This is a genomic window from Paraburkholderia saeva (genome assembly GCF_907164555.1).
GTDB lineage: Bacteria > Pseudomonadota > Gammaproteobacteria > Burkholderiales > Burkholderiaceae > Paraburkholderia > Paraburkholderia saeva.
In genome coordinates this window covers 113,976-574,078 of record NZ_CAJQZC010000003.1, presented here as the reverse complement: position 1 = coordinate 574,078, position 460,103 = coordinate 113,976, and the positions used below count along the sequence as shown (strand labels likewise).

General features: G+C 62.7%; 399 protein-coding genes, 1 tRNA gene and 6 pseudogenes (2 of these 406 cut by a window edge). 161 read left to right on the top strand and 245 right to left on the bottom strand.

Annotated elements, in window-relative coordinates; genetic code table 11:
* From LPA36_RS10705 to LPA36_RS10690, 4 genes are all read right to left on the bottom strand, one after another.
* On the bottom strand, positions 1-589 hold the 5' portion of the coding sequence (locus tag LPA36_RS10705) for a carbohydrate ABC transporter permease (protein WP_228876220.1). It extends 347 nt beyond the left edge of the window; 589 of the gene's 936 nt are visible here — the first part of the coding sequence; its start codon is at positions 587-589; the stop codon falls past the left edge of the window.
* Between the two features lie 89 nt (positions 590-678).
* Complete coding sequence (locus tag LPA36_RS10700) at positions 679-1,941, bottom strand: ABC transporter substrate-binding protein (RefSeq protein WP_228876219.1); 1,263 nt, start codon at positions 1,939-1,941, stop codon at positions 679-681.
* Positions 1,942-1,968: 27 nt separating this feature from the next.
* Complete coding sequence (locus LPA36_RS10695; protein ID WP_228876216.1) at positions 1,969-3,930, bottom strand: beta-galactosidase; 1,962 nt, start codon at positions 3,928-3,930, stop codon at positions 1,969-1,971.
* 9 nt (positions 3,931-3,939) lie between these two features.
* Positions 3,940-5,103 carry an ABC transporter ATP-binding protein gene (locus LPA36_RS10690; protein WP_228876215.1) on the bottom strand — a complete coding sequence of 388 codons (1,164 nt, stop codon included), beginning with the start codon at positions 5,101-5,103 and terminating at the stop codon, positions 3,940-3,942.
* A 196-nt stretch (positions 5,104-5,299) separates the two neighbouring features.
* Here LPA36_RS10690 and LPA36_RS10685 point away from each other — a divergent pair, with 196 nt between their 5' ends.
* Complete coding sequence (locus LPA36_RS10685) at positions 5,300-6,388, top strand: LacI family DNA-binding transcriptional regulator (protein WP_228876214.1); 1,089 nt, start codon at positions 5,300-5,302, stop codon at positions 6,386-6,388.
* Here the strand turns inward: LPA36_RS10685 and LPA36_RS10680 are convergent.
* Positions 6,355-7,287, bottom strand: coding sequence for a LysR family transcriptional regulator (locus LPA36_RS10680; protein ID WP_228876213.1), 933 nt, complete (start codon positions 7,285-7,287; stop codon positions 6,355-6,357). The genes LPA36_RS10685 and LPA36_RS10680 overlap by 34 nt on opposite strands.
* 283 nt (positions 7,288-7,570) lie before the next feature.
* Here LPA36_RS10680 and LPA36_RS10675 point away from each other — a divergent pair, with 283 nt between their 5' ends.
* The 5 genes from LPA36_RS10675 (at position 7,571) to LPA36_RS10655 (ending at position 12,531) form a co-directional block, all read left to right on the top strand.
* Positions 7,571-8,140: an RNA polymerase sigma factor gene (locus LPA36_RS10675; protein WP_228876211.1), complete on the top strand. Its 570-nt coding sequence runs from the start codon at positions 7,571-7,573 to the stop codon at positions 8,138-8,140.
* A complete protein-coding gene (locus LPA36_RS10670; RefSeq protein ID WP_228876210.1) occupies positions 8,140-8,919 on the top strand; it encodes an anti-sigma factor in 780 nt (259 codons plus the stop codon). The genes LPA36_RS10675 and LPA36_RS10670 overlap by 1 nt, the downstream gene beginning before the upstream one ends.
* 52 nt (positions 8,920-8,971) lie before the next feature.
* The gene (locus tag LPA36_RS10665; RefSeq protein WP_228876543.1) at positions 8,972-10,249 is read left to right on the top strand and encodes an NAD(P)/FAD-dependent oxidoreductase; all 1,278 of its coding nucleotides are present in this window, start codon (positions 8,972-8,974) and stop codon (positions 10,247-10,249) included.
* A gap of 110 nt (positions 10,250-10,359) precedes the next feature.
* Complete coding sequence (locus LPA36_RS10660) at positions 10,360-11,040, top strand: TetR/AcrR family transcriptional regulator (protein WP_228876209.1); 681 nt, start codon at positions 10,360-10,362, stop codon at positions 11,038-11,040.
* Positions 11,041-11,289: 249 nt separating this feature from the next.
* A complete protein-coding gene (locus LPA36_RS10655) occupies positions 11,290-12,531 on the top strand; it encodes an esterase/lipase family protein (protein WP_228876207.1) in 1,242 nt (413 codons plus the stop codon).
* Between the two features lie 24 nt (positions 12,532-12,555).
* Here LPA36_RS10655 and LPA36_RS10650 read toward each other — a convergent pair whose 3' ends face one another.
* The gene (locus LPA36_RS10650) at positions 12,556-13,410 is read right to left on the bottom strand and encodes a shikimate dehydrogenase (protein WP_228876205.1); all 855 of its coding nucleotides are present in this window, start codon (positions 13,408-13,410) and stop codon (positions 12,556-12,558) included.
* Between the two features lie 278 nt (positions 13,411-13,688).
* Here LPA36_RS10650 and LPA36_RS10645 point away from each other — a divergent pair, with 278 nt between their 5' ends.
* The 3 genes from LPA36_RS10645 to LPA36_RS10635 all read left to right on the top strand — a co-directional run bounded on the left by LPA36_RS10645 (position 13,689) and on the right by LPA36_RS10635 (position 16,596).
* Entirely contained in the window at positions 13,689-15,581 is a 1,893-nt protein-coding gene (locus LPA36_RS10645; RefSeq protein WP_228876203.1) for a bifunctional sugar phosphate isomerase/epimerase/4-hydroxyphenylpyruvate dioxygenase family protein, read from the top strand.
* Positions 15,582-15,804: 223 nt separating this feature from the next.
* Positions 15,805-16,134 carry a hypothetical protein gene (locus LPA36_RS10640; RefSeq protein WP_228876202.1) on the top strand — a complete coding sequence of 110 codons (330 nt, stop codon included), beginning with the start codon at positions 15,805-15,807 and terminating at the stop codon, positions 16,132-16,134.
* Positions 16,135-16,335: 201 nt separating this feature from the next.
* A complete protein-coding gene (locus LPA36_RS10635) occupies positions 16,336-16,596 on the top strand; it encodes a hypothetical protein (RefSeq protein WP_228876201.1) in 261 nt (86 codons plus the stop codon).
* A 100-nt stretch (positions 16,597-16,696) separates the two neighbouring features.
* On the opposite strand, the gene LPA36_RS10630 is transcribed toward LPA36_RS10635, so the two are convergent.
* From LPA36_RS10630 to LPA36_RS10605, 6 genes are all read right to left on the bottom strand, one after another.
* The gene (locus tag LPA36_RS10630; RefSeq protein ID WP_228876200.1) at positions 16,697-17,032 is read right to left on the bottom strand and encodes a hypothetical protein; all 336 of its coding nucleotides are present in this window, start codon (positions 17,030-17,032) and stop codon (positions 16,697-16,699) included.
* Between the two features lie 11 nt (positions 17,033-17,043).
* Complete coding sequence (locus tag LPA36_RS10625; protein WP_228876199.1) at positions 17,044-17,811, bottom strand: AraC family transcriptional regulator; 768 nt, start codon at positions 17,809-17,811, stop codon at positions 17,044-17,046.
* A 102-nt stretch (positions 17,812-17,913) separates the two neighbouring features.
* On the bottom strand, positions 17,914-19,200 hold the full coding sequence (locus LPA36_RS10620; RefSeq protein WP_228876198.1) for an NAD(P)/FAD-dependent oxidoreductase: 1,287 nt from the start codon (positions 19,198-19,200) through the stop codon (positions 17,914-17,916).
* Entirely contained in the window at positions 19,197-19,463 is a 267-nt protein-coding gene (locus LPA36_RS10615; protein ID WP_228876197.1) for a 2Fe-2S iron-sulfur cluster-binding protein, read from the bottom strand. Before LPA36_RS10615 ends, LPA36_RS10620 begins: the two co-directional genes overlap by 4 nt.
* A complete protein-coding gene (locus tag LPA36_RS10610; protein WP_228876194.1) occupies positions 19,456-20,583 on the bottom strand; it encodes an NAD(P)/FAD-dependent oxidoreductase in 1,128 nt (375 codons plus the stop codon). Before LPA36_RS10610 ends, LPA36_RS10615 begins: the two co-directional genes overlap by 8 nt.
* Positions 20,580-21,527, bottom strand: coding sequence for a 4-hydroxyproline epimerase (locus tag LPA36_RS10605; protein WP_228876192.1), 948 nt, complete (start codon positions 21,525-21,527; stop codon positions 20,580-20,582). The genes LPA36_RS10610 and LPA36_RS10605 overlap by 4 nt, the downstream gene beginning before the upstream one ends.
* Before the next feature lie 357 nt (positions 21,528-21,884).
* Between LPA36_RS10605 and LPA36_RS10600 the strand changes: the two genes are divergently transcribed.
* Complete coding sequence (locus LPA36_RS10600) at positions 21,885-22,790, top strand: dihydrodipicolinate synthase family protein (protein ID WP_228876191.1); 906 nt, start codon at positions 21,885-21,887, stop codon at positions 22,788-22,790.
* A 103-nt stretch (positions 22,791-22,893) separates the two neighbouring features.
* On the opposite strand, the gene LPA36_RS10595 is transcribed toward LPA36_RS10600, so the two are convergent.
* On the bottom strand, positions 22,894-23,610 hold the full coding sequence (locus tag LPA36_RS10595; protein ID WP_228876189.1) for a response regulator transcription factor: 717 nt from the start codon (positions 23,608-23,610) through the stop codon (positions 22,894-22,896).
* 321 nt (positions 23,611-23,931) lie between these two features.
* Here LPA36_RS10595 and LPA36_RS10590 point away from each other — a divergent pair, with 321 nt between their 5' ends.
* The gene (locus LPA36_RS10590) at positions 23,932-25,230 is read left to right on the top strand and encodes an MFS transporter (RefSeq protein ID WP_228876188.1); all 1,299 of its coding nucleotides are present in this window, start codon (positions 23,932-23,934) and stop codon (positions 25,228-25,230) included.
* A 172-nt stretch (positions 25,231-25,402) separates the two neighbouring features.
* The gene (locus LPA36_RS10585) at positions 25,403-26,866 is read left to right on the top strand and encodes an MFS transporter (protein ID WP_228876186.1); all 1,464 of its coding nucleotides are present in this window, start codon (positions 25,403-25,405) and stop codon (positions 26,864-26,866) included.
* 112 nt (positions 26,867-26,978) lie between these two features.
* Here the strand turns inward: LPA36_RS10585 and LPA36_RS10580 are convergent, their stop codons facing one another.
* From LPA36_RS10580 to LPA36_RS10565, 4 genes are all read right to left on the bottom strand, one after another.
* A complete protein-coding gene (locus tag LPA36_RS10580) occupies positions 26,979-27,251 on the bottom strand; it encodes a hypothetical protein (RefSeq protein ID WP_228876184.1) in 273 nt (90 codons plus the stop codon).
* A gap of 111 nt (positions 27,252-27,362) precedes the next feature.
* On the bottom strand, positions 27,363-27,794 hold the full coding sequence (locus LPA36_RS10575) for a DoxX family protein (RefSeq protein ID WP_228876182.1): 432 nt from the start codon (positions 27,792-27,794) through the stop codon (positions 27,363-27,365).
* Between the two features lie 209 nt (positions 27,795-28,003).
* Positions 28,004-28,465, bottom strand: coding sequence for an RbsD/FucU family protein (locus LPA36_RS10570; RefSeq protein ID WP_228876181.1), 462 nt, complete (start codon positions 28,463-28,465; stop codon positions 28,004-28,006).
* Between the two features lie 245 nt (positions 28,466-28,710).
* A complete protein-coding gene (locus tag LPA36_RS10565) occupies positions 28,711-29,079 on the bottom strand; it encodes a nuclear transport factor 2 family protein (protein ID WP_228876174.1) in 369 nt (122 codons plus the stop codon).
* Between the two features lie 153 nt (positions 29,080-29,232).
* On the opposite strand from LPA36_RS10565, the gene LPA36_RS10560 reads away from it, so the two are divergent.
* The 4 genes from LPA36_RS10560 (at position 29,233) to flhC (ending at position 32,644) form a co-directional block, all read left to right on the top strand.
* Complete coding sequence (locus LPA36_RS10560; protein WP_456095330.1) at positions 29,233-30,111, top strand: helix-turn-helix domain-containing protein; 879 nt, start codon at positions 29,233-29,235, stop codon at positions 30,109-30,111.
* Between the two features lie 117 nt (positions 30,112-30,228).
* Entirely contained in the window at positions 30,229-31,005 is a 777-nt protein-coding gene (locus LPA36_RS10555) for a 2OG-Fe(II) oxygenase (protein ID WP_228876171.1), read from the top strand.
* Positions 31,006-31,748: 743 nt separating this feature from the next.
* Positions 31,749-32,069: a flagellar transcriptional regulator FlhD gene (gene flhD / locus LPA36_RS10550; RefSeq protein ID WP_228876170.1), complete on the top strand. Its 321-nt coding sequence runs from the start codon at positions 31,749-31,751 to the stop codon at positions 32,067-32,069.
* A gap of 11 nt (positions 32,070-32,080) precedes the next feature.
* Entirely contained in the window at positions 32,081-32,644 is a 564-nt protein-coding gene (flhC, locus tag LPA36_RS10545) for a flagellar transcriptional regulator FlhC (protein ID WP_228876168.1), read from the top strand.
* Positions 32,645-32,765: 121 nt separating this feature from the next.
* Here flhC and LPA36_RS10540 read toward each other — a convergent pair whose 3' ends face one another.
* From LPA36_RS10540 to LPA36_RS10495, 10 genes are all read right to left on the bottom strand, one after another.
* Positions 32,766-34,094 (bottom strand): Nramp family divalent metal transporter, encoded by a 1,329-nt coding sequence (locus tag LPA36_RS10540; protein ID WP_228876167.1) that lies wholly within the window; start codon positions 34,092-34,094, stop codon positions 32,766-32,768.
* Positions 34,095-34,147: 53 nt separating this feature from the next.
* A complete protein-coding gene (locus LPA36_RS10535; RefSeq protein ID WP_228876166.1) occupies positions 34,148-35,350 on the bottom strand; it encodes an acyl-CoA dehydrogenase family protein in 1,203 nt (400 codons plus the stop codon).
* A gap of 330 nt (positions 35,351-35,680) precedes the next feature.
* Complete coding sequence (locus LPA36_RS10530; RefSeq protein ID WP_228876165.1) at positions 35,681-36,337, bottom strand: methionine ABC transporter permease; 657 nt, start codon at positions 36,335-36,337, stop codon at positions 35,681-35,683.
* Positions 36,330-37,487, bottom strand: a complete 1,158-nt coding sequence (locus LPA36_RS10525; RefSeq protein ID WP_228876160.1) for a methionine ABC transporter ATP-binding protein — start codon at positions 37,485-37,487, stop codon at positions 36,330-36,332. The genes LPA36_RS10530 and LPA36_RS10525 overlap by 8 nt, the downstream gene beginning before the upstream one ends.
* 39 nt (positions 37,488-37,526) lie before the next feature.
* Positions 37,527-38,921 (bottom strand): LLM class flavin-dependent oxidoreductase, encoded by a 1,395-nt coding sequence (locus LPA36_RS10520; RefSeq protein WP_228876159.1) that lies wholly within the window; start codon positions 38,919-38,921, stop codon positions 37,527-37,529.
* Between the two features lie 53 nt (positions 38,922-38,974).
* On the bottom strand, positions 38,975-39,808 hold the full coding sequence (locus LPA36_RS10515; protein WP_228876157.1) for a MetQ/NlpA family ABC transporter substrate-binding protein: 834 nt from the start codon (positions 39,806-39,808) through the stop codon (positions 38,975-38,977).
* 370 nt (positions 39,809-40,178) lie between these two features.
* Positions 40,179-41,732: an efflux transporter outer membrane subunit gene (locus tag LPA36_RS10510; protein WP_228876156.1), complete on the bottom strand. Its 1,554-nt coding sequence runs from the start codon at positions 41,730-41,732 to the stop codon at positions 40,179-40,181.
* Between the two features lie 11 nt (positions 41,733-41,743).
* Entirely contained in the window at positions 41,744-44,935 is a 3,192-nt protein-coding gene (locus tag LPA36_RS10505; protein ID WP_228876155.1) for an efflux RND transporter permease subunit, read from the bottom strand.
* Between the two features lie 70 nt (positions 44,936-45,005).
* Positions 45,006-46,232, bottom strand: a complete 1,227-nt coding sequence (locus LPA36_RS10500) for an efflux RND transporter periplasmic adaptor subunit (RefSeq protein WP_228876151.1) — start codon at positions 46,230-46,232, stop codon at positions 45,006-45,008.
* A gap of 36 nt (positions 46,233-46,268) precedes the next feature.
* Positions 46,269-47,120: an alpha/beta hydrolase gene (locus LPA36_RS10495; RefSeq protein ID WP_228876149.1), complete on the bottom strand. Its 852-nt coding sequence runs from the start codon at positions 47,118-47,120 to the stop codon at positions 46,269-46,271.
* Positions 47,121-47,294: 174 nt separating this feature from the next.
* On the opposite strand from LPA36_RS10495, the gene LPA36_RS10490 reads away from it, so the two are divergent.
* Together LPA36_RS10490 and LPA36_RS10485 are read left to right on the top strand one after the other, a co-directional pair.
* Complete coding sequence (locus LPA36_RS10490) at positions 47,295-48,299, top strand: LysR family transcriptional regulator (RefSeq protein WP_228876148.1); 1,005 nt, start codon at positions 47,295-47,297, stop codon at positions 48,297-48,299.
* Between the two features lie 162 nt (positions 48,300-48,461).
* Positions 48,462-48,770 (top strand): DUF4148 domain-containing protein, encoded by a 309-nt coding sequence (locus LPA36_RS10485; protein WP_228876147.1) that lies wholly within the window; start codon positions 48,462-48,464, stop codon positions 48,768-48,770.
* Between the two features lie 357 nt (positions 48,771-49,127).
* On the opposite strand, the gene LPA36_RS10480 is transcribed toward LPA36_RS10485, so the two are convergent.
* The 3 genes from LPA36_RS10480 to LPA36_RS10470 form a co-directional block, all read right to left on the bottom strand.
* Entirely contained in the window at positions 49,128-50,045 is a 918-nt protein-coding gene (locus tag LPA36_RS10480) for a cation diffusion facilitator family transporter (RefSeq protein ID WP_228876145.1), read from the bottom strand.
* A 47-nt stretch (positions 50,046-50,092) separates the two neighbouring features.
* Positions 50,093-50,968, bottom strand: a complete 876-nt coding sequence (selD, locus tag LPA36_RS10475; RefSeq protein WP_228876143.1) for a selenide, water dikinase SelD — start codon at positions 50,966-50,968, stop codon at positions 50,093-50,095.
* A 128-nt stretch (positions 50,969-51,096) separates the two neighbouring features.
* Positions 51,097-55,935, bottom strand: a complete 4,839-nt coding sequence (locus tag LPA36_RS10470; protein WP_228876142.1) for an NAD-glutamate dehydrogenase — start codon at positions 55,933-55,935, stop codon at positions 51,097-51,099.
* Between the two features lie 578 nt (positions 55,936-56,513).
* Between LPA36_RS10470 and LPA36_RS10465 the strand changes: the two genes are divergently transcribed.
* Entirely contained in the window at positions 56,514-57,989 is a 1,476-nt protein-coding gene (locus tag LPA36_RS10465; RefSeq protein ID WP_228876140.1) for an acetate kinase, read from the top strand.
* Positions 57,990-58,050: 61 nt separating this feature from the next.
* On the opposite strand, the gene LPA36_RS10460 is transcribed toward LPA36_RS10465, so the two are convergent.
* From LPA36_RS10460 to LPA36_RS10430, 7 genes are all read right to left on the bottom strand, one after another.
* Complete coding sequence (locus tag LPA36_RS10460; protein ID WP_228876139.1) at positions 58,051-59,595, bottom strand: hypothetical protein; 1,545 nt, start codon at positions 59,593-59,595, stop codon at positions 58,051-58,053.
* 5 nt (positions 59,596-59,600) lie between these two features.
* Positions 59,601-60,287 (bottom strand): C39 family peptidase, encoded by a 687-nt coding sequence (locus LPA36_RS10455; RefSeq protein ID WP_228876138.1) that lies wholly within the window; start codon positions 60,285-60,287, stop codon positions 59,601-59,603.
* A 3-nt stretch (positions 60,288-60,290) separates the two neighbouring features.
* Positions 60,291-60,749 (bottom strand): hypothetical protein, encoded by a 459-nt coding sequence (locus LPA36_RS10450; protein WP_228876135.1) that lies wholly within the window; start codon positions 60,747-60,749, stop codon positions 60,291-60,293.
* A 185-nt stretch (positions 60,750-60,934) separates the two neighbouring features.
* Positions 60,935-62,167, bottom strand: coding sequence for a hypothetical protein (locus tag LPA36_RS10445; RefSeq protein ID WP_228876133.1), 1,233 nt, complete (start codon positions 62,165-62,167; stop codon positions 60,935-60,937).
* 16 nt (positions 62,168-62,183) lie between these two features.
* Positions 62,184-63,419, bottom strand: a complete 1,236-nt coding sequence (locus tag LPA36_RS10440; protein WP_228876132.1) for a hypothetical protein — start codon at positions 63,417-63,419, stop codon at positions 62,184-62,186.
* Positions 63,420-64,033: 614 nt separating this feature from the next.
* Positions 64,034-64,816: an alpha/beta fold hydrolase gene (locus tag LPA36_RS10435; RefSeq protein WP_228876131.1), complete on the bottom strand. Its 783-nt coding sequence runs from the start codon at positions 64,814-64,816 to the stop codon at positions 64,034-64,036.
* Positions 64,813-65,847 carry a M14 family zinc carboxypeptidase gene (locus LPA36_RS10430; RefSeq protein ID WP_228876130.1) on the bottom strand — a complete coding sequence of 345 codons (1,035 nt, stop codon included), beginning with the start codon at positions 65,845-65,847 and terminating at the stop codon, positions 64,813-64,815. Before LPA36_RS10430 ends, LPA36_RS10435 begins: the two co-directional genes overlap by 4 nt.
* Before the next feature lie 287 nt (positions 65,848-66,134).
* On the opposite strand from LPA36_RS10430, the gene LPA36_RS10425 reads away from it, so the two are divergent.
* Positions 66,135-66,971, top strand: coding sequence for a DMT family transporter (locus tag LPA36_RS10425; protein WP_228876128.1), 837 nt, complete (start codon positions 66,135-66,137; stop codon positions 66,969-66,971).
* Between the two features lie 24 nt (positions 66,972-66,995).
* Here LPA36_RS10425 and pdxR read toward each other — a convergent pair whose 3' ends face one another.
* Positions 66,996-68,519 (bottom strand): MocR-like pyridoxine biosynthesis transcription factor PdxR, encoded by a 1,524-nt coding sequence (pdxR, locus tag LPA36_RS10420; protein ID WP_228876127.1) that lies wholly within the window; start codon positions 68,517-68,519, stop codon positions 66,996-66,998.
* 152 nt (positions 68,520-68,671) lie between these two features.
* Between pdxR and LPA36_RS10415 the strand changes: the two genes are divergently transcribed.
* The 3 genes from LPA36_RS10415 (at position 68,672) to LPA36_RS10405 (ending at position 73,093) form a co-directional block, all read left to right on the top strand.
* Complete coding sequence (locus LPA36_RS10415; protein ID WP_228876126.1) at positions 68,672-69,970, top strand: 4-aminobutyrate--2-oxoglutarate transaminase; 1,299 nt, start codon at positions 68,672-68,674, stop codon at positions 69,968-69,970.
* A 36-nt stretch (positions 69,971-70,006) separates the two neighbouring features.
* A complete protein-coding gene (locus LPA36_RS10410) occupies positions 70,007-71,476 on the top strand; it encodes an NAD-dependent succinate-semialdehyde dehydrogenase (protein ID WP_228876125.1) in 1,470 nt (489 codons plus the stop codon).
* Between the two features lie 573 nt (positions 71,477-72,049).
* The gene (locus LPA36_RS10405) at positions 72,050-73,093 is read left to right on the top strand and encodes a hypothetical protein (protein WP_228876124.1); all 1,044 of its coding nucleotides are present in this window, start codon (positions 72,050-72,052) and stop codon (positions 73,091-73,093) included.
* Between the two features lie 134 nt (positions 73,094-73,227).
* Here LPA36_RS10405 and LPA36_RS10400 read toward each other — a convergent pair whose 3' ends face one another.
* From LPA36_RS10400 to iolG, 8 genes and pseudogenes are all read right to left on the bottom strand, one after another.
* Positions 73,228-73,716, bottom strand: coding sequence for a cache domain-containing protein (locus LPA36_RS10400; RefSeq protein ID WP_228876122.1), 489 nt, complete (start codon positions 73,714-73,716; stop codon positions 73,228-73,230).
* A gap of 496 nt (positions 73,717-74,212) precedes the next feature.
* A pseudogene (locus tag LPA36_RS29650) lies at positions 74,213-74,356 on the bottom strand (IS5/IS1182 family transposase); the annotation flags it as partial.
* Between the two features lie 29 nt (positions 74,357-74,385).
* On the bottom strand, positions 74,386-75,264 hold the full coding sequence (locus LPA36_RS10395; protein WP_228876121.1) for an inositol monophosphatase family protein: 879 nt from the start codon (positions 75,262-75,264) through the stop codon (positions 74,386-74,388).
* On the bottom strand, positions 75,261-76,334 hold the full coding sequence (locus LPA36_RS10390) for an ABC transporter ATP-binding protein (protein ID WP_228876119.1): 1,074 nt from the start codon (positions 76,332-76,334) through the stop codon (positions 75,261-75,263). The genes LPA36_RS10395 and LPA36_RS10390 overlap by 4 nt, the downstream gene beginning before the upstream one ends.
* A complete protein-coding gene (locus tag LPA36_RS10385) occupies positions 76,331-78,511 on the bottom strand; it encodes an ABC transporter permease (RefSeq protein WP_228876118.1) in 2,181 nt (726 codons plus the stop codon). The genes LPA36_RS10390 and LPA36_RS10385 overlap by 4 nt, the downstream gene beginning before the upstream one ends.
* 9 nt (positions 78,512-78,520) lie before the next feature.
* Positions 78,521-79,546, bottom strand: coding sequence for an ABC transporter substrate-binding protein (locus LPA36_RS10380; RefSeq protein WP_228876117.1), 1,026 nt, complete (start codon positions 79,544-79,546; stop codon positions 78,521-78,523).
* 202 nt (positions 79,547-79,748) lie between these two features.
* The gene (locus LPA36_RS10375) at positions 79,749-80,792 is read right to left on the bottom strand and encodes a LacI family DNA-binding transcriptional regulator (RefSeq protein ID WP_228876115.1); all 1,044 of its coding nucleotides are present in this window, start codon (positions 80,790-80,792) and stop codon (positions 79,749-79,751) included.
* Positions 80,793-80,872: 80 nt separating this feature from the next.
* Positions 80,873-81,862, bottom strand: a complete 990-nt coding sequence (iolG, locus tag LPA36_RS10370; RefSeq protein ID WP_228876114.1) for an inositol 2-dehydrogenase — start codon at positions 81,860-81,862, stop codon at positions 80,873-80,875.
* Positions 81,863-82,217: 355 nt separating this feature from the next.
* On the opposite strand from iolG, the gene LPA36_RS10365 reads away from it, so the two are divergent.
* The 7 genes from LPA36_RS10365 to LPA36_RS10335 all read left to right on the top strand — a co-directional run bounded on the left by LPA36_RS10365 (position 82,218) and on the right by LPA36_RS10335 (position 92,515).
* Positions 82,218-84,182: a bifunctional 5-dehydro-2-deoxygluconokinase/5-dehydro-2-deoxyphosphogluconate aldolase gene (locus tag LPA36_RS10365; RefSeq protein ID WP_228876112.1), complete on the top strand. Its 1,965-nt coding sequence runs from the start codon at positions 82,218-82,220 to the stop codon at positions 84,180-84,182.
* Entirely contained in the window at positions 84,179-86,101 is a 1,923-nt protein-coding gene (gene iolD / locus LPA36_RS10360; protein WP_228876111.1) for a 3D-(3,5/4)-trihydroxycyclohexane-1,2-dione acylhydrolase (decyclizing), read from the top strand. Before LPA36_RS10365 ends, iolD begins: the two co-directional genes overlap by 4 nt.
* Before the next feature lie 6 nt (positions 86,102-86,107).
* Positions 86,108-87,040 (top strand): myo-inosose-2 dehydratase, encoded by a 933-nt coding sequence (gene iolE / locus LPA36_RS10355; protein WP_228876108.1) that lies wholly within the window; start codon positions 86,108-86,110, stop codon positions 87,038-87,040.
* Positions 87,037-87,858, top strand: a complete 822-nt coding sequence (iolB, locus tag LPA36_RS10350) for a 5-deoxy-glucuronate isomerase (protein ID WP_228876107.1) — start codon at positions 87,037-87,039, stop codon at positions 87,856-87,858. The genes iolE and iolB overlap by 4 nt, the downstream gene beginning before the upstream one ends.
* A 65-nt stretch (positions 87,859-87,923) precedes the next feature.
* Positions 87,924-89,444: a CoA-acylating methylmalonate-semialdehyde dehydrogenase gene (locus tag LPA36_RS10345; protein WP_228876106.1), complete on the top strand. Its 1,521-nt coding sequence runs from the start codon at positions 87,924-87,926 to the stop codon at positions 89,442-89,444.
* A gap of 394 nt (positions 89,445-89,838) precedes the next feature.
* Positions 89,839-91,311 carry a histidine-type phosphatase gene (locus LPA36_RS10340; protein ID WP_228876104.1) on the top strand — a complete coding sequence of 491 codons (1,473 nt, stop codon included), beginning with the start codon at positions 89,839-89,841 and terminating at the stop codon, positions 91,309-91,311.
* 55 nt (positions 91,312-91,366) lie between these two features.
* Entirely contained in the window at positions 91,367-92,515 is a 1,149-nt protein-coding gene (locus LPA36_RS10335; protein WP_228876103.1) for a porin, read from the top strand.
* A gap of 348 nt (positions 92,516-92,863) precedes the next feature.
* Here LPA36_RS10335 and lipA read toward each other — a convergent pair.
* From lipA to LPA36_RS10310, 5 genes and pseudogenes are all read right to left on the bottom strand, one after another.
* Positions 92,864-93,823: pseudogene (gene lipA / locus LPA36_RS10330) on the bottom strand (lipoyl synthase); the annotation flags it as partial.
* A 2-nt stretch (positions 93,824-93,825) separates the two neighbouring features.
* Positions 93,826-94,938, bottom strand: coding sequence for an acetoin dehydrogenase dihydrolipoyllysine-residue acetyltransferase subunit (locus LPA36_RS10325; protein WP_228876099.1), 1,113 nt, complete (start codon positions 94,936-94,938; stop codon positions 93,826-93,828).
* Positions 94,939-94,941: 3 nt separating this feature from the next.
* Positions 94,942-95,946, bottom strand: a complete 1,005-nt coding sequence (locus LPA36_RS10320; RefSeq protein ID WP_228876098.1) for an alpha-ketoacid dehydrogenase subunit beta — start codon at positions 95,944-95,946, stop codon at positions 94,942-94,944.
* A 271-nt stretch (positions 95,947-96,217) separates the two neighbouring features.
* Positions 96,218-97,201 carry a thiamine pyrophosphate-dependent dehydrogenase E1 component subunit alpha gene (locus tag LPA36_RS10315; protein ID WP_228876096.1) on the bottom strand — a complete coding sequence of 328 codons (984 nt, stop codon included), beginning with the start codon at positions 97,199-97,201 and terminating at the stop codon, positions 96,218-96,220.
* An 80-nt stretch (positions 97,202-97,281) separates the two neighbouring features.
* Positions 97,282-98,337 (bottom strand): ATP-NAD kinase family protein, encoded by a 1,056-nt coding sequence (locus LPA36_RS10310; protein WP_228876095.1) that lies wholly within the window; start codon positions 98,335-98,337, stop codon positions 97,282-97,284.
* A gap of 405 nt (positions 98,338-98,742) precedes the next feature.
* Between LPA36_RS10310 and LPA36_RS10305 the strand changes: the two genes are divergently transcribed.
* On the top strand, positions 98,743-100,674 hold the full coding sequence (locus LPA36_RS10305; protein ID WP_228876094.1) for a sigma-54-dependent Fis family transcriptional regulator: 1,932 nt from the start codon (positions 98,743-98,745) through the stop codon (positions 100,672-100,674).
* 80 nt (positions 100,675-100,754) lie between these two features.
* Here LPA36_RS10305 and LPA36_RS10300 read toward each other — a convergent pair whose 3' ends face one another.
* Together LPA36_RS10300 and pcaF are read right to left on the bottom strand one after the other, a co-directional pair.
* Positions 100,755-101,324 (bottom strand): hypothetical protein, encoded by a 570-nt coding sequence (locus tag LPA36_RS10300; RefSeq protein WP_228876092.1) that lies wholly within the window; start codon positions 101,322-101,324, stop codon positions 100,755-100,757.
* 237 nt (positions 101,325-101,561) lie between these two features.
* Positions 101,562-102,764, bottom strand: a complete 1,203-nt coding sequence (gene pcaF, locus LPA36_RS10295; protein WP_228876091.1) for a 3-oxoadipyl-CoA thiolase — start codon at positions 102,762-102,764, stop codon at positions 101,562-101,564.
* 495 nt (positions 102,765-103,259) lie between these two features.
* On the opposite strand from pcaF, the gene LPA36_RS10290 reads away from it, so the two are divergent.
* Positions 103,260-104,093, top strand: coding sequence for an IclR family transcriptional regulator (locus tag LPA36_RS10290; RefSeq protein ID WP_228876089.1), 834 nt, complete (start codon positions 103,260-103,262; stop codon positions 104,091-104,093).
* A 35-nt stretch (positions 104,094-104,128) separates the two neighbouring features.
* Here LPA36_RS10290 and LPA36_RS10285 read toward each other — a convergent pair whose 3' ends face one another.
* The gene (locus LPA36_RS10285) at positions 104,129-105,316 is read right to left on the bottom strand and encodes a M20 aminoacylase family protein (protein WP_228876087.1); all 1,188 of its coding nucleotides are present in this window, start codon (positions 105,314-105,316) and stop codon (positions 104,129-104,131) included.
* 253 nt (positions 105,317-105,569) lie between these two features.
* On the bottom strand, positions 105,570-106,349 hold the full coding sequence (locus tag LPA36_RS10280; RefSeq protein WP_228876086.1) for an alpha/beta fold hydrolase: 780 nt from the start codon (positions 106,347-106,349) through the stop codon (positions 105,570-105,572).
* Positions 106,350-106,503: 154 nt separating this feature from the next.
* Between LPA36_RS10280 and LPA36_RS10275 the strand changes: the two genes are divergently transcribed.
* Positions 106,504-107,982 carry an HD domain-containing phosphohydrolase gene (locus LPA36_RS10275; protein WP_228876085.1) on the top strand — a complete coding sequence of 493 codons (1,479 nt, stop codon included), beginning with the start codon at positions 106,504-106,506 and terminating at the stop codon, positions 107,980-107,982.
* Between the two features lie 55 nt (positions 107,983-108,037).
* Here the strand turns inward: LPA36_RS10275 and phnN are convergent, their stop codons facing one another.
* Positions 108,038-108,592 (bottom strand): phosphonate metabolism protein/1,5-bisphosphokinase (PRPP-forming) PhnN, encoded by a 555-nt coding sequence (phnN, locus tag LPA36_RS10270; RefSeq protein WP_228876084.1) that lies wholly within the window; start codon positions 108,590-108,592, stop codon positions 108,038-108,040.
* Between the two features lie 527 nt (positions 108,593-109,119).
* On the opposite strand from phnN, the gene LPA36_RS10265 reads away from it, so the two are divergent.
* Positions 109,120-109,902, top strand: coding sequence for an ABC transporter substrate-binding protein (locus LPA36_RS10265; protein ID WP_228876083.1), 783 nt, complete (start codon positions 109,120-109,122; stop codon positions 109,900-109,902).
* A 349-nt stretch (positions 109,903-110,251) separates the two neighbouring features.
* Positions 110,252-111,373: a succinylglutamate desuccinylase/aspartoacylase family protein gene (locus LPA36_RS10260; protein ID WP_228876082.1), complete on the top strand. Its 1,122-nt coding sequence runs from the start codon at positions 110,252-110,254 to the stop codon at positions 111,371-111,373.
* A 113-nt stretch (positions 111,374-111,486) separates the two neighbouring features.
* Here LPA36_RS10260 and LPA36_RS10255 read toward each other — a convergent pair whose 3' ends face one another.
* A complete protein-coding gene (locus tag LPA36_RS10255) occupies positions 111,487-112,299 on the bottom strand; it encodes a MetQ/NlpA family ABC transporter substrate-binding protein (protein ID WP_228876081.1) in 813 nt (270 codons plus the stop codon).
* 294 nt (positions 112,300-112,593) lie between these two features.
* On the opposite strand from LPA36_RS10255, the gene LPA36_RS10250 reads away from it, so the two are divergent.
* Positions 112,594-113,739 carry a porin gene (locus tag LPA36_RS10250; RefSeq protein ID WP_228876079.1) on the top strand — a complete coding sequence of 382 codons (1,146 nt, stop codon included), beginning with the start codon at positions 112,594-112,596 and terminating at the stop codon, positions 113,737-113,739.
* 162 nt (positions 113,740-113,901) lie between these two features.
* Here the strand turns inward: LPA36_RS10250 and LPA36_RS10245 are convergent, their stop codons facing one another.
* The gene (locus LPA36_RS10245) at positions 113,902-114,993 is read right to left on the bottom strand and encodes an acyltransferase family protein (RefSeq protein ID WP_228876078.1); all 1,092 of its coding nucleotides are present in this window, start codon (positions 114,991-114,993) and stop codon (positions 113,902-113,904) included.
* Between the two features lie 336 nt (positions 114,994-115,329).
* Between LPA36_RS10245 and LPA36_RS10240 the strand changes: the two genes are divergently transcribed.
* Together LPA36_RS10240 and hpnJ are read left to right on the top strand one after the other, a co-directional pair.
* A complete protein-coding gene (locus LPA36_RS10240) occupies positions 115,330-116,022 on the top strand; it encodes an NnrU family protein (RefSeq protein ID WP_228876077.1) in 693 nt (230 codons plus the stop codon).
* A 291-nt stretch (positions 116,023-116,313) separates the two neighbouring features.
* Positions 116,314-117,735, top strand: coding sequence for a hopanoid biosynthesis associated radical SAM protein HpnJ (gene hpnJ, locus LPA36_RS10235; RefSeq protein ID WP_228876076.1), 1,422 nt, complete (start codon positions 116,314-116,316; stop codon positions 117,733-117,735).
* Positions 117,736-117,883: 148 nt separating this feature from the next.
* Here the strand turns inward: hpnJ and LPA36_RS10230 are convergent, their stop codons facing one another.
* The 5 genes from LPA36_RS10230 to psrA all read right to left on the bottom strand — a co-directional run bounded on the left by LPA36_RS10230 (position 117,884) and on the right by psrA (position 123,951).
* A complete protein-coding gene (locus LPA36_RS10230; RefSeq protein WP_228876075.1) occupies positions 117,884-118,567 on the bottom strand; it encodes an MgtC/SapB family protein in 684 nt (227 codons plus the stop codon).
* Positions 118,568-118,606: 39 nt separating this feature from the next.
* Positions 118,607-120,058, bottom strand: a complete 1,452-nt coding sequence (phnY, locus tag LPA36_RS10225; protein ID WP_228876074.1) for a phosphonoacetaldehyde dehydrogenase — start codon at positions 120,056-120,058, stop codon at positions 118,607-118,609.
* A complete protein-coding gene (gene phnA, locus LPA36_RS10220) occupies positions 120,055-121,350 on the bottom strand; it encodes a phosphonoacetate hydrolase (RefSeq protein ID WP_228876073.1) in 1,296 nt (431 codons plus the stop codon). The genes phnY (LPA36_RS10225) and phnA (LPA36_RS10220) overlap by 4 nt, the downstream gene beginning before the upstream one ends.
* A 29-nt stretch (positions 121,351-121,379) precedes the next feature.
* The gene (locus tag LPA36_RS10215) at positions 121,380-122,684 is read right to left on the bottom strand and encodes an MFS transporter (protein ID WP_228876067.1); all 1,305 of its coding nucleotides are present in this window, start codon (positions 122,682-122,684) and stop codon (positions 121,380-121,382) included.
* A 175-nt stretch (positions 122,685-122,859) separates the two neighbouring features.
* Complete coding sequence (psrA, locus tag LPA36_RS10210; RefSeq protein WP_228876064.1) at positions 122,860-123,951, bottom strand: iron-containing alcohol dehydrogenase PsrA; 1,092 nt, start codon at positions 123,949-123,951, stop codon at positions 122,860-122,862.
* Positions 123,952-124,005: 54 nt separating this feature from the next.
* Here psrA and LPA36_RS10205 point away from each other — a divergent pair, with 54 nt between their 5' ends.
* Positions 124,006-124,953: a LysR substrate-binding domain-containing protein gene (locus tag LPA36_RS10205; protein WP_324250926.1), complete on the top strand. Its 948-nt coding sequence runs from the start codon at positions 124,006-124,008 to the stop codon at positions 124,951-124,953.
* Positions 124,954-125,133: 180 nt separating this feature from the next.
* The gene (locus tag LPA36_RS10200; protein ID WP_228876541.1) at positions 125,134-125,847 is read left to right on the top strand and encodes a phosphonate utilization associated transcriptional regulator; all 714 of its coding nucleotides are present in this window, start codon (positions 125,134-125,136) and stop codon (positions 125,845-125,847) included.
* Positions 125,848-125,870: 23 nt separating this feature from the next.
* Here LPA36_RS10200 and LPA36_RS10195 read toward each other — a convergent pair whose 3' ends face one another.
* From LPA36_RS10195 to LPA36_RS10175, 5 genes are all read right to left on the bottom strand, one after another.
* Complete coding sequence (locus LPA36_RS10195; protein ID WP_228876060.1) at positions 125,871-127,259, bottom strand: FAD-dependent oxidoreductase; 1,389 nt, start codon at positions 127,257-127,259, stop codon at positions 125,871-125,873.
* Positions 127,260-127,356: 97 nt separating this feature from the next.
* Positions 127,357-128,487 (bottom strand): 2-aminoethylphosphonate--pyruvate transaminase, encoded by a 1,131-nt coding sequence (locus tag LPA36_RS10190; RefSeq protein WP_228876058.1) that lies wholly within the window; start codon positions 128,485-128,487, stop codon positions 127,357-127,359.
* A gap of 34 nt (positions 128,488-128,521) precedes the next feature.
* Positions 128,522-130,249, bottom strand: coding sequence for a putative 2-aminoethylphosphonate ABC transporter permease subunit (locus LPA36_RS10185; RefSeq protein ID WP_228876056.1), 1,728 nt, complete (start codon positions 130,247-130,249; stop codon positions 128,522-128,524).
* Positions 130,246-131,337 carry a putative 2-aminoethylphosphonate ABC transporter ATP-binding protein gene (locus tag LPA36_RS10180; RefSeq protein ID WP_228876054.1) on the bottom strand — a complete coding sequence of 364 codons (1,092 nt, stop codon included), beginning with the start codon at positions 131,335-131,337 and terminating at the stop codon, positions 130,246-130,248. Before LPA36_RS10180 ends, LPA36_RS10185 begins: the two co-directional genes overlap by 4 nt.
* A gap of 136 nt (positions 131,338-131,473) precedes the next feature.
* A complete protein-coding gene (locus tag LPA36_RS10175) occupies positions 131,474-132,529 on the bottom strand; it encodes a putative 2-aminoethylphosphonate ABC transporter substrate-binding protein (RefSeq protein ID WP_228876053.1) in 1,056 nt (351 codons plus the stop codon).
* Between the two features lie 237 nt (positions 132,530-132,766).
* Between LPA36_RS10175 and phnA (LPA36_RS10170) the strand changes: the two genes are divergently transcribed.
* The 3 genes from phnA (LPA36_RS10170) to ald are packed head-to-tail and all read left to right on the top strand — an operon-like array spanning position 132,767 to position 136,646.
* A complete protein-coding gene (phnA, locus tag LPA36_RS10170) occupies positions 132,767-134,002 on the top strand; it encodes a phosphonoacetate hydrolase (RefSeq protein WP_228876051.1) in 1,236 nt (411 codons plus the stop codon).
* A gap of 13 nt (positions 134,003-134,015) precedes the next feature.
* Complete coding sequence (gene phnY, locus LPA36_RS10165) at positions 134,016-135,470, top strand: phosphonoacetaldehyde dehydrogenase (protein ID WP_228876050.1); 1,455 nt, start codon at positions 134,016-134,018, stop codon at positions 135,468-135,470.
* Between the two features lie 57 nt (positions 135,471-135,527).
* The gene (gene ald, locus LPA36_RS10160; protein WP_228876048.1) at positions 135,528-136,646 is read left to right on the top strand and encodes an alanine dehydrogenase; all 1,119 of its coding nucleotides are present in this window, start codon (positions 135,528-135,530) and stop codon (positions 136,644-136,646) included.
* Between the two features lie 164 nt (positions 136,647-136,810).
* Here the strand turns inward: ald and LPA36_RS10155 are convergent, their stop codons facing one another.
* From LPA36_RS10155 to LPA36_RS10100, 12 genes are all read right to left on the bottom strand, one after another.
* Positions 136,811-137,506 carry a GntR family transcriptional regulator gene (locus LPA36_RS10155; RefSeq protein WP_228876044.1) on the bottom strand — a complete coding sequence of 232 codons (696 nt, stop codon included), beginning with the start codon at positions 137,504-137,506 and terminating at the stop codon, positions 136,811-136,813.
* A 17-nt stretch (positions 137,507-137,523) separates the two neighbouring features.
* On the bottom strand, positions 137,524-138,615 hold the full coding sequence (locus tag LPA36_RS10150) for an ABC transporter ATP-binding protein (protein WP_228876042.1): 1,092 nt from the start codon (positions 138,613-138,615) through the stop codon (positions 137,524-137,526).
* A gap of 16 nt (positions 138,616-138,631) precedes the next feature.
* Entirely contained in the window at positions 138,632-139,426 is a 795-nt protein-coding gene (locus tag LPA36_RS10145; protein ID WP_228876040.1) for an ABC transporter permease, read from the bottom strand.
* A gap of 86 nt (positions 139,427-139,512) precedes the next feature.
* Entirely contained in the window at positions 139,513-140,397 is an 885-nt protein-coding gene (locus tag LPA36_RS10140; protein WP_228876038.1) for an ABC transporter permease, read from the bottom strand.
* A gap of 46 nt (positions 140,398-140,443) precedes the next feature.
* Positions 140,444-141,475 carry an ABC transporter substrate-binding protein gene (locus tag LPA36_RS10135; RefSeq protein ID WP_228876037.1) on the bottom strand — a complete coding sequence of 344 codons (1,032 nt, stop codon included), beginning with the start codon at positions 141,473-141,475 and terminating at the stop codon, positions 140,444-140,446.
* Positions 141,476-141,539: 64 nt separating this feature from the next.
* Positions 141,540-141,854, bottom strand: a complete 315-nt coding sequence (locus LPA36_RS10130; RefSeq protein WP_228876035.1) for an NIPSNAP family protein — start codon at positions 141,852-141,854, stop codon at positions 141,540-141,542.
* Positions 141,855-141,883: 29 nt separating this feature from the next.
* Positions 141,884-143,356 (bottom strand): aldehyde dehydrogenase, encoded by a 1,473-nt coding sequence (locus tag LPA36_RS10125; RefSeq protein WP_228876033.1) that lies wholly within the window; start codon positions 143,354-143,356, stop codon positions 141,884-141,886.
* 36 nt (positions 143,357-143,392) lie between these two features.
* Complete coding sequence (locus LPA36_RS10120; RefSeq protein ID WP_228876031.1) at positions 143,393-144,436, bottom strand: LLM class flavin-dependent oxidoreductase; 1,044 nt, start codon at positions 144,434-144,436, stop codon at positions 143,393-143,395.
* A gap of 79 nt (positions 144,437-144,515) precedes the next feature.
* Positions 144,516-145,484: a flavin reductase family protein gene (locus LPA36_RS10115; protein ID WP_228876029.1), complete on the bottom strand. Its 969-nt coding sequence runs from the start codon at positions 145,482-145,484 to the stop codon at positions 144,516-144,518.
* On the bottom strand, positions 145,477-146,352 hold the full coding sequence (locus LPA36_RS10110) for an alpha/beta fold hydrolase (protein ID WP_228876028.1): 876 nt from the start codon (positions 146,350-146,352) through the stop codon (positions 145,477-145,479). Before LPA36_RS10110 ends, LPA36_RS10115 begins: the two co-directional genes overlap by 8 nt.
* On the bottom strand, positions 146,342-146,929 hold the full coding sequence (locus LPA36_RS10105; protein WP_228876027.1) for an amino acid synthesis family protein: 588 nt from the start codon (positions 146,927-146,929) through the stop codon (positions 146,342-146,344). Before LPA36_RS10105 ends, LPA36_RS10110 begins: the two co-directional genes overlap by 11 nt.
* A 311-nt stretch (positions 146,930-147,240) precedes the next feature.
* The gene (locus LPA36_RS10100; protein WP_228876025.1) at positions 147,241-147,900 is read right to left on the bottom strand and encodes a GntR family transcriptional regulator; all 660 of its coding nucleotides are present in this window, start codon (positions 147,898-147,900) and stop codon (positions 147,241-147,243) included.
* A gap of 333 nt (positions 147,901-148,233) precedes the next feature.
* Between LPA36_RS10100 and LPA36_RS10095 the strand changes: the two genes are divergently transcribed.
* Genes LPA36_RS10095 through LPA36_RS10080 form a run of 4 tightly spaced genes read left to right on the top strand, consistent with a single transcriptional unit; the run spans position 148,234 to position 152,371 of the window.
* Positions 148,234-148,977: a DUF3348 domain-containing protein gene (locus tag LPA36_RS10095; protein ID WP_228876023.1), complete on the top strand. Its 744-nt coding sequence runs from the start codon at positions 148,234-148,236 to the stop codon at positions 148,975-148,977.
* A 10-nt stretch (positions 148,978-148,987) separates the two neighbouring features.
* A complete protein-coding gene (locus LPA36_RS10090; RefSeq protein ID WP_228876022.1) occupies positions 148,988-151,081 on the top strand; it encodes a DUF802 domain-containing protein in 2,094 nt (697 codons plus the stop codon).
* A complete protein-coding gene (locus LPA36_RS10085) occupies positions 151,078-151,725 on the top strand; it encodes an OmpA family protein (RefSeq protein WP_228876021.1) in 648 nt (215 codons plus the stop codon). The genes LPA36_RS10090 and LPA36_RS10085 overlap by 4 nt, the downstream gene beginning before the upstream one ends.
* A 25-nt stretch (positions 151,726-151,750) precedes the next feature.
* Positions 151,751-152,371, top strand: coding sequence for a DUF2894 domain-containing protein (locus tag LPA36_RS10080; RefSeq protein ID WP_228876019.1), 621 nt, complete (start codon positions 151,751-151,753; stop codon positions 152,369-152,371).
* Between the two features lie 219 nt (positions 152,372-152,590).
* Here the strand turns inward: LPA36_RS10080 and LPA36_RS10075 are convergent, their stop codons facing one another.
* The 8 genes from LPA36_RS10075 to LPA36_RS10040 form a co-directional block, all read right to left on the bottom strand.
* Complete coding sequence (locus LPA36_RS10075; protein WP_228876018.1) at positions 152,591-153,898, bottom strand: c-type cytochrome; 1,308 nt, start codon at positions 153,896-153,898, stop codon at positions 152,591-152,593.
* 119 nt (positions 153,899-154,017) lie between these two features.
* Positions 154,018-154,437, bottom strand: a complete 420-nt coding sequence (locus tag LPA36_RS10070) for a hypothetical protein (protein ID WP_228876016.1) — start codon at positions 154,435-154,437, stop codon at positions 154,018-154,020.
* Complete coding sequence (locus LPA36_RS10065; protein WP_407674248.1) at positions 154,434-155,096, bottom strand: cytochrome c oxidase subunit 3; 663 nt, start codon at positions 155,094-155,096, stop codon at positions 154,434-154,436. The genes LPA36_RS10070 and LPA36_RS10065 overlap by 4 nt, the downstream gene beginning before the upstream one ends.
* On the bottom strand, positions 155,093-157,165 hold the full coding sequence (gene ctaD / locus LPA36_RS10060) for a cytochrome c oxidase subunit I (protein ID WP_228876015.1): 2,073 nt from the start codon (positions 157,163-157,165) through the stop codon (positions 155,093-155,095). Before ctaD ends, LPA36_RS10065 begins: the two co-directional genes overlap by 4 nt.
* A gap of 26 nt (positions 157,166-157,191) precedes the next feature.
* On the bottom strand, positions 157,192-158,247 hold the full coding sequence (coxB, locus tag LPA36_RS10055; RefSeq protein ID WP_407674247.1) for a cytochrome c oxidase subunit II: 1,056 nt from the start codon (positions 158,245-158,247) through the stop codon (positions 157,192-157,194).
* 22 nt (positions 158,248-158,269) lie between these two features.
* Entirely contained in the window at positions 158,270-158,461 is a 192-nt protein-coding gene (locus LPA36_RS10050; RefSeq protein ID WP_228876014.1) for a hypothetical protein, read from the bottom strand.
* Between the two features lie 316 nt (positions 158,462-158,777).
* On the bottom strand, positions 158,778-159,119 hold the full coding sequence (locus tag LPA36_RS10045) for a hypothetical protein (protein WP_228876012.1): 342 nt from the start codon (positions 159,117-159,119) through the stop codon (positions 158,778-158,780).
* Positions 159,120-159,269: 150 nt separating this feature from the next.
* Complete coding sequence (locus LPA36_RS10040; protein ID WP_228876010.1) at positions 159,270-161,573, bottom strand: FdhF/YdeP family oxidoreductase; 2,304 nt, start codon at positions 161,571-161,573, stop codon at positions 159,270-159,272.
* Between the two features lie 176 nt (positions 161,574-161,749).
* Between LPA36_RS10040 and LPA36_RS10035 the strand changes: the two genes are divergently transcribed.
* The 4 genes from LPA36_RS10035 to LPA36_RS10020 all read left to right on the top strand — a co-directional run bounded on the left by LPA36_RS10035 (position 161,750) and on the right by LPA36_RS10020 (position 165,813).
* Positions 161,750-163,591, top strand: coding sequence for a thiamine pyrophosphate-requiring protein (locus tag LPA36_RS10035; RefSeq protein ID WP_228876009.1), 1,842 nt, complete (start codon positions 161,750-161,752; stop codon positions 163,589-163,591).
* A gap of 106 nt (positions 163,592-163,697) precedes the next feature.
* Positions 163,698-164,135, top strand: a complete 438-nt coding sequence (locus LPA36_RS10030; RefSeq protein WP_228876535.1) for a DUF6232 family protein — start codon at positions 163,698-163,700, stop codon at positions 164,133-164,135.
* Between the two features lie 182 nt (positions 164,136-164,317).
* Complete coding sequence (locus LPA36_RS10025; RefSeq protein WP_228876007.1) at positions 164,318-164,659, top strand: hypothetical protein; 342 nt, start codon at positions 164,318-164,320, stop codon at positions 164,657-164,659.
* 92 nt (positions 164,660-164,751) lie between these two features.
* Entirely contained in the window at positions 164,752-165,813 is a 1,062-nt protein-coding gene (locus LPA36_RS10020) for a hypothetical protein (RefSeq protein ID WP_228876005.1), read from the top strand.
* Between the two features lie 72 nt (positions 165,814-165,885).
* Here LPA36_RS10020 and LPA36_RS10015 read toward each other — a convergent pair whose 3' ends face one another.
* Positions 165,886-168,339, bottom strand: a complete 2,454-nt coding sequence (locus LPA36_RS10015) for a glycogen/starch/alpha-glucan phosphorylase (RefSeq protein ID WP_228876002.1) — start codon at positions 168,337-168,339, stop codon at positions 165,886-165,888.
* A 312-nt stretch (positions 168,340-168,651) separates the two neighbouring features.
* Between LPA36_RS10015 and LPA36_RS10010 the strand changes: the two genes are divergently transcribed.
* Both LPA36_RS10010 and LPA36_RS10005 read left to right on the top strand, forming a co-directional pair.
* Positions 168,652-168,879 carry a hypothetical protein gene (locus LPA36_RS10010; RefSeq protein ID WP_228876000.1) on the top strand — a complete coding sequence of 76 codons (228 nt, stop codon included), beginning with the start codon at positions 168,652-168,654 and terminating at the stop codon, positions 168,877-168,879.
* 464 nt (positions 168,880-169,343) lie between these two features.
* Positions 169,344-170,711: an MFS transporter gene (locus LPA36_RS10005; RefSeq protein WP_228876534.1), complete on the top strand. Its 1,368-nt coding sequence runs from the start codon at positions 169,344-169,346 to the stop codon at positions 170,709-170,711.
* Positions 170,712-170,867: 156 nt separating this feature from the next.
* Here LPA36_RS10005 and ltaE read toward each other — a convergent pair whose 3' ends face one another.
* A complete protein-coding gene (gene ltaE / locus LPA36_RS10000) occupies positions 170,868-171,872 on the bottom strand; it encodes a low-specificity L-threonine aldolase (RefSeq protein ID WP_228875999.1) in 1,005 nt (334 codons plus the stop codon).
* A 230-nt stretch (positions 171,873-172,102) separates the two neighbouring features.
* Here ltaE and LPA36_RS09995 point away from each other — a divergent pair, with 230 nt between their 5' ends.
* Positions 172,103-173,017 carry a histidine kinase dimerization/phospho-acceptor domain-containing protein gene (locus tag LPA36_RS09995; protein WP_228875998.1) on the top strand — a complete coding sequence of 305 codons (915 nt, stop codon included), beginning with the start codon at positions 172,103-172,105 and terminating at the stop codon, positions 173,015-173,017.
* Positions 173,018-173,039: 22 nt separating this feature from the next.
* Here LPA36_RS09995 and LPA36_RS09990 read toward each other — a convergent pair whose 3' ends face one another.
* Positions 173,040-173,789: a peptidoglycan DD-metalloendopeptidase family protein gene (locus tag LPA36_RS09990; RefSeq protein ID WP_228875995.1), complete on the bottom strand. Its 750-nt coding sequence runs from the start codon at positions 173,787-173,789 to the stop codon at positions 173,040-173,042.
* A gap of 28 nt (positions 173,790-173,817) precedes the next feature.
* A complete protein-coding gene (locus LPA36_RS09985) occupies positions 173,818-174,129 on the bottom strand; it encodes a cupin domain-containing protein (RefSeq protein WP_228875994.1) in 312 nt (103 codons plus the stop codon).
* Positions 174,130-174,431: 302 nt separating this feature from the next.
* Here LPA36_RS09985 and LPA36_RS09980 point away from each other — a divergent pair, with 302 nt between their 5' ends.
* Positions 174,432-174,752: a hypothetical protein gene (locus LPA36_RS09980; protein ID WP_228875993.1), complete on the top strand. Its 321-nt coding sequence runs from the start codon at positions 174,432-174,434 to the stop codon at positions 174,750-174,752.
* Positions 174,753-174,882: 130 nt separating this feature from the next.
* Here LPA36_RS09980 and LPA36_RS09975 read toward each other — a convergent pair whose 3' ends face one another.
* From LPA36_RS09975 to LPA36_RS09950, 6 genes are all read right to left on the bottom strand, one after another.
* A complete protein-coding gene (locus LPA36_RS09975; protein ID WP_228875992.1) occupies positions 174,883-175,197 on the bottom strand; it encodes a DUF4148 domain-containing protein in 315 nt (104 codons plus the stop codon).
* A 256-nt stretch (positions 175,198-175,453) separates the two neighbouring features.
* A complete protein-coding gene (gene gndA / locus LPA36_RS09970; RefSeq protein ID WP_228875991.1) occupies positions 175,454-176,863 on the bottom strand; it encodes an NADP-dependent phosphogluconate dehydrogenase in 1,410 nt (469 codons plus the stop codon).
* A 126-nt stretch (positions 176,864-176,989) separates the two neighbouring features.
* The gene (locus tag LPA36_RS09965) at positions 176,990-177,604 is read right to left on the bottom strand and encodes a DUF938 domain-containing protein (protein ID WP_228875990.1); all 615 of its coding nucleotides are present in this window, start codon (positions 177,602-177,604) and stop codon (positions 176,990-176,992) included.
* A gap of 25 nt (positions 177,605-177,629) precedes the next feature.
* Positions 177,630-178,499: an NAD-dependent protein deacetylase gene (locus tag LPA36_RS09960; protein ID WP_228875988.1), complete on the bottom strand. Its 870-nt coding sequence runs from the start codon at positions 178,497-178,499 to the stop codon at positions 177,630-177,632.
* On the bottom strand, positions 178,496-178,723 hold the full coding sequence (locus LPA36_RS09955; protein ID WP_228875987.1) for an oxidoreductase-like domain-containing protein: 228 nt from the start codon (positions 178,721-178,723) through the stop codon (positions 178,496-178,498). The genes LPA36_RS09960 and LPA36_RS09955 overlap by 4 nt, the downstream gene beginning before the upstream one ends.
* Before the next feature lie 103 nt (positions 178,724-178,826).
* A complete protein-coding gene (locus LPA36_RS09950; protein ID WP_228875986.1) occupies positions 178,827-179,666 on the bottom strand; it encodes an SDR family oxidoreductase in 840 nt (279 codons plus the stop codon).
* A gap of 72 nt (positions 179,667-179,738) precedes the next feature.
* Here LPA36_RS09950 and LPA36_RS09945 point away from each other — a divergent pair, with 72 nt between their 5' ends.
* From LPA36_RS09945 to LPA36_RS09935, 3 genes are all read left to right on the top strand, one after another.
* Positions 179,739-179,951 carry a hypothetical protein gene (locus LPA36_RS09945; RefSeq protein WP_228875985.1) on the top strand — a complete coding sequence of 71 codons (213 nt, stop codon included), beginning with the start codon at positions 179,739-179,741 and terminating at the stop codon, positions 179,949-179,951.
* Positions 179,952-180,367: 416 nt separating this feature from the next.
* Complete coding sequence (locus LPA36_RS09940; RefSeq protein WP_228875983.1) at positions 180,368-181,429, top strand: type IV toxin-antitoxin system AbiEi family antitoxin; 1,062 nt, start codon at positions 180,368-180,370, stop codon at positions 181,427-181,429.
* A complete protein-coding gene (locus tag LPA36_RS09935; protein WP_228875982.1) occupies positions 181,422-182,291 on the top strand; it encodes a nucleotidyl transferase AbiEii/AbiGii toxin family protein in 870 nt (289 codons plus the stop codon). The genes LPA36_RS09940 and LPA36_RS09935 overlap by 8 nt, the downstream gene beginning before the upstream one ends.
* Before the next feature lie 314 nt (positions 182,292-182,605).
* Here LPA36_RS09935 and LPA36_RS09930 read toward each other — a convergent pair whose 3' ends face one another.
* The 3 genes from LPA36_RS09930 to LPA36_RS29585 all read right to left on the bottom strand — a co-directional run bounded on the left by LPA36_RS09930 (position 182,606) and on the right by LPA36_RS29585 (position 185,778).
* Complete coding sequence (locus tag LPA36_RS09930) at positions 182,606-184,417, bottom strand: sensor domain-containing diguanylate cyclase (protein WP_228875981.1); 1,812 nt, start codon at positions 184,415-184,417, stop codon at positions 182,606-182,608.
* A 522-nt stretch (positions 184,418-184,939) separates the two neighbouring features.
* Complete coding sequence (locus tag LPA36_RS09925; RefSeq protein WP_228875980.1) at positions 184,940-185,617, bottom strand: DUF2957 domain-containing protein; 678 nt, start codon at positions 185,615-185,617, stop codon at positions 184,940-184,942.
* On the bottom strand, positions 185,557-185,778 hold the full coding sequence (locus tag LPA36_RS29585; RefSeq protein ID WP_407674261.1) for a hypothetical protein: 222 nt from the start codon (positions 185,776-185,778) through the stop codon (positions 185,557-185,559). The genes LPA36_RS09925 and LPA36_RS29585 overlap by 61 nt, the downstream gene beginning before the upstream one ends.
* A gap of 335 nt (positions 185,779-186,113) precedes the next feature.
* Here LPA36_RS29585 and LPA36_RS09920 point away from each other — a divergent pair, with 335 nt between their 5' ends.
* The gene (locus tag LPA36_RS09920) at positions 186,114-186,983 is read left to right on the top strand and encodes a polysaccharide deacetylase family protein (RefSeq protein WP_228875978.1); all 870 of its coding nucleotides are present in this window, start codon (positions 186,114-186,116) and stop codon (positions 186,981-186,983) included.
* Between the two features lie 107 nt (positions 186,984-187,090).
* Here LPA36_RS09920 and LPA36_RS09915 read toward each other — a convergent pair whose 3' ends face one another.
* Positions 187,091-187,342, bottom strand: a complete 252-nt coding sequence (locus tag LPA36_RS09915) for a GlsB/YeaQ/YmgE family stress response membrane protein (RefSeq protein ID WP_228875977.1) — start codon at positions 187,340-187,342, stop codon at positions 187,091-187,093.
* Positions 187,343-187,428: 86 nt separating this feature from the next.
* Positions 187,429-188,856 (bottom strand): DUF2252 domain-containing protein, encoded by a 1,428-nt coding sequence (locus LPA36_RS09910; protein ID WP_228875975.1) that lies wholly within the window; start codon positions 188,854-188,856, stop codon positions 187,429-187,431.
* A gap of 481 nt (positions 188,857-189,337) precedes the next feature.
* Between LPA36_RS09910 and LPA36_RS09905 the strand changes: the two genes are divergently transcribed.
* From LPA36_RS09905 to LPA36_RS09895, 3 genes are all read left to right on the top strand, one after another.
* Positions 189,338-189,886, top strand: coding sequence for a hypothetical protein (locus LPA36_RS09905; protein WP_228875974.1), 549 nt, complete (start codon positions 189,338-189,340; stop codon positions 189,884-189,886).
* 143 nt (positions 189,887-190,029) lie between these two features.
* A complete protein-coding gene (locus LPA36_RS09900; protein ID WP_228875973.1) occupies positions 190,030-190,650 on the top strand; it encodes a LysE family translocator in 621 nt (206 codons plus the stop codon).
* Between the two features lie 217 nt (positions 190,651-190,867).
* Positions 190,868-191,845, top strand: a complete 978-nt coding sequence (locus tag LPA36_RS09895; RefSeq protein ID WP_228875971.1) for a 2-dehydropantoate 2-reductase — start codon at positions 190,868-190,870, stop codon at positions 191,843-191,845.
* Positions 191,846-191,939: 94 nt separating this feature from the next.
* On the opposite strand, the gene LPA36_RS09890 is transcribed toward LPA36_RS09895, so the two are convergent.
* From LPA36_RS09890 to oxlT, 3 genes are read right to left on the bottom strand one after another with little or no spacing between them, the layout of a single operon-like run.
* A complete protein-coding gene (locus LPA36_RS09890; RefSeq protein WP_228875970.1) occupies positions 191,940-193,397 on the bottom strand; it encodes an aldehyde dehydrogenase family protein in 1,458 nt (485 codons plus the stop codon).
* Positions 193,398-193,455: 58 nt separating this feature from the next.
* On the bottom strand, positions 193,456-194,445 hold the full coding sequence (locus LPA36_RS09885; RefSeq protein ID WP_228875968.1) for a LysR family transcriptional regulator: 990 nt from the start codon (positions 194,443-194,445) through the stop codon (positions 193,456-193,458).
* Between the two features lie 18 nt (positions 194,446-194,463).
* On the bottom strand, positions 194,464-195,792 hold the full coding sequence (gene oxlT / locus LPA36_RS09880; protein ID WP_228875967.1) for an oxalate/formate MFS antiporter: 1,329 nt from the start codon (positions 195,790-195,792) through the stop codon (positions 194,464-194,466).
* Positions 195,793-196,149: 357 nt separating this feature from the next.
* Here oxlT and LPA36_RS09875 point away from each other — a divergent pair, with 357 nt between their 5' ends.
* Both LPA36_RS09875 and LPA36_RS09870 read left to right on the top strand, forming a co-directional pair.
* Positions 196,150-197,097 (top strand): LysR family transcriptional regulator, encoded by a 948-nt coding sequence (locus LPA36_RS09875; RefSeq protein WP_228875965.1) that lies wholly within the window; start codon positions 196,150-196,152, stop codon positions 197,095-197,097.
* A 99-nt stretch (positions 197,098-197,196) separates the two neighbouring features.
* On the top strand, positions 197,197-197,505 hold the full coding sequence (locus LPA36_RS09870; RefSeq protein WP_228876532.1) for an HAD family hydrolase: 309 nt from the start codon (positions 197,197-197,199) through the stop codon (positions 197,503-197,505).
* A 67-nt stretch (positions 197,506-197,572) separates the two neighbouring features.
* Here LPA36_RS09870 and LPA36_RS09865 read toward each other — a convergent pair whose 3' ends face one another.
* The 6 genes from LPA36_RS09865 to LPA36_RS29510 form a co-directional block, all read right to left on the bottom strand.
* Positions 197,573-198,328: an NAD(P)(+) transhydrogenase (Re/Si-specific) subunit beta gene (locus LPA36_RS09865; protein ID WP_228875964.1), complete on the bottom strand. Its 756-nt coding sequence runs from the start codon at positions 198,326-198,328 to the stop codon at positions 197,573-197,575.
* A 41-nt stretch (positions 198,329-198,369) separates the two neighbouring features.
* Complete coding sequence (locus tag LPA36_RS09860; RefSeq protein WP_228875962.1) at positions 198,370-199,188, bottom strand: fumarylacetoacetate hydrolase family protein; 819 nt, start codon at positions 199,186-199,188, stop codon at positions 198,370-198,372.
* Between the two features lie 49 nt (positions 199,189-199,237).
* Positions 199,238-200,485: a formyl-CoA transferase gene (gene frc / locus LPA36_RS09855; protein WP_228875961.1), complete on the bottom strand. Its 1,248-nt coding sequence runs from the start codon at positions 200,483-200,485 to the stop codon at positions 199,238-199,240.
* A 445-nt stretch (positions 200,486-200,930) separates the two neighbouring features.
* On the bottom strand, positions 200,931-201,674 hold the full coding sequence (locus tag LPA36_RS09850) for a GntR family transcriptional regulator (protein WP_228875960.1): 744 nt from the start codon (positions 201,672-201,674) through the stop codon (positions 200,931-200,933).
* On the bottom strand, positions 201,652-201,867 hold the full coding sequence (locus LPA36_RS09845; RefSeq protein WP_228875957.1) for a hypothetical protein: 216 nt from the start codon (positions 201,865-201,867) through the stop codon (positions 201,652-201,654). Before LPA36_RS09845 ends, LPA36_RS09850 begins: the two co-directional genes overlap by 23 nt.
* 285 nt (positions 201,868-202,152) lie before the next feature.
* Entirely contained in the window at positions 202,153-203,718 is a 1,566-nt protein-coding gene (locus LPA36_RS29510; RefSeq protein ID WP_324250922.1) for a methyl-accepting chemotaxis protein, read from the bottom strand.
* A gap of 363 nt (positions 203,719-204,081) precedes the next feature.
* Here LPA36_RS29510 and LPA36_RS09830 point away from each other — a divergent pair, with 363 nt between their 5' ends.
* The 5 genes from LPA36_RS09830 (at position 204,082) to LPA36_RS09810 (ending at position 208,939) form a co-directional block, all read left to right on the top strand.
* Positions 204,082-205,479, top strand: a complete 1,398-nt coding sequence (locus LPA36_RS09830) for an L-lactate MFS transporter (protein ID WP_228875956.1) — start codon at positions 204,082-204,084, stop codon at positions 205,477-205,479.
* Positions 205,480-205,489: 10 nt separating this feature from the next.
* Complete coding sequence (locus LPA36_RS09825; protein WP_228875954.1) at positions 205,490-205,618, top strand: MFS transporter small subunit; 129 nt, start codon at positions 205,490-205,492, stop codon at positions 205,616-205,618.
* 570 nt (positions 205,619-206,188) lie between these two features.
* Positions 206,189-206,977, top strand: coding sequence for a hypothetical protein (locus tag LPA36_RS09820; protein ID WP_228875953.1), 789 nt, complete (start codon positions 206,189-206,191; stop codon positions 206,975-206,977).
* 190 nt (positions 206,978-207,167) lie between these two features.
* Positions 207,168-208,151, top strand: a complete 984-nt coding sequence (locus LPA36_RS09815) for a SphA family protein (protein WP_228875952.1) — start codon at positions 207,168-207,170, stop codon at positions 208,149-208,151.
* Positions 208,152-208,330: 179 nt separating this feature from the next.
* Positions 208,331-208,939, top strand: coding sequence for a copper-binding protein (locus LPA36_RS09810; protein WP_228875951.1), 609 nt, complete (start codon positions 208,331-208,333; stop codon positions 208,937-208,939).
* Positions 208,940-209,097: 158 nt separating this feature from the next.
* Here the strand turns inward: LPA36_RS09810 and LPA36_RS09805 are convergent, their stop codons facing one another.
* The 7 genes from LPA36_RS09805 to ugpQ all read right to left on the bottom strand — a co-directional run bounded on the left by LPA36_RS09805 (position 209,098) and on the right by ugpQ (position 216,021).
* Entirely contained in the window at positions 209,098-209,502 is a 405-nt protein-coding gene (locus tag LPA36_RS09805) for a transposase (RefSeq protein WP_228875950.1), read from the bottom strand.
* 158 nt (positions 209,503-209,660) lie between these two features.
* Positions 209,661-210,878: a sensor histidine kinase gene (locus tag LPA36_RS09800; protein ID WP_228875949.1), complete on the bottom strand. Its 1,218-nt coding sequence runs from the start codon at positions 210,876-210,878 to the stop codon at positions 209,661-209,663.
* A gap of 99 nt (positions 210,879-210,977) precedes the next feature.
* A complete protein-coding gene (locus LPA36_RS09795) occupies positions 210,978-212,045 on the bottom strand; it encodes an ABC transporter ATP-binding protein (RefSeq protein ID WP_228875948.1) in 1,068 nt (355 codons plus the stop codon).
* Positions 212,046-212,063: 18 nt separating this feature from the next.
* Positions 212,064-212,873, bottom strand: a complete 810-nt coding sequence (locus LPA36_RS09790; RefSeq protein ID WP_228875947.1) for an ABC transporter permease — start codon at positions 212,871-212,873, stop codon at positions 212,064-212,066.
* Positions 212,870-213,808, bottom strand: a complete 939-nt coding sequence (locus LPA36_RS09785; RefSeq protein ID WP_228875946.1) for an ABC transporter permease — start codon at positions 213,806-213,808, stop codon at positions 212,870-212,872. The genes LPA36_RS09790 and LPA36_RS09785 overlap by 4 nt, the downstream gene beginning before the upstream one ends.
* A 208-nt stretch (positions 213,809-214,016) precedes the next feature.
* Positions 214,017-215,129, bottom strand: coding sequence for an ABC transporter substrate-binding protein (locus LPA36_RS09780; protein WP_228875945.1), 1,113 nt, complete (start codon positions 215,127-215,129; stop codon positions 214,017-214,019).
* Between the two features lie 106 nt (positions 215,130-215,235).
* Positions 215,236-216,021 (bottom strand): glycerophosphodiester phosphodiesterase, encoded by a 786-nt coding sequence (gene ugpQ, locus LPA36_RS09775; protein ID WP_228875944.1) that lies wholly within the window; start codon positions 216,019-216,021, stop codon positions 215,236-215,238.
* A gap of 263 nt (positions 216,022-216,284) precedes the next feature.
* Here ugpQ and LPA36_RS09770 point away from each other — a divergent pair, with 263 nt between their 5' ends.
* Positions 216,285-217,055, top strand: a complete 771-nt coding sequence (locus LPA36_RS09770; protein ID WP_228875943.1) for a DeoR/GlpR family DNA-binding transcription regulator — start codon at positions 216,285-216,287, stop codon at positions 217,053-217,055.
* 25 nt (positions 217,056-217,080) lie between these two features.
* Here LPA36_RS09770 and LPA36_RS09765 read toward each other — a convergent pair whose 3' ends face one another.
* Positions 217,081-218,751, bottom strand: coding sequence for a Na/Pi cotransporter family protein (locus tag LPA36_RS09765; protein WP_228875942.1), 1,671 nt, complete (start codon positions 218,749-218,751; stop codon positions 217,081-217,083).
* 159 nt (positions 218,752-218,910) lie between these two features.
* Here LPA36_RS09765 and LPA36_RS09760 point away from each other — a divergent pair, with 159 nt between their 5' ends.
* Together LPA36_RS09760 and LPA36_RS09755 are read left to right on the top strand one after the other, a co-directional pair.
* Positions 218,911-219,234: a hypothetical protein gene (locus LPA36_RS09760; protein ID WP_228875941.1), complete on the top strand. Its 324-nt coding sequence runs from the start codon at positions 218,911-218,913 to the stop codon at positions 219,232-219,234.
* A gap of 30 nt (positions 219,235-219,264) precedes the next feature.
* A complete protein-coding gene (locus LPA36_RS09755) occupies positions 219,265-219,495 on the top strand; it encodes a DUF3820 family protein (protein WP_228875940.1) in 231 nt (76 codons plus the stop codon).
* A gap of 31 nt (positions 219,496-219,526) precedes the next feature.
* Here the strand turns inward: LPA36_RS09755 and rfbC are convergent, their stop codons facing one another.
* The 12 genes from rfbC to LPA36_RS09695 form a co-directional block, all read right to left on the bottom strand.
* On the bottom strand, positions 219,527-220,078 hold the full coding sequence (gene rfbC, locus LPA36_RS09750) for a dTDP-4-dehydrorhamnose 3,5-epimerase (protein WP_228875939.1): 552 nt from the start codon (positions 220,076-220,078) through the stop codon (positions 219,527-219,529).
* 45 nt (positions 220,079-220,123) lie between these two features.
* Positions 220,124-221,185, bottom strand: coding sequence for a dTDP-glucose 4,6-dehydratase (gene rfbB / locus LPA36_RS09745; RefSeq protein ID WP_228875938.1), 1,062 nt, complete (start codon positions 221,183-221,185; stop codon positions 220,124-220,126).
* Between the two features lie 69 nt (positions 221,186-221,254).
* Positions 221,255-222,481 carry an oligosaccharide flippase family protein gene (locus LPA36_RS09740; RefSeq protein WP_228875937.1) on the bottom strand — a complete coding sequence of 409 codons (1,227 nt, stop codon included), beginning with the start codon at positions 222,479-222,481 and terminating at the stop codon, positions 221,255-221,257.
* Positions 222,482-222,565: 84 nt separating this feature from the next.
* Entirely contained in the window at positions 222,566-222,811 is a 246-nt protein-coding gene (locus LPA36_RS09735; RefSeq protein WP_228875936.1) for a hypothetical protein, read from the bottom strand.
* A 77-nt stretch (positions 222,812-222,888) separates the two neighbouring features.
* Complete coding sequence (locus LPA36_RS09730) at positions 222,889-224,217, bottom strand: right-handed parallel beta-helix repeat-containing protein (protein WP_228875935.1); 1,329 nt, start codon at positions 224,215-224,217, stop codon at positions 222,889-222,891.
* 85 nt (positions 224,218-224,302) lie between these two features.
* On the bottom strand, positions 224,303-225,580 hold the full coding sequence (locus LPA36_RS09725; protein WP_228876530.1) for an oligosaccharide repeat unit polymerase: 1,278 nt from the start codon (positions 225,578-225,580) through the stop codon (positions 224,303-224,305).
* A gap of 40 nt (positions 225,581-225,620) precedes the next feature.
* Complete coding sequence (locus tag LPA36_RS09720) at positions 225,621-226,862, bottom strand: glycosyltransferase family 4 protein (protein WP_407674246.1); 1,242 nt, start codon at positions 226,860-226,862, stop codon at positions 225,621-225,623.
* Complete coding sequence (locus LPA36_RS09715) at positions 226,844-227,953, bottom strand: glycosyltransferase family 4 protein (protein ID WP_228875933.1); 1,110 nt, start codon at positions 227,951-227,953, stop codon at positions 226,844-226,846. The genes LPA36_RS09720 and LPA36_RS09715 overlap by 19 nt, the downstream gene beginning before the upstream one ends.
* Positions 227,954-227,973: 20 nt before the next feature.
* The gene (locus tag LPA36_RS09710) at positions 227,974-228,999 is read right to left on the bottom strand and encodes a glycosyltransferase family 2 protein (protein WP_228875932.1); all 1,026 of its coding nucleotides are present in this window, start codon (positions 228,997-228,999) and stop codon (positions 227,974-227,976) included.
* Between the two features lie 67 nt (positions 229,000-229,066).
* Positions 229,067-230,077, bottom strand: a complete 1,011-nt coding sequence (locus LPA36_RS09705; RefSeq protein WP_228875931.1) for a glycosyltransferase — start codon at positions 230,075-230,077, stop codon at positions 229,067-229,069.
* A gap of 78 nt (positions 230,078-230,155) precedes the next feature.
* Positions 230,156-232,381: a polysaccharide biosynthesis tyrosine autokinase gene (locus tag LPA36_RS09700; protein WP_228875930.1), complete on the bottom strand. Its 2,226-nt coding sequence runs from the start codon at positions 232,379-232,381 to the stop codon at positions 230,156-230,158.
* 73 nt (positions 232,382-232,454) lie between these two features.
* Complete coding sequence (locus LPA36_RS09695; protein ID WP_228876525.1) at positions 232,455-233,612, bottom strand: polysaccharide biosynthesis/export family protein; 1,158 nt, start codon at positions 233,610-233,612, stop codon at positions 232,455-232,457.
* Positions 233,613-233,860: 248 nt separating this feature from the next.
* Here LPA36_RS09695 and LPA36_RS09690 point away from each other — a divergent pair, with 248 nt between their 5' ends.
* Positions 233,861-234,223: a hypothetical protein gene (locus LPA36_RS09690; protein WP_228875929.1), complete on the top strand. Its 363-nt coding sequence runs from the start codon at positions 233,861-233,863 to the stop codon at positions 234,221-234,223.
* Between the two features lie 99 nt (positions 234,224-234,322).
* Here the strand turns inward: LPA36_RS09690 and LPA36_RS09685 are convergent.
* Positions 234,323-234,988: pseudogene (locus LPA36_RS09685) on the bottom strand (sugar transferase); the annotation flags it as partial.
* 166 nt (positions 234,989-235,154) lie between these two features.
* Positions 235,155-236,684 carry a mannose-1-phosphate guanylyltransferase/mannose-6-phosphate isomerase gene (locus LPA36_RS09680; protein WP_324250921.1) on the bottom strand — a complete coding sequence of 510 codons (1,530 nt, stop codon included), beginning with the start codon at positions 236,682-236,684 and terminating at the stop codon, positions 235,155-235,157.
* Positions 236,685-237,672: 988 nt separating this feature from the next.
* On the opposite strand from LPA36_RS09680, the gene LPA36_RS09675 reads away from it, so the two are divergent.
* Positions 237,673-238,740, top strand: a complete 1,068-nt coding sequence (locus tag LPA36_RS09675; protein WP_228875928.1) for a helix-turn-helix domain-containing protein — start codon at positions 237,673-237,675, stop codon at positions 238,738-238,740.
* 62 nt (positions 238,741-238,802) lie between these two features.
* Here LPA36_RS09675 and LPA36_RS09670 read toward each other — a convergent pair whose 3' ends face one another.
* From LPA36_RS09670 to LPA36_RS09645, 6 genes are all read right to left on the bottom strand, one after another.
* Positions 238,803-239,606, bottom strand: a complete 804-nt coding sequence (locus LPA36_RS09670; RefSeq protein WP_228875927.1) for a 2OG-Fe(II) oxygenase — start codon at positions 239,604-239,606, stop codon at positions 238,803-238,805.
* A gap of 301 nt (positions 239,607-239,907) precedes the next feature.
* Positions 239,908-240,816: a LysR family transcriptional regulator gene (locus LPA36_RS09665; protein ID WP_228875926.1), complete on the bottom strand. Its 909-nt coding sequence runs from the start codon at positions 240,814-240,816 to the stop codon at positions 239,908-239,910.
* Positions 240,817-240,883: 67 nt separating this feature from the next.
* Positions 240,884-241,645, bottom strand: coding sequence for an ABC transporter permease (locus tag LPA36_RS09660; RefSeq protein WP_228875925.1), 762 nt, complete (start codon positions 241,643-241,645; stop codon positions 240,884-240,886).
* The gene (locus tag LPA36_RS09655; protein ID WP_228875924.1) at positions 241,642-242,568 is read right to left on the bottom strand and encodes an ABC transporter ATP-binding protein; all 927 of its coding nucleotides are present in this window, start codon (positions 242,566-242,568) and stop codon (positions 241,642-241,644) included. Before LPA36_RS09655 ends, LPA36_RS09660 begins: the two co-directional genes overlap by 4 nt.
* A gap of 80 nt (positions 242,569-242,648) precedes the next feature.
* Positions 242,649-243,821 carry a patatin-like phospholipase family protein gene (locus LPA36_RS09650; RefSeq protein WP_228876521.1) on the bottom strand — a complete coding sequence of 391 codons (1,173 nt, stop codon included), beginning with the start codon at positions 243,819-243,821 and terminating at the stop codon, positions 242,649-242,651.
* 129 nt (positions 243,822-243,950) lie between these two features.
* Positions 243,951-246,020, bottom strand: a complete 2,070-nt coding sequence (locus tag LPA36_RS09645) for a putative bifunctional diguanylate cyclase/phosphodiesterase (protein WP_228875923.1) — start codon at positions 246,018-246,020, stop codon at positions 243,951-243,953.
* A 182-nt stretch (positions 246,021-246,202) separates the two neighbouring features.
* On the opposite strand from LPA36_RS09645, the gene LPA36_RS09640 reads away from it, so the two are divergent.
* Positions 246,203-246,478 (top strand): hypothetical protein, encoded by a 276-nt coding sequence (locus LPA36_RS09640; protein ID WP_228875922.1) that lies wholly within the window; start codon positions 246,203-246,205, stop codon positions 246,476-246,478.
* An 83-nt stretch (positions 246,479-246,561) separates the two neighbouring features.
* Positions 246,562-248,670: a phosphocholine-specific phospholipase C gene (locus LPA36_RS09635; RefSeq protein WP_228875921.1), complete on the top strand. Its 2,109-nt coding sequence runs from the start codon at positions 246,562-246,564 to the stop codon at positions 248,668-248,670.
* A 203-nt stretch (positions 248,671-248,873) separates the two neighbouring features.
* Here the strand turns inward: LPA36_RS09635 and LPA36_RS09630 are convergent, their stop codons facing one another.
* The gene (locus LPA36_RS09630; protein ID WP_228875920.1) at positions 248,874-249,242 is read right to left on the bottom strand and encodes a helix-turn-helix domain-containing protein; all 369 of its coding nucleotides are present in this window, start codon (positions 249,240-249,242) and stop codon (positions 248,874-248,876) included.
* Between the two features lie 154 nt (positions 249,243-249,396).
* Between LPA36_RS09630 and LPA36_RS09625 the strand changes: the two genes are divergently transcribed.
* Positions 249,397-250,269: a sugar phosphate isomerase/epimerase family protein gene (locus LPA36_RS09625; RefSeq protein WP_228875919.1), complete on the top strand. Its 873-nt coding sequence runs from the start codon at positions 249,397-249,399 to the stop codon at positions 250,267-250,269.
* A gap of 50 nt (positions 250,270-250,319) precedes the next feature.
* Positions 250,320-251,369, top strand: a complete 1,050-nt coding sequence (locus LPA36_RS09620; protein WP_228875918.1) for an isopenicillin N synthase family dioxygenase — start codon at positions 250,320-250,322, stop codon at positions 251,367-251,369.
* Positions 251,370-251,377: 8 nt separating this feature from the next.
* Here the strand turns inward: LPA36_RS09620 and LPA36_RS09615 are convergent, their stop codons facing one another.
* Positions 251,378-252,334, bottom strand: a complete 957-nt coding sequence (locus tag LPA36_RS09615) for a quinone oxidoreductase family protein (protein WP_228875917.1) — start codon at positions 252,332-252,334, stop codon at positions 251,378-251,380.
* Between the two features lie 195 nt (positions 252,335-252,529).
* On the opposite strand from LPA36_RS09615, the gene LPA36_RS09610 reads away from it, so the two are divergent.
* Positions 252,530-252,736, top strand: a complete 207-nt coding sequence (locus tag LPA36_RS09610) for a hypothetical protein (RefSeq protein ID WP_228875916.1) — start codon at positions 252,530-252,532, stop codon at positions 252,734-252,736.
* 64 nt (positions 252,737-252,800) lie between these two features.
* Here the strand turns inward: LPA36_RS09610 and LPA36_RS09605 are convergent, their stop codons facing one another.
* From LPA36_RS09605 to LPA36_RS09575, 7 genes and pseudogenes are all read right to left on the bottom strand, one after another.
* Positions 252,801-254,234: a DUF1254 domain-containing protein gene (locus LPA36_RS09605; protein ID WP_228875915.1), complete on the bottom strand. Its 1,434-nt coding sequence runs from the start codon at positions 254,232-254,234 to the stop codon at positions 252,801-252,803.
* A 208-nt stretch (positions 254,235-254,442) separates the two neighbouring features.
* Positions 254,443-254,808: a response regulator gene (locus LPA36_RS09600; RefSeq protein ID WP_228875914.1), complete on the bottom strand. Its 366-nt coding sequence runs from the start codon at positions 254,806-254,808 to the stop codon at positions 254,443-254,445.
* A gap of 29 nt (positions 254,809-254,837) precedes the next feature.
* The gene (locus LPA36_RS09595) at positions 254,838-255,377 is read right to left on the bottom strand and encodes a hypothetical protein (RefSeq protein WP_228875913.1); all 540 of its coding nucleotides are present in this window, start codon (positions 255,375-255,377) and stop codon (positions 254,838-254,840) included.
* The gene (locus LPA36_RS09590) at positions 255,374-256,108 is read right to left on the bottom strand and encodes a methyl-accepting chemotaxis protein (RefSeq protein WP_228875912.1); all 735 of its coding nucleotides are present in this window, start codon (positions 256,106-256,108) and stop codon (positions 255,374-255,376) included. Before LPA36_RS09590 ends, LPA36_RS09595 begins: the two co-directional genes overlap by 4 nt.
* Before the next feature lie 63 nt (positions 256,109-256,171).
* Positions 256,172-258,552, bottom strand: a pseudogene (locus LPA36_RS09585) (MCP four helix bundle domain-containing protein).
* 182 nt (positions 258,553-258,734) lie between these two features.
* A complete protein-coding gene (locus tag LPA36_RS09580; protein ID WP_228875911.1) occupies positions 258,735-259,028 on the bottom strand; it encodes a hypothetical protein in 294 nt (97 codons plus the stop codon).
* Between the two features lie 265 nt (positions 259,029-259,293).
* Positions 259,294-260,115 (bottom strand): alpha/beta fold hydrolase, encoded by an 822-nt coding sequence (locus tag LPA36_RS09575; RefSeq protein WP_228875910.1) that lies wholly within the window; start codon positions 260,113-260,115, stop codon positions 259,294-259,296.
* Between the two features lie 212 nt (positions 260,116-260,327).
* Here LPA36_RS09575 and LPA36_RS09570 point away from each other — a divergent pair, with 212 nt between their 5' ends.
* Positions 260,328-261,692 (top strand): TAXI family TRAP transporter solute-binding subunit, encoded by a 1,365-nt coding sequence (locus tag LPA36_RS09570; protein WP_228875909.1) that lies wholly within the window; start codon positions 260,328-260,330, stop codon positions 261,690-261,692.
* Between the two features lie 16 nt (positions 261,693-261,708).
* Here the strand turns inward: LPA36_RS09570 and hpxZ are convergent, their stop codons facing one another.
* Genes hpxZ through LPA36_RS09545 form a run of 5 tightly spaced genes read right to left on the bottom strand, consistent with a single transcriptional unit; the run spans position 261,709 to position 265,756 of the window.
* A complete protein-coding gene (gene hpxZ, locus LPA36_RS09565) occupies positions 261,709-262,101 on the bottom strand; it encodes an oxalurate catabolism protein HpxZ (RefSeq protein WP_228875908.1) in 393 nt (130 codons plus the stop codon).
* A complete protein-coding gene (locus LPA36_RS09560) occupies positions 262,098-263,543 on the bottom strand; it encodes an AtzE family amidohydrolase (protein WP_228875907.1) in 1,446 nt (481 codons plus the stop codon). The genes hpxZ and LPA36_RS09560 overlap by 4 nt, the downstream gene beginning before the upstream one ends.
* Positions 263,540-263,752 carry a DUF4089 domain-containing protein gene (locus LPA36_RS09555; RefSeq protein ID WP_228875906.1) on the bottom strand — a complete coding sequence of 71 codons (213 nt, stop codon included), beginning with the start codon at positions 263,750-263,752 and terminating at the stop codon, positions 263,540-263,542. The genes LPA36_RS09560 and LPA36_RS09555 overlap by 4 nt, the downstream gene beginning before the upstream one ends.
* A 10-nt stretch (positions 263,753-263,762) precedes the next feature.
* Positions 263,763-264,941 (bottom strand): amidase, encoded by a 1,179-nt coding sequence (locus LPA36_RS09550; RefSeq protein WP_228875905.1) that lies wholly within the window; start codon positions 264,939-264,941, stop codon positions 263,763-263,765.
* Positions 264,938-265,756 (bottom strand): cysteine hydrolase family protein, encoded by an 819-nt coding sequence (locus LPA36_RS09545; protein ID WP_228875904.1) that lies wholly within the window; start codon positions 265,754-265,756, stop codon positions 264,938-264,940. Before LPA36_RS09545 ends, LPA36_RS09550 begins: the two co-directional genes overlap by 4 nt.
* A gap of 266 nt (positions 265,757-266,022) precedes the next feature.
* Between LPA36_RS09545 and LPA36_RS09540 the strand changes: the two genes are divergently transcribed.
* The 5 genes from LPA36_RS09540 to LPA36_RS09520 all read left to right on the top strand — a co-directional run bounded on the left by LPA36_RS09540 (position 266,023) and on the right by LPA36_RS09520 (position 271,524).
* Positions 266,023-266,988 carry a BMP family protein gene (locus LPA36_RS09540; RefSeq protein WP_228876517.1) on the top strand — a complete coding sequence of 322 codons (966 nt, stop codon included), beginning with the start codon at positions 266,023-266,025 and terminating at the stop codon, positions 266,986-266,988.
* Positions 266,985-268,598 carry an ABC transporter ATP-binding protein gene (locus LPA36_RS09535; RefSeq protein ID WP_228875903.1) on the top strand — a complete coding sequence of 538 codons (1,614 nt, stop codon included), beginning with the start codon at positions 266,985-266,987 and terminating at the stop codon, positions 268,596-268,598. Before LPA36_RS09540 ends, LPA36_RS09535 begins: the two co-directional genes overlap by 4 nt.
* A 44-nt stretch (positions 268,599-268,642) precedes the next feature.
* Positions 268,643-269,713: an ABC transporter permease gene (locus LPA36_RS09530; RefSeq protein ID WP_407674260.1), complete on the top strand. Its 1,071-nt coding sequence runs from the start codon at positions 268,643-268,645 to the stop codon at positions 269,711-269,713.
* Complete coding sequence (locus LPA36_RS09525; RefSeq protein ID WP_228875902.1) at positions 269,710-270,627, top strand: ABC transporter permease; 918 nt, start codon at positions 269,710-269,712, stop codon at positions 270,625-270,627. Before LPA36_RS09530 ends, LPA36_RS09525 begins: the two co-directional genes overlap by 4 nt.
* A 114-nt stretch (positions 270,628-270,741) precedes the next feature.
* Positions 270,742-271,524: a TetR family transcriptional regulator gene (locus LPA36_RS09520; protein ID WP_228875901.1), complete on the top strand. Its 783-nt coding sequence runs from the start codon at positions 270,742-270,744 to the stop codon at positions 271,522-271,524.
* 46 nt (positions 271,525-271,570) lie between these two features.
* Here the strand turns inward: LPA36_RS09520 and LPA36_RS09515 are convergent, their stop codons facing one another.
* From LPA36_RS09515 to LPA36_RS09505, 3 genes are all read right to left on the bottom strand, one after another.
* Positions 271,571-272,176: a methyl-accepting chemotaxis protein gene (locus LPA36_RS09515; RefSeq protein ID WP_228875900.1), complete on the bottom strand. Its 606-nt coding sequence runs from the start codon at positions 272,174-272,176 to the stop codon at positions 271,571-271,573.
* Positions 272,177-272,462: 286 nt separating this feature from the next.
* Entirely contained in the window at positions 272,463-272,783 is a 321-nt protein-coding gene (locus LPA36_RS09510) for a DUF4148 domain-containing protein (protein ID WP_228875899.1), read from the bottom strand.
* A gap of 224 nt (positions 272,784-273,007) precedes the next feature.
* A complete protein-coding gene (locus LPA36_RS09505) occupies positions 273,008-274,033 on the bottom strand; it encodes a LacI family DNA-binding transcriptional regulator (RefSeq protein ID WP_228875898.1) in 1,026 nt (341 codons plus the stop codon).
* Between the two features lie 231 nt (positions 274,034-274,264).
* Here LPA36_RS09505 and LPA36_RS09500 point away from each other — a divergent pair, with 231 nt between their 5' ends.
* The 7 genes from LPA36_RS09500 (at position 274,265) to LPA36_RS09470 (ending at position 281,797) form a co-directional block, all read left to right on the top strand.
* Positions 274,265-275,413: an ABC transporter ATP-binding protein gene (locus LPA36_RS09500; protein WP_228875897.1), complete on the top strand. Its 1,149-nt coding sequence runs from the start codon at positions 274,265-274,267 to the stop codon at positions 275,411-275,413.
* Between the two features lie 123 nt (positions 275,414-275,536).
* Positions 275,537-276,820 (top strand): ABC transporter substrate-binding protein, encoded by a 1,284-nt coding sequence (locus LPA36_RS09495; protein ID WP_228875896.1) that lies wholly within the window; start codon positions 275,537-275,539, stop codon positions 276,818-276,820.
* A gap of 93 nt (positions 276,821-276,913) precedes the next feature.
* On the top strand, positions 276,914-277,819 hold the full coding sequence (locus LPA36_RS09490) for a carbohydrate ABC transporter permease (RefSeq protein WP_228875895.1): 906 nt from the start codon (positions 276,914-276,916) through the stop codon (positions 277,817-277,819).
* 18 nt (positions 277,820-277,837) lie between these two features.
* Entirely contained in the window at positions 277,838-278,689 is an 852-nt protein-coding gene (locus tag LPA36_RS09485) for a carbohydrate ABC transporter permease (protein ID WP_228875894.1), read from the top strand.
* A gap of 28 nt (positions 278,690-278,717) precedes the next feature.
* Positions 278,718-280,682, top strand: coding sequence for a beta-galactosidase (locus tag LPA36_RS09480; protein WP_228875893.1), 1,965 nt, complete (start codon positions 278,718-278,720; stop codon positions 280,680-280,682).
* A 93-nt stretch (positions 280,683-280,775) separates the two neighbouring features.
* Entirely contained in the window at positions 280,776-281,087 is a 312-nt protein-coding gene (locus LPA36_RS09475) for a hypothetical protein (protein ID WP_228876515.1), read from the top strand.
* 17 nt (positions 281,088-281,104) lie between these two features.
* Positions 281,105-281,797: an aspartate/glutamate racemase family protein gene (locus LPA36_RS09470; RefSeq protein ID WP_228875892.1), complete on the top strand. Its 693-nt coding sequence runs from the start codon at positions 281,105-281,107 to the stop codon at positions 281,795-281,797.
* Positions 281,798-281,880: 83 nt separating this feature from the next.
* On the opposite strand, the gene LPA36_RS09465 is transcribed toward LPA36_RS09470, so the two are convergent.
* Both LPA36_RS09465 and LPA36_RS09460 read right to left on the bottom strand, forming a co-directional pair.
* Complete coding sequence (locus LPA36_RS09465; protein WP_090536450.1) at positions 281,881-282,159, bottom strand: HU family DNA-binding protein; 279 nt, start codon at positions 282,157-282,159, stop codon at positions 281,881-281,883.
* A 293-nt stretch (positions 282,160-282,452) separates the two neighbouring features.
* Positions 282,453-283,151 carry a YceH family protein gene (locus tag LPA36_RS09460; RefSeq protein WP_228875891.1) on the bottom strand — a complete coding sequence of 233 codons (699 nt, stop codon included), beginning with the start codon at positions 283,149-283,151 and terminating at the stop codon, positions 282,453-282,455.
* 146 nt (positions 283,152-283,297) lie between these two features.
* Here LPA36_RS09460 and LPA36_RS09455 point away from each other — a divergent pair, with 146 nt between their 5' ends.
* A complete protein-coding gene (locus LPA36_RS09455; protein WP_228875890.1) occupies positions 283,298-283,687 on the top strand; it encodes a cytidine deaminase in 390 nt (129 codons plus the stop codon).
* The gene (locus LPA36_RS09450; RefSeq protein ID WP_228875889.1) at positions 283,684-284,649 is read left to right on the top strand and encodes a nucleoside hydrolase; all 966 of its coding nucleotides are present in this window, start codon (positions 283,684-283,686) and stop codon (positions 284,647-284,649) included. The genes LPA36_RS09455 and LPA36_RS09450 overlap by 4 nt, the downstream gene beginning before the upstream one ends.
* A gap of 35 nt (positions 284,650-284,684) precedes the next feature.
* Here the strand turns inward: LPA36_RS09450 and LPA36_RS09445 are convergent, their stop codons facing one another.
* The 4 genes from LPA36_RS09445 to LPA36_RS09430 form a co-directional block, all read right to left on the bottom strand.
* Positions 284,685-285,368, bottom strand: a complete 684-nt coding sequence (locus LPA36_RS09445; protein WP_228875888.1) for an alpha/beta hydrolase — start codon at positions 285,366-285,368, stop codon at positions 284,685-284,687.
* A 19-nt stretch (positions 285,369-285,387) separates the two neighbouring features.
* Positions 285,388-286,011 (bottom strand): DNA-3-methyladenine glycosylase I, encoded by a 624-nt coding sequence (locus LPA36_RS09440; protein ID WP_228875887.1) that lies wholly within the window; start codon positions 286,009-286,011, stop codon positions 285,388-285,390.
* A gap of 53 nt (positions 286,012-286,064) precedes the next feature.
* The gene (locus LPA36_RS09435) at positions 286,065-286,331 is read right to left on the bottom strand and encodes a hypothetical protein (RefSeq protein ID WP_228875886.1); all 267 of its coding nucleotides are present in this window, start codon (positions 286,329-286,331) and stop codon (positions 286,065-286,067) included.
* A gap of 131 nt (positions 286,332-286,462) precedes the next feature.
* Positions 286,463-287,908 carry an NAD-dependent succinate-semialdehyde dehydrogenase gene (locus LPA36_RS09430; RefSeq protein WP_228876514.1) on the bottom strand — a complete coding sequence of 482 codons (1,446 nt, stop codon included), beginning with the start codon at positions 287,906-287,908 and terminating at the stop codon, positions 286,463-286,465.
* Positions 287,909-288,151: 243 nt separating this feature from the next.
* On the opposite strand from LPA36_RS09430, the gene LPA36_RS09425 reads away from it, so the two are divergent.
* Positions 288,152-288,874: an SDR family oxidoreductase gene (locus LPA36_RS09425; RefSeq protein WP_228875885.1), complete on the top strand. Its 723-nt coding sequence runs from the start codon at positions 288,152-288,154 to the stop codon at positions 288,872-288,874.
* Positions 288,875-288,942: 68 nt separating this feature from the next.
* On the opposite strand, the gene LPA36_RS09420 is transcribed toward LPA36_RS09425, so the two are convergent.
* Positions 288,943-289,899: a LysR family transcriptional regulator gene (locus tag LPA36_RS09420; RefSeq protein WP_228875884.1), complete on the bottom strand. Its 957-nt coding sequence runs from the start codon at positions 289,897-289,899 to the stop codon at positions 288,943-288,945.
* 247 nt (positions 289,900-290,146) lie between these two features.
* Between LPA36_RS09420 and LPA36_RS09415 the strand changes: the two genes are divergently transcribed.
* The 3 genes from LPA36_RS09415 to aroQ are packed head-to-tail and all read left to right on the top strand — an operon-like array spanning position 290,147 to position 293,135.
* Entirely contained in the window at positions 290,147-291,553 is a 1,407-nt protein-coding gene (locus LPA36_RS09415) for an MFS transporter (protein WP_228875883.1), read from the top strand.
* A gap of 56 nt (positions 291,554-291,609) precedes the next feature.
* Positions 291,610-292,665, top strand: coding sequence for a Gfo/Idh/MocA family protein (locus tag LPA36_RS09410; RefSeq protein WP_228875882.1), 1,056 nt, complete (start codon positions 291,610-291,612; stop codon positions 292,663-292,665).
* 29 nt (positions 292,666-292,694) lie between these two features.
* Positions 292,695-293,135: a type II 3-dehydroquinate dehydratase gene (gene aroQ / locus LPA36_RS09405; RefSeq protein ID WP_228875881.1), complete on the top strand. Its 441-nt coding sequence runs from the start codon at positions 292,695-292,697 to the stop codon at positions 293,133-293,135.
* A 19-nt stretch (positions 293,136-293,154) separates the two neighbouring features.
* On the opposite strand, the gene LPA36_RS09400 is transcribed toward aroQ, so the two are convergent.
* The 3 genes from LPA36_RS09400 to LPA36_RS09390 form a co-directional block, all read right to left on the bottom strand.
* Positions 293,155-294,219 (bottom strand): DMT family transporter, encoded by a 1,065-nt coding sequence (locus LPA36_RS09400; protein ID WP_228875880.1) that lies wholly within the window; start codon positions 294,217-294,219, stop codon positions 293,155-293,157.
* A gap of 128 nt (positions 294,220-294,347) precedes the next feature.
* The gene (locus LPA36_RS09395; protein ID WP_228875879.1) at positions 294,348-295,292 is read right to left on the bottom strand and encodes a catalase family peroxidase; all 945 of its coding nucleotides are present in this window, start codon (positions 295,290-295,292) and stop codon (positions 294,348-294,350) included.
* A 214-nt stretch (positions 295,293-295,506) separates the two neighbouring features.
* Positions 295,507-296,295, bottom strand: a complete 789-nt coding sequence (locus LPA36_RS09390; RefSeq protein ID WP_228875878.1) for a hypothetical protein — start codon at positions 296,293-296,295, stop codon at positions 295,507-295,509.
* Between the two features lie 131 nt (positions 296,296-296,426).
* On the opposite strand from LPA36_RS09390, the gene LPA36_RS09385 reads away from it, so the two are divergent.
* The 8 genes from LPA36_RS09385 (at position 296,427) to LPA36_RS09350 (ending at position 304,939) form a co-directional block, all read left to right on the top strand.
* On the top strand, positions 296,427-297,017 hold the full coding sequence (locus tag LPA36_RS09385) for a thiamine phosphate synthase (protein WP_228875877.1): 591 nt from the start codon (positions 296,427-296,429) through the stop codon (positions 297,015-297,017).
* 167 nt (positions 297,018-297,184) lie between these two features.
* Entirely contained in the window at positions 297,185-297,436 is a 252-nt protein-coding gene (locus LPA36_RS09380) for a DUF4148 domain-containing protein (RefSeq protein WP_228875876.1), read from the top strand.
* A 476-nt stretch (positions 297,437-297,912) separates the two neighbouring features.
* A complete protein-coding gene (locus LPA36_RS09375) occupies positions 297,913-298,869 on the top strand; it encodes an HlyD family secretion protein (RefSeq protein WP_228875875.1) in 957 nt (318 codons plus the stop codon).
* Entirely contained in the window at positions 298,866-299,810 is a 945-nt protein-coding gene (locus LPA36_RS09370; RefSeq protein ID WP_228875874.1) for an ABC transporter ATP-binding protein, read from the top strand. Before LPA36_RS09375 ends, LPA36_RS09370 begins: the two co-directional genes overlap by 4 nt.
* Complete coding sequence (locus LPA36_RS09365; protein WP_228875873.1) at positions 299,807-300,949, top strand: ABC transporter permease; 1,143 nt, start codon at positions 299,807-299,809, stop codon at positions 300,947-300,949. Before LPA36_RS09370 ends, LPA36_RS09365 begins: the two co-directional genes overlap by 4 nt.
* 11 nt (positions 300,950-300,960) lie before the next feature.
* On the top strand, positions 300,961-302,424 hold the full coding sequence (locus LPA36_RS09360; protein WP_228875872.1) for an efflux transporter outer membrane subunit: 1,464 nt from the start codon (positions 300,961-300,963) through the stop codon (positions 302,422-302,424).
* A gap of 150 nt (positions 302,425-302,574) precedes the next feature.
* Positions 302,575-303,699: a purine-nucleoside phosphorylase gene (locus tag LPA36_RS09355; RefSeq protein WP_228875871.1), complete on the top strand. Its 1,125-nt coding sequence runs from the start codon at positions 302,575-302,577 to the stop codon at positions 303,697-303,699.
* Between the two features lie 169 nt (positions 303,700-303,868).
* Positions 303,869-304,939, top strand: coding sequence for a phytoene/squalene synthase family protein (locus LPA36_RS09350; RefSeq protein ID WP_228875870.1), 1,071 nt, complete (start codon positions 303,869-303,871; stop codon positions 304,937-304,939).
* Between the two features lie 17 nt (positions 304,940-304,956).
* Here the strand turns inward: LPA36_RS09350 and LPA36_RS09345 are convergent, their stop codons facing one another.
* The 3 genes from LPA36_RS09345 to LPA36_RS09335 are packed head-to-tail and all read right to left on the bottom strand — an operon-like array spanning position 304,957 to position 308,802.
* Positions 304,957-307,209 carry a xanthine dehydrogenase family protein molybdopterin-binding subunit gene (locus tag LPA36_RS09345; RefSeq protein ID WP_228875869.1) on the bottom strand — a complete coding sequence of 751 codons (2,253 nt, stop codon included), beginning with the start codon at positions 307,207-307,209 and terminating at the stop codon, positions 304,957-304,959.
* 22 nt (positions 307,210-307,231) lie between these two features.
* Positions 307,232-308,236, bottom strand: coding sequence for an FAD binding domain-containing protein (locus LPA36_RS09340; protein WP_228875868.1), 1,005 nt, complete (start codon positions 308,234-308,236; stop codon positions 307,232-307,234).
* Between the two features lie 11 nt (positions 308,237-308,247).
* Positions 308,248-308,802: a (2Fe-2S)-binding protein gene (locus LPA36_RS09335; protein ID WP_228875867.1), complete on the bottom strand. Its 555-nt coding sequence runs from the start codon at positions 308,800-308,802 to the stop codon at positions 308,248-308,250.
* 434 nt (positions 308,803-309,236) lie between these two features.
* Here LPA36_RS09335 and LPA36_RS09330 point away from each other — a divergent pair, with 434 nt between their 5' ends.
* Positions 309,237-311,474: an NADP-dependent isocitrate dehydrogenase gene (locus LPA36_RS09330; protein ID WP_228875866.1), complete on the top strand. Its 2,238-nt coding sequence runs from the start codon at positions 309,237-309,239 to the stop codon at positions 311,472-311,474.
* 178 nt (positions 311,475-311,652) lie between these two features.
* Here LPA36_RS09330 and zwf (LPA36_RS09325) read toward each other — a convergent pair whose 3' ends face one another.
* From zwf (LPA36_RS09325) to LPA36_RS09310, 4 genes are all read right to left on the bottom strand, one after another.
* Positions 311,653-313,116: a glucose-6-phosphate dehydrogenase gene (gene zwf, locus LPA36_RS09325; RefSeq protein ID WP_228875865.1), complete on the bottom strand. Its 1,464-nt coding sequence runs from the start codon at positions 313,114-313,116 to the stop codon at positions 311,653-311,655.
* Between the two features lie 249 nt (positions 313,117-313,365).
* On the bottom strand, positions 313,366-314,067 hold the full coding sequence (locus LPA36_RS09320; RefSeq protein ID WP_228875864.1) for an NAD-dependent epimerase/dehydratase family protein: 702 nt from the start codon (positions 314,065-314,067) through the stop codon (positions 313,366-313,368).
* A gap of 67 nt (positions 314,068-314,134) precedes the next feature.
* Positions 314,135-314,998: an SDR family NAD(P)-dependent oxidoreductase gene (locus LPA36_RS09315; RefSeq protein WP_228875863.1), complete on the bottom strand. Its 864-nt coding sequence runs from the start codon at positions 314,996-314,998 to the stop codon at positions 314,135-314,137.
* 56 nt (positions 314,999-315,054) lie between these two features.
* Positions 315,055-315,627, bottom strand: a complete 573-nt coding sequence (locus LPA36_RS09310; protein WP_228875862.1) for a TetR/AcrR family transcriptional regulator — start codon at positions 315,625-315,627, stop codon at positions 315,055-315,057.
* A gap of 215 nt (positions 315,628-315,842) precedes the next feature.
* On the opposite strand from LPA36_RS09310, the gene LPA36_RS09305 reads away from it, so the two are divergent.
* Positions 315,843-316,763, top strand: coding sequence for a dihydrodipicolinate synthase family protein (locus LPA36_RS09305; RefSeq protein WP_228875861.1), 921 nt, complete (start codon positions 315,843-315,845; stop codon positions 316,761-316,763).
* 80 nt (positions 316,764-316,843) lie between these two features.
* Here the strand turns inward: LPA36_RS09305 and LPA36_RS09300 are convergent, their stop codons facing one another.
* The 7 genes from LPA36_RS09300 to LPA36_RS09270 all read right to left on the bottom strand — a co-directional run bounded on the left by LPA36_RS09300 (position 316,844) and on the right by LPA36_RS09270 (position 325,187).
* Complete coding sequence (locus LPA36_RS09300; RefSeq protein ID WP_228876512.1) at positions 316,844-318,607, bottom strand: acyl-CoA dehydrogenase; 1,764 nt, start codon at positions 318,605-318,607, stop codon at positions 316,844-316,846.
* Between the two features lie 316 nt (positions 318,608-318,923).
* A complete protein-coding gene (locus tag LPA36_RS09295; protein WP_228875860.1) occupies positions 318,924-319,922 on the bottom strand; it encodes an AraC family transcriptional regulator in 999 nt (332 codons plus the stop codon).
* A 732-nt stretch (positions 319,923-320,654) separates the two neighbouring features.
* Positions 320,655-321,590: an electron transfer flavoprotein subunit alpha/FixB family protein gene (locus LPA36_RS09290; RefSeq protein WP_228875859.1), complete on the bottom strand. Its 936-nt coding sequence runs from the start codon at positions 321,588-321,590 to the stop codon at positions 320,655-320,657.
* A 26-nt stretch (positions 321,591-321,616) separates the two neighbouring features.
* Entirely contained in the window at positions 321,617-322,366 is a 750-nt protein-coding gene (locus LPA36_RS09285; RefSeq protein WP_228875858.1) for an electron transfer flavoprotein subunit beta/FixA family protein, read from the bottom strand.
* A 57-nt stretch (positions 322,367-322,423) separates the two neighbouring features.
* The gene (locus LPA36_RS09280) at positions 322,424-323,281 is read right to left on the bottom strand and encodes a 3-hydroxybutyryl-CoA dehydrogenase (protein ID WP_228875857.1); all 858 of its coding nucleotides are present in this window, start codon (positions 323,279-323,281) and stop codon (positions 322,424-322,426) included.
* A gap of 288 nt (positions 323,282-323,569) precedes the next feature.
* Positions 323,570-323,944: a response regulator transcription factor gene (locus tag LPA36_RS09275; RefSeq protein ID WP_228875856.1), complete on the bottom strand. Its 375-nt coding sequence runs from the start codon at positions 323,942-323,944 to the stop codon at positions 323,570-323,572.
* A 427-nt stretch (positions 323,945-324,371) separates the two neighbouring features.
* Positions 324,372-325,187, bottom strand: coding sequence for a TlpA family protein disulfide reductase (locus tag LPA36_RS09270; protein WP_228875855.1), 816 nt, complete (start codon positions 325,185-325,187; stop codon positions 324,372-324,374).
* A 391-nt stretch (positions 325,188-325,578) separates the two neighbouring features.
* Here LPA36_RS09270 and LPA36_RS29430 point away from each other — a divergent pair, with 391 nt between their 5' ends.
* Positions 325,579-325,707, top strand: coding sequence for a hypothetical protein (locus LPA36_RS29430; protein ID WP_267478898.1), 129 nt, complete (start codon positions 325,579-325,581; stop codon positions 325,705-325,707).
* A 200-nt stretch (positions 325,708-325,907) separates the two neighbouring features.
* Positions 325,908-326,825: a pyridoxal-phosphate dependent enzyme gene (locus tag LPA36_RS09265; RefSeq protein ID WP_228875854.1), complete on the top strand. Its 918-nt coding sequence runs from the start codon at positions 325,908-325,910 to the stop codon at positions 326,823-326,825.
* Positions 326,826-326,890: 65 nt separating this feature from the next.
* On the opposite strand, the gene LPA36_RS09260 is transcribed toward LPA36_RS09265, so the two are convergent.
* The 3 genes from LPA36_RS09260 to LPA36_RS09250 form a co-directional block, all read right to left on the bottom strand.
* Positions 326,891-327,865: a 2-dehydropantoate 2-reductase gene (locus LPA36_RS09260; protein ID WP_228875853.1), complete on the bottom strand. Its 975-nt coding sequence runs from the start codon at positions 327,863-327,865 to the stop codon at positions 326,891-326,893.
* A 55-nt stretch (positions 327,866-327,920) separates the two neighbouring features.
* Positions 327,921-329,132 carry an amino acid aminotransferase gene (locus tag LPA36_RS09255; protein ID WP_228875852.1) on the bottom strand — a complete coding sequence of 404 codons (1,212 nt, stop codon included), beginning with the start codon at positions 329,130-329,132 and terminating at the stop codon, positions 327,921-327,923.
* Positions 329,133-329,312: 180 nt separating this feature from the next.
* Positions 329,313-330,179 (bottom strand): alpha/beta fold hydrolase, encoded by an 867-nt coding sequence (locus LPA36_RS09250; protein WP_228875851.1) that lies wholly within the window; start codon positions 330,177-330,179, stop codon positions 329,313-329,315.
* Positions 330,180-330,632: 453 nt separating this feature from the next.
* Between LPA36_RS09250 and LPA36_RS09245 the strand changes: the two genes are divergently transcribed.
* Positions 330,633-330,914 (top strand): DUF4148 domain-containing protein, encoded by a 282-nt coding sequence (locus LPA36_RS09245; protein WP_228875850.1) that lies wholly within the window; start codon positions 330,633-330,635, stop codon positions 330,912-330,914.
* Between the two features lie 91 nt (positions 330,915-331,005).
* Here LPA36_RS09245 and LPA36_RS09240 read toward each other — a convergent pair whose 3' ends face one another.
* The 4 genes from LPA36_RS09240 to LPA36_RS09225 form a co-directional block, all read right to left on the bottom strand.
* Entirely contained in the window at positions 331,006-332,451 is a 1,446-nt protein-coding gene (locus tag LPA36_RS09240; protein WP_228875849.1) for a cytochrome-c peroxidase, read from the bottom strand.
* Positions 332,452-332,543: 92 nt separating this feature from the next.
* A complete protein-coding gene (locus tag LPA36_RS09235; protein WP_228875848.1) occupies positions 332,544-334,235 on the bottom strand; it encodes a phospholipase C in 1,692 nt (563 codons plus the stop codon).
* Positions 334,236-334,615: 380 nt separating this feature from the next.
* Positions 334,616-334,753, bottom strand: a complete 138-nt coding sequence (locus LPA36_RS09230) for a hypothetical protein (RefSeq protein ID WP_228875847.1) — start codon at positions 334,751-334,753, stop codon at positions 334,616-334,618.
* 60 nt (positions 334,754-334,813) lie between these two features.
* Entirely contained in the window at positions 334,814-335,278 is a 465-nt protein-coding gene (locus LPA36_RS09225; protein WP_228875846.1) for a carboxymuconolactone decarboxylase family protein, read from the bottom strand.
* 296 nt (positions 335,279-335,574) lie between these two features.
* Between LPA36_RS09225 and LPA36_RS09220 the strand changes: the two genes are divergently transcribed.
* The 5 genes and pseudogenes from LPA36_RS09220 (at position 335,575) to LPA36_RS09200 (ending at position 340,396) form a co-directional block, all read left to right on the top strand.
* The gene (locus tag LPA36_RS09220; RefSeq protein ID WP_228876510.1) at positions 335,575-335,997 is read left to right on the top strand and encodes a VOC family protein; all 423 of its coding nucleotides are present in this window, start codon (positions 335,575-335,577) and stop codon (positions 335,995-335,997) included.
* 16 nt (positions 335,998-336,013) lie between these two features.
* Positions 336,014-336,220, top strand: a pseudogene (locus LPA36_RS29425) (SDR family oxidoreductase); the annotation flags it as partial.
* Between the two features lie 846 nt (positions 336,221-337,066).
* Positions 337,067-337,552, top strand: coding sequence for a hypothetical protein (locus LPA36_RS09210; protein ID WP_228875845.1), 486 nt, complete (start codon positions 337,067-337,069; stop codon positions 337,550-337,552).
* A 1-nt stretch (position 337,553) separates the two neighbouring features.
* Positions 337,554-338,651, top strand: coding sequence for a GGDEF domain-containing protein (locus tag LPA36_RS09205; RefSeq protein ID WP_228875844.1), 1,098 nt, complete (start codon positions 337,554-337,556; stop codon positions 338,649-338,651).
* A 452-nt stretch (positions 338,652-339,103) separates the two neighbouring features.
* Positions 339,104-340,396, top strand: a complete 1,293-nt coding sequence (locus LPA36_RS09200; RefSeq protein WP_228875843.1) for an IS701 family transposase — start codon at positions 339,104-339,106, stop codon at positions 340,394-340,396.
* Between the two features lie 394 nt (positions 340,397-340,790).
* Here the strand turns inward: LPA36_RS09200 and LPA36_RS09195 are convergent, their stop codons facing one another.
* From LPA36_RS09195 to LPA36_RS09150, 9 genes and pseudogenes are all read right to left on the bottom strand, one after another.
* Positions 340,791-341,060 (bottom strand): CBU_0592 family membrane protein, encoded by a 270-nt coding sequence (locus tag LPA36_RS09195; protein ID WP_228875842.1) that lies wholly within the window; start codon positions 341,058-341,060, stop codon positions 340,791-340,793.
* A 37-nt stretch (positions 341,061-341,097) separates the two neighbouring features.
* Positions 341,098-341,472, bottom strand: a pseudogene (locus LPA36_RS09190) (M24 family metallopeptidase); the annotation flags it as partial.
* Positions 341,473-341,646: 174 nt separating this feature from the next.
* A complete protein-coding gene (locus LPA36_RS09185; protein WP_228875841.1) occupies positions 341,647-343,119 on the bottom strand; it encodes an MFS transporter in 1,473 nt (490 codons plus the stop codon).
* A 183-nt stretch (positions 343,120-343,302) separates the two neighbouring features.
* Positions 343,303-344,199 (bottom strand): LysR substrate-binding domain-containing protein, encoded by an 897-nt coding sequence (locus LPA36_RS09180; RefSeq protein WP_228875840.1) that lies wholly within the window; start codon positions 344,197-344,199, stop codon positions 343,303-343,305.
* 195 nt (positions 344,200-344,394) lie between these two features.
* Complete coding sequence (locus tag LPA36_RS09175; protein WP_228875839.1) at positions 344,395-344,805, bottom strand: ethanolamine utilization protein EutQ; 411 nt, start codon at positions 344,803-344,805, stop codon at positions 344,395-344,397.
* Positions 344,802-346,118 (bottom strand): NAD(P)/FAD-dependent oxidoreductase, encoded by a 1,317-nt coding sequence (locus LPA36_RS09170; protein ID WP_228875838.1) that lies wholly within the window; start codon positions 346,116-346,118, stop codon positions 344,802-344,804. The genes LPA36_RS09175 and LPA36_RS09170 overlap by 4 nt, the downstream gene beginning before the upstream one ends.
* Positions 346,119-346,148: 30 nt before the next feature.
* Positions 346,149-347,573 carry an FAD-dependent oxidoreductase gene (locus LPA36_RS09165; protein ID WP_324250920.1) on the bottom strand — a complete coding sequence of 475 codons (1,425 nt, stop codon included), beginning with the start codon at positions 347,571-347,573 and terminating at the stop codon, positions 346,149-346,151.
* An 11-nt stretch (positions 347,574-347,584) separates the two neighbouring features.
* On the bottom strand, positions 347,585-349,042 hold the full coding sequence (locus LPA36_RS09155) for an aldehyde dehydrogenase family protein (protein ID WP_228875837.1): 1,458 nt from the start codon (positions 349,040-349,042) through the stop codon (positions 347,585-347,587).
* Complete coding sequence (locus LPA36_RS09150; RefSeq protein ID WP_228875836.1) at positions 349,039-350,247, bottom strand: aromatic ring-hydroxylating oxygenase subunit alpha; 1,209 nt, start codon at positions 350,245-350,247, stop codon at positions 349,039-349,041. Before LPA36_RS09150 ends, LPA36_RS09155 begins: the two co-directional genes overlap by 4 nt.
* A 739-nt stretch (positions 350,248-350,986) precedes the next feature.
* On the opposite strand from LPA36_RS09150, the gene selD (LPA36_RS09145) reads away from it, so the two are divergent.
* From selD (LPA36_RS09145) to LPA36_RS09135, 3 genes are all read left to right on the top strand, one after another.
* The gene (gene selD, locus LPA36_RS09145; protein ID WP_228876505.1) at positions 350,987-352,051 is read left to right on the top strand and encodes a selenide, water dikinase SelD; all 1,065 of its coding nucleotides are present in this window, start codon (positions 350,987-350,989) and stop codon (positions 352,049-352,051) included.
* 161 nt (positions 352,052-352,212) lie between these two features.
* Positions 352,213-353,280 carry a tRNA 2-selenouridine(34) synthase MnmH gene (gene mnmH / locus LPA36_RS09140; protein WP_228875835.1) on the top strand — a complete coding sequence of 356 codons (1,068 nt, stop codon included), beginning with the start codon at positions 352,213-352,215 and terminating at the stop codon, positions 353,278-353,280.
* A 24-nt stretch (positions 353,281-353,304) separates the two neighbouring features.
* Positions 353,305-354,360, top strand: coding sequence for a permease (locus LPA36_RS09135; protein ID WP_228875834.1), 1,056 nt, complete (start codon positions 353,305-353,307; stop codon positions 354,358-354,360).
* Between the two features lie 460 nt (positions 354,361-354,820).
* On the opposite strand, the gene LPA36_RS09130 is transcribed toward LPA36_RS09135, so the two are convergent.
* From LPA36_RS09130 to LPA36_RS09105, 6 genes are all read right to left on the bottom strand, one after another.
* Positions 354,821-354,908, bottom strand: a tRNA-Ile gene (locus tag LPA36_RS09130).
* A 142-nt stretch (positions 354,909-355,050) separates the two neighbouring features.
* The gene (rpoD, locus tag LPA36_RS09125; RefSeq protein WP_228875833.1) at positions 355,051-357,477 is read right to left on the bottom strand and encodes an RNA polymerase sigma factor RpoD; all 2,427 of its coding nucleotides are present in this window, start codon (positions 357,475-357,477) and stop codon (positions 355,051-355,053) included.
* Between the two features lie 93 nt (positions 357,478-357,570).
* The gene (gene dnaG, locus LPA36_RS09120; RefSeq protein ID WP_228875832.1) at positions 357,571-359,439 is read right to left on the bottom strand and encodes a DNA primase; all 1,869 of its coding nucleotides are present in this window, start codon (positions 359,437-359,439) and stop codon (positions 357,571-357,573) included.
* A gap of 73 nt (positions 359,440-359,512) precedes the next feature.
* A complete protein-coding gene (locus tag LPA36_RS09115; RefSeq protein WP_228875831.1) occupies positions 359,513-359,959 on the bottom strand; it encodes a GatB/YqeY domain-containing protein in 447 nt (148 codons plus the stop codon).
* A 253-nt stretch (positions 359,960-360,212) separates the two neighbouring features.
* Positions 360,213-360,425, bottom strand: a complete 213-nt coding sequence (gene rpsU / locus LPA36_RS09110) for a 30S ribosomal protein S21 (protein WP_228875830.1) — start codon at positions 360,423-360,425, stop codon at positions 360,213-360,215.
* A gap of 68 nt (positions 360,426-360,493) precedes the next feature.
* A complete protein-coding gene (locus tag LPA36_RS09105) occupies positions 360,494-361,711 on the bottom strand; it encodes a BaiN/RdsA family NAD(P)/FAD-dependent oxidoreductase (RefSeq protein ID WP_228875829.1) in 1,218 nt (405 codons plus the stop codon).
* Positions 361,712-361,821: 110 nt separating this feature from the next.
* Between LPA36_RS09105 and tsaD the strand changes: the two genes are divergently transcribed.
* On the top strand, positions 361,822-362,853 hold the full coding sequence (gene tsaD, locus LPA36_RS09100; RefSeq protein WP_228875828.1) for a tRNA (adenosine(37)-N6)-threonylcarbamoyltransferase complex transferase subunit TsaD: 1,032 nt from the start codon (positions 361,822-361,824) through the stop codon (positions 362,851-362,853).
* A gap of 87 nt (positions 362,854-362,940) precedes the next feature.
* On the opposite strand, the gene folE2 is transcribed toward tsaD, so the two are convergent.
* The 4 genes from folE2 to LPA36_RS09080 form a co-directional block, all read right to left on the bottom strand.
* On the bottom strand, positions 362,941-363,750 hold the full coding sequence (gene folE2, locus LPA36_RS09095) for a GTP cyclohydrolase FolE2 (RefSeq protein WP_228875827.1): 810 nt from the start codon (positions 363,748-363,750) through the stop codon (positions 362,941-362,943).
* Between the two features lie 134 nt (positions 363,751-363,884).
* Positions 363,885-365,783: a 1-deoxy-D-xylulose-5-phosphate synthase gene (dxs, locus tag LPA36_RS09090; protein ID WP_228875826.1), complete on the bottom strand. Its 1,899-nt coding sequence runs from the start codon at positions 365,781-365,783 to the stop codon at positions 363,885-363,887.
* An 88-nt stretch (positions 365,784-365,871) separates the two neighbouring features.
* Positions 365,872-366,753: a polyprenyl synthetase family protein gene (locus LPA36_RS09085; protein ID WP_228875825.1), complete on the bottom strand. Its 882-nt coding sequence runs from the start codon at positions 366,751-366,753 to the stop codon at positions 365,872-365,874.
* Positions 366,750-367,058, bottom strand: a complete 309-nt coding sequence (locus LPA36_RS09080) for an exodeoxyribonuclease VII small subunit (RefSeq protein WP_228875824.1) — start codon at positions 367,056-367,058, stop codon at positions 366,750-366,752. Before LPA36_RS09080 ends, LPA36_RS09085 begins: the two co-directional genes overlap by 4 nt.
* Before the next feature lie 276 nt (positions 367,059-367,334).
* Between LPA36_RS09080 and LPA36_RS09075 the strand changes: the two genes are divergently transcribed.
* Positions 367,335-368,441, top strand: coding sequence for an aromatic ring-hydroxylating oxygenase subunit alpha (locus tag LPA36_RS09075; RefSeq protein WP_228875823.1), 1,107 nt, complete (start codon positions 367,335-367,337; stop codon positions 368,439-368,441).
* A 124-nt stretch (positions 368,442-368,565) separates the two neighbouring features.
* Complete coding sequence (locus LPA36_RS09070) at positions 368,566-369,435, top strand: sulfurtransferase (RefSeq protein WP_228875822.1); 870 nt, start codon at positions 368,566-368,568, stop codon at positions 369,433-369,435.
* Between the two features lie 70 nt (positions 369,436-369,505).
* Here the strand turns inward: LPA36_RS09070 and LPA36_RS09065 are convergent, their stop codons facing one another.
* From LPA36_RS09065 to polA, 3 genes are all read right to left on the bottom strand, one after another.
* The gene (locus LPA36_RS09065) at positions 369,506-370,378 is read right to left on the bottom strand and encodes a dienelactone hydrolase family protein (RefSeq protein WP_228875821.1); all 873 of its coding nucleotides are present in this window, start codon (positions 370,376-370,378) and stop codon (positions 369,506-369,508) included.
* Positions 370,379-370,502: 124 nt separating this feature from the next.
* On the bottom strand, positions 370,503-371,852 hold the full coding sequence (locus LPA36_RS09060; RefSeq protein WP_228875820.1) for an NAD(P)/FAD-dependent oxidoreductase: 1,350 nt from the start codon (positions 371,850-371,852) through the stop codon (positions 370,503-370,505).
* A 185-nt stretch (positions 371,853-372,037) separates the two neighbouring features.
* Entirely contained in the window at positions 372,038-374,821 is a 2,784-nt protein-coding gene (gene polA, locus LPA36_RS09055) for a DNA polymerase I (RefSeq protein WP_228875819.1), read from the bottom strand.
* 1 nt (position 374,822) lies between these two features.
* Between polA and LPA36_RS09050 the strand changes: the two genes are divergently transcribed.
* Positions 374,823-375,566 carry an LOG family protein gene (locus tag LPA36_RS09050; protein WP_228875818.1) on the top strand — a complete coding sequence of 248 codons (744 nt, stop codon included), beginning with the start codon at positions 374,823-374,825 and terminating at the stop codon, positions 375,564-375,566.
* Positions 375,567-375,622: 56 nt separating this feature from the next.
* Here the strand turns inward: LPA36_RS09050 and LPA36_RS09045 are convergent, their stop codons facing one another.
* On the bottom strand, positions 375,623-376,504 hold the full coding sequence (locus LPA36_RS09045; protein WP_228875817.1) for a transcriptional regulator GcvA: 882 nt from the start codon (positions 376,502-376,504) through the stop codon (positions 375,623-375,625).
* Positions 376,505-376,605: 101 nt separating this feature from the next.
* On the opposite strand from LPA36_RS09045, the gene LPA36_RS09040 reads away from it, so the two are divergent.
* On the top strand, positions 376,606-377,169 hold the full coding sequence (locus tag LPA36_RS09040) for a chromate transporter (RefSeq protein ID WP_228876502.1): 564 nt from the start codon (positions 376,606-376,608) through the stop codon (positions 377,167-377,169).
* Positions 377,166-377,696, top strand: a complete 531-nt coding sequence (locus LPA36_RS09035) for a chromate transporter (RefSeq protein ID WP_228875816.1) — start codon at positions 377,166-377,168, stop codon at positions 377,694-377,696. The genes LPA36_RS09040 and LPA36_RS09035 overlap by 4 nt, the downstream gene beginning before the upstream one ends.
* 41 nt (positions 377,697-377,737) lie before the next feature.
* On the opposite strand, the gene LPA36_RS09030 is transcribed toward LPA36_RS09035, so the two are convergent.
* Complete coding sequence (locus LPA36_RS09030; protein ID WP_228875815.1) at positions 377,738-379,264, bottom strand: AMP nucleosidase; 1,527 nt, start codon at positions 379,262-379,264, stop codon at positions 377,738-377,740.
* Between the two features lie 185 nt (positions 379,265-379,449).
* Between LPA36_RS09030 and LPA36_RS09025 the strand changes: the two genes are divergently transcribed.
* From LPA36_RS09025 to LPA36_RS09000, 6 genes are all read left to right on the top strand, one after another.
* The gene (locus tag LPA36_RS09025; protein ID WP_228875814.1) at positions 379,450-379,845 is read left to right on the top strand and encodes a hypothetical protein; all 396 of its coding nucleotides are present in this window, start codon (positions 379,450-379,452) and stop codon (positions 379,843-379,845) included.
* 151 nt (positions 379,846-379,996) lie between these two features.
* The gene (locus LPA36_RS09020) at positions 379,997-380,992 is read left to right on the top strand and encodes a homoserine kinase (RefSeq protein WP_228875813.1); all 996 of its coding nucleotides are present in this window, start codon (positions 379,997-379,999) and stop codon (positions 380,990-380,992) included.
* Positions 380,983-381,789: a BPSS1780 family membrane protein gene (locus LPA36_RS09015; RefSeq protein WP_228875812.1), complete on the top strand. Its 807-nt coding sequence runs from the start codon at positions 380,983-380,985 to the stop codon at positions 381,787-381,789. The genes LPA36_RS09020 and LPA36_RS09015 overlap by 10 nt, the downstream gene beginning before the upstream one ends.
* 181 nt (positions 381,790-381,970) lie before the next feature.
* Positions 381,971-382,423 (top strand): MarR family winged helix-turn-helix transcriptional regulator, encoded by a 453-nt coding sequence (locus LPA36_RS09010; protein WP_228875811.1) that lies wholly within the window; start codon positions 381,971-381,973, stop codon positions 382,421-382,423.
* 138 nt (positions 382,424-382,561) lie between these two features.
* Entirely contained in the window at positions 382,562-382,981 is a 420-nt protein-coding gene (locus LPA36_RS09005; protein ID WP_228875810.1) for an organic hydroperoxide resistance protein, read from the top strand.
* A 164-nt stretch (positions 382,982-383,145) separates the two neighbouring features.
* Positions 383,146-384,645 (top strand): cryptochrome/photolyase family protein, encoded by a 1,500-nt coding sequence (locus LPA36_RS09000; RefSeq protein ID WP_228875809.1) that lies wholly within the window; start codon positions 383,146-383,148, stop codon positions 384,643-384,645.
* A gap of 58 nt (positions 384,646-384,703) precedes the next feature.
* On the opposite strand, the gene LPA36_RS08995 is transcribed toward LPA36_RS09000, so the two are convergent.
* Together LPA36_RS08995 and LPA36_RS08990 are read right to left on the bottom strand one after the other, a co-directional pair.
* Complete coding sequence (locus LPA36_RS08995; protein ID WP_228875808.1) at positions 384,704-384,880, bottom strand: DUF3563 family protein; 177 nt, start codon at positions 384,878-384,880, stop codon at positions 384,704-384,706.
* A gap of 108 nt (positions 384,881-384,988) precedes the next feature.
* Positions 384,989-386,155, bottom strand: coding sequence for an extracellular catalytic domain type 1 short-chain-length polyhydroxyalkanoate depolymerase (locus LPA36_RS08990; RefSeq protein WP_228875807.1), 1,167 nt, complete (start codon positions 386,153-386,155; stop codon positions 384,989-384,991).
* A 296-nt stretch (positions 386,156-386,451) separates the two neighbouring features.
* On the opposite strand from LPA36_RS08990, the gene LPA36_RS08985 reads away from it, so the two are divergent.
* From LPA36_RS08985 to LPA36_RS08970, 4 genes are all read left to right on the top strand, one after another.
* Complete coding sequence (locus tag LPA36_RS08985; protein WP_228875806.1) at positions 386,452-387,150, top strand: phosphatase PAP2 family protein; 699 nt, start codon at positions 386,452-386,454, stop codon at positions 387,148-387,150.
* Between the two features lie 127 nt (positions 387,151-387,277).
* On the top strand, positions 387,278-388,054 hold the full coding sequence (modA, locus tag LPA36_RS08980; protein ID WP_228875805.1) for a molybdate ABC transporter substrate-binding protein: 777 nt from the start codon (positions 387,278-387,280) through the stop codon (positions 388,052-388,054).
* Between the two features lie 26 nt (positions 388,055-388,080).
* Positions 388,081-388,755, top strand: a complete 675-nt coding sequence (gene modB, locus LPA36_RS08975) for a molybdate ABC transporter permease subunit (RefSeq protein ID WP_228875804.1) — start codon at positions 388,081-388,083, stop codon at positions 388,753-388,755.
* 1 nt (position 388,756) lies between these two features.
* Positions 388,757-389,458, top strand: a complete 702-nt coding sequence (locus tag LPA36_RS08970) for a sulfate/molybdate ABC transporter ATP-binding protein (protein WP_228875803.1) — start codon at positions 388,757-388,759, stop codon at positions 389,456-389,458.
* On the opposite strand, the gene LPA36_RS08965 is transcribed toward LPA36_RS08970, so the two are convergent.
* A complete protein-coding gene (locus LPA36_RS08965) occupies positions 389,452-390,324 on the bottom strand; it encodes a TOBE domain-containing protein (protein WP_228875802.1) in 873 nt (290 codons plus the stop codon). The two genes, LPA36_RS08970 and LPA36_RS08965, sit on opposite strands and share 7 nt — an antisense overlap.
* 161 nt (positions 390,325-390,485) lie before the next feature.
* Here LPA36_RS08965 and LPA36_RS08960 point away from each other — a divergent pair, with 161 nt between their 5' ends.
* Positions 390,486-391,142, top strand: coding sequence for a transglycosylase SLT domain-containing protein (locus LPA36_RS08960; RefSeq protein WP_228875801.1), 657 nt, complete (start codon positions 390,486-390,488; stop codon positions 391,140-391,142).
* Between the two features lie 25 nt (positions 391,143-391,167).
* On the opposite strand, the gene LPA36_RS08955 is transcribed toward LPA36_RS08960, so the two are convergent.
* A complete protein-coding gene (locus LPA36_RS08955) occupies positions 391,168-391,551 on the bottom strand; it encodes a tautomerase family protein (RefSeq protein WP_228875800.1) in 384 nt (127 codons plus the stop codon).
* Between the two features lie 102 nt (positions 391,552-391,653).
* Between LPA36_RS08955 and LPA36_RS08950 the strand changes: the two genes are divergently transcribed.
* The 3 genes from LPA36_RS08950 to LPA36_RS08940 all read left to right on the top strand — a co-directional run bounded on the left by LPA36_RS08950 (position 391,654) and on the right by LPA36_RS08940 (position 393,728).
* The gene (locus LPA36_RS08950; protein ID WP_228875799.1) at positions 391,654-392,505 is read left to right on the top strand and encodes a LysR family transcriptional regulator; all 852 of its coding nucleotides are present in this window, start codon (positions 391,654-391,656) and stop codon (positions 392,503-392,505) included.
* An 87-nt stretch (positions 392,506-392,592) separates the two neighbouring features.
* A complete protein-coding gene (locus LPA36_RS08945; protein WP_228875798.1) occupies positions 392,593-393,030 on the top strand; it encodes an MbcA/ParS/Xre antitoxin family protein in 438 nt (145 codons plus the stop codon).
* Positions 393,027-393,728, top strand: a complete 702-nt coding sequence (locus LPA36_RS08940) for an RES family NAD+ phosphorylase (protein WP_228875797.1) — start codon at positions 393,027-393,029, stop codon at positions 393,726-393,728. The genes LPA36_RS08945 and LPA36_RS08940 overlap by 4 nt, the downstream gene beginning before the upstream one ends.
* 42 nt (positions 393,729-393,770) lie before the next feature.
* On the opposite strand, the gene LPA36_RS08935 is transcribed toward LPA36_RS08940, so the two are convergent.
* From LPA36_RS08935 to LPA36_RS08920, 4 genes are all read right to left on the bottom strand, one after another.
* Positions 393,771-394,508 carry a metallophosphoesterase gene (locus LPA36_RS08935; protein ID WP_228875796.1) on the bottom strand — a complete coding sequence of 246 codons (738 nt, stop codon included), beginning with the start codon at positions 394,506-394,508 and terminating at the stop codon, positions 393,771-393,773.
* A 132-nt stretch (positions 394,509-394,640) separates the two neighbouring features.
* On the bottom strand, positions 394,641-396,065 hold the full coding sequence (locus LPA36_RS08930; protein WP_228875795.1) for a c-type cytochrome: 1,425 nt from the start codon (positions 396,063-396,065) through the stop codon (positions 394,641-394,643).
* Between the two features lie 24 nt (positions 396,066-396,089).
* Positions 396,090-397,691: a GMC family oxidoreductase gene (locus tag LPA36_RS08925; protein WP_228875794.1), complete on the bottom strand. Its 1,602-nt coding sequence runs from the start codon at positions 397,689-397,691 to the stop codon at positions 396,090-396,092.
* Positions 397,692-397,838: 147 nt separating this feature from the next.
* Complete coding sequence (locus tag LPA36_RS08920) at positions 397,839-398,420, bottom strand: sorbitol dehydrogenase family protein (protein WP_228875793.1); 582 nt, start codon at positions 398,418-398,420, stop codon at positions 397,839-397,841.
* Positions 398,421-398,766: 346 nt separating this feature from the next.
* Here LPA36_RS08920 and LPA36_RS08915 point away from each other — a divergent pair, with 346 nt between their 5' ends.
* The 12 genes from LPA36_RS08915 (at position 398,767) to LPA36_RS08860 (ending at position 420,748) form a co-directional block, all read left to right on the top strand.
* Positions 398,767-399,429 (top strand): DUF1345 domain-containing protein, encoded by a 663-nt coding sequence (locus LPA36_RS08915; protein ID WP_228875792.1) that lies wholly within the window; start codon positions 398,767-398,769, stop codon positions 399,427-399,429.
* 387 nt (positions 399,430-399,816) lie between these two features.
* Complete coding sequence (locus LPA36_RS08910; RefSeq protein WP_228875791.1) at positions 399,817-403,260, top strand: maltotransferase domain-containing protein; 3,444 nt, start codon at positions 399,817-399,819, stop codon at positions 403,258-403,260.
* A complete protein-coding gene (gene treS, locus LPA36_RS08905; RefSeq protein ID WP_228875790.1) occupies positions 403,257-406,715 on the top strand; it encodes a maltose alpha-D-glucosyltransferase in 3,459 nt (1,152 codons plus the stop codon). The genes LPA36_RS08910 and treS overlap by 4 nt, the downstream gene beginning before the upstream one ends.
* Positions 406,708-408,918 (top strand): 1,4-alpha-glucan branching protein GlgB, encoded by a 2,211-nt coding sequence (glgB, locus tag LPA36_RS08900; RefSeq protein ID WP_228875789.1) that lies wholly within the window; start codon positions 406,708-406,710, stop codon positions 408,916-408,918. Before treS ends, glgB begins: the two co-directional genes overlap by 8 nt.
* 116 nt (positions 408,919-409,034) lie before the next feature.
* Positions 409,035-411,236 carry a glycogen debranching protein GlgX gene (gene glgX / locus LPA36_RS08895; RefSeq protein ID WP_228875788.1) on the top strand — a complete coding sequence of 734 codons (2,202 nt, stop codon included), beginning with the start codon at positions 409,035-409,037 and terminating at the stop codon, positions 411,234-411,236.
* 90 nt (positions 411,237-411,326) lie between these two features.
* Complete coding sequence (treZ, locus tag LPA36_RS08890; RefSeq protein WP_228875787.1) at positions 411,327-413,237, top strand: malto-oligosyltrehalose trehalohydrolase; 1,911 nt, start codon at positions 411,327-411,329, stop codon at positions 413,235-413,237.
* Positions 413,234-415,429, top strand: a complete 2,196-nt coding sequence (gene malQ / locus LPA36_RS08885; RefSeq protein ID WP_228875786.1) for a 4-alpha-glucanotransferase — start codon at positions 413,234-413,236, stop codon at positions 415,427-415,429. Before treZ ends, malQ begins: the two co-directional genes overlap by 4 nt.
* Positions 415,426-418,320, top strand: coding sequence for a malto-oligosyltrehalose synthase (gene treY / locus LPA36_RS08880; protein ID WP_228875785.1), 2,895 nt, complete (start codon positions 415,426-415,428; stop codon positions 418,318-418,320). Before malQ ends, treY begins: the two co-directional genes overlap by 4 nt.
* A gap of 86 nt (positions 418,321-418,406) precedes the next feature.
* Positions 418,407-418,835 carry a TOBE domain-containing protein gene (locus LPA36_RS08875; RefSeq protein WP_228875784.1) on the top strand — a complete coding sequence of 143 codons (429 nt, stop codon included), beginning with the start codon at positions 418,407-418,409 and terminating at the stop codon, positions 418,833-418,835.
* 341 nt (positions 418,836-419,176) lie between these two features.
* Positions 419,177-419,701, top strand: a complete 525-nt coding sequence (locus LPA36_RS08870; protein ID WP_228875783.1) for a molybdopterin-dependent oxidoreductase — start codon at positions 419,177-419,179, stop codon at positions 419,699-419,701.
* Positions 419,702-419,719: 18 nt separating this feature from the next.
* Positions 419,720-420,310: a nitrogen fixation protein NifQ gene (locus LPA36_RS08865; RefSeq protein ID WP_228875782.1), complete on the top strand. Its 591-nt coding sequence runs from the start codon at positions 419,720-419,722 to the stop codon at positions 420,308-420,310.
* Between the two features lie 114 nt (positions 420,311-420,424).
* A complete protein-coding gene (locus LPA36_RS08860) occupies positions 420,425-420,748 on the top strand; it encodes a winged helix-turn-helix domain-containing protein (RefSeq protein ID WP_407674259.1) in 324 nt (107 codons plus the stop codon).
* 35 nt (positions 420,749-420,783) lie between these two features.
* On the opposite strand, the gene LPA36_RS08855 is transcribed toward LPA36_RS08860, so the two are convergent.
* Entirely contained in the window at positions 420,784-422,124 is a 1,341-nt protein-coding gene (locus LPA36_RS08855) for a DUF2325 domain-containing protein (RefSeq protein ID WP_228875780.1), read from the bottom strand.
* A 375-nt stretch (positions 422,125-422,499) separates the two neighbouring features.
* Here LPA36_RS08855 and LPA36_RS08850 point away from each other — a divergent pair, with 375 nt between their 5' ends.
* The 6 genes from LPA36_RS08850 to LPA36_RS08825 all read left to right on the top strand — a co-directional run bounded on the left by LPA36_RS08850 (position 422,500) and on the right by LPA36_RS08825 (position 431,084).
* Positions 422,500-422,979, top strand: a complete 480-nt coding sequence (locus LPA36_RS08850) for a nuclear transport factor 2 family protein (RefSeq protein ID WP_228875779.1) — start codon at positions 422,500-422,502, stop codon at positions 422,977-422,979.
* An 81-nt stretch (positions 422,980-423,060) separates the two neighbouring features.
* Positions 423,061-423,573 (top strand): DUF3455 domain-containing protein, encoded by a 513-nt coding sequence (locus tag LPA36_RS08845; RefSeq protein WP_407674258.1) that lies wholly within the window; start codon positions 423,061-423,063, stop codon positions 423,571-423,573.
* A 146-nt stretch (positions 423,574-423,719) separates the two neighbouring features.
* Positions 423,720-425,663, top strand: a complete 1,944-nt coding sequence (locus LPA36_RS08840; protein ID WP_228875777.1) for an amylo-alpha-1,6-glucosidase — start codon at positions 423,720-423,722, stop codon at positions 425,661-425,663.
* Positions 425,664-425,730: 67 nt separating this feature from the next.
* Positions 425,731-428,475: an MGH1-like glycoside hydrolase domain-containing protein gene (locus LPA36_RS08835; RefSeq protein ID WP_228875776.1), complete on the top strand. Its 2,745-nt coding sequence runs from the start codon at positions 425,731-425,733 to the stop codon at positions 428,473-428,475.
* A gap of 127 nt (positions 428,476-428,602) precedes the next feature.
* The gene (gene zwf / locus LPA36_RS08830) at positions 428,603-430,237 is read left to right on the top strand and encodes a glucose-6-phosphate dehydrogenase (protein WP_228875775.1); all 1,635 of its coding nucleotides are present in this window, start codon (positions 428,603-428,605) and stop codon (positions 430,235-430,237) included.
* 49 nt (positions 430,238-430,286) lie between these two features.
* Positions 430,287-431,084 carry an ROK family protein gene (locus tag LPA36_RS08825; RefSeq protein ID WP_228875774.1) on the top strand — a complete coding sequence of 266 codons (798 nt, stop codon included), beginning with the start codon at positions 430,287-430,289 and terminating at the stop codon, positions 431,082-431,084.
* Between the two features lie 53 nt (positions 431,085-431,137).
* Here LPA36_RS08825 and LPA36_RS08820 read toward each other — a convergent pair whose 3' ends face one another.
* Complete coding sequence (locus tag LPA36_RS08820) at positions 431,138-432,481, bottom strand: hemolysin family protein (protein ID WP_228875773.1); 1,344 nt, start codon at positions 432,479-432,481, stop codon at positions 431,138-431,140.
* Positions 432,482-432,569: 88 nt separating this feature from the next.
* Positions 432,570-433,349, bottom strand: a complete 780-nt coding sequence (locus LPA36_RS08815) for a sensor histidine kinase (RefSeq protein WP_407674244.1) — start codon at positions 433,347-433,349, stop codon at positions 432,570-432,572.
* Between the two features lie 180 nt (positions 433,350-433,529).
* On the opposite strand from LPA36_RS08815, the gene LPA36_RS08810 reads away from it, so the two are divergent.
* Complete coding sequence (locus LPA36_RS08810) at positions 433,530-433,871, top strand: FKBP-type peptidyl-prolyl cis-trans isomerase (RefSeq protein ID WP_133665834.1); 342 nt, start codon at positions 433,530-433,532, stop codon at positions 433,869-433,871.
* Positions 433,872-433,885: 14 nt separating this feature from the next.
* A complete protein-coding gene (locus tag LPA36_RS08805; RefSeq protein WP_228875772.1) occupies positions 433,886-434,677 on the top strand; it encodes a helix-turn-helix domain-containing protein in 792 nt (263 codons plus the stop codon).
* A 114-nt stretch (positions 434,678-434,791) separates the two neighbouring features.
* On the opposite strand, the gene LPA36_RS08800 is transcribed toward LPA36_RS08805, so the two are convergent.
* The 12 genes from LPA36_RS08800 to LPA36_RS08745 all read right to left on the bottom strand — a co-directional run bounded on the left by LPA36_RS08800 (position 434,792) and on the right by LPA36_RS08745 (position 448,500).
* The gene (locus tag LPA36_RS08800; RefSeq protein WP_228875771.1) at positions 434,792-435,991 is read right to left on the bottom strand and encodes an O-succinylhomoserine sulfhydrylase; all 1,200 of its coding nucleotides are present in this window, start codon (positions 435,989-435,991) and stop codon (positions 434,792-434,794) included.
* Between the two features lie 285 nt (positions 435,992-436,276).
* Entirely contained in the window at positions 436,277-437,824 is a 1,548-nt protein-coding gene (purF, locus tag LPA36_RS08795; protein WP_228875770.1) for an amidophosphoribosyltransferase, read from the bottom strand.
* A 113-nt stretch (positions 437,825-437,937) separates the two neighbouring features.
* The gene (locus LPA36_RS08790; RefSeq protein ID WP_228875769.1) at positions 437,938-438,432 is read right to left on the bottom strand and encodes a CvpA family protein; all 495 of its coding nucleotides are present in this window, start codon (positions 438,430-438,432) and stop codon (positions 437,938-437,940) included.
* Between the two features lie 7 nt (positions 438,433-438,439).
* Positions 438,440-439,339 carry an SPOR domain-containing protein gene (locus tag LPA36_RS08785; protein WP_228875768.1) on the bottom strand — a complete coding sequence of 300 codons (900 nt, stop codon included), beginning with the start codon at positions 439,337-439,339 and terminating at the stop codon, positions 438,440-438,442.
* Between the two features lie 26 nt (positions 439,340-439,365).
* A complete protein-coding gene (gene folC, locus LPA36_RS08780) occupies positions 439,366-440,676 on the bottom strand; it encodes a bifunctional tetrahydrofolate synthase/dihydrofolate synthase (protein ID WP_228875767.1) in 1,311 nt (436 codons plus the stop codon).
* Positions 440,677-440,824: 148 nt separating this feature from the next.
* The gene (accD, locus tag LPA36_RS08775) at positions 440,825-441,697 is read right to left on the bottom strand and encodes an acetyl-CoA carboxylase, carboxyltransferase subunit beta (RefSeq protein ID WP_228875766.1); all 873 of its coding nucleotides are present in this window, start codon (positions 441,695-441,697) and stop codon (positions 440,825-440,827) included.
* Positions 441,698-441,778: 81 nt separating this feature from the next.
* Positions 441,779-442,594: a tryptophan synthase subunit alpha gene (gene trpA / locus LPA36_RS08770; RefSeq protein WP_228875765.1), complete on the bottom strand. Its 816-nt coding sequence runs from the start codon at positions 442,592-442,594 to the stop codon at positions 441,779-441,781.
* A gap of 80 nt (positions 442,595-442,674) precedes the next feature.
* Complete coding sequence (locus LPA36_RS08765) at positions 442,675-443,505, bottom strand: DNA-methyltransferase (RefSeq protein WP_407674256.1); 831 nt, start codon at positions 443,503-443,505, stop codon at positions 442,675-442,677.
* Between the two features lie 86 nt (positions 443,506-443,591).
* Positions 443,592-444,785 (bottom strand): tryptophan synthase subunit beta, encoded by a 1,194-nt coding sequence (gene trpB, locus LPA36_RS08760; protein ID WP_228875763.1) that lies wholly within the window; start codon positions 444,783-444,785, stop codon positions 443,592-443,594.
* Between the two features lie 60 nt (positions 444,786-444,845).
* The gene (locus tag LPA36_RS08755) at positions 444,846-445,565 is read right to left on the bottom strand and encodes a phosphoribosylanthranilate isomerase (protein WP_228875762.1); all 720 of its coding nucleotides are present in this window, start codon (positions 445,563-445,565) and stop codon (positions 444,846-444,848) included.
* Positions 445,562-446,368: a tRNA pseudouridine(38-40) synthase TruA gene (gene truA, locus LPA36_RS08750; RefSeq protein ID WP_228875761.1), complete on the bottom strand. Its 807-nt coding sequence runs from the start codon at positions 446,366-446,368 to the stop codon at positions 445,562-445,564. The genes LPA36_RS08755 and truA overlap by 4 nt, the downstream gene beginning before the upstream one ends.
* On the bottom strand, positions 446,368-448,500 hold the full coding sequence (locus LPA36_RS08745) for a FimV/HubP family polar landmark protein (protein ID WP_228875760.1): 2,133 nt from the start codon (positions 448,498-448,500) through the stop codon (positions 446,368-446,370). Before LPA36_RS08745 ends, truA begins: the two co-directional genes overlap by 1 nt.
* Between LPA36_RS08745 and LPA36_RS29420 the strand changes: the two genes are divergently transcribed.
* Positions 448,483-448,605 carry a hypothetical protein gene (locus LPA36_RS29420; protein ID WP_267478897.1) on the top strand — a complete coding sequence of 41 codons (123 nt, stop codon included), beginning with the start codon at positions 448,483-448,485 and terminating at the stop codon, positions 448,603-448,605. The genes LPA36_RS08745 and LPA36_RS29420 overlap by 18 nt on opposite strands.
* A 41-nt stretch (positions 448,606-448,646) precedes the next feature.
* On the opposite strand, the gene asd is transcribed toward LPA36_RS29420, so the two are convergent.
* The 6 genes from asd to LPA36_RS08715 all read right to left on the bottom strand — a co-directional run bounded on the left by asd (position 448,647) and on the right by LPA36_RS08715 (position 455,032).
* Positions 448,647-449,768, bottom strand: a complete 1,122-nt coding sequence (asd, locus tag LPA36_RS08740; RefSeq protein ID WP_228875759.1) for an aspartate-semialdehyde dehydrogenase — start codon at positions 449,766-449,768, stop codon at positions 448,647-448,649.
* 352 nt (positions 449,769-450,120) lie between these two features.
* Positions 450,121-451,188, bottom strand: a complete 1,068-nt coding sequence (leuB, locus tag LPA36_RS08735; protein ID WP_228875758.1) for a 3-isopropylmalate dehydrogenase — start codon at positions 451,186-451,188, stop codon at positions 450,121-450,123.
* A gap of 87 nt (positions 451,189-451,275) precedes the next feature.
* A complete protein-coding gene (gene leuD, locus LPA36_RS08730; protein ID WP_228875757.1) occupies positions 451,276-451,929 on the bottom strand; it encodes a 3-isopropylmalate dehydratase small subunit in 654 nt (217 codons plus the stop codon).
* 75 nt (positions 451,930-452,004) lie between these two features.
* Entirely contained in the window at positions 452,005-452,163 is a 159-nt protein-coding gene (locus LPA36_RS08725) for an entericidin A/B family lipoprotein (RefSeq protein ID WP_407674243.1), read from the bottom strand.
* A gap of 5 nt (positions 452,164-452,168) precedes the next feature.
* Positions 452,169-453,578, bottom strand: coding sequence for a 3-isopropylmalate dehydratase large subunit (leuC, locus tag LPA36_RS08720; protein WP_228875756.1), 1,410 nt, complete (start codon positions 453,576-453,578; stop codon positions 452,169-452,171).
* A gap of 209 nt (positions 453,579-453,787) precedes the next feature.
* The gene (locus tag LPA36_RS08715) at positions 453,788-455,032 is read right to left on the bottom strand and encodes a DUF1479 domain-containing protein (RefSeq protein ID WP_228875755.1); all 1,245 of its coding nucleotides are present in this window, start codon (positions 455,030-455,032) and stop codon (positions 453,788-453,790) included.
* 134 nt (positions 455,033-455,166) lie between these two features.
* Between LPA36_RS08715 and LPA36_RS08710 the strand changes: the two genes are divergently transcribed.
* A complete protein-coding gene (locus LPA36_RS08710; RefSeq protein WP_228875754.1) occupies positions 455,167-456,135 on the top strand; it encodes a helix-turn-helix domain-containing protein in 969 nt (322 codons plus the stop codon).
* A 231-nt stretch (positions 456,136-456,366) separates the two neighbouring features.
* Here the strand turns inward: LPA36_RS08710 and gltA are convergent, their stop codons facing one another.
* The 4 genes from gltA to sdhA form a co-directional block, all read right to left on the bottom strand.
* Positions 456,367-457,668, bottom strand: coding sequence for a citrate synthase (gene gltA / locus LPA36_RS08705; RefSeq protein WP_228875753.1), 1,302 nt, complete (start codon positions 457,666-457,668; stop codon positions 456,367-456,369).
* Positions 457,669-457,751: 83 nt separating this feature from the next.
* A complete protein-coding gene (locus tag LPA36_RS08700) occupies positions 457,752-458,024 on the bottom strand; it encodes an FAD assembly factor SdhE (protein ID WP_228875752.1) in 273 nt (90 codons plus the stop codon).
* Position 458,025: 1 nt separating this feature from the next.
* Positions 458,026-458,730, bottom strand: a complete 705-nt coding sequence (locus tag LPA36_RS08695; protein ID WP_090536777.1) for a succinate dehydrogenase iron-sulfur subunit — start codon at positions 458,728-458,730, stop codon at positions 458,026-458,028.
* 26 nt (positions 458,731-458,756) lie between these two features.
* Positions 458,757-460,103, bottom strand: partial view of a succinate dehydrogenase flavoprotein subunit gene (sdhA, locus tag LPA36_RS08690; protein WP_228875751.1) — the 3' portion only. It continues 429 nt past the right edge of the window; 1,347 of the gene's 1,776 nt are visible here — the last part of the coding sequence; its start codon lies off the right edge, out of view; its stop codon occupies positions 458,757-458,759.

Sequence of the window (460,103 nt, the reverse complement as noted above, 5' to 3'; positions counted from 1 at the left end):
GATAGAGAATCATGCAATACGCTGTCTGAGGCCACAGCGCGGCGAAGATAATGCCGAACGTCACGTAACGCGGATCGCCGAGCACAGGCATGCCGTGCCCGAGAATCACTTTCAGCAAACCGAACGTCGGGTCATAGAACCAGCTGAAGATCAGGCCAACCACTACACCCGAAAGCACGAACGGCGCAAAGAACAGCGACTTCACGAAGCGAATGCCCCGCACCGCCTGGTTCAGGTACAGCGCGATCGCGAGGCCCATCGGCGGCGAAAGCATGAAGAGAACGAGCCACAGCACGTTGTTCCTGAGCGCCGTATAGAACGTCGGCGCATGAAACAGTTCGACGTAGTTCGCGAGACCGACAAACGTCTTCTCCGTCATGCCGTCCCAGTTGTAGAGGCTGAGCGACAGCGACGAGATGATCGGCCACACGACATAAATGGCCACCATGATGCAGGCAGGCGCAAGAAACATAAACGCTGCGCGCCGCTGCTGTCTTGCGCTCGGCGATGCGCGGCGCGGTTTCGCGCGACGCGGCGTCACGACCCGCGGCACATCGACGTCCACCCGATGGGTCTGGACAGTTTTCATGACGGATTACCTCTACGGCGTCTTCGATTTTGCGGTGCCGGCGTGCATGAAAAATGCGTCGCACACGCCGGCACCGTTCGCTACCCAGCTTACTTCTTGTAGATCCGCTTGCGGGTCTGTTCGAGTTGCGCAAGGATCTCGTCGAGTTTGGTCGGATCCGACACGAACTGCTGCATGCCCTTCATGCCTTCGTCGGCCATTTCCTTCGTCATGTCGCGATCGTAGAACTGTGCAATGCCGCCCTTCGTATTCGACAGGATCTGGAAACCAATCTTCGAGATCGGATCTTCCGGTTCCGGCGACTTGCTGTTAGCCGGCAGCGAACCCAGACCCTGCGCGAGCTTCGAACTGATATCCGGCGTTTCCATGAACGCGAGGAACGTATGCGCGTCCGCCTTGTTCTTCGCTTTCGCCGGAATATGCAGCGATTCGACCGGACCGTCTTCGGCAGTCGGCACCTTCGCGTCGATGATCGGGAACTGGAAGTAGCCCATCTTCGACTTCACGTCAGGCGGGAAACCACCGGTGATGAACGTGCCCATCAGCATCATCGCGGCCTTGCCCTGGAACAGGAACGGCTGCGCGGCGTCCAGATCGTACGAAAGCGAGTTGTCGATAAACACCTTGTCATCGAGCAGCTGCTTCCACGTCGTGTATACCTTCTTCACGCGCGGATCGGTGTACGCCACATCGCCCGCCATCAGCTTCTGGTGGAACGCGTTGCCGTTGATGCGCAGGTCCAGGTAGTCGAACCAGCCGGCGAGCGTCCATGCATCGCGCCCGGCCACAGCAACCGGCGTGATGCCGGCGGCCTTCAGCTTCTTGCAGGCGTCGAGAAATTCATCCCACGTCTTCGGCTCGCCTGCGATACCGGCCTTCTGGAACAGGTCTTTACGATAGAACATGCCCCACGAGTAGTACACGGTCGGCGCGGCGTACTGCTTGCCGTTGTACGACGAAGCTTCCTTCGTCGACGCGTACATGCTGTTCCAGTTGTTCCTGTTCCAGTCATTGGTGAGATCTTCCAGGAGACCGCGACGTGCGTAGTACGCCATCCGTTCGCCGTCATGCCAGTTCACCACATCGGGGGCGACTGTCGAGAGCCAGCCCGGCAATTGAACCTTGTACGCTTCTTCGTCGATGAACGACACCTTCACGTCGACATCCGGATGTGCCTTCCTGAAGTCGTCGATCGCCGATTGCCACACCGCCCGCTGGCTCGCGCCCTTGAACGCGATGTTGACCGCGAGCGTGCCGGCCTGCGCGATATTGCCAACGACGGTCGTCAAACCGGCGGCAGCCAGCGCAATGCCGATCAGCCCCTTGCGTACCGCACTTTTCGTGCTTGTCATACCTGTCTCCTGATGGGTGATGGAACGTTATGCGGCGCGATAAACCGCCACGCCCTGCGGTTCGACCGACGACGACCCGATCACGAAAGCGTCCGCCCGGACGTTGTCGATCGTGTAAGCGGTATCGCCGTAGTTGAAAACGTACTTGAGCGCGCCGCGCCGGCTGACGCGAATCGTGTCGGCAAGCGGTGCCGCATCAAGTTTTGCTGCCGCTGCGACCTGCGCGAAGATGTGCTGCGTGAGCGCGTCGTCGAAGAGGCTTGCGCAGTAATGCAGCTTGCCATGTCGCACAACTGCCGGATGGCCGTCGCCGAAACGCGCGAGCACGTTCATGTTCGCAGGCACCTCGAGCAGATCGCGCCAGTGACGCGACTCGCCCTGCAACGCGGCGTTGTCGCTCGTGACCGGCTCATTGACGTTCGGGCGCATCGAATCGACACGCCAGACGCGCAGCGGCAACACATCGGCGAGCGCGCCCGGCGGCAGGTTAGCCGGAATCTGCAGATCGCGCGTCTTGGAGCCCGTACGCGGCCCGAAGACGACCTGCGCGCCACTTGCCGCGAGCCTCGCGCCGAAGTCATCGGCAACCACCGGCAACGGCGGCACGACGATCATGCTGTAGCCGTCAAACGCAGCATCCGCCGGAATCACGTCGACATCGAGACCGAGCGAGCGAAGCGCCGAGTAATACTCGAACGCAAAACGCGGATAGTGGAAATCCGCGGCCTGCGGATGAATCTCGAACAGCCACTTCGCCTCGTAGTCATAGACCAGCGCAACCTTCGCGCGCACCTTCGGTTCGCCATCGGCAGACACGACTTTGCGGATTTCTTCTGCGACGCGTGCGGCCTCTTCGCCCCCCATATCGAGCCGGTTGTCGGGCGTGTTGAGCCCGGCGTGCATCTGCTCCTGCGCGAACGGCGCCTGACGCCAGCGGAAATACGACACACAGCCCGCGCCGTGCGCAAACGCTTCCCAGCTCCACAGGCGCACCATGCCCGGCAGCGGTGCGGGATTCCACTGCGCCCAGTTCACCGGGCCCGGCTGCTGCTCCATCACCCAGAACGGCTGCTTCGACATGCCGCGATAGACATCGTGATTGAACGACGCAAAATCCGGATGGCCCGTACGCAGGTAGCGTGCCTTGATGTCCGGCGCGAACCATTGCTCTTCGAGCGCGCCAAGCGGATAGCTGTCCCACGTCGCAATGTCGAGATCTGCCGCGACCTTGTAGTGATCGAACTCAGTAAAGAGCTGCATGAAGTTGTGCGCGATCGGTCGGCCCGGCGAATGCTCGCGCAGGATGTCCGTCTGCATGCGGTTGAAACGCACCACTTCATCCGAGGCGAAACGGCGATAGTCGAGCCGGTGCGACGGATGCGCTTCGGTCACCGTTGCCACTGGCGGATCGATTTCGTCGAAGCTGCGATATTCCATGCTCCAGAACACCGTGCCCCACGCCTTGTTCAGTGCATCAACCGTGCCGTAGCGCTGTGCGAGCCAGCTGCGAAAGCGCTTCGCCGCGGCCGGCGAATAGCTGACCACCGTGTGATGGCAACCGTATTCGTTATCGGTCTGCCAGAACGCGACAGCCGGGTGCGAACCGTAACGGCGCGCCACCGCTTCGCAGATGCGTCGCGACGCCTCGAAATACGAGGGCGACGAAAAATCGTAGTGACGTCGCGAGCCGAACGCACGCGGACGGCCATCCGCGCCGATCGCGAGAATGTCGGGATGCTGGTCGATCAGCCACTTCGGCGGCGTGGCAGTCGGCGTACACATGACGACCTTGAGGCCAGCCGAGCCGAGCACGTCGATCGCCTGATCGAGCCAGTCCCATTGATACACGCCGGGTTCCGGCTCGATGCGGCTCCACGCGAATTCGCCGATGCGCACGCGCTCGATGCCAAGCGCCTTCATGCGCAGGGCGTCGTCGCTCCACATGTCGGACGACCAGTGTTCCGGGTAATAGCAGACTCCTAGATGCATGCGGCGCTCCTACGCAACCTGAGTAATGGGATGATTCGAGGCGGGCGCACGATGCGGCAGTGCGAAGCCGTCCTCAGTGAAGAGATGACACGAGAGAGCGGGCACGTTGAGCGTCAGACGCTCACCCGCGCGCGCCTTGATGTCGCCCGGCGCCTTGGCAATCAGCGCATCGGTGCCGGTTTGATCGAGATGCAGATAGCTGTGCTCGCCGAGCTGTTCGATCAGCGTGACACTGCGTTGAATGGTTTGCGAAGTTGCGCCCGCAACGGTGTTCACTTCGAGATGCTCGGGACGGATGCCGAGCGTGACGGCCTGCCCGACCGTCAGCGTGTCCGCCACGACAGGCACATCGAGCGATTCGCCCGTGTGCGCAAGCGTGATCTGTACGGATTGGGCGTTGATCGACGCAACCGTCGCCGGCAGAAAATTCATGCGCGGGGAGCCGATGAAGCCCGCTACAAAACGGCTCTTTGGCCGGTGATACAACTCGAGCGGCGTGCCGACCTGCGCGATGCTGCCGTAGCGCTCCGTGTCCTTGCCCGCATGCAGCAGCACGATGCGGTCCGCCAGCGTCATCGCTTCGATCTGGTCGTGCGTCACATACACCACGCTCGCCTTTGCGAACTGCTTGTGCAGGCGCGCGATCTCGATACGTGTCTGGCCGCGCAGCGTCGCGTCGAGATTCGACAGCGGCTCGTCGAAGAGAAAGACACCCGGTTCACGCACGATGGCGCGGCCAATCGCAACACGCTGACGCTGGCCACCGGAAAGCGCGCGCGGCTTTCGATCGAGTAGCGCTTCGAGTTGCAGCACACGCGCGGCTTCCTTCACCCTGCGGTCGATTTCGTCTTTCGGCTTTTTCGCGAGCTTGAGGCCAAACGCCATGTTCTCGTAGACGCTCATGTGCGGAAACAGCGCATAGCTCTGGAACACCATCGCGACGCCGCGTTCCGCAGCGGGCACCTCGTTCATGATCCTTCCGCCGATGTACAGATCGCCATCGGTCACGTCTTCCAGGCCGGCGATCATGCGCAGCAATGTCGACTTGCCGCAGCCCGATGGCCCGAGGAACACGCAGAATTCGTTTTCGCCAATCTCCAGGTCCACGCCGCGAATCACCGGCGCGTGGTCGCCGTACGCTTTGTGCACTGCTTTCAACGAGATGCTGGCCATTGCCTTGCCTCCATGTTCTAATGCGTCACAACAGGAGGTTAAGCGCTTAATCAAGCGGCAGAGAAAAAGACGATTGGTATCCAATCGCCTGATCTTGCGCTGTCTCCGGTATGTTCTGTTTCAACGACTCTATCGCGTTCCCTGCCGTTGTTGCAAATGTCAGGATGCCATCCCACATGCTAGAGCGTCAACGTCGATGACTACGCTGAATGAAGTTGCCGCACGCGCGGGCGTCACGCCCGCGACGGTCTCCAATGTATTGCGCAACCGCGGACGCGTGGGCGCCGCGACACGTGAACGCGTATTGCATGCGGTCAAGGAACTCGGCTATCGCCCTCACCTCGCGGCGCGCGCGCTGGCGGAAGGCCGCGCCCCCACGTTCGCGCTGATGGTATCGAGCATCGCCAATCCCTTCTACCCGGAATTTACCCTTGCCGCGGAGCGCGCGGCGCGCACGAGCGGCCACTTTCTGATTGTCTGCAACACAAACGACGATCAGGAGACGGGCCGCGCGTACCTCGAACAGATCGCCGGCACGCTTTCGGAAGGCGTACTGGTGACCAACGCCGAGCTTGTGTTCGACGACCTGCGCGCCACCGCCGAACGCGGCACACCCGTCGTGCTGTGCATGTGGGAACGTCCCGACGATCCGCCCGGGTTGCCCTGCGTGGCCGTCGATTTCAGGCTCGCTGGCGCACTCGCAGCGCAACATCTGCTCGACCTCGGACACACGCGTGTGGGCGCGCTCGTGGGCAGCCGGAGCACGCACGACGACGGCGCGCCATTTGGCATTCATGGCGCACGCCGTGATGGTTTCGTCGAACGCTTCAGCGCTGCAGATGACGCTCAAATCGTGGCGGAATTCATCTGCGAGTCGGACACGATACGCGGCGGATATGATGCGGCGCGGCGCCTGCTCAAGGCACATCCCGATGTCACTGCGCTGTACGCCACAAACGATCTGCCCGCGCTGGGCGCAATGCACGCAGCGGCCGACATGGGCCTCTCAGTGCCCGACGACCTTTCCGTGGTCGGCATCACCGATATTCAGCTTGCGCGCGAATCGCGCCCCGCGCTCTCGACTGTCGCCGTGCCGACGGAAGAAGCCGCACGCATGGCGGTCGACCTGTTGCGCGAACTGATCGACCGTGCGCCGCGCGCGTCACGCGGCAACCCGGGCACGCCGATGCGGGTCACGTCGGCACCGGTGATGGTGCCGCGCGCCTCTACCGCGCCGCCCCGCACGCGGGATCAACGCACGCGTTCGAGCTTGCGCAAACGCTGAATGAACTGCTGCGCGGGCGACGAAAGCACGCCGCCTTTACGCGTGACGATGCCAAACGTCGGCGAAGGCGATTTCAACGCAACCGGCAGAATGCGCACCATTTTTTGACGCGCGAAGCGTTCGGCGATATCGGTGGGCAGCAGCGCAACCAGATCGGTGCTTTGCTGAAGCAACGTGACGGTCACGAACGTCGATGCCGTCGATATCGGATTCGCGGGCATGCTGATTCCAGCGAGGTCCAGTTCGCGCTCCAGCAACGCATGCAACGGCATGTGGCCCGGATACGTGATCCAGCGGTAGCCAGCCAGCGCCTGCAGGCCGATCTCCTTTGCAACGCGCGGATGATCGTAGCCAACCACGACCGAAAGCGGTTCGTCGCCGAGCGATTGATAGTGATAGCGCGAAGGCTCATCGCTCACGGTGGAACGGCCGATAACGAGATCGAGCCGGCCATCGTCGAGCAGCATCAGCATGCGCGCGCTCGTATCCTCGACGATTTCCACGGACAGATTCGGCAGGCTCGCGTGCAGCTCGTCCAGAACAGGCGCGACGACATCGGGAATCGCGCCCATGATCGAACCGATCGCGAGCCGGCCGCCCCGTCCCGAGCGGATCTCGGCCATGTCGTCGCACAGCGCGGTCAGATCCGTCGCGACGAGCCGTGCATAGCGGATCACGCAGTGACCGAACTGGTTCACGATCAGACCGCTTTTCGCACGCTCGAAGAGCGGTGCTTCGAGCATCGACTCCAGTTCGTGCAAGGCTTTGCTCGCCGCCGACTGCGTCATCGACATCGCACTCGCCGCCTTGTGCAGCGACTTGTGGTCATCGAGCGCGATGAGCAGCTGAAGCTGCTTCATGCGCAGCCTCGACATCAGCACCTGCAGCGTGTTTTTCATGTGAGTCGCAAAAGTGATCGCAGTATGGAAACAATGACTATACCGCGACCGACATCTGGCAATGGCCTTTGCAACGTCACCTTTGAAAATGCAGGCGTAATGTGGTCAAACCCGCGGTCAAACCACGATTCCCGCCTCCGCGATTCGGCTGACCTTATGCGCCGGGGAAAAACCCTGACCGGCGTGAAGCCTGCCCATCCGGCCCCAGCCCCGCGTCAACCCCATGTAGGCCGGCCCGGGAAACTTGCGTAACATAGCCGCGCATGCCCTCACTCCCTTCTCCATGACAGCCAACACACCCGAACTGGCGCCGGAAGCCCTCGTCGCGTTGCTTGAGCGTGTCGCCGGAGAAGATGCTTCGGCGCTGCGCGAGCTATATGACGCCGCTTCGCCGAAACTGTTTGGCCTCGCGCTCCGTATATTGAGCAGGCCCGAGTGGGCCGAAGAAGTGCTGCAGGACAGCTTCGTCAATATCTGGCGCTACGCGGGCGACTACCGCCGCGCCCTGTCAGCCCCGATGACGTGGATGTCCGCCATTGTGCGAAACCGTGCGCTCGACCATCTGAGGCGGACCCACGCGATGGAGACCGAATGGAGCGATGCACTGGACGATCTCGTGGCATCGGGTGACCCGAATCCGGAAGAACTTTCGTCGATGAGCGCCGAAGCCCGTCAACTCGCGCGGTGCATGGAAACCCTGGAACCGGTGCAACGTCAGGCCGTCGCGCTTGCTTACCTGCGCGACCAGAGCCATAGCGAGATCGCCCAGGTGCTGACCGTGCCGCTTGGCACCGTCAAATCGTGGATCCGCCGTGGGCTGCAGAAGCTCAAATCCTGCATCGGGGGCCTTTGATGGATCTGCATCGACATCCCGAAACAGTCGACATGCTGGCGGCGGAATATGTCGTCGGCACGCTGCGCGGTGGCGCACGCCGTCGTTTGCAGCGTTACGCCGAACATGACCCCGTGATCCGCCGCGCGGTAAACGACTGGGAGAGCCGCCTCGCGCCAATGACGGAACTCGCGCCGGCGCGCATGCCGCCGGCGCGGGTCTGGCAGGCAATCGAGGAACAGCTGGGTTTTGCCGCACGCCGCCAGCTCGAAGCGCGCACGACACAAGCCGCGCGGCCAGAACCGCGCACGTGGTTCGAGAACCTCGCGTTCTGGCGCGGCTGGGCGATCGGTATTACGGCGCTCGCGGCAGTCGCGCTGGTGCTGGCCGTGCGCGGCCTCCTGCCGCACGGACCGACGCAACCCGTCGAGGCACCGCAGGTTGCCGGGCAGCCGGCGCTCGCCATCACACACGTCGCCGTGCTGAGTGACAAAAAATCAGACGCGGTGATCCTGATTTCGTGGGATTCGGCACACGCGGCCGTCAGGCTGCACCGGCTGACCGACGCCGCCCCGCCGGCAGGCAAGACGCTGCAGTTGTGGGGCCTGCCGGCGAGTGGTCATCCGGTCTCGCTTGGCGTGATGCCGGATCATGGCGACGCCACACTGCCGACCGGCCAGCAAAAACCGCAGCACTATCCGGCACTGGCTGTGTCGATCGAACCGGTGGGCGGCTCGCCGAACCCCAATGGCCCGACCGGGCCGGTCGTGTTCAGCGGCAAGCTGCTGCCGGTGTCCTGAAACCCTGTTGAGCGTCCGGGGTCCTGCTGCGGCACCGGGCGCGTAAATGCTTATGCAAAGTTTCTACGAAGCAACCGTCACCCGTCCCGAACACGCGCGGCTCACAGGCCGGCGCAGCGCGCAGGTGTGTATCGTCGGCGGTGGGCTCGCCGGGCTTTCGACGGCGCTTGGGCTCGTCGAGCGCAGTGTCCGCGATGTCATCGTGCTCGAAGCGAAGCAGATGGGCTTCGGCGCGTCGGGCCGTAACGGCGGGTTCGTGTTCGGCGGCTACAGCCTCGACTGCGCGGACCTGCTGAAGGCGCTCGGGGCCCAACGCGCGCGCGAGCTCTATACGCTCACCACCGACGCCGTCGACCTGATGCGCGCGCGCATCCAGCGTTATCACATCGACTGCGACGCGACGCACGCCGGCGTGATTCTTGCGAACTGGTTCGACGAACCCGCGCGGCTCGACACGCAGCGACGTCTGATGAAGGACGCGTTCGGCGTCGACTGGACGCCGCTTACCGAAGCAGAACTCGCTGACAGACTGAAGTCACGCCGCTATCACGGCGGCCTGCTCGAACACAACGCATTTCATTTTCATCCGCTGAAGTACGTGCTCGGCGTGGCGCGCGCCGCGGTCGCAGCCGGCGCCGATCTTTACGAGCACTCGCCGGTTGTAAGCCTCGAGCGTGAGGGAAACGGCTTTCTCGTCAAAACCGCTGAAGGCGCGATCGATGCGCAGCACGTCGTGATGGCAGGCGGCGGTTACGCGCGCAACGTCTATCGCCGGGTCGAGCGCGCGGTGTTGCCGGTGGCGACCTACGTGATGGCAACCGAGCCGCTCGGCGCGCGCCTGAAAGAGGCGATCGACTGTGCGTCAGCGGTATACGACACGCGCTTCGCTTTCGACTATTACCGCCCGCTGCCCGACACGCGGATTCTGTGGGGCGGCCGCATCTCGATACGCGATCGCGAGCCGGAAGCGATCGCCCGCCTGCTGCGCCGCGATCTGCTGAAGGTGTATCCGCAACTGCACGACGTGCGCGTCGATCATGCGTGGGGCGGCTTGATGAGCTACGCGCGGCACAAGATGCCGCAGATCGGCCAGAGCGCCGACGGCGTCTGGTACGCGGTCGGCTTCGGCGGACACGGCATGGCGCCGACAACCGTTTCAGGCGAACTGCTCGCGGCGGCGATTTCGGGCGAGCGTCCGGTGCCCGAAGCGTTCGGCAATTTCGGTCTCACGCGCACGTTCGGCGCGCTCGGTCTCGCTGCCGCGCAACTCACGTACACGACGATGCAAACACGTGATGCACTCGCCGCGCGCAACCGGCCGCCGCGCTAGCAGCACGTGCGCGCGCGCCTTGAAAGCCCCGCTGCGAAATGCCGCAAACCCGCGTCGGACGGGGCTTTTCGACGTGCTAGAATGCGCCGTCATCGCCGCTGATATGCAAAATGAAAAAGGGAATCAAGGCAGCCGAGCCCGACAATATCGGCATCCCGTCTGAAGCCCGGCGCAAGTACGATCCCGAACAGACCAAACGGAACATCCTCGAAGTCGCAACCGAGGAATTTTCCGCGATGGGTCTCAGCGGCGCCCGGGTCGACGCGATCGCCGAACGTACGAACACCACGAAGCGCATGCTGTACTACTACTTCGGCAGCAAGGAAGGGTTGTACGAGGCTGTGCTCGACAAGGTATACGGCGATATCCGCACGCACGAGCAGGATCTGAACATCGGCGAACTGGATCCGCGCAGCGGCCTGCTGACGCTCGTCGAATTCACGTTCGACTATCACGACAAACATCGCGACTTCGTTCGTCTCGTCAATATCGAGAACATTCACGACGCGAAATACATCGAGCAGCTGAAGACGTTCAAGCAGCGCAATGCAAGCGTGCTGCGAACGATCGAAGATCTCCTCGCACGCGGCGTGGCCGCCGGCCAGTTCCGCGACGATATCGATGCGTTCGACCTGTACCTGATGATCAGCTCGCTGTGCTTTCATCGGGTCGCGAACCGTCATACGTTCGGCGCCGCGTTTGGGCGCGACCCGTCGCACCCGCGCCTGCGAGGGCGCCATCGCGCGATGGTGGTCGATGCCGTGCAGCGTTTCGTCAAGCGCGAGGACTGACAGGCGGGCAGCGCGGGATGCGCCGCGTTCGTCTTGATACAGCCTCTATTCCACCCGCCTCACCTGAAGTAACCAGCGTCGCAATAGTTCAGACAATTACTAAAAAATCTGTCAAATATTTCGCGATCCTGATTATTGTCAGCCTCTTGCCGTATTGGCTTTGACTGCGCTTCGGTGCGCGCGGGACAGTGTCGTTCGCTGAACCCGCCGCCGCAATCCTTTCAATCACTCTACGACGAGATTCCGAAGATGCCGAGTACCCGACACGCCGTCACGTCACCCGCACAACCCGCTTCGCACGCAACATCGCACGCGCCCAGAAATCCACCGGCACACAACCGCTATCCGACCGTGCTCGTTCACGGCATGGCCGGCTGGGGCCGCGACGAGCTGTTCGGGCAGCTTTTCCGCTACTGGGGCGGCGCCAAAGGCGACATCCAGGCGTATCTGAAGAGCAAGGGTTACGAGACGTTCACAGCATCGATGGGACCGTTGTCGAGCAACTGGGACCGCGCCTGCGAACTGTACTGCTTCATTCGCGGCGGCGTGGTCGACTACGGTGCGGTTCACTCGGCGCGCTATGGGCATGAGCGTTATGGGCGCAGCTACCCAGGCATCCTTCCGGAATGGAGCGAAACGCACAAGATCCATATGATCGGCCACAGCATGGGCGGCCCGACCGGACGCACGCTGATCCAGCTGCTCGAACACGGCGACCCCGACGAAATGGCATTCGAACCGGGCCCGCGCGAAGCACCCACCTCGGATCTCTTCAAGGGCGGCAAGCGCTGGGTGCACAGCTTCACGTCGGTGGCCGGCGTGCAGAACGGCGCGCTCACGGCAGACGACTACCTCAACTTTCCGGCCTTTCTCAGGGACGTTTTTTACAGCGTGGCGGCACTCGCGGGCGTGGCTGGCAATGAACCGCTCTATGACTTCAACCTGAAGCACTGGGGCCTGCAGCGCGAGGAGGGAGAAGGCCACGAGGCATACATCCAGCGCGTGCTCGAAAGCCACATCTGGAAAACCAATGACGGCTGCATCTACGATCTCTCCACCGTCGCGGCACATTTCCAGAATGCGTGGGCGCTGACATCGGAGAACGTGTACTACGCGTCATACGCGATCGACGGCACGTTCCCCGGCCCGCAGGGCGTTCGCGTGCCGACGCCCAACATGAACCCCATGCTGAAACCGACGGGTGCAGCGGTGGGTCTCAACAAGAAGGACCTCGGCGGGGGCTACGCGGCGTGGCGCCCGAACGATGGCCTTGTGAGCGTGCCGTCGGCGCAATTCCCGCTCGGGCACGCCCATGACTTCGTCGAACCGGGCCAGCCGTTCGAGCCGAAAAAAGGGGTCTGGTATGTGCACCCTACCCTGATGGGCAAGGACCACTTCAACATCGTCATGCCGCTGCACGAAGTCACGATCGACGAACTGAATGCGTTTTACGAGGACATCGCGCGCTATAACCACGCGTTGCCTGCGTAACGCCAGTCACATCGGTCATGCCGGTCATTTCAGCAGCGACTGGAAGTGCGTGAACATGCGTTCCGCGTCGGGTTCGAGCCCGGTAAACAGCCGGAACGCATCGACTGCCTGATACACCGCCATGCCGCCGCCACTCAGCGTGCGGCATCCGGCGGCCTCGGCGGCCTGCAGCAGCGCCGTGCGGATCGGGAAGTAGACGACATCGGCAACCCACATGCCGCTATGCAGCAGTTCCGCCGGCAGCGGCATGCCGGGTAGCTTTGCCATGCCGACAGGCGTTGCGTGAATCAGGCCGGTTGCGCCCGCCATGGCGTCCGGCAGGGAGCCGCCCGATTTCACGAGTGCCTCGGGAAAACGCGTCTGAAGATGGTCGGCGAGCGTAGCGGCCCGCGCCGGCTCGACATCGAACACCGTGAACGTACGCGCGCCCATCGTCAGCGCGGCGTGCGCAACCGCCGCGCCTGCGCCGCCCGCACCCAGTTGCACCACGTTGTCCAGCGACACATCCGGCAAGCCGCGTTTGAACGCGCGCGCGAAACCCGACCCGTCGGTGTTATGCCCGATGCGTCGGCCGTCCTTGAGCAGCACGGTGTTCACTGCGCCGAGCGCGCGCGCATCGTCGGACAGTTCGTCGAGCAGCGCGATGACGTGCTGCTTGCACGGGTACGTGATGTTCAGCCCGTTGTAACCCATCCGCTCGGCCGCAACGAGCAGGTCCGGCAACGCGGAGACATCGAGCTTCAGCGCGGCCAGGTCGATACGACGATAGACGTAGTTCAGCCCGAGTTGCCACGCTTCCTGCTCGTGCATGGCCGGGCTGAGCGAGCCGTCGATGCCTGAACCAATCAGGCCCACAAGATGCGATGTCTGCACGTTCATTTTCATTCCTGCCTTCATCCGGGGCCGGCGGCCCCCAGTTGCGTGCGAGCGGCGCGCCGGTCACGGCCGGCAGCGTGCTCACGGGTTTTTACGAATTTGTACGATCTAGTTAGTTCGTTTATAGTGTATCCTGGATTATCGGGCAGGTGCACGTCGGCGTATGCTGCAGGTACGTATTGACGGGAACGCCCCCGTGTCATGAGACCGCGATCTGCCGGCCGCACCGCCATGCCGTTCGCGCGTTCCATTTCTCAGCGTCAGTCAGGCAGGAGTCTTACATGAAGCGTTCGATTGCCACCGTGTCTATCAGCGGGACACTTGTCGAGAAACTGACGGCCATCCAGGCGGCCGGTTTCGACGGCATCGAGATCTTCGAAAACGACCTGCTGTATTTCGACGGCTCGCCCGCCGACGTGCGGCGCATCGCGGGCGATCTGGGCCTGGAAATCGTCCTGTTCCAGCCGTTTCGCGATTTCGAAGGGGTAAGCGCCGAGCGTCTCGCACGCAATCTCGACCGCGTGAAACGCAAGTTCGACCTGATGCACGAGCTGGGGACGGACCGGATTCTCGTGTGCAGCAACGTGTCGCCGGATACGATCGGCGACGACGCCCTGATCGTCGACCAGCTCGGCACGCTCGCGCGCGCGGCACAGGAAGCCGGCGTAATCGCGGGTTACGAGGCGCTCGCGTGGGGACGCCACGTGAATTCGTACCGTCACGCGTGGCGGCTTGTCGATGCGGTCAATCATCCGAATCTCGGGCTCGTGCTCGACAGCTTTCACACGCTGTCGATCAACGATCCGGTCGACGAAATCGCGGCCATTCCGGGCGATCGCATCGCGTTCGTGCAGATCGCGGATGCGCCCAAACTCGCGATGGACGTGCTCGAATGGAGCCGTCATTACCGCTGCTTTCCGGGTCAGGGCGACTTCGATCTGGCGAGCTTCACGGCGCGCGTGATCGAAACCGGCTACGACGGCCCGCTGTCGCTCGAAATCTTCAACGATGGCTTTCGCGCGGCGCCCACAGCGATTACCGCTGTCGACGGCTACCGTTCGCTCCTCTTCCTCGAAGAAGAAACGCGCGCTACGCTCGAGCGCGAAGGCAAGCCGGAGGAAGCAACCGAACATCTGTACGAATCGCCGCCCACGCCCGCGCACGTCGGCTTTCAGTTCCTCGAATTCGCTGTCGACGACACCGCGCGCAACCAGCTCGTCGACTGGTTGACGCGGCTGCGCTTCCGGCGCGCCGGCGAGCATCGCTCGAAGGACGTCACGCTGTACCAGCACGGCGCCGCATCGATCGTGCTGAACGCCGAGGCCGACTCGTTCGCGAGTGCGTTTTTCAATCAGCATGGGCTGTCGCTGTGCGCGTCGGCGTTTCGTGTCGACGATGCGAAGCTCGCGTTCCAGCGTGCGGCGGGCTTCCGGTACGCACCGTTCTCGGGCCGCGTCGGACCGAACGAACGCGTGCTGCCCGCGGTGCAGGGGCCCGACGGCAGCCTCAATTATTTCGTCGACGAAGCCCCCGACGAGCCGACGCTCTTCGAAGCCGATTTCGTGCTGACCGACGTGAACGGCCCGAACGAAGTCGGGCCGCTGACCGGCATCGATCACGTGTGCCTGTCGCTGCCGGCCGATTCGCTGAACGCGTGGGTGCTGTTCTTCAAGACCGCGTTCGGCTTTCAGGCAGAAGCCGACTGGCTGGTTCCCGACCCGTATGGCCTCGTGCGCAGCCGCGCGGTGCGCAGTCGCGACGGCTCGGTGCGCATCGCGCTCAACGCTTCCGTGGACCGGCACACGGCGGTGTCCGAATCGCTTTCGATGTATCGCGGGTCGGGCCTGAACCACGTCGCGTTCGGCACCGCCGATATCTTCAGCGCCCTGCCCGAATTCATCGCGGACGGCCTGCCGCTGCTGCGCATCCCGCGCAATTATTACGACGACCTCGCCGCGCGCTACGGCCTCGACGACGATCTGCTCGACGCGATGCGGGCGCGCAACATCCTGTATGACCGGGACGAAGGCGGCGGCGAATTCTTCCACGCGTACACGGAACAGCTGGACCAGCGGTTCTTCCTTGAAATCGTCGAGCGGCGCGGCGGCTACGACGGATACGGCGCGGTCAATGCGGCCGTCAGGCTCGCCGCGCAGGCGCAGCAGAAGAAATAGCACGACGGCGCCAATACATCCGTTCTGCCTGATCTGAAGCAACCGCGAGCCGTCCTGGAATGGCCTCCGGACGCCCGCGCGCGGGCCGCCTGGGACCGTCCCGATATAATGGCGGTTAATCCGCACCCTCGCGCCTGCCCGTGTTCACGCTGAAATGCGGCCTGACGGCGCCATCCTGGCGCCACGAACACAGCCCGCGCGGACTGAAAAGGCCAGGAGAGTTATGAAGAAATTTGTCGCAACCCTTTCGATCCCTCTTTTTCTCGCTGCCTGCGCGCAGTTCCAGAATCCCGACGCCGGCGATCCGGTCGCCGATCACCCGACCCAACGCTCCGTGAGCGACGTGGTCAACTGCCTGACCGAACAGGCCCAGAAGCACAACGCCCCGTTCAAGACGACGTCGATTCCGCAAGGCTCGATGCTGGACTTCGGCGATTCGAACATCGTGAAGGTGCGCGCCGACAATGGCGCGACGCAATACCGCTTCTACGCGGGCCAGCGCCACGTCGACAACCTGTGGCTCGAAAGCGCCAGCAAGACCTGCGCACCCTGATGCGGCAGCGCTCGCGTACCCACGCCGCCTGCGCGGCGCCGGGTGCGGGCGGCGGTACCGATCGCTACATCACGGGTGGCGCGTAAACCCACGTAATGCGGGCCGGTTCACCTCGCCCGATGCGGCGCGCGCCACCTTAATAATCCTTTAAGAATCGCTCCGTAGCATCCACGGGACGCCAACGTAGACAAGGTGCGCCCAATGAACGATCACAACCCGAATCCCGGTGAAGCCGCCGCCCCGAAGCGGCCGACGATGCTGCGCCGGTTGCTGAGCCATCACGAACTCGCGACGCTGCTGCTCCTGCTGCACGCGCCGGTCGATGCCATGGCCAAGCCCGAAATTCCCGGATTGCAGGAAGCCGGCCTCGTGGAGCAGGTCGCGTCGTCGGACGCGAGCACGCCGCGAATCCGTCTCACGCAGGAAGGCAACGCGATTCTGCGCGGCCTCGGCGTTAAATAAGCATTTGCAACTCGTCTCTACCGCAAACGCGCAGGCAGATGGCTGGACCGGTTTCAAACGCTGATCGTCTACGTCAGCGCCTCAGGTGTGGGCAGGGCCGTCAGGCCTGCCACACCGCATATCCCGACTCGCGCAGTCCGATTCCCAGTTCCACTTCCATGTCAGCCGCGCCGTCGTACGGCATCGGGTTGAACACTTCATACAGATGCGGCAGCAGCCGCAGGCCATAGTCGCGCACATAGCGGTTCGACTGGATGCCGGCTTTGTGCCTGTCGAAACGCACGTCCGGATCGAGCCCGGTCATCCCGACATAGACACAGGGTTTATCGAAACGATAGTCGGGATTCGCGCGACGAAAACGCGCTTCGTTCCACACCGTCTCGTCGAGTTCGACGACGTAGACATAGTAGTGGTAAGTCTTCTTCAGACGCGCCATGTGCCCCTGCTTCAGCCGCGCGCGGAGCCGTGCAGCATCATCCGGTATTCGGTCGGCGTGATGCCGACCGTCGCCTTGAACTGCCGCGTGAATGCGCTGTGATCGGTGTAGCCGCAGAGCGCGGCGACATCGGTGACCTTGTCGGTGGTGACGAGCAGCGCGGTCGCGGCGTCGAGGCGCGTTTTCAGCAGGACCTGGCGCGGCGTCAGGTGAAAGACCTTGTGAAAATAGCGTTCGAGCTGGGCCACCGACATGTCCGCCATCTCCGCCAGTTGTTTGAGGTTGAGCGGCTGTACATAGTTGTCCTGGATGTACTGCACGGCAGCTGCCAGCTTGCTGTAGGCAGGGTGGCTGCTCTCGTCGGCCCTGAGATCGCGTGAAATGCCGGCGAGGCCCACGACGTGACCCTGAGGATCGCGCAGCGGCTGCTTGCACGTCAGACACCAGCCCGGCTGCCGCCCGGGATACAGATGCAGTTCGAGCTGGTCGAGCATCTGGCTGCCGATGCTGACGATCGCCTTGTCCTGCGCGGTATAGATGCGGCCGAAGCGTCGTGGAAACACGTCTTCGGCGGTTCTGCCGAGAAGCCCCGCCTTCTCCTTGAAACCGCAACGCGACGCGAGCGTGCGGTTCACGAGCACGTAACGCGCCTCCGTATCCTTGATGAAGAAGACGACGTCCGGCATCGCGTCGAACACCGGCTCCAGCAGCGTGAAATGCGCAAGCATGCCAGCCAGCGTCGCGGCGGCCGGCTCGAGCGTTGCGGCCAGCGTGTTCATCGTAGGTCCCCGAGGTCGGTAACGGTGTGACAGATCGAGTCGGCTCGATTATAGGGCCACACGGTGTGCGGCAAAAATCGGTAAAAGCAGCAGATCGAGGCTTCAGTGTTGCGCCGGTTCGCCTGCTTCACTGGCTGCAATCAGCGTCGCGATCTGAGCGGGGCTGAATGGCGGGCGCGGCTGGGCGGCGTCCCACCCGAACCAGCTCTGCGCGGCCGCGCCGCAGATGCGCCCCTGACACGCGCCCATGCCGCAGCGCGTGTGCAGCTTCGCATCGCGCCAGTTCCCGTGCGCGCGGACCTCGCCCACCGTGACGTCTTCGCAGCGGCACAGCAGCGTGTCGTCGGGCGGCAACGCACGCGCCAGTCCGGTGAGTGCGAAGGCATCTTCGACACGTCGGGCGAAGCCACGCCAGCGGTTCCGTTGTGCGTGCAACGAGGCAGTCTCTTGCCCAGAGACGCCTGCAGCAGTCAAGCCCGCGATCTGTCCTTCGACGCGCGCGAGTTCCATGCCGCCGATACCCGTACACTCGCCCGCTGCCAGCACGCCATCGACTGAAGTGCGCTGCGCATCGTCGACAGCAATCGCGCCCGTGGCATCCAGCGTACAACCGAGCGACTGCGCGAGCGTCACGTTCGGCACGAGACCGTAGCCGCACGCGATGCGCTCGCAGGCGAGCGTCTCTTCGCCCGATCCCCGGCGGATCACGACGGCTTCGACGCGGTCGTGACCTGTGGCTTCCTTCACGATGCTGTTCGTCCAGTAGTGCAGCCCCGCGAAGCCGCGCGTGAGCGTTGCGGCCTGCAGCAGTTTCGACGGCGTGCGCACCAGCGCCACACCAAATCGCGCAACCGCGGCGGCCGACGCCTGCTCGATCACCGCGACGACGCGCGCCCCCGCTTCGCGCGCGCTGGCGAGTGCCGCGATCAGCAACGGCCCGCTGCCCGCGATCACGATCCGTTCGCCACGCACGGGCGTACCACCCTTGATCAACGCCTGCAATGCGCCCGCGCCGGTTACGCCGGACAGCGTCCAGCCCGCGAAAGGCAGGAAGCGCTCGCGCGCACCGGTCGCGAGAATCAGCCGGTCATAGCGCAACGTGACGCCACCTTTCACGGCTGATTCGAGCAGGAGTCCACGTTCGGGCAACGGCGCGACGACACGCGTCGAAGACCAGAAGCCGACGTGCGTGCACCCTTCCAGCGCAGCGAGTGCATCGCCCAGCAATGCGCCCGGCGCGTGCGCTGGCCCTTGACGCCAGATCTGGCCACCCGGGCGCGGATTGTCGTCGAGCACGGCAACGCGCGCGCCCTGCTGCGCCGCTGCGCGCGCCGCAGCCAGTCCGGCCGGACCGGCACCCACCACCACGACGTCGTAGTGCGTTGTCATCGTGGCCCCGTCGTTTCGATGATCTGGCCTTCGCGGCACAACGTCTGGCAGGCGAGCACATGCGCGCGTCCATCGATCGTCACGCGACACTCCTGGCATGCGCCCATGCCACAAAGCGGCGCACGCGGCTGGCCGCTTACCGAGGTGCGCGAAGAGCGGGCGCCCGCCATGGCGAGCGCGGCCGCGACCGTCGCACCGGCAACGATCGCGATTTCGTCGCCATTTACCGTGACACGAACCCGTGCAGCGTCGGCGTCACGCATGATGCTTTTCCTCGCTGAACCGCGCGGGCAGATAAGGCTCGACCGGAATCGGCGCGCCGCTCTGCGTGATCTGGGACGCGAGGAGCTTCGCGGTCGCTAGCGAAGTCGTCACGCCGAGACCTTCGTGGCCGAGCGCGAGCCACACGCCCGGCGCCATGTCGCCGGCTGGACCGATCAACGGCAAGCCATCCGGCGACGCCGCGCGAAAGCCGGTCCACGCGCGTATGCCGTTGAGCGCCGGCAACCCAGGCAGATACTGCGCCGCGCGACGCAACATCTGCGCGAGCACAGGCATCTCGACAGCCGGATCGGTCGAATCGAACTGCCGCGACGAGCCGATCAGAAGCTGCCCCGTTGGACGCGGCTGTGCGTTGAAGGCCACCGACGTGCCGCTCGCATGATGTGCGCTCTTGATGTAGCCGAGTTCGAGCAGTTGATGCCGGATCACGCCAGGGTAGCGGTCGGTGATGAGGAGATGGCCTTTCTTAGGCTGCAGCGGCACCGACGGCACGAGGCGTTGCGCAGCGATGCCGTTCGCGACGATCACATGCGCCGCATCGATCCGCTCGCCGCTCCTCAAACTCACATGCCGGGCCTCGACGTTCGCCACTTCCGTGTCGAGCCGCACGTCGATGTTCGCGGCCGATGGCGACTGCGTCAGCAGCCATTCCGCAGCCGTCGGCGCGTACACGATGCTGTCGTGTTCGATGCGCAGGCCGCCCACCATCGAAGGCGCCAGCGCAGGTTCGCAGGCACGCAGCGCCTGCGTATCCAGCATGTGCGCCGCGACGCCTTGCGCCACGAACGCGTCGTGCATGGCGCGGGCGGCGGCGTATTCCTCATCGTCGGCTGCGACCCAGAGTGTGCCGCAGCGCGCGAACGCGTCGCGCGTGCGAAGCTGCGGCGCAAGTTCCAGCCACAGGTCGCGCGAATAGCGGCTCAACGCGAATTCCGCCGGCGTGTCGTTCATCACGACGATGTGGCCCATGCCGGCCGCCGTCGCACCGCCGCCGATTCCGCCCGCGTCGATCACCTCGACGCGCATGCCGCGCGCCGCCAGCTCCGCCGCGCACGCAGCGCCGACAATGCCCGCGCCGACGATCAACGCGTCCGCTGTCATTGCGTCCGGATGCCCCAGGCGAACGGATCGCGCTCATCGAAGCACAGCTTGCCTTCGGCCATGATGTGCGCGTGGCCGGTAATCGTCGGAATGACCGTGTCGCCCGCCTCGCCCGCGCGCCAGCTCGCTTCGAACACACTGCCGATGATGCTTTCCTGGCGCCATACCGCGCCTTCGGCGAGCTTGCCGTCCGCCGCGAGACACGCGACTTTCGCACTTGTTCCCGTGCCACATGGCGAACGGTCGTACGCGTTGCCCGGACACAGCACGAAACTGCGGCTGTCGTTGCCGGGTTGCGCCGGCGGCCCAAAGAGCTCGATGTGGTCGATCAGCGCGCCATCGGCGCCGGTGATGTTCTGCTCGGCCAGCGCATCGCGGATCGCCGAAGTGAACGGCGTGAGTTCCGCGATGTGGGCCGGCACCAGCGTGCGCCCGTGATCCGCGACGAGGAAAAACCAGTTGCCACCCCATGCGACGTCGCCCGTCAGCGGGCCGTAGCCGGGCACATCGACCGTCACCGCACTTCGATGCCGGCGTGCCGGCACGTTGCGCACAGAGACGCTGCCGTCAGCGTTGAGCGTCGCTTCGACGATGCCTACCGGCGTTTCGATGCGATGCTGGCCGGGTCCGATGCGTCCCATGTGCGCAAGCGACACGACAAGCCCGATCGTGCCGTGCCCGCACATGCCGAGATAGCCGACGTTATTGAAGAAGATGACGCCTGCCGCACTTTCGGGGTCGTCCGCTTCGCACAGCAGCGCGCCGACCACGACGTCCGATCCGCGCGGCTCGGTGACAATGCCCGCGCGCCAGTCGTCAAAGCGCGTACGCAGCACCTCGAAGCGCTCCGCAAGCGTGCCGCCGCCCAGATCGGGGCCACCCGACACAACGAGGCGGGTCGGCTCACCGCCCGTGTGCGAGTCAATCACGTTGAGGGTTTTCATGTCGCCATGGTAGAAACGAAGCACCTGGGAGTCTTGGCGCGATTCCACGCGCACGATGACGATTTCGGCACAGCCCGCCGATATGCGCATCGATTCATCGCGAGCGCCCCCTTACGCCAGCGTGTACGGGCGGCACAGACGCGCACCCTGTGCCGAAATCGTCATCTGGCACGCGCGAATCGCGCAAGACCAGTGATTTTTCGGCGATTAGACTCCGCTCAGATCACCACAACCCGCAACTACTTGCATGGGACCAGAGTAAGACGCTAAAGCGTCAACTCTGGTCGACCGCGATAACCTTGCATGGGACCAGAGTAAGACGCTAAAGCGTCAACTCTGGTCGACAGGAGAGCCACCGTGGCACATATCTGGGAAGGCGTATTACCCGCAGTCACCACCAAATTCAACGCGGATTTCAGCATAGACCGCGCGTGGACGAAGAAAAATATCGAAGCGCAGATCGACGCGGGCGTCGACGGCATCATCGTGTGCGGCTCGCTCGGCGAAGCGTCGACGCTCTCGCTCGATGAAAAGCTCGACGTGCTCGACATCGCCGTCGACGCGTCCCGTGGCCGCGTGCCCGTGCTTTTGACCATCGCCGAAAACAGCACGCTCGACGGCTGCCGTCAGGCCGAAGCCGGCGCGCGACGCGGCGCGTCGGGTTATATGGTGCTGCCGGGTCTGCGTTATCTGTCGGACCGGCGCGAGACGTTGAACCACTTCCGGATGATCGCGGACGCGAGCGCGTTGCCGCTGATGATCTACAACAACCCGCTCGCCTACGGCGTCGACATGACGCCCGACATGTTCGCGGAAATCGCCGATGAAAAGAAAGTCGTCGCCATCAAGGAATCGTGCGGCGATGTGCGGCGCGTGACGGACCTGATCAACGTGGTGGGCGACCGCTTCGCGATTCTCTGCGGCGTCGACAATCTCGCGATGGAAGCAGTCCTGATGGGCGCGCATGGCTGGGTCGCGGGCCTCGTGTGCGCGTTCCCGCATGAAACGGTCGCGATTTACCGGCTGGTCAAGGCCGGACGTATCGAGGAAGCGCGCGCCATCTACCGCTGGTTCGCGCCGCTGCTGGCGCTGGATGTGTCGGCGAAGCTCGTGCAGAACATCAAGCTCGCCGAGGCGATCGTCGGCCTCGGCACGGAGCCGGTGCGCCCGCCGCGCCTGCCGCTCGCAGGCGACGAGCGCAAAGCCGTCGAGGCGCTGATCCGCCATTCGATCGAGACGCGCCCGACACTGCCTTCGCTTTGAGTATCGCTAGCAGGCGAAGACCGCGCGATGGTGAATGTATGTCGACGTTCGCGTGCGGCATGCGGTTTTCGCATGCCGGCGTTGTGATTCGCTGGCGCTGCGCTCAGGCGGCCTTTTGCTGTTCCGCTTCGCCCTGGCGCAGATAGAGCAGCCGGTAACCACTCTTGTAGACCGGCTGCAGGCGGAAATCGTTTTGCGGATCGATGGCGAGCAGCACGCGCAGGCGGGACACGTGACTGTCGATCGTGCGGGTGAATTCACGAAACTCGCGCCCCCACACCATCGCGAAGATGTGATCGCGCGACAGCACGCGCCCGATGTTGGAAAAGAACAGCGACGCCAGACGGTACTGCGTGCCCGACAGATGAATCTGCTCGCCGTGCAACGTCACCAACTGGCGACGCGTATCGAAGTGGTACGGTCCACAGTCGAAACGCGCCGCGCCATGCCGCTCCGGATACGCGCGGCGCAGCAGCGCCCGTACGCGCGCGCGGAACTCGAACGGACGCACCGGCAGCTTCATGTAGTCGTCCGCGCCGAACGACAGGGCGCGCACCATGCTTTCCTCCGAACCGTCGGCCGAGGCGAACATCACCGGCATCTGGTCGCCGCCCACGGAGCGCACCGATTTCAGGATGTCGGCACCCGACAGACGCGACCCATGCCAGTCGAGCACCAGCATGTCGACGCTCGAACGCGCCAGCGCCTTTGAGAGCGTCATTCCGTCCTGATACGTCAGGCACGTATGCCCCGCATCAGTGATGATCTTTTCGATGATCTTGCAGTGAACCGGGTCGCGCTGAAGGATGGCAATACGCATGGGAGAACTCTTAACAGGTGGATTCGCCCGCGATTCTGTTGGCGCGTTCTTCCCCGGCCCATAAGAACAGTCCGAATTTAGGCAGCGATCTGGACAGGCGGCGCGACCTGGCGTCGGCGTGCCTTCGGGTCTCGCCTGGCCTCGTCCTTTCATCCTGTAAAATCGCGGGCTGGCAAAAAAGTCGTCGACACGCGCGCCCTTATCCGGGCGACGTGCCTGTGTTCCGTGCCCTACCCCCGCGCCTTTCACCTCTCTCGCCCGACGCCGCCGCATTCCACGCTTCTCGCGTGGCGTTTCAATCCAGACAATGACTACATCGCAATGCAAGCTACGGAACTGGGTAGAGCACAACCCGTTACACCGCGCGCCCTCACCGGCGGCGACTACAAGACATTAGGACTTGCCGCACTCGGCGGCGCACTCGAGTTCTACGACTTCATCATCTTCGTGTTTTTTGCGCCGGTAATCGGCCATCTGTTTTTCCCCGCGGCAATGCCGGAATGGCTGCGTCAGGTGCAAACGTTCGGCATCTTCGCGGCCGGATATCTGGCGCGGCCGCTGGGTGGCATCGTCATGGCGCACTTCGGCGACCTGTTCGGACGCAAGCGCATGTTCACACTGAGCGTGCTGCTGATGGCGCTGCCCACGCTCCTGATGGGCCTCCTGCCCACCTATGAAAGCATCGGCGTGATGGCGCCCGTGCTGCTGCTTCTGTTTCGCGTGATGCAGGGCGCGGCCGTGGGCGGCGAAGTGCCCGGCGCATGGGTGTTCGTCTCCGAGCATGTGCCGGCGCGACATATCGGCTATGCGTGCGGCACGCTGACGGCGGGTCTCACCGCGGGCATCCTGCTCGGCTCGCTGATTGCAGCGGCTGTCAATCACCAGTTCGCACCTGCGGAAATCGCTGGCTACGCATGGCGCGTGCCGTTCCTGCTCGGCGGCGTGTTTGGCCTCTTCTCGGTCTACCTGCGACGCTGGCTGCATGAAACGCCGGTGTTCGCCGAAATGAAACAGCGCAAATCGCTCGCCGCGGAAATTCCGCTCAAGGCCGTGCTGCGCGATCACGGCCGCGCCGTAATCGTTTCGATGCTGCTCACGTGGATGCTTTCAGCGGCCATCGTCGTCGTGATCCTGATGACGCCGACGCTGCTGCAAAAGCAGTTTCACATCACACCCGAAACGTCCCTGCTCGCGAACTGCGTGGCCACGCTATGCCTGACCGTCGGCTGCGTGATGGCCGGTTCGATTGCAGGCCGCGTCGGCGCGGGCCGCACGATCTTCATCGGCGGCATCGCGCTTGCGGTGTGCTACTACGCGATGTTCCAGCAATTCACGGTCGATACGTCGTCGCTCGTGCCGTTCTACGGCGTGACGGGTTTTCTCGTCGGCGTGATTGGCGCCATTCCGTTCGTGATGGTCAAGGCGTTCCCGCCCGTCGTGCGATTCTCCGGCATTTCGTTTTCGTACAACGTGGCCTACGCCGTGTTCGGCGGCCTCACGCCGATCGTCGTCTCGCTGATGATGAAATCGGACCCGATGGCCGCACCGATGTATGTCGGCACGATCTGCATTCTTGGCGCGCTGACGACATTCTTCATCAAGGAAGCACCGCAGCGCTGACGCGCGATCCTCGCGCACCGCCATCGATATCGCAGTCGATGCGCCGGTGACGCACCCGCAGCAATGCAGACGGCGCACCAGACGGTGCGCCGTCTGCATTGTGCGCGCTGCGAATGAAAGCGCAACCATACTTCACGGCACCACGAAACATCGCGGCAGGAGAAGGTCTACGATGTTTCATATGAACTCGACACGCACAGGAACAGGATTTACGCGCGCGCTTGCGCGCATCGTCGCGACGGTCAGCGTGGGTTTCGTCGTCACGCAACTCGATGTCACCATCGTCAATATCGCGCTCGCAAAACTGGGCGCCGATCTGCACCTGAGCGTATCGGGCCTGCAATGGATCGTCGATGCGTACACGCTTGCCTTCGCGGTGACGATGCTGTCGTTCGGCGTGCTGGGTGACCGCTTCGGCGCGCGTCGTCTGTACGCGTGGGGCATGGTGCTGTTCGCGCTCGCTTCGCTTGCATGCGGGCTCTCAGTGAACGGTGCGATGCTGATCGCCGCGCGCACCGCGCAGGGCATCGGCGCGGCGGCGATGCTGCCGAATTCGCTGGCGCTCCTCAACGCCGCATGCGAACACGATCCCAAACTTCGGGCACGCGCGGTCGGATTCTGGACGGCGGCCGGCGCCATCGCGATTGCGGCCGGCCCGGTTGCCGGTGGCGCGCTGATCGCTGCGTTCGGCTGGCGCAGTATTTTTCTCGTGAATCTGCCGATCTGCGCGGGTGGCCTCCTTGCAACACTCGCGTGGATTCCGCGCGGTGAGACTCATCCGGCGACGTCCCGCCAGAACGCGCGAAGACCACGCGGCATCGATCTGCCGGGGCAGCTACTCGCCGTCGTCACGCTGACTGCGCTGACCGGCGCCGTAATCGAGTGGCGCCCACTCGGCCTTCTACATCCGCTGGTAGCGGGCGGACTGACGCTCGCGCTTGTTGCCGGAGCGGCATTCATCGCGGTCGAAAGCCGGGTTCGCGAACCGATGCTGCCGCTTTCGCTGTTTCGCATCCGCACGTTCAGCGCTGCCGTGCTGTTCGGCAGCTGCGTGAATCTCACGTACTACGGCATGGTGTTCGTACTGAGCCTCTATCTGCAGCGCGTCCGCGGCGACACACCGTTGCAGGCCGGCCTCGCGTTCCTGCCGCTGACGGCCGGGTTTCTCGTCTCGAACGTGTTGAGCGGCTGGGTGGTAGGCCGCTACGGCGTGCGCGTGCCGATGATCGCGGGTTCTTTCGTCGGTGCGCTGGGCTACGGGCTGCTGCATTTCGTCGATGCATCGACGCCGCTTGCCGCGATACTCGTGCCGTTTCTGCTGATTCCTTCCGGCATGGGACTCGCTGTTCCTGCGATGACCACCGCGATCCTGGCTTCGGTCGAACCACAACGCGCGGCGACCGCATCCGCTGTGCTGAACACAGTGCGCCAGGCAAGCGGTGCAATTGGCGTAGCCGCGTTCGGCGCACTTGCGAGCGGTGCGCAGCCCGCGGATATCGTCGACGGATTGCAGGTGTCGGCGGCTATTTGCGGCGCGCTGCTGCTCGCGGGTGTCGGGCTCGGCTGTCTCGTGCATCCCGAACCGCACACGCGCGAATCCGGCCGTCCAGATCTTGCACGCGATGGCGAATCGTGAAAATCACGAACCACCAGAAAGCACAACACCCACGATGCGTGGGCAACGTGGGTGTTGTCGTCGAACGAGCCGCCAGGCGAAGTGTGCTGCGAAACCTTCCATCAATGAGACGTCAAAGCGAGGTTTCCTGGATTTCGCCGGTATCGAGCGCGCGCTCGACCAGGCCTTCTTCCTGCACCTTGCGGATGGCATTTTCTATCAGCTTTGCCGGGTCCTCGATTTCCGCCTTGATGGCACCGAGAAAACCGGACGCGTCGAGTATGACCAGCGTTTTCGCCGTATCGGCCTCGCTGATGATCACGCGATGTGGCGTCGGCCCTTCGCCGAGGCTCGCGCATAGCTGAAGCACCTTGCCACCGACGGTCTGATCGAAACTTTGAATCATTGTCTGCTCCCTGCATGGATATGCCTGAAACCATCCTCGCACAGCCGGTGAATGCCCGCTGGCGAGCGCGTGTCGCATCCATCGAAGGACCAACGCAACATCACCAGCAAGTTACAGACCCAGGCCGCTGCGCGGTGCGCGCGCGCCGTCGATACTGATGCGTCCGGGACCCGTCACGAACAGCAGCAGGAAGCCGCCGGCAATCGCAATGTTCTTCCAGAAATGAATGACCATGTCGTGTTGTAACGCGGCATCGGAAATGTTCCAGAAGTCGTGGCCCATGATCGCCGTCGCCACCGTGTAGAGCGCCATGATGATGCCAAGGGGACGGGTCTTGAGTCCGAGCACGAGAAAAATGCCGCCCAGGGTCTCGACGGCGACCGCGACGGGCGCCGCGATCTGCACGAGCGGCACGCCCTTCGACTGCAGGTATCCGACAAAACCTGCGTACCCGACCAGCTTCATGACACCCGACCACAGAAACAGCACAGCAAGGGCGATGCGTGCGATGAAGATTACGCCGGACTCGAAGCGACGCGTCATGAAAGGGCTCCTGTGAAGAATATGCAGAAGACCGGGCGAATGCGCGACAGTTCCCGGACGCTGATCGTCAGAATATGTGTATTGGCGCCGTTTTCCAAGCGAAAAGACGTGCGTTGACGTTACGTTCGGGCCACCAACGCGACGCCCCGGCGGCGCCCGTTCGCGGCGCAGTCCAGCGGGAGGTGTCCCTCGGGCCCCCCCCGGGGGACTTACTTCGCTGCGTCCGGCGCGAGGATCACGCCTTTCTTGAAGACAAAGCAGCCGTAGCCGCGCGTTTCGCCCGTCACGATCACACAATACGCGTTGCGCGCACGCTCATAGAACGCAAAACGCTCGAGCGATGCGAGCGGCACTTCACGCCCTTCGGCGGCGTTGATTTCGATCTGCACTTCACGCTGCACGACAGGAATCGTGTCCGGCTCGCCGACCACTTCCATGCGCAGCGCGGGATCGTCGACGAACGTATCGAGCGGCATCACGGAAAGCACCGCGCGAACCGCGCGCGCCGAGTCGACCCCGTCGAGACGCAGCAACGTGCCGCGTACCGTTGCGCGTGCAACCGAGTCGGACGGAAAATTCGCATCGCAGATGACGAGTTCGTCGCCATGCCCCATCGCGGCCAGCGCATGCAGAATGTCGGCGTTCAGCAGGGGGTCCAGATTCTTCAGCACATCCTCTCCTTCGTTTCAGTTAGCACGACGGGCGCTTTCGCACGCGACCGGTTTGCGTACGGTACCGGCATATTGGCCGTCTGCACAGCCCGACGCATCGGGTCGACGCCGCCGCGCCGGATCTGGAGGAAGCGCGAAGGCCGAAAGCAGCAGGCCGCACGCCCCGTCCTGCATGGTAACGGCGCGAGGCGGATCGTGCTGGCGCGACCGCATGTGACACGGCCGCGCCGGCCCTGTGCTGCCCGTCACGCGGCGCCGGGCACCTGATCCAGAAACCCGGTGACGGTGGAGAGCCGGCCTCCCGCCTCGACGACGCCGAAATCCGAACCCTTCACGATCGGCGTGCCATCGGGCGTTTCGAGGCACCACGAAAAGCGCACGTTGTTTGCGAAGCCATCGACATCGGACGCGCGACGAAACGTGTGTCCCGGAAAACGTTCGTGCACGGCGCGGATCATCGCGTCGATGCCGTCGTGGCCATTACCGGCGAGCAGCGGGTCGACGTAGGCGCAGTCGTCGGTCCATGTTGCCGCGATCAGCGCACGGCGACGCGGGGCATCGGTTTCGTTCCAGGCATCGAAGTACTGGTCGATCAGTTGGGTATGGGTGCTCATGTCAGGCTCCTTCAGCGGGTTTGCAGGAAAGGGGCGAGCGCCGCGCCGGAATATGCGCGGCGGCCCCTGACTGAAGACTCGTCGATGCAGGGCCGCAGGTCGATTACGCGCGAGGTAATGGAATCGCGGCCTCGATTGGCTATCATCGTCTGCATGAACACACTCTCGACTTTCCCCACTGGTTTTTCGGGCGCAACGCAAAACGGCGCACCGGCCGCGCGTCGCAGCGTGGGCGAACTGCTGCGTGAATGGCGCCAGCGGCGGCGCATGAGCCAGTTGCTGCTGGCAACCGAAGCGGATATCTCGACACGGCATCTGAGCTTCGTCGAATCGGGGCGCGCCGTGCCGAGCCGCGAGATGGTGATGCATCTCGCCGAGCGCCTCGACGTGCCGTTACGCGAGCGCAACACGCTGCTCGTCGCGGCGGGTTACGCGCCGCTCTTTCGCGAGCGGCCGTTGACCGATCCACAGCTCGCAGCCGCGCGCGAAGCGGTCGATCTCGTCCTGAAGGGCCACGAACCGTATCCGGCGCTGGCCGTCGACAGGCACTGGACGATCGTCGCCGCCAACAGCGCGCTCGGGTTGCTGGCCGGCAGCGCGAAGCCCGCACTCCTCGACGGGCCTGTCAACGCCCTGCGGCTGAGCCTGCATCCTGACGGCCTGGCTTCGTCGATCGTCAACTGGCATGCGTGGCGCGCGCATGTGCTCGCACGGCTGCAACGCCAGATCGCTGTAAGCGGTGACGCGGCGCTCACCGCCCTGCACGAGGAACTCGCGGCGTACCCGACCCCGCCAGGCGCCGCACCGGAAGACGATCCGCTCACCGACGCGGGTTTCATCGCCGTACCGCTACGGGTGCGCACCGCCCTCGGCGTCCTGTCGTTCTACAGCACGACGACGGTGTTCGGTACGCCCGTCGACGTCACGCTGTCGGAACTCGCGATCGAAGCGTTTTTCCCGGCCGATCCGCAAACCGCGCAGGCGCTGCGCGCGCACGCCGAAGCCAGCACGACACAGCGCGCGGACACTTAAGCTGCACGTGTGACCCGGGCAGGCACCGGCGAATCAGACAGCAAGAGCCGGAGTGTGCCGCGCGATCCGCTTCCGTAGACTGTCGCCATGACATCGGCGAACGGAGCGGGACCCAATATGGATCAGACAACACTCTTCGAGCCGGAAAGCGCGCAGCGCGTACCACGTGATCGCGCCGGGACAGCCGGCCCGATTGCACAGCGCGTCGCGGACATCGACTGGACATCCATCGAAGACAACCTCGATCAGTATGGTTGCGCCACCGTGCCGCAACTGCTCACCCCGGCCGAATGCGAAGCGCTGACGGCCGGCTATGGCCAGGACGATCTGTATCGCAGCCGCGTCGTGATGGCGCGCCACGGCTTTGGTCGCGGCGAGTACCGATACTTTGCGTATCCGCTGCCGGATATCGTCGGCGGTTTGCGGGCCGCACTTTATCCACGTCTCGCGCCCGTCGCCAATCGCTGGAACGCGCTGATGCATCTCGAGACGCGTTATCCGGCTGAGCACGACGCTTTTCTGCGCCGCTGTCATGCGGCAGGCCAGTTGCGTCCGACGCCACTGATCCTCCAGTACGCCACCGGCGATTACAACTGTCTGCATCAGGATCTGTACGGCGAACACGTGTTTCCGATCCAGGTGGCGATCCTGCTCTCCGCGCCGGCACGCGACTTCACCGGGGGCGAGTTCGTGCTGACCGAGCAACGGCCGCGCATGCAGTCGCGCGCCGAAGTCGTGCCGCTCGCACAGGGTGACGCCGTGATCTTCGCGGTCAACGAGCGTCCGGTGCAGGGCACCCGCGGCTCGTATCGCGTGAAGCTGCGGCACGGTGTGAGCCGCCTGCGCTCGGGACACCGGCACACGCTGGGCGTGATCTTTCATGACGCGCAATGAGGCGCGATGCCGCTACAGGGACAATCCCCGCCGCCAGCAAGGGCGCGGCTGGCGGCCTGTTGCCAGGCTACGGGGCCCGTCTGGTCTGTAGTTGTCATATCGGTGCCTGTTTTTTCCGCATCGTGTCAGGCAGCCTTTGTGACGGGCTCTCCCCGTCGCCGCTTTCATCGGTAACATCTTCGTCGGCCGGTTGTCGGACTGGGAATGAAATGTATCTGCCGCCGTGGTTGCAGGCAGTTACAAACTCCGGGTGATTTGTAACAGGCAATTGTAAGGTATGCGTTACAGATCATCACAAACGGCACCGCCAGACCACCCTGCATCTTTTACCGAATCAAAAGGTGCTTTTTACTGATTTCCGTTTTGGCGGCGTTTTGTCCCCTCTACGCACGCTGCCCTTCCCGCCCGCTTCGCGCTTTCCTCAGTATTTTCCCGAATGCCCATAACATAAGGCTTTGCGGCAAACCAGGCTTTTAATCTGACGAATTAAACACGCTGCAGAGTCAGTATTTCAGGCATGTGAAAAAGTTACCGAAAATCGCGTTGGTTTTTTGAGATATTTTTTGAGAAAAGGATTGATTTCCGAGATATGCCTTCATACAATTCGCTCCAAGGTGTTACGAGATGTAACACCTTGTATCAAAGTTGCGATGGCGTCGGAAATCTTCAGTGTCCGGCGAGGTACAAAACATAACGGCAAAAAATGCCGACAAAATGTAATTCGGGGCTTCGGAAAACGAAAAATGGACCGTAGCAGCGAGACGCTGGATTCAATCCGCGAGATTAACTTGTCTTACATCATGCTTGCGCAACGTATGCTGCGCGAGGACAAACCGATCGGTATGTTCCGGTTGGGCCTGTCGTCGGAACTGGCTGATTTGCTGGCGGGTCTGTCGCTCGCGCAGATCGTCAAACTGGCCGCTTCCGATCAGCTTTTGTGTTTTTTCCGCTTCAACGACCACGCCATGCTTTCGGCGTTGACGCAAACAACGAAACACGCGGAAGTGGCGCCGACACACGCTGCTATCCTGCTTGCGGGCCAACCCGCCGAGCAGTTCGCATAAAGGTGACAGCGATGCTTAAGCGAAGTCTGACGGAAGATGCGCAGGAAGTATTCCGCGCGATCGCGCTGATCGAACTCGGCGCGCGCATGCAGGTGCTCGAAAGCGAACTCACGCTTTCGCGCGACCGCATGATCCGCCTGTATCGCGAGGTCAAGGGTGTATCGCCGCCGAAGGGCATGCTGCCTTTCTCGGCCGACTGGTACATGACATGGCTCGCCAATATTCATGCATCGCTCTTCTATAACACTTACCTGTTTCTGAAGAACGAAGCGCGCTGCTCGCATCTCGACGCGCTCACCAAAGGTTATCGGCTGTATCTGGAACATTGCCAGCACAGCGATTCCGAACCGGTTCTGGATCTGACGCGTGCATGGACGCTCGTGCGTTTCTTCGACGCCGACATCCTGCAACTCACGCCATGCTGCCGTTGCACGGGCAAGTTCGTCGCGCATCGTCACGATCTGCAGCACAACGTGGTGTGTGGCGCATGTCAGCCGCCATCGCGCGCAGGCAAGACAAAGAAAGCCGCCGCTGCGGCAAAGCTGGAAACGGCACAGATCGCTGAAGCTGCCTGAGTCAGCGTTTGAAGTGAAGTGCCTTTGGAAGCCGGCGCCTGCGCGCCGGTTTTTGTTTTTGTGAGCCGGAGTTTCTACGCAAAGTGAGCGTGACCCTGACGCGACTTCCTGTTAGCGCGAATCAGGCAATCCAGCCCACGGTCTGCACCACGAGCCACAGGTTCGCCGCGCTGATCACACCGAACAGCAGCCACGCGAGCAGACGTGTCGGCATCCGGTTCGTGAAATCGCCCATCAAAGTACGATCGTTCGTCATACGGATCAACGGCCAGAGCGCAAACGGCAACTGAAGACTCAGCACGACCTGGCTCGCGACGAGCAGCGTTCCCACTGCGCCATTGCCCAACATCTGCACGCCGATCAAGGCCGGCACGAGCGCCAGCGCTCGCGTGATGAAACGACGCTGCCAGCACGGAATCTTCAGATTCAGAAATCCTTCCATGATGACCTGCCCCGCCACGGTGCCGGTGAACGTCGAGCTTTGCCCGGACGCCAGTAACGTCACCGCGAACAGCACGGCCGCGAGCCCGCTACCGACCACCGGAGCGAGCAGCTTGTACGCATCTTCGATATCGGTCACCTCGTTGTGACCGGTCGCATGAAACGCGGCTGCCGCAAGAATCAGGATCGCCGCATTGATCAGCAGCGCGAGCACGAGCGAAACGATCGTATCGAGGCGCGAGAGACTGATCGCCGAAGCAATACTGCGCTTCTCGCGCCTGACGACACGCGTCTGCACGATCGACGAATGCAGATACAGGTTATGGGGCATCACAGTCGCGCCGAGAATGCCGATCGCGAGATACAGCGGTTCGCGTTCGCCGACCGCGTGCCACGACGGCACCAGCCCGCGCGCCACGGAAGGCCAGTGCGGTTGTACCAGCACAAGCTCGATGATGTAACCGACACCGACGGTCGCAATCAGGCCGAGAATGATCGCTTCAAGCGAACGGAAATTCTTGCCCTGCAGGCCGAGCACGATCAGCGTATCGAACGCAGTGAGAATCACGCCGGTTGTCAGCGAACATCCGAGCAGCAGATGAAACGCAAGCGCGCCGCCCAGCACTTCCGCCAGATCGCACGCGACAATCGACAGCTCCGCCAGCAGCCATTGCACGCGCGCGACGTTCGGCGAATAGCGTGCGCGCGAGAGCCGCGCCAGATCCTGACCCGTGACGATCCCGAGCCGCATGCTCAGGCACTGGAGTGCCATGGCCGCGAGACTCGACAGCATCACGACAAACAACAGGTTGTATCCGTAGCGCGAGCCGGCTTCGATATCGGTCGCCCAGTTGCCCGGGTCCATATAGCCGATCGAGATCAACAGGCCCGGACCCGCGAATTGCAGGATCTTTTTCCAGAATGGCGCGCCTTGCGGCACCTCGACCGATCCCTTGACCTCGGATGGGCAGAACGGTGCGGTAGCGGTGGTGGGTAATTTGTATGCCAAGCCGGTCGTCTCTCGAGGTGGATGAACGCCGGCCTGCGGCGTTCGGGTCGACCTCAAGTGTACAAAGAAACTTCCGGCAATGTCCCGCTCAGCGCAAAACGGCCGACGTCGCGCACGCGGTAGTCGAGCGGATCGTGCAGCGTATGCACGCGCGCGTTGCGCCAGAAACGGTCGAACGCGAGCGGCGCATCGGTCGAGCGCGCGCCGCACGCGTCGAACAACGCTTCGCTGACGTCGAGCGCGGCACGGTGCGCCAGGATCTTCGCCTCCGATACCGCGAGCGCAACGTGCGCCCGTTCTTCGGCGCCCAGCTCCGCGCCCTTCGACCATGCGGTGTCGAGCGCCTGCGCGGCGCGCGTGGCAAGCGCCTCGGCGCTCACCGCCTTCAGTCGCATTTCGCCGAAGCGCTGGATCTGATACGGATCGTCGGTTGCCTTCTCGACGCCCGAGGTGTTCCAGGGGCGCACGTACTGCGTCATGTAGCGGCGTGCTTCTTCGAGCGCGCCTTCCGCGATACCGACAAAAAGGTTCGTCAGCACGAGTTGCGAAACAAGCGTGCGTAGCGTCGCAAAAGGCGTGGGCAGATTCTCCGAGCGATGCAGCACTTCCTCAGCGGCAACGCGGACGTTGTCGAACGACACGCTGCCGCTATCCGTCTGCCGCTGGCCGATCGGATTCCAGTCTTCGTGAACCGTGATGCCTTCGCGCGTGGTGGGCACCACCGCGAAGATCGGCTTGCCGGTTGCAGGATCGTGCCCTGAGACGGTCATCATCTGCGAGCCGCGCGTGCCGGAGCAAAAGCCTTTCTTCCCATCAAGCCGATAGCCGCCGTCACCGGTTGCCGTTGCAATCAGCCGCGTATCGAGCGGATTGACGGCATTGCCCCACCACCATGGCGCGTCGGCCGTACCCTTCAGGTAACGTGCGCGTTGCGCGTCGTTACCCCATACGTTGACACTTGCCACCTGCAGGCACTGAAAACCCAACAGATGCGCGAGCGCGCCGTCGACACGCGCAATCGCCCGAATGACCTCGTAGATCTGCAGCCACGGCGCGCCCTTGCCGCCAAATTCCGTGGGCACCGCGAGCGTCAACAGACCGGCTTCGGCAATCCACTGTTTTTCCTGTGCGGCGTGACCGCCTTCGCGATCGCGCTCTGCTGCCGTTGCGCGTAATGCGCCGAGCAGCGCGGCGAGATCGCCCGATACAGGCGACGAAGCAGGCGCCAGCCCTGCCGGCGTACGAGGATCGTTCATGCAGCCTCCGCGTGTGCGCGCGCTCGCGTCGAAAGAGACGCAAACCACCTGAGCGACACGGGAACACGCCCTGTCAGGCGCGTCACAATGCTATGACGCCCGTCATCGCAGCTTGCATGATACGCGGTACGATCTGCACCGGAAACAGCATCCGTATACGCGAATTCGCGACGTTGACCCACAAGACCCGCGCTGGATCGATGTTGCGCTGCGGTGAGCTTTTCCGGGAGTGCGCGCAGCAACCTGCTCGCGACGATTGTCATACGTTGCTGCGTACTGGAGACCTGCATGCTGCTCCTGTTTTCATGACGGATTCGAATGGCTGCGATGCTACGCGCGTTGCGTGAGCCGTCGCACCAGACGGTCGCCCACGTATTGAACGACAGTGACGATCGCGATCAGCAGCACGATGACCGTTACCATCACGGGGGTGTCGAAGCGCTGATACCCGTAACGTATCGCGAGATCGCCGAGGCCACCCGCGCCCACGGCGCCCGCCATCGCCGACGAGCCAATCATCGCGACCACGGTAATGGTGAAACCGCCCAGCATGCCGGGCAACGCTTCAGGCAGCAGAACGTGCCAGATGATGTGACGACGCTGCGCGCCCATTGCCTGCGCGGCTTCGATCAAACCGCGATCGACTTCGCGCAGGCTCACCTCGGCTACGCGTGCGAAGAACGGTATCGCTGCGATGCTGAGCGGCACGATTGCCGCCCACACGCCGATGGTGGTGCCGATCAGAAGACGCGTCAGCGGCAGCAGCGCGACGAGCAGGATGATGAACGGTGTCGAGCGGAACGCGTTGACGAGCGCGCCCAGCGTCGAATTCACCGCACGCCGCTCGAAGATGCCACCGCGCGTTGTCGTCACGAGCACGAGCGCAAGCGGGATGCCCACCACCAGCGCGACGAGTGCGGACACGCCGACCATCACGACGGTATCGCGAATCGCACCGGCCAGTTCGGATAGCCAAAGCTCAGACATAGCCCAGCACCTCCACGTAATTTGCGTAGCGACGCGCGCCGTTCACGAGCGTCGCGATCTGCGTATGGATGCTTTCTGCGTCGCCCGTCCCGGACTTGAGTTGGGCGGTGACGACAAGCCGTCCTTGCGCATGCCCTTGAATGCGATCGATGCCGCCATGCACGAAATTCACCTTGCCGCCTTCCACTCCAAGCGCCTGTGCAAGACCGCCCAGATCGGGCTCGCCATTCGCACCGTTAAAGCGTACGTCGAGCAGAATCTGCGCGTCGCCGTGTGGAATATCGCTTAGCGGACGAACGCGTGCTGACAGATCCGCCGGCAAATCGTGAACCAGCGTGCGCAACAACGCCCGCGTCGCATCGTGCTGCGGGTCGCCGAATATGCGCCACACGGCGCCCGTTTCCGCCACTTCCCCGCGTTCCAGCACAGCCACGGTGTCGCATACCTCGCGGATCACTTCCATTTCATGCGTGATCAGCAGGATCGTCAGACCAAGCCGGCGATTGATATCCCTTAGCAGTGCAAGAATCGATTGCGTGGTTTCCGGATCGAGCGCGGACGTTGCCTCGTCGCACAGCAGAAGATCGGGGGTGTGCACGAGTCCGCGGGCAATGCCGACGCGCTGCTTCTGTCCACCCGAAAGGCTCGCCGGATACGCGTTGCGTTTAGCTGTCAGCCCGACAAGTTCAAGCAGCGCATCGACTTTCGCATCGATGGCGGCTTTGGGCGCGCCCGCGATCCTGAGCGGCAGCGCGATATTCTCGCGGACGGTTTTCGCGGACAGCAGATTGAAGTGCTGAAACACCATGCCAATGCGGCGACGCAATCCGGCAAGTGCGCGTTCGTCGAGTTCACCGACGCTCACGCCATTCACGCGTACGCCGCCCGATGTCGGTTTTTCCAGGCCATTGACGAGTCGCAGCAGCGTCGACTTGCCAGCGCCACTGCGACCGATGATGCCGAATACTTCGCCGCGCGCCACATCGAGCCGGACGTTCGCAAGCGCCGCTTGCGTGCCGGTGCGCCCTGAAAACACCTTGCCGACGTTATCGAACACGACCGCCGGATGCGTCCCGCTCCGTTGCGCGGAGAACGCCCCGGCCACGGGTGCGTCCTCGATGAACCGTGGCAGATCAAGCAGAGTGGACATCCGTCATTCCTTGTTCATGATGGCATTGACCGCGGGAAATCACGCGTCGACGGTTGCACGCGTCCACACGCGGTGCTGCGCGCCTGCGTGAACCGCAGGCAGACGCGCACGCCCCGCGCCGAACAGCTTTTCGCGCAAAGTCGGCGCCGGGTCGTAGTCTTCCTTGTACACACCCCGGTTCTGCAGTTCAGGCACGACCAGATCGACAAAGTCTTCGAACGATTCCGGCATTACCGTTCGCGTCAGGTTGAAACCGTCAATGCCGGTTTCCTCAATCCACGCGACCAGTTCGTCGGCGATCTGCTCCGGTGAGCCCACGATGGGCTTTGCGCGGCCCCCAAGCGTCATTTGCTCCAGCACCTTGCGCCTCGTCCACACTCCGGTCGTGCTCCGCGTAGAAATCGCCTCGACCGCCGACTGCATCGCGTCCGTCTTCACATATGAAATCGGTTCGTCCAGGTCGTAACGCGAGAAATCGATGCCGGTCGAACTGGAGAAATGCGCGAGGCCGCCCTCCTCGCTCGCATAACGGCGATACTCATCGAACTTCTCTTTCGCCTCCCGCTCCGTTGCACCCACAACGACCGTGATGCCGGCAAAGATCTTGATGTCGTCCGGTGCACGGCCAAAGCGCACCGCACGCGCGCGTATGTCGTCGACGATCGACCGTGTCAGAGGCTTGTTCTGGCCGCCGACAAAAACGCATTCGGCGTGTCGCGCAGCGAAATCCACGCCGCGCGACGACGACCCCGCCTGATACAACACCGGCGTGCGTTGCGGCGAGGGTTCGCTAAGATGAATCGCATCGATCGAATAGAACGGCCCCTCGTGTCTGACGCGATGGACCTTGCCCGGATGCGAAAAAATGCGCGCGGCCCGGTCACGCACCACCGCGTCGTCTTCCCAGCTTTGTTCCCACAGCTTGTAGACGACATCCATGTAGTCGTCGGCGCGGTCATAGCGGTCGTCGTGACTGATCTGCTGCGTGAGCCCCATCCCGCGCGCGGCGCTGTCGAGGTAGCCGGTCACGATGTTCCAGCCCACGCGCCCTTTCGTCAGATGATCGAGCGTGGACATCCGGCGCGCGAACAGATAGGGCGGTTCATACGTCAAGTTTGCGGTAACGCCGAAGCCGATGTGCTTCGTCACATGCGCCATCGCGGGCACGATCAGCGTGGGATCGTTGATCGGAATCTGCACGGCCTCGCGCAACGGCGTATCCGGCCCGCCTTCGTACACGTCGTACACGCCGACGATATCCGCGAGAAAGATGCCGTCAAACTTGCCGCGCTCCAGCGTCTGCGCAAGGTTCGTCCAGTAATCGAGATCCGTATAGTGCGCCGAGCGATCGCGCGGATGCGTCCATAAACCGTGATTGATGTGACCGACCGCGTTAATGTTGAACGCGTTCAGGAGAATCTTTTTCTTTGCCATCGTAGGCATCCTTTAGCGGCGTTCTGCGCAGCGGATCGTGTGGAGCGTGCGCGTTACCACGCGACTGCGTAGAGCGTGCCGAATGCCTTGTCGAGCGCCGTGCGAACTGCCGGCGAATGCTGATAGATCGCAATGAACTTGCGGATGCGCGGATCGTTCACGCTTTCAGGGCGAACCACCCACTGGATGGCGTAGTTTTTGTTCTCCAGACCGTCGAAGAGCAGCGCGCTATTAGGGTCCGTCGTGCCTGCCAGCTTGATGAAGCTGGGGTATCCCTGCGCCAGATCGACGTCGTCAAGCGAGCGCGCCAGTTGCGAGGCTTCGAGTTGAATGATCTTCAGATGCTTCGGGTTATCCGTGATGTCGAGCGTCGTGGCGCGAAAATCGACGCCTGGCTTGAGCTTGATAAGGCCCGCACGTTGCAGCAGGAGCAGGCCGCGGCCACCATTTACCGGGTCGTTGGCAATCGCGACAGTTGCGCCATCTTTCAGATCTTTAAAGCGCTTGACCTTCTTCGAATACAGTCCGATCTTCATGATCGTGCCCGGCGCAATGGCAACGAAGTTGTAGCCGCCCTGCTTCTTCGCGTTCTCCAGAAACGGAATGTGCTGGAAGTAGTTGACGTCGATGTCCTTGTTCGCGAGCGCGGCGTTGGGCGTGTTCCAGTCCGTGAATTCGATGATCTTCACATCGAGTCCCTGCTCCTTGGCCTCGCGCGCCGCCACCTTCAGTGCCTCGATCTGCGGGCTGGTTGCCGTACCGATCGTTAGCGATTCACCCGCAAAGCCACTCACCGTAGAAACAGCGAGCGCCACGCCCAGTGCGCCAATTCTTAGCGCGCGTTTGAAACCTGGAATACGATCGATCGCCGAAGCCAGAAAGCGCATGTTGAACCCGTCTGAATGAAATGATTGTTTGAAGGCGAGTCTGTTCCGCGTCAGCCGCTAGACGGGACGAAAAGGGATTCAGGCTGCCGGGATCGGAACCGCAAAAGCGGTTCCGCAGATTCGATGTGCCAGCGGACTAACGCCGACAGTGGAAGTACGGAAAGGTCATCGCCTCTCTCCAGATGAGATGAGGACGATCATAAGTGCGGGTCGGAGGCGGGTCTACGAAGCGATTTTCGAAAGGAAATCGCTAAACGCGATTAGCGATGCGGGGAAATGAAAACGCCTGAACGGCAATTTCAGCGCGGAGGGATAAAAAACGGGCGGCGATCCGGAGATTCCGCCCGTAACGCTGCTGCCTGACTACCTTTTACTGCGATGACGCAATGCTGGCGCTGCCCGGTGCCGGGTTCTTCGCAACCTGCGGCGGCGTCGCGTTCGAGCCGACGTCCGTTTTCACGTCACCCCAGCCGCCGCCCAGCGCACGAATCAGGTTGACGGTCGAAACGGCCTGCACGCCCGCCAGATGGCTCGACTGCAGTTGCGACTGCAACACCTGTCGCTCGCTGTCGATCACGTCGAGATAGCTGACCTGCCCTTCCTGATACTGCGTGCGCGACAGATGCGACGCGCGCTGCGACGCGTTGAGCGCATCGTTCTGCTCGCGCATCTGGTCGTCGAGCAGACGCAGGTCGGCCAGGTTGTCTTCCACCTCCTTGAACGCGACCAGCACCTGCTGGCGATACTGTGCGACATCCTCGTCGTACTTTGCACGTGCCTGGTCGAGCCCGGCCTGACGACGGCCGCCGTCGAAGATCGGTAACGTCAGCGCCGTCCCGGCAAACGGGCCAAGCAGGAACGCACGGCTCGACCACATGAACAGGTCGCCAAGCGTCGCCGATTCAAAGCCGAACGCACCGGTGATGTCGAGCTTCGGGAAGAACGCCGCCTTCGCGAGGCCCACCCGCGCATTCGCTGCAGCCATTGCGCGTTCTGCCGCGGCAATGTCCGGCCGGCGTTCAAGCAACGCGGAAGGCAAACCAGGCGGCACGCGCGTCGTGACGAGCGCAAGCGGTGTTTCCGGGAACGAGAAGTCAGCCGGCGCCTTGCCGAGCAGAATCGCAAGGCTGTGTTCAGATGCCGCGCGCAACCGCGCCACACCCACTGCGTCGGCGCGTGCGCTCGACAACTCGTTCTTTGCCCGCGAAACATCAAGCTCGCTGATATCGCCTTCCTTGAAACGTTGCTGAACGAGCTTCAGCGTGTCTTCACGCAGCGCGACCGTCTTGCGATACAGATCCAGATCCGTATCGAGCTCGCGCAACTGGAAGTAGTTCTGCGCGACATCGGCCTGCAACGAAAGCTGCACCGACAGGAAGAGCGCTTCGCTTTGCTGCGCATCGGCGCGCGCGGCATTTACGTTGGAGCTGACCCGACCAAAGAGATCGGCTTCATACGCGACCGTGCCCTGCGCACGCCACACCGTTTGCGTCGGCACGTCCGCATTCTGCGGCAGGCCTTGCGACACGGGCGAAAGACGTTCGCGCGTCGGACTGAAGCCCGCGTCGATCTGCGGGAACCACGCCGAACGTGCAGACTGCTGCAATGCACGCGACTGCTGCACGCGTGCCGCCGCCGCCTTCAGATCCTGGTTCGCGTCAGCCGCCTGCTTCTCCAGATCGTTGAGCGTCGCGTCTCCGAAAATCGTCCACCATTCGCCGCGATGCGCGTCGTCGGCAGGTTGCGCGGGCATCCACGTTCCTGCTTCCTTTGCATCGATGACTGGCGCTTCCTTGAATGCAGCAGGCGTCGGCGCATCAGGACGCCTGTACGTCGGCTCGACCGAGCAGGCGACGAGCAGCATCATCAACAGGCTGCTCGCTGCCGCGCGGCCCCACCCGCGCATGGATTGATAGCTTTTCATTGTTTTCTCCCTCAAGCGTCCGTCGCCGGCACGCCGCCCTTGAAATGCGGCGCGTCTTTCTGCGCGACGTGAATCGTGCCACCGGCCAGCGTACGCAGCACCACGTAGAACACCGGCGTCAACATCAGGCCGAACAGCGTGACACCCAGCATGCCGAAGAACACGGCGATACCCATTGCGTGGCGCATTTCCGAACCCGCGCCCGACGACAGCACGAGCGGCACCACACCCATGATGAACGCAATCGACGTCATCAGGATCGGGCGCAGACGCATCCGGCTCGCCTCGATTGCAGCAGCAAGTGGTGTACGTCCATCGTGCTCGAGTTCGCGTGCAAACTCGACGATCAGGATCGCGTTCTTCGATGCAAGGCCTACGAGCACCATCAAGCCGATCTGCGTGAAGATGTTGTTGTCGCCATTCGTGAGCCACACGCCGGTCAGGGCGGACAGCACGCTCATCGGCACGATCAGGATCACCGCGAGCGGCAGCGTCAGGCTTTCATACAGCGCGGCAAGCACGAGGAACACAAGCAGCACGCTGATCGGAAACACCCACATCCCGGCGTTGCCAGCCAGAATCTGCTGATACGTCAGATCGGTCCATTCGAGCTTGACGCCATGCGGCAACGTCTCTGCTGCAATGCGCTCGGCCGCGGCCTGCGCTTCGCCCGACGAATAGCCCGGCGCGGGTCCACCGTTGATATCGGCAGCGGTGTAGCCGTTGTAGCGCACGACCATTTCAGGGCCAAACGTCGGCGTGACTGTCACGAGCGACGACAGCGGCACCATGTCGCCATTCCGGTTACGTGTCTTCAGTTGCCCGATGTCGTCGGCACGCTGACGGAACGGCGCATCGGCCTGGACCCGCACCTGATACACGCGGCCAAAGCGGTTGAAGTCGTTCACATACAGCGAGCCAAGGTAGATCTGCATCGTGTCGAACACGTCCGTCACGGGCACACCGAGTTGCTTCGCCTTGACGCGGTCCAGATCGACGTTCAGCTGCGGCACATTGATCTGATAGCTCGAGAACGTCGGGCCGAGTTCCGGTGCCGTCGCTGCGCGCTTCACAAATGCTTCGGCGGCCTTGTTCAGTTCCGCGTAACCCAGCGCGCCGTGATCTTCCAGCTGCATCTTGAAGCCACCGAGCGTACCGAGCCCCAGCACTGGCGGCGGCGGGAACACCGCAACGAACGAGTCCTTGATCGCGCTGTACTTGCCGTTCAGCGCACCGGCGATCGCACCCGCTGAAAGCGCCTTGTTGCCGCGTTCATGGAACGGCTTGAGCGTGACGAACACAATGCCCGCGCTCGAACTGTTCGTGAAGCCGTTCACCGAGAGGCCCGGGAACGCCACGGCGCTTTCAACACCCGGCTGCTTCAGCGCGATATCGCTCATGTCGCGGATCACCTTTTCGGTGCGGTCAAGCGATGCACCGTTAGGCAACTGGGCAAACGCGATCAGGTATTCCTTGTCCTGCGCGGGGACGAAACCGCCCGGCACAATGCGCGCAACCAGCACCGTCGCGCCCAGCAGCACCGCGTACACCACAAGCATCGCGCCCTTGCGGCCAAGCACACCCTTCACGCCGCGGCCATAGCTTTCCGAGCCCCGATGAAACACCTTGTTAAAGCCGCGGAAGAACGGCCCCAGCACGCGGTTCATGATGCGTGTCAGCCAGTCTTCCTTTTCACCGTGGCCGCGCAGCAGCATCGCCGCGAGTGCCGGCGAGAGCGTCAGCGAGTTGAACGCCGAGATCACTGTCGAGATCGCGATGGTCATCGCGAACTGCTTGTAGAACTGCCCCGTCAGGCCCGTCATGAACGCGAGCGGCACGAACACGGCGACGAGCGTCAGCGCAATCGCGATGATCGGCCCGCTCACTTCCTGCATCGCCTTGTACGTCGCGTCGCGCGCACTCAACCCGCTTTCGATGTTCCGCTCGACGTTCTCGACAACCACGATCGCATCGTCCACCACGATCCCGATGGCCAGCACCATCCCGAACAATGACAGCGCGTTGATCGAGAAGCCGAACGCAAGCAGCAGCGAGAACGTCCCGACAATCGACACCGGCACAGCAATCAGCGGAATGATCGACGCGCGCCACGTTTGCAGGAACACGATCACCACGATCACGACAAGCGCAATCGCTTCAAGCAGCGTGTGAATCACCGCTTCGATACTCGAACGCACGAACTGCGTCGGGTCATAGACGATCTTGTATTCGACACCTGCCGGCATGTCTGCCTGCAGTTCTTTCATCTGCTTGCGCACTTCGTCGGAAATCGCGAGCGAATTCGCACCCGGCGCCTGATTGATCGCGAGTGCAACCGCCGGCTTGTTGTCCAGCAGCGAACGCAGGCCATATTCCGAAGCCGCGAGTTCGATCCGGCCCAGATCGCGCAGATATGTCACTGCACCATCGGGTGCGGTCTTGACGATGATGTCGCCGAATTCGTTTTCCGTCGTGAGACGTCCACGCGCATTGACCGAAAGCTGCAGCGAGGTGCCCGGCACGGAAGGAGACGCGCCGATCGTGCCTGCAGCCACCTGAATGTTCTGCTCGCGGATCGCATTGACGACTTCAGTTGCCGTGAGCCCACGCTCCGCCACTTTCGCCGGGTCGAGCCAGACACGCATCGCGTAGTCTCCCGCACCCCACAGCTGCACCTGCCCCACGCCCTGGATCCGTTCGAGCCGGTCCTTCACGTTCAGCAGCGCATAGTTGCGCAGGTACGTCATGTCATAGCGATTGTTCGGCGAGATCAGGTGGACCACCATCGTCAGCGTCGGCGAACTCTTGATCGTCGTGACGCCGAGACGCTGCACGTCTTCCGGCAGACGCGGCAGCGCCTGGTTGACCCGGTTTTGCACGAGCTGCGTCGCGAGGTCGGGATTCGTGCCGAGTTTGAACGTGACCGTCAGCGTGAGATTGCCGTCGCTATTTGCCTGCGACTGCATGTACAGCATGTTCTCGACGCCGTTGATCTGCTCTTCGAGCGGCGAAGCCACGGCTTCGGCGATCACCTTCGGATTTGCACCCGGATACTGCGCGTGCACGACAACCGAAGGCGGCACCACTTCCGGATACTCGGAGATCGGCAGCTGGAAAAGCGCAATCACGCCTGCCAGCAGGATCAGGACCGATAGCACACCCGCGAAGATGGGCCGGTCGATGAAAAATTTTGATATGTTCATTGAAGGCTCTTGATATTGGAGAGCTGGCGCGGACTGAAAGCGGATGCGCACATCGCGTTCAGATCCTCGCTTACGAGTTCTTCGCCGCCTTGGCGCGCGCCGGTGTTTGCGTCTGTGCAAGAGGCGCGCCGTTCGGGTCGGTATCGCCTGTCATCGGCACCATGTGCGCGCGGACTTCCGCACCCGGACGCACGCGTTGCGTACCGTTCACGACAATGCGATCGCCGCTCTTGAGGCCGCCTGTGACCACACGCAGATTGCCCTGCTGCCCGCCCACCTGCACTTCGCGATACACAACGTGGTTGTCCTTGTCGACGACGAACACGAACTTCTTGTCCTGGTCCGTACCTACCGCTGCGTCATCGATCAGCAACGCCGGATGCGGCGCGCTGCCGCCGACCTTGATACGGGCGTAAAGACCCGGCACGAGCGCGCCATCGGTGTTGTCGAATCGCGCGCGAACACGGATCGTGCCCGACGACGTATCGAGACGGTTGTCCACCGAATCGATCGAACCCGAGCGCGAATAGCCGCTTTCGTTGGCAAGGCCTAGATCGACCGGCACCGTGCGGCCGTCCTTGGCGTGGCTGATGTATTGCAGATACGTCTGCTCGTCGGCGTCGAACGATGCGTAGATGGGCGAAACAGACACCAGCGTCGTCAGCGGCGCAGCACTTGCACCGGCCGAGACGACATTGCCCACGGTGATTTCCGCACGCGAAACACGACCCGACACCGGCGCCACGATGTTCGTATAGCCAAGATTGATCTTCGCGGTTTCGAGTGCGGCCGCCGCGGCCTTCAGGTTTGCGCTCGCTTCACGCGCTGCGTTCTGCTTCTCGTCGTAGTCGCGTTTGGCAATCGCGTTGTCGGCGATCAGGCGCTGTGCGCGTTCCCAGTCGCTTTGCGTATAACCCGTGCGCGCCTGCGCTGCCGCAAGCTGGGCCGCGGCACGATCGACTTCAGCCGCATACGGACGCGGATCGATCACAAAGAGCGTGTCACCCTTTTTCACCAGCGCGCCGTCCTTGAAGTTCACCGAGACGATCGTGCCCGACACCTGGGGGCGGATATCGACCTTTTCAACAGCTTCCAGTCGACCGGAATAGGTCTGCCAGTCGGTAATGGTCTTTTCGATGACGGTTGCGACGTCGACCTCGGGCACGATGGTCGGCGCGGACTGCGCAGGCGAGCGGGCATCGACGCGAATCGCGCCGAGCGTGCCGAGACCTGCAACAACGAGAACTGAAACGACAGCGATCGTTAGACGTGAACGAGAAAGATTGAAGATAGACATGACAGACTCCCGGATTCGTTGATTAAGCGTTTTTGGTTATTTCTGGGTGCGCGCGGCAAAACGGCATTGCAGGAACCGCACGGCTTCCCGCAATGCCGCCGGATGCGAAGCCACCGCCGCGTGCGAAACACTCGGATAGCGGACAACCTGCGTCAGCACACCCGCATCGATCAGGCTGCTCGCGTATTTCTCCGCCTCGACGTGCAATACGTCGTTTTGCGCCGTAATGATCAGCGTCTCCGGCAAGCCCGCAAGACGCGACGATTCAAGCGGCGCAGCATACGGATGCATCCGCTGCGACGCCTGCGGCAGGTAGGCGCGATAACACGCCGCGCACTCGCTGGCCGTGATGTCGGAACCGAGCCGCTTTTCGTCGCCTAGCCGCGTGAGGCTCGGGTCCAGCATCGGCGCAAAGAGCGCCTGCGCATCGATGCGTACATCGCCGCGATCGCGCGCGATGAACGCGAGGCAATTGGCAAGCTGGCCACCGGCATCGTGTCCCGCCACGCCCAGCCGCTTTGTATTGCCGCCAAACGCACGCGCCCGCGTCTGCACCCAGAGCGCGGCGCGATGCGCGTCTTCAGGCGCCGCCGGAAACGGAAATTGCGGCGCAAGCGAATAGCCCACCGAGACCACAAGCGCTGGTAAGTGTTCTGCGAAATAGCGTGCGGAGGCGTCAGCGCAATCGATCGAACCCTTGACGAAACCGCCGCCGTGAAAATAAAGCAGTACAGGCAGTGCGGTTTTACCAGGCCGTCGATAGAGGCGCAGCGTGATGTCCTGCGCGTACCCTTCTATCTCCACGTCGGAGACGACCAGGGCGGACGAGACGTCCGCCAGCAGGCCTTCGACGGCGACAAAAGGGTAAGACGGCTTGAAAGCATCCATGTCGGAGCGGCGCAATGCGCGAAGTTTCTGAATGGACCGAATTGTGGGTTCTGCAGACTCCAGGATAAATGCCTATAATCCGGCAACACAATTCGGTGCACCTGAACAATCGGACCGCTCATTCGCGATTCCGATGACAGTGCAGCTGCGCCAGCCCCTATCCGGAGGTCAGCCATGGACCGTCTCCAGGCCATGCAGGTGTTCACACGGGTCGTCGATACCAACAGCTTTACGCGTGCCGCGGAAACGCTCGACATGCCGCGCGCGTCGGTTACGACCATCATCCAGAATCTCGAAGCGTTTCTTGGCGTGCGCCTGATGCACCGTACGACACGGCGCCTCTCGCTGACGCCGGACGGCGCCGCTTACTACGAGCGCTGCATTCGCATCCTTGCCGACGTCGAGGAAACGGAATCGAGTTTCCAGCGCGGCAACAAGAAGCCGAATGGCAAACTCCGCATCGACATGCCGGGCTCGATTGGCCGGCTGCTCGTGATTCCTGCGCTGTGTGAATTCCACACGCGCTACCCGGATATCGACCTGCAACTCGGGTTGACTGACCGTCCGGTCGACCTGCTGCAGGAAGGCGTCGACTGCGTGGTGCGGGTGGGCGCGCTGCAGGATTCGTCGCTGGTCGCGCGGCGAATCGGGCTCTTCGAACACGTGTCGTGCGCCTCGCCGGACTATCTGGCGCACTTCGGCACGCCCCATTCGATCGAGGATCTCGAGAACCACAAGGCCGTGAATTATTTTTCGAGCCGCACGGGCCGTGTGATCGACTGGTCTTTCAAGGTCGATGACAAGGAAATCGAGGTCAAGATGAAGAGCATCGTGTCGGTCAACGATGCGGATGCCTACGTGACATGCGGTCTCGAAGGTTTTGGCCTGATCCAGCCAGCGTTCTACATGGTGCTGCCGCACCTGCAGTCGGGTCAGCTCGTGGAAGTGCTGCCGGACGTGCGGCCGTTACCGATGCCGATTTCGGTGGTGTATCCACATAGCCGTCACCTGTCGGCAAAGGTGCGCGTATTCGTCGACTGGATTGCGGAGATTTTCGATCGCTGCCCGCTTTTGAGCGGCCGTGGCGGTCTCGACAGGACCTGTTCGATGCGCACGTTTGAACAACGTGAATCGGCGCCGCTGCTTGAAACGCCGGTCACGCCGGAGTGGGTCGCCTGATCTGCGTCCAGGGAACAATTGCGGCCCGCGCCGCGATTGTTCTGAATTCTCGACAATTCATTTCATCAAACCCGGGTTTATCCGGAGTGCCGCAAAGCCTACATTTCACCCTGTCGCAGCGCTGACTGACAGCGCGGCAAACGGAATCGACAGGAGTGAATCATGAAACGCAATCTCTTCGCAGGTCTCGCCCTTTCGTTGCTCGTCAGCGCACCGGCGTTTGCAGACGGCGGTGGCGGCGGCATCGGTCACGCCGGCTCGTATAACGATCAATGGTGGAGCCATTCGAGCGTCACGACACGCGCCGAAGTGAAGGCTGGCATCAACGACGCGTATCGCGACGGCACCTTGCCGGCGTTGAACAAGACGAGCTATCCGGAACAGGGCCTGATCGGCCGCACGCAGGCAGAACGCCTTGCCGTCCAGGCAGGTGATGACGGTGCGACACGCGTCGCGCGGGCCGGTCAGTAAGACAGTCTGTGCAGGAAGGCGCTACAGGTGTGAAGTTCGCGCGGTGGCGCCGCTACATTTTCAAGGAGTTGAATCATGAACAACGCCAATCCTTCTGAACTCGATCACTGGAATTCGGATACCCCTGTGTGGGTACCCTTTCGTCAAGCTCAGCATTGAATTCCTTGTCGGGCTTTTGATCGCTGCTGGAGCGCTTGGGGTTTTCGGATTTTCCGTTTTCCTCGCTTTGGTGTACTAGCGGGTTTTCGCGTTTTGCTGCCGGATTTGATCGCGTGACGGTTTATGGGTGAACGCGGACAAACCGGCGCAAGCGCAGAGAAAAGCGCTGCAAAAACGGGTTAAAGTGAAAACGCCATATCAGGCCTTGTCCTGGCTGCGAAGCACATCGGGCTCGAAGAATACCCATTTCACCTGCGGGAACTTCGCCTGTATGTCGGCTTCGATCACGTTGATTGCATCGACCATCGCGCGTCCGCTGTCGTAGTCGATCATTTCGGCCTGCACGGCAAGCACCACATCCTTGCCCCATTGCAGCGTAATCAGATTGATCACGCCGCGCACTTCGGGCCGCGCCCGTACAAATGCCTCGACTTCGCGACGGACTTCGGGGCTCGCGGACTCGCCGACGATCATGGATTTCACCTCGGTCGCCACGAGCCACGCAATCACCATCAGCAGCAAGCCGACGCCGATCGATCCCAATGCATCGAACACCGGATTGCCCGTTACCATCGTCAGCAGCACGGCCACGAACGCAGTGGCAAGACCCAAAAGCGCGGCGACGTCCTCGCCGGCCACCACCAGCAACTCCGACTCGCGCGTTTCGCGAAACCATCGCCACATCGACTTGCGCGGATGACCTTTGCGAATTTCCCTGACGGCACCCGCCAGCGAAAGCGCCTCGAGCACCACCGAAATGCCCAGTACCGCGAGCGCGACGTAAGCATGCGAGAGCGGCTCGCGCGCAATCAGACGGTGAATGCCTTCATAAACGGAAAACGCGCCGCCGACAAAGAACAGCAGCAACGCAACCAGCAGCGAATAGAAATAGATCTCGCGCCCCGATCCCATCGGATGCAACCGGCTGGCGGGTTTGCGTGCTTCGCGCAGACCAAGGAGCAGCAGGATCTGGTTGCCGCAGTCCGCCGTCGAGTGAATCGCCTCGGCGAACATCGAACCGGAACCGGTGAATGCAGCGGCAGCGTACTTGCAGATCGCAATGCCCAGATTCGCGGCAAGTGCATAAAAAATGGCCTTCGGTGATTCTTCTGTCATCGTCTGGAAAAGGGTTGAAGGTTGGAATCAGGCGGAAAAATCAGGCGTCAGCCGACGATGACATGCGGCAGACCATCGCGCATCTCGCCAATCACGCACGCCTCGTCAAACCCATCGGAATGAAAGAGCGCGAGAACGTCATCGACCGCTTCAGGTGCGCACGCAACCAGCAGTCCGCCCGATGTCTGCGGATCGGTGAGCAGTGCGCGCGCATGCTCAGGCAGGCTGGCGCTTAGCTCGACGTTTTCGCCATAGGCCTCCCAGTTGCGCCCCGATGCGCCCGTCAGCAGGCCCGACGACGCCAGCGCTTCAACGCCCGGCAGCCACGGCAGACTCGCGTAGTGCAGATGTACGCCAAGCCCCGCGCCACGCGCAAGCTCAAGTGTGTGACCGAGGAGTCCGAAGCCGGTGACATCGGTCATCGCATGAACGCCCTCCAGCGCGGCGAGTGCGGTTCCCGGACGGTTGAGTTTCGTCGTGGTCGTGAGCATTGCGGCGTAACCGGCTTCATCCAGCTTCTCTTTCTTCAGCGCCGCCGAAAGCACGCCAACGCCCAGCGGCTTGCCAAGCACGAGCAGATCGCCTGCGCGCGCCGACGCATTCCGCTTCACGCGTTGCGGATGCACGATGCCTGGCGCGACCAGTCCGTAAATCGCTTCGACCGAATCAATGGAGTGGTCGTCGACGATCGGCATGAAGAAATCGGTGGTTGCGACGATCGCCTGTTCATCGTTCAGGCGGTAGACCGCGGCGTCGTCGGCTGTTTCGGTGCCGACCAGCAGATCGGGAAACGCGGGGAACGGCACACTGCGCTTGAGCAGTTCCGACAGCACGCCGGGCGCGATCTTGCAGCCGCATCCACCGCCATGCGAGAGGCTGGTCAGGCGCGGCACAGCCACTTTCAACGCAACGTCTTCTGTCATGGCGGGCATGGGGTCGAGTGGGGAATGCTGCATATTATGGGCAATCGCGACGGCGGACGTACAGTCCGTGCCTCCATTGCCGGAGGCGGCGCCGCGTGGTGCCGCCCCGCGTCCGCATCACGCGCGCCTTACGCCCGTTCGAGCACCGCCATTTCGCGCACGATAACCAGCAACATCGAAAGACTCGATCCGCCCGTTGCGCGCAGGTCGGCAAGCAGCCGTGCGTAACGTTCAAGCGCAAGTTTGCGCTTTGCCTCCCACGTCTCGACCATCGACGCCGGCGTATCGTGCCCGGAAGCTGAGGCGAGCGCGCTCGTCGTCAACGCACGCTTCAGGCGCGCCAGTTCGGCAAGCGCTGCCGCGCGCGCCAGCATGTCCCAGTGAGTCGGCGTCGGGAGCGCCATCGCGCGCTCGGCGATCCAGCTGTAGTTCAGCCGCGTGCCAAGCGCGAAGTACACACCCGCGACAAGTTCGAGATTGCGATCGCACGTCGCCGCCACCTCGGCGATGTCGAGCAGCTCGGCCGATATTCCACCACTTGCCACGCGCAGTGCCAGATCGCTGTCGACGCCCGCTTCCACCAGTTCGCGCTGACGCTCGGTCAGCGCGTCCATGTCGGCTTGCGGCAGCAGTGCCGGCAATTGCGGCGCCAGTCTTTGCACGGCGTCTCTACAACGCGCAAGCAGATTCGCTACGCCGCCCTCCTGCACGGCGCCAGGCTGAAGTTGCCGCATGAACCACAGCGCGGCACGTTCGAGCAGCCGCATGACTTCGACGAACATGCGCGCCTGAACGTCGTCGGCGACGCGGTTATCCAGTGCGTCGATCTGCTGCCACACCGCGTTCAGATCGAACACGTCGCGCCCCATGATGCACGCGCGAACAATGTCACCCGGCGTTGCATCGGTCTCTTCCATCAGCCGGTGCACAAATGCGCAGCCGACCCGGTTCACGAGCGCGTTGGTCAGATGTGTCGCGAGAATTTCGCGCTTGAGCGGATGGTTTGCCATTGGCGCGCTAAAGCGCTTTTGCAACGGTCGCGGGAAGTAATCGACCAGCATGTCCGCCACGAGCGGATCCTCAGGCATATCGGATTCAAGCAGCGCGTCATAGAGCCACATCTTGCTGTAGGCGAGCAACACGGCACGTTCTGGTGTCGTCAGCCCGAGCTTGCCCGCCTGACGTTCCGCGATTTCCTCATCGGTCGGCAGGAACTCGATTACCCGGTTAAGGCGGCCGGCCCGTTCCAGCCAGCGCATCAGGCGCACTTCCGTGTCGAGCATTTCGACGCCATAGCGCCCCGCGATCGACAGCGCCTGTGTCTGGTAGTAGTTGTCGCGCAATACCAGCAACCCGACCTCGTCAGTCATTTCCGCCAGCAGTGCGTTGCGTTGCTTGTCCGTCATTTCGCCGTCAGCGACGACAAGTCCCAGCAGGATCTTGATGTTGACCTCGTGATCCGAGCAGTCGACGCCGGCGGAGTTGTCGATTGCATCCGTGTTGATGCGCCCGCCTCGCTGCGCGAATTCGATGCGGCCCAGTTGCGTCAAGCCGAGATTGCCGCCTTCCGCAACGACCTTGCAGCGCAGATCCGCGCCGTTCACACGCACCGCGTCGTTCGCGCGATCGCCAACCTGCAGGTGCGTTTCCCCGCTCGCCTTCACATACGTGCCAATACCGCCGTTATAAAGCAGATCGACGGGCGCCATGAGAATTGCGCGCATCAGTTCGTTTGGCGCCAGCGTCGGTGCCGTGATGCCAAGTGCTGCCTGGACCGCGGCCGACAATGGAATCGTCTTCGCGGTGCGCGGAAACACGCCGCCGCCCGGCGAAATCAGTGCGGTGTCGTAGTCGGCCCAGCTCGAACGTTCCAGCGCGAAGAGACGGCCACGCTCGGCGAGACTCGTCGCCGGGTCCGGCGTGGGATCGAGGAAGATATGGCGATGATCGAACGCCGCGACGAGGCAGATATGAGGCGAAAGCAGCATGCCGTTGCCAAACACATCGCCTGACATATCGCCGACGCCCACCACCGTGAAATTCGTCGCCTGCGTATCGACGCCCATTTCGCGGAAATGCCGCTTCACGGATTCCCACGCGCCGCGCGCAGTAATCGCCATGCGCTTGTGATCGTAGCCAACCGAGCCGCCCGAGGCGAATGCGTCATCCAGCCAGAAACCGTATTCGCGCGAGATCGCGTTCGCGTAGTCCGAAAACGTGGCCGTTCCCTTGTCCGCCGCTACGACAAGGTATGGATCATCCGGATCATGACGCACCACATCGGCAGGTGGCACGATCGCGCCGCTTGCCAGGTTGTCCGTCACGTCGAGCAGCCCGCGCAGGAACGTCTGATAGCACGCGATGCCTTCGCGCAGCCACACTTCGCGATCGGAAGGCGGCGGTGGATTCTTCACGACAAAACCGCCCTTCGAACCCACCGGCACGATCACCACGTTCTTCACCATCTGCGCTTTCATCAGGCCAAGCACTTCGGTGCGGAAATCCTCGCGACGGTCGGACCAGCGCAATCCGCCGCGCGCCACGCGCCCGCCGCGTAGATGAACGCCTTCGACACGCGGCGAATATACCCAGATTTCAAACATTGGTTTGGGCTCGGGCAGGCCCGGCACCTTCGACGGATCGAACTTGAACGACAGATACGGCCTGGGTTCGCCGTGTTCGTCGCGGCGATAATAGTTCGTACGCCGGGTGGCATCGATTACGCCAAGAAACTGCCGGAGAATGCGGTCTTCGTCGAGATTGGGCACCTGATCGAGCGCCGTGGCGATCGCCTTGTTCAACTGCTCGATCTTTGCATCGCGCGTTGTTGCGCCGGAAGGATCAAAGCGCGCAACGAACAGGTCCACGAAATGACGGGCGATCTCTGGGTTGCCCGTGAGCGCGCGCTCGATATAGGCATCGCTGAACGTGGAACCCACCTGGCGCAGATATTTCGCGTACGCACGCAGGATTGTCACTTCACGCGCATTGAGTCGCGCGCGCAGCACAAGGCGATTGAATCCATCGTTTTCGATCGCGCCGGTCCAGACCTGTTCGAACGCATGTTCGAAGAGGTCCTTGACGTGCTCGATATCGAACTCGACATCGTCCGCGAGTTCAAGGCCGAAATCGTGAATCCATGCGGGCGTCGCGTCGGGAGCCTCGATCAGGTACGGACGCTCTTCATCTACCCGCACGCCGAGATTTTCGAGCATCGGCAGGCTGCGCGACAACGCAATCGGATCACCCGCGCGATAGACCTTGAAGCGAAACGCGCGCGGCCCCGATTCGATCGGACGATACAGGTTCATCGCGAGGCGACCGGTGCCCTGCAAATGTTCGATCAGATCGATATCGCGTACGGCCGTTCGCGCCGGATAGTCGTCGCGATAGCCGGCGGGAAACGAATCTGCGTAACGTTGCAGCAGCCGGTTGCCCTGCTCTTCGCCAAACGCGTCGAGCAACGCGTCAGCGAGATCGTCCTGCCAGCGGCGCGTCACCTGCACGAGGCGCGCCTCGAGTTCACGCGTATCGACGTCGGGCATTGCACCCGGCTCGGCATGCACGACAAAATGAATCCGCGCGAGCGTGGACTCCGACAGCAACGGTGTGAACTCCACGCTCGCGCCGTTAAATGCGCTTCGCAGCAGCTTCGCGATGCGGCGGCGCAGATCGGTGTTGTACTTCTCGCGCGGCACGAACACGAGGCACGATACGAAACGGTCAAACCGGTCACGCCGCACGAAAAGCCGGGTGCGTTGATGCTCCTGAAGGCGAAGCACACCGAGCGCCGCGTCATATAGCGAATCTTCATCGGCCTGAAAAAGCTCATCGCGCGGCCATGTTTCGAGCACGGTGACGAGCGATTTCGCGAGGTGCCCCTTCGACAGAAATCCCGCGCGGCGGACGATGTTCGCGCACTTGCGGCGCACGATCGGAATCTCGGCGCTCGAGACCATATACGCCGTCGATGTATAGAGCCCGATAAAGCGCCGCTCGCCGACGACCGAGCCATCGGGGCCGGCCAGTTTGACGCCCACGTAGTCGAGATAGCCCGGCCGGTGCACGGTTGCCCTCGTATTGGCTTTCGTCAGGAAAATCGGCGAAGCACCGCGAATAATTTCGCTCGCGGCGGCGGGCAATGGCGTGACGTCCGCCGCGCCCGGGCGTTGCGTGTCACGCAGGATACCGAGGCCTGAGCCCGCTACCGCGCGCAGACCAAAGCCCGTTCCGTGGGGCACGAGTTCGTAGTCGCGCTGGCCGAGAAACGTGAAGTGATCGGCCGTCATCCACTCGAGGAAAGCGCGCGCTTCGGTGGCATCCGCGCTGGTTTCCTGGCCTTTCATCGTCTTGATCGTTTCGCGCGCGATATCGACAAGTTTCGGCCAGTCTTCGACGGAGGCGCGTACGTCGTGCAGCACCTTCCCGATGTCGCTGCGCAAGGCCTCGAGCTTCGCTGCGTCGCCGCATCGGTCGACTTCGAAATGAATAAACGATGTCAGGTGCGATTGCGGATCGGCGGCGTCGGCCGCGCCAGCCCCCACGCGCGCGATTGCGCCTTCGCGGTCGCGCCAGATACGGAATACCGGATGCACGACCGAATGCAGCGCAAGGCCCAGCCGGTTGACCGCCATCGACACCGAATCGACGAGGAACGGCATGTCGTCGTTCACGATCTCGATGACCGTGTGATCGGAGTGCCAGCCATGCTGCTCGAGGATCGGGTTATAAACCCGCAGCCGTTCGCTCCCGGGCACGAAACGTTGTGCGGTTTGCCAGTGCGCCATCGCGGCGCCGTACAGGTCCGCGATGCTGCGGCTTTGCAGATCGTCGGCATCGACGAAGTCATAGTAGTGCAGCAAAAACGGCTCGACGATCGCGAACGAGGGTTCGGGTAGCCGCCCACGCGCAAACTCGACAAGATCGCTCAGCAGATGCCCGACGGATTCTTCGTTCTTTGCTTGCATGACGTCCTCCACGACGGCTGACCATCGATCGCACGGTCTAAGCGAAAGTATGCGCCTGCAATGTGAAAAGCAATGTGCGTCCGCACATCGGTGCAGGGGTCGCGGCGTTCAGGGCGCGTATCGCACGTCGCTCGCTATCATCAGCACCGGCTGACAGTTTCTGCCTCATGACGCCAGCGTGACACCGCCTCATATGTGGTCCGCCGCACAGATTTTTTCTCTCATCCGACCGACGTTGATTCCGAAGTACTTCTTATAAAACCGGCCACTGTTGTGTAAATAATGAATCTCAGGGGTTCAACTAATTAGCGCTCTGGTTATGCATGCACTAGTCTTCTAAGGTCCAGCTTAGTGTGGATAAATGGACCATAAAATCTGAATGGGTACAGGGCGCAGTCACTTTTTTTATGCCTCCGTTTGCATGAAAGGATCGTCGCCGATGTCGTCTGACGAGGCGTTGCTGACAGCCCCCTGTTCATGCCCAGCGCCGAAGTCGGACCGTTGATGTCTTTAGCTCTGGCCTGTTGTCCGATCGCATCCGGGATGGATCAGCAGGCAGGATCATGGGAGATCGAACCATGAAGTGCGCGCCTTATCGACGCGTCGGCGTCATCAGCTACACAGCGTTGCTGATGTTTAGCGCCGAAAGTCACGCGCAGTCACTTGAGACGCAGGCCGAACAGGCTAACCAGGCTAACCTGCGAAACCAGGCTAACCCGGCAAACCAGGCTATCCCGGCAGACCAGGCCGGCGTCAACGCGTTGCGCGACGAACTCAATCAGCGCATCAAGGAAATCGATGCGCTCAAGCGCAAACTCGCTGAGCAGGAGGCCGGTCTTGCGCGGTTAAGCCGCGCGCTCGATGCCGGCGCACTCGAAAACCAGCGCGGCACGGGTGGAACCGATGCCAACGGATTGCCCGTCGGCCAGGCCGCTCCGGACGCGGCAGCCGCCGCTGCGGGCGCTGCAACTGCGCAGACCAATGCTGCTGGCCAGCCCGCCGCACCCGATCAGGCGGCGCAGCCCGCGGCCGCGCAACAGGGGCAGCAGGTTCAGCAGGCACAACAGGAGCAACCGGTGGGCCAGGCGCCCGTGGTGGACACACGCCCGCCTGCCGTCGCGCCGATTTTCGACCAGCCGGGCGTGCTGACGCCGCGCCATACGCTGGTGGTCGAACCGTACTTCAACTTTGAGTATTCGTCCGTCAACCAGCTCTCTCTCGTGGGATACACGGTTATCCCGGCGCTGCTGATCGGGCTCATCAATGTAAGCGAGGTCAAGACAACCACACTCATAGGCGGCGTTGCGCTTCGTTACGGTATAACGAACCGGCTTGAATTCGAACTCCGTGTTCCATATGTGTATCAGACTAATGATGCCGTGGGGCGCCAGACCTTCACGGGCGCTGCGTCGGACAGCGTGATCAGCAGCAATGGCAACGGGATCGGCGACGTCGAAATGACGTTGCGTTATCAGTTGAATGAAGGCGGCCCGGACAAGTTCTATTACGTTGGCTGGCTGCGCTTCAAGACTGCGACCGGCAAGAGCCCGTTCGATGTCCCAACCGACTGCGTGTCGACCTGTATCGCCAACACAACCGGCACCGGTTTACCGCTGCGTCAGCCAACCGGCTCCGGGTTCCTCGCGATCCAGCCAGGCCTCACCTGGCTCTTCCCGACCGACCCAGTCGTGTTCTTCGGCAACTTCAGCTATCTGCACAGCTTCGGGAAAGACGAAAGCCTCACGGTCATCAATGGCGTACAGCCGCTCGGCAAGATTCAGCCAGGCGACATCTGGGGTTTCAACATCGGCATGGGTCTCGCGCTGAACGAAAAGGCATCGGTCAGTATCGGCTACGACATGAGCATCGTTCAGCCGACGAGCCAGAATGGCCAGACAGTAACCACCTCCGTGCGCACCGTGCTCGGCACGCTGCTCATCGGCTATTCATATCGTGTCACGCCGAAAACCACGGTCAACTTCTCGATCGGTGCGGGGCTTACGCGCGACACACCAGACCTCACGCTCACGATGCGTGTGCCAATCTCCTTCTGAACAACATGGCGGCGCGTGATCTGCGCCGCCATTTCACTGCACACATTCACCGCCACGTTGTCTAGCGCGGACGCACAGCCGTCGCCAATGCGGAATTCACCGTCGACCCAATATTGAACGCCTTGAATGCGGCCAGCGAGTTGACGGTCGTGTTGATCGTCGTCAGCGCCTGAACCTGCTGGTTGTTCAGCGAATTCTGGATAACAGATCCGGTCAACCCAGGCAACGCGCCCGGCTGCACCGTGTTGTTCAAACCGTTCTGGACCACCGCGCCCGTGTTCGCGTTCGCCAGCATCTGCGCCTGTTGCGGCGTCATCTGCGCAATGTTCGGAATGTTGAAGCTCGTCGACGACACGAGATTGCCGTTCACGAATGCCGCCCGCGAAATGCCGAACGACACCACGAGGCCCGACGGCAGGTCGAACCCGCCGCGCATGCTGTCGAGACGTTCGCTGTCTACTGCGACAAGATCCGCGGAAGCCCAGGCCGGATCGGCATCGTCGTGTTTCGTCACCAGAGGTTTCGCCGGTTGCGCCGTCAGATCCACGGTGGATTTCAGCGACACCGCCGCGCGCTGGAGCATACCGTCCCCGGATGCTGTCACGGCAGACGCTTCATCCGGGTGCGCAACGACCGGCGGAGCGGCGCTTGAAACTGTGCGTGTCGCGACTGGTGTTGGCGCGACACGTGAATCGGCGTTGCGCACGATGTCGAAGGACGACTCAGCGGTAGAAAGAACACCTTTAGCCGAAGCATCCGGCGCATCGGCTACAGGCGCGGAGGCTGGCATCGTACTCATCACTGGCACAGCCACGCTCACGGACACACGCGGCGTACCGGCAACGCGTGCGGGCGGCGTCTTCGCCACGGGGTGCGTGAGCGGCGCGGCATCGTCGGTTGAAGCAACCGGAACGGCCTGTGTGGATCGGGCGGCCCGGGTTACGGGCGCCGTGACCGGCTCCGCAACACGAGCGCCAGCGGAAACGGTCGGCACTGCGTCGACCTGATGCGGATCCGGCGCAGCGCTCATCGTCAACGGCTCGGAACTGTCTGCCGATGGCGTCACGCCTTTCTGCGCACGCGCGACTTCGCGCACGGCATTCGTCACGGGCGCAGCCTGATCTTCCGCGACAACGGTTACCACCGGCAGAGGCACGGCACTCGCCACCGGTACGTCCTCATCCGCCGGGGTAGCGGACGTTGAAGTCACATCGGGCACGAACGGCACACGTGCCGATTCGGGTACAGCGATCGGCGCCTCGCCGGAATCCTGTGATTGCCCGACCGCCGTGCGTGCTGTGTACATCACATCGGACGCATTGTTCACCGGTGCAAACGCGACGACATCCGTTGCCGGCGCGACACCCGCGTCAGCCTCAGGTGCAACATCCGGCACATCGCCTTGCGCGACGACGGGCTCCGTGTCCTGCACGGTGTCATCCGTCATGCCTGGCGCTGCGTCTTTCAACATATTGCGCAACGAAAGGATTTTTCCAGTCGCGAGTGCCGACGCGTCGCTGGTTGCGGCCTCGGCGCCCAGCGACGACATCGCCCCACATACCAGGGTTGCAATGCCAGCGAGCTTCAGATGTTCAGGTTTCATCATCGCTCTCAGAATTCACCGGGGCCAAGTTTCGGCACCACTACGCTAAACAGGCCTTCGCGCGGGATGCCCGTGTAAAGCGGTGCATCCGGCGCGACGTGCCAGTCCCCGGCATCGTTGAATTTCGCCATCTCGTGCCGGTTGTGAATCACGAACAGCACGCGGTCCTGCCATTTCTCCTCGAAATTCGCCTTCGACATCGCCCGTGTACCGGTGGCCGGATCGCCAATCAGGACGCGCCCGTTGCGCACGCCCTTGATCACGACGAAGTGGTGATAACCGTGCTCGACAATCAGCACGATAGCCGGCGTATTGGTCTGTTCGAGCTTTTCGAGCGGGGCTTCATAGCCGTCCGCCTCGAAGCCCCTTTCGACCAGAAAGCGCCGGATGTCGAGCAGGGAGAATCCTTCTCGACGGATCTTTGCCTGATCGCCCTGCTGGAACATCTCCCCAAAGGCCTGCTGTTCGGTGACCGGGAAGTTGTACTGATAGGTCAACAGTGTCGCCAGTGCCGCCGAGCCGCAACTGAAATCGTATTGCTGCCTGATGGTCCGCCTGAAGCGGGCTTCCTTCAGGCTCGTCACGTGCATCGCGTAATAGCCGCCGGACGGAGTCGCGATATTGATCGGATCCGCGCGGGCAGCCGATATCCCGACTCCGCATGACAACGCGATGCAGACGGCGAAGAATTTCATCACTCAGTTCCCGAAGCGAACGTTCAGCACTGTCGCGTTCTGGATCAGCACATTGGCGCCTGTATTCTGAATGACCGTCGGCAGTCCGCTTGAGCTTGCGAACGAGCCTTCACTGATCGAATTCGAGCCAGTTTCGACCTTGTAGGCCGAAGTGTTGGTGAGCGATCCAGTCAGATAGTTCTGGCCAATCAGTGCGTCGCCGCCCCGATGTTCGTCGAGTTGTCCCGCAGTCATCGCTACGCCGAAGCTGTCGGACGACACGCTTGCCGAAGCGGGCGTGGCGGAGACAGTTGCGGGTGTGACGGTGCCGGACACCGCGGCTGATCCGGGCGGTCCTTCACCTGTCGCAGCGGCTTGCGCCGCCGGTGGTGGCAATGGCGTTTCGTCCGCCTGGGCAGCGAACGCCGTCGTCGCCATCACGACCGGTAACACGAGCAGCGAAATACTCTTTCGCGCTTGCATGAGTGTCTCCTTGGTCCTGCACGCGGCCAGCGGCGGCTGCATGAAAAGACCGGATAAGGGGTGCGCTGCCTTTCAGGGGCTGGCCTTGCTGTCTGCCTGACATTGGACCGGTGTTGCTGCCGTGAGGCACTTCGGTGTGCGCCCCACGGCAAACCCCCTCAACAATCAGGAGAACCTGCTATGGCTCAATGACCCACAGTAAGATTCGCCTGCACGGTGACAGCCTGTTGCACGAACGAAGCAGCGCCGGAGTTCTGGCTCATGACCGAGATACCCGCTGCCGACTGTGCCGCCGCCGTCATCGTGTTGCTCATGTCGAACGTGCCAGCATCGACCGCGTTTCCACCGCCCGCACCGCCTGCACCACCGACACCGCCGGTACCCGCTCCACCTGTACCCGTGGCACCCGCCGCGCCTGCTACACCTGCTGCACCTGCTGCACCTGCTCCGCCGGTTGCGCTGCCGTTGCTGGCAGTCGACGTCGAGTCGCCGTTGGTACCTGAACCGCCAGTACCCGTGCCGCCCGCGCCGCCATTGCCTGCGGTCGAAGAAGCCGCGCCGCCTGCACCGCCGGTACCCGCGCCAGAACCGCCCGTTGCCGTGACCGCACCTGCCGATCCAGCTCCGCCCGTCCCGGTGCCGGCTCCGCCTGTGCCGCTACCCGTACCACCTGCTCCACCGACGCCACCTGCGCCACCGGCCGAGTTAGCAGTAGAGGTCGAGTTGTTGCGGGCACTGGAACCGCCGCCGTCACCGCCGCCACCACCGCTTCCGCCCCTGCCGCCGTTGCCGCCGCCATAGCCGCCAACGCCAATGGCGCCGCCTCCGCCAGCCGCACCGAGCGCGACCGAGGCTCCACCACTGCCACGACCGTTACCACCCTGCGTGCCGCCCGCACTTGCGGTGCCACCGTTGCCGCCATCGCCGCCATAGCCCGTCCCGGCAGTCGCGCTGCCGTTCCGGCTGTTACCAGCGGTTGCGTCGCCGTTCGAGGCAGTGCCGCCATCGCCGCCATTACCGCTGCGGCCGGCATTGCCACCGTTGCCACCGTAGCCGTCGCCGCCATAGCCCGCGCCAGCCTTGCCACCGCTGGCGCCTGCGGCGCTGCCGAAGTTCACGGCATGATTGCCGATGCCTGAAACGCCCACATAGCTGACTGAGCCATTCAGCCTCGTCAGCGCCACAGCCTTGGAGCTGTTAAAGGAGTCCTGATTTACCGACGCATACGACGCGACTTCGTTGGCATTGCTGCCGGTGGTCGTGGTCTGGGTGCCGGTTGCGGTAGAACTCAGACTGTTCGCCCCAGTCGTCGATGACTGGTCGCAGGACTTCGAGCTGTCACTACAAGGGTTGGCCATTGCGTATCCGCTGCAGCCCAGGGCCAGGGCTACAGCAGAGGCCATTAAGGTTCTTTTCATCACACGCTCCTGTGTCCTAATGGCCGACGGTCAGATTCGCCTGAACAGTGACGGCTTGCTGTACGAGCGACGCCATCCCGCTGTTCTGGTTCATCACCACAATGCCGGCTGCCGACTGGGCTGCGCCCGTCATGGTGTTGGCCATGTCGAACGTGCCTGCGGTTACAGCATTGGCTCCGCCAGCGCCACCTGCGCCACCCACAGCGCCGTTGCCTGCGCCGCCAGTGCCCGTTGCACCTGCGCCGCCCGCACCGCCAGCCGCACCGGCTGCCCCGACACCTGCAGTCGCGCTGCCATTCGATGCCGTGGTGGTTGCGCCGCCGTTGGTCGCTGCGCCGCCAGTACCTGTACCGCCGGCACCGCCGGCACCCGCCGTCGACGTTGCTGCACCGCCTGCGCCGCCTTGACCTGCGCCCGAGCCGCCGGTACCCGAGGTTGCGCCGGTCGTGCCTGCGCCACCCGTACCGGAGCCTGCGCCGCCCGTGCCGCCACCAGCACCGCCTGCTGCACCGGCGCCGCCGAGGCCGCCTGCAGAGGTTGCCGTCGCGGTCGAGTAACGATGAGCACTGGCACCGCCGCCATCGCCACCGTTTCCGCCACCGCCACCGCCACCACCGTTGCCGCCTGTCGAGCCACCACCAGCTGCACCGAGGCCGCCCACTGCGATGCTGCCTGCCGCACCGAGTGCGCCCCTGCCGGAGCCGTTGCCGCCCTGCGTGCCGCCCGCATGTGCCGAGCCGCCTCTGCCACCATCTCCCGCATTGCCATCACCGGCCGTTGCGCTGCCATTCCGGGCGTTACCTGCTGTCGCGCTGCCGTTATCCGCATCGCCACCGCTGCCGCCGCTGCCGCCAGCACCACCCCTGCCACCGTTGCCGCCTGTGCCGCTACCACCGATGCCAGCACCGCCCTTGCCGCCGGAGCCGCCTGCCGCGCTGCCCCAGTTGGCGGCCTGATTGCCGATTCCGGAGACACCGACGTTGCTGACGGTACCGTCCAGTTTGCTCAGTGCGACGACCTTGGTGCTGTTAAAGGAGTCCTGCCAGACACTTGCACCGGACGCGATTTCGTTGGCGTTACTGCCAGTGCCCGTTGTTTGAGTTGAAGTTGCGGCGGCGCTCAGCGTATTGGCGCCGGAGGTGGATGACTGATCGCAACCTCCTTTTGCATTGTCACTACATGGATTTGCCATCGCGTAGCCGCTGAAGCCTAAAGCCAAGGCCGCAGCGGACGCCAGTAGAGTCTTTCGCATGGAATCCTCCTGATCTTCATTCGGGGGTGGGCGGCTTGGCAGACTTCACCAATCCGCCGCACCTAAATGCATAGGCGATGCCACCTGCCTAAGTACTTGAAAGTAAAGAGGAAGATACCTTTACCGCAATATGGAATAATTTTCCGAGGGTTTTCCCTCATGTTTTTTGTTTCTGAATTGAAACGCATCGTCATGCACAACACCCTTTCCAGCTTTTTGTGCATCTGCACATATTCTTTTAATTCAACAAGTTGGCGGTAAATCGTAAGAGAAAGGATGCGTTCCAAAAAACGTTTCTATTTTGTCAGGCCCAATTTATGTATGCAGGCCGAAGGTGGATACGGCATTCCCATCATTTGGGGGTTCAGCCTTGCCTGGCTTGGCTTCTGTGCGCTGGCGCACATTTATCGGGGGTCGAAAGACAGAGTGCCGATCGCCTCAAAAACGTATCTTTTCAAGTTAAGGTGCATTTGAAGGGTGTGTTTAAACCTCGTCCGTCATTCATTTGCGGGACGGGTAAACCCGTTCGGACCGTGGTGCGTTTTCAGATTTAGTTCGCAGTGCAGCAGAAATCGTTACCAGCTTCGTCCGAAGATTTGCAGCGACTTGTCCGATCATTGCGAAATCGTGAATGAAGAAGGATCTTCGGACTGTACGAGCCATTCAGAAATCGTTTCGCATACCCAGGCAGAATCATCGTGTGGCAGGTCGTGACCTGCCCATGGATGTCGACGATGTGGCGCGCGCCAAGCGGCTGCAAGATGCGCAGAACACACTGGATTCACGAGGCGGTCATCTTCAGACGAGAGAATCAAGGCGGGGCACGACGGCGGCGTTTTACCCGCATTGAACTGCGCTGCAGCAAAGAGCTGACGCAATGCGTTGACACGGCTGACAGGCGCACTTGCACGGATCGTTCGCCACACGACGAGATCGTCGACGATATTCTGGCGATTGCTGCACGTCAGTCGATGAACAGCCGACTCCACCTCCTGCGGATCACCCCACTTCGCCGCGATGCGCAAGAGCTCCGGCCACGCCTCACTACGCAGCCGCTCCCGCGCGCGGCTAAACGGACGCATGCTGGTGTTGATCAGAACAATGCGTTCGATATCCTGTGGATGCCGCTGCGCCCACGCCGTCGCGACCATTCCGCCGAGTGACATCGCGAGCAGCCGGTAAGGTTTCGGCAGACCACTTTGCACTGCCACGAGCCGCACGAATCCCACCATGTCCACAACGTCCAGCGGCGCGCGCAAACGGGTATGGATGCCGTTGCCCGGCAGGTCGGGGAGCAACACATGCTCCGTGTCCGTCGCGGCGCCGAGGAGCGCTGGAAGCGTTCCCCAGTGCCTCGCTTCGCGCGTAAGTCCACGCAGCAGAATCCATGTGCTCATGTGCCCGCATCCCGATACCAGTGATCGATTGCGCTTTGCTGTAACTGCTGCCTTCGTTTGCCTTCGGGCAGCCAGCGTTGCGCGGAAAACGCCGCGCGCGTGAGGAACTCGAGCAGGTTCGCATGTCGCCTCAGTACGCGTGCCGTGCGATGCGCCTTCACCGGATTGAACATGCCCTGCCGCGAAAACAGCTGCAATGGATTCTTCCTGATCCACAGCCACGAACCGAGTTCGAGCGTCATCGGCAGCAGGACGTTGGATGCGGGCGTGCGGTCATACGCGCAATCCCACAGATCGCCGTGCAGCAGGTATTGATGGCTTTGCGGTTCGAACGTATAGCCGTGATGCGGATGCGCCCGCTCGAACATGGTCTTGAGCGCGAACATCTCCGGCAGATGACGCATCAGCTGACGCGTGCGTGCATACGGAAACCAGATGCTGTCGCCAAAGCCGTATCCCGAGTGACAGTCGAGCGCGAAGCTGAGCGGACGCGTCGACAGCTGGTTTTCGACGACCTGAAGGAGCGCCTTCGCTTCCGGCTCCATCGGCGCCCCGCGGCTACCGCGATACCACGGCAGCCATGCGCCGACCCGCTGGCCGCCCGCAAGAAACGGCACCCGTTCGTCCGCGTCCTGCGGGGCGTTGCGCATCAGGTCGACGCCGTTCGGATTCGCGCGCGTCGCGGCCCACATGCCGCCTGGATTGACGATCGGCATAAAGATCAGGCGAATGGACTGCAGTTGCCGCACGAGCAGTTCGTCCCATTCCAGCCGGCCGAGTAGCGCGCGCATGTAGTCGAGCACGAGTTGCGTGCCGATGCGCTCGAGCCCGTGAATGCCGCCGAAGAAGCCAATGGCCGGCGCCTGCGGATCGGTCGAGCCGATGCTGGCCGTGTGAACCGCGAAGACGCGTCCATGCACCCGCGTTTCGCAGACGGTGTTGATCTCGAAGCTGGCGCTGCCGACATCGAGGATCGACTTGAGGTCCTCGTATTCCGCAAAGCTGTCGGCGAGGAAGCTGAGTGGTTGCATGGCGACGCCAGAAGTCATTCCAGTGTTATTGGGGACGGCACGCGCTGATCCCTCAATATATCGCGTTAGCGGCCAATGAAGCATGACAACCCGTGTTCCTGAATGATCGTGTCATGCCAGCGTCACACAGCCGTCCATCCTGCGCGGCAACGCCTGCTGCTTTCGACTGATCCAAAGTTCTGATAGAAAGGCATGTTCGCCGTCCCGGCCACGTATGGGCGGACACGGATCTACCTGAAACAACCCCATGCCGGCGGTCACTGCCGCCTTTTTCGTCCAGGCTCTTGATGGAAACATCTGTTGTATTGCTGGTTTTGCTCGCCGCGTTGCTGCACGCGACCTGGAACGCGTTTCTGCATCTTTCCGAAGACCGGATCTGGCTGCTCGGCATGATGTCGATTCCATATCTCGTCGTCAGCGCGATTGGCGTGTGCGTGCTGCCGTTGCCCGCGCGCGCTGCGTGGCCTTACATCTGCGCCTCCGTCGTACTTGAGTCGGGCTATTGCCTTGCACTGATCCGCGCGTACCGCAGCGGCGATTTCGGGCAGATCTATCCGATCGCACGCGGCCTTTCGCCGATGCTGGTCTGTGCTGGCGCGTTCGTCTTCGCGCACGAGACACTCAAGCCACTGGCCATGGCCGGCGTCGCGCTGGTCTCGCTTGGCATCATCTCGCTCGCGTTTCGCCGCAACATGCGCTTTTCCGGCGAAAGCGTGCCGTTCGCGCTGCTGACCGGCTGCTTTATCGCGTCGTATTCGGTTGTCGACGGCATCGGTGCGCGCGTGTCCGGCAACGGGCTCAGCTACGTCATGTGGGTCTATCTGCTCTGGAACGTGCCGCAGTTTCTGCTCGTGTGGAAGTGGCGCGGCGGCGCCCGGGGCCTCTTCATCGGGCGTGAACCGGTCTTGAAGGGCATGCTGTCCGGCGTCATCGCGCTGACGGCGTACTGCTTCATCATCGAGGCGTACCGCTATCTGCCGATCGCGATGGTCTCGGCGCTGCGCGAACTCAGCACGATATTCGCGGTGCTGATCGGCTGGCTCTTCATGCGCGAAAAGCTCACCGTACGACGTATCGTCGCGTGCACACTCGTCACGCTCGGCGCGGTGCTGATCCGGGTTTGAGCGTCGCGGGTCCGCGCGCCGCGCTCAGGCGAACTGCACGAGTGTCGAATCGATCGCGTCGGCGAGCGTATCGAACGCGGGCGCGATCTCTTCGTCGGGCACGCACGCATAGCCGATCAACAGGCCCGACGGCGCGCTCGCCGGCTCGGCGTAATAGCCCGACAACGGCCGCACGATGATGTTGCGCTCCAGCGCCGCATTCGCAACCGCGCGATCGTCGGCGTCATGCGGCAACTGCATCACGAGATGCAGACCCGCATCGCCGCCCACCGCAGGCATTTCACTCCCGTAACGACGCCCCGCCGCATCGAGCAGTGCCTGGCGACGCTGCCCGTAGAGCGTGCGCATCCTGCGGATATGCGACGTGAAATGTCCTTCCGCGATGAATTCCGCCAGCACCGCCTGCTGGAGCAACTGGCCTTCGCGATACAACTCCGCGCTCGCCATCGCAAAACTCTCGGCGAGCGCTTCGGGCACCACCAGATATCCGATGCGCAACCCGGGAAACAGCGTCTTGCCGAAGCTGCCGACGTAAATCACCTGCCCGGCCGTATCCAGCCCCTGCAACGAGGCGAGCGGCCGGCTGCCGTAGCGGAACTCGCTGTCGTAGTCATCTTCAATGATCCAGCATTGATGCTGACGTGCGTATTCCAGCAGCATCCGGCGCCGCGCGAGACTCATCACCATCCCCAGCGGATATTGATGCGAAGGCGTGACGAGCATCAGCTTCGGCGGCTGTGCGAGGTCGTCGGGCGAAGGATTGATGCCTTCCTCGTCGACGGCAATCGGGCGCGACTGCAACCCCGACACGTGAAGCACGCTGCGCACGCCCCAGTAGCACGGGTCTTCGGTCCAGATCACGTCGCCCGGATCGGAGAGCAGCCGCACGGCGAGGTCGACGGACTGATGGATGCCCGTCGTGATCACGATCTGCTCCGGCGTGCAGCGCACCGAACGCGACGTGCGCAGATACTCGGCCAGCGCGTGGCGCAGGAGCGGCAGACCGCCGCCTGGCGCATACGTCAGCAGATCGGGGCGCATGCGGCGCCAGTACTTGTTATGCAGGCGGCTCCAGACGCGCGCCGGAAAACGCGTCACGTCCGGCACGCCCGGCATGAACGCGCCCCACTGCCGCTTCGACACGCCCGCACCCGACAGCAGCCGCGCACCGCGTGCTGAAAGCGCGCGTGCGGCCGGCAGCGGCGTAGCATCCGGGATTGACGCAGCCAGTGGAGCCGCCACGGCGGTAGCCGCATCCGGCGCGCCGACGATTTCATCCGGCGCGCTGTCCGCGACGAACGTACCGCGCCCCGTCGCTGACGTCACGTAGCCTTCCAGCGCGAGCTGCTCATAAACCTGCGTCACGGTATTGCGCGCGATGCCGAGTTCGGCGGCCAGAAGCCGTGACGACGGCACCTTGCTGCCCGCCGGCAATTCCCGCGACAGGATCGCCTGCTGAAGCAGCCTGTGCAGTTGCCGGTAGACCGGCTGGCCGTTACCGCGGTCGAGCCGCTGGGCCAGCCAGTCGGACAAAACGCTCGCGCGCATGATTGGCTCCTGAATTTTTATTGAAATGGCTCTGAAGTTTGGAGCCAAATCTGATTATAGTCGCTGCATGTGCTGTCAACGGGCGGCACCTTCCCGATTCCGCCCGTCCCCGCGTGTTCCGCGCGTGTTCCCGATAACCGGATGTGAAGGAGATGACCATGGCCGACAACAAGAACGCAGGACTTCAGGCTCGCAAGGACGCCGCCACGCCACGCGGCGTCGGCGTGATGTGCGATTTCTACGCAGAGCGCGCGGAAAACGCCGAACTGTGGGACGTCGAAGGCCGCCGCTTCATCGACTTCGCTGCGGGCATCGCCGTCACGAACACCGGCCACCGTCATCCGAAGATCGTCGCCGCGATCCGCGAGCAGCTGGATCGCTTCACGCATACGGCGTATCAGATCGTGCCGTATGAGTCGTACGTCGAGCTCGCGGAAAAGATCATCGCCCGCGCGCCGGGTGACTATCCGAAGAAGGCCGCGTTCTTCACCACCGGCGCCGAAGCCGTCGAAAACGCCATCAAGATCGCGCGTGCCGCGACCGGTCGTCCGGGCGTGATTGCGTTCACGGGTGGCTTTCACGGTCGCACGATGATGGGCATGGCGCTGACCGGCAAGGTCGCGCCGTACAAGATCGGCTTCGGGCCGTTCCCGTCGGACGTTTTCCACGCACCGTTCCCGAATCCGCTGCACGGCGTCACGACCGCCGATTCGCTGCGCGCCATCGAGCATCTGTTCAAGGCCGACATCGATCCGAAACGCGTCGCCGCCATCATTTTCGAACCGGTTCAGGGCGAAGGCGGCTTCAATCCCGCGCCGGCCGAGTTCGTGCGCGCGCTGCGCAAGCTGTGCACGCAGCACGGCATCCTGCTGATCGCCGACGAAGTGCAGACCGGCTTTGCGCGTACCGGCAAGCTGTTCGCGATGCATCACTACGACGTCGTGCCCGATCTGATGACGATTGCGAAAAGCCTCGCCGGCGGCATGCCGCTCTCGGGCGTGGTCGGCCGGGCCGACATCATGGACGCGCCGGCACCCGGCGGTCTCGGCGGCACGTACGCAGGCAACCCGCTGGCGCTCGCTGCGGCGCACGCCGTGCTCGACATCATCGAAGAAGAAAACCTGTGCGAACGCGCAACGGCACTCGGTGACCGCCTGAAGGCAAAACTCATCGCGCTGCAAGGCGAAGTGCCGCAGATCGCCGACGTGCGCGGCCCTGGCGGCATGGTCGCAGTCGAGTTTTTCAAGGCCGGCACGCGTGAGCCGGACGCCGACTTCGCGAAGCGCGTGCAGACGCGCGCGCTCGAACGCGGCCTGCTGCTGTTGACCTGCGGCGTGTACTCGAACGTGATCCGCTTCCTGTTCCCGCTGACGATTCAGGACGCCGTGTTCGACGAAGCGCTCGCGATTCTCGAAGGCGTGTTGAAGGAAACCGTCGGCGTTACCGCGTGATTCCGGATTTTCTCCAGACTGGTTCGGGAAAGACACATGACGATCAAGGCATTTGAAAACCTGAAGGACCCGACGCTGCTGCGCACGGACGCGTTCATTGCAGGCAGATGGCAACAGGCCGACGACGATTCGACGTTCGACGTCGTCAATCCGGCGACGGGCGAGCGCATCGCGAAAGTACCGCGCATGGGCACGCAGGAAACACGTCGCGCGATCGAGGCGGCGAACGCCGCGTGGCCCGCATGGCGCGCGAAAACCGGCAAGGAACGCGCCGCGATTCTGCGTGCGTGGTACGAACTGATGATCGCGAACGCCGACGACCTCGCGCTGATTCTCACCACCGAGCAGGGCAAGCCGCTCGCCGAAGCAAAAGGCGAGATCACGTATGCGGCGTCGTTTCTCGAATGGTTCGGCGAAGAGGCGAAGCGCGTCAACGGCGACACGATTCCGACCCCGGCATCGGACAAACGCATTGTCGTGACGAAGGAGCCGATCGGCGTCTGCGCGGCAATCACACCGTGGAATTTCCCCGCGGCGATGATCACGCGCAAGGTCGGCCCGGCGCTCGCCGCCGGTTGCCCGATCATCGTGAAGCCGGCCGAGGCCACCCCGCTTTCCGCGTTCGCGCTCGCCGTGCTGGCAGAACGTGCGGGCGTGCCGGCTGGCATTTTCAACGTGCTGACGGGCGACCCGAAGACTATCGGCGCCGAAATGACCGGCAACCCGATCGTGCGCAAGCTGTCGTTCACGGGTTCGACCGCCGTCGGGCGTCTGTTGATGGCGCAATGTGCGCCGACGGTCAAGAAGGTCTCGCTCGAACTCGGTGGCAACGCGCCGTTCATCGTGTTCGAAGACGCCGATCTCGACGCCGCGGTTGCGGGTGCGATTGCATCGAAGTATCGCAACAGCGGGCAGACGTGTGTGTGCACGAACCGCTTCTATGTGCATGATCGCGTCTACGACGCGTTCGCCGCGAAGCTGCGCGATGCGGTCGCGGACCTGAAGGTGGGCTTCGGCACCGATGCTGGCGTCACGCAGGGGCCGCTCATCAACGAGGCGGCCGTGCTCAAGGTCGAATCGCATATCGAAGACGCGCTCGCCAAAGGCGCGCGCGTGGTGACGGGCGGCAAGCGTCATGCGTTGGGCCACGGCTTTTTCGAGCCGACGGTTCTCGCGGACGTCACGCCCGCCATGAAGGTCGCGCGCGACGAAACGTTCGGGCCGCTCGCGCCGCTCCTCCGTTTCTCATCCGACGAAGAAGTGATCCGCCTCGCGAACGATACCGAATTCGGTCTGGCCGCGTACTTCTTCAGCCGCGATATCGGCCGTGTGTGGCGCGTGGCCGAAGCGCTCGAATACGGCATGGTCGGCATCAATACCGGCCTGATTTCGAACGAAGTTGCGCCGTTTGGCGGCGTCAAGCAATCGGGGCTGGGGCGTGAAGGCTCGCACTACGGCATCGACGATTACGTCGTGATCAAGTACATGTGCATCGGCGGGATCTGAGCCTTTAGCTGTACAGAATCCATTGTTGGACTTACGCCAGAAGCTACGCCAGAGGACATCCTGTTGCGCGTAGCTTCGGCGAAACATTCCTTTCCAGCCGATCAGTTCGTGCGCGCACTCCTCCTCTTTACTTAGCTATCCTTTACTTATAACTTGACCAGTGTGGTCGCGGCATTCATCCAACCTGGACGGAAGGGCCATCGGCCTAATGGTTGCCGTTATCGAACGGCTGGCGTCCCACCACGTTTTCGTTGAAGGCGCTGGCGAAACAGTCGCTGCCGGCGTCCATGGACGGCCCGGTTCGGAAAAGCGGGTTTTGACTATTCGCTGTCACCATGGGTTGTCTCTTTCCCCCACACACTGTAAAACATCGGATGAACACGACGATGCCCTGACGTTGCCGGCCCAATTCGGGATGCAACGTTGACGACGTTTCGCGCCACCCTCGTGGTTTGGCTTGTCGCGCTGCTTTCGGCCTGTGCGGGATTGAAGGGCCAGTTGGATGCCTTGCCGGTTCGATCGAAGTAATGACTTGTGGATACTGCCTGTGAACGTCTAAACGAGTAGACGACCATGCCAACCTCACCGGAAATCGACTTCCGAAGCAGCCGTCGCCCGGGCAGAACATACAGAAAGCTTTCATTCCGGCGCTCGCTGACGACCCTCGTCGCAAGTGCCTTTCTGGCGGCAAGTGGACCATGGCTGATACCTGATGCGACTGCAGCGCCGGGGGATGCGTCTGCACCCGTCATTACCGGTCCGAATGTGCAACGACGCGCTGACGCGGTGGTCGCCCTGCTGTCCTTCACCGTCACGCCGGATCTTTCCGCCAGTACGCTTGGCATCCGCAATAGCGCGACCGCCAATCCGTCATTGAACATGACGCAGTTTGGCGGGGGCTTTACCCTGAGCCCGAACTTCCCGCTCTATCTGGAGGGCGCACTGGGCGGATCGCGCTACGATCCCACGTTTCTCGTGTCGGATGGACAGGAGCAACGTGCGTTACCTACCCGGTGGACGAACGTAGCGGCGACCGGCGGCATCGGCTGGGACTTTCCCCTTAACGCGAGCAAGAATCTGGTCATCCGGCCGATCTTTAACTTTTCGCTGGGGGAGGTCTTGAGCGACGCGACCGCGGCACAGTTTCTGGTCAATCGCCGGACAGACAGCAACATTAATTTCATCAAGAACGGATCACTCAATGTATATGGGCTCGGCGGGTCGCTAATGCTGGGCTGGTACCCCCGTCAGGAGCCTTACGAAATCGATGTTGAACTACGTTTTACGGACATCTATCTCCAGAGCTTCGGATCGTCGGGCGCTGTGCGAGGATCCGCCAACGCGCAGTCTACGAACCTGTATGCTCGCTGGCGCGCGCCGACGGGTTTGCTGTTGTTGCACAGGCCACTGCGTTATGTTCTCGAACTCTCTCATTCGACATATCTTGGGAGTCAGGCGGACATCCTCGGCTTCAATCAGTTGACCTCGCTTGGCGCGGGCCTTGAAATCGACACTGGCGCAGTAACGAAGCTCTTCTCCCGGCTTCGCATCGTTGCGCGATACGCGTTCGGCAAGGACGTTACAGGTGCATCGCTGGGTCTCGCGCTTAGTTTTTGATCGACTACGTTTCATCGCAAAGCCAGCACGCGCTAAAGATCCAACGGGCGTACTGTCGACGGATGACAGCCAGGGCTTGATCCTGGAAGTGTTCAACGACAGGGGTGCGAGAAGATCGGGCGACCTGTCTGACTCTACTCCGAATAGAAGCCCGAACCCACGAGACCCGGCGTTCCGTTTATCTTTACTGCTTTCACATAGGTCCATTTATGCGAGGGCTCAGTCTGTCCGGGTCTCAGAAACATGTAATCGACCCAACCCGATCCCTTCGTTTCAGCCGTCTGGATCATGACGTCGTGCAGCAGCTTGCCGTTAGTGTCTTTCTGGCCGCTAACGTTGGTCCCTTCACGGGCTGGGAAGGCCGGATTCAACAAGACATTTGCCTTCAGATCGTAAACGAACAGATAGGTGTCCCCGTGGAACCACTCGCTGCCTTTCACTCTGAACGCGGAAAACGCTTCCTGGCCTTTACTGTCGATCAATGCCGCAGCTTTGTCGACCAGCGCTTCAGTCTGCTTTGCCACTTCGGACGTCGGGGGAGATGACTGAGAAAATGCGGAAGACGCGGAGCAGAACAATCCGCCCAGCAACAAGATGTTGGTAAAGAGAGCTTTCCCGTTCATGGCGATATTTCCAGCCGCTGAATGCGGCACTGTTCCGTAAATCGATCGCTCTTTCCAGCCTGAAATGGTCGCGCGGGGTCTGGATAGACTCTGTGCGTGACAACGTGTCTACCCCGGTTTCCAGATGTGGGCGGCTTTTCAACAGGTTGCCCGGCCGAATCGAATGACGATCTGGGCGGACCCAGCCGCGCTTCGTCAGAGGCTCGGCGAACACCGCACAAGAGCCGCTCGCGGGAGTGCAGCGCTCCGCATTCAGGAAGAGTAGTATGCGAAGCGCAGCCAGGTCAGGCTCGTTTTCCCGCATAGCGTGGGCGCCTTCGAATGAACGGCTGCTTCAAAATGTCGAGCCGGCAGGGGATGGGCGCGAATGACGGAAATCGACCGCTGTGTGGAAACGGCTTTCTTTTTGTAAAGCCCAGATTACCAGCCCTGCCAATCAAGTCTGGTAATTCCGGGCCGCGCTAACGTAATGCTTCGAGCTTAAAAAGCCCTTCCTGGTTCCTGCCATGTTCATTGCCTTTATTGTCCCCGCAATTCCAGGTATCTTCATCATGCGCTTCAGGTTGGAGACCAAAACGCGAACACTCCTTTCAGTGCTTGCCGATCCGAGCGTTCGGGTCAGGAAGTGCGTGGATCCCATAATGGCATGAGTTTATTGACACACCCTGACTAACTGTCCGGCCTGAATTTTTTTTCGGTCAAACTGTTTTCCTCGTCAGCCGGCGGTTCAGGACAAATGATGTCGACGAGCCTGGAATACAAGCGCTTCCCCGCTACGATAATCGGATTGCCTCGCAACAAGCCCTGATCCGAGAGAAAATCATTTACGGCGCCACCCGCCTCCCGCACCAGCACGATTCCCGCAAGGCAGTCCCACGAGTTGATGTGCGGCTCGTAGTAACCGATCAGGCGCCCGGCCGCGACGTAAGCAATCATCAGCGCACCCGAGCCATTGCGGATAAACATTCCCCCTTCTGCCAGCAGACGATCGAGAAACGGAATAAAGGCATCCGGTTTCACGCGATGAGAAAATCCCACACCAAGTACCCCCTCACGAACGGAGCTCGCCGCGCTTGCGCTCACCGGCGTCTCGTCGACGAAGGTGCCCCGGCCGCGCGCAGCATGAAAAAGCTCACCGCTGTTCGGGTCGTAGACCACGCCAATAGCCGGCTCTCCGTCGATCAGAATGCCGATCGACACGCACCACGCGTGCATGCCGTTCACAAAGCAACTCGTCCCGTCGATGGGGTCGACGACCCAGATCACTCGCTCATGCTGCAACGCCTCCTGTATATCCCCCGCGCTTTCCTCGCCGAGAAAGGCATCGTTGGGAAACGCCTCGTTGACATACTTCCGCACCATGCCTTCCACTTCCCGGTCGGCGACGCTGACGACGTCCTGCAAGCCCTTGTGCTCCACTTCGAGCGCGGCGCGATTGCGGAACATCTGCAACGCGCGCAAGCCCACTTCTTTGGCTACGGTGCGCGCAAGGACATAACGTGATTCGAGGTCGATCGCAACCTGCATCGGAGATTGAATGACTGTCATGCACGCGCTCCGACAATTGCAGCGCCGTGCGCCTTCAGTTGCAATCCAACCTGCGCGCCACGGGGAAATATCTGATCCAGACGATGACACACGACAAAAAGCTCCCCAAGTTCTGACTGAATGGTGTACTGCATTTCCCTGCCAAGATAAGTTGCCCGGCTGACTTCGCCGATCAGAGACGTGTCGCGATCGGCCACCTGCAAGCCGATTGCCTCCGGCCGTAACGCAATCCTGACCGCACCGGTTCGCTTGCCGGAGTACGGTAGATCGACCGCGGCACCGCTGATCAGACAGTTCGCAATCTTGCCGTCGGTGCTGCGAATTTCTCCGTCGACCAGATTGGCGTTGCCTATGAAGTCCGCAACGAACTCGTCGGCCGGCGCCTCGAAGATTTCGCGCGGCGAGCCTTGCTGAGCAATCTTCTTGCGGTTCATTACGACGATCTGATCGGAGATGGCCAGCGCTTCCTCCTGATCGTGCGTCACGTAGACCGCGGTCAAGCCCAGCTTCAACTGCAGATCGCGAATTTCGTCTCGCACACGCGTGCGCATCCTGGCATCGAGATTGGAGAGCGGTTCGTCGAGCAACAGCACTTCCGGTTCAAGCACCAGTGCGCGCGCTACCGCTACCCGCTGCTGCTGGCCTCCAGAGAGCTCGCTTGGCGAGCGCTCGGAGAGATCAGCGAGACCGACGAGCGTCAGTGCATCGAGCGCGCGCTCGCGAGCCTGCATTTTCGGCTGCCGCGCCACGGTCAAGCCGTACGCGACGTTTTCCGCAACACTCATATGCGGAAACAGCGCGTACGACTGGAACACCATGCTGACATCGCGCTCGGCAGCGGAAAGTTCCGTCACATCGCGGCCGCCGATCCGGATGCGGCCCTCATCCACGCGCTCCAGCCCGGCTATCATGCGCAACGTGGTCGTCTTCCCGCAGCCGCTGGGCCCAAGCAGGGTCACGAGGGTTTTGGGTTCGATGCTGAAGCTTATATCGTCGACCGCGACGCTTTTGCCGTATCGCTTGGTCACACGCTCGAAGGCGAGCGAACCACGTTGTTTCAGGTCTTTCATATTGTTTTCTCCTTCAATGCCGCGCGCCGCTTGCCAGCAACCTGGACGCGGGTGTGGGCGCGCAACCGGCGAGTGCCGACAAATCGCTGAGTCAGCAGAATCATCATGAGCATCACGACAACGAGAACACTTGCATATGCGATCGCCGTGCCATAGTTGCCATTCGACACGAGGCCGATGATGTAGGACGTTGCCATGTCGTAATTGGCGCTGACGAGGAAGATCACCGCGCTCACCGAGGTGATGGAACGCACGAAGCTGTACACCAGGGCTGAAGCCAACGCCGGCCGCAACAACGGCAGGATCACGCGGCGAATGGTCGTGAAACTGCTTGCACGCAACATGATGGAGGCTTCGTCCAGACTCGCATCGAGTTGTCTCATCGCGGCGATGCCACTGCGCAATCCCATCGGCATATTGCGGAACACGAAGCACAACACGAGGATCGCGGCGGTGCCTGTGAGTTCGACTGGTCCCGAGTTGAAGGTCAGCAGATAGGCGATGCCGATCACCGTGCCAGGAATGGCAAAACTGAGCAGCGTGCCGAATTCGAACAGGCGCTTGCCGGCAAAGCGCTGGCGAATCAGCAGCCACGCGGCGAGCATTCCCACGAGGGAAGTCAGCGGCGTGGCGATCGCCGCGATTGTCAGCGTCGTGAAGAACGATGGCCAGGCCTGACCGTGCCAGTGCAGCCCGGTAGCATCGCTGGACACACCGAATGCATCGAGATAATGGGCCAGCGTCAAACTGTTATCGACACCCCATATCTTGACGAAACCGCCGAGCAACATCATTCCGTAGACGACAAGTGTGAACGCATACCAGGGTACCGCGACACACCACAGCCCGATCTGAAGCCGGTGATCGAGCGGTGCGTGAGCGCCGCTGTCAGCCTTACCGGAAACCGTGACGTAAGACTTGCGGCCGAGCCAGAGGTTTTGCAGCATGAACGCGCCCAACGCGAAAGCCAGCAACACGAGGCCGAGTCCTGCGGCGCGCCCCGGATCATTCTGGGCACCGACCACAGAGAAGTAGATTTCGGTGGACAGCACATGGAAGTTTCCGCCCAGCACGATCGGATTGCCGAAGTCCGCCATACTTTCGATGAAGCACAGAAGAAAGGCGTTGGCCAGGCCAGGCCGCATGAGCGGCAGTGACACCGTTGCAAATGTCTGCCAACGCGACGCCCCGAGGGTCTGCGAAGCCTCTTCGAGCGACGGCCCGACGCCTTCCACCACACCGATCAGCGTCATGAAAGCGATGGGCGTGAACGCCAGCAATTGCGACAGCCACACGCCGGGCAGGCCGTAGAGCCAGCGGCCCGGCATCACACCGAACACGTCGGCGATCAACATAGTCAGAATACCATTGCGGCCGAGCAGCAGGATCAGCGCGAGACCCAGCACGAACGGCGGGGTGATGATCGGCAGCACGCTCAGACTGCGAAGCATCTTCACCCAGCGAGCCGACGTCCGCGTCACCAGCAGTGCGAACACAATGCCGAGCAGGGTCGATCCAGTTGCGCTCGCCAGCGCCAGCGCCAGCGTGTTCCACGCGACGCCGCAGGTCCGTCCTCCCGCGAGGCATGCCAGCCCCCACACACTCCGGGACGCGACGCGCGGCAGTACGGCGGCAAGTGCGAAGTGGCCGTCGCTATCGCCAAACGCGTCGAGCAGGATGCTGCCGACCGGCCAGAAGACGAACATGCCGATCAATGCAGCGACAATGCCGATTGCGGCTGTGACGAACAGGTCGCCACGGCATGCGCCGAGGAGCGCCGCTCCGCTTGTCGTGATCACGATGAACACGGTGGTCGCCAGCAGCGCTCCCGCGCCAAGGCCGGTCGGTGTTCCTGTCTGCGCGGGGATCCCCCACGCCAGCCACACGATCGTGGCAAGGCCTGCCGCGCCGGCGGCAATCCAGAGCGTGCCAAGCCGACGCCGGGATGCGATCAGCCCCACCCCGAGCGCCGCAAGCGCCAGCAGTCCGAACAGGACCCACAATGGCGCGATCCCAAAGTACCAGGCTTGCAGCAGTGCCGGAGCGGCCGCTTTCGTGGCGAACAAACGCGGCGACAGCCAATGTAGCGCGAACACGCCGCTATCCTGCTGATACCACGGCAACCCGATGAGAGCGATCGCACCGAGGGCCAGCCAAATCGACAAGGTCTTTTTCATCTGAGTGCTTCAGTTGCCGTGAGAGTAGATTTCCGACGTCCAGCGCTGCAACAGATGCTTGCGCGTCTGCGGCGAACCATATTTCGCGAAGTCGTAGTTGACCAGCTTGATCGAGGCGACGTTCGGAGCTTGCGGCGGAACCGTGGCTTGAGCGTTCGACGGAATCTGATAGGCCTTGGCATCCACCGCCGCCGTCTGTGTATCCGCACGCAGAGCGAAGTCGTAGAAGCGCTTTGCTTCGTCCAGATTCTTCGCGCCGGCAACGATGCTCATGCCGCCGATCTCATAGCCCGTTCCCTCGCAGGCAGGGACCACTGCAATCGGAAAGCCTGCCACCTTCTGCTTGATCAGGTCATGCATGAATTCGATCGCCACTGTCGACTCGCCTCGCGAAGCCGCTTCGCCTGGAGCGACACCGGTATCCGTGTACTGACTGATATTGGCGTTGAGCGAGCGCATGTAGGCAAAGGCCTTGTCTTCGCCGAATAACTGGACCAGCGTGGCCAGCGCAACGTACGAAGTGCCAGACGAATTAGGATTGGCAATCTGGATCTCGCCCTTGTAGGCCGGATTGAGCAAATCCTTCCAGCACTTCGGAGCGGGCAGATTGCGCTGCTTTAGTTCGTTTTCGTTATAGCCGATGCCCAGCACGCCTTGATAAATACCAACCGACCGGTTCTGCGCGACCGTGGCGAAAACCCGCGCCCAAGGCTGTAATTGCGATTGCAGCGGCGACTGGTAAGACTGCGTCAGGTTTTCGAACGCGGCTTGCAAATGCGCATCGCCCGAACCCGCCCACCACACGTCGACCTGCGGATTCTTCGCCTGCGCCTGAATCTGCGCGAAGCTTTCGCCCGCACTCTTGCGAATCATCGAAACCTGTATCCCGCTCTCCTTCTCGAAGCGGGCCTTCATCAGCTGACACCACTCCAGGTCGGCCGAACACAAAACGTTCAGCTTGCCCGCGGCATGCGCCGCGGACATCACACCCAACCCGAGAACGATAGCGACCGAATGGCGCAAAAAACGTTTCATGCGTTTGTCTCCAGTTATTTATCAACTCGGTGCGCCACGTTCATGGGACGTCCCTAACCCAATCATCGGAGCGGTACGAACGATGATCCGGCCGAAGTCCCGGAATCTCAACCGATCTATTTGCACACGAGTGCAATTTAGCATCAAGCCGCGACGTGTTCAACTGTGACCGCGCAAAAGAAGTGAATACCTTGCCAGGGATTTACCCGGATACCGGACCGGCCGTGTCGCGCTCGACAAATGAAACCGGCACCACGCGGACTTGCGCCGGCGTGTCGAAATCGTTCATACGCTCGACGAGGACCTGCACCGTGTGACGGGCCAGTTCCTGCACGTTCTGTGCAACCGTGGAGAGGCGGTAGCTATCGAGCCCGGCGTGCTGGATATCGTCGAAGCCAACCACCCGGATGTCGTCGGGCACACGTTTGCCAAAGCGGTGCCGCACTGCGTCGATAAAGCCAAGTGCGATCATGTCGGTGGCGCAGAACACACCATCCGGAATGCCGCGTGAGCGGTTCAGGAGCGTATTGCCGGCCTGCTGTCCGCTTTCGTAGCTATCGGTGGATGTGTTGCACAGTTCGACGTCGCCGCGACGGCGCGGCAGCCCTTTGAGCGCGTCGACAAAAGCATCGCAGCGGGCCTTGCCACTGAAATTCGAAATGTGCGGTCCGACGAACGCGAACCGTGTAGCCCCGGCCTGGATCAGCCGCTGGGCCGCCATGCGGCCGCCCGCGTCGTTGTCGCTGTTGACCACGTCCGCCCCTTCGAGTTCGGCGGCGCGGTTGACCATTGCAACCGGAATGCGCCGGCTCACATACTCGTGCGCCAACGCGAGCGGCGGCGCGCCGGACGTCATGATGACGCCGGCGATGCGGTAACTCAGCAGTATTTGCAGCGAGTGTGCGATCTGATCGGCGTCGTCGGCGTTCATCAGAATCGGCAGGAAGCCATGTTCGCCGAGGTAATGGGCGAGTGGGGCAAGCAATTTGACCCGGAATGGATTGGCAAGACCGGACGTCACCACGCCCACAAAGCTGCTGCGCCCTTGAATCATATTACGGGCATTGATGTCGACCTGGTAGCCGAGCTTCTCCGCAGCCTGCATTACGAGCTTTTTGGTCTTGCCGGAGATACTGGCGCCTGGGGTAAACGCTCGCGAAACTGCCGAACGCGATACGCCCGCGAGTTTCGCTACGTCTTCCGCGGTGGCCCAGCTCTTGTCCTTGTCTTTCTCTCTGTCGTTCATGTGCATCCCGCGCCCTTCGCATTAACTGCCCTCGTGAAGCCAGTAGCTTATCAAAGGTGCGGGAATCGCACACGTGTTCACTATTCGAGCGTGACCGGCGCTCCGCTGACAAAGGAACGGGAGGCGGCGTCGGCAAGTTCGAGTGCCTTCAGTCCGTCGTCGATCGTGGTGCGCACCGGCGTGCCGTTCACGAGCGCCGCGACGAAATGCGCGATTTCCGCGGCATAAGCGTCCCGATAGCGTTCGAGGAAAAACGCTTCGGGCAAGTCGGTCGACACGGTGTGGGCAGAAAACGCCGTGACTTCCGTCGGCCGCACGTTGCCCGCCTGGAGCATGCCGCGCGAACCGAGGACTTCGAAGCGCTGGTCGTAACCGTAGGCCGCGCGACGCGCGGTATTGATGACGCATAGCCGGCCTTCGCGCGTGCGGATCGTCACCGCCGTACTGTCGATGTCGCCGGCATCCGCGATCGACGGATCGGACAGACAACTCCCGGTGGCATACACGCTATGGGCTTCGTCGCCAAGAATCCATCGGCAGATGTCGAAATCGTGAATCAGCATGTCGCGGAAAATGCCACCGGATCGCCTGAGGTAGTCCAGCGGCGGTGCGCCCGGGTCGCGGCTCGTCACGACCAGCATTTCCGGAGTGCCAATCTCGCCAGCCGCGAGGCGCGCCTGCAATCCCGCGAAGGTCGGATCAAAGCGGCGCTGAAAACCGATCATGCAGGTCACCCCGGCGCTCGTGACAGTATCCGCGCATGCACGAGCCCGCACGAGGTCGAGATCCACTGGCTTTTCGCAGAAGATGTGCTTGCCCGCTCGCGCCGCCTGTTCGATCAGCGGCGCATGGGTGTCCGTGCTCGAGGCAATCACTATGGCCTGGATTGCGGGGTCGCCGAGTATGCCTTCCACGTCCGCGACCTGCGCGCCGTGAGCCTCAGCCAGCGCGCGCGCACCCGGTTCATGCACGTCGGCCACGTATTTCAGGCGAATGCCGTCTTCCCCCGCCACATTGGCCGCGTGAATCTTGCCGATCCGTCCTGCTCCGATCACTGCTGCATCAATCATCGTCTCCTCCGTCGAATAACCTTCATGCTGAAAATCGCCGGCGCGCGTGTGGCGGATCACACCACCGCACCTCCGCCGAAACGAAACTGGCGAAATCCTATTGCATTTTGCACACGAGTGCAATATTCTTCGTTGGCAAGACCGCGGTCCATGAACCGGTCGGCATGCGACGGGTGCCGCACACCGCGGCAGCACCCTTTTTCAGGAGACACGGCGCTCACTGGCAGCCCATGCAACGGGCTCGTGTGATTGAACAGTGCCCCGGCGAGCCACTCGCCAGCGGGCCGCGATCGTGCGCTCCCGGCAACGTCGCCCGCCGCGCCCGCACCTCGATGCGTTTTTTAGTGATCCCGACATGACAACCACACCTTTCACCGCAAGCGCCTTGCACGAACGCCCGCTGGACGTGATCTGCATTGGCCGGCTCGCTGTCGATCTTTACGCCCAGCAGATCGGCTCCCGTCTTGAGGACGCCACCAGCTTCGCGCGCTATCTGGGCGGCTCGTCCGGCAACATTGCATTCGGCACCGCGCGGCTAGGCCTGCGCTCGGCAATGCTCGCGCGCGTGGGCGACGACCACATGGGGCGCTTCCTGATCGAGGCGCTGGAACGCGAGGGCAGCGATACGCGTCACATCAGGCGTGATGCCGATCACCTCACGGGTCTCGTGATTCTCGGCGTCAAGGACCGGGACACGTTTCCGCTGCTGTTCTATCGCGAGAACTGTGCGGACATGATGCTCAGCGAAGAAGATGTCGACGAGTGGTTCATCGCCTCGTCGAAGGCCCTGCTGATTACCGGCACGCACTTTTCCACGCCGCGCGTCGCTGCCGCCAGCCACCTCGCCTTGACTCATGCGCGGCGCCATCGCGTGCGAACCGTGCTCGATATCGACTACCGTCCCGTGCTGTGGGGATTGACCTCGCGAGCCGACGGCGAGGTCCGTTATGTCGCGAGTGCCCAGGTCACGGATCATCTGCTGCGGATCCTGCCGCAATTCGATCTGGTGATCGGAACAGAAGAAGAATTCCGCATTGCCGGCGGCGCGGACGATCTGCTGACGGCATTGCGCGCGGTCCGCGCCGTGAGCAAGGCCGCGCTGGTCGTCAAGCGTGGACCGCTCGGCTGCACCGTAATAGAAGGCGCCATCCCGGCAAGTCTCGACGACGCGCCCACTTTCGCGGGGCCGCGCGTCGAAGTGCTGAACGTACTGGGTGCTGGCGACGCCTTCGCGTCCGGCTTTCTGTCGCGCTGGTTGCGAGGCGCGAACTGGGCGGAATGCGCGCGCGTCGCCAACGCCAGCGGCGCGCTCGTCGTGTCGCGGCACGGCTGCGCCCCGGCGATGCCGACCGAAGCTGAACTACAGCATTTCCTGACCGTCAGCGAGCGGCCCCAAACCGCGCCGTTGCGGCCCGATCTCGATGCCGAACTGGCGCATCTGCATCGCGTCAGCGTTCCGCGCGCGAAGCGCGACGAACTGTACGTGTTTGCCTTCGATCATCGCCCGCAATTTCTCGAACTTGCGCGCGAAGCCGGTACGTCGGAAGAGCGGATTCCCCTGCTCAAGCAGTTGTTCGTCGAGGCGGTCGCGCAGACGGAGTCGGGGAGACGTCTGGCAGGCAAAATCGGCGTGCTGATCGACGGCCGCTACGGCACGCAGGCGTTGAACGCGGCGACCGGTCGCGGCTGGTGGATCGGCCGGCCTGTAGAGTTGCCGGGTTCATCGCCGCTCGTGTTCGAACCCGGCCGCTCGATTGGCTCGGCGCTCGTCAGCTGGCCGGCCGAACACACGATCAAATGTCTCGTGCAATATCATCCCGACGCGGCAGTCGACGAGCGGATCGAGCAGGAATCCCAGGTACTCGCGCTCTACGCAGCAGCGAGAGCGAGCGGACATGAACTGCTGCTCGAAGTGATCCCGTCGAAACGGCTGCCCTGCGGCCCCGATACCGTCTATCGTGCGCTCAAACGTCTCTACAACCTCGGCATCAAACCCGAATGGTGGAAGCTGGAGCAGATGAGCGCGGCACAGTGGCAGGCGATCGACGCGCTGATCGACGAACGCGACCCCTGGTGCCGCGGTACGGTGATGCTCGGTCTGAATGCGCCGCTCGAACAGTTGATCGACGGCTTCGCACAAGCACGCCACTCGCACCGCTGTGCCGGCTTCATGGTCGGCCGGACGATTTTCCAGGCGCCGTCGCAACGCTGGCTCGCCGGGCAGCTCGACGATGCCGGGCTGATTCGTGAGGTCCGCGCCAGCTTCGAAACGTTGATCGATGCGTGGGATCGCGCCGCCGTTGCCGGGTGTGCCGCATGAACGCGCCCGCTCCCACCCTGCAGCCAGTAGCGATGCAACCGACCGTTCGTTTGACCATGGCCCAGGCGCTGGTGCGCTGGATGGCCGCGCAGTTCGTCACGTTGCCGGACGGCAGCGAAGCGCCTCTGTTCGGCGGTGTGTTCGCGATCTTCGGCCACGGCAATGTCGCGGGCGTGGGCGAGGCCCTGCATGCGCAACGCGACGATCCACATTTGCCATTGCCGACCTTGCGCGCGCACAACGAACAGGCCATGGCCCACTCGGCGATCGCCTACGCAAAAGCCCATTTCCGGCGCCGCATGATGGCCGTCACGACGTCGATCGGCCCCGGCGCGACCAATCTGGTGACCGCGGCCGCACTCGCTCATGTCAACCGCTTGCCGGTGCTGCTTCTGCCGGGCGACACGTTCGTCTCGCGCGCGCCGGATCCGGTTCTCCAGCAGATCGAGGTTCCGCACGATGCCACCGTGACGGCCAACGACGCATTGAGAGCGGTGTCACGCTACTTCGACCGTATCGTTCATCCAGCGCAATTGCTCGGTACCTTGCCGCGCGCGCTGCGCGTGCTGACCGACGCCGCATTATGCGGTCCTGTCACGCTCGCGCTGCCGCAAGACGTGCAGGCCGCCGCGTACGACTATCCCGCGAGCTTCTTCGCCCGGCGCCTCGTGATATTCCACGCGCCGGCGCCCTCCGCGGCTGAACTGCAACGCGCAGCCGAACTGGTGCGCGGCGCGCATCGGCCGCTGCTGATCGCGGGGGGCGGCGTGCTGTACGGGCACGCCACGGACGCGCTTGCGGCCTTTGTGCGACGCCATCGCATTCCCGTTGCCGAAACACAGGCCGGCAAAGGCGCATTGAACTGGGACGAGCCGCTCAACTGCGGCGCGATCGGCGTGACAGGCTCGCCCGCCGCCAACCAGATGGCCACGCAGGCCGATGTGGTGATCGCCGTCGGCTCGCGTCTGCAGGACTTTACAACCGGTTCGCACTCGCTGTTCCCCCATGCGCGCGTGCTCGCCATCAATGCAAGCGCATTCGACACCGTCAAGTGCGATGCGTTCGCCTTGTGCAGCGATGCCGCGCCCGCGCTCGACGCGCTGTCGGCGCAGCTGCGCGACTGGCAAACCGAAGCCGCCTGGCACCATGACGCGCTGCAAGCGGCCGACCGCTGGCGCAGCATCGTGTCGAACCTGACCGCGCAACATGCGGTCACCGGCACGGATGCCGCACGACTGCCGTACGACGCGGATCTGATCGGCGCAGTGCAGCGTTCGCATGCCGACTCGCCGGCGCACGACATCGTAGTGTGTGCGGCAGGCACGCTGCCCGCGGAATTGCACAAGCTCTGGCGCGCCGGTGCGCGCGGCGGCTACCACGTCGAATATGGCTTCTCATGCATGGGTTACGAGATTGCCGGAGGTCTCGGCGTCAAGCTCGCGCGGCCCGAGCGCGAAGTCATCGTGATGGTCGGCGACGGCAGCTATCTGATGATGAACAGCGAGATCGCGACTTCCGTGATGCTCGGGGCAAAGCTGATCATCGTCGTGCTGGATAACCGCGGTTATGGCTGCATCAACCGGCTTCAACAAGCGGTGGGCGGCGCGCCGTTCAACAACATGCTGGCCGACTGCCTGCAAGGTCCGCACGGCGCACCCGCCACCGACTTCGCCGCTCACGCTCGCGCACTGGGCGCGCTCGCGGAGCATGTCGACAACGTCGCGGCATTCGAGGCCGCCATGCAGCGCGCCCGCGCCGCCCCGCGAACCTACCTGATTTCGATCGATACCGACGCCGCTCGCACGACTGCCGAAGGCGGCTGGTGGTGGGAAGTCGCGGTGCCGCAGACGTCCGCGCGTGCGCAGGTGCACGCCGCGTACGAGGCATACCTCGCCGGCAAACAACAGCAACGGAGATAGACCGCCATGACAGAACAGACTTCATGCTTCGACGTACGCATCGGCGTCAACCCGCTTTCGTGGATGAACGACGACCTGCCGTCGCTCGGCGGTGAGACATCGCTTGAAACGGCACTCATTGAAGGCCGCCAGATCGGCTACGAAGGCTTCGAACTGGGCAATAAATTCCCCCGTGAACCGCAAGCGCTGCGTGACACGCTCGGCGCCCACGGCCTCGCGCTCGTGTCCGGCTGGTACTCGGGGCAGCTCGCGAAGCGCTCCGTCCAGCAGGAAATCGACGCGGTCGGAGAGCATCTGGAACTGTTGCGGTCGAATGGCGCGACGGTCATGGTGTACGGTGAAGTCGCCGACAGCATCCAGGGCGCCGCACAGGAACTCAGCCGCCGCCCGCGTTTTCGCAGTGCGCGCGAATGGGACGACTACGCGCAACGGCTCGATACCTTCGCGCAATTTACCTTGCAGCAAGGTGTGCGTGTCGCGTACCACCACCACATGGGCGCGTATGTCGAGTCGCCGGCCGACGTGGAGCAGCTGATGGCATCGACCAGCGACGCGGTCGGGCTCCTGTTCGATACGGGGCACATCACGTTTGCGGGCGGCGATCCGCTTGCTGTGCTCGAACGCCATATCGGGCGTGTCTGTCACGTGCACTGCAAGGACGTGCGTCCTGCGGTGCTGGAGATGGCGCGCAATCGCGGCTGGAGTTTCCTCGAAGCGGTATTGGCAGGCGCGTTCACCGTGCCAGGCGACGGTTCCGTCGATTTCGCGGGCATCATCCGCACGCTGGCCCGGCACGGTTATCGCGGCTGGCTCGTGGTGGAAGCCGAACAGGACCCGGCCATTGCGCCGTCGTACCAATACGCGCAGTGCGGCTACCGCACGCTCCGCGCACTGGTCGACACAGCCGGACGCCGCCAGACTGGCCAGGAGGCGGCATGAAGCTGCTCGTCAAGGCATCGCCTGACGCCGCAACGATCGCCAGCGTGACGCCCGCCTCCGCCGGTTGGCGGCATGTCGGCTTCGAGGCGGTACGCCTGGCGGAAGGCGAATCGATCGCGCGGCGCTTCGACGACGAGGAAATGTGCGTGGTCGTGGTGAGCGGCTGCGTCACGCTTCAGGCGGCCGGCACGCATACGGATACTCAGCAGCAATGGGACCGGCTGTTCTCGCGCCACTCGCCATTCGACGACATCGGCCCTCATGCGCTGTACGCGCCGCCCGGCACGACTGTGCGCGCATCCGCTCACGGCCCGGTCGAACTGGCTATCTGCACGGCACCCGCGCGAGGCACGCTTCCCGTGCGATTGATCGAACCGGGTCATCTTCCGTCGACACGGCGCGGGGTTGCCGCCAATACCCGCTACGTACGCGACATTCTTCCTCAAAGCGAGCCTGCCGAAAGTCTGCTGGTTGTCGAAGTGCGCACGCCCTCCGGACATTCCTCCAGCTATCCGCCGCACAAGCATGATGCGGACACGATTCCCGCCGAGAGCGTGCTTGAGGAAATCTACTACCACCGCATCGACCCGCCGCAAGGGTTCGTCGTGCAACGCGTCTATACCGACGCACGCGATCTCGACGAAACCATGTCCGCGGAAGACCGCGACGTGGTGCTCGTGCCACGCGGCTATCACCCCGTCATCGTTCCCTACGGCTACGAGTCGTACTACCTGAACGTGATGGCCGGCCCAACCCGGGCCTGGCATTTTCGCAATGACCCGGCTCACGAGTGGATAGTCAGCACGCCGTCGCGCTGAGCCATCGCGGCAGCTGCGACGGGTCCATGTTTCATTTGCCTGTCGATCATCAGATAAGGATTTTCATGTCAGATTCTTTACCCAACGGCGCCGCTTCGCAACCGCTCGCACATCACATCGGCGGTGTCCGTGTTGCCGGCGACGGCGCCCGCAGCGCACCGCTGTTCAACCCGGCGACCGGCCAGCAGAGCGGCACCGTGTCGCTCGCCAATGCGGCCACGGTGGACCACGCGGTCGCCGCCGCCCAGACGGCCTTCCCCGCATGGTCTGACACGCCACCGCTCAAGCGCGCGCGTATTCTCAACCGCTTCCGTCAGATCGTCGAAGCCAGAAGCGCCGAACTGGCTCGCGCCATCACGCTGGAACACGGCAAGACCTTCGACGACGCGTTAGGCGAGGTTGCGCGCGGTATAGAGGTGGTCGAGTTCGCGTGCGGCGCGCCACATCTGCTCAAAGGTCAGTTCACCGACCAGATCGGCGGCGGCATCGACAACTGGTCGATGCGCCAGCCGCTGGGCGTGGTTGCCGGTATCACGCCATTCAATTTCCCCGCCATGGTGCCGATGTGGATGTTCCCCATCGCACTGGCATGCGGTAACACGTTCGTACTCAAACCTTCAGAGCGGGATCCGTCGGCTGCGGTACTGCTCGCCGACTGGTTCGCCGAAGCAGGTCTGCCGGCTGGCGTGTTCAACGTCGTGCACGGCGACAAGACCGCGGTCGACGCCCTGCTCGCCCATCCGGACGTGCAGGCCCTGTCGTTCGTGGGATCCACGCCGGTCGCTGAATATATCTATAGGGAAGGCACGCGTCGCGGCAAGCGGGTACAGGCGCTCGGCGGCGCCAAAAATCATTTGATCGCCATGCCGGATGCGTCACCCGTTCAAGTGGCCGACGCACTGATGGGTGCGGCATTCGGCTCGGCAGGCGAGCGCTGCATGGCGATCTCGGTGGCCGTCGCGGTGGGCTCGATGAGCGATGTGCTGGTCGAGGAACTGCAAAAGCGCATCGGCACGCTGCGCGTGGGCAGCGGTCTCGACGACGGTATCGAGATGGGGCCGCTCGTGACCTCCGCCCACCGCGACAAGGTCACCGGCTACATCGCCCGGGGCATCGAGGAAGGTGCGCGGCTCGTCGTGGATGGCCGTCAGCATGCAATCTGCAAGCAGGACGGCTACTTTGTCGGCGCAACGCTATTCGATCACGTGACGCCGGACATGACGATTTATCGCGAGGAAATTTTCGGTCCGGTGCTGGCGATCGTGCGCGTACCGGATTTCGCCAGCGCAGTCGACCTGGTCAACGCGCACGAATTCGCCAATGGCGTCGCCCTGTACACGTCCGACGGCGGAACTGCCCGAGCCTTCGCGCGCAGCATCAAGGCAGGCATGGTCGGCATCAACGTACCGCTGCCGGTGCCGATGGCATGGCACTCGTTCGGCGGCTGGAAGCGCTCGCTGTTTGGCGATCACCATGCATACGGTGAAGAAGGCATCCGTTTCTACACCCGCTATAAGAGCGTCATGCAGCGCTGGCCCGGCAGCATCGCGAGGGGCGCCGAGTTCACCATGCCCGTAGCGAGCTGACCGGGCACACGCAATACGGGCTGCCGCACTGGCGCAGACCGGGTCCGTTGCGGCCCGGATCTGCGCCAGTGCGGCAGCCCGCGACTCCGGGTAAATGCCAACACGATTTCAACGTTCAGCCGATTGAAAGTCCACATTAATTATTGCATTATTGCACTCGTGTGCAATTTGACGCCTGGAAAAAGCCCCGGTCCTTGCCGCCAGCCTCGGACTGGCGAGCAACCGGATCCATCATCAGAAAAACAGGAGACACGCATGTCAACGCAACGCACCCGCAACCCTTCCTGCCTCGGCCGTCAACCCATGTTCATACCCGGCGTGACCGCCACCTTCTAAACCATTTCGCCCGCCCCTTGGTGCACACGTGTGCACCAAGGCATGACCAGGAATCTTCATGTCAAAACAGACAGCGCCGACCGACCCCGTACTTCCGACGGACAACGGACAAAGCGGCATCCCACCGGAACATCCAGCGGCGGCTTCCCGAATCCTTTGCGCCCGCCCTGTCACACGACGTGCCGGCGCATTTATTTATCGCTGCGGGGTGGCTGTCGCGCTCACTGCCACGCTGGGTATGGCCGCCTGCACCGCGCCTTTGACGGCAGCCCGCGCGCCAGGTGCCGATGCCCAGGGCGGCCAGCCCTGGCAACTCGAATCCGTGGTGATTGTGAGCCGCCATGGCGTGCGCTCGCCAACCCATACCAGGCCGCCGCTCGCGCAGCTTTCTTCGCAAAGCTGGCCGACGTGGCCCGTACAGCCAGGCCAGCTGACCGAACGCGGCGCGGCACTGGTCGAACAGATGGGCCGTTACTACGGCGCGTGGCTGCGCGAGCAGCACGTACTCCCGACCGGTACCTGCCCCGCGCCTGGCCAGGTCTACGGATGGGCGGACGTCGATCAGCGCACGCGGCTCACTGGCGACGTGCTTCTGCGGGGCATCGCGCCAGACTGTGGACTCGGCGCGGCCCACGAGGCGTCGCTCGACAAAGCCGACCCGCTATTTCATTCGACTGAATCAGGCGTATGCCCACTCGATCCGCAACGGGCCCGCAAAGCTATCGATGCAAGATTGGGCAGCGGTGGCCTCTCTGGCCTGAGCAGCACATATGCCGCGACGCTCGGCCGGATGAGCGAGGTGCTTCAGTTCACGGCCAGCCCGTTATGCCCGGCATCTGCGCAGCCCGGCCAGTGCAGATTCGAGGCGCTGCAGAACCGCGTGGAAATCGATGCAGACGGCCGTCACATGCGGCTTGACGGACCGCTCGGTATCGCCTCCACCGTGTCCGAAGTGTTCCTGCTCGAACATGCACAGGGCTTCCCCGCCGATCAGGTGGCCTGGGGACGAATTAGCGACGCGGCCGACTGGCATCGCCTGCTTCAGGCACACAACGCGCAATTCGATCTGATGGCGAAAACGCCTTATCTGGCCCAGCGCAAAGGTACGCCGCTGCTCGCCGACGTGACAGCGGCGCTTGAGCAAAACGACGCTGCTACCCATGCCCCCGCCGGCAATCGAGTCTATGTGCTCGGCGCTCACGATACGAATCTGGCCAATCTGGCAGGCATGCTGCAACTCGACTGGATGCTTCCCGATCAGCCTGACAACACGCCGCCCGGCGGAGCACTGGTCTTCTCACGCTGGCGCGACCCCGCCTCCGCAACAGACTACGTGACGGTAGAGCTCGTCTACCAGTCGCTCGAACAACTGCGCGATCAGACGGCACTGTCCATCGCTGTCCCGCCTCGGCACGTCTCACTTCCGGTGCCCGGCTGTCAGGATCCTGCCCATCAGAACGCATGCAGGTTGCAGGACTTTTCGCGCGTGGTCAAACAGGTCCTCGCGCCGGATTGCATCGGGCGTCCCTAGCCGCCGGATGAAGCAACACAAGAAGAATCGACAACGACAACTGGAGATATCAAGCATGAAGAAGACAACAGGATGCCTGCTATTCGCAGGCGCCGCGAGCCTGTTCGCTCAGACGGCACTCGCTGCGGATTCCGCAAGCGAATTCGATCCGCATGCGCCGACGACTTCGAAGGACCCCGACACCGGAAGCTTCAACAATACGTCCAAGACCGTGCCCGACATCTCGTCCATTCTGCTCTATGGCAAGGTGGAAACCGGCTTCATGTTTGGGAACTCGGATGCAGGTGTGAAGAACCGCGAGATGTGGAACGGAACGTCGTACTGGGGACTTCGAGGCACTGAATCGCTGGGGGGCGGCACGACGGCCTTCTTCTTCCTTGAAACCGGCTTCAAGCTGCTGAGCGGAAAGGGCCCTTCGAACGGCGTGCTGTGGAGCAAGGGCTCTTATGTCGGCTTGTCCAACCCCGAGTTTGGACGCATGGAAATGGGGCGTATGCACAAGCCGGACTATTGGGCTTACGTCGACTCCGACCGCAACCTCGACTTCAGCGATTCGAGTCTCGCGGCAATCAAACTGCAATACGACACCGTACTCGGATACTCCACCTACACGGATTACCTGTCGAATGCGATCTATTATTCAACACCCCATTTTCACGGTTTGAGCGCTGACGTCGGATATGGCTTCTCGAACGTATCGGGGTTCCAGTCGCGGGCCGGCCAGGAGTTCGGCACGCGCGTGCGATATGCGATCGGACCGCTCCATCTGAACATCGCATTCAACAACTACGGTTATTACGCCAACAGCAAGACTTCGAACTCGTCGAGCTGGAAAACGGAGCTGGTCAGCGCCTCGTACAAAGCGTGGCACGACATCGAAATAGGTGCTAACTACATTTATGCGCACCGCACCGACGACAACTGGTTCGCTTCGTCATGGCAGGTCAACGTGGGCGTGCCGCTCGGCCATTCCGACGTCAACATCGGCACCGCGCACGTGAGTCAGCAAGGTGATCGCGTGACGCAAAGCTATTCGCTGAACTATGCCTATCACCTGTCACTGCGAACTACGCTATTCGCCAACGCCGTTTATTACGACAACAATTCCAACGGCATTGTCGGCGTCGGCGTTTTTGCGAACGATACGGTTCAACCGGGATACGCGCCGTGGGCAGTCGGCGTGGGCATCAAACACAAGTTCTGACCACGCTATCGCGTCGCCGGGGTAATCGCGCAGGATGACGAGTCGAACAATACCCCGGCAACACGCTGCAGTCATGAGCCCTCTCACGGCGGCCGCAGTGCGTGATAGCGACCCGGCTGACGCGTCTACCCGGCGCATCGTTGACCGGTTGCCGGTAAAGGCCTAAGGGGATTCGCCGGAGCAACCGGTTTTTTCGTCGGAGGTGGTACCTCAAAGCCGTTGCAGCGTAGGGACGTCCCCGTCCATCTGCCCAAGCGGCGTCTTGTGGTCCACGGTTGTCGCTTCAGGCTCAGGCACACGCTGATCGATCGCTGCAGCAATCTGCTGCGGTCGTCGCTCGAGCTTCGCCACCTGATCCGCGTGATACGAAGAACGCACCAGTGGCCCTGCCACGACCTCGCGAAATCCCAGCTTCAATCCCTCCTCACGTACCGCCTCGAACGCATCTGGCGGCATATAACGCCGCACTGGCATGTGAAACCGCGACGGTGCCAGATACTGCCCGAGTGTCAGAATATCGACATCGTGTGCACGCATATCCTGCATCGTGTGCAACAGCTCACGATCGGTTTCGCCAAGACCAATCATCAATCCCGACTTCGTGACGACGCATTGATTTGCGCGTTTCACGCGTGCGAGCAGTTCAAGCGATCCTTCGTAATGCGCGCCCGCGCGTGCGGCGCGATATAACGACGGCACGGTTTCGATGTTGTGATTGAACACGTCGGGCCATGCCGTTTCGAACGCCGTGAGCGCGCGATCGATGCGCCCCCGGAAATCCGGTGTCAGCACTTCGACGCGGATTCCGGGAACGCGCTCGCGAATCAGCGCGATACAGCGAACGAAATGCTCAGCCCCACCATCGCGCAGATCGTCACGATCCACCGACGTGATCACGACATAGCGCAAGCCGAGCGCCGCGACTACATCCGCAAGCCGCCCGGGTTCGTCGACATCGAGCGGCTCGGGCCGCCCGTGCGCCACGTCGCAGAATGCACACCGACGCGTACAGATCCCTCCCATGATCATGAACGTCGCTGTGCGCTGCGCGAAACACTCGCCGATGTTCGGGCACATCGCCTCTTCACAGACCGAATGCAGACGATGTGCGCGCAGGATGGCCGCCATTTCCGCGACGGTTTCACTCATCATCGGGCGGGCGTGCAGCCATGGGGGCTTTGGCAGAACGCCACCAGCGTCTGTCGAAACCGGCACGATCTTCACGGGAATGCGGGCCAGCTTCTCGCGGCTGCGCAACCCGTGCTGACCGAGCGCGGTCGTGCTCTGGTTCGCGGGCACGGTGCTCATCGTCATTGCCCGAAGAACTCGTTGAGCAGACGGTTCACTTCCGACGCCGCTTCCATCTGCACCATGTGCCCCTTCCCCTCGATCACATGAACACGCACGTTCGACGGCAGCCCTTCGGCGTGACGCGCGGGAACGATCTGGTCTTCGGTGCCCCAGATCACCAGTGTGCGCGGCGCAAGCGTTTCCAGTCTGTCGCGATACTGACGCCGCTGCACACCACCCTCGAACGCCGACGCGGCGATCTTCTGCAATGCGTCGCTCACGCCTTCGAGCCGCTTGTAGCGAACGATGTCTTCCACGAGCTGACGGGTGACCAGCGATCCATCGGCGAAGAGTTTCGTCAGATGCGGCTTCAGCGTGTTGCGGCTGGTCCCGGCCGTAAAGCCTTCGATGTACTCCCGGTTGATGTCGTCGCCGAGGCCCGCGCCCGCAATCAGCGCGAGCGAAGCGACGCGTTGCGGCGCCCGCTCCGCCACTGTCATCGCGATGAGCGCGCCCATCGAATGCCCGACGAGATGCGCCCGTTCGATGCCGCGATCGTCGAGAAACGCGATCACGCTGTCGGCGAGTTCATCGGCACTGCCGGTTTCGACCGCTTTGGCGGATTCGCCGTGCCCCGGCAGATCGAGCGCCCACACTGTGCGATGCGCGGCGAGATCCGCGTGATTGAAGAGCCAGTTGTTGAGATCGCCGCCAAAGCCGTGAATCAGCACCACCGGCGTGCCGCCTTCCCCGAGTTTCAGCCAGCGTATCGTGCGGCCGCCAATCTGCGCTTTTTCCGGCTGCGGACCGGTGTCGCCATCCACAGCCGCCAGTGGCACGAAATCGCGCTGGAACGCGTCGACGGCCGCATCTATTTCGCTGTCAGGCGTTTCCGCGTCCGCCACGACGCCAAGCAGCGCGCCGACCGGCAGCGTTTCGCCTTCCTGCGCAACCTGCCGCCGCAACGTGCCGATGAAGGCGCACTCAACGCCGGAGGAGATCTTGTCGGTTTCTACGTCGAGCACTTCGTCGCCTTTCGCGACCTTGTCGCCCACCGACTTCAGCCAGCCGTTGACCTGGCCCTGCTCCATCGAAAGGCCCCACTTGGGCATCGTGATCATGTGAATCGGCATTGCTCAGCTCCTTACCTTGCGCACGGCGGCCGCGATCTGGTCCGGCGACGGGATGTACAGGTCTTCCAGCACACCGGCAAACGGCACGGGCGTGTGCGGCGCGGTGACGAGTTCGATCGGCGCCTTCAGTGAGTGGAACGCACGCCCGGCGACCAGCGCGGATATATCCGTTGCCATCGAACAGCGGCGATTCGCTTCGTCCACGACGACAACACGTCCTGTGCGCCCGGCGCTTTCGAGAATGGTTTCCTCGTCGAGCGGCGAAGTCGTGCGCAGATCGATCACATCGACCTGGATGCCTTCTTTTGCGAGCTTTTCTGCAGCTTCGGTCGCGTAGTGCACCATGCGGCCGTACGTGACGATGGTTGCGTCATCGCCTTCGCGCACGACGTTCGCCTCACCGAACGGAATCGCATACGACTCTTCCGGCACATCGCCTTCGCGGGTGTACAGCAGTTTGTGTTCGCAGAAGATGACTGGATCGTTGTCGCGGATGGCCTGGATCAGCAGGCCTTTTGCGTCGTATGGAGTCGACGGGCACACCACCTTGAGGCCGGGTATATGTGTGAAGAGGGAAGTCAGCATCTGCGAATGCTGGGCCGCCGCGCGCAGGCCCGCGCCCTGCATCGTGCGGATGACAACGGGTGTCACTGCCTTGCCGCCGAACATATAGCGGAATTTCGCGGCCTGATTGAAGATCTGGTCGAAGCACACGCCCATGAAGTCGATGAACATCAGCTCCGCGACCGGTCGCAACCCGCAGGCGGCCGCACCGACCGCCGCACCGATAAAGCCGCCTTCCGAAAGCGGCGTATCGAGCACGCGCCCCGGATACTTGTGATAGAGCCCTTTCGTGACGCCGAGCACACCGCCCCACGCGTCCTGTTCGCCGGGTGCGCCCGCGCCGCCCGAGTTGTCTTCGCCCATTACGATGACGCTGTCATCGCGCGCCATCTCCTGGCTCAGGGCTTCGTTGATCGCCTGAGAAAACGTGATTTTCCGTGCCATGTCTGTCTCCTGTCGACCAGAGTTGGCGCTTTAGCGCTTACTCTGGTCCCATGCAATTCACTTGCGGTCGACCAGAGTTGGCGCTTTAGCGCTTACTCTGGTCCCATGCAATTCACTTGCGGTCGACCAGAGTTGGCGCTTTAGCTGTCGGCTGGAGTTCGCGCTTTAGCGCGCTACTCCAGTCCCATGCAAAGCGCTTACTCTGGTCCCATGCAATTCACTTGCTTGGTCTGTCGGGTTCGTCTCGCGTTTACGTCACAGCCTGACGGCGTTACGGATACGACACGTAGACGTCGGTCAGCAGGTCTTCCGCGGTCGGCATCGGCGCGGCCTTGGCCTCGCTGACGGCCGCGTCGATCAACGCCTTCACCTTTGCATCGACGCCGCGCAGATCGTCGTGCGAAACCATTTCCGCGCGCACCACGCGTTCTTCAAACCGCTTGAGACAGTCCTTTTCGTCACGCAGCTTCTGCACCTCGCCGGGCGCGCGGTAGGTTTGCGCATCGCCTTCGAAATGCCCGAAATAGCGGGAGAATTTGACTTCGACGAGCGTCGGGCCGCCACCACCGCGCGCGCGTTCGATCGCTTCGCCGAGCGCTTCGTGCACGGCGAAAAAGTCGAAGCCGTCGACGATCACGCCCGGCATGCCGAATCCGCTCGCGCGATCCGCGATGTTGTCGGTCGCCACCGAGTACGTCGACGACGTAGCTTCCGCGTAGCCGTTGTTTTCCGCGACGAAGATCACCGGCAGCCGCCACACCGAAGCGAGATTCATCGATTCGAAGATCACACCCTGATTCGATGCGCCGTCGCCAAAGAAGCACACGCCCACACCGCCGGTTTTCTTCTGCTTCGCGGCGAGCGCCGCGCCGCACACGAGCGGGCCGCCCGCACCGACGATGCCGTTTGCGCCCAGCATGCCTTTGGACAGATCGGCGATATGCATCGAGCCGCCCTTGCCGTGACACACGCCGGTCTTGCGGCCATAGATCTCGGCCATCATGCCGCGCACGTCGACACCTTTGGCAATGCAGTGACCGTGGCCACGGTGCGTCGTCGCGACATAATCCGCGTCGTTCAGATGCATCATCGTGCCGACCGCCGACGCCTCTTCGCCGGCATACAGGTGCACGAAACCGGGGATTTCACCCGTCGCGAATTCGACGTGCAGACGCTCCTCGAATTCGCGGATCGTGCGCATCATCCGGTACGCCTCCAGTAGTTCGCCCTTGCCCAACTGTGCTGAAACAGACATGGTTCGTCTCCTTGATAGATTTCACTGCCTGCTGCAATGAGCGCCGAACGAATGCAACCGGTTTCGTCCGGCGCCGACTCCTAAGTACTTCCTGCCGCCACCTCACGCATGAGTTGCCGCGATGCCGAGTAACGCAGCACGCGCTCGACATCGACCGTGAGCGGTCCACGCCAGTCGAGTGCGACCTCATAGCGGTCGCCGCGTTCGAGTTCGATCTCGCGTTCGCCGTCGAACGCAAGCGTGCCGTGTTCCGCGTAAAGCGGCGTCCACGCGCCCGCTTCAAGCCGCTCGCAGGCGCGCATCGTCACCTGATCGATGCGACCCGGCGCAATCGGCGCAAGGATCGGCACACCGCTTTCACCCGGGCGCGCGAATGTCAGATGCAAACCGTGCGACGCCGCGCGATCGACCGGCGCGAACGCGCCGCCAATCGACGACAGTCCGATGCCATCCGGCGCGGCAAACGTCAGAAAGAGTGTTTCGATATCCGAAGGCTCGGAAACGGCCCGCGCGCCGACAAATCGCTGGCGGCTCACGCAGACGTCCACGAGCGCGATTTCTTCGCGCCCCTGGTTCGGGCCCTCGACGCAACGCACGACAAGGCGCTTGTTGCGCACCAGCGCGATCTCGGGCGGCACCGCGCGCGAGGCCACCAGCGCCCCGGCAAGGCCCGCGACAGTGGCTTCGCGCAGATCGGGAAACGCGTTGTTGGTGCCCGTCGAAAGCGTTAGCAACGGCACGTCGCCGCAATGCGCGGCGGCCGCGCGATGCGTACCGTCGCCGCCGAGCACGGCGATCAGACTGACGCCTTCGCGCACCATGTGCGCGACGCCGACGTGCGTATCCGCGACGCTGTCGGAAAACGGCAACGCAAGAAATTCGACTTCAGGCCAGCGTTGATGCGAAGCGACGGCCTTGTGTGTTTCGATTGCGCGCAGCAGCAGCGCGGAAACGCCGGTCTTGTCACGCAGCGTCAGTACGCGATCAACGCCGAGCGCGCCGAGACCCGCGAGCAGCCGCACAATCATGTTGGCTTTTTCTGCCGTCGGGAAAACAGACGCGTGCGTCGTGAGGCGCCGGATATCGCGGCCCGATGCAGGATTCGCAATGACACCCACTGTGACGGGAACAGACACGTGCTTGTCTCCTCGTGTGAAACGCAACGTGCGCTTCAAGTGAGCGGAGATACTGCAAGGGATGTGCCAAAACACATCCAGCACTCCGGAATACGCAGAAACGCCTGTATTCAAGGGGCTTTGCGTGACCAGGGCTGATTCAGCGCCTGGCTGAAAGCACGTCCGGTGAAACGCATGCTGCATCCCGCCATCGATGCAACGGCTTCACGCGTAACACGCCGTGCGACGGACGAATCCGTGCGCACCATACCGGGCATGCGATTGCGGGGGAACGAGACCGTCTCATCGCAGCCTGAGACAAACGTCTCACGTGTCTTTCATGCTGCAGTGCAGTGTGATCGCGCTTTCGAGTTGTGCTACAAGGTCGGACAGGAATCCTCCAGCATCGCTCGACGGGAGTCGACCATGCCTTACGTCTCGCAAACACAGCACGTCGATCGCGTGCGGGGCGCCATCGAAGGACGTTTGCCCCCACCTGCCGGATCGTCGCGCCTCGTCTCTTCCTGGCAGCGCTCGTTCGAAACCTGGCAGCTCGATCCCGGTTCGGCAATCGGTCCGCGTGTGTTGACTTCATCGGAACTGCGCGAGATCCAGGGAAAGGAAGAAGCGTTTCTGCGCGCATCGGGACAGTGCCTTTCGCGGTTGCACGACATGATTCGCGTCGTCGACTATTGCGTGATGCTGACCGACGCGCACGGCGTGACGATCGACTACCGTATCGATCGCGACCGGCGCAGTCATTTCAAGCATGCGGGTCTGTATATCGGTTCGTGCTGGTCCGAACGCGAGGAAGGCACCTGCGGCGTCGCGAATGTGCTGACGGATCTCGCGCCGATCACGGTGCACAAGACCGATCATTTCCGCGCCGCATTCACGACGCTGACGTGCAGCGCCGCGCCGATCTTCGCGCCGGCAGGCGAACTGATCGGCGTGCTCGACGCATCGGCGGTGCAATCGCCGGATAACCGCGAAAGCCAGCGGCTCGTCTTTCAGCTGGTACGTCAAAGCGCCGGGCTGATCGAAGACGGCTATTTCCTGAACCAGACGACGCAGCACTGGATCCTGTTCGGCCACGCAAGCCGCAACTTCGTCGAAGCGCAACCCGAACTGCTGATCGCGTTCGACGAGTGCGGCAACATCGTGACGGCGAACCGCAAGGCGCGCGAGTGCATTCCAGATTTGAACGGGCCACGCCACATCGACGATATCTTCGATACATCCGAAGTCCATCTGCACGATCTTGCGCGCACGGACGCCATCGTCGGCTTACGCCTGCGTGCGACGGGCGCCACGCTTTACGCGCGCATCCGCGCACCCATGCGGCGACCGGCGCGCGTCACCGCAACGACAACGCCCACGTCGCACGAATCGCACGCGGAGCGCCATCTCGGCGCGATGAGCCGCTTCCTGCACAGCGCCGACCCGCGTATCGCGCAGAACGCGCAGGTAGCGCTGCGCATCGCTGGAAAGCGTCTGCCAATCCTGATTCTCGGCGAGACGGGCGTTGGGAAGGAAGTGTTCGCGCGCGCGATTCATGAGGCGGGTGAACGCCGCGCGCGGCCGTTCGTCGCCGTGAACTGCGCGGCGATTCCCGAATCGCTGATCGAGAGCGAACTGTTCGGTTATGCGCCCGGTGCCTTTACCGGTGCGCGCAGCCGCGGCGCGCGCGGCAAGATCGCGATGGCGAGCGGTGGCACGCTGTTCCTCGACGAAATCGGCGACATGCCGCTCAGCCTGCAAACGCGTCTGCTGCGCGTGCTCGCCGAAGGCGAAGTGGTGCCGCTGGGTGGCGACGCGCCGGTGCGCGTGGACATCGACGTGATCTGCGCGACGCACCGCAGCCCTTCGCAGATGGTGAGCGAAGGCGTCTTTCGGGAAGACCTGTTCTACCGCCTGAGCGGCGCGACGCTGACGATGCCGCCGCTGCGTGAGCGCGCGGACATTCGCGATGTAATCGAAGCGGTCTTCGATGAAGAGGCCCGTTGCGCCACTCACGTGCTGACGCTCGACGCGCATCTTGCAGAACAGCTGGGCACACTGCCCTGGCCCGGCAATATCCGGCAACTGCGCAATGTGCTGCGCTATGCGTGTGCGGTGTGCGATTCGTCGCGGGTCGAACTACGGCACATCGCGCCTGATATTGCCGCGCTCCTTTCTCCCGTTCACGCGCGCGAAGCGCAACGCACGGCATCGCCCGATGAACGCGCCCGCATTCTCGAAGCGCTCACGCAACAACACTGGCGACCCAACGCAGCGGCACAGGCGTTGGGCATGTCGCGCGCGACGTTATACCGGCGCATGGCAAAACTGAAGATCGTCGGACCGCATCGCTGCTGACGTCACGCTGCACGACATGAAAAAAGCCCGATGCGGTCTGCAACGGGCTTTCGTTTCGTGACGTGCGTGGAAAAGGATGCTTACATCGGCGTGACCTTGACGGCCGCTGCGGACACGAACACCGCATGTATGGTATCGCCCACTTTCACGCCGCTCAGGTCCATATCGGGGCGCGCCTCGACGGTCTGCGTCTGGTAGGGGCCGCGCAGCGTGACGAGACGCTTCTTGCGGTCGATCTTCTGTACGGTCGCGAGCACTTCGATCTTCCGCATCGACTGGAAGCCGCCCGACGCCGGCTGATAGCTCTCCGTATCCACACGTTTGCGCAATCCTGCATCCGATCCGGTGACCTTGTCCGCGGTAACAAGCAATGCGTTCTTGTAGAGAACGTCGACGGTGTCGCCGATCCTGAGCTTGTCGAAACCCTCGATCTGTTCACTCACGACGACGGCGACTACATTGCCGCCCGTGCCTTTTATCGTCAGCATTCGCGAATCAGGCTCGATGCCGATGATCTGTCCTTTCATGTGAACCGCGGGCACCGCGTCGATCACACCCTGTGCCGAACTTGCCAGCGAATCCTGCGCCCACACGGGTTGCGTGACAGCCAGCGAAAGCAACAAGGCTGTTCCAAGGGTCGCTACCTTCATCGAACGTTCTCCTTTTAAAGACTGTTCCAGCGAGTTCAAACCAGCTGAAAGACGCGTGTAATCCGCGAAAAAAGACACAATCGAATGAATCATGCTGCGGGTTGAAACAGTCGACACCAGCCGACGAAAGCGATTGTACAGGCCGATTCCTCATGGGGGAGGGACGCGCGTCACAAACAAAAAGGCACCCTCGCGGGTGCCAGTCCAAACGCTTGAGGCGCGCTGAAGCAGCAGGCGTCAAACGCGCTCGATCGCAATGGCAATGCCCTGCCCGACACCGATACACATCGTGCACAGTGCATAGCGACCCTTCGTGCGTTGCAACTGATACATCGCGGTCGTGACGAGACGCGCGCCGCTCATGCCGAGCGGATGGCCCAATGCAATCGCACCGCCGTTCGGATTCACGCGTGCATCGTCGTCGGCGACACCCAGCGTGCGCAGCACCGCGAGGCCTTGCGACGCGAACGCTTCGTTCAGTTCGATCACATCGAACTGGTCGATCGTCATGCCGAGGCGCGCGAGCAGTTTCTGCGTGGCAGGCGCCGGACCAATGCCCATCACCCGCGGTGCGACGCCTGCGGTCGCCATGCCGAGCACGCGTGCGCGAGGCACGAGGCCAAAGCGTTTCGCGGATTCCTCGTTCGCGAGCAGCAGTGCCGCAGCGCCGTCGTTCACGCCTGAAGCGTTGCCCGCCGTCACGGTGCCGTCGGGGCGCACGACGCCCTTCAGTTTTGCCAGCGTTTCGAGGCTGGTTTCGCGCGGGTGTTCGTCCTGCGAGACGATGGTGGGGTCGCCCTTCTTCTGTGCAACCGATACCGATACGATTTCCTGTGCGAGCGTGCCGTCGCGCTGTGCGCGCGCGGCCTTCTGCTGGCTGCGCACGGCGAACGCGTCCTGGTCGGCACGGCTCACGCCGTAATCCTGCGCGACGTTTTCGCCGGTTTCCGGCATGGAATCGACACCGTATTGCTGCTTCATCAGCTTGTTGACGAAGCGCCAGCCGATCGTCGTGTCGTAGATCGCCGCCTCGCGCGAGAACGCGCTACCCGCCTTGTTCATCACGAACGGCGCGCGACTCATGCTTTCGACGCCACCCGCGACCATCAACGCGGCCTCGCCCGACTTGATCGCGCGCGCCGCAATGCCGACTGCATCCATACCCGAGCCGCACAGACGGTTGACCGTCGAGCCCGGCACATCGAGCGACAACCCCGCGAGCAGCAGCGACATGCGCGCCACGTTGCGGTTGTCTTCACCCGCCTGATTGGCGCAGCCGTAAATCACATCGTCGATGGCCGACCAGTCGACATCCTTGTTGCGCTCTATCAGCGCCTTGAGCGGCACGGCGCCCAGATCGTCAGCACGAACCGACGACAGCGCGCCCGCGTAGCGGCCAATGGGCGTACGAATTGCATCGCACAGGAAAGCTTCAGTCATGTGATGTCTCCAGTTGTGAGCTGCGCCGCTTCGTGTTTGCGGCCGCCAGCCTGGCGCGAAATCCGCCCGCCAGCCGGGCATCGTTCACGATGAGCGGAACAGATTCCACGCCCCGCCGCACTGCAACGGTGACATCCCACGCCGCTCGCCGTGGGGCCGGAAAGGTTGAACTGCGATCCGAAATTTGTTCTTTACACGAACACTAAGTCGAATAGCGAACAATTAGGCCCAATAGTAGGGGGCGTCGGCGACCCGTGTCAAGCTGCGTCGGGTTCAAAGGCGGGTATACGTGCAGCGTAAAATGTGCCGTAACACCCTTCGCGTTCTGGCTCCGCACATCACAGTATCGCGCCGCCTGCTGCATGAGGGGTTTTCGTCCGTCTATCATAGGAAACGTCGTGGTCCGTCGCCGGCAAGGTTGGCGAAATGCGGGCCATACGCTATCGTCTCGGCTTTCGAGGCCACTCCGCCGGCCATCGCTTTCCCTTCAGGCACATGAGCAAAGCTCTTCCCGCGTCCCCGTCGCTGTCCGCGCACCTCGCTGAAACACCGGAAGCCCCCGACAAACCGGGCGATTCGTACGTGCAGTCGTTTGCGCGCGGCCTCGCTGTGATCCGTGCGTTCAACGCAGAACGCCCCGAGCAGACGCTCACCGACGTCGCCGCCGCAGCCGGGCTCACACGCGCCGGCGCGCGCCGCATTCTGCTCACGCTGCAGACGCTCGGTTACGTCGAAGCCGAAGGCCGGCTGTTCCGGCTGACGCCGAAGATCCTCGATCTCGGCTTCGCCTATCTGACTTCGATGCCGTTCTGGAATCTCGCTGAACCCGTGATGGAAGAACTGTCGGGGAAAGTGCACGAGAGCTGCTCGGCGGCCGTGCTCGATCGCACGGAAATCGTCTATGTGCTGCGTGTGCCGACGCACAAGATCATGACGATCAACCTGTCGATCGGTAGCCGCCTGCCGGCTTATTGCACATCGATGGGACGCGTGCTGCTCTCCGCACTCGACGACGAAACGCTCGACGCGACGCTCGGCGCGACGCAACTCTACGCACACACGCCGCGCACGGTGACCGACAAGGACGAGTTGAAAAAGCTGATCGCACAGGTACGCCGCCAGGGGTGGGCGATTGTCGATCAGGAACTGGAAGGGGGTTTGATATCGCTGTCGGCGCCCATCCGCAACCGCCAGGGTCGCGTGATCGCCGCGATGAACATCAGCGGCAACGCACAGCGCAATTCAGCAAAACAGATGGTGAAGGCGTTTCTCGAACCGCTGCAGCACGCGGCACAGACCGTCTCCGACATGGTCGCGCGACGCGGCTAGCATCTGGCCGCGTCACCGGCTGCGAACGTCGGCCGCTACTCGAGAAAGCGCTCCACAAGCCGCGTCCAGAACGCGGCGCCCACCGGCAGGTTGAAGTCGTTGAAGTCGTAGTGGGGGTTGTGGACCATGCATCCGTCTTCGCCGACACCGTTGCCGATGCGCAGGAACGTGCCGGGACGCTTCTGCAGCATGAACGCGAAATCTTCGCTGCCCATCAGCAGGTCGGTGTGCGCGACGACCTTGTCGTCACCGACCAGCTCGCGCGCCACTTCGATCGCGAATTCCGTTTCCGCGTCCGAGTTGACGACGACCGGATAGCCCTCGATATATTCGACGCTCGCCTTGCCGCCGTAGCTCGCCGCCTGGCCTTCCGCGAGTTCCGTGATGCGCTGCTTCAGCAAGGCGCGCACTGCCGGGCTGAACGAGCGCACGCTCAGTTCGAGCTTTGCCGTTGCGGGAATCACGTTGTTCGCGATGCCCGAGTGCATCGAGCCCACCGTCACCACCGCCGGTTGCGACGGATCGACGTTGCGCGCGACGATCGTCTGCAGCGCCATCACGATGCTCGCCGCAATCACAATCGGATCGACCGCCAGATGCGGTCGCGCCGCGTGGCCGCCGGTTCCTTCGATGTTGATGATGGCCTTGTCGCCGGCCGCCATGAACGCGCCCTTGCGGAACAGCAGCTTGCCCGGCTCGGCGCCCGGATGATTGTGCAGACCGAACACGGCATCGCACGGAAAGCGCTCGAAGAGACCGTCGTCGATCATCTTTTGCGCGCCGCTGTCGATACCGGTTTCTTCGGCCGGCTGGAAGTACAGATGCACGGTGCCGGAAAAGCGGCGCGTCGCGGCGAGATGCTGCGCGGCGCCGAGCAGCATCGTCGTATGGCCGTCGTGACCGCATGCGTGCATCTTGCCGTGTGTGCCGCTCGCGTAAGGCAGGCCCGTCTGCTCGACGATCGGCAGCGCGTCCATGTCGGCGCGAATCCCGATGCTGCGCGTGCCTTCGCCCAGTTTCATCGTACCGACGACGCCCGTTGTGCCGACGCCGCGCGTCACCTGCCAGCCCCACGCCTCGAGCTTTTCCGCGACAAGCGCCGCGGTGGCGACTTCTTCGTACGCCAGTTCGGGATGGTGGTGAATGTGGTGGCGAATCTCGCGCAGACTGTCGGCGGCGGGAACGAGGTCGTCAATTTCGGCAAAACGCCGCGCTACGTTCATCAATGACTCCAGTAATCTCAGGCAGGTCGCGCCGCGTGTCGCGGCGAATGGCGAACATTATATCGACGCGAATCCGCTTCGATGCGGTGGCAATTTCTGCCTGTCCTGCTGTAGCAGCCCGCTCCGGCGAGCAGGAATCGCCGGGCGGGCGGGCCTGCAAGCGCGCACGCCCACGCGAAGCATATGCTTCGCGTGGGCGTATCCGGCTGCATGACGGGCACGGCGCGGACTGCGCCGTGCCCGTCGACACCGCTTACTGCACCTTGCTCGCCGCGGCGATGATGGCGTCGGCCACCGCTTTCGGCTGGCTGACCATCGCGACGTGGCTCGCGTTGACGCGCGTGACGGTTGCGCCCATCTGGCTCGCCATCGCTTCCTGCAGACGCGGATCGATCATGTGATCCATTCCGGCCACCACGAACGTCGACGGCTTCGTGTGCCATGCGGCCGTGGTCACCTTGTCATCGGTACAGCCGGCAAACCACGGGCCCTGCGTCGAGGCGATCAGGCGCGCCTGAGCCGGCGGCAGGTCCTGTGCGAACTGATGGATCACGGCGTCGGTCGACAGGGTCAGGAAGCCCGCCGAATCCTTCTGCAATGCACTCGCCCATGCCGGCGCCGGCTTGCCCTTCACGATGTCGTTGATCGACTGGCCGCTGTCGGGCGCGAATGCCGCCACATAGACGAGCGACTTCACCTTGTCCTCATTGCCTGCCTGCGTGACCACGACGCCGCCCCACGAGTGGCCGACCAGCACCACCGGGCCGTCCTGCTGCTCTATCACGCGGCGCGTCGCGGCGACGTCGTCGCTGAGCGAACTGAGCGGATTCTGCACCGCGACCACGTGGAGACCGCGCGCTTCGAGCAGCGGAATGACCTTGTCCCAGCTCGATCCGTCGGCAAATGCCCCGTGCACGAGCACGACGTTCTTGCCTTTCAGATCCTGTACGGGTGCGGCATGCGCGGCTTGCAGCGAAAACAGGCTGCCAAGCAGCAGCGCGGACGTCAGGATTTTTTTCAGCAGCGTATTCATGATGGGCTTCCTCGCCTCGGTTGGATTGAGACGGACTATCTCAAGGCGGGCACCTTCGCGGTATCGGTCGAATGACCGACCCGCCGGCTGGAATTGTCTCGCGCGTATATAGTGAGCACCGTCAGGATCACCGCTTCGGGAGGCGTAGCAAGGCATGCAGACCCAGCAGGACAGTGGATCGGCGATTCGCGTATTCGACGCCGTCAAGGCGCTCGCCTTCATCGGCGACCTCAGCATGGGGCAACCTACCGATCACTCGCTGCGCACGGCGTGGCTCGGCGCGCAGCTCGCGCAGGCGGCCGGCTTCGACGCCGCCAGTTGCGACACCGTGCGCGAAGCGTCACTGCTTCGCTGGTCCGGCTGCACCGCGAACGCGCCGGAAGTCGCCGACGCGCTCGGCGACGACATCGCGGGCCGCGAAGCAATGCTCGCGCTGCGTCCCGACTGGGACAGCGCGCTCGATGCATTCGGCGGCGCGAGCGCGGCGATGACGCCTTTCGCGAAGATTCACTGTGAGGTGTCCGGCGAAGTCGCGCGCATGATGGGACTCGCGAGCGGAACGGAAACGGCGCTGCGCCACATTTTCGAGGCATGGGACGGCACCGGTCTGCCCGATCGCATGGCAGGCGGCTCGGTACCACTTGCCGTATTCGTCGTCGCGCTTGCGGGCGACCTGGAAATCTTCGGCCGCATCTACGGGCTCGACCGTGCGCTTGCGCTGATCGCGCAACGCGCCGAGGCGCGCTATCCCACACGGCTCGCTTCGCTTGCCGTCGGCCACGCGGCGGAGTGGCTGGCCGCGCTCGACGCAATGGAGGCAGCGAGCATTGACGAAGCGCTGCTGACGTCGTCGATGCGCGAAGCCACGTCCGCCGAACTGATCGCCGACGTCATCGACCTGAAACTGCCGTGGATGACGGGTTATTCGCGCGCCGTGGCCGCGACGGCCAGCGCATGCTGCGAACGGCTCGCGACCGGGCCGCAGACGCGGGAACGCGTCTATCACGCGGGTCTGATTCACGGCATAGGACGCGCCGCCGTGCCGAACGCGGTGTGGAACACCGGCACGCGGCTCTCAGCGTCCGCGTGGGAAAAAGTGCGTCTCGTGCCGTACTGGACCGCGCGTGCGGGCAGGCAGACGGGCGCGCTCGCGCAGGCCGCGGAACTCGCTTCGTACGCGTATGAACGGCTCGACGGCTCCGGCTACTTTCGCAGCGTGGGCGCCCAGGCGCTGACGCTGGAAGCGCGCATTCTCGCGGCATCGGTGGCGTGGGTGGCGCTGCGCTCGGCGCGCCCGTGGCGCTGCGCGCTGACGGATACCGAAGCCGCCGGGGCGCTGCGCACCGACGCCCGCGAGGGCCGCTTCGACGCGGACATCGTCGAGGCGCTACTCGTTTCCGGCACCACGCCGCAACAGGGGCTGCGTTACCGGCCACAGGCCGTGCGTCTGTCGGCGCGCGAAATCGACGTGCTGCGCTCGATCAGTCGTGGTGCAAGCAACAAGGAAGCGGCGCGAGAACTGGAGTTGAGTCCGAGCACGGTGCGCACGCACGTCGAAAGCGTGTTCCGCAAGCTCGAATGCTCGACGCGCGCGGCAGCCACGTTGAAGGCCTCGGCAATGGGATTTCTGTAGCACGCGCCGTGTCAGGCCACGCGGCCTTACAGCGCGCATTCTTGTGCCGCCGGCGCTATTCCTGCGTCGCCGCCCGGCGCACGACTTCGACAAACGCGTGCCCCGCGTCCTCGAGCGCGCCGGAGTTGTCGATCACGGTCAGCGAGACGCCTTCCGGCAACGTGAAGCGGGCCCGTCGCGCGAGCCGCGCGGCAACCTGCTCCGGCGTTTCACGCGCCCGCGCCCCCAGCCGCGCTTCGAGAATATGGGGCGCCGCGTCCACATGCACGACGACCGCGCGCGGATAGCGCACGAGCGCCCTCGTCAGATGCGCCCGCGAACCGTTCACGACCACCGTGCAGCCGCGCGCGAGCCACGCATCGAGTTCGATGCCGATGCCGTAACGCAGCGCGTGGCTCGACCATTCGAGCGCGAAGAGACCGAGCGCCGAGCGCGCCTCGAATTCCTCGCGCGTCAACGCAATGTGGTTCTCACCTTCGCCGGCCGCACGCGTGATGTACCGGTGCGCGAACACAACCGGCTCGCCAGGGATTTTCTCGCGCGCAAAGCTGAGCAGCGAGTCCTTGCCCGCACCGGATGGCCCCATCACGTAAATCAGCTGGCCGCTCATCGCGTCTCCATCGAACCGGGTAAAACGCCTGACGCTACCGTTCAGGCCCAAAATCGCCGCCTTCCTCGATGCATTCTAACGCGCGCACCATCAGGCTCCCGCAATAGAGGCGGCATTCAAAAATCACACCCGGAGCGCCTGCAGCAACAATAAAAGCCCCTGCGCGCGGCGTCGCGGGGAAACATTCCGCCGGTTGCAGGCCGCATTGCACCGCCTGGCGCACAGTGCGCCTGTTCCAGCGCGGCATACCGGCCTGACCCGGCCGCTGGCGTCAACCTGACGATCTACTTTCATTCATGCCTTCAAAAAGCCTTTGCTGCGCACGCACATTCCCGCAGGAAGCGCATGCCCGTTTGCTATCCGGTGTTTCACTAGCTACACGGATTTTTTTTCTTGGTAAGCTTGGCCCGCGCTGCTGGCTGAGGCTGGCAGACGATAACCATGTCCGGTCGCGACTCGCGCCGGATAGTGCCCCGCGGCGGCACAACCGATGCGGGGCAATTTGAACCACTCCGAGGAGTAAATAAGTGAAAAAACTGCTGGCGACTTTGACGGTTGCCCTGCTTGCCACCGTCTCGATTACCGCACACGCTAAAGACTGGTCCACGATCCGCTTCGGCGTCGACGCCAGCTACGCCCCGTTCGAATCCAAGGGTCCGGACGGCAAACTCGTCGGCTTCGACATCGACCTCGGCAACGAAATCTGCGCGCGCCTGAAGGCCAAGTGCGTGTGGGTTGAAAACGATTTCGACGGCATGATCCCGGCCCTGAAGGCCAAGAAGTTCGACGGCGTGCTGTCGTCGATGTCGATGACGCCGCAACGCGCCGAACAGATCGCCTTCTCGTCGAAGCTGTTCAACACGCCGACGCGCCTGATCGCGAAGAAGGGTTCGGGCATCATGCCGACGGCTGAATCGCTGAAGGGCAAGAACGTAGGCGTGGAGCAAGGCACGATCCAGGAAACCTACGCGAAGACGTACTGGGAAGCCAAGGGCGCGAAGGTCACGCCGTACCAGAACCAGGACCAGGTCTATGCCGACCTGCTGTCGGGTCGTCTGGACGCAGCGCTGCAAGATGCAGTGCAGGCTGACATCGGCTTCCTGAAGACGCCGCGCGGCGCTGGCTTCGAGTTCGTGGGCAAGGATCTGGACGATCCGAAGATCCTCGGCAACGGTGCAGGCATCGGCATGCGCAAGGAAGACACGGATCTGAAGGCGAAGGTCGACAAGGCGATCGCTGAGATCATCAAGGACGGCACCTACAAGAAGCTCGAAAAGAAGTACTTCGACTTCGACGTGTACGGCAGCTGATCCACGACGGCGCGTCTTCGGGCGCGCCGCGAGGGTTCGACGTTTGACGAAACGGGCTCTGCGAACGCGCAGAGCCCGTTTTGCTTTTGGCGCCGGCTGTGCTCCCCTGCCGGCCGGCACTGGCCGCGTCCGACGGAGAAACCACGCTGCCACGCCAGAATCGGCTAAGATCGAACGATCCGCAGCCGATCGGGAACGGTCCGGAAACGAAGCGGCACGGCCTGTTTCCCGTTTCAGAACGTCCGAACCCGCTGTTTGCCGCCCGTTTCGGCTCGCTTTTTCGACGCTTTCATTCTCTGCAACCAACCGAAAACGCCGCCTGCTTTCTGAGCGCGGCGTCTGAAGAACCATGCAAACCCAGACCCATCCGCTGATTTCCCCGACGCTCGGCACCGCGCGCAACCTGACGAGTTATCACTACGGCGCCGGCGGTGGACAGAAAATCTATATCCAGTCTTCGCTGCACGCCGACGAGCTGCCCGGCATGCTGGTTTCGCACGTGCTGCGCCAGAAGCTTGCCGCGCTCGAAGCGGCCGGCAAGGTGCGCGGCGAAGTCGTGCTCGTGCCGGTCGCCAATCCGATCGGCCTGAACCAGCACGTGTACAGCCATCTGGCCGGACGCTTCGAATCGAACAGCGGCCAGAACTTCAACCGCAATTTCTACGATCTGGCCGCGCTCGTGCAGCCTGTGATCGAAGCGCGTCTCACGCGCGACATCGACGAAAACCGTCAGGCCATCCGCCGCGCGATGCGCGAAGGCCTCGACGCCCAGCGGCCGAAGAATGAACTGGAATCGCAGCGTCTCGCGCTGCAAAAACTCTCGTACGATGCCGACGTCGTGCTGGACCTGCATTGCGACTGGGAAGCCGCGATGCACATCTACACGAACCCGGACATCTGGCCGGAAGTCGAGCCGCTCGCGCGCTATCTGGACTCGAAGGCGTCGCTCCTTGCGCTCGATTCGATGGGCAATCCGTTCGATGAAATTCACAGCTTCATCTGGTCGGATCTGCGCAGCCGCTATGGCGAACGCTTCCCGATTCCAAACGGCTCGGTGTCGGTCACGATCGAACTGCGCGGTCAACGCGATGTGTCGTACGAACTCGCGGAGCGCGACGCGCAGGGCATCGTCGAATATCTGACGCATCGTGGCGTAATCGAAGGCACGGCCGCCGAAATGCCGCCGCTCGAATTCGCCGCGACGCCGCTCGCCGGCAATGAACCGATCGTCGCGCCGATCACGGGTGTCGTCGTGTACCGGCCGGCCGCCCAGGTGGGCACATGGCTCGATGCAGGCACCGAGATCGCCGATATCGTCGATCCGCTGACAGGCCAGGTCGCAACACTGAAGAACGCGGTGGCCGGTGTGCTGTACGCGCGGCATTCCGCGCGTTTCGCCACCGCCGGCCTCGAAGTGGCGCGTGTGGCAGGCGCGAAGGCGTATCGCACGGGCTCGCTGCTGTCCGCATGACGCCCACTGCGCCTGCGACTTCTTCACCGCTCAATCAATGACAATCGCCCGCTGACGCGGGCGATTTTCGTTTGAGCCCGCGGCGCGCAGCGGCGGGTACGCGCCGGGATAACCTAGAACGCCGGCACAATCGAGCCCTTGAACTGTGTATCGAGGAAGTGGCGCACGTCGTCCGATTCATACGCGGCCACGAGCTTCTTCACCCACGGCTTGTTGCGGTCCTGCTCGCGCACGGCGATCAGGTTTGCGTACGGCCCTTTCAGGTCTTCGATGCCGATCGCGTCTTTCGTCGGTTGCAGGCCAGCCTTCACCGCGTAGTCGGTGTTGATCGACGCGGCGTCGAGATCGTCGAGCGCACGCGGCAGTTGCGCGGCATCGAGTTCCACGAGCCTGATCTTCTTCGGATTTTCCGCGACATCGAGCGGCGTTGCGTTGACGCCGTTCGCGCCGGCGCCCGGTTTCAGTTTGATCACGCCGTACTTCTGCAGGAGCAGCAGCGCGCGGTTGCCGTTCGACGGATCGTTCTGGATGCCGACCTTCGCGCCCTCGGGCAGGTCCTTCAGCGACTTGTACTTCTTCGAATAGAAGCCCATCGGCGACGTGTAGGTCAGGCCGACGTTGACGATGTGATAGCCGCGCTGTCTGATCTGGCTGTCCAGAAACGGCTGATGCTGAAAACCGTTCGCGTCGAGGTCACCCGCGTCGAGTGCGGCGTTCGGCTGCACGTAATCGTTGAACTCGATCACCTTGAGCGTAAGACCCTCGCGCGCTGCGACCTTTGTCACAACCGACCAGATCTGCGCATCGGGACCGCTCATCGTGCCGACCTTGATGACCTTGTCGTCAGCATGGGCAAGGGTGGTCGCGAGCGTGGCGCCGGCTGCCGCCAGTGCGGCGAGCGTCTTGATGAGTGTTCTGCGCTGCATACGTTCCCCGTTTGATTCATGAATGTTGGATGCGCATCGTCACACGGCGCGATCGCGGCGATAACCAACAAATTTTCATACGCATATTCAGCCGCCCACGCAGAGCATATGCGGACCTCCCCTGCTCTAATCCGTCAGCGAGAAGCGGCCGTTGTCGCGCGCATGCGACACATTCTCAAAAATAACTGACCTGTCATATTCAGTTCCCGGCAATCACTTACATTTCGGGCCATCGCATGACCGGCCGCAGAGCGTGGCATGTCGATCGCATTCTTTTCTACCTGGAGAAATGTCTTGAACAAGAAAGTACTGGCCACCGCTCTTCTCGCCACGTTCGCAGGCGCGGCACACGCACAAAGCAGCGTTACGCTGTACGGGGTTATCGACGCAGGTATCAGCTACGCGAACCACGTGAAGAATGGCAACACACACGACGACCTCGTCAAGTACGACGACGGCGTAGCACAGGGCAGCCGTTGGGGCATGCGCGGCACCGAAGACCTCGGTGGCGGCCTGAAGGCAATCTTCGTGCTCGAAAACGGTTTTAACAGCGGTAACGGTACGGCAGGCCAGGGCGGCGCGATGTTCGGCCGCCAGGCGTTCGTCGGCCTGACGAAGGACAACATCGGTTCGTTCACGTTGGGTCGTCAGTACACGTTCAGCACGGACTACGTCGGTGCGAACTACTCGACGGGCGGCAACACGGTTGCCGGTAACTACGCTTACCACATCAACGATATCGACCAGCTGACGTCGAGCCGTATCAACAACGCGGTCAAGTTCAGCAGCGCGAACTTCGCTGGCTTGACGTTCGGCGCGTTGTACGGCTTCTCGAACTCGACGTCGTTCGCAGGTGCACCGGCTGTCGGCACGACGGCAGGTTCGTCGCGCGCATACAGCTTCGGCGCGAACTATGCGAACGGCCCGTTCTCGCTTGGCGCTGCTTACACGGACATCCGTTTCCCGAACCAGTCGACGCCGGCTTTCACGACGAACATCGCGAACGTCAACCCGGGCACGGTCAAGGATCTGCGCACGGTTGGCGCAGGCGGCCGCTATGTCTTCGGTCCGGCTACGCTGTGGGCGTTGTACACGAACACGCGTCTCGAACCGCTCACGGGCGGATCGACGACCTACGCCGCGTATGAAGCAGGCGTGAAGTACGCTGTAACGCCGGCGTTGACGGGTGGCCTCGGCTACACGTACATGCACCTGTCGGATGCGAACACGGGCCACTGGAACCAGATCGACGCCAGCGTCGACTACGCGCTCAGCAAGCGCACCGACGTGTACGTGCTCGGCATCTACCAGGCGGCACAGGGTCACAACGCGGGCACGGGCGACGTGCAGGCACAGATCGGTTCGGCGACGAGCTACTTCAACGTGGCGGGCGCGAGCACGCAGCTGGCTGCTCGCGTGGGTCTGCGTCACAAGTTCTGATCGTCGTAGCGTGAAGACACCGGCGGGGCCTCTTCAGGTTTAAAGAGACCGCCGGAAGCAGGAGAAAATGCCGTTCAGTGTTCAGCTGAACGGCATTTTTGTGTCTGGCGTTTCGCTCGCAAGCGGATTCGGGCAAAGCGTCCGGTGGACGCGACGCTAACGCTACGAAGCCTGGCGCAATACACGCATCGTTGCGCCGACCAGATGATCCTTTAGCCGCAACGCGCGCTTCTCGATGAGATGCCACGACAGCACCGCGAACACGAGGGTCACGAGCGTGGACGAAACGATCATTCCCGCAATGGAAATGCCGGGAAACAGCGCGACAATCGATTGCTGGATCGGGAACGCGTAGATATAAACGCCGTATGAATAGTCGCCGAGACGGTTATAGCGAAAGAGCGCGCCCGACGGATAGTAAGCCGCTGTCAGCACCAGATACGGAACGACGATCATGTACGCAATCGTGAAGACATAGCCGGTCTGGGCAAAACCCAGCACGGCAACGACAGCCGCGATCAGCAGACAGGTCTTGCCAGACAGGCTGACCCGGTCTTTCATGACATAGAAGCTCGCACCCGCGAAAAACACCCACGGCAGATGGCTCTTTTGCCCGACGTGGTGCGCGATGATCGTGTGAAACCAGTACAGCAGCGAGAGCGCGGCGACGGCCAGCACAGACGCCCGAAAAAACTTGCTGCGCGCGCTGAACGCGACGATCGCCCCAACCCACAACATCGCGAGTACGAGATACATCCGGATCTCGTACATCATCGTCCACAGCGAGCCGTTCACTGTATTCGGATACGGATTCGTGGTGAACACGCCTGGCAGGTCGAACACCGAACCGGACACGAGAATCGCTGTTTTCGCAACAAAGTGCCACGTCTGATGGTCCGCGAGAAACACGGCGGCAGGCAGCGTCGTAAATGTCACACCCACACCGAGGACAAGCAGCACAAGCATGACGAAAAGCGCCGGATAGATTCTCAGGCAGCGTGCCCACAGGAATTCGAATACGTTCTTGCGCGTGAGCAGGCTCTTGGTGACGAGAAAGCCGCTGGTGACGAAAAATACGTCGACCGCCATCGTGCCCGGCGTCATGCCAATCGCCTTGACGAGCGGTTCCGCTTCGGTGTCGCCGGTGACGAGCGCGAAGCTGTGGCTGAAGAGAACCGCCAGTGCGGCGATGATCCGCAGGAGGTTGAAGTTGTTCTCGTCCTTACGTCCGAGCGCTGCGTGAGCTAGCTTCATATGACCCCTCGACTGTGGTCAGATATGTCGCCTCATGCTAGCAGACCATATTTTTGCGGGTAAGCCTGAACGATAAATGCCGCTGGTTTGTCACATGCACGCGACACGCAGAGCGAAGGCATTTCACATCGCGAACATCAGGAATAGAAAGCAGCGCATGGTGGAATGGCCATGCTGGCATTCCGGACACTCGGGGGAGTAATCTCCAGTACTGAATACGGAACTGCGGAGCATGCCCGCCCCGTTATGGCGGCTTGAACCGCGGCGAAATGCCCAGATGAAGGCGTCCTGACGCAAATACTGACAGCCGGCGCCATGAATTGAGGAGCGAGAGCAATGGGAAGCACCAGCGCGGTTGCGACTGCGGCAGTCGCCTTCGTGGGCAGTCACTTTCTCCTGTCCCATCCGCTGCGCAGCCGTCTGGTTCGCGCAACTGGCGAAGCGGGATTCCAGGGCGTCTATTCGCTGATTGCGCTCCTGACGTTCGGCTGGCTGATCCTGGCCTACCGGCAGGCGCCCCTGACGTTGCCTCTCTGGGCGACAGGAAACGGGCTCTGGGCGCTTGCCACGGGGGTCATGCTGATCGCGTCGATCCTCCTGATGGGCTCGCTGATCCGCAATCCGGCGCTGCCTGCCGGCGGGCGGGCGAGCTCATTGCCGGAATCGGCGCGCGGCGTGTATGCGGTAACGCGCCACCCGATGATGTGGGCGTTCGCACTTTGGGGGCTGTGCCACATCGCCGTGTTCCCGGTGGCCAAAAACATCGTGGTTTCAGCGGCTATCGTCGTTCTCGCGCTCGTCGGGGCCGCACTGCAGGACCGTAAGAAGGAGCGGCTCCAGCCCGATTTCTGGCCCGCCTGGGAGTCGAAAACGAGCTACGTGCCGTTCGCGGCAATCGTCGCTGGCCGGGCGCGGCTGGGCGGGTTCGGAATGCACGCGCTGCTGGGCGGTCTCGTCGTCTGGCTCGGAGCGACATGGGCGCATATGCCCATCGCCGGTTGGGCCGCGGGCATCTGGCGCTGGCTGTAGCCACGGTGCGGGCTGTTACGTCGTATTCTTGATTGTCCCTGCGCTTCCCAGCGCTTTGCGCGACCCCGATCTGTCACATCGATGCTTTCAATTCTGAAGAGAACATGACGAATCGACACACCTCCCGTCTGCCTCCAGATCACGTTCAGGACAGCGCGGTGATCATGGCAACTTTCCAGCGAAAAGCCCATACTTGAGGGCATCAAACTGATCGCGAACATCGCCAGAGACCGGCGAGTCCCAGCGGGTGACTCATCTCGCTCAAGCAGACAATTTTCTTTGAGAGCATCCATGAAAACGTTGTTTCTGCAGGCACCTTCGTTTGACGGCTTCGATGGCGGAGCAGGCTCGCGTTTCCAGACAAAGCGCGAGATAAAATCGTTCTGGTATCCAACGTGGCTTGCCCAGCCCGCTGCGCTGATCGAAAACAGTCGCGTTCTCGACGCTCCAGCAGATGGAATATCGCTCGACAGATCTCTTGATATTGCAGAGGACTATGACCTCGTCATCATCCATACGAGTACGCCGTCGTTCGCTAGCGATGCCCAGTTCGCAGCGCACGTAAAACGCCGCAAATCCACGATACTCGTCGGGATGGTGGGTGCAAAAGTCGCCGTGGATCCTCACGGTTCGCTTACTGCCTGCGACGCACTCGACTTCGTATGCCGCGAAGAATTCGACTTCACCTGTCGGGACATTGCACAAGGTATTCCGTTCGAGTCGATTTCAGGTCTGAGCTATCGTCTGCCCGACGGCGGAATCATGCACAACGAAGCCCGGCCCATCCTCGAAAACATGGACGAGTTGCCCTTCGTCGCGCCGATCTACAAGCGCGATCTCAATACCCAGAACTATTTCAGTGGGTACCTCAAACATCCTTATGTGTCGATCTACACAGGGCGCGGCTGCAAATCGAGGTGCACTTTCTGCCTCTGGCCGCAGACAGTGGGCGGCCATAAATATCGCACACGGTCAGTCGAAAACGTTCTTGAAGAAGTGAAATGGATCAGGGACAACATGCCCGAAATAAAGGAGATCATGTTTGACGACGATACCTTTACCGATCTAAGACCAAGAGCCGAAGAGATCGCCCGGGGGCTTGGCAAGCTGGGCGTGACCTGGTCCTGCAATGCAAAAGCGAACGTACCCTGGTCAACCCTCAAGGTGATGAAGGAAAACGGCTTGCGGCTCCTGCTTGTTGGTTACGAATCCGGCGACGACCAGATCCTCGTGAACGTCAAGAAAGGGCTGCGAACCGACATGGCGCGCCGCTTCACTGAAGATTGCCGCAAGCTTGGCATCAAGATTCATGGCACCTTCATTCTTGGGCTTCCGGGCGAAACACACGAGACGATCAGAAAGACCATCGAATACGCGAAAGAGATCAATCCGCACACGATCCAGGTGTCACTCGCGGCGCCCTATCCTGGCACGACGCTTCATAAGCAGGCGCTCGAGAATGGATGGCTGCAGGAAAGCAAGGTCATCAACCTCGTGAGTTCGACAGGCGTCCAGGTTTCGGCAATCGGCTATCCACACCTCTCGCGCGAAGAGATCTATCACAGCGTCGAGGAGTTCTATAAACGCTTCTACTTCAGACCGGCCAAGATCTGGGAAATCGTCCGTGAGATGCTGGTGAGCTGGGAGATGATGAAGCGGCGTCTGCAGGAAGGCGTCGAGTTCTTCAGGTTTCTCCGCACGCGCGAGGCGTAAACCCGCGCCTCGATGCGTGTTCTTTGGCACGCGCACTCGAACTGCGTGGCGGGGTGTCGATTTCGACGCGATTGGGCGTTGTCGCGTTGCGGGCAAAGCGGTCGGCGCGTCAAGTCGACTATTCAGAATGGCGCGCGCCCCTTCGCAGTCAGTGGACTTCGATCTCCTCTACCTCGCGCACGCCGATCAGATCGCAAAGCATGTTGCGATACGCGACGAACTCCTCAGCCGACATACGCGACAGCGAAATCGTGATGAAGTCGCGCTGTTCGTCGTCGTCCGGATGCACGCTGATGTGCCTGAGTCGCGGGCCGTCCTCGCCGAACAGGCGACACAGGACTGGCAGCGTGATCGCTCCGCGGTCAACCTGAAGACGCAGCGCGCGGCGCAGCTTCCCTTTGGCCCGCAACTGGCGCGCCACGGGTTTGACCCACGTGAGCGTCGTGAGGATGATCACTGTTGCCGCCAGCGCCAGCACGTAGAGTCCGCCGCCCGCCGCGAGGCCGATGCCCGCCACCGCCCAGACGCTCGCCGCCGTCGTCAGCCCTCGTACTACTTCGCCGCGTAGCAGGATTGCGCCGGCACCGAGAAAGCCGATCCCCGACACGACCTGCGCCGCTACACGTGACGGATCGAGGGCGATGTTCGGCATCGAGCGGGTGTCCTCGAAGCCGAACGCCGAGACGATCATCACGAGCGAGGACGCCACGCACACCAGCATGTGCGTGCGCAGCCCGGCCGGAAATGCAAACCGCTCGCGCTCGAAGCCGATGGCGCCACCCAGCACCGCGGCAAACAGCAGCCTTGCGATCAGTTCGATATTGCCCGGCATCGCTTTCTCCTTGTTATCAGATGCACATCAGCCCCGATGTCAGCCCCATGGCAACGTAAAGGTCTTCAGGTTCGTGAAGCTTTTCATCGCTTCCTGGACCCCTTCCTTGTGGCCAAGCCCCGAATCCTTGATGCCGCCGAACGGCGTCAATTCGATCCGGTAGCCGGGCACTTCCCAGACGTTGACCGTGCCGACATGCAACTCGTTCGCAAAGCGTGTGACGTTCTCGAGGCTGTCCGTGCAGACGCCGGACGACAGGCCATACGCCGTGCCGTTGCTTATCCGGATGGCGTCGTCGACATCGTCGAATGCGATGATCGGCGAGACCGGACCGAACGTTTCCTGCGCAACAAGCTCCATCTCGGGCGTGACGCGGTCCAGCACGGTCGGGGGAAAGAGCGCGCCCTGACGTTCATTGCCAGTCAGCAGACGGGCGCCCTGCGCGATTGCCTGATTCACACGCGCCTCGAACAACGACGCCGCCGCTTCGTCGATGACCGTGCCCATGTCCGTGCTGGCGTCGGCCGGATCGCCGCACTTCCACGCGCGGGTCCTGGCGACCACGAGTTCGGTGAAACGATCGGCCACCGTCCGCTGCACCAGAATCCGTTTGACCGCCGTACAGCGTTGCCCGGAGTTCTTGTAAGAGCCGAGTACCGCAAGATCCGAAGCGCGGTCGAGATCGGCATCGTCCATCACGATTAGCGGATCGTTGCCGCCCAGTTCAAGAATCACGCGCCGGTAACCGGCCCGCCCGGCGATGTATTTGCCGATGGCAACGCCGCCGGTGAACGTCACCAGCGCGACGCTCGGGTTCGTGATCAACTCGTCGGCAATCTCGGCCGGATCGCCGGTCACGACCTGCAGCATCGGTGGCGGCAGCCCGGCTTCATAGAGCAGATCGGCCAGGTAGTACGCGGATAACGGCACCTTCTCGGACGGTTTCAGCACGGTGCGGTTGTTGGTCGCAATCGCTGGCGCAATCTTGTGCGCCACCTGGTTCATCGGGTGATTGAACGGCGTGATCGCGGTAATGACACCGAGGAGCGGTTCGCGCTGCGTGATCACGCGACGCTTCCTGCCGTGAGGCGTGAGATCGCATGAAAACACCTGACCGTCGTCGCGCAATGCTTCGTTCGCGGAGAAGTTGAACACGTCTGCGACACGCCCGATTTCGTAGCGCGAGTCCTTCATGCACAACCCCGATTCGAGCGTAATCAGCGAAGCCGCTTCTTCGGTCCGGCTGCGCAGCAGTTCCGCTGCGCGATTGAGAATCGACGCACGCTCGAAGCGCGACAGCGTCGGCCTGTAACGCATCGCTGCGTCGTATGCCATGCGTACGTCTTCGATCGAAGCCTTCGGCACCGTGCCCACCACGTCGCCGGTATAAGGGTTGGTCACTTCGATCACGCGGTCGCGTGTCAGCTTGTTGCCATCGATACGCAGTGCTTCCGCACGAAACTGCAGCGACTTGAGATTGATAGGGTTCATGCGTGCTGCTCCGGAAGTTTCGCGAAGGCGGGTTGCTCCTGAAGTGAATTCAGCGCGATATGAAAGACGTCGAAATTCCTCAGGCTGCCACGTTCGACCGGTCGCGCAAGCGCGCGGTTGAACAGCAGCGGAACGGTTTGCTCCGACAGGCCGCCGTGCGAACGCAACGGCACCGTCAGTCCGGAGAGATCGTGCGCCGCCGCGCTGCTGCCCAGCACATACGATCTATCGCTGATGACGACGAGATCGCCTACCCGGTCGGGTGGCAGTTCGAAGCGCCTGCACGCTTCTTCGCGGGTCAATACCGCCTCGATGTGTGGCAATGCAGCGAGGCGCGTACGCAGCGCGACGCCGTCGTCGCCGGCTGGCAGGTACACCGTTGCGTAGGAGCCGAGCGCGCCGTGGTGGCGCACGTACGGATCGGTGATCGGCAGGATGACCCGTGCACCGCCTTCTTCGACACCGCGCCCGAGCCAGTCATCGAGCAGGTCCTGGAGATAGATGATGTTCGGCTCGCCCGTCTGCGGATCGTGCTTGGCGTTCATCCCATGATCGGCAGTGATGCCAATGACGGCGCCCAGTTCGTGCAGGCGCAGAAGATACCGGTCCATCATCGCGTAAAACGCGTTCGCGCCGTCGGTGCCGGGCGCAAACTTGTGCTGGACGTAATCGGTCGTGGACAGATACATGAGGTCGACGCGATCATTTTCGAGCAGCCATACACCCGTCGCGAAGACGAATTCGGACAGTTCCGCGCTGTACACCTCGGGCAACGGCATGTTCACGCGCTCAAGCAGCCGGTCGATACCGTTCGCCTCTACGGTAGCCTCATCGGCCTTTTCCGCGGAAACGCAGATGCCGTTCAGGCCGTGTCCAAGCAGCGCGCGCAGCTTGTCCTTCGCGGTGACCACGGCCACGCGGGAACCGGCACCGGCTGCCGCTGCGAGCAGCGTACCGGCGCGCAGATAGCGCGGATCGTTCATCAGCACTTCACGGCCCCGGCCCGCGTCGGCATCGCGATCGTAGAAGTAGTTGCCGCAGATGCCGTGTACGGCGGGCGGCGCGCCGCAGACGATCGACAGGTTGTTCGGGTTCGTGAAAGACGGCATCACGCATTTCGCCTGCAGCGCAGTGCCGTTTTCGGGCAACGAGCCGAGGAACGGCGTCGCGCCCGCTTCTGCTGCCCGGGTCAGATAGTCGTATTCGCAACCGTCGACGCAGACGATCACCGTGGGCCGCTTCGGCAAGCGATAGCTTCGGCCGTTGACTGCGAAGGTTGAAACTGGATTCATGTCGAAATTCCTCGTTGAAGCACGAATGTTCAGAACGTGCGTCGAATGAAATACGTGCAAACCGAGCTGAGCAATCCCACGCCTGCGATATAGAGCGCGATCCACCACGGCTGCAGGTTGCCGTAGTGCAGGAGCGCGGTGGCGGCGAGTGGCGTGATCGAACTGGAGACGATGCCGGATACCTGGTACACGATCGAGATGCCGCTATAGCGCACCCGCGTATCGAACAGTTCGCAGAAAAGCGCAGCCTCGGGGCCATAGACGAAGGCGTAGATCACACCGACCACGATCACGATGGTGGCCGTCACGGCGGTGAGACTGGTCGAGTAATGAAAGACCGCAAAGGCGGGCCACGCGCTCAGGCCGCAGGCGAGCGCACCCCAGCCGAACACCTTGCGGCGACCGATCCGGTCCGACAGGCGCGAGGCGACGGGAATCATGAACATCAGCACGAGTGCCGCAAGCGTCACGGCGACGAGAATCGCCGACTTCGCATAGTGATGGATGCCGATCAGGTAGCTCAGCGAGAACACTGCGTAGGTGTTGAAAATCACACCGTCGATGTAGCGCGCACCCCAACCGAGGAACACGTTCTTGCGGTAGTCGGTGAATACCTCGCGTGCCGGCACTTTCGCGACTGCATGCGTGTCCCGAATCTTCGCGAACGCGGGCGTCTCGACGATGCGCAAGCGGATAAACATGCCCACGGCGACGAGCAGGATGCTGGCCATGAAGGCGGCCCGCCAGCCCCATTGCAGGAAAGCTTCAGGCGTCAGCCAGGTCGTCAGTGCGGCCACCGCGCCGCTGCTCAGGCACAGACCGACCGCGAGGCCGATCTGCGGATAGGATGCGTACAGGCCGCGCTGTTTGCGGGGTGCGTATTCGAAGGCCATCAGCACGGCACCGCCCCACTCGCCACCCAGCCCGATGCCCTGCAGCAACCGCAACAGCAGCAGGCAGATTGGCGCCCAGATGCCGATCGATGCATAGGTGGGAAGGACACCGATCAGGAACGTGGACACACCCATGATGGAAAGTGTCAGCACCAGCAAGGGCTTGCGTCCGAACCGGTCGCCGAAATGCCCGAAGATCACCCCGCCGAGCGGCCGGGTGACAAACCCCACCGCGTACACGGTATAGGCCAGCATGGTGGAGACGAATGCGTTTCCTGCGGGGAAGAACAGCTTGTCGAACACCAGCCCGGTGATCGTGCCATAGAGGAAAAAGTCGTACCACTCGACGGTGGTACCAATCAGACTGGCGAGGGCAACCGACTTCACAGACCTGGCGTCGACACTGACAGTCGAGCCTCCTGCAATATCCACTGCTTCCATTGCTTGTCTCCTGATAGTTGCCGGACGCATGACGTCGTCTGACGTTCGCTGCCTCGGCACTTGCCTTTCATGCGGCTTTTGTTGTGCGTCGAAATGCGCCGGTGCGAAACCGGATAGGTCGGCTCCTCCTCTATCTGCGTGATGCTGATCCTTTTGGATCACCGCTGCCAGAACTTCAGGCTGTCGCGGCGATGAAATTGCGACCGCGCGGACCGCTCAGCGCGTGCGCAATCATCCTGTCCGATTCCTCGACACTCACGCCGTAGCTCGAAAACGACGTCTGGACACCCAGCGCTTCGAGAAACCTTGTCAGGTAGTCGCGCGCTTCGTGCAACGGGCACGGAAAGACCTTCGCGAGCACCGCGTCGCGGGCCGCGCTTTTCCCACGCGCGAGTTCCAGCACCATGGGCAGCGTGAACGAACACGCAATGCCATGAGGCAGGCCGTGATGAATCGTCATCTCGTACGAAATGGAATGCGCCAGCGCGGTCTTCGTGTTCGAGAAAGCGAGGCCGGCTTTGAGCGCGGCGAGCGAAGCGCGCTCGCGAAGCGTCCGGTCCTGCGGATTGCTGACGAGTTCAGGCAACGTCGCCAGCATGTCGCGCGCGGCCGATACGGCGAATTCGTCGGAAATCGGGTTAGCGTTGACGTTCCAGATCGCTTCGAGTGCGTGTGACAGCGCATCGAGACCGCTTTGCACCGTTACCGACAGCGGCAGCGACAGCGTGAGGTCCGAGTCGATGATCGCGGCCTCGGGCCATGTCTGCGGCAGCTGCAGCGAATATTTGCGCTGCTTGATCGTACGGTCCCAGATCGTCGCCCACGGCGTGACTTCGCTGCCGGTGCCGGCTGTCGTCGGGACGGTTATCAGCGACTTCACACGCGGCGGCGTGAACGGCTTGCCCGTATCGAGCAAGGCCAGCAGTTCGTCGAACTCACCGCTTGCTGTTCCGACCATCAGCGTTTTCGCCGTGTCGAGCACGCTGCCGCCGCCGATCGCGACGATAACCGGACACCCTTCATGCCGCTGCCAGAAGTCGCGATACAACCCCGCGATATGCGTGACATCCGGGTTCGGCTGGACGTCGTCGATCACGTCGACGACGCCGTCGCCGCACAGTTCGCGCACCCGTTTCACGAGCCCGATCTGCGCCGCCTCCGCAAACGTCACAACGACAGCGCGGCGGCCAGCAAGTATTTCGGGCAGACGCTCGATACAACCGGGGCCGAAATTGACCTCTACAGGATTCCAGAAAACTCCGTTCATCGTCTCCCCTCATTTGGTGAACTACGCGTTACGGATGAATTATGGGAAACATCGATGTATAGTAAAAATACAAATATTTCTGTCGATGTATTCAGTCAATCTATGCGACTCACTCAATTGCGTTCGTTTTACGCCGTCGGCAAGCACGGCAGTGTGACCGCGGCCGCGCGTGCGTTGCACGTCAGCCAGCCGACTGTCACGACGCAGGTGCGGGATCTGGAAGAGAGTTACGGCGTGGAACTGTTCCATCGCAGCGGCCGCCGGATCATGCTGACCGCGGCGGGGGAAACGTTGTATGCGATTGCGCAGCGGATGTTCGGTAACGAACAGGAGGCAATCGACTTTCTGAAGGAATCAGCGGGTCTGACAACCGGCATCATTCGCGTGGGCGCGGTCGGGCCGCTACACGCGATGGAAATCGTCGCGGCGTTCCATTTGCGCTATCCGGGGTTGCGGGTATCGATGCGGCTTGGCAATTCCGAGGAAATTGTGCGCAGCCTGCTGTCCTACGAGACGGACGTCGCGCTGCTTGCGCAGTACGGGTCCGATCCGCGGCTCTACTACCTGCCGTATCGTCTGCATCCGCTGGTCATCATCGTTCCGGCCACGCATCGGCTGGCGCGCCGCCGAAGCGTCCGGCTCGAGGAACTGCGTGCCGAGCCGATGATCATGCGCGAGCCGGGTTCCACCACGCGAAAGGCGCTGGAGGATGCGTTACGCCATCACGACATCCAGCCCAACTTCGCGCTGGAAGTGGGCAGCCGCGAGGCCGTGCGCGAAGCGGTGATATTGGGGCTTGGCATAGCGGCCGTGTCAGAGCGCGAGCATGTTGACGACGCCCGACTGCGCAAGCTGACGATCCGTGGCGAGCAGGTATTGACTCACGCGCACGTGGCCTGCCTCGCCGAGCGCAAGGCCGCCCGGCTGGTTCGGGCTTTCCTCGACGTGGTCAATCAGATATTGGTCGAGCAAGGCGGCGAGGTTGCCGCGCGCGAGGCGTAGGGTAAGAAGTGAGACGCATAAAAGCGCGGGTGCGAATCCGCTCTCGCGCGCGTCGGGACGATCGATGTCCGGTTCCTGATCTCAGTCAACTGACGCTTGTTGACAATATACAACGCCGCAAGCTATGTTGACGAAGCTGACGATACGTCACCCATTTTTCGCTTTCAAAATCGCTCATCCATGACCATGTCAACAACGTCCGGCGCCATTGAGCTTCTGCAGCGGCATTCCCTTGCCACGCTGGTTCAGGAAACGCTTGAACGCAGCATCGTCTCCGGGGAATTCGCCCCCGGGGAGAAATTGAACGAAGTCGAAGTTTCCGCCCGGTTGAATGTGTCTCGCGGCCCCTTGCGGGAAGCGTTCCGCGCGCTCGAACAGGCTGGATTGTTAAAGACCGAAAAAAACCGCGGCGTCACAGTACGCGCGCTCTCGTTACGTGAGGCCGAGGAGATTTACGAAGTCCGCGCCATGCTGGACGAATCGGTAGCCCGTGCGTTAGCCGACCGCATGACGCCTGAGACGCTTGCGACGCTTAAAGGCATCCTCGCTTCGATGAAAGCAGCGAAGAAAGACCACGACCTCACCCTGTACACGACATTGAACGTCCAGTTGCACGACGCAATGGTGGTGGGTGTCGGCAACCGGCATCTGGTCGAAACCTATCGACATCTCGTCCGCCAACTGGGCTTGCTGCGTCAGGCTGCGATTGAAACGGACAAGAGCGCGCTGGCTATCTCAGTCGCGGAGCACGAAAAAATCGTCAACGCGCTCGCGAAAGGCGATGCGGAGCGCGCCGTTACGCTCGTGCGTGAACACGTCGCTCATGGCCTCGCAAGAATGCGCCGCGCCCACGAACATTGGGCAGCGTGCGCGGACAATATGGGTAAAAGCTAACGCTGAAACGCGCAGGACGGCCGCTACGCCTTGTCCGATTTACCGGCGGCATTGGCAAGCTTGCTGAGCAACCGGTCGACGAGCCACGGCTGGCGGTCCTCGTCTTCCGCGCGTTCCTTGCGGCGGATCGCGTCGCGCACTGCAATGGAGCCCACGTAACGTATTGGCTCCGGCGGAAAATGTCCCAGCGGACCTCGCGTCAAGGGGCTTCGCGTCCATGCGTTGTCGAGCCCAAGCACCAGTGAGGACAGAATCTGTCCGCCCATCCAGGTCGGCCCGACACCATTGCCCGAATAGCCGAATCCATAGAAGACGTTCGGCGCATCATCAAGCCGGCCAAAAAACGGAAAGCCGGTGACCGATCGATCGGACGGACCGTTCCAGCTCGCCGTCACCGGCACGTCGCGCAACGCCGGAAAGAACTCGTGCAGGCTGCGCGCAAGATCGGCCTCATACGGCGAACGCTGGTCGAACACCGGCGCGATCCGGCCGCGCCAGGCGAACGTATTGCCGCCCTTGCCGAGCATCAGCCGGCCGTCCGGGGTGCTGCGATAGTAATAAACGAAGATGCGCGAGTCGAGCACCGATACCCCGTCCTTCAAGCCGATCTGCTGCAGCAGTTCCGGACATTTCTCGGTGACGATCATGTCGCTGGAAACGACAGCGAGCGTGCGCTCGAATTGCCGGAAGCGACTCGCCATCCACGCATTGATCGCGAGCACAAGTCTCGAGGCTGTCACGCTGCCAGCCGGTGTATGTACGGTCACGCATTCGCCTGAATTGAACTCCAGCATCGGCGTGCGCTCGTAGATACGAATGCCCATTTCCATCGCAACACGTCGCAAGCCGCGCACGAGCTTGCCCGGATGGACCGTCGCCGCGACCGGCGAATACACACCGCCGAGATTGCGCGCCGAGCCGGAACGCTTCGCCACTTCTTCCGGCGCAAGATGTTGATAGGAATTGATGCCATGCTCGCTCAGTGCGGCGATCACGGGGTCGAGCAGGCCAATTTGCGCGCGTGAGGTCGCCGTGTAGAGCGTGCCATCGAGTCGAAGCTCGGCGTCGATATCATGCTCGACGCAGAAGTCGCGAATCCGTCCGACAGCAGCCTCCGATGCTTTCACCAGCCGGATCGCTTCGGCCTCGCCATACAGGCGCCGCAGCGTGAAGAATTTCGTCGACCACGTCAGCAGGCAGCCACCGTTACGGCCGCTTGCGCCCGCGCCGCACAGATCGCTCTCGATAATCACAATGTCGAGATCGGGCTTTGCCTGTTTTGCCTGAATAGCAGTCCACAAACCCGTAAAACCGCCGCCGACAATGCAGACATCGGCAGTCGTCGCGCCCTGCAGTGCGGGCGCGAGTGAACCATCGGCGAAGAGTGCCTGTTCAATCCAGAACGGACGCATGAAGTGCTCGCATTGATACAACGATTTAACGCCACCACGCGAAAGAAAAGACTTCTTCCCCGGAGCAGCGGAAAGAAGCCCTCGCACGTGGGCATGTTCAGGCCAGCGCTTTCGCCGATACCTGCGTGATACCCATCACCTTCAGCGCATCGGCAATCGCCGCGACCGCACCCGGAATGCCGGATTCGCCGAAGTGTCCGATACAGCCGACCCGGAACGTTTCGAGTTGCGTCAGCTTGCCCGGATACAGGATGTAGCCGCGCTTTTTCACTTCCGTATAGAACGTCTTGAAGTCGTAGCGGGGGTCGTCAGGCGCATGGAACGTGACGATAATCGGCGCCTGAATCGCCGGGTCAAGAAAGGTTCGAAAACCGAGTGCGGCCATGCCTTCGATCAGCGCCCGGCAATTGCTGGCGTAACGCCCGCCACGCGCTTCCTGGCCGCCCTCCTCCACGTATTGCGCAATCGCCTGATCGAGTGCCGCGACGACGTGGGTGGGCGGCGTAAAGCGCCATTGCGTCGTACGGTTCATGTACGCCCATTGGTCGTACAGATCCAGCGCGAGCGACGGACTATTGCCCTCGCATTGCTCCAGCACACTGCGGCGGATGATCACGAAGCCCATGCCGGGCACGCCTTCCAGACATTTGCCGGACGCCGCCACGACCGCGTCGAATGGCGTCTGGCGCGCATCGATGTCGATGGCGCCGAACGAACTCATCGCGTCGATGATCAGACTGCGTCCATGCTTCGCGACGACGAGCGCGATTTCATGCAAAGGGTTGAGCACGCCAGCGCCGGTTTCGCAATGCACGAGCGCAACATGCGTAATGGTCGCGTCGGCCGCCAGCGCGCGGTCGACGTCAGCCGCCTTGACCTGCGCGTCTTCCGGGTAGTCGAGGGTCTGGTGGCGACGGCCAAGCGCCCGGCAGATCTTCGCGATGCGCTGGCAATAGGCGCCGTTGTTCGGCACGAGTACGTGCCCGTTGCGGGGAACCAGCGTGCCAATCGCCGCTTCGACCGAGAACGTGCCGCTGCCTTGCATCGGCACGCATTCATGCGAGTCTTCGCCATGCGCGATACGCAGCGTCTGCTGGCGGACACGGGCGGTGATCTGATTGAAGTCGCCGTCCCATGATCCCCAGTCGCGCAGCATCGCCTGACGCGTGCGCTCTGAGGTCGTCAGCGGACCAGGGGTAAGCAGAATGGGCTGGGAAGGGAGAGTCATGGTTGCTCCTTACAGGTCTTTATGAAGACGGGTTTCAGCCACGGCGCGACGTGCGCCATGCCTGGGTTCTACGCAACACGCCATGCGACACGCAGGCAAACAGCACACAGGCGAATGCAGCGGTCACGAGCACGAGCGTGGCCATCGCCGCGGCCGGTCCGATCTGTCCGGCGTCATCGAGATTGAGGATGGCGACGGAGGCGGGCTGCGTGTCGGGTGAGTAGAGAAACGCCACAGCCGACACCGTCGTCATGCCGTTGACGAACAGATAGCGCGCGATCTGCAGGATCGACGGCAGGCACACAGGCACGGTGACGCGCAAAAACGTCTTGTAGAAGGGCACTTTCAGCGAGGCCGAGACCGCTTCGAACTCGTTGTCGATCTGGCGCAGCGCGGTAACCGCCGTCAGGTGGCTCGACGAGTAGTAGTGCACCACCGTGACGATTGCGAGCAGCGCGAGCGTGCCGTAAAGGCCGTTCAACGGGTTGGCGGGCGAGTTGAACAGAAAGATATAGCTGATGCCGAGCACCAGTCCCGGAACACCCATCGGCAGGATGGCGCACAGGTTGATAAATCCTCGTAACCAGCGCGGCCCACGCGTTTTCTCTACGAGATATGCGCCGCCGAACACGATGATCGTGCCGCCGATCGCCACGCACACGGCCATTTTCAGGCTGTTCTTGTACGCGTCGAAGATCCCGGCCCCGATGAGTCCCATCTTGTAGTGCTGCAAGCCGAGGCTCATCTGGTACGGCCAGAACTTCACAAACGAAGCGAACACCGAAATGCCGACCACAGCGAGCAACAGCGCGCAGACAATCCCGCAATACCCGAGCATCGCGATATCGAAGCCGCGAGAGGGTTTCGGCTGATACGGCGTCGAACGCGCGCCGAGTTGCGACTGCTGCTTGCGGCGAATGAAGAAGTCGACGGCAAACGCGACCAGTGCCGGACAGAGCAGCAGCAGGCTGACCACCGCGCTCCGGTTGAAGTCCTGCAAGCCGATGATCAGCTTGTAGATATCGGTTGACAGTACCGAATAAGGTCCGCCGATCACGACAGGCACGCCGAAGTCGTTGATGCAGATCGTGAACGACACCATCGTCGCGCTGATCAACCCGTACTTCGCGCCCGGCAGCGTGATCGTGAAGAACTTGCGCCTGCGGCGCGTGCCCATCGCGTCGGCCGCTTCATACAGGCGTCCGTCGGAAAGCGATAGCGCCGTCACGAGAATCATCAGCACATGCGGGAAAGCCGCATAGACCAGACTGCATACGATGCCCGGCAGCCCGTAGATCGAATGCCCATGAAGCAGCGGTTTCAGGATGCCCGAGTTACCAAACCAGTAAATGAACGAAACCGCGGACAGCAGCGTCGGCGCCAGCAGCGGAAGCAGCGCGATCGTGCGGGCGGCGTTCTTCATCGGCATGCACGACCGGGTCAGCGCATAGGCGAACGTAAAAGCCATCGGAATCACGATCGCCGTCACGAGGCAGGCAACCGTGACCGAGTGCAGCGTCGACGTCCACACACCCGAATCGACCAGATAGCCGGTGAAATTGGCCAGCCCCACGAAGCGGCCATCCGCGTCGACGAAGCATTTACCGATGACGAGTGCCAGCGGCACCAGCAGAAACATGCCGAGAAACGCACACATCAGCAGAAGCGCCAGCTGCGCAATCCGGTCATGCCAATGGCTCTTCTGGCGCACCTCGGCGTGGCGCCCCTCGCCGCTGCGGCGCTCGATCAGGACGGCGCTCATTGAAGTCGCTCCTTCGCGGCGGAGAAGACGCATACGTGTTCGCGGTTGATGGCCAGATTGAAGCGCGACCCCGGTTTCAGATGCGCGCGATGCATCTCATGAAACGACAGGTCGGCGACCACTTCCTGCTCGCCGAGACCGTCCACCTTGAAGCTGACCCGGCAGAACGCGCCGAGAAACTCCAGTTTCTCGACTGAAGCAGGCAGCAGGTTGTCCGCTTCGCTGTCAGGTGCGCCGAGATGGATGTCTTCGGGACGCACGAACGCCGACACCTTCGAACCCAAAACTGCCCGCTCCGCACCGCACCCGTAGCGCAGCGCGATCGATCCCGCCTTGAGGCTGCCGTCGCGCGTGACCTCAGCCGGAATCAGGTTGACCTTGCCGATGAAATCGGCCACGAACGGCGACGCCGGCTCGCGGTAGATTTCGTGGGGTGTGCCGATCTGCTCGATCACGCCGTGATTCATCACCACGATCCGGTCGGCCATGGAAAGCGCCTCCTCCTGGTCGTGCGTCACCATGATCGTGGTGACGCCGAGACGCTGCTGCAACTGCCGGATCTCCTGGCGTAGCCGCACGCGTACGCGCGCGTCCAGCGCCGAAAGCGGCTCATCGAGCAACAGCAGACCCGGCGAAGTCGCAAGCGCGCGCGCCAGCGCGATGCGCTGCTGCTGTCCGCCCGACAGCTGGTTCGGATGCTTGCGCTGCGCGTCCGGCAAGCCGACCAGCGCGAGCAGTTCGTTCACCCGGTCGGCGATCGCCGCGCGCTTCATCTTGCGATTCACGAGACCATAGGCCACGTTGTCGAAGATGGTCAGATTGGGAAACAGCGCATACGACTGAAAGACGATGCCGTAGTCGCGAAGCTGCGGCGGCAACCTTGAAATATCGCGGCCGTCCTGCATGATCTGACCGGCGCTCTGGGTTTCCAGTCCGGCAATGATGCGCAGCAAGGTAGTCTTGCCGCATCCTGAAGGTCCGAGGAAGCAGAGCATCTCGCCTTTCTTCACGCCAAGATTGATGTCCTCCAGAACCGGCGTGTCGTTAAACCGCTTGTAGACCTGCTGCACGCTCAAATACGCTGTCATCTGCTCCTCCGCTTCCGCCTGCCTGCATGGCGGCGACGCACTTCCGTGCCCGGCGTCGCCGCATCGTTCGGGGGCCGCGCATCGCGCGCCCCGGCACCCGTCAACATCCGGTTAGAAAATCCGGTTAGAGCCGGCCTTACTTCTGTTCCTTGTTGCCGTAGCGCTTTTGCCAGTCTCCGAGAATGGCGTCCCGGTTTTTCGCGGACCAGGCGAAATCATTTTTCACAAGCAGTTCGGGATAGTTATCAGGGATGCCAGAAAGCTTCTTCGCGACGCCGGGGTACGCAACGATCGCCCACCATTGCGCGGTGATTTCATTGGCCTCCTTGCTCGCCATGAAATCCGCGAGCTTTTTGGCCGCCTCCGGCTGCTTCGTCGTCTTCATGATTCCGGTCGCTTCCATGTCCCAGCCAAGCCCTTCTTTCGGGAAGATCAGGTCGATCGGTGCGCCTTGCGCCTGTAGCTCATGCCCGCGGAATTCGAACGAGATACCGATCGGAAACTCGCCAGTGCCCGCCAGCGTGCAGGGCTTGGAGCCCGAGTGCACGTATTGCGCGACGTTCTTGTCCAGTTCGTCCATGTACTTCCAGCCCTTGTCCGTGCCGAACGTCTGCAGCCATGACGTCACATCCAGGTAGCCGGTACCGGACGAGACCGGACTCGGCATCACGATCATGCCCTTGTAGACCGGCCTGGTCAGGTCCTCCCACGACGTCGGCTTCGGCAGATGGCGCTTCTCCGCTTCGACGCGGTTGTAGCAGACCGTCGCGCCCCAGACGTCCATGCCGACCCAGCGCGGCGGCGTGTTGGCGTCGCTGTACTTGCGCGTCAGACTGTCGAAGCCTTTCGGCGCGTACGGCATCAGCATTCCTTGCAGATCGAGCAGCGTCAGGCTGGATGCCGCGAGTCCGAGTACCACGTCGGCGCGCGGATTGTTCTTCTCGGCGAGCAGCTTGGCGGTAACCGCCCCCGTCGAGTCGCGTACCCAACGGATTTCGATATCCGGATTCGCCTTCTCGAACGCGTCCTTGTAGGGCTTCATCGCTTCATCCTCCAGCGCCGTATAGACGAGCAACTGCGTTTTTGCGTGCGCGAACTGGACTGCGCCCAGCGCGACGGCAGCGGCCACAAGACAGCGCAATGCCCGATTCAGACGACCTCTGCTACCTGTAAACCCTGACTTTTCCTTCATTTCAAGACCCCTTGAGAAAGTGATGTCGCGGCCAGCGGCGAAAACGACTGTTGCTACAGGACCTCTGCGTACTGCCCCTTAAGCAGCCCTCCTGACGACTGCCTTCGGCTGTTTTGAACTTGTTGTCTGTTGTTGACAATCTACAAAGTTTAAATTTTAATGTCAAGTATTGCCACACTTTGCCACATAACGCCTCAGCGTCATCACCCGACTTACCCTTACCTCCGAGGACATGTCATGAGCGAAACACCGGTTTCCATCGAAGTGAACGGCCGCAGCTACAACTGGATGCGCAGGCCCGTCGTCGTGGTCTGCGTAGATGGCTGCGCGTATGAATATCTGGAGATGGCAGCAGCGGCGGGCGTCGCGCCCTTTCTTGGCAAGCTGCTGCGTCCCGGCACGTCGCTCAAGGGCGAATGCGTCGTGCCGAGCTTCACCAACCCGAACAACCTGTCGATCGTGACGGGCGTGCCACCCGCTGTGCATGGCATCAGCGGCAACTACTTTTTCGATCGCGACAGCGGCACCGAGGTGCTGATGAACGATCCGAAGTATCTGGTTGCGCCGACTGTGCTCGCCGGTTTCGCCGAACAGGGCGCGAGCGTCGCGGTGATCACGGCCAAGGACAAACTGCGCCGGTTGCTCGGCAAAGGCCTGAAAGGCGTGTGCTTCTCGGCGGAAAAGGCCGACGAGGCAACGCTCGAGGAAAACGGCATCGACAACCTGCTCGAACTGGTCGGCAAGCCGGTGCCGGGCGTCTATAGCGCCGAGCTGTCGGAGTTCGTGTTCGCGGCCGGCGTGCGGCTGCTCGAAACCCGCAATGTCGACCTGATGTACCTGTCGACCACCGATTACGTGCAGCACAAATGCGCCCCGGGCACGCCCGGGGCAAACGCCTTCTATCAGATGATGGACGGCTATCTGCAGCGGCTCGACGAGCTGGGTGCGATCGTCGCGATCACCGCCGACCACGGGATGAACGCGAAGCACAACGCAGACGGCGAGCCCAACGTGATCTACCTGCAGGATCGCTTCGACGAATGGCTCGGTGAGGACGCCGCTCGCGTGATCCTGCCGATCACCGATCCCTATGTCGTGCATCACGGCGCGCTGGGATCGTTCGCGACGGTCTATCTCCCCCCTTCCGCCGATGTCGAAGCGACACGCCGGCGGCTCGCAGCGGAACCCGGTATCGAACTGGTGTTGACGGGCGCCGAAGGCTGCGCGCGCTTCGAACTGCCGCCCGCGCGCATGGGCGACCTGATCGTGATCTCGACGCGCGACGTCGTGCTCGGCACGCGACGCGTCAAGCACGATCTGTCTGGCCTCGACGTGCCGCTGCGCTCGCATGGCGGCCTGACCGAACAGATCGTGCCGCTTCTGTTCAATCAGCCCGTCGCGAAGTCCGTTGGCGAGCGCGCACGGTTGCGCAATTTCGACATCATCGACATCGCACTCAATCACCTTCAATGACCGGGGGTCAGAAATGAACGCTGTGGCTGAACTGAAGGCTCAAATGAACGTGCGACATGAAGCGCTGCGCATCGGCGGCGAAAAAATCTTTCGCGACGACGTGATCGAAGTACGCAATCCGTACGACGGCACGCTCGTCGGCACCGTGCCGAAAGCGACGCTTGAGGACGTGCGTCGCGCGTTCGAATTCGCACGCGCCTGTCGTCCGGCGCTGTCCCGATACGAGCGCTCGGCGATCCTGCGGCGCGCCGCCGATGCCGTCCGCGCGCGCACGGAAGAGATCGCCGCGCTGATCACGGCCGAAGCCGGGCTGTGCAAAAAGGATTCGGTCTACGAGGCCGGCCGCGTCGCGGACGTGCTGGTATTTGGCGCGGGCGAGGTACTGAAGGACGATGGCCAGATCTTTTCGTGCGATCTTACCCCTCACGGCAAGAAGCGGCGCGTCTACACGCAACGCGATCCGCTGCTCGGTGTGATTTCCGCCATTACACCCTTTAACCACCCGATGAACCAGGTCGCGCACAAGATCGTGCCGTCGATCGCGACGAACAATCGCATCGTCGTGAAGCCCTCGGAGAAGGTGCCGCTGTCGTGCTATCTGCTCGCCGACATTCTCTACGAGGCAGGCCTGCCGGTGCAGATGCTGCAGGTGCTGACCGGAGACCCCCGCGTAATCGCCGACGAGTTGATCACGAACCCCGCCATCGATCTCATTACGTTCACCGGCGGCGTCTCGATCGGCAAGTCCATTGCCGGGCGGATGGGCTACCGCCGAGCGGTGCTCGAACTCGGCGGCAACGACCCGATCATCGTGATGGAGGACGCCGATCTCGACGAAGCCAGTTCACTCGCCGTATCCGGCTCGTACAAGAATTCCGGCCAGCGGTGTACGGCGATCAAGCGAATGCTGGTACACGAGTCGGTCGCCGACCGCTTTACGGATCTCGTCGTTGAAAAGACACGCGCCTGGAAGTATGGCAATCCGGCGGACAGTTCAGTCGACATGGGAACGGTCATTGACGAAGCTGCCGCACAGTTTTGCGAGCGCCAGGTCAACGACGCCCTGGCGCGTGGCGCGCGCCTGCTTGCGGGCAACATCCGCGAGGGCGCGCTTTACTCGCCGACGGTTGTCGACCGTGTCACACCCGACATGCCGCTCGTGAAGTATGAGACGTTCGGGCCGGTGTCGCCCATCATGCGTTTTGCCAATATCGACGAAGCGATCCGCATGTCGAACTGCACGGACTACGCGCTCTCGTCGTCGGTCTGTACGAACCGCTTCGACTACATCACGCGGTTCATCACCGAACTGGAAGTGGGCAGCGTGAACGTGCGCGAAGTGCCGGGGTACAGGCTCGAACTCACACCGTTCGGTGGCGTGAAGGACTCGGGACTGGGCTACAAGGAGGGGGTGCAGGAAGCGATGAAGAGCTTCACCAACACCAAGACGTATTCGCTGCCGTGGTGAACGCGTGAAGCGTAGAGCCCATTCTCTTCATGTACCAGGTGCCATTCAGGAGGCAATATGCAAGTAGGCGTTCCGAAGGAAATCAAGAATCACGAATATCGCGTGGGACTTACACCGTCATCAGTCCGGGAGATCGTGGCAAGCGGACATCGGGTTACCGTTGAAACGGGCGCGGGAAATGGCATCGGCGCATCCGATGACGCGTACAGGACGGCCGGAGCCCAGGTGGCCCCGAGTGCCGAAGCGGTGTTTTCCGCCGCCGACATGATTGTCAAGGTGAAGGAACCGCAAGCCCGCGAGCGCGCGATGCTGCGCAAAGGACAGATTCTCTTCACGTATCTGCATCTCGCGCCGGATCCTGAGCAGTGCGCGGATCTCGTCAAAAGCGAAGCAGTCTGCATCGCGTACGAGACCGTCACGCAACCGGGTGGCGGACTGCCGCTTCTTGCACCGATGTCCGAGGTCGCAGGCCGCATGTCCGTTCAGGCCGGTGCGCACTGTCTCGAACGCGCGCATGGTGGCAAGGGCATCCTGCTTGGCGGCGTAGCGGGCGTACCGTCCGCCAAAATCGTCATTCTTGGCGGAGGTGTCGTAGGTTCGAACGCTGCGCAGATCGCCGTCGGCACCGGTGCCCAGGTCGTCGTAATCGACCGCAACGTCGATGTTTTACGCCGCATGGATCGATTGCTGGGTGCGCGGGTGATGACCGTGTATTCCAATCAGGACAATGTCGAGCAACATGTCCTCGACGCCGACCTCGTGATTGGCGGTGTGCTGATCCCAGGTGCAGCCGCCCCCAAACTTGTGACACGCGGGATGGTTGACGCCATGCGCCCGGGCTCCGTTATCGTCGATGTCGCCATTGACCAGGGAGGATGCTGTGAAACCGCCAGAGCCACCACGCATGCGGAACCGACGTACAGGGTCGGCGAGGTCGTTCACTACTGCGTCGCCAACATGCCCGGCGGCGTACCGCGCACCTCGACCTATGCGCTGAATAATGCGACGTTGCCGTTTGTGCTCCAGATCGCGGACAAAGGGTGGCGTCAGGCCCTGCTGGACAACGTGCATCTGCGTGAGGGGCTTAACGTGGCCTTTGGCAAAATCACCTGTCAGGAAGTCGCGGCGGCACTCGGCTACGCCTGCGAAGACGCGCGCTCCATCGTTGCCGGATGACGGAGATCGAGCGGGACATGCCGACGTGAGGAAGAGGCATATCCCGCGCGCGTGCAATTGCCGTTCGATGCGCCATTCGAGCCCGCGCAATTCCAGTCCAGCGCGTCAAATGACTAAACGCCGAGGAGATTGCATCGTATAGGTTGGGCATGTCGTTTTATCGATCAAGCCAACGTCTTCCCAAACGTCTGCTGCAACAATTGCGCCGCGATATCCGCGACCCGGGCCACATGAGCTGTGGCTGCGTCCCGCGCCCGCTGCGCGTCGCGCGCACGGATCGCATCGAGAATGCACTTCATCTCCTGCACGGCCTGACGACCGCGGTCATCGGAGGCGATCGTCATCGCGCGCAAACGGTTTATCCGCGCGTTGAGCGTCTGCACGATTTCCCACGACACTCTCTTGCCGCCGCCATGGAACATGGCCTCATAAAACATGGTCGTCAGCTCACGCACCCTCTGATGTGCGTGCGCTTCGAACGCCTGCTGGATGCGTGTGATGCACTCGGCCAGCAGCGTAATCACCGTTTCATCCGCATGCTGCGCGCAAGCCATCGCCGCATCGCCTTCCAGCAACGCGCGAATTTCGTAAATTTCAGCGGCCGTTCCGGCATCCAGCCTCGCGACGATCGGCCCCTGGTTCGGAATCGAATCGACCAGTCCTTCCGTCTCCAGATGCCGTAAAACCTCGCGCACAACGGTGCGGCTCACGCCGAGTTCGTCACACAGCGAACGCTCGACCAGCCGTTCGCCCGGACGAAAATGCGCTTCCAGAATCGCCGTGCGCATTTTCTCGAGCGCGAGTTCGCGCAACGTCGTGGTGCGGCGTTCGACTTTCAGCGAGGGCAGAGCGTCACTCATGATATGCATGTCCGTGCTTACGCCTGCGCGAACAGCCGCACATCGCGCGTGTCCCAGTCGACGAGCGCCTGCGTGCCGATCGACAACCCGCTGTCATGGCGATGTCCCGCCGGCATGCGAATTGAAATCTCCTGCTGCCACGGCGTTGCGACAGCGTAATGCATTGCGTCGCCGAGATACGTGATATCGCGCACGGTGACCGGCAAACCCGCCGCGCTACCTGCGTTACGCAGCGCATGAATGCGCATCTGTTCCGGGCGGATCATCAACGTGCCTTCGTCGCCCGCCGTGAGCACGGGGTTGAAGCTGCCCGAACTCACCGTATGACCGTTAGGGAACACGCCGTTCATCCGGCCGTCGTTGTTCGACGTCACGCGTACCGGCAGGAAATTCGAATTGCCGATAAAGCTCGCGACGAAACGCGACGACGGATTTGCATACAGTTCCTCGCCGGTTCCAACCTGCTCGATGCGCCCCTTGTTGAACACGGCGATGCGATCCGACAGCCGCAACGCCTCTTCCTGATCGTGCGTCACATAAAGAATCGTGACGCCCGTCTCCTGATGAATGCGGCGCAGTTCGAGCTGGATTTCCTCGCGCAGTTTCTTGTCGAGCGCGGAGAGCGGTTCGTCCATCAGCAGCACGGGCGGATCATAGGCGAGCGCGCGGGCAATCGCGACGCGCTGCTGCTGCCCGCCCGACAGTTGCGCGGGCATCCGGTCGCGGCACTCGGACAGATGCACGAGCTTCAGCATCTGTTCGACCTTGGCCTTCACTTCGGCATCGGGACGGCGGCGCACGCGCAACGGGAAAGCGATGTTCTCGCCCACCGTCAGATGCGGAAACAGCGTATAGCGCTGAAACACCATGCCGATGTGGCGCTTGTTCGGTGCGACGGAGAGCAACGGCTTGCCGTCGAGCAACACGCGTCCTTCGCTCGGCTCCTGAAAGCCCGCGACGATATACAGCGTCGTGCTCTTGCCCGAACCGGACGGCCCGAGAAAGGTCATGAACTCGCCTTTGCGGACATCGAGCGATACCTGGTCGATGGCGACGACGTCGTCGTAGGTCTTGCGCAGGCGCTGGATTTGCAGGAATGCGGCAGTCATGGCTGATTCACCTCGGTTATCGTGCGCGGCGCAGCATGGCGCCCGCCAACATCAGTACGGTCGTCAATCCGACGAGCAGCGAAGACGCCGCCGCCACGACGGGCGTCAGGTCCTGCCGCAGCGTTGCCCAGATCCGCACGGGCAGCGTCTGCAAGGTCGGGCTCGACATGAAGATCGACACCACCACTTCGTCCCACGACGCGAGGAACGAGAAGATCGCCGCGGCGAACAGGCCGAGCCGGATCGCGGGCAACGTGACGCGCAGCTTCACTTCCAGTGGCGACGCGCCGCAGATCAGCGCCGCATCTTCGAGGGCCGTGTCGAAACCCGACAGCGAGTTGCTGATCGAGATGATCGAGAACGGCAGCGCGATGATCAGATGGCCGATCACGAAGCCCGTCATCGTGCCGTTCAATCCGATGCGCAGAAAGAACGCGTATAGCGCGACGGCCAGTACGACGACCGGCAACACCATCGGCGTGAGAAAGAACGCCTGCACGGCATTGAGTCCGCGAAACCGGCCGCGCACCAGCGCCAGCGAAGCGAGAAAGCCGATCAGCACCGACAGCACCGTGACGATGGCCGCAAGCTTCGCGCTCGTCAGGAGCGAGTCGATCCAGCCCGCGTCGGTAAAAAGCTGGCGATACCACTCCAGCGTCCAACCCGGCGGCGGAAAGATCAGCCACTGCGAATCGCCGAACGACAGCGCGACGATAAACACGATCGGCAGCAGAAGAAAGAGCGCAACGGCGGCACCGATGGCAAGCAACAAATAGCGCAGCGCGCCCAGACGATCGAAATCGAGCAACATGTCAGTCCTCCCGCCGGGCTGTCTCAAGGGAGGCCGGCGCCCCCTCTTGGGCCAATAAACGTAGTGAGCGTGGCGGCTGCGTCATCTCAGCGGCCTCCCGGATTGGCGCGCGCACTGCCCGTGAAGCGCAGTTGCAGCGTGTACAGTGCGAGCGTCACCGCGAGCAGCACGAAGGCGGCCGCACCGGCGAGGCCCCAGTTCAGCAGTTGCTGCACGAGCTGGGCGATGAGTTCCGCGAGCATCATGTAAGACGCACCGCCGAGCAGCGCGGGCGTAACGAAATAACCGAGCGCCATCACGAACACCATCAACGCGCCCGAAGCGATGCCCGGCATCGCGAGCGGCACCAGCACACGCCAGAACGCCTGCCAGCGACTCGCGCCGCAGATCGCGGCAGCACGCAAGATCGATGGATCGATGCTGCGCAGCGTCGCGTGCAGCGGCATCACAAGGAACGGCAGCATGATGTAGGTCATGCCGATGGTCACGCCGATCAGGTTGTTGACGAGCGTCAGCGGCTCGCTGATCACACCGAGCGCCATCAGCAGACGGTTGATCGGTCCGGTCTGTTGCAGCAGCACCATCCAGGCGAACGTGCGCGCGAGCAGGTTGGTCCACATCGACAGCAGCAGGATCGCGAACAGCAGCGAACTCAGCTTGCGCGGCGCTATGGCGAGGAGCCACGCGGTCGGGAATCCGATCGCGAGGGTTGCCGCCGTCACGACCGTTGCGACCAGAAACGTATTGCCGAACACGCGCAGATAGGTGGTCGAGCCGAGCAGTTGCGCATAGTTGTTCAGCCCCGGCGTCGGTTCGAGCACGCTGCGCAACAGCAGCGACAGCACCGGCAGCAGAAAGAAGATCACAAGCAGCAACAGCGCGGGCACGAGCAGGCGAATGCTGCGCCAGTCGCGCCGCCGGCGCGTGGCCGTCGCAGGCGGATGCGCGACGGTACTCAGAACATCAGGCATGGTGTCTCCCATCCACTCCGGTTGCTATGCGACTCACGCGCCGCGCTTATTTCGACTGCCACGCATACCAGCGTTTGGCGATCGCATCGCGGTTTTCCGCCCAGTACTTCATGTCGAGATTGATCTGCGAGGTTTTGTACTGATCGGGCAGCGTCTTCGCGATGGCGGGCGACATCAGCGCGGCCGACTTCACGTTGACCGGCGCATAGCCGGTATCCGTCGCGAACTTTGCCTGCGCCTGCGCGCTCGTGGCGGCGGCGAGGTACTTCATGGCCTCGGCCTTGTGCTTCGCGCCCTTCGGAATCACCAGCATGTCAGCAGCCGTCAGGTTCTGGTTCCACGAGATGCCGACCGGCACGCCAGTCTGTTCGAGCGCATGCAAACGTCCGTTCCAGAACATGCCGATCGGTGCCTCGCCCGAAGCGAGCAGTTGCTGCGACTGCGCGCCGCCGCTCCACCAGACGATATCGCCCTTGATCGTGTCGAGCTTTTTGAACGCGCGGTCGAGGTCGAGCGGATAGAGCTTGTTCGGCGGCACGCCATCGGCGAGCAGCGCGATTTCGAGCACGCCGGGCGCCGACCATTTATAGAACGTGCGCTTGCCGGGGAATTTCTTCGTATCGAACAGATCGGCCCAGGTAGCCGGCTGCGCGCCCGTGTACTTCGCCTTGTTGTAGCCGAGCACGAACGAGTAGTAGAAGCTGCCCACTGCATCCGATGTCGCGAAGCGCGGATCCAGATCGTCTTTCTTGACGACGGAATAGTCGATCGGCTCGATCAGTCCTGCCTGCTGCGCGGCATACGCGAAATCGCCTTCGACATCGACCACATCCCAGTTCACGTTGCCGCTGTCGACCATCGCCTTGAGCTTGCCGTAGTCCGTCGGGCCGTCCATCAGCACATTGACACCGGTCGCCTGCGTGAACGGCTGCGCCCAGTTCTTCTGTTGCGACGACTGCGTGGTGCCGCCCCAGCTCGTGAAGACGATGGGGTCCGCGGCCAGTGCCGGCGCCGCCGCGAGCGTCGCCGCGCAGAACGCGATCAGCGGCGCGATTTGGGAGGGGGTTCTGCTGCTCATGTCTGTCTCCAGGAATATCGGTTTGTATCGTGGCAACGTGTACGGCGGCCGGTAGCCGGCTTCCTCAGGCAAGCGGCGAAAAACGCGCTGGCTTCATGATCCTGTTTTCCATCTCTTCCATCAGCGCCTGAATCTTCGGCGCGAAGGCCTGCCACGCGCGATCTTCGGCGAGCGCCGCACGGCGGCGTTCGCGTTCGTCGAGGCTCGGATAGGCCCAGATATGCACGATCTGGTTCTGCGGTCCGATCTCCGAAAAGAAGTAGCCGACCAGTTGACCCAGATACTGCTTCTGCAACTCGATGCCCTCTTCCTCCACGAGTTTCAGATAGGCAGGCACGGCGCCCGTCTTGATGCGGTAGGTGCGAATTTCGTAGAACATGCTGGCTCCCGGTTTCTGGTGTTGGCGGCTCAGCGCATCACGAAGGGATCGGCGATCGGTTCGTCCGACGTGCGGATCCACACCGACTTCGTGCGCGTGTACTCGAGCACCGCTTCCAGGCCGCCTTCGCGGCCGAGGCCGGACAGGCCGTAGCCGCCGAACGGCACGATCGGCGACACCGCGCGATACGTGTTGACCCACACGATGCCCGCGCGCAGCGCGCGCGTGAGCCGGTGCGCGCGCGTCAGGTCGCGCGTGAACACGCCCGAGGCGAGGCCATAGCGCGTGTCGTTGGCAAGCGCGATGGCATCGGCTTCCGTATCGAACGTGACGACGCTCAGCACCGGCCCGAACAGCTCTTCCATCACGCTCGGCACCTGCGCACTCGCGCAGTCGACGATGGTCGGCAAAAAGTAATTGCCCTCGCCGATGCCTTCCGGCTGCTTGCCACCGGTGACGATACGTCCGCCCGCTTCGACGCTCGCGCGCAGCACCTTCTCGATGTGTTCGAGTTGACGACGGGTGGCGAGCGGTCCCATCTCGGTGGCCATATCCTGCGGATTGCCGATGCGAATCGCCTGCGCCTTCGCGACGAGCCGCCCGATCAGCGCATCGTGAATACCGCGCTGCACGACGAGGCGCGAACCCGCCACACAGCTTTGCCCGGTCGCCGCGAAAATGCCGGCGATGACGGCGTTGCAGGCGCTGTCGAGATCGGCGTCGTCGAACACCAGCACGGGCGACTTGCCGCCGAGTTCCAGCGACATCGCCGCAAGGTTCTCCGCCGAATTGCGCACCACGTGACGCGCCGTTTCCGGGCCGCCCGTGAACGCGATACGCGACACGAGCGGATGGCTCGTCAACGTGCGCCCGCAATCGTTGCCGAAGCCGGTCACGATATTGACCACACCGTTCGGAAAGCCCGCTTCGTGCACGAGCCGCGCGAATTCGAGCAACGGCGCGGGACCGTCCTCCGACGCCTTGAGCACGATCGTGCATCCCGCCGCGAGCGCGGGACCGATCTTCACCGCCGACAGGAACAACTGCGAATTCCACGGGACGATGCCCGCGACCACGCCCACCGGCTCGCGCCGCAGCGTGACTTCCATATCGGGTTTATCGACCGGCAGCCACGCGCCCTGAATCTTGTCCGCGAGGCCCGCGTAATAGCGGTAGTACTCGGCGACGTAGCTGATCTGGCTGCGTGTCTCGCGGATGATCTTGCCCGTGTCCCGGGTTTCGAGTTCCGCAAGACGCGGCGCATGTTGAGCGACGAGATCGGCGAGCCTGTAAAGCAGCTTGCCGCGCGCGCTCGCCGTCAGATTCGCCCATGCGGAATCGTTGAGCACGCGATGCGCCGCCTTGACCGCGCGATCGACGTCGTCCGCGCTGGCGGCCGGCATGCTCGCCCACACGTCGCCCGTCGATGGATCGACGCTGTCGAAATGCTCGCGCGCGTCTTCGAATGCACCGTCGATGTATTGCTGGAACCGCTGGACCATGTCAGCCACTCCGTGGAGTCAACAAAGGCATGCGCATCAGCGCGCGTCGAACGCGGGCATCACGTCGGAAATGAACAGTTCCAGCGACTTGCGCTTGCGCTCGAAGCTCATGTGGCTGTCGAGCCAGAAGCTGTACTGGTCGTAGCCAAGTTCCTCGTAACCCTTGAGACGCGCGATCACCTGTTTCGGCTCGCCGATCACGAGGTTCTTGCGGATCGCCTCGGGCGAGTACTGCGGGAACATCTCGACGTCGGCGTCCGTCAGCGGCTCGATGAAGCCCTGTTCGACCGGCCGCTCGTTCTTGAACCATTTGCTGAAGTACCGATAGAAGCACGCGAGGTCTTCCACTGCCGCATCCACTTCCGCGGCATCCACGCCGACGAACGTGTGCATCAGCATCATCACCTGCGGACGCGGCACGTCGGGATGCGCGGCGCAGGCGGCGTTGAAACGCTCCATGAGGCTGACGACCTCGGCATCGCCCTGGGCCAGCGATGTCACCTGAACATTGCAGCCGTTGGCAATCGCGAACGCATGCGAATTCGGGTCGCGCGCGGCAAGCCACATCGGCGGATTCGGCTGCTGGACAGGACGCGGAACGGGTGTGGTAGACGGCCACGACCAGAACTCGCCCTGATGCGCGTAATCGCCCTTGAAGAGCTTGCGCAATGCGGGCACGAGTTCGCGCATGCGCGCACCGGCGCCCATCGCGTCGAGGCCCGGCAACAGGCGCTCGTATTCGAACGAATACGCACCGCGCGCGATGCCCAGATCGAGCCGCCCGTTGCTCGCGACATCGACCATCCCGGCCTCGCCCGCCAGCGCGACCGGATGCCAGAACGGCGCGATCACCGTGCCCGTGCCCAGACGGATGCGTTCCGTCTTCGCGGCCAGATACGACAGGTTGACGAAAGGATTCGGCGCGATCGTGAATTCCATCGCGTGATGCTCACCGATCCACGCTGTTTCGAAACCGCCGCGCTCGGCGAGCTGCACAAGCTCGGTCATCTGGTCGAACAGCTCGCGATGCGACGTTGTGTCGTCGTACCGCTCCATATGCAGAAACAGCGAAAACTTCATGATGATTCCTCTCCCCTGGCCACTGCGGGCTGCGCGTCGTGCGCAGCAGGATTCGTCGGCGGATTGACCCGTGGTGTCGTCAATGCGCGAACGCGAGCGTCTGCACCTTGCCGCCTTCCGTATCGCCGACATAAATGCCGAACGCGTCTTCGCTACGCTCGCGCACGTAGCGCTCAAGCATGGAGCGCACCGCGTCGTCGCGCAGTTCTTTCCACGGAATCTGCGCCATTGGGACGATGCGGATCGTGCTGTCCATCCACGCCGCGCCGCCGTCGATCACGCGGCCGCGATAGTAGATTTGTACACTCGACGCCGGTCCGCTGCCCGATTCGAATACGGCAAAGATAAAGTCGAGATGCGCCTGGAGGCCGAGTTTCGCCAGCACGCCGCGCAGGCTCGCCGCGTCGCTCGCGGGTTCGAGCTTGACGCCCGCGGGCAACTGCAAACCGTTCGGCGTATCGAGCAGCACGAGCCCATCGCGATGTTCGAGAATCGCGCCGACCTGCGCGCGCGACCCGGCGGCAGCGAGCGCATCCTGCGACAGGCTGAAGTTCACGTAAGCGCCCCGGCAGTAGCCGAGCGGCGACGAGCTCGTATGAAGAAAATCGACTACGCGTCCGATCAGAATGATGTGATCGCCGGCATCGACTACATCATGCGTGGTGCAGTCGAAAGTCGCGGCCGCATCGTTCACCACGGGCGCGCCGGTTGCACGCGTCTGCCACGCGACCTGCGCGAACTTGTCCGCTGCTTTCGATGCGAACACGCCGGAGACGGACTTCTGGTCTTCGGCGAGCACGCTCACCGCGAAGTGGCGTGTCTGCGAAAACACTTCATAGCTCGATGCGGTCTTCGCGATGCACACGAGAATCAGCGGCGGATCGAGCGACACCGACGTGAACGAGTTGGCCGTGAAGCCGCGCGGCGAGCCGTCCGGCTGGATCGTCGTGACGACCGTCACACCCGTCACGAACGCGCCGAGCGCGCGGCGGAATCCGGCGAGGTCGAAAGTCTGTTGCGCGGTCTGGTCAGCCCTCGGCTCAGTCATGGCGTTCTCCGTTGATCGATTCATGCGGTGCTTCTTCCGCCGGCGTTTCGGCGAAAAACGCAAGCAGCCGTTCGTTGACGCCCTCGGGATCGGTGACGTTCATCATGTGCCGCTCGTTCGCGATGATCTCCGCACGGCCAGACGGCGTGGCCGCCGCCATCGCCCGCGACATCGCCGGGCTCGAATTCGGGTCGCACTCGCCCGTGAGAAACAGCGCGGGCACGGCGAGGCCGGCGAGACGGCCGACGTGCGCATCGTCCGAGCGGGCGAAGAGCCGGTAAGTGCGCGCGTAACCGACGGGATCGACCGACAGCAGCAACCCGCGTACGGCTTGCGCCGCCTGCGTCAGATGACCCGGAACCGGATCGCCAAACCAGCGTGACAGCGTGGCGTCGACTCCCGCGTCCAGTACGTCGCCGAGCGTCGCGGCGCGCGTCATCACGGCTTCGCGCTGCGCCGGCGTGCGGTCATACACCGCGTTCAGCGTGACGACACTCAGCGTGCGCTGCGGATACCTGAGCGCAAATTCGAGCGCGACGAGCGCGCCCATCGAATGTCCGACCACATGCGCGCGTTCGATGTGCATCGCGTCGAGCAGCGCTTTCAGTTGCGACGCGTATTCTTCGAGCGTCGGCGCGGCGGTCGGCAATGCGCTGTCACCATGACCGAGCATGTCGTATACGACAACCCGGTAGCTCGTCGTCAATGCCCCGATCTGCGGCGACCACACGGTCTGGTTCATACCCACGCCGTGGATGAGCACAACCGTGGCGCGCGCGTCTTCCGACTGCGGCGCGTAGACGCTGTAGCTCGTGCCCGCAGCCTCGCCGCGCGACACGGCACGCACGGAAGCGAGTTCAGGCCGCATTGGACTCGAGCTCCTTCAGGTCCTGATACCGGTCGCCGATGCGGTGATGCGGCCGGCCGCCGATCGATGCACCGAGAGCGATCACCAACTCGTCGGGAGCGGGCGCATCGACGATCGAAAACTGCACGGTCAGGTAATGCGAGCGCATGCCTTCGTCGTGCTTGTGCATCAGTGGAATCGAGATCGGGCAGTTCGGGCCGCCGCGCAGGTTCGTGAAGCTCAGATAGCTTTTCGCGCCGACCGCCTGGCGGTAGTGGTTGCCGAAGCGCAGCGTGTGAATCAGCGCCGACGCGTGTTCGATCTCGCCCGACGTGCCGACGATCGCCGCCTTGCCGTAGCCTTCGACCGCATCGCCGGAACCGGCCACGCGCAGCACTTCCGCCGTCAGCATTTCGCCCAGTTGCGGCGCCAGCGCGTGAATCTCGGGTTTCAGGTCTTCGACAAAGCCGCGCCCCGCCCACGGATTACGCAGCACGGCCGCCGCGCCGAACAGCTTCAACGGCCGCGCCGCCTCCTTGCCGCCTTCAATGAAAGTCTCTTCGACGTAAGTGACCAGCTTGCGCACTTCCAGCTTCATATCGTTCTCCTGACGGGGGCCGAGGCCATGAATGTCGTTCGTTGAGATTATGGTATTCCATCTTATGGCCCACACCAAGAAGTTCTATATTATGGAATACCATGATACGAAGCGCACTGTTTCAGGCATGTTTTCCGCTGTGGCGCGAGAACCGCATCCGCTTTTGCGGTGCGGTATGGCTACGGCAGGATTTGTCCGAGGAGAACGTTTTGCCAGCCGAACCGGCAAACAAAAAGGCCGCCGGGGTACCGGCGGCCTATCGTGTGAACGGGACGGAATGCGGCTCAGGCGTCGCGGACAGGCTCGCCTGGCTACGCGAGCGCGCTCAGTGCCAGTTCGGCGGTCCGCTTGATGTGCGCGGCCGACGCGGCCGACGCCGCATCGCCGTCACGCCGCTCGATCGCGTCGAGCAGCGTGTTCATCTCGCGATTGGACTCGCCGCCGCGCCCCGGCGTGGCGATGGTCAGCGCGCGCAACCGGTTGATGCGCGCGTTCAGCGTTTTGACAACAGCCAGCGATACGCGCTTTTGCGCGCCCTCGAACATCGCTTCGTAGAAACGCTCCGTGTATTCGAGCACGCGCGGCAGGTCCTGCTTCTCGAACGCATCTTCGATGACCGCGCGGATCTCGCGCAACTGCCGTACAAGTTCGGGCGTCGACTGCTCGGCACACGCACGCGCGGCGTTGGCTTCGAGCAGCCCGCGCAACTCGTAGATTTCGCCGACCTGTTCGGGATCGAGCCGCGCGACGATTGGCCCTTGCCGCGCGAGAATCTCGACGAGCCCTTCCGTCTCGAGATGCCGCAACACTTCACGCACGACGGTGCGGCTGACCCCAAGTTCGTCGCACAGCGTGCGTTCGACGAGCCGCGCGCCGGGCCGGAAATACCCCTGTACGATTGCGCCGCGGAGCTTGTCCAGAGTAAGTTCCCGTAGCGTCTTGGCGTTGCGGTCGATTCTGAGGTCTGACATGGGCGGCAAAAGAAGAAATGGACATGGGCGTTCCCGTTCGCCCGATGTTGCCGAGACTTGCGGGCTCTGGAATGCCATATTATCGTTCATCTCGCCTTCATACCCATGGGCTGACTTCGCCTGGGCACGACGAACGGCTCCAGGCCAGCTGCAAGCGGTCGTTCGTAGAACATATCTGATTGGCCGGAGTTGGCCGAAAACACCCGAGATCCTGAGCGGGCGAACCGCATTTCGACCGCGTTGTAGTTCCCGGCCCGGTGCCCCGTTAATCAGCCGACGACGCCCCTCGCCCGGCGCGACGTGTAAACTGCTGGATTTTTCGAATCCAGTTGTATGGTGCAAGCTCCACAGTGCATAGATTCAACCGCTCCGGCGCTCAGCCGCCTGCTTGCCCGTCTGACGAACATCGATGTCCCCGAATCGAGCCAGTCGCTCGCCGCCCGGCTGAGTCAGTGGCTCGGCTGGACTGACGCAATCGCGCTGTCTGCGGCGCTGAATGGCGCCCCGCCTGCGGTAGCGTCTGGCGTGCGATCGTTTGGCAGCGCCGAAGAGCACGAGTGCGCCCGGGTGCGCGCCACGCTGGCAAAGACCATCGCCAACGATAACGCGTTCGCGACCGCCAGCCCACGCGGGTCTGCGCATCGCAATCCGCAGGCGGCGCCCATCGATGCGACGCTCGATTACGCTGCCTTTCGTCAGCGCTATCTCGCCATGCAGCAGACGATGGAGACGGCTATCTCCGAGCTGCGCGGGCGCCTTCGCAGAATGCTGGCCGCGAGGACGCCCGATATGGCGCGACTTGCGCTGGTGGACGCCACCATGGAGCGCGCGCTGGGTGCGCACGAGCGAAACCTGCTGGGCGCCGTGCCCGGGTTGCTCGCAGGACACTTCGAGCGTTTGCGACAAGCCGGCCAGGCGGCACCGGACGACGCCCCCGCCTCGGTGAACACCCCGCCGGTTACCTCCGACTTCTGGCTGGACGTCTTCCGCAAGGATATGCAGAGCGTGTTGCTCGCCGAACTGGACGTTCGTTTTCAACCGGTCGAAGGGTTGCTCGCAGCCCTTCACACCCGCTAACTGGGACGCTATGTCCAGATACCTTAATTTCGCTGTGTTTCTGGCGGGTCTCGCCGCCGTGTGCTGGATCGGCACCGCCTATGCTGGCTCGAACCCGCTGGCCTTTGCCGTCACGATGCTGGTTGGCACGTGCTACCTGGCGGGCGCGCTCGAACTGCGCCGCTTCAGCGCGGCCACTTCGACGTTGGCGCGCGCCGTCGCGCGTCTGGCCGAACCGCCGCCCAGCTTTAACGACTGGCTTGAAGCATTGCATCCCAGCCTGCGCAATGTGGTGCGACTACGTGTTCAGGGCGAGCGCGTTGCCCTGCCCGGCCCCACACTGACGCCGTATCTGGTCGGCATGCTGGTGCTGCTGGGCATGCTGGGCACGCTGCTGGGCATGGTAGCGACGCTGAGGGGCACGGGGTTGGCGCTGGACAGCGCGACGGATCTGCAGGCTATCCGCGCATCGCTGGCCGCACCCGTCAAAGGGTTGGGATTTGCGTTCGGCACCTCGATTGCGGGCGTGGCGACATCGGCCATGCTGGGTCTGCTGTCCGCGTTGGTCCGGCGCGAGCGGATCAAGACCGCGCAGATACTCGACATGAAGATCGCAACGACGTTACGCATCTACTCGAAGATCCATCAGCGTGAGGAAACCTTCAGGCTCCTGCAGCGACAGGCCGAAATGATGCCCACCCTGGTCGACAGGCTGCAGACAATGATGGCGACCATCGAGCAACAGAGCGCGGCCTTTAACGAGCGGCAGATCGCCAGCCAGAATGCCTTCCACGCCAATGCCGAGGCCTCATACATGCGCCTCGCAACTTCCGTGGAGCAGTCGCTGAAAGAGAACATCGCCGAAAGCGCACGCGTCGCCAGTGAGGCGCTGCAGCCTGTCGTGGCGACCACCATGGCCGGGCTCGCACGCGAGACGGCCTCGCTGCACGACGCCGTCACGCACGCCGTGGAGCGGCATGTCGACGAACTGTCGACCCGTTTCGGAGCGACAACCACGACGGTCGCGGAGATCTGGAACAACGCACTGGCGAATCATCAGCGCTCGAGCGAGGCCCAGGCCCTCGACCTGCGCATCGCGCTGGAACGGTTTACCGAAACCTTTGAACAACGCTCGGCTGCACTGGTGGAAAGCGTTTCCGCACGTCTGGATGCCGCAGCCGGCAATGTGTCGGAAACGTGGAACCAGGCGCTGTCGCGGCAGGAGCACGTCAGCGGGAAACTGGCGAGCCACAACGAGCAGGCCCTCGCAGCGGCGGCCATGACCTTCGAGCAGCACGCGACGTCCCTGCTGCGCACAGTAAGCCAGTCGCATGCGGACTTGCAGACGAACCTGGCATCACGGGATGAGCAGCGCCTGGCGGTGTGGACCGGGACGCTCGGCGAGATGGCCGCCACATTGAACCGCGAGTGGGAGCAGGCCGGCACGCGCACCGCAAGCCGGCAGCAGGAAATCTGCGACACGCTGGCGCAGACCGCGCGCGACATGGCAGCCCAGACGCAAGCACACGTCAGCGGCACGATCGTGGAAATCTCCCGGCTCGTGCAGGTGGCGTCGGAGGCACCCAGGGCCGCAGCCGAAGTTGTGGCCGAACTGCGCCAGAAACTGTCCGACAGCATGGTCCGCGATACGGCGATGCTGGACGAGCGCACTCGCCTGCTGGAGACGCTTGAAACGCTGCTCGATGGCGTGAGCCACGCTTCCAGCAGACAGCGGGAAGCGGTCGATGCCCTCGTCGCCACTTCGACGGATCTGCTGGAACGCGTCGGCGCCCAGCTTACTGAGCGGATCGAAGCCGAAACCGGGAAGCTCTCCGCCGTTGCCGCAGACGTCACCGTCAGCGCAGTCGAGGTGGCGAGTCTCGGTGAAGCATTCGGGGTCGCGGTGCAGCTGTTCGGCGATTCGAACGAGACGCTGGTAACCCATCTGCAGCGCATCGAATCCGCGCTGGACAAGTCCCTCGTGCGCAGTGACGAACAGCTTGCCTACTACGTAGCGCAGGCACGGGAAGTCATCGACCTCAGCATGATGTCGCAGAAGCAGATCGTCGAGAATCTTCAGCAGCTCGCTGGCCAACGGGCATCCATCGGAGTCGGACCGGCATGAGCGAGGAAATCGACGGCGGCGCAGAGTCGGCCGCGCCGATATGGCCCGTGTTCGGCGACCTGATGTCGGTGCTGCTAGGCGCCTTCGTGCTGATTCTGGTGGGCGTCATCGGCGTGCAGCTGGAACTCTCGACCCAGCTTGAACAGGAGGTCAAACAGCGGCAGATGGAAACGCAGCGCCGCAAGACACTGGAGCAGGCGCTGGCGGGGCCGCTGGCTGCGGGTCGTGTGACGCTGGTGAACGGGCGCATCGGCATCAGCGGCAGCGTGCTGTTCACGCAGAACTCCGACCAGCTGCAGCCCGAAGGCCGGAACGTATTGAAGAGCGTCGCCGGGCCGCTGTCCGCGTACCTGAAGGCGCGCAACGAGATCCTGATGGTGAGCGGCTTTACCGACGACCAGCGCATGCGGGAAGGCAATCGTCGCTTTACGGACAACTGGGAGCTGTCGGCACAACGCGCGTTGACGGTGACGCGCGCATTGATTGACGAAGGCATGCCCTCCTCCTCGGTATTCGCAGCGGCGTTCGGCTCTGAACAGCCCGTCAGTTCAAATGCCGACGACGAAGGTCGGGCCAGGAACCGGCGAGTCGAATTGGCGCCCGTTCCAAAGTTGTCGGCAGATACGGGGAAGCGCGGTGAGTAGTGACGGGGCGCGCAAATCCAGGGCGATGCTTGACGCCTGGCGCGAGCAAGGCGCGGACCGTCTCGATCCCGTCCGCTTTCAATTCATCGCGGCGCTGGACCGGCGCGCGGCGACCCACAGCGGCGAAGCGCGACGCATCCTGGACAACCGGCTGTCCAGACTGATGGAAGCTTATGCCGCCGATATCCATGGCAGCGCCTGCGGGGCGGTAGACACCGGCAGTGCTGTGGCGCCGGAAAAATCTGCTCGCGGAGCGCTTGCGGGACTGACCGATTACATCGCGAGACGTACGCGAGCCGATGAGGATGCCCCCGCCACGAATAACGCCGTGCCCGGGCCGTCCCCCTGGCCAGACATTGACGTGCTCGATTACTTGAGGGACGTCTGGTCCAAAGTCCGCACTGAGAAGCTGTTGCGGCAATCACTGGAGGAGGTGCCCGGGAATACCGGTCCGCTCAATTCGAGCAGCCTTGTGCATCGATCGCTCCTGCTGATGCGCGAGCTGTCACCGGGGTATCTCCAGCAGTTCCTGTCGTACGTCGACGCCTTGTCGCGGATGGACCAGATGAACGGCGGCGCCCAGGCGGAGAAAGACGTGCCTCGTGCAGGCAACACGAGGAAGAGTGTCCGGGGCAATCGGCGCTAGCCTCAGAGGGTCGGGTGCGGGCTCCCGGCATCGGTCAAGGATCCACGCAGGGTGATGGCCGCAGAAGGCTCTGCGCAATTCGATGCAGGCGAAGAAGGATGGACGAAGGTCGTGCCGCAAACGGCGGCCGAGACCAAAGGTCCAGCGGTTGGCGTCTGGTGCGAAGTCCTCGTTGAAAGCGGACTTCGCTGATGCCTGGAGCACAAAGGTCGACGTTCATCATTTATGCAACTGCGCCCTTACGCCGCTCACATCGCGCACACTTAACGGCTCTGCCGCGTTACCCCAGGCGTTACGCACGAAGCTGAGCACCTGTGCCATCTCGACGTCGGTCAGCTTGCCGGCGAACGATGGCATCTTTTTCGGCGACGGACCATCGATGGTATGTGGACTGCCGCCGCCTTCCACCAGCAACCGGACGAGCGAACCGCTATCCGCGGACAACACAGCGGGATTGCCCGCGAGCCGCGGATATTTCAGCGGCATACCCATGCCGTCCGCCCGATGGCAACGCGCGCAATATTGCTGATACAGCCCTGCACCCGGCCGTTCGACATCGCCCGTCCTGAGCGACAGCTGCGTCAGGTATGCCGTGCGCGCGCCGGCGTCGAATCCGCCATTGCCTGCGCGCGGCGGAAGACTCTTCAGATACGTCGCGATCGCGGCGAGATCGGCGTCCGTCAGATATTGCGTGCTGTCCTCGACAACCTGCACCATGCTGCCGAACGTCACCATGCCGCCGCCGTGGCCGTATCTGAGGAATGCCGAAATATCGTCGCTACGGATACGACCCAGCCCGGCACCAGGATCACCGGTCAGATTCGGCGCGAACCAGTGATCGTTCGTACCACCGGTCAGATATGCGCGCGCCGAATGGTCGTAGCCGCGTTCTTCATAGGCCGGTCCGCGCGGCGTGTGACAGGCGCCGCAGTGGCCCAGCGACTGCACAAGATACGCCCCCCGGTTCCATTGCGCGTCGTGGCGTCGGTCCGGCTCATATCTACCGTGTTGGACGAACATCCAGTCCCAGAAGGTCAGTGCCCAGCGCTGGCTGAACGGGAACGGCAACCGCGTTTGCGGTGCCGGCGTCGCGACGGGCGCCACGCCGTGCATGAAATACGCGTACAGCGCCTGCATGTCGTCGTCCTCGATCTTCGTGAACGACGGATACGGCATCGCGGGGTAAAGGCGTTTCCCGCCCGGCGCAACGCCGTCACGCAACGCACGCGCGAAGTCCCCATAGCTGTAGCGCCCGATTCCTGCTGCAGGGTCCGGGGTGATGTTCGACGCGTAGATCGTGCCGAAAGGTGAGGCCATGCCAAGGCCGCCCGCAAACGGCACACCGGGACGGCCCGGCTGCGGCGCGGCCGTGTGACAGCCGGCACAGTCCGCGGCCCGGGCGAGGTACGCGCCGCGGGCGATCAGCGTGGCGTCCGCACCTGCGCCACCTTCCGCGTGTTTTGAAGCAGTCGTGTCTGTCGGCGTCGATGCAGATCTCGCGTCGCGAATCATCACCGAGGCGGGCATTATCAGAGCCGCCGCGATCACTGCGAGCGTTACCAGGCTGACAATCCGTACCGGGACGGCGGCCCTTCCTGAACAGATCAGAGCGGGCCATCTTCGCCGAATGCGCTGCGCGTTCATGTTCACCACCGCCCGCACGGACTGACGATCAGCAATGCGACATCCGTTGCGACGAGACCGAACATGAACATCGTGCTGCACATCGCGGCGACGTGTGCGAGAAATGCGTCAAGGTGCCCGCGCATCGGGATCGGTGGACGTTCGCGCGGCGTTGCCCGGTTGATGTAGGGGCTCGCCCGCCACGCGACAACACTCCCGCTGACGCCCGTCGCGAAGCACACAAGGCTCACCGCGACGAGTGCCGCTTCGAGCCACGGCAGTTGCGGCGCGTGCAGCGGACGGTCGTCAGCAAAGCACGCCTGCGCCGCCAGCGCCTCGACGACAAGCGTCTGGGCAAGCCATGCGAGTGGCGCGGCGAACATGCCCGTCATGACGCGCCACTTCGCTACCGGCTGCGGCGTTCCGGCGCACAAACGGTTCACGATCCGCTCCTCAACGCGTAGGGACTCAGATACAGCGTGCTGAAGATAAACAACCAGACTACGTCGACGAAATGCCAGTAGAGCCCGCCGGTCATCAGCGCGGCATACCGGTGTTCATCGAAATAGCCCAGTACGGTCCACACGCCAAGCAGTACCAGGACGATGAGCCCGACGATCACGTGCGCCATGTGGAATCCCGTGATCGTGAAATACAGCGAGCTGTAGAGATGCGCCGTCAAGCCGTACGGATGGGTATGCCACTCCCGAAGCTGGATGCCGACAAAGGCGATGCCAAGCAGCACCGCGACGGCCATCGACACGGCGCCCCACCCCGCTTTGCGCCGCCGTACACACCGTTCGCACAGCCAGACGAAGACGCTGCTCAAGAGGAGGAGCGCCGTATTCGCGAGCCCGAGACCCAGTTTGGGCAACCCTTCGGGCGGCCATGGCTGCGGCGTCTGCGAAGCAAGGTACAGGTACGAAAAGATCAGGTATCCGAAAAGCGCGCCTTCAGTGACGATCAGTGTCAGACAGCCCCACCAGCCACTGGAGCGCTCGCCCGCACTGCCAACAGGCAGGGTGCGCGATGGCAGTTGCGACATGCGTTGCGCGCTGTCGCCTTCCTGCGGCGCCGGCGTGTCATGGGCTATGTCGCTCATGTCGCCCTCCCGGCACGCGAAGCGGGATCGTCACGCTGGACTAAAGCGCGCTCGGGCCACAGCCACACGGCGATCGCCACTGCGCACGCCAATGCCATCAGTCCCGTCAGGGGCCACGCGCGTAGCGCGAGTCCGGCAAACAGCAGTGTGCAGGCGAGACCAAGCCAGAATGGCGCGAAGGAGTCTGACGGCATCTTCAGGATCACATCGGGCTGCGCGTCGAGCGGCGTTGTACCGAGCGCCTCGCGACCTTCGTTCAGCAGATAGCCTTCGTCGATCTGTGAACAGGGGCAGGGCATCTGCACATCGTGGTCTCCGACGTCGCCGCCCGGCGCGTCGCCGCGCACGCTGCCGGTCGGGTCGGCTAAACGCCCCTCCCACAACGGGTGGCGGCTTCGCACCAGTGGCACCACCGCGAAGTTGTACGGCGGCGGCGGCGATGAGACCGCCCATTCGAGCGTCGGGGCATCCCAGGGATTGTCGCCGGCCGGTCGACCCCGACGCAGACTGACCAGCAGATCGACGAGGAATATCAGCACGCCCAACGCGAACACGAACGAACCGGCCGATGTAATCAGGTTCACCGTGTTCCAGCCCGCGTCCGCGGGATAGGTGTAGATGCGACGCGGCATGCCCATCAGTCCGGCAATATGCATCGGGAAGAACGCGAGGTTAAAGCCGCTGAACATCACCCAGAAGCCGAGCTTGCCGAGCCGCTCGCTCATCATCCGGCCGGTGAACTTCGGGAACCAGAAGTAAATGCCGCCGATGACCGGAAACACATTGATACCGAGCAGCACGTAGTGAAGGTGCGCGACGACGAAGTAGGTCTCGGTGAGCTGCCAGTCGAGCGGCACCGCCGCAGTCATGACACCCGATACGCCGCCGATCACGAACAGCAGCACAAAACCGGCAAAAAACAGGAACGGCGTACGGAACACCGGCCGCCCCGTCCAGATCGTCGCGATCCATGCGAACGTCGCCACGGCGCTTGGAATCGCGATCACCATGCTCGCCGCGCCGAAAATCGACAGCGCAAGCGCGGGGATGCCGGTCGCGAACATGTGGTGAACCCAGACAACAAAGCCGATCACCATCGTCGCAACCGTCGAGAGCGCAACGGCGCCATAGCCCACCAGCGGCCGGCGACAGAACACCGGCAACGCGTCGGAGACGATACCCATCGCCGGCAGGACAACGGCATAGACCCATGGATGCGCGAACATCCAGAAAAGGTGTTGCCACAGCAATGGCCGGCCGCCGTTGAGCACGTCGAAAAAATGCGTGCCGATACGCCGGTCGAGCCACAGCATGAAGAATGCAAGACTCACCGAAGGCACCGCGAGCAGGTTGCCGCCCGATGCCGTGAGCGTGCCCCACACGAGCACGGGCATCCGGTCGAGCGACATGCCGGGCGCACGCATACGCATCAACGTAACGACAAAGTTCATGGAACCCACCGTCGTCGATATGCCCAGCAACACCATGCCGAGCGCGTAGATATCGATGTTCGGGCCCGGGTTGTATTCGAGGCCGGAGAGCGGCGCGTAATTGAACCATCCTGCGTTGGGCGCCTCGCCGGCGGGAAAGCTCACGTACAGGAAAATGCCCGCAAAAAGAAAGATCCAGTAGGACAGCGCATTGAGCCGGGGAAACGCCATGTCGCGCGCGCCGAGCACGAGCGGCCACAGATAGTTCGAGAAGCCCGACAGCACCGGCAGCGCGTAAAGAAAAATCATCGTGATGCCGTGCATCGTGAACAGCTGGTTGTATTGCTCGGGCGTGAGCACGGTTGCGTCGGGTCTTGCCAGCTGGACGCGCATGATCAGCGCCTCGACGCCGCCCATCAGCAGGAAGACAAAAGCGGTGACGAGGTAACGCAGGCCGATTGTCTTGTGATCGACCGTCGACAGCCAGCCCCGCCAGCCGGGTTGCGCTTCCCACAGTTCGCGCAGGCGTTCGGCACCGGCGCTGTCGCGCGGGATACGACCGGTCTCCAGGGTCCGTTCTGGTGCCGGTGCGGCCGGCGGGGGGGTGGGAGACGATTCGTCAATCAGGATTCCGGACATCGCGGGTTCCTCTCTCGGGCCAGGCCTTAACGAAGCGTCGCCAGGTAAGCGGACAGCGCCGCCGCTTCTGACGCGTTCAACGCAATGTCCGGCATCAGCGAATCGGGCTTGATCGTCTGAGCGTGCTCGATCCAGTCGCGCAGATGATCCGGTGTATTGGTGAGTGCGCCCGCCGCGAGTTCGCGACGCGAGATCAGATGCGTCAGATCCGGGGCCTGCACCCCCCTGGCGTCCGTGCCGCGTATCGTATGGCAACCCGCGCAGCGATCGATAAAAAGCTGCTGGCCCTGGTGCTGCAGCGGGTCGCCGGAAAGCGCGGGGGCCGTCTGTCCCTGCGCGCTTCGCCACGCCTCGAACGTGGCACGGTCCTGCGCCACGACTTCAAACGCCATGTGCGCATGCTGCGCGCCGCAAAACTGCGTGCACTGCCCGCGATAGATACCGGCGCGGTCCGCCTGAATCCACTGCTCGTTGGTCTGGCCCGGAATCGTCTGCGTCTTGCCGGCGAGTTGAGGAACCCAGAACGCATGAATCACATCGGCACTATGCAACTCGATTCGCACGGGCTCGCCAACCGGGATATGAATCTCGTTTGCGGTCGTGAAATTGCGCTGCGAGTCGGATGCGTCCTGATAGTCGACCTTCCACCACCAGTCGCGTGCCGACACCGAAATGGTCAATGCCGGATGGCGGGCAGGCGATGCGACGGTTTCGAGCGTGAACATCACGTAGATCAGCGCCACGAGCAGCACGACGGCGGAAATAACCGTACCGGTCGTCACCGCTCGCATGCCGCCGCTATCGGGGGGGATGGCGTCCGGCGCGACGGGCGGCCGCCTGCGGAAAATCGCTGTGGCCAGCAGCCCGGCGACGATGACGCATACCAGCACCGACATGCCCGCAAGCGCCCAGCCCAGCCTTAGCGTGGGAATGGCCGCCGGACCTGCTGCGTGCACAAAATAGTTGAGCGGCGCCGCGGCCTCGACCGCGGCAGACGCATCCCCCGGATTCATCTGCGCTGACGATGCGCGCTCGCAGACCGTGGCGAGGCCGACGAGCCAGATGGAAGCCGTCCTTGCCATGGCGCGAGCAGCCCCAGGGCGCTCAGATGATCGGCGAGCCACCCGTCATGGCGATCGTCGCGCCGTTCGTGGACGCATATGCGAGCAGCGAGGGATTCGGATGGTGGCTCTCCTCCCCGTGATCCGGGACGGGATTCATTGCGCGCGTCTCGCCGGGTGTCTTCGATTGCTGCTGGTTCGGGAAAGGCGGTTCGGGACGGGACGAATGAGGCATGGCACTCTCCGGTAATGGCCTGCGGATCGCGCAGCGCGACTCCACTGGCAACCGGAAGCAGGACAGTAGTAGAGCACCAGCAAACGGCGTTCCTCGAAGTCACCTGCGTCGGGAACCCAGAAACGTTGGGCCGCATCAACTTCAACGGTTCGCTGGCGATCTGCTACCCATACGTGACGTTGGGGTGGATCGTCGCAAACGACTTGCCGCAGGGGAATATCTACACCTCCGCCGGAAACCTTTGCAATCGCACGCCAGCCAATAGCACACCGGCACCCTTCCAGTACCCATCCGACAATCCATTCGCGCGATGCAATCAGAACCCGGCGGACCCGTTGCCTCGCCCCGGACTCCCCGGACTGCTGGATCCGGGGGCGTCCGCAGCGACTGACTCCCGGTCGAAGGACCTGACCGCTATCGCGGCCGAAGATTTTTCACGGGCGTCGAGGCCGGCTGCGAGCAGTTCCAGAAATCCATCGAGTTCGTCGGCTCCATGCAAGGCCAGAAAATCGCTGATGACCTCGGCGATCGCCGCATGCTGGCTCTTCACGGTCAACGTGCTCGCGATATGCGAACCTCCCCGAGCCAGTTCGACAGCAAATTTGCGCTTGTGACGTGCCAGTCCGGCGGGCGGTAATAACTTGTGAGCCTTGTTCATTGCGATTATCCCAGTCGTCATGGGTGTCTTCGGAGGGTCGCGTACGGGCTTGGGTACCGCAGTCGTGTTGTCAGCCACGACACACGCCTGCGCGCGGAGTCGAACTTCGGGAATGCCCGCCACCATGCCCGCTTCCAGTTGAGACGACGCTCAGTCAACGCTCTGGAGGTGCTGGGCAACAATGCGCACGGGTATTGATTTCGCGCCCGGCACCTTGCTTTCCTTCGCGTAATGCCAGAGCGGCAGCAGCGGATTACATTCGGGGTAGTACCCGGCAAGGCAACCTTTGGGGATGTCATACGGGACGAGGCGAAGTCCTGCGACCCTGCGCTCGATACCGTCGTGGGCGATCGTCTCCAGCGTTACATGCTCGCCTTCCTTAAGTGACCGCGCCGCCATGTCCTCGCGGTTCATCAGGATCACCATGCGCGTTCCCTTAATCCCGCGAAAGCGGTCATCCAGGCCGTAGATCGTCGTGTTGAACTGGCTATCGCTACGCAACGTCATGAGCCGCAGCGCGCCGGGCTCACGCACGCTCATGTCCGGGTCTTCCTCGAGCGTCGCGGGTGCAGCGAATTCCGCCTTGCCGCCTGGCGTCTTCCATTTGCGCTCGCGCGCGGGCAGCGGCCTGTGGAAGCCACCGGGCGTCCACATCCGCGACTCGAAGTCGTGAAAAATGTCCGGGTAAGTTTTCGCGATCTCGGCGCGCACGCGGCTGTAATCGTCGCGCCATGCGTCCCAGTCCACCGTTGAACGGTCGCGGAGTGTGGCTTTCGCGATGCCCGCGACGATAAAAGGCTCGGAGCGCAGATCGGGACTGGCGGGTTCTGTCACGCCGCGGGAACCATGCATGCAGCCGGTGCTGTCTTCCATTGAAACCGCCTGTTCACCGCTTGCCTGGCGGTCGATTTCGATGCGGCTCAGGCACGGCAGGATGAAGGAGACCGCGCCGGGGACAAGATGGCTCCGATTCAGTTTGGTCGCGACATTCACCGTCAGGCGCAGGCGGCTCCACGCCGGTTCGGTCTGCGTCCGGTCCGGGACTGACCGCACCAGGTTGCCGCCCAGATTGAATACCGCGCTGACTTCGTCTTTCACCATCGCCTCGAACGCCTCGACCGTGTTCATGCCTTTCGTGCGCGGCGGTTCAAATGAGAACTGCTCGGCGAGCCTGTCGAGCGGCGCGAGTTCCGGCTTCTCGGTGATACCCACCGTACGTTGGCCCTGGACGTTCGAATGTCCGCGCACGGGCGACGGTCCCGCACCGGGCTTGCCGATATTGCCGCGCAACATCAGGAAGTTGCACACCATGCGCACATTCTGGACGCCCATCCGGTGTTGAGTCAGGCCCATGCCGTAGTGGACGATCACGGCATTGGCCTGTATGTACGCGTGCGCGGCACGCTCGATGTCGATCTGTGAGAGTCCGCTGACGCGCTCAATATCTGCCCAGTGGGTATTCCGCACATAAAGCGCAAAATCTTCGAAGCCGTGCGTATGCTCGCGGATAAAGTCGTCGTCGAGCACGCGCGGCAAGCCGTTGGCGAGCGTCGCGTCGTCCGCGGCGATCACTGCCTTGCACAGCCCAACGAGCGCGGCTGTGTCGCCCCCCGTTTTGAGCTGGTGGTATTGCGTGCTGATCTGGGTATGGTCAGGCGTGAGCATCTGCACCGGCGACTGCGGATTGGAGAAGGAAATCAGTCCCGGCTCACGCAATGGATTGAACGTAATGATCTCCACACCGCGTTCACGGGCGTCCTGCAAGGGATGCAGCATGCGCGGACTGTTCGTGCCCACGTTCTGCCCGAAGAAAAACATCAGATCCGTCTTTTCGAAGTCGTCCAGCGTGATCGTGCTCACGCCCACACCGATCGCCTCGGTCAAACCGACGCTGGTGCTTTCATGGCACATGTTCGAACTGTCCGCCAGATTGTTCGTGCCGTACATGCGGGCGAACAGTTGCAGCATGTAAGACGTCTCAAGCGAAGCGCGGCCGGATGTGTAGAACACCACCTTGTCGGGATCGGTGGCCTGCAACGCTCTGCCGATTTCGTCGAACGCTTCCTGCCAGCTGACCGGTACATAGCGGTCCGTTTCCGCGTCGTAGCGCAACGGCCCTGTGAGGCGACCGGCTTCCTCCAGATCGTGATCGTGCCACGTCAAAAGCTCGCTCACTGTGTGAGCCCGAAAGAAGTCGTGGGTGACCCGCTTCGACGTCGTGTCCCATGCCGTCGCTTTCGCACCGCTCTCACAAAATTCGAAGGTGTGAGGATCGGCCGGTTTCGCCCACGAGCAGCTCACGCACATGAAGCCATCGGGCTTGTTCTGACGCAGCAGTATTCTGCTGTCCTTCAGCGCGACCTTTTCCTGCGCGACGATGTGCGCCACCGCCCTCAGCGATCCCCATCCGCCCGAAGAGTATGGATACGCTTCGCTCTTTCGTTCCTTTTTCATGGGGACGCTCCGGTGAGGCTGAGGGAATGTCGAACGGGCAGCAAGCGCCGTTCCCATTCGCGCAAGCCCCGGACATCGCTCCCACGATCGACCTTACGCTACGCTTGCGCCGTTGCGGAACGACGATTGCTGGCAACCCGACAACTCATTTGCGAACCTTGCACAAGGAGCCTGCAATGTCCGAAACCGTCGGTGACTTCATCATTCAACGGCTCCAGGCCTGGGGCGTGCGCCGCATCTACGGCTATCCCGGCGACGGCATCAACGGCGTTTTCGGCGCAATCAATCGCGCGCAGACCGAAGCGAAAAAGCACAACAAAAACGAAGGCGACAGCCCCGTGAACCCCATCGAATTCGTTCAGGTGCGGCATGAAGAGATGGCTGCTTTCATGGCGTCAGCCCATGCGAAATTTACTGGCGAACTCGGCGTGTGCATTGCGACCTCTGGCCCTGGTGCCTCGCATCTGATTACGGGCCTTTATGACGGCCGGCTGGATCACATGCCGGTGCTCGCCATCGTGGGGCAGCAGGCGCGCGCGGCGCTCGGCGGCCACTACCAGCAGGAACTGGATCTGGTGTCGATGTTCAAGGACGTGGCAGGCGCCTTTATCGAACAGGCGAGCGTGCCCGCGCAGGTGCGCCATCTCGTGGACCGGGCTGTGCGCACCGCGCTTGCTGAACGAAAGGTCACCGCCATCGTGCTGCCGAACGATCTGCAGGATCTGCCTTACGAAGCGCCTGCCCGCAAGCACGGCACGCTGCATTCCGGCGTGGGTTATCGCGCGCCGCGTCTCGTGCCCTGGCCGGCCGACCTTCAGCAAGCCGCCGACCTCCTCAACGCCGGCAGGAAAGTCGCCATTCTCGTCGGCGCGGGTGCGCTCAACGCCACCGATGAAGTGATCGCCGTGGCTGAGAAGCTCGGCGCCGGCGTCGCCAAGGCGCTTCTCGGAAAGGCTGTCCTGCCTGACGACCTGCCCTGGGTCACGGGATCGATCGGGTTGCTCGGCACGAAGCCGAGTTATGACCTGATGAACGAATGCGATACGTTGCTGATGATCGGTTCCGGCTTTCCCTATGCCGAGTTTCTGCCCAAGGAAGGCGCGGCGCGCGGCGTGCAGATCGATATCAAGGCCGACATGCTGAGCCTGCGCTACCCGATGGAGGTCAATCTCGTCGGCGATAGTGCGGAAACCTTGCGCGCCCTGTTGCCGCTCCTCGAGGAAAAGCCGCATCGTTCGTGGCGCAGAAGGATCGAACGCTGGACCGCGGACTGGTGGGAGACGCTCGACCAGCGCGCCCACGTACCCGGCAATGACGCCGTCAACCCGCAGCGCACCGTGTGGGAACTGTCGAAGCGCATTCCGTCAAACGCCCTCGTGACGAGCGACTCGGGCTCGGTCGCGAACTGGTATGCACGCGATCTCCAGGTACAACGCGGCATGATGTGCTCGTTATCGGGCGGGCTCGCGTCGATGGGCGCCGCCGTGCCGTATGCAATCGCCGCGAAGTTCGCGTGGCCGGAGCGCCCCGTCATCGCACTCGTCGGCGACGGGGCGATGCAGATGAACAACATGGCCGAACTCATTACGGTCTCGAAGTACTGGCGAGGGTGGGCGGATCCTCGCTGGATCTGCATGGTGCTCAACAACCAGGATCTCAACCAGGTCACGTGGGAGCAGCGCGCAATGGAAGGCGATCCGAAGTTCGAGGCATCACAGGACATTCCGTCGGTGCCGTATTACCGGTTTGCGGAAATGATTGGCCTCAAGGGCATTTACGTCGACGACGCAGAACAGATGGGTGCAGCCTGGGACGATGCACTCGCATCGAATCGCCCGGTCGTGATCGAGGTGAAGGCCGATCCGGAAATCGCCCCGCTGCCGCCGCATATCACGCTCGCGCAGGCAAAGGCGTTTGCTTCGACGTTGGCGAAAGGCGATCCGGACGAGGGCAATGTCATTGTCGAAACCGCGAGGCAGGTGCTCGGCGCGGTGTTGCCAGGACATCGGGGAAGGTGAGCGTCGGAGCTGGGGAGCAACGATCAGCGGAGTCGAAAAATCCCAAGACTTCAGGTAATTGAAGCTTCTGGTACTCTGCGACCTTTCCCCGTACCACTTCGAATCGATGGACATTCCTTTCAATGAGCGCGGCGTGTCGGTCACGCGCAACTCCCTTTCCGCCGCCGGCCAGGTTTTCGCATTGCGCGAGATCCAGCGTGCGCGTGTCGTCACCGTGCAGAAAAACCGGATCGTGCCGCTTGCGATTTCGCTCGTGGGTCTGGCGGGTGCGATCGTCGGCGGCGTGCTGTCTTCGCCGGCGGGGCTGGTCTGCGGCGTGATGATGATCGTCGTCGGCGCGCTCTCGTGGCTTACGCAGGACATTACGCATCGACTGATCGTCGAAACACACGAAGGCGAGCGCGAAGCGTTGTCGAGCGTCGATCTGGATTTCGTCCAGCTGGTCGAACAGGCCGTGATGCAGGCAAAGGCCGCGCAGCAGCAGACTGCCGCAAAGGCAGGCGCGGCACCGGCCGCTGCCACGCGCGAAAGTCCGCAAGCGTAACGCATCGGCCATGCCCGACGTGCGGCGTGCGGCTCGCGCGCCGGCAGATCAGGGTTGCGGTTGCGTTGTTAACACAAAATTAATGCCGGCTTCACGCGCTTTATCGCGGGCTTTAGACCCGCATTGCTACAGTGGACACGTATCAACAACGCGTACCGGCACGCCGCTGCCGGCGACCCTCGATGCTTCAGTCCACCGTTTCCGCCATTGTGCCCATTGCGCGCACTGCCCGTGCCCCGCGCACCTCGCGTCGTACGCACGAAGTCGTCTCGCTCGTCACCATCGATGTCACCGTGCCCGGCACGGCCTCGGCGGAAAGCCGGCGCGCGCTGCACAGCGCGCTCGGCGACGATCTGCGTCTCTATGTGATGACCATCGACCGTGCGAACGAACGCGTCACGTTTCGCGCCGAAATCACCGCGCGCACACTCGATAACGTCATCGCCGCGCTCACTACATCGCTTGCGCAGGCAACGCTTGGTCGAGCTGTCTCCAGCGTGTTGCGACGTCCGCGACAGAGTTGATTCAAGGCCTTGACACATTGTTTCAAGTCCGGGGAATGACCCGCGTACAGTGAGCGCCCCGCGATTGCGCGCTCACTGCGAAACAGGTGTCCATGCTCAATTCCCTTCTGCGCGGCCGGCTCACCGCCGTTGTGCTGTCGTCCAGTGTCTTAAGCGTCACGCTCTGCAGTTGCTCGACGTCCATCGAAACTCCTGCAGCGCCGCCGCCCTCCGCGAGCCTTCTGAACGGCGGTCAGGATGGCGTGTTGATCGCGCTCCACGTCGAGCGCAGCGATCAGGGTCAGTCACGCCTCGGCCTGCCCGTGCAGATCGACGGCAAGCCGGTCTACATGATGCTGGACACCGGCACACAGGGCGTGCGCGTGCTCTCGTCAGTGCTGCCGCGCAAGGACTATCCCACCGCGGGTACCAGAACATCGATGGTGTTCGCGAACGATGCGCAGGTATCAGGCCCGCTCGTCAAACTGCCGGTGGGTTTTGTCGGCGCCAAACCATTCGACGTGACCGCGCAATCCGTCGACGACGTCCGCTGCCAGGCAGGCGCGAAACGTTGCGTCGCGATGGACGGCTATACCGGCGAATTCGGCTGGGCGTTTTCGGGCCTGTTCGGCGTCGGCGCGGAGCAGCCGGACGACACGTGCTGCACACAACCGTTACGCGCGTTGCCCGGCAACATCGGACTGCGTTATATCGTCCACGCAAACCTCGCGCGGCCCTATCTTCTGCTCGCGCCATCGAAGGCATTGACGAGCGAGTTCACGATGTTTCCGATGCGTGCCGGCAGCGACGGCGTACGCAAATGGCCAGCCGGTTGCGTGCAGGTCGCCGATAAAATGCGCACCTGCGCACCAGTGGTATTTTCGACGGGCGGCACGGGCATGATCCGTATCGAGACCGACACAACGCCGAACTGGCTCGACGACGACAGCGAAGGCAAGGTGCTCAAGCAGGGCAACTTCACCACCGCGCTCGGCATCGGGTCGTGGGTGCATCGCTTCGACGGCGCGCAGGTGACGATCGCAAAGGCCGCGCCTGGCCGCAGCCGCATCGTGATCGGCCTGATGGCGATGCAGAACATCGACGTGCTGTTCGATTTCGCAAGCGGCCAGATCGGCCTGCGCGCGAAAAAGCCGACTGAAGCGCTCGACGGCTGAACGTCGACGCGCTTAAAAAGAATGCGGCGGGGCCTGCAAAGCAGGCCTCGCCGCATTCAGATTACCTCGGCATTATCCAAGGTCGAGCGGTTTGACATGCCAGATGCCCTGCGCATACTCGCCGATCGTGCGGTCGGACGAAAACTGCCCCATACCTGCGACGTTTTCGATGGCACTTTCGGTCCACGCACGCGCATCGCGGAAACGTTCATCGACCGCCTTCTGCGCTTCGGCAAACGCGACGAAGTCGGCGAGCACCATGTAGTGATCGCCCCAGTCGACGAGCGTGTGAAAAATATCCGAGAAGCGCAGCGGATCTTCCGGTGAAAAGAAGCCCGTGCGGATCTGGTCGAGCGCGGTGTGCAGTTCCGGATTCTCTTCGTACAGCTGGCGCGGGCGGTAGCCTTTCGCACGCAGATCGTCGACCTCGTCGGCGGTATGACCGAAGATGAAGATGTTCTCGCGGCCCACTGCATCGCAGATTTCGATGTTCGCGCCGTCCATCGTGCCGATCGTCAACGCGCCGTTCAGCGCGAGCTTCATGTTGCCAGTGCCGGACGCTTCCGTGCCCGCCATCGAAATCTGCTCGGACAGATCGGCTGCCGGAATGATGAGCTCGGCAACGCTCACGCCGTAGTTCGGCACGAACACCACCTTCAGCCGGTCGCCGATTACCGGGTCACTGTTCACTTTCGCGCCGACGTCGTTGATGAGCTTGATGATCGTCTTCGCCATCCGGTAAGCGGACGCCGACTTGCCCGCGAACATCACGACGCGCGGTACCCAGTCGCGTTCCGGATGGGCGCGAATCTGGTTATAGCGGACGATCACGTGCAGCACATTCAACAACTGGCGCTTGTATTCGTGAATGCGTTTGACCTGCAGATCGAACAGCGCCTCGGGATCGAACGACACGCCCGTAGCCTGCGACAGACGATGCGCAAGCCGCCGCTTGTTCTGCCGCTTCGCCTCGTGAAATGCGGCGACGAACGCGTCGTCGTTGCGCAGGTCGCGCAGCTTCGCAAGCTCGAAAAGATCGCGCCGCCAGTGCGTACCGATCTGCTGGTCGATCAGCGACGACATCGATGGACTCGCCTGCGCGAGCCAGCGACGCGGCGTGATGCCGTTCGTCACGTTCGTGAAGCGCTCCGGGAACATGTGCGCGAAGTCGGCGAAGATGTGTCTGGTCATCAGCTGCGAGTGCAGCTTCGACACGCCGTTCACCTTCTGGCTCGCGACGATCGCAAGGTGCGCCATGCGCACGCGCCGCTGTCCGTATTCGTCGACAAGCGAAATGCGCCGGATCATCTCGGCATCGTGGCCCGATTTTTCGCTGACGTGCTTCAGAAACTCCGCATTGATCTCGAAGATGATCTCGAGGTGCCGCGGCAGCAGACGCGCGAGCATCTCGACGTCCCACGTTTCGAGCGCCTCGGGCATCAGCGTGTGGTTCGTGTACGAGAACATCTGCTCGATGTGCTTCCATGCCTTGTCCCACGGCACATGGTGCACATCCACGAGAAGCCGCATCAGCTCCGGAATCGCCAGCACCGGATGCGTGTCGTTCAGATGCACGGCCACCTTTTCCGCGAAACGCCCGAACGTGCTGTGCGTGCGCTGATAGCGGCGGATCAGGTCCTGCATCGTCGCTGACACGAAGAAGTATTCCTGGCGCAGACGCAGTTCGCGACCCGCCGGCGTCGAATCGTCCGGATACAAAAGACGCGAGACGTTTTCAGACGTCTCTTTCGCTTCGACCGCGCGCCGGTAATCGCCGCGATTGAACGCGGACAGATCGAGTTCCTCGGTTGCGCGCGCGGACCACAGCCGCAACGTGTTGGTCGCGCTCGTCGCATAACCCGGGATCACCGTGTCGTACGCCATCGCATTGACGTGCTCGGTTTCGATCCACTCGATATGGCCGTTGCGCTCCACGGTGCGCCCGCCGAAGTGCACGAGGTACTGCACTTCCGGTCGCGGAAATTCCCACGGATTGCCCGCGCGCAACCAGTAGTCCGGCGTCTCGACCTGTTCGCCATCGACGATCTGCTGGCGGAACATCCCGTACTCGTAGCGGATGCCGTAGCCAAAACCCGGAATGCCCAGCGTCGCCATCGAATCGAGAAAGCACGCGGCCAGCCGGCCGAGGCCGCCGTTGCCGAGCGCCGCATCGGGCTCGAGATCGGTCAGCATCTCCATGTCGACGCCGAGATCGTGCAGCGCTTCCTTCACCTGGTCGTAGATGCCCAGCGCGAGCAGCGCGTTCGTGAACGTGCGGCCGATCAGGAATTCCATCGACAGGTAGTAGACGCGCTTGACGTCCTGTTCGTACTGAAGACGCGTGGTCTTCATCCAGCGCGCGACGAGCCGGTCGCGCACGGCGAGTGCCGCCGCGTGCAACCAGTCCTGCGGGCGCGCCGTCACGGCATCCTTGCCGACGCCGTACATCAGGCGATTCGAAATGGAGCGCCGTAGCGCGTCGACTGTACTGTTGAGCTGGTCGAATTCCAGATCGACTGTGGTCATCGAAGCCTCCGGTAGTGCCTGGACGGCGCGCTCCGGCCGCGCGGTCGGCGGGCGGAATGGCGCGTGCCGGTCAGGCGGTTAAATAAGCAGAGTAGGACATTTGCGGCTTCGCGTCATGGGCAGCGCCAAACCCGCGATCTGCATCTGTCCTGTCCCGCATGAACCGTTATTGCCCGTTTCCGCACGAATCGGGTGCATCGGAGCGCGATGGGCGCAGCGCGGTGCACTAACATGAAATGGCGCGCACAGAGCGCCGAAGGCCGCGAACGACGCGCACGCGTTCGTCACAGCCGGGTCCACGGAGAAAGCGCCATGAACGTACAGACAATGCTCGGCATGTTCCATGCCCAGGAGCTGTTCCTCGTTTCGGTAGTGCGCTCGATGCCGCCCGACGCGCGACGCAGGATCGCCGACGAATTCCAGGCACAGGTCGAACTCGCAGAGGCGCCGCATCTCGCTTCATCGCGCGATCGCGACACGACGGAAGCATTCAAGGCACATATCCGCAAACTGTCGATCCTGCTTGCGTCGCTTTCCTGAGGCTTGCGAATGGGATTGTGGGCGCGCGGATTTCGCGCTGGGCTTGCATTGCCACAAAAGACCCGTGGACCGGGCGCCACGCACTTTGCGCTTCTTGCGTTGGACTGCATTCGCCCTTGCATCAGGCGAGATCGTGGCAGACTCGTGGCGCCTTTCTGCTGGCCGGATGTCAGTGTGTGCCTGGTTTATGTCACCTGCGCGTGTGCCCGCCGGTGGCTCACGGGACTGACCGTTAGTTGCTTTTTTAAAAAATAAAACAACACACCCCAACCTTTCAACGGGCTTCCGGATTGCCGGGCTGCCAGCACGATTGCCGCCCGTCTGTAACAATCACTGAATTAGCATGTCCCGGTCGTCCAGTGACGCTGCCGGGCCATGCGACTGCCTTCCAGCGAAACCCACCGAGTCAGCCTTTGTCCGCCCCAACACCTCTGCCAGGCGATCTGCGTCGCGACGACGCGCCGATGACGCCCACCGACCGCCGCGCGATGGCCGCGATCATGCTCGCCGTCGCGCTCGCCACACTCGATACCGCCATCGCCAACACTGCTCTGCCGGCCATCGCTGCCGATCTGCATGCGGCGCCCGCAGCGTCGGTGTGGATCATCAACGCCTATCAGCTCGCAATGGTCGCCACGCTGCTGCCGCTTGCCGCGCTTGGCGATATCCTCGGACACCGGCGCATCTACATCACCGGGATCGCGGTGTTCACACTCGCATCGCTCGCGTGTTCGGTGGTCTCGACGCTGCCGATGCTGACTGCCGCGCGCGTGCTTCAGGGGCTCGGTGCAAGCGCGATCATGAGCGTCAACACGGCGTTGATCCGCTATCTCTTTCCACCGCACCGCCTTGGACGCGGCCTTGGCGTGAACGCGCTCGTCGTCGGCGTATCGTTTGCAGTCGGGCCGACTGTGGCTTCGCTGATTCTCTCGGTTGCGTCGTGGCCCTGGCTCTTCGCCGTCAACGTGCCGCTTGGCGTCATCGCGCTCACATTCGCGCTGCCCGCCCTGCCGCAGACGAAGCGCGGCACGCATCATTTCGATCGTGTTGCAGCATTGCTCAACGTGATCACATTCGCGGCGCTGATCTTCGCGCTCGGCGAAGCGGCGCAGCGCGCGCCGGCTCAGACCGTGCTGGGTGCCGCCGCGATCGCGCTCGTATTCGGGCTGCTTCTGATACGGCGCGAGTCGGGTCATCCCGCGCCCATGTTGCCGGTCGACCTGTTCCGGCTACCCGTGTTCGCACTGTCGGCGGTAACGGCCGTGTGCTCGTTCGCGGCGCAAGGACTCGCGTTCGTGTCGTTGCCGTTTTACTTCGAAGACGTATTGCATCGCAGCCAGGTCGAAACGGGCTTTCTGATGACGCCGTGGCCGGTCGTCGTCGCGCTTGCGGCGCCGATCGCGGGGCGTCTGTCGGACCGCTATCCGCCGGGGCTGCTTGGCGCGATCGGCCTCGCGATACTCAGTGCGGGAATGGCTTCGCTCGCCCTGTTGCCGCCATATCCGCATGTCATCGACATCGCGATCCGGATGGCCGTGTGCGGCGCGGGCTTCGGCTTCTTCCAGTCGCCGAACCTGAAGGCGCTCATGGCAAGCGCGCCGCCCGAGCGCAGCGGCGGCGCAAGCGGGATCATCGCGACCGCGCGTCTGCTCGGCCAGACGACGGGGGCCGCGCTCGTCGCCCTGAGTTTCGGCATTGCAGGGCGCCACGGCCCGACGCTCGCGTTGAGCACCGGTGCCGTGTTCGCTGGCGCCGCGGCCGTCGCCAGCGGGCTGAGGCTGTTCGCGCCGTCGCATCGCGCGAGCGGGCATGTGGGGACAGCGACGAAGTGAAAATGAAAACGGCCACCTCGCCTCGAAAGGCGGGTGGCCGTAGATGAAACGCGCTGGGCACCTGCTGTGCAACCGCTCAGACGCGTCTCTCAAAACAGCCGCCGCCACGAATCGCCACTCGCAAATAGCGAGGCAAACGCAGCGGCGACGCGTTACTCAGCGCGCGAAATACGCCTTCACGGCGGCGAGGAACGTGTCGATATCGGCGCGCGACACATCCATGTGCGTCACGAAGCGCGACGCATACAGCATCTGCGTGAGGATGCCGCGCTCCTTGAGCCACGCTTCGAGCGGCGCGCAATGTTCCTGCGGAAACTGCGCGAACACCATGTTGGTCGCCACCGACTGCACCGTCACCTGATCGATCTGTTCGAGCCCGGCTGCGAGATGCGCTGCATTTTCATGGTCTTCGGCAAGACGCTCGACGTTGTGATCGAACGCATAGAGGCACGCCGCCGCCAGCACGCCCGATTGCCGCATGCCGCCGCCCAGCACCTTGCGCCAGCGATGCGCGCTGTCGAGCAGCACCTTGCTGCCGACCAGCACCGAGCCGACCGGCGCGCCCAGTCCCTTCGAAAAACAGATCGACACCGAATCGAACGGATCGCACAGCGCCTTGACCGGCTGGCCCGAACCGACCGCCGCGTTACAGACGCGCGCGCCATCGAGGTGAGTCGCAAGACCCCGCTCGCGCACGAACGCCACCGCTTCTGCCACGTAACCCGCCGGCAGCACCTTGCCGCCAATCGTGTTTTCGAGCGCAAAGAGCCGCGTGCGCGCGAAGTGATCGTCGACCGGCTTGATGGCGGCCGCGACCTTGTCGAGCGGCAGCGTGCCGTCGGCGGCATTTTCGAGCGGCTGCGGCTGGATGCTGCCCAGCACCGCCGCGCCACCGCCTTCGTATTTGTAGGTGTGCGCAAGCTGGCCGACGATGTATTCGTCGCCGCGTGCGCAATGCGCCATCAGCGCGGCGAGGTTGCTTTGCGTGCCGCTCGGGAAGAAAAGGCCGGCTTCCTTGCCGGTGCGTTCCGCCACCGTTGCCTGCAGCCGCAGGACGGTCGGATCGTCACCCCAGACGTCGTCGCCCACTTCGGCCGAGGTCATGGCTGCCAGCATCGGCGCGGTGGGACGGGTGACGGTATCGCTGCGCAAATCGATCATGTGTAGGTCCTGTACAGGCTGTCGGCGCCGTGCGGCATAGCGAAAAATCGCAGCGACACGGCAGTTGGAACCCGACAGTGTATGCAAATATGAATGCGTTGAGAATCGTACGAACGGCCAGCGCCGCTCGCGCACATACTGGGACGACGTCACCGCTCCCCACACGTGACGCCGGCTTGACGCGTCCCCGGGTGCGGTACCATCGGATGAGAACACCTACGCTACGGTTCATGATCATCGACCCAGACAACGACAGTACAGAAGCCATTGCAAGGGACGTCGCCGCCATCGGGCGCATCAGCGCCGTGCCGTCGGTGCTGCGCGTCATCTGCAGGAATACGGGGCTTGGCTTTGCCGCCGTCGCCCGCGTGACGGAAGGCACGTGGACGGCGTGCGCCGTCCAGGACGACATCCAGTTCGGCCTGCAACCCGGCGGCCAGCTCGACGTTCACACCACGCTCTGTATCGAGGCGCGCGCCGCGCGGCAACCCGTCGTGTTCGATCATGCGAGCGAAGATCCGGTTTACCGCGATCATCACACGCCGCGCATGTACAACATCCAAAGTTATATTTCGGTGCCGATCATCCTGCCGAACGGCGATTACTTCGGCAATCTGTGCGCGATCGATCCCCACCCGCACGTGGTTTCCGACCAGCGCACGATCACGATGTTCACGCTGTTCGCCGAACTGATCGCGCTGCAGCTCGACAGCGACAATCGTCACGATGCCGCCGAATCGGCGCTCCTCACGGAGCGCGCGACGTCAGACCTGCGCGAGCAGTTCATCGCCGTGCTCGGTCACGACCTGCGCAATCCGCTCGCGGCCGTCGGCGCGACGGCGGAGTTGCTGGCACGCCGCACTGACGATCGCTCGCTCGCCACGCTCGGCCAGCGTCTATTGAGCACGACGCGGCGCATGTCTCAGCTGATCGACGACGTGATGGATTTCGCGCGCGGGCGCCCCGGTCCTGGCCTCGGCATCGCGCCCCGGCCGGTCACGAGCACACCTGGCGGCGGTCTCGGACTTGGCCTCTATATCTGCTCGCAGATCGTGAAGGCGCACGGCGGCATGCTTGACGTGACATCGTCGGAAACTGCCGGCACACGCTTCGTCGCGCGGCTGCCGGTACGCGCGGCCTGCTGAACAACGCGCCCGAACGGGCAGATCAGCCGCCCGGCTTCGGCAGGAGGCTCAACGGATCCACCGGTTTGCCGCTGCTGCGCACCTCGAACTGCATCGAACCGGAACCGTTCGCGTCGGCGCCCATTTCAGCGATTGTCTGGCCCTGCGTGACGGCGTCGCCTTCCTTCACGAGTAGCGTGCGGTTGTGGCCGTACGCGGTGATGATCGTCGCGTCGTGTTTGATGATGATGAGCGGCCCGTACGCCTCCATGCCGGTTCCCGCATAGACCACGCGCCCCGCGGCCGACGCCTTCACCGGGTCGCCCGGCTTGCCGCCTATCACGATGCCCTTCCTTGCCGCATTGAACGTCGAGAGAATCGGGCCACGCACGGGCCACGCCAGCTTGACCGTCGACACCTCCGCCGGCGGCGCGCCCGTGGCTCCGCCAGCCACAGGCGGAACGACACCGCCCGGCCCTGTCACGGACGCCGCAGGCGGCGCGACGCGCAGAATCTGTCCGGCGACAACAGGCGCGTTCGGCGACAGATGGTTCCAGGCCGCGACGTCTTCGGCACGCTGGCCGAAGGCCGTCGCCACCGAAAGCAGTGAATCGCCAGGATTCACGCGGTAATACCCTGCCGGCACGCCGCCCGAAGATGGCTGATATGTCTGAGCCGGTGCACCCGGATGCGTCGTGTCGTTCCACGGAACGATCGTGCAGGCGCACATCGACACTGCCACGCCCATGAAAAGCAGAACCTGCGCCGTGCGGCGCGACCAGGCTGCGGTCATCGTTCGTCCTCGCTGAGGTTGCCCTGCGTCAGACACTGCCTCCGGTTTCCACGACCAGAATCCGTGCCTCGCCAAGCGGATAAGCGACATGCTCTGTACCCATAGACGCGTAAAACACATCGCCAGTTTCCAGAATGGCCGAATGTTCATCGCCGTCGAGGCGATAACGCATCTCGACGCGGCCATCGAGCACGGCGAAAACCTCCTCGCCGTCGTTCACATGCCATTTGTAAGGCTGATCGGTCCAGTGCAGACGCGTCGTGATGCCGCCCATATTCGCGATGTCGAGTGCGCCCCACGGACGGCTTGCCGTGAAATTCCTCGTACGGATGATTTTCATGATCGTGCCGTGCGTTTCCGTTTCGCCGTCCAGTCTGCATCACCCGGCCGGCCTATGCCGGCTGGGTTAAATGCTGGAAGGCAAACCCGCTGGTCAGAAGAAGGTGCCGGATCATTATATGGCTCAGAAGCCCGGTGCAGGCCGGCTTATGACAAGGTGGCAGCAATTGGCACGGAATCGGCGGTCGGGCACCTGCATTGATTACACCCGGCACTGGCCTATACTCCCCGTTACTGCCGCAAGAGACTGCGGGTGAGCCATTTGCCGATTACCGCGATGTCCTGTCCGCGAGGAGTTCGAGGATGAACAAAGCCACGTTTCTGGCCCTGCAGCTCAACGTCGAGGATGTCGCAACGTCGCCCGGGCTGGCAGAGTTGCTGAACACGCACCTCGTCTTTGCCACCGATGTCGCCGAGGCTGCCGACGCCCTGGTTCAGCTCGCCAGCATCGCGCGCCTGTCGAGCGGCGTGGAGGCGACCGTGGAGCTGCCCGCGGTCGCGATCGAACGCCTGCGCGAGGCGCTCGACACGCTTAGCGGCTACGACGAAACGTGGCTGCTCGCACTCGAGCCGAGCCGCGAACTCTTCGACGATATCGCCCGTCGCCATCGCACGTTGCACTGATGCATAAAAAAACGCTGGCCGGATCATTCCGGCCAGCGTTTTTTATTGCCTGCGATTCTTTCTTTGAGCGTTGCGGGCCGTCAGGAGCAGGATGCCTGCCTCACATTCACCCCGCCTCACCCACTCCAGCTCAGTTGCCGAAGAAAACCGATTGCGGACCCGTCTGCTCGGCGCGGGCGCCGGCTTGCGACGAACCCTTCGTCGCCGGGCCGTAGCTGGTGTTCACCGGCGTGGTGCCGTTTTGCGCCGCGATGCGGGCTTCGGCTGCCTGGATGTGAACCGGATAGCTGTTACGGTCGTCGAGCGGGCTGTAGCCGGCTTTCTGGAGCTGCACGAGTTCTTCGCGGACCTGGGCGCGCGTGAGCGGCTCGTTCGACTGCGCGAACGATACGACGGGAGCGGCGAGAACGGCTGCGACAACGGCTGCCTTGATCAGTGCTTTCATGGTAACTACCTCCGAACCTGTTTTTGAATCGCTTCGGGATCGTGTCCTTCAGCGCTTGGGCGCAAGTCTAGTGAAGTCACCAGCCAGGGAAAACCACTAATCCATTTAAAATCTATTACTCAAATCGCAACAATCTGTCGACCGCTGACATCGGATCGCGGTCTGCCTTGTTGTATCGAACAACAGTCCACCAAAACAGAAAGGGCGTGCCCGCAGGCACGCCCTTCCCAGTCACATTGCTGAAGCCAGCCGTCGCTTACGACCAGTTCGCGTGGAAGCTACCCGGCTTGTCGATGCGCTCGAATGTGTGCGCACCGAAGAAGTCACGCTGCGACTGCACGAGGTTCGCCGGCAGACGCTCCGAACGATAGCCGTCGAAGTAGGCAATCGCCGAGGCGAACGCCGGCACGGCCACGCCGGCCTGCACCGCGGCGACGACAACATCGCGCAGCGCGCCCTGATATTTCGTTGCGATATCGTTGAAGTACGGGTCGAGCAGCAGGTTCGCGATCGTCCTGTCTTTCGAATAGGCGTCCGTGATCTTCTGCAGGAAGCGGGCGCGGATGATGCAGCCCGCGCGGAAAATCTTTGCGATCGTGCCGTAGTCGAGATCCCACTTGTAGTCGTCCGATGCGGCGCGCAGTTGCGCAAAGCCCTGTGCGTACGAGATCACCTTGCTGAAGTAGAGCGCGCGGCGCACCGACTCGATGAAGGCGGCACGGTCCCCGCTGAACGGCTTCTTTTCCGGCCCGGTGATGACCTTGCTCGCGGCCACGCGCTGATCCTTTAGCGAGGACAGCACGCGCGCAAAGACGGCTTCGGTAATGAGCGGCAGCGGTGCGCCGAGGTCGAGTGCATTCTGGCTTGTCCACTTTCCGGTGCCTTTCTGCGCCGCGCGGTCGAGGATCACATCGACGAGATCCTTGCCCGTTTCGTCATCTTTCTTGCCGAAGACCTTCGACGTGATTTCGATCAGATAGCTGTCGAGCTCGCCCTCGTTCCATTCGGTGTAGACCTTGCCGAGTTCCTCGTTCGACAGACCCAGCACCTGCTTGAGCACCCAGTAGCTTTCGGCGATCAGCTGCATGTCGCCGTACTCGATGCCGTTGTGCACCATCTTCACGAAGTGACCCGCGCCGTCCGGGCCCATGTACGCGACGCACGGCTCGCCGTCCGGCGCTTTCGCGGCGATCTCGGTGAGGATCGGCGCAACCAGATCGTAGGCGTCGCGCTGGCCGCCCGGCATGATCGACGGCCCTTTCAGCGCGCCCTCTTCGCCACCCGACACACCCGTGCCGATGAAATGCAGGCCCGCCTTCGCGAGTTCCTGGTTGCGGCGGATCGTGTCGGTGAAGTGCGTGTTGCCGCCGTCGATCAGGATGTCGCCCTTGTCCAGCAGCGGCTTGAGCGAGGCAATCGTATCGTCGGTCGGTGCGCCGGCCTTGACCATCATCAGGATGCGACGCGGCTTTTCCAGCGAATCGACGAATTCTTCCAGCGTGTAAGCCGGCACGAGCTTGCGGTCCGGACAGTCCTTGATCAGTTCATCGGTTTTTTCGCGGCTCCGGTTGTAGACGGAAACCGCGTGACCGCGGCTCTCGATGTTGAGCGCCAGATTGCGGCCCATGACCGCCAGCCCTACCACGCCGATTGCCTGCTTGCCCATGATATGAATTCTCCAGATTCCAGAAAGACGGTATGCCGCAGCGGCTTGTCTGCCCGCGCGGCGTCGAGGGTGAAAGGATAAAAGAAATGGCGGGACGCCGCATGCCTGCGGTGCACCCGACGCACGCTAGCGCTTGCGGAACACCAGACTGAAGTTGTTCGCGGGCATCGCTACCGGTTCTTCCCCTTCGAACGCCGCGGCTGCGGCCAGTTCCACGACGGCTTCCATATCGCGCACGCCCCATCCGGGGTCGCGACTGCGTAATTGCAGATCAAACGCTGCATTGCTCTCTGAGGTGTGCGCGCCGTGGCGGCGGTACGGCCCATACAGATAAAGCACGCCGCCGCGCTCCAGTATGCGCCCGGCGCCGGCGAAGAGCGCTTCGGTCGCGGCCCACGGCGAAATGTGGATCATATTGATGCAGAGGATCGCGTTCGCGGCCTCGATGCCCCACGGCGTGCGGCGCACATCGAGCGCGAGTGGCGCGCGCACGTTCGCGAGCCCGGCATGTGCGGTCCACGCTGCCACCGACGCGCGTGCATCCGCGTCGGGATCGCTCGGCTGCCACGTGAGACCCGGCAGCGCGGATGCAAAATGCGTGACGTGCTGGCCGGTGCCGCTCGCGATTTCGAGCACGAGGCCGCTTTGTGGCAGCGCCTGTAGCAGCACGGCGAGGATGGGATCGCGGTTACGTTCGGCGGAAGGCGAGCGCTGTCGCAGGTTCGGGTTCGGTGTGTTCATCGAATCGTGGCGTGTTTGAGCAAGGTCAGGTTTGCGAGGCGAGTTGCGCAGCGAGCGCGGTTAGCGCATCCGCACACGGCGCGGCCACCTTCAGCGCCAGCATTGCATCGGCGCGCGTCCTGCCGAGGTTGATCGCCGCAACCGGCTTGCCGGCCTTTTCCGCCCAGACGCAAAACCGATAGCCCGAATACACCATCAGCGAAGAGCCGACCACCAGCACCGCATCCGCGGCCTCGAGCGCGCGCCCGGCCGACTCGACGCGCTCGCGCGGCACGTTCTCGCCGAAGAACACCACCGACGGCTTCAACAAACCACCGCACACCGGACAGGGCGGCACACGGAACGTAGCGAGATCGTGCCATTCGAGATGCGCGTCGCCATCGGCGGCGGGTTCGGCGCTCGCATTGAGGAGCGCGGGATTGTCTGCGACGAGCGTGTGCTGGATCGCGGCGCGCGCATGCTGCGCGCCGCAGTCCAGACACGTGACACCGCCGATGCTGCCGTGCAGTTCGATCACGTCCGCGCTGCCGGCGCGCTGGTGCAGGCCGTCGACGTTCTGCGTCACGAGCGTTTCGATGCGTCCGGCGGCTTCGAGCCGGGCGAGTGCGCGGTGCGCCGCGTTCGGCGCGGCATCGGCAACCACTGGCCACCCGACCATACTGCGTGCCCAGTAGCGCTTACGCGAGTGTTCCGTGCCGAGGAATTCCTGCAGCGTGATCGGCGGTGAACGTTTCCATTCGCCGTTCTCATCGCGGTAGCCAGGGATGCCGGAGTCCGTGCTGATGCCCGCGCCCGTCAGTACAAAAAGCCGCGGATGTCGCCGCACAAAGTCGTGCAGCGCGGAAAGCGCATGCGGTTCGACGGCGGCCGCGGCAGGTAACAGAGGTTCGTTCATGAACGGGTACGGCGGGGTTTCTTTGCGCGTGGCTCGCATGCGTCGCCGCGACGCATCGCACGATGCCGTTCTTCCCAAGCGGCGAGTGCGACGCGATAGCGTTCAAGCGCGGCTTCGTAAATATCGAAGATGCACGGATCGCAACCGGTGCCGCAACAATCCTCGAATTCTGGCTGCGTGGGAGGCACCGGCATCGGGTCGTCCTCGATCGACGCTTGCGGCACGACGATATCCGGGTAATGACAGGAGTCGACCAGTATAGGGGGAACGCGCCCGACGTGCTGTCAGCGCCGCCGGCGCGGCGCGCGGCGCGGTCCTCCTGCGGGCTTAACCCCGGCCGACGAACGGCATCTTGCTTGCCATGATCGTCATGAACTGCACGTTCGCGGCGAGCGGCAGGCTCGCCATATGCAGCACGGCATCGGCGACGAGCCCCACGTCCATCAACGGCTCGATCGCCGTTTCGCCGTTCGCCTGCGGCACGCCGCGCGCCATGCGCGCGGCCATTTCCGTCGCGGCATTGCCGATGTCGATCTGTCCGCAGACGATATCGTGTCGACGTCCGTCGAGCGAAACGGATTTCGTGAGGCCGGTGATCGCGTGCTTGGTGGCCGTGTAGGCGATGCTCCACGGACGCGGCGCATGCGCCGAGATCGATCCGTTGTTAATGATGCGTCCGCCGCGCGGCGACTGCGTCTTCATCATGCCGAACGCCGCGCGCGTGCACAGAAACACGCCCGTCAGATTCGTATCGACGACCGAGCGCCAGTCGTCGAGGCTGATCTCGTCAATGTCGACGGGCGGCGCATTGCGGCCCGCGTTGTTGAACAGCACGTCGAGGCGGCCATAACGGGCGCGGATCGCGTCGAAGAGCGCGGCCACGCTGGCTTCGTCCGTGACGTCGCATGAAACGGCGAGCGCGTCTTCGCCGCGTTGCGCGGCGGCTTCGGCGAGCGCATCGAGCGGCGCCTGGCGGCGTCCCGCCAGCACGACGCGATAGCCGTGCTGCAACAGGCGCTCCGCGCTCGCGCGGCCAATGCCGCTACCCGCACCCGTGACCAGCGCAACCTTGCCCTCTTTCGTATCGGTACTCACAACGTCTCTCCCTTCCTGTTCGTCCTGCTCCGTTTTCTTCGCCCTCGCACCATACAGCAGCGGATCGTCCATCACAAATGTCGAAGCGGGGGTTTCGCGTGCGCAAGCGATCGCTCACGGCTGCCGTCGCAACGAAAATGTTCAGTGATGCTCTGTCTGGTCGTCGTGGCCACATCCCTGCTGACGGCCGCGCGTTCTGATGATGGCCTTGTGCTGCCACTGTCCGCACAAGAGCCGGAAATGCAGACGATCGTGGCGCACATGGGCGACTTCGCCACAAAGCCGGAATCCAGCGGCAACACCATGGAATTGCTCAATCCGACACGGCGATTGTCACCTTCGAGCGCATCAAGATAGTCGCGGCGGCTCGCTGGAATTGAATCAACCATAACAGGCAGGACTATCTTACGGGCGTATGCATCAGGCTCTCCCAAGGCGCCCAGTGGATCGTGCTGGATGGGAGAAGTCGCAACTTCGAGTCGAACTATGCGCGGGCACCAGCCAGCGGCGAAGCGGTCTTTGACTGCGGACGGTCGGAGTATGTCGAGCGGTTGGCGCCGCAGGCCGCGTTGGCGCGTCCCAGCTGACCGACCAGTAGCTGCGCCGTTCGTGTACGAAAATAACGGCGCGTACGTTTTTTTCGTACGTGGACGGCAAATCGTACGCAGACGCGCCACACCTTTGATATTCAATGCGTTGAGTTTTTTTGTACGATTTATTGACTATGTACGATTTTCTCGTACACTGAATTAAAATCGTACAGAAGGTACCCGATGCCACCTCGCCATGATGTCCTTTCGCTAAACGAGCAGCAAATTCTGGATGCCGCGTGCAACGCCTTCCAGACATCGACGCGCATCTACGCAGCGAAGCCCGTTCCCGCCTCCAGCCACACTCTCGCGGCCAACGGCGCCATTCAGTTCGATATTGACGACAGGAAGCTCGTGACGGGCGTCCACGTGGCATCCCGGGCGAGCCACACGAATCTTCTTCTGGCTTCGAATCTGCATGGCTCTGGTGACGATCGCCCACTCATGCTCGTGGCGCCATACATTGATCCGGGTCTGGCGTCTTTCCTGATCGACCGCAACATTCCCTTTCTCGATGTAGCCGGCAACGCGTTCATCCGTGCGCCGGAGGTCACCATCATGATCCTCGGGCGTGCGCGCGTTTCACTTTCGACCCACTCGCCCACCTCGCGCTCTACGACCAGCAAGGGCCTGCAGGTCATGTTTGCGCTCGCGACACAGCCCGGGCTCGCCAGTGAGCCCTATCGCAAGATTGCTGCTATCTCGGGTGCCGCGCTCAGCACCACCAATCAGGTGGTCGACGACTTGCTGGCGCGCGGCCTTCTCGTCACACGTCGCAACGGGCAGCGAATGTTTCCGGACTGGCCCAGGTACGTGGAGGAATGGGTGAGCCTCTACCCTACGCGCCTGCGCATCAAACTGGCACAGGCCCGGTTTGCCAGCGCGTCCGGGGATTGGTGGCGCTCGTTCGATTTCCTGAAGTTCGATGCGAGACTTGGCGGCGAGGCGGCGGCCGACCTCGTCACGCAGGATCTCAAGGCAGCCCGCGTGACCCTCTACGCCGAGCAGAAACTCGGCGCAGACTTCCTGAAGGCGGCCCGCCTGCGCCCTGCCGTTGATGGCGATGTGGAGGTCCTCACGACGTTCTGGCGCGAGCCCGTCGACTATGGATGGGACACGTCACCGTCGCGCCCGGTCGTACACCCGTTGCTCGTCTACGCCGATCTGATCGCGTCCGGAGACAGCCGGAACCTGTCGGTCGCGAAGGATATATACGACCGCTTTGTCGGAATCCTCCATGCTTAACGTAAGCGAAGAACGGCCTCTCCACCCTGCGACCGCCGCGTTACTCAGACTGGTCAGCGACACGACACGCCGTTTGGGCACTTCGTTTGTCGTTGCTGGAGCAACGGCGCGCGACATCATCCTGTGGCAGGTGTACGGTGTGAAGGCCGAGCGCGCCACGCGCGATGTCGACGTTGCCGTGTGTGCCGTGAGTTGGGACCTCCACGAGAGTCTTGTCGCCGCCCTTGCTGCGCTGGACGGTTTCCGGCGCGATGACCGCGCGCAGCAGCGGCTGCGGTTCACGCACGCCGGTACCGGCATGACCCTGCCGCTGGATCTCGTGCCGTTCGGGGACATCGAAGCGCCGAAGGGGTCGATCGCGTGGCCGCCTGAGCGCAAGGTCGTGCTCACGGTGCTTGGCTTCAGGGAAGCAGTCGATACAGCGGCTCAGGTGAAGGTCGAGGCTGACAACGTGGTGCCGGTTGTTGCGCTTCCCGCGCTCACGCTACTCAAGCTGCTCGCCTGGGAGGACCGGCGACTGACGGAGAACAAGGACGCGTCCGACCTGTTGCTGATCCTGCGCAGCTACCTCTGGGCCGGGAACGAGGAGCGCATCTGGACGGAGGCTGTCGACCTGATGGAGCTACACGGGTTCGACGACTCAATTGCATCCAGTGCCCTACTCGGACGTGACGCGCGGCACGCCGCGCTGCCCGCGACCCTTGAGAAAGTCCGGTCGCTCCTGGCTGATGACCGCACGTATCGGAAGCTTCTGGGCGACCTGCTCGCACGGGCGGCCGCGGCACCTTTCGACGAAGGCTACGCGGACAGCATCGAGACGAACCTGCAGGCTTTTCGCGACAGCTTCCTGGCTGAATCCTGAGCGCGGCCCGAAGCGTGCGCCGACTGGCGTGAGTGGGGTCAGGTCCAGGCCCGGGTGTGCAGGTGCCAGGGTAATTTCCCCGATTTCAGGAGCGCGTGCTGTGCACCGCACCCACGCCGAAGAAGCGCACGCCTGGCACAGAGTGACCGGTCGATCAGGGCCCTCTGCCTGATCGCCCGTTGGCCGCAGTCGCTCTCGTGATGGCATGGGCTGTCGACGACCTGGGCAACTCGCCGAACATTCTGCATGGCTCACGTATCCGCGCAGCGAGGTCTCTGGCAGCGTCACAGCCAAAGGCGCGAGGCCGCGCGATACTATTCGCGATAGATTTCGATCCTGTTGCGCCCGCGTTCCTTCGCGAGATAGAGCGCCTTGTCGCCGCGATCGAGAGACTGATAGGCGCCTGCATCCGCCACCCGCATCCTGTCTATGCCGATGCTCACTGCCAGAGCGATGCGGTTGTCGCCGTGAATCAACGGCGTTTCAGCGGCGCGTCGCTGCACGCGCCGCCCGAATCCGATCGCTGCCTCGGTGTCCGAGTCGGGGAGCACGGCCGCGAATTCTTCGCCGCCGACCCTCCCTACGATGTCGCCCGCGCGCGCCTCCAGGCGCAACAGCTCAGCGAAGTGGCTGAGCGCGCGGTCACCGAGCGCGTGCCCCCAGCGGTCGTTGAGCGCCTTGAAATGATCGAGGTCGAGCATCAGCACGGCAGCGCCCCGACTGTCCCCACGCCGGATTCTGACAAGTTCCGCTTCGCATTGAACCATGAAGTGGCGGCGATTGGGCAGCTGGGTCAGGTGGTCGATCGTTGCAAGTTCGTGCAGTTCCGCCTCGATGCGTTTTCGTTCGGTTGAGTCCGTAATAAAGCCGTGCCACAGCGTGCTACCGTCGGGCATCCGTTGCGGCCGGGCGTCGCCGTGTCGCCAGCGCAAACCTTGCTGCGGCAGCCTGACTCGATATTCGAGGCGCCACGGCGTCAGGTTCGCAGCCGATTCAAGCAGCGACTGTCGATATGCGGCGAGGTCGCGTGGGTCAATCAGTGCTTCGACGACGCCAGCGCTCTGCGCGACCTGCTCAGGCGTCACCTCGTAGATGTCCTGGATCCCGTCGCTCGCGTATGAGAAGAAGCCACACCCGTTGACCGGTTCCCGGTATTGGAAGACGAGACCCGGCACTTCGTCGGTCAGGTTCGTGATCAGGTCGATAGTCTGTTGCAACTGCGCGGCCGTGTCGCGCAAGGCGGTAATGTCTGTGGTCGTGCCGACCATGCGCCGCGCGCGGCCGTCGCGGTCGCGGCTGACGACCTTACCGCGGCTGCAGATCCACTTGTAGGTGCCATCCTTGCATCGGATGCGGTGCTCGACCGCATAGCTGTCCGTCCTGCTTTCGAAGTGCGCCTGCATCGTCGCCTGCACATGCTCGAGGTCGTCGGGATGCAAGCGCAGATAGGCGTCCTCGATCCGGTTGCTGAGCTCGTGCGGCTCATACCCGAGTATCGCCTTCCACGCTGGCGAATAGTGAATCTCACCCGTGACGGCATTGCGGTCCCAGACGCCTGTTCCACTTCCCGTCAACGCCAGCGTAGTCAGCTCCTGGCCGGCCTCCAGCGTGGCCACGCGGTCGCGCAATGCGGTCTCTTTGCGCGCTCGACCAAGCGCTTGCGCGGCCAGTGTCGCCAGTTCGCGCAGAAAGGCGCGTTGGCCTTCGTCGAACGTGCGAAACGCGTCGTCCATCAAGCACAGCGCGCCAAGATGGGGTCCGTCGGCGTCCGTCAGCGCACAGGTGGCGAAAAAACGCGGCCATCTCACGGCGAGACCCTGACGATCGACGCAAAGCCGCGGATCGTCGCGTGTGTCCGGGATGACGACCACCGTGTCGAGCGCCTTTCCCACTTCGAGATTCCGGGAAAACAGGTCGGGCGGAAGCGCATTGGGCAACACGCCATCGGCGGCCTGCAAGCGCTGGCCCTGCGCATCAGATATCGTGATCAGCGCGGCAGCGACGCCGAAATGCGCTCGCGCGAGGCGAGCCACTGCGTCACATTCGGGGTTCGCGGTCGGCGGTGGCAGATTTCCGGCGGAAAGACCGGCGGACGCTACCGTATCGCAATCGGGAGTTGTCAGCATACGAAGACGTCATTCTGGGAGATCGGGAACAACCACTGCCACTATATCTATAACGGCGCCGGAGGCGACAGGTTTAGGCCTGGAACCGCTTTCCTGTCGGGTGCAAGGTGGTTTCCATTCATTGTGCCTGCGCACGATGACGGCGGCCCGATTCGCTCCATCATGTCAATTGTGGCGATTCGGTGACGACATGCGCCCATTGCAGGCGAAAACTGCGCGAAGTGTGCTGGATTGCTCGGCCTGCCCGAAGAATGCGATGGCGGTCATCTACGTTCCGAAGCCGCACATGACCGTTTCCACGATGCGCTGGTCGACCGCGGTCATTCGGCGGCACACCCTTCGTCAACACACGTGGCTTCTTTGCGGTCACGAGTTGGCTGGACTGTTCGTCGACTTATCCGGCGGCGACTTATCAAGAAGGAGCGGACCCCATCGGGCCCGGGTCTGCTCCTTCTTTTAATTTTGCAGCCGATCGCAGCCGCATTTTTGCGCCCAGCAATGGGGAAAGGCAGTCGAAGGCTCTTATTGGACAAAAGCTCCAATCGACAAGAACGGATTTACATGGCTGGCATTGGTCGCCGGATTGTACGCGGTGAACTGCGTGTTGATCCCATTCATCAGCAAACCATAAACCGGTCCAGCCTGGACCATCACACCTGTATCGCCAGCCTTGAAAATCTGGGTTGTGCCCGACAGGAAGTCCCGGTTCGCCGTTACATTGACCAGGCCGGCTTGCGTCTGGGTAAAGTCCATAGAAAAAGCGGTCGATGAAGTCGCCGTGAAGGGATTCAATAACGCGGCCGCGGGTGCCTGGAACAGGGTCGCGCCGTAGTTCACCCCGGCATTGGACGACGCACTTGCATCAAGACACGCTCCGGCGGACGGATAGATGGTTTGTCCATTGATCACAGTTGCGAACGAGCTTTGCCCCGGATAAGCGACCACACCACATGCCGATGCGCTGTTCGATCCGGTATAACTGCCTGCGAGGGACGCTTGCGCGATCATCTCGCGCGGTGCCAGGAGAGAAATACCGACCTGGTCGTCGAGCGTGTTATTCAGCAGGTTGCCTGCATCGGTGTGCACATAGCCCACACGGACAATCACCGGCACGAGCTGGCCACCTACATTTCCAACGATCATGATGCCGTGGGCCCGGTTCGACGTGATAGCCAACTGAATGATGTTGACGCCGACCACGGATACGTCAGGTTCGAAGTGACCGCGCTGGTGAAGACGTTGTCTGGTGAGCCGTCCGTGTTCGTACGAAGCGTCCACCGCGTACCGGTCGAGAAGCAGGAATATTGCGAAGCATCCGGAGTGCAACTGCCATCGGTGTTGAACGTTTCGCTAGCCTGGATTGAATCCGGCTCCCAGCCGACCGCCCGGCGCCTGCGTCCAGCCTGCCGTCAATGGTGTATCCACGAGTGACGCAATTCCCACGGATAACAGTTTCGACTGGAACACGGCGACGTCTCCTTTTTGTTCGGAACAGACAACCAGAACGGGCGGAAGTGACGGGACCGGGGGGACCCGCCGGATAAGGCAACGGTCCGGACGGCAAGGTACGCGACGCACATGGCGGACATGTAACAGCAGGGCGGCAGGCGCGTAAATGGTATCTTTGGCTGTTCAGGCGCGGATTCGCGCGCACCCGCAGCCCTTCCCCGCATGGGGAAGGTGGACAGAAAGCATCATGATCGACTCAAGAACCACCCCGCAGCACGGTCCTCACCTTTCCTCCGCGCGCCGCTGGCGCTACGAAGGCTTTCCGCCCATGCTGAAGGCCACCATCGCCTGGCATGCGCTCGCGCTTGCCGGCTTCCTGAGTGCGCCCCGTGCCTGGCCGTGGTGGCTCGCGTTCATCATGATCAACCATGCGACGGTGACCATCGCCGGACTATGGCCGCGCTCGTCGCTGCTGGGACCGAACTGGACACGCCTGCCGGCCCATAGAGGCAACGCAGACGCCATCGCGCTCACCATCGACGACGGCCCGGACCCCGCTGTCACGCCGCGCGTGCTCGACCTGCTCGACCGTTACGGCGTGCGCGCGACGTTCTTCTGTATTGGCGCCAAGGCACAACGCCATGCGGCCCTGACGCGCGAAATCGTCACGCGCGGGCATGCTGTGGAAAACCACTCGCAGGTTCACGTCCATACGTTTTCGGTGACGCTGCCCGGCGCGCTCAGGCGTGAGATCGAGGCGGCACAGCAGACCTTCGAGACGCTGACGGGCGAGCGTCCGTACTTTTTCCGCGCGCCCGCGGGGCTGCGCAACGTGTTTCTCGAACCGGTTCTGGGGAAACTCGATCTGCGCCTCGCGGCATGGACACGACGCGGCTTCGACACGCGCGAGCGCGATCCGGACGTCGTTGCCCGGCGGCTGCTCGACGGGCTCGCCGCCCGCGACATCCTGCTGCTGCACGACGGCAACGCCGCCGCCACCGATGACGGCGAACCGCTGGTGCTCGCCGTATTGCCGCGCGTAATCGAAGCGGCGCAGCGTCAAGGACTGCGTTTCGTCACGCTGCGCGAAGCGCGCAAGGTGGCGGGGGCGCCGTGAAATGGAACGTGACGCACCAATGCCAGGAGCGCGTCAGGTAGAGGACTACGTCACGCAAAGAAAGCGCCGCCTGGGCGGCGACAATCCCCGCTGAAAGGACAAGCGCGCTACATCCGGCGCTTGACGAAACCGACGATCACCAGCAGCACGATCGCGCCGATCACGGAAGCGATCCATCCCGCCGCCTGGCCGGGCTGATACCAGCCCATCGCCCGCCCCACATAACCCGCGATCAGCGACCCGACGATACCCACGACCATCGTCATGATGATACCCATGCTGTCGTCGCCGGGTTTGAGTGCCCGTGCAATCAGCCCTACCACCAGACCCACAATCAGCGTACCGATGAGCGCTAACATTTCTCTCTCCCAGTGAACAAGCTGTTGCACACGAATTTTGCCGGCCGCGGACACCACGCGCGAAGCGTGTTCCCCGGCCCGCCACACTACACGCGAAAATCGGCAGCCATGTCCTCTTCCGTGCGGGCTTCGAGATCGCCATTGCGACACGCCGTGATGAACACGTCGTAGTCCTTTTCGACCTGATCCGCATAAGCAGACGCGTAGCCGACGAGCGCTTCCGCAAACTGGTCGCCGCGGCCGATGTACGCGCCGATCTCGATGGCCCGGCCGCTCGCCTTCGCGTGCGCGCGGGCCATGATCCAGCCGCAGATGCGCGCGTATCCGTCCAGCAAGGTGTTGTCGAACAGTTCGATGTTCGCGGACAGCTTCATGTCACGCAACTGGCGAACGTAGAAGTGACGCCCTGACGGGCCGGTTGCCCAGCCGAGGAAAATATCGCTGACGGCCTGCAGCACACGCTGCCCGCGCACGACGCGCTCGCCGTGATGCTTGATACCCAATGCCTTGTATTCGTGAGGCAGCTTGTAGTACTGGCCGACGACCGACTTGTTCGCTTCCTTGATCTGCAGGAACAGCGGTTTGCCGAGATGGTCGGTATTGAGCATGACGAGGCATCGCGTGCCGACACTACCCACGCCCACGACCTTGAACACCATATCCTGAGTCTCGAAGTGACGAAGCAGATTGCGCCGGTCGTGCGTGAGCGTACCGAGGTACTCCTCGTACATCTTGCCGACGAGCGGACGCCAGTCGCCGAGCGTGATCCAGTCGTCTTCCGGTCCGAACAGCGTGTTGTTGCCATGCACGTGAAAGAGACCCGGCGGCACATCGCGTATGTGCCACCTGTCGTCGACGCGTTCGGCCATTTTCTCGAGCATGCTTTCGTGCGTGCGCGACGCCGCTTTTTCCAGGCCGCGTTTGAGCGCCCGGCGCGCTTCCGGCGTGACCGCCGTTTCGATCATCCGCTCAAACGTGATGCGGTCGTACCAGAGTTCGAGCGTGCCGTATCCGGCGTACGTCTGCATCCAGTCGCGGTACGTCGTGACGACCGACATCACGAGCGCTTCGGCCGTGCTGCGGCTCAGCCGCATATGCCTTGCCGCGACGACAAAGCTCGCGGTCAGCCGCTTCAGATCCCATTCCCACGGACCGTACGCAACTTCATCGAAGTCGTTCAGATCGAAAGCCAGTTGCCGTTCGGGGGTCGCAAAACCGCCGAAGTTCATCAGATGGCCGTCGCCACAAATCGGCATGACGATGCCGGTGTCCTGCACCTTGCTGAGGTCGTGCGCCTGAATGATCGCGGTACCGCGGAAGAAGGTGAACGGGGAAACCGACATGCGCCCATAACGCAATGGCACGAGACGCGGTACGCGCCCTTCGCTGCTCTTGCGTAGCAGCGCAACCGGATCGCGGTCGAGGTCGCCGACCGTGCGATGACTGGACCGTTTGCTGCGTTCGCGCGCGGCGCGACCGGCTGCTTCCCGTTCAGCGATGTTGCTCGACGTCATGCTTTTCTCCGTTTTCTTCGAATCGTCATGAACTGGCATGCGACGCCGACCTACCCGTTGGGACCTGAACGCCCGACCCAGCCCCGAACGGTTGCCCCGCGCGGTTCGCGCCATCGCCGGGCGTCACCCCTGCGGCTTTGGGGGAGCAGCTTCGCCTGCCGGTATTAAATCCCGCGGCGGACGCCAGCGCAAGGGGCCGGACCATGACGCCTCACAATATGACAGTTCGACGTTCTGACCATGCGCCTCATCACAAAGATCGATATGTTCATTTCGATTGTTTAGAATCGACCCCAGACGGAGACGAAGTCCACCGATCAGGACATACCCAAAAACATGCGAGCACCCTTTGCCTTTTCGGATACCTCTCATTTCACCAGCACGTCATCGTGCCCAACGCTGCCGTTCCTTCATGGGAACAGCGTGCCTGTGGCGCGTCGCACCACGCGCGCCTTCCCCGAACCGGCGAGCCACTGACGACGTGACCCTTTCCCTCTTCACCCGCTGCGGCGTCTTCGGCAGTGCAATGCTGCTGTCGGCCTGCTGCTTCTTCCCGGGCTACCGGCACAAGACCGACACCATTCCGCCCACCACGGGCTCCCTCACGGTCGCCCCCGCTTCCAGTTTCGCCTACGTGCCCGCTGAAATCGGTCAGCTCTCGCCGAACCGCATTCAGAACACGGCTTCGTCGAGCATCACGCTCAAGAAGAACATCGATGTCAGCGTGCGGGATGCGGTTGCGAAAACGCTCACGCGCGCCGGCGTCAATACTGCCGACAGCGCGCGCATCCTGACCGCGCGCATCGAGGCGTTCTCGGTGGAAGACGCGCGCGCGCCTGCATGGTGGACGTTGAAAATGCATTACGTGCTGACGGAGACAGACTCGAAACGCGAACTCTATGCCTCGACGAAAACCGTACGGCGCCAGTTCCATACGTTCACGAACAACACGATCGCCCTCGAGGACACGGTGGCGGCCAACGTGTCGGCATTGCTCGGCGATCCTGATTTCGTGCGCGTGCTGCATTGAGCAGCCCTTGAGCGAACATTGACGCGGCGAGGCTTCGCCACTTCGGTACAATCGACGGGACCTGTCCTGTCGCCAGATGCGTCGCCGGTTGTGCTGAGTGCACGCGTCGCCGAAGCATCCGGTGTTGATCCTGCGAGCCGTTTATGTCCTTTACCGCCTGGCTGTTCTTCCTGCCCGCGTGCTTTGCGCTGAACATGGCGCCCGGCCCCAACAACCTGCTGTCGATCAATGTCGCAGCGCGTCATGGCTTCTGGATGGCCAGCATCGCGGGCACGGGCCGCCTCTTTGCGTTCGCAGGGATGCTCGCGCTGACGGCCACGGGGCTTGCCGCCGTGCTGCATGCGTCGGCTTGGGTGTTCCTCGGCATCAAGCTCGCCGGCGCGGCCTATCTGATCTGGCTTGCGGTCCAGCTATGGCGCAGCAAGGTCACCACGTTCGAGACCGCGAAACACGAAGACGCGTCGCTCTGGCGCCTCGCCCGGCGCGAATGCCTGGTCGCCGCGGGCAACCCGAAAGCGATTCTGGTATTCACGGCGTTCCTGCCGCAATTCGTCGACATCACGCAGCCGATGTTGCCGCAGTTCAGCGTGCTCGGCGCAAGCTTTCTCGTACTCGAATGGATCGCGATCGTGCTGTACTCGGCAGCCGGCATGTGGCTTGGCCGCTGGCTCACGCGCGCCGATGTGCGTCGCAGGTTCAACCGCTGCTGCGGCACGTTTCTCGGCGCGATCGGCGTCAGCTTCCTGCTGGCGCGCCATAGCTGAGTCCGCTTGACAGAAGCATGCGAACCATAAGTTATCGCTAATGCATTCAGTCAGTAACTTTAACTATCATCAATCGATGCATCCTCTTATTCTCGAAACATCGCCCGAACTCGCGGCGGCGTAAAACGCGCCATGCCGGGATAGCAGAACATCTCGCGCGCGTACGCTGGACTGGCGGCAACGGGCAGGCAGCTTTCTATCGTCACTGGGGCAAACCATGAAGATCTGTGTCTTCGGAGCGGGTGCAATAGGCGGGTTGATGGGCGTGCAACTGGCGCGGGCGGGGGCTGACGTGAGCTTCGTCGCGCGCGGCCCACATCTCGCCGCCATGCGTGAACACGGCGTGCGACTGCAGATGGACGGCGAGGAAATCTCCGCCAAGGTCCGCTGTACGTCCGATCCGCGAGAGCTGGGCGTGCAGGACTATGTGATCATCACGCTCAAAGCGCATTCGCTGCCGGGCGTTGTCGAGTCGATGCAGCCGCTCTTCGGCAAGCACACGGCCCTCATCACGGGCACGAACGGCATCCCTTACTGGTACTTCTATCAACACGGCGGCAAGTTCGCCGGCACGCGCCTCGCGAGCGTCGATCCGGATGGATCGCAATGGTCGCGGCTGGGCCCGGAGCGCGCAATTGGTTGCGTGCTGTACCCCGCCGCCGAGATCGCCGAGCCTGGCGTCATCAAGCATGTGTACGGCAAGAAATTCCCGATCGGCGAGCCGAGCGGCGAACGCACACCGCGTATCCAGCAGTTTCACGAAATGATGCAGGCGGCCGGTTTCGACGCGCCGATCCGCGAGAACATCCGCGACGAAATCTGGCTCAAGCTGTGGGGCAACCTCTGTTTCAACCCGATCAGCGCGCTCACGCACGCGACGCTCGACGTCATTACGAGCGATCCCGGCACGCGGGCGCTGTCGCGCGCGATGATGATCGAAGGCAAGCAGATTGCGGAACAGTTCGGCGTGCATTTTCGCGTCGATGTCGAGAAGCGGATCGACGGCGCGGGCGCAGTCGGCGCGCACCGGACGTCGATGCTCGTCGATCTGCTGCACAACCGGCCGATGGAAATCGACCCGCTCCTCACGGTCGTCCAGGAGATGGGGCGCCTCGTCAACGAGCCGACGCCCACCATCGATATCGTGCTCGCCCTCATCAAGCAGCGCGAAAAGATGGCAATGCAGGGCGACTGATTTTCAAGGCGCGACCTGAACGACGAAGGGGACCGGATGCCAGGCATCCGGTCCCCTTCGCTTTCGACAACGGCACTTCAACGCAGCATGTTGCTCAACGATCGAGCGACAGCCACACGGCCTTCGGCTCCGTGAAGTTCTCGATGGCGACATCGCCGTGTTCGCGCCCGAAGCCTGAATCGCCCGAGCCGCCCCATGGCAGACGCACATCGGTGTAACCGTATGTGTTGATCCACACGGTGCCCGCTTTCAGCTCACGCGCGACGCGGTGCACGCGGCCAATGTCCCTGCTCCACACGCCGGCGGCGAGACTATACAGCGTGCCGTTCGCGATGCGAATCGCGTCGTCTTCGTCGTTGAAGCGGATCACGCTCGCCACCGGGCCGAAGATTTCCTCCTGCGAAATACGCATCTCGTGCTCGACGTTCGCAAACACGGTCGGCTCGACGAAGAAGCCGCGCTCGCCGATCCGCGCACCGCCCGCCACGAGCGAGGCGCCCTCTTTCCTGCCGATGTCGACGTAATCGAGCACTGTCTTCATCTGCGTGGCCGAGACAAGCGGGCCCATCGCCGTTTCGCGTGAAGTCGGGGCGCCGACGCGGATCGCCTTCGCCCGCGCCACGAGGCGCTCGACCACTTCGTCATACACGTTGCGATGCGCGAGAATGCGCGAGCCGGCCGAACATACCTGCCCCGTGTTGAAGAAGATTCCCGACGAAGCGGCACGCACGGCGCTGTCGACATTCGCATCGTCGAAGATCACGTTCGCCGACTTGCCGCCGAGTTCGAGCGTCACGCGCTTGAAATTGCCCGCGGCGCCCTGCAGGATGCCGCGCCCGACAGACGGCGAACCCGTGAACGTGACCTTGTCCACGCCCGGATGCGCGACGAGCGCGTCGCCCACCACGCGCCCCTTGCCGGTGACGATGTTCAGCACGCCGGGCGGTACGCCCGCTTCGAGCGCGAGTTCGCCGATCCGCAACGCGGAGAGCGGCGTGATTTCAGCGGGCTTCACGATCATCGTGCAGCCGCAGGCAAGCGCCGGCGCGATCTTCCACATGCCGATCATCAGCGGAAAATTCCACGGCACGATCGCGGCGACCACGCCGACCGGTTCGCGCAGCGTGTACGTCAGCGCGTCGGGTCGCACGGGCACCACCTGGCCGTTGATCTTGTCGCACCAGCCGGCGTAGTACGCGAGCGTGTCGATCGCGGCGGGCACGTCCTGCCGCATCACCGAGGCGATCGGCTTGCCCGCGTCGAGGCTTTCGAGCGCGGCGATTTCGTCCTGATGGGTGCGCAGGAGTTCCGCGAAGCGATTGAGGATGCGCCCGCGTTCGGAGGCGCGCAGCGCGTTCCACACCTTGAGCGCGGCACGCGCGGCCGCGACCGCCGTGTCGACGTCCGCCGCACTGCCCTGGGCGACGAGCGCGATCGGTTCTTCGGTGGCGGGGTTCAGGTTGAGGGAGTATTCACCGGTGCCAGGCGGCACGCGTTTGCCGTTGATCAGCAGGTCATGGCGTTTGAGGTCCGCCTTTGTCTGGGTGTCCATTGTCGTGCTCCTTGCAAAAATCATTCATTGCGCGTCCCGAAGCACAGGACTGCGCAGGCTACGGTGTTCGTAACACCGAGCTGTTGCCAGGCATTGCCGCGAGGGTACGCGCGCCGACACCTGGCCATATCGGGCCCGCCCCATTGGCGAGGCCCTGAGGATGCGCTTCCTTGAAAAACTGCGACCAGACCGCTTCCGCGTTCGGGCGGAGCGACCGGTTCTTGCGACGCACCAGCATCGTCGTGAGCGAGACTTCCGGCAGTAGTGGCCGGGTGACGGTGCGCCCCGGATGGGCGGGCCAGTGTGCGTCGACCGGCAGCACGCCAACGCCCAGCCCGAGCTCGATCATGCGCAGCACGGCGGCAACGTGCCCCAGTTCCTGGATCGGCCGCGCGCGCGAGCGCAACGCGCCAAGCGCGCGGTCGACGCTCGCGCGGCTGCCGGCATCCGCGTTCAGTGTGACGAGCGGCACCTCGTCGAGCGCGCTCCATGCGAGCGTCGGACGCAGCGCAAGCGGATGGGCTTCGGGCAGAACCGCGCACAGCGGCGTCGAGAACAGCGCCTGCGCATGCATGCCGGTATGTGTCGCGGGATCGAAATCGGAGACGACGCCAAAGTCGACTTCGCCATGCTCGACGCCTGCGAGCACCGCGGCCTGCGGGACGTCCTTGACGGAAATGATCAGATCGGGGAATGCGGCTGCACAGCGCGCGAGGCCGCCAGGCAGCCAGCTCGACGACAGCACGGGATTGCTCGCGATCACCACGACGCCGGTATGGCTCTCGTGCGCGGCGCGGCCTTCGCGCAGCGTGATGTCGATTTCGTCGAGCAGACGGCCGATACGGCGTTCGAGGCTCGCACCGGCCGTCGTCAGCTCGACCTGGCGCGTTGTGCGATCGAAGAGCCGTAACTCGATCGCATCCTCAAGCTCGCGCACGCAGCGGCTCACCGCCGACTGCGTGAGATCGAACTCGCGCGCCGCGCGGGTAAAGCTCCGCTGGCGCGCGACCGCAACGAACACTCTCAGTTGATGCAGCGAGATATTCATGACGCGAAAGGCTGTGATTTATTCACCCGTCTGCTCCGGCCAGTGGCTCAGACGGGAGGCACTTTTGGTCGGCACGACCGGGTTCTCACTCGCATCGACCCAGCGTGCCCGCATCGGTGCAAGGACGAATTTTGCCGAAATGCCCGCCGTAATCGTGATGAGCGCCGCGACGATGAACACCAGGTTCCATCCGCCCGTTGCAGCCAGCACCGAGGCAATCGGCACGATGAGCGACGCGGTGCCCTTCGCCGTGTACAGCGTGCCTGCGTTGGCGGCCGCGTATTTGCTGCCGAATGTGTCCGCGCAGATCGCCGGGAAGATCGAGAAGATCTCGCCCCAGAACAGGAAAATCAGCGCTGCGAACGTCATGAACGCATACGGATTGGTGCCGTACTGCATCAGACCGAGGAGCGCGATCCCTTCACCGATGAAGATGAAGAACATCGTGTTTTCACGGCCGATCTTGTCGGAGATGAAACCGCAGAAAGGACGCGTGAAGCCGTTGCAGATGTTGTCGATCGACAGCGTCGCGGTGAGGAGCGGCAGCGTCATCCCGAAGAACTGCATCGGCAGCTTGGCGAGACCCCAGTCTTTTGCGATCGGACCAATCTGCGCGGTAGCCATCAACCCGCCGGCCGCAACCGCGACGAACGAGGCGTAGATCACCCAGAACACGGGCGTCTTGATCATCTGGCCAGGCGTGTAATCCTTTTGCGACACCGCGAAGTTCTTTCGCGGCGCAGCGGCGGCACGCGGCTGCGGCTTCTTGAGCAGCAACGCCAGCACGAAGATGCACGCGCCCTGAAAGATGCCGAAGTAGAAGAACGTGTCTTCGTAGCCGCGGCGCGTGATCATGTTCGCGATCGGAATGACCGTAACGGCCGCGCCCGCGCCGAAGCCGGCTGCAGTCAGACCCGCCGCGAGCCCGCGACGGTCAGGGAACCACTTCAACGCGTTGCCGACGCACGTGCCGTACACGCCACCCGCGCCGACACCTGCGATCACAGCCGCAACATACAGCTGTGGCAGAACCGAAGCATACGAATTGAGGACCCACGCGACGCCCGCGCACACCGCGCCGACGGCCACGACCGGACGCGGACCAAACTTGTCGACCAACCATCCTTCCACGGGAACCAGCCACGTTTCGGTCAGGATGAAGATGGTGAAAGCGAGTTGAATCGATGCTTCGCCCCAGTGATGCCGGGCGTTCATGGGCGCGACGAAAAGCGTCCACGCATATTGAAGATTGGCGACGAGTGCCATGCACACCATGCCAATCACAAGCTGGGTCCACCGGTTCCCTATAAAGGAAGGGGTAGGCGGTTGCTGGGTTAGAACGTCCATTTGCCTTGTCTCCGCTATCTATTCAGTGCAGCCGGCCCAATCGCCGCGCTGTATCCATTTCACCTTATAGTTGTGACCCGAAATTTGATGCATCCGGGAATATTCGATACCTGCACTGCCTGAAATTAATTCCATATAAAAATCAGTGCGTAAATCATCAGACTGAAGGAGCGGACTTTATTTAATCTGCTTCAACCGGGCCAAACCCTTACTGCATATGATTGCTTCCCCTACTCGTTAACCCGGTGCGTTCCGCCTTTAAAATCGCCGCCCTGCAGAACCATGCTAGGGTCATTGCTCGATAACTAATAATTAAAGTTTGTTATTATGTAGATTCACCTTAGCTTATACATGGCCATGACAATGAGGAACGCAACACTTCGCCAGTTGAAGGTCTTCGAAACAGTCGCGCGGCACCTCAGCTTTTCGCGCGCGGCGGAGGAACTGCATCTCACGCAGCCGGCCGTTTCGACCCAGGTCCGTCAGCTTGAAGAGCACGCCGGGCTTCCTCTCTTCGAACAGCTTGGCAAGAAGATCTACCTGACGCCTGCGGGCACCGAGATGCTTCACTACAGCCGCGCGATCATCCAGCAGTTTCATGAAGTCGACGAAGCGATGGGCCGGCTCAAGGGCGTATCGGGTGGCACGCTGAACGTGGCGGTGATCAGCGCCGGCGACTACTTCTTTCCGCGCCTGCTCGCCGAATTCACGCGGCGCTATTCGGGTGTCACGCTCAATCTCGCGGTGCATAACCGCGAGGAACTGCTGCACCAGCTGTCGACCAACCAGACCGATCTCGCGGTGATGGTGCGTCCGCCGCACGAAATGGATTCGGTCAACGAGCCGTTCGCGCCGCACCCTTACGTCATCGTCGCGGCCCCCACGCACCCGCTTGCGAAGAAAAGCAACATCCGGCTGGGCCAGCTCGCGAACGAGCCGTTCATCGTGCGCGAGCGCGGCTCGGACACGTGGAATTCGATGGAAGAAGGTTTCGCCGGCAAGCTCACGAATCTCAAGATCGCGATGGAGATCAAGAGCACGGAAACGATCAAGCAGGCGGTCATCGCGGGCATGGGCATCGCGTTCCTGTCCGCGCATACGATCAGCCTCGAACTGCAGGTCGGCAATCTCGCCGTGCTGGACGTCGAAGGCTTTCCGGTGATGCTGAACTGGTACGTGGTGCATCGCAAGAACAAGCGCCTGCCGCCCGTCGCTGAAGCATTCAAGCGCTTTCTGATGGAGGAAGGTGCGGACCTCATCGAAAACATCACGAACCTGAAGGAAACGGGCGTGTATAAGCGATAGCGTATGGTTTTCCAATAAAACTTTAACTATTACCGATCGGTGCGCATGCCTATGCTTGAGTCGAGCTTTTTCACTCCACCGCCTGGGAGCCCGATGATGATCAACCACGCTTCGGTTCAGTCTCATACCACCTCGCGTGCTGGCCGCGTCATTGCGGACAGTCCTGACGATGCGCACCTGAGCGCATGGAATGCAGCATTCAGCGACCTCGGCTTGCGGTTCCGGTGGGACCGCGACACGCTCGATGCGCTCAATGAGTTCAACTGCGAACTCGCCCGCATTACCGCGTACATCGAGCGGTTTCACGCTCATCTGCACAGGGCATACGACGCCGACTTTCTGGCCCAGCTGATCCTGCAGAAAAAGAGCCAGTACTTCGATGCTTTTACGCCGGCACGCGGCGCGTAATCCACTTCATATGACCTTGCCTGCACGCGCACCCTCTGCGCGTGCATCCGGCTTCCCGCCCACTCGCTCATTTGAGCACCGGCGCACCCGCCGGATGGCGCATCGCGCGATACCGCTGCCTGCCGCGATAACGCCATTCGACGCCGCGCCGGTACGCGCCCGCACGCTGCACGCCGCATTCATCGCGCAGCGCCCAGCATGGCGTCGAGAACTCGTCGCCAGGCACGACGTGTGAAGGATCGCCACGCAGTTCGATGCGCTCCAGGATGCCGCGCCGATGCAAGACACCGCAGCGCGCATGAACGCGCGCACCGGGTATCGCGAACGCCGGCGCATGAGGTTCGTGATCGGCGGCCGTCATCATGTGCGCGCCGAGCGCGGCCGCGAGCAGACTCATCGCGAAGAGCGCGGCGACGTCGAAGTTTTGCGTATCTTCCGTCACGAACGCGTAGCCGAGCCACGCACACAACAGCAGCGCGACGACGTTGACGACCTTGTAGCCAGGAAACGCAGCGTTGCGATCCACGAGCAGACCGCGCAGCTTGAAGAACGTGATCGCGCAGCCTGCGAACACCAGGCCGCCGATAAACACCGCGACACACGACTCGACGCGCTCGATCCCCGCGGGCATCCTGGAAAGCAGATAGCGTGCGAAGCCCGCCCCGATCACCATCAGGCCGACGCCGCTGCCAAGCAGCGTCAGAAAACCTGGCCTGTGCAGCAGATCGCGGTGGCGAACGGTCCGCGCACAAAACGTTGCACCCGCAACAATCAATAGCACGCCGACAACTGCATAGACGACGTTGCCCAATTCTTCCGGCATGTCTCCCCCTCTCGCGACGCCGTGGTGCGGCGTCGCCCAGATCAGACGGAAATACTCGCGGCCGTGATAGCGGCCTGTTGTGTGCCCTCGCCCGCGAGAGCGAGGATATTGCTCAACGTACCAATGCCTTCGATTGAAACCGTGACGGTCGCGCCGTCCTTGATCGACCCGACGCCAATCGACGTTCCGCAGGCAATCACATCGCCCGGTTCCAGTGTCAGATCGTGGGAAATCATGCTGACCTGCTCCGCCGGCGAAAACACCATGTCCGACAGCGGATAGTTCTGCCGCTCGACGCCATCGACCTTCGTCACGACGTGACACGCATGCCAGTCGAGACCCGACACGATCGCGGGACCCACACAGCAGAACGTATCGAAGCCCTTCGCACGGCACCATTGCGGAAAGTGCGGATTCTCATTGAGCAGCTCGGCGGCCGTCACGTCGTTGACGATCGTATAGCCGAAGATCGACGCCGCGGCTTCCTCGACACTCGCGTTGCGGCAACGCTTGCCGATCACGATGCCGAGTTCGCCTTCGTACGCGATCTTGCCCGCGTAGCTGACGGGGCGCTGGATCGGATCGCCCGATCCGATGACCGATTCCGCCGGCTTGATCAGAAAGAGCGGATGCGACGGAACCGGCTTGTCGAGCTTGGCGGCGAGCGCATGGAAGTTGTTCCACAACGCGACGACCTTGCCGGGCGCGCACGGGGCGATCTGCGAAAGAGCGCGCGTCGACAGCACGGCGCCTGTCGGCACCGGATCATGAAGACCTGCGTATTCGTGCAGGTAGCCGTTTTCAACACGGCCGAAGACAGTCTTGCCGTCGTTCGACTTGAAGCGCATCCAGGTTTCCACGGTCAGTTCCCTGTGAGTGAGGTGCGATCTGCTCGCGTGAACGAAAACTTCAGATGGCGCCGGCCACACGCAGCGCGCTGATCTGCTCCAGCGAGTAGCCGAGTTCAGCCATCACCTCGTCGGTGTGTTCGCCAAGGAGCGGCGAGCGCGTCACTTCAGTGGGGCTGTCGGACAGCTTGATCGGATTGCCGACCGTCAGGTACTTGCCGCGCGTCGGATGATCGACTTCGACGATCGTGCCGGTCTTGCGCAGCGACGGGTCTTCGGCGATTTCCTTCATCGACAGGATCGGGCCGCACGGAATGTCGTACTTGTTGAGGATTTCCATAGCCTCGAACTTGGTCTTCGACATCGTCCAGCGTTCGACTTCGGCGAAGATTTCCTTCAGGCGCGGCAGACGCGCCGCAGGCGTCGCGTAGTCGGGATCGGTAGCCCATTCTTCCTTGCCGATCACGTTGCAGATCTTCGCCCACACGGGCGCCTGCGTGATGAAGTAGATGTACGCATTCGGATCGGCTTCCCAGCCCTTGCACTTCAGGATCCAGCCCGGCTGGCCACCGCCCGACGCATTGCCGGCGCGCGGCACCGCTTCACCGAACGTGCCGTTCGGGTACTGCGGATATTCCTTCATGACGCCGGTGCGTTCGAGCCGTTGCTGGTCGCGCAGCTTCACGCGGCACAGGTTCAGCACGCCGTCCTGCATCGCCGCCAGCACCTTCTGGCCACGTCCCGTCATCGTGCGCTGATAGAGCGCCGTGACGATGCCGAGCGCGAGATGCAGCCCCGTGCCGCTGTCGCCGATCTGCGCGCCGCTCACGACCGGCGGGCCGTCGTCGAAGCCGGTTGTCGAGGCCGCGCCGCCCGCGCATTGCGCGACGTTCTCGTAGACCTTGCAGTCCTCGTAGGGACCGGGGCCGAAGCCCTTCACGGACGCCACGATCATCTTCGGATTGAGTTCCTGGATGCGCTCCCAGGTGAAGCCCATGCGATCGAGCGCGCCCGGTGCGAAGTTCTCCACCAGCACGTCGCATTTCTGGATCAGCGCCTCGAGAACCAGCTTGCCTTCCGGGTTCTTCGTGTCGATCGTGACCGAGCGCTTGTTGTGATTGAGCATCGTGAAATACAGGCTGTCGACATCCGGAATGTCGCGCAGCTGCTCGCGCGTGATGTCGCCTGCACCGGCCCGCTCCACCTTGATCACGTCGGCACCGAACCATGCCAGCAACTGCGTGCACGTCGGCCCCGACTGCACATGTGTGAAGTCGAGAATCCGCACGCCGTCGAGCGCTTTACCCATGTCATGTCTCCTTCAATGATGTATGCGTTCTGTGTGCACACCGGTCCGTCGTGCGTGACTGCGATCTGCGGCAAGATCGACTTGCCCTGACCGACACGGTATGTGATATATCACATTCATTCAAGCGTAATTTAAATACTGCCTTTCTGGTCGAATATCCGTGTGAGGCGCTTCTGGCCTGGGTTTCAGACCGTAAGCCCATTACCTCGCGCTGTCTTGACCAGGGGAAAATACCGAGCACCATTCATTCACGATTCGTTGTGATATATCACATACCAGATTTCATGGGACGTCAAGGGAGGGCTTTCCCGGCTTATGGCCGGGGGCGGAATGAGATGGTGTGAGCGCACGCATCTGCGGCCGTATACGGCAACAGGGCCAGCGGTAACGCCACCGCTGGCCCTGTTGCTTCAATGCTGGTCTTCAGCGAAACCGGCGAAACCGGTCAGTCGAGAAAATCGCAGTTCGCCTCGACAAACGTGGCGAGATCGAGCGAATGCTGGCGCGTGAGACGTTCCGCCAGTTCGGTATCGCGCTGCTCCAGCGCCTCGATGATCCGCAGATGGTCGACGATCGAGCGTGACGCCCGGTCGCTCTGCGAAATCGTCATGCGACGGATTGCACGTACGTGGATGAAGATGTTCTTGATCGTGTCGAGGATGATCTGCGACTTCGACAACTCGACGATCGCCTGATGAAACGCGATGTTGGCATCGGAGTATTCGGCGATGTGCTCGGCCGGCGTGGCATCGCGGAAATGATCGAACATGTGGCGCAGACGCGCGATTTCCGCATCCGTCGCGTTTTGCGTCGCGAGACGCGCGGCCATGCTTTCCAGCGCGGCCCACATCTGGATCATCTCGACGATTTCACGCTTGCTCTTGCGCACGATATAGATGCCGCGACGCGGCACCATGCGCAGAAAGCCTTCCTGCTCCAGCAGCGTCATGGCTTCGCGAACGGGTGTACGACTCACGCCGAGCGTTTCGCTCAGCACGCGTTCGTCGAGGCGGATTTCCTCGCGCGACTGGTAAATATCCGCGTCGGCAATGGCCTGACGCAACATGGCGTAAGCCTGATCGCGCAGGCTGGCGGTCGCATTGATCGGCTGGAGGGCCAGCGTCAGCGATGCGACCGGGAGTGCAACGGCGGGTGTAGCCACTGTTTCAGTTTGAAGTTCTGACGACATTCATCGCCTCTTGTTGAACACGCTCACGATACGGCCTGGCGACGGGGGCCGCTTCACCGAGGCCGACATAGCGACCGTGCAGCGCGGCGAGCTCAGCAACCGGCTGCGGAATCCATTTTGTCAGCAAAACAGTGGCAGCGGAACCAAGACCGACCACACCGATGGCAAGCAGCGACAGAGAAACAAAATCCATTTGAAGCTCCGAATGAGTGAGTGAATGACTCAATCATATGCTGCATTGCCGCAAAAATCAATATTCCGTATGTGATATATCACAGACTGTTGCTTCTAAAGCACAGGCACACGGTAGCACGGGCGGCAGAGACGCGCCTCCGCCGTGCAAATTGGGACTCAATGGGAGCGGGGGTGCGCCGGGAGGCGCAGCGCGATTGCATGAAGACGCCCCGCCAGTGCCTTGCGCACGGCGGCCGGCCCGGGAAGCGTACGCCCGACGACGCAGGCGCCCCACCGGCCTGCGTCAGGCGACGGCGACCGTCTCCAGCCGGAACACCGCGACGGCTTCTTTCAGAAGCTTCGATTGCGCCCGCAGCGACTCCGCTGCCGCCGCAGCCTGCTCGACGAGGGCGGCGTTCTGCTGCGTCGACTGGTCCATCTGCGTGACCGTGACGTTGATCTGCTCGAGGCCGTGATGCTGCTGCTCGGCGGCGCTCGAAATCTCCGACATGATCTGCGTCACGCGTTGCACCGAAGCGACAACGTCGCTCATCGTGACGCCCGCGCGTTCCACGAGCGCTTCGCCGGAGCGGATCCGCTCGACGGAGCTGCCGATCAGCGAGGCGATTTCCTTCGCCGCTGCTGCCGTACGCTGCGCGAGGCTGCGCACTTCCGCGGCCACGACGGCGAAGCCTCTTCCCTGCTCGCCCGCACGCGCCGATTCGACGGCCGCGTTGAGCGCGAGAATGTTCGTCTGGAACGCAATGCCGTCGATGACGCCAATGATTTCGGCGATGCGCTGCGAGTCGCGCGAAATATCGCGCATCGTGCTGACCGCTTCGTGCACCGCGCCGCCGCCCGCGACTGCCGTCTCCGATGCTTTCTGCGCCAGCTCGTTCGCCTGCTTCGCGTTGTCGGCGTTCTGACGCACGGTAATCGTCAGTTCTTCCATGCCGACGGCGGCCTTTTCGAGCGCTGCCGCCTGCTGTTCCGTGCGCGACGACAGATCGGTGTTGCCGTGCGCGATTTCCTGCGCGCCCGTGTGGATGACGTCCGTGCTGCTGCGCACGGTCACCACGGTACGGCGCAGGCCGTCCTGCATCTGGCTCAACGCGCCCAGCAACGCGCCCATTTCATTGTTGCGTTCGTTATGGATCTCACCCGACAGATCGCCGCCGGCGATCAGGCGGAACTGCGCAATCGCATGTTCGACGGGACGGATGATCGCGCGCATCAACGTCATGCGCCCCGCAATGCTCACGGCAAGCAGCAGCACGGTCACGCCCACGAGCACCTGCACGGTGAGCGAGAACCGGCTCTGCGCCTGCAGGAAACGTCCTTCCTGACGCTGCATCAGACGTGCCTCGAGCGCCTCGACTGCGCGCGCGTACTGGCCGGCAATTGCTTCTGTTTCCTTGCCCTGCAGCGTCTTGAATGAAATGAAGTCGTTGGTATCGAGCGCCTTGAACGCCGGCAGGAGCGCCTGCGAAACGAGCTTCGCACGCGTTGCCCCAAGACTCTCCACATCGGCGCGCAGATCCTCATCCTGTTTGACGATACCGTCGAAGCGTTTGTACGCCCCGTCGGCGACGTTGACCGCGCGATGCGATTCGTCGAGAAGCGCAGGGTCCGGCTCACCCAGACCGTAAAGCGCGTAGTAGCTGTTCATCAGCAGACGCGCACGCAGCACTTCTTCCGAACTCTGATGCAGGGCGACCAGTGCGCCCGTGTCATCGCTATACATCTTTTGCAGCGCGACGTTGCTCATGCGCGTCCCCGCAATGCCCATCGCACCGATTGCGATCGACATGAGCGACAACACGCCAATAACAGCGGTCAACGTCGCCCGGATAGACAGTTTTCTGAACATGCACTTCCTCGATGGTTTGCTCTTGCACGCCTTGCTAGCGACACGCCCCCGGTAATCTGCACACTCCAAAACCCTAACTGTCCCGGTATCTGAATCCACCCCTCAAAACAGTCCGTAAATCACACTATGTGGGCCGCAAAAACACCCCGCGGCACGCCGCCTGCTACGTGCATGCATGAGCGAATCTCTTCGCGTGCACGTGCGAATCCCTTCGGGCAAACCCGTTATGCATTCGCGCCTCATATTGCCAAGGGTGACCACTGCTCATATCGTTGCAGGCGCAACGCAAAGATTCAAAAGGCCGCGCTCAAGAACAGCGCGACAGTGCCGATAACTAATAATCACCCTCAACGGAGACCGACCATGAGCAGCATGACCGACCACCCGCCGACTCCGGGTTCAAACGGCTTCTTTTCCAAACAGGCTACCGTCGCACCGGCTGGCTTTTCGCGCTGGATGGTCCCGCCCGCCGCGCTTGCCGTGCATCTGTGTATCGGCCAGGCCTATGCGTTCTCCGTCTTCAACGGCCCGCTCACGAAAGTCATCGGCATCACGCAGTCCGCGCCCGAGGACTGGACGCTCACCACGCTTGGCTGGATCTTCTCGCTCGCCATCGTGTTTCTGGGTCTGTCGGCTGCGTTCGCCGGCAAATGGCTCGAACGCGTCGGTCCGCGTCGCACGATGTTCACGGCGGCATGCTGCTTCGGCGGCGGTTTTATCGTGTCGGCAATCGGCGTGTGGCTGCATCAGATCGTGCTGCTCTATCTCGGCTACGGGGTGATCGGCGGCATCGGGCTGGGGCTCGGCTATGTATCGCCGGTGTCGACGCTGATCCGCTGGTTCCCGGACCGCCGCGGCATGGCGACCGGCATGGCGATCATGGGCTTCGGCGGCGGCGCGATGATCGCCGCGCCGCTGTCGGTGGCGCTCATGAACCACTTCAAGAGCGAGACGAGCATCGGTGTCGCCGAAACGTTCGTGGTGCTCGGCATCGCGTATTTCATTTCGATGACCATCGGTGCGCTGGCAATCCGCATTCCTGCGAAGGACTGGAAGCCGGCTGGCTGGACGCCGCCTGAAACGTCGCACAAGATGATCACGCGCAACCACGTACACATCGACCAGGCGCTGAAGACGCCGCAGTTCTACCTGATCTGGCTCGTGCTGTTCCTGAACGTCACGGCTGGCATCGGCATTCTCGGGCAGGCTTCGGTGATGATCCAGGAGAGCTTCAAGAACACCGTGACGGCCGCGGCTGCTGCGGGCTTCGTCGGGCTGCTGTCGCTCTTCAACATGGGTGGCCGCTTCGTGTGGGCATCGACGTCGGACTATATCGGCCGCAAGAACACGTACTTCATCTTCTTCGCCCTCGGCGCCGTGCTGTACTACGCCGTGCCGGGCTTCGCCTCGTCTGGCAACATCGCGCTCTTCGTGCTGTCGTACTGCGTGATTCTTTCGATGTACGGCGGCGGCTTCGCGACCGTTCCCGCGTATCTCGCGGACATGTTCGGCACAGCATTCGTCGGCGGCATTCACGGCCGTCTGCTGACGGCATGGGCGGCAGCCGGCGTGGCTGGCCCGGTGCTCGTCAACTACATCCGCGCCTATGAAGTCGCGCATGGCGTGGCCAAGGCCGATGCGTACACGATGACCGTGCACATCATGGCCGTGCTGCTGGTGGTGGGCTTTGTCTGCAATCTGCTCATCAATCGCGTGGACGACAAACATCACATGAGCGATACACAGCTCGCTGGCCAGTAAGGAGACCGACATGACTGCATCAACCGCCGCGCATCCGACCAATAAAGTCAAACTGGTCGTCTTCTGGGCCTACGTGCTGATTCCACTGACATGGGGCGTCGTCAACACGCTGATTCAGGCAATGAAGCTCTTCAACTGACGCGTTTCTTTTAAATTCCTGACAGAAAGCCGGGCTCGATGCCCGGCTTTTTTATTTCCGATTTTCAGGTTCGATACTGCTGGAAAATTCCTAAACGACACGAAGATTAAATATTCGCTGAGCAATATCAAACCTCTGCATCCACAGTCTTGACCCGTCGCGCTCAAGACGAAATAATCGTCATGATCATTCGGGTCTTCCGCGGTGTTACAAATTATGCGTGTCACGTTTTTAAACGTTTGCTAGTATTTGCGAACCGTTGGGCCATGCGAACCCATTTTTGTCGCCGCATCAAGTGCTGTCTTATCCTTAAGGAGGCTCGCTGTATGTGTGTGAGAACGGTTCTCCCTACACCTTCATAGCTGGCCTGTATTGTCTTGCGTTGCCCCTGATGGCCTGCAGCGGCACGCAGTCAGTCAATTCAGTTACTGGAAGTTTTTGAACCACTGCAGCCTCGGCGGAATTGGCCTGCGTAGTCGATTAACCCCAGTTCATATGCATATTGTGTAATCTGGTTTGCGAGAGCAAACGGATAATCACGTCCGGCGCGTCCGTATCTTTTATAAAAACATGCACATTGCTCGCCGGTTTATCCGGATATCGTTATTTTCAATTCTGCTTGTCACTCAAGGCGCACGCGCGCAGACCGCGGAAGACGCCAACAAGAGCAACAACCCGCTTAACCTCGCCGCCTCGTTCAACGTCCAGAATTTCTATACGCCGAGCCTGTTCGGCGCGAACGCTCATACCAATGACCTGCTGCTGCGGCCCACGGTGCCAGTTGGCCCCGGGTTGATCGGCGTACCGCAGATCTTCCGCGGCACGGTGCCCATCAGCACGCGCCCCGATTCGGGTGGCGGCTACAACACCGGCCTCGGCGACATCAATCTGTTCGACATCTTTTTGCTAAGCCAGGGCGAGTTCCAGGTCGGCGTCGGGCCACTGGTGACCATGCCCACCGCGACCGATCCGAGCCTCGGCACGGGTAAATGGCAGGCGGGTCTCGCCGCGGTCGCCGTGAGCGCAACGAAAGCGCGGCTTCTTGGCGCTCTGGTGCAGTGGCAGCATTCGTTTGCCGGCCAGAACAGCCGTCCGGCCACGCAGTCGCTCACCGCGCAGCCTTTCGGGATTTTCAACCTCCCCGGCGGCTGGTACATCCGGTCGACCGGCACATGGACGTTCGACCTCCAGCATGGCAGCTACTACATCCCGGTCGGCCTCGGCGCGGGCAAGGCCTGGAAAGGCGGCTCGACCATCTATAACGCATTCATCGAACCGCAGTATTCGATCGCCCATTCGGGCGCGGGCGTGCCGCAGTTCACGATTTTCGCGGGGCTGAACATGACGTTCGGCAAGTGAGTCATGCAAACAGGAACGCAATCCGGTCAGCAAACCGTACGAGGTCATTGATGGGAAGAAATCTTCGACCTTCACCGTTGCGCGCATGGCGGCCAGAATAAGCCGGGATGGACAGAACGTGGACACCCCCCGCCCGTCACGCAGACCCGACACAATGCGAATACGGAAAAGTTACAGGAGCAAAACCAGAATGAAAAATATCATTCAACATTTCGGCAGACCGATGCGCGACGCACGACGCGCCGGCATGAAAGTGACGCTGGCCGCGGGGATTGCGGGTCTCGGCATTGCGCCGCTCGCGCACGCAACGGAAGGCGGGGTTGGCCGCCCGATCACCGGCATGCAGGTGACGCCGTATGCAGGCGTGGTGCCGCCCACGTCCGACTGGATCGTGTCGCTCTCGACGATCTACTACCAGGGCTCGCTCGGCAAGAGCAAGACGGTGCCGATCGCGGGCACCGTCACCGCCGGTCTCGACTATCAGATCGTGTACAGCATCGCGAATGCAATCAAGACCTGGGGCATTACCGCAGGCGGGTGGAACTTCGCTTCGTCGTTCGGCGTGCCGGTTCAGTACACGAACGCATCGTCGTTTCACGGGGTACTGCCTGACGATCACGCCACGCAGTTTGCCGACATCTTCTTCACGCCGGTCGTGGCGGGCTATCACCTGACGAAGACCGACCACGTCGCATTGAGCGTCCAGATCTACGCGCCGACGGGCGCCTATAACCCGGATCGTCTCGCGAACGCCGGCCAGAATACGTGGACGTTCACGCCGACCGTCTCGTACACGAAGCTCTTCCCCGCGCAGGAGATCGAGCTCTCGGTGAACTACGGCGTCGAATTCTACACGACCAACAACGACACCCACTATCACAACGCGCCCATCAGCGTGCTCGATCTGCTCGCGCTCAAGCGCTTCAAGGGAGGCTGGGGTGTCGGCGTGGTCGGTGGCTGGATCCAGCAGCTGGGCGCCGACAGCGGCGGTGTTGCCGATCTGACGGACGGCACACGCGGCCATTCGCTCGGTGTCGGCCCGATCGTGACGTGGTCCGGCGCGATCGACAAGACGCCGGTCTCGGCTTCGCTGCGCTGGGTCAATGAATTCGAGGCGCAGGCACGTCCGAAGGGCAACGCAGTCCTGCTATCAGTCAGCGCAACGTTCCAGTAACAGCGCCGCGTGAGCGACCGCCACTTGCCGGCTGCGGCTGACGCGCTTTCGCCGGCAGTCGCCGGCACTTGCCGCCGCAACGATGCACCGCGTGTCCGCAGGTCTGACAGACCGCTCGCGCATTCAAGCCTGCCCGTCACTTTTTCGCAACACAACGCAGTTACGCAAAAGGAGTAGTCATGAAGTCACCCCTGAAGACCGGCCTGAAACGTGCGACGGCGATCAAGGCAGCCATGATGTTGTCGGTGGCGCTGTCCTTGCCGGCATTCGTGCAGAACGCCAGTTCGGCCGAAACGCAGAACGCCGTCGGCGGCGGCGCGCTCGTGCACGTTCAGGCGACCGTCATCGGCATCGACGCCGTGACGAACAGCGTCACGCTGCGCGGACCGCGCGGCAACGCAGCGGTCGTCGATGTCGACCCGCAGGTCGGCGACGTGAAGAAGCTGCAGATCGGCGACAAGGTCGATATCGCGTACAGGAACGCGATCCTGCTGGCCGTCGACAAGACGAAGTCGAGCGGTATCCGCGAGCGCGTCGAGACGAACGCGGCGATTCCGGCTTCGGACGGTGTGGTGGCATCGGCTCGCCGTGTCGAAGTGCTGGCCACCGTACAGAAGGTCGACCACAAGAAGCGTCTCGTCACGCTGCGTGGCCCGAGCCGCACGGAAGTGTTCGAAGTGGCACCGGACGTCTCGATCGACAAGCTGAAGGTCGGCGACACGGTGCATGCCGTGTTCGTGTCGGCGGCCGCAGCCGAAGTCACGCGTGAAGGAAACCTGGTGAAGTAAGTGCACGGTCCGGCGTTTGGTCGCCGGACAGCCCCGAACCACGCGGAAAAGGGGCGCGCCCTGCGCGCCCCTGCTTCTGCCGGTCCCCGCCAGTCCCGTCTGGCTGGCCGCTCACCGCCGGCAGAATCCGCGTTGTTTCGATACCGGCGCCAGGTCGGTCAATCGGCCGCGCGGGACATGGGTCGCGCGCGATCCCGCCAGCGTCCCGAAGCCGGCGTGCCGGCCGACGCAGCCGGTTCTCCGGGATGCGGTCGATGCATGCGCGCAGCGACCGCCTCGCACATCGCGTCGCCGGTTTCGCCGTAGAGGTCGTGCATCGCACGCTGCAGAACGCCCGAATCGAACCAGACCTTGAAGCGCCGGTGACACGTCCGGTAGTCCGGATAGCGTGTCGGCAGCGCGGCCCACGCGGACCCGCTCGCGAGTATCCACAGGACGCCGTTCAGCACCATGCGCGTGTTGCGCGTGGGACGCCCGCGTGGATCTTTGCGGGCGCGAAACGCGATAAAGAGCGCTTCGACGCTGCTCCATTGCGCGTCGGTGAGGTCACGATGCAGGGCCATCTGAACTCCGTATCTGAGCAGTGCGGTCACAAGGCGGGTAGTCGCCAGCGTGACATCTGACCCATACGAAGACTGCGGTCTGGCACGCATTTCGTCCCACGAAATGCGGTCGGGCGAACATATGCGCCTTTTCTCCGGTGCCAGAACCGTCCTGCGGTTCAGTCCTTCAGACTTAGCAGGGTGGGAAAGCGGATCTCGAACGTCGTGCCAAAACCTTCGCGCGAATCGAAGCGAATCTTGCCATCCAGCACCCGGCACAGCTCCTTGACGATCGCAAGGCCAAGACCAGCGCCCGGCACATCGTCGCCTGCAACGCGCTCGAATTCCTCGAATACGCGCTCACGGTCGTGCTGGCCAATGCCGACGCCCGTATCCGACACCCTCAGTAGCCAGTGGTCGTTACCGTCGGCGGCCATCGTGAGGCCAATCCGGCCGGTCTTTGTGTATTTCGCGGCGTTGGTCAGCAGATTGAGCGCGACCTGCTTCAGCTTGAGGCGGTTCGACGAGACGGCCGCCAGCTGCGGGTCAAAGGACGTGTCGAACTGCAGGCCTTTCGCTTCGATCGAAGGGCGGCACGACGCCACCAGTTCGTCGAACAGTTCGCGCAACGCAAACGACTCGATCGCGACCGTGTTCGCGTCGCGCAGCACGACCGCATATTCGACGAGTTCGTCGACCAGCACTTTCATATCGGCGGCCTGGCGGTTCGCGAGCGCAAGCGCGGTTTCCGTCTTTGACGGCGCGCGCGCCACCAGCTGCAGCGCCATCGAAAACACGTTCAGGAAGTTACGCAGGTCGTGCACGACGCTGCGCGTAATCTGCATCCGCGATTCATACAGTTCGCTGACGAGCTGCTGCTTCAGTTGCAGCTCATGATTGGCGCGTTCGAGCCGGCCCGTGTATTCGTCGATCTTGCGGTCCCGCTCGGTCACGACTTCGCGAACCGACGTGAGCGTGACGAAGCTGAGCGCCTCGTCGATATAGTGGCGCGCACGCTCCTCGTTACGTCGCGTGAAGTCGCGATGCGTTTCGACGTACTGCGTGAGCGCGCCCATCAGCACCTGCCGGAACAGTTCGAGCTCGCGTATCAGTTCATCGATCCGGTAGCCCTGGCGCCAGCGCATCTTGCCGTGCAGACGCGCGTTGCGCTCCATGGCCGGTTCGGCCTTGTCGAGGTCCTCGTTTTCCAGCGCGACGCAGATTTCGTCGAGAATATTCGGCAGATGATCGGCGAGCTGTTCGTACGTGAGCTTGTCGCTTTCGTTCAGATCACTGTCGCCGAACACCGCTTTCATCCAGCGCTCGGTCAGATTGACCTGCTCCGCGCGAATCATGGCGACAAAGGCGCGCAGCGGTCCTGCTTGCGTGGCAGACATGAAACGTGGACCTCCAGCCGGGGACGACGGTGCGGCTCCATTTGACCACAGAACGCAGCGGGGAGAACACGGTATCGCGGGCCGCCGCCCGCGCCGGAATCACGCGCCCTCTTCCAGCACCAGCAGATTCTCGTGTGAAAAGCCCAGCGCAACTGGCTGGCCGCGTTCTGGCAGCCTGCGGTTCGGGTCGTTGAAGACATCGAGCGAAATGACGGCTTCCTGCACGCGTGCCCGGATCCGCACCACGGCGCCGAGGAAGCTGACATCCTCGACCGTCGCCGCCAGCGTGTTGCGCCCCGGTGCCGGTGCCTCCAGCACGATCGCCTCCGGCCGCAGGGCCAGCATGCGCTTTTTGCCGGCGTCGTCCGGCGCCAGCGTCTGCGTCGTGATCAGCTCCTGGCCGTCTACGGCCATTTTTCCCGCTGACGGGTCCACCACGTGCCCCGTCAGGATATTGAGCGTGCCGACAAACGAAGCCACGAAGCGCGTGCGCGGATAGTTATAGATCTCCGACGGCGTGCCGACCTGTTCCACGCGCCCCTCGTTCATCACGACAATCCTGTCTGAGATCGACAGCGCTTCTTCCTGATCGTGCGTCACGAAAATCGACGTGATGCCGAGTTCACGCTGCAACATGCGAATGTCCTGACGCAGCGAAATGCGGATCTTCGCGTCGAGCGCCGACAGCGGTTCGTCGAGCAGCAACACCTGCGGCTTGCCGGCAAGCGCGCGCGCCAACGCGACGCGCTGCTGTTGCCCGCCCGACATCTGCCACGGATACCGGTCGCCGAGATGCGGCAACTTGATCAGCGCCAGCATTTCATCGACACGCTTGCGGATTTCCGCCTCCGGCCGTCCGGCGACACGCAGTCCGAAACCGATGTTGCCCGCCACCGTCATGTTCGGAAACAGCGCATACGACTGGAAGACCATCCCGACCTTGCGCTGACGGGTGCGCAGATGCATGACGTCGCGTCCATCAAGGCGGATCGTGCCACGCGTCGGACTTTCGAAGCCTGCGATCATGCGCAGCACCGTCGTCTTGCCACAGCCCGACGGCCCGAGAAACGTGATGAATTCGCCGCGTTCGATCTTCATGTCGAAGTGATGTAGCGCGATGTTCGATCCAAACGTCTTGTGCAGGTTTTCTATTTCAAGGAATGCCATGACGGGCGCCTTCATTCATCAGAGTTTCTGTGCGGCGAGCGCAGGAGCACGGCTCGTTTTGCGGGCTGAGCCGAACACCTGGATCAGGCCCATCGACGCCCACGTAATCGCAAACGCAATGATCGCAAGTGCGGAAGGTTCATACGCGCGGTTCGCGCCGATCAACTGCAGGTAAGGGCCAAACGCCGGCCGGTCGAGCAGGCTCGCGATCGTGAATTCGCCGATCACGACGGCGAACGTCAGGAACGCGCCCGACAGGATGCCGGAACGGATATTCGGAAAGATCACCTTAAAGAGGATGGTCGGCCAGTTCGCGCCAAGGCACTCGGCGGCCTCAGTCAGCGAACGCACGTCGACGGCACGCAAACCGGCATCGACCGCGCGATACATGTACGGCAGCGAAAGCGTCACGTAACCGAATACGAGCAGCACGTCGGTGGCGCGCTCGTTGCCGGTAAGCGGCAGGATCGAACTGCTGTTGTACATGCGCAGGTACCCGAAGACGATCACGATTGCCGGAATCACGAGCGGCAGCAACGTGATGAATTCGACGACCGGTCGCAGCTTTGGCATGCGCAACTGGACCCAGTAGGCGGTGGGCACCACCAGCAAAATGCCGACGACGATCGTCAGCAGCGCCATCAGGATCGAATACCCAAACGACGCCTGAAAATGCGCATCGCCGAGCACGACCCGGTATGCCTCGAAGCTGTACTCGCCGCGCTTCATGCGCAGGCTGAACTCGAACGTCGCGATCAGCGGAATCAGGAAATACAGCGAACCGACGACGATCGCGGTCCACGCGCCCACACGCGACTGGGATTTCATCGACGCCCCCTTTCGGCGCGCGAGCGCAACCAGATATAGCCGCCATTCGAGATGCCCGTCACGAGAATCATGCCGAGCGCGAGCGCATAGCCGAGGTTCGGGTTATGCAATACGTCGCCGCGAATCTGCGCGTACAGCAGGATCGTCACGATATTGAGCGAACTGCCAGTAAGCGCATAGGCCGTCGCCACTGCGCCAAACGAATTCGCAAAGAGCAGTAACGCGGCGCCCAGTACGCTCGGCCATAACACCGGCAACGCGACGTAACGCCAGTACTGGAACGCGGTGCCGCCAAGACAGTCGCAGGCCTCACGCCACTCGCGCTTGAGACCGTCGAGCGCAGGCGTGACGATCAGCACCATCAAGGGAATCTGGAAATACAGGTACGTGAGCGTCAAACCCGTAAAGCTCAGAATGCTAAAGCCCGTCGAGTAGAGATTCAGGCCAGTGTATTTCCTGAGCAGCACCGTGACGAGCCCGACGCGCCCCAACGTGCAGATGAACGCAAACGCGAGCGGGACGCCCGCGAAATTCGAAGCGACACCAGAAAACGTCATCAGCGTCGGGCGAATCCAGCCGGGCAACTGGCCCTGAACGGCCGCCCATGCAAGCAGCGACCCGATGACCGCGCCGCCGAACGCCGATGCGGCGCTGACCTTGAAGCTGATCCAGTACGCGTCCATCACACCTTCCGAGAAGAGGTCGCGGAAGTTGACCAGCGTGAAATGGCCTTGCGGGTCCTGAAACGCACCGACCATCAGGAAGGCCGTTGGCAGGATCAGGAACAGCATCGCGAACACGAAGAACGGCAATACGCCGATCCATGTCCATAACGAGGCGGACTGCGTCACGCCCTTTGCGGGCGGCGTCGGCGTCAACGCAAGGGGCGCCTGCAACTCCGGCGGCACGGCGCCTGCATTCGGTGGACTGCTCATAAGTCAGGAAACCTTCAGACAAAGAGGCCAGACGTAGAGGGCAAAAACAACCGGCGTGACCGCAAAGGCAATAGTCGGGACTGTGGCAATGGTTGCGGCCGCAACAGGCGCCACGGAACCCGGATGCGGCACGGGCGGCGCATCATGCGCGCCGCCCGCCGGGTCCATCGCCTGCTGACCTGCCAATACAGGCAGGTCCGCGCGCCAGTTACTTCACGTTCGCGCCAACAGTTGCATCCCACTGCTTCGAGATCGTTTCCTTGTACGCGTCCTGCTGCTGGAGCGTCGGGAACACCGCGTTCTTGTACAGCGCAGCGGGCGGCAGTTTGTCGAGCAGCGCCTGCGGCACCTTCTTCGAAGCAGTCAGCTCGTTGTAGCGGATCGGATGGCAATAACCCGTCAGCCAGCCGATCTGGCCTTCGTCCGAATACAGGTATTCCATCCACAGCTTCGCAGCGTTCGGGTGCGGGGCGAACGCGCTGATTGCCTGCACATAGACGCCTGCGACGACGCCCGTCTTCGGCACGATGACCTGCACCTTCGGATTGCCCTTCAGCGTGTCACGGTCAGCGAGCGCGTTGTAGTCCCAGCGCACGATGATCGGCGTCGTGCCTTGCGCAAGCGATGCAGCCTTGCCGATGACCGGCACGAAGTTGCCGCTCTTGTTCAGATCGGCGAAATACTTGAGACCTGCTGCGCCGGCCTTCGACGCATCGCCCTTCGAAACCGACAGACCGGCGGCGTACACGCCCATGATGGCCTGATTCGCCGAACGCGGATCACCCGCGAGCGAGACCGCGTTCTTGTAGTCCGCCTTCTGAAGGTCGGACCAGTCGGCCGGCGCCTTGTCGATCATGTCCGCGTTGACTTCGAACGCGAGCACGCCGTAGTAATCGCCATACCAGTAGCCTTCGGCGTCCTTGACCGCGTCGGGAATCGCCTTCCACGTCGAGACCTTGTACGGCTGCAGCAGACCCGCCGCCTTCGCCGTCGGACCAAACGACAGGCCGACGTCGATCACGTCAGGCGCCTGCGGCCCCTTGTTGCCCTTGTTCGCCTTGATGGCTTCGAGCTCGTCGCCCGAACCCGCATCGGGGTTCAGCTCGTTGATCTTGATGCCGTACTTTGCCTGAAAGGCCGCGATCATCGGGCCATAGCCGCACCAGTCGTGCGGCAGCGCGATCACCGTGAGCTGACCTTCCTGCTTTGCGGCCGCGACAAGCGCATCCGGCGGCGCGGCCGACGCGCTGTTCATGCACGTCGCCGCAGCCGCAGCGATCGCCGACATCGAAACAAAAGAATGTGCCCAGGTCCGGTTCATGTTTTTTCCACCCTCTGCCGACATTGCTACGTTGGGAAAACTGCTATTCGACTGGTCTCTCGGTACTGCGCCACGTCACGACATAGTGCTTGAGCGCGCGTTGAATCTATCGCGCGACCGGCGACGCAGCGCCCGCGCCGGCCCGGATGATATCGATGCGATCTGTACAAATTATGTCAGCGCCCCATTCAATGAGCTCGTTCGCACGCAGCGGGTCGTTGACCGTATAGGTCAGCACGCGCAGCCCGGCTGCATGAATGTCCTCGATCAGTCGCGCGTTCAGGTGTTGATGGTCGGCGTGCAGCGATACGCAGTCGAGTTCCCGCACGATGCGCAACCAGTCCTCTGGAACGTCTTCGAACAGCATGCCGCGCGGCAGTTCAGGAACGGCGTCGCGTGCGGCAGCAAGCGCTTCGAAAGAAAACGACGAGAGGAGCGGCTGGGTCTGCGTACGCCAGAGATCCAGCGCGGCGCGCGCAACGAGATGACCCGTTTCCGCTTCGCGGCCAGGGCAAGGCTTGATTTCTATATTGGCGGCGATCCCTTCCTGAGCGCAACGCGCGGCCGTTTCGGCCAGCGTGGGCAGGCGAGTGCCGGCGAACTGCGGGCCAAACCACGCCCCTGCGTCGAGCTGCGCGAGTTCCTTCCAGGTGCGCTCGACGGCGGCACCTGTGCCGTTCGTGGTGCGCTCGAGCGTGTCGTCGTGCAGCAGGTAGATTTCGTCGTCGGCGGAGAGCTTGGCATCGAACTCGATCATGCGATAGCCGTAGCGCACGCACGCGTCGATTCCGGCCAGCGTGTTCTCGGGCGCGAGCGTACCGCCGCAGCGATGCGCCACCCGTCGCGGATAAGGCCAGCCTGTAGCGCCTACACGATCGTTCGGATTTGCCAAGTTTCCCTGCCTTCGTCTGCCGTCATGCAGCGTCAACTGTCGTCGGAAAGGCCGCCCCGCCAATGTCCGGACGCGCTGCACGGCCCGGGTTCGGAGCAAGGCTAGAAGCAATTACACAAATTTGCAAGCCGACAAAAAAATGCAATATTGGTCGTGTAAAACCGGTTGATAATCGAGCGCGCAGACGGCCGCTCATCCATTTCCGGCCTGCCTCGACGTGACAGCGCCGGGCGTCCTGAAAGAATCCATTGCCGGGGAAAAGCATGTGGCAGGAAGACCGACATCAGCGCATACGCGCACTGCTCTCGACGCTGCAACGGGTATCGACCGAACGCATCATGGCCGATCTCGGTGTCTCGCGTGAGACTGTGCGGCGCGACCTGCTCGATCTCGAAGCGCTGGGCGAACTGAGGCGGGTGCATGGCGGCGCAATCAAACCCGCGGACGAAGCGCCCATTGCCGAACGCGCGCAGACCCACGTCAAATCAAAAATCGCAATCGCGCGTGCAGCAACGGGTTTTGTCAGTAGTGGCCAGACGCTCTTCATCGATTCGGGCACAACAACCGCATTGCTGGCCGAGGAACTCGCGAAGCTCGCCAATCTTACGATCATTACCAACTCGGTCGACGTCGCGCTCAAGCTGCGCGGCGCGAGCGAATCAGCAGAAAGCGCAAACGAAGTCATCCTGCTTGGGGGCACCTTGAGCGAACGCTCCCTCGCGACCATCGGCGGCACGACGATCGCGGAAATCCAGCGCTTTCGCGCGGACGTCGCGCTGCTCTCGCCGGTTGGGATCGACCATCGCAGTGGCGCTACCAATTTCGATCATGCTGAAACAGAAGTGGCGCGCGCGATGGTAAACAACGCGGACCGCGTGGTAATTCTCGCCGACTACAGCAAGATCGGACAGCGCAGCCGCATTGCCTACTGCCCGGTCAATCGCATCGATCTGCTGATCACGAATCGCAAAGCCACTGAAGCAGTGGGCTTCCCGACGCTAAAAAGGAAACTGGAACAGGTGATCCTCGCGTGACAACCTGACTGCACGTCGCCGCGCTTTACTCCGTGGCAACGTGGATTGCGTCGAGCGTGCGCTTGCGAAGCCTTGTGTCATGCAACGCGCCTGCTGCATCGAGCACGGGATACGCGGTCGAGCAGAACAGCGAATTCAGCCTCTTCATGTCGCTCAGCATGTCCAGATGCAACGCGCTCGTCTCGATGCTGCGTACGGTCTGTCCAGCAAGACGGTCCAGGTGTTTGTAAGAGTACGCGCGCTCGAGATCGCGAAACCGCTCCTTTTCCGCCAGCAGCAGCTCCGCGCAACCCAGGTCGTTGTTCAGGAACACCGACAGCCCGAGTTGCAGGTTGCTGACGAGCCGTGCGTGCAGGTCGTCCAGTTCCCCGAGCCCTTCCTCGGAAAACGAAAGACGGTGGGAGATTTTCTTCTCTTCGATATCGGCGACGATCCGCTCGATGATGTCACCCGCATGCTCGAGGTTGATCGTCAGCGAAATGATGTCGGTCCAGCGGCGGCTGTCTGTTTCGTCGAGCTGCTCGCGTGAAATGCGCGAGAGGTAATCTTTGACGGCGGCATACAGATAGTCGACGTCGTCGTCCAGCCGCGCCGTTTCGCGTGCCTTTTGCAGATCGTTACGGTGAATGAGGTCGGCGACGTTATCGAGCATCGTACGCACGATGTCGCCGATGCGCAGCACTTCGCGTGCCGCGTTGGCAAGCGCAAGCGTGGGTGTGGGCAACGCGGCCACGTCGAGATGCAGCGAACGCAGCTCGCCATTCGGGTCGGGACGGTCCGGCAACACGCGATAGCAGAAGCGCGCGACCGGATCGATCAGCGGCACGCAGGCAAGGCAGCGCAGCGTGTTGTAGATCAGGTGAAACCCGACCACTGCTTCACGCGGCAGACTGATCAGCATCGGCAATCCGCTCGCGAGCAGCGACGTGAACGGCAGGATGAGAAATGCCCCAGCCAGCTTGAACGCGAGGCTACCAAGCGCCAGCCGGCGCGCGGCGGCGTTCTGCGCCAACGTGCCTGTCAGCGCGAGCAGACCGCTGCCCAGATTCGCGCCGATCACGAGGCACAACGCCACCTTCAGCGAAATGACGCCCGACGACGCCAGCGTTGCAGTGAGCAATACCGCCGCCAGACTCGAATACGAAATCATTGCGAACGCTGCGCCAACCAGCGCATCGAGCAGCGTGTCGCCTGTCAGTGCGCCGAACATCACGCGTACGCCGGCACCCTGCATCATCGGTTGCACGGCTTCGACAATCAGATGCAGCGCGAGCAGGATCAGCCCGAGGCCAATCGCGGTACGGCCGACCTGGCCCGCGCGTGTCTGCTTGCGCGAGAGGAAAAGCGGCACACCGACGAGCACGAGAATCGGGGATAACCATGAGAGATCGAGCGTCAGGATCCGCGCCATCAACGCAGTACCGACATCGGCGCCGAGCATGATCGCGAGACCGCTCGCGAGCGGCAACAGGCCCTGAGCTGCAAAGGATGTCAGGATCACGGCCGTTGCGTTGCTGCTCTGCACGAGGCTCGTGACCGCAACGCCGGCACCGAACGCCTTGAACCGGCTATCAGTGCTGCGGCTCAGGACGCGCCGCAGGTCCGCCCCAAGCACCCTCAGGATGCCCGTGCGCACGATGTGTGAGCCCCAGACCAGCAACGCCACACCCGACAGCAGGTTGAGAAGAATCAGCATAAGGCAGTACGATACTCAGGCAATGCGACGCGAGAACAGATCCAGTCATGAGCCGCGCCTGCCGCACCAGCTTGCGTCGGGGGCAGCGCTCATAAGTGCTAGTGTTGCACAAATTTGCCTTATTGCAATTTTGTGTATTTAAAACCACGCCCGTGGGTGTTGTCCTGCACCGCCCCGCTAGCGCGTCTGACCGGTTTCGGCGAGCGCAGCCTGCTGCGTGGCGACGGCAACCCGCGTGTCGCCGATGCACTTCACGGCATGATCGTCAGGGACCCGGGCATGCCCGACGCGCCGCGCGTCACGAAGCGCAACGAGGACGCAGGCGACGTGCCCGCGATCACCCAAGGCACAACCGACGGTACGGGAGAGCGCGGCAAACTGAATGCCGCTGCATTGAGAAGGCGCGTCATGCGCGCGGTATTGGGGTATTGTGCGGGCACGTCGCCGCGGGCTTTGACAACGCCGCCTTCGCGGCCACATTAGCGCTAGCGCCCGTCAGGGACCGACACGACAATGAAACCTGAACACCTGGAACTCCTCGTCACGCGAGCAATGCCTTACGGCAAATACAAGGGACGGCTGATCGCGGACCTGCCGGGTCCGTATCTCAACTGGTATGCGAACAAGGGTTTTCCGCCGGGCGAGATTGGGCAGTTGCTCGCCCTCATGCAGGAGATCGATCACAACGGGCTTTCGTCGCTGCTTGAACCGCTGCGCAAGCTGCATCCGCGCGACGAACCGTGAGCGCTGGCGCCGAGGCGTAGTTCGGGCGAACTCAGGCGAAATATTCCGCCTCGTAAAGCAGCTTGCCTGCCGCATCTTTAGCCGCGAGCACAGGTTCGAATTCGATTGGCCAGTCGATAGCGATTTCCGGATCGCACCATAACAGGCTACGTTCATGCTCGGGGAACCAGAAATCGGTTGTCTTGTAGACGAACTCCGCCGCTTCCGAGAGCACGACGAAGCCATGCGCGAAGCCCGGCGGAACCCACATCTGCCGACGGTTCTCCGCGCTCAGGTGCACACCCGTCCATTTGCCGAAGCTGGGCGAACTGAGGCGCACATCCACCGCGACGTCGAACACCTCGCCTGTCACGACGCGCACCAGCTTGCCCTGCGGATGCTGGATCTGGTAATGCAGACCGCGCAACACACCGCGTGCGGAGCGCGAGTGGTTGTCCTGCACAAACTCGACACCGCTCGCGACATTCTCGGCAAACTCGCCAGCGTTAAAGCTCTCGAAGAAAAAGCCGCGCGCATCGCCAAATACCGTCGGCTCGATTATCTTGACCTCGCTTAGCGCGGTCGGGATCACCTGGATAGCCATACCGGTATCTCCATCAGAAAGATTGGAAGGCAGCGGGACGCGCGTTCACGCGCGCCGCGCGTAATTGGTTTCGACCCACTTGCGGTAGTCGCCCGAAATCACGTCAGCTACCCATTGCTCATGCGAGAGATACCAGCGCACCGTTTTGGCGAGACCGCTTTCGAACGTCTCGGCCGGTTTCCAGTCCAGCTCGCGATTGATCTTGCTGGCATCGATCGCATAGCGGCGATCATGACCGGGACGGTCTGCCACCCATGTGATCTGGTCGCGATACGAACCTGAGGCTTTAGGCCGGAGTTCGTCCAGCAAATCGCACAACACGTGCACGACCTGAATATTCGTCACCTCGTTCCATCCGCCGACGTTGTACGTTTCCCCCGCCCGCCCTTTCGCCAGTACTGCGCGAATGGCAGCGCAGTGGTCTCCCACATAGAGCCAGTCCCGCACGTTCTGACCGTCGCCGTATAACGGCAGCGGCTTGCCTTCGAGTGCGCGCGTAATCATCAGCGGAATCAGCTTCTCTGGAAACTGGTAAGGCCCGTAGTTGTTCGAGCAGTGTGTGGTGAGCGTCGGCAACCCGTAAGTATGGTTCCATGCACGCACCAGATGATCTGCACTCGCCTTGGATGCGGAATAGGGACTGTTGGGCGCGTAGAGGGTGTCTTCGCGGAACGGCGGGTCCGTTTCGGAGAGCGAGCCAAACACTTCGTCTGTCGAGACATGCAGGAAGCGGAACGCGTCTTTCTCCGCGCCGGGCAAGCCGCTCCAGTAGCGCCGCGCCACATCGAGCAGCGCGAACGTGCCCATCATGTTCGTCTGCATGAAGTCACGAGGACCGTGAATCGAACGGTCGACATGGCTCTCCGCAGCAAAGTGCAGGATTGCGCGTGGCTGATAGTCTTCAAGCAGTACGTCCATCGTATTGCTGTCGCAGATATCCGCACGCACGAATATATGACTCAGGTCGCCGTGCAGCGATCTGAGTGTGCCGAGATTGCCCGCATAGGTCAGCTTGTCGACGTTGACGACGGCTTCGTCCACACCATCCAGCCAGTCCATCACGAAGTTCGCACCGATAAAGCCCGCGCCGCCTGTCACCAGTATCATGCGTTTCTCCCCGACGCGCGGTATAGGGTCGCCGCGCGGTACCGTTGCCTTAGGTCGGCTCAAGTTGCCTCAGGCCCGTGCGTGCGCCGGCGGGCGCACCTCCCTGAAATACAGCAGCGCAAACGCTGCCGCTCCAAACGACTCCGTCAGGATCACGGATATGATCGTGCCTTCGGCGCCCAGATAGCGTGTGAGCGGCACGACGTACAGCAGATGCAGAACCGTGACACCTGCGTAGACGTTCTTCAGCACCTGTACACGGCCCAATGCGAGCAGGCCCAGATTGCCGAACACAAACGCAACGCTGATCACGGGCAGCAACACCGCTTCGAGTCTTAGCAGAAAGATGGATGCGTGAAACTGCTCCCCGAGCCACAATTCCACGCCCCAGCCGGCCAGCAGCTGGATCGCCGCAAAGAGCCCCAACGCGCAGCCAAATATCGCCAGCATGGCAGTACGCATCAGGTCCTGCGCAGCGGCCGGATCGGTCGCGTTGCAGTGACTGATCCGGGGATAGAACGCCTGACCGATCACCATGAACAGCGCCTGCGCCGCGACGCGGATCTTGTCCGCCATTGCAAACTGCCCGACCACCGTCGGTCCGTGAAAGTAGTTCAGCAAGATCGAATTGAAGTTCACGTAGAAGCTCACCAGTACAAGCGAGAGAAACACCGGAAAACCTTCGCCCAGCGAAGCCCGCATCCCCGCCCATGACGTGGCAATCAGTGAGACGCGCCGCCTGCGATGAATCATCCAGAGCGCGGCGACAGCAAGAATCACGTTGCCAAGACTGATGCCAAGCGCCGCGAGCGCAGCATCGCCCTGACCTTTCACGAGCAGCACCACGCACAGGAAACTCGCGATCTTCGATACGAATGTAGGCAACACAAGAGACTTCATCTGCTCGAGGCCCTGAAAGAGCCACACCGGCGTGACCGCGTTAGCGACGACACCCACAAACGCGGCGACCAGTATCGGCCAGTGCGCGGACAACCCCGGTACGAACAGCACGCCACCCAGCAACAACACAAACGACACAAACGTCAGCGCGAGTTTTGCCGCCATCGTCGCGCTGTATACCGCGCTGAGTGCGGCCGGATCATTGCGTTGCACGGATACGAGTCGCGTCGCCGTGAGGTTGTGGCCGTAGTCGGTCAGCAGGATCAGGTATTGCACGATCGCCTGACAGTACGCGAGCACGCCGAACTCCGTGACACCCAGCACCCGCCCGAGATACGGCAGCAAAAGCAGCGGAAACAGATAGTTGCCGCCCTGTATCACCAGCAGGTAAAGCATGGTCTTTCTGATCGATGTCGTCATGGGCGCGTGAAGACGTTCAATGCGGAGTCTGCGAATCCGGCCTTAAGCCAGTTCTCCGTTTCACTTGAAGAAGTTGCAGGTGAGGTCCGTTTCGAAGTCGCGAACCCAGAACGTGGCGGCATCGGCGCGGTATGACTGAGCCCATCGCCCACGGCGCACGGTCACGAGACGGTCGCTCGTCCCATCGGTCATCTGCAGCGTGCCCGTGATTTCGAAGTGCGTTGGCGCGAAGCCGCGTCGCGCGCAGACGAGTTCGAACGCCGCACGTTCATACACCGGCAGATCAATGTAGCGTTGCTCATTCATGGTATGCCTCCCCGCGGCGTCTTGAAGTACCGCAACGCACGCACGCCCACGCGCACTGCATCTTGCAACGGCCCCCCTCAGCTTCGATTCACCGCGCGCTTCCTGTCGAGCGACGTCTGCTGCGTCTGACGCAACGCGGTGCGGATCTGCGGCAAACGGCTCGCATCAGCGCCGGTAACCGAAAGCGTGCCCGTCGCGGAACACCCTACGGGTGGCGCGAGCGTGCTCCCATCGAGCGTATTCGCGCCGCAGATAATCTGGCTCGGTGAACAGCCGCGCGACTGCAACGAAACGGGTGCGCCGGCAATCGCCGAGAATGCATTGCCGGAAACACGGTACTGGCAGACATTGCCAAGCGCGCGCACTCCGCCGAAATTCGCACGGGCAATCTGGTTGCCGGTTACCGACACCAGATTCACCAGACCGGAACCGGTATTCATGTCGATCGCGGCATGTTGTGCGGGCGGCAGGTCGTTACCCGGGTTCGGTGAATTCTCGATATCCGTAATCACATTACTCATGATCAACACATTACTGACGCCGTATGTGCGGTACCCGTCTTCCTGAGCGATGAGAATGCCCGCGGCCTTCTGCACACCTTGCACCGTGTTACCCGTCATCGTCACGTCCGCGCCGCCGACGACCGACATCCCTCTGCCCCACGGATTGCCCGACAGCGTATTGCCCGTTAGCAGCACGTTGCGGTTAAGCGCACCGTCTTTCTGATAGCTGACGACGGCAAGCATGTCGTCGCCCGTGCCCGTGACGGTGTTGTCCTTCACGAGAACATTGCTTGAGCCGCCAGTGATATGAATGCCGTCGGCGAGCGTCGACAGCACCTTGTTGCCGGCGATGGCAACACTCGTGCCGCCCGAAACGAAGATGCCCACACTGGCGCCGCCCTGAATTGTCACGTCGAGCACCTGGATGCCGGCACCGCTTACGGCGACCTTGGTGGAAGTAACCGTCTCAAGCCGGGCATCTCCTGTGCCAAGCAACGTGAGTCCCGCTACGGTCGAATTGCGGCCGGTCATCACGATCGACTGGTCGTTGGCATTCGTCGCGACAAACGTCGCGCCATAGCCCGAGACGATCACCGACCGGTTTCGCACTTCCAGTGAATGACCCACCACATACGTACCCGGCGTCAAGACAAGGCGCTGTCCCTGCTGCAACGTGTCGAGCGCAGCCTGCAGTGCGTCGGCCTGATCGCGGCCATCAGCAGCGGGAAACGCGACGACATCGACAACGCCTGCTATCCGTTTATATCCACCGGCAAGCTTCGCCTGTTTGACGCCCGAAAGCGTGGAAGTCGGGACGTTCTGTTTTTCCGCGGACGCTTGCGGAGCGAATGCCGACAGCAGCGCCGCACACGATACAACCACGCCTAACGATGACTTGATCATGCTGAACCTCTCTTGCAAGCATCCGGTTGGCCCACACACGTTACGCGTAGAGCCGTCCGCACCGCGAAGCCAACCCGTGTCCGCATCAGGTGACGCGTCGAACAGCGTAAGCGGAATGATCCGGCGGTTTGCGAAAAAACCGGAACACAATGAAAAGCAGCGCAAGCGGCACGAAGTTTCTGCCGCTGAACAGATTGGGGATGCGCAGGATTTCGAGCAGGGAGACCAGCAGCACCGCGTGCGCGCAGCACCAGAAGCCATTCGCCGAGCGCCAGCCTGCGTAGCTCTTGCCAAACACCCACCCCATGAAGGCCGCGATAAAGAGCGCAAACCAGCCCCACTCATAGAAGTGAACGAAGATGCCCGAAGGATTGTTGAATTCAGGATCGCCGTAGTTGTTGAGAAACGACTCATAGCCCGACGTCGAATCCATTAACGGCTGAAAGAACTCGCCGATGACCGGAAACCGGATCAGCCAGTCGAACGTGAACGTCGGGCTGCCTGTTCCCCAACCCAGAATGCTGAGAATGCCCGCCCCGTTGTTGAGCGCCGTGGAGTAATACATCGCGAGACGTTCGATGGCGAAATCGAAGATGTTGTCGTAGATGTTGACGTAGTACGTTTCCCACGAACGGTTGTACTCGTTGGCAATAAAGAAGCCGACCATTGGCACGATGGCAGCAAACGGCCCCAATGCCAGCAGCTTCGAGCGGCGCGTGCCCGTGCGAAATTTCACATACATCAGTACGAACGGCAACGCGACTTCGATCAACGCAAGCCGCTCGGCAAAGATGAAGCTTCTGAGCAGCGTCAGCGCACCGAGCAGTAGCATGTAAAGCTTGTAGCGGTTGATTCCCCGCTCAGGCTGGCGAAACACATAGAAATAAAGAGGAACGTAAGCGACAGTCGCCTGTGTCAGCGTGCTCAGGCCCGCTACGCGTCCTTTGAGTTCCAGCAGGTCGTATGCATTCGCGCCGCCGTTAAAGAACGACACGATGATCGCAGGATGCGCGATCACGCCGCCCATCATGATCAGATAGCCGCCAAACGCCATCACAAAGACAACATCGAGCACGCGTCGCGGTATTTCGACAGGTTCGCGCTGAACCGCTGGCGCCGACGAATGTGTCACATACGCGACCGCCATGATGGTCACCAGAAACAGTCCACCAGCAAAGGCGTAAAAGCTGTCGTAAAAGACGCGCGCAATCGCTTTCTGGTCGCCAAGCAGATCCATCGAAATCAGCGCGTAAAGTGGAACCACGAAGAAGAGCAACAGCTTCGCCGGATCTTCCCACCAGTAGCCCGCCATGACGCGAGGCTGAAGCAAAGCGGGCCGCGCGGGCCAGCGTTGCAGCTTCATCGATGCGTGACTCTTCTGCACGGCATCTCTCCTTTTCACGCTAGCGCGCGGACATCCGGACTTCGTCGAACATCGCGGGCGCCCGGAACGGCACGACGACACCCTGCGTATCCCCGGTCTGCACGACCGCATCCCGCACGAGCGCCAGCATTTCCTCGCGAAAGCGCTCCGGCGCAAATCGCATTGCGTTGCGGCGGCAGACCGCGGGGTCAAACGGACCCGATGCTTCGAAGCGCTGCACCGCACGCGCGATTTCTTCGACGGACTGCTGCGCAAAGAATACGCCGGTCCGGACATCCCGGTCGGCGCTGTCGATGACCGTCTCGCGTGCGCCGCCCTTACCCAGCGCGATGACAGGCGTGCCGCACGCCTGTGCCTCGACGGAGACGATGCCGAAATCCTCTTCCGCCGCGAATACGAACGCTTTTGCGCGCTGCATGTAATCGATAAGGACCTCGGTAGACTGGTAGCCGAGAATCGTGACGTTCGACGTTGCCACTGCCTTGACCTTCTCGAAGTCGGGGCCATCGCCGATCACGACCAGCTCCCTTTCCGGCATGGCCGCAAACGCCTCGACAATCAACGCGACCTTTTTGTAGGGCACGAGCCGGGAGGCAGTCAGGTAAAACGAATCGCGTTCCGTGCCGGGCGTGAAGCGGTCGATATCCACGGGCGGAAACACCACCTGTGCGCCATAACCATAGACCTTCCGGATTCGCCGGGCCACGTAAGCCGAATTTGCAACAAAATGGTCGACGCCATGCGCGGTACGTTGATCCCAGATTCGCATGTAGTGCAGGATCGAACGGGCGAACCAGCTCTTGATGCCACGCGTCAATTTCGCTTCGTCGAGGTACTGATGTTGCAGATCCCACGCGTAACGGATCGGCGAATGCACGTAGCTGATATGGACCTGCCCGGGCCCAGTGATAACGCCCTTCGCCACAGCGTGGCTCGACGAAATCACCAGATCGTACGGCGACATATCGAACTGCTCGACTGCAAGCGGCATCAACGGCAGATACGCACGATACGATTTGCGGGCGCGCGGCAGATGCTGGATAAACGAAGTCGTCGCACGTTTTCCGAGCAGCGCGCCACGCTGTGCTTCGGGAAGGAAGTCCACCACGCAGAACAGGTCGGCCTCGGGCCAGATGCGCAGGATCTGCTCCAGCACACGCTCCGCACCTGCGTATGTGGTCAGCCAGTCATGCACGACCGCGACGCGACCAAAGCCGCCAGCCGGGCGAATGGGCAATTGATTCATCGATGTGCCAGCCATGGTGAGATCTCTTTGAGAATACGGGCGGCTGTCGCGCGCCACGAGTAGTGCTCCACGTGCGTATAGCCGTCCGCCCGCAGCGTGCCGCGCAACGCATCGTCGTTCATTACCTGCGTCATCGCGTTACCCAGCTCTTGCGCGCTCGTCGGCGTGATATAGAGCGCGGCATCGCCGCACGCCTCGCGAATGGAGGGCAGATTCGATGCGATCACGGGGCAACCCAGGGTCATTGCCTCGACGGGCGGCAAACCGTAGCCCTCGTAGAGCGACGGAAACACAAAGCACGCCGCGTTTCTGAAAAGGCCTCTTAGCTCCGCATCCGACACATAGCCCACCCGCTTGACGAAATCAGGCAGCGCCTGCTGTACGGCGTTAAAGATCGGCAAGCTGGAGCCGACGATGACAAAGTCATAGTCGGTCGCCTTCAATAGTTCGATTGCTTCGACCACCAGCCGGAAATTCTTGTGACTGCTCGCGCTGCTGACCGCAAGCACGTAGGGCCGCTCGCCCAGCTGATACCTGGCGCGCACGTCGACAGCGTCCTCGGCGCGCAACATGTGGTCGCCGCTCATCGGCAACACACCGATCTTGCCGGCCGGAATGCGGTAGGCGTCGCCGAGTTCGCGACGTGAGAATTCCGACACCGTCAGCACGCGCCGCGCAATACGTCCGATCCACGGCGCCATCAGCCTGTACCACGTCCGAAACGCAGGCGTATAGGCATCGGGTACGCGCACGGGCGCCGCGTCGTGCAATACCGTGACCTGGTTCCTGAAGAAGAGCGGACCCACGTTGCACAGGTTGAGCAGCAGTGTGCCGCGCGCGGCAAGCGGCAGGCTGATCTGTTCCCAGCGCTGCCCGGCGCCGCCTGGCACGGTTCTTACCGTCATGTTCGAGAACATGTCCGGCGCGACTGTCACACCTGAAGGCACAAGAATTTCAACCTTCAGGCCGGCCGTCGCCGGATCATCTGACGCCATCATCTGGTCAATATTGCGGACGACCTCGTACGCAAAGCGGTCGACGCCCGTCGGACGTCTGCCAAGAAACCGTCCGTTAATGGAAATACTCGCTGGCGTGCGTGCGGTCACGGGGCATTCTCCTTCGTTGACTAGCGGCCACCTCTAGCGAGGGGATTGGCGATATAGCGCACCGCGCGATCGCTAAGCGACGCAAACGGTACAAGGCAGAGCGCTGTCAGACAGGACACCGCCATTTTCTTGCGCAACGTCCAGAACGGATTCGCGATCACCGTATGAAAATAGCTGCCCGATTCTTTCGTGAACCAGCGCCAGCGCCGTGCAAGCGGCGCGCGATAAAGCAGATTGCCGAACAGCGCTTTCTCCGACGAGAAATCGAAGAAGCGCACAGGCAGCGTTTCGCCAAGACGGTCGTGCACGATCTCACGCAGAATCGCCCAGCGCGTAGCCGCCTTGCGGGCACCGGCAAGCGAGTCTTCAGCGTTCGCGAACGCAAGGTCGGCTGCGCCACCCGCGCCGGGTTTCCTGCCAGTCGAGCGGTGAACCCGATAACCGCCGAGCGCCCGGTCTATTGCACAGACGTTGCCCAGCAGCGGAACGCCATAGATCGCATAGAAATCCGCGCCGTAGACATTGTCGGCGGAGACGGGAACCGGAAAGATGCACCGCAGCGCTTCAACGCGGTAGGCGTTCCCCGAGCCAGGCGGCGACGGATATAACCAGCCTTGTCGCAGCAGCTTTCCGCAGTCGCCCACCAGGCTGGATTGCGGCACGGTAACGCCGGTTCCCATGCCGTCTACCGTCATCACTTCCAGCTTGAACTGCACCTTCACGAAGTCGCCGGAGCCGAAAGCGGCCATCACTTCCTTGACGGCGTCGGGATGCAGCAGATCGTCCGCATCGAGAAAGATCACATGCGTGCTGTCGATCTGGTCCAACGCGTGGTTATACGCCGCGACCTGTCCACGATTGTCCTGAAAGATCGCCGTGATCCTGTCGCCGTATTGCTGGATGATTTCATGCGAGTTGTCGGTGGAACCGTCGTCGATCACCATTACGCGCGTCGTGCCGACCGACTGCGTCAATGCAGAATCGATCGCGACGGGCAGATACGCCGCGTAGTTGTAGTTGCAGATGACTATCGTCGCATTGGACATGGTGCGACTCCTTTGTCATGCACGTTTAGCCGGCTCGTTTGCGCCCGGCTCGCAATGCGTTCGGCGTTCATAGCGAATAGTCCACATTGAGACCGAGGCGATGTGCCTCACCATCCGCAATGGCACGCTCAAGCAGCGTAAGGCGCGCAGCCGCATGCCTGCGTTTCCCGTAAAAGCGCAGCAGAAACAGAAACACCAACCGGTTAAGACGAAACATCGCCGTGGAAGTCGACCAGTAGTTTTTGTCGAACCACGCCTGATTGCGGCTGCTGTAGTACGCGCGAAAATCGGAACCGCTCAGCAGCATGCATTCGAAGTGGTTCTTCCAGTTCGTCTTCACATTCCACGAACCTTCCAGGTCTTCAAGCAACGCATCCGTGACGAGTGTGATCCGTCCACCACGCGCGGTCAGGCGCCACGTGTATTCGATATCGTCCGCATAGAGCACGAGCTGCGGCTTCGGCAGGCCCAGGTCTTCATACACGGAGCGATGCGCGAGAAAGCCGCCGTACGGCGCAAACGGCACGTCGACAACCTTTGGCATCGGTCCTGGCTGCGGGCGACCCCAGGGCGTGCGGCGCCAGATCTTGTACGGAATGCGCGCAACGTGAAAGCCGAAATAGCTCGAACGCGGCGGCACGGAAAGCGCGACCGGCACACCCAGTGCGATATCCGCCTGATGGTCGGGCCTGAAGCCAAGGACGGCTGCCCTGCTTTTGCCGACCTTCGACGTCAGCAGATCGAGGTGCCGGCACAGCGCGCCAAGCGCACCGGGACGTGGGGCATTGTCGTCGTCCATTAACCAGAGATACTGCGCCTTGCGGCTTAGCGCCGCGGTAATACCGACGGCGTAGCCATTTGCCGATCCAGTGTTCGCAGCGAGGCGGACGATCGTTACACGATCGCCCCAACGCGCTTCGAGATCCTCCAGTGCGGAGGTCGAATTGTTGCTGACGATCACTACGTGCTCGACGCCTTCGTCGTCGAACGCACGCCTGAGCAGCTCCGCGCAGTAGCGGATGCGGTCGCCGTAAGTGACCGTGACGAGCGTGATGTTCCTGTCGCTGGGAGGGTTCATGGTGCGCCTGTCGTTGGGGTCTGCCGGACACGCCGCCTGCGCGGTGCATTCCTTTACCTGACTATTGCTACCTGCGTACTATTGCTGCGTGTAGCCCGCGCTGCCATAACTTCCCGGGTTACCGTAGGCATAGCCGTACCTGCCCGGCCCACCCCTGAAATCGTTGAAGATCACGCCGCGAATTTCCACATCTGCCTGCGCGAGACGTCGTGCGCTTTCGCCAATTTCAGGCACGGTTGTGACGCCCTGACGTGCGACCATGAAGACTGTTCCGGCCATCCGTCCGAGCACGAGTGCATCTGCAACGAGCAGCAAAGGCGGCCCGTCGATTACCACCATGTCGTATCGCGATGCAACGCGCTCGACCAGTTCGGCCAGCTCCGGTTGCAGCAACAGTTCGCTCGGGTTGAGTGCCATACCGCCTGTCGACAGAAAATCGAGCCCTGGCGAAACGTTGCGATGCAGGACGTCTTCGAAGCGATGCGTTCCCACCACGACTTCCGATAACCCCTCGGTGCGGTCGAGCCGAAAGTGCTGATGCAGCAGCCCCTTGCGCAGGTCCGCATCGATCAGCAGCACCCGCCGGTTCGACGCACCCGCCAGCGTGGCAAGATTCGCCGATACAAACGATTTGCCGATACCTGCGGTGGGTCCAGTAATCAGCACGACGCGATTGGGTGCGTCGAGCAACGAGAACTGCAGCGTCGTGCGGAATGTGCGCAGGCTTTCGATTGCGGCGTCGTGTGTAAACGCGTGCGTCAACACCAGCGAGTCTTTGGACTTTTCCTGTCCATCGCGACGGGTGTAGCTGGCAAGACGGCTGCGCGGCACCGTCGCATAGACCATTAATCCGGTGGAAACCTCGATTTCCTGCGGATCTTCGACTGCGCCAATTACGCGCCGCCTGAATACCGCAAGCCCGACGCCCAGCAGCAATCCCGCCAGCAGCGACCCGCCGACCGCTACGCCGCGACGCGGCTGGATCGGCGATTCAGGCTGCGTTGCAGGATCGATGAGGCGCACGTTGCCGACCTTCCCCGCGCGAACAAGCGTCAATTGCTGGCGCGTATTCAGCAGATTGGTATAGAGATCGGTATCGACCTGCACGTCGCGCTGTAATTGCAGCACACCCTGCTCCAGAATCGGCAGGCCACGCGTGCGCGCAAGAATGGCGGCAAGCGATGTCTGCGCGTCCTGCAACTGGCTGTCGACGGCCTGAAGCGCCGGATGTTTTTCCGTGAAGCGCGTCATGAGGTCCTCGCGCTTCTGCTTGAGTTCGAGCACGCGCGCCTGCGCGTCGACCGATTGCTGCAATAGCGCCGTGCCCTCCTGGCTCGTATCCACCGTGCCATGCGCCGCGCGAAACGCGTTAAAGCGGCTCTCCGACGCTTCAAGCTGCGCCTTCAGCTTCGGCAACTGTTCGTCAAGAAAGCGGATTGATTTGTCCGCCTCTTCCGATTTGCGCTGGACGTTCTGCAGCACATACGCATTGCCGATTTCGTTAAGGATCTGGCTGTCCATAACGGGATCGGTGCCATCGAGCGTCGCGCCAATGATGTTCGACTGCTTGCCCTTTTCAGAAATCGCAATCGCTTTCTGAAACCATTCCGTCGTTGCCACTTCCGATTTGCGCTTCACTGTGAAACTTGCACCGGGCTCGCCCGAAACGCTGGGAACGAGCAGTTCGATCGGGCCGTAACGCGTGCTGGCACGCAACGGCTCGCCAACCTTGCCGTGAAGTTCAAGTGTCTCCGTCTCCTGCCATCCCGATTGCCTGAGCACGTAAGTGCCGTCGCGACCAAGCGTCAAGACGAACGGTTTGCCGTACCAGTGATCCGGCACATTGAACGTCTTGACGTCGATACTTTCGTTTCCGTGAAGGTAGCCACCCGGAAGCGGATGGGAAAGCCCGTCGGCACGGGAAGCAAACCACCAGCCCACTACCGGCACATAACGCGGAGCCGCTTCGATATAGAGCCTGAGATTTTCGACCGCGCGCGAGACGACCATGCGCGACTTCAGCACCTCGATTTCTGCTGACGCATCGGTCTTGACGTCGAACATCGACGAGACATCGCCGGAAGGCGATTTCGACTCGTTCGGATTCTGCTCGACCTGAATCAGCATGTCGGATCGATATACGGGCCGCGTGAACGTGGCGTACGCGATGCCGCACAGCAGGAATGCGAGCGTCGTGCCGAGGATCAGCCAGCGCCCCCCATAAAGCGTGCTCAAATGATGTAGCGGATGGACACGCTGCCGCATGGGCTCGTAAATCGGGCCGGACATATTTGCCTGGTTCATGCGTGACTCCCAAAGATCCGCGTCATGCGAGCCGCGGTGAAATACAGAACACCCGAGGTATCAGAACGCGATGTCATGGCACCAGCGCCTTGCCGACCGACGCCGACTGCGCCGTTGGAATCAGCAGGCTCACCACGCGACTCCAGCGAACCAGCGAAGACGCATCGACAAAGACGACGTCGTTCGGCTTCAGTTCGAAGTTGTCAGCGAGCGCCATTGCCGCAGGCGTGCTGGCGTCGAGGTGATACACGACAGGATTCTTTTCGTTCTTGCCACGTACCACATAGACCTGCTGGGCGTCGCCCGAATACTGGCTCACGCCGCCCGCGTCACCGAGCGCTTCGTTCAGGGTCAGCTTGCCGTTGTTGAGGGTCAGGGTCGATGCGCGCGCCACTTCGCCGAGCACGAAGACCTTGCTGTCGGTGGCGGAATAGACGCGTACGAGGTCGCCGTCGCGAAGCAGGATGTTCGACGGGTTTGCGCCTTTCTCGATCAGATCCGGCATATTGACCAGCACGGTATTGTCGCCACGCGTCACGGCGACAGACGACCGGTCCGCCGCCGCCGTGAACCCGCCTGCGCGGTTGATGGCCTCAGGCAACGTCATGGGCACGTCGTTGAGAATCTGCAGACCCGGCGTATGCACTTCGCCATCGAGGTAAATACGCTTGCTACGATAGGCCTGGATGCGCAAGGTGACCTGCGGATTGCGCACGTATTCACCAAGCCGTTTAGCGAGCAGTTCACGCGCCTCGGCTTCCGTCAGCCCCGCCACATGCAGCATGCCGACGTACGCAAACTGGACCATGCCGCTGCCGTCGATCGTATAGCCCGACACGATGGAATTCGATCCGCTGCTATCGAGTCCGGTCGAGCTTTGCAGCGATGGCATGTTCAGTTCGGGATGGTCCCAGATGACGATGTTAAGGATGTCGCCAGGGCCGAGCACATAGGCGCGCGGCTTGTCGAAGAGCTTCTGTACTTCCGGCGCCACGCCTTTAGGCATGGCCTCGCGCTGCTGTTCGACGAGCGAGCCGGTGATTTCCACGAGATTGTCCTTTGAGATGCCTTGAGCGCCCGCGCCCGGCACTGCAATCGTCGTATCGGTTGACGCTGCGGGTTTCACCGCAGCCGTGCCCGTCGTTGCCTTGCTGCTCTCGCCAGACTGAAACGTCATGCCCGGGGCCATTGCGCAGGCCGACACCAGCACCGCCGCGGACACAATGGCCATGCGCGGGTTAAACAACGCCTTGAGCAATCGCGCGTAGAGACCTTCATTTCCCGTTTCGGCGACCACTTCTACATCCTGCAAAGACTGTCCCGCACTTATCGAATCAGAGTGTATTTTTGACATCACGCTGCCCTTCCATTTAGACGGACCCGATACACGTGCGGCGCATCCAGTCCGGCACTACACTTCCAGCACGGTCCGAATCGAAACGTCATCGGCACCGCTTCAAACCTTCATACGGCTACGTCATGAAAAACTGTCTGCTGCTTACCTGCGCGACGCTGATCTTCCTTCAGCAACCTTGTGCGCTCGCCCAATCAACCGACGCGGCAGGCACGCTACACGCGAAGCCCGCCATCACGGTGCAGCACTCCACACAGAAATCCGCTACATCCAGCGCACGCGAGTCGTTCACGGCGTCGACGCCTGCCGTCACCGATCTGAAGCGCCCTCAGACTTCCACGCTGTCCAACCGCGAGAAGCTCAATACGTTTCGTGCCCATCCGTCCAGCTCGGCCAGCGCATCCGACGACCCTTGGAGCAACAATGCGACAGTCGCCTCGCCCTGGACATCCCCCGACTACAGCGCACCGCAAACGAGTCAGCCCTGAATTCACAAAGCAGCAAGCCGGCCGGGTGTGACGCTAAGGCGTCGCACCTGGGCCGTGTCTCCAGCTCGTTGTGAGTTTTGTGTGATTCAGGCCGCCCCCTTAGTAAGCGCCGTGCTTGTTGAGCACAACGCCTATGGTGCGCACCAGAATCAGGATGTCGCTGCCGAACGACCAGTTCGTGACATACGACACGTCCAGCGCTACGCGCGTGGCGTAGTCGATATCGTTGCGGCCGCTGACCTGCCAGAGACCGGTGATGCCAGGTTTCGCTTTAAGGTAATACTCGGCGCCTTCGCCGTAGCGTTCGAGTTCCTTCTCGATCACCGGGCGCGGGCCCACCAGACTCATTTCGCCACGCACCACGTTCCACAGCTGCGGCAGTTCATCGAGGCTCGTACGCCGGATGAAATGACCGACCTTCGTGATACGTACGTCGTTTTTCAGCTTGAAATCCCGGTCCCATTCGGCGCGCGCCTGCGGGTCGGTGTCGAGCAACTGCTTGAGCACGACGTCCGCGTCGACCACCATCGAACGAAACTTCAGACATCTGAATTTGACACCGCCATTTCCAATGCGTGTGTGACCGAACACACATGGACCGCCATCTCTCATCACCAGTAGCGCGATCACAACAAGCACCGGCGAAAGGAGCATGATCGAAATCAGTGCGGCGACGAGGTCGAAGGTGCGCTTCGCACCAGATTGAAGCTGACGGCTTTGTAGCGGTGCGCCTTGCGCCTGCGTTCCGGCCGGCGCGATGAAACCACTTGATGACGGTCCCATGACAGGGGGCGGGGCGGCTGCGGATGACGCGGTCAACTGGCTCGGCGAAACCGCCGCTCTTGTGAAGAGCGATTTCATGATCGACATGGCATTCCCCTGGATCGGGTTGAACTACGTTCGGTGCCGTGCTGGCAACAGCTTGTGGCCGTTAGCTGCAACGTCCGTATGTATCGGCGAAGCGGACGATGTCGTCCTCGCCGAGATAGGCACCCGACTGCACCTCGATGATTTCGAGCGGCAGTTTTCCCGGGTTTTCGAGCCGATGTTTGACGCCGAGTGGGATGTAGGTGGATTCGTTCTCGCTCAGAAGAAACTGCTCTTCACCCCGCGTTACGCGCGCTGTGCCACGCACGACAATCCAGTGTTCCGCGCGATGGTGATGCAGCTGGAGCGACAGGCAGCCTCCAGCGCGCACGACAATGCGCTTCACCTGAAAGCGCTCGCCGTGGTCGATCGAGTCGTAGCAGCCCCAGGGGCGTTGAACCTTGCGATGTGTGTCGGCTTCCGGCGCGTGCTGGCCCGCGATCCGGCCAACCAGTCCCTTCACGTCCTGAACATGCGAACGGTCGACGACGAGCACGGCATCCGGCGTTTCCACCACGACGAGATTCGTCACGCCCACGCATGCCACGAGCCGGCCTTCGGAATGCGCATAGCACGAAGTCGCACCTTCGAACATCACACGGCCGCGCGCCGCGTTGCCGTCGCCGTCCTTGTCGAGCGCATCCCACACCGCATCCCACGAGCCGAGGTCCGACCAGCCGGCTTCGAGCGGCACGACCACGCCCTTGATCGATTCGTCGCGCGCGAGATGCTCCATCACTGCGTAGTCGATCGAATCGGCTTGCGTGGCAACGAAAGTGGCGTTGTGGGGATGGAAATACGCACCGTCGGTGTGGCCCTGCTCATAAGCGGCCACGCACGCCGCGTGCATGGCAGGCTGAAGCCGCGCCAGCGTCGCGAGCCAGACGCCCGCGCGCACGACAAAGATGCCGCTGTTCCACCAGTACTCGCCTGAAGCGACGTACTGCGCGGCAAGTTCCGCTGCAGGCTTTTCGACAAACGTCTCGATCTGTCTTGCGGCCTCGCCGAGCGGCGCGCCCAGCTTGATATAGCCAAAGCCGGTATCGGCGCGTGCTGGCGGCACACCCAGCGTGACAATTGCGCCCTGCTCCGCGAATTCCGCTGCATCCTGAATCGCACGATGGAACGCTGCAGTATCGGGAATCACGTGATCGGCGGGCATCACGACGAGGATGCTGTCGTCGCCACTGCTCAATGCCTCAAGCGCGGCAAGCGCGAGCGCGGGCGCTGTGTTGCGGCCCGCGGGTTCGACAATGATTCGCGCATCGATGCCGGCTTCGCCGAGTTGCTGGGAGGTCAGAAAGCGATGTTCTTCGCCGCAGACGATGATCGGCGTTGCATCCAGTTCACGTTCACCGCCGAGGCCCGCAAGGCGGCGCGCAGTCGCCTGAAGAAGTGAGTCCGACCCAACCACATCGATCAACTGCTTCGGATAGTGCTTGCGTGATACAGGCCATAGCCGTGTTCCCGATCCGCCAGCAAGCACTACAGAAGCGAGCTTCAGCTTGATGGCGGACACCGGCGTTCGGCCTCCGGCCCCGCCCGCAATCTGCGCATCACCGGCTGCTTCAACCATCTGTGTAGTAGTACTCATGATGACGACTCCGGTTCGACGAAAGGACTGCAGGAAGAGTCGCGGTACGTTGCCTTGTCACCGCGCGACGCGCTGGCTTTCTCCGGTTCCTGGCTGCGGAGCCATCGTGGAAAACCCGGATAAGGCGTCGTGTTGCAGTGAAGCATAGGCGCGCCGAAACCCGCCGGAAGATGCCTGGCCGAAAATCGCGAGATGTTGGCGGATTCGCCTGAGAGGAACGACTAAAGCGTTGCGAATGCGTACATGCGTCCAATACGACAGGCACGAAAACCGCCGACGCTATCAAGAAGAGTGGGAAGGAGACTTCAGTGAGTGGCTACTTTCACTTGCGCCCGTGAGACAGCAGGCGTTGCCAAAGGTGAATCGCCGTGCGGCCGGCCCCCGCGGGCGTCGAATTGGCGGCAGTTTCGCGTCGTGCTGAACTGCGATTCACCGACGACAGATTCTTCGTATGTGTGGTACCGCACATAATCTGCGTTGTATTTCAAGCACGTTGTGTGATTGACCTCATACAAAATTAATTTCTTCATACGATGCTACGTTCTCACGTTTTGTTTTTCGAAAAATCCGGAAAGCAAACATAAATATTTATCGTCAATATGCATTTATCTTATTGGACTTAAATTGCACTTTTTGTGTGCATTTTTTCTTCATATCATTGAAAATTTCTTCCATCTCAATCACATACATGGATCTCCCGCGTTCCGTTGGAGCCAAATGTCGGCGTTGAAATCGATATCGCCTTACGATTTTCGAAGGAGATGGAAGCTGGTATGACGAAGCCCGCATTCCAGCACTTTTTTCTGTCTCAATAAAATTCTTCGGCTTGAATTTCCGGAATTTTCGAATCCGTCCATTAATCAGACGGGCATTACTGGCGATTTCCGCCAACATATCGTTCCCGTCGGCCATTACAAATATGGCGTCATAAATTACCGATATGATGCACTGCACAAGGTTGCCGCTGTGTGCATTGGAGGATGGACCAATGGAACACCCCGTTGACGCAGGAAAAGCGCTTGTCGAGGGCCCTGGTTCGCCAGAGGCCGCCTTGCATCATTCCCATCTGCGTCACATCGGGCTGCTGCTCTTTGACGGCTGTTCTCTTCCTGGCGCAAGCGTCGTTGCCGAAGCGTTCCGTCTCGCTAACGAGATCACGCTTGCCCGCAACCAGCGCCCTGTCTATCAGCTATCGCTACTGTCGTATCGCGGCGGCAACATCGCGTGCTCGTCGTCGATACGCGTCTGGACGCAAGGGCTCGATGCTTCGCCGCTGCGAAACTTCGATGCGATCTTTATCGCATGCAGCGAAAGCGAAGCGATGGCCGAACGCGACGTACGTCTGCTCTCCTGGTTGTGCGAGATCAGCTCGGCGGTGCTCGACCGATATCAGTCCGGCCAGGGTCCGGCGATGCAACAGGGGCACGCGAGCGCAAGCGGCAAGCCAGCGGATGCGGTTGCATCCAGCGAGTCCATTGCCGTCGGTCGCCATGCGCCGCCGGTATTCTGGTTCAAGGACTCGCCCCCCGCGACACCTGTTTCCGCACCTTCGCCGGCTGACATGGCGCTTTCGCAGATCGAAGCGGACCTGGGCGCCGCAGTCGCACAGCAGGTGGCCGCGCATCTCGAGCCACATCGGCACAACCGTGTGGAAGCTGAACCTGATGATGTGCCTGTTGCCGCTATCAGCGACAAGATCCGCGAGTCGGCGCGCTGGATTACGGAGAACTACGCGGAACCGATTTCCGTGACGGATGCCGCGCGCGTCGCTGCGATGAGCGAGCGCAACTATCTGCGACGCTTTAGATGCGAGCTTGGCGTCACGCCATCCGAGTACCTCTTGCGCGCAAGGCTTGACATGATCTGCCGCCTGCTAAAGGAAACCGATCTGCCCGTCGACAAGATCGCGCGACGCTGCGGTATGGGTAACGGCGACCGGCTTGCCCGGATATTTCGCAAGCGGTTTGCGTTGTCGCCTACCGAGTATCGCTTCAATGGGCGCGCGCAGGCGCGTCGTGACCGGCCAGTCGCGGCGCCAGTCCTGCAACATCACTAGCACGCTGCGTTGGCCTCTGTTGAGAGAAGCCGACGCACAACGGCACGGCGCGACACTAAAGCCTACCTGCCCACGATGCGGCGCGCGAGCGTCTTGACGTACGGAGGCGTGATTCCGTGCAACACGTCACGCGCCGTCAAAGCGTACTTTTCGCCGGGACGTGTAGCGAAACGTGTGGTGTGGGCATCCGCCGCTTCGTTTTCAGGGCGTCCGTTCGTGTAGTAATAGAGCGCAACCGAGCGGCGCGTCACGCCTTGCGGACAGCAAAGCGGGTCCGGGTGACCGTGCCACGAGAACTCATCGGTATTGAAGATGGCGAGCCGGTTGCCCAGCGGCGCGATTTTCTGCACGCAACGCTGGACGTCCTTGTCCCATAGCTGAAGATGCCCTTGCCAGTTGTCGTCCCACGTGTCGTTCAGATAGAGCAGTACGTTCAGGCGCCGGTCGAGTTTCCAGTCGAGGTGATAGTTGTAATCGATATGCAGGCCAAGATGGCCACCCGGCAACGTCTGGTGCAGGCCGCCGCCATGCAGGTGCGGGTCCGGAACCAGCCCCTTGATGCCCGAAATCGTCTCAAGAAACGTGATGAAACCCGGCGCGTTCAACTCCATGATGAGCGACCTGAGCGCTGGCGGGATCGCGTAGAAATCCTGGCTTTGCAGCTTGAAGTTCTCAGCCGCCGAGCGGAACTTGAACCAGACGTTTTCCTCTGGCCCGGGAAAGACGTCGCTGAGTTCGCGATACACATCCGGCTCGAGGAAGTCGTCGATATAGATGTGAGGGAAAGGATCAGCCGACCGGTACGCATCGGACAGCTCACGTGAAAGCCAGTCAAGCTTCGCAACATCCATCATTTCACGGCTCATGATCAGATCTCCAGGAGAATGCGTCTCAACGTTCCCTGATGGCGATATCACCGTTTGACGCCGGCGGGCGTCACGTCTGCCTGCAACGAGGCATGGATCGCTCAACTGGCGTGCACGCGTTCCCTCTGGACAAGCGGCGTGCACAGCCAATCAGCAGATAATTTAGTACGCGAGGGCAACCCGAAAATATTCGGTAGCGCACATGCAACACGGACGTGCATGCAAAAGCGCATGCACGAAGGCGTGCGCGTCGCGCCGGTGCAACGGATTTCCGTGCACCGTGCGAGCGCTGCGGCGTGCGTCAGGTGTGCAGATCGGGATGATTCCGGGCGATTTCGATCACCCAGTCGGTGAACGCGCGGACCCGCGAGCTCAGATTTCGGCGATGGGGATAAACGAGCGACAGCGGCGTGGCCGGCGTCTTGTAGCCGCTCAGGATCTCCCGCAGTTCGCCGCGCTCGATCAGCTCCGCGACCATGAAGCGTGAAGGCTGGATGATGCCGAAGCCGCGCACGCCCGCACTCACATAGACAGTGCCGTCATTCACCGCAAGCGGGCCTTCCAGCGAAACCTTGACGATCTCGCCGTTCACTTCGAATTCGAACGGAAAGGTTTTCCCCGAGCGCGCGGACACGTAGTTCACGGCCTGATGCGCCTGCAGATCCTCGATCGTCGCGGGCGTGCCATGCTCCTCCAGATACGCTGGCGAAGCGCACGTGGTGAGTGGTGCGTTGCCGATACGCCGCGCAACGAGGCTCGATTCCTCGAGCGCGCCCATGCGGATCACGCAGTCGACGCCATCCTGCACGATATCGATGTTACGGTCCGCAAGACCGAGACGCACTTCGATATCCGGATAGCGGCGATAGAAATCGTCGAGCACGGGGAGCAGCAGCGTTCTCGCGAGCGTTCCCGATGTGTCCACGCGGATCGTGCCCGAGGGGTTCTGGATCTTGTTCGATAACGACGAATCCGCATCCGCGAGGTCGGCCAGGATGCGAACACAGCGCTCGTAATAAAGCGCGCCGTCGTCCGTGACGCTAACCGAGCGTGTGGTGCGATTCAGCAAACGCACGCCAACATGCTCCTCCAGCGCCTGAACCAGGTTGCTGACCGATCCACGCGGCAGATCGAGCAGCTCTGCCGCTTTTGAAAAACTGTTGGTTTCGACCACGCGGGTAAAGACTTCGATTGCCTGGAGTCGATCCATTGCCAGGGCACTCCTCGTGAGTAGCGGTTAAACGGGCGTCATGCCATCGGTGAAAAGCGGGTGTCCGTTACGTCTTGAGCCGGTAGCCGGTCCTGAAGATCCACGCCACGATCACAAGGAACACCGCGAGAAACACGCCCGTCATTGCCAGACTGATACCGACGCTCACGTCCGCGAGTCCGTAAAAGCTCCAGCGAAATCCGCTCACCAGGTACACGATCGGATTGAACAGCGTCACGACTTTCCACACCGGCGGCAACATGCTGACAGAATAGAAACTGCCGCCGAGAAACGTCAACGGCGTGATGATCAGGAGCGGCACCAGTTGCAGCTTTTCGAAACTGTTCGCCCAGATACCGATGATAAATCCGAGCAGGCTGAACGTCAGCGCGGTCAGCACGAGAAACAGGATCATCCAGAACGGGTGCTGAACCTGGATAGGCACAAAGAGTCCCGCGGTTGCAAGAATGATGAGGCCGAGCGCGATCGATTTTGTCGCCGCCGCGCCGACGTAGCTCACCACGATCTCAAGATACGAAACCGGAGCGGACAGCAATTCGTAAATCGTGCCGGTGAACCTCGGGAAGTAGATGCCAAACGACGCGTTGGAGATGCTCTGCGACAGAAGCGACAACATGATGAGACCCGGCACGATGAACGCGCCATAGGTGATGCCGTCGACTTCCTTGATACGCGAGCCGATCGCCGCACCGAACACCACGAAATAGAGCGACGTGGAAATCACTGGCGCGATAATGCTTTGCATCAGCGTGCGCCAGGTACGCGCCATTTCAAAGCGGTAGATCGCGCGGATTGCGTAGAGGTTCATTGTCCACCTCGCACGAGGCTCACAAAGATATCTTCAAGCGAACTCTGTGTAGTGTGAAGGTCCTTGAAACAGATGCCGGCATCGTTCAAGTCCTTGAGGAGCGCAATGATGCTGCCGCCCTCGCCCTGCGTATCGTAGGTATAGGTCAATTCGTTTCCGTCGCCGGAGCGCTCGAGGTTCCAGCCTGCAAGGCTCGCGGGGATGCCCGCAAGCGGATGATCCAGTTGCAGCGTCAACTGCTTCTTGCCCAGCTTGCGCATCAGTTCTGTTTTGTCTTCGACGAGCATGATCTCGCCCGCATTGATCACACCGATACGGTCGGCCATGTCTTCGGCTTCTTCGATGTAGTGCGTGGTCAGAATAATCGTGACGCCGCTTTCACGCAGCGCACGCACGAGTTTCCACATGTCGCGCCGGAGTTCCACGTCGACGCCCGCAGTGGGCTCGTCGAGAAACAGCACCTGCGGTTCGTGCGACAGCGCCTTGGCAATCAGCACGCGCCGTTTCATGCCACCCGAAAGCGTGATGATCTTGCTGTTGCGCTTGTCCCAGAGTGAGAGATCGCGCAGCACCTTTTCGATGTGCGCCGGATTCGCCGGCTTGCCGAAGAGGCCCCGGCTGAACGACACCGTGGCCCAGACGGTTTCGAACGCGTCTGTCGTCAGTTCCTGCGGCACGAGGCCAATCATGGAGCGCGCGGCGCGGTAATTGGCCGCGATGTCGTGCCCTGCGACCATGACGTTCCCTTCGCTCGCGTTGACAATGCCGCAGATGATGCTGATGAGCGTCGTCTTGCCCGCGCCGTTCGGCCCCAGCAGCGCGAATATCTCACCCTGGCGGATCGTGAGATTGATGTTCCTGAGCGCCTGGAAGCCGGTGGCGTAGGTTTTGGACAGCCCGGTAACGGATAGGATCGGTTGCATGAACGCGACGATAGCAGAAGCCGGGCGTTCGCTGTTTTTCCCGAACAATGCGCGCCGCCCGGGCTTCGGTCAGGCTCGGGTCAGGCTTCCCTGGTGCACGCGCCCATCCTGTACACGGAAATGCCTTCCATCGGATCGGGCGCTTCGCGCCACGGCGCGCGTTGCAGCGCCTGCGCCGTGTCTTCGTATCCAGCCGCCCAGCGGCGCGCGATACCATCGGCGGAGAAATCGATGTCCTTGTTCAGGTCGTCGCCGTCGAAGCGCGGCGCGTCCAGTTCCAGAACCTGCATCGTCGTGCCGCAACCCCAGCCGAGCAGTTCCTTCACCTCGGGCTTGTCGCGCAAGGTTTTGGGCAGGTGCTCGCCGAGTTCGCGGATCACGTGGCGCAGGCGGTGAATCTGCTTTTGCCTTTCCAGATGGCTCTCCGCGCGGCTCGAATACTGGATGTCGCGCTGCCGGCTCATCACCTGCCAGACCGATTGCGGTTCCGGTCCGCTGCCCGGCCACAGCTGCACCGCGAAAATCACCGAGTCGCGCCGGGGGCGGTCATCGAGCACCGCCTCGAGCGGTGTGTTCGAGTAGATGCCGCCGTCCCAGTACATTTCGCCGTCGACGCGCACTGACGGAAAGCCTGGCGGAAACGCGGCAGACGCCATCACGTGATTCACGTCCATCGGCGCATCGCGGTTCGTGAAGTAGCGCATGCGGCCCGTGCAGACGTTCACGGTGCCCACCGTCAGACGGGTCTGGCCGCCGTTCAGATGCTCGAAGTCGACGAGCGCCGCGAGTGTTCTCCGCAGCGGGTCGGTCGAATAGAACGCGGCCTGTTCGAGGCCGACGGGCGTGTGCACGCCCATCCATGCACCCGCGCGCGGCGTGAAGAACGACGCAATCCCCTGGGTGACGGTTGCCACATCGCGCGACCAGTGATCGAGTGCGGGCAGCCAGCCGGCGGTCGCGCTGCCATGTTGCGCGACGCCGTCCCAGAAGCGCTTGAGGCGCGCAAGCCGCGCCTCTGGCGGATTGCCCGCGATGATCGCGCCGTTGATGGCGCCAATCGATGTGCCGATCACCCAGTCCGGCTCGACGTTCGCGTCATGCAGCGCCTGATACACGCCGGCCTGATAGGCACCGAGCGCCCCGCCGCCCTGCAGCACGAGGACAACCTGTCCGGGAATGTCGTGACCCGCTCCAGGCCCAGGCGCTGCTTCAGGGGGCGCATCCTCTTTAACACCGGCTGCCTTTCTGGCCATCATGGCTCTCCTTCAGCGAACATGTCGTGCCGGAAAGCGCCACAAGAGCGCGTCGCCGGACCCGGTCTACGCATGCTAAAGGGAGTATATGACCGCAGCCGTCACAGCGCCCGTGAACGGGCACTGGCGTTACGCGGGGGCCGTCTGCTGGTGAAGGAGCGTGCCGAACGCATCGGCGGTGAGTGGCTTGCCGAGCAGGAAGCCCTGAATCTCGTCGCACATCATCGTCTTCAGCTTGGCGAGCTGCGAAGGCGTTTCCACGCCTTCGGCGACCACATCCATTTCGAGCGAGTGCGCGAGCGCGATGATCGCCGAGACGATCGCGTCGCCTTCGTGGCCATCCGCATCCAGTCCGTTCGTGAAGAAACGGTCGATCTTCAGCTGCTTCACGCGAAAACGCTGCAGATACGCAAGGCTCGAATAGCCGGTGCCGAAATCGTCGATTGCAATCTCGAAGCCGTGGTTCTGGAACGCGTGAATCATCTCGATGGTTTTCGGCGCGTCCTGCATCGCGACGGATTCGGTGATCTCGAACATGATCTGGTGGCAGTCCACATTCTCCTCGCGCACGATCTCCAGCACCGTATTCACGAGGTCAGGCTGCATCAGCTGTCGTGGCGACAGGTTGATTGCGACACGCATCGGCGGCAGACCATCCGCTATCCAGCTGCGAATCTGCCGGCACGTTTCGCGCACCACCCAGTGTCCGATATGCACGATCTGTCCCGAGCGCTCCGCGATCGGGATGAACTCCATCGGGGCAAGCAGGCCCAGTTCGGGGTGATTCAGCCGGAGCAGCGCCTCCGCGCCGGCAAGCTCGCCGTTGTCGCCGCGAAACTTGGGCTGGAAATGCAGCGAGAAATGACCTGACGAAAGCGCGTCGTGCAGCGCACTTTGAATTTTCAGCGTACGCGTCGCGACTTCATTCATGCCGGCTTCGAAGAAACGGTACGTGCCGCGGCCCGCGCGCTTGGCTTCGTACATCGCGGCGTCGGCGTTTTTCAGCAGCGTGTCGACGGTGTCGCCGTCGTCGGGATACAGCGAAATACCGATGCTCGGCGTGACCTGCATCGGCTGGCCGTCGCTCCATGCGCCCTTGCGCATCCGGGCGAGCACGCCTTCGGCCATGATCTCCGCATCGCGTGGCGAAGCGAGATCCTCCAGCAGCACGACGAATTCGTCGCCGCCGAGACGCGCCACCATATCGCCTTCGTGCACACAACTTGAAAGGCGATGCGCGAACGCCTTGAGCACCTCGTCGCCGACGGAATGGCCAAGCGAATCGTTGATCGTCTTGAAGCCGTCGAGGTCCATGAACAAAATTGCAAATGACTTCCCGTTGCGCCGCGACGACTCGATCACCAGCTCGATACGCTCGGTAAGCGTGCGGCGATTGGGCAGATCGGTAAGCGCGTCAAACGCGGCCATCCGCACGATCTGTCCAGTCAGCCGTGTGACTGAACCGGTCAGCAGCGTTGTGCGCGCATCGAAGCGGGACAACATCAATGTCACGATGAGGATCGCAAAGCTGAAGAGCGTGACGGTCGTTGCGAGCCATTCGGAGTTGATGCCGCGCGCGGCACCGCAGATCGCGCCCGCCGGAAAATCGGCCGCCGCGATGCCGGTGTAGTGCATGCCCGTGATCGCGAGGCCCATGACGAACGCCGCGGCCACCCGCTTCGTGATCACGTAGCGCTGCTTCGAATCGCGCAGCGTGTGCGCAATCCACAGCGCGACGGTCGCGGCGGTAATCGCAATGGCGATCGATGCGCCAAAGAGCACCGGGTCGTAGTCAATGCCAGGCTGCATCTGCATCGCGGCCATGCCGGTGTAGTGCATCCCGGCAATGCCAAAGCCCAGCAGGATGCCGGCCATCGCCAGCCGCGATGCCTTGAGCTCGCCCCGCGTCACGATAAAGAGCGCGAACCACGACACGACCATCGCGATCGCGAGCGAGTATGCGGTCGTGCGCAGGTCGTAGCCCAGCGGAATCGGCAGCGAGATCGCGAGCATGCCAATAAAGTGCATCGACCAGATGCCCACGCCCATCGCCGCCGCGCCGCCAGCGAGCCACGCATGGCGCGCCAGCGTTCTGCCCAGCAGGGTGATACGCCCCGCCAGATCGAGCGCCGTATACGAAGCGAGGGCCGCCACGACAAGCGAAAGTGCGACCAGCCAGAAGTTGTACGTGCTCTGCATGATTGAACGGCGTGCGCGGATTAACCGGGTTAGCTGATTAACGGCCTGCGCAACGATTTCTTAAGGCCCAGTATCTGGATATCGCGCATCCAGCACATTCACAAATATTACACAGGTCGCTGGTTATCCTTCGACGTCGTCAGAGCGATCCCACTGGTTGGTCCGTACCGTTCGAGGCTTCCATGTATGCCTGGTCAGCGCATTGCCCCGCGTCACGTCGCAAACGTTTGCTTGCTGCCATTGCAACGCTGGCTGCCGCGTCGCTGTGCGCATGCCTCAGTGCATGCGGCGACGACGACAGGCCTGCCACGCGCCCGCAACCCGCCGCGCCTTCGATCACGGCCACCGACACGCCCGCCGCGCCTGCACTGATTGTCCAGACACCTTCGCAGACATCGCATGCCGCATCCGATGGGCTTGTCGCGCTTGCGCCGCCCGTGATTCACACCGCCGACTGAAGTCCCCGCGCCGCGCACGGTACGAACGATAATGGGATCCACGCGCGGCATGTCCCCTTCCATATAGAAAGAACGACACCGACATGACATCGAAGAATCGCCGTGATTTTCTGCGTTCCGCCGCCCAGCTAGCCGGTTCCGCAACCGCGCTCTCCATGCTGCCGGCGGGCATTCGCAACGCGCTCGCCATCCCCGCGAACAACGCCACGGGCAGCATCCGCGACGTGGAACACATCGTCGTGCTGATGCAGGAAAACCGCTCGTTCGACCACTACTTCGGCTCGCTGCGCGGCGTGCGCGGCTTTGGCGACACACGCGCCATCTCGTTGCCGAACGGCAAGCCAGTCTGGTATCAGCCGCTCGCGGCCGACGCCGGCTACGTGCTGCCGTTTCGCCCCACGGCGCCGAATCTCGGCCTGCAGTTCCTGCAGGACCTGGCGCACGACTGGCCGACCACGCACCTTGCGTGGAACGGCGGCCGCTACGACCAGTGGGTGCCGAACAAGGGCGCAACAACGATGGCCTACCTGACGCGCGACGACATTCCGTTCCACTACCAGCTGGCCGACGCGTTCACGATCTGCGACGCCTACCACTGCTCGCTGATGGGCCCGACCGACCCGAACCGCTATTACATGTGGACCGGCTGGGTCGGCAACGACGGCAGCGGCGGCGGCCCGGTGATCGATAACGCCGAACTCGGCTACGGCTGGTCGACGTATCCTGAAGTGCTGCAAAACGCGGGTATTTCGTGGAAGGTCTATCAGGACGCAGGCACGGGTCTCGATGCAAAAGGCTCATGGGGCTGGACGCAGAATCCGTATATCGGCAACTACGGCGACAATTCGCTCCTCTACTTCAACCAGTATCGCAACGCGCAGCCGGGCAATCCGCTGTACGACAATGCGCGCACCGGCACGAACGTCGCCGCCGGCGGCACGTACTTCGACATCCTGAAGCGCGACGTGCAGAACAACGCTTTGCCGCAGGTCTCGTGGATCGTCGCGCCCGAAGCGTATTCCGAGCATCCGAACTGGCCGTCGAACTACGGCGCGTGGTACGTCGATCAGGTCTTGCAGATTCTCACGTCTAACCCCGACGTCTGGAGCAAGACCGTGCTCCTCATCAACTTCGACGAAAACGACGGATTCTTCGATCACGTCTCGCCGCCGTTCGCCGCGGCATCCGATGCCAATGGACTTTCGACTGTCGACACCGCCAACGAAAACTACGCAGGCGACCCGAAAAATCCCGCTGGCCCGTATGGGCTCGGGCCGCGCGTGCCGATGCTCGTCGTGTCTCCGTGGTCGAAGGGCGGCTGGGTGTGCTCGGAGGTGTTCGATCACACGTCGGTGATTCGCTTCATCGAAAAGCGCTTCGGCAAGCATCACGATCTCGGCGAATCGAACATTTCGCCGTGGCGGCGTGCCGTGTGCGGCGATCTCACGTCCGCATTCAACTTCGCGAATCCCAACGAAGCGTTCCCGTCGCTGCCGCCGACGACCGGCTACGTGCCGCCCGACCAGAATCGCCACCCCGACTACGTGCCGCTGCCGCCCGCCGTGCAGGCCGTCCCGAAACAGGAACCGGGTGTGCGGCCCGCGCGTGCCGTGCCGTATGAACTGTTCGTGCGTGTTAACGTGGAAGGCGCGCAGGGCAAGGTTTCGATGCGCTTTCTCAACACAGGTGAAGCGGGCGCGGTGTTTCTCGTCTACACCGCGAACAGTGCCGACGCGCCGCGCAGCTATACGGTTGAAGCGAAGAAGCGCATCGAAGACACACTGCCGCTGAACGCAGACGGTACGTACGATTTCACCGTGCATGGGCCGAACGGCTTCCTGCGGCGTTTCGCGGGCAAACCGGCGTCGGGTCACGGGTGGAGCGAGGAAAAGGCGCGGCCCGAAGTGGCCGAAGGATACGACGTCGCGAATGGCAACCTGCAGTTGCGGCTGGAGAACCCGGGCGCCGCGCGCTGCCAGTTCAGGATCACGAACGCCTACGATCCCGGCGCGACGATCACCCATGCTGTACGCGGCGGCGATACGGATCAGGTGTACCTCGATCTGCGCAAGGCGTTCGGCTGGTATGACCTGACGGTATCGGTGGATACGGATGCGAGCTTCGCGCGCCGCTTCGCCGGTCACGTGGAAACGGGCCGCAGCAGCATGAGCGACCCGGCGCTCGGCGGCTAGCCACGCCACTTCACACCACGCGCACGTCCTGCGTAAGCAGGCGTGCGCCGGTTGTGAAAGGACGTATCCGCGTTAAAACTGGCTCTCGCCGATCATGAGCGCCACCGCGAAGCGGCAGACCTGCGCGAACAGCGCGCTCCAGTCGGCTTCGATACCCACTCGCCCGTTCATTCAATCGAATGATTGTGTAACGACGCAAATGCTCAACCGAGTTGGCCGAAGCGTTCCTGCACGTAGGCCAGAAACTGCTCGAGCCGCTCCTCGATTGTGGGCGAAAGGCTCACGTACTTGATACGCCGATCGTGTTCCGCGCTTTCCTCCCGCATCCAGCCTTCGTCGATGAGTGCCTGCACGTAGCGCACCGCCGTGCGCCGGCTCACGCCGGGCATGAAATCGTAGAGCGCCGTCTTGGCAAAGTAACGCTCGTCGTCCATCCACATCCCGCAGAACAGGTCGCTGTAGTTCAGGTCATTCAGCCCGATATCGCCGAAATACGCTGACCATTGCCTGTCCATATCGAGGATCGCATTCGCGACCGCCTTCCCTTTGGTGCGGGAGATCTTTCGAATCATCGTTCCATCCGTTGAATAACGCCCGCACAGTTTATGGGCAAAATGCGCCCAAAGTCGAGCACGCTTTTTCCGCTTTCACGTCCTGCGGTTTATTTTTTTCACCCACTTTTTTCATCTATTATTGCATGCACTTTGGCATATAAATGAGGTAGTGATGAAACTAAAACTGTTCAAGACGTTCTGGGGTTTCGAGGGCGGCCCGGACGATGCAGCGCCGCTCGTGCGTGCAGCCGGCTTCGACGGCATCGAGGCGCCGGTGCCCGGGGGCGAAACCGCGCGTGAGCGTTTCGCGGCAGCGATCGATGAGACGCAGCTCGATTTCATCGCCGAGATCACGACCGCCGGCAGTTATGTGCCCGAGCGTTCGGCAACGCCCGCCGATCATTTGCGCGACTTCGAGGACAAGATCGTCTGGGGCAAGCCGCTCAAGCCGCGCTTTTTCAACGTGATGGCCGGCTGCGACGCGTGGTCTGTCGCGACACAGGTCGATTTCTTCGCACGCGCCGTGGACATCGCAGCGAAACATGACGTGACCTGCAGCTTCGAAACGCATCGCGGGCGTTCGTTCTTCAATCCGTGGATCACGCGCGATGTCGTACGCGCGGTCCCGGCACTCAGGCTCACGTGCGACTTCAGCCACTGGGTATCGGTCTGCGAGCGGCTGCTTGAAAGCGAGTGGGACACGCTGCTCGAACTCGCGCCGCATGCACATCATCTGCATGGCCGCGTCGGTTATCCGCAAGGCCCGCAGGTGCCCCATCCGGCTGCACCCGAATACGCGGATTGCCTGCTGTCGCATCAGCGCATGTGGGAAGCGATGTGGACCGCACAGATCGAAAACGGCTACACGACCACCACCATGACGCCGGAGTTCGGCCCCGACGGCTATCTGCACACGCTGCCCTTCACGAATGCGCCCGTCGCGGATCTGTGGGAAATCAATACGTGGATGGGGCAAACCGAGCGCCGTCATCTTGCTGCCTTTCTTGTGCAACGTGCCGATGCGTCGATGGCGCACGTCGCATGACGCACGCCGGTCATCCAAACCACGATTTACTCTCACCCGGGCCTTTTGCCATGAACGTCACACATACCGGCTTCGACCGGCTGCCGGTTGTCGATGTCAGCGGTCTTTACAGCGACAGCCTTGACGCGCGTCTCGCGACGGCGCGCGTTCTCGACCGCGCCGCGCGCGATGCGGGCTTCTTCTACGTCACCGGCCATCAGGTCACGCGCGCGCAGCAGGTGACGCTCGTCGATCAGGCGAAGCAGTTCTTCCGCGCGCCCGAAGCGTGGAAGATGCGCTACTACATCGGTAATTCGCGTGCGCATCGCGGCTACGTGCCAGAAGGCGAAGAAGTGTTCGCGGGCGGCAAGCGCGACCGCAAGGAGGCGTTCGATACCGGTGCCGACCTTTCGCCCGACGATCCGCTCGTGCAGGCCGGCACACCGCTTCTCGGCCCGAACGTATGGCCCGACCAGTCCGGCTTCGACCACGCCGTGACCGACTATTACCAGGCCGCGATGGCGCTCGGGCGTGTGCTTTTTCGTGGCTTTTCGCTCGCGCTCGGTCTGCCGGAAACGTATTTCGAGCGGTACCTGAGCACGCCGCCCAGCCAGTTGCGCCTGATTCATTACCCGCACGACGCCACTGCCGCCGACGCACCCGGCATCGGCGCCCATACCGACTACGAATGCTTCACGATCCTGATGCCGACCGCGCCCGGACTCGAAGTCATGAATGGCGATGGCGTATGGATCGACGCGCCGCCGGTCGACAACGCGTTCGTCGTCAATATCGGCGACATGCTGGAAGCGTGGACGGGCGGCACCTATGTCGCGACCTCGCACCGTGTGCGCAAGGTCAGCGAGGAGCGCTATTCATTTCCGCTCTTTTTCGCGTGCGATTACGCGACTGTGGTGGCGCCGCTGCCGGCGTTCGCGACGCCCGAAGCGCTCGAACAGTACCCGCCCGTCGCCGCTGGCGATCACCTGTTCGCGCAGACAGCGCAGAGCTTCACCTACCTGAAGCAGCGCATCGAACGTGGCGAACTCGTGCTGCCCGACGGCTCGAAAGCGCTCGCGAGTTTCGGACAGCAGGCCCGTTATGCGGCCGTCGACGAATGAAGCGTGGATCACATCGTAAACACCGTGCGCGCGGACGCTTCACTGGTCCATGCGCGTTCGACGTCGGTTAGCGGTACGGCGTCGGCTTCGATCGAAAATCCTCCGCTCACCACCGCCTTCAGCAATGCGCCAATCGCACCCACCAGCCGCTCGTTCGACACGCTGCCAAGCCCGCTGCCCATGATCTCCAGCCCCGAACTGCGCAGCGCGGCAGCCGGCATCGTGATCGTGTTGCCCGCCAGAGAGCCGATCTGCACGAAGCGGATACGCGGCTCTGCCTCGCCGCTGTGCCCGCCCACGGCGGCGAGCAGACTTTCCGCCGAAGGCCCGTACAGGTAGTCCAGGATCACGTTCACACGATGGCTGCGAATGGCATCGCGAAACGTTTCGGTCAGCGCGCCGGGTGGCGCATCGAGCGGAATCAGCACGTCGGCGCCGAGCGCGCCAAGGCCTTCGATACTCTTCGCGTTGCGTCCCGTCACGATCACCTTGCTCGCGCCGAGATGGCGCGCGATCTGGATCGCGAGTCGCCCGGAAACCCCGGTTGCGCCGTTGATCAGCACGTTTTCGCCGCGCTGGAAATGCGCACGTTCCGTCAACGCCGCCCACGACGACATGCCCGGATTGCCGATCGCCGCAGCGGTGACGTCGTCGACGCCATCGGGCACCGGCACGCAGTACGCGGTCTTCACAACGGTGGTTTGCGCCATCGCGCCGAAAATCCCACGCGGAAACGCGAAGTACACACGCCGCCCGTCAGGCAGCAGCCCCACACCGTCGATGCCCGGCACGAGCGGCAGCGCCTTGCCGCTGCTGTAGTGACGCCCGGACGCCTGGCTCTTCACGAGCTGGCTGAGCGCGGCCGCCCGAACCTGCACGAGCGTCTCGCCGGCAACGGCAACCGGATCGGCAAAGTCGCCGTACCGCGGCGGCGCGTTGAAATCGTGGACTACCGCTGCTTTCATCAGAGGCTCCCGGGTTCGAACGACGACCGTAAGGTCACGCGTTCACGTCAATCGGACCGATCCTGCATTCTACGGACGTCCGCGCATTGCCGTCGAAACAGTGGGCGTGGTCGCGTGGATCGCGCGAAATCCGGGCTGCCTTCGGGTACAGCGATTGCTGACTGTAAGGTTGTCTTCCCAACCTGCGAGATCGCCATGAATAACGCCCCCAACCCCGCTCCCGGCAAGCCGGACGAGGCTGACGAGCATGACAGGCCTGACCGCGAGGCCCCGAACGATCTGTCCGTTCCGCTCGGCGATGCGATCCCGACGCCGGTCGAACCGGGTCTGGATCAGCCCCTGCCGGAAAAAAGCAGCATCGAGCCGACCGAAGAAGAAAGCACAAACAAAAACCGCCCGTAGTCCGTGAAGGGCGACGGGCGGTTCAGGCTTCCGCGAAACACGGAAGCCATTTTCAACGGTTCGTTTATTTCGCGGGCTGGATCTTCGGCGAAACCCATTCGTTTTTCAGCAACGCGGGCTTCGGCCAGTAGTAACGCATCGCGATCATGAACCCGCCTTGCGGCGCGGGGAGCCAGTTCGGCTCTTTGTCCTTGCCCGGCGAATCGCTCTGGATGTAGATCGTGTAACCGCCGTCCGGATCGGTCTTCAGATCCGGCAGCATCGGCGCATTGATCAGATAGCGGTTGATCGGATTCTTGACCAGCAGTTGCTGCGGCACGTTGTACATCGTCATCGACCAGAACGCGTTGACGGGCGGCAGTTGCCCCTTCGCGAAATGCAGCGTGTAGTGTTTGCTGCCATCGAGCGGCTGGCCCGTCGCGTCTTTCTCCAGAATCGGATACAGCGCCTCGTCACGCGAATTCGCGCCGATGCCGACCTGCGTGCCCGTGGCGCGCGCCACGTAATCGTTCTTCAGGAACGCTCGCGAACCGAACAGCGTGTCGCTGTGGCCAGCAAGCGAAGCGCGGCGCGCATCGATTGCCTTCTGCCCCGCTTCCATGCCCGCTTTCAGCGCCGCCTGCGTGTCGGCCGGGAGTGCCGACACGTCGAACGGCTTGCCCGGCACGATCCCGATCTGCTCGAAGCGATGACGCAGCGCCGCTTCGGTCGGATTCACCGGTGCGAACTGCAGCATGAATGCAAGCTGGTTGAAGAACTCGAGCGATGTGCGCTCCGTTCCCGGCGGCAGCGGCTTGATCCAGTCGATGGCGGGCCCCGGCGGCGGTGCGGGTTGACCTTCGAACGCGGAGAGCGGCTCGATCCTGTAGCCGGCCTGAATCTTCTTCACGTTGTCGAGATCGGCGGGATTGAAGAGCTGGGTGCGGCCCACCACGTTGACGAATTCCGTTTCCGAACGAATGACCTTCGTGATGCCTTTCGGCGTTGCGCCCTTCCAGTGAGGACCGGCGATCAGATAGTGTCCGCCCTGGTTACCCGTCGTGCGACTGCCAATGTAGTCGAAGTTGAACGTGTACGTATCCATCAGCTGGAATACGAAGTAGCGGTTCTTCTCCATCGGCGGAATCGTGATGACGACCGGCTCCGCGCGCAGGTCCAGCCCGGCGAACGAGTACGGCGTATCGGAATTGGGCGTGACAAACGCCGTGTCGTCAGGGGTGAAGACACGCGCGATATTCAGGATCGAATTGAACGGCCCCTTGTACTGCGAACCGGTCTTGTCGACGGAGAACGCGTACATCGTGCCGTACATGTCGACCATCGGCGTGCCGAAAATATAGGCTTCCTTCGCGATGGCCTCGACCTGCGCGGGTTTCAATGTGCCGCTCCCCGCGGAAGGGTGTGACGCGTCGTGACTGCCTGCGGTCTGGGTTGCAGCCACGGATGCCATCGCGGCGGGCAACAGCAGCGAGAGACATACGATCTTCTTTTTGAGCATGGATATCCTGTATGAGCCTGGAGATGACCGCGTCGACGGCGTTCGCGGATCAACGCATTCTAGCGTCCGGATACGCGTGCGCGACGGGTCGATTCACATTGCATGCATCAGGCATGACATCGCGCAGAAATCTGGTGCGACATGCTATCCATGACGTCTCCGGAAGCGGCGCCGGTGGCAGATTTCGGGGCCGTTCCTGACGGCGCATTCAGCCCGCCAGCTTCCTGAACGTTTCGAGCACGGCGTCGCCCTTGAATGGCTTCACGATCCAGCCCTTCACGCCCGCCGCCTTGCCGCGCTCCTTCATAGCGGGGCTGCTTTCCGTCGTCAGCATGATCACGTTGACCGTGTGGTTCGCGAGTTCGCTGCGGATCTTCTCGACCATCGTGAGGCCGTCCATGTTCGGCATGTTGACGTCGCTGATCACGAGCCGGATGCCCGGGCTTGCCTTCAGGCGTGCGAGGCCATCCTTGCCGTCGACGGCCGTATCGACGTCCAGCCCGTTTTTGCGCAGAAAGCCAGCGACTTCGTCGCGCACGGTGCCCGAATCGTCCACCACCAGAATTTTCGACATATTGTTTCCTGGGACTTCAGTTGCAAAATTCAGAACAGTTCAAGTTCGCCGCCGGTTTCCTCGACCGCGTTCACCTCGACGATAAAGTCGAGCGGCGCGTCCGCGCACACGCAGACCGTCGCGCCGAGCCGCACCGAGCCGTTGATCGTGACGGCGAACGAGGCGAGGTAGCCGGGCTTCAGCTCATCCAGATGCGGCAGGCAATGCGCGCTCAGTACGTAGGGTGTCGACATGCCGAGGTCCGGGAAATAGTTCAGCAGTTCCTGGTTCATCGCGCCGCAACAGAGATTGCAGATCTCGAGAAACACTTCGCGAAACACCGCGCCCTCTTCGTTTCTCACGAAGTAATCGCGCGTCGTGGTGTCCTCGTCGAAATGAAGCACGAGCAACATCCTGAAGACGATCGACGAAATCGTCAGAACCACGACATTTTCCGCGCGCTCGGGCCCGACAGTTCCCTCGCCGGCCGCGACGATTTCGCAGCTGTCGCCCGCCTCCACCGGCAGACGCGTGCGGGCCGCCTTCTGAAAGATGCGCTCGAAGCTTTCCTTTGCGTGCTGGCTGATCACGTCGGCGCCTGATCGAAGCGGGACTGGAACCGGCTTGCGAGCGATGCGACGCTGCCCAGCGAAGCGGTAATCATTTTTCCGCCGGCCTGGATGTCCTGAAACGTGCCGGTCGTCGTGAGGTCGCTGCGATGCAGGCTGTCGCGATAGCTCTTCGACAGCTCTTCCGAGCGCGCCGCCAGTGCCCGCACCTCGCTTGCCACGACCGCAAAGCCGCGCCCGGCCGTGCCGGCGCGCGCGGCCTCGATCGATGCGTTCAGCGAGACGATCACTACGTGCCGCACGATCGACGAAAGCTCCTGATTCTTCGCGTGCATGTCCTGGTTCTGCGTCATCAGCGAGATCATCTGTTCGTGCCAGCGCTCGAACGTCGCGCCAAGACTCTTCAGCCGTGAAGCTTCGCCTGCAATCTGGTGCGCAAGCGCGGCCCATTCATGCCGGTCTTCCGTGAGCGCGTTCATCGATGCGCGGATGCTTTCGGCCGCGTCGGTCTCGCTCGCGAGCTGCTCGCGTAATGCGGTCATCTGCGTTTCGAGTTGCTGCTTTTCCAGCGCAGCCTGCTCGATCGACGCGCGCTGCCCGGCGCCCGTCTGCGTCAGCGCGTCGATGTGCGCCTGTGCTTCAGCACGTTGCTGCCTGCGCGCACGGGCGCTGTAAAGACGATGCGCCGCGAACGCCGCCACGCCGGTCACCGCGCCGCCGGCGAGCGCCGCCAGACAATACTGTTCAATCACAACCTGTCCTTCTGGATGCCCATCGGGCGATGGGAAAGAAATTCACGCAAGCACTGTTTCAGCTCAGCCGGCAAACGCACCCGTCTGCGACGCGTTGACGTCGCGACGCGCGTCCGTGCCGAGGCTGTCGACGGCCTCGCTGTCCGGCAGACAGACAACCGTCTGAAACTGACGGAAGTCGGCGCCGTGATGATCGTCGGTGAAATGCAGCTCGATGCGGCCGTGCTCGCGCGCAAGGAAATCGCGCACCGCGTCCATACCAACGCCACGTCCCGACACTTCGGTGATCGTGTGCGCCGTCGAGAACCCGGGCCGGAAAATCAGTTGCGCGATCGCGTGGTCGTCCAGCTTTTCGTCGGGGCCGATCCAGCCGCGCCCGATCGCAATACCGCGGATACGCGCGAGTGCGAGACCGCGTCCGTCGTCGCTCAACGTGACCTGCAGCAGGCTGTTGTCGACGCCCACTTCGATGTCGATCACACCCGCCGCCGGCTTGCCGTTCGCGACGCGCTCGTCGCCGCCTTCAATACCGTGGTCGATCGAATTGCGCAGCAGATGCATGAAGACGTTGCGCAATGTGCCCGCAGCATGGCCGCGCAGACGGTAGCCGTTATCGGCGATACGCACTTCGGGCGCTGCCTTGCCCAGCTCCTGCGCAGCGAAGGCAACGATTCGAGCACGCCCGCAAGCGCTTCGCCGACGCTCTCCGTTCCCACCAGACGCAACGTCCGGTGCACCGCATCGCGCATGGCGACGAGTTCATCGTGATTCGCGACGTTCGCCGTTTCCAGCAGATGCAGACTTTCGCGGATGTGCGCGCGATCAACCATCAGATAGTGTTCGACGTGACCGCCACGCGCCGCACCCTTGCGCCCGAGACTGACTTCATTGATCGTCGCGTAACTTTCGATCGCTTCGCGCACGCGTGCGAGTTCCTGCATCAGGTCGTCCTGATCCCACGCGTGACCGGCGTCGGCCTCGCGCAGTTCGTGGTAGCGCTGTTCCGTTTCGTGCACGACGTTGGTCAGATACTGCAGGTTGTACGTGCGCGCGCTGCCCTTGATCGTGTGCATATTGCGGAACAGTTCGGCAAGCGCCGCGCCGTCGGCCTGCGAATGCTTGCGGATGATCCGTTCGTTCTCGCTGACAAAACCCGAAGAACTCTCGATGAACCGCTGGAATTTCTCTTCGCTGACCGCGAGAATTTCGCCGATCATTTCGAGCCGGCGCTGCTGCTCGCTCGCCTGGGCGGCGAGCTTGCGCAACTCGGTCACGTCGCGCACGCACAGCATCAGCCGCACGATCGTGTCGCTGTCGTCGGTGATCGCGGACCAGCTGAGGTCGAGCGTCTTCCCGCGGCCATCGGGCATGCGGCGCGTGATCTCTTTCACGAGCAGATGCTGGTTGAACGCGAAGTTGATACAGTCTTCGCCGAGGCACGCATGCGCGGCAGCATCGATCTGCGAGAGCACGTCCGCGCCGAGATCCGTGTCGGCGAACACCAGATCCATCAGACCGCGGCCGGCGATGTCGCGCGTTTCGAAGATCGCTTCCAGATACGCCGAATACTCCGCATGAATCACCGCGCCATCGACGACCGTCAGAATACCCTGCTGCATGTTCTGCAACATCGCCTGAATGTCGGCGGTTTTCTGCTTGAGGAGCGCCGAGCTTTCCTGGATCTTCGCGATCATGCCGTTGAACGCGACGATCGAATGACCGATCTCGTCCATGCGCCCAACTGGCACGCGGCGGGTGAAATCCTGGCTCGACGCGATCTCGCTCATCATCCCCTGCATGCGGCTAAGCGGTCGCGTGATCTGCCGGTACAGCAGCGCGCCGATCGCCGTCAGCAACAGCATGGCGATGCCCGTGACGATCGCGATCGCCGTCGTCGTGGTGGCGAGCGTCGCGTTGAGCGCGGTGATGGCGTCGTCTTTCTCGCGGTTTTTCTCGACGCGCAGCGTTTCCACGATGCCTTCGAGTTCGTCGCGATACTGCGCGACGTTGGCAAACAGAAACGCCTGAGCAAGTTCGTTCTTGCCGGCGGCTTTCATTGCCGCCGTATCGTTGATCGCCGCGAAGTAGTTTTCGACGCTGTCGCGCGCCTGTGCGACAAGTCCTTTCTGCGCGTGGCTCGCGGCCGCGCGGTCCTGCACCGCGAGTGCGCGCTGCAGCGCCGCTTTTTTAGCCTTGAGTTCTTCCTGCGCCTGCGCGACGACGTTGCCATCAGGCGCGTAGACAAGGGTCATCGTGGCCAGTTGCACATCCTTGACCTGCGAGACGAGATCGGCGGAAGCGAGCGTGCCCGGCACGACGCCTTCAGTCACCTGACGGACTTCGGCGGCGCTGCGCCTTGTCTGGTAGACGGCATAACCGCCAATGGCCGAAAGCGCGACGAACATCAGAACGACGAGCAGCGTAATGCGATGACGGATAGTCATGTACAACCCCCGGGGTCAACCAGCGTATCGGGTCCACTTGAAGGACCGCGCGCCTTTTAGATATTTCGAATGGTCGAGCGCGGTGATTATTCGGCAGGGATGTGACGAACCGATGACGCGGGGACATTCATCGGCGTACTGGAAGACATAACCTGGGCGCGGCGCAATACGCCGCGCGAAGGTCATGCGAAGTCGGGAACCAGGACGGACGGCGGCTCGAGCGCGGCCCAGCGGGTCCAGCCCGGCGCCTGGCCGGACGCCTTGATTCGCACGGCGCGCGAACCGTCGACAAAAACCAGCGACTCGATATCGAGTTCGCTGTCAGACGTGGGATTACCTGTGCTGACGCGGCCCTGCTGATGCGTGAAGTCGAGGTTGCCTTCGCGCAACAGGTTGAGGTACGTATCGCGCCCGGCCATAGCCGGCTTGCGATCCCAGCGGTTTAAAAGTGTGGCTGCAATTTCGGCATCGAACATGCTGATCTCTCCTTGCCTGTGCGTCATGGTCCCGCAAAAGGCAAATGCCGGGGCGCTCCGTGCGGCGCCTCGAGCAGTCTGGAAGACACCATTAATTCGATCACTATACGCGAAAAAACTGGAAATGGTGCAACGCACAATACGTGACACATCGTGCGGTCGGGCGTACTGCGGCGCAACCGCCGTGAGATCGTCGCCAGGGAACGGCGAGGGCGCACGGGGTTGCGCGTGCAGCAGTCAGGAAGCCCGCGTCACTCACGCCGCATCACGACTCCAGAAACGCAAGCAGGTCGGCGTTGACCCGGTCGGCCATCGTCGTACACATGCCGTGCGCACCGCCCTCGTACACCTTCAGCGTCGCGTTCGGGATGATCTTCGCGGAAAGACGGCCCGCTTCGTCGATTGGCACGATCTGGTCGTCGTCGCCGTGCAGCACGAGCGCGGGCACATCGATCTTTTTCAGGTCTTCGGTGTAGTCAACTTCAGAGAACTGCTTGATGCAGTCGTACTGGCCGCTGATCGAGCCCGCCATGCCCTGTGCCCAGAACGAGTCGATCACGCCCTGCGATATCTTCGCGCCCGGCCGGTTGTAGCCATAAAACGGCACCGCGAGATCCTTGTAAAACTGCGAGCGGTCGTCCACGACACCCTTGCGGATGCCGTCGAACACGTCCATGGGCAGACCCTTCGGATGCGCTTCGGTTTTCACCATCAGCGGCGGCACCGCGCCGATCAGCACGGCCTTTGCGACGCGCATCGTGCCGTGGCGGCCGATGTAATGCGCGACTTCGCCGCCGCCCGTCGAATGGCCGACGAGCATCGCGTCCTTCAGATCCAGATGCACGATGAGCGCGGCGAGATCGTCCGCGTAGGTGTCCATGTCGTTGCCGCTCCACGGCTGGCCGGAGCGCCCATGACCGCGACGGTCGTGCGCGATGACCCGATAGCCTTTCTGGACGAGGAACAGCATCTGGGCATCCCACGCGTCGGCGGTCAGCGGCCATCCGTGCGAGAAGACGACGGGGCGACCCGTGCCCCAGTCCTTGTAGAAAATCTCCGTGCCGTCTTTCGTCGTGATCGTGCTCATGGAATCATCTCCTGGGTAGAGGGGTGAACCGGACTGCCGGATTACTGCCTTGCGAGGTAAGCTTCCAGACCATACTAGACCGCCAATATGACGCCGTCGCACTCGCTGCCATTCCGCGCGTGCGGTCATGGGAGGATTCCGGGCTTTTCGTCCACTTCGCGGTGCCGCCGGTGCGACGGGCGGGCCCACAACAGCTTTCCGGGGAACGACGTATGAGCGAGCGTCACGAGCAGGACCCGCCGCACCGGCGCTACCGCCACGGCACGACGGGGTGGCACGACCATCTCCTCGTCTGGGGACCCGTCACGCTATTCTGCGCGCTGGCGCTCGGACTCTTCATCTGGGTCGTCGATCCTGCGCCGCCAAAGGTGATCGTCATGAGCGCGGGGCCGAAGGACAGCACGCTGCTGCCCGCCGCCGAGGCATATCGCGAGATTCTCGCGCGCAACGGCGTCACGCTGAAGGTGCTGACGTCCGATGGCTCGGTCCAGAACCTGGAACGGCTGCTCGACCCCAAACAGCATGTCGATGTCGCCCTCGTGCAGGGCGGCATCGCGCAGGGCGTGGATACGTCGTCGCTGATGTCGCTTGGCAGCGTGTTCTACGCGCCGGTCGTCGTGTTCTATCGGGGCAAGGGCCTCGACCGGCTTTCGCAACTGACGGGCAAGCGCATTGCGATCGGACGGGAAGGCAGCGGCACACGCCGGCTTTCGCTTGCCCTGCTGAGAGCGAATGGCATCGAGCCGGGCAGCACCACGACGCTGCTGTCGACGGACGGCGTCGACGCCGCCCGACAGGTCATCGCGGATCAGGCGGACGCCGCCATATTCAACGGCGACTCGGCCACGCGCGCGATGATGCTGCGGCTCATGCAGGTGCCGGGCGTTTCCGTCATGAACTTTTCCGAAGCGGCGGCTTACACGCGCCTCTTTCCTTATCTGAACGAAATCGACCTGCCCACCGGCCTCCTCGATCTCGGGCACAAGATTCCACCCGACACCATCCATCTGATCAGCCCGACCGTCGAAATCGTCGCGCGTTCGAGCCTTCACCCTGCCGTGTCCGATCTCATCATCGAGGCCGCGCAACAGGTTCACGGCACGGCGGGCCTGTTGCAGCGGGCGGGCGAATTTCCAAGCCCGATCGCACACGAATACCGGATCAGCGAAGACGCTGTGCGGTATTACCGCTCTGGCAAAAGCTTCTTCTATCGCACCCTGCCGTTCTGGCTTGCGAGCCTCGCCGACCGGTTGCTGGTCGTCCTGCTGCCTGCGCTGGTGCTGCTCTTTCCCGCGTTGCGCACGATCCCGGCGCTCTATCGCTGGCGCGTGCGTTCGCGGATCTATCGCTGGTACGGTTCGCTGATCGCGATCGAGCGCGGCGCGCTGGCAAAGGCATCAGGCGAAGAGCGCGCGGCGCTCCTCAAGGAACTCGATCACATCGAGGAAAGCATCAACCGTATGCGGATGCCGCTCGCCCATGCCGACGCGTTCTATGTCCTGCGCGAACACGTCGGCTTCGTGCGTTACCGGCTGACGGGCGAACGGCGCCCGGGTTATGACTTCGGCGAGCACTAGCGCCGCACTGTGCCGTTCAACCGGCACGCGCCGGTTCCATCCAGCTGACGTGCGCGCACACCACTTTCCAGCCGTCGCCGGTTTTCATCCACGTCTGGCTCTGGCGACCGATGCGCGCTTCGCCCGGCCGCCGGAACTCGATGTTCGTCACGGCAAACGCATCGCCGTACGTCGTGACCACACGCGCCGTCACCGTGCGTGCGAGCCCCTTGCCCGGCCGCGCGGCGCGAAACGCGCGGATCGCCTCGTAACCGTAGAGATTTTCGGTCGCGCCGTAGCGCAACGTCTGCGGCGAGTCGAGAAAAAGCGCGTCGAGCGCGGCGACGTCGTTGGTGACGAGCGCCACTTCATACGCGTCGAACACAGCGTTGACTTCGGCCAGCACATGCGGCTGATTGACTTCATTCATCGTCGGATTCCAGAGGAAGCGGCAGGCAACGGCAGACCGGCGAACAACAGCGCCGGCGGACAGTACGACATCTGCGCCGCTTCGAGACGGCGCGCGGCGTCGAACGCCAGATCCTCGCGCCACGGTGGCGCGATCAGCTGCACGGCAAGCGGCAGGCCGCTCGCCGCGCGCATCGGCACCGCGACGACCGGCAGACCAAGACACGACACCGGCTGCGTGAGGAGACCCAGATTCGGACGCGTGGCAAGCCGCTGGCCGTTGATCTCCATGAACTCTTCGCCGACGCGTGGCGCGACCACGGGCGTGGCCGGCGCGATCAGCACGTCGTAACGCTCGAAAAGTTCAAGCACGCGCCGTTGCAGCACGGCGCGCACGCGCTGTGCGTGCAGCAGCCACGCGGCGGGGAGCAACGCGCCCGCAATCAGCCGGTCTCGGGAGAGCGGCTCGTGTTCGTCGTAACGCGTGCGTAGCGTCGGCAGATGCAGCTGGCCGCCTTCGGCCGCCGTGATCAGAAACGCGGCGCTGCGTGACGCCTCGGCGTTCGGGAATGCGGCGGTTTCGGTGGCGTCGAGCGCCCGTGCGGCCGCGAGTGCGACACCGCGTGCATCGTCACTGGCGTGATCGTCGAAGTAGCCGTCAAGGCGCGCAATGCGTAACGTGCGCGCGGGCTTTGCATTGCTCACCGGCTCGATGGCGCGCGCCGAACACGCGGCGTCGAGCGGATCGACGAACTGTAGCGCGTCGTACGTGAGCGCGAGATCGCCGACGGTGCGTGCGAACGCGCCCATATGATCGATGCTCGCGACGAACGGGAACGTGCCATAGCGCGAAAGCCGGCCGAACGTCGGCTTCACACCGAACACGCCACACATCGACGCAGGCACGCGCACCGAGCCATTCGTATCGGTGCCGAGCGTGACCGGCACGAAGCCCGCTGCCACCGCCGCCGCGCTGCCACCCGACGAACCGCCCGCCGTGCGCGACAGGTCGTGCGGATTGCGGCACACGCCCGCATGATGGTTTTCGGTCGTGAAGCCGTACGCGAATTCGTCCATGTTCAGCGCGCCGACCATAATTGCGCCGCCCTCCCGCATGCGGCGCACGAGGGTGGAATCGGCGCTTGCGGGCGGATTGCCGGCGAGCACACGCGAGCCGGCGAGCGTCGTGAGCCCCGCGATGTCGAACAGGTTCTTCGCGGCGTACGGGACACCCGCGAGCGGCGGCAAGGTTTCGCCGCGCGCGCGGCGGGCGTCGAGCTGGCCGGCTTCTTCGAGCGCGCGCTCGACGGTGAGGTCAGTGAACGCGTTTACGTACGGATCGCCGGTTTCGATGCGGCTGAACGTATCGGCGACGAGTTCGCGAGAAGTGAATTCGCCGCGCGCATAAGCGCGCGCGATCCCGGTCGCGGTAACGGGGAAGCGGGAGGCACGGGCGTCGGTCATGCGCGGAACACCGGAGCGGGTTCGTCGTCTGCGTTCAGCGGGAACGCGAGCACCGGCACAGCAAGCATCGCGATGCGCGCGAACTGCGCCTGCACGCGGGCCTCCGCACCTTCGGGAAGCGTCTGGAAATGCAGCTTCAACGCGGCTTCGACGTAGGCCGTGCGCGTGTCGGCGTCGATCGTATGGGTTTTTGGGGAATCGTCGGACATGGGCTCACCGTTATTCGACAGAAGGAAAAAGCCGGCGCGCAAGCGCGATCAGCGTGCGGTCGCTGCCGCGCGGCCCGATCAGCGAGAGCGCCAGCGGCCGGTCGCGTTCATCCGCGAGAGGCACCGTGACCTGCGGCAAACCGGCCAGCGCGGCGATCGAGTCCATCGTCAGCGCGTCGCGGTAGAAGCTGGCGATACGCTCGCTGGGCGAATCTTTCTTTAACAGCGCGAGCGGCGTGGTCGGCAGCACGATGACCGCATCCGCGACCAGCGCATCGATACGCCGCGCGATATCTACGCGACGTTCGCGGCATCGTGCGACTTCGGCGTCATCGAGCGTATCGAGCCGGGCGAAGCGTGACGCGATGTCGTCGCCAAAGCGCGGCGAGGTCGTCTCGATCCACGCTTTCAGCGAAGTGCGGATCGCGTCGTCCTGAAGTTGCTGATAGCAGTGCAGCCACGCCGCCTGCTCGCCGTCGAACACGTTCGTCTCGCCCGGTCTGGCGGAACCCGCGGCCTCGGCAGCCGCAAGTGCGAACGCGCGCAGTTGTGCGGCATCGTCAGGCTCGTTCGCGGCGCGCGCGGCGAATGCCTCGGCGCACAGCGTGAAACCCGCAGGCACGCCGACAGGCGTGGTGCCGGCGAGCAGCACGTCGCCCACTTTGGCGAGCATCTCGCCCGTGCGCGCGAACCAGCCGACGGTATCGAAGAGCGGCGCGAACGGCAGGACGCCTGCGGCGGAAACGGCATCGTGCGTCGGCCGGATGCCCCACAGTCCGCAGAATGCAGCGGGCACGCGCACCGAGCCGCCCGTGTCGGTGCCGAGCGCGAAGTCGACGTCGCCGCTCGCCACTGTGGATGCCGACCCGCTCGAAGAGCCGCCAGGCAGCGCATGCGGCCAGCGGGGGTTCAGTGGCGTGCCGTAATGCGCGTTGACGCCTTCCAGGCTGTACGCGAGTTCGTCGGTGATCGTCTTGCCGTCGACGGCCGCGCCCGCGGCCAGCAGCATCGCAACGGCGGGCGCGTGAGCGTCGGCCTCCGTGTGAGTCGCAAGCCAGTCAGGATTGCCGCCACCCGTGACGACGCCTTCCACGTCGATCAGGTCTTTCACCGCGAAGCGCAGCCCGTCGAGCGGGCCGCTCGCGGTCGGCTCGACGCGCAGCCGCTCGCCGGGAATGAACGCGCTCATCGTGCGCCTCCGTGATCGTTGCTCTTGAGGGCAGACTCCAGCTGCATCGAGTCGGCCACGAAGCCGAAGCACTTCTTCACGTTCCACTCCGTCGCTTCGACACAGAATGCAGGCGATGAGGTCGCGCAGCAGTCCGACAGCAGCACGCAGCCGTAGCCCAGGAAATTCGCATCGGTCAGCGTGTGCAGCACGCACTGATCGGTATTCACGCCCGCGAAAAACACGGTACGAGTACCGAGATTACGCAGAATGCTGTCGAGCGGCGTATCCCAGAAGCCGCTGATCCGGTATTTGTCGACGCGGATATCCTGCGGCCCGGGTGCCAGCTCATCGACGACGGCTGCGGCCCACGAATCCTTTTCGAGCACATGCGCGCCGTGCTCCGGCAGCGGCTCGCCCAACCCGATACCGGTGCCCGTCGGCTTGTACAGATGCAACTGGTTAGGCGGCATGTTGGCGAGGTCGGGCCGGTTTCCCCAGTTCACCCAGATCACCGGCACACCCATTTCGCGCACCACGGGCAAGAGGCGCTGCAATGGTGCAATCGGTGCGCGGTCGGCTTCGTAGTCGCCCCCAAGATGGGCGACCCAACCCCCTTTGGTGCAGAAGTCGTTCTGCATATCGATGACGATCACCGCCGCGCGGTTGATGTCAAAACGGACTTTCTGCGGCGCCGAATCGAGCGTCGTCACGCGCGCGGCGGGCACCGCCGGCGTCATGTCGACGACCTCTTTCGTCGCGCTCCAGCGCGTCTGCCCGAACACGCCAAGCGCGCCGGGAAGCGTTGCCGTATCGGGGTTCCGGGTGTTTTCCAAGGTGCTCTCCGTGTCTCTGCTTCGATCGAAAATAAAGGTGGGCGATGTCGTGCGTGAGCGGCCGGTCGGGTCCGCCTTCATGAAGCGCGTCGCGCGTTTTCCTGCTCCGTTTGCACCTTCCGTTTTGACGGATGGCATCAAAGTTGCGTTGTGCGTTTCGTTCATGAATAACCTACTTACCGAAACCTCACGCAAAAGGAGTGCCAGTGATGTCCCAACCCACGCAGAAATCGAAAGGCGGATCGCACCGCCGCCTGCTGTCCCGCATGCTCGTTCTGACAGGTGTCGTCGCACTGAGCGCTCCTGCGTTTCTGTCGGAAGTGGCCCATGCCGCCGACGAAACGATGCGCGTCGGCGTGCTGATCCCCGGCTCGAAGACCGACAAGGGCTGGATGGAATCGGGTTACGACGGCGTGGTGGCAGCGGAGAAAGAGTTCGGCCCGAAGCTGAAGACGCAGATCATCGAGAACATCAACTACGCGGACATGGAGCAGGCGCTCACGAACCTCGCGTCGAAGAACCAGCTGGTAATCGGCGTCGGTGGTCAGACGCAGGCCGCCGTGCTGAAGATCGCGAAGCGCTTTCCGAACGTGAAGTTCTCGATTGTCGGCGGCAGCAAGGGCGAATCGATGCCGCCCAACGTCGCGGGCTACGATGTCAAGCAGGCTGAAATCGCGTTCGTCGCCGGTGCCGCCGCCGCGATGCTCACGAAGACGAACGCCGTGAGCTACACGGGCGGCATGGAAATTCCGTCGATCGTCAACGCGGGCAAGGAATTCGGCAACGGCGCACGTTACATCAACCCGAAGATCAAATACTTCGAGAGCTACACCGGCGACTTCGACAACGTCGCGAAGGCGCGTGAAGCCACCGCCGCCGCCATCGCGCAGGGTGCCGATGTTCACTATCACATCCTGAACCTCGGACTGCGCGGGCTCGAACAGGCCGCAAAGGAAAAGAACACGCACGTCATCGGCAGCTATACGGACCGTTGCGGCACCGATCCGCTGTATGTTGCGTACAGCATCACAGGCGTCGGCTTCCAGGCACAATACGCGATCGAGCAGCTGGAAAAAGGCACATGGCAGCCGGGCTACAAGCCGTTCGGTCTCGCGATGGGTCCGAAGGCTTCGGGTATCGCTGTCTGCCAGTCGACGCCGGCGATGGATGCGAAGCTCAAGCAGATCGAGCAGGACATCCTGAGCGGCAAGATCAAGGTCTCCGAAGGATGAACGCGCTCGCCTCCGCCGCTTCGGGCGCTTCGGCAGGGCCGCTGGCGTCGGCGGCGCCAATCCTGTCGCTTGCCGGTATCGGCAAGCGCTTCGGCACGTTCCAGGCGCTCGACGACGTCTCGCTCGATCTGATGCCGGGCGACGTGCATTGCCTGCTCGGCGAAAACGGCGCGGGCAAATCGACGCTGTGCAACGTCATCTTCGGCGTGCATCAGCCCGATGCCGGCACGATGCACGTGAATGGCGCGCCCTATCACCCGCGCAGTCCGGCCGATGCGCTGTCGAATGCCATCGCGATGGTGCATCAGCATTTCAGCCTCGTCGACGATGCCACCGTGCTCGACAACCTGCTGCTCGGTCAGGCGCGCGGCTGGCTCAATCGGGCAGCGCACGCGAAGCGCGTGCGCGAGGTGCTCGACAGCGTCGGCCTCGATCTGCCGCTCAACGTGCGCGTCGCGGATCTTTCGGTGGGTGAGCGGCAGCGCGTCGAGATCGTCAAATGCCTGATGCGCGAGCCGCAACTTCTGCTGCTCGACGAACCCACCGCCGTGCTGCTTCCCGCGCAGATCGATGCGCTCCTCGACACCTGCGCGCGCGTCGCGCAACGCGGCTGCGCGGTCGTGCTCGTCACGCACAAACTGAAGGAGATCAGCCGCATCGCTTCACACGCGACGGTGTTGCAATCGGGGCGTGTCGTCGCGCGTTCTGCTTCGCCCGCAACGGAAATCGACCGCCTCGTGCACGCGATGATTCACCGCGCCACCGCAAGTGATTCGCCCGACGATCATCTCGACGCGGTCGGCAAGCTGTCGCTCGATCAGCCCGTCCATGCGTCGCCGTACTCGCGCCCGCTCGGCGACGAAGTGCTGCAGGTCGACGGCCTCAGCGCGCGCGACGCCGATGGCGCGACGCGTCTTGCCGAATGCACGCTCGTCGTGAATCGCGGCGAGATCGTCGGTATCGCGGGCGTGGAAGGTAATGGACAAAGCGAGCTGGGCGCGGTGCTGGCCGGCATGATGCCCGCTGCGTCTGGACGTTTCTTTGTCGCGGGACAGGACATGACGGGGGCGACCCCGCGCGAGCTGACCCGCGCAGGTGTCGGCATCGTGCCCGAGGACCGGCACGCGGTGGGATGCGTGACGGGCATGAGCCTCACCGACAATCTGCTGCTGAATCACCTCGACGCATACACACGCGGCGGCTTCCTGCGGCGACGGGCGATGCGCGAAGCGGCCCGCGAATTGATGACGCGTTTCGACGTACGCGCAAGCGGCCCCGATGCGCTCCTCGGCGGTCTCTCCGGCGGCAACCAGCAGAAGGCCGTGCTGGCGCGCGAACTCACGCTCGATCCACTGCTCTTCCTGCTCGCCGCGCAACCGACGCGCGGCCTCGATGTCGGCGCCGTGGCCGCGGTGTATTCGCACATTCGCGCCGCACGCGATCGCGGCGTCGGCGTGCTGTTGATCTCATCCGAACTCGACGAACTGCTGAGCGTCGCCGATCGCATCGTCGTGCTGTACCGCGGCCGCATCATGGGCAGTTGCACGCCCGACGCGGCGAACCGTGGTCGTATCGGCGCATGGATGGCGGGCGCGGGAGAAAGCGCATGAATCTCGACATGAAACTCCACGGCACCCGCGCGTGGCTGCGCGACATGCGCGGCGCAAACAGCGGCTCGCCGCAACTGCGCGTCGCGCTCGTGATTGGCGCGGCCGTTGCGTTCGCGATCGTCGCGGCATTGCTGCTGATCGCGATGATGCACGTCTCGATCGGTGAAGCGCTCGCCGCGTTCGCCGACGGCGCATGGGGATCGGCGTACGCGGTCGGCGCATCGCTGAACCGCAGTCTCGCGTTCGCGCTCGTCGGCACGGGCTTCGTGATCGCCGACCGCGCGCGTCTCACGAACGTCGGCGGCGAAGGACAGATCGCGATCGGCGGTATCGCAGCCACCGCGATGAGCCTGTACGGCGGCTGCGCGGGTCTGCCGTTCGGACTCGCGTTCGTCGTGCCGATGCTCACCGCCGCCGCGGCCGGCGCGGTATGGGCCGGCGTGCCGGGCGTGCTCAAGGCGAAGGTCGGCACCAACGAAGTCATCAGCACGCTGCTGCTGTCGTTCGTCGCCGTGTGGCTCCTGTACTGGTGCGTGCAGAGCGAAGCGCTGCTGCGTCAACCGATGACGAACGCGTCGACATTACCCGAATCGCTCGAAATTCCCGATGCGACGAAACTGCCTGGCATCTTCGTCGCGAGCGGTATGAACCTGCACATCGGCCTGCCGCTCACGCTCGTACTGGCAGTCGCTTCGGCCGTGCTGTTGCGGCGTACGCGTTTCGGGCTGTGCCTGCGAGCCGCCGGTCTGAATCCGGTTGCCGCACGCCGCGCCGGGCTGCCGATCACCTCGGCGCTGGTCGGCGCGCTCGCGCTTGCCGGCGCGTTCAGCGGGTTGGCCGGCGCATTGATGCTGCAGGGCGACCAGTTCTCACTGAAAGCGGGCTTTTCGTCCGGTTACGGATTCGACGGCCTCGTCGTCGGCCTGCTCGCGCGCGGCTCGATTACCGGTGTGTTCGCGGCCGCGTTGCTGTTCGGCTTTCTGCGCTCGGGCGGCATCAACATGGAAATGGTTGCGGCAGTACCGTCGGCGCTCGTGCTGATCGTGCAGGGCATCGTCACGGTCGCGCTGGCGGGCGGCGCCATGTGGCTCGAACGTGGAGGAGCACGGCAATGAACATGGATCTGCTGGCTGTTTTCGTGGGCGCGTCGATCCGCCTCGCCGCACCCATGATGCTTGCCTCCACCGGCGAGCTGATCAGCGAGCGCGCGGGCGTGCTGAACATGAGCGTCGAAGGGATGATGCTCACAGGCGCGTTTCTCGGCGCGACGTTCTCGTGGCTCACGGGCTACCCGACGCTCGGGCTGCTCTGCGGCATCATCGGCGTGATTCCGCTCGCACTGTTGCAGGCGTTTCTCAGCATCACGCTGCGCGCAAACCAGATCGTGACGGGCATCGGCATCAACATTCTTGCGCTCGGCGGAACAACGCTCGCATATCGCGAAGTATTCGGCGAACGTTCGAGCGCCGTGATTCCTGGTCTCGCGCGCTGGTCGCCGCCCGTGCTCGGGCAGTTGCCGGTGATTGGCGAACCCGTGTTTCATCAGGTGTGGCTGCTGTACGCGGGCGTGCTCGTGCTGATCGGCACTTCGGTGGTGATGCGTCGCACATCGCTCGGCGTCGCGCTACATGCAGCGGGCGTCGCGCCGCGCGCCGTCGATCAATCCGGGCTTTCGGTTGCCGGGCTGCGCTACGGCGCGGTGGTGTTTTCCGGCGTGATGTCGGCGGCGGCGGGCTGCTTCATTTCGATCGGCGACATTCATACCTTCACCGAAGGCATGACGAACGGCTCCGGCTATCTCGCGATTGCCGCGATCATCTTCGGCAACTGGAAAATCGGACGCACTGCCCTCGCCTGTCTGCTGTTCGGCGCGGCAACTGCCATGCAGTTCCAGTTGCCGATGTTCGGCATTCACGTGCCGACCGCGCTCCTCATCATGCTGCCGTATCTGCTTGCGCTCGTCGCCGTCGCGGGCCTGATCGGACGACAGACCGCACCGCCTGCGTTGACGCAGCCGTTCCGCCGGTGAGCGGCGCAGCGCGTTTTTCCGGCGGACGGCGAATTCCGGTATCGCTGCGCAGTAGTACCATCGCTGACACGATGTCTTGCGAGCGGGCGCCTCGCCACTTTCACGGGTCCACTCATGGTACGTAAGACGCAGCACGCAGCGAAATCGCCGAAGGCAGTCAAGACCACGAAGTCATCAAAGACGTCAAAGACGTCGAAGCCTGCGAAGGTAGCGCAGATCGAAGACAAGGCGGGCACGCCCACCAGCCGGCAGAAGCTTGCTGCGAAAACGCGGGAGCGCATGCTCAGGATTGCGATCCGCGAATTCGCGGACAAAGGCTACAGCGGTGCGCGCGTCGAAACGATCGCGAGCCGCTCGAAGGTCAACATCCGGATGATTTATCACTACTTCGGCGGCAAGGAAAAGCTCTACGTCGAAGTGCTGGAACATGTGCTTGCGCGACTACGCGAAGCGGAACTCGCGGTCACGCTCGATGTGAACCGTGTCGATCCCGCAGCAGGCATCCTGCAGCTATACGATTTCACGGAAGGCCATTTCTCGACCCATCCCGAACTGCTGTGCCTGCTCTCGTGGGAAAACCTCAATCGCGCGCGTTTTTTGAAGTTGTCCAAAGTGATTCCGGCGATGTCGTCGCCGGTTCTCGACAAGTTGCGCACGCTGCTCGAACGCGGCGAAGCGTCGGGCACACTGCGCATCGGCATCGATCCGCTGCACATGTACGTGACGCTGGTGAGCCTTGCGTATTTTCACAAGTCGAATGCGTACACGCTTTCAAAGATGTTCGATGCCGACATGCTCGCACCCGGCTGGCAGACGGCGCACAAGCATCAGGCACATGAAGTTGTGCGCGCGTTTCTGAACAGCGGTGTCATGCCGGGCATCGTCAAGGCAGCTTGACGCGATGTTTTACGTGACGGACGTTACGTTTCTCCAGGCTTTCTCTTCACGCGGCCCGCAAAACCTCTTCCTGAGCCCCCGACGTGCGCACGGCAAGCAGCGAGGCGCGCTTCGCGCCGACCGAATTCTGACGCACGGTTGCGATCAGCTTCTCGATTCGCACCATCGTTTCTTCCAGCGACGCAGCCTGCGCTTCCGTGCGCGACGAATGATGCGGCTGAGCGCCCACGTTCTGCGAAACGGCTATCGACGTCGCCGCCACGTTCTGGCTCACATGATGTCCAACACTCGACAGGCTGCTCTGGATCTCGACGAGCGCGGCTCGCAGCGCGGCGATTTCATCGGCGCTGGTTCCTTCGAACGGCGATGCGAATGCGGTTTCTGCGCCCTTGCCGCCTGCATCGATCAGGCGCGCGATCCGCCGCCGGAATACGACCGCGTCGATCAGGCCACCCGTGCAGGCTGCCAGCATCAAGGCGGCGCTGATCACCGACACGCGCGCCACGACCTGCATCTGAACATCGGTTGACTTCACGGCGGCGCTGTAATGCCCGAGCGAGCGCTGCAGCGAAGAAGCGCCGTACATTGCGCCTGCGAACATCAAGAGAAGCGCTGCGGCAAAAGCCAGAAAAAGTTTGTTCGAGCGTTTCACGGTTCTCCTCACTGAAGCATTAGCGCCGCACGTTATCGGCATTCATATTTCATCCGCGGTCTGCGCTTTTGCTTCGCGCACCCTGTATCCGGTTTTACGGCCGCGATTGACCGCGCTTGAGCGATTCAGATAGAGCCCTGATTATTTTTATTCGAGTGGATTTTTTGCGGCTCCGCAGCGAGGGGAATGATGCAAGGAAACGCTCTTGTGAAACACCTGCGCCGGAAAGAACGAAAGCCCGCCAATGCGGGCTTTCTACATTTACGACAGGTGCAGCGTCTGCGCCTTAGTGCGCGATATAGACCGGCGGCGAATACGAGCTGGCTGTGAATTCACCGCGGGCACCCGCCTGCGACGAGCCATTCGTCGACGGACCGTAACCGCTATGCTGCGCAGCAAAGTTTTGCGTGGTAACACGGGCTTCGGCAGCCTGGATGTTCTCCGGATAGTTGATCGCATCGCCGTTCGGGTTGTAGCCGGCTTTTTCGAGCTTGACCAGATCGGCACGAACTTCAGCGCGGGTTACGGAACTGTTCGATTGTGCGAACGAAACAACGGGAGCAGCGAGCACTACAGCGAGAGCAACAGCCTTGATGAGCGACTTCATGGTAACTACCTCCGAATAATCTGTCTTGACTGGGTCTGCAAACCGGTTTGTTTGCAGCGATTGAAGCCAGTTTAGGAGCAGAGATACCTCGGGATAAATACCGGAAAGGCGAAATCACTGTTTTGAATTTCAGCCCAATTGCAAAGCCTTATGGGGCGGGCGATTCAGGCGACGCGGCCCGCCCCCGACACCAGCGCCGGAACCCGTTTCGCGAGCGGTTTGCGTCAACCGGGCCGCTTCGGCGCGCAGGTGGACTGGCGCACGACCAGCTTCGGCGGCGGTCCCTGCAGCATCGGAGGAGACACGTCGACGCGCTCCTTCTGCATCAGCTGGATCAGCAGGTCGATGGACAGCGCGGCGATCTCGCTCGTGTTGATCGCGACCGTCGTGAGCGCCGGACGCACCTGATGCGCGAGCTGAATGTCGGTGATGCCGATCACCGAGACGTCTTCGGGCACCTGACGGCCCAGCGCCGCAAGCGCCTGCATCGCGCCGATCGCGAGCAGGTCGTTCGTGGCGAAGATTGCCGTGAGGTCGGGTGTATTCGACATCAACTGGATGCACGCCTCGTAGCCCGCATCGATCGAGTCGCGAATCTGCAGCACGGCGGCGGCGTCCGGTTCGATGCCGCTCGCGCGCATGACCTCGCGAAAGCCGTTCGCGCGCGCGTCCTGCAAACCGCCGCAGCCGTCGCCAACCAGCATGCCGATCTCCCGATGCCCGAGTTCCAGCAGATGCGTCGCAGCCAGCGCCCCGGCACGCGCGAAATCGACCGCGACGCACGGCAACCCGGGCGGCGACTCGGGATGCTCCCACAGGCTCAGCACGATCGGCGCGCCAATTGCCGCCGAAGCGCACAGCTCGTTGATCGCGATGTCCGTGTTCAGCACGATCACGCCTTCGGCCAGCGTGCCCGCGACCTGCGTGAGATACGCGCGGCCGGTTTCGGCGTCGTCGTCGGTGTTGCAGACCATCAGGAAATAACCCGCGCGGCGCGCGGCGCGCTCGGCCGCGAGCACGAACTCCGGATAGAACGGATTGGCGATGTTCCCGAGCATCATCGCGAGCGTCGAAGAACGGCCCTCGGCCAGCGCCCGCGCATTCAGGTTCGGCCGGTAGCCGAGTTCGCGGATCGCGCTCAGCACACGTTCGGCCGTTTCGGGACGCACCTTCTCACGGTTGCGCAACACGTTCGACACGGTCGCTGCCGTGACCCGCGCGCGACGCGCGACTTCGGTCAACGTGACCATGGCGATCCGGTCTGCGCCGTCGCAATGCCACCAAATCCCACATTCAGGGAATGACAACCAGATGTTGCACGCCCGGCACAGGCTTTGTTAAGTTTCATGAAAATACTCCGGAGACAGACATCGTGATTTCAAATCCCAGCCACGAATTTAAGCGCTTAAATGCGCACAGCGCAAGCTCTTCGCCGATTTTTTTGCAGCGGAATTTAAGCGCTTAAATCGCGGGAGGCGAGCATGTCAGCGATCAGTCTCACGCAGGTCGAAAAGTCATACGGCAACCATGTGCCGGTGATCCGGCGTCTGAATCTCGATATCGGCGAACACGAATTCTGCGTGTTTCTCGGGCCATCGGGATGCGGCAAATCCACGTTGCTGCGAATCATCGCGGGTCTCGAAGACATGACCGAAGGCGACCTCCATATCGGCGGCAAGCTGATGAACGGCATCCCTTCTGCCGAGCGCGGCGTCGCCATGGTGTTCCAGAGCTACGCGCTCTTTCCGCACATGACGGTGTTCGAAAACATGGCGTTCGGCTTGCGTCTCGCGAAAACGCCGAAGGATGTCATCGACCGCAAGGTGCGCGAGGCCGCGCGGATTCTTCAACTCGATGCCCTGCTCGATCGTCAGCCGAAAGCGCTCTCGGGCGGCCAGCGTCAGCGCGTGGCGATTGGCCGCGCGATCGTGCGCGAACCCGGCGTGTTCCTGTTCGACGAACCACTGTCCAATCTCGATGCGGCGTTGCGCGGTCAGACGCGCATCGAGATCGCGCGCCTGCATCAGCGTTTCGCGCAGGCAAGCGTGGTGTACGTCACGCACGATCAGGTCGAGGCGATGACGCTCGCCGATCGCATCGTGCTACTGCATGCCGGCGCGGATACGCAGCGCTTTGGCAGCATCGCGCAGGTTGGCGCACCACTCGAGCTTTATCATCGCCCGGCTTCGCGTTTCGTTGCGGGTTTCATCGGCTCGCCACGCATGAACTTTATCGACGCCCGCGTCGATTCGATTGAAGCGGGTCGCGTCGTGGTCAGGCTCGCACAGGGCGACGAAAAACTCGCGGTCTGCGTCGACGGCACGCGCCTTGTGCGCGATCAGCCGGTGACGCTCGGCATTCGCCCCGAACACGTGCGTACCGATGGCGAAGCGCAGTCGCTTCGCGCCGTGGCGACGCTCACGGAGCAACTTGGCGAACACAGTTACATCCACGTCGACTACGCCGGCGGCGCACTGGTTTTCAAGGCGCCCGGCGATATGGCAACGCAACCTGGTGAGCGCATCGCGCTGCGTATTCCCGCTGACGCGTGTCATCTGTTCGACGCCGATGGCATTGCGCTCGAGCGCACGGTCGGCGGTTCCACGCTGCCCGCGCTTCAGGTTGCGTGAGGGTTTCAAAAGAGTTGCCTTAAAAGTTGTACCGCATGCGCCGGCCGCAGAGCCGGCAGGATCGACCGGCCGCGCCGTGCGTGCCGACATATAACGTAGACAACGTAGTCAAGGAGACAGCAGATGAAAACCAGTGGCATCAATCACACAAGGCTCGGCGCGCGTCGCACGACGCGCCTTTCCAGCGCCGTCGCCGCCGTCGCGGTGGTCACCGCGCTCTTCGCGGGTGTGACCGCGCAGGCCGGCGAACTGAACGTCAACGTGTCGGCGCGCGGCAACCAGCGCTCGACGTGGCAGGACGCGTTCGACAAGTTCAAGAAGGCCAACCCTGACGTCGACCTGAAAGTCACGTACGTCACCGAGGAAGCGTACAAGGTTCAGATGGGCGGCTGGCTCGCCACCGATCCGCCTGACGTCGTTTCGTGGCACGACGGCGAACGCATGGCGTATTACGCGCAACGCGGCCTGCTCGAAGACCTCTCGTCCGACTGGAGCAAGAACGGCTGGGACCAGCAATACGCTTCGGTGAAGGAAGCCTCGACGTACAAGGGCAAACAGTATGCGGCGCCGCTCGGCTACGACGCGTACGGTTTCTTCTATCGCAAGGATCTGTTCGAAAAAGCCGGCATCAAGAGCGAACCGAAAACGTGGGATGAATTTCTCGACGCCTGCAGGAAGCTGAAGGCAAGCGGCGTCGCACCGATTGCCGTCGCCGCGCGCGACAGCTGGACGCTCGCTGCATGGTTCGACTATCTCGACCTGCGCATCAACGGCAACGCGTTCCACCAGAAGCTGATGGCCGGCGAAATCCCGTACACCGACGCACGCGTGAAGAAGGTCTACACCGCATGGAAGACGCTGATCGACGATCACTACTTCATCGAAAACGCGCTCTCCTACGATCTCGATTCGATCGCACCGTTCCTCGTGAACGGCAAGGCGTCGATGATGCTGATGGGCACGTTCTTCTCCGCCAGCATTCCGGCGTCGGTGAAGCCTGAGACCGGCTTCTTCCGCTTCCCCATCGTCGACGCGAACGTGCCGACTGCCGAAGACGGCCCGGTCAACGTGCTGCTCGTGCCGGCCAAGGCGAAGAACAAGGCCGACGCGCGGCGCCTGCTTGCCTTCATGGAAACGCCGCAGATCAACGCGGATCTCGCGCGCGGCTGGGGCCAGTTGCCGTCGAACAGCAAGGCGGCGGAACCGGATGATCCGATCTCGAAGGTCGGCTTCCAGACCCTTGCAGGCACGACGGGCGGCATCGCGCAGTTCTACGACCGCGACATGACGAAGGAAATGGCCGACGAAGGCATGAAGGCGATGCAGCAGTTCTATAGCGATCCGTCGCAACTCGATTCGCTGCTCGCGCGACTCGAAGCGACCCGCAAGCGTATCTACAAGAAGTAACGTCTCTGTACAGGCGCCCCGGTGCGGTGAACGCATCGGGGCGCGGATTCAAGGCTCATCCGCATTTCCCGCGGACTTTACGAGGCCACTCGAATGTCTGATTCAGCAGCCCGCCCGCTGGCGACGGCTCGGGGCCGGCGCACGCCTGCAACCTTGAAACGTCAGCACCGTGCAGCGTTTTTCTTCCTGCTGCCGGCCTGTGCGCTCTTCAGCCTGTGCGTGCTCTATCCCATCATCGACAGCGTCGCGCTCAGCTTTTACGACTGGGACGGCATGACGCCGAAAACCTTCGTCGGCTTCGCGAACTACATCGAGCTGTTTCATGCGGACGTGTTCTATGTCGCGTTGAAGAACAACCTGATCTGGCTGGCCGTCTTCCTGCTCGCGCCGCCGCTCGGCCTTGCGTTCGCGCTGTATCTGAACCAGCAGATCAAGGGCATGCGCATTGTGAAGTCGCTGTTCTTCGCGCCGTTCGTGCTGTCGGGTGTGGTGGTCGGGCTCGTGTTCAGCTGGTTCTACGACCCGACGTTTGGTCTGCTCAAGCTCTTCGTCGGGCATGGCATTCCCGTGCTGGGCGATCCGCACACCGTGACGTTCGGCATTGTCTTTGCCGCACTGTGGCCGCAAACACCGTATTGCATGGTGCTGTATCTCACGGGGCTGACGGCCATCAATCCGGAAGTCGTCGAAGCCGCCCGCATGGAAGGCGCTAAAGGCGTGCGGCTGCTATGGCACGTGATCCTGCCGCAACTGCGGCCCGCGACGTTCATGGCCGTCGTGCTTACCGTGATTGGCGCGTTGCGCAGTTTCGACCTGATTTCGGTGATGAGCGGCGGCGGTCCATTCGACAGCTCCACCGTGCTCGCCTATTACATGTACGACCAGGCGATCAAGTATTACCGCGAAGGCTATTCGGCTTCGATTGCGGTCGTGCTGTTCGCGATCATGCTGGTCTACATCGTGTTCCATCTGCGCCGGATGCTGCGCGAAGAACGCTGAATTACGGAGACTGCCCTCATGTACCCGCTTCCCGTCGAACGATGGAAACCGCTCAACCGCGCGTTATACAAGGCCTCGCTGCCCCTCGCGCTCCTTATCTGGCTGCTGCCGATGCTCGCCGTACTCGTGACGTCGATACGCTCGTCTGAAGAACTCTCGCAAGGCGATTACTGGACCTGGCCGAAACACTTCGCGCTGTGGGACAACTACGGCGCCGCGCTCACGCAGACGCCGATGCTGCACTACTTTGCGAACAGCGTGCTGATCACGGTGCCTTCGGTGCTTGGCGCCATGCTGCTCGCCTCGATGGCGGGCTTCGCGCTCGCGACCTATCGCTTTCGCGGCAACACGGCCGTGCTGTTCGCGTTCGTCGCGGGCAACTTCGTGCCGGTGCAGATCCTGATGATTCCCGTGCGCGACATGGCGCTCAAGGTCGGCCTCTACAACACCGTATGGGCGCTGGTGATTTTTCACATTGCGTTTCAGACCGGCTTCTGCACGCTTTTTCTTCGCAACTTCATCAAGCAGTTGCCGTTCGAACTGATCGAAGCCGCCCGCGTGGAAGGCGCAAGCGAGTGGACCGTCTACGCACGCATCGTCCTGCCGCTGGTCCGCCCGGCGCTTGCCGCACTCGGCATTCTTGTCTTCACGTTCGTCTGGAACGACTACTTCTGGGCGTTGTGCCTCACGCAGGGCGATGAGGCCGCGCCGATCACCGTCGGCGTCGCCGCGCTCAAGGGCCAGTGGACGACCGCGTGGAATCTCGTCGCGGCGGGTTCCGTGCTGGCCGCAATGCCTTCCGTGCTGATGTTCTTCGCGATGCAGAAGCATTTCGTTGCAGGCCTGACGTTCGGTGCAAGCAAAGGCTGACCCATTACTTTTACCAGAGAGAATCCTGATGCAGCTAGGTGTCTGCTATTACCCGGAACAATGGCCGCAATCGATGTGGGCCGACGACGCGAAGCGGATGGTCGAACTCGGCATTTCGCACGTACGTATCGCCGAATTCGCGTGGAGCCGGATGGAGCCGCGTGCCCATGAATATGACTGGGCCTGGCTCGACAAGGCGGTCGCGACGCTCGCCGATGCGGGTCTGAAGATCATTCTCGGCACGCCCACTGCGTCGCCGCCGAAGTGGCTGGTCGACGCGTATCCAGACATCCTGCCGGTGCGCGCGGATGGTACGCGCTGGAACTTCGGTTCGCGTCGTCACTATGACGTGTCCAGCGAACGCTATCGCGAGGAGTGCGTGCGTATCGTCACGGTGATGGCGCAACGTTACGGCAGGCATCCGTCGGTGATCGCATGGCAGACCGACAACGAGCTTGGCTGCCACGACACGATACCGAGCTGGTCCACGGCTGCGCTGACGCGTTTCAGAGCGTGGCTCGCGCGCCGTTACGAAACCGTCGACGCACTGAACCGCGCATGGGGCAACGTGTTCTGGAGCATGGAATATCCGTCGTTCGATTCGATCGAACTGCCGAACCTCACGCCCACCGACGCGAATCCCATTCACCTGCTCGACTTCCGCCGTTTCATGTCGGATGAAGTCGCGAGCTTTCATCGCGAACAGGCCGACGTGTTGCGCACATTCGCGCCCGGCGCGGACGTGCTGCACAACTTCATGGGTTTCTTCACTAGCTTCGATCACTACCGTTTCGCGGAAAACAACGCGATCGATGTCGCCGCATGGGACAGCTATCCGCTTGCGCGCACGGAAGTCATCGCGCTGCCCGACGAGGACAAGGCGCGGTATGCGCGCACGGGCCATCCCGATGTGTCCGCCTTCGATCACGACCGCTATCGCGCGATTGGATCGGGCCGCTTCTGGATCATGGAACAGGAAGCCGGTCCGGTAAACTGGGCGCCCTGGAATCCGGTGCCGGCGCCGGGCATGGTTCGACTGTGGGCGTATGAAGCGTTTGCGCACGGCGCGGAACTGGTGTCGTATTTCCGCTGGCGTCAGTGTCCATATGCGCAGGAGCAGATGCATTCCGGGCTCAATCTGCCGGATAACCAGCTCTCACCAGGCGGCCTCGAAGTTGCACGGGCGGCGCAGGAAATCGCGGGATCTGCGGTGCTGTCCGGCCTCGCACCCGCTTCGCGTGCGCAGGTCGCGCTCGTGTTCGACTACGAGACGCAGTGGATGTTCGAGATCCAGCGGCATGGCAAGACGTTCGACTACCAGACGCTCGCGTTCGACTACTACCAGGCGTTGCGCGAAATGTCGCTCGACGTCGACATCGTTTCGCGTCACGCGGATTTTTCGCAGTACGCGCTGGTGGTCGTTCCGAGTCTCGCCGTAATGTCGGATGACCTTGTGCAGGCGATTGAACATTCTTCGGCACAGTGGGTGTTCGGACCGCGCAGCGGATCGCGCACGTCGGAGTTTTCGATTCCCGCGACGCTGCCGCCTGGTCTGCTGCAGTCCGCGCTGCCGGTACGCGTGCTGGAAGCAGAATCGCTGCGTCCGACGCTCAAACCGGCGACGTCCCTGCATGGCGTCGCAGGCAGCGCGATTCACTGGCGCGAGCATCTTCAACCCGGCGACGGTACCGAAGTGCTCGCGCGCTTTGACGACGGCTGGCCCGCGATCGTGTCGCGCGGACGCGTGCGTTATGCGGGCGCGTGGTTCGATCACGCGCTGCACCGCGCGCTGCTCGACGACGCCGCACGCGCCGCCGGTCTGGCTCTCGACACGTTGCCTGAAGGCCTGCGCGTTCGCCGTCGCGGCAACGTGACGTTCGCGTTCAACTTCGGCCCGGACGTCGTTGCTGCGCCCGCGCCTGAGAACGCGCGCTTCGTGCTCGGCGCACGCGAACTGCGCACCGCCGATGTCTGCGCGTGGCTCGACGCGTGATGGTGTAACGCCGGTGTCGGGCAGCGGTGCGCAGGTTGCCGGCGCCGGCGTATCATCACGGCTTCAATCGAGCGAAGAGGTGTAGCGGTGAAGATGAAATCGTGCCGGTCGTTGCTGGTAGCCAGTGCTATTGCCGTCGTGTTGCCACTCGCCGCATGCTCGCATGCACGACCCGTAGAGTTTTCGGCCGGCGCTGCGAACGATCCCGACTTCGCTGCGATGGACCAGTCAATGGCCCAGTGCAAATCGATCTCGCGCAACGCCGCGACGGATCAGTGCTCGAAGATCCGCGCTTACGAGTCGTGCATGAAATCGAAAGGCTACATCACGGTTCTCGGCCCGGAAAATCCCAAGGGTTGCGGTGACCCGGCATGGGAAAGCGACGTGCGCAAATGGCTCAACTGACTCCACCGACGACCGCCATGAAGACCATCGGACTGATTGGCGGCATGAGCTGGGAATCGTCGGCCGGGTATTACCGGCTGATCAACCAGGACATGAAGCAGCGTCTGGGCGGCCATCGCAACGCACGCAGCGTGATGGTCACGGTCAGTTTCGAAGAGATCAAGACGTTGCAGCACGAAGCGCGCTGGGATGAACTCGGCGAGCACATGAAGCAGGCGGCGTTGCAGGTGCAGGCGGCCGGCGCGGATTTCGTGCTGCTTTGCACGAACACCATGCATCGCGTAGCGCCCGTTCTGGAGGGCGCGCTCGACATTCCTTTTCTGCACATCGTGGACCCGACTGCAAAAGCGCTACAGGATGCGGGCGTTCGTCGCGTCGGGCTGCTGGGTACCGCGTTCACGATGGAGCAGGATTTCTATCGCGGGCGCATGCAGGATCGTTTTGGCATTGAAGTCGTCGTGCCCGACATCGAAGGGCGCGCGCTCGTCCATAAAGTGATCTACGACGAACTGTGTCACGGCATCGTGCGTGATGCGTCTCGAGAGGCTTACAAACGCATTATCGACAGCATGCAGGCCCAGGGTGTGGAGGGTGTCATTCTGGGGTGCACGGAAATTGCGCTCTTGATTGCGCAGAAAGATGTGGCGTTGCCCGTCTTCGATACCACCGCGCTGCATGCGCAGGCCGCGGTGAGCCGGGCATTGGCCTGACCCGTTTTATCTGCGGAAAAACCCGCAAAACGGGTCAGCCAGAAGCTGGCGCTGGCTTGTGACACAGCGCCACGAACGGTCGATCAGGACGCGTTCACGACTTCCTTGAACGACTTGCCGGCCACGAACTTGACCGTTTTCGCGGCTGCGATCTGGATTTCTGCACCCGTCGACGGGTTGCGGCCCACGCGCGCGGCGCGTGCGCCCGTCGAGAACGAGCCAAAACCGATCAGCTGGACGGTGTCGCCCTTTGCCACGGCGGAGGTCACTGCTGCGATGATCGCGTCGATCGTGCTGCCGGTCGCTGCCTTGCTTTCGCCCGTCGCTGCTGCGACGGCATCAATCAGTTCCTGTTTGTTCATTACTCATCCCGTTCGGTGATTGTGGTTCGAGCGCACGTAAAATGGCGCCCGGACCGACACCCTAACCCATCTGGGCGCGTCTGCGCAAATCTCTGATGGGGTAAGCGAACACGCCAGACGCCCCGGATGACGGCCTCCGGCAGCATCCCGAGGGGTCAATCTGCCCCAAAAATGCACGCGAAAACGGCCTTAAACCGGTCATTTCGACGGTGTACCAGGCAGTTCAGGTGATCCAGGCGCTTTCCATCGGCGAAAAAAACGACGCCGGCGGGGCAATTGCAAACCGCATGATGCTAGTCCGTGTCCTTGTTAACACTGATGCCAAGCTCGGCCGCCATCTTTTCGACCATCGCGCGCAGTTGATCGAGTTCATCGCGAAGCTGCTTCTGCTCCGCCCTCAACGATTCGAGTTCGGAAGGCGATATGGAATCATCGACGGCACTCCCCTCAGGTGCTTCCGGCATCACGACTTCGCCGCACAGCAGATGCATCCAGCGGCTTTCGCGCTCGCCCGGCGTGCGTGGCAGCTTGATCACGCGGGCGGGCTCGCTGCTGGCGAGTTCGTCGAGAAACACTTCCACTGAAGAGATATCAGCGAATCCATGCAGACGCGCACTGTTCAACCGCAGTTCAGCGGCCGTTTGCGGTCCGCGCAAAATCAGTGTCGTCAGCAATGCAGCGGACTGGCTCGGCACGCCGAGCACGCGCAACATGTTGTGCTCGAAACGCGGCACGCGGCTGCTGCTGCCCTCGGACGCAAGACTCAGACGCTTCAGGTTATCGAGCGTGGTGAGCACTTCAGCTTCGGTCACGTTCATCACCGGATTGCGCGCGGTCTTCTGGTTGCAGCCGGACGTGAGCGCGTTCAGCGAAAGCGGATACGTATCGGGAACGGTGTGCTGCTTTTCGAGCAATACGCCCAGCACGCGCGCTTCGAGCGGCGTCAGCGAACGTAGCGGCGGGCGCGTAAAAGACTCAGTCGTGGAATTCATTGTGTGTGCTTACGCTAGAGTGCAGAAACCTTACGGCGAACCCTATGATATCCCGCGCGCATATCGCGCATGTCAGGGCCGGCCTGGTTTAGCATCGGAAGTACACTTTGCCGGCATGTTCATCACGTTCAACTGAGGAGTCGGATATGACGATGGAAGAACTGCTGAAGCGTGCGGGTTTCGCGCGCGACAAGGCGTACGCCCCCTATTCGAAGTTCAAGGTCGGTGCAGCGCTGCTGACAGGCGACGGCCACGTATTCGAAGGCTGCAATGTCGAAAACGCTTCCTACGGCCTGTGCAACTGCGCGGAACGCACTGCGTTTTTCAGCGCGATTGCAGCAGGCTACAAGCGCGACCAGTTCGCGGCGCTTGCCGTGACCGGCGATACCGACGGCCCGATCTCGCCGTGTGGCGCATGTCGCCAGGTCATCGTCGAACTGGGCGGCCCCGATTTGCCGATCTGCCTCGGCAACCTGCGCGGCGCGACCCGTGACACCACCGCGCGCGAACTATTGCCGGACGCGTTCTACCTATGAGCCAGCACAAGGTTATCTACGACACCGATCCCGGCGTCGACGATGCAATGGCGCTCGTCTTTCAGGCGCTGCATCCCGACATCGAACTGCTGGGTCTGACGAGCGTGTTCGGCAACGGCACCATCGAAACCACGACGCGCAACGCGCGCTATCTGGCGGCGAAATTCGCGCCCGGCACACCGGTCGCTCGCGGTGCCGCCGCGCCGCTCAGGCGCGCGGCACCGGAGCCGCTCGCATGGATTCACGGCGACAACGGCCTTGGCAACATCAAACTGGATACGCAGACTGAAAGTGCGCTCGATCCGCGCCCGGCGCACCGCTTCATCATCGAAACGGTGCGTGCGCAACCGCGCGAAGTCACGCTGATAGCCGTCGGCCCGCTGACGAATCTCGCGCTCGCGCTTGCCGAAGATCCGCAGATCGCGTCACTCGTGAAGCAGGTGGTAATCATGGGCGGCGCATTCGGCACCGGCGGACTGCTCGGCAACGTCACGCCCGCGGCCGAAGCGAATATTCTGGGTGATCCGGATGCAGCCGATGGGGTGCTGGGCGCCGCGTGGCCGGTAACGATCGTGGGCCTCGACGTGACGCAGAACACCATCATGTCGACGGCGTACCTCGCGTCAATTCGCGATCGCGCGGGTGAAGCCGGACGTTTCGTGTGGGACGTGTCGCGTCATTACGAAGATTTCCACATGAAGAGCGCGCGGCTCGCGGGGATCTACGTACACGATTCGTCGGCGGTTGCGTATGTGCTCGCGCCACATCTGTACACCACGCGCAGTGGTCCCGTGCGCGTGCTGACGGACGGCATCGCTGCTGGCATGACCATCCAGAAACCCGTGACCATGCCCGTGCCGGCGCCCAACTGGGACCACCGGCCAGCATGCCAGGTCTGCGTCGCCGTCGACGCGCCCGCAATGCTCTCGCTCTACGAAAAGACGCTCTGCGGGACGCTCTGACACGTGCCCCACCACATCGTCTTCGGGTTCACGTCTCAGGCAGCCAGCGCCTTGATGCGCGAGCCCAGCCATGCGCGCATCGCGTCGATCTCCTCCGCGCACACGGAGTGCGGCATCAGGTACGCGTGCCAGTCGACCTTGCAGCCCTGCGCGATGGCGAAGTCGCGACCCTTTTCACCAAGCGCGAGCGGCAGCACATCGTCATGGATGCCGTGCGCGGCGAAAATCGGCGTGTCGCGATTCGCAGCGCCGAAGCGGCTTTCGATGAAGCCCGGCGAGGGCACGTAGCCCGACATCACGATCATCCCCGCGAGCGAATCTTCATGCGTGAGCCCGGCGGAATACGTCATCGCGCCGCCCTGAGAAAATCCGGCGAGAAAAATTTTCGATGTCGGAATACCGCGCGCGTTCTGCGCGGCGATCAATTCGCGCACTGTTGCGCACGAAGCCGCGATGCCGGCTTCATCAACCTGGCGGTTGATGCCCTGAAACGACAGGATGTCGTACCACGCACGCATCACATAGCCGTTGTTCGCGGTGACGGCGATCTCAGGCGCGTTCGGAAACACGAAGCGGACGGCGGGCAAACCGTCGAGACGCAGTTCAGGGACGAGCGGAACGAAGTCGTTCGCGTCGGCACCAAGGCCGTGCAGCAGGATAACGGCGAACTCGGGGTTCGGCGCGGTTTCGATTTCGATCGTCGATGAGAGATCGGTCATGTTGGGTCGCTCCGCAGGGTCAGGATGATCGCGGCCACACGCCGGAACTGCCGCGGCGATGGCTGTCGAGCAAATGGGTATCGATGATGCCCGTCGCTTCCATCAGCGCGTGCATCGTGGTCGGGCCGACAAACGCAAAGCCTTTCTTGCGCAACGCCTTGCTCAACGCAATGGACGCATCGGATGTCGTCGGAATCTCGGCGATGGTACGCGGTTCGGGCGTCGTGGGCGGCTTGAACGACCAGATGAAATCTGCCAGGCCGCCCTCCGCGCGCAACGCAATGGTTGCCGCCGCGTTGCCGATCGTCGCCAGAATCTTCGCACGATTGCGGATGATGGCACTGTCGGCGAGCAGCCTTTCGATATCGTTCTGTGTGAACGCGGCAACCGTGTCCGGTTCGAAGTTGCAAAACGCGGCGCGAAACGCCTCGCGCCTGCGCAGGATCGTGAGCCACGAGAGACCCGACTGAAAGCCTTCCAGCGCGAGACGCTCGAACAGCCCGCGCTCGTCGCGCACCGGCATGCCCCACTCGGTATCGTAATAGCGCTGCAACAGCGGATCGACCGCGGCCCACGGCGGACGCGCGAGGCCATCTTCGCCGGTCACGACGCTGCCGGTTTCCGCTTCTGCCGTTTCTGCCATTTCTGGATTCGAACGCATGGTTTTATGGTTTTTGCTGCGCGGCTATCGTGGTGTCAAGGCTGGCGGCATGCGTCGGGGCGCGCTTTCGAACCCCGGCTTTCCAGCGGCACCTTGCAGTTGTCGACGCGCTGTTCGTCGCTGGCCTTGTCGCCCAGGCGCTCCTTAAGTGTCTTCGGCGTGCCTCCGTCTTCAGCCGCAACGGTCGTCACCACCGGTTTCGCCGCTGACGGCGTGGCAGGCGCCGCAGCCCGCGCATCGAACGCAAGCGCCAGCAGCGTTGCGCCAAGTGCCACGTACGCAATTCGAAAAGCATGGAACATGGTCGCTCTCCTGCACGATGACCGCCTCACGCGATGTACATCGCGCGTATCAGCCAGCCAATAAAAACGCCGCCGTTCGTTTTGCATTGCATGCAGGACGTCGGGCGGCGGCACTACCGTTCAAACGTCAATCAGACTGCCATCACCGACACGGCCTTCGTCACGAGATACGCTTCCATGGCTTCCGGACCGCCTTCCGAACCGTAGCCCGAATCCTTCACGCCGCCAAACGGCATTTCCGGCGAAGGCGTGGCGGGCTGGTTGATCCACAGCATGCCGACTTCCATCTGCTGCGACAGCAGATGCACGTTGCGGAACGACTTCGTGAACGCATAGCCGGCGAGGCCGAACGGCAGACGGTTTGCTTCGGCAATCGCTTCTTCGAGCCTGTCGAAACCGCGCACCGCCGCGATCGGGCCAAACGGCTCGTTGTTGAACACGTCGGCTTCGAGCGACACATTCGTCAGCACGGTCGGCGAGAAGAAGTTGCCTTCCGCGCCGACGCGTTCGCCACCCGTCGCCACCGTGGCGCCGGTTGCACGCGCGTTGTCGACGACCTTGCTCATCGCCGTCAGGCGACGTGCGTTGGCGAGCGGCCCGAGCGTCGTGCCTTCGGCGAGACCGTCGCCGAGCTTCAGGCTTTCAGCGTGCTTGACGAGCGCGGCGGCAAACTCTTCGCGGATGCTGTTGTGTACGAGGAAGCGCGTCGGCGAAATGCAGACCTGGCCGGCATTGCGGAATTTCGCGCCGCCCGAGGCTTTCACGGCAAGCGCGACGTCGGCATCTTCAGCGACGATGACGGGCGCATGGCCGCCCAGCTCCATCGTGGCGCGCTTCATGTGCTGGCCAGCGAGCGCCGCCAGTTGCTTGCCGACCGGCGTCGAACCGGTGAACGTCACCTTGCGGATAACCGGATGCGGAATCAGGTAGCTGGAGATTTCAGCCGGATCGCCGAACACGAGACCGACAGTACCCGGCGGCACGCCTGCGTCGACGAAAGCCTGCAGCAGGCCAGCGGGCGACGCCGGAGTTTCTTCCGGCGCCTTCACGAGGAACGAGCAGCCGCTCGCGAGCGCCGCGCTCAGCTTGCGCACGATCTGGTTGACCGGGAAATTCCACGGCGTGAACGCGGCGACCGGGCCAATCGGCTCCTTGATCACCAGTTGCTGCGCCGACAGGTTGCGCGACGGCACGATCCGGCCGTACACGCGACGGCCTTCGTCAGCGAACCATTCGATGATATCGGCGGACGCCAGCATTTCCACACGCGCCTCCGGGAACGGCTTGCCCTGCTCCAGCGTCATCAGGCGGGCGATGTCCGACGCGCGTTCGCGCACGAGGCTCGCAGCCTTGCGCATCGTCGTGGCGCGCTCGTTCGCGGGAATCCTGCGCCATGCCTCGAAGCCGCTTTGCGCGGCAGCCAGCGCCCGGTCGAGGTCGGGAATGCCAGCGTGCGCGACCTTGCCGATGGGCTTGCCGGTCGCGGGATTGACGACGTCGAGCGTCTTGCCGCTTGCGGCGTCGCACCATTCGTTGTTGATCAGGAGTCGGGTATCGGTATAGGTCGATGTCACGATGGATTTCCAGATGATTGAAGAGTGTCAGGCAGCCAAACGCGCGAACACGCCTGAAACGTGCCGCTGAACCTTCAATGGTATCCGAATGCGCGTTAGCGCGTTGGCGACGCTCCGGCCCGGCTGGTCGTCAGAACAGGCCTGCCCCCCCGGGCACACTCGCGGAAGGGTCATTCTTGTCAACACTGTCAATGTTCGATATGATGCGATCATTGACACGGATGATAAACATTTAAGGAGTGAAACATGACACGGCGGACTTTTCTTGTAACGGGTGCGAGCAAGGGTATCGGGCGTGCCCTGTCGGAGCGGCTTGCGCGGAGCGGGCATGAGGTGATCGGACTCGCGCGTCGCGCGGACGACGCCAGCTTTCCCGGCACGCTGGTTTCGACCGACCTGACGGATGCCGCCGCGACCGGCAGCACGCTGGATGAACTGGTCAAACGCCATGCGTTTGACGGCGTGGTGAACAACGTCGGCTTCATCCGGCTGGCGCCCGTCGGCGAGATCACGCTCGACGATCTCGGCATGTCGTTCAGCGCGAATCTGAACCCTGCCGTCCAGACGGTTCAGGCGCTGCTGCCGGGCATGCGCGAAAGGGGCTGGGGGCGCGTGGTCAATCTGTCGAGTCTCGTCGTGCTCGGATTCGCACAACGCTCCGCTTACGCGGCCGCGAAAAGCGCGATGATCAGCCTGACACGCACGTGGGGACTTGAACTGGCAGCAACCGGCATCACCGTCAACGCAATCGCGCCCGGCCCCGTCGAAACCGAAATGTTCAGGGAAAACACGCCGAAGGGCAGCGAGGCGGAGCAACGCTTCCTCTCGATGGTGCCGATGCAGCGCCTCGGCAAGCCTGACGAACTCGCCGCGAGCATCGCGTTCCTGCTCTCCGAGGAAGCGGGCTTTATCACGGGCCAGACGCTCTTCGTGGATGGCGGAACGTCGATCGGGCGCGCCAGCTTCTGACGGCTGTCGCCGTTACATCAACGTGCGCGGCGATTCCGCGCCGCCGCGCTGATCGGGCGCCGGTGGCTTCACAGCCCGCCGACGCCCCGCGTAACGAGCGCGTACGGCCCGTGCATCAATTGTTCGCGCAGAAAGTCGATGCATACCTGGATCTTCACGGACGACGACAGCCGCTCCGACGTCACCGCCCACACATCCGCCGGTTGCGCGTAGTCAGGCAGCACGCGCACCAGTTCGCCCGAGCGCAGGCTTTCCGCGACGTCCCAGACCGACACCATGACGATGCCGAAGCCGTCGCGCGCCCATTGCACGACGATGTCGCTGTGATTGGACGCGACGGTGCCCGTCACCTTCACGCTTTTCTCCCCTTGCGGGCCGGTGAGACGCCATACGCCGAACCGGTCGTCGCGCCCCCGGAACAGCAGGCAGTCATGCGCGACGAGGTCGTTTAGCGCGGCGGGCATGCCTCTGCGTTCGAGGTACGCGGGCGCCGCGCACAGAATGCGCGTGCTCTCCACGATCCTGTGCGCAATCAGGTGCGGCTCCTGCACCTCACCCACACGAATATCGATGTCGAAGTTTTCACCGACGACATCAGCCCGCCGGTCCAGCAGTTCCAGCCAGACTTCGAGATCCGGATGCTGGGTGCGCAGCATCGAAAGAATCGGCGAGACGTGGCTGCGCCCCAAACGCAGGCTCGTGCTGATACGCAGCAGGCCGTGTAGCGTGCCGCGGCGGTCGGCGAAGGTGTCGGCCATGCCCTGCACGTCGTCGAGAATTTTCTGCGCCCATTGCAGCGCGGCCTCGCCGTCGCTCGTCACGCTGACCCTGCGCGTGGTGCGCTGAAAGAGCTTCACACCGAGGTTCGTCTCCATCATCGCAATGCGTTTGCTGACATGCGAAGGCGAAAGCCCCATTTCCGTCGATGCCGCGACGAAACTCCCCTTTCTGGCGATATGGCAAAACAGCTGCAGGTCGCGCAGAAAGGAATCATTCGTGGCTGTGAGCGCATTCTGATTTTCCATCTGGCCGCATTGTGTCCTGTGAGTTGCACAGTACCCTAGCCGTAACCCGTCAATCATGCAAGCAAACGGTGCGCACAATGCGCGCCTTTATGCAGAATCTGAAGAGCGGCGCGCAATGCCGCGGAAATCGTGGGGCCGGCGATCGAAATGAGTTTGTCGGGTAAATCCCGTCTTATCCGGATACACCTTAGCGAGGAACATCAATCAGCCTTAGAAGCTGATCCAACAATTCAGGTCAGGAGACAACATGAGCACGCAGACAACCTCAAGCGAACGCGAACATCGTTCGCAGACGCGCAAGGCAACCGCCAGCGGATGGATCGGGTCGGCACTCGAATACTATGATTTCTTTATCTACGCGCAGGCCGCCGCCCTCATTTTTCCCCAGCTGTTCTTTCCATCCGGCAATCCGAAGATCGCGATCGTCGCGTCGCTTGCGACCTATGGCGTGGGTTACGTCGCCCGTCCAATCGGTGCGCTCGTGCTCGGACACTGGGGCGACACGCATGGCCGGAAAAACGTGTTGCTGGTCTGCATGTTCCTGATGGGTTTCTCGACGATGGCTGTCGGCCTCCTGCCCACTTACCATCAGGTCGGCCTCCTCGCCCCGACGCTGCTCGTCGTGCTGCGACTGATCCAGGGCTTTGCGGTTGCGGGTGAAATCTCGGGCGCAAGCTCGATGATTCTGGAACACGCGCCGTTCGGCCGGCGCAGCTATTACGCAAGCTTCACGTTGCAGGGCGTGCAGGCCGGACAGATTCTGGCGGCCGCCGTGTTCCTGCCGCTTGCCTATTACATGCCGGAAGATGCGTTCAACGCGTGGGGCTGGCGCATTCCGTTCCTGCTGAGCGCCGTGGTGCTGATCGCGGGCTACATCATCCGTCGCGAAGTGCATGAAACACCGGCATTCGCCAGGGAAGATGCGAGCGGCGGCGTACCGAAATCGCCGATTGCCGAAGCGTTCCGCCATAACTGGCCGGACATGCTTCGCGTGGTCTGCATGGCGCTCATGAACGTGATTCCGGTCGTCGCGACGATCTTCGGCGCCGCGTATGCGGTTCAGGCGGCCTACGGCATCGGATTTCACAAGAGCGTGTATCTGTGGATTCCGGTGATCGGCAACATCGTCGCGGTGGTAGTGATTCCGGTCGTCGGCAATCTGTCCGACAGGATCGGGCGGCGTTTGCCGATCATCGTGGGTGCGCTGGGTTCGGGTCTGCTCGCGTTCGGTTACCTGTACGCGATCAGTATAAAAAACGTGCCGTTCGCGATCGTCATGTCCGTACTGATGTGGGGCATCGTCTATCAGGGCTACAACGCCATCTTTCCGAGCTTCTATCCGGAACTCTTCCCCACCCGTTCACGCGTGTCGGCCATGGCGATCGGCCAGAACGTCGGCACCACCATTACCGCGCTGCTGCCCGCACTCTTTGCGACTGTCGCGCCGCCGGGATCGACCAATATTCCGCTGACGATTGGCGCCATCACGTTTGGCGTGACGATCATCGCGGCGATCGCCGCCTTCAGCGCGCGAGAGAGCTATCGCATCCGGCTGTCGGATCTGGGCGAACCCGGTGCCGTGCCCATCGACAAGGCGGATTACGAGCGCGTGCGCGCGCAAACCATGGCGGACACGAAGAAAGCGCTCGCGTGAAGGCGCGAGCCGGTTCGCCACAACCCGACGTAGACTCAGACTCAGGAAAAGGTGGAATGGAGAAGATCAGGATTGCGGTCGCGGGCGCGGGCTACATTGGCCTCGCGCACATGGCCGCCGCGCGGCAGAGCGACACCTGCACGTTGTCGGCCATCGTCGACCCGTCGCCTGCCGCAGCGGCGGTTGCCGAAAAGGAAGGCGTGCCGCTCTATACGTCGCTCGATGCACTGTTCGCGAAGGAACGTCCTGACGGCGTCATTCTCGCGACGCCGAACCAGCTGCATCTCGAACATGCGCTGACGTGCCTTCAGGCGCGCGTGCCCACGCTGCTCGAAAAACCGGTCACACCCACCGTCGCGGAGGCGGAGAAGCTGGTCCAGGCAGTGGATCGTGCGGGCGTGAAAGTGCTGATCGGTCATCACCGCGCACACAGCCCGATCATGGCGCGTGCGAAGCAGGTGATCGACGAAGGGCGTCTCGGCGCGCTCGTCGCCGTCATGGGCAGCGCCGTGTTTTTCAAGCCCGATCAGTACTTCGGGGATGCGCCGTGGCGTCGGCAACCGGGCGCGGGACCCATCCTGCTCAACATGATTCACGAAGTGCACAACCTGCGGATGCTGTGCGGCGACATTGTCGCGGTACAGGCGTTCGGCTCGCGGGCGACGCGCGGCTTTCCCGTCGAAGATACGGTCGCCATCAACCTGCGCTTTGCAAACGGCGCGCTCGGCAGCTTCATGCTCTCCGATACGGCGGCAAGCGCGCGCAGCTGGGAACAGACGTCGCAGGAAAACAAGGCTTACGCGACGTATCCCGACGAAGATTGCTACGTGATCGCGGGCACGTTCGGCTCGCTCTCCGTGCCGACGATGCGGATGAAAACCTGGCGCAACGTCGAAGACCGCTCGTGGTGGAAGCCGTTCGAGACCAGCGTCGCCGATGTCACGCGTGACGATCCGCTCAGGCTGCAGATCGGGCACTTCGCGCGCGTCATTCGCGGCGAAGCAGAACCGCTTGTCAGCGTACGCGACGGTTTGCAGAACCTGAGAATTACCGAGGCGATCGCGCGGGCAGCCGTTACCGGCTCGATCGTCGACACGACACCGGTTCATTGACGTCCACGATATCCCCTGAAGGAAAATCCATGAAAACGTTCGTCATGCTTCACGGCATCAATCACAACATGTTCGGCAAACGCGATCCGGCGCAGTACGGCACGGTCACGCTCGATGAAATCGACAACCGGCTGCAGGCACTCGGCAAGGAACTCGGCGTGGCGGTCGAGAGCTTCCAGACCAACAGCGAGGGCGACATGTGCCTGCGCATCCACAAGGCGTTCACCGACAAGGTCGACGGCGTGCTCATCAACGCGGGCGCGTGGACGCACTATAGTTACGGCATTCGCGATGCGCTCGCGATCCTCACCGTACCGATCGTCGAAATTCACATGTCGAACATCCATGCGCGCGAAGCGTTCCGTCACGTGTCGGTATTCGCCGAGATCGCCAAAGGGCAGATCTGCGGCTTTGGCGTCGACAGCTATCTGCTCGGCCTGAGAGCCGCGGTTTCGGCGGCGGCGGCTTGAGGCTTGAGCCACCGCGCGCTCAATGCGAATGGCGGTGGTGAATGTCCGGGTAATGCGCATGTGAATGCGTGATCCGCGCGTGACGGTGGGGATGAACGTGCGGCTCCTCTCCGTCGTACGGAAATGCATGGGTGTGCTGGTGATGCGCGTCATGACGATGCGCATGCGTGTGTTCGAGCGGCTCATGCGTATGCAGATGCGCATGACGCTCGCGGATGTGCAGCCACACGCCGAGCCCCATCAGAATGGCCGCCATCCAGAAGACGACCGACGGCGGCTCCGGCCAGATCGCAAGTGAAAGCGCCACGCCAAAGAGCGGCGCGACAGAAAAATATGCGCCGGTGCGCGCGGTGCCGAGATTGCGCAGCGCGACAACGAACATCACAAGACTGACACCATAGCCAGCGAAGCCGGTCGTCATCGCGGCTGCGATCTGTTGAATGCCCGGCAGATGTTCGCCGGCGAGCAACGCGACCGAAAGATTAACCGCGCCCGCAACGAGCCCTTTGATACAGGCGATGACCATCGCGTCGTTCGTGGAGACCTTTCGCGTCAGGTTGTTGTCGATGGCCCAGCATAGACACGCGCATATGATCAGGAGCGCGCCGCCGGGCAACGCACCCGCGCCCGGCTGCCAGGACAGGAGCACGCCGCCAGCGACAATCGCCACCATCCCGAGAAACACCTGCAGATCGACGTTCTCGCGGAACACCACCCACGCGATGACGGCTGTCAGCACGCCTTCGAGATTGAGCAGCAGCGAAGTCGTGGCTGCGGGTGTCGAGGTGAGCCCGAGCATCAGCAGCGCGGGCCCTGCGATTCCACCCGCGACGATGGCCCCCAGCAGCCACGGTACGTCGGCGCGGGGAATGCCGTGTTCGTTCTGCTGTTGAACCGGCGGCGAACGCAATACGCGCCGTACGAGGATGCAGAAGCCGAGCCCGATGCCGCTTCCCAGATAGAACAGACCGGCGAGCATGAACGGCGACAGCGTGCCGAGCAACACCTTGGCGAGCGGCGTCGTGGCGCCGAACAGGGCGGCCGCAAGGAGCGCAGTGAGCGCAGCGTGAAATCGTGTGATCATGAACACGCGGGTCTGGATGGCTGGCGATCGTGGGGCAAAGCGTCAGGACGCGCGTTGCCCCTGCCACGCCATCATGCCAGACCGACGCGCAGCGTGTGCAGGCTTGCTCCGCGCGTTCCCCGACGGATTCAGCTGCGCCGCTTCGCGAACGAGACCCGGTACGCCGCGCTGCGGGCCGCGAAAATCTCGTCGGGCGGAATGCCGATGCCGTCCGCCAGAATCGACGGGTCGAACACCGTTTCATCGCACGACGCGTCCTGTTCCAGCGACGTGATGTCGATCGTCCCAAGCACCACGGATTCACGACTGTCTTCGTCGGGCCAGCGGATCGTCACATCCATCGTCGGGTCGCCTGGCCGGTCGAGCACGGCCAGCACATGAAAACGCGCCGTGCCCGCCGCAATCCGCTTTTCGAGATCGTCGACGAGGAAGCCGGCGGGTTTGTCTGTCGCTTCTTCGTCCGTGAGCGTGACTTCGCCGTCGACCGGGACCACCTTGAACTTGATGAAGCGCACGTCGCCCTTTGCACTGGTAGCGGGAAACGCATGCACGCCCCAGTAGGCCGTCCCGACAAAGCTGCCCGGCAGCGGCCTTGCCGCGACGAATTTCGCCTGGTTCAGGGTTTCAGGATTCGCTTCAGAAAATGCCTTCACCTTCTCCGCGTCCGGCTTTCCGTCTGCACCGGGCGCGCGCGCCTTCAGGAACGCGAGCATCTGGTCGAGCGTTCGCGCGAAGTGAACCGGCGCGCTTTCCAAAAGGAGGGTCGTGTCGGCGCCGTCGCCCTGGAGCCTGAAGCTGAAACCGCGTAACACCTGTTTATTGGTGTCGGCGACCGCGGGATTGCCGCCGCCTACCGAAAAGCGTCCGAACACGCGTGACGCCTGCGTGAAACTCGCTGAGCGCGTGATCTCCGCGGCCTGCGCGGAAGGCGTATAGATGCCGCGCACGCACTGCCCTTTGGCGAAGCTCGCCCGTACCCGTGGCGGATTGCCGGCCACGTCCTTGAGTGCATCGACGATTGCTGCGGGGGTGGCGTGCGCAGATTCCTGCGTTGTCCGGGATTGCTCGGTCATGATGGGCCTCCTTGTGGTTACTGGAATCCGGCAACCAGCGCGACGGGTACGACCCTGCTCACCGACCGTGATTCACGGTCGGTGTTTCCGTATGCAGGGGGTCGCGTCGTTGACGGCTGGCGATGCAGGTATTTTTAGCACCAGCGCGAAGGAGATCCACCTTAATCGTTGTTAACGGTGAGGCGCGTGAACCGGATATGCGCCCTGCCGGAACTCACTCCACCGGAACGACACCTCTCGGCCGTGCACTGGCCGCCACTGTCAGGCGTTTGGTGCACCACTGTACAAACATCGCAAACGCCGCCGCTTCGACAAACGATGTCGTAGCCGCCTGATACGGGAGCACAAGGGAAAGAAACAGGCAGAACGCGGCAAACGAAAAGCGGCCCAGCACCATCCCGCGCAGCAGCGACACCACGAACGCCGGCCCATGCGCGCGATGCGACGAGACCGACAGCACAATCCCAAGTAACGGGAATACGGCGAGCAATCCGCTCCACGTCGCGCCTACCCGGCCTGACAGCGCAGTGACGACAAGTGTCAGCACCGCACCGGCGAGCATACGTCCCGCCAGATCGGCCCTCCGAAGTGGCGCACCGGCGGCAACGACTGCACTGCGCGGCAGAAACGACTGGCCGAAGAGAACAGCTGTGAGTGCCACGCATACGGCCCATATCGGCGAAACAGGCAGTAGCGACAGAAAAGACGCCGCGACAAACCAGGTTGCGAGCGCCACGGCCAGCGCTATCGGCCATGCGCGGCAACGACACGTCCATGCGTAGGCGAAATTGAATGCTTCCGAAGCGAGAATTGCGCAAAGCGCCAGCGTCGCGGCACGCGCACCAAATGCAGCGCCATGCTGAAGGACAAGCAGATAAAGAATGGGACCCGCGACAATGGGAAGTCCGGCAAGCCATCCGGCGATCGATGGGCCCCACCATTTACCGGACATCGAAACGATCAGCAGGAAGAGAGGTACCAGCGTGAGCTTGAGTGCAAGCATGGTAAAACCGCGCGGATATAAAGTCAGATACTACCAAAGCGTAACGTCGTTCAAGGTTTCGTTTGAAGGCCGCGCCTGATGAACGGCCTCCTGCCTTTACACTGTGCGCCTGGAAACCCGGCGATGCCCCGATGAAGAACACGCTTTCACTGCCAGACCGCTATCTGATCACGCCCGAGCCGGACGCATCCAGCGCGGACGCCTTTCTCGCCTGCCTGGAACAGGCGCTCAAGGCGGGTATCACGCTCGTTCAGCTACGCAGCAAGTCGATGAGCGCCGGGCGCTACGCGCTGCTCGCAACGCAGGCGCTCGATCTGTGCCACACGTTCAATGCGCGACTGATCGTGAATCATGCCGCGTTCACGCGCGATACCCCTGGCGCAGACGGCGTACATTTGAGCAGCCGGCATCTGATGGCGCAACCCCAAAGACCCGTCTCGGGCGACATGCTGTTTTCCGCCAGCTGCCATAACGCTGCGCAACTTTTGCAGGCTCAGGCACTCGATGCGGATTTCGTCACGCTCTCACCGGTCTTGCAGACACGTACGCATCCCGACGCATCGCCGCTTGGATGGGACGTATTTGCCGCGCTCGTTTCAGAGACCAGTACGCCCGTATACGCGCTTGGCGGCATGGAGCGCGTTCACATTGCAAAGGCGCAGTCGGCGGGTGCGATCGGCATCGCGGCGATTGGCAGTCTGTGGCCCGGGCCACGCGGTTGACACACCGATCCGATGGCCGGTTACAACGCATTGGCACACGGCACAATGCAAACGATCACTTAAAGAGGGCGATCTGCAAAGCAGTCTTTAGCTTGCCCCCTGCCCTTTGTTCTGTTCTACGCATCACCTAACATGAAAGAGCGGTTCTCACCGCTAGAGGTGTTGCTATGAAAACGGTTATTCGTATTACGGCAGGTATGCTCGCTGGCGCGTTCTGCGTGGGATCGGCTATCGCCCAGACCGGTTCACGGGCGTATGACCCGTCAGTTCCGCTGACCCGCGCCGATGTGAGGGCGGATCTCGTCGCGTGGCGCGCCGCCGGCTATGATCCACTGGACTGGATCGACTATCCGGACAACGCGCAAAGGGCTGCCCGCATTATCGCGGCGCAGCGCGGCCAGGGGACGGGCAACATGTAGCAGCGCGCTCCGTATGCGCGCGTTATCGCCTGCACGCGGGCAGTGCTCCCAGAAAGGCGACTTCTGTCGATACCCACGCGCTTGAGGTAGCGATGGGGACGGCTTGCCGGATTCGAGTGCTTCATCCATCTGCGTAACACCAGCACGCACTGTTTTCAACTCAGACCGTTGCGTGAATTTCACCCCGGTTTTTCAAAGTCCGCTTAAATCAGGGCAGGCGACGTCCGTTCGTGCGTACGCCGGTCCCATGCTGCTGGCGGCGCTGCGGGCCGCGTCGCGCCGGCCAGTTCCATTCCCTCTGTCCGGATGGGTCGATTTCCCCATTGACCCAGGAAACTAAAATGACGAAAATAGTTTCCATCGAATGAAGAAACCGCTGAACGGGTCCACCGGCTCGTTCACTTCGTTCACCTCACACGCGGCATGCTGCCGCAAGGGGCGCTGCTGACAGCGCGCCCATCGTCACGGAGCATGTCATGAGCCGCATTTACTGGGTCCCGCTTTCGCTGCTGGTAGTCGCCATGCTGTCGGCCTGTTCGCAGTCCGACAGCAACGCGTGGCAGGGCTATGTCGAGGGCGAATTCGTCTATCTCGGCTCAACGCAATCGGGCAAGCTCGCGCAGCTTCCTGTCACGCGCGGCGAGACCGTCAAGGCAGACACGCCCCTCTTCACGCTCGAATCGACCGACGAGGCCGCCGCGTTTTCCCAGGCCCAGCAGCAACTTGCGGCCGCACGCGCGCAACTCGCTGATCTGCAGACCGGCAAGCGCGTACCGGAAGTCAACGTCAACCGCGCGCAGCTCGCTGAGGCCATCGCGAACGCGCGCAAGGCGTCGCTGCAACTGACGCGCGACGACGCGCAGTTCCGCGCAGGCGGTATCGCGAAGGCTCAACTCGACGACTCGCGCGCAAACGCGGATGCAACCGCCGCGCAGGTGCGCGAACTCACGAGCCAGGTCGAAGTCGCGCGCCTGCCGGGCCGCACGCAGCAGCTCGCCGCACAGACAGCGCAGGTGGCCGCAGCGCAGGCCGCCGTCATACAGGCGCAATGGAGGCTCGACCAGAAACAGGTCAGCGCACCGGCTGACGGCCTCGTCTACGACACGCTGTATCGCAAGGGCGAATGGGTGCAGGCCGGCAGTCCGGTCGTGCAGATGTTGCCGCCGCAAAACATGAAGGTCCGCTTCTACGTTCCAGAGACCGTGGTCGGCCAGCTCGCGACGGGCCGGCGCCTCACGGTGCATTGCGATGGCTGCGCCGCCGCTATTCCCGCGAAAGTGACGTACATCTCGTCGCAGGCCGAATACACGCCACCCGTCATCTACAGCAACGAAAGCCGCGCAAAGCTGGTGTTCCTCGTCGAAGCCCATCCCTCGGTTGAGGACGCAATGAAGCTGCATCCGGGCCAACCTGTCACGGTGAGCCTGCAATGAACACGCCGGCACAGGACCTCGTCATCGACGTACACAACCTGAACAAGCGCTTTGGCGACAAGCACGTCGTCAACGACGTGTCACTGCAGGTCGCGCGCGGAGAAATCTTCGGTTTTCTCGGGCCGAACGGCAGCGGCAAGACGACATCGATCCGCCTGATGTGCGGTCTGCTCACACCCGACTCGGGCAGTGGCACGTGTCTGGGATACGACATCCAGCGCGAAAGCGGAGCGATCAAGCGCAACGTCGGCTACATGACGCAACGGTTCTCGTACTGGGAAGACCTGACGATCCGCGAAAACCTCGATTTTGTCGCGCGTATCTATCAGATGCGCAACCGGCGCGAAGCCGTCGACCGTTCGCTTGAATCGCTCGGGCTGCAAAGCCGCGCAAGCCAGTTGACCGGATCGCTTTCGGGCGGCTGGAAACAGCGGCTCGCGCTCGCGGCCTGCATGCTGCACGAGCCAAAGCTGCTGCTACTCGATGAACCGACCGCGGGCGTCGATCCCACCGCACGACGCGACTTCTGGGAAGAATTGCACCGGCTCGCCGCGCGCGGCATTTCCGTGCTGGTCAGCACGCACTATATGGATGAAGCGGAACGCTGCCACAAGCTCGCGTATATCGCTTACGGCAAGCTGCTCGCACAGGGCACAGCGAACGAAGTGATCGAATCGCAGGATCTCGCCACGTGGGCCATTCATGGTGAACACCTGAGCAAGCTCTCCGAACATTTGCGAACGATGCCGGACGTCGACCAGACCGTCGTTTTCGGGTCCGCGCTGCATGCAAGCGGCCGCGACCACGCCGCGCTCGAGCGCGCGATCAGGCAGGCATGCGCCGGCACCGATCTGCGTATGGAACCCATCGCAACCGGTCTTGAAGACGTGTTCATCTACCTGATGAGTCACTCGAAGGACAACTTCGGAGCGCCCTCGTGAGCAAACGCAACCTGTTTTCGCTGACGCGCTGGTGGAGCATCGTGCTCAAGGAATTCCTCCAGCTGCGCCGTGACCGCGTCACGTTCGCCATGATCATCGGTCTGCCGATCGTCCAGCTCGCGCTGTTTGGTTTCGCCATCAACACGGATCCGAAGCATCTGCCGACGGCTGTCATCGCGGGCGAGCAGAGCGCGTTTTCGCGCAGTTTTATCGCTGCGATGAAGAACTCGGACTATTTCAACATCGTCGAGACACTGCCCAACGAGGAAGCCGGGCGCCGCGCGCTCGCGCAGGGTCGCGTGCAGTTTGTACTGAACGTGCCCACCGATTTCTCGCGGCGCCTCTTGCGCGGCGAACATCCGTCGCTGCTGGTCGAAGCCGACGCCACCGACCCGACCGCGACGAACACTGCGCTCGCTGCACTGCCGAATCTCGTGCAGCCGGTCGCGGACAAGGACATCAAGGGCGCGCTGGCCCATCTGAACGGCAGCCCCGCCGCGTTCAACGTCGAGGTGCACAGCCTTTACAACCCCGAGGGCATCACGCAGTACAACGTCGTGCCGGGTCTCATGGGCGTGATCCTGACGATGACGCTCGTGATGATGACGGGTCTCGCGATCACACGCGAACGCGAACGCGGCACGATGGAGAACCTGCTCGCGACGCCCGTCCTGCCCATCGAAGTGATGACGGGCAAGATCGTCCCTTATGTGATTATCGGGCTGATTCAGGCCACGATCATTCTTGTCGCGACGCGTTTCGTTTTTCACGTGCCGTTTGCCGGCAGCCCGGTTGCGATCTATCTCGCGGTGCTGCTCTTCATCGCGGCCAATCTGACGGTCGGCATCACGCTCTCTTCGCTCGCGCAAAACCAGTTGCAGGCGATGCAGCTCACGGTGTTCTATTTCCTGCCGAATATCCTGCTCTCCGGTTTCATGTTCCCGTTCGCGGGCATGCCGAAATGGGCGCAGTTCATCGGCAACCTGCTGCCCCTCACGTATTTCAACCGGCTGATACGCGGCATCATCCTCAAAGGCAATGGCTGGGCGGACCTCTGGCCTTCGGTATGGCCGGTTGCGGTCTTTACGGCGATCGTGATGGCGATTGCACTGCGCTTCTACCGGCGCACGCTCGACTAGGAGAACCGACGATGAAACCTCTCGCATGCCTCGTCGCCCTTGCGTTGTGCGGCTGCACGGTCGGCCCGGACTTCCACGCGCCCGCTGCGCCGGATACCGATAGCTACACGCGCGAAACGCTGCCCGCGACAACAGCGGCAGCGGGCGGCGCAGCCGGTTCCGCGCAGACGCTGAGCACCGCGCCGCACGCCACCCCGATGTGGTGGAAACAGTTCCAGTCGGATGCGCTCAACCGGCTTGTCGACGAAGCGTTGCAGCATAGCCCGACACTCGCGCAGGCGAGCGCAAAGCTGGTGCAGGCGCGCGAGGACTACAACGCGCAGTTCGGCTCGACGCAATTCCCGAATGTGGACGCAACCGTTTCCGCTACGCGGCAACAGGTCGATCTCGCCGCATTCGGCATTCCACAAGTCCAGAACCCGGGACCGTTTTCGCTGTTCAACGCGTCGGTGAGCGTGTCGTACGCATTCGATGTATTTGGCCTCAACCGTCGCGCACTCGAAGCAACCATGGCGCAGGTGGACTATGCTGCGTACGAACTCGATGCCGCGCGGCTTTCGATTGCGGGCAATGTCGTATCGACCGCGATCCGGCGCGCCTCGCTGCAGCAACAGATCACTTTGACCGAAAACCTTGCCGATACGCAGGCGAAACAGCTGACCATCATCGAGGCACGCTTCGCGGCGGGTGGCGTTTCACAACTCGACGTGCGCAGTCAGCGCACGCTGCTTGCGCAGACGCGCGCATCGTTGCCCCCACTCATCACGCAACTCGGTGCGGCCGATCACCAGCTCGCGATCCTGCTCGGCGAAGCGCCTTCGAAAGCCGATTTTGCCGGGCTCACGCTGGATTCGCTTCATCTGCCGGGTAGCGTGCCTGTTACGTTACCGTCGACGCTCGCACGCGAACGTCCGGATATCCGCGCATCGGAAGCGCTGTTGCATCAGGCCAGCGCGAATGTCGGCGTGGCGACAGCGAGTCTGTATCCGCAGTTCTCGCTGTCGGCGGGCATTGGGTCCGAACGCACGAGCGTGCAGGATGTGGTCAACGGCCTGAATATCTGGAACATTGGACTGAATCTCACGCAGCCCATTTTCCGCGGCGGAGAATTGCGGTCGAAGAAACGCTCGGCTCAAGCCGCGTACGAAGCGGCCCTCGCCGGCTATCAGCAAACGGTATTGCAGGCGCTCCAGCAGGTAGCCGACACATTGACCGCACTCAACAGCGACGCCCGCGAATTGCAGGCGCGCGAAGATGCCGCGCAGCAGGCGCAGGCGAGCTTCGATACCGCGCATGCGCAATACGCCGCAGGCGGCGTCAGTCAGTCGGCGTTGCTCGATGCGCAGCGCCAGGTGCTGCAAACGGCGCTCGACCGGACGCGCGCACAGGCCGACCGCTTCAGCGACACGGCTGCGCTGTTTCAGTCGCTTGGCGGCGGTTTGCAGATCGACAGCACACAGGCGCGGGCGGAATAGAAGCGCAATCACGTTTTCCAGGCCTGGAGTACCGGAAAGATTTCTGCACCCTATACTGCTGTGAACCGGGACCATGGACAACGGGTCCCGGACACACATCGCACGACCGCCCGCTCATGCCTTAGCCGACCACCCTGAGGGAGCCGCCCGATGAACGTAAAAACGCCGCTTAAGCGAGTCGTGAACCGCTGCACCCCACGCAAGCTGCCCGTCGCACGCACCGCGCTCACTGTCGCGCTTGCCGCAAGCTGCACGTTCGGCGTGTGTCTGCCCGGCATCGCGCAGGATTCCGATGCCTTTGCCCGCCAGGTCAACCCAGGCAACGGACGCGACGTGAAAGTGATGATCATCTCGATGTTCGGTCCGGAAGGCCAGGTTTGGCTCGACAACCTTGGCCCATGGAAAGCCATCAAGGTGCCGGGTCTTTCGCCGGACTACCCTGAAGTGCATTGCAACCGCCACGATGTCTGCGTGCTCACGACGGGTATGGGCCACGCCAATGCAGCGGCTTCGCTGATGGCGCTGACGTTCTCCGATAAATTCGATCTGCGCCGCACGTATTTCATGATTGCGGGCATTGCCGGAATCGATCCGGCGCAGGGCACGCTTGGGTCGGCCGCGTGGGCGAAGTATCTGGTCGACTTTGGCATCCAGTGGGAACTCGATGCGCGCGAGAAACCCGATAGCTGGCCCAGCGGCTTCCTTGGCATCAATACGCAGTCGCCGACAGACAAGCCGCTGCTCGACTACCGCACCGAAGTCTTCGCGCTGAACGCGAAGCTGGCCGATACGGCGTTCGCGCTTTCAAAAAACGTGCAGTTGCAGGACAGTTCCGACGCACAGATGGCCCGGGTGAAATTCAACCATCCGCCGGCCAACCAGCCGCCGAAGGTCATTCAGTGCGACACGCTCGCGGGTGATACGTGGTGGTCCGGAAAATATATCGGCGAGCGGGCGCGTTACTGGACGAAACTCCTCACCGATAACAAGGGCACGTATTGCACGACCCAGCAGGAAGACAATGCGACGTACGAAGCGCTCAAACGCGCGGCAAGCACGGGTCGTGTGGATCTGGGCCGCGTCGCGGCATTGCGCTCGGGTTCCGATTTCGACCGACCGTACGACGGCCAGAGCGCGTCCGATAACCTCCTCAACTATGCGAAGCAAGGTGGCTTCGGTCCCGCGATCGAAAACCTGTACCGTGCCGGCAATCCGCTTGTGCAGGACATCGTCACGCATTGGGACGAATGGCGCGACGGGGTTCCGTCAAGGTGACCGCAGCGGTGGCTCGATGCCGCTTCAGTGACAGCATCGAGCCACCTGATCCATGCGCAGATCGCGCGCGGCGGAAGGGAATCAGATTGCCAGGTACAATCCGGCAGCGTCCATTTGCCGATTTGTCGATTTGTCGCCCTGTCGATTTCCCATTCTGACCGAACACCCTATGCGCAATCCTGCCCGGGCCTTTCTCCTCGGCCCGCTTTTGAAGGGCGTCTCACGCTCCTTCTATCTCACGCTGCGCGTATTGCCCGCGGGCATGCGCGACCCAGTCGGTCTCGCGTACCTGCTGGCACGCGCGGCCGACACGATTGCGGACACCTCGCTGATTCCACCAGACCAGCGCCTCTACATGCTGCTTGCGCTTCGTGAACAGGTGAACGGTGTGAATGCTGCCGGTGGCACCCGCGGCGAGGACGGGCGTCTGCAACGCATGGCGGTGGAAGTCGCAGCCCAGCAGACGCATTCGGATGAGAAAGTCCTGCTCGAATCGCTCGGCCCCGCGCTCGACGTGCTGGCGCAACTGACGCAATCCGATCGCGATGCCGTGCGCGAGATCGTCACGACGCTGACCGAAGGCATGGAATTCGATCTGCACACGTTTCCGGATGAGTCATCGGGGCAGATCGTTGCGTTACGCGAACTCGATGAACTCGACCGCTACACATATCTGGTAGCGGGCTGCGTCGGCGAATTCTGGACGAAGATGACATGGGCGCACATGCCCGGCACGCTCAAAGGCCAGCCCGATGTGGCGCTCGAACGGGGCGTACGGTTCGGCAAGGCACTTCAGATGACCAACGTACTGCGCGATTGCGGCAAGGATCTGCGTATCGGCCGCTGCTATCTTCCTTCGACCCTGCTCGACGAAGCGCGCCTGAGCCCGCAGGACCTGCTGTTACCGGAAAGCTCGCTGCGTGCCCAGCCGCTGATGTTCGAGCTCGTGCGCACGACGCTCGATCTCTTTCGCGACGCAGTCGAATACACGCTCGCGATTCCCGCACATTCGGTGCGGCTCCGGCTCGCGTGTCTGTGGCCCGTCGTGATCGGGCTTGAAACGTTGCTGCTGCTCGTCGACAACGATGCCTGGCTCGACCCGGCGAAGGTCTCGAAGATCAGGCGCAACACGGTGTACCGGGTCATCGCGTATTCGATACCGGCCGTCGCATCGGACAGGCTGATCCGTCGCTGGACCGACGGCTTGATGAGCCGGATCGAAAGCCGCCTGCAACGCTGACAGCGCAACGCGGCACCTCAACCGCCGTGACGCGCACCTGAGGGGGCATCGAGAAGGTCTTCGATCATCACCGGCAGCTTTCGGACCCGCACGCCGGTGGCGTGATGCACGGCGTCCGTAATTGCCGCGGCGATGCCCGCGAGGCCGATTTCGGCGATACCCCGCGCGCCGATTTCGTTGAATATCGTGTCGGGGTGATCGAGGAACGTGACGTCGAGCGCCGGCGTGTCGGCGTGCGACGCGATGATGTAATCAGCCAGGTTGCTGTTGGCCGGCGCGCCGTTCTGCGGGTCATACATCGTGTGCTCGAAGAGCGCCATGCCGACACCCATCACCACCGCGCCTTCGATCTGGTTGCGCCCGGCGCGCGGGTTCAGGATCCTGCCGGCATCGATCACTGTGACCACGCGGCTCACGCGCAGTTGCGCGATCTCCGGCTGCCACGTGACCTCGGCGAAGTGCGCGCCGTACGAGTAAATCGAATAGCGTTTCTTCAACGGATCGTCGAAGCCGCCCTTTGCGCTGCCGCTGCCTGACGCCGCATGCATCCGCGCCATCCTGAGGATGTCGGCGAATGGCACGCCGGTTTGCGGCGGTTCTCCCTTGCGATGGACACGGCCCACGCCAAACGCAAGTGAATCGGCCTCGGTCCCGTGAAAAGGCGAATCGGGCAACGCGACAGCACGCGCGGTTACGACCTTGATTGCCGCGCGCGCTGCGTCGAGCACCGCCGGGATCACGGAGGCCGTCACCGCGGAGCCGCCGGATATCGGCCCCAACGGCAACGCGGTATCGCCGAGTACGACCTCGATGTGTTCGATCGGCACGCCGGTTTCCCCGGCAACCAGCTGCGCGAGGATCGTGTACGTGCCGGTGCCGATGTCCTGCGTGCCGCATACGACGCGCGCCGTGCCATCGGCGCGCAGATCGACTGTCGCTTCGGCCGAAAATCGCACGCCCGGCCAGCCGCATGCGCCGACACCCCATCCAAGTGTCAACCCGTCGCGCTTCATTGCACCGATGCCCGGCTGCCGTTGCGACCAGCCGAATTTTTCCGCACCGGTACGCAGACATTCGCTCAGATGGCGCGACGAAAACGGCAGTCCGGTGCTTTCATCGACGCGCGGCTCGTTTTTCAGTCGCAGTTCGACGGGGTCCATGTCGAGCCTGCGCGCCAGTTCGTTCATCGCCGACTCGAGTGCGAAGAGGCCCGGCACCGCGCCCGGTCCGCGCATCGCAGTGGGCGAACCGACGTTGCGGCGCGCAAGGCCGGAAGTCACACGCAGGTTCGGCACGCTGTAGAGCATCGGCGTGATCTCGCCGCACGATTCCTGATATTCGTCGGCTATCGCGGTGTGGTTCACCGCGTCGTGTCGCACGGACGTCAACGTGCCGTCTGCGTCGGCTGACAGTCGCATGCGCTGCTGCGTCACCGGCCGGTGACCGACGTTCTGGAACATCATCTTGCGGCTCACCACGAGTTTCACCGGGTGTCCCGTATAACGCGTGGCGGCAGCGGCCAGCAACGAGTGCGGCCACATCCACAGCTTGCCGCCGAAACCCGAGCCGAGATAGCGTGAAATCACGCGCACCTTTTCTTTCGGCAGACCGAGCATCTGCATCAACGTGCCTTGATGATTCGATACGGCCTGGCTCGTTTCATAAAACGTGTAGCTGTCGCCGTCCCAATGCGCGACCGTTGCGTGCAGTTCTATCGGATTGTGCGTCTCGACCGGCGTCACGTAGGTTTCGTCGATCGACACCGTTGCGCTGTCGAACGCGCGTGCCGCGTCGCCGCGCTCACTCTCCACCTTCGGCTCCGCATCGCTCGCAAGTTCATCGCTGACGTCATGCGCTGCCACGTCGTACCGGACCTTGATGGCCGCCGCGGCCGCGCTGGCTGCCTCGAAGGTATCGGCGACCACGAGCGCGACGTACTGGCCGTAATAGCGGATCACATCGTCTTCGAACGGCGGCCGGGCTTCGTCGACGAAACCTGTATCCATCGAGTTGCCCGAGATTCTGTAGAAACGTCCGACGTTGCCGCGATGAAGCACCGCATGCACGCCCGGCATCGCCTCTGCCGCAGCGAATTCGAGCGACGTGATGCGCCCGCTCGCAATCGTGCTGCACACGGGAACGGCATGCAGCAGCCCCGGAAGGTCGACGTCGGACGTATAGGTCGCGCCGCCGCTCACTTTCAGCGGCCCGTCGATGCGCGATTGCGGCTGTCCGATCACGGCACGCTGGCTGTCGGGTGCAGTAGACATGTGTGGACCTCGTGAGAATTGCTCAAATGGCTTGCGTAACCTGCGTCAGCGCGTGAATGAGGCAGCGTCGCGCCAGCTCCACCTTGAACGCGTTCTGGCTCTGCGGCTTCGCACCAGCGAGTGCCGCATCGGCTGCCTGCCGGAACGCCGGTTCGTCGGGTGCGTTGCCGTCCAGCCTGGCCTCGGCTTCTACCGCATGCCATGGCTTCGTGCCGACGCCACCCAGCGCAACACGCACATGCGCGATACGACCGTCGGCCACCTTCACGACAACCGCCGCCGACGCGAGCGCGAATTCGTACGACGCACGATCGCGCAGCTTCACGTAGAGCGAGCGTGCGCCCGCAGGAACAGGCGGCAACGTGACATGCGTGATCAAATCGCCGGGCTCCAGCACGGTTTCGCGATGCGGTGTGGTACCGGGCAGCAGATAGAAGTCGTCGATGGCGATGCTGCGGCGTCCCTTGCTGCCCTCCACGTGAATCGTCGCACCGAGCGCCGTGAGCGCGACGTTCATGTCGGACGGATGACTCGCGATGCACGCATCGCTTGTGCCGAGTATGGCGAGCGTTCTGTTAAAGCCGTTGATCGCGGCGCATCCCGAGCCGGGTTCCCGCTTGTTGCAGGGCATGGCGGTGTCGCGAAAGTAGATGCAGCGCGTACGTTGCAACAGGTTGCCACCCGTCGTCGCCATATTGCGCAGTTGCGCCGAGGCGCCCGCGAGCAGGGCTTGCGATAGCACCGCATAGCGCTCGCGGATCAGCGGATGTTGCGCGAGATCTGCGTTGCGCACGGTCGCGCCAATTTTTACGCCGCCGTCCTGCGTTTCTTCCACTGCGTTCAGCGGCAGGCGGCTGATGTCGATGACGCGCGCCGGACGCTCGACGTTCAGCTTCATCAGATCGAGCAGCGTCGTGCCGCCGGCGAGCACGCGAACTTCAGCGCCCTGTTGCGCCGTGGTGGATGTCGCGCTGGCCGCGATGGCTTCGCTCAGCGAATTCGCGCGCGAAAGCTGGAAAAGGTCCATGGTCGCCGCCCTCACGCCTTGCCGCGCACGCACTGGATCGCAGCGACGATGTTCTGGTACGCGCCACAGCGGCACAGGTTGCCGCTCATCGCTTCGCGTACGTCGGCGTCGTGTGGGCCGACGGGCTCGCCAAGCAGCGCGACCGCCGACATGATCTGCCCCGACGTGCAGTAGCCGCACTGATAACCGTCGCATTCGACGAACGCGGCCTGCATCGGGTGCAGCGAATCCACGCCGCCGAGACCTTCGATTGTCGTGATCGCATCGCCCTCGTGCGTGCCGGCAAGAGAAAGGCATGCGTTCACGCGCCGCCCGTTCACGTGAACGGTGCACGCGCCGCACTGCCCGTGATCGCAGCCTTTTTTCGTGCCGGTCAGATGAAGATGCTCGCGTAGCGCATCGAGCAAGGTGGTGCGGGGATCGAGGGACAGCGTGTGAATCGTGCCGTTGACATTCAGTTCGAAGGAAATCGTGACGCCCGAGGCCGGACTGCTGGTGGCGTTCGCGCGATGGTTCTTTTCTTCAAGCGTATCGTATGTATCGGGTGGGGAGGCCGTGTGGTGCATCGTGCAATCTCCTCGCTAGAACGGGGCGGAAAGAGAAAAAGAGACCAGCGAAAAGTATAGGTCGCGTAACGCAAGCCGGCAGGACCGTAAGCCGCGTTCCGCCATCAAGGAGAGAAGCAGCAAGTGAAATGCCCGGGCTTCGGGCGTCTTGTGATTCTGTAAGCTGCCTCGATCCGGGTTCACGTGGCCTCGGCAGTTCGGGCACCCGGGCGAAAGTTCGCGCGCGTTCTTACAGCCCGCACAGCCCCGCCGCCACGGGCTCGCAGACACTTTCACACGCTCAACCCCGTCTGCAGGTAAAATTTGCGTTTTGCGTTTGCTGCGCGAGGCCGGTCCAGGCTCCCCGCAAAATCAGGCAAAATTTGGTCATTGGTGCCGGGCCACACGCTGCCGGCGGCTTTCCCCACCCCAGTTTTCTGTTCTTGAGACACGCGATGAGTACCCAGCAACCCACGATTATCTACACCCTCACCGATGAAGCGCCCCTGCTGGCGACCAGCGCTTTTCTGCCGATCATCCGCACGTTCACCGCGCCGGCTGGAATTGAGGTCACGACCAGCGACATCTCGGTGGCTGGCCGCATCCTGGGTGAGTTCCCGGAATTTCTGACCGAAGAACAGCGCGTGCCGGACAACCTGGCTGAACTCGGCCGTCTCACGTTGCTGCCGGACACGAACATCATCAAGCTGCCGAACATCAGCGCTTCGGTGCATCAGCTGGTGGGCGCGATCAAGGAACTGCAGGGCAAGGGCTACAAGGTGCCGGATTTCCCGGAAGAGCCGAAGACCGAAGCCGAAAAGGCCATCCGTCAGCGCTACTCGCGTTGTCTCGGCAGCGCCGTGAACCCGGTGCTGCGCGAAGGCAACTCGGATCGCCGCGCACCGGCCGCCGTGAAGAACTACGCGCGCAAGAACCCGCACAGCATGGGTGAATGGAGCATGGCTTCGCGCACGCACGTCGCGCACATGAAGCATGGCGACTTCTATCACGGCGAAAAGTCGATGACGGTCGACAAGGCTCGCGACGTGAAGATGGAACTCGTCACGACGAGCGGCAAGACGATCGTGCTGAAGCCGAAGGTATCGCTCCTCGACGGCGAAATCATCGACAGCATGTTCATGAGCAAGAAGGCGCTGTGCGACTTCTACGAAGAACAGATGGAAGACGCGCGCAAGACGGGCGTCATGCTGTCGCTGCACGTGAAGGCGACGATGATGAAGGTGTCGCACCCGATCGTGTTCGGCCACGCTGTGAAGATCTTCTACAAGGAAGCGTTCGCGAAGCACGGCAAGCTGTTCGACGAACTCGGCGTGAACGTCAACAACGGTCTCGTCAACCTGTACGACAAGCTCGAATCGCTGCCGAGCTCGAAGCGCGAAGAAATCATCCGCGACATGCACGCGTGCCACGAACACCGCCCGGAACTGGCGATGGTGGATTCGGCCAAGGGCATCTCGAACCTGCACGCACCGAACGACGTGATCGTCGATGCTTCGATGCCGGCCATGATCCGCATCGGCGGCAAGATGTGGGGCGCCGACGGCCGTCCGAAGGACACGAAGGCTGTGATCCCGGAAAGCACGTTTGCCCGTATCTACCAGGAAATCATCAATTTCTGCAAGACGAACGGCAATTTCGATCCGGTCACGATGGGCACGGTGCCGAACGTCGGCCTGATGGCGCAGCAAGCCGAAGAATACGGCTCGCACGACAAGACGTTCGAAGTGCCGGAAGCCGGCGAAGCGCGCATCGTCGACATCGTGACGGGTGAAGTGCTGCTCGTGCAGAACGTCGAAGCAGGCGACATCTGGCGTATGTGTCAGGTCAAGGACGCGCCGATCCGCGACTGGGTCAAGCTCGCTGTCACGCGCGCACGCAACTCGGGCATGCCGGCCGTGTTCTGGCTCGACCCGTACCGTCCGCACGAAGCAGAAATGATCAAGAAGGTCGAAACATACCTGAAGGATCACGACACCGAAGGCCTCGACATCCAGATCATGTCGCAGGTCCGCGCAATGCGTTACACGCTGGAGCGCGTGATTCGCGGCCTCGACACGATTTCGGTGACGGGCAACATCCTGCGCGACTACCTGACCGACCTGTTCCCGATCATGGAACTCGGCACCAGCGCGAAGATGCTCTCGATCGTCCCGCTGATGGCGGGCGGCGGCATGTACGAAACGGGTGCAGGCGGTTCGGCGCCGAAGCACGTCAAGCAGCTGGTGGAAGAAAACCATCTGCGCTGGGATTCGCTGGGTGAATTTCTGGCGCTGGCTGTTTCGCTCGAAGATCTGGGCATCAAGACCGGCAACAGTAAGGCGAAGATCCTCGCAACGACGCTGGACGCCGCCACGGGCAAGCTGCTCGAGAACAACCGGAATCCGTCGCCGAAGACGGGCCAGCTCGACAATCGCGGCAGCCAGTTCTACCTCGCAATGTACTGGGCGCAGGAACTCGCCGCGCAAACCGGTGACGCAGCGCTCGCGGCACACTTCGCGCCGCTCGCGAAGCATCTGACCGAGAACGAGCAGAAGATCGTCGGCGAACTGTCGGCCGTGCAGGGTGAAGCGGCTGATATCGGCGGCTACTACCGCCCGGACCCGGAAAAGCTCGACGCCGTCATGCGTCCGAGCAAGACGCTGAACGCAGCGCTGGCTTCGGCCAAGGGCTAAGGCTAACGCCAGCGCTGTCACTGCTGGACGATGCGGCCCGCTTCGCGGGTCGCATCGGTGATTACCCTTCCGGCTCGCCGCCGGAAGGGTGCTTCAACGGAAGCGACTGGATGTATGCCTCTGCCGTTCGAAGCAAATCCGGGTGTTCGCCCGGTGACGCTTTCCCTTCCGCATTACCTCAGCTTCCCAGCTTGTTCGGATCCCGCCATGCCCGCTCAAACGGCAGGCGCCACGCGCGCGGCGCAACGAGTTGGTGAATCGCATTCGGCCCCCAGGAACCCGGCGCATAGAAGCGCACGGGCGGCGGTGATTCGATGAGCGCGGTCGACACCTGCCACAGGCGCTCGATACCTTCGGCGGTCGTGAAGAGCGTGCGATCGCCGCGCATGGCGTCGAGTATCAGCCGTTCATACGCTTCGAGCACGTCGCCGATCAGGCCCGTGTCATGCATCGCGAACTGCAGACTCAGCTTGTCGAGCCGCATGCCGGGCCCCGGACGCTTTCCGTAAAACGAAAGCGACATCTTCGATGCGTCCGCGAGGTCGAATGTCAGATGGTCCGGCCCCTGCGAACCGACGCCCGAGCCGGCCGGAAACATGCTCTTGGGCGGCTCGCGAAACGCGATGGAAATGATGCGCTGCCCTTCGGCCATGCGCTTGCCGGTGCGCAGATAGAACGGCACGCCGGCCCACCGCCAGTTATCGATCGAGCACTTCAGCGCGATGAACGTCTCCGTTTCCGATTCGGGGTTCACGCCCTCCTCCGTGCGATAGCCCGTGTACTGCCCGCGCACGACATCGCCCGGCTGGATCGGCAGCATGCTGCGAAAAACCTTGTTCTTCTCCTCGCTGATCGGCGAAGGCTCGAGGGAAGTAGGCGGCTCCATCGCCATGAACGCGAGAATCTGGAACAGGTGCGTGACGACCATGTCGCGAAACGCGCCCGTCTGCTCATAGAACCCCGCGCGCTTGCCGAGCCCGAGCGTCTCGGGGACGTCGATCTGCACATGATCGATGAAGTTGCGGTTCCAGATGGGCTCGAAGAGACCGTTGGCAAAGCGGAACGCGAGAATGTTCTGCGCCGGCTCTTTTCCGAGGAAGTGATCGATGCGGAAGATCTGCTCTTCCTCGAACACTTCGTGCAGCTTCGCGTTCAGCGAGACGGAGCTCGCGAGATCGGTGCCGAACGGCTTTTCCATGATGATCCTGGAACGCTCGACGAGGCCGGCTTCGCTCAGCATTTTCACCGCCGACAATGCGGCGCTCGGCGGCACGCTCAGATAGTGCAGGCGACGACATTCGCCCTCGAACGTCTGTTCGGCGCGCTCGACCGCGACTTTCAGCGCGCCCGCGCCTGCGCCGAGCGGCAGATAGTCGAGATGGGCCGCGAATGTATCCCATTCCGCCTCGACGATCCTGCGCGACGAAAACTCATTGAGCGCTTCGCGTGCCGTGGCACGAAACGTATCGAGATCGACGTCGTCAAGCGCCACGGCGATGATCCGGCAACCCGGGATAAAGCCCGCACTCGACAGATGGAAGAGCCCCGGTAACAGCTTTCGCCGCGCGAGATCGCCCGTCGCGCCGAAGAGAACGACAACCTGCGGAAACCGTGGACCGACTCCAGGAGCAATCTTCGCCATCGTGCAATTCCTTTCCAGGTGAACGACGTTTGACGACACGAATGCGGGCCGAAGGGAGCCCCGCCGGGCGCTGGCGCCTGTGGGCGCGGCTGGCGAACCGCCAGTCTACGCCCGCTCAATTTAATCGCTGGTGAATTTCCCGATCTGCGGCGTGACGCGCGCCGCCCGGCGTACGGCCGAAGCCGGTGTCGAGGTCCGGATGAATCTGAAGCAATGCTCCGTTACTTTAGTGCGTTCCGTGGCAGGCCGTCATGTCGCCGCCATGCCGCTTGCGCGCCGCGAAGCGGCACGCGCAATGGCTTCGATATCGCGGGCCTCGACGATCGCGGTGGGTGCGCCATCGCGCGCGACCGCAAGCATCGCCTGGCCGATGGTCGCGGTCGTCTGGACGTAGTTCGGCAGCAGCACCCGCAATGTCGTGAGCAGCGGGCCGACCAGTGCATAGATCGCGCGATAGAGACGTGTCTTCGAATGAATGCCGTGAAGAGGCTGAATGACGCCAGGCCGGAACAGATACACCGCCCGGAACGGCAGCCGCTGCAACGCGTTCTCCGTGCGCCCCTTGACCCGCGCCCACATGCTGCGCCCCTGCTCCGTGCTGTCGGTGCCCGCGCCGGACACGAAAACGAAAGTCATCTGCGGACTGAGCCGCGCCAGCGTTTCGGCCGCGGCAAGCGTGATGTCGTACGTAATCTTCGTATAGTCCGCTTCGCTCATGCCCACTGACGACACGCCCAGACAGAAGAAGCACACATCGAAATCCGTCAGCGAGCCTTCCATCGAGCGGTAATCGGTCATGTCGCGATGGATGATCTCCCGCAGCCGCGGATCGAACTGCCCCGTAGGCGTGCGGCCTATGGTCTGGACACACTCGACGTCTGGATCGCGCAGGCATTCGCGCAGCACGCCTTGCCCGACCATGCCGGTCGCACCGAATATCAGCACTCTCATTGCATCTCTCCGAATCGTTCGACAGAAGACTGTGTGTCTTTCATGTGCGTTGCCTGCCGGGGTGTCGTCATGCTGCGGGAAGCGCTGGCGGCAGGCCCGCTGCCGCGAAGTCGGTGGACAGGCTGACGTCGTGCCACAACGCGGCGCTGGCTGCCCGCGCCTTGTCGCCTTCGCCGCAGAAGTACAGCGCGTCGCTTCCGAGCAGCAGATGGGGCGGCAGCGTGTCGTGAGCCGCAAGCCGCAATACCAGTGCGGCCACTTTTGCGGGGTCGCTCGTTTCCTGGCCGACGTGCTGTCCAAGCAGGTCGATGGTCTGACCTACCGAAGGCGCGTAGTCCGGCAGCAGGTCAGGCAGCGCGCTCATCGCTTCCCCGCCCCAGCCGGTTTTCATGCCGCCGGGTTCCAGCGCCGTCACCTTCACGCCGAAGGGCGCCACTTCCTGACTGATTACTTCAGTAAAACCGCCGACCGCCCATTTCGCCGCCTGATAGGCTGCAAGCCCCGCGATGCCAACCCGGCCGCCCACCGACGAAATCTGGATGATGTGTCCCGCGCGCTGCTGGCGCATCACAGGAAGCGCCGCGCGGGTCACGTTCACGACACCATAGAAGTTCGTGTCGATCTGCGCACGAAAGTCCGCCTCGGGCGCCTGTTCGAACGGCGCGAGATGGCCAAACCCCGCGTTGTTCACGACGACGTCGAGCCGGCCGAATGCGTCCACCGCCAGTTGAACGGCGTCGAGCGCAGCGCCCGAATCCGTGACGTCCAGCGCTGCGACACGCACCCGGTCGCCGTAACGCTCGACCAGCGTGTCAAGATGCGCCGGATTGCGCGCCGTAGCAACGACCCGTTCGCCGGCAGCCAGCGCTGCTTCAACTATCTCGCGCCCAAGACCGCGCGCGCTTCCCGTAACCAGCCATACCTTCGTCATGATTCTATCCCTCTCCATTTTTGAATGAGTACTCACTCATTCAACACAAAAAAAGCTCACGTTTTGACGATCGCGCTCCAGAACGCCTCAAACCCTGCGGTGCGATAGCGGTCCGCATGAGCCGGATCGCGGGCAATGAAGTCCATGGTGGTCTCGGCCAGCGAACCCATGATCGCCGTAACGAAAGCCGGCGGAAGATCGCGAAGCGCGCCTCTCGCGATGCTCTCCTCGATCATCGTATTGACGTTGGCAAACGCCTGCATGCCGGCGACCTTGACCTGCTCCGAAATCCGGTCGGACACCGACAATTGTGCCAGCGTGCGTCGCTTGTCCGGTTGCGCGACACCCCAGTTCACATAGGTATCCCAGACGTGGCGCGTGCGCGTTTGCAGACTGGCCGCCTTCGGATACGCGGCCATCATGACTTCGCGCATTTCCGCCTTGATCTCGAGGTAGAGCTGGTTAAGCAGTTCGTCTTTCGTATCGAAGTACGTGAAGAGCGTGCCTTCCGCCACGCCGGCCACGCGCGCGATCCGCGAAGTGGGCGCGCCGAGGCCCTGTTCAGCAATCACCTGAATGGCGGCTGACAGGATTGCGTCGCGTTTGTCTTCACTTCTGGGTCGTGCCATCCTGAAACCAGCGGAAATTAATAAATGAGTGATGACTCAATCATATATCGGATGTGGCGATATGGCAAGCGTCAGATGAAGGTTGGGCAGGGCAAGTCGTAAAAGCGATCACATGATAGAAAGCATTCGCTATACGATGCGTCGCCTGCGCCCGTATAGTCGCCGCAGCCGTCGGAGCGAGCGGCGTGCATCGTGCTATCCAGGAGACTCTTTCAATGGCAACCCCCATCTATCGCGGCGTGTTCCCCGTCGCGCCCACCGTATTCGACGAAGCCGGCCGGCTCGACCTTGACGGCCAGAAGCGCGCGATCGATTTCATGATCGATGCCGGATCGAACGGCATCTGCATTCTTGCGAATTTTTCCGAGCAGTTCGTCTTGACCGACGAAGAACGGAGCACCGTCCAGAACGTGGTGCTGGAGCATGTCGCGGGCCGGGTGCCGGTAATCGTTACGACGACGCACTTCAGCACCGACGTGTGCGCCGCCCGCAGTCGCGCGGCACAGGACGCTGGCGCGGCGATGGTAATGATCATGCCGCCGTATCACGGCGCGACGATCCGGGTCGGCGAGGCCGGCATTCATGCGTTCTTCAGCAAGGTGTCCGCCGCGATCGATATCCCGATCATGATCCAGGATGCGCCGGTCGCTGGCACGCCGATGTCGGCCGCGTTCCTCGCGAGCCTGGCGAAGGAAATCGAACACGTTTCGTATTTCAAGATCGAAACCGCGCAGGCCGCATCGAAACTGCGTGAGCTGATCAGGCTGGGGGGAGACGCCGTGGTCGGCCCGTGGGATGGCGAAGAGGCCATCACGCTGATCCCGGATTTCGACGCGGGTGCGACGGGCTCGATGACGGGCGGCGGCTATCCGGACGGGATCCGCAAGATTGTGGATGCCTACGCGTCCGGCGATACGGAACAGGCCGCGGAGCTTTATCAGCAATGGCTGCCGCTCATCAACTACGAGAACCGCCAGTGCGGACTCGCGGCGTGCAAGACACTGATGAAAGCAGGCGGCGTGATCAAGTCCGATATGGTGCGTCATCCGCTCGCATCGATGCAGCCGGCAGTGCGTGACGGCCTGCTGAAGGTCGCCCGACGACTCGATCCGCTGGTGTTGCGCTGGGCTCACTAAGCCCGCGTTTCGTCTGCGGAAGATGCATGACCGGATTCATCTGATCCGGTCATGCAGATGAAGCGCAAAGCGTTGAAGCGTCAGAACTGGTCTTCTGTCAGCCCCAGCATGCCTTCGCCGCCCTTCGCCGTCACGATCGACGCTTCGAGCGCCGACGCCTGCGTCAGCACGTGTTCCGCGAAGAACTGCGCGGTCGCGATCTTCGCGCCATAGAACGACGGATCTTCTTCACGCTTTTCCATCGCCACGAGCAGCGCACGCGCCATCTGCCAGCCGCCCAGCACGATGCCTGCAAGTTTCAGGTACGGCACGCTGCCGGCAAAAACTGCGTTCGGATCGCGCTTCACATTCGCCACCATGAAGTCGACCACCGCGGCGAGCGAATCGCGCCCCTGTTCGAGATAGCGCTTCATCGAGCGGCAGGCCAGCGCGTCGTGCGGGCCGAGCGCCTCGATCGTCTGCGCGATGTCCGCGAGCAGCGCTTTGGCCACCGCGCCGCCGTCACGTACCGTCTTGCGACCGATCAGGTCGTTCGCCTGGATCGCGGTCGTGCCTTCGTAGATCGGCAGGATGCGTGCGTCGCGGTAGTACTGCGCGGCGCCCGTTTCCTCGATGAAGCCCATGCCGCCGTGCACCTGCACGCCGAGACTCGTCACGTCGATCGACAGCTCCGTGCTCCAGCCCTTCACGACCGGCACCAGGAATTCGTAGATCGCCTGGTGTTCGGCGCGCGTGGCCGCATCCGGGTGACGGTGGGCGATGTCGCTGTGCGCGGCGGCCACGTAAGCCAGCGCGCGCGACGCTTCAGTCAGGCTGCGCATTGTCGAGAGCATGCGGCGCACGTCCGGATGCTGGATGATCGCGACCGACTGCTTCGCGCTGCCGTCCACCGGACGGCTCTGCACGCGGTCCTTCGCGTATTCGACCGCCTTCTGGTACGCGCGGTCCGAGACGCCCACGCCCTGCATGCCAACCGCGAAGCGCGCCGCGTTCATCATGATGAACATGTATTCGAGGCCACGGTTTTCCTCGCCGACCAGGTGGCCGATCGCGCCGCCGTGGTCGCCGAACTGCAGCACCGCGGTCGGGCTCGCCTTGATGCCGAGCTTGTGCTCGATCGACACGCAGTGCACGTCGTTACGCGCGCCGAGCGAGCCGTCATCGTTCACGAGGAACTTCGGCACGAGGAAGAGCGAAATGCCCTTCACACCCTCGGGTGCGTTCGGCGTGCGCGCGAGTACGAGATGCGCGATGTTCTTCGCCATGTCGTGTTCGCCCCACGTGATGAAGATCTTCGTGCCGAATACCTTGAACGAGCCGTCGCCCTGCGGCTCGGCGCGCGTGCGCACGAGGGCGAGGTCCGAGCCCGCCTGCGGCTCCGTCAGGTTCATGGTGCCGGTCCATTCGCCGGAGACGAGTTTTGGCACATAGATCTGCTTCTGCGCGTCGGTGCCGGCGGTCAGCAGCGCCTCGATGGCGCCGTCTGTGAGCAGCGGGCACAGCGCAAACGACAGGTTCGATGCGTTGAGCATCTCTATGCACGGCGTCGCGACCAGCTTCGGCAGGCCCTGGCCGTCGTATTCGAGCGGATGCTGCACGCCCTGCCAGCCGCCTTCGCCAAACTGGCGAAACGCGTCGGCGAAGCCGGGCGTCGCGGTGACCGTGCCGTCTTTCCACGCGCTCGGGTTGCGGTCGCCTTCGACGTTCAGCGGTGCGAGCACTTCGCCGCACAGCTTCGCGGATTCTTCGAGCACGGCCTGGGCGGTGTCCAGACCGGCGTCTTCGAAACCGGGCAAGGTGGCGATCGTGTCGAGATCGGCCAGCTCCTTCATCACGAAGAGCATGTCTTTGAGGGGGGCGGCGTAACGGGTCACGAGTGGTCTTCCTGTGCAAATTGAACGAGTTGGGCGCCGAAAAGGGCCTGACAGATGCACCATGGTAACGGTGATAGCGCGTCCACCCGATACCGAAATACGCCTATTGATTGACTGAATCTGCCGCCCCGCGCATCGCAATCAGGAATTCGGGCGCACAGCCGCGCCGCCATCCCCCTGTTGGAGGACCGTGGCTGTATGGCGCGCAGCCATGCCCGTCGGGGCACGGGCGCCGTCAGCGGACCACCTGTAAACTGACATCTTCTGCCACACTCCAGACGGGCGTTCAGGTCATCGCGCGGTACGTTTTCGGCGTGCTGCCGGTCCACTGCCGGAATGCCCGATGAAATGCGGTCGTATTGCCGAAACCGATGTCGTAGGCAATCGACGCGATCGCGTCCGTTGATCCGGTCAACCGTTGAATGGCGATATCGCGGCGCACTTCGTCCTTGACCGCCTGGAACGTCGTGCCTTCCGCTACGAGCCGCCGGCATAGCGTGCGCACGGAAAAATGCAGATGCCGCGCGACGACTTCGATCGTGGGAATCTCAGGCAGGCAGGTGGCAAGGTATTGGCGCGTGCGGTTGCACACCTGCTGTTCGGCGAGCGAGACGAAGATCCAGTCCTCCGGCGCGCGGGCGAGGAATTTCTTCAGATCGGGTTTGCGCTGCCTGATCGCCATCTCCAGATACGCCGCGTCGAACGACATGAGCGTGCGCGCGCAACCGTACTGGACGGGTCCGGGGAAGAGATACAGGTAGTCACTCGCGCGCGGCGGCCGCGGGCAATCGAACTCCACGCTGACGAGCGGAATCTTCTCGCCGATGAGCCACGACGCCACCCCATGCGCGAGCTTCAGCATCAATTCGCGGCCGAGCACGCCGAAGCCAGGACTGGCAGGATCCGGCACAAGCTCGATGCGACAGAGCCCCCCCTCGCGCCGCGATTCCAGCCTGAAATCATCGACGACCAGGTGAAAAAACTGGCCGAACCGGTGCATCGCGATTTCGAGCCGCGGCGCATCGAGCAGGCTCAGGCAGAGATACTTCAGCGTGCCGTTTCGGAGCGGCCGGCTGAAGATGCCGGGCATTTCATCGTCGAGTTCGATCGCGAGCAGGCGATACAGCGTGGAAAACTGCTCCAGCGTGACGCGAGCCGCGGGCTCACGCAGCAGTTCGCTGTGGATGCCGGATTGCCCTGCCATCCGCTCGACCGCGGCCGGATCGGCGCCCGCCAGAAAGGCGTTGACGAGCGATATGGGGACGGTGCCTGAAAACTGATTCAATTGTTGAACGCCGGATCAAAACGCATTGCCCTCTTCGGACGGCTTCTTCGCTTTCGATGCTATCCGCTCCCCGCGCGTGTCCCAGCCTGCCTGTCAACTGCTATCGACCGGAGCTCAAGGCTTTGCTGCCGCTGACCTGTCGCGATCAGCGCTCATCGCGCGCCGACATCGTAGCAAGCGTCATCTGCTGGCGTCCAGCGGCCGGCACTGGCTGACCGGCAACGGTAGTTTCTCCTGGCCGGGACCGGGAAAGCACTACCGGATCAGGATGGCCGGTGTCGTGGCATCCCGCTTCGAACCAGGTCTGGTGGCCGCTGCACGACTGGAGAATATAGAGGATACGTCTGAATGGGTAGCGAAAAGACCCGGGACTGGCGTTCATCGCGCCGATGTTGAGCGAAGAGGTCCTCGGGCTCGCTTCCGGCGAGGACTGCAGGTGCTATTCCACGTTCCTGGCGGAGGCGGAGGCTAGCAGTTGCGGAGGCATGGGGGCATAGCCCCGGTGCGGCGGATGGTGGACATCCTGCCGGCGCGAATGTCGACGGTGGGCGCGGGCTCACATACGCCGGGCGTCCCGCTGCCCGCTGTCAGGGGCGTTTGTCACGCGTTCGTGTCCGGGGCGCGGGGCGCGCCGGACTTTGAGTGCATCGAATCGCTCGATGTCGTGAAGGAGCGTGACGGACCCGTCCGTCACGCTCCATGGTCGCCACGGAGCAAGGGACGCGGTCCTGCTCAGCCCAGTTCGGCTGCGATTTCCGGCACGACCGTGAACAGATCACCCACCAGACCGTAATCAGCGACGCTGAAGATCGGTGCTTCCGGATCCTTGTTGATCGCCACGATCACCTTCGAATCCTTCATGCCGGCCAGATGCTGGATCGCACCCGAGATGCCGACGGCCACGTACAGCTGAGGCGCCACAATCTTGCCCGTCTGGCCCACCTGGTAGTCGTTCGGCACGAACCCTGCATCCACTGCCGCACGCGATGCGCCCAGCGCCGCGTTCAGCCTGTCCGCCAGCGGCTCGAGCACTTTCGTGTAGTTCTCGCCGCTACCCAGACCGCGTCCACCCGACACGATGATCTTCGCCGAGGTCAGCTCCGGTCGGTCCAGCTTCGTCACTTCACGGCTCACGAATTGCGAAAGGCCGGTGTCGGCTGCGGCTTCGATTTTCTCCACCGCTGCGCTGCCGCCCTCGGCCGCCACCGGGTCAAAGCCCGTCGTGCGCACCGTGATCACCTTGATGGCATCGCTCGATTGCACGGTCGCGATTGCGTTGCCGGCGTAGATCGGGCGCTCGAACGTATCCGCACTGTCCACGGCAGTGATGTCGCTGATCTGCGCGACGTCCAGCTTCGCTGCGATGCGCGGTGCGATGTTCTTGCCGTATGCGGTTGCCGGCGCCAGGATGTGCGTGTAGTTCTTCGCGATGTCCAGTACCGTCGCCTCGACGTTTTCCGCCAGACCGGCTTCGAGTTGCGCGGCGTCGGCCAGCAGCACCTTGCTCACGCCTGCGATTTTCGCGGCCGCGTCCGCCGCGCCCTGCGCGTTGTGGCCCGCCACCAGCACGTGGATGTCGCCACCAATCTTCTGCGCGGCTGCAATCGTGTTCAGCGTTGCCGCCTTGATCGATGCGCCGTCGTGCTCTGCTATTACCAGATTCGTCATTTCGTCCGTCTCCTGCGTGTTCGTGATCAAAGCACCTTGGCTTCGGTCTTCAGCTTCTCGACCAGCGTCTTCACGTCGGCAACCTTCACGCCCGCGCTGCGCTTCGGCGGCTCGACCACTTTCAGCGTCTTCAGGCGCGGCGTGACATCGACACCGAGGTCCTCGGGCTTGAGCGTTTCCAGCGGCTTCTTCTTCGCCTTCATGATGTTGGGCAGCGTCACATAACGCGGCTCGTTCAGGCGCAGATCGGTCGTGATCACCGCCGGCAGCGTCAGCGACAGTGTTTCCGCGCCGCCATCCACTTCGCGCGACACGGTCGCGCGGCCGTCGGCTACCACTACCTTCGAGGCGAACGTCGCCTGCGGCAGGTTCGCCAGCGCCGCGAGCATCTGGCCGGTCTGGTTCGAATCGTCGTCGATCGCCTGCTTGCCGAGAATCACCAGCGAAGGCTGTTCCCTGTCGACCAGCGCCTTCAGGAGCTTCGCGACCGCCAGCGGCTGCAGGTCTTCACCCGATTCGATCAGGATCGCACGATCAGCACCAATCGCCAGCGCCGTGCGCAGCGTTTCCTGACATTGCGTCACGCCACACGACACGGCAATCACTTCAGTCGCCACGCCCGCTTCCTTCAGACGCACCGCTTCTTCAACCGCGATCTCGTCGAACGGGTTCATCGACATCTTCACGTTCGCGATGTCCACACCCGTGTTGTCCGATTTCACACGGACCTTCACGTTGTAATCGACCACGCGTTTGACTGCGACAACAATCTTCACGAAACTCTCCTGAAAAATAATACGAACGCTTTACCCGAATATATCGGTTAAACGTGTTCAAGCCTTCTCGTATCGGTAGACACCGTGTCCAGTCTTGCGACCCAGTCGCCCGGCCGCCACGAGTTCACGCAGCAGCGGACACGCGCGATACTTCGAGTCCCCGAAGTCCTTGAGGAAGACGTCCATTACCGAAAGGCATACGTCCAGCCCAACCAGATCTGCAAGCGCCAGTGGCCCGATCGGGTGATTGGCGCCAAGCATCATGCCGGTGTCGATTTCCTCTGCGGTTGCAATGCCGTCGGCCAGCACGAAGAACGCTTCGTTGATCATCGGCACGAGAATGCGGTTCACCACGAAGCCTGGCGCGTTGCGCACATTGACCGGCGACTTGCCAAGACGCGTTGTGAGGTCGCTCACAGCGGCCGCGGTCTCCGTGCCTGTTTGCAGACCGCGAATCACCTCGACTAGCGGCAGGAGCGGAACCGGATTGAAAAAGTGCATACCGATGAAACGCTCCGGCCTGCACAGGGTCGCCGCGAGTGTCGTGATCGAGATCGACGACGTGTTGGACGCAATGATCGCGTCGTTGCGCACAACACCTTCGATCTGTCGAAGAATGCGGATCTTCAACTCGACGTTCTCTGTCGCGGCTTCGATCACGATATCGGCGACGCCGAGGCGCTGGTAGTCGGTCGATGTTTCGATCCGCGCCAGCGCTGCGTCGCGCGACGACGCTTCGACCTTCCCTTTCTCGACCAGCCGCGCAAGACTGCCGCCCAGCGTGGCGACGCCCTTGGCGAGCGCGGCTTCGGTAACGTCGACCAGCACGACCTTCAGGCCGGCAATTGCCGCGACCTGTGCTATGCCATTTCCCATCGTACCGGCGCCGACGACGCCCACTGTTTCGATTCTCACTGCCGCTCCCGTATGGATATCTCGCGATGCGCGAAACAACAATGTGGGAAATCGTAGCGTCAGGGCCGCCTTAACGGGTATCCAGATGCGCCGTTTCGCTGACAGAACCTGCCTTTATTGAGCAAATGGGGTCGCGGCGCTGGATCGGGACGCGAAATGAGCGGCTGAAAGCAGCGTAAAGCTGCCCCAAGCGAATCTGGCCCCTCGGCGGATACGCGGGGGTCGGTTTTCACGGCCGCGCCCGCCATCGGTGTAAAACCGGCTGGATTGCGGCTAAAGCGATCCGTCTTAAGGCGTGCCCATCACACGCGCGATGCAATCTTCCATGGCGGCAGCGTCAACCGGCTTTTCGAGGATCGCGATGACGCCTGGTGCCTTCAGTTTTGCGTTGAGACCTGGGGTCGGGAAGGCAGTGATGAAAATGGTGGGCAGCGTATGGCCCAGTTGCAGAAGGCGATTGTGCATCTCGACACCTGACATGTGCGGCATCCGCACGTCCGAAATCAGGCAGGCGGTCTGGGCGATGTCCGGCCACCGGAGAAACGCGATCGCAGAGTCGAAGAGGCACACGTGCCAGCCAAGGGAGCGAATCAGGCTACCTGTCGCCGCCCTGATTGCATCGTCGTCAACAATGGCAATAATTCCGACTGGTGCGGTGCGCATTCTGTACTCCGGAAAAAGATTCACGGTCTGGACCGGAACGGCACTACACAAGGGCATGAATAACAGCCTATCGGCCACCTGGAAGAACGAAAATCATACCAAGGTATGAGTCATACACACCATTTCGGATGCCGAATAAGCTTGTACTGTCGCCTGGCGGCTACACGGTCCAGCATGCATCGCATATCTGCAGACACGGGTCGCACACCATACGCTGTGATTGCCGTTTGTGCGTCGAGGCCACTGCGCATTGAACTCCGTCCGGCCACAAACCGCGAGGTCGCATACGTGCATCATGTCCGGCCGTTTCTTGCAAAACGTCAGCGAAGCGGCGCGCGGAATGTCGCTGTTACGCTATGGGTTAACACGAACGCCGCATGCGCCGGATCTTCCGAACCACTACGCGACCTCTTTGTCGCCACTTCGCTTAACGGGAAGCGCCGGCTGCAGCAGACGGATACAGCGTTTCAAGCGCCTGCTGGAACGTCGCTCGCGAGAATGGCCCGAGATGCGCGGCAAGCAGCTTGCCGTTTTCATCGTAGAAGAGCGTCGTCGGGAATGCCCGCGCGCCCGTTGCGCGCGCGACGGCGAGCGATGGATCGAGCACCAGGTTGTGCAACGAAAGTGCCTGGGTTTTGAGGAATCCGTTGACCGCCTCAAGCGATTCGCCCTGGTTGGCGAATACAACATCGACGCCCGGAAAATTGCGTTGCGCCTCGGCCAGCACGGGCATTTCACCGCGACACGGCGCACACCAGCTCGTCCACAGATTGACGACAAGCGGCTTTCCATCGTTTCGCGCGAGGGATTGCACCTCACCTTTCGTGTCGGTGACATTCACTGCGGGCAACAGCTCCGACGCCTTCGCGGTCCCCGCTGCTGCAGTTGCAACGCTCCAGCTTGCGACCCCGACAACGGCCGCAACAAGCGTAGCGTGACGCAGATGAGCCCGACGCATAACGATCCAGAGTAGAACGAGCGCACCGGCCACGACGCCGGGTACCCGATCGAAGCCGAGGTCGCGGAAGTCCAGCATCTTCAGCCAGTTGTCGCTGCAGGCAGGCAGGTAATGGCCGACGAACGACAGGCGCGCGACCAACAGCCCGACCGCAGCCATCACGAGAACGGCGGATTCCGCCTCGCGTGCGTCACGACCCACGAGACGCGCGACAACGACTGCAATCGCGATACTTAAAAAGAGAATCAGCGGTGCAACCGGAAATGCAAATGGCCCGATGTTCAACGACCACCCGCGCGCGCCAGGCCTTTCGAAAAGAAGTTCCCACCGCAAGGAAATCCGTACCCGTATTGCTCAACGTTCGACATAACCCGCTCCTTAACTATCTGGTCCGGCATACGCCTGCGCAACACCTTTCGCCTGCCTTGCCGTTCAGCGCATTTAAAAGGACAACCCGCCCGGGGACACGCCCGTGACGCTCACTTGCATGCTCGAACGTCTCAATCTGCACCGACGCACGCGTCGGTGGCCTTTAGTGACCTGAATACGTCGAGGAGAAAATATACGATCGTATGCGGTGCCTCCTCCACATGCGCCATGCCAGCAGTCGTTCGTAGAACAGGAATGCGTCCTTGCGTTGCCTAACCTTGATATCACAGCAACCAGGAGACTCGTCATGCGAGACGTCCTTCACAACTGGATCATGATTGGCAGCAACGCCTACGTTGAATACACGTTCATGCCGTGGCTTGACCGCAGCGTGTACAGGCGTACCGTCGATCTGAGCCGGGTCTGCCTGCAGTGAGCGCGCGGGCATCGCATGAGAAGGCACGTGAAGGTACGCAAAAAATGGAAGTCAAGACACGTGGAATCCATTCGCGCCGCCCGGCGCCGGCCTTTCTGACCGCCTGAGGGCAAGTGCGGATTCGCTGGGTGTCTGGTTACGCGACACATGGATGCCGCATTTCAGGTACGCTCACGAAAGTTTCGTTTTGCGGATCTTCCATGTCGCTTCATATTCAAACGCCTCTTCTGACGTCCCTGCCGCTTGGTCTTGCTGCCGGCGCAACCGTTCTGCTCAAACTCGACGCAATGCAGCCACCCGGATCGTTCAAGATTCGCGGAATCGGTTACGCATGCGAGGAACACGCACGCAACGGCAAACAACGTTTCATCTCCTCTTCGGGCGGTAACGCGGGCATCGCGGTCGCGTATGCCGCGCGGCAGCTTGGCCTGCCTGCCGTTGTGGTCGTTCCGCAAACCACCACTCAACGCGCCAGAGACCTGATCGCGATGGAAGGCGCGGAGGTCATCGTGCACGGCGCGACGTGGCAGGAAGCGAACGGCATGGCACTTTCGCTGGTCGGCGAGACGGATGCTTTCATTCATCCGTTCGACGATCCGCTGCTGTGGACAGGTCACGCAACGATCATCGATGAAGTCGTCGCCGCAGGCGAACAACCCGACGCGGTCGTGTTGTCGGTAGGCGGCGGCGGTTTGCTCTGCGGCGTCCACGAAGGCCTGCGTCGCAACGGGCTCGGACACGTGCCGGTTATCGCCGTGGAAACGGAAGGTGCCGCCTCGTTCGCTCAATCGGTCAAGGCAGGCAGGCGGATCGAACTGGACGCCATTCGCAGCGTTGCAACTTCGCTAGGCGCAAAGCAGGTTTCGGAGCAGGCGTTCAAGCTCGCACAAACCGCGGACATCCGCCCCGTGACCGTGACCGACAGAGCGGCCATCACAGCATGCAAGCGTTTTCTGGACGATCACCGCGTGCTTGTCGAACCCGCGTGCGGCGCAAGCCTCGCGCCGGTATACGACCGTGCGAGCGCACTCGACGGATTCCGCAAGATTCTTGTCGTCGTTTGCGGCGGGGTCGGCGTGACGCTCGAGCAACTTGAACACTATCTCGCCGCCAGCTGAACCCTCTGCGCCAGCCCGAAGCACTTCAGGCTGCGCAGGCCAAAACGGCCTGCGCAACCCTGCGTTCAATAAAGTCCAAGCGTTTGCGCGTGCAGGCGCGCGAGGCCGAGCAGCGCATTCGTGAAAGGCGTCGGCACGCCGGCCAGTTTTCCGAGTTCGCAGACCGCGCCCACAAGCGCGTCGAGTTCTACCGGCTTGCGTGCCTCGACATCCTGCAACATCGATGTTTTCATCGCACCGAGCCGCAACGTCGTTGCATGCCGGTCTTCCGGATCCTGCTCAATCGGAATGCCAAGTCGCGTGCCGATCTCCTTCGCTTCGATCATGACGTTTGTCGCGAAACCCCGCACCAGGTCATCACGAAGAATCCTGTCTGTCGTCGCACCGGTGATCGCGCTGATCGGGTTCATCGTCAGATTGCCCCACAGCTTGTACCAGACGTCACGCTGAATGCTTGCCGACGCGGAGGCATCGAAACCCGCGCGACGCAACAGCGCGACCAGTGCGTTCACGCGTTCACCCGATTCGCCGGCAGCTTCCCCGACGATCAATCCGGCGCCCATGTTGTGCCGGATCACGCCCGGCTCTTCGATGCGGCAACTCGCGTGGACCACACAACCCAGGGTTTGCCGCGCGGGGATCGCGGCGGCGATCAGGCCGCCGGGGTCGACTGACTCAAGCGGCGTGTTTGCAAACGGCCCTGTCAGGCCCGCACAAAACCACCAGGGCACACCGTTCATCGCGGTCATGACCAGCGTTCCCGGACCGACAAGCGGTGCCAGTTGCGCGGCAACCGACTGCATGGCCGGCGCCTTGACTGCCACAACCACGAGGTCCTGCACGCCGAGTTCAGCGGGCACGTCGCTCGCCTTCACGGCGACCGATCGCGTGCCATCGGCGTCTGCAAGACGCAGCCCGTTCTGCCTGATCGCGGAGAGCGCCGCGCCGCGTGCCACGACGCTTACCTCGCACTCCGCCTGGGCGAGCTTCACGCCAATCCAGCCACCCATTGCACCGGCACCATATATGCAGACTTTCATCACGACTCCCGTAAGCGCATACGTGCGCTATCGATCTGCTCGACACACGTCCGGATCATTTCGCAACGCCGACCTTGCCGGCGACCGACGCTATTGCAGAAGCAACATATCCGACGTTTTGCTGGTTGAGGCCCGCAATACACATCCGGCCTGAACGCAACAGATAGATTGCGTGTTCGTCGCGCAGCTTTTCTACCTGCTGCTCGCTCAACCCGGTGTACGTAAACATGCCGACCTGCGAGACATAGCGGGCACGCAGCACATCGTCGACAAGTCCGGCGAGCCCGTCGTGTATCTTGCCGCGCATCAGCTTGATGCGCTGCCGCATCTCCGCCAGCTCGCTCTCCCACGCACTATGAAGCGAGGGATTCGAGAGGACGCCGGCCACGAGTTTTGCGCCATGCACGGGCGGATTGCTGTAATTCGCGCGGACCGCAAAAGTCAGTTGCCCAAGCACGCGCTGCGCTTCTTCTGCGTCGCGACAGACAACGCTCAGCGCGCCGCATCGCTCGCCGTATAGCGAGAAGTTCTTCGAGAACGAACTGGCGACGATCAGCGGCACGCCCGCATCCGCGAGCTTGCGCACACACGCGGCGTCTTCTTCAAGACCGGCGCCAAAGCCCTGATACGCCATGTCGACAAACGCGATCAGCTTGCGGCGCTGAAGCACGGGAATCAGTTCAACCCATTGCTCAGCGTTGAGATCGACACCGGTCGGATTATGACAGCACGCATGCAGCAAAACGACGCTTCGCTCTGGCAACGCATCGATCGCATCGCGCATTGCTTCGAAGCGCAGGCCACCCGTCGCGGCGTCATAGTACGGATAGGTATTGACCGTGAGTCCGGCACCTTCGAACACGACGCGATGATTTTCCCAGCTCGGATCGCTGATCCATACCTGCGCATCCGGCACGTGCCGGCGAAGAAAATCGGCGGCCACCTTGAGCGCGCCAGAACCACCGAGCGTCTGAAGCGTGGCGATACGCCCCGCGCGACGCGCATCATGGTTTTCGCCGAACACCAGTGCCTGCGCCGCGTCGCGGTAACCCGCATGACCTGCCATCGGAAGATAGCTGCGCGGCGCAGCGGTTTCGAGCAACGAGGCTTCCACGGTCTGCACAGCCCGCATCACTGGCAGCCGGCCGACATCGTCAAAATAGACACCGATGCTGAGGTTCACCTTGTTGCCGCGTGGATCACGCTGAAAGTCCTCGTTCAGCGAAAGAATCGGATCGCCGGCGTAGGCGGGCACGTTTTCGAACATGGCTATTTCCTCGATGTATGACTGCGGGCGCGGGAATGACGCATTGCCCGCAGCACGGATCATATTCGATGAAACGAAAAGCGCCCATGCCAGCAAGGCTCAAATCCATGCTCGATCGCCTCAGCAGGCCCCGGGCACGGCGGACGTGACGCGTATCGTGTTGAACGTCTCGCCCGCGCTTCAGCCGATTCCGTTCGTCTGGAGAAATTCGAGCATCAGCGAAGCAATCTCCTGCGCGTGCGTTTCAAGCGCGAAGTGCCCTGCATCGAGGAACTGGATGCGCGCATCCGGCAGATCCCGGCGATATGCTTCCGCGCCCGGCGGAATGAAAAACGGGTCGTTCTTGCCCCACACCGCGAGCAAAGGCGGAAGATGCTTGCGGAAGTACGCCTGGAACGCCGGATATAGCGCGACGTTGCTGCGATAGTCGAGAATCAGGTCCAGTTGTATCTCGTCCGCGCCGGGTCGCGCCAGGTACGCAATATCGAGCGTGTAGCCATCCGGCGAGACAAGGCCCGGTTCGGCCCCGTGGAGATACTGGAAGTTGCGGATTACGTCCGCGCTGAGTGCGTCCCTGCAGGCTTCGCGCCGTTCAACTGCAGGTTCGCGCCAGTATGCCTGCCAGGGTTCCCATGCGTCGCTAAGGCCTTCGATGTAGGCGTTGCCGTTCTGGCTGACGATGGCCGTGACGCGCTCGGGATGCGCAAGCGCGAGCCGCAGCCCCGTGGGTGCGCCGTAATCGAAAATGTAGATCGCGTAGCTATGCAGGTCGAGCGCATCGACGAAATCGCCGATGACCTTCGCGAGATTGTCGAAGGTGTAGTCGAACGTGCCACGCGCAGGCGTACGCGTGAGACCAAAGCCCGGCAGGTCCGGCGCAATCACGCGATAGTGTGTCGCGAGTTTCGGTATCAGGTCGCGGAACATGTGACTCGACGTGGGAAAGCCATGCAGCAGGAGCACGACGGGTGCTTTGGCCAGGCCGGCCTCACGGTAGAAAACCTCTCCATCCGGAACGTTCCGGGTTCTGTAAGACACTTTCATCATCGACACTCCTGTCTGGCACGCGTGGACACGGTCACCTGACGGGTCGCTCTGCCTGAAGGGAATTCACGATGCGCTGTGGCGCGCGATGCCGGCCGAACCGGCGCGAACAATAACGACCCGATGCTACAAGGTAGGTCTAAACGGGACCGGATTCCACGCATACAAACGCATACATCCGGTGCAGGTTGAGGCAGCGTGTTCATCGCGACACCCATTCGACGCTGCACGGACGCACGCGATGTTCAATGGCACGTTCTGTCGTCTCGCTTGCGGCGCACCTTACGGACGGATGACGTCGCGCGTCGGCGGAATAAAACGATGCGTCCGCGTGTTTACCCGGGCATGCAGTGCAATCTTCTGCAAACAGAAGATCTGCCAGACGGCTTCGCTGGCGAAAGTGCGAGACGTCCTGCATTGCACACATCCGGTCCATCGTTTATCTGGAGATTTAGCATGAAGCTCTTCGCCTGCATTGCAGTTGCTGCCAGTGTCCTTGTTTCTCCCGTAATGGCATTTGCCCAGTCCAGTTCATCGTCCGTGACCCGTGCCGAAGTACGGGCCGATCTCGCCGCCGTTGAGAAGGCAGGCTATAACCCGACGTCCGGCGACGATGCCACTTATCCAGCAGACATTCAGGCTGCGGAAGCGAAACTCGCGAGCGAGAGAAACGCGAACCAGGCACGCGAGGCTGTTGGCGGAACGAAACCCTCGGGAGAATCGGCGCCGGGGCAGTGAGCGCTGTTGCTCGCTGCGCGTTCCACTTGAGCGAGCACAGCCAGACGAGAGGCGCGCCACGCGTATAACCTGCCGCGCGGCGCGCCCGGTATTACTGCGCTTTATAACCGTCGTCCAGCGTCTTCATGAACGCGATGATGTCGTCCATTTCCGCATCGGTCATGGCGGGCTGATCGCCAGCCTTGCGGTCGAACGGTGCGTCGGCCACGTCGATGTTCGCAACATACTTAGCGGGGATATCGTCGTACTTCATGACCTTGCCTGACGCGTCGCGAGGATATATCTTCTCCGGGCTTGTGTTGCGCAGGTTGTAGAAATTCATCACCTGCTTGAGGTCGTGATAGACGCCATTGTGGAAAAACACATGGCGTTCAGCGGCATTACGCAAAGTCGGCGTGAGGAACATGCCGCAATACTGCGTCTGCGTCGCGATATCGTGACGGAACGGTCCGCACACGCCCATGTCGTAGAACTTCGGATCCTTGTTGACGGGCAGCGCTTTGTTGCGCGGCGCGCCAAGCGCTTCATATTGCTGGTCGGTGAAAAGCGGCGGCAGGCCATCGCGGCTCACCTGGCTCACGTGACAGCCCGCGCAGTTCGCCTTGTCCTTGTCGTTGAAAAGTCGCAGGCCGCGCAATTCTGCCTGCGTCAGGTGCGCGCGTCCTTCCAGCCAGTAGTCGTACTTGCTGCTGAATTCATGGAACGACGGGTCTTCCACCTGATAGCGTCCGATCGCAAACATCGCTTCCGAAGCAAGCAGATCCGGATGATCGAAAATGGCCGGCCCAAAGAGCTTGCTGAACGTATCGCGATACTTGCCCGTCGACAGCTTCTGCACCACTTCGTTGACGTCCCGGTTCGCCATCTCGACCGGATTCAACAGCGGTCCGATCGCCTGGCGCTGCAGCGAATCGGCACGGCCGTCCCAGAAGAGACCGCCTTGCGGCACCATCGCGGGCGCGGCGGGCGCGGCACCTGCGGTCTTGACCGCGCGTTGCACACCTTGCGCGGCGGCGGCAGCCTGATCGAGATTCACGACAACGTCCGCATCGCCCGCGTCAGGGCCAATGCTGAACGGCGCCTGACGATACAGGTACGTGAGCGAAGGCGGAGGACGGTAGCCTGCGTCTGTCATATGCGGGCCGCCCAGCTGCACCGACAGGTCATCTGGCGGCCCATAGGCGTGCTGCGCGCTATGACACGACGCACACGACTGCTTGCCCGATGCCGACAGCGACGGATCATTGAACAGTTCCCGGCCAAGCAGTGCGACGGAACTGAGCGGCGCCGTGTCGGGCCGCACAAGATGCACCGGATGCGGATTCGCACCGGTCAGGTCTTCGACGAGCTCGCCCACAGCCTCCGGCATGCGTTCGGGGTACGCGAGTGCATAGCCCGCCATCACGGCAAGCGCGATCACGACACCCGGTATGGCCCAGACAAGCACGCGTATGAACGTGCGACGTGCCGTGCGGGGATCGGGTTGTTTGCCGGCCGGCAGCGGCGGCGGAAAGGCGACATTCGTACGAAGGGTCATGGCGATAGCAATGAAAAGCGCGGAACACGAACAAACGTGTCGAGCCAGCACGAAGCTGGCTCGACACGCGTCACAGGTGCAACGAACCGGGATTAGATCTGCGGTGCGGCAGAGAGCTTCGTCCCCAGGTTCTGGTCGAGGTACAGCGTCGGCGTGCTGCCGCCGTTCGTGAAGTCGAAGAGGCCCATGATGCTGCCCGCCGATGCATCGTTCGAGCCGCCGCCGAGGCGCTGACCGCCAAGCCAGTTGTCTTCGATGAAGCGCACGACCGATGACTGCGTGAGGCGCGTGTCATCCACGAAGTTGACCTTCGCATACGGCGAAACCACGACGAACGGAACGCGCGTGCCCGGACCACAACGGCCGTTGATCGCGAGACCGGCCGGGCTGAGACCTTGCGGCGTCGTGCCCGAGGTGCCGCACGTCGCGGCGCCGTTCAGCATGTCGGACGCGTCGAACGATGCCGTTGTCGGTGCTGCGTAGCGGTGGTCGTACCAGCCGTCCGAATCGTCGTACGTCAGGATGACGGCCGTGCTCTTCCAGTCAGGCTGCTGCTGCAGGAAGTTGATGACCTTCGTGTAGAACGCCTGTTCGTCGAGGGGATCCGAATTGCCCGGATGACCGTCCTGCACAGCCGGTGCCTTCAGGTAGCTCACCGACGGATAGTTGCCCGACTTCACTGCTGCGAAGAAGTCGTTGACGTCGTACTCGTGGTGAACCGGCGTCGCCGTGCTGTCGAGCGGATCGTTGAAGCCCACTGTCGCGACCGAGGTCGGACGCGTGTGCGCCGGGTTGGCCGTCGACGGGAAATACTGGAACCAGTTGTGGTGCGGGCTGTAATCCTTCGGCGACGATGCGAGCACCGACGAGAACGTCGTGCGTGAGCACCCTGTCGTGCCGTTCGGATTGGTCGCTGTGAGATCGAAGCCGCCCATGAAGCCGCCCCACGTCAGTCCCTTCGCGTTCAGCAGGTCGCCGATGTTCTTGTTCAACGCCGACATCTTGCCCGACGTCGCACCCGAGCAGACGTCGCCCGTCGGATCTGGGTCGCCCGTGATCGTGAAGCCGCCCTGGCCGTCGGAGATCATGCTGCCCGCCACTGCGACGCCGCCGTTCGGAATCACGCCGTTCGTCTGGCCGGACACCACGTGAATCGCGCCCGGCGTCGACGGACCGAACGTGTCCGTATACGTGTTGCTGTTCATCGCGAAGTTCTGCGCGTAATTCCACAGCGCCGTGACGGTGTTGCCGTCGTAGTAACCCATCACGAGACCTGGCGTGCCGAACACGCCTGTGCTGCTGACCGTATTGTTACCCGTGAACTCCGGGAACAGGTCCATCTGGCCGTTGTCATAGGCCTGCTGCTCGGCCGTGTAGGCGTGGTTCTGGCCTTCCGTGTTCGCCTGCGTGCGGTCGAGCCGGAACGGGTTGGAGGCGTTCGCACCATTACCGGCTGCGGTCTTGTTCGGGTTCGACGTCAGCAGCGCGGGCGTCAGCCCGTTGACCGAAGTCGGCGTATTCGAAGCTGCGAGGAATTGCGGCTCGCCTGCCGGATTCACCGCGGCCGGGTATGTCGCGAAGTAGTGATCGAACGAACGGTTCTCGCCGAAGATCACCACGAGATGCTTGATCGGCGTGGCGGTGACAGCGGCGTCCTGCACCGATACGGTAGCGGCCGGCGGTGTTGCTGCAGCAGCGGGCGTGTTGTCGTTACTGCTGCCACACGCGCTCAGTGCCAGCGCGAGCGCGGCGAGCGGGACGGGCAAAAGGACTCTACGGAACATTTCTCGGGGCTCCAGATTCGCTGTTCAGCGCTTCCGCCGGCTTCCCGGGTGGATGACGCTGGCGATGTTGTTAGAGATGTGTAGCGGTTGCGACATACCATTTGAAACAGGGCGCATTGGACCACCGCAGTGTTATGGTTTAACGGCGCGTCGCTTGCTAAAAGCCTGCTGTTTTATTCGTTTTGCTTTCGATGCGGCGTCCGTTCATGCTTCAGGTCACACGTGAAGTGCGCGTGGATCGCACGCACGCGGGACCGCAGCGCTTCGCGCTATCACGCTGATCTCTACACATTCAGCCAGACGAAAACCTGACGAGGGCCTGCGCGCGCGGCGAGCAGACGGCAGCCCTGCGCGCGCTGGCGCTCTATCTGGCTGACGAATCACGCAGCGTCGTGCGGATGAGGGCGCAGTTCGCGCATCACCGTGAAGGCAGACAGCAGGTCGTCTGGATTGTCGAGATGGACGAATTCGATGATGTCACTCCTGTCCGTGCACGATCCGTGAACCGTTTGATGCATGGCGTCGATGTCGCGTCCGCGCGCTGAACATCCACGCGCGAACGACAGAACATCTCCCGATCAGAATCCCGGCGCCGGATTTTCCGGAATCTGGTTACGCAGGCTCAGGTTCATCACATTCCAGCCACGAATGGTGGCGATGACATACGACAGTTCGGCGATCTCCGTTTCGTTGAAACGCTCGCTCAACGCGCGCCACGCGTCGTCGGTCGTATCCTGGTGCGGCAGCGCGTTGACCGCTTCGGCCCAACCGAGCGCAGCACGCTCGCGGGCGTCGAAGAACGGCGCTTCGCGCCAGCCGGCAATCGCGTTGAGATGGCGCGGGTCGACGCCCTGCTTTATCAGATCACGCCAGTGCATGTCGACGCAGACGCCGCAGCCGTTGATCTGCGAAACACGCAGATTGATCATTTCGACGATTCTGGCGCCAAGCGAGCTCTGTTTGACAGAACCGGAGAGATTGATCATCGCCTTCAGGTTAGCCGGGGCGAGTTGAAAGAAGTTGATTCGTGCTGCCGTCATCATGTTTGCCCTCTGGTTGTGCGTGCGCCCATTGCGCTTCGCATCACCACCAGACGGGCAGCACAGGGCGTTTGTGACGGCTGCGCCGGTTTGCGTGCGTTTTTTTGGCAGTCAGGCCATCAATGCGTTGCCCGGGGCCGCTCGCATTCGTCGGGCATCGTCACCGATTTCCGCTCATGCACCGCGTGCCGTACGAGTTTGGCAATCGAAGGCAGCAGCGTGGCGTCCGGCAATCTGCTCTTCCACGTCACCCGGCCGTTTGCAGTAACATCCCTCAACCCACCCTGGAAACCTTCGAAATGGCTGATAAACCGCTAACGGTCGGCATCGATCATGTGGGCCTGACGGTCCGCGATCTGGGCGTCACGCGCGACTTCTTTGTCAATTGCCTCGGCTGGACGCAAGTCGGCGAGAGGCCTTCGTATCCAGCCGCGTTCGTGTCCGACGGACATGTCATGCTGACGCTCTGGGAAGTCACAGATCAGCCAAACCGTACAGAGTTTGACCGCAAGACGAATGTCGGCTTGCATCACATCGCGTTGCGCGTCGTTAGCGAAAGCGCACTCAACGAGATCTTCGCGCGGGTTGCCGGGTGGCCCGGCGTAACAGTCGAGTTTGCGCCGGAGAACCTGGGTCCAGGCCCCAAGCGACACACGATGGTGTACGAGCCGGGCGGCATCAGGCTCGAGTTTGATTTTGATCCACGCAGCGAGGCGTCCTGAGACAGACGCGGACGTCGCGACAGCACCGGGAACTTCGTCTTCTCGCATTATCAAGTCGCCTTTACATGCGCCGGAAACCCACGCAGCGCTCGATGCGCTACATCCGGTCGGCCACATGGGCGAGATGAGCGATATCGCAAACGCTGTGCTGTATCTGGATTCGGCACCGTTCGTCACGGGCGAGATCCTGCACGTCGACGGCGGCCAGAGCGCAGGCCATTAATGCGCCGGGGCGTCGCTTGCGGCGCCCTGTCAAGGTGACGCTGCGCTGCGCCCGCAAAGTCGCTGACCGCCGTTCGAATTGCTGTCAGCGTGGGTGGTCATTCGCGATGAGATTCATCTCAGCCCAACGATGACGGATCAGTTGCCCGAAAGCGCAGCCAGCGACTCGACTTCCCCTGCAAAGCAATGTGAAACTGTTTCTCGCCACGCCTTCTTCGACTGTTGCATTGCCTCGTCCGTCAGGGCGATCCACGGTGTGTTCCTGAGTGGCACCACCGGGTAACTGGATGACGGCGAATCCGCCCACGCCAGCCGCGCATCTCGCGGCGAAGAGAACTCCTTCGGTATTTTCGCTGGCCGGTGCCGCTGCGGCATGACGGTTGCGCGTCGTTGCCCATGAAGGGCCATAGCAGGTCAGGGGACGCGAATGTCTCGCCACTCCTGTGTTCCGCACCGGAGATACAGGGTCAGCGTCCAGGTCACGCCGGCCAGGACGTTGTCTTTTCGCGGCGTGGCGCGTCGATAAGCAAGAAAAACAGACCCGCTGACAACGAAGGCAGGCCGCGGAGGGAAACTTCAAACTATCATGGTTCAAGGGGCTTTCAGGAACATCGCCGGGAGTTCCGATGCCGAACCTCGAATCTGGATGCGGGACCGCAACTTGCTTGCGCGTCTGCCTGCACCGACCGGCGTGGGAATCGCGACCGCGCGTCGCGCACGATCTCTAACCAGGTGGAGCGTTGCAATGGACAGCGACCCGGCATCATCTGAGCGGATACGCGGTACTGCGCGCCGCGAAAATCCTGATAAGCGAGCGTCCCGTCCGCCGTGGCTACAACTCTGGCTCATGTCCTCGATTGGGCTTGGCGTTGGCGTGCTCGGCACCGCGACGTACATCATGTGGTTCAGCCGGGACATGCAGGCGTACGAGCGCGCCATTCAGGCGGCGCGTGAGCAGCCGATGGTCGTTACTGGCGCCTCGCGACGGAACGATTCGACTGCGGAGCCGGTCGTTCGTGCGTTGGCCGCGGTAGCAGTCGATCCCGCGTCGTCACCGCCGTATGTTGCGCCTTCAGCAGGCTTGACGCCGGTGTTCATGGACACGCAGGTCGACGCCGGAACGGAATGGGACGCGAGTGCCGCCCCGATGGAGGCAGACATCATCCGCGCGCCGTCGCATCCGGTGAGCCCCGCCGCTCCCGTCAACCACCACCGTGCCGCGAGCCCCCCGAAACCGCCGACGTTGTTTTCCCGCATCGCATCCGCATTTCGTCGCGTAGATTATCGGCATCATGACCCGGGAAACGACCAGTCCACGTACGCGCATCCGTGATGTGCCACCTCGCCTGGAAAGTCGTGGTCACGCTGCCCGGCGAAGACTGCTGACACCGTCTCCGCTCGCGGTCGGCGTCGTTTCGCTGATCTGTCTCGTGTTCGGGCTCAGCTACATGGCGCTTCAGGTGCGGGCCGTCTTCTCCGACCAGATACAGCAGGAATACGTCGGACTCGTGCTCGAGTCCGTCATGCGCGCCGACGTCGCACAGAATGCCGCTGAGGTCTGGCAGACGATGCCGCAAAGCGACGTGAACGCTGCCGCGCGCCAGAGCGCTATTGCCGCGCTGCGCGACCGCGTTGCCGAAGTAGACGCGCTTGCGGGTTACAGCCCCGTCCCCGTCCCGCGTTTTACGAACGATGTTGCGGTAACCGGCGCCAGTCTCGACGCAACACACGCTGCGCTGGCGGCCACCGGGCTTCACTGGCGTTCGCGGCGTGACGCGCTCAGCAGGGACATTCGCCATCGCGCGCTGCGAATTGCCTGCACACTCGCCGTTCTGACCGTCGTCGTGGTTGGCGCACTGCTGAACGCACTTGCTGTTTACGTGCGTCGCCAGCGGCGCCTTGCCGGCATGGCCGACCAGCTCGCTTATGCCGCGCAGCACGACGGCATGACCGGCCTGCCTAACCGGCAAAAACTGCTTTCGGCACTGGAGGCGACCGTGGCGTCAGCACGATCCGCCGGGCCGTCCAGTTCCGTCGCGCTTATTTATCTTGATCTCGATGGATTCAAGCACTTGAACGATACCTTCGGTCATGGCGTCGGCGACGCGTTCCTGGTGTCGGTGGCCAGCCATTTCCGGCAATCGCTGCGCCCCGGCGATATCGTGGCGAGGCTGGGTGGCGATGAGTTTGCAGTACTTGTCACGGGCGCTGGCATCGGCGAGTTGAAGTCGATTGCGACACGGCTCCTCGCGTGCGTAAAGGAAATCGACGGCCAGATGGGGCTGGGCATTATGAGTGCAAGTATCGGCATTGCTGCGTGGCCCGATCCGTTTTTCGATCATCGCCTGTTGATCGCGGCAGCTGACAAGGCCATGTATGAGGTCAAGCGCAATGGAAAAAACGGGTACGCATTCGCTGTTTTGCCCGGCTGACCTGCCCGAGACGGTTAGTTGCGTAGCCTGTGATGTGAAATAGACGGCCCTTAAGGCGAGCGTTGCTCGTCGGCAGCAGGACCGCGTCATGCCTGCGTCGAACACCCACAGAACGCGCGCCTCCGAAGGCGCCAATCTGCTACGTCGTCAGCCTGAGCCGTTCCGCCGCACGCCACGGTTTTGAAGTTTTCGCTCGATGACGTCTCTAATGATCGTGCCCGCCCAGTTCGCGCATCGTCATGCTTTGTTGTCGGTTCGGTCACAGTCATCAACAGATTTCTGCACCGGATCGCCGGCGGCCGATCAGCCGGCGATGCGAAAAAGCAGACACTAAACCAGCCGCGGCAATAAAAACTTCGCTGATTCGACTTATGTCCAGAACCCTTTAGTACTACTGTGTCATAAAATTCATGGCATTATAGGAGCCTCTTCATTCTTTGCATGAGGAAGCGATGGACTGGGAGACATCGTTCGACGAATACCTTGAACACCTATGTGACACAATTGGACACAGTGATCGTCGTGCCGGTCTGGTGGGCTATTGTCAGGGTTTGATGCTGCCGATTGCGCGTAAGAGTGTTGAGCCGCTGGCGGCCCATCTCGAACCGCATCGTGTGAGTGCGCGGCACCAGTCCCTGCATCACTTCGTTTCAAAGTCAGAATGGTCTGACGCCGCATTAATCGAACAGGTTCGGCGCTGGGTATTGCCGCACATGGATCCGTCAAACGGGCTGTACTGGATCATTGACGACACGGGTTTTCCGAAGAAGGGAAAGCATTCGGTGGGCGTGGCGCGGCAATACTGTGGACAGTTGGGGAAGCAGGATAATTGCCAAGTTGCCGTGAGCCTGTCAGTAGCCACCACGGAGGCGAGCCTGCCCGTCGCTTATCAGCTTTACCTCCCGAAGGAATGGGTGGACGATCCGGCGAGACGGCAGTTGGCAGGGGTTCCCGAGGAAATTCAGTTTGCAACCAAGCCGCAGATCGCTATCGCGCAACTGCGTGAGGCAAGGCAAAGCGGTGCCCCGAATGGAGTGGTGCTGGCTGATGCGGGTTATGGAAACGACACGGCGTTTCGTGACAGCGTTGGTGAACTCGGGCTGCAATACGCCGTGGGCATTCAGTCGAGCACCCGCGTGTGGCCACCGGGCCGGGCCCCACTACCTGCCGAATCCTCTACAGGCAAGCCCGGCCGACCACGAAGCCTGCAGCGCCGGGTACTGGGACACAATCCCGCCGTAGTCAAAGACCTTGCGCTCGCGCTCGAACCATCCTGCTATCACACGGTTTCCTGGCGCGAAGGCACGCGTACCGCCTCGAGTTCCCGCTTTGCGGCGTTGCGCGTGCGGGCCTCTCACCGTGATTATTGGCGGGCTACGCCGCGCGATGAGGAATGGCTGCTTATCGAGTGGCCCATTGGTGAACCCGAGCCAACCAAATACTGGCTTTCCACATTGCCCGATGCGACGGCTGTCGAACACCTGGTTCACGTTGCCAAAATGCGCTGGCGCATTGAGCGCGACTACCAGGATCTAAAGCAGGAGTTCGGCCTTGGACACTTCGAGGGGCGTGGGTGGCGTGGATTTCATCATCACGCATCTCTATGCATTGTCGCCTATGGGTTTCTCGTCGCACAGCGCCTCAATGAAGGCAGTAAAAAAAACTCCGAAATCCGCAGCGCACCTGCCTTACCCACGGGCTACATCCCACGCGGCTCCCCAGCGAATGCAGCGACACGTACCTGACTCGATCGCAACGCTGCGCTGGCGAATTGCTGCCCACATCTCAAGGCGATTAAAGAGATGTCCGTATTGCTGTGTTACCTCAAATGTTTTGTGACACAGTAGTACTAGGTGATCGCTCGCGTTTTGACACGGCCTCGGCCATTAGCCGCCGGTCGAGGTCGTTCTCCAGTTTGGCGGCCTGAGGTCTCGTTCGCCCTCACTCAATGGCCGGTCTCCGGCGAGCAAATTGCGGAGGGCACTGCCTCAATCCGGCCATAGCCGGTCGCTCAAAATACGCCGAGCGGTGACATTCCGGCGTCCGTTCGTTCCGCAAAGCCGTCGTTGAGCGTTCAGCGCGATTATCTTGCGGAGTCCGGCGAGCGCAAGGCGTCGGAATGACTGACCAGCCGCCGGGTTAGCCGCCAGGCAGAGAACTCTGAGCTTGTCGCCGCGCGAGCTCCATCTTGGCCACACCCAGGCAGCTCCACACAACCCACAGTGCCTGACTGACGGCGGCCGCCAGGTTGAAATGGAAGAAGAGCGAATAGAGCAAGCAACAAGGACCAAACAGGTTGAGAATCAGATAACTTCGATCCTCGCGTTGCAGGAAGCCGAGCTGCATGCCGCCATAGGCAATCTGATAGCAGACGACACCGAAAATCCCGATCAAGTCAGCGGTAGTCATTGTTTTGGTTGAAGTGGGTGCAAGAGGCTATTGCGTATCAGACCGAAAGCCGATCTTCGAATGGGTAACGGGTCAGCACTTCGTGACCGGTTTGCGTGATCAACACCTGTTCCTCGATCTTCACGCCGGGGCCACCATCGGTTTGTCCAACGTAACTCTCGACGCACAAGACCATGCCAGGCTCAATCACGCCGTCGTAGCCCCACACCTGCCACGATTCCGGAAAGTAGATATAAGGTGCCTCGTCGCAAAGTCCCACGCCGTGATAGAGGCATGAGTAGTGGCGAAATTGCTCCGCCGGGTAGCGCAACGCGCGATGCGCCAGATCGTGGTGAGACAAGCCGGGACGCAGCAGATCGATATTGCGCTGAACCTGTTCGTACGCGAGACGGTAGATTTCCCGTTGCGCACGCGTCGGGGCGCCGCGACGGCTTGCGAGGGTAAGCGGCTCATCGAGCTGTGATCCTGATTAATTTGGGTCGAGAGGGAAATCGAATCGAAGAAGCGAGCTCGCGGTCGCGAGCCCGTCAAGCTTGATCAAGGCAGCGGCGCTTGCGTTGAGGCTCGCGTCGCCGCATGCGGGCAGTTAGCGCGCGGATTTCAACTCGCCTGACGACGCCAGCGAGTTCGATTGTCGTTGCGGAGCCGACGCCTCGCTCAACAACTTGCCGCGCGTTTCCGGCGCCAATGCGTAGGACACGATCCCGCCGAACAGACTGATCCCGGCTGCAATCAGCATCGCGGTACCGACGCCGAATGAACCAATGACCACCGGCAGCAGGAAAGTGCCTGCGGCCGCTCCGATACGGGAAAACGCAGTGGCGAATCCGACACCGACGCCACGGATCTCAGTTGGGAAGACTTCACCCGGATAAACGCCTGTCAAGGTAGTGGAGATCGCGTTGACGAGCGAGAAGGTGAAGAAGCAAACGAGAATGATCGTGGGCGATGCGTGGGCAAACAGGGCGACGCTCATCAGCGCAAGCGCCGAAATGAAAAAAGGCGGCACCGCAAGCTTGCGCCGGCCAACCCGCTCGATCAGCATCACCGAAATGATCGTACCCACTACGGCGACACCATTCAGGACCAGACCGCCTGTCAGCCCCTCCTGGAGCCCCAGTTTTTGCAAAACGACCGGAGCGAACGCGCCAATTGCGAAGTACGGCGTGACGTTGCACACCCAGAACACGGAAACGAAGATTGTAGTCTTGAGGTAGTCGCGGGAGAACAGACGTCCGAACCCTTGCTTACCTGCCGCACCCTGGGCGTGCAGATCAAGCTGTTCATCGTGCGCCATGTGTTCGGCGGCCAGCGCTTTCGCTTCGTCGCGGCGGCCCTTGCTCATCAGCCAGCGCGGCGATTCCGGCGTACCGAGACGCATCAGGAAAACGATGACCGTGGGAACCGTGCTCAATCCGAGAATCACATGCCATCCCGCGGCATTCGACTCGGTCAGTGCCCAACCCAGTGCGTAGGAGATAAGGTAGCCGACGTACCAGGCGAGTTCGAGGACCGCGAGCAGTTTGCCACGCAGGCGTGCCGGTGCAAATTCGGCAAGCAGCGGCCATCCGATTGAGTAATCGGCGCCAATCGCGATCCCCATCAGGATCCGGACCACGAGCAGTTGCCACGCTTCGGTCACGAAAAACTGCGCGACCGAGCCGACGAGGAAGATGGCTAGGTCGATCGTGAACATCGGCTTGCGCCCCACCTTGTCCGCGAGCCAGCCTCCGAGTGGGCCGCCGATAAAGATGCCAACCAGTGCAGACGCCCCGATCAATCCCTGCCACGCGAGCGATAGATGCAGATCGGCGGCGATGGCGGGCATCACGATGCCGATGCAGCCGAGGATGAAGCCGTCGATGAACATGCCGCCGGAGATGAGAACCGTCAGCTTCGAGAGGAACTTGCGTTGCTTGCCGGAGAGGGCGCCAGGGCGAGAACCGGATGGCGACGCGGGGTTGGGGTATGCCTTGCTCACGATGATGTCTCCTTGTGTTTTGTGTGACAAAAGGCCTCCCGTTACCGGTTTTCTGAAGCCCTCATCTGTATGACCCACACGTAGAGTTTGTGGAAATCAATAAAGGTGGACAAACGATATTTCGTGCGTCAATTCATTAGTCTTAGTCATAGACGAGTCAGACGGATGCACGGAGTCCACGCCTTGCGAGCGATACTGGGGAAAAGAGCACGCTGGACCAAACCGCACAGCATCGCTGCAAGCATCGCGCTGGAAGAACGATTACTTGAGCGAGAGAAGCCAGTCTCTGAAGCTGCCGACGCTCTTGCGCCGTTCGTGGGGGCCGGAAGGTTCGAGCACGAGAAACTGTCCCTCTGTTTGCAGCGTGTCGGGGACGGGGCGGATGAGCGACCCATCCTTCAGATAGGGATCAATCAGATTACTCCAGCCGAGCGCGATCCCTTGTCCGCTCAGTGCGGCCTGGATGACCATCGAATAGCTGTTGAGATTGATCTTGTTGCGCGGCGTGACTGGCGCGACGCCGACGCGGCGAAACCACTCGCTCCAGGTAATCCAGTCGCGCTCCGATTCGTCCAGCCAGAGCCAGGTACAACTCGCAAGGTCCTCGGCGCGGCGGACGCCGCCGTGGCGCGCAAGATACGCGGGGCTGCAAACCGGGAAGATTTCCTCGTTGCAGATCGGCGTGGACTTGATATGCTCGGGCGGACTCTTGCAGTAGTACACCGCGAGGTCGCATTCGAGTTTGCGATAGTCTTTCACGTGATCGTAGGCAACGATCCGCAGATCGATCCCTTCGTAACTCTCATTGAATTCGGGAATGCGCGGCAGCAACCACAGGGAAGCGAGTGCCGTGCTGGTGGCAACGGTCACCTGCAGGTCGCCATGCCAGCGCTTGATCAGTTGCGTTGCATCGGCAAGCGAGAGCAACGCTTCCCTGCAAGATTGAAAGTATTGCTCCCCTGTCGGCGTAAGGCGTACCGAACGGGTCGTGCGATCGAGCAGATGGGCGCCAAGCATGTCTTCGAGCAGGCTGATCTGGCGGCTGATCGCACCTTGTGTCACGTTGAGTTCGTCAGCGGCGCGTGTAAAGCTGCCAAGACGCGCGGTCGCCTCGAAAGCGACCACCGCCTTGAACGGCGGCAATGGCTGGATCCTCATGGAACGGCTGTCTCCGGGACTTTTTTATATGCGCTTCTGCGCGCCTGCGCGCGTTTGCGGCCTGACCGCGCGCACTGCGTACAGTACGCTCTCGCCGGCAGGCGCGCCAGGCAATCGTCAGGCCTGAAATTGTGCCCTAATCCCTGGTGACGTCAAGACGGGGCGCGCGCTCGACAGCGTGCGCTTCACTGTCGCTCAACGGAGCCGCGAGCACGGGGCCGCTTCGTCGGCGCACTCTTTCTCCAGAGTCTGTTTCCAGTTCCCTGGATAGACGACATATCCGAACAGCGCGAAGCCCGAGTAGACCAGCGACGTCGACTTCGGAATCCAGAGTACCTGACCGGCTTTTACGCAGTGCAACTTCCCGTCGGCTTCAACCTCGAGGCAACCTTCGATCGTGAAGATGACCTCTTCGTAAAGCGTGGTCCAGCTGACTCGCGCGCCTTCCCAGCGCGCGAAACCGACGCCGAGATTGGGCGAGATTTCGTCGGCGAAGGCCCGCGCGACGTAGGCCGCGCCGGGCGGCCCGCCCCGGACGTGAAAACCCAGTTCCGCGTGGTCGATGAGTCGCACGCCCTCGGCCACCCTGGTGTACGTTGCGCTCATAGCTCCGCCCGGCTTTGCCATGCTGCGAGGCGGATCCGCGTGCGCACACCGAGGCCGAGGAACGGTTCGGGCGGATTTAGCGATGGCATGCCGGTGACCGCATGAATGTCGTCGAGCAGCGAGGACTGTGCGCCGACCGCGTAATCGGCAAGCAGCGTGCCGGAGATCGTGCCCCATGCTGCGCCAACCCCGTTGTCGCAGGCCGCCGCAAATACGCCGTCTTCGAGCTGGCCAAAAAAGTTGGTGAAGTTGCGCGAGATCGCATAGACGCCGCCCCAGGTATGCGTGAACGGCACGTCGGCGAGCGCCGGGAAGCGCGAGAGGAAAGCCTTGCGATGCTCGACTCGAATGCTGTCGCGGGTGGCATTGCCGACGCTGCGGCCATACTTCGGCACGTGCTTATAGGTGTTCCGGATGATCAGACGGCGATCCTGCGTCATCCGCACGGTCGTGCCTGCGTGATCAGCCGGTGTCAACCCCCAGTCGAAGGTGCCGCCATAGCGCTTGCTCTGCTCTTCAGTCAATGGCGCGGTCCAGCTGGCGAACGTCATCACCGGCAGCAGACGGTTCTCCAGATAGCCGAATTCGCGCGTGAAAATGCTGGTGCCAAGCAGCAGGTTGCGGGTGCGGACCTCGCCGTCCTTGCCGTACAGCACGTAGCCACCCGTGCCGTCGCGCTCGACGCGGGTGATCGGCGAATTCTCCAGCAGTTCGACGTTTTCCGGCAGCGATGCAGCCAGTCCACGCACCAGCGCAGCGGGTTGCACCAGATAGCTGCCCGGCGTGTAGATCGCGCGGCTGTAGCAGGACGTGCCGAGCACTCTGGCGAGATCCGGGCCGTCAACGGCGCGGTACGGTTCGCCAAGCGCAGCCATCAGTTTCTCGAAGTGCGCAAGGTAGGCGAGCCCGCGCTCGCCTACCGCGCCCTGGTACTTGCCGGCATGCGACCACTGGCACGCGATGCCGTGGGCTTCGACCAGCGACTGCAACTGGTCGATCGCCGCGCGGTTCAGCCGCAGCAGGCGCTGCTTGAACGCCGGGTCCGGGTTCTCGAGCGCGAACTTGTGCGGAAGATCGATCACGAAACCGGAGTTGCGGCCGGATGCGCCTTCGGCGACGCGCTGCGCGTCGATAAGAAGAATGCGGGCATGGGGCTCGTGAGCAGCGAGGCGGCGAGCGGCGGCAAGGCCGGCGAAGCCGGCGCCGATCACCGCATAATCAGCGATCTGGCGACCAGTGAGGCGGCGCGCGGGACCTTGGGGCGGCAAGGCCGCGTACCAGCCGCAAGTGTTGTCGTCGTGGGGCAGATTCATTTCGTGTGCCTGCTTGATTTGTCTGCGTATTCAAAAAATCTGATTGATTGAGCGTTGCTTGCATTGCTCGACCCAGCGGCCGCGCAGTGCCTGCGCCTGATGTCCAATCAGTGCGAAACCGTTCATCTGGCCGCTGCTATCGAAATGTCCGCAGCTAAAGCCATCCCCGGTCTCATTGATACACCATTCGCCAGGCGCGAGCGCGGCGGGCACCGGTAACAGAATCAGCGGCGCGGCCGGTGTTTTGACCTGTACCGGCATCGGCGGATACAGTACGTCGGTCGGCTGGCAGGTCAGCGTGCGCGCAAGTGCCTCGACGCCGTAATTGATCGGCGCGAGATACGGCGCCGGGCGTCCGTCGATCTCGACACAATCGCCGAGCGCGAAGATGTCCGCAACATTGGTTCGCAGCTGTGCGTCGGTGCGAATGCCGCGGCCAACCTCGAGGCCGCAGTCCGCCGCCAGTGCGACGTTCGGTGCGAGACCCACCGCGGAAATCACGACGTCCGCGCTGATCCGGCTGCCGTTTGCCAGCACGAGTGTCCAGTCGCCGGGCTCGCCGAGAATCTCGCTGACCGAATTCTGCAGATGCCACTTGACGCCAAGGGCCGCAAGTGCGCGTTGCAGGTGCGTGCCGGCCTGTTGTGGCAACAGGCGTTCGAGCGGCCACTTGCCGATACCGATCACATTCACGTCGAAGCCGCTGGCTGCCAGATCATTCGCGAATTCACAGCCGATCAGACCGTCGCCGATAATGGCCACGCGGGACGCGCCTTCGAGGTGATGCCGCAACACGCGGTAGTCGTCGAGGTTGTTCACGCCGAGCAGTGCGTCGGCGCGGCCGGCGACGTCGAGCCGGACCGGGCTCGCACCCGTTGCGAGGACGAGCTGCGAATAGCGCATCACGCCGTGGCTGGTCCGTAACTGATGTGCGCCAGCATCGATCGCCTGAACGTCGCAATGCGGGTACACGCGGATCTTCAGGCGCTGCTCGATCTCGAATGGCGATTCGGCGATCAGCGCGTCGGGACTGCGGTCCTGCGACGTCGCTATCGACAATGCCGGCTTCGAGTACAGGTGACCCGATTCGCGCGTGAGAACCACGATGTCGGCTTCGGGGTCGCGCAGCCGGACAGCCTGAGCGAGGCTATAGCCGGCGTGCCCGGACCCGACGATGACAAGCGGCCCTTCGCGACGCGTCCCGGCCGCAGCCGGCGCGGACGCCGACGATGCTGCCAGCGCCTGGGTTTGCGTCGGCGAGGCGAGCTGGACTATCGGAGCAACCGGCTCGGTGATTTCGATCATCTCGAAGTCAGCCTTGCCGACGCCGCAGTCGGGACACTTCCAGTCTTCTGGCACGTCTTCCCAGTGGGTACCGGCCGCGATCCCGTCCTTCGGCCAGCCTTGGGCTTCGTCGTAGATCAGCCCGCAAATGACACAGAGCCACTTTTTCATCGCCAGACTCCTCAGACCTCTGAACCTTGGGCGACCCGGATCGCAATGTTCTTCGTTTGAACGTAGCTGTAGATCGCTTCCTGACCCTTCTCCCGGCCAAAGCCGGACAGGCCCACGCCTCCGAAGGGCGTTTCGATTCCGCCGGCGTACCACTCGTTCACGAACACCTGCCCGGCGCGCAGACGCCGTGAAAAACGCAATGCGCGATTGATGTCACGCGTGAATACGCCGGCCACGAGTCCGTACGATGTGCCGTTGGCAATCGCGACGGCTTCGTCCTCGGTGTCGAACGGGATGACTGCGAGCACCGGGCCGAATACCTCATCACAAGCGATGCTCATGCCCGGATGCACGCCCGCGAGGACGGTCGGCTGCATATAGAAACCGGCGCGATGACTCACGCGCTCACCACCGGCGACCGCTTGTGCGCCTTCCGCGATCGCTTGCTGGCACATCGCGACGACGCGCTCAAGCTGATTCACGCTGATCACCGGCGTGTGGTCGGGGTCCTGCTCGCCGGGGCCGATCGTCAGGCTGCCAGCGAGCTTCGCGACATCGGCGACGACCTCGTCGTATATGTCGCGATGCACGATGAGACGAGACATCGCCGAACACACTTGCCCCGCATTGAAGAAGATGCCGCTCTTCACGCTGGCGAGCAGTTGCTCGCGGTCCGAGTCGGGGAACACCACCGCGGCGGACTTGCCGCCAAGCTCCATCACGCTCGGCGTGGCCCATTGCGCGGCTGCGGCGAGAATCGCGCGCCCCGTCGCCACCGAGCCCGTAAACACAATCTGCCTCGTCTGGTCACTGGCGGCCAGATGCGCGCCGACATCGCGACCGAGACCGCAGAGCAGTTGCGCCGCGCCGCGCGGCAGCCCCGCGCGCTCAATCGCCTCAAACAGCACGCACATGCCAAGTGGCGACAGCTCGGGCGACTTCACCACCACTGCGTTGCCCGCGGCGAGGGCTGGCGCAAGCGAGCGCGCGCAAATCGATACGGGGAAATTCCACGGCACGATCTGCACCGATACGCCCATGGGCTCGTAGCGGGTGAAGTCGACATAGTCATCGCCGAGCGGCACGGAGATGCCTTCCAGCTTGTCTGCAAGGCCGGCGTAGTACTCGAAGTAGCGCGCTGCTTCGACGAACTCATCGCGGGCGTCGCTTAGCCGTTTGCCATTTTCGAGGCACAGAATGCGAGCACCTTCTTCCGTTATCGCGCGGATTTCGTCTGCGATCCGAAGCAGCCAGCGCACCCTTTCGGCGGGCCGTTGTCGCGTCAGCTCACCGCTTGCGGCGCAGCGCGTCGCGGCATCGAGTGCGCGTTGCGCATCGTCGATCGTCGCGAGTGCGACGCTTGCAATCGGCTCGCCGTTCGCAGGATTGGCTACGTCAAGCCGGTTTGGGCTGTCCACCCACGCGCCGTCGATATAGTTCAGCCAGTGATGGCCAATCGTGCGTGTCATGCTTCACCCGCATGCTGCTGGCCGTGCGCGAGAACGCGGCGCGCCATCCATTTGTGGAAGTAGTGGGTCGGCACGTCCATCTCCGGCGAGAACACGCCGCCCTTGAAACCCGGTGACTGGCGCCCGGCCTGCATGCCTTCGACTGCGGAGATGTCTTCCGAAAACACCACTCGCCACGCGTTCAGCACTGCCTGACGGCTTGCAGCGTAAGAAGGCTCATCGGCCGCGTCGTTGCCGACAAACAGCAACCGCAGATGTTCGACGGTGCGGTTCGCCGACAAGGGCTGCAGCATCATCGCGAACGCGTGATCGGCCTGGATGCCGAGCAGAACGTTGGGGAATAGCGCAACGTATTCGGCATTGCGCATGCGATCGGCCGGCCAGGAGGGGAAGGTTGGCAACGAGGTTCCCTCGACATCGGCGAGGTTGTACGCATAGCTGCCCTGACCGGCAAACTGCTCGCCGAACATGATGTTGTAGTGATCCTCGAGACGCGAATAGGAATTCAACGACGGATGAACCCAAGGCAGATGGTAGGCCTCGCAGTAGTTCTCCACTGCGAGCTTCCAGTTGCAGTTGACCTCGACCGACCACGCACCGCCTTCGCGCGGCACGGTCATTAACGAATAGCTGTCCGGGCCGAGGAACTGTGCCCAACGATCGGTCAGGGGACGGATTACTTCTTCGAATTCAGGCGCGGTCCCGGAGAGGTTTACGAACACCATGCCCATCCACACATGACTGCGCAGTGCTTTCAGCCCGTGCCTCTCGCATGCGACGCGCTCGTCCTTGTGCTGGTTGATGCCGCCGACGTGCGGCGTGCCTTTCAGCGCGCCGTTGAGGTCGTACGTCCACGAGTGATACGGACAACGGATTACGCCCTGGATCTCGCCGGCTTCCTGCACGAGCTTCATCCCGCGGTGGCTGCATACGTTGTGGAACACCTGCAGCGCGCCTTCGCGGTTGCGCGTGATCAACAGCGGCAGTCCCATGAAGTCGATCGGCCGGACGGTGGAATTCTGCTTGAGGTCGTCCGCGAAGCCGACGCAGACCCAGTCCTGGCTCAGCACGGCGTCCCGTTCGGTCTTGAAGTACTGGTCGTCCGTGTAGAAGGTGTTGCCGAGGCCGCTAGCCTGATCGATCGGCTTGAGCACCGCTTGCAGCTGGGCCAGAGGGAAGTATTTGATTTCGGTGGGGGCGTTCATCGTGTTGTCTCCTATGCAGCGCTCGCATGAGTTGTTTCACCGGGGTCCTCGAAAGGCCGGGATTGGAGAAAATTATCGGAGCGGCACACCTGGACAACAAACGATTCTTTGGCCGAGGATTGATCAGGAAAAGTAATGGATCACCATTGACGGGCGACCGGTCGGGCACCGTTTCGGGGCCGCCAACGGCCGTTGGCGGATGAATGTAGCGTAGTTGCATCGCCTAACGGCAGGAACTCGTTAGCTTTCGGCGCGTTGAACTGCAGACTCAAGGCCAAGGTCAGTTTGACCGGTGAACCGTCTCTGCACCGAATCGATGAAGGGCCGCTGTTTCTCAAGCGCCTTACGGCTCCACTCTCGGCCCTTGCTCACGCCGGTATCGATCCATTGCTCTAGCTCTCCGCAGGGGACGACGAACACACCGATCCTGGCCAAGTCTTCGATGAGGCTCTCCGATGGCGCGCAGTGGATCGTGCTGGATATGCGGCAATCGAGATCCGGGTCTTCCTCGCTTCGGCAAGGCCTGCTCGTTGCCAAGTCATCTCATCTGCGGATGCGCTCCTTTGGCGACCCGCCCGATGTGGCGAATTTGCTGCGGCGATGTCACACCAGTTTGAGATCGGCGGCTGACAGCGCCTTTGTTTTCTTGTCAGGACCTATCTGTGGAGACTGCGCCCCAGCGCCGCGCATGAACAACCTTCATAATTGCGGTCGTCCGAAGCCCGAGAATCGCCCCATCATGACCGACACCCACGCCCGACCCCATCAACCGCCCCGGCTCACCAGCCTGTCGCACGGCGGCGGCTGCGGCTGCAAGATCGCCCCCGGCCTCCTCGCCGACCTGCTCAAGCGCAGCGCGCCGTTGCCGTTCTTTCCCGATCTGCTGGTCGGCAACGACACCGCCGACGACGCCGCCGTCTACAAGCTCAACAACGAGCAGGCAATCGTCGCCACCACCGACTTCTTCATGCCGATCGTCGACGATCCATTCGACTTCGGCCGGATCGCCGCCACCAACGCGCTGTCCGATGTCTACGCGATGGGCGGCAAGCCGATCATGGCACTCGCCATCGTCGGCATGCCGATTAACGTGCTGCCGCACGACGTGATCGCTGCCGTGTTGAAAGGCGGCGAGTCCGTGTGCGCCGAGGCCGGCATTCCGCTCGCGGGCGGCCATTCGATCGATTCGGTCGAGCCAATCTACGGTCTCGTCGCACTCGGCCTGGTCGATCCGAAGCGCATCAAACGCAACACGGGGGCTCAAGCCGGCGACGTGCTGGTTCTCGGCAAGCCGCTTGGCGTCGGCATTCTGTCGGCTGCGCTAAAGAAGGACCAACTGGACGGTGCCGGCTACGCTGCGATGATCAGCGCGACCACCAAACTCAATCGGCCCGGCGCGGAGTTGGCGAGACTGGACGGCGTGCATGCGCTGACGGATATCACCGGCTTTGGGCTGCTCGGGCATACGCTCGAATTGGCGCGCGGCTCGAATCTGACTGCCCGCGTGCGCTACGCGGATCTGCCGTGGCTGCCGAACGTGGTCGAGCTCGCCGAAGCGGGCATTTTTACCGGCGCATCAGGGCGCAACTGGGACGCCTATGGCGAAGATATCGTGCTGCACGCGACGCTGCCGGCGACGGCGCGCACGCTTCTGACCGACCCACAAACCTCGGGCGGCCTGCTGGTTTCGTGCGCGCCTGAAACGGTCGACGAAGTGCTGGCATTGTTCCGTGCCGACGGGTTCAGCGAGGCGCGCGTGATCGGCGAAATGGTCAGCGGAGAAAGACACCTCGAAGTCGTTTAACGTGCAGGCGGACGCCGCGCCAGGGCGCGGACCGAAGCATAGGACAGTCACGCATCACCCAGAGTCCCGATCGCACGCGTCGTCCCGCGCGCGACCGGGGCCGCCTTGGCCGCGCATGCGATAATTTCGCTCTTTCCGTCGAGCCGCTTTGTCTTTTCCCCTTGAAAAATCTTCTCGTCAGCCTCGAAAAAGCAGGTGATTTCGATGAAATCATCGATGTGCGCACGCCTCTCGAATTTGCGGAAGACCACATTCCAGGTGCGCTCAACGCGCCCGTACTGAGCAACGAAGAACGCGTTTTGGTCGGCACCACGTACAAACAGGTCTCGCCCTTCGAAGGCACCCGGATAGGCGCGGCACTGGTCGCGCGCAACATCGCGCATCACCTGGAAACGACCTTCGCCGACCGCCCACGCAACTGGCGACCGCTGATCTACTGCTGGCGCGGCGGCAAACGCTCGGGCTCGGTCACGACGCTGTTCAACATGATTGGCTGGCAGGCGCGCCAGCTGGACGGCGGCTACAAGAGCTACCGGCGCGCCACGCTCGAAGCCCTCGACACACTTCCGAAAACCCTGAACTACATCGTGCTTGTCGGCCCGACCGGCAGCCGCAAGACGCACTTGCTGTCGGCCCTGAACCAGGCGGGCGCGCAGACGCTCGACCTCGAAGCGCTGGCCGCGCATCGCGGCTCGCTGCTCGGCGCATGGGCGGGCGTGCCGCAGCCCTCGCAGAAGCGTTTCGACACCCTCCTCGTCAGCGCGCTGCGCGAGTTTGATCCAGGTCGGCCGGTGTTTATCGAAGCGGAGAGCCGGCGCATCGGTTCGGTGACTCTGCCGCTCGCACTGCTGGACACGTTTCATCAGGCTGCGTGCGTGAAGGTGCTGTCAAGCCGCGAAGATCGCGCGACCTTTCTGCTGCACGACTACGCGCATCTGTTCGATAATCCCGAGGCGCTCAAAGCGCAGTTGCAACGAATGATCGGCTTGCATAGCCGCGAGCGCGTCATGGGCTGGCAGCGGCTTGTCGACGAAAACCGGCGCGCCGAACTGGCCCACGAGCTAATCGAGCGGCACTACGATCCGGCGTATGCACGCAGCAGCCATCAGCATTTCGCGCAGTTGCCGCACGCGCTGCAACTGTCTTTCCGCCCCAACGACGCCGACGTCGTCGAGCAGGCAAAGTCACTGCTTGTTCACTTCGACAGCCGCGCATCCGCTGTCGTCTGATTAACACCATCACTTGAGGCCTTCGTGCAATCAACCCTTCGACAACCTCGTGTCGCGCTTGGCTGGATCGTATTCCTGCTGATCGCGGTCGTCGGCCTCTTCTATGTGAAGTGGTTTCCCTACTACAACCGCGCTTTCGTCGCCGCGAGCCAGCATTCCATCGGCAAGTCGATCCTGATGGGTACGTCGGCGAGCGCACCGGATGCGTCGTGGCAAGCCGCGACCGATTACGCGCTCGCGTACGGCAAAGCAATCTGGCAAGCCATGGTGCTCGGCCTGCTGCTCGGCTCAGCGGTGCAGGCGCTGATTCCACCGCAATGGGTCGCGCGTGCGCTCGGCCGCACCGATTTCAGCAGCGTGGTGAAGGGTTGCCTGATGTCGTTGCCGGGCATGATGTGCACCTGTTGTGCGGCCCCGGTCGTCGCCGGTTTGCGCGCGCGCCAGGCGGCGCCGGGTGCGGCGATGGCGTTCTGGCTCGGCAACACTGCGCTGAATCCGGCCACGTTGATCTTCATGGGCTTTGTACTGGGCTGGCAGTGGATGGGTTTGCGGCTCGCGCTCGGCATCGTGATGGTGTTCGGTCTCGGCTATCTGGCGAACCGCATGGTCACACCGAAAGAAGCCGAAGCATCGCGCGAAGCCCTCTCGCTAATGGTGTCCGCCGACGACCCCGGCTCCGCTTTCACGCGCTGGGTGAAAATCCTCGGCAGGATGACACTGCGCCTCGTGCCCGAATATATCGTGCTGGTTTTAATTCTCGGCGCGGCGCGTGCGTGGCTGTTCCCGCACATCGGACCGCACATCGACAACAGCCTCGTATGGATCATCGCGTTGTCGATCGCAGGCACGCTGTTCGTGATTCCGACCGCCGGCGAAGTGCCGATCATCCAGGCAATGCTGTCGTTCGGCATGGCAGCCGGTCCCGCCGGCGCATTGCTGTTGACATTGCCGCTGATCAGCGTGCCGTCAATGGCCATGCTCGGCCGCTCGTTCCCGAGGCGCGTACTGACGGTGGTGGCGCTGGCTGTGGTGGCATGCGGCGTGGTCACCGGCTTGCTGGCTATCGCTTTGGGCTTCTGAATCCGGGCTTACCGAGTATGAAACGTATCGCAGCATTCGCTCTGAGCGTTACCAGCTGCGCCAAATTCATCTAAACCGGAATTCATATTGATGAAGTGGTCGCACGATGACGGGATCATGGGTCAAGCTATTTCTGGGCCGCGGCTGACCTCAGTGGCTAATCCGCCCGGAATGCGGCAACCACAAGGGAATCAACGGTACGAAGCGAACAAGAACTGAAGAAGAGCGAAGCTGCAGGCAAGCCAAGCCAAGCCAAAAGAAAAAGAATCAAGAAGAGTTCGTTCAACGCTGTGAGTTTCGCACCTCCAGTGGCTCAATTTTCGGTCGGCGTAAATACATGACTGAACATTACGTGCGAAAGCGTCGAGGAGACAAGGTAGGGCCAACCCGCTAATCGATTTTGCGGAACAACCCGGCTTTTGCGGAACAAAACTGGTATTGAAAAAACAGCTGAAACCTGTGGTGGGCCGGGTCGGATTCGAACCGACGATGTCCTTTCGGAGGCGGATTATGAGTCCGCTGCCTGCAACCAGCACGGCGTCCGGCCCAAGAAAAAGACCCGGTTTGATGGCCGGGCCTGATCGGTGATGTGGCCGACATACTACACGAAAAAGGGGCTTCCGGGACCGCTTCGCTCTTCGCGAAACGACCAGGAAGCCCCTGTATCTGCTACGGTCAGCAAGCCTTCGATCAGTTCCCTTCGAGGAACGACTTCAGCTTGTCCGAGCGGCTCGGGTGACGGAGCTTGCGCAGCGCCTTCGCCTCGATCTGACGGATCCGCTCACGCGTCACGTCGAACTGCTTGCCGACTTCCTCGAGCGTGTGATCCGTGCTCATCTCGATACCGAAACGCATGCGCAGCACCTTCGCTTCACGCGGCGTCAGCGAATCGAGCACGTCCTTCACGACGTCACGCATGCTGGCGTGCAGCGCTGCGTCGGCCGGCGCGACCGTGTTCGTATCTTCGATGAAGTCGCCCAGATGCGAATCGTCGTCGTCACCGATCGGCGTTTCCATCGAGATCGGCTCCTTCGCGATCTTCATGATCTTGCGGATCTTGTCTTCCGGCATTTCCATCTTTTCAGCCAGCGTTGCCGGATCCGGCTCGAGACCGGTTTCCTGCAAAATCTGACGCGAGATGCGGTTCATCTTGTTGATCGTTTCGATCATGTGAACCGGAATCCGGATTGTACGTGCCTGGTCCGCGATCGAACGCGTGATGGCCTGACGGATCCACCACGTTGCGTACGTCGAGAACTTGTAGCCGCGGCGATATTCGAACTTGTCCACCGCCTTCATCAGGCCGATGTTGCCTTCCTGGATCAGATCCAGGAACTGCAGGCCACGATTCGTGTACTTCTTCGCGATCGAGATCACGAGACGCAGATTCGCCTCGGTCATTTCGCGCTTCGCCTGACGCGCCTTCAGTTCGCCGGCCGCCATCTGACGGTTGGTTTCCTTGAGGTCCTTCAGCGGCAGCACAACACGCGCCTGCAAGTCGAGCAGACGTTGCTGCTGTTCGCGGATCGCCGGAATGTTACGCGTGAGGATCGCGCTGTAAGCATGACCTTCGCCGACGATCTTTTCCGACCATTCGAGATCCGTTTCATTGCCCGGGAAACGCGCAATGAACTCGGCACGCGGCATGCCGCACTTGTCGACCACCGTATGCAGGATCTGACGCTCGACCTGACGCACTTCGTCCACCTGCGCGCGCAACGTATCGCACAGACGCTCGACGGTACGTGCCGTGAAGCGGATCATCATCAGCTCGTTCTGAATCGTTTCCTGAGCCTTCAGATACGCCTTCGACTTGTAGCCTTCCTTCTCGAACGCACGACGCATCTTGTCGAACCATTCGCTGATCGCCGCGAATTTTTCGAGCGACGCGCGCTTCAGCGCTTCGAGCTGGGCCGCGTTGGCCGTCGCCTGCGCGGTGCCGTCGTCCTCTTCTTCTTCCTCGGCTTCCTCTTCGGCTTCCTCTTCTTCCGCCTCGATCGCTTCCGCTTCCTGCTCGGAGAAACCATCCGCATCGGCTGCGTTGGTATCGATCAGACCGTCGACGAGTTCGTCGATACGGATCTCTTCGTTCGCGACGCGCTCGGCCATCGCAAGGATGTCTGCGATCGTCGTCGGGCATGCGGAGATGGCCATCACCATGTGCTTCAGGCCATCTTCGATGCGCTTCGCGATTTCGATTTCGCCTTCGCGCGTCAGCAGCTCGACGGTGCCCATTTCGCGCATGTACATGCGGACCGGGTCGGTCGTGCGGCCGAATTCGGAGTCGACGGTAGAAAGCGCGACTTCGGCTTCTTCTTCGACTTCATCGTCCGACGAAGCCGCCGGCGCGTTGTCGTTCAGAAGCAGCGTTTCGGCGTCGGGCGCCTGCTCGTACACCGCCACGCCCATATCGTTGAACGTGCTGATGATGCCTTCGATCGCTTCCGTCTCGGCAAAGTTATCCGGGAGGTGATCGTTGATTTCGGCATACGTCAGGAAACCGCGTTCCTTGCCGAGCTTGATCAGCGCGCGCAGTTTCGCGCGACGCTCTTCAAGTTCTTCGGCGGTGCCCGGCTGCGTGGACGCAAACGCGTCTTTCAGCAGCGCTTTTTCCTTTGCGCGGCGGTCGCGTGCCTTGGCCTTTTCGCCTTTGCCCGGAACGACCGGCGCTGCTGCGGCCTCTTCGTTCTGGGTTGCGTCGTCATCGACGGATACTTCGTTCAGCTTTTTCGTCATGGAGTTCGCCATACCGGCTGTAGTCTCGACTCGCGGCTGCTGGACAACAGCCGGTTGAACCGTGGATACTGGAGTCTCGCGCACTGCCGCATCGTCCTGCGCGGCAGCCGCTTCCCTGGTGCTTCTGGAACCCGGCCGCTTCGTTGCTGGCTGCGTGGCTTTTGAGGCTTTCGAGGCGCCAGCCACGTTAGCTACAGATGCCGCAACCGGCGCCGCTCGCGCGGCAGAAGTGGACGGGGATCTCTTCCCAGGTGAAGATGCGACGCTTGTGGCAGACGTTTTTTTCGCGGAAGAAGAAGCAGACCTGGCCTGCGTGACCTTTCTGGTCGGCTCCTCAGAGCCTTTGCCCGTCGCTTTCTTTCCGCCTGTAGTCTTTACCATTGCAATTCGCCCTCTTGCCTGGAAAACAAACAAAAACTGCAAACAAACTGCTGGGAACCTTTTATTATAGCACCTCGGTTCCAGCGTCCCCGGTTACAGCCCGAGCTGACGTTTCATGTCAGCCCTTTTCCGATTCAGATCGGTATATTCAGCCAGCTCTTCCGGCGTATGCCGCGACTGTCGCGACAACTGATCGAGCCGTGCGCTATACGCGTCATAGCTCATCCTGAAGATCGCCGCCTTCAGCTCCTCACCGACAATCCGCTCCTGCTCGCGACGCTCTTCAGCAACCGTTTCGTCCTCAGGATTCTTCAGCAGCAGGTCACGCACGTTTTCATCATAGTCCAGAATTTCGCGGAAAATTTCTTCGAAAGTCGGGGCATTTGCGCTGTTTCTAAGCAGATCCGACAGCAACTGAAACTCGGCCGCGTCGCCCAGCGCACGCGCATGCGTCGTCACTTCCTCGAACAGTTCGCCGTGACGCGTGACCGTCAGGAGCGCCTGCTCTGCGTCTTCGTCCAGCACCGCGACAATGCGCGGGTGCATCACCAGATTGCGCAGCGCCCGCTGTTCGATCCCCGTCACGCTGCGGCGATCCTTGCGCGGCGGCGCACCGCGCGACGCTGCGGCAATCCGGGCATCGACCTCGCACAGCGCGGCCACTTCGTCGAACGGCACGTCGAGCCGGTCGGCGAACATATGCATGATCTGCGCGCGCAGCGCGTTCGCCGGCAGCGCCTGCAACAGCGGCTTGGCATCGAACAGCGCGCGCGCCTTGCCTTCCGGCTGATCCAGTTCCTTGCCGGTCAGCACTTCATTCAGCATGAACTGCGACAGCGGCATCGCCCGCGCGACCTGCTCCGAGAAGCCCTCGGTGCCGAACTCGCGCACATAGCTGTCCGGATCGTGCTCCGTCGGCAGAAACAGGAAGCGGATCGTGCGGTTGTCGGCCGCGTGCGGCAAACACGCGTCCAGCGCGCGCCGCGCGGCGCGCCGGCCGGCCGAATCGCCGTCGAAGCTGAAGATCACCGTATCGGTCTGACGCATCAGTTTCTGCACGTGGACCGGCGTACACGCCGTTCCGAGGGTCGCAACCGCGTTCTGGAACCCCAGCTGCGCCAGCGCGACCACATCCATATACCCTTCGACCACCAGCACGTACTGCTGCTCGCGGATGGCAAGACGCGCCTCAAAGAGGCCGTACAGCTCGCTGCCCTTGTTAAATAGAGGCGTTTCCGGAGAATTCAAATATTTGGGCTCGCCGCTGTCCAGCACACGGCCACCGAAGCCAATCACCTGCCCCTTGACATTGCGGATCGGGAACATGATCCGCTCGCGGAAACGGTCATAACGGCGGTTCTGGCCCTGCGCATCGGACTTTTCGCTGACGATCACGAGCCCAGCTTCGACAAGCGAATCGTCCCGATAGTCGGGAAACGCCGTTTCGAGGTTCTGCCAGCCGTCCGGCGCGTAGCCAAGCCCGAAACGGGCGGCGACTTCGCCGGTCAGCCCGCGCTTTTTCAGGTACTGGATAGCGTTGGGCGCGCCACGTAGCTGCTTTCGGTAGAAGTCGCAGGCAACCTGCATCACGTCGGACAACGCTGTCGTGACGGCTCTCGATACCGCCGGCGCGTAGCCTTCGCCGCCGCCTCCGCCGCGCATCGGCGAGGGTTCCTGCGGCACCGTGAGGCCGACGGATTGCGCCAGCTCGTTGACCGCCTCTGGGAACGTCAGCCCGGCGTGCTCGATCAGGAAGCCGATCGCGGTGCCGTGCGCGCCGCAGCCGAAGCAGTGATAAAACTGCTTGGTAGGACTAACGGTGAACGAAGGGCTTTTTTCGTTGTGGAACGGGCACAGTCCCATGAAATTCGCGCCGCCCTTCTTCAACTGCACGAAACGGCCGACCACGTCGACGATATCGACGCGGTTCAGCAGATCCTGCAGGAACGAGTGCGGAATCACAGTGGAATGGCGGCCTCGAATGACATGAAAACCCGCCGGCGGCCAGCGCGGCCTGCCGGGGACGGACGGGGTGTTACTTCGCGAGTGCTGCCTTGACGAGCCCTGACACGGCTGTCATGTCGGCGCGGCCTGCGAGCTTCGGTTTGAGGACGCCCATCACCTTGCCCATGTCCTGCGGGCCGGCGGCGCCTGTCTGCGCGATCGCAGCCTGCACTTCGGCGACGACTTCTGCGTCAGACAGTTGCTGCGGCATGTACGCGGTGAGCACCGTGAGTTCGGCCGCTTCCTTGTCGACGAGGTCGGTGCGCCCCGCCGCTTCGAACTGGCTGATCGAGTCCTTGCGCTGCTTGATCATCTTGTCGATGACGGCCGTGATCGCCGCGTCGTCGAGCGTCACGCGCTCGTCGACTTCACGCTGCTTGATCGCGGCAAGCAGCAGGCGGATCGTGCCGAGCCGTTCAGTCTCGCGCGCCCGCATGGCGGCTTTCATATCGTCGTTGATCTGGTCCTTGAGACTCATCACTCACCTGAATGCGTTGAATTTAAACAAGCCTGATGAACAAGCCCTGAAAATCGGTCCAGCAAGGCGTCGGCGTCAAGACAAAAACCCGCTTGGGACACCTTCCTCAAGCGGGTTGTCGCGAATTCGCGTAATGGATGCGGCCTCACCGGTGCGGCCTCGCGGCCTGGTTTTTCCGCTTGCGACGACATCAGCGGGATGTCATCGCCGGTTGCCCGCTACGGCGCTCAAAGCGACTGCGGTGGACGGGGAATCAGTAAAGCTTCCTGGGCAGCATCTGGCTGCGCAGACGTTTGAAGTGGCGTTTGACCGCGGCCGCCTTCATGCGCTTGCGTTCTGCCGTTGGCTTTTCGTAAAACTCGCGCGCCCGAAGTTCGGTCAGGAGCCCGTTCTTCTCGATCGTGCGCTTGAACCGGCGCATGGCGACTTCGAAGGGCTCGTTATCTTTTACGCGGATGGTCGTCATTTTTCAATAACGGAGCTTTGCAAAGGTTGAGGATTATAGCAGACGTTTCGCACAAACACACGGCGCCGTCAAGCCCCCAAAACCTGCTCCGCGGCCGCCTGGCCGGCCGCCACGCCCGATGCCCACGCCCACTGGAAGTTGTAGCCGCCAAGCCAGCCCGTGACGTCCACGGCCTCGCCAATGAAGTACAGTCCGGGCACGCGCGCGCTCATCATCGTCGCCGAAGACAGCTCGCGCGTGTCGATGCCGCCGCGGGTGACCTCGGCCTTGCGATAGCCTTCGGTGCCGTTCGGGGTGAGCGTCCAGCGGGAAAGCGCCTCACCGATCCGGCGCAGCGTTTTGTCCGGCAGATCGGCGATGCGCGCCTCGGCCGGAATGGCGTGCGTCTCCAGCCAGACGTGCGCAAGGCGCGTCGGCACCCACTCGGCAAGCAGATTCGCGATCTGGCGCTTCGTGCCGGTCTTGGCTTCCAGCAACGCCGTCGTGGCGTCCCGGTCAGGCAGCAGGTTCACGTGGATCGGCTCGCCCGGCTGCCAGTAGCTCGAAATCTGCAGGACGCCCGGCCCCGACAGCCCGCGATGGGTGAGCAGCAGATCTTCGACGAACTCACTGCCTGTCTTTTTGTTGCCGGTTGCCAGCTGGACTTCCAGCGAGACGCCCGACAGCGCCGAAAACGGCGCCCAGTCGTCGGCGGCGAACGTCAGCGGCACGAGCGCCGGGCGCGTGTCGATCAGCTTGTGACCGAACTGCTTCGCAAGGCGATAGGCGAAATCCGTGGCGCCGATCTTCGGAATCGACAGGCCGCCCGTCGCCACTATGACGGCGCGGGTGCGGATCGGCCCGGCGTGGGTGTCCAGCGTGAAGCCGGCGGCAGCATCGTGCCTCACCTGTTCGACGGCGAGCGGACGGCGCCACGCCACATTGCCGGCATCGCATTCGTGCTTGAGCACATCGATGACCGCTTCGCTCGACTGGTCGCAGAACAGCTGGCCCTTGTGCTTTTCGTGCCACGTGACGCGGTGGCGCTTGAGGAGCGCCATGAAGTCCCGCGGCGTATAGCGCGCGAGCGCCGAGCGGCAGAAATGCGGATTCGCCGACAGGTAATTGGCCGGTCCGGCGTACAGGTTCGTGAAGTTGCACCGGCCGCCGCCGGAAATGCGGATTTTTTCCGCGAGGCGCGGCGCGTGGTCGATCAGCACGACGCGCCGACCGAGTTGCCCGGCCACTGCCGCGCACATCATGCCCGCCGCGCCCGCGCCGATAACCGCAATATCGAAGGATTCCATGGCGCGCATTGTACCTGCCGCCCTTCGCCCGCTTGCCGTGGCTGCTATACTTTGAGGCTTGCCTTTACCTTTCGGACGCCTTCGCGGCGCCCGGCCACTCCCCCCGAATCATGCTCGTTCTCGGCATCGAAAGCTCCTGCGACGAAACTGGTCTCGCGCTCCACGACACAGAGCGCGGCCTCCTCGCGCACGCGCTGCATTCGCAGATCGCCATGCATCGCGAATACGGCGGCGTCGTGCCGGAACTGGCTTCGCGCGACCACATCCGTCGCGCGCTGCCGCTCCTCGAAGAGGTGCTCGAACGGGCCGGCACGGCGCGTACCGAAATCGATGCGATCGCCTATACCCAGGGGCCGGGGCTCGCCGGCGCGCTGCTGGTCGGCGCGAGCATCGCCAACGCGCTCGCGATGGCGTGGGATCGCCCGACGATCGGCATTCACCATCTCGAAGGGCATCTGCTCTCGCCGCTGCTGGTGGACGAACCGCCGCCGTTTCCGTTCGTCGCGCTGCTGGTGTCGGGCGGACATACGCAGTTGATGCGCGTGACTGACGTCGGCGAGTACGAAACGCTGGGCGAAACGCTCGACGACGCCGCGGGCGAAGCCTTCGATAAAACCGCAAAGCTGCTCGGCCTCGGCTATCCGGGCGGACCGGAAGTGTCGCGCATGGCCGAGTTCGGCACGCCGGGCGCGGTTTCGCTGCCGCGCCCGATGCTGCATTCCGGCGACCTCGACTTCAGTTTCAGCGGCCTGAAAACCGCGGTCCTGACGCACACGAAAAAGCTGGGCGGCGCCAACATCTGCGAGCAGGCCAAGGCGGACCTGGCGCGCGGTTTCGTCGATGCGGCCGTTGATGTGCTCGCGGCGAAATCGCTGGCGGCGCTCAGGCAGACGAAGCTCAAGCGGCTCGTCGTGGCAGGCGGCGTCGGCGCGAACCGGCAACTGCGCGAGGCGCTCTCGGCCGCCGCGAAAAAGCGCGGCTTCGAAGTGCACTATCCGGATCTTGCGCTCTGCACCGATAACGGCGCGATGATCGCGCTCGCGGGCGCGTTGCGTCTGCAGCGCTGGCCCGAACAGGCGGGCAAGGACTATGCGTTCACCGTGAAGCCGCGCTGGGATCTGGCGTCGCTGGCCCGTCAGTAACGCCGCCGCTCGCAACGCGCAGCACAAGCAAAAACGGCCGCATCAGCGGCCGTTCTGTCATTCAGCGCAGGCGCGATGCTTATCGACTTATCGCGCGGCGCGCTTGTCGTTCTCGATCAACGCATACGCGCTGTGATTGTGGATCGACTCGAAATTCTCGGCTTCGAGCACGTACGCGACGATCCGTGCATCCGCGTTCAGACGTTGCGCCACATCGCGCACCAGGTCTTCGACAAATTTTGGATTTTCGTAGGCCCGCTCGGTGACGAACTTCTCGTCGGGGCGCTTCAGCAAGCCCCACAGTTCGCACGATGCTTCTTCTTCCGCGATACGGATCAGGTCTTCCACCGGCACATCATCCGCGAGCTCGACGTTGATCGTCACGTGCGAGCGCTGGTTGTGTGCGCCGTACTGCGAGATCTTCTTCGAGCACGGGCACAGGCTCGTGACCGGCACCAGCACTTTCAGGAAGAGACGCGTCGCACCATTGCGCACCTCGCCCGTCAGCGTCACATCGTAATCGAGCAGGCTTTCGACACCCGACACCGGCGCGGTCTTGTTCACGAAGTAGGCAAACGACACCTCGATGCGGCCTGCTTCGGCTTCGAGTTTTTCCAGCATCGCTGCCAGCATCGCGCGGAACGCGGCCGTGTCGAGCGGTGCCCCGTTCTCTTCGAGCAGCGCGACGAAGCGGGACATGTGGGTGCCTTTGACTTCCGCCGGCAGATGAACGTCGAGGTTCCACGTGCCGATCGTCGGCTGGGCGTCGCCGCGCGACGTGCGCACGGTCAGCGGATAGCGCACTGCTTTCACGCCCACGCGCTGGATCGCGATCTGACGCGTATCGACAGTACTCTGCACGTCAGGCATCACGAAAGCGGGATTCATCTGATTCATATTCTTGTCCTCGCGGGTTGCACGCATCGATTCGCGCAACCGCATACGCCGGCAAGCCGCCGGCGCTGCGCGACGGGCCGCGTGGCCCGCCGGTTCGTCTGAAGGGAAATCGCCGTCTCAGGACGGCAGCCGTATCACGCGACGCGCTTGACCGATTTGCCGGCGGCGTGATCCAGGAAGCGCTCGCGGATCGACTTCGCGATGCCCGCGCCATCGAGACCACATTGCGACAGCAGTTTCGCCGGATCGCCGTGATCGATGAAACGGTCAGGCAGACCCAATTGTAGAACGGGCCTGATAACCCCGCTCTCAAGGAGGGCTTCCACGCAGGCCGAGCCCGCGCCGCCCATCACACAGCCTTCCTCGACCGTAACGATCGCATCGTGCGTTTCGGCGAGCTTGCGAACCAGTTCGGCGTCGAGCGGCTTCACGAAACGCATGTTCGCGACGGTGGCGTCGATCTCTTCGGCAGCCACGAGCGAAGGCGCGACCATCGTGCCGAACGCCAGAATTGCAATCCGCTTGCCGGCCGGCTGCGACGTCTCGCGACGGATCTCGCCCTTGCCGAGCGGAATCGCGGCCATCTGCCTGACGGTCGCCACGCCCGTGCCCGCGCCACGCGGATAACGCACGGCCGTCGGATTCGGCTGTTGCAGCGCCGTGTACAGCATCTGACGGGACTCGTTTTCGTCCGAAGGCGTCATCACCGTCATGTTCGGGATGCAGCGCATGAACGCGATATCGTATGCACCCGCATGCGTCGCGCCATCGGCGCCGACGAGGCCCGCGCGGTCGATCGCGAAGACCACCGGCAGGTTCTGCAGCGCGACGTCGTGGATCAGCTGGTCGTATGCGCGTTGCAGGAACGTCGAATAGATCGCGACGACCGGCTTCATGCCGTCCGCGGCCAGACCGCCCGCGAACGTCACCGCGTGCTGCTCGGCGATGCCGACGTCGAAATAGCGATCGGGGAAGCGCTTCTCGAACTCCACCATGCCGGAGCCTTCACGCATGGCCGGCGTGATGCCGACGACACGTGCGTCGAGCTCGGCCGCGTCGCACAGCCATTCGCCGAACACCTGCGTGTAGGTCTTTTTGGCGGGCGTGGCGGACGGCTTGATACCTTCGGCCGGATTGAACTTGCCCGGGCCGTGATACAGCACCGGATCCGCTTCGGCGAGCTTGTAGCCCTGGCCCTTCTTCGTCACGACGTGCAGGAATTGCGGGCCGCGCAGTTCCTTGATGTTCTGCAGCGTCGGGATCAGCGAATCGAGATCGTGACCGTCGATCGGACCGATGTAGTTGAAGCCGAATTCTTCGAAAAGCGTGGCCGGCACGATCATGCCCTTCGCGTGCTCTTCGAGCTTGCGGGCGAGATCGAGCATCGGCGGCGCAACGCGCAGAACACGCTCGACGCCCGCGCGCGCGGCGGCGTAGAAGCGGCCCGACATCAGACGCGCCAGATGGCGGTTCAGCGCGCCGACCGGCGGCGAAATCGACATGTCGTTGTCGTTCAGGATGACGAGAAGCGGCACGTCGTCTTCGACGCCCGCATTGTTCATCGCTTCGAACGCCATGCCGGCCGTCATCGCGCCGTCGCCGATCACGGCGATGCCCATGCGGTTGTCGCCCTGCAGCTTGCTCGCGATCGCCATGCCGAGCGCAGCCGAAATCGACGTGCTCGAGTGGGCCGTGCCGAACGTGTCGTATTCCGACTCGTCGCGCTTCGGGAAACCCGAGATGCCGCCTTGCTGACGCAGCGAATGCATCTGGTCGCGGCGCCCCGTCAGGATCTTGTGCGGATAGGTCTGATGACCGACGTCCCAGACGATGCGATCGCGCGGCGTGTCGAACACGTAATGCAGCGCGATGGTCAGTTCGACCGTCCCGAGATTGGACGACAGGTGGCCGCCCGTCTTCGAGACGCTGTCGAGCACGAAGGCACGCAGCTCGTCTGCGAGCGGTTGCAATTGGCGGCGATCGAGGCGGCGCAAGGCTGCCGGGTCGTCGATGGTTTTCAGCAAGTCGTACATCGTCGTTCCATTGTAGGAAAACTTACGCGCCCGCACTTCGTAACGCGCACCGGGAGTAAATCGTGCGCGGCGGCGGGCTTTCGCGTTTTTAACTCACCCGGTCAACGACCAGGTCAGCGAGCTCGGCCAGACGCTGCGCGCGCGCGCCGAATGGCGCGAGCGCGTTATGGGCGTCCGTGCGCAGCTGTGCGGCAAGCGCACGCGACGCGTCGAGCCCGATAATCGACACGTAGGTCGGCTTGCCGTCCTTCGCGTCCTTACCGGCGGTTTTACCGAGCGTGGCGGAATCGGTCGTCACATCGAGAATGTCATCGACGACCTGAAACGCCAGGCCCACAGCTGCTGCATATACATCCAGCGAGTTCATTGCATCCGCCGACGGCGTCGTGCCCGCCAGCGCGCCCATGCGTACCGAAGCGCGCAGCAGCGCGCCCGTCTTCATGCGGTGCATCGTTTCGAGCTGCGCACGCGTCAGCGTGTGGCCGACGCTCGCCAGATCGATCGCCTGGCCGCCGGCCATGCCGATCGAGCCGCTCGCGAGCGCCAGTTCGCGCACCAGCGCCGCCTGCTGAAGAGGGGCTACTACGGCGTCCGTCAGCGTGACGAAAGCCTGCGACTGGAGTGCGTCGCCGACGAGGAGTGCCGTCGGTTCGTCATACTGGACGTGTACCGTGGGCTTGCCGCGACGCAATGCATCGTCGTCCATGCACGGCATGTCGTCGTGCACGAGCGAATAGACGTGGATCATTTCGAGCGCGCACGCCGCCGCATCGAGGCATTCGGGACGCGCATCCGTCAGTTCGCCGGCCGCATGCACGAGCAGCGGACGCACCCGCTTGCCGCCGCCCAGCACGGCATAGCGCATCGCTTCGTGAAGCGTGGCGGGTTCGGTCGTTTGTGCCGGCAGGTAATGATCGAGTGCCGTCTCGACGCGATCGAGTACCGAGCGCATCCATTGTTCGAAAGTCATAGGTCGTCTCCGCTCTCCCCAGCGGCTGTGCCTGCGGCGTTCGTCGGCAGGGGCTTGAGCGTCTCGCCATCGAGAACGCGAACCTGCTGCTCGACCTTTTCCAGTTGTTGCTGGCAGAAGGCCACGAGTGCCGCGCCACGCCGGTAGGCGGACAGCGATTCCTCGAGGCTCAGACTGCCGCCTTCCATGCGACCGACAAGGCCTTCCAGTTCCGCCACCGCTGCCTCGTAGTTTTCAGGCAGCGGCACGCCGCTTGCGTCCTGCGCAGATGCTGCAGCGGTGTCGTTCGGTGCGGTCTTCGCCATGGGTCGTCGCAAAATTAAAACAAGTCGGACATTCTACGGCAAAAGCGCAAAACCCGACCTGATCGCCCCCGCACGTCAACCAGCCGACAGCTTGCACCCAATAGAAAAAAAGCGGTCGACTGCACGGCAAAATCGGCAGGTTTCGTAACAATTTTGACCCAAATCAGGCACTTAAGCGCCCCATGAAAGGGGAAACGGGTATAATTGCGGGCTCCCTAAATCGAATCTTCGATGGTTGGGTTGTTCACTGCTTTCACGTTTTCATCGGGAGTGGGAATGTCCAATCTGAGCAATGCATTGCAGCTGAAGTCTGTTCACAGCCAGTTGCCAGTCACGGCTTACTTTGACGAAGCGCTTCTTACGCGCGAAATCGACACCCTTTTCAGGAAAGGTCCTCGTTACATCGGCCACGATCTCATGGTGCCCGAAGCGGGGAATTATTTTGCCTTGCCCAGCGAGAGCGAGGGGCGCGTGCTCGTCCGTAACCAGCAGTCGCGGGTCGAACTGCTGTCGAACGTCTGCCGCCACCGCCAGGCGATCATGCTCAACGGCCGCGGCCAGGCGGAGAACATCGTCTGCCCCCTGCATCGCTGGACGTATGACCTGAACGGTCAACTCCTCGGCGCCCCCCATTTTGCTGACAATCCCTGCCTGAATCTCGGCGCCACGCCGCTACAGAACTGGCAGGGCCTGCTGTTCGAGTCGCAGGGGCGCGACGTCGCGAAAGATCTGGCGCGGCTCGGCACAAAACAGCATTTCGACTTTTCGGGCTTCATGTTCGACCACGTCGAAGTCCACGAGTGCAACTACAACTGGAAGACCTTCATCGAGGTCTATCTGGAGGATTACCACGTCGCGCCGTTCCATCCGGGTCTTGGCAGCTTCGTCTCGTGCGACGACCTGACGTGGGAATTCGGCGAGTGGTATAGCGTGCAGACGGTCGGCGTCCACAAGGATCTGGAGCAACCGGGCAGCCCGACGTACCGCAAGTGGCACGACGAGGTGCTGCGCTTCCGTAACGGCACGCCGCCGGAATTCGGCGCGATCTGGATGGTGTACTACCCGGGCATCATGATCGAGTGGTATCCGCACGTGCTGGTCGTGTCGTGGCTGATTCCGCGCGGTCCGCAGAAAACCACGAATGTCGTCGAGTTCTATTACCCTGAAGAAATCGCGCTCTTCGAACGTGAATTCGTTGAAGCCGAGCGCGCCGCCTATATGGAAACGGCCCGCGAAGACGATGAAATCGCCGAACGCATGGACGCCGGGCGTCGTGCGCTGATGGAACGCGGAGAATCGCAGGTCGGCCCGTATCAGAGCCCGATGGAAGATGGCATGCAGCACTTCCACGAATTCGTGCGCCGCGAACTCGGCGCGATATGACGAACGGCCGGCCTTCGGGCTACGCTACGCGAATCGACGGAAAGACGGGCTTCGGCCCGTCTTTTTTTGTTTAGACTAGAAACGTCAGCCGGCCGCGCCGGAATCGCCAGTCTCAGGAGCTGTCATGCCCCACACTCACTACACCACGCTCATATCCGCCACGAATCTTGCGGAACGGCTAGCCGCCGCGCCGGACAGCGTGCTGGTCTTCGATTGCCGCTTCGATCTCGCCGATACGGCCGCGGGCGAAACGGCCTATGCCGAAGGACACATCCCCGGCGCGCAGTATCTGCATCTCGATCGCGACCTGTCCGGGCCAAAGACGGGCACCAACGGACGCCATCCACTACCGGATCGCGCGAAGCTCGTCGAAACATTCGCCGCGCACGGACTCACGAACGGCAAGCAGGTCGTCGCATACGACGCTCAGGGCGGGATGTACGCCGCGCGTCTGTGGTGGCTGCTGCGCTGGGTCGGGCACGATTCGGTCGCGGTACTCGACGGCGGCCTCGAGGCCTGGCAGGCGGCGGGTCAACCGCTGACGAAGGATGTGCCGGCAACAACGAAGGGTAATTTCACGGCCGGCGCGCCGCTGGCGGTGACGACCGACGCGCAGGCGATCCAGCGCAACCTGATTTCGCGTGAACTGATGGTGGTCGACGCCCGTGCGCCCGACCGGTATCGCGGCGAAAACGAAACGATCGACCCTGTCGGCGGCCACATTCCCGGCGCGCTGAACCGCTTCTTCAAGGACAACCTCACGGCCGACGGCCGCTTCAAGCCGGCGCATTCACTGCGCGAGGAGTTCGGCGCGCTGCTGCCCGCGACGGCACCCGACCGTGTCGTACTGCAATGCGGCTCGGGTGTGACGGCCTGTCACAACCTGCTGGCGATGGAAATTGCCGGTTTGCACGGCGCATCGCTGTATGGCGGTTCGTGGAGCGAGTGGGTCGCCGATCCGTCGCGGCCCGTGGCAACGGGCGCGAATCCTTAACCAAAGCGTGAAGCGCGATTGCTCCGGAGCAATCGCGCTTTTTCGCGGATTGTTGCCGTACGGCGGCCTGTCAGGCGACGCCGTGCTGCCTGAACCAGGCTAATGCACGGCGCCAGCCATCTTCCGCATCAGCCTTGCGATAGCTCGGCCGGTAGTCCGCAAAAAACGCGTGCCCCGCATCGTCATAGACCACGATCTGCGATCCGCGCGCCGACTCGGGCCCCTGGGCAATCGCCGCTTTCATCTTGTCGAGCGTGTCCTGCGGAATGCTCGTGTCCTGCAGCCCGAAGAGCCCCAGCACCGGTACGCGCAGGTCGCCGACGCGATCGAGCGGATTCGTCGGCTGCGCGGCATTCGGTGTGCCAACCACGCGTCCGTACCACACGACCGCCGCCTTCAGACGCGGATTGTGTTCCGCATAGAGCCACGCAATCCGGCCACCCCAGCAGAAGCCGTTGATGCCAACGCGCTTAAGGTCGCCACCGTGTTCACCCGCCCATGCGACGGTTGCGTCGAGATCGCTCATGACCTGCTCGTCCGGCACCTTGCTCGCGATGTTCTCGCTGATCTGCTGGATCGACGTGTACGCCGTCGGGTCGCCTTCCCGTTCGTACAGGTTGGGCGCGATCGCAAGGTAGCCGGCCTTGGCAAAGCGGCGACAGACGTCGGCGATATGCTCGTGCACGCCGAAAATCTCATGGATCACAATGATCACCGGCAGATGCGTCTTGCCCTTCGGCTGCGCGCGATACGCCGGTACGATCGTGCCGCCCGAACGCACTGCAATTTCACCGGCTTCGAGCCCTTCGTCACCGGTATGGATGGTTTGCGCGGAGACCGGCATGACAGCGGCAGCGAAACCGGTACCGAGTGCGGCTTTGATGAAGGTGCGGCGATCGAAGGGGACGTGAGGCACCAGACTGTCGACATCGGGCTTCAGCATGCGAGCTCCTTTCGGATGAACGGCAATGGAACGGCAAGTGAACAGCGAGGGAAAGGCGACAGGATACAACTGTCGCCCACCTTGCTGCAGAAGCCGCCGAACCATTCGTGGAACCCGTCAGACCTCAGTGAAGCTTGACGCGGGGCAGCGTCGAGCGGCGCAGCCAGTGCGCGAACGTGTCGAGCACCATGCGCGGATAGCCGTGCAGCGCGGCAATATGCAGACGATAGAGCGACATGTACATGAAGCGCGCGAAAAGCCCTTCGATCAGCATGTTGCCGCCGATCACCCCCCCCATCAGGTTGCCGACCGCGCTGAAATGTCCGAGCGACACCAGCGAGCCGAAATCGCGATAGGTGAACTCCGGCAACGGGCGATTCTCGAGGCGCGCGGCAAACGACTTCATCAGAAAGCTCGCCTGCTGGTGCGCCGCCTGCGCGCGCGGCGGCACGTTGCGCTCGTTGCCCGGCCACGCGCATGCCGCGCAATCGCCGAGTGCGAAAATGTTGTCGTCGGTTTCCGTTTGCAGCGTGCGACGCACGGCGAGCTGACCCAGCCGGTTCACCGGCAGGCCATCCAGTTCGCCGAGGATGGGCGGCGCCTTGATGCCGGCGGCCCATACGGTCAGATCGGCGCGAATCGTCTTGCCGCTCGCCGTTCGCACGATACCGGGAGCCACTTCAGCAACCGTCTCGCCGATCATGACTTTTACGCCCAGCCGCGTGAGCAGTTCCGCCGTGGCCGTCGAAACACGTTCCTGCAATGCGGGCAGAATCCGTGGGCCCGCCTCGATCAGGACGATACCGACGTCATGACGCGGATCGAGCTTGTGCAGGCCATACGCCGACAACACCTGCGCCGTATTGCGCAGTTCCGCCGACAATTCCACGCCCGTCGCGCCGCCACCGACAATTGCCACCTGAATGCGCGGCTCCGTGGAAGGCGAAGTGCCCGGCCCGGATTCCACGCGTTCATGCACCTGATGCTCAGCGCGCATGCAAGCCGCAATGAGACGCTTGCGAAAGCGCTCCGCCTGGCCCACGGTATCGAGCGCAAGCGAATATTCGGGCGCACCCGTCACGCCGAAGAACGCCGTCGTGCTGCCAATCGCGATGATCAGCGTGTCGTATTCCAGGTCGCGCGGGGGAAGGAGTTCGGCGCCATCGTCGTCAAGGACGGCCGAGAGCGTGATGCGTTTCGCCGCACGGTCGATGCCGGCCAGCTCGCCCTGCTGGAACTCGAAGCCATGCCAGCGCGCCTGCGCGGCGTATTCGAGTTCCTGCGTGAACGGATCCATGCTGCCCGCCGCCACTTCATGCAGCAGCGGCTTCCAGATATGCGTGGGATAGCGATCGACCAGCGTCACCTGCGCCTTCGCCGGGTGCCGGCTGCTGGGCGATGCATAGCGGTCACCCAGACGTGTCGCCAGTTCGAGGCCACCTGCGCCGCCGCCAACGATAATGAAACGATGCATCGAGACTCTCCGTGCTAACCGGGGGTTGTGCGTCGCGAACGGCGCATGTTGCGATCAACATGCCGTCCATTACCGATTGTCTGCGAGCAATGCGCTTTGTCACAAGCCATCAAAACGCATGTGTGACATGCGCACGACGATATCGTCGTGCGCAAACGCCAAAGCGTGTTAAGGCGAGCGAATGATCAGTGCGCTTCTTCCCAGTTCGCGCCAGCGCCTACCTCGGCGACGAGTGGCACCTTCAGCTCGGCCACGCCGCACATGAGTTCGGGCAAGCGCTTGCGCACTTCAGAGAGTTCGCTGTCCGGTACTTCGAGGATCAGTTCATCGTGAACCTGCATGATCATGCGCGTACCGATCTTCGACTGCTCGATCCAGTCCTGCACGGCGATCATCGAAAGTTTGATGAGATCCGCTGCGGTGCCCTGCATCGGCGCGTTAATCGCCGCACGCTCGGCAGCCTGACGGCGCGGGCCGTTGCCCCCGTTGATCTCCGGCAGCCAGAGACGACGCCCGAACACCGTTTCGACATAACCCTTCGACTTTGCGCTTAAACGCGTTTCGTCCATATAGCGCGCGACGCCCGGATAACGCTGGAAATAGCGGTCGATATACAGCTTCGCGGCGTCGCGTGTGATGCCGAGGTTCGACGCGAGGCCGAACGAACTCATCCCATAGATCAGACCGAAGTTGATCACCTTCGCAATGCGGCGCTGGTCGTTCGAGACTTCGATCGGCGTCACCGTGAACACTTCGGCCGCGGTCGCCCGGTGGATGTCCTCGCCCTGCGCGAACGCGCGCAGCAACGATTCGTCGCCGGAGATGTGCGCCATGATGCGCAACTCGATCTGTGAATAGTCGGCTGACACGAGCTTGTGTCCCGGCTTCGCGATAAACGCTTCACGAATACGACGGCCTTCGACTGTGCGAACCGGAATGTTCTGCAGATTCGGATCGTTCGACGCGAGCCGCCCCGTGACAGCCACGGCCTGCGCATAGTTCGTATGCACACGCCCCGTCTGCGCGTTCACCATGCGCGGCAGCTTGTCGGTGTACGTCGATTTCAGCTTCGACAGCCCGCGATGTTCGAGCAGGATCTTCGGCAACGGATAGTCTTCAGCGAGCTTCTGCAGCACTTCTTCGTCCGTAGAAGGTGCCCCGCTCGGCGTTTTCTTCACGACCGGCAATTCCAGCTTCTCAAAGAAGATCTGGCCGATCTGCTTCGGCGAGCCCAGATTGAATTCACCCCCAGCGAGCACATATGCTTCCGTTTCGAGCTCGATGAGACGCGTCGCGATCTGGCCGCTCTGCACGCGCAGCTTTTCCGCGTCGATCAGCACGCCCGTGCGTTCCATCTTGCGTAAAACACGGGAGGTGGGCAGTTCGATCGCGCGATACACGTGGTCGAGATCTTTCTCTGCGGCGACCTGCGGATACAGTGCCTGGTGAAGACGCAGCGTGATATCCGCGTCTTCGGCGGCATATTCGGCGGCCTTGTCGAGCGCGACTTCATCGAAACCGATCTGGCTCGCGCCCTTGCCGGCTACTTCTTCGTACTTGATCGTCTTCAGACCGAGATGGCGCAGCGCCAGGTTGTCCATGTCGTGCGGACGATGCGATTCCAGCACATACGACTGCAGCAACGTGTCGTGCTCGATGCCGTTCATCTCGATGCCATAGTTCGCGAGCACCTGCTCGTCGTACTTCAGATGCTGGCCGACCTTCTTTTTGTCGGCGCTTTCGAGCCACGGCTTGAGTTTCGCGAGCACTTCGTCGCGCGGCAGCTGCACGGGCGCATCCGGCCCGCGATGTGCGACTGGAATATAGGCGGCCTTGCCGGGTTCGACCGACACCGACAACCCGACGAGTTGCGCCGTCATCGGATCGAGTGACGTGGTTTCGGTGTCGAACGCGGTGAGGTCAGCGGCGTCGATCTTTGCGAGCCACGCGTCGAACTGTTCCCACGTCTGCACCGTGTCGTATTCGCGCTCGCCCGGTGCCTCGATGGTGGGCGCGGGCGGCACGTCGGTCTCGGGACCTTCCACCGCGTCGGCAATTTCCACTTCGCGCAGCCATGTCTTGAAGCCGTGACGCGTGAACACGTCGCGCAGTTCCTCGCGCGATTCCGGGCGCGACGGCAACGTTTCGGCGATCGACACCAGATGCTCCGCCAGATCGCAGTTCGTATCCACCGTGACGAGCTTTCTCGCCATCGGCAGAAAATCGAGCGCCCGACGCAGATTGTCTCCTACCGCACCTTTGATTTCGTCCGCATGTGCGACGATGCCATCGAGCGTTTCGTATTGCGTGAGCCATTTGATGGCTGTTTTCGGGCCGCACTTCTCGACGCCAGGCACGTTGTCGACGGTATCGCCGATCAACGACAGATAATCGACGATCCGCTCCGGCGGCACGCCGAACTTCGCGAGCACGCCCGCGCGGTCGAGCGTCTCGTTCGTCATCGTGTTGATGAGGGTGACATGATCCGTTACGAGTTGCGCCAGGTCTTTATCGCCCGTCGAGACGATCACGTTCATGCCGTGTTTTTCAGCGGCACAGCAGAGCGTGCCGATCACGTCGTCGGCTTCGACGCCTTCGATCATCAACAGCGGCCAGCCCAGCGCGCGCACCGCGACATGAATCGGCTCGATCTGCTTCGACAGGTCGTCGGGCATCGAAGGACGATTCGCCTTGTAGTCCGGATACCAGTCGTCGCGAAACGTTTTGCCCTTGGCATCGAACACGCACGCGCTATACTCTGCCGTAACTTCCTTGCGCATGCGGCGAAGCATATTGATCATGCCGTACAGCGCACCCGTAGGTCCGCCGTCAGGGCCACGCAGATCAGGCATCGCATGGTAGGCTCGGTACAGATAACTCGAACCGTCTACCAGTAGCAGGGTCTTACCTTCCAGCCCAGTTACCAGCCTGGTATTCCGATCAGTTTCAAGGACTCGTTCTTCGGGCATTATGAACAAAAGAAAAGTGATTCCGAGTCTGCGATCGCTCGCAGATCAAGAGCGCGCGACAGCCAAGAAGGCCCGCGCATCGTGGCAGATGTTCACGATTATGGCAGAGTTTATCGAGGCGACCGAGTACCTCTCGGAGATCCGCCCGGCTGTCAGCATCTATGGTTCAGCGCGCCTGAAACCGAACTCGCCCTACTACAAACTCGCCACGCAGATCGCGCGAAAACTGTCCGATGCGGGCTTCGCCGTGATCTCCGGCGGTGGCCCCGGCATCATGGAAGCGGCCAATAAAGGCGCGCATGCGGGCAAGGCGCCTTCGGTCGGCCTGAACATCGAGTTGCCGCACGAGCAATCGGGCAACCAGTGGCAGGACATCTCGCTGCGCTTCCGTCACTTCTTCACGCGCAAGGTCACGTTCGTGAAGAACTCGGACGCGGTGATCGTGATGCCGGGCGGGTTCGGCACGCTGGACGAACTGGCCGAAGTGCTCACGCTGATCCAGACGAAGAAGTCGCGTCACGTGCCGATCATTCTCGTCGGCGGCGAGTTCTGGAAAGGCCTGCTTGCCTGGTTCAAGGACTCGCTCGTGCCGATGGGCCTCATCAATCCCGACGACATGAACCTGATGCAGGTGATCGACGAACCTGAACAGGTGCTCGAAGCCGTGCTCGCGTTCTATGAAGATCGCGACGAGGGCGAACAGCCGCCAGCGAAGTCGGACGAAGACCGCATGTTCTATCTGTGACGTCGACGGGCGGCCACGCGCCGCCCGCCTCGTTACTGCGTTGCCTGAACCGCGAGTCACACAGGTCCGGCCTGCGATTCGAGCCAGCGGCAGAACTGCGCGACGAGCGGCACTTCTGCCACCTCGCGCCGCGCGACCCACCAGTAACCGCGCGCATCGATGCGCGGGCCGTCGAACGGTAATACGAGGCGGCCTGACGCCAGCTCCTCCGACAACAACTGCAACGGCCCAAGCGCGACGCCAAGACCATCCACCGCAGCCTGCAATGCCAGATAGAAGTGATCGAACGACTGCTTCTTGCGGCACTTCGCCTTGACACCCGCGGCGGCGAGCCAGTTGCGCCATGCGTCAGGCCGCGTATCCGAATGCAGCAGCACATGCTTCGCGAGATCGTCGGCGACATTGATTGGTGAGCGTTGCAGCAATGCCGGACTGCACACCGGCGCTTCCGTCTCGTCCAGAAAGTGGCCGCTTGCGCAGTTAGCCCAGTGCGCCGGTCCGCGTCGCACGGCGACATCGAAGTTCTCCAGCGTTTCAATGGGCGCATTCGACGTCGCGAGACGCAACTCCACGTTCGGCGCCATACGCTGAAACTGGTTCAGGCGGGGCAACAGCCACTTCATCGCGAACGTCGGTAGCGCGTTGACGCGCAGCACATGCACGACGCCCGTATCGCGAAGCTGCCCGGTCGCGATTGCAATGCTGTCGAACGCGGCCTGCACGGTGGCAAGGTAACGGCGTCCGTCTTCAGTGAGTCGAACGCGCTTGCCGTTGCGATGAAATACCTGCACGCCGACCCACGCCTCGAACGCAGCGACCTGACGGCTTATTGCACCGTGCGTCACATGCAGTTCGTCTGCGGCGGCGGTAAAGGTTTCATGCCGCGCGGCAGCTTCAAATGCACGAAGCGCAGAAAAAGGAGGAAGTTCACGGGCCATGCTTGTGATTCTAGGTCACAAGGGGACGCCCGAAAAATCGTTTTGCGCCACGGATGAAGCGCGATAACCTCGACAGCTTCAGACCTCACCCGCAACTGCACATGAATCACGACACCGCCGTCACCCGCCCCGCGCCGGCGCCAGGCCTCGTCGCCCTGTTCCTCGGCTTTCTCAACCTCGGATTCGTTTCGTTTGGCGGCGCGCTGCCGCACGCGCGACGCATCGTCGTCGAACAGCGGCACTGGCTCACGGCCGCCGAATTCACCGACTTGCTGGGCCTCTGCCAGTTTCTGCCGGGCGGAAATGTCATTAACCTTTCAGTCGCGATCGGTATGCGATATCAGGGTCTGTCAGGCGCGCTGGCCGCCCTGCTCGGCCTGATCGCGGTGCCTTCGTTCGTGGTGATCGCACTCGGCGTGCTGTACGAACACACGCAGAACGACCCGCACGTGAAGCATCTTTTCGCGGGACTCGCCGCTGCTGCTGCCGGGCTTCTCGTCGCGATGGCGCTCAAAATCCTGCTGCCGCTGCGACACAATCCGGCTGCGGCGACGATCGCTGCGCTTGGCTTCATCGCGATTGCGATCATGCGATTTCCACTGCTACCCACGATGCTCGCGCTCACGGCGTTGAGCATCGCTGTCGCCGTGAGGGCCACACGATGACCGATACCCTCATCTCACTCGCCGTCATTTTCGGGCAGCTTTCGCTGCTTGCGTTCGGCGGCGGCAATACGATTCTTCCCGAGATGCAGCGACAGGTCGTCGACGTGCATCACTGGATGCCGGCCAGCGAATTCAGTGCACTGTTCGCGCTCGCGCAGGCCGCGCCGGGCCCGAACCTGATGGTGGTGACGCTCGTCGGCTGGCACGTTGCCGGATGGGCGGGCATGCTGGTCGCGTCGATTGCGAAGTTCGGGCCGTCTTCGATCGTGACGATCCTGGCGTTGCAGGCGTGGGAGCGCTTCAGGGACCGCCCGTGGCGCGCGATCGTGCAAAAGGCGCTGGTGCCTGTGACCGCAGGCATCGTCGCGGCGAGTGCCGTGCTGATCGCGCAGGCGTCGGATACGTCGTGGATCGCGTGGGCAACGACTGGCGCGTGCGCCGTGCTCGCGTGGCGCACACGCATCCATCCGTTGTGGTTGCTGGCGGCCGGCAGCCTGATCGGGCTGGCAGGCTTCGGCCAGTTCTAGACCGCATGTATTCCGCGCAGGAAACTGCGCAGAATACTGCGTTACTGGAACGCGACCTCGGCGAAGCTGCGCAGTTTGCGACTGTGCAGTCGATGCAGACCGTTCGTGCGCAGAATCTCCATCGCCTTCACGCCGATCTGCAGATGCTGGTCGACCTGTCCGCGATAGAACTGGTCCGCCATGCCGGGCAATTTCAGTTCGCCGTGCAGCGGCTTGTCAGATACGCACAGCAACGTGCCATACGGCACGCGAAACCGGAAGCCATTCGCCGCGATCGTCGCGCTTTCCATATCGAGTGCAATTGCGCGGCTTTGCGACAGGCGCAGCACCGGTTCACGGTGATCGCGCAGTTCCCAGTTACGGTTGTCGACGCTCGCCACCGTACCCGTGCGCATCACGCGCTTGAGTTCGATGCCTTCGAGCTTCGTGACTTCGGCAACCGCACGTTCGAGCGCGACCTGCACTTCGGCGAGCGCGGGAATCGGCACCCAGAGCGGCAGATCGTCGTCGAGTACGTGATCTTCGCGCACATAGCCGTGCGCCAGCACGTAGTCGCCAAGCCGCTGCGTGTTGCGCAGACCGGCGCAGTGGCCGAGCATGATCCATGCATGCGGACGCAGCACGGCGATATGATCGGTAATCGTCTTCGCGTTCGAAGGCCCGACGCCGATGTTGATCATCGTGATGCCGCTGCCGTCGGCACGCTTCAGGTGGTACGCGGGCATCTGCGGCAGACGCGGTGGCGCATTGCCCTCGTCCTGCTGCTCGCCGATATTCGCGTTGTACGTGACCACGTCGCCCGGCTCGACAAACGACGTGTACTCGCTGCGATACGCGCGCAGGTCTTCGTCGTCGGTGGCGGCCATCATCGTGCGGCCGAGCTTCACGAACTCGTCGATATAGAACTGATAGTTCGTGTACAGCACGTAATTCTGCACGTGCGTGGGCGAAGTCGCGGTGTAATGCTTCAGGCGATGCAGCGAGAAATCGACGCGCGCCGCCGTGAAGAGCGCAAGCGGATGCGGCTCGCCCGGCGGCGGCTCATAGGTGCCGTTCACGATGCGATCGTCGAGCAGCGCGAGATCGGGTGTGTCGAATACATCGCGCATCGCGAGCAGCCGGTCGCGATCGAGGTCGCCTTCCAGATGAATGCCTTCGGCAAACGCGAAGTGAATCGGAATGGGATGCTGCGATACGCCGACTTCGATTGCGACATGATGGTTCTTCGTCAGCAGGCGAAGCTGTTCGCGATAGTAGTTGCCGAACAGATCCGGGCGTGTAACGGTCGTTTCAAAGCTGCCCGGGCCGGCTACAAAACCGTAAGAGCGGCGCGAATCGATGTGTGTATTGACCTCGGTGCGGATGCGCACGAACGGATAGCACGCACGCGCGCGACGCTCGAACGGCTCGTTGCGGCGATAGCGCGCGAACGCGTCGCGCAGGAACGATGTGTTGGCTTCGTAAATGGCAGACAGGCGCGTAACCGCTTCGGTGGCGTCTTCGAATGACTCGGTCGGGAAGTCGCTGGCGGGCGTCTGCACGGTGCGCGGGTTCGTGTCGTTGTTCATGTTCATCGCCTCATTTGATGAGACGACATTACCACGGAAATTACGCGTCCAGATGTGGCAACCCGCACGTGGCAAGGGTGTTGAAAAACCCGGCGGCGGTCGCGAAAGCAGCGCAAAATAAGGCGGTCACGCCCTTCTGGCAGGCCGGATTTGCTAGAATCGGGGTACCTACCCGGAGAATTACCATGAAGCCGCTCCTTCCCGTCGCCGTTGCGCTGACGCTCGCCTTTAGCGGCGTCGCGATGGCCGCGCAGCCTGCCGTCGACGCCCAGGCTGCCGCCGAGGCCCACGCCGCCAACGAACGGGCCGGTTTGCCGGATCTGGAGGCAATCAACCGTCCAGCCGCAGAAGTCAGTTCCAAGGTGGACATCAACCAGCCGCGCACGCCGAGCTACTACGAACGCAGTGGCAACGGCACCGAAATCACCGAATACCGCGACAAAGGCAAGCCGGTCGAAATCGACGTGCATTCGAACTTCGGCACGCGCTATCAGATGAGCGCACCGCTCGACACGTCGCCGCAGGTGCGTGACAACGGTCGCGCCAGCACGCGGCTGCCGTCGGTCAACCTGCATTATTGATCGTGCTGCGGCGGCGCGTGTGCGCTGCCTGCATGCCTCGATGGCGCGCGTGATGTACGTCGTGCGCGCCGGCTTCCGGATCCGTCTTCCGTCGTTCTGAATGCACTGGCCAGACGCGCCAGTCCGACCAACCTGAACCCACCGTTCCCGCATGGCCGTCTTCACTGCTGTCACCGACACCCAACTCGCTCACTGGCTGCGTCACTACGATCTCGGCGAAGCCGTCGATTTTCGCGGCATCCAGTCCGGCATTGAAAACAGCAATTTCTTTCTGACGACGACGCGCGGCGAATACGTCCTCACGATTTTCGAAAAACTGACATCGGAACAGCTGCCGTTCTATCTGGATCTGATGCGCCACCTGGCTGCGCATAAGGTGCCCGTGCCGGACCCGATGCCGCGCGATGATGGCGCGCTCTTCGGTCTGCTGCACGGCAAGCCCGCGGCGATTGTCACGCGTCTCGAGGGCGCACCGGAACTCGCACCGCGCGAGGAACACTGCATCGAAGTCGGCCAGATGCTGGCGCGCATGCACCTTGCCGGGCGCGATTTCCCGAACCATCAGCCGAACCTGCGCAGCCTCAACTGGTGGCAGGAAACCGTACCGACGGTGCTGCCGTTCCTGAGCGGCGCGCAACGCGAACTGTTGAGCGCGGAACTTGCCCACCAGCAGGCGTTCTTCGCATCGGAAGACTACGCCGCGATGCCCGAAGGTCCGTGCCACTGCGACCTGTTCCGCGACAACGTGCTGTTCGCCCACGCCGCGCCCGAAAGCGGGCATGAAGTCCGTCTTGGCGGCTTCTTCGATTTCTACTTTGCCGGCTGCGACAAGTGGCTGTTCGACGTCGCCGTGACCGTGAACGACTGGTGCACGGATCTCGCGACGGGCGCGCTCGACATGTCGCGCGTCGAGGCAATGCTGCGTGCGTACCAGACCGTGCGTCCGTTCACGGTGCAGGAAAACCGTCACTGGGGCGACATGCTGCGCGCGGGCGCGTACCGCTTCTGGGTCTCGCGCCTTTACGACTTTTACATGCCACGTGCAGCTGAAATGCTGAAGCCGCACGATCCCGGCCAATTTGAACGCATTCTTCGTGAGCGCCTGTCCGGCGTTGCACTTCCAGGCATCCACACTCCATGCAACTGATCGAAGTTCCCGCGAAGACCGGCTACGTCTGGTTCCGGCAGGGTATCTGGCTGTTCCGCAAGAATCCTCTCGCGTTCCTGACGCTGTTCTTCACGTATCTGCTCGCCATGATGCTGATCTCGCAGATTCCCGTCATTGGCGGGTTTCTGCCGCTCGCGTTCATTCCGGGCGTGGCGGTCGGCTTCATGGCGGCGTGTCGTGACACAATCGCCGGCAAGCCTGTGTTTCCGACAATCCTCATCGACGGTTTCCGCTCGTACGGAAGTACGGTCGCGAAGCGGCTCGCGTTGCTCGGCATCCTGTATGTGATTGCGATGGCGCTCGTGCTGGCCGGCTCGGCGCTCGCCGACGGCGGCATCCTGCTGAAAGTGATGCTGGGTACCGCGTCCATGGAGCCGGAGGCGCTCGTCAACAGCGACATGCCGCTCGGCATTCTCGCGGCGCTCGGGTTCTATATTCCGGTAGCGATGTTGTTCTGGTTTTCGCCCATTCTGATTACGTGGCACGAAGTGCCACCGGTGAAGGCGATGTTCTTCAGCCTCGTGAGCTGCTGGCGCAATCGCGGCGCGTTCATCGTCTTTGGCGCGTTGTGGTTCGCCCTGGCGATCACCGTTTCGCTGGGGCTGTCCGCGCTGATGCAGGCGCTCGGCGCAGCGGAATATGCGTTCGTCGTGATGATGCCGGCGACGATCGTCGTCACAACCATGCTGTACTGCTCCTTCTACGCGACGTATCGCGGCTGCTTCGGCGTTCAGTCGCCGGAAACGCCGGACTCTCCTACCACGCCCGCCGCCTGAAGTCCCGCCGCGGCAGCGCGCAGTCCGCTAAAGACTGCGTCCCGCGGCGCGCCGATTCAGGCCCCGGCCTCGCCAGCACGCGACGCCCCGTGCGACCCAGGCCGCTCGCACGCGATTCGCGATTGGTGCACAATGATTTGCGCGCGATCGATTTGCACGCATTCTCTGGACGGTAAGCACCATGACCCAGCGCCCGGCTTTCCCCTTCACGCTCGATGAGCAGCTTTGCTTCGCGCTCTATTCGACCTCGCTTGCGATGACGAAAGCGTATAAGCCTATCCTCGAACGACTCGGTCTGACCTATCCGCAGTACCTGGCCATGCTGGTGCTCTGGGAATCCGACGACATCACGGTCAAGGATATGGCCGCCCGCCTGAACCTCGATTCGGCGACGGTCACGCCGCTACTCAAGCGTCTCGAAGCACAAGGCTATATCGAACGCGCACGCGGCGTGAGCGACGAGCGGCTCGTCTATATCCGGCTCACGAAGGCGGGCACGGCGCTCAAACGCGCCGGCCGTGAAGTGCCGGGCGAAATCTTCTGCGCCACGCAGCAAACCCCGGATTTCCTCCTCAAACTGCGCGACGACCTGACCCGACTGCGCACCACGCTCAACGACCACAACGAAAGCTAGCCGGCCGCCGCGTGGGGACGCTTCGAAAAATCTCAACATTAATTTGCACACTAATGATTAGTGTACTATCTTGTCGACATGCCAGCGCGATGGCAACCGCCACCCGAAGCATGGCATCTACTTTCAAGGAGCAACACCATGAGCGTACTTTACAAGGCAACGGCAACGAGCAACGGTGGACGTGAAGGCCGCGCGGTATCGTCGGACAAGGTGCTGGACGTGAAACTGACCACGCCGCGCGAACTTGGCGGCAACGGTGCAGAAGGCACGAACCCGGAGCAACTGTTCGCTGCCGGCTATTCGGCGTGTTTTCTAAGCGCGATGAAATTCGTCGCAGGTCAGCGCAAACAGGCTGTCCCCGCGGATACGACCGTCACGGCAGAAGTCGGTGTCGGCCCGAACGACAAGGGTGGCTTCGCGCTCGATATCGAGCTGCGCGTTTCGCTGCCGGGCCTCGCCGCGGATGCTGCACGTGAACTCGTCGATGCGGCCCATGAAGTATGCCCGTATTCGAACGCAACACGTAACAACGTGGTTGTACGCCTGCAGATCGTCTGAGCGCCGCATCACGCTGCAGCAGTATGCAGTAGCAGAATCGCACGCGTTGCCGGCGCGGCGCCCGAAAGGCGCTGCCGACCGGCTGCGCGCCGTTCAGCTTCAATGGTATGGTCAGCGGGTCTCGCGTTCGTCAGCCGGCGAGCGCGCTCCAGAATTGTCTGCACATGACCTCCATCTATCGCATCGACGACACGTTCGACACCGGTCTCGTCTGGTTCCGTCGCGACCTGCGCGACTCGGACAATGCCGCGCTCTTTTACGCGCTCAAACATTGCAGGCGCGTCTGGTGCGTGTTCGTTTTCGACACGACGATCCTGCAGCCGCTGATCGATGACTGGCGCGCCATGCATCCCGGCGTGGCCCCGCAGGACCGGCGCGTGGAATTCATCCTCACTTCGCTCGTCGAACTGGACGCGTCGCTGCGCCGCGCAGGCGGCGGCCTCATCGTGCTGCACGGCGATCCACGCACCTGCATTCCCGAACTGGCCGTGCAACTCGACGCGCAGGCCGTGTTCACGAATCACGACTACGATCCCACGGCAATCGGGCGCGACCTGACCGTTCGCGAGCGGTTGATCAACGCCGGCCGCCAGTTGCTGACGTTCAAGGATCAGGTCGTCTTCGAAGCCGACGAATTGCTCACCGGCCAGAAGAAGCCGTTCACGGTCTTCACGCCATACCGGAACGCCTGGCTCAAACAGCTGACGCTGTTCGACCTTGAGCCGTATCCCGTCAATCGCTACATCAAACATCTCGCTACGCCGCCCGGAAAACTGGATCGCCCGATGCCTTCGTTGGCGGCGCTGGGCTTCGCGCAGAGCAATCTGGCCGAACTCGATCTGCCCGCCGGCATGAGCGGGGCACAGCGGCTGCTGGCTGACTTTGAGACACGCATCGACGGTTACGGCGAGCGGCGCGACTTTCCAGCAGCCAAAGGGCCGAGCTATCTATCCGTGCATCTGCGCTTCGGCACGGTGTCGATCCGCACGCTGGCACGCATGGCGCACGGGCGCTCGCTCCAGCCAGACGGGCAGGGTGCGGCGACCTGGCTTTCCGAACTGATCTGGCGGGACTTCTACTTTCAGATCCTGTATCACAACCCGCGGCTCGCGGAAGGTGCGTCGTTCAAGGTGGAATACGACCGGCTGCACTGGGAAACAGGACGCGAAGCGGACGAAGCGTTCGCCGCCTGGTGCAGCGGTCGCACGGGCTACCCGCTGATCGATGCGGCGATGGCGCAGATCAATCAGACCGGCTACATGCACAACCGGCTGCGGATGGTCACGGCCAGCTTCCTGGTGAAGGATCTGGGAATCGACTGGCGACGGGGAGAGCGCTATTTCGCCAGGTTGCTGAACGACTACGATTTTTCGGCGAATAACGGTGGATGGCAGTGGGCGGCATCGACTGGATGCGACGCGCAACCCTGGTTCCGGATCTTCAATCCGGTGACACAGTCGGAGAAGTTCGACCCGCAGGGCCGGTTCATCAGGCGATATCTGCCAGAGCTGTCCAATGTGCCCACGAAGTGGATCCACGCGCCATGGCTGGCGGATGCCGGACAGCTGAAAGAATGGGGAGTGACGTTGGGGAAAGACTATCCGTCACCGCTGATCAACCATGCCGAAGCGCGTCAGCGCACGCTGGCCCGCTTCGGAAAGTGACCTGATACTGCGGCAAAACTTTTTTACTACAGGCACGAAGCCCGGTACGACATGCAGATTAGTGCTGGCTCATCCACGACGGCTGACGGCGATTCGCTTCGCGATCCAGCTTGCGCATGCGGAATTCGAGGTCGTGCAGATCGGTGGCTTCGGCGAGGTACTCGTCGTTGTATTCCTTGGCGATCTGGTCGGGCGATTTCGTGAGGAAGAGGAACAGGCGGCTCAGCAGGTACATGGTCAACTCCGGAAAATAATCTAGGGTTTTGTCCTAGTGGATAACCCCTATTATAGGGAAAACCCTGATCATTCGCCATGTTTACCTGCTGCGACCGTTGGACGCGCACTACGCCTGTCGTGCAGCCGCAGTCTGCAAGGGCGCGCGGGCTGGCGCGGCATCGGCCGTGCGGCGCTGATAGCGGAAAAATTCCCACATCAATGCACAGGCATCCGGCCCTTTTGAGGAGTGGAACGGCACGGCGTCGTCACCACCGCTCCACGCGTGTCCGAGGCCCTGCACGCGGCACAGACGCACCACGCGACGGCCGCCCTTGAGGTAATCGCGTGTCACGACGCCGGCTTTGCGTTCCTCGCGTACCTCACCGACTCGCTGTGCGCCGCTCGCATCGAGCACGCCGTTCAGGCGCGCGAACTGGACCGCCAGCTGCTCGGCATTTTCCGGCGCCACGACGTGATCGGAGTCGCCGTGGATAATGAGCGCGGGCATGCCGGGATAGGCGTCCACGTCGACGGCGGCATCGACGAGCGTCACCGGCTGCTGGCGCGTTCCTCGCCGCATGACGTCCATTGCGGTAATGCCTGAGCGCGCTTCACCCATCGCCGGGCCGGAATGCAGCGCAACCGCGGCGAATCTGTCCGGATATTGCAACGCCAGCAGCGAAGCAAGCCCGGCGCCGGCCGACAGGCCCGCCACATAGATGCGTTCGCCATCGAGCCGGTAAGTGGCGACGAGCGAATCCACGAGCGACGCCACGGCGCGCGCTTCCGCGCCACCCGCCTGCTCGCCGGCGTCGTACCAGTGCCAGCAGCGATGGGCATGAACGTGCTTCGACTGCTCCGGATAGACCACCGCAAAGCCAAAACGGTCGGCGAGCAGGTTCATGCGCGTGCCTTCGGCGAATTCGTCGATCGACTGTTTGCAGCCGTGCAGCATCACGACGAGCGGCATACCCTCAAGCGAGCGGCCGGATGGGACATACAGACCGTACGAAAGATGATTGACGAGACGACCGGGCGCCACGGGCGCCGAATGGAACGAGCGCGTCCAGTCGCCGCCCGCCCAAGCTGCGGCACGCGGCCGCACACGCGATTCACGCGCGCCGGCGCGGGGCAGATCCCGCGGTTTGGCGACGCGCACTTTCGCGGGCGGCTTCGCAACCGGACGCGCCGGCCTTGCTGCACTGCGTTTCAGGGACTCGCGGGTTTGCTTCGTCTGGGCGGCGATGAGTCGCTTGAGACCGCCCAGCCACAGTTTCGACAGACTTTTTGCCATCGGATGAACCTCGCAAAAAGGGACCGTTCCGGGCCAGAATGAGTGGATTGTTGTGCAATGCACAATAACACCAATTCCCGTCCCATGCTGGGCACCGGCTATCCCCTCTGGCCATCTCCCGGTCGCGCATGCCGGTATGCCGCGACCACACCACCCGCTCTCACTTTATACTTGCGACTGTCGGACCGCGCGTTGATGCTGCCTGTTGTCGATGTCTGTTCGGCAGCGCACGCTCCTCCCTTAGTCGCCCTCATTTTTTGCCGGATTCGTTTGCGGTCATCGCCGCAGCCGCTGCCATGCCTGATCTGCCTCTTCATTTGTGGTTTGCGATTACCAGCCTCGGTGGCGCAGGCCTCACGTTGCCGCTCGCGATCGCCATCGCGCTGTGGCTGGCGGTCGGCTATACGTGGCGCATGGCGGCCTTGTGGCTCGGGTTGCTGGGCGCGGCGATCGGCGTCGTCACGCTGACCAAGCTCGCGTTCCTCGGTTGGGGTGTCGGCGTGCGTGTACTGGATTTCACCGGCGTCAGCGGCCACGCCATGCTCTCGACAGCCGTTTATCCCGTCGCACTTTTTCTGATGCTGCTGCCCGCGCGCCGCTCGGTCCGCCTCGCCGGCGTGCTGTTTGGGCTCGTCGTTGGCATCGCGGTCGGGCTTTCTCGCGTGGTGCTCATCGCGCATTCGCCGTCGGAGGCCGTCACAGGCTGCCTCGTGGGCGCCGGTGCGGCGTTGCTGTTCGTGCGCGCAGCGTGGCACGCGCAACCGGGTCAGCTCTCGGCGGCGGCGGTGGCGTTGAGCCTCGTCGCGCTGACGGTCAGCCTGCACGACGTCCGCGTGCCGACCCAGCGCTGGGTCACCCACATCGCGCTCAAGGTCTCCGGTCATGAGCGCCCGTTCGTTCGCGCGCGCTGGAAAGCCAGCCACGACCGGCAGCCCGCGCCGGTCTCGCGCACGCGCGACACGGCGCTTCCCCCGCCTGCCTCGACCGACGCGTAACCCCCAGTAACGATCTGCGCGGCGCATGTGAGCGCCGATATCATCAGCATCGCCACCGTTATAGCCGAAGCTATATTACGATAGCGCTTTTCAACGCCACTCCGGCTCGCACCGGACTTTCGAACCCATGTCGATCTCCCTTCGCCGTCTGCTGAGGCACGCGCTTGTCACTGCGAGTGCCGTTTCCATCGCGATCTGCACCAACGCACGTGCCGACGAGCTGGTGGTTTCAGCAGCGGCCAGTCTGACGAACGCGTTCAAGGCGGTCGGCGAAGCGTTCGAGAAGCAGCATCCGGGCACGAAAGTGCTGATGAATTTCGGCGCCTCCGATGTGTTGATGCAGCAGATCGTGAAGGGCGCGCCCGCCGACGTGTTCGCCTCGGCGGACCAGAAAGCGATGGACAAGGCTGCTGAACAGAAAGTCGTAGTGCCTTCGACGCGCCAGGATTTCGCGGCGAACTCGCTGGTGCTGATCCTGCCGGCGGACAGCAAGTTCGCGCCCGCAACCCTGCGTGACCTCACGACCGCCGACGTCAAACGCATCGCCTACGGCGATCCGGCTTCGGTACCGGTTGGCCGCTACACGGAAGGCGCGCTGAAGGCCGCTGGCGTGTGGGACGCCGTCAGCGCAAAGAGCGTGCTCGCGGCCAACGTGCGTCAGAGCCTCGATTACGTCGCGCGCGGCGAAGTCGACGCCGGCTTCGTATTCGGTACCGACGCCGCGATCATGCCCGATCGCGTGAAGGTGGCGCTGACCGTGCCGACGCAGACACCCGTCACGTATCCGATCGCGCTCGTCGAAGGCAGCCATCACGCGGCCGATGCGCAGGCGTTCATTGCGTACGTGCTGTCGCCGGAAGGTCAGGCTGTGCTCGCGAAGTACGGTTTCAAGCCGGCTCACTGATCCAGACACAGACACAGACATCCACCATGGAACAGGCCTGGATTCCGCTTCTGCTCTCGCTGAAAGTCGCAGGCTGGGCGACCGCGCTCAACCTCGTGTTCGGCGTCGCGGCCGGCCTTGCGCTGTCGCGCTGGCGCTCGGCTGCGCGCGATGTCGTCGATTCGCTGCTGACGCTGCCCCTCGTGCTGCCGCCCACCGTGCTCGGCTATTACCTGCTCGTGGTACTGGGCCGGCGCGGCACGATCGGCGGCTGGCTCGACAGTATCGGCATCCAGCTCGTGTTCACGTGGCAGGGCGCGGTGATCGCGTCGATGATCGTCGCGTTTCCGCTCGTGCTGAAGTCGGCGCGCGCGGCGTTCGAATCGGTCGATCCGCAACTGGAACGCGCCGCCCGCACGCTCGGCGTGAGCGAAGTCGCCGTTTTCTTCCGCGTGACGCTGCCGCTCGCCACGCGCGGCATTCTCGCCGGCACGCTGCTCGCATTCGCCCGCGCGCTCGGCGAATTTGGCGCGACGCTAATGGTTGCCGGCAATCTGCCGGGCCGCACGCAGACGCTCTCCGTTGCTGTCTACGCAGCCGTGCAGGCCGGCGACGACAGCACCGCGAATTTTCTCGTGATCGTGACATCGGTGACGTGCGTCGTGATCCTGCTGCTCGCGGGCCGGCTCGTGCCGCAGCATTCGCTTCTGACTTCGCGCTGACATGACGCTCTCCGTCGACATCCGCAAGACCTTCGTGACCGCCGAGCGCCGCTTTACGCTCGACGTTTCGTTCGCGACGACAAGCCAGCGCGTCGTGCTGTTCGGCCCGTCGGGCGCGGGAAAGAGCCTCACGTTGCAGGCGATCGCGGGCCTCTTCCATCCCGATGAAGGCGCGATCATGCTCGACGGCGAACCGCTTTTCGACAGCGCGCGCGGCATCGACCTGAAGCCGCAGTCGCGCAAGATCGCCTATCTGTTCCAGGATTACGCGCTGTTCCCGCATCTGAACGTGCGCCAGAACATCGCGTTCGGGCTGCATTCGGGCTGGCTCAATCCGAGGGCACGCGTCCACCATCCGGAACTCGATTACTGGCTGAAAGCACTCGACCTGAGCGGCGTCGCGGGCAACTATCCGGCGCACCTGTCGGGCGGCCAGAAGCAGCGGGTCGCGCTCGCGCGCGCGCTCGTGTCGAACCCGCAACTGCTGCTGCTCGACGAGCCGTTTTCCGCGCTCGATTACGCGCTGCGGCAACGCATGCGCGCCGAACTGTCGGATCTGCAGACGCGCCTCGACATTCCGATGCTGCTGATCACGCACGACCCGGATGACGTCGCCGCATTCGGCGACCAGGTCGTGCACGTGGTGGACGGACGCGTTCAACCGCACGCTGCTTTCGCCGGCTACGCGCGCAGCGTCTATTGACGAGATGCCGGGCCGTTACCCGTGTCGTGTTCGCTCACGCCGAGAATCACGCTCGAAGCCTTGAACGCCGCAATCGCCGGCGCGCCTTCGGCGAGACCCAGCGCGTCGGCGCTCCCGTTCGTAATGACCGCCGTCACGACAACGCCACCTGGCAATTCCAGCGACACCTCCGCATTGACCGCGCCGCGCTTCACCGCCGTGACGGTGCCGCGCAACTGGTTGCGCGCCGAGAGTCGCACGGGTTCACCGGCATCATCCTCGACGATCAGCATGACCCACGACGCCTTGATGAGCGCAACCGCCGCGAGGCCGACGGCGAGCCCCAGCGTCTCGGTACTTTCATGGGTGAGCACCGCGACGAGCGTCTGGCCGCCGGGCAGCACGAGCGACACTTCGTCGTTCACGGCGCCGCGCACGATCGCCGACACCGTGCCGTACAGCTGGTTGCGTGCGCTCGTTTTCATGCCGATCCGGCCGATCAGCGGCCAGTCGCTGGCGAAGTGTTCGATCGCCGCGCCGGCCCGCTCCAGAAACTGCCGATGCTCGCTTTCGACCGCGCGGAACGTCTCGATGAGACGCGCGGCGCGCGGCGTGAGCGTCGTGCCCCCACCGCCCTTGCCGCCCGCCGCACGCACGACGAGCGGCTCGCCGGCAAGGTTGTTCATCGTATCGATGGCGTCCCACGCTGCCTTGTAGCTCATGCCGACGGCGCGCGCCGCGCCCGTGATCGAACCGGTCTCGCGGATCGCCGCGAGCAGCGCGATCCGCGAGGCGCCGCCGAGCGTCTGGTCGCCGGCCTGAAACCACACCGATCCGCCGAGTTCGAGCGGCTCGGGGCGGTCACCGGATGCACTTTTTTCAGTCATGGTCGCTTTACAGGATAAAAGATGGAACGCAGACACTTCGATGTTACACGGCCACGGAGCGCCGCCCTCCCCGCACATGACGGCGACGGCTTTCATCTGATCAATCTGGTAGTTTTTGCCACCGCCGCTATAATTCAGCCTTTCACGCCCTCCGGCACAGCATGCGACACCTCCTTCTCCTGATGTTGCTCACAATCGGCCTGTCGCCTTGCGCGATGGCTGAGGAGAACGAGCAGGTCGCCCAGATTTCTGCGTATCTCACGCAGAAGTTCGGTGTCGCCAGAGAAAAGGCAGAGCAGATTTCGACCGCCGTTACGTCCGCCGCATCGAAATATTCGCTGCCGCCGGCGCTGCTGCTCGCGATCATCTCGATCGAATCGCGCTTCAAGGAAAAGGCCAAAGGCGCCAATGGCGCGACTGGCCTGATGCAGGTCGTGCCGAGCGCCCACAGGCGGCTTTTGAAGAACGTAAACGACCTGACCGAGCCGACCGCCAATATCGAAGTGGGCTCGGCCATTCTTTACGGATACATGCAGTCGGCGAATGGCGACCTGAACGCCGCGCTGAAGAACTACGGCGGCTCGAAGGCCTACGCGGAAAAAGTGAGCCTGCGCGCGAACTCGTTCGCGGAGGTCGTCGCGCGGCCCGAGGACGCGACGGATACCGCCGGCGTCGGCGCATGCAATCTGCGCTGGACAGGCAACGGCCCGACACCGGTCGCCGGCACTGCACCCGTCTTTACGACGGCGGACAGCTGCGCCGTCGCCATTGCGCCGACAGGAACCAGCCTCCTCAACGGTCTGATCCCGTCGCCCTGAGGCCGGCCATGCGCGGCCGGCGCGCTCAAAGCGCGTATTGCGCGATGCCGTTCCCGAACGACCAGTTCTCCTTCAGCACCTCGACGAGATTGATGAACACATCCTCTCGTCGCACGCCCGGCGACTCTGCCAGATTTTCGACGACCTCCTTGTAGAACGCCTTCTTCTGCTCGATCGTGCGCGTGTTGTTGAACGTGATCTGGATGACGACCAGATCGTCGCTGCGCTCGATGCCCAGATACTGCCGGTCAAATACGAAGTTGCCTTCGTCGTGCTCGTTAATCAGCATGAAGATGTCGTCCGGCGGAACCTTGCAATGTTCGATCAGCGCGCGCTGGATGCCTTCGGTGAGCGCCTTGCGATATTCGACGGACTTGCCAGCGCGAAGCGAAATTCGGGTAAGCGGCATGATGGACTCCTGGAAGAAAATGGAAAGTTCGAGTAGCCATCTTGCGCCACCGCAATCATAATGAATAGATATCCTTGAAGATATCAGTCATTTTCGATTGAAATGAAAGTACTCGACCTTGATGCGGTTCGCGCGTTCGTGCTGGTCGCCGATCTCGCCAGTTTCACACGCGCCGCCGACGCGCTCGATACCACCCAGTCTGCCGTCAGCCTCAAGCTGAAACGGCTGGAGGCCCATCTCGGGCGGCAATTGCTGGATCGTACGCCACGTCTTGTGCGGCTTTCTGCCGAGGGCAAAGCGTTCCTCAATGCGGCGCGCGATCTGTTGCAGGCGCACGAGCGCGCGCTCGGAGCGCTTTCCGTCGAGCATCGCAAACTCGCGATCGGGTTGAGCGAGCACGTCGCGGGCGCGAACCTGCCCGCGTTGCTCGGGCGATTGAAGGCGCACGATCCGGGGCTGGTCGTCGAACTGCATCTGGGGATGTCGGCGGCACTGCTGGAACAGTTCGACGAGCGGCGGCTCGACGCCGTGATCGTCCGCTATGAATCCGACGAAACACCGCGCGACGACGCCCAGCCGCTATTCGTCGAACCGATCGCATGGCTCGCGACACCGGACTGGTTGCCGCGCGTGAACGAGCCTCTGCCGCTTGCGCTCCTCGCCGCGCCCTGCAGCGTGCGCGCTGCGGCGCTGTGCGTACTCGACGACGCGGGCGTCGCGTGGCACGAGGCGTTTATCGGCGGCGGCGTAGCAGCGGTCGGCGCGGCCGCGGCGGCTGGCATTGCGGTGTCGCCGCTGGCGCGACGTGTGGCACCCCGCGCGCTCGTCGATGTGGGTTCGCGTCTGGGTCTGCCAGTCCTGCCTGAATCGCGCGTGACGCTGCATTCGCGGGTTCGGGACCGGCGGACGATGGAAACCGTGCGGCTGCTGGCAAGCGGCCTGGAAAGCGGATAACGGCGCAAGGGCGGTCAGCAAGCAACCTTGCATTAATCCATAAATGGACTAATATTGACATATAGTTTATTTAAGGACTACACCATCATGTCCAGCGCCGCCCGAGCATCCTCTGCCGAACGGCCCATTGCGCGCCCTGCCGGCGAGCCATCGGTTACCGAAATGTCCGCAGCCGGCCTGCGTGCGTTTTTCAACATCGCGCGCGACTGGGACCTGAGCGCCGACGAGCAGATCGTCCTGCTCGGCTCGCCTGGCCGATCGACGTTCTTCAAATGGAAACAGGCGCCGCAAACGGCACGACTCGGCCGCGACACGCTCGAACGGCTGTCGCTGCTGCTTGGCATTTACAAGGGCCTGCAGATCCTTTTGCCGCAGGCAGCCGCTGCCGACGCCTGGATCCGGCGTCCGAACAGCGCGCCGCCGTTCGGCGGCCGTCGCGCGCTCGACCGCATGCTGGCCGGCAATATCAGCGACCTCGTCGCAGTGCGGCAGTATCTCGATGCAATGCGAGGCGGGTGGGCGTGACTTCTTCGCACTGGCAGGACCGCTGGCGCGCCACGCCGCTCGACTGGTCGCCCGCGTGGCGCGTGATTCCCACCCGTTTTCCGGCAGTGAACCTGTTCGATCGCGTCGCGTCACCAGAAGACTTCGACGCGCTCTACGCGCTCGAAGCGATGACCAACGACCGCCTGCGCACCGAAGTCGGCGAACTGGACCTCGTGCCGCGTGAAGAGCGGCGTTTCGGGCCAGGCTGGGGGCCGATCATGGCGGCGTTCACCCACCTGAATCCGCTCGGCAGCCGGTTTTCCGACGGCACGTACGGCGTGTTCTATTGCGCCCGTTCGCGCGCCACGGCAATCGCGGAGACGCGCTATCACGCTGGTAATTTCCTCGCGGCAACGAACGAGCCGCCGTTGCGGCAACAGATGCGTCTCTACACGGTCATCGCGCACGGCGAAGTCGCGGACCTGCGTGACGATCCGGCGCTGGATCCCGGCGTGCTCGCGCCCGACGACTACCTCGCGGGCCAGACGCTCGGGCGTGCCGTGCGTGCCGCGGGCGCTTCGGGCATCGTGTATCCGTCCGTGCGGGACGTCGATGGCGAATGTCTCGCCGCGTTCAGAACGACGCTGCTGCGCGACTGCCATCACGCCGCGTATCTGGAATACAACTGGAACGGCAACGCCGTCGATATGGTGTTTGAACTGAACCAGGTCGGGTGACCGGTATCGGCAATGCCGTGAAGATGCAGCGCTAACGATCGCTCAGGGCAACGCCATCGCGGCGGCGCCTTGCGCGCGCGCCGCGTCCACCGTCACCGACCAGCGGTGCGAGCGCCGCGCCTCGACAATCGACAGCTTGCCGCCCGGCCCGAACGCACCGGTATCGACAAATACCTGCGAGCCGATCTGCTGCAACTCGCGCATCGGCGTGTGGCCGCAGTAGGTGAGCGAAAGGCCACGCTGACTCAGGGGATTGCCCGTGCCCAACGCGAGTTCACGCCCCCACAGCAGTTTCTGGCGCACTTCGTCGGAGAATTCGCCAACGTCGAGGTCGTCGTCGGTGCCGAAAAACTCGGCGTGCAGGACATTGAAACGCTCGGCGCCATTGCCGACCACGCGCACAAGCGGCAAGGTCCGGAGCCGTTCCGCGTAGTAGCGCAGCTTTTCGTCGGAAAGCGGCGCGGCCCACGATCCGCCAATGCCATACCACCAGTGACGCCGCAGGCGTCCTTCGGCGACGGCGCACAACGTGTCCTCGTGATTGCCGAGCACGGCGTAGAACCACGGCTTGTCGAGCAGCGCGAGCGCTTCTTCCGACTGCGTACCGCGATCGACCAGATCGCCGACCGAAAACAGCCGGTCGCGCGCCGGATCGAACGCGATTTCGCGGAGCAGATAACGCAGGGCATCCACGCAGCCGTGCAGGTCGCCGACGATGAAATCGCGACCTTTGCGGTTGACGGAGTGATGCCACACGTCGTGGATAAGTACGGGGTCCATAGCCCCATGATAGTGCCACGCAAAAATAGCGTATGCGGGGTGTCTATCGTTTCCGGCACGTCTCGTTGCTTGCCGCCGCCCACGGTTCGGGCGACATCCGGCAAGACCTGCCGACGGGCTCGCAAAAAGCGGTCATTGTTGCGTCGCACGAAGGTTAGCGACCTGATCGACCGACAGTGTCGACTGCGGATTGCCGAACTGCTTCGTCACATAGTTCGCAATTGCCGCAACCTGTTCGTCGGAGAGTTGCGAGGCGAATGAAGGCATCAATACATCGGCGTCCTTCGTCTTACGTTCGACGCCGTGCAGGATCACCATCGCCAGATTGTTCGCGGGGCGCGCGCCCACAGCGCTGTTGTGGATCAGTGCAGGGTACGCGCCGGGCGCGCTCGCGCCGACGCCCTCTCCCGTCCAGTTATGACATGACGCGCAGTTCGCGACGAAAAGCTGCGCTCCGTTCACGCCGCTGATCTTCGTGCCGCGAAGGGCCACGACATCGTTCGCAGGCGCGCCCCACGCTTCGCGCGGGCGCACGTCGCCGCCATTCACGGGCGGCACCGAGCGTAGATAGATCGCGATCGAGCGCAGGTCTTCAGCGGTCAGATATTGCGTGCTGTCCGCCACGACTTCGGCCATCGGTCCCGCTGCGTTCGCGCGTCCGTGGACGACACCCGTCGACAGATAACGCGCAACGTCTTCGTCGCTCCAGTTGCCAATGCCACTGCTCTTGTGCGGCGTGATGTTGAACGCGTGCCAGCCGGACTGCGTCGCGCCTGCAAACCGTTCGCCCGTCTTCAGGCCCTGCGTGACGTTGCGCGGTGTATGACATTCCTCGCAATGCGCGAGGCCCTGTACGAGATACGCGCCGCGATTCCACTCGGGGCTCTGCTTCGGATCGGGAACGAAGCGCCCTTCGGTGAAGTTGAGCATGTTCCAGAACACCATCAGCCAGCGCTGGTTGAACGGGAACTTCACGTCGTTCGCGGGCGGCGTGTAGTGAATCGGCGTGAGCGTATTCAGATACGCGCGGATGGCGAGCACGTCGCGCTCGGTGACCTTCGTGTATTCGGCGTACGGGAACGTCGGATAGAGCCGCTCGCCACCCTTGCCGATCCCTTCGTGCATGGCCTGCAGGAAGTCGGCATCCGTCCAGCTACCGATGCCGGTGTCAGGGTCGGGCGTGATGTTCGGCGTATAGAACGTGCCGAAAGGCGTCGCGATTGGCAGGCCGCCCGCAAACGGACGGCTTTTGTCCGCCGTGTGACATGCAACGCAATCGCCCGCCCGCGCGAGGTATTCGCCGCGTTTCACGAGATCCGGTGTCGCGCTACCCGCGCCGTCGCCCGATGCATCCTGCGCGCGCGCCGCGCTGATCGGCGATTCTTCGTCGTCGTGGCGAACGTCCATCGCCTGCGACGCATACCACGCGAGACACAGCGCAAAGAGTGAAAACGCAGCGGCGAGCGTCGCCACATGCCGGCGACGCCGGCGCTCGATGTAAATGTGCGACTGCACGCCCGGCCCGGCCGGCTGCACGCGCGACGTTTTCTTCGTCATGGTGGCTCTCCGTCAGGTTGTGGGTCAGAGTTCGCGCTTGAGCTTGTCGGCGATCCGCAGCGACAGCGCGGCGATCGTCAGCGTGCAGTTCACCGACGCCGCCGTCGGCATCACGCCGCTGCCCGCGATGAAGAGATTCGGATGATCGTGCGTGCGGCATTCCGGATCGACAACCGAATCCGACGGATCGCTGCCCATGATCGTCGTACCCATGATGTGATTGTTCGGTGCGAACGTGTCGTCGAAACTCACTTCGGTGCCGCCGAGAAGGCTCGCGATCTGCGCGTAAAGCTCATGCGTATTCGCCGCGCTCTTTTTCACGTAATCGTTGATCGAGTAGTAGATTTCCGGCTGCGGAATGCCGAGCGAATCCTTGTGATCCGCCGAAGGCACGATGCGGTTCTGCGGCTCGGCGAGATGTTCGTGAAAGCTGTTGATGTTCAGCGTGCGCGCCGCGCGGTCGCGAATCTGGCGATCCAGTTCGGCGCCTGTCAGGCCTTTCTTCAGCAGGTCGGCGGTCACGCCCATCGTGGCGACGCCGTTCGACAGATGCAGCTTTTTCGCGGCGTAGTCCGCGCGGAACGCGCCGTCGCGGAAGTTGACGATCGACGTCATTTCCATCGGCCCGCGCCCTGGCCAGAGCGGTTCGTTCGCGAGAAACGTGACGCCCGTGCCGGGATGATCCATCAGATTGCGGCCCACCTGGTCGGAGCTGTTGCCGACGCCCTTCGGAAACCGGCCGGAGGTCGAGATCAGCATCAGCTTCGGCGTTTCGATACCGTTCGCCGCGAGCACGAAGAGCTTGCCGCTCACACGTTGGCTGTTGCCGTTGGGGTCCTTGTAGTGCACCGCCGTGACAAGCCCCTTCTCGTCCGATTCGACCTTGTAGACGACCGCCTGTGCAATCAGCGTCGCGCCCGCCTGTTCGGCCTTTTCCGCGTGCACGACGCCGTTGTACATCGCCGCGATCGGACAGATCGGCATGCAGTTGTTGTTCCCGCAACAGGTTGGACGCGCATCGTAAGGACGGCTGTTGCGCGCTACCGGTTCAGGTACGACCTTGAAGCCCTGCGGATTCAGCACGTCCGAAAAACGCTGGTCCAGATATGACAGCGGCAGCGGGTTCATCGGATAGGGCTTCGAGCGCGGCGAACCGAGATCCACCGACGCATCCGGACCGGACACGCCCAGTTGCACCTCGGCTGCGAAGTACCACGGCTCCAGCGCTTCATAGGGAATCGGCCAGTCGCGCCCGACGCCGTACAGCGTCTTCAACCGGAAGTCCGACGGCAGCAGACGCCAGGCAGCCGCGGCCCAGTGCCACGTCGTTCCGCCGACAAGCCGCAGATACTGCGAGTTATACGGATAGTCGCCTTTCTGGATCAGGTAATTGTTCGCGGGGGAGTACTCGGGATGCGGCGAGTAGGGCGTCGATGGATACGGTGTCGCGAAATCGGCCTTCGCCGCCGAGTTGCGGAAATTCTCGACGATCTGCCAGCGCGGAATGCGTGGCCCGGCTTCGAGCAGGATCACGGACGCGCCGGCCAGCGCCAGCTGATGCGCGATCAGACCACCCGCAACGCCTGAGCCGACTACGACCACATCGGCGGATTGTGAATTTGCCATTGTTGTCCTCTTCTGCCGGCTCGTTTCTACCTGCCGATGGAGACAGCTTGCCGGAACGACTCGCCCGCATCGCGCTGCCTGAATACACCCAGAGCGTGTTCTCTTCAAGCCGCCTGGCGGCGAGAGACACAGCTGGCGGCACGCGTTTCACGCATGTCCCGGTTTCTGCGTCCAGTAAAACGGCACATCGAGGCAATACGACGGGATCGTGACGACGTCCTTCACCGGATCGAACATCAGCGCACGCTCGTAGGCGACGACCTGCACATTCGGCGCATCGCCGACAAGGCCGAGATACCACGCGCGCATGATCGCGCCGACGGTCTTCGCGAGCGGCGGCTGGTCGACCTGCAGCGCCTGCGTGACCGTATCGGAAGGCACGCCGCCATGGCTCTGCAGCCACGTGTTGAGCGCGGCGACGTTCTGCGCGAACGCGGTGTCCGACTTCAGCAACGCTTCGTAGACGCGACGTCCCAGCACCGGGTCGAAGCTCGAGCGGCCGGTGAGATGCTGTGACAGGGCAAGGAAGGCATCGAGACCGCCGCCTTGAGGGGCGTCGGCGAATGCGGGAGAAACAAGGAAGTCATATGGCAGGCGAGGACGGCCCGCCATCGTGAAAGCGAGCACGGCTGCGCCGGCGAACGCACCGAGGACCAGCGCCCGGCGGCGAGCGGACTGCGGCGCCGCCGCGTGTGCGGCGGGTGCATCGTTCTCGCGAACATCTGTCATGGGGGCTCCAGATGATGTTATTGGATCAGCCTGCAGGCACGCTCGCGGAACGCGGTACGGCACGTTACGTCAAGGCGGCATGCGGGCTGTCTGCCCCAAACCTGGTCATCGCCGCTGGTGCGGTCTCTTGATGTGATGGCGATGTCGCTGCAATACGCCCGGTTGCCGGCCTGACATCAGCCTTTCATAAACAAAGGCAGTGCGAGAAGACCGGCTTCCGTTGCGACAGACTATAGCCAAAGTGTGCGCATTCGACAATTGCGGACCCGACATCACGGTAGAATCGGCGAGGCAATCGAGACCCGCGTAAGCCCTGCCTTGCCCACGACGAGAACGCTCCTTCCACATGCAAATGAATCTGTATCCGCAGGTGCTTCGCAACCGGCCGCGCATGGTCATCGGCGTTGCCATCGGGCTGGTGGCCGCACTGCTGCTGCCGGGCGCGCTGCGTCCGATGGTGCGCGTCCTGTGTGCATGGGACGTCGCGGTATGGACGTATCTCGCGTTTCTGTGGTTTCACATGGCGACCACGAAGCAGGGGCAGGTGCGCGACTTCGCGGTACGCGAAGATGAGAACGCGGGCGTCGTGCTCTTCATGGTGTGCCTCGCGACGGTCGCCAGCATCGCCGCGATCGTTCTCGAACTTGCCACGGTCAAGAGTTTCAGGGGCAGCACGGGCGCGCTGCATTATGCAATCACCGGCGCCACGCTGATGGGCGCCTGGTTCCTGATCCCGACGATCTTCACGCTGCACTACGCGCGCCTTTACTACGGCGGCGACCAGAAAGAAACGCCGTTGCTGTTTCCCGATCATGCGCTGAAACCGGACTATTGGGACTTCCTGTATTTCGCGTTCACGATCGCCGTCGCCTCGCAGACGGCCGACATCGCGCTGCGTTCGAGCTCGATGCGGCGCGCCGTGCTTGCGCAATCAGTGCTCTCGTTCTACTTCAATGTCGCGGTACTCGGGCTGTGCGTGAACATCGCCGCCGGCCTGCTCGGTTCCTGAACATCCTGTACTCCCCCGTGGCCATGTAAAAGCCACGCGTCGACCGACTGATTTACACGCGCACCGCACGCAGCCTCGCTGTGCGGTGCGCGTGCGGCGGCCTGAAGTTGCATATGACGCTGCATATAGCGTCGGGCCCCCGTCTGGCACAGCGTTTGCTGCATCTCCCCGGTCGATGCGGCCTGGAACCGTTGTACGCACCTTTGCGGACCAGCTTCGCGATTCCATGCGGCGACATGTCGATCTTTGCACTACATTGACCAGTACGCGCACTGCCTCACGCATCCGTCCGGCATCGCGCGGCATCCGGCTCTGGAAGCCCAACGAGCGATGTGATCGCACAGTACGTGCATCCGCACCGCGGCAGGACCAATCTGGACACGACCGATGGAACTTCCCCACGCTTACGCGCCGCGGATCTATTTCCTTCATCCCCTCCTCGTCGGACCGCTCGAGGCCTGGGCCGCCCAGTTTGAACATGCAGCATCGCTTGGCTTCGATCATGTGCTGATCGGCGCACCGTTCCAGCCCGGAACGGCGAACCACGGCCAGATCGTCGCCGATCACGACCGGCTGCACCCCGTGTTCGATGCCCATCAGCCAGCCACGGACGCCCTGCACGAACTCGTCACCGCAGCGCGCGGACACAGGCTGACGGTGCTGCTCGACATCGTGCCCGACCGCGTTGCCGCCGACGGCGCGCTGTTTCGCGATCACGCCGGCTGGTTTCATCCGTTCGAGCCCGAGGAAGCGCGGCTCGATCCGCGCCACGGGCTGCGCGAAGACAATGTGGCGTACGCCAACTTCGCGAACCCTGAGTCCACGGGCCACCTGCTCGACTGGTGGACGCAGAAGCTCTCGGCGCTCGCCGCAGCGGGCATTGGCGGGTTTCGCCTCGACTCGCCCCAGCATGTGCCCGCCGACGCATGGCGAAAGCTCGGCGACGGCGTACGCGCCCGCCATCCCGACGTGCGGTTTCTCGCCGCCACGCCAGGCCTTTCGCGTGACGATGTGATGAAACTGGCGAGCGCCGGCTTTGACAGCGTGTTTTCATCCGCGCGCTGGTGGGATTTTCGCGCTGCATGGCTCACCGAGGAGCACGCAATGCTCACGCGCGTCGCGCCGCCCATTGCGTTTCCCGAGGCGCCCTATGGCACGCGCCTCGTCGCCGACCTGCCTGACGTGCACGATGCGGGTGCCATCGAGCGTGTTTACCGGCGCGCGCTGAACGTGGCGGCGGCCGTCGGCACTGGCTGGCTCGTGCCCATGGGCTTCGAGTACGGCATGGCGCTGCCGATGTCATACACACGCGGCAACGAAGCCGACTACGCGCACGCGCGTGCGTCGGCGCGCTTTGACCTGACGAAAGAAATCGCGCACGCGAACGCGTTGCAGCGCGAGCTGAACACGCTCGGCACGTCCGGCGAACTACGCGCGCTGAGCGGACCGGGCGCGCCGGCGACGGTGCTGCTGCGCGGCAACCGCGCCGATCTGCGCGACGCGGGCGAAGCCGTGCTAATCGTCGTCAATCCCGATCGCGACGTGCCGGTGCGGGTCGATCCGGCGCGCTTCCTCGACGGCGTGCCGGGCAGCTTCACGCGTTTCGCCGCGCTCGACAAGGACCCCACCGATGTGCCGAAGCGCCCGCTGACGCCGTTCACGCTGAAACCCGGTGCGTGCAGGCTGTTTAGCGCGCGCGCCGACAAGCCGGTCGTTCTCGCGCCGCCTGTCGACAAGGCGAGCGGCAAGCGCAGCGGCCACAAGACCGTGATGGACGCCATCGCCGCAGCGCGCGTGGCGATCGAAAGCGTGACGCCTTCGATCGACGGCGGGCGTTTCCCGGTGAAACGCATCGTCGGCGAGCGTGTGGAGGTGCGAGCGGCCATCTTCGCCGAGGGCCACGACAGGATCGCCGCGGCCGTCATCTGGCGCGCCGCCGACGAAACCGTCTGGCACGAAGCGCCGATGTCTCCCGCGCAGCCCGCCGGCAACGATCTCTGGTCGGCGCGCATTCCGCTCGAACGCATTGGCCGCCATGAATTCACAGTCACCGCGTGGCGCGACGACTTCGCGTCGCTCGCCGAGCACATACAGAAGAAGCTGAAGGCCGGCCAGACCATCGAACTCGAAATCGACGAGGCGAGTCATCTCTTCGCGCTCGTGCTCGCCGAAGTGGAGACGGTTGAGGGCGCGATAACGGAACCGCTCACGCGCATCGTCCGCGAATTCGCGAAAGCGGATACAGCGGGGCGCATCGAACTGCTGCTCGCGCCGACGACGGCGAAAGCGGTCGCCGCCGCGCACCACCGGCCATTCCTCACGCGCGATCCGGTTATTTACCGGATCGAATCGGAGCGTGCCGCTGCGCGCTTTGCAAGCTGGTACGAAATCTTCCCGCGTTCGATGAGCGACGACGTGCACCGCCACGGTACGTTCGCCGATGTGATCACGAAGTTGCCGCGTATTCGCGACATGGGCTTCGACGTGCTGTACTTTCCGCCGATTCATCCAATCGGCGTCGCGAACCGCAAGGGACGCAACAACACGCTGAATGCGCTTGAAGGCGACGTCGGCAGTCCGTACGCGATTGGCGGCAAGGAAGGCGGCCATACGGCCGTGCATCCCGAACTCGGCACACTCGACGACTTCAAACGCATGCTGGCCGCCGCGCACGATCACGGCCTCGAAATCGCCCTCGACTTCGCGATCCAGTGTTCGCCGGATCATCCGTGGCTGAAGGAGCATCCGACATGGTTCGCATGGCGCCCCGACGGCACGCTGCGCTACGCCGAAAATCCGCCGAAGAAGTATCAAGACATCGTGAATCCGGACTTCTATGCGCACGACGCGAAGCCCGACCTGTGGATCGCATTGCGCGATGTGATCCTGTTCTGGATCGACGCGGGCGTGCATATCTTCCGCGTCGACAACCCGCATACGAAGCCGTTGCCGTTCTGGGAATGGATGATCGCGGACGTGTGCGCACGGCACCCCGACACGATCTTTCTCGCCGAGGCGTTCACGCGGCCGCGCATGATGAACCGGCTCGCCAAGATCGGCTACTCGCAGTCGTACACGTATTTCACGTGGCGTGAGTCGAAGCGCGACTTCACGGAGTATCTGACTGAACTCACGCAAAGCAGCGCGCGCGAAGTCTACCGGCCGAATTTCTTCGTCAACACGCCCGACATCAACCCGCGCCATCTGCAGTCGCAGGGACGCACGGGCTTCGTGATTCGCGCGGCGCTGGCCGCGACGCTGTCGGGGCTATGGGGCGTCTATAGCGGCTTCGAACTGTGCGAAGCCGCCGCGCTGCCGAACAGCGAGGAATATCTCGATTCCGAGAAGTACCAGCTGCGCGCGTGGGACTGGAACCGGCCCGGCAACATCGTCGGCGAGATCACTGCGCTCAACCGCATTCGCCGCGCGAATCCTGCGCTGCACACGCATCTGAACATCACGTTCCTGCCCGCGCACAACGAGCACATCCTGTTCTTCGAGAAAGCCACCGAAGCGCGCGACAACGTCATCATCGTTGCGATCAATCTCGATCCGTTCAACGAACAGGGCGCGGATATCGAGCTTTCATGGGCGACGTTCGCGCACTGGCATCTGAACGATCAGGCCGCGATCGAGGTCGTCGACCAGATGACGGGCCAGCGTTTCGAATGGTACGGAAGGTGGCAACACGTGCGGCTCGATCCCGGCACGCAACCGTTTGTGATCTGGCGCATTGCACCCGCTGGCGGATTGCCCCGCGACATCCCTGACAACCACGGTGAGACCGACGCGGACACTCACGTCGACTCGCCGAACGAAGGTGCGATATGAAACGCGACGACACACCCGAAAGCTCCTCGCATGCGCGCTCGACAGGCGCGACGACCAGCGTAGCAGCACCGGTTGGTCATCCCAAACCGCACAAGGCCGGATCGCGGCGCGGCAAGCCCTCAACGTTGAGCGACGATCCGCTCTGGTACAAGGACGCAATCATCTACCAGGTCCACATCAAGTCGTTCTTCGATGCGAATAACGACGGCGTTGGCGATTTTCCCGGCCTGATCGCGAAGCTCGACTACATCGCCGAACTCGGCGTGGATGCGATCTGGCTGCTGCCGTTCTATCCGTCGCCGCGACGCGACGATGGCTACGACATCGCCGATTACCGCAACGTCCACCCGGATTACGGCAATCTCTCCGACGTCAAACACTTCATCCAGGAAGCGCACGCGCGCGGTATCCGCGTGATTACCGAACTGGTGATCAACCATACGTCGGATCAACACCCGTGGTTCCAGCGTGCGCGTCACGCAAAACCGGGCTCGAACCATCGCAACTACTACGTGTGGTCCGATACCGACCAGAAGTACACGGAAACACGGATCATCTTCATCGATTCCGAGCCGTCGAACTGGACGCACGATCCGGTTGCGGGCGCGTACTACTGGCATCGTTTCTACTCGCATCAGCCGGATCTGAACTTCGATAATCCGGCCGTGCTGAAAGAAGTGCTGCAGGTAATGCGGTTCTGGCTCGACATGGGCATCGACGGTCTGCGGCTCGATGCAGTGCCGTACCTCGTCGAGCGCGAAGGCACGAACAATGAAAACCTGCCGGAAACGCACGCGGTTCTGAAAAAGATTCGCGCGACCATCGACGCCGAATATCCGAACCGGATGCTGCTCGCCGAAGCGAACCAGTGGCCGGAAGACGTGAAAGAGTATTTCGGCGACGAAGACGAATGCCACATGGCGTTCCACTTTCCGCTGATGCCGCGCATCTACATGTCGATTGCGAGCGAAGACCGCTTCCCGATCACCGACATCATGCGGCAGACGCCGGACCTCGGCGAGACGAACCAGTGGGCGATTTTCCTGCGCAATCACGATGAACTCACGCTGGAAATGGTCACCGATTCCGAGCGCGACTATCTGTGGAACACGTACGCGAGCGACCGGCGCGCGCGTCTGAACCTCGGCATTCGTCGCCGGCTTGCGCCGCTGATGGAACGCGACCGCAGACGCATCGAACTGATCAATTCGCTGTTGCTTTCGATGCCGGGCACGCCGGTCATCTATTACGGCGACGAACTCGGCATGGGCGACAACATTCACCTGGGCGACCGCGACGGCGTGCGCACGCCGATGCAATGGTCGTCGGACCGTAACGGCGGTTTTTCGCGTGCCGATCCTGAACAGCTGGTGCTGCCGCCCGTGATGGGCTCGCTCTACGGCTACGACGCGGTCAACGTCGAATCGCAAAGCCGCGATCCGCATTCGCTGCTGAACTGGACGCGCCGCATGCTCGCCACGCGGCGCGCGAAGCGCGCGTTCGGCCGCGGCACGATCCGCTTCCTGAAGCCGGAAAACCGCAAGATTCTCGCGTATCTGCGCGAAGTACCGGACGAGCCGACGATTCTCTGCGTCGCGAATCTTTCGCGTGCGCCGCAGGCCGTCGAACTCGACCTGTCCGAATTCGCGGGCACCGTGCCGATCGAAATGACCGCCGATTCCGTGTTCCCGGCGATCGGGCAGCTGACCTATCTGCTGACGTTCCCGCCCTATGGTTTTCTGTGGTTCCTGCTTTGCCCGGGCAGCCAGCGCCCGACATGGAGCCAGGCGCATTCGGAGCCGCTGCCCGAGTTCGTCACGATCGTGATCCGCGAAGGCCAGCTCGGCCCGACCCCGGAGAACGTCCGTCTGCTCGAATCGGAAGTGCTGCCCTCGTGGCTTACACGGCGGCGCTGGTTTGCGTCGAAAGACCAGAAACTGCAGGCCGTACGTCTCGCCGCGCTCACGACGATTCCCGACGCGGGATTCGCTTTCACCGAAATCGAAGCGGATGTCGGCAATCATACGGAACGCTATGTCGTGCCACTTGCGATTACATGGGGCAGCGACACCACCACGCCGCTCTTCATGCAGCTCGCGCTTGCGCGCGTGCGGCGCGTGCGCAACATCGGGCATCTGACGGACGCGTTCTCGTTGCCGCAATTCGCGCACGGCGTGCTGCGCAAGCTGCGCGAGCGCGCGGTCATTCCAACTGTACAGAAGAGCGAGATCTGCTTCATTCCAACCGACCGGTTCGACGAACTCGACCTGGGCGACCGGCCGGAAATCCGCTGGCTCGCGGCCGAGCAGAGCAACAGCTCGCTCGTTGTCGCCGACGCGATCGTGCTGAAGCTCGTGCGGCGGCTCGTCGACGGCATTCACCCGGAAGCGGAAATGAGCCGCTACCTGACGCAGCTCGGCTATCAAAACACGGCGCCGCTTTTCGGCGAAGTCGTGCGCGTTGATCCTGCCGGCGTGCCGCACACGCTCGCGATCCTGCAGGGCTTCGTCGACAACCAGGGCGACGCGTGGAACTGGGCGCTCGATTATCTGCGCCGGTTTGTGGATGAACTGGCGTTCACGACCGACGGCGTCGAACAGTCGCCCGACCGCGCGAACGAAGAAGAAGCGATCGACGGCTACTGTTCTTTCGCGGGCATCATCGGCAGACGGCTCGGCGAGCTGCATGTCGCGCTTGCGTCGCCATCGGGCGATGCCGCATTCGCGCCCGAGACCGCATCTCCCGCGCAGGTGAAGGCGTGGGTCGACGGCACGCAGTCGTTGCTCGCGACCGCGCTCGACATGCTCGCGGAACGCGTCGACCACCTCGTCGACGACACGCGCGATCTCGCGAAGAGCCTGCTCGACCGGCGCGCGTTGCTCACCGAAGCCGTGTCGAAACTCGTGCCAACCGACGCAAAGGCACTGCGCATCCGCATTCACGGCGACTTCCATCTGGGCCAGGTGCTGGTCGCGCAGGGCGATGCGTACCTCATCGATTTCGAAGGCGAACCGGCGCGCACGCTCGAAGAGCGGCGCATGAAGTCGAGCCCACTGCGCGATGTCGCGGGCTTGATGCGCTCGCTTTCGTACGCGAGCGCGGCCGCGCAATCCACGATGGAAAACGCGCCGCAGCAGGTTGCCGATCGCAAGCGCGCCCTCTTCGACCGCTTCCGGGGCTATGCAACGCAGGCCTTCCTCGATGAATATCGCAACGCCGTCACCGGCGCGCCGCAACCGCTCGTCGAACCAGCGTTCGAAGAAGCGCTGCTCGATCTGTTCCTGATCGAGAAGGCCGCCTACGAGATCCGTTACGAGGCCGCCAACCGGCCGACGTGGCTCGGCCTGCCAGTGCGGGGGCTCGCGGCGCTCGCAAGCCGCATGCTCGGCGATACCGGCGCGCCGCAGCACGATCATGCTGCACCGAACCCGCAGGGCGGGGGCGACCATGAATGATCGCGATCTCACCATCGGCCTGAATCCGCTCGACATCGATGCGCTCGTCGAAGCGCGCCACCCGGATCCGTTCTCGCAACTCGGGCTGCATCACACGGACGCCGGCCCGGTCGTGCGCGTCTTGCTGCCCAACGCGGCAGGCGTCACGATCATCGCGCGCGACGACGGCCGCACGCTCGGCGAACTCACGCATATTCACCACGGCCTCTTCACCGGGCACGTTTCAGAAGCCGTGCCTTATCGTCTGCGCATCGACTGGCATGGCACGCCGCAAGAAATCGAGGATACGTACGCGTTCGGCAACGTACTGTCGGACGAAGCGCTGACGCGTCTGTCGCACGGCGACCCGTATGCGGTGCTCGAATGTCTCGGCTCGCGGCCTGCGATGATCGACGGCGTGCCTGGCGTGCGTTTCGCCGTGTGGGCGCCGAACGCACGGCGCGTTTCAGTCGTCGGCGATTTCAATTCGTGGGATGGGCGCCGTCATCCGATGCGTCTGCGTCATCAGGCGGGCGTGTGGGAGCTGTTCGTGCCGCGCGTCGCGGCGGGCGCGCGCTACAAGTACGAAATGCTGACACGCGACGGACACCCATTGCCGCTCAAGGCCGACCCTTGCGCGATGCAGACCGAGCGACCGCCCGCCACAGGTTCAGTCGTCGCGCACGTCGACGAAGTCGAACAGTTTCCATGGACCGACCACGCGTGGATGCAGTCGCGCGGCGGCAGGCAGACCGCGAAGTCGCCCATCTCCATCTACGAGGTTCACGCCGAATCGTGGCTGCGCGTCGCCGAAGAAGGTCATCGCGGCCTGACGTGGACGGAAATGGCCGAGCGTCTGATTCCGTACGCGAAGGGCATGGGCTTCACGCACCTCGAGTTCATGCCGGTCGCCGAGCATCCGTTCGGGGGTTCGTGGGGATATCAGCCGCTTTCGCAGTTCGCGCCGTCCGCACGCTTTGGCAAGCCGGAGGAATTCGCCGCGTTCGTCAACCGCGCGCACGAGGCCGGTCTCGGGATCATTCTCGACTGGGTGCCCGCGCACTTCCCGAACGATGCGCATGGTCTGGTCGAATTCGACGGCACGCCGCTCTACGAGCACGCGGATCCGCGCGAGGGCTATCACCAGGACTGGAACACGATGATCTACAACCTCGGCCGCAACGAGGTGAGTGCGTTCCTCGTTGCATCCGGGCTTGCATGGCTCAAGCGCTATCACGTCGACGGCCTGCGCGTGGACGCAGTTGCATCGATGCTCTATCGCGACTATTCGCGTGCAGCCGGCGAATGGGTGCCGAACATTTACGGCGGGCGCGAAAATCTCGAATCGATTGCGTTCCTGAAGCGGCTGAATCACGAAGTCAGACATATGCCCGATGTGCACGGCGCGATCACCATCGCCGAAGAATCGACGGCATGGCCAGGCGTCACCGCGCCGCTCGATCAGGGCGGACTCGGCTTCGACTTCAAGTGGAACATGGGCTGGATGCATGACACGCTGCACTACATGCACGAAGACCCGGTATATCGCCGCTATCACCATCACAACATGACGTTCGGAATGGTCTACGCCTATTCCGAACGCTTCGTGCTGCCGCTCTCGCACGATGAAGTGGTACACGGCAAGGGCTCGCTGCTCGGCAAGATGCCCGGTGACCGCTGGCAGAAATTCGCGAACCTGCGTGCGTACTTCGGGTTCATGTGGACGCATCCGGGCAAGAAGCTGCTCTTCATGGGCGGCGAATTCGGGCAGCTCGCGGAGTTCAATCACGACCAGTCGCCGCACTGGCATCTGCTCGACGACGCGTTGCATCACGGCACACAGATGCTCGTGCGCGACCTGAACCGCCTCTATGACAGCGAGCCCGCGCTGCATGTGCTCGACAGCGAGCCGGGAGGCTTCGAGTGGCTCATCGGCGATGACAGCGGCAACAGCGTCTTTGCATTCAGACGCGTAGACGGCGCGGGCCGCGAACTCGTCGCCGTGTGCAATCTGACGCCGGTGCCGCGCCTCGGCTATCGCCTCGGCATGCCGCGCGGCGGCCGCTGGAGCGAAGTGCTGAACACGGATGCCGCCATTTATGGGGGCTCGAATGTCGGCAACGGCGGACTGATCCACACGGAGGACGTAGTGAGTCATGGCAAACCGCACTCGGCATTGCTCGTGCTGCCGCCGCTTGCGACCATTGTCCTGCGCGCAGACTGAACGCGGTGTGGAGTGCCCGGCGTGTACGAAGAACCGCACGATCAGTGCACCGATGCGCGCCCCGCTGCAGCCTGTAGTTCCCGATAGCGCACAAATCAGAACAAGGAACGGGAATCATGTCGCACGCATTGCCCGACCGGCTGTTGCCGGGTTCTTGCTATCCGCTTGGGGCCAGCTGGGATGGTCTCGGCGTGAACTTCGCCGTGTTCTCCGCGAACGCACAGCGCTTGCAGCTGTGCCTGTTCGACCCGACTGGCCGCAAGGAGCTGATGCGTTTCGACATGCCCGAATGCACCGACGAGGTCTGGCATGGTTATCTGCCGGGCGCGCATCCGGGCACCGTCTACGGCTTTCGTGCCGACGGCCCTTACCAGCCGCAGCACGGCCATCGCTTCAACCCGCACAAGCTGCTGCTCGATCCGTACGCGCGCAAACTTGTCGGACAGTTCCGCTGGTCCGACGCGCTCTTCGGCTATCGCGTGCATTCGAACCGGCTCGATCTGTCGATCGACCGCCGCGATTCCGCACCGGCGATGCCGAAATGCGTCGTGATCGACGAAGCGTTCGACTGGTCGCACGATGCGCGCCCGAACGTGCCGTGGGGCGAAACGGTGATGTACGAGGCGCATCTGCGCGGCGCGTCGATGATGCGGCCCAACCTGCGTCAGCACGAACGTGGCACGTTCGCCGCGCTCACGTCGCCCGACTTCATCGACCATCTGCTCAAGCTCGGCGTGACCGCGGTGGAACTGCTGCCGGTGCACGCGCTTCTGAACGACCGGTTTCTGGTGAGCCGCGGCCTGCATAACTACTGGGGCTACAACACCGCCGCGTTCTTTGCGCCGGAGCCGTCGTATCTGTCGACGCACCGGCTCGACGAAATGCGCATCGCCGTGCGCCAGCTGCACGCGGCGGGCATCGAAGTGATTCTCGACGTGGTCTACAACCACACGTGCGAAGGCAACGAACAGGGACCGACCGTCTCATGGCGCGGCCTCGACAACGCGAGCTACTACCGGCTGATACCCGGCGACGAGCGGCATCACATCAACGACACCGGCTGCGGCAATACGCTGAACATCCAGCATCCGCGCGTATTGCAGATGGTGATGGATTCGCTGCGCTACTGGTCGACCGCGTTCAATATCGACGGCTTCCGTTTCGATCTCGGCGTGACGCTCGGTCGCGAATACGCCGGTTTCGATCCCGGTTCGGGATTCTTCGATGCGATCCGCCAGGATCCCGTGCTCTCACAACGCAAGCTCATTTCCGAGCCATGGGATATCGGGCCGGGCGGCTATCAGCTCGGCAATCATCCGCCGGGATTCAGCGAATGGAACGACCGCTTCCGCGATACCGTTCGCCGTTTCTGGCGCGGCGACGCCGGGCTTCGTCCCGATCTGGCGGCGCGTCTGACAGGATCGGCCGACCTCTTCAACCGCCGCAGCAGAAAGCCATGGGCGTCGGTCAATTTCGTGGCTTCGCACGACGGCTTCACGCTCGCCGATCTCACCGCCTACGAGCACAAACACAACGAGGCGAACACCGAAGGCAACAACGACGGCCACAACGAAAACTGCAGCCGGAACTGGGGCGTCGAAGGCCCGACCGACGACCCGGCGATCATCGAAACCCGCGCGCGCGTGGCGCGTTCGATGGTCGCGACGCTCTTCACCGCGCTCGGCACGCCGCTCTTTCTCGCCGGTGACGAGTTCGGCCGCACGCAGCAGGGCAACAACAACGCATACTGTCAGGATAACGAGATTTCCTGGCTCGACTGGGAACGTGCGACGCTGCCAAGCGGCGCGCGGATGACAGAATTCGTCTCACGCGTGATCGCGTTGCGCAAGGCGCATCCGCTGCTGCGCGAGACGCGTTTTCTGTTCGGCGATCACGAAGTGCTGCCGGGCCTTTACGATATTGGATGGTTCGATGAACGCGGCGAGCCTTTGACAATCGAAGCGTGGCAGGACCCCCAAGGACGTGCGCTGACCCTGCGTCGCGCCGGGTCCGATCTGAATGGTCAGACGGAAGTATTGTTGATGATGTTGAATGCATCGTCGGAGGCGCTGATGTTCGCTCCGCCTCCGCCTCATCTGGAATGGAATGTGCTGCTCGATACGGCCCGCCCCGAAGCGCCGTCGCATCCGCTTGCCACGCCCACGCTCGAAGTCGCCGCGCATGCGCTCGTCGTGGTTGGCGCGCTGCCTGTAGGCGACGCGGACTGGCAGGCGGGCTGGCGTGCAGGCGCACAGTACGGACCGCGTCTGTTGACAGCGTTGCCGCCCGATCCGGGCGGCGCGCCCGAACACGAATGAGCCGCGCCGCGTACGTCGCAAACGGGTTCGACTGTCCCGCCAGCGGGGACATCCGGGCCGTGCGACGTGAAAACCGAATGGTGACGAATCATGTCTGAAAGTCCGATTGATCCGCACAAGCGCCATCACGCGCACTGCCTGCCGTTCGGCGCGCAGCTGCGTGGCGCCGAAAGCAGCACGCCGCATACGCGTTTTCGCTTCTGGGCGCCTTCATGCAAAGCGGTGACCGTCGAAATCGAAGGCGGCGCGCCGAAGGCATCCGTCGCGATGACCCCCACCGGCAACGGCTGGTTCGAAGCGGAAGTCGCGTGCGGCGCGGGCACGCTCTATCGGTATTGCCTCGACGGCGGTCTCACGGTTCCCGATCCTGCATCGCGCTTTCAGCCCCAGGACGTGCACGGTCCGAGCGAAGTGATCGATCCGCGGGCGTACACCTGGCAGCATACGAACTGGCATGGCCGGCCGTGGGAAGAGACCGTGCTGTACGAACTGCACGTGGGCGCGCTTGGCGGATACAGCGGCGTCATGGCGCGTTTACCCGCACTCGTCGATCTAGGCGTGACGGCGATCGAACTCATGCCGCTTAACGATTTCCCCGGCACACGCAACTGGGGTTATGACGGCGTGCTGCCCTACGCACCTGACGCCAGCTATGGCCGCCCGGAAGACCTAAAGGCACTCGTCGATCACGCGCATGGTCTCGGCCTGCAGGTGTTTCTCGACGTGGTGTACAACCACTTCGGTCCCGACGGCAACTATCTGCATCAGTACGCGAAGCCGTTCTTCCGCGAGGGCACGCACACGCCCTGGGGGCCGGCCATCGACTTCGATCGCATCGAAGTGAACGAGTTCTTCTGCGACAACGCGCGCTACTGGCTCGACGAATACCGCTTCGACGGGCTGCGTCTCGACGCGGTTCATGCGATCGATAACGACGCATGGCTGCGCGAGTTTTCGGAGCACGTTCGCGCGCACGTGCAGCACGGCAGGCACGTCCATCTCGTGCTGGAAAACGAGCGCAACACGGCCACGCTGCTCGACACGCATTTCGATGCGCAGTGGAACGACGACGCGCACAACACGCTGCACGTGCTGCTGACAGGCGAGCACGAAGGCTACTATCGCGCGTACGTCGATCAGCCGGTGCAACGACTCGCGCGCATTCTCGGCGAAGGGTTTGGCTATCAGGGCGACCCTTCGCCGATACACGATAACCGGCCGCGCGGCGAGGCGAGCCGGCATCTGCCGCCCACATCGTTCGTCATGTTTTTGCAGAATCACGATCAGATCGGCAATCGCGCAATGGGCGAGCGTCTGCGTTCGCTGTGCGCGCCCGATGCGTTGCGCGCGGCAACCGGCCTTTTGCTGCTGTCGCCGCAGATTCCCCTCCTCTTCATGGATGAAGAATCCGGCTCGGAGCAACCGTTTTTCTTCTTCACCGACTACACCGGCGACCTCGCGGATGCGGTACGCGAAGGACGTCGCCGCGAGTTCGCGCGCTTCTCGGCGTTCAGCGACGAAAAGCGCCGCGCGCAGATTCCCGATCCTAACGACGCGCGTACGTTTGCATCGTCGTCGCCTTCGATACGTGCGTCCAAAGAAACGCACAGCGCGGACCAGCTCGAATGGATGCACTTCTATAAATCGGCGCTGGCCGTGCGCGCGAAACTCATCACGCCGCGGCTGCGCCACGCAAAGGCGCGCGGCGCACGCGTGCTGCGCGCGCAAAACGGCGACGATGCCAACGCGCTCGTGGCGAGCTGGAAGCTTGGCGATGGCGAGACGTTGTCCATCGCGCTCAATCTTTCGGACGAGACGGTACCGTTCGCGGAAATCCCCGTGGGGAAGGTGATTTTCGAAACGCCGGCACGCGTACGCGACGCGATTGCAACGAACGTCCTGCCGTCGCTTTCATTCGTCGCGTGGCTGACGGGCGACATCAGTCACTACGCCTTCGGCCACGATGCACGCAAGGTAGCAAAACCGGAGCCGCACGCGTGAACACAACCCGACGCGCCACCGAAACGCTCGAAAGCCTCGCCGCACGCGCAGGCTTTGAAGTCGAATGGAGCAACGCCCACGGCGAAATGCAACGCGTGCCTGACAGCACGCTTGCCGTGCTGCTCGAACGCATGGGCCTGCCGTGCGGCAGCGCCACGCAACTCAGACAAAGCGCGGCCACGCTCGACGCGGAAACGGCAGGACGCAAGTTGCCGCCGCTGATGACCGCCGAATGCGAACGCGGTATCGCACTGCCCGCCGCTGCCGTGAAATCTGGCAGCCGCTACCGTATCGAACTCGAAAGCGGTGCGATCATCGATGGCCGCTTCACGGCGCCCAAAGGCGAAGCTGCGCTGCTATCGCCGATCAGCGAAGTGGGCTATCACACGCTCGTGATCAACGAGCAGCGCATGACGCTCGCCGTTGCGCCAACGCGCTGCTACACCGTCGCCGACGCGTGGCGCGCGCTGCACGAAGACGCCTCCAGCGTGCCGCCGCTGTGGGGCGTGGCCGCGCAGCTATACGGGCTGCACCGCACCGGCGACGGCGGCATCGGCGATTATTCGGCGCTCGCCGCGCTCGCAATCGAAAGCGCGAAACACGGCGCACATGCGCTCGCGGTCAGCCCGACGCACGCGATGTTCAGCGCCGAGCCGGAGCGGTTCAGTCCGTATTCGCCGTCGTCGCGGCTGTGGTTGAACGTGCTGCATATCGATCCTGCGGCGGTGTTCGGTGCAGACATGGCGCGCGCCGCGCTCGCGCAGGTGGACGCGGGCCAGACGTGGTCGCAACTCGAAGCGCAACCGCTGATCGACTGGCCCGCTGCTGCCGTTCTGAAGCTTAAAGTCCTGCGCGCGCTCTTCGAGCATTTCTGCGTGCACGAACGTGCGCAGGACGCGCCGCGTGCGCTCGAATTTCACGGCTTCTGCGTACGCGGCGGTCGCGCGCTCGAAGATCACGCGCGCTTCGAGGCGTTACAGGCCGCGCAGCTCGCGGCGCCCGACGGTAACGGTCACTGGCGCAACTGGCCGGAAAACCTGCGCGATCCGCGCAGCGAAGAAGTCGAAGCGTTCGCGCAGGTGCATCGTCACGAAGTCGAGTTTCATCTGTTCCTGCAATGGCTCGCCGCGAAGGGACTCTCGCACGCGCAGCACGCCGCGCGTGACGCGGGCATGGCCGTCGGCCTGATCGCGGACCTCGCCGTCGGATGTGACAGTGCGGGCAGCCATGCATGGTCGTATCGCGATGAAATGCTGACGGGCGTGTCGGTTGGCGCGCCGCCCGATCTGTTCAACCAGGCGGGTCAGGCGTGGGGGCTCACCACGTTCTCGCCGCGCGCGATGCGCACGCAGGGTTTCGCCGCATTCATCGACATGCTGCGTGCCGCCTTCGCGCATGCGGGCGGCGTGCGGATCGATCACATCCTCGGCCTGCGACGGCTCTGGCTCGTGCCCGACGGCGAAAAAGCCGCGAACGGTGCGTATCTGCGCTATCCGCTCGAAGACATGTTGCGGCTCATCGCGCTCGAATCGTGGCGGCATCGTTCGATCGTGATCGGCGAGGATCTCGGCACCGTGCCGCCGGGATTTCGCGAGCGGCTCACAGAACACGGGCTGTCGGGCATTCGTGTGCTGTGGTTCGAGCACGCCGGTTGGGGCCAGGGCTTCAAGGCGCCGCAACACTGGGACCGCGACGCCGTATCGACCACGACGACGCACGATCTGCCGACGGTGGCCGGCTGGTGGCTCGGCGCGGATATCGACTGGCGCAACCGCATCGGCCAGACCTCGGCGCGTGCCGACGGCCGCGATCCGGTCGCGCTCGCGCACGACGAACGCGCGGGCGATCGCGCCGCGTTGTGGCGCGCGTTCCAGGCCGCTGGCCTCGCACCTCACGACGTGCCCGCGCCGCCGCTCGACCAGCCGCCCGTCGACGAGGCGCTGGCCTATGTCGCGATGACGCCCGCGGTACTGGTCACGTGTCCACTTGAGGATCTGCTCGCGCTCGCGGATCAACCCAATCTGCCCGGCTCCATCGACGAACATCCGAACTGGCGCCGCCGTCTCGCGCCACCGGTCGATGAGCTCTTCAGGGACGCGACGTTCTGCGACCGGCTGCGCGCGGTCGCTGCGAGGCGCGCCGCATCCGCGCCGGCTTCCAACTCTGCTTCTTCACCGTCTGACCTGCCATGACTGTTCCACGCTCCACGCTCAGACTGCAGTTCCATCGCGACTTTACGTTCGACGATGCGCTCGCGCACGTCGAATACTTCGCGGCCTTAGGCATCAGCCACCTGTACGCTTCACCGGTTACCACCGCCGGGCCCGGCTCGACGCACGGCTACGACACCATCGATTACACGCAGGTCAATGCAGAACTTGGCGGCGAGGCGGCGCTCAGACGGCTCGCCGATAAACTGCACGCGCACGGCATGGGGCTTATCGTCGATGTCGTACCGAATCACATGGGCGTCGGCGGCTCGGGCAACGCGTGGTGGCAGGACATTCTCGAATGGGGACGGCATAGCGCGTACGCGCGGCATTTCGACGTCGACTGGCATTCGCCCGATCCGGCGCTGCGCGGCAAGGTGCTGCTGCCGTGCCTCGGCACTGCGTATGGCGACGAACTCGCGGCCGGCCAGATTGTGTTGCGCTTCGCCGCCGATACGGGTCGCTTTTACGTCGCGTATCACGACCACGTGTTTCCGGTGTGCCCGATCGAATACGCGAGCATCCTGAAAGCCGCCGACCGCGCCGATCTGGCCGCGCTTGCAGAGCGCTTCAACGGCGTCACCACGCAGCCCGCCGACCAGCCCCGCGCCGCCGAAGGCATCGAGGCGTTGCGCACGTACGTCGCGCAAAACGGGCTGGCGGGAATCGAAGCCGCGCTTGAAACGTTCGATGCCAACGCGCCAGTTACGCGCGAGCGCCTGCACCGGTTGCTCGAACGACAGCACTATCGTCTCGCGTGGTGGCGCACTGCCGCCGACGAAGTCAACTGGCGGCGCTTTTTCGACATCAGCACGCTTGCGGGTGTGCGCGTTGAACGCCCCGAGGTGTTCGATGCCGTGCATGCGCTGATTTTCCGGCTGTACGCGGAAGGAATCGTGGACGGCGTGCGGATCGATCATGTCGACGGTCTCGCCGAGCCGCGCGAATATTGTCAGCGGCTGCGCCAGCGGCTTAACGAACTGCGTGAAGGCAACCCGTATTGCGTCGTCGAAAAAATCCTCGCGCGCGGCGAGCCCTTGCGCGATGACTGGCCCGTCGACGGCACGACGGGCTACGACTTCATGAACGACGTCGGCGCGCTGCTGCATGATCCGCGAGGCGCCGAGCCGCTCGCCGCCACGTGGGCGGAACTCACGGGACGCAGCCCGTCGTTCGCGGACGAAGCATTGATCGCGCGTCGCAAGATCCTGACCGAGAACCTCGCGACAGAGCTGGATCGTGCGGCGCGTGCGCTGCATCGTATTGCACGCGACCAGTTGTCGACGCGCGACTACGCGTTCACCGCGATCCGTCGCGCGCTGGCCGAACTGGTGGTGCATTTTCCGGTGTACCGTATCTATCCGCAAAACAGCGTGCGTAGCGAAGTCGACAACCGCTACTTCAATCAGGCGTTCGACGCCGCGAAGCGCGTGCTCCCGCGCGGCGATCACGGCGTGCTGGAACGCATCGGTGAATGGCTCGGCGGTGCGCAGCAGGCAGATGACGCCACCAACAATACTGCCGCGCGTTCGCCCTCCGCGCAGCCGGGCGGAAACGGTGGCAATGCGCCCAGTCATTCGGGATCGTCGCGGCGTACCGCGCAAACGGTCTTCTCGCAGCTGACCGCGCCCGTCGCGGCGAAAGGAATCGAAGATACCGCGTGCTACCGCTATGGGCGTCTGCTGTCCCGCAACGAGGTGGGCGCCGACCCGGGCGAATTCGCGCTGACGGTCGAGCAGTTTCATGCAGCCAATCGCGAACGCGCGCTACGTTTTCCGCACGCGATGCTCGCCACCGCGACGCACGATCACAAACGCGGTGAGGACATGCGCGCGCGCCTTGCCGTGCTGAGCGAAATTCCGCAGGAATGGGGCGCGACGCTGCGCGGCTGGTCGACCTTGAACGCACCGCAACGTCGCGAGACGGGCGGCCATGATCGCGTTTTGCGCGACACGCCGGACACAGCGGAAGCCGCGGCCGGCGCGCAACACTGGGCACCGGGTCCCGATGCGGAAGCGATGCTGTATCAGACGCTCGTCGGCTGCTGGCCGATCGACCTCGCGCCTGACGATGAGGCAGGCGTCAAGGCGCTCGCCGAACGCGTCGCGCGATGGCAGCTGAAGGCGTTGCGTGAAGCAAAGTTGCGCACCAACTGGCTCGCGCCCGACGAAACCTATGAAAACGCCTGCCGCGATTTTCTCTTCGATGTGCTCGCACCTCAACGACGCGACGGCTTTCTGCGCGAGCTGCATGCTTTCGTCGAGCGGATCAGCGCGGCGGGCGCGATCAACAGCCTGCAGCAGACGGTGCTGCGTCTCGCGTCGCCGGGTGTGCCCGATCTGTATCAGGGCACCGAGTTGTGGGACTTCAGTCTCGTCGATCCCGACAACCGGCGACCCGTCGATTTCGCGCAACGGCACGCATGGCTCGTTGCCACGCCGCCTTCTGAGCAGCTTGCCAACTGGCGCGACGGTCGCGTGAAGCTGGGCGTCGTGCAACGCATGCTCGCGTTGCGCACGCACCTTCCCGCGCTGCCCGATCAGGGCGTATACATGCCGCTGCGGGTTCGTGGCAGCCAGGCCGCGCATGTGATCGCGTTCGCGCGACGCTACGGCAACGCGTATGGCGTCGTCATTGCCACGCGCCTCGCCGCGACCTTGCTCGACCCGGGCGCGGACACGCCGCTCGTCACGCCCGAACGCTGGGGCGATACGGCCATCGAGATGCCTGAGGCGCTCGCTGCGCGCGCGCTGTTCGACTGGTTGAGCCCGGGCGCACCCAGGGTCGATGAATCCGGCCTGCTGTATCTGCGCGATGCGCTCACAGCGTTGCCCGTTGCGATGCTGGTCGAAGAAGGCGTACCGCCGGTGTGAGCGGGAGCGCTTCGGGTACACTTTGTCAGCTTTCCCAACCCGATCTTCCCCGATTCATCCGACGGGAATTCCACACGGAGACAAACATGCGAACCAGCGCCCGTAATCATTTTTCCGGTCAGGTGACGAGCGTCAAGGCTGGCGCCGTCAACGACGAAGTCTCACTGCGCACGCAGGACGGCCTCGATATCGTCGCGATCATCACGCACGGCAGTGCCGCAGCACTCGGGCTTGCAGCCGGCAAACCGGCGTTTGCGCTGGTGAAGGCGTCGTCGGTGCTCGTGATGGTGGATGTCGACGGCAGCAAGGTGTCGGCGCGTAACGTTGTCTCGGGCACGGTTTCGTCCGTGAACAAGGGTGCGGTCAACGCCGAGGTCATCATCGCCGCAGCCGGCGGCGCGCAGATCGCGGCAATCATCACCAACGACAGCGTCGACCGCCTCGGCCTCGCCAGCGGTAAGGCAGCAGCAGCGATCTTCAAGGCGTCGAGCGTAATCGTCGGCGTCGACCAGTAAGCGTTTTGCGTCTAGTGCCGGCTGTCGCAATGGCGGCCGGCACACGTTTCATTTAAGCGGAAGCGTGCGCACGCGGCGCGTGCCGCCCTTCGCCGCGCGATCGACCGCGTACAGCAGCGCGCGTGACGCAATCCCACTTCGGCTACGCGTTCACGACGATGCGCAGCGGCCCAACGTGAACGCTACCCGCGCAGCCACGCGCCGCGGAGTGCAAAGATCGGAATATGCCGGTGGATATGATGCATATCGTGCGATCCGACGTGCATTCGCATCCGGTCGCAGCGTAATATACCCACAGACATAACGATGAACAAGCCGGCCATGCCGGCGGAGGGTCGAAGATGGGTACGGCTGACAGCGCGGCAAAACTTGAGCACGTCACGGCACCGGCAGCATCGGCGATTACGTCGGACGCAACGCCCGGCGTCATCTCGCTGACGGGAGACGTCTTGCGCCCGATGTCATTTTCGGTCGACGATCTGCGGACGTACACCAGCGTATTCGCCGACCCGTTCGACCTGCGGTGCTTCACGACTAACAGGTTTATTCGCACGATCGATCGTTATCGCGGCGTTCTGCTGAAAGAACTCATCAAACTTGCCGGCCTGCGCTGCGATTCGCCGGGCGATTTCAAGCGGATGGTCATGATCGCAAGCGCCCACGACGGCTATGCCGTCACGTTTTCCTGGCACGAACTGTTCAATACGCCGGTGGGCGAACAGGTGCTGGTTGCGTACGAATGCGGCGGCCAGTCGCTCGACGCGGAGCAAGGCGCGCCCGTGCTCTACTCCGGCGCCGACATTCTGCCCGCGCCGCGTCATGTCAAGCGGCTCGCGCGTATTGAAACGCGGGTGCTCAGGCCTTAGGTCCGTTGCGAAGACTTCATGAGCGAGCACGCGTCAAGCCTCGATCAAGCCTGCGCAACACGCGTGGACGAACTGCTTGCTGCAACGGACAAATTTCTCACACTGGACGCACAATTGTTTGCGCGCCTGATTGCCGCGCGCGAAGTACGCGGCGAAATCGCACTGCTCGGTGTCCCGCAAAACGACCTGCACGGCCTGTTTAGACGACACTTCCCTGGCGCTGCGACACCTCCGCACATTCCAGTGCTGCCAGTTACCCTGCCCGCTACAGCGCACGCAGATTTCTTGCGCGCGCTAACCGCGTTGCTTCTGGCGCACGCCAACCCGGCGGCAAACGAAGACGACACGCGCTGCGTTGCTGAGATCGTCGCGCATGCGTGTTTGAGGCCGGATCATTTGTGGCGCGATCTCGGCCTGAGTGGCCGCGACGACGTGACCGCGATGCTCGGGCGTTATTTTCCGACGCTCGTCATCCGCAATACCACTAACCTGCGATGGAAGAAGTTTCTAGCGCGAGAACTCGCGCTTGCTCAAGGAAGGGCGCCGGGACCGGCACCGGGTTGCCCCGGATGCGAAGACTTTGGCTTCTGCTTTCCGCACGGACATTGAAGCGTAGAGCCGCCTGAAAGCGTGTCGCCATCGTGTATGCTTTCGCGCATGGCTAAACCCGCAGACAACATGAAAAATCCGGCAAAAGCTTCCCGGCCGGAGGTGCGCTTTCGCATGCGCATCCAGCAGGCGGGGACGATCGCGCTCGGGCCCGGCAAGGTCTCGCTGCTCGAAGCCGTGCAGGAGCACGGGTCGATTTCGGCAGCGGCACGCAGCCTCAACATGTCGTATCGTCGCGCGTGGCTGCTGATGGACGAACTCAACCGCTCGCTCAAGTCTCCCGCTACCGTCTCGGAACACGGCGGGCAGAGCGGCGGCGGCAGCGTCCTCACCCCAGTCGGCGAAGAAATTATCCGGCTTTACCGTGACATCGAAAGAGAGGCCGCCGCGGCATGCGCAACCCAGATCACGGCGCTGACAAAACTCGTCAAACGCTGAAGCGACCGGTCACGGCCCGTAGCACGCGTTTGTCGTCATCCGTGGCGCAGACAAAACCGTGAGGCGCGCGGTGCGCCAGTCGCCTGGGACGCCGCATGGGCACGCGTCACCCGTTCGACAAAGCTTGCGATGCTGGCGGTACGCAACGGGTAGTACGTGACCTGATGCCGTTCGCACACGCGCTTTAGCATGTTCATCGAATCGTGATCCACGCAGTCGACCGGGAAAACGACCATGTCGGCATGCGGCAACGCTGCGGCCAGCAGGCCTTTTCTGTCTTCCACGCCACCGTCGTGCAGTGTCAACGCTCCGCCCGCCGATTCGACGATGCGTCTGAGCGCGGCGTTCGAGCCCGGCCGCCCGCCCACGTAGACGATCCGCTTGCCGCTAATCGCATCAACGAGCGCCTGATGCGCGTCCGGCGCTTCAGCGGAAAGCTGCATCGTTCGCTCCATGGCGCCCGCTTCAGCCTGCACGACATCGAGCAGCGCGAGCGCCTCGTCAAGACTCTCGCGTAGCGCCTGCGCGTGCTCCTGCTCTTTTGCGGCGCGCTGTTCGGCAGCCTCGCGCCGGCTCGTGTGAAGCGCAAGACGCGCATCGCGTGACGCAAGCGCCTCGCGCAGCGTCGACACCTCGGATTGAAGGCCCGCTTCGTCGCTCACGCCCCTGCGCTCGAGTTGCGCCGTCAACTGCGCAATCTGCGCCGAAAGTTCGCGAGTCGATGCATCCCGCTGGATGCTCATTTCGTGAAGACGCTTCTGCTGGCGCTCGACCCTTTCGCGCAACGTCGCGTTTTCCGCTTCCAGCGCGACAAGGCGACGAATATCGGCGCGGTTCGCTGCGCCCACCAGATGCGACAGCATGTGCAACTCGCCGAATGCGGCCTGCCGCTCGTGCATCGTGGCTTGCGGATGCGTCATCAACGCCCAGTAAGCAGGCGGAATGTCGCCGCTCTTGAGCGCTTCGTCCCACATGGCGAGGAGCGCTTCGGCATCGCGCGCCTTGTCAAAACGACGGATGGCGCCCGCGTAGCGCTCGTCCAGCGCCTTGTGCAACGCCTTGCCGCCCGCGCCGCCTTCGATGGCAAGCTCGACGGCCGCGTGGTGTATTTCCAGATCGCTCGCTTTTTGCCGGTCCAGACCGGTGAATTTCGGTACCAGCTTGCGCAGCTCGTGCGTCGTCAGGCAGGTACCGATCACCGAGCAATGCAGATGCGAATCGAGTTCGGCGAGGCGCGCACGACGTCTCCGGCTCGTTAGCTGCGATTGCGTGGGCTGGCAGCATGCATCGCCCGCACGCGGATAGCTTCCAGTAGCCTCTCTTTCCGGCTGATTGATGCCTGGCACGGTAGCGAGACGAAATGGCGGAGCGTGCATGATGACCTCGAATCCTGTTCCGGTTTTACGGCAAGTTTCGCGCTATCGGAAGCGCTTCCCCAACAATCGACGACACGAAATCGCCCGATGGCTCACGGGCCACATCGCGCGATCAGAAACCATGCGCCGACTGCGAGCCGACCCCCACTCCATATGATGTTCAGCGCCTGCTGCCCTCGATGAGGTCGTCCGGCATGCGCATCGATATATTCTATCGGATATAACGAAAAATGGTGAATCCCTTCGGAAAACCGCCCGCCACTGGACAGGCACCCTTGTTGCAGGCAGCCTCCGGTTGGACCAGCAAAACGTGGCCTGCCGTTTCGCAGGACCTTCATGCCGCATATTCCGGGATCACACAGGGGGATCATAAAAATGGACCATGCGAACGCAGCCCTGATCGAGCGTTTCTATCGGGCATTCCAGCGGCTGGACGCGGAGGAGATGAGCGCGTGTTATGCCGAAGACATCGTTTTCAGCGATCCGGTGTTTGGGGAGCTGCGTGGTCGCGAGGCGGGCGATATGTGGCGCATGCTTACACAGCGGGCGCAGGCGTTTTCCGTTTCCTTCGACGACGTCGAAGCCAGCGAGACAGGCGGCAGCGCAAAATGGATTGCCCGTTACGTGTTCACGCAAAGCGGGCGTTCCGTGGTCAATCACGTCCAGTCGCGTTTTCGCTTTCGCGGCGGGCTCATCGTCGAGCAGCGCGATACCTTCGCCCTGTGGAGCTGGACGCGACAGGCACTGGGAATCAAGGGTACGCTGCTGGGATGGACGCCCTTTGTTCAGGGTGCAATCCGCAAACAGGCGCGACGTGGCCTCGACGCGTGGCGTACGAAGGCTGCACGCGGCTGAAAGGCTGACAGCGCGGCTTCGCGCATCCGGACTAACCGGCCGCATCGCCCCGGAGGACATATGACACGCAACGCTTATCGTATGGACCGCCCTGCTCGCTGTATCCTTTCATGTTGCGCAGGGCTCGCGGCGAGCTGCATCGCGAGCGCGCAGACTGCTCCGCCATCCGAACTGGAACCCGCCGATGCACACCATGTAGTCGCATCGCTTGCGGCATCCGGCGTGCAGATCTACGTGTGCAAGCCCGACCAGAGCCATCATCTGGTGTGGACGTTTAAATCGCCGCAGGCTGACCTGTACGACGGATCGGGAAAACTGGTGGCAAAACACTATGCCGGCCCGAGCTGGGAAGCGACGGATGGCAGCAAGATAACTGGCAAGGTGCTTCAACAAATGCCGAATGCGCAACAGCCTGGCAGCATTCCTTTGCTATTACTGAAGGCGACCAGCGCAGGCGCACCTGGGGAACTGGCGTCAGTGCGTTACGTGCAACGCTGGAACACGCGAGGCGGCGCCGCGCCGCTTCAGCCCTGCACGCAGGAAGGCCAGGAAGGCCGAAGCCCTTACCTCGCCGATTACGTCTTTCTCGACTGACGTTCAGCGAAAAGGTTGAAGAAAGAGAAATCACACGAACGATGCATGCGGCACACTGGAAACACGAGCGCACTTAAGCCGATAAAATCGGACGGTGCCCGACCGATCCCTCCATCGCTGACGCGCGACGTCGCCGAACAACGCCAATGACCCATATCGCCGCGCCCATCGAAGACACACGACTCGAAGACGAATGGCTTGAGGCCGACGCCTTCGGCGGCTTTGCATCGGGCACGGTCGGCACGGCGCGCACGCGTCGCTACCACGCGCTGCTGCTCGCTGCGTCGAAGACAGGACGCATCGTGCTCGTGAACGGGGTCGAAGCGTGGCTCGAAGGGAACGGCGCGCGCTATCCGCTCACGATGCAGCGCTACGCGCCCGACCTCGTTTATCCCGACATCGCAACGCGCATCCTCAGCTTCGATACCGAACCGTGGCCGACGTGGCGCCTGCAGATCGATGCGGCCACTGCGCTGACCGTCGAAATATTCGTCGCGAAGGCGAGCGGCGAAACCGTGCTGCGCTGGCGGCTCGAACGTCACGGCACGCTTGCGGGCAATCTGATCCTGAAGGTGCGGCCGCTGCTGTCTGGCCGCGACTATCACGCGCTGCATCACGAGAATCCGGCGTTCAACTTCAACGCGCAGCAGGACGGCGCGCGCATCAGCTGGCAGCCGTACGGCGATCTGCCGGTCGTTCACGCATTGACCAACGGCACGTATGCACATACGCCCGACTGGTATCGCAACTTCTGCTACGTCCGCGAGCGCGAACGCGGCCTCGATTTCACCGAAGACCTCGCCACGCCCGGCGTGTTTTCCTTCGATCTCGCCAGCGGCGAAGCGCTCATGATTCTGAGCGCGAATGCGCAAGACCCGCAGCAGACCCATGCTACGAGCGCTCCGGCACAACACGCCCGCGAACTTGCCGACATCGAACAGCAGCGCCGCGCTGCGTTCGGTTCACGTCTGCAACGATCGGCCGATGCGTATGTCGTATCGCGCAATACGGGCCGTACGATCATCGCCGGATTCCCGTGGTTCACAGACTGGGGCCGCGACACGTTCATCGCGATGCGGGGGCTGCTCATTACATCGGGCCGGCTCGCCGAAGCGGAATCGATCCTGCTCGAATGGTCCGCCACGCTGTCCGAAGGCATGCTGCCCAACCGCTTCCCCGATTACAGCAACGCACCGGAATACAACTCCGTCGATGCATCGCTCTGGTTTGCGATCGCTGTGCACGACTACCTCGCGACGGATCATGCGAGCCCTGCAACACGCACGCGTCTGCAGCAGACCGTCGATGCGATTCTCACCGGCTATTCGAACGGCACGCGCTACGGCATCGCAGCCGATACCGACGGCCTGCTGCGCGCCGGCGTCCCGGGAATGCAGCTGACGTGGATGGACGCGCGCGCCGGCGACTGGGTCGTCACGCCGCGCATCGGCAAGCCCGTCGAGATAGAGGCGCTGTGGATCAACGCCTTGCGTATTGCATCTGCGTGGAACGCGCAATGGCAAGACCTTGCGACACGCGCTTCGCAGGCGTTCAATGCCCGCTTTATCGATTCGTCAACGGGCGCGCTCTTCGATGTCGTCGATGTCGATCATGTGGAGGGACAGGTCGATCCCGCGCTGCGGCCAAACCAGATCTTTGCCGTCGGTGGTCTGCCGTTCGCGCTGCTTGAAGGTGCGGCCGCGCGAACGGTCGTCGAGCAGGTGCAGACGCATCTGCTGACGCCCGTCGGTCTGCGCACGCTCGCGCCGTCGGATCACGCCTATTGTGCGCACTACGGCGGCGGCCCACTCGAGCGCGATGGCGCATATCATCAGGGCACCGTGTGGCCGTGGCTGCTCGGCCCGTTCGTCGAAGCGTGGCTGCGCGTGCACGGCATGAATGGCGTGAGCCGCGCCGAAGCCGAGGCCGGTTTTCTGGCGCCGCTACACGCGCATCTCGATCATGCCGGGCTCGACCACGCGTCCGAAGTGGCGGACGGTGACGCACCGCACAAACCCGGCGGCACACCGTTCCAGGCGTGGTCGCTGGGCGAACTGCTGCGGGTGGAAAGCCTGCTCGCACGTATGTGAGCCGGGCTTGCCAAACCGCGCTACGATGTGCGTCTGACCGCCAGGGCCCAAGCTAAAGGACACGTCTATGTCACCGCTGCGCGCCGTCAATGTTCTTGAGACTACCGAAGGCCGTCGTCTGCATTCGGGTGAATGCGCCCGCTGGCAACGCTGGGGGCCGTATCTCAGCGAACGCCAATGGGGCACGGTGCGTGAGGATTACAGCGAAAACGGCACGGCGTGGGACTATTTCCCGCACGATCACGCGCGCAGCCGCGCCTATCGCTGGGGCGAGGACGGCATCGCCGGTTTCGGTGACGACACGCTCAGCTGGTGCGTCTCGCTCGCGCTCTGGAACGGTCGCGATGCCATCCTCAAGGAACGGCTGTTCGGTCTCACGAACGAGCAGGGCAACCACGGCGAGGACGTCAAGGAGCTGTACTTCTACCTCGACGGCACGCCGACGCATTCGTACATGCGCATGCTCTACAAGTACCCGCACGCGGCCTATCCGTACGCCGACCTGATCGAGGAAAATGCGCGACGCGGCGCGGACGTGCCGGAGTACGAGATCCTCGACACTGGCGTATTCGACGACAACTGCTACTTCGACGTCGATGTCGAATACGCGAAGCACGCCGTGGACGACATCGTGATGCGCGTGAGCGTCGAGAACCGTGCGGATAAAGCGGCTTCGCTCGACGTGCTGCCGCAGATCTGGGCGCGCAACAAGTGGTCGTGGAAGGGCCTGAAGGACAAGCCTTCACTGACGAAAAGTCCTGATTCACACAGCGCGCCGCATCTGACCGGACGCATGCAGGGGCACGATCCGCTCGTCGTGACGGCGTGGGTCCAGCCGTCGAAAGATACGACGATTACGCCCGAAGTAACGTGGCTCTTCTGCGAGAACGAAACGAACGTCCGGCGGCTGTTCAATACCGACGGCGCAGGTCCGTTCAAGGACGGCTTCAACGATTACCTCGTACACGGCGACGCCGATGCGGTGCGTCGCGACAGCGGCACGAAAGCCGGTGCCCATGTGCACCTCGAAATGGCACCGCACGCCCGGGCCGTCATATTCCTGCGCTGGCGACGTGAGTCCGGCCCGGACGAAGTACCCCTCGATGTCGATGCGCTCTTCGCGCATCGCATCGCGGAAGCGAACGAATTCTATGCGGCTTTGCAGCACGAAATGGACGACCCCGATGCGCGGCTCGTTCAACGTCAGGCGCTTGCCGGCATGCTCTGGTCGAAGCAGTACTACCAGTTCGACGTCCAGCGCTGGATGGACGGCGACCAGGCGCAGCCCGCACCCGCCGCGCGTCGCAAGCGCGGCCGCAACGCCGACTGGCGGCATCTGTGCAACGCGGACATCGTGTCGATGCCGGACAAATGGGAATACCCGTGGTACGCATCGTGGGATCTCGCGTTTCATGCAGCCGCCTTCGCGTTGATCGACCCCGCGTTTGCGAAGCGGCAGTTGCTGCTGCTCGTGAAGGATCGCTACCAGCATCCGAACGGTCAGCTCCCCGCGTACGAATGGGCGTTCAGCGACGCCAATCCACCCGTGCACGCGTGGGCAACGTGGCGCGTCTATGAAATCGACCGCGCGATTACCGGCAAGGCCGATCGCGATTTCCTCGAACTGGTGTTCCACAAGTTACTGCTCAACTTCTCGTGGTGGGTGAACCGCAAGGACGCCGACGGTCACAACATTTTTCAGGGCGGCTTTCTCGGACTCGACAACGTCGGCATCTTCGATCGCTCATCGCCCCTACCGACGGGCGGCCACATCGATCAGGCCGATGGCACGGCCTGGATGGCCGCGTATGCGCTCGACCTGATGCGTATCGCGCTGGAACTGGCGTACGCCAATCACGTGTTCGTCGATATCGGCGTGAAGTTCTTCGAGCACTTTCTGTACATCGCAGAAGCCGTGAGTTGCGAAGACGGTTGCGACACCGGCCTCTGGGATTCGCAGGACGAGTTCTTCTACGACAAGCTGCGTCTGCCCGACGGCACGATGGTGCCGATGCGGATCCGTTCGATCGTCGGGTTGATACCGCTTTTTGCGGTGCATGTGCTCGAAGAGCGTCTGCATGGCGACCTGCCTGGCCTGCGCGACCGGCTCGTCTGGTTCCTCGAGCATCGTCCCGATCTTGCGCGGCTTGTGTCGCGCTGGAACGAACCCGGCAAGGGCAACAGCCTGTTGCTTTCGCTGCTGCGCGGGCATCGCATGAAAGCACTGCTGCGCCGCGTGCTCGATGAAACCGAATTCCTCTCCGACCACGGCGTGCGCGCGCTTTCGCGCGTGCATCGCGATCATCCGTTCGTGTATGAGCACAATGGCGCCAGCTTCGGCATCAAGTACCTGCCGGCGGAATCGGATTCGCGTGTATTTGGCGGCAATTCGAACTGGCGCGGACCGGTCTGGATGCCGGTCAACTATCTGCTGATCGAATCGCTTTACGAATTCCATCGCTATTACGGCGATGAATTCCGCATTGAGTATCCGACGGGGTCCGGGAACTGCCACTCGCTGAACGAAGTCGCGGATGAGCTCGCGCGGCGCGTGACCACGCTGTTCCTGAAAGACCGCGACGGGCATCGTCCGGTGATGGGCGCGTATCCGCTGCTGGAGGCCGATCCGCGTTCCAGCGACCTCGTGCTGTTCCACGAATACTTTCATGGCGACAACGGCCGGGGCGTCGGCGCATCGCATCAAACGGGCTGGAGCGGGCTGGTCGCGCTCCTGCTGCAACCACGCGAAATGGGACAGTCGGGCGTCGTGCCTGTGGCGGGAGAAGCAGAAGAAGCGCTCGCCACGAAGTAATCTGTCCTGGCGCAGCAAACTGACAGATCGCCTGCGTCAGGTGAAATTCCGTGCACGTTTTGAACTGTGCGGCTTCGACCGTGGTCTTTTCTATATCGCCCGGTGCCCGGCTCAAAGGAATGACCCCATGTCGAACGAAACGAATGCAGCGCAGACAGCCAATACCGCTTCCAGTGCCGGCGGGAGCGCGAAAGCGGGCTCCGGTCCGGGAGGTGCGACGCCTTCGTCCGCAGGCAGGCATCCCGCGCCGCCCTGCACGCTGGTGATCTTCGGCGCGGGGGGCGACCTGACGAAGCGCCTGCTGATGCCTGCGCTCTACAACCTGTCGGTGGACGGCCTGCTCGACTCCGGCATGAAGATCATCGGCGTGAATCACGGCGAACGCGAAACCGCCGAATGGCGCGCCGACCTCAAGAAATCATTGCAACAGTTCGCCGCCGACAAGGCGAGCACGTTCCATACCGCGCAACTCGACGAAAAGGCATGGGACTGGGTCGAACAGCGATTGCAATACGTGGCCGGCGAATTCGAATCCGACGACACGTTCGCGAACCTGAAGCAGTTGATCTCAGCTTCGGGCAGCAACGCGATCTTTTATCTCGCGGTCACGTCGCGCTTCTTCAAACCGATCGTCGAACATCTCGGCCGCGCGGGCTTGCTGAAAGAAGACGAAGGCAGCGGCTTTCGACGTCTCGTCGTCGAAAAGCCGTTCGGAACCGACCTCGCGTCCGCGCGCGATCTCAACGCGCACATCCTGAGCTACGCGAAGGAATCGCAGGTTTATCGCATCGACCATTTTCTTGGCAAGGACACGGTGCAGAGCATCCTTGCCGTGCGCTTCGCGAATGCCATCTTCGAGCCGGTCTGGCGACGCGAATACATCGATCACGTGCAGATCACGGCGGCGGAGACGATCGGCGTCGAAGGACGCGGCAAGTTCTACGAACAGACGGGCGCGTTTCGCGACATGCTGCCGAATCACCTGTTCCAGCTGCTCGGCATGGTGGCCATGGAACCGCCCAATTCCTTCGATGCCGAGGCCGTGCGCGACAGGAAGGCCGATATCTTCGATGCGATCCAGCCACTGCATGCTCGCGACGTCGTGCTCGGCCAGTATGAAAAAGGGCCCGCGGGCCCGGGCTATCGTGAAGAACCCGACGTCGCTGCGGACAGCCACACGGAGACGTACGCCGCGGCGCGCGTGTTCGTCGAAAACTGGCGCTGGGCGGGCGTGCCGTTTTATCTGCGCACGGGCAAGCGTCTCGCCGCACGGCGCACCGAAATCGCGGTGCAACTCAAGACGGTACCGTTCCGGCTCTTTCGCGATACGCCCGTCGATGTGCTGACGCCCAACGTGCTCACACTGCGCATCGACCCGGCGCACGGCACGCGCTTCGATTTCAACGTGAAGGTGCCGGGGCCTGTGATGCAGATCGGCCCGGTGCAATCCGCGTTCGACTATGCCGACTTCTTCGCGGAGCGCGCCAACGTCGGATACGAGACGCTGCTGTACGACTGCATGCTGGGCGACGCTACCCTGTTCCAGCGCGCCGACAGCATCGAGACGAGCTGGGCCGCCGTGGACGACGTGCTGCATCCGGAAGGCGGCCCGTTGCCCGTCGACGGTTATGCAGCGGGCAGCGCAGGGCCTGCGCAAAGCGATGCGCTACTCGCCCGCGATGGACGCGCGTGGCGGCCGCTCGCGCCGGATGCACCTGTGGATCACTCAAGCAACGCAAACAGCGCGACGCAGAAGAAGTAACGCGATTCATACGACGCGCAGCACGAAGCACGACCAGGGGAAAAACGTGGTGACAACCCGCAAGCCGAAAATCATCCATGCACCGGAGCAGATTCTGGCGATCGACGTCGGCGGCACAGGCCTGAAGGCAGCGATCATCGACGCCACCGGACACATGTTGACAGAGCGCGTGCGCGTGGCGACGCCGCATCCGTGCACGCCGGACCAGCTCGTCGATACGCTGGTCGCGCTGGTTGCGCCGATCGTCGCGCAACATCCGCCGACGCAGATATCGATCGGCTTTCCCGGCTTCGTGCGCAACAACCGCATCCTGACGGCGCCGCACTTTGGCGTGACGGGCTGGCACGACATTCCGCTCGCGGACGAACTGTCGGCACGCCTCGGCGCACTGCCCGTGCGCATGATCAACGACGCCGAAATGCAGGGCTTCGCCGCGATCGAAGGCAAAGGCATCGAGTTCGTGCTGACGCTCGGCACTGGCGCGGGCACGGCCCTCTTTCGCGATGGCGAACTGATGCCGCATCTCGAACTCGCGCATCACCCGGTGAGCAAGGGCCGCGCTTACGATGAGTACATCGGCAACGCCGCGCGCGAGAAAGCCGGCGACAAGCGATGGAACCGCCGCGTGCACAAGATCATCGGTATCCTCGCTTCGCTCGTGAACTACGACAAGCTGTGGATAGGCGGCGGCAACGCAGCACGCCTGAAGTTCGAATTGCCGGCGAACGTGGCGATCGTGTCTAACCAGGCCGGCATCGAAGGCGGCGCGAAGCTGTGGCATCCGCGCTCGGTGCGCGAGACACGTCAGCTTCCGGAGGCGAACGAACGCAAGGGCGCGTTTAGATGACGGCGGCGTTCGGCGACGCCGGTTGAATGTCACACCGCGAGTCGGCTGGAGCGTCAGCCGCCTTCGTCGTCGAATTCTTTCGGGTAGACACGTACGAGCACGATGCGCGGCCCGCGCATCTTTTTCACGACGACATCGAAACGGTCGAACGACACGCGCTGCCCTTCCGCCGGCAGATCGTTGAGCGCCTGAATGACGAGGCCGCCGACCGACTCGGCCCGCCCCTCGTCGATATCGATACCGAGCGCGCGTTCGAGCGACACCACGGGCAGACTGCCCTTGCCCATCAGCGTGCCGTCGTCCATACGCGTCCAGTCGGCGTCGCCCTGCCGGAATTCGTCGTGAATCTGGCCGACCAGCGCGCCGAGCAGATTGTCGAGCGTGAGAAAGCCGATGGGCTTTTCGCCCTTGTGTCCGACGAGCGCCAGATGCGGTGCGCCCTTGCGGAAACGGCGGAACAGTTCCAGCGCCGGCATGTTCGGCTGCACATACTGCACAGGGCGCGTGTAGGGCTCCAGGTCTTCGAGCACACTGCCCGCCTGACGCGCCAGCAGCAGGTCTTTCAGGTGAATCATGCCGGCGACGCGCTCGCCGGCAGCGTCTTCGAACAGCGGATACCGGCTGAACCGGTGACGCGCGACGACCTGCATGTTGTCGCGCAACGGCAGATCGCGACGCAGGCCAATCATCTCGTGTGCCGGACGCATCAGGTCGGAAACCGTCAGCCGCGAAAAATCGAGCGAATGGGCAAACGTGTTCCATTCGTCCTGGCTATACGCGGCTGAAGCGGCCGCGATGCTGCCGGCCGCGCCCTCGCGGCGGCCGCGCAGGATTAGCTTGAGTTCCTCGTTCGAATAGTGCGAATCGCCACCGTGATCGGCCGTCAGACCGGCGATGCGCAGCACCGTGTTCGCGCTGGTATTCAGCACCCAGATCGCCGGATACATCGCCCAGTAAAAACCGTACAGCGGCAACGCGACCCACAGTGCGATCTTCTCGGCCTGGCGGATGGCGAGCGACTTGGGCGCCAGTTCGCCGACCACAATATGCAGAAACGAGATGCACGAGAACGCGAAAAAGAACGAGATGCCGTGAACCAGCTTCTCCGATTCGATGCCCAGAAGCCCAAAGAGCGGATGCAGCAGTTCAGCAAACGCCGGCTCGCCAATCCAGCCAAGACCGAGTGACGCAAGCGTGATGCCGAGCTGGCACGCGGAGAGGTACGCATCGAGGCGACCATGCACCCTGGCGAGCAGCTTGCCGCGCAGGCCGTGCTTTTGCGCGAGCGCCTGCACGCGTGTTTGCCGTAACTTCACCAGCCCGAATTCGGCAGCGACAAAAAACCCGTTGAGTGCCACCAGCAACAGCGCACCCAGAATGGCGACGACCTGAATCAAGGCAGAAGGCTCCAGAAACAAAAGTCGCCAGTATAGAGGTTGAAAGATAGTTGAAAGCCAACCCCTCGATGAAAGCGCGCGAATCCGGTCATGCGGCGCCGAGCGGAACCCGCAGCACGAGCGTCTCTTCGTTTTGCTCGAACTTGCCGCCATGAGCCTCGGCGACGCGCCTGCACAACGCGAGGACCCACGCAATGCGCCCCACTTCGCGTGGTTCCTGCGCCTGGCGGCGTGCGAACGCTTCGAGCAGATGCGGCAACGCGGCGTCGCCCAGCGCGGCCGGCGCCGGCGTGAACGTGACGGTTGCCTGCCACGTGGTCCCGTCGAGTGTGTTTTCGAGCGCGACGCTGGTTTCGCGCACACTGGTTTCGATAGCGAACGTCAGCATCAGCCACAGGGCCTGCGCGAGACGTTCCGCATCGCCGTTGAGCCGCTCGCCCGCGAGTGTCGACCCGGACGTGACGGTCACCGCGCGCGCCTGCGCAAACGGCGTGCGAACCGCATCGGCCGTTGCATCGATCATCGCGGCCAGTGCGAACGGCGCGCGGGCAAGCGCTAGCGATTTCGTTTCGGCGCGCGTGGTGTCGACAAGCGACTCCAGCAGCTTGACCTGCTGGTCGACGCCGCTACGAATGCCGGTGATGGCGCGCTGCGTGGTGGCATCTCCCGCATCGAGCTTGCGCTCGAGCACATACGCCCAACTGTGGATCGCATTCAGCGGACTGCGCAGATCGTGCGACACGAGGGACAGCACGTGATCACGCATGAAAAGCGCGGTCTCGGCACACAGACGCGCAGTACGTTCGTTGTCCGGCCACGCCGGGGGCACCGTGGCGGACTGCTGGGTGTTGCTGGAAAACGTTGTCACGATCGAAATCCTGGTGTGCGGGGCGTGCGCGGAAACAATGCCACATTATAGGCACGGCCTACGCCACCGCCGCCACGAAACGCCCCGGCCAGATGGCATAGTCCGGATGGCTGGCTGGCGGGCGCAGGGGCAACGCGCCTACAATGTCGGTTTTGAACGATCTGTCTCGAGGAGTTCCCCATGTCGATTGTCACGACCGAATCCGGCCTGAAATACGAAGACCTGACCGAAGGCACCGGCGCTGAAGCGCAGGCCGGCAAGACCGTCAGCGTCCACTACACCGGCTGGCTCACGGACGGCCAGAAATTCGATTCGAGCAAGGACCGTAACGATCCGTTCGCCTTCGTGCTGGGCGGCGGCATGGTCATCAAGGGCTGGGACGAAGGCGTGCAGGGCATGAAGGTGGGTGGCGTGCGTCGCCTGACCATTCCGCCGCAACTCGGCTACGGCGTGCGCGGTGCGGGCGGCGTGATTCCGCCGAATGCAACGCTCGTGTTCGAAGTCGAACTGCTGGACGTCTGACCGCGTTCTGAACGATGGATCACCACGCTGCCATCGTCAGACCCACCGTTTCGTTGCGTCGCTATGGCGCGACCGAAGCGACCGATGTGCACGACTTTCATCAGGTCGTACTCGGGCTCGATGGCGCGATGGTCATGGCTGTGGACGGCGTCGGTCGGGAGATCGACAGCCGTTCGGCCTGGCTGATTCCTGCTGGCGCACGTCATGATTACGCGGGCATCGGCGAGAACCGGCAACTTGTACTCGATCTACCGGCTTCGTCGCTAGCCGTGCCGCAACGGCTGTTTGACCGCGCACGCGCTGTCGAAATCGATGGCTCGCTGACTGAACTCGTGCGCACCGTCGCCGCCAGCGCCCCAGGCGCTGCGTATGCCGACGACGAAGCGTGGGCTCGCCAGTTCAACTGGAACACCGCTGCGCGGCTCTGTGCGGCGATTCTGTCGGATTCGGGTGCCACGAAATCAGGCGCTGGTGCGCTGCCTGCCCTGGGGCTTGATTTCGCACGCATTGACCGCTGGTTGCGCGCGCATCTGTCGGAGCCGCTGCGCATCGCCGATCTCGCCGCGCATTGCGGCTTCGGAATGCGGCGCTTTCATCAGCTTTTTATCGAGGCGTTCGGCGAAACGCCCCATCGCTATCTGCAACGTTTGCGGCTCGATACGTCGCTCACACTGCTGGCGGATCCGCGGCACACGCTATCGCACATCGCGCTCGACATTGGTTTTGGCGACCAGAGCGCATTCACGCACGCGTTCACGCGGCGCTTCGGGCTTGCGCCCGGGCAGTGGCGCGCGCTGCAGCACTAAACGCACGCAGACACAATGCGCACAACGGGCACGCAACCGCTTGCTCCAGGCGAAGAAACGAAAAAGCGAAAAAACGTCAGCGCGCGGCCGAAACCAGCGCGCTGACGCTTCCCCTCACGCAGCTTGAATTGCCAGTCCGCGCGCCAGATCGCCGCGAATGTCGTTCGGGTTTTCGAGGCCAACGGCGAGCCGGATCAGCCCTTCCGTGATGCCTGCTGCCGCCCGCGCTTCTGGTGTCACGCGGCCGTGCGTGGTCGTCGCCGGATGCGTGATCGTCGTACGCGTATCGCCGAGATTGCCGGTGATCGAGCAGATTTTCGTGCTGTCGATCACGCGCCAGGCGTTCGCCTGCATCGCTTCAGGCGTATCGCCCTTCAGCTCGAACGACACAATCGCGCCGCCTGCCTTCTGCTGACGCTTCGCGATCGCATATTGCGGATGCGATTCGAGGCCCGGATAGAACACGCGGTTCACCGCCGGATGTGTCTCGAGCCAGCGGGCGATTTCCAGCGCATTCGCCGACTGCTTTTCTACCCGCAGCGACAGCGTTTCCATGCCCTTCAGCAGCACCCACGCGTTGAACGCCGACAGCGTCGGGCCCGCGCTGCGCACGAACGGAAACACCTTTTCCATGATGAACTGCTTCGAGCCGACGAGCGCGCCGCCCAGCACACGTCCCTGGCCGTCGAGAAACTTGGTCGCCGAATGCATGACGACGTCCGCGCCGAGTTTCAGCGGCTGCTGCAGCGCCGGGCTGCAAAAACAGTTGTCGACCACGAACAGCGCGTTCACCGATTTAGCGATCTTGCCGATTGCTTCGATATCGGCAATCTCGGTCAGCGGATTGGACGGCGTTTCGAGGAAGAACATCTTCGTCTCGGGACGTACCGCATTTTTCCAGGCGTCGAGATCGGTCGGGTCGACGAAGGTCGTCGTGATGCCGAACTTGCTGAAGATCTGCGAGAACATGCCGAGCGTCGAGCCGAAGAGGCTCTGCGAACTGACGAGGTGATCGCCCGCCTGTAACGCCGACATCACGACCGACATGATCGCGGCCATGCCCGATGCCGTGGCCATGCACGCCTCGCCGCCTTCGAGCGCGGCCAGACGGTCCTGAAACATCGTCACGGTCGGATTCGTGAAGCGCGAGTACGTGTAATAGTCTTCGGAATGCTTGAAGCGGTCGGCGGCTTCGGCGGCGCTCGAAAAGCAGAAGCTCGACGTGAGGAAGATCGCTTCCGAATGTTCGTTGAATTCGCTACGCAGCGAGCCTGAGCGTACCGCGAGAGTGTCGAAGTTAAGGGAGTCGTCCATGTTCTTTCTGGTTCCGTTTTCCTGAGCTGAACATCCGTGCCCACGCGATACGATCACGCGTTCACAAACGACAGCGACAAAAAAGCCCGCTTTGCGTCGGCATAAGCGGGCTTCATGTGCGGGGGAAAGCTGGAGCGTCGATGGCGTATTGCTGTTTCACCACCGTTCGCTTTAGCTGTTTTGGGTTGCCCCGCGTCCGCAAGCTGAGTTCAAATCGACGCAAGCCGTCATCCTAACACGCGCGGCGCGCACCGTGCATCCGGCATTCGCGCCACGCATGCAGCCTTACTCGACCGACAGTTGCAGGTGCAATTGCGAACGTGCCGTGCCGCCGTCGATCGCTTCGCTCGCCGCGTCGCGGTCCGATTGCGCGGAAGGCGCAAGGCGGGCGCGTTCGATGCGATCGAGGTACTCGGTCGTGACATCACCCGTGATGTAGTTGCCGTCGAAGCACGACGCTTCGAACTCCTTCAACGCCGGGTTGATGTCGCGGACCGCCTGCTTCAGCGCGTCAACGTCCTGATAAACGAGATGGTCAGCGCCAATCATGCGCGCTACTTCATCATCGGTACGGCCGTGGGCGACGAGTTCACCGCGCGTCGGCATGTCGATGCCGTACACGTTCGGGAACTTCACCGGCGGCGCCGCCGAAGCGAAGATCACCTTGTTCGCGCCCGCGTCACGCGCCATCTGCACGATTTCGTGCGACGTGGTGCCACGCACGATCGAGTCGTCGACGATCAGCACGTTCTTGCCCTTGAACTCGATACCCATCGCGTTCAACTTCTGGCGCACCGACTTCTTGCGCACGGCCTGGCCCGGCATGATGAACGTACGGCCGACGTAACGGTTCTTGAAGAACCCTTCGCGATATTCCACGCCCAGCTTCTTCGCGACCTGCATCGCTGCCGGACGCGACGAATCGGGAATCGGCATCACGACATCGATGGCGACGCCGGGCAACTCGCGCTTGATTTTCTCGGCGAGATAGTCGCCCATGCGCAGACGCACGTTGTAGACCGGCACGCCGTCGAGCACCGAGTCCGGACGCGCCAGGTACACGAGTTCGAAAATGCACGGGTTCAGGCTCGGCGCCGTTGCGCATTGCTGCGCATGGAGGTTGCCTTCGAGGTCGATGAAAATCGCTTCGCCCGGCTCGACGTCGCGCACGAATTCGAAACCGATGCCTTCGATTGCGACCGATTCCGACGCCAGGATCCATTCGACGCCATCCGGCGTTTCCTGCTTGCCGAGACAGAGCGGACGGATGCCGAACGGGTCGCGGAATGCGAGCAGACCGTAACCGGCGATCAGCGAAACAATCGCGTACGACCCGCGCACCCGACGATGCACGCCCGACACCGCCTTGAAGAGCGCGGCCGGGTCGAGTTGCAGACCCGAGCTCGACAGCTGCAGTTCGTGCGCGAGCACGTTCAGCATCACTTCGGTGTCGGAGTTCGTGTTGATGTGGCGGCGATCGACGCGGAACATCTCGTCTTTCAGCTGCTGCCAGTTGGTCAGATTGCCGTTGTGGGCAAGGATGATGCCGAACGGTGCGTTCACGTAGAACGGCTGGGCTTCCTCTTCGCTCGACGCCGAACCGGCCGTCGGGTAGCGCACCTGGCCGATGCCGGTGGTACCCGGCAGGCTGCGCATGTTGCGCGTGCGGAACACGTCGCGGACCATGCCGTTGGCCTTGTGCATGTGGAAGTTGCTGCCGTTCGCCGTCGCGATGCCGGCGGCGTCCTGACCGCGATGCTGCAGGAGCAGCAGGCTGTCATAGATCAGCTGGTTGACCGGGGATTGAGAAACTACGCCTACGATGCCGCACATGGCATGTCCTTCAAAGGTACAAAATTCGTAACGGCAGCGACCGGTGCCATGTGGGCAGCCGGACTACGCCGGGGTGCTGCAGGCTTTCCGCGACAACTGCCCGTTGTAGAACGTCACACACGGACGTAGGCAGCGAGTGTCTCGGGAAGCAGCGGTTTCAGTTCCTGCACACCTTTCTCGGCGTAGGGCCGCAGCAAGGCGTGTTGCCAGAATTCCTGCTGGGGCAGTTCGGTCAGTCCCGCGAGCGCGACCAGAATCAGCACCAGAATGACCCCGCGTACGAGGCCGAACATCAAACCCAGCGAGCGATCGACGCCGGAAAGGCCAGTCGCCTGCACCAGCCTGCTGAGCAGCGCGTTCGCGACGCCCGCCACCAGCACCACGCCGATCACGATCACCGCGAAGGCGATCAGCCACTGGGTCAGCGGGCCGCCCGGCCACGTAGCCGGGATATACGGCACCACATAGCCGACGAAGCGGCACGCAACCAGAAACGCGGCAATCCAGCCAATCAGCCCGAATATCTCGGACAAAAAACCGCGCCACGTACCGCGCAGCGCCGACAGGCCGATGACCGCCATTACAGCGTAGTCGAAGGCAGTGAACATTGGCGGCTTACTGTGCAGCGCCGTTGTTCGCGCCCGACGTCAGGCCCGCTTCACGCACCTTCGCGATGGCTGCCGATGCCGCCGCCCGGTCCGCGAACGGACCCGCGCGCAGCAACGTACGCATCGAACCGTCGGACTGCTTCCGACGCTCGGTATATGCGGGCACACCCGCCGCTTTCAACTTCGTTGCCCAGCTATGTGCGCTCGCGTCATCCGGAAACGAACCGAGCTGCACGGCGAAACGGTTGCCCGGCGGCGCGGCCGGCGTGCCGGAATCGGCATCTGCCGCGGCGGCGGTCTGCGGCACGGCCTCTGCGGGCTGCGCGGGTTTCGTCGCTGGTTTTGTCTGGGGAGAGGAGTTCGCGGCGACAACCGGCGCCTCGGGCCTGGCTGGCTTCGCTGCCACAGTCGCTTTCGTGTCGGGTGTCGCTGCCTGTTTCGTAACCGGCGCAGCCGGTACGGCCGGTGCTTCCGACACCTTCGCTGCCGTGTCTGGCTTCATTCCGGCCGGGGCCAGACCAGAAGCAGCGAGCGCGGTAGCAGCCGGCGGATTGTCCGGCGCGACGCCTGCCTGCGTGTCTTCGGGGCTCGCGCTGGCCTTCGGCGCAGGGCGGGCGGGGATATCGATCGAGATGTCGTCGGTGACGGGCTTCGGGTGCGAATCGAGCACCATCGGCAGCACGACGACCGCGGCTACGACCAGCGCGATCGCGCCGACCAGGCGGCGCCGGGCGCGCTGTTTCTCGGGAAGTGTAGGGTCGAGCAGCATCGCATCCGCATCGCTGGACCGCTCCGTGCGGCGGGTTCGCCGCTCCACCCGCTCGCCACGGGTGGCCTTGCTTGAACTGGAGTTTGCGCCGCGCCGGCTGGGCGCGTCGTCTTTCTTACCGAACGAGAAAATTCCCATGAATGGCCTGGTTCGAGGCTGCGCGTTCAGTGTTGCTGCGATTTACGGTAGGCCATCACACCTGCCACCGTATAGAAACTACCGAAAACCACGATTCTACCATTGTCAGGCACCCGTTTTAGTGCGTCCTGAAAAGCTTCTGCTGGCGATTCAAAGCGTTGCACGCTGCTATCCGGTCCATCCGTGACGCCCGCCTCGCGCAATGCCGCTTCGAGATCGGCGGCCGGAGCGCCGCGCGGCGTCGGCAGGTCGGTCACACACCAGTGGTCGATCTCGCCCTTCAGATGCTGCAGGATGCCTGCGATGTCCTTGTCGCGCATCGAGCCAAATACCGCGTACGTGTACGGAAAATAGCCCATATTGCCGAGATTTTGCGCCAGCACTGCGGCGGCGTGCGGATTGTGGCCGACGTCCAGCACGACGGCCGGCAGGCCTGGCAGCACCTGAAAGCGGCCCGGCAGTTCGACGTTGGCGAGCCCGAGGCGGATGTCCTGCGCGGAAACCGGCAGACGGTCGCGCAGCGCCTCAAGGCCGGCCAGCGCCGCCGACGTGTTGATCAGCTGGTTCGCGCCGCGCAGCGCCGGATAAGCAAGCGCCGAGCGCCGCATCGTCCGGCCGACGTAGCTCCATTGCTGGCGTTCGCTGCCCGCCTGTCCTTCGTAGCGGAAATCCCGGCCAAAGAGCCACAGGTCGGCACCGATCTTTTCGGCGTGATCGATCAGCGTTTGCGGCGGGACCGGATCGGCGCAGATTGCTGGCTTGCCGGCGCGGAAGATGCCGGCCTTTTCAAAAGCGATCTTTTCGCGCGTATCGCCGAGGTAATCGGTGTGATCGATATCGATACTCGTGATGATCGCGCAGTCGGTGTCGAGAATATTGACCGCGTCCAGCCGGCCGCCGAGACCCACTTCGAAGATCACCGCGTCCAGCCCGCGCGACGCGAACAGATGCATGATCGCGAGCGTCGTGAACTCGAAGTAGGTGAGCGAGACGGGCGCAGGCAGGCTCTTGCGCGCTTTTTCGACGGCGTGGAAGTGCGGCAGCAATTCGGCATCGGTGGCGTTCTGCCCGTTCAGGCGGGCGCGCTCGTTGAATGCCATCAGATGCGGCGACGTGTGGCAGCCAACGCTATAGCCCGCGCGCAGCAGGATCGATTCGAGGATCGCGCACGTCGAACCCTTGCCATTGGTGCCGCCAACCGTGATCACCGGGCAGTCGAACGAGAGCTGCAGCGCTTCGCGCACCTGGTTGATACGGGCAAGACCCATGTCGATGCCGACAGGATGCGCGGATTCAAGATGCGTGAGCCACGCGTCGAGGGTCGAAAATGAGGTCATCGGTTGCAGCCGGGCAAGGCAGGTGAGCCAGCAAGGCCGACATTATCCCGGAAACGACGGCGCGCCGCTCGATTGCTCGCACGGCGCGCTGCTTTTTTACATTTACCGCGCATCGCCGCTACCGTGCGGAACGCGCGCGGTCACCCGCTCAGGCGACGGCGTCAGCCGGCTGACGCGTGAGCAGCGCCATCAGTTGCGCGATTTCCTCACGCAGCTTGCGACGGTCGACGATCATGTCGATCGCGCCCTTCGTCAGCAGGAATTCGGCGCGCTGGAAACCTTCCGGCAGCTTTTCGCGCACGGTCTGCTCGATCACGCGCGGCCCGGCGAAGCCGATCAGTGCCTTCGGTTCAGCGATCACAACGTCGCCGAGGAAGGCGAAGCTCGCCGACACGCCGCCCATCGTCGGGTCGGTCAGCACGGAGATGAACGGGAGTTTGGCGTCCGACAGCTTCGTGAGCATCGCCGTGGTTTTTGCCATCTGCATCAGCGAAAGCAGGCTTTCCTGCATCCGCGCGCCGCCCGAAGCGGTAAAGCAGATGAACGGCACCTGCTGCTCGAGCGCGTTCTGCGCGCCGCGCACGAAGCGCTCGCCGACCACCGAGCCCATCGAGCCGCCCATGAACGAGAATTCGAAGCACGCGACCACAACCGGCAGCGTGTGGATCGCGCCGCCCATGACGACCATCGCGTCGGTTTCGTCGGTGTCTTCCATCGCCTCTTTCAGGCGATCCGGGTACTTGCGGCTGTCCTTGAACTTGAGCGCGTCGACCGGCAGGATTTCCTGGCCGATTTCGTAGCGGCCTTCCGGATCGAGCAAGCCGTCGAGCCGCTCACGCGCGCCGATGCGCATGTGATGGTCGCACTTCGGGCAAACGTGCAGATTCGCCTCCACGTCGTTGCGGTACAGCACCGCTTCGCACGACGGGCACTTGATCCACAGGCCTTCCGGAATCCCCTTGCGGTTTTTCGGATCGGTTTGCTTGATTTTCGGCGGCAGCAGTTTGTCGAGCCAGCTCATGTTGTATCCCTCAAAGGTCTTCTTCTATGTGCGAAGCGGCGGGACGCGCCCGCCGCCTTGCCAGAGACGACAAAATTAGTGTTATCGCGCGGCCGTACCGATGCTGTCGACCGCCTGACGCACTTCCGCGATGAAACGCGTCAGCGTGTCGGCAGCGGCCTCTGGCGAAGCCTGCTGTAGCAACTGGACGATCCGGCTGCCGATCACGACGGCATCGGAAACTTCGGCCACGGCGCGCGCCGTATCGGCGTCCCGGATGCCAAAACCGACGCCTACCGGCAGGGGAACGCGCGACTTGATGGCCGGGATTTTACCTGCGATGCTGGAAACGTCCAGATTTGCCGCTCCGGTGACCCCCTTGAGCGACACGTAATAGACGTAGCCGCTCGCGATCTTGCCGACCTCCGCGATGCGGTCGTCGGTCGACGTCGGTGCGAGCAGAAAGATCGGATCGATGCCTGCAGCACGCATTTTTTCGGCGAATGCCACCGATTCTTCGGGCGGGTAGTCGACCACCAGAACGCCGTCGACGCCCGCTTCTTTCGCTGCAGCGGCGAAAACATCGGCGCCCATACGCTCGATCGGATTCGCATAACCCATCAGCACAACGGGCGTCCTGTCGTTTTTCTCGCGAAAGCGTTTCACGTCGGCGAGCACCGTGCGCAGCGAGACGCCTTTGGCGAGCGCCCGCTCCGACGACGCCTGGATCACCGGGCCATCCGCCATCGGGTCGGAAAACGGCACGCCGAGTTCGATGACGTCCGCGCCGCCGGCGGCAAGCGCATGCATGAATTCGACCGTGCGGGCCGGATCCGGATCGCCTGCCGTCATGAACGGAATCAGGCCTTTCTTGCCCTGCTCGGCCAAAGCCGCGAATGTGTTCTTGATACGGGACATGGAAATTTTCTCGGAAATCGTTATCTGCACGCTAACTGCGCGTTATTTGTGCGCTTCGAGCACGGTTTGCATTGGCCGTGTCAGCGCGACTCAGCCGCGGCGGCCGGCGCCACGGTCGCGCCAGGCGCTCGCGGCGCAACCGGCGTGACCGCGCTGACGCGTTCACGCGCTATCGCGCAGTAACTTTCATTGATCTCATAGCCGACGAATTCGCGCCGCTGACGGGCACAGGCGACTGCAGTGGTGCCGCTGCCCATGAACGGGTCGAGTACACGCCCGCCCACGGGACAGCTTGCCAGCACCATCCGCTCGACGATTTCCAGAGGCTTCTGGGTCGGATGATCGACGCGCTCGGCGTGCTGCCGGTGCAACCTCGATACGGACCAGACGTCCTTCGGATTATAGCCAAGCTCCAGCCACTTGCTGCCTTCGAACAACTTGCGCGAACGCGCCTTCTTCGTGACGGCATCGTACGGGATGCGGACGGGATCGAGATCGAAGTAATAATCCTTCGACACCGCGAAAAAACCGATGTTGTCGTGCACCGACGTAAAACGGCGCGTCGTGCCGCCCATGCTGGGCACACGCCGGTCCCAGACGATTTCGTTCACCATCGTCAAACGTGACTTCAGGAAAACGAAGATTTCCGGCGCATATTGCCAGGTGCAGAAAATGTACAGCGAACCGGAAGGCTTCAGCTTCGGAATGGCCAGATCCAGCCATTCCCGCGTCCAGGCGAGGAAATCCTCGCCGGAGCGCATGTCCGAATCATTGCCATAGTCCTTGCCGAGCCCGTACGGCGGATCGGCCAGAATCAGGTCGATCGATCCGTCGGGCAGGTTTGCTGCATCGGTCAGAAAATCGCGGTTCAACAGTTCGATGCCTTTCGGCGCCGCCTGCACGTGGGACATCACTGCCGGAGCGCCGTCCACGGCATCCGCGCGGGCGTCGATGGTCGGCTGCGGCTCGTCGAACTCGTCGCGCATCGTCGGGGCGCTCAGAACGTGATGCCCGATCGCTCGGCGACCGTATGCATGTCCTTGTCGCCACGACCCGACAGGTTGACCAGAAGGTATTTATCCTTCGGCAACGTCGGCGCGAGTTTCGCCGCGTAGGCAAGCGCGTGGCTCGACTCCAGCGCGGGGATGATCCCTTCGATCCGGCAGCAGTCGTGGAACGCCTTCAATGCTTCTTCGTCCGTGATACCGACGTACTGCGCGCGACCGATGTCCTTCAGCCACGCGTGTTCAGGGCCCACGCCCGGATAATCGAGGCCGGCGGACACCGAATGCGTCTCGATGATCTGGCCGTTTTCATCCTGCAGCAGATACGTGCGGTTGCCGTGCAGCACGCCCGGGCTGCCGCCGATCAACGACGCAGCATGGCGCCCCGTATCGATGCCGTCACCCGCAGCCTCAACGCCAATCAACTTCACCGATTCGTCATCGATATACGGATAAAAGATACCCATCGCGTTCGAACCGCCCCCGACGCACGCAATCACGGCGTCCGGCTGGCGACCGACCAGTTCGGGCATCTGCACCTTGCATTCGTCGCCGATCACGCGCTGGAAGTCGCGAACCATCATCGGGTACGGGTGCGGGCCGGCGACCGTGCCGATGATGTAGAACGTGTTTTCAACGTTCGTGACCCAGTCGCGCATCGCTTCGTTGAGCGCGTCTTTCAGCGTGCGTGAACCCGATTCGACAGGAATGACGGTCGCGCCGAGCAGCTTCATCCGGTAAACGTTGGCGGCCTGACGGCGCACGTCTTCCGAGCCCATGTACACGACACACTCCATGCCGAAGCGCGCGGCGATCGTCGCCGTGGCTACGCCGTGCTGGCCGGCACCGGTTTCCGCGATCACGCGCGGCTTGCCCATGCGCTTCGCGAGCAGCGCCTGACCGATCACGTTGTTCACCTTGTGGGCGCCCGTGTGGTTCAGGTCTTCGCGCTTGAGGAATACCTGCGCGCCGCCGAGCATCTCACTCCAGCGCTGCGCATGGTAAATCGGGGAAGGGCGACCGACAAAATACTTTAATTCGCGCTCATATTCGGCGATAAAGTCGGGATCCTGCTGGTATTTTTCGTATGCAACGCGCAGTTCATCCAGTGCATGAACCAGCGTTTCTGCGACGAACACGCCGCCATACTGGCCGAAATGGCCTCTTTCATCGGGCAAGTTGTACATTGCGTCACTCTTCTCAGAATGGAGCGCCGCGCGGCTCTGAAGGCCCGGGCGCTGCCAGAATCACCCGGCGTCCGCTTCGCGCACTGCGCGTACGAACGCCGCCATCCGGGCGTGATCTTTCACGCCCTTCGCGCCCGGTACTTCGATGCCGCTCGAGACATCGACCGCGTACGGGCGCACGCGATGAATCGCATCACTGACGTTTTGCGCGTTCAACCCACCACTCAAAACGGCCCGACGCGCGAGCTCTGGAGGAATAAGTGACCAATCGAAAACCTGTCCGCCGCCGCCGTAACCCTCGACGAGGGCGTCGAGCAGAATGGCGCTGGCTGCTGAATAGTTGAGCGCCGATTTTACCAAATCGGCTCGCTGAGTATCGGCCCCGATGCGCAATGCGCGCAACCAAGGCAAACCCGCAATGTTCGCGAGCGCCTCGCACTGGTCCGGTGTTTCGTCGCCGTGGAACTGGAGCATGGTCAACGGCACATTAGCGGCCACGTCCCGCATCCACTCCGGCGACGCGTTGACGAAGAGACCCACCACCGAAACGAACGGCGGAATGTCCCGCGTGAGTTCGACAGCCTGCGCGACGCTGACCGAGCGTGGGCTCGCCGGATAGAACACGAGCCCGATCGCGTCCGCGCCGAGATCGATCGCGTGCGCGATATGCTCGACTGTCGACAGCCCGCACAGCTTGATGCGCGTGCGATGGATCCGGTTTTCCGGCGTGGCGCCCGGCGCCTGCGTCGTTTGGCTCGGGTCGTTCGGGAGAGTTGTCATGGTTCGGGTTGCGTCCATACGGTACTCCACGGCACGCTGCCTGCGTGCGCGGCGGGCACCGCGAAGGCCTCAGGATAGCCGACCTGCGCGAGATAGAGGCCGTCGGGCATGAAGGTCGGCGCCGCGTTGCTGCGGTTGCGACTCGCCAGCACGTCGGCCAGCCAGCTGGCCGGATGGCGCCCGCGACCGACCGCGACGAGGCATCCCATCAGGTTGCGCACCATGTGATGCAGGAACGCGTTGGCGCGAAACCGGAAGTGAATGAAGTCACCCTGCTGCCGCACGTCGATCTGATACAGATGCTTCACTGGCGTCTTCGCCTGACATTCGGACGAACGGAACGCCGAGAAGTCGTGCTCGCCGATCAGACAGGCAGCTGCCGCGCGCATGGCGTCGACATCGAGCGGCGTGTGGATCCAGCCGGCGCGGCCCGTCAGCATCGGTGAGCGCACCGGGTGCACGTACAGCACGTAGAAGTACGTGCGCTCGAACGCCGAAAAGCGGGCGTGGAACGCCTCCGGCATCGCCTGGGCCCATTGCACGGCGACGGTCTTCGGCAGGAACGCGTTCGTGCCGCGCACCCACGAGAACGGCGTGCGATCGAGTTCCGTATCGAAATGGACGACCTGTCCGAGCCCGTGCACGCCGGTATCGGTGCGGCCGGCCACGACGGTCTGCAAGGGCGTCTGCGCGAATTCGCGCAGCGCGCGTTCGAGTTCGTCCTGCACGGTCTTGCCGTGGGGCTGGGACTGCCAGCCGCAAAAGGCCGCGCCGTCGTATTCGATGCCGAGAGCAATGCGCATTACGAACGCGGCGCGAGCGTCGAGAGGAGCGCGCGCGCTTCGTTGCGGGTCGCGGCGTCGTTGGACTCGATCACTTCGTTGACGAGCGTCCGCGCGCCCGACAGATCGCCCAGTTCGATGTATTCGGCCGCGAGTTCGAGCTTGTTGCGCGCGATCTTCGACAGGTCTTCCGGCGTGAAGGCAGGCAGCGACTGCGCGGGGCTCGGCGGCAGTTCGAGGTCGAAATCCAGCTTCAGCGCGCCGAACGGCATCGCACCCAGGCCTGCGACCGCGGCAGAGCCAGCCGTGCCGGCACTGATTACGTCAGCAGCACGCGGCGCCGGGGGCGGCGGACTCACGGCCTCGCGTGCCGTGATTTCGGGTTCGACAACGGGCTGACTCGCGGCAGGCGGAAAACCATCCAGCTTCATTTCGCCGAAGGGCGCCGGCGGCTCCGTGCGCGGCGGCAGCGCCATATCGAGCCCGCCAAGCGCCGCGACGGCCTCGCGCGGGAATTCGCTCACGTGAGGCGGCGGCTCAACTGGCTCGGCAGCGGCCGGCTGAGCGGGCACGTTTTCAGCGGGCGCCCCGGTGGATTCCAGCGCGGCGGCTGGTGCATCGGCGTGCTGGACGGGCGTTTCGTGATGCACGTCAGGTGCGACGTAAGCGTCGGGGGCATCAACCTGCGGCGTTGCTTCGTGCGCGGCGGTCAATTCCGGCTCGACGGGTGTGACAGGCGTCGGCGGTTTCGTGGGTTCAACCGACGGCCCGGCATCTTCGAACGCTGCTGCCTTCAGCGCTTCGTCGTGCGTAGCTGAGCCGACGTATCGTGCGCCTTCGTCTTCTTCAAGCTCATGCGCCGCGGGATCGATCTGCTCCATCGGCAGCGCCTCGGCGCCCAGTTCGGCGGCGGCGGCGAGACTCGACGCGCCCGTCGCGTTTTCGGACGTGCCGGGCTCAATTGGCGGGAACGCCTGTGCCTGGATATCGTCATCGGCGGCCACAACAGCAGGCAACCCAGCTTTTCCGACTGGGTCGGTACTGCTTGCGTTCGCTGCCGGACGGCGACGGCGCCGGAACGTCAAACTCAGGATCAACGCGATGACTGCTGCGACAGCGGCTGCGACGCCGGCCGTCGCTTCCGGCGACAGTCCCGCCGCCCCTGCACCGGTGGCGTTACCAGCCACAACGGCCGAGCCGACCGTCGCGCCGCTACCCGGCGCGACGGCCGCGCCCGACCCTGGCATGGAGGCCGACGAAACAGCCGCGGCGCTGCCCGCTTGCGGCACCTTCCCGACAGGGACAATGCCGTGCTTCTGCAACTCCATCAGAACCCGGTTCTTCAACGCGAGTAGTTGCTGGAGGCTCGACACCGAAGTCCGCGCCTGCGATGCGGCCTGCGGCGCGAGAGCGGCCGCCGTTGCAGGCGCAGTCACGGCAGACGCACCTTCAGCCGGCGCGCTGCCAGCCTGAATCGCTCCGGTCCATACGTGCGCACTACTGGCCGCCTGCGATGCCTGTGCGGCCGCTTCCACAGGCTGCGAAGCGCCCGACGTCGCGGCCACTGCCGACGAAGCCGCCGGCGCACTCGCACCCGTCGCAGCACTCGCGTTATTCGATACCGCATTCGTCGTGGTATTCGCCGCCGCATTCGAAGCAGCCGGCACACTGGCCGCGAGAGCAGGCAGAGCCGGCGCCGATGCAACCGCCACCGGCGCGGCCGCGAAAGCCGCAGAAGCCGCACCCGAAGCAGAAGCCGCTGCCGAACCCGCCACCGGCGCGCTGGCCGGCATGCCGAGCGAATCCAGCGACGGAACGTTCAGCACCGCGCCGATACGCATGCGGCTCGGATCGTGCCCCATGAACGCGTTCGGATTGGCATCGAAAATCGCCTTCGATGCGCGCGCGAGCGTCGCGCGATCGTGCGACTGCGTAAGCGCAATCGCAATGTCGTTCAGCGACTGTCCCGGACGCACCGTGTACTGCGCGTCCGATTCGACGACAGCCGGAGCACTGGCCGCGTCGGTGGTCGCTGCGTGCGCGATGCCTGCGCCGGCTCCATTCAATGCAAATGCGAAAGCAACAGCGGCCGCCAGACGGCCCGCGCGAACACGGGAAACCACAACGGGAAGGACATGAAATCGAACGATCATCGGGAGCTCTGGCGCGGCATGGCGCTGGCCATGTTCAGGTTGGATGGTGACAGGAATTCGGAGCACACAATGAAAAAAGCGCCGCGCAAGCGCGACGCTTTCTGAATGTCTACGCGCGTTAAAGCAACTTACGCGCGTAGTTTACTTTACTTGTCGAGCAGAATGCGAAGCATCCGACGCAGCGGTTCCGCCGCGCCCCACAGCAACTGGTCGCCGACCGTGAAAGCGGACAGATATTCGCCGCCCATTGCGAGCTTGCGCAGACGGCCAACCGGCACCGTCAGTGTGCCCGTGACCACTGCCGGCGACAGGTCGCGCATCGACGCTTCACGTTCGTTCGGCACGACCTTGACCCAGTCGTTGCCCGACGCGAGGATGCTGTTCACTTCGTCGAGCGGAACGTCCTTCTTCAGCTTGATCGTCAGTGCCTGCGAGTGGCAGCGCATGGCGCCGATGCGTACGCACAGGCCGTCGACCGGAATCGAACCGGCTTCGCCCATCGCCGGCTTGCCGAGAATCTTGTTGGTTTCCGCGCCGCCCTTCCATTCTTCCTTCGACATGCCGTTGCCGAGATCCTTGTCGATCCACGGAATCAGCGAACCCGCGAGCGGCACGCCGAAATTGCTGGTCGGCATGCGGTCGCTGTTCATGGCTTCGAGCACGCGACGGTCGATGTCGAGAATCGCCGACGACGGGTTCGCGAGGTCTTCCTTCGCCGCGCCGTACAGCGTGCCCATCTGCTGCAGCAGTTCGCGCATGTTCTGCGCGCCTGCGCCCGAAGCGGCCTGATACGTCATGGCCGTCATCCAGTCGATGAGGTTTTCGCGGAACAGGCCGCCCAGCGCCATCAGCATGAGGCTGACCGTGCAGTTGCCACCGATGAAATTCTTCTGACCCTTGACCAGCGCGTTCTTGATCACGTCGAGGTTGACCGGATCGAGAATGATGACCGCGTCGTCCTTCATGCGCAGCGACGAAGCCGCGTCGATCCAGTAGCCGTTCCAGCCCGCTGCGCGCAGCTTCGGGAAGACTTCGTTCGTGTAGTCGCCGCCCTGGCAGGAGATGATGGCATCGCACTTCTTCAGGTCGTCGATGTTCGATGCGTCTTTGAGCTTCGTCTCGTTTTTGGCGAACGACGGCGCGTTGCCGCCCGCATTGCTGGTGCTGAAAAACACCGGTTCAATGAGATCGAAATCGCCTTCCTGCTGCATGCGTTGCATCAGGACGCTACCGACCATACCGCGCCAACCTACGAGACCTACGTTCATGACTTCATACCCTTCGAGTGGAGGCTTCCCCGCAACTTTGCCCGCAGTGACCGCGCGGGGAAGACGGGCGGGCACAACGGACGATCAGCGAATCGTGATCGTTTTCGGGGTAATCGTTTTGACGAGCGTTTTGCTGGTAATGGCGAGCTCAACCGCACGGGCCGTTTTGCCGTGGAGGTGTGCAATCGAGGAGATTTGAGGAAACTTCGCCATCACATGAATATACACGAAAATCGCAATCTGGCGGCCGTGTGGCTGCAATTCCTGCGTTTCTGGCAGGCTAACGGGCCTGATTGAACCCGTTAGCCGTTTTACTGCGCTGTACTACGCGTTACCACGCGGTGCGTGCTGCTTACAGCGCAGCCAGCACTGCGTCGCCCATCGCTGCCGTGCCGACCTGCCTGCAACCCGGCGTGAGAATGTCGCCGGTGCGATAGCCCTGCTCCAGCACCTTCTTCACCGCGCCTTCGATGCGGTCCGCCTGTTCCGCCTTGTTCAGCGAAAAACGCAGCATCATCGCAGCAGAAAGGATCGTCGCGAGCGGATTCGCCACGCCCTTGCCGGCGATGTCCGGCGCCGAACCGTGCGACGGTTCGTACAGGCCCTTGTTGTTTTTATCGAGCGAAGCCGACGGCAGCATGCCGATCGAACCCGTCAGCATGGCCGCTTCGTCGGACAGGATGTCGCCGAACATGTTGCCGGTGACGATCACGTCGAACGACTTCGGCGCCTTCACGAGTTGCATCGCGGCGTTGTCGACATACATGTGCGACAGCTCGACATCGGCGTATTCCTTCGACACGTCGATCATCACGTCTTTCCAGAACTGCGACGTTTCGAGCACGTTGGCCTTATCGACCGAAGTCAGCTTCTTGCCGCGCTTTTGCGCGGCCTGGAACGCGACGTGCGCAATGCGGCGCACTTCAGGTTCCGAATAACGCATCGTGTCGAAACCTTCCTTCGCGCCGGTGAACGGACCGTCCGGCGCTTCGCGCACACCGCGCGGCGAGCCGAAGTAAATGTCGCCGTTCAGTTCGCGCACGATCAGGATATCGAGACCCGAAACGATTTCTTCCTTCAGCGAGGAGGCGCCCGTCAGCTGCGGATAGCAGATCGCCGGGCGGAAGTTCGCGAACAGCTGAAGGTGTTTGCGCAGGCCCAGAATGGCCTGTTCCGGACGCAACGCACGTTCGAGCGAGTCGTACTTCCAGTCGCCTACGGCGCCAAACAGGATCGCGTCAGCGGCTTTTGCGAGCTCAAGTGTCGATTCCGGCAGCGGATGACCCTTCGCCTCATAGCCCGCGCCGCCTACCGGCGCTTCCTCGAGTTCGAACTTTTCGCCGAGGGCATTCAGCACCTTGACGGCTTCCTTGACGATTTCCGGACCAATGCCGTCGCCCGGCAACACTGCAATCTTCATGCGAAATCCTTGCTTTGTTCGTGAGTGCGCTGACGCCCCTCACCGGTCTGACGACCGGTCAACGCGCCAGCCAGATGCCCGGGTCGTCTAGCCGACGATGCGGTGATTGAGCCACGGCTGCTTCGCAAGCCGCTCGGCTTCATACTGGCGGATCAGATCCGAATGACGCAGCGTGAGACCGATATCGTCGAAGCCGTTCAGCAGGCAGTACTTGCGAAAACCCGCGACTTCGAATGGATACGCAGCCGTGCCGTCTGACGTACGCACAACCTGGGCTTCGAGGTCGATCGTCAGCTTGAATCCGTTGAACGCGTATGTTTCGTTGAACAGATGATCGACCTGCTGTTCGGTCAGCACGATCGGAAGCAGACCGTTCTTGAAGCAGTTGTTGTAGAAGATATCGGCGAAACTCGGCGCGATGATCGCGCGGAAGCCGTACTGCTGCAACGCCCACGGTGCGTGCTCGCGCGAGCTGCCGCAACCGAAGTTTTCGCGCGTCAGCAGCACCGATGCGCCCTGATAACGCGCCTGGTTCAGCACGAAATCGGGGTTCAGCGGACGCTTCGAATTGTCCTGACCCGGCTCGCCGTGATCGAGGTAACGCCATTCGTCGAACGCGTTCGGACCGAAGCCGCTGCGCTTGATCGACTTCAGGAACTGCTTCGGAATGATCGCGTCGGTATCGACGTTCGCACGATCGAGCGGCGCCACAACGCCGGTGTGTACAGTAAATTTATCCATGACGGATGCGCCTGTTCAAAAGCGGGCGATGCGGCTGGCGGCAGCCAGGCATCGCCGGAAAGAATCAAAATCCGCTTATTTCTCAGCGTGATTGCTGATCGAATTACCAAGGTGCGACATGTCTTCGCCGAAGCCATGCATCGTGTTGCATCCGGTCAGGCCTAGCAGCGCTGCTGCCAGCGAACCCAGTGCGAGGCGACGCAACACCGTAAGACGATTGATGCTTTTCATCATGCGATTTATCCCAGCTTGCGAATATCGACAAAATGCCCTTCGATGGCTGCGGCTGCGGCCATGGCGGGGCTCACGAGGTGGGTGCGGCCACCCGCACCCTGACGACCTTCGAAGTTACGGTTCGAGGTCGAGGCGCAACGTTCACCCGGATCGAGCCGGTCGGCGTTCATCGCGAGGCACATTGAGCAGCCCGGCTCGCGCCACTGGAAACCGGCGTCCAGAAATACCTTGTCGAGGCCTTCGCGTTCTGCCTGTGCCTTCACGAGACCCGAGCCCGGCACGACCATCGCGAGACGGATATTCGGCGCAACCCGGCGACCGAGCTTCTTCACGACGTATGCCGCGGCGCGCAGGTCTTCGATACGCGCGTTCGTGCACGAGCCAATGAAAATCTTGTCCGGCTTGATCGATTCGATCGGCAGGTTCGGTTCGAGCGCCATGTACTTCAACGCGCGTTCCATTGCGTCGCGCTTGACCGGGTCTTTCTCGCGTTCCGGATCCGGCACGCGGCCGTCGATCGACGTCACCATTTCCGGCGACGTGCCCCACGTGACCTGCGGCACAATTTCAGCGGCGTTCAGTTCGACGACGCGGTCGAACTTCGCATCGGCGTCGGACGTGAACTGCTTCCAGTATTCGACCGCGTGATCCCACTCGACGCCTTCCGGCGAGAACGGACGGCCCTTCAGATATTCGATCGTGGTGTCGTCGACGGCGACCATGCCGGCGCGTGCGCCCGCTTCGATCGCCATGTTGCACACCGTCATGCGGCCTTCCATCGAAAGCGAGCGGATCGTCGAGCCGCCGAATTCGATGGCGTAGCCGGTGCCGCCCGCAGTACCGATCTTGCCGATGATGGCGAGCACGATGTCTTTCGCGGTGCAGCCACGCGGCAGCGGTCCTTCGACCTTCACCAGCATGTTCCTGCTCTTCTTTTGCAGGAGCGTTTGCGTGGCGAGAACGTGTTCGACTTCCGACGTGCCGATGCCGTGCGCGAGCGCGCCGAACGCGCCGTGCGTGGACGTATGCGAATCACCGCAGACGATCGTCATGCCCGGCAGTGTCGCGCCCTGCTCCGGCCCGATGATGTGCACGATGCCCTGACGCAGATCGTTCATCTTGAACTGCGTGATGCCATACGCGTCGCAGTTTGCGTCGAGCGTGTCGACCTGCAGCTTCGACACTGGATCGGCGATGCCGTGGCTACGGTCGGTGGTCGGCACGTTATGGTCGGACACGGCCAGATTCGCGCTGATGCGCCACACCGGACGCTCAGCCAGCTTCAGGCCTTCGAACGCCTGCGGACTGGTGACTTCGTGCAGCAGGTGACGGTCGATATAGAGAATCGTCGTGCCGTCTTCTTCCGTGTGGACCACGTGCGTGTTCCACAATTTGTCGTAGAGAGTCTGTGCCATGGTATGCGGGGTAGTAATAACTGCGGGGCAATCTGTTCGGTCAATTATGCCACGCAGATGACACCCGATGCTCACCAGGCACAGAGAAAAGCGATAAAAAACATGGGGTTGGCTGGTAGTGCCGATACCTGTATCGACGTTACCCGGCAAGGCTTCGCGGCGCTCGCCCTCCATTGGGCAAAGTGCGCCGCGCGCATGACTGAAGCCGCTTACCGCTCGAACCCCATCTGCTCGCGCCCCATCGGCGTCAGATCGCTTTCCTGCGCGCGTCCGACGAAATCGGTTTCGAAGTGGTCGCCCGGAAAATCCGGCGGGCTTTCGCCGAGCAGGAAGGCGGGCAACTGGCGCTTCAGATACGCCTCGTTCTTCGCGCACCACGGCGCGGAAGCGATATACATCACATTGCTAAAGCCCGCACCGCGATGCGCATCTTCGACCGAATGTACGACGTCGCTGTGCCAGAAGACAGCGTCGCCCGCCTCCATGTGCGGAATCGGCGTCACGGCTTCGAGCAGCAGGCTGTGCCACTGCGGATTGATCGACAGCGCGCGTGCCGGCAATGCGCCGCACAGCTCGTCCTCGGGCACATCGTCCTGCAGCGCGCGAAGCACGACGTACGCCATGGCGTTCGCGACCGGAACCAGTTGAAGCGTGCCGTCGCCCGGACCTTGCGGCGTGAGCGCTGTCCAGCCCTGGAACGTCCGGAACATCGAACACACAGCCGGCGAGGGAATCTCCTGCACGTCTGGACGGAACGCCGCGTCGAACGGATCGTATTCGCGCCAGTTCCCCGACAGCACGTGACGATAGACCTGTCTGAAATTCGGATCGAGCCACCGTTCGACCGAACCGCCGTCGGTATGCGGCGAAAGTCCAAGCGATTCCGAGCCCGGCGGACGCCTGCGCAACCGGTCCGCGTACACGGGCACGCGCTCGGGATCGAAGTGCTGGCGACCGTCGCTTTCCGATCGCCACAGACGGTTCAGAAACACGCGCGTGCGCGTCAGCTCCTGTGACTGCCGCGCCTCGACCTGCGGTTTCGACCAGTACACACCGTAAATCTGCGGCTTGCTCGACGACAGCGATCCGAAGTATTTGTCTTCCGCACGATTCGCGAGGCGCTCGTCGAGATGGTTGCGCTCGACGTACTCACCGATTTCGTCGTTCCAGTCGCCAGCCTGCTGCGGATCGAACACGCGCCGCACCACACACGCGCCGCGCAGGCGGATCTGCGCGACGACGCGCGGATCGACATCACCCGCTTCGATCGCGGCGTAGTCGAGCGTCGGGATGGTGCCGGCGCCGCGTTCACGCTCGCCCACGATGGCGTCGATCTGCTGCTTCATCGCGCCTTCCACTTCCTGGAACACCTGCTGGTAGTTCGGCAGCGCGGCGCGCAGCATGCGCTTTGTGGTGCGGATCGCGTCGGGCAGGTTATCGATGATGAGGGGCATTGCCTGTCTCCTGGGTGTATCGATTGTGTCCTGCCAGATTAGGCTGCCTGGGTGAATGCAGGATGTGCTATCCGGCCAGTTATCGATACAATCCGGCCATTATCGGCGCCTTCCGCCGTGGCCGGATTCGATCGATGAAACCGCAATACGAACGCGTCACGATTCCCGACGGCTGCTCTGTACGCGTCTACCACCGGCAGCTCGCGCAGATTCCGTTCGAGTGGCATCACCACCCGGAGTACGAACTGACGCTCACGATGAACAGTCGCGGCCAGCGGTTTATCGGCGACCACATCGCCAGCTACGAGCGCGATGATCTCGTGCTCGTGCCGCCCGATATGCCGCACACGTGGTCGTCGGCGGAATCGATTGATGCACGTACGCCGCAGGTCGCGCTTGTCGTCTGGTTTAGCGGCGACTGGGTTCGGCGCATGGCCGATTGCTGCCCGGAGTACGCGGCGCTGCGCAAGTTGCTGCGACGCGGCGCGCCGGGTTTGAGCTTCGGCGCGGGCTGCGCCGCGGCGATGCGCGCGCGGCTGCCTCTGTTGCTCGATGCGTCGTCGCGTGCACGGCTTGCAGCGGTGCTCGACACGCTCGCCGAACTCGCCGATACCGAAGACGCCATGCCGCTTGCGTCGCCTTCCGCGCATATTCGCGCGAACACGTCGGCGCGCACGCCCGCGGCCGGCACGGCATCCGAGGCGGAGCGGCTGAACCGCGTTTTCGACCTGCTCGATCGCCGCTTCAACGAGCCGCTACGCATCGCCGAACTGTGCGCGGTCGCGAGCCTTTCGGAGCGCTCGCTGCATCGATACTTCGTGCGGCACGTCGGCGAAAGTGTCGGGCGGTATCTGATCCGGCTGCGCCTCGGTTACGCGACGCGGCAGCTCACGGAGACCACCTGGCCCATCGCGATGATCGCGACCAAAGCCGGCTTTCCGAATCTTGCGAATTTCAACCGGCAGTTTCTCGCGGCGCGTGGCATGACACCGGGCGCCTGGCGACGCTTCTTCGAAATGCACGGACGTGCGCCCGAACCTGAAGCGCCTGTCGCGCTCGACCGGCGTTCGCCTTCGCTGGAGCGGCCGGCGAAACGCGGGTGAATAGTGCGATCAATAGTGTTTGATTCGCAATCCGCAAGGGACCTCAAACTCCCCGGGCGCCAATGGCAACGCCGCTTTAGCGGCACGCCAGGCAGACGCCAGGATTTCTAGCGCCGCTGCGATCGCAGCACGTCATGTCACGTGCCCAAAAAGAACGCCCCGACGAAACTCCGTCGAGGCGTTTTGCATGCGCCGCAGCGATCAACCGCCGCAGCCGGTACGACCTTCCGATTAACGCTTGTCGATCGGCTTTGCTTCGCGCGGCGTTTCGCCGATAAACAGCTGACGCGGACGGCCAATCTTCTGTTCCGGATCCGCAATCATTTCGTTCCACTGGCCAATCCAGCCGACCGTACGTGCCATCGCGAAGATACACGTGAACATCGAAGTCGGAATGCCCAGCGCGCGTTGCACGATGCCGGAGTAGAAGTCGACGTTCGGGTACAACTTGCGCGACACGAAGTATTCGTCTTCCAGCGCGATCTTTTCGAGCGCCATGGCCAGCTTGAACAGCGGATCGTCGTGCAAACCCAGTTCTTCGAGCACTTCGTGGCACGTTTCGCGCATCAGCTTCGCACGCGGATCGTAGTTCTTGTACACGCGGTGACCGAAGCCCATCAGCTTCACGCCCGAGTTCTTGTCCTTCACCTGCTTGATGAACTCAGGAATGTGGTCGACCGAGCCGATTTCTTCCAGCATGTTCAGTGCGGCTTCGTTCGCGCCGCCGTGCGCCGGGCCCCACAGGCAGGCGATACCGGCCGCGATACATGCGAACGGATTGGCACCCGACGAACCGGCCAGACGAACCGTCGACGTCGACGCGTTCTGTTCGTGGTCAGCGTGCAGGATCAGGATACGGTCGAGCGCGCGCACCAGCACGTCGTTGACCTTGTACTCTTCGCACGGGTTCGAGAACATCATGTGCATGAAGTTCGCGCTGTACGACAGGTCGTTCTTCGGATACACGAACGGCTGACCGATGCTGAACTTGTACGCCATGGCGACGAGCGTCGGCAGCTTCGCGATCATGCGGATCGCCGACACTTCGCGGTGACGCGGGTCGTTGATGTTCAGCGAGTCGTGATAGAACGCCGACAGGGCGCCGACTGCCGCAACCAGCACCGCCATCGGGTGCGCGTCGCGACGGAAGCCACGGAAGAAGAAGTGCATCTGCTCGTGCACCATCGTGTGCTTCGTGACGGTGTCGACGAACTCCTTTTTCTGCGCGACGGTCGGCAGTTCGCCTTTCAGCAGCAGAAAGCACGTTTCGAGGAAGTCGGCGTTCTGTGCGAGGTCGTCGATCGGGTAGCCGCGATACAGCAGTTCGCCCTTGTCGCCGTCGATGTACGTAATCGCCGAATTGCACGCTGCCGTCGACATGAAGCCCGGGTCGTACGTGAACTTGCCAGTCTGGCCGTACAGTTTGCGGATGTCGATTACATCCGGGCCCATCGTGCCCTTGTAGATCGGCATTTCAACGCTCGGCGAATTGTCGCTGAACGATAGCGTGGCTTTAACATCTGACGGGGTCATAGCACATCCTCAATCGAAGTATGGAAACAGGGTTTCGATAATTGCACGCCTGGATAAAACAACCGTGCATGCGCGTGTGACGCTCACACTGTGCGCAGCAGCTCCAGCACCCGTTTGGTATCGGGGTCGGCAAGGTCGCCTTCTGGTTCCTTGCGCGAGAGAAGCAAGTCCATCAGGTCGTTATCGCTCAGCTCGAGCAGACGGGTAAGTGCGCCCACGTCGACGTCGCTGAGGTCATGCTCATATCGGCTGAAAAAACGTTCGAAGATCAGATCGTTTTCCAGCAAACCGCGCCGCGCGCGCCAGCGAAGGCGCGCACGGCGAAGAGGGTCGGACTGATGCGGTGATCCGTCCATCTCAGACAGCGCGGCGAACCATCAATTCCTTGATCTTGCCAATCGCCTTCGTCGGATTGAGGCCCTTCGGGCACACATCGACGCAATTCATGATCGAATGGCAACGGAACAGACGGTACGGATCTTCCAGGTTGTCGAGGCGTTCACCCGTCGCTTCGTCGCGGCTGTCCGCGATGAAACGATAGGCTTGCAACAGGCCCGCCGGACCCACGAACTTGTCCGGGTTCCACCAGAAGCTCGGGCACGAGGTCGAGCAGCTTGCGCACAGAATGCACTCATACAGGCCGTCGAGCTCGTCGCGTTCTTCCGGCGACTGCAGGCGTTCCTTTTCCGGCGGCGGCGTATCGTTGATCAGATACGGCTTGATCGAGTGATACTGGTTGAAGAACTGCGTGAAGTCGCAGATCAGGTCGCGCACGACGGGCAGGCCCGGCAGCGGACGCAGCACGATCTTCTGCGGCAGGTCGTTCATGTTCTGCAGACACGCGAGACCATTCTTGCCGTTGATGTTCATTGCGTCCGAACCGCACACGCCTTCGCGGCACGAACGGCGGAACGACAGCGTTTCATCGACCGCTTTCAGCTTGAGGAGCGCGTCGAGCAGCATGCGTTCATGCGAGTCGATTTCGATCTCGTAGGTTTGCATGCGCGGCGCTGCGTCCTTGTCCGGATCGTAGCGATAGATTTCAAATGTACGCTTGGCCATTTTTCTGAATTCCTTTGACTTGTGCCTTAGAAGGTCCGCGCTTTCGGCGGCACCGATTCGACGGTCAGCGGTTGCATGTGAACCGGCTTGTAGTCGAGACGGTCGCCCTCGCTGAACCACAGCGTATGGCGCATCCAGTTTTCGTCGTCGCGATGTTCGAAGTCGTTCTGTGCGTGCGCGCCGCGGCTTTCCTTGCGGGCTTCAGCGGAGACCATCGTGGCGCGGGCCACTTCGATCAGGTTCGCCACTTCCAGCGCCTCGATACGCGCGGTGTTGAACACCTTCGACTTGTCCTTCAGATGGATGTTGTCGACACGGTCAGCCACTTCGCGAATGCGCTCGACGCCCTTTGCCAGCAACTCCGACGTACGGAACACGCCAGCGTGGGCCTGCATCGTCGAGCGGATGTCGTTCGCAACCGCTTGCGTGTACTCACCCGACGACGAACTGTCGAGCTTCGCCAGACGCGACAGCGCGAAGTCAGCAGCGTCGGCCGGCAGCGGCTTGTGCTCCTTGATTTCCTTCACGTGCTTGACAATGTGGTTACCAGCCGCACGGCCGAACACCACCAGGTCCAGCAGCGAGTTCGTGCCCAGGCGGTTTGCGCCATGGACCGACACGCACGAGCATTCGCCGACCGCGTAAAAGCCGTTGACCGGATCTTCATGACCCTTCGACGTGCCCACGACCTGGCCGTTGATGTTCGTCGGAATACCGCCCATCTGGTAGTGAATGGTCGGAACAACCGGGATCGGTTCCTTGATGCAGTCGACGTTCGCGAACTTCAGTGCGATTTCGCGGATCGACGGCAGACGCTTCATGATCGTCTCGGCGCCGATATGCGACAGGTCGAGCAGCACGTGGTCCTTGTTCGGACCCACGCCGCGGCCTTCCTTGATTTCCTGATCCATCGAACGCGAAACGAAGTCGCGCGGCGCCAGATCCTTCAGCGTCGGCGCGTAGCGCTCCATGAAGCGCTCGCCGTTCGCGTTACGCAGAATGCCGCCTTCGCCGCGCACGCCTTCGGTAATCAGCACGCCCGCGCCGGCCACGCCGGTCGGGTGGAACTGCCAGAATTCCATGTCCTGCAGCGCGATGCCCGAACGGGCCGCCATGCCGAGGCCGTCGCCGGTGTTGATGAACGCGTTGGTGGACGCCGCGAAGATCCGGCCCGCGCCGCCCGTGGCGAACAGCGTGGTCTTGCCTTCGAGGATGTAGACGTCGCCGGTTTCCATTTCCAGCGCGGTCACGCCGAGCACGTCGCCGTCGGCGTCGCGGATCAGGTCCAGCGCCATCCATTCGACGAAGAACTGCGTCTTCGCCGCGACGTTCTGCTGATACAGCGTGTGCAGCAGCGCGTGACCGGTACGGTC

What these genes read in the sequence shown, in the direction of transcription:
- LPA36_RS10700 (WP_228876219.1), bottom strand. Translation starts at nt 1,941, where the DNA reads ATGACAAGCACGAAAAGTGCGGTACGCAAGGGGCTGATCGGCATTGCG.
- LPA36_RS10695 (WP_228876216.1), bottom strand. Translation starts at nt 3,930, where the DNA reads ATGCATCTAGGAGTCTGCTATTACCCGGAACACTGGTCGTCCGACATG.
- LPA36_RS10690 (WP_228876215.1), bottom strand. Translation starts at nt 5,103, where the DNA reads ATGGCCAGCATCTCGTTGAAAGCAGTGCACAAAGCGTACGGCGACCAC.
- LPA36_RS10685 (WP_228876214.1), top strand. Translation starts at nt 5,300, where the DNA reads ATGACTACGCTGAATGAAGTTGCCGCACGCGCGGGCGTCACGCCCGCG.
- LPA36_RS10680 (WP_228876213.1), bottom strand. Translation starts at nt 7,287, where the DNA reads ATGAAAAACACGCTGCAGGTGCTGATGTCGAGGCTGCGCATGAAGCAG.
- LPA36_RS10675 (WP_228876211.1), top strand. Translation starts at nt 7,571, where the DNA reads ATGACAGCCAACACACCCGAACTGGCGCCGGAAGCCCTCGTCGCGTTG.
- LPA36_RS10670 (WP_228876210.1), top strand. Translation starts at nt 8,140, where the DNA reads ATGGATCTGCATCGACATCCCGAAACAGTCGACATGCTGGCGGCGGAA.
- LPA36_RS10665 (WP_228876543.1), top strand. Translation starts at nt 8,972, where the DNA reads ATGCAAAGTTTCTACGAAGCAACCGTCACCCGTCCCGAACACGCGCGG.
- LPA36_RS10660 (WP_228876209.1), top strand. Translation starts at nt 10,360, where the DNA reads ATGAAAAAGGGAATCAAGGCAGCCGAGCCCGACAATATCGGCATCCCG.
- LPA36_RS10655 (WP_228876207.1), top strand. Translation starts at nt 11,290, where the DNA reads ATGCCGAGTACCCGACACGCCGTCACGTCACCCGCACAACCCGCTTCG.
- LPA36_RS10650 (WP_228876205.1), bottom strand. Translation starts at nt 13,410, where the DNA reads ATGAACGTGCAGACATCGCATCTTGTGGGCCTGATTGGTTCAGGCATC.
- LPA36_RS10645 (WP_228876203.1), top strand. Translation starts at nt 13,689, where the DNA reads ATGAAGCGTTCGATTGCCACCGTGTCTATCAGCGGGACACTTGTCGAG.
- LPA36_RS10640 (WP_228876202.1), top strand. Translation starts at nt 15,805, where the DNA reads ATGAAGAAATTTGTCGCAACCCTTTCGATCCCTCTTTTTCTCGCTGCC.
- LPA36_RS10635 (WP_228876201.1), top strand. Translation starts at nt 16,336, where the DNA reads ATGAACGATCACAACCCGAATCCCGGTGAAGCCGCCGCCCCGAAGCGG.
- LPA36_RS10630 (WP_228876200.1), bottom strand. Translation starts at nt 17,032, where the DNA reads ATGGCGCGTCTGAAGAAGACTTACCACTACTATGTCTACGTCGTCGAA.
- LPA36_RS10625 (WP_228876199.1), bottom strand. Translation starts at nt 17,811, where the DNA reads ATGAACACGCTGGCCGCAACGCTCGAGCCGGCCGCCGCGACGCTGGCT.
- LPA36_RS10620 (WP_228876198.1), bottom strand. Translation starts at nt 19,200, where the DNA reads ATGACAACGCACTACGACGTCGTGGTGGTGGGTGCCGGTCCGGCCGGA.
- LPA36_RS10615 (WP_228876197.1), bottom strand. Translation starts at nt 19,463, where the DNA reads ATGCGTGACGCCGACGCTGCACGGGTTCGTGTCACGGTAAATGGCGAC.
- LPA36_RS10610 (WP_228876194.1), bottom strand. Translation starts at nt 20,583, where the DNA reads ATGACAGCGGACGCGTTGATCGTCGGCGCGGGCATTGTCGGCGCTGCG.
- LPA36_RS10605 (WP_228876192.1), bottom strand. Translation starts at nt 21,527, where the DNA reads ATGAAAACCCTCAACGTGATTGACTCGCACACGGGCGGTGAGCCGACC.
- LPA36_RS10595 (WP_228876189.1), bottom strand. Translation starts at nt 23,610, where the DNA reads ATGCGTATTGCCATCCTTCAGCGCGACCCGGTTCACTGCAAGATCATC.
- LPA36_RS10590 (WP_228876188.1), top strand. Translation starts at nt 23,932, where the DNA reads ATGCAAGCTACGGAACTGGGTAGAGCACAACCCGTTACACCGCGCGCC.
- LPA36_RS10585 (WP_228876186.1), top strand. Translation starts at nt 25,403, where the DNA reads ATGTTTCATATGAACTCGACACGCACAGGAACAGGATTTACGCGCGCG.
- LPA36_RS10580 (WP_228876184.1), bottom strand. Translation starts at nt 27,251, where the DNA reads ATGATTCAAAGTTTCGATCAGACCGTCGGTGGCAAGGTGCTTCAGCTA.
- LPA36_RS10575 (WP_228876182.1), bottom strand. Translation starts at nt 27,794, where the DNA reads ATGACGCGTCGCTTCGAGTCCGGCGTAATCTTCATCGCACGCATCGCC.
- LPA36_RS10565 (WP_228876174.1), bottom strand. Translation starts at nt 29,079, where the DNA reads ATGAGCACCCATACCCAACTGATCGACCAGTACTTCGATGCCTGGAAC.
- LPA36_RS10560 (WP_456095330.1), top strand. Translation starts at nt 29,233, where the DNA reads ATGAACACACTCTCGACTTTCCCCACTGGTTTTTCGGGCGCAACGCAA.
- LPA36_RS10555 (WP_228876171.1), top strand. Translation starts at nt 30,229, where the DNA reads ATGGATCAGACAACACTCTTCGAGCCGGAAAGCGCGCAGCGCGTACCA.
- flhD (WP_228876170.1), top strand. Translation starts at nt 31,749, where the DNA reads ATGGACCGTAGCAGCGAGACGCTGGATTCAATCCGCGAGATTAACTTG.
- flhC (WP_228876168.1), top strand. Translation starts at nt 32,081, where the DNA reads ATGCTTAAGCGAAGTCTGACGGAAGATGCGCAGGAAGTATTCCGCGCG.
- LPA36_RS10535 (WP_228876166.1), bottom strand. Translation starts at nt 35,350, where the DNA reads ATGAACGATCCTCGTACGCCGGCAGGGCTGGCGCCTGCTTCGTCGCCT.
- LPA36_RS10530 (WP_228876165.1), bottom strand. Translation starts at nt 36,337, where the DNA reads ATGTCTGAGCTTTGGCTATCCGAACTGGCCGGTGCGATTCGCGATACC.
- LPA36_RS10525 (WP_228876160.1), bottom strand. Translation starts at nt 37,487, where the DNA reads ATGTCCACTCTGCTTGATCTGCCACGGTTCATCGAGGACGCACCCGTG.
- LPA36_RS10520 (WP_228876159.1), bottom strand. Translation starts at nt 38,921, where the DNA reads ATGGCAAAGAAAAAGATTCTCCTGAACGCGTTCAACATTAACGCGGTC.
- LPA36_RS10515 (WP_228876157.1), bottom strand. Translation starts at nt 39,808, where the DNA reads ATGCGCTTTCTGGCTTCGGCGATCGATCGTATTCCAGGTTTCAAACGC.
- LPA36_RS10510 (WP_228876156.1), bottom strand. Translation starts at nt 41,732, where the DNA reads ATGAAAAGCTATCAATCCATGCGCGGGTGGGGCCGCGCGGCAGCGAGC.
- LPA36_RS10505 (WP_228876155.1), bottom strand. Translation starts at nt 44,935, where the DNA reads ATGAACATATCAAAATTTTTCATCGACCGGCCCATCTTCGCGGGTGTG.
- LPA36_RS10500 (WP_228876151.1), bottom strand. Translation starts at nt 46,232, where the DNA reads ATGTCTATCTTCAATCTTTCTCGTTCACGTCTAACGATCGCTGTCGTT.
- LPA36_RS10495 (WP_228876149.1), bottom strand. Translation starts at nt 47,120, where the DNA reads ATGGATGCTTTCAAGCCGTCTTACCCTTTTGTCGCCGTCGAAGGCCTG.
- LPA36_RS10490 (WP_228876148.1), top strand. Translation starts at nt 47,295, where the DNA reads ATGGACCGTCTCCAGGCCATGCAGGTGTTCACACGGGTCGTCGATACC.
- LPA36_RS10485 (WP_228876147.1), top strand. Translation starts at nt 48,462, where the DNA reads ATGAAACGCAATCTCTTCGCAGGTCTCGCCCTTTCGTTGCTCGTCAGC.
- LPA36_RS10480 (WP_228876145.1), bottom strand. Translation starts at nt 50,045, where the DNA reads ATGACAGAAGAATCACCGAAGGCCATTTTTTATGCACTTGCCGCGAAT.
- selD (WP_228876143.1), bottom strand. Translation starts at nt 50,968, where the DNA reads ATGACAGAAGACGTTGCGTTGAAAGTGGCTGTGCCGCGCCTGACCAGC.
- LPA36_RS10470 (WP_228876142.1), bottom strand. Translation starts at nt 55,935, where the DNA reads ATGCAAGCAAAGAACGAAGAATCCGTCGGGCATCTGCTGAGCGATCTT.
- LPA36_RS10465 (WP_228876140.1), top strand. Translation starts at nt 56,514, where the DNA reads ATGAAGTGCGCGCCTTATCGACGCGTCGGCGTCATCAGCTACACAGCG.
- LPA36_RS10460 (WP_228876139.1), bottom strand. Translation starts at nt 59,595, where the DNA reads ATGATGAAACCTGAACATCTGAAGCTCGCTGGCATTGCAACCCTGGTA.
- LPA36_RS10455 (WP_228876138.1), bottom strand. Translation starts at nt 60,287, where the DNA reads ATGAAATTCTTCGCCGTCTGCATCGCGTTGTCATGCGGAGTCGGGATA.
- LPA36_RS10450 (WP_228876135.1), bottom strand. Translation starts at nt 60,749, where the DNA reads ATGCAAGCGCGAAAGAGTATTTCGCTGCTCGTGTTACCGGTCGTGATG.
- LPA36_RS10445 (WP_228876133.1), bottom strand. Translation starts at nt 62,167, where the DNA reads ATGAAAAGAACCTTAATGGCCTCTGCTGTAGCCCTGGCCCTGGGCTGC.
- LPA36_RS10440 (WP_228876132.1), bottom strand. Translation starts at nt 63,419, where the DNA reads ATGCGAAAGACTCTACTGGCGTCCGCTGCGGCCTTGGCTTTAGGCTTC.
- LPA36_RS10435 (WP_228876131.1), bottom strand. Translation starts at nt 64,816, where the DNA reads ATGAGCACATGGATTCTGCTGCGTGGACTTACGCGCGAAGCGAGGCAC.
- LPA36_RS10430 (WP_228876130.1), bottom strand. Translation starts at nt 65,847, where the DNA reads ATGCAACCACTCAGCTTCCTCGCCGACAGCTTTGCGGAATACGAGGAC.
- LPA36_RS10425 (WP_228876128.1), top strand. Translation starts at nt 66,135, where the DNA reads ATGGAAACATCTGTTGTATTGCTGGTTTTGCTCGCCGCGTTGCTGCAC.
- pdxR (WP_228876127.1), bottom strand. Translation starts at nt 68,519, where the DNA reads ATGCGCGCGAGCGTTTTGTCCGACTGGCTGGCCCAGCGGCTCGACCGC.
- LPA36_RS10415 (WP_228876126.1), top strand. Translation starts at nt 68,672, where the DNA reads ATGACCATGGCCGACAACAAGAACGCAGGACTTCAGGCTCGCAAGGAC.
- LPA36_RS10410 (WP_228876125.1), top strand. Translation starts at nt 70,007, where the DNA reads ATGACGATCAAGGCATTTGAAAACCTGAAGGACCCGACGCTGCTGCGC.
- LPA36_RS10405 (WP_228876124.1), top strand. Translation starts at nt 72,050, where the DNA reads ATGCCAACCTCACCGGAAATCGACTTCCGAAGCAGCCGTCGCCCGGGC.
- LPA36_RS10400 (WP_228876122.1), bottom strand. Translation starts at nt 73,716, where the DNA reads ATGAACGGGAAAGCTCTCTTTACCAACATCTTGTTGCTGGGCGGATTG.
- LPA36_RS10395 (WP_228876121.1), bottom strand. Translation starts at nt 75,264, where the DNA reads ATGACAGTCATTCAATCTCCGATGCAGGTTGCGATCGACCTCGAATCA.
- LPA36_RS10390 (WP_228876119.1), bottom strand. Translation starts at nt 76,334, where the DNA reads ATGAAAGACCTGAAACAACGTGGTTCGCTCGCCTTCGAGCGTGTGACC.
- LPA36_RS10385 (WP_228876118.1), bottom strand. Translation starts at nt 78,511, where the DNA reads ATGAAAAAGACCTTGTCGATTTGGCTGGCCCTCGGTGCGATCGCTCTC.
- LPA36_RS10380 (WP_228876117.1), bottom strand. Translation starts at nt 79,546, where the DNA reads ATGAAACGTTTTTTGCGCCATTCGGTCGCTATCGTTCTCGGGTTGGGT.
- LPA36_RS10375 (WP_228876115.1), bottom strand. Translation starts at nt 80,792, where the DNA reads ATGAACGACAGAGAGAAAGACAAGGACAAGAGCTGGGCCACCGCGGAA.
- iolG (WP_228876114.1), bottom strand. Translation starts at nt 81,862, where the DNA reads ATGATTGATGCAGCAGTGATCGGAGCAGGACGGATCGGCAAGATTCAC.
- LPA36_RS10365 (WP_228876112.1), top strand. Translation starts at nt 82,218, where the DNA reads ATGACAACCACACCTTTCACCGCAAGCGCCTTGCACGAACGCCCGCTG.
- iolD (WP_228876111.1), top strand. Translation starts at nt 84,179, where the DNA reads ATGAACGCGCCCGCTCCCACCCTGCAGCCAGTAGCGATGCAACCGACC.
- iolE (WP_228876108.1), top strand. Translation starts at nt 86,108, where the DNA reads ATGACAGAACAGACTTCATGCTTCGACGTACGCATCGGCGTCAACCCG.
- iolB (WP_228876107.1), top strand. Translation starts at nt 87,037, where the DNA reads ATGAAGCTGCTCGTCAAGGCATCGCCTGACGCCGCAACGATCGCCAGC.
- LPA36_RS10345 (WP_228876106.1), top strand. Translation starts at nt 87,924, where the DNA reads ATGTCAGATTCTTTACCCAACGGCGCCGCTTCGCAACCGCTCGCACAT.
- LPA36_RS10340 (WP_228876104.1), top strand. Translation starts at nt 89,839, where the DNA reads ATGTCAAAACAGACAGCGCCGACCGACCCCGTACTTCCGACGGACAAC.
- LPA36_RS10335 (WP_228876103.1), top strand. Translation starts at nt 91,367, where the DNA reads ATGAAGAAGACAACAGGATGCCTGCTATTCGCAGGCGCCGCGAGCCTG.
- LPA36_RS10325 (WP_228876099.1), bottom strand. Translation starts at nt 94,938, where the DNA reads ATGCCGATTCACATGATCACGATGCCCAAGTGGGGCCTTTCGATGGAG.
- LPA36_RS10320 (WP_228876098.1), bottom strand. Translation starts at nt 95,946, where the DNA reads ATGGCACGGAAAATCACGTTTTCTCAGGCGATCAACGAAGCCCTGAGC.
- LPA36_RS10315 (WP_228876096.1), bottom strand. Translation starts at nt 97,201, where the DNA reads ATGTCTGTTTCAGCACAGTTGGGCAAGGGCGAACTACTGGAGGCGTAC.
- LPA36_RS10305 (WP_228876094.1), top strand. Translation starts at nt 98,743, where the DNA reads ATGCCTTACGTCTCGCAAACACAGCACGTCGATCGCGTGCGGGGCGCC.
- LPA36_RS10300 (WP_228876092.1), bottom strand. Translation starts at nt 101,324, where the DNA reads ATGAAGGTAGCGACCCTTGGAACAGCCTTGTTGCTTTCGCTGGCTGTC.
- pcaF (WP_228876091.1), bottom strand. Translation starts at nt 102,764, where the DNA reads ATGACTGAAGCTTTCCTGTGCGATGCAATTCGTACGCCCATTGGCCGC.
- LPA36_RS10290 (WP_228876089.1), top strand. Translation starts at nt 103,260, where the DNA reads ATGAGCAAAGCTCTTCCCGCGTCCCCGTCGCTGTCCGCGCACCTCGCT.
- LPA36_RS10285 (WP_228876087.1), bottom strand. Translation starts at nt 105,316, where the DNA reads ATGAACGTAGCGCGGCGTTTTGCCGAAATTGACGACCTCGTTCCCGCC.
- LPA36_RS10280 (WP_228876086.1), bottom strand. Translation starts at nt 106,349, where the DNA reads ATGAATACGCTGCTGAAAAAAATCCTGACGTCCGCGCTGCTGCTTGGC.
- LPA36_RS10275 (WP_228876085.1), top strand. Translation starts at nt 106,504, where the DNA reads ATGCAGACCCAGCAGGACAGTGGATCGGCGATTCGCGTATTCGACGCC.
- phnN (WP_228876084.1), bottom strand. Translation starts at nt 108,592, where the DNA reads ATGAGCGGCCAGCTGATTTACGTGATGGGGCCATCCGGTGCGGGCAAG.
- LPA36_RS10260 (WP_228876082.1), top strand. Translation starts at nt 110,252, where the DNA reads ATGCAAACCCAGACCCATCCGCTGATTTCCCCGACGCTCGGCACCGCG.
- LPA36_RS10255 (WP_228876081.1), bottom strand. Translation starts at nt 112,299, where the DNA reads ATGCAGCGCAGAACACTCATCAAGACGCTCGCCGCACTGGCGGCAGCC.
- LPA36_RS10245 (WP_228876078.1), bottom strand. Translation starts at nt 114,993, where the DNA reads ATGAAGCTAGCTCACGCAGCGCTCGGACGTAAGGACGAGAACAACTTC.
- LPA36_RS10240 (WP_228876077.1), top strand. Translation starts at nt 115,330, where the DNA reads ATGGGAAGCACCAGCGCGGTTGCGACTGCGGCAGTCGCCTTCGTGGGC.
- hpnJ (WP_228876076.1), top strand. Translation starts at nt 116,314, where the DNA reads ATGAAAACGTTGTTTCTGCAGGCACCTTCGTTTGACGGCTTCGATGGC.
- LPA36_RS10230 (WP_228876075.1), bottom strand. Translation starts at nt 118,567, where the DNA reads ATGCCGGGCAATATCGAACTGATCGCAAGGCTGCTGTTTGCCGCGGTG.
- phnY (WP_228876074.1), bottom strand. Translation starts at nt 120,058, where the DNA reads ATGAACCCTATCAATCTCAAGTCGCTGCAGTTTCGTGCGGAAGCACTG.
- phnA (WP_228876073.1), bottom strand. Translation starts at nt 121,350, where the DNA reads ATGAATCCAGTTTCAACCTTCGCAGTCAACGGCCGAAGCTATCGCTTG.
- LPA36_RS10215 (WP_228876067.1), bottom strand. Translation starts at nt 122,684, where the DNA reads ATGGAAGCAGTGGATATTGCAGGAGGCTCGACTGTCAGTGTCGACGCC.
- psrA (WP_228876064.1), bottom strand. Translation starts at nt 123,951, where the DNA reads ATGAACGGAGTTTTCTGGAATCCTGTAGAGGTCAATTTCGGCCCCGGT.
- LPA36_RS10205 (WP_324250926.1), top strand. Translation starts at nt 124,006, where the DNA reads ATGTATAGTAAAAATACAAATATTTCTGTCGATGTATTCAGTCAATCT.
- LPA36_RS10200 (WP_228876541.1), top strand. Translation starts at nt 125,134, where the DNA reads ATGACCATGTCAACAACGTCCGGCGCCATTGAGCTTCTGCAGCGGCAT.
- LPA36_RS10195 (WP_228876060.1), bottom strand. Translation starts at nt 127,259, where the DNA reads ATGCGTCCGTTCTGGATTGAACAGGCACTCTTCGCCGATGGTTCACTC.
- LPA36_RS10190 (WP_228876058.1), bottom strand. Translation starts at nt 128,487, where the DNA reads ATGACTCTCCCTTCCCAGCCCATTCTGCTTACCCCTGGTCCGCTGACG.
- LPA36_RS10185 (WP_228876056.1), bottom strand. Translation starts at nt 130,249, where the DNA reads ATGAGCGCCGTCCTGATCGAGCGCCGCAGCGGCGAGGGGCGCCACGCC.
- LPA36_RS10180 (WP_228876054.1), bottom strand. Translation starts at nt 131,337, where the DNA reads ATGACAGCGTATTTGAGCGTGCAGCAGGTCTACAAGCGGTTTAACGAC.
- LPA36_RS10175 (WP_228876053.1), bottom strand. Translation starts at nt 132,529, where the DNA reads ATGAAGGAAAAGTCAGGGTTTACAGGTAGCAGAGGTCGTCTGAATCGG.
- phnA (WP_228876051.1), top strand. Translation starts at nt 132,767, where the DNA reads ATGAGCGAAACACCGGTTTCCATCGAAGTGAACGGCCGCAGCTACAAC.
- phnY (WP_228876050.1), top strand. Translation starts at nt 134,016, where the DNA reads ATGAACGCTGTGGCTGAACTGAAGGCTCAAATGAACGTGCGACATGAA.
- ald (WP_228876048.1), top strand. Translation starts at nt 135,528, where the DNA reads ATGCAAGTAGGCGTTCCGAAGGAAATCAAGAATCACGAATATCGCGTG.
- LPA36_RS10155 (WP_228876044.1), bottom strand. Translation starts at nt 137,506, where the DNA reads ATGAGTGACGCTCTGCCCTCGCTGAAAGTCGAACGCCGCACCACGACG.
- LPA36_RS10150 (WP_228876042.1), bottom strand. Translation starts at nt 138,615, where the DNA reads ATGACTGCCGCATTCCTGCAAATCCAGCGCCTGCGCAAGACCTACGAC.
- LPA36_RS10145 (WP_228876040.1), bottom strand. Translation starts at nt 139,426, where the DNA reads ATGTTGCTCGATTTCGATCGTCTGGGCGCGCTGCGCTATTTGTTGCTT.
- LPA36_RS10140 (WP_228876038.1), bottom strand. Translation starts at nt 140,397, where the DNA reads ATGCCTGATGTTCTGAGTACCGTCGCGCATCCGCCTGCGACGGCCACG.
- LPA36_RS10135 (WP_228876037.1), bottom strand. Translation starts at nt 141,475, where the DNA reads ATGAGCAGCAGAACCCCCTCCCAAATCGCGCCGCTGATCGCGTTCTGC.
- LPA36_RS10130 (WP_228876035.1), bottom strand. Translation starts at nt 141,854, where the DNA reads ATGTTCTACGAAATTCGCACCTACCGCATCAAGACGGGCGCCGTGCCT.
- LPA36_RS10125 (WP_228876033.1), bottom strand. Translation starts at nt 143,356, where the DNA reads ATGGTCCAGCGGTTCCAGCAATACATCGACGGTGCATTCGAAGACGCG.
- LPA36_RS10120 (WP_228876031.1), bottom strand. Translation starts at nt 144,436, where the DNA reads ATGAAGTTTTCGCTGTTTCTGCATATGGAGCGGTACGACGACACAACG.
- LPA36_RS10115 (WP_228876029.1), bottom strand. Translation starts at nt 145,484, where the DNA reads ATGACTGAGCCGAGGGCTGACCAGACCGCGCAACAGACTTTCGACCTC.
- LPA36_RS10110 (WP_228876028.1), bottom strand. Translation starts at nt 146,352, where the DNA reads ATGCGGCCTGAACTCGCTTCCGTGCGTGCCGTGTCGCGCGGCGAGGCT.
- LPA36_RS10105 (WP_228876027.1), bottom strand. Translation starts at nt 146,929, where the DNA reads ATGAAGCTGGAAGTGCGCAAGCTGGTCACTTACGTCGAAGAGACTTTC.
- LPA36_RS10100 (WP_228876025.1), bottom strand. Translation starts at nt 147,900, where the DNA reads ATGTCAGACCTCAGAATCGACCGCAACGCCAAGACGCTACGGGAACTT.
- LPA36_RS10095 (WP_228876023.1), top strand. Translation starts at nt 148,234, where the DNA reads ATGGTGCAAGCTCCACAGTGCATAGATTCAACCGCTCCGGCGCTCAGC.
- LPA36_RS10090 (WP_228876022.1), top strand. Translation starts at nt 148,988, where the DNA reads ATGTCCAGATACCTTAATTTCGCTGTGTTTCTGGCGGGTCTCGCCGCC.
- LPA36_RS10085 (WP_228876021.1), top strand. Translation starts at nt 151,078, where the DNA reads ATGAGCGAGGAAATCGACGGCGGCGCAGAGTCGGCCGCGCCGATATGG.
- LPA36_RS10080 (WP_228876019.1), top strand. Translation starts at nt 151,751, where the DNA reads ATGCTTGACGCCTGGCGCGAGCAAGGCGCGGACCGTCTCGATCCCGTC.
- LPA36_RS10075 (WP_228876018.1), bottom strand. Translation starts at nt 153,898, where the DNA reads ATGCCCGCCTCGGTGATGATTCGCGACGCGAGATCTGCATCGACGCCG.
- LPA36_RS10065 (WP_407674248.1), bottom strand. Translation starts at nt 155,096, where the DNA reads ATGAGCGACATAGCCCATGACACGCCGGCGCCGCAGGAAGGCGACAGC.
- ctaD (WP_228876015.1), bottom strand. Translation starts at nt 157,165, where the DNA reads ATGTCCGGAATCCTGATTGACGAATCGTCTCCCACCCCCCCGCCGGCC.
- coxB (WP_407674247.1), bottom strand. Translation starts at nt 158,247, where the DNA reads ATGGCAAGGACGGCTTCCATCTGGCTCGTCGGCCTCGCCACGGTCTGC.
- LPA36_RS10050 (WP_228876014.1), bottom strand. Translation starts at nt 158,461, where the DNA reads ATGCCTCATTCGTCCCGTCCCGAACCGCCTTTCCCGAACCAGCAGCAA.
- LPA36_RS10045 (WP_228876012.1), bottom strand. Translation starts at nt 159,119, where the DNA reads ATGAACAAGGCTCACAAGTTATTACCGCCCGCCGGACTGGCACGTCAC.
- LPA36_RS10040 (WP_228876010.1), bottom strand. Translation starts at nt 161,573, where the DNA reads ATGAAAAAGGAACGAAAGAGCGAAGCGTATCCATACTCTTCGGGCGGA.
- LPA36_RS10035 (WP_228876009.1), top strand. Translation starts at nt 161,750, where the DNA reads ATGTCCGAAACCGTCGGTGACTTCATCATTCAACGGCTCCAGGCCTGG.
- LPA36_RS10030 (WP_228876535.1), top strand. Translation starts at nt 163,698, where the DNA reads ATGGACATTCCTTTCAATGAGCGCGGCGTGTCGGTCACGCGCAACTCC.
- LPA36_RS10025 (WP_228876007.1), top strand. Translation starts at nt 164,318, where the DNA reads ATGCTTCAGTCCACCGTTTCCGCCATTGTGCCCATTGCGCGCACTGCC.
- LPA36_RS10020 (WP_228876005.1), top strand. Translation starts at nt 164,752, where the DNA reads ATGCTCAATTCCCTTCTGCGCGGCCGGCTCACCGCCGTTGTGCTGTCG.
- LPA36_RS10015 (WP_228876002.1), bottom strand. Translation starts at nt 168,339, where the DNA reads ATGACCACAGTCGATCTGGAATTCGACCAGCTCAACAGTACAGTCGAC.
- LPA36_RS10010 (WP_228876000.1), top strand. Translation starts at nt 168,652, where the DNA reads ATGAACGTACAGACAATGCTCGGCATGTTCCATGCCCAGGAGCTGTTC.
- LPA36_RS10005 (WP_228876534.1), top strand. Translation starts at nt 169,344, where the DNA reads ATGACGCCCACCGACCGCCGCGCGATGGCCGCGATCATGCTCGCCGTC.
- ltaE (WP_228875999.1), bottom strand. Translation starts at nt 171,872, where the DNA reads ATGATCGATTTGCGCAGCGATACCGTCACCCGTCCCACCGCGCCGATG.
- LPA36_RS09995 (WP_228875998.1), top strand. Translation starts at nt 172,103, where the DNA reads ATGATCATCGACCCAGACAACGACAGTACAGAAGCCATTGCAAGGGAC.
- LPA36_RS09990 (WP_228875995.1), bottom strand. Translation starts at nt 173,789, where the DNA reads ATGACCGCAGCCTGGTCGCGCCGCACGGCGCAGGTTCTGCTTTTCATG.
- LPA36_RS09985 (WP_228875994.1), bottom strand. Translation starts at nt 174,129, where the DNA reads ATGAAAATCATCCGTACGAGGAATTTCACGGCAAGCCGTCCGTGGGGC.
- LPA36_RS09980 (WP_228875993.1), top strand. Translation starts at nt 174,432, where the DNA reads ATGAACAAAGCCACGTTTCTGGCCCTGCAGCTCAACGTCGAGGATGTC.
- LPA36_RS09975 (WP_228875992.1), bottom strand. Translation starts at nt 175,197, where the DNA reads ATGAAAGCACTGATCAAGGCAGCCGTTGTCGCAGCCGTTCTCGCCGCT.
- gndA (WP_228875991.1), bottom strand. Translation starts at nt 176,863, where the DNA reads ATGGGCAAGCAGGCAATCGGCGTGGTAGGGCTGGCGGTCATGGGCCGC.
- LPA36_RS09965 (WP_228875990.1), bottom strand. Translation starts at nt 177,604, where the DNA reads ATGAACACACCGAACCCGAACCTGCGACAGCGCTCGCCTTCCGCCGAA.
- LPA36_RS09960 (WP_228875988.1), bottom strand. Translation starts at nt 178,499, where the DNA reads ATGAACGAACCTCTGTTACCTGCCGCGGCCGCCGTCGAACCGCATGCG.
- LPA36_RS09950 (WP_228875986.1), bottom strand. Translation starts at nt 179,666, where the DNA reads ATGGACGATCCGCTGCTGTATGGTGCGAGGGCGAAGAAAACGGAGCAG.
- LPA36_RS09940 (WP_228875983.1), top strand. Translation starts at nt 180,368, where the DNA reads ATGCCACCTCGCCATGATGTCCTTTCGCTAAACGAGCAGCAAATTCTG.
- LPA36_RS09935 (WP_228875982.1), top strand. Translation starts at nt 181,422, where the DNA reads ATGCTTAACGTAAGCGAAGAACGGCCTCTCCACCCTGCGACCGCCGCG.
- LPA36_RS09930 (WP_228875981.1), bottom strand. Translation starts at nt 184,417, where the DNA reads ATGCTGACAACTCCCGATTGCGATACGGTAGCGTCCGCCGGTCTTTCC.
- LPA36_RS09920 (WP_228875978.1), top strand. Translation starts at nt 186,114, where the DNA reads ATGATCGACTCAAGAACCACCCCGCAGCACGGTCCTCACCTTTCCTCC.
- LPA36_RS09915 (WP_228875977.1), bottom strand. Translation starts at nt 187,342, where the DNA reads ATGTTAGCGCTCATCGGTACGCTGATTGTGGGTCTGGTGGTAGGGCTG.
- LPA36_RS09910 (WP_228875975.1), bottom strand. Translation starts at nt 188,856, where the DNA reads ATGACGTCGAGCAACATCGCTGAACGGGAAGCAGCCGGTCGCGCCGCG.
- LPA36_RS09900 (WP_228875973.1), top strand. Translation starts at nt 190,030, where the DNA reads ATGTCCTTTACCGCCTGGCTGTTCTTCCTGCCCGCGTGCTTTGCGCTG.
- LPA36_RS09895 (WP_228875971.1), top strand. Translation starts at nt 190,868, where the DNA reads ATGAAGATCTGTGTCTTCGGAGCGGGTGCAATAGGCGGGTTGATGGGC.
- LPA36_RS09890 (WP_228875970.1), bottom strand. Translation starts at nt 193,397, where the DNA reads ATGGACACCCAGACAAAGGCGGACCTCAAACGCCATGACCTGCTGATC.
- LPA36_RS09885 (WP_228875968.1), bottom strand. Translation starts at nt 194,445, where the DNA reads ATGAATATCTCGCTGCATCAACTGAGAGTGTTCGTTGCGGTCGCGCGC.
- oxlT (WP_228875967.1), bottom strand. Translation starts at nt 195,792, where the DNA reads ATGGACGTTCTAACCCAGCAACCGCCTACCCCTTCCTTTATAGGGAAC.
- LPA36_RS09875 (WP_228875965.1), top strand. Translation starts at nt 196,150, where the DNA reads ATGACAATGAGGAACGCAACACTTCGCCAGTTGAAGGTCTTCGAAACA.
- LPA36_RS09865 (WP_228875964.1), bottom strand. Translation starts at nt 198,328, where the DNA reads ATGCCGGAAGAATTGGGCAACGTCGTCTATGCAGTTGTCGGCGTGCTA.
- frc (WP_228875961.1), bottom strand. Translation starts at nt 200,485, where the DNA reads ATGGGTAAAGCGCTCGACGGCGTGCGGATTCTCGACTTCACACATGTG.
- LPA36_RS09850 (WP_228875960.1), bottom strand. Translation starts at nt 201,674, where the DNA reads ATGTCGTCAGAACTTCAAACTGAAACAGTGGCTACACCCGCCGTTGCA.
- LPA36_RS09845 (WP_228875957.1), bottom strand. Translation starts at nt 201,867, where the DNA reads ATGGATTTTGTTTCTCTGTCGCTGCTTGCCATCGGTGTGGTCGGTCTT.
- LPA36_RS29510 (WP_324250922.1), bottom strand. Translation starts at nt 203,718, where the DNA reads ATGTTCAGAAAACTGTCTATCCGGGCGACGTTGACCGCTGTTATTGGC.
- LPA36_RS09830 (WP_228875956.1), top strand. Translation starts at nt 204,082, where the DNA reads ATGAGCAGCATGACCGACCACCCGCCGACTCCGGGTTCAAACGGCTTC.
- LPA36_RS09825 (WP_228875954.1), top strand. Translation starts at nt 205,490, where the DNA reads ATGACTGCATCAACCGCCGCGCATCCGACCAATAAAGTCAAACTGGTC.
- LPA36_RS09820 (WP_228875953.1), top strand. Translation starts at nt 206,189, where the DNA reads ATGCACATTGCTCGCCGGTTTATCCGGATATCGTTATTTTCAATTCTG.
- LPA36_RS09815 (WP_228875952.1), top strand. Translation starts at nt 207,168, where the DNA reads ATGAAAAATATCATTCAACATTTCGGCAGACCGATGCGCGACGCACGA.
- LPA36_RS09810 (WP_228875951.1), top strand. Translation starts at nt 208,331, where the DNA reads ATGAAGTCACCCCTGAAGACCGGCCTGAAACGTGCGACGGCGATCAAG.
- LPA36_RS09805 (WP_228875950.1), bottom strand. Translation starts at nt 209,502, where the DNA reads ATGGCCCTGCATCGTGACCTCACCGACGCGCAATGGAGCAGCGTCGAA.
- LPA36_RS09800 (WP_228875949.1), bottom strand. Translation starts at nt 210,878, where the DNA reads ATGTCTGCCACGCAAGCAGGACCGCTGCGCGCCTTTGTCGCCATGATT.
- LPA36_RS09795 (WP_228875948.1), bottom strand. Translation starts at nt 212,045, where the DNA reads ATGGCATTCCTTGAAATAGAAAACCTGCACAAGACGTTTGGATCGAAC.
- LPA36_RS09790 (WP_228875947.1), bottom strand. Translation starts at nt 212,873, where the DNA reads ATGAAATCCCAGTCGCGTGTGGGCGCGTGGACCGCGATCGTCGTCGGT.
- LPA36_RS09785 (WP_228875946.1), bottom strand. Translation starts at nt 213,808, where the DNA reads ATGAGCAGTCCACCGAATGCAGGCGCCGTGCCGCCGGAGTTGCAGGCG.
- LPA36_RS09780 (WP_228875945.1), bottom strand. Translation starts at nt 215,129, where the DNA reads ATGAACCGGACCTGGGCACATTCTTTTGTTTCGATGTCGGCGATCGCT.
- LPA36_RS09770 (WP_228875943.1), top strand. Translation starts at nt 216,285, where the DNA reads ATGTGGCAGGAAGACCGACATCAGCGCATACGCGCACTGCTCTCGACG.
- LPA36_RS09765 (WP_228875942.1), bottom strand. Translation starts at nt 218,751, where the DNA reads ATGCTGATTCTTCTCAACCTGCTGTCGGGTGTGGCGTTGCTGGTCTGG.
- LPA36_RS09755 (WP_228875940.1), top strand. Translation starts at nt 219,265, where the DNA reads ATGAAACCTGAACACCTGGAACTCCTCGTCACGCGAGCAATGCCTTAC.
- rfbC (WP_228875939.1), bottom strand. Translation starts at nt 220,078, where the DNA reads ATGGCTATCCAGGTGATCCCGACCGCGCTAAGCGAGGTCAAGATAATC.
- rfbB (WP_228875938.1), bottom strand. Translation starts at nt 221,185, where the DNA reads ATGATACTGGTGACAGGCGGCGCGGGCTTTATCGGTGCGAACTTCGTG.
- LPA36_RS09740 (WP_228875937.1), bottom strand. Translation starts at nt 222,481, where the DNA reads ATGCTTTACCTGCTGGTGATACAGGGCGGCAACTATCTGTTTCCGCTG.
- LPA36_RS09735 (WP_228875936.1), bottom strand. Translation starts at nt 222,811, where the DNA reads ATGAATGAGCAACGCTACATTGATCTGCCGGTGTATGAACGTGCGGCG.
- LPA36_RS09730 (WP_228875935.1), bottom strand. Translation starts at nt 224,217, where the DNA reads ATGATCAAGTCATCGTTAGGCGTGGTTGTATCGTGTGCGGCGCTGCTG.
- LPA36_RS09725 (WP_228876530.1), bottom strand. Translation starts at nt 225,580, where the DNA reads ATGAAGCTGCAACGCTGGCCCGCGCGGCCCGCTTTGCTTCAGCCTCGC.
- LPA36_RS09720 (WP_407674246.1), bottom strand. Translation starts at nt 226,862, where the DNA reads ATGGCTGGCACATCGATGAATCAATTGCCCATTCGCCCGGCTGGCGGC.
- LPA36_RS09710 (WP_228875932.1), bottom strand. Translation starts at nt 228,999, where the DNA reads ATGTCCAATGCGACGATAGTCATCTGCAACTACAACTACGCGGCGTAT.
- LPA36_RS09705 (WP_228875931.1), bottom strand. Translation starts at nt 230,077, where the DNA reads ATGAACCCTCCCAGCGACAGGAACATCACGCTCGTCACGGTCACTTAC.
- LPA36_RS09700 (WP_228875930.1), bottom strand. Translation starts at nt 232,381, where the DNA reads ATGAACCAGGCAAATATGTCCGGCCCGATTTACGAGCCCATGCGGCAG.
- LPA36_RS09695 (WP_228876525.1), bottom strand. Translation starts at nt 233,612, where the DNA reads ATGGCCATTGTGTCCGCGGCGGTGCTGGTGTCGGCCTGCGCAATGGCC.
- LPA36_RS09690 (WP_228875929.1), top strand. Translation starts at nt 233,861, where the DNA reads ATGAAAAACTGTCTGCTGCTTACCTGCGCGACGCTGATCTTCCTTCAG.
- LPA36_RS09680 (WP_324250921.1), bottom strand. Translation starts at nt 236,684, where the DNA reads ATGAGTACTACTACACAGATGGTTGAAGCAGCCGGTGATGCGCAGATT.
- LPA36_RS09675 (WP_228875928.1), top strand. Translation starts at nt 237,673, where the DNA reads ATGGAACACCCCGTTGACGCAGGAAAAGCGCTTGTCGAGGGCCCTGGT.
- LPA36_RS09670 (WP_228875927.1), bottom strand. Translation starts at nt 239,606, where the DNA reads ATGAGCCGTGAAATGATGGATGTTGCGAAGCTTGACTGGCTTTCACGT.
- LPA36_RS09665 (WP_228875926.1), bottom strand. Translation starts at nt 240,816, where the DNA reads ATGGATCGACTCCAGGCAATCGAAGTCTTTACCCGCGTGGTCGAAACC.
- LPA36_RS09660 (WP_228875925.1), bottom strand. Translation starts at nt 241,645, where the DNA reads ATGAACCTCTACGCAATCCGCGCGATCTACCGCTTTGAAATGGCGCGT.
- LPA36_RS09655 (WP_228875924.1), bottom strand. Translation starts at nt 242,568, where the DNA reads ATGCAACCGATCCTATCCGTTACCGGGCTGTCCAAAACCTACGCCACC.
- LPA36_RS09650 (WP_228876521.1), bottom strand. Translation starts at nt 243,821, where the DNA reads ATGGCCAGAAAGGCAGCCGGTGTTAAAGAGGATGCGCCCCCTGAAGCA.
- LPA36_RS09645 (WP_228875923.1), bottom strand. Translation starts at nt 246,020, where the DNA reads ATGCAGAGCACGTACAACTTCTGGCTGGTCGCACTTTCGCTTGTCGTG.
- LPA36_RS09640 (WP_228875922.1), top strand. Translation starts at nt 246,203, where the DNA reads ATGTATGCCTGGTCAGCGCATTGCCCCGCGTCACGTCGCAAACGTTTG.
- LPA36_RS09635 (WP_228875921.1), top strand. Translation starts at nt 246,562, where the DNA reads ATGACATCGAAGAATCGCCGTGATTTTCTGCGTTCCGCCGCCCAGCTA.
- LPA36_RS09630 (WP_228875920.1), bottom strand. Translation starts at nt 249,242, where the DNA reads ATGATTCGAAAGATCTCCCGCACCAAAGGGAAGGCGGTCGCGAATGCG.
- LPA36_RS09625 (WP_228875919.1), top strand. Translation starts at nt 249,397, where the DNA reads ATGAAACTAAAACTGTTCAAGACGTTCTGGGGTTTCGAGGGCGGCCCG.
- LPA36_RS09620 (WP_228875918.1), top strand. Translation starts at nt 250,320, where the DNA reads ATGAACGTCACACATACCGGCTTCGACCGGCTGCCGGTTGTCGATGTC.
- LPA36_RS09615 (WP_228875917.1), bottom strand. Translation starts at nt 252,334, where the DNA reads ATGAAAGCAGCGGTAGTCCACGATTTCAACGCGCCGCCGCGGTACGGC.
- LPA36_RS09610 (WP_228875916.1), top strand. Translation starts at nt 252,530, where the DNA reads ATGAATAACGCCCCCAACCCCGCTCCCGGCAAGCCGGACGAGGCTGAC.
- LPA36_RS09605 (WP_228875915.1), bottom strand. Translation starts at nt 254,234, where the DNA reads ATGCTCAAAAAGAAGATCGTATGTCTCTCGCTGCTGTTGCCCGCCGCG.
- LPA36_RS09600 (WP_228875914.1), bottom strand. Translation starts at nt 254,808, where the DNA reads ATGTCGAAAATTCTGGTGGTGGACGATTCGGGCACCGTGCGCGACGAA.
- LPA36_RS09580 (WP_228875911.1), bottom strand. Translation starts at nt 259,028, where the DNA reads ATGTTCGATGCCGAAATTGCAGCCACACTTTTAAACCGCTGGGATCGC.
- LPA36_RS09575 (WP_228875910.1), bottom strand. Translation starts at nt 260,115, where the DNA reads ATGAGCACGATCACGACGAAAGACGGCACGGAGATTTTCTACAAGGAC.
- LPA36_RS09570 (WP_228875909.1), top strand. Translation starts at nt 260,328, where the DNA reads ATGAGCGAGCGTCACGAGCAGGACCCGCCGCACCGGCGCTACCGCCAC.
- hpxZ (WP_228875908.1), bottom strand. Translation starts at nt 262,101, where the DNA reads ATGAATGAAGTCAATCAGCCGCATGTGCTGGCCGAAGTCAACGCTGTG.
- LPA36_RS09560 (WP_228875907.1), bottom strand. Translation starts at nt 263,543, where the DNA reads ATGACCGACGCCCGTGCCTCCCGCTTCCCCGTTACCGCGACCGGGATC.
- LPA36_RS09555 (WP_228875906.1), bottom strand. Translation starts at nt 263,752, where the DNA reads ATGTCCGACGATTCCCCAAAAACCCATACGATCGACGCCGACACGCGC.
- LPA36_RS09550 (WP_228875905.1), bottom strand. Translation starts at nt 264,941, where the DNA reads ATGAGCGCGTTCATTCCCGGCGAGCGGCTGCGCGTCGAGCCGACCGCG.
- LPA36_RS09540 (WP_228876517.1), top strand. Translation starts at nt 266,023, where the DNA reads ATGCTCGTTCTGACAGGTGTCGTCGCACTGAGCGCTCCTGCGTTTCTG.
- LPA36_RS09535 (WP_228875903.1), top strand. Translation starts at nt 266,985, where the DNA reads ATGAACGCGCTCGCCTCCGCCGCTTCGGGCGCTTCGGCAGGGCCGCTG.
- LPA36_RS09530 (WP_407674260.1), top strand. Translation starts at nt 268,643, where the DNA reads ATGCGCGGCGCAAACAGCGGCTCGCCGCAACTGCGCGTCGCGCTCGTG.
- LPA36_RS09525 (WP_228875902.1), top strand. Translation starts at nt 269,710, where the DNA reads ATGAACATGGATCTGCTGGCTGTTTTCGTGGGCGCGTCGATCCGCCTC.
- LPA36_RS09520 (WP_228875901.1), top strand. Translation starts at nt 270,742, where the DNA reads ATGGTACGTAAGACGCAGCACGCAGCGAAATCGCCGAAGGCAGTCAAG.
- LPA36_RS09510 (WP_228875899.1), bottom strand. Translation starts at nt 272,783, where the DNA reads ATGAAGTCGCTCATCAAGGCTGTTGCTCTCGCTGTAGTGCTCGCTGCT.
- LPA36_RS09505 (WP_228875898.1), bottom strand. Translation starts at nt 274,033, where the DNA reads ATGGTCACGTTGACCGAAGTCGCGCGTCGCGCGCGGGTCACGGCAGCG.
- LPA36_RS09500 (WP_228875897.1), top strand. Translation starts at nt 274,265, where the DNA reads ATGTCAGCGATCAGTCTCACGCAGGTCGAAAAGTCATACGGCAACCAT.
- LPA36_RS09495 (WP_228875896.1), top strand. Translation starts at nt 275,537, where the DNA reads ATGAAAACCAGTGGCATCAATCACACAAGGCTCGGCGCGCGTCGCACG.
- LPA36_RS09490 (WP_228875895.1), top strand. Translation starts at nt 276,914, where the DNA reads ATGTCTGATTCAGCAGCCCGCCCGCTGGCGACGGCTCGGGGCCGGCGC.
- LPA36_RS09485 (WP_228875894.1), top strand. Translation starts at nt 277,838, where the DNA reads ATGTACCCGCTTCCCGTCGAACGATGGAAACCGCTCAACCGCGCGTTA.
- LPA36_RS09480 (WP_228875893.1), top strand. Translation starts at nt 278,718, where the DNA reads ATGCAGCTAGGTGTCTGCTATTACCCGGAACAATGGCCGCAATCGATG.
- LPA36_RS09475 (WP_228876515.1), top strand. Translation starts at nt 280,776, where the DNA reads ATGAAATCGTGCCGGTCGTTGCTGGTAGCCAGTGCTATTGCCGTCGTG.
- LPA36_RS09470 (WP_228875892.1), top strand. Translation starts at nt 281,105, where the DNA reads ATGAAGACCATCGGACTGATTGGCGGCATGAGCTGGGAATCGTCGGCC.
- LPA36_RS09465 (WP_090536450.1), bottom strand. Translation starts at nt 282,159, where the DNA reads ATGAACAAACAGGAACTGATTGATGCCGTCGCAGCAGCGACGGGCGAA.
- LPA36_RS09460 (WP_228875891.1), bottom strand. Translation starts at nt 283,151, where the DNA reads ATGAATTCCACGACTGAGTCTTTTACGCGCCCGCCGCTACGTTCGCTG.
- LPA36_RS09455 (WP_228875890.1), top strand. Translation starts at nt 283,298, where the DNA reads ATGACGATGGAAGAACTGCTGAAGCGTGCGGGTTTCGCGCGCGACAAG.
- LPA36_RS09450 (WP_228875889.1), top strand. Translation starts at nt 283,684, where the DNA reads ATGAGCCAGCACAAGGTTATCTACGACACCGATCCCGGCGTCGACGAT.
- LPA36_RS09445 (WP_228875888.1), bottom strand. Translation starts at nt 285,368, where the DNA reads ATGACCGATCTCTCATCGACGATCGAAATCGAAACCGCGCCGAACCCC.
- LPA36_RS09440 (WP_228875887.1), bottom strand. Translation starts at nt 286,011, where the DNA reads ATGGCAGAAACGGCAGAAGCGGAAACCGGCAGCGTCGTGACCGGCGAA.
- LPA36_RS09435 (WP_228875886.1), bottom strand. Translation starts at nt 286,331, where the DNA reads ATGTTCCATGCTTTTCGAATTGCGTACGTGGCACTTGGCGCAACGCTG.
- LPA36_RS09425 (WP_228875885.1), top strand. Translation starts at nt 288,152, where the DNA reads ATGACACGGCGGACTTTTCTTGTAACGGGTGCGAGCAAGGGTATCGGG.
- LPA36_RS09420 (WP_228875884.1), bottom strand. Translation starts at nt 289,899, where the DNA reads ATGGAAAATCAGAATGCGCTCACAGCCACGAATGATTCCTTTCTGCGC.
- LPA36_RS09415 (WP_228875883.1), top strand. Translation starts at nt 290,147, where the DNA reads ATGAGCACGCAGACAACCTCAAGCGAACGCGAACATCGTTCGCAGACG.
- LPA36_RS09410 (WP_228875882.1), top strand. Translation starts at nt 291,610, where the DNA reads ATGGAGAAGATCAGGATTGCGGTCGCGGGCGCGGGCTACATTGGCCTC.
- aroQ (WP_228875881.1), top strand. Translation starts at nt 292,695, where the DNA reads ATGAAAACGTTCGTCATGCTTCACGGCATCAATCACAACATGTTCGGC.
- LPA36_RS09400 (WP_228875880.1), bottom strand. Translation starts at nt 294,219, where the DNA reads ATGATCACACGATTTCACGCTGCGCTCACTGCGCTCCTTGCGGCCGCC.
- LPA36_RS09395 (WP_228875879.1), bottom strand. Translation starts at nt 295,292, where the DNA reads ATGACCGAGCAATCCCGGACAACGCAGGAATCTGCGCACGCCACCCCC.
- LPA36_RS09390 (WP_228875878.1), bottom strand. Translation starts at nt 296,295, where the DNA reads ATGCTTGCACTCAAGCTCACGCTGGTACCTCTCTTCCTGCTGATCGTT.
- LPA36_RS09385 (WP_228875877.1), top strand. Translation starts at nt 296,427, where the DNA reads ATGAAGAACACGCTTTCACTGCCAGACCGCTATCTGATCACGCCCGAG.
- LPA36_RS09380 (WP_228875876.1), top strand. Translation starts at nt 297,185, where the DNA reads ATGAAAACGGTTATTCGTATTACGGCAGGTATGCTCGCTGGCGCGTTC.
- LPA36_RS09375 (WP_228875875.1), top strand. Translation starts at nt 297,913, where the DNA reads ATGAGCCGCATTTACTGGGTCCCGCTTTCGCTGCTGGTAGTCGCCATG.
- LPA36_RS09370 (WP_228875874.1), top strand. Translation starts at nt 298,866, where the DNA reads ATGAACACGCCGGCACAGGACCTCGTCATCGACGTACACAACCTGAAC.
- LPA36_RS09360 (WP_228875872.1), top strand. Translation starts at nt 300,961, where the DNA reads ATGAAACCTCTCGCATGCCTCGTCGCCCTTGCGTTGTGCGGCTGCACG.
- LPA36_RS09355 (WP_228875871.1), top strand. Translation starts at nt 302,575, where the DNA reads ATGAACGTAAAAACGCCGCTTAAGCGAGTCGTGAACCGCTGCACCCCA.
- LPA36_RS09350 (WP_228875870.1), top strand. Translation starts at nt 303,869, where the DNA reads ATGCGCAATCCTGCCCGGGCCTTTCTCCTCGGCCCGCTTTTGAAGGGC.
- LPA36_RS09345 (WP_228875869.1), bottom strand. Translation starts at nt 307,209, where the DNA reads ATGTCTACTGCACCCGACAGCCAGCGTGCCGTGATCGGACAGCCGCAA.
- LPA36_RS09340 (WP_228875868.1), bottom strand. Translation starts at nt 308,236, where the DNA reads ATGGACCTTTTCCAGCTTTCGCGCGCGAATTCGCTGAGCGAAGCCATC.
- LPA36_RS09335 (WP_228875867.1), bottom strand. Translation starts at nt 308,802, where the DNA reads ATGCACCACACGGCCTCCCCACCCGATACATACGATACGCTTGAAGAA.
- LPA36_RS09330 (WP_228875866.1), top strand. Translation starts at nt 309,237, where the DNA reads ATGAGTACCCAGCAACCCACGATTATCTACACCCTCACCGATGAAGCG.
- zwf (WP_228875865.1), bottom strand. Translation starts at nt 313,116, where the DNA reads ATGGCGAAGATTGCTCCTGGAGTCGGTCCACGGTTTCCGCAGGTTGTC.
- LPA36_RS09320 (WP_228875864.1), bottom strand. Translation starts at nt 314,067, where the DNA reads ATGAGAGTGCTGATATTCGGTGCGACCGGCATGGTCGGGCAAGGCGTG.
- LPA36_RS09315 (WP_228875863.1), bottom strand. Translation starts at nt 314,998, where the DNA reads ATGACGAAGGTATGGCTGGTTACGGGAAGCGCGCGCGGTCTTGGGCGC.
- LPA36_RS09310 (WP_228875862.1), bottom strand. Translation starts at nt 315,627, where the DNA reads ATGGCACGACCCAGAAGTGAAGACAAACGCGACGCAATCCTGTCAGCC.
- LPA36_RS09305 (WP_228875861.1), top strand. Translation starts at nt 315,843, where the DNA reads ATGGCAACCCCCATCTATCGCGGCGTGTTCCCCGTCGCGCCCACCGTA.
- LPA36_RS09300 (WP_228876512.1), bottom strand. Translation starts at nt 318,607, where the DNA reads ATGCTCTTCGTGATGAAGGAGCTGGCCGATCTCGACACGATCGCCACC.
- LPA36_RS09290 (WP_228875859.1), bottom strand. Translation starts at nt 321,590, where the DNA reads ATGACGAATCTGGTAATAGCAGAGCACGACGGCGCATCGATCAAGGCG.
- LPA36_RS09275 (WP_228875856.1), bottom strand. Translation starts at nt 323,944, where the DNA reads ATGCGCACCGCACCAGTCGGAATTATTGCCATTGTTGACGACGATGCA.
- LPA36_RS29430 (WP_267478898.1), top strand. Translation starts at nt 325,579, where the DNA reads ATGCGAGACGTCCTTCACAACTGGATCATGATTGGCAGCAACGCCTAC.
- LPA36_RS09265 (WP_228875854.1), top strand. Translation starts at nt 325,908, where the DNA reads ATGTCGCTTCATATTCAAACGCCTCTTCTGACGTCCCTGCCGCTTGGT.
- LPA36_RS09260 (WP_228875853.1), bottom strand. Translation starts at nt 327,865, where the DNA reads ATGAAAGTCTGCATATATGGTGCCGGTGCAATGGGTGGCTGGATTGGC.
- LPA36_RS09255 (WP_228875852.1), bottom strand. Translation starts at nt 329,132, where the DNA reads ATGTTCGAAAACGTGCCCGCCTACGCCGGCGATCCGATTCTTTCGCTG.
- LPA36_RS09250 (WP_228875851.1), bottom strand. Translation starts at nt 330,179, where the DNA reads ATGATGAAAGTGTCTTACAGAACCCGGAACGTTCCGGATGGAGAGGTT.
- LPA36_RS09245 (WP_228875850.1), top strand. Translation starts at nt 330,633, where the DNA reads ATGAAGCTCTTCGCCTGCATTGCAGTTGCTGCCAGTGTCCTTGTTTCT.
- LPA36_RS09240 (WP_228875849.1), bottom strand. Translation starts at nt 332,451, where the DNA reads ATGACCCTTCGTACGAATGTCGCCTTTCCGCCGCCGCTGCCGGCCGGC.
- LPA36_RS09235 (WP_228875848.1), bottom strand. Translation starts at nt 334,235, where the DNA reads ATGTTCCGTAGAGTCCTTTTGCCCGTCCCGCTCGCCGCGCTCGCGCTG.
- LPA36_RS09230 (WP_228875847.1), bottom strand. Translation starts at nt 334,753, where the DNA reads ATGCATCAAACGGTTCACGGATCGTGCACGGACAGGAGTGACATCATC.
- LPA36_RS09225 (WP_228875846.1), bottom strand. Translation starts at nt 335,278, where the DNA reads ATGATGACGGCAGCACGAATCAACTTCTTTCAACTCGCCCCGGCTAAC.
- LPA36_RS09220 (WP_228876510.1), top strand. Translation starts at nt 335,575, where the DNA reads ATGGCTGATAAACCGCTAACGGTCGGCATCGATCATGTGGGCCTGACG.
- LPA36_RS09210 (WP_228875845.1), top strand. Translation starts at nt 337,067, where the DNA reads ATGTCCTCGATTGGGCTTGGCGTTGGCGTGCTCGGCACCGCGACGTAC.
- LPA36_RS09200 (WP_228875843.1), top strand. Translation starts at nt 339,104, where the DNA reads ATGGACTGGGAGACATCGTTCGACGAATACCTTGAACACCTATGTGAC.
- LPA36_RS09195 (WP_228875842.1), bottom strand. Translation starts at nt 341,060, where the DNA reads ATGACTACCGCTGACTTGATCGGGATTTTCGGTGTCGTCTGCTATCAG.
- LPA36_RS09180 (WP_228875840.1), bottom strand. Translation starts at nt 344,199, where the DNA reads ATGAGGATCCAGCCATTGCCGCCGTTCAAGGCGGTGGTCGCTTTCGAG.
- LPA36_RS09175 (WP_228875839.1), bottom strand. Translation starts at nt 344,805, where the DNA reads ATGAGCGCAACGTACACCAGGGTGGCCGAGGGCGTGCGACTCATCGAC.
- LPA36_RS09170 (WP_228875838.1), bottom strand. Translation starts at nt 346,118, where the DNA reads ATGAATCTGCCCCACGACGACAACACTTGCGGCTGGTACGCGGCCTTG.
- LPA36_RS09165 (WP_324250920.1), bottom strand. Translation starts at nt 347,573, where the DNA reads ATGAAAAAGTGGCTCTGTGTCATTTGCGGGCTGATCTACGACGAAGCC.
- LPA36_RS09155 (WP_228875837.1), bottom strand. Translation starts at nt 349,042, where the DNA reads ATGACACGCACGATTGGCCATCACTGGCTGAACTATATCGACGGCGCG.
- LPA36_RS09150 (WP_228875836.1), bottom strand. Translation starts at nt 350,247, where the DNA reads ATGAACGCCCCCACCGAAATCAAATACTTCCCTCTGGCCCAGCTGCAA.
- selD (WP_228876505.1), top strand. Translation starts at nt 350,987, where the DNA reads ATGACCGACACCCACGCCCGACCCCATCAACCGCCCCGGCTCACCAGC.
- rpoD (WP_228875833.1), bottom strand. Translation starts at nt 357,477, where the DNA reads ATGGTAAAGACTACAGGCGGAAAGAAAGCGACGGGCAAAGGCTCTGAG.
- LPA36_RS09115 (WP_228875831.1), bottom strand. Translation starts at nt 359,959, where the DNA reads ATGAGTCTCAAGGACCAGATCAACGACGATATGAAAGCCGCCATGCGG.
- rpsU (WP_228875830.1), bottom strand. Translation starts at nt 360,425, where the DNA reads ATGACGACCATCCGCGTAAAAGATAACGAGCCCTTCGAAGTCGCCATG.
- LPA36_RS09105 (WP_228875829.1), bottom strand. Translation starts at nt 361,711, where the DNA reads ATGGAATCCTTCGATATTGCGGTTATCGGCGCGGGCGCGGCGGGCATG.
- tsaD (WP_228875828.1), top strand. Translation starts at nt 361,822, where the DNA reads ATGCTCGTTCTCGGCATCGAAAGCTCCTGCGACGAAACTGGTCTCGCG.
- folE2 (WP_228875827.1), bottom strand. Translation starts at nt 363,750, where the DNA reads ATGAATCAGATGAATCCCGCTTTCGTGATGCCTGACGTGCAGAGTACT.
- dxs (WP_228875826.1), bottom strand. Translation starts at nt 365,783, where the DNA reads ATGTACGACTTGCTGAAAACCATCGACGACCCGGCAGCCTTGCGCCGC.
- LPA36_RS09085 (WP_228875825.1), bottom strand. Translation starts at nt 366,753, where the DNA reads ATGACTTTCGAACAATGGATGCGCTCGGTACTCGATCGCGTCGAGACG.
- LPA36_RS09080 (WP_228875824.1), bottom strand. Translation starts at nt 367,058, where the DNA reads ATGGCGAAGACCGCACCGAACGACACCGCTGCAGCATCTGCGCAGGAC.
- LPA36_RS09075 (WP_228875823.1), top strand. Translation starts at nt 367,335, where the DNA reads ATGTCCAATCTGAGCAATGCATTGCAGCTGAAGTCTGTTCACAGCCAG.
- LPA36_RS09070 (WP_228875822.1), top strand. Translation starts at nt 368,566, where the DNA reads ATGCCCCACACTCACTACACCACGCTCATATCCGCCACGAATCTTGCG.
- LPA36_RS09065 (WP_228875821.1), bottom strand. Translation starts at nt 370,378, where the DNA reads ATGCTGAAGCCCGATGTCGACAGTCTGGTGCCTCACGTCCCCTTCGAT.
- LPA36_RS09060 (WP_228875820.1), bottom strand. Translation starts at nt 371,852, where the DNA reads ATGCATCGTTTCATTATCGTTGGCGGCGGCGCAGGTGGCCTCGAACTG.
- polA (WP_228875819.1), bottom strand. Translation starts at nt 374,821, where the DNA reads ATGCCCGAAGAACGAGTCCTTGAAACTGATCGGAATACCAGGCTGGTA.
- LPA36_RS09050 (WP_228875818.1), top strand. Translation starts at nt 374,823, where the DNA reads ATGAACAAAAGAAAAGTGATTCCGAGTCTGCGATCGCTCGCAGATCAA.
- LPA36_RS09045 (WP_228875817.1), bottom strand. Translation starts at nt 376,504, where the DNA reads ATGGCCCGTGAACTTCCTCCTTTTTCTGCGCTTCGTGCATTTGAAGCT.
- LPA36_RS09040 (WP_228876502.1), top strand. Translation starts at nt 376,606, where the DNA reads ATGAATCACGACACCGCCGTCACCCGCCCCGCGCCGGCGCCAGGCCTC.
- LPA36_RS09035 (WP_228875816.1), top strand. Translation starts at nt 377,166, where the DNA reads ATGACCGATACCCTCATCTCACTCGCCGTCATTTTCGGGCAGCTTTCG.
- LPA36_RS09030 (WP_228875815.1), bottom strand. Translation starts at nt 379,264, where the DNA reads ATGAACAACGACACGAACCCGCGCACCGTGCAGACGCCCGCCAGCGAC.
- LPA36_RS09025 (WP_228875814.1), top strand. Translation starts at nt 379,450, where the DNA reads ATGAAGCCGCTCCTTCCCGTCGCCGTTGCGCTGACGCTCGCCTTTAGC.
- LPA36_RS09020 (WP_228875813.1), top strand. Translation starts at nt 379,997, where the DNA reads ATGGCCGTCTTCACTGCTGTCACCGACACCCAACTCGCTCACTGGCTG.
- LPA36_RS09015 (WP_228875812.1), top strand. Translation starts at nt 380,983, where the DNA reads ATGCAACTGATCGAAGTTCCCGCGAAGACCGGCTACGTCTGGTTCCGG.
- LPA36_RS09010 (WP_228875811.1), top strand. Translation starts at nt 381,971, where the DNA reads ATGACCCAGCGCCCGGCTTTCCCCTTCACGCTCGATGAGCAGCTTTGC.
- LPA36_RS09005 (WP_228875810.1), top strand. Translation starts at nt 382,562, where the DNA reads ATGAGCGTACTTTACAAGGCAACGGCAACGAGCAACGGTGGACGTGAA.
- LPA36_RS09000 (WP_228875809.1), top strand. Translation starts at nt 383,146, where the DNA reads ATGACCTCCATCTATCGCATCGACGACACGTTCGACACCGGTCTCGTC.
- LPA36_RS08995 (WP_228875808.1), bottom strand. Translation starts at nt 384,880, where the DNA reads ATGTACCTGCTGAGCCGCCTGTTCCTCTTCCTCACGAAATCGCCCGAC.
- LPA36_RS08990 (WP_228875807.1), bottom strand. Translation starts at nt 386,155, where the DNA reads ATGGCAAAAAGTCTGTCGAAACTGTGGCTGGGCGGTCTCAAGCGACTC.
- LPA36_RS08985 (WP_228875806.1), top strand. Translation starts at nt 386,452, where the DNA reads ATGCCTGATCTGCCTCTTCATTTGTGGTTTGCGATTACCAGCCTCGGT.
- modA (WP_228875805.1), top strand. Translation starts at nt 387,278, where the DNA reads ATGTCGATCTCCCTTCGCCGTCTGCTGAGGCACGCGCTTGTCACTGCG.
- modB (WP_228875804.1), top strand. Translation starts at nt 388,081, where the DNA reads ATGGAACAGGCCTGGATTCCGCTTCTGCTCTCGCTGAAAGTCGCAGGC.
- LPA36_RS08970 (WP_228875803.1), top strand. Translation starts at nt 388,757, where the DNA reads ATGACGCTCTCCGTCGACATCCGCAAGACCTTCGTGACCGCCGAGCGC.
- LPA36_RS08965 (WP_228875802.1), bottom strand. Translation starts at nt 390,324, where the DNA reads ATGACTGAAAAAAGTGCATCCGGTGACCGCCCCGAGCCGCTCGAACTC.
- LPA36_RS08960 (WP_228875801.1), top strand. Translation starts at nt 390,486, where the DNA reads ATGCGACACCTCCTTCTCCTGATGTTGCTCACAATCGGCCTGTCGCCT.
- LPA36_RS08955 (WP_228875800.1), bottom strand. Translation starts at nt 391,551, where the DNA reads ATGCCGCTTACCCGAATTTCGCTTCGCGCTGGCAAGTCCGTCGAATAT.
- LPA36_RS08950 (WP_228875799.1), top strand. Translation starts at nt 391,654, where the DNA reads ATGAAAGTACTCGACCTTGATGCGGTTCGCGCGTTCGTGCTGGTCGCC.
- LPA36_RS08945 (WP_228875798.1), top strand. Translation starts at nt 392,593, where the DNA reads ATGTCCAGCGCCGCCCGAGCATCCTCTGCCGAACGGCCCATTGCGCGC.
- LPA36_RS08935 (WP_228875796.1), bottom strand. Translation starts at nt 394,508, where the DNA reads ATGGACCCCGTACTTATCCACGACGTGTGGCATCACTCCGTCAACCGC.
- LPA36_RS08930 (WP_228875795.1), bottom strand. Translation starts at nt 396,065, where the DNA reads ATGACGAAGAAAACGTCGCGCGTGCAGCCGGCCGGGCCGGGCGTGCAG.
- LPA36_RS08925 (WP_228875794.1), bottom strand. Translation starts at nt 397,691, where the DNA reads ATGGCAAATTCACAATCCGCCGATGTGGTCGTAGTCGGCTCAGGCGTT.
- LPA36_RS08920 (WP_228875793.1), bottom strand. Translation starts at nt 398,420, where the DNA reads ATGACAGATGTTCGCGAGAACGATGCACCCGCCGCACACGCGGCGGCG.
- LPA36_RS08915 (WP_228875792.1), top strand. Translation starts at nt 398,767, where the DNA reads ATGCAAATGAATCTGTATCCGCAGGTGCTTCGCAACCGGCCGCGCATG.
- LPA36_RS08910 (WP_228875791.1), top strand. Translation starts at nt 399,817, where the DNA reads ATGGAACTTCCCCACGCTTACGCGCCGCGGATCTATTTCCTTCATCCC.
- treS (WP_228875790.1), top strand. Translation starts at nt 403,257, where the DNA reads ATGAAACGCGACGACACACCCGAAAGCTCCTCGCATGCGCGCTCGACA.
- glgB (WP_228875789.1), top strand. Translation starts at nt 406,708, where the DNA reads ATGAATGATCGCGATCTCACCATCGGCCTGAATCCGCTCGACATCGAT.
- glgX (WP_228875788.1), top strand. Translation starts at nt 409,035, where the DNA reads ATGTCGCACGCATTGCCCGACCGGCTGTTGCCGGGTTCTTGCTATCCG.
- treZ (WP_228875787.1), top strand. Translation starts at nt 411,327, where the DNA reads ATGTCTGAAAGTCCGATTGATCCGCACAAGCGCCATCACGCGCACTGC.
- treY (WP_228875785.1), top strand. Translation starts at nt 415,426, where the DNA reads ATGACTGTTCCACGCTCCACGCTCAGACTGCAGTTCCATCGCGACTTT.
- LPA36_RS08875 (WP_228875784.1), top strand. Translation starts at nt 418,407, where the DNA reads ATGCGAACCAGCGCCCGTAATCATTTTTCCGGTCAGGTGACGAGCGTC.
- LPA36_RS08870 (WP_228875783.1), top strand. Translation starts at nt 419,177, where the DNA reads ATGGGTACGGCTGACAGCGCGGCAAAACTTGAGCACGTCACGGCACCG.
- LPA36_RS08865 (WP_228875782.1), top strand. Translation starts at nt 419,720, where the DNA reads ATGAGCGAGCACGCGTCAAGCCTCGATCAAGCCTGCGCAACACGCGTG.
- LPA36_RS08860 (WP_407674259.1), top strand. Translation starts at nt 420,425, where the DNA reads ATGCGCATCCAGCAGGCGGGGACGATCGCGCTCGGGCCCGGCAAGGTC.
- LPA36_RS08855 (WP_228875780.1), bottom strand. Translation starts at nt 422,124, where the DNA reads ATGCACGCTCCGCCATTTCGTCTCGCTACCGTGCCAGGCATCAATCAG.
- LPA36_RS08850 (WP_228875779.1), top strand. Translation starts at nt 422,500, where the DNA reads ATGGACCATGCGAACGCAGCCCTGATCGAGCGTTTCTATCGGGCATTC.
- LPA36_RS08845 (WP_407674258.1), top strand. Translation starts at nt 423,061, where the DNA reads ATGGACCGCCCTGCTCGCTGTATCCTTTCATGTTGCGCAGGGCTCGCG.
- LPA36_RS08840 (WP_228875777.1), top strand. Translation starts at nt 423,720, where the DNA reads ATGACCCATATCGCCGCGCCCATCGAAGACACACGACTCGAAGACGAA.
- LPA36_RS08835 (WP_228875776.1), top strand. Translation starts at nt 425,731, where the DNA reads ATGTCACCGCTGCGCGCCGTCAATGTTCTTGAGACTACCGAAGGCCGT.
- zwf (WP_228875775.1), top strand. Translation starts at nt 428,603, where the DNA reads ATGTCGAACGAAACGAATGCAGCGCAGACAGCCAATACCGCTTCCAGT.
- LPA36_RS08810 (WP_133665834.1), top strand. Translation starts at nt 433,530, where the DNA reads ATGTCGATTGTCACGACCGAATCCGGCCTGAAATACGAAGACCTGACC.
- LPA36_RS08805 (WP_228875772.1), top strand. Translation starts at nt 433,886, where the DNA reads ATGGATCACCACGCTGCCATCGTCAGACCCACCGTTTCGTTGCGTCGC.
- LPA36_RS08800 (WP_228875771.1), bottom strand. Translation starts at nt 435,991, where the DNA reads ATGGACGACTCCCTTAACTTCGACACTCTCGCGGTACGCTCAGGCTCG.
- purF (WP_228875770.1), bottom strand. Translation starts at nt 437,824, where the DNA reads ATGTGCGGCATCGTAGGCGTAGTTTCTCAATCCCCGGTCAACCAGCTG.
- LPA36_RS08790 (WP_228875769.1), bottom strand. Translation starts at nt 438,432, where the DNA reads ATGTTCACTGCCTTCGACTACGCTGTAATGGCGGTCATCGGCCTGTCG.
- LPA36_RS08785 (WP_228875768.1), bottom strand. Translation starts at nt 439,339, where the DNA reads ATGGGAATTTTCTCGTTCGGTAAGAAAGACGACGCGCCCAGCCGGCGC.
- folC (WP_228875767.1), bottom strand. Translation starts at nt 440,676, where the DNA reads ATGACCTCATTTTCGACCCTCGACGCGTGGCTCACGCATCTTGAATCC.
- accD (WP_228875766.1), bottom strand. Translation starts at nt 441,697, where the DNA reads ATGAGCTGGCTCGACAAACTGCTGCCGCCGAAAATCAAGCAAACCGAT.
- trpA (WP_228875765.1), bottom strand. Translation starts at nt 442,594, where the DNA reads ATGTCCCGTATCAAGAACACATTCGCGGCTTTGGCCGAGCAGGGCAAG.
- LPA36_RS08765 (WP_407674256.1), bottom strand. Translation starts at nt 443,505, where the DNA reads ATGTCCCACGTGCAGGCGGCGCCGAAAGGCATCGAACTGTTGAACCGC.
- trpB (WP_228875763.1), bottom strand. Translation starts at nt 444,785, where the DNA reads ATGTACAACTTGCCCGATGAAAGAGGCCATTTCGGCCAGTATGGCGGC.
- LPA36_RS08755 (WP_228875762.1), bottom strand. Translation starts at nt 445,565, where the DNA reads ATGACAACTCTCCCGAACGACCCGAGCCAAACGACGCAGGCGCCGGGC.
- truA (WP_228875761.1), bottom strand. Translation starts at nt 446,368, where the DNA reads ATGCGCATTGCTCTCGGCATCGAATACGACGGCGCGGCCTTTTGCGGC.
- LPA36_RS29420 (WP_267478897.1), top strand. Translation starts at nt 448,483, where the DNA reads ATGAAATCGAACGATCATCGGGAGCTCTGGCGCGGCATGGCGCTGGCC.
- LPA36_RS08745 (WP_228875760.1), bottom strand. Translation starts at nt 448,500, where the DNA reads ATGATCGTTCGATTTCATGTCCTTCCCGTTGTGGTTTCCCGTGTTCGC.
- asd (WP_228875759.1), bottom strand. Translation starts at nt 449,768, where the DNA reads ATGAACGTAGGTCTCGTAGGTTGGCGCGGTATGGTCGGTAGCGTCCTG.
- leuB (WP_228875758.1), bottom strand. Translation starts at nt 451,188, where the DNA reads ATGAAGATTGCAGTGTTGCCGGGCGACGGCATTGGTCCGGAAATCGTC.
- leuD (WP_228875757.1), bottom strand. Translation starts at nt 451,929, where the DNA reads ATGGATAAATTTACTGTACACACCGGCGTTGTGGCGCCGCTCGATCGT.
- LPA36_RS08725 (WP_407674243.1), bottom strand. Translation starts at nt 452,163, where the DNA reads ATGATGAAAAGCATCAATCGTCTTACGGTGTTGCGTCGCCTCGCACTG.
- leuC (WP_228875756.1), bottom strand. Translation starts at nt 453,578, where the DNA reads ATGGCACAGACTCTCTACGACAAATTGTGGAACACGCACGTGGTCCAC.
- LPA36_RS08715 (WP_228875755.1), bottom strand. Translation starts at nt 455,032, where the DNA reads ATGCCCCTCATCATCGATAACCTGCCCGACGCGATCCGCACCACAAAG.
- LPA36_RS08710 (WP_228875754.1), top strand. Translation starts at nt 455,167, where the DNA reads ATGAAACCGCAATACGAACGCGTCACGATTCCCGACGGCTGCTCTGTA.
- gltA (WP_228875753.1), bottom strand. Translation starts at nt 457,668, where the DNA reads ATGACCCCGTCAGATGTTAAAGCCACGCTATCGTTCAGCGACAATTCG.
- LPA36_RS08700 (WP_228875752.1), bottom strand. Translation starts at nt 458,024, where the DNA reads ATGGACGGATCACCGCATCAGTCCGACCCTCTTCGCCGTGCGCGCCTT.
- LPA36_RS08695 (WP_090536777.1), bottom strand. Translation starts at nt 458,730, where the DNA reads ATGGCCAAGCGTACATTTGAAATCTATCGCTACGATCCGGACAAGGAC.